The following is a 461373-nucleotide window of genomic DNA, read 5'->3' on the forward strand; positions in this document are numbered from 1 at the left end:
GTATCGCGCCTTTGATGATCATCGTGCGCGATGAACTTGGGCTTACAAAATCGCAGGTTGGCTGGACGATCATTGCCTCGGTGGCAATGACGATCGTCGGGCGCTTCTTTATTGGCTGGCTGTGTGACCGGATCGGTCCAAGGCTGGCCTATACGTGGCTTTTGATCCTCGGCGCCTTCCCGGTGGCCGGGATTGGCTTGGCCGACAGTTTCGAAAGCTTCCTATTTTTCCGTCTGCTGATCGGCATGATCGGCGCGGCATTCGTAATTACGCAGTATCACACCACTGTCATGTTCGCTCCGAACGTGGTGGGGACGGCCAACGCGACCAGTGCAGGTTGGGGTAACTTGGGTGGCGGTGTCACGCAGTTTGCCATGCCGCTGGTCTTCTCGATCTTCATCACGCTGGGCTTCACAGATGCAGCCAGCTGGCGCTTCTCGATGGTGGTTGTCGGCTGTGTGATCTTCGTGGTCGGCATCGCGTATTTCTTCCTGACGCAAGACGCCCCGGACGGAAACTTCAAAGAGCTGCGCGAAAAAGGCCAGCTGGAAGACAAGAAGAAAGTCACAGGCGCGTACTTCAAAGCGATGGCAGACTATCGCGTTTGGGTGCTGTTCTTCATCTATGCCGCCTGTTTCGGCATCGAACTGACCGTCAACAACGTCGCCGCGCTGTATTTCTATGACTACTTCGATGGCCTGACGCTGGTCACCGCCGGTCTGATCGCCGCTTCGTTCGGTCTGATGAACATCTTCGCCCGTACGCTGGGCGGCATCTTCGGCGACAACTTTGCATCACTGTGGGGCCTGCGCGGCCGGACCTTCTGGCTGTTCATCGTGCTGCTGGGTGAAGGCCTTGCGCTGATGCTGTTCAGCCGCATGGACGTGCTGTTCCTGGCCATCCCGATGCTGATCGTCTTCTCGCTGTTCACGCAGATGTCGGAAGGCGCGACCTACTCGGTCGTTCCCTTCGTCAACAAGAAAGCGCTGGGCGCTGTGGCAGGTATCGTGGGGGCTGGTGGTAACGCCGGTGCGGTGGCTGCGGGCTTCCTGTTCAAAGGTGAAATGGCTTGGAACAACGCCTTCTTCGTGATCGGCATCTTGGTCTGCTGTGCCTCGGTTCTGGCCCTGTTCGTCCGTTTCTCGCCCGAGAAGGAGGCCGAAGAACGGGCGCTGTTCGAGAAAGCGCAACTTGACGGGTTGGAGCTTCGTGCCGCCCGCGCCGTGAACGCGGTGAATGAATCGCGCGCTGTGATCGACAATTACAACAGCACGCACGCAGAAAAAGTCTGAACAAAGAACAATGGTGGGCTGCCCGTCCCGGTGGCCCGCCCAATCAAACCCCGAGGAGGGACTGTCGTGGGACAAGATCTAAGAAACTGGACACCGGATGATGAGGCCTTCTGGGCATCCACCGGCAAGTCCATTGCCAACCGGAACCTTTGGATTTCAATTCCCAGCCTGCTGTGCGGTTTCGCCGTCTGGCTGTACTGGGGCATCATCACGGTTCAGATGCTTAATCTGGGCTTCGACTTCGCAAAATCCGACCTGTTTACGCTGGGAGCGATTGCTGGCTTGACTGGTGCGACTTTGCGTATTCCGTCGACCTTCTTCATTCGTATCGCAGGCGGGCGAAATACCATTGTGTTCACCACTGCATTGCTGATGATCCCGGCGGCAGGTGCCGGTCTGGCACTGCAAAACCCGGACACACCTCTGTGGTACTTCCAGATCCTTGCCTTCCTGTCGGGTATCGGCGGCGGTAACTTCTCGTCCTCGATGTCGAACATCAGCTTCTTCTATCCGAAGAAAATTCAGGGCTATGCGCTGGGCATGAACGCGGGTCTGGGCAACTTTGGTGTGACCACCATGCAGATCCTGATCCCGCTGGCGATGACCATGGGTATCTTCGGTGGCGAAAGCCGCACCTTGGTCAACACCTCGGGCACGCTGATTGGTAAGATCCCTGCCGGGACCGAGACTTATATCCAGAACGCTGGCCTGATCTGGCTGGTCTTCCTGATCCCGCTGGCGATCATTGGTTGGATGGGGATGAACAACATCCGCGATGAGCACGTGTCTCCGAACATCCCCGGACCGCTTGGCGCATTCGCCACGATCTCGGGCATGTTGCTGATCGGCTTCATCACTGCGGCTTTCGGCCTGTGGCTGCTGCTGCCGGGCACCGAGGGCGGTCTGCCGACCTCTGGTATGGGCGTGTCTAAGTGGATCGTTCTGCCCATCGTTATCGCCCTGACCGTGCTGGGTCTGAAAATGATCCCCGGCGCTGTCGGTCAAAACCTGAGCCGCCAGTACAAGATCTTCGGCAACAAGCACACTTGGGCGATGACCGTGATCTACACCATGACCTTTGGTTCGTTCATCGGCTACTCGGCCGCGCTGGCACTGACCATCAAAGTTGTGTTTGGCTTCAGCCACGTCGAGGTCGACGGTGTGATGACCCACGACATGGTAAACCCCAATGGCCCGTCGGCCCTGATGTTTGCCTGGATGGGCCCATTCATCGGCGCTCTGATCCGTCCGCTGGGTGGTATGTGGGCTGACAAAGCCGGTGGTGCGAAAGTGACCCAGATCATCTCGGTCGTCATGGTCGCTTCGGCCTTGGGCGTCGCTTACTTCATCCAGCAGGCTTACAACTCGGCTACTCCAGAACAGTACTTCTACCCATTCCTGGGTCTGTTCCTGATCCTGTTTGCCGCAACTGGTATCGGCAACGGCTCGACCTTCCGCACCATCGCGATGGTGTTCAACAAAGAACAGGCTGGACCTGCTCTGGGTTGGACCGCTGCGGTTGCTGCTTACGGCGCCTTCATCATCCCCAAAGTGTTTGGTGAACAGCTGAAGGCCGGAACGCCTGAGTACGCCTTGTACGGCTTCGCGATCTTCTACGCGGTCTGCATCGCCATCAACTGGTGGTTCTATCTGCGCCCCGGCGCCTACGTGAAGAACCCCTGATACGTCTGCCCGCCTATCCCGGCAGATGCCGGGGTAGGCCAGCCAACCTAGGAGAAATCAGATGAGCCACCTGCTCGACAGACTGAACTTCTTCCAGTCGAAAGAACTGGAACAGTTTTCAAACGGTCACGGCCAAGTGACCAACGAAAACCGCGACTGGGAGGACACCTATCGGAATCGCTGGCGCCACGACAAAGTTGTGCGCTCGACCCATGGTGTGAACTGTACCGGATCGTGTTCGTGGAAAATCTACGTGAAGTCGGGGATCGTAACCTGGGAAACCCAGCAAACCGACTACCCGCGCACCCGCCCCGATCTGCCCAACCACGAACCGCGCGGCTGTGCCCGTGGCGCGTCCTACAGCTGGTATCTGTATTCCGCGAACCGCGTGAAGAACCCGCTGGTCCGTGGCCGGTTGATGAAAGTCTGGCGCAGAATGCGCGAAACGATGTCGCCGATCGAGGCTTGGACTGCAATCCAGAGCGACCCAATCCTGCGCGACTCGTATGTAAAGACCCGCGGTAAGGGTGGTTTTGTCCGCGCAAGCTGGGACGAAGCGACCGAGATTACTGCCGCCGCCAACGCCTATACTGCTAAGAAATACGGCCCCGACCGGGTGATCGGCTTCTCGCCGATCCCGGCGATGTCGATGATTTCTTACGCTGCTGGCGCCCGTTACCTAAGCCTGATCGGTGGGGTCTGCGGATCCTTCTATGACTGGTATTGTGACCTTCCGCCGGCCTCGCCCATGACATGGGGTGAGCAGACCGACGTGCCGGAGTCGGCTGACTGGTACAATGCGGGCTACCTGCTGCTTTGGGGCTCGAACGTGCCGCAGACCCGGACGCCGGATGCTCACTTCTATACCGAAGCCCGTTATCGCGGCACCAAGTCCGCTGTCATCTGCCCCGACTATTCGGAAGCCGCCAAATTTGGCGATGTTTGGCTGAACGTCAAACAGGGTACCGACGCCGCACTGGCGATGGCCTTTGGTCACGTGATCCTGCGCGAATTCCACTTGGACAACCAAGTTGAGTACTTCGAGGACTACTGCCGCAAGTATTCCGACTTCCCGATGCTGGTGAAGCTGGAAGACAAAAACGGCAAGCTGGTTCCCGGTCGCTTCCTGCGTGCTGATGATCTGGACGGCAAGCTGGGTGAAGACAATAACCCGGAATGGAAAACCGTTGCTCTGGATGAGAAATCCGGTGGTCTGGTCGCGCCCAACGGTTCGATCGGGTATCGCTGGGGCGAAGACGGGGAATGGAACCTCGAAGAACGCGCTCAGGAAACCGACACCGATCTGAAGATGACTTTGATCGGCGATGGCGACCATGACCGTGTTGCTGGCGTGGACTTCCCATACTTCGGTGGCGAAGCGACCGAGCAGTTCTCGACCGGCGATGACCGTCCCGACGTTCTGACCCGCAACATCCCTGTACGCGAGATCCAGACCAAAGACGGTGTGATCCGTGTGGCCACCGTATTTGACCTGTTCGTTGCCAACTATGGCCTTGATCGTGGTCTGGGCGGCGACTGGGTTGCCAAGGACTATAACGAAGACGTGCCGGGCACACCTGCTTGGGCCGAGAAGATCACCGGCGTATCCGCCGACAAGATCGTCCATGTCGCCCGTGAATTCGCGCAAAACGCCGAGAAGACCAACGGCAAGTCGATGATCATCATCGGCGCTGCGATGAACCACTGGTACCACATGGACATGAACTATCGCGGCGTGATCAACATGCTGATCATGTGCGGTTGTGTCGGTCAGTCCGGCGGTGGTTGGGCGCACTATGTGGGGCAGGAAAAACTGCGTCCGCAGACCGGTTGGTTGCCGCTGGCATTTGCGCTGGATTGGAACCGCCCACCGCGTCACATGAACTCGACCTCGATGTGGTATGCGCATTCGGATCAGTGGCGTTATGAAACTCTGACCGCCAACGAGATCATCTCGCCCACCGCACCGGAAGGTGATTGGGATGCAACGATGATCGACTATAACATCCGTGCTGAACGGATGGGCTGGTTGCCGTCTGCGCCGCAGCTGAAAACCAACCCGTTGGAGGTGGCCCAACAGGCCAAGGACGCTGGGATGGAAATCCCCGCCTATGTGGCTCAACAGCTGAAATCCGGCGATCTGGAAATGTCCTGCGAGGACCCAGATGCGCCCGAAAACTGGCCGCGCAACCTGTTTGTCTGGCGCTCGAACCTGCTTGGGTCTTCGGGCAAGGGGCACGAGTATTTCCTGAAGCACCTGCTTGGCACCGATCACGGTGTTCTGGGCAAGGATCTTGGGGAAGAAGGTGCGCAGCTTCCGAAAGAGGCCAAGTGGCATGAAGACGCGCCCGAGGGCAAGCTGGACCTGCTGGTCACGCTGGACTTCCGCATGTCGACCACCTGTGTCTATTCGGACATCGTTCTGCCCACGGCCTCGTGGTACGAAAAGAACGACCTGAACACCTCGGACATGCACCCGTTCATTCACCCGCTTCAGGCGGCTGTGGACCCGGCTTACGAAAGCAAGTCGGACTGGGAGATCTTCAAGTCCATCGCGCATAAGTTCCAGGAAGTTGCTCCGGAAATTTTGGGCGTCGAGACGGACATCGTTCAAGTGCCGCTTCTGCACGATACACCGGGCGAATTGGCGCAAGATCAGGTGCGTGACTGGAAGAAGGGCGAATGCGACCTTATTCCGGGCAAGACCGCGCCAAACTATGTGCCAGTGGAACGCGACTATACCGCGGTTTACGACCACTTCGTGGCCCTTGGTCCGCTTCTGGACAAGCTGGGCAATGGCGGTAAAGGCATCATGGTCGACGCCAAGCACGAAGTTCAGCACCTTCGCGAGCTGAACGGTGTGCACGAGGAAGGCCCCGCCAAGGGTCAGCCGAAGATCGTGACCGACATTGATGCGACCGAGGTCGTCTTGATGCTGGCGCCGGAAACCAACGGTGAAGTTGCTGTCAAAGCTTGGGACTCGTTGTCCAAAGCAACCGGTCGTGACCACACCCACCTGGCCAAACCTAAGGAAGACGAGAAGATCCGGTTCCGCGACATCGCCGCGCAGCCACGCAAGATCATTTCGTCGCCCACATGGTCGGGTATTGAAAGCGAAGAGGTCTGCTATAACGCGGGCTATACCAACGTGCATGAGCTGATCCCGTGGCGGACTCTGACCGGTCGTCAACAGACCTATCAGGATCACCAGTGGATGCTGGCGTTCGGTGAAGGCTTCCTGTCCTATCGCCCCCCCGTCGATCTGAAAACGATCACCGACGAGGTCCACAGCGAGAAAGACTGGCCGCATGTGGTGTTGAACTTCATCACGCCGCACCAGAAATGGGGCATCCACTCGACCTATTCCGACAACCTTCACATGCTGACGCTGAACCGCGGTGGCCCGGTGATCTGGATCTCGGAAAACGATGCGAAATCGGCAGGTATTGTCGATAACGATTGGGTCGAGCTTTACAACTCGAACGGTGCCCTGACGGCTCGTGCGGTTGTAAGTCAGCGGATGAAGGACGGAACGACCTTCATGTATCACGCGCAAGAGAAAATCGTGAACACGCCCGGGTCTGAGAAGACCGGCAAACGCGGCGGCATTCACAACTCGGTCACGCGTGCAACGCTGAAGCCCACCCATATGATCGGCGGCTATGCCCAGCAATCTTACGGTTTCAACTATTACGGCACCGTTGGTGCGAACCGCGATGAATTCGTTGTGGTGCGCAAGATGAAGAAGGTTGACTGGCTCGACCGTGAAGCGACCCCGAATAAGGAGGCAGCAGAATGAAGGTACGTGCTCAAATCGGCATGGTGTTGAACCTTGATAAATGTATCGGGTGCCACACCTGCTCTGTGACGTGTAAGAACGTCTGGACGTCCCGTGATGGTGTTGAATACGCATGGTTCAACAACGTGGAAAGCAAACCGGGCACCGGCTATCCGACCGACTGGGAAAACCAGGCGCGTTGGAACGGTGGCTGGGAACGCACCAAATCGGGCAAGTTGCAGCCCAAACAGGGGTCGAAATGGCGGATCTTGGCGAACATCTTCGCCAACCCCGACCTGCCCGAGATCGACGATTACTATGAACCGTTCGATTTCGACTATGACCACCTGAAGTCGGCCCCTGAAATGGAGGCCTTCCCGACCGCGCGCCCGCGTTCCAAGATCACTGGCGAGCGGATCGAGAAGATCGAGAAGGGCCCGAACTGGGAAGAAATCCTGGGCGGTGAATTCTCGAAACGTGGTGAAGACTACAACTTCGAAGGTGTGCAAAAGCAGATCTACGGGGAATACGAGAACACCTTCATGATGTATCTCCCCCGTCTGTGCGAACACTGCCTGAACCCGGCGTGTGCTGCGTCGTGTCCCTCGGGCGCGATCTATAAACGCGAGGAAGACGGCATCGTTCTGATCGACCAAGAGAAGTGTCGTGGTTGGCGGATGTGTGTCTCGGGCTGTCCTTACAAAAAGGTCTACTACAACTGGTCGACCGGTAAGTCCGAGAAGTGTACTTTGTGCTATCCGCGCATCGAAAGCGGCAACCCGACCGTATGTTCGGAAACCTGCGTTGGTCGTATCCGCTATCTGGGTGTGATGCTCTATGATGCCGACAAGATCGAGGAAGCCGCGAATGCGGAAGCCACCACCGATCTGTATGACGCGCAGCTGGGTGTCTTCCTTGACCCGAACGATCCCGAGGTGATTGCCGCCGCAGCACGCGACGGTGTCCCGCAGGATTGGATCAAGTCGGCTCAGGAAAGCCCGATCTGGAAGATGGCGATGGAATGGAACGTGGCGTTCCCGCTGCACCCCGAATATCGCACCCTTCCGATGGTCTGGTACATCCCGCCACTTAGCCCGATCCAAAACGCGGCCGAAGCGGGTGCAATCGGCACTGACGGCGCAATGCCCGATGTGAAGAACCTGCGTATCCCGGTCAAGTATCTGGCCAACATGCTGACTGCTGGGGATGAAGCCCCCGTTGTCACCGCGCTTGAGCGGATGTTGGGGATGCGGGCCTATATGCGCTCGAAAACCATCGAAGGTGTTACCGATGAAGGTCTGGCAGAACGCGTCGGTCTGACGGGTCGGATGATCGAGGACATGTATAAAATCATGGCCCTTGCCGACTATGAAGATCGTTTCGTCATCCCGACCACGCACCGTGAGCAAGTTGAAGATGCTTACGATCTGCGCGGCGGCTGCGGCTTCACTGATACCAATGGCTGTTCCGGTGGAACGTCGAAGGCCTCGCTGTTTGGCGGTGCCAAGAAAGCCCTGAAAATGCCGTCGGAGGTGATGTAATGGACCGTTCGCTAAAAGCTATCTCGCTGGTTCTAAGCTACCCCACTCGCGAACTGCAGCAGGCCATGCCGGAAATCGGCGCGGTGCTGGCATCGGATAGCCGTCTTACGGCGGCTGCCCGTCGCGACCTGCGCCCCATGGTTGAGGCCTTGGGTGCGCAGGACATTTATGACCTGGAAGAGCAGTATGTGCTGCTTTTCGACCGCTCGCGGACCTTGTCGCTGAACCTGTTTGAGCATGTTCACGGCGAAAGCCGAGATCGGGGCGGCGCGATGGTGTCGCTGGTCGAGATGTATCGCGAGGCCGGGTTCGATCCGGTGTCGAGCGAACTGCCCGACCACTTGCCTGTTCTATTGGAATTCCTGTCCACGCGTCCCTATGCCGAGGTACAGGATACCCTGGCGGACGCGGCGCATATTCTGGAAGCGTTGAGCGAACGACTGGTTCGACGTGAAAGCCCATATGCTGCCGTGTTCGCCGCTTTGCTACAGTTGTCAGGCGTAGAAGCCGACAAAGAGGCCGTAGCCGAGCTTCTGGAACAGCCCGAGGTCGATCCAAACGATCTGGAGGCTCTGGACGAGATCTGGGAAGAAAGCGAAGTCCGCTTCGGCCCCGATCCCAACGCCGGATGCCCACAAGTGCGCGACATGCTGGCGCGCATGGATGAACCCAAATCAGACACAGCAGCCCGCGCCCCCGGCGTGGCTGCGGAATGATAGGAGGACGAGATGCATAATTTCTTCTTTGGAATCTTCCCCTATATCGCCCTTGGCGTGGGGATCATGGGAAGCATCGCGCGCTATGACCGCGATCCTTTCACTTGGAAAACCTCGTCTTCTCAGATGCTGCGGCGCAAGCAACTGGTGATGGGCTCCATCCTGTTCCATGTGGGTGTGCTGATCATCTTCTTCGGCCACCTGATCGGTCTTCTGACCCCGATCTGGATCTTTGATGCCATAGGTATCAGCCACGGTGCCAAACAGCTTCTGGCGGTCGTCGCCGGTGGTATCGCGGGCGTCATGGCGCTGGTGGGCGGCGGCATGCTGTTCCACCGTCGTTGGACCGACCCGCGTATCCGCCAAACATCCAGCTTCTGGGACATTGCCATCCTTGGCATGTTGCTGGCGCAGCTGGTGCTGGGTCTGCTCACGATCTTCGTCTCGCTGGGTCACTTGGACGGGCACGAAATGGTCAAATTCATGTCCTGGGCGCAGGGGATCTTCACCTTTGACGGTGCGGCTGCCAGCTATATCTCAGATGTGTCGTGGATCTTCAAACTGCACCTGTTCCTTGGGCTGACAATCATCCTTGTCTTCCCGTTCACACGCCTTGTGCACATGCTGTCAGTGCCTGTGCGCTATATCTGGCGTCCCGGTTATCAGGTGGTGCGTTCGCGCCGTCAGAAACCTACGAACCCTGCGGAGTAAAGACCATGAATGCGGCCCTGTTCCCCGATCTCGTCGTCAATGGCGAAACCGTCCCTCATGCGGTAGTTGCCGCTGAAGCACAGAACCATGACGCCCCCACCGGCAAGCCTGGCATTGCTTGGCGCAAGGCAGCCAATGCTGTCGCGGTGCGGACCCTTCTTTTGCAAGAAGCCCGCAAGCGCCAGTTCACGGCTGAACCGGCCGAGGTCGCACCGGGCCGCTTTGAAACAGACGAGGAGGCCCTGATCCGGGGCCTTCTCGAAACCGAAGTCGATGTCGCGTCGCCCAGCGAAGATGCCATTCACGCTGAATGGTCTCGCGATCCTTCGCGCTTCCGCGCGCCGCCACTGTGGGAGGTCTCGCACATCCTGATTGCTTGCGACCCGCGCGACAAAGATGAAACTGAGGCTGCCAAAGCCCGTGCTGATCAGGTACTGGCCGCTGTAAACGCGAACCCGCGCAAATTTGGACACATCGCAGAAGAACACAGCGATTGTGGTTCGAAATCCTCGAGCGGGGCGCTAGGCCAGCTTGGGCCAGGCGACACTGTGCCCGAGTTTGAACAGGCGTTGCGTGTGTTGACCAGCGGAGCCATCACGACTGAACCTGTATTAACCCGCCATGGTTGGCACATCATCCGCATGGACGCCGCCGAAGAGGGGGCTGAACTGCCCTATGACAGCGTGAAACCCCGCATTGCCGACGCAATGGAAAAAGCCGCATGGGCCAATGGCGCGCGCGCCTTCGTGGCCGAGCTTGCCGCCAAGGCCGAGATTAAAGGTGCGGATCTGAAACCGGTGCAGTGATCCAACGGAACCGGGATTAGGGAAAGGAATGAGAAATGAAGATTGCTTGCACTAAAGCCCCGGGACGGGGTGACACGGATCAGCTTTTGTACCGAGTGGCCACAGCGCTGACCGCTAAGGGGATACGTGTTGCAGGGACCGCCCAGATCAATACCGATCGCGAAAAGGATGGCCCCTGCGACATGGATATTCAGGTGCTGCCCGATGGTCCGCTTTTGCGCATCTCGCAGAGCTTGGGGCAGGGGGCTCGGGGCTGTCGGCTGGATGCATCTGCGCTGGAAGACGCCGTCGCGCTGGTTAGCGCCTCGCTTGATCAGGGGGCTGATTGCCTGATTATCAACAAGTTCGGCAAGCAAGAAGCTGAAGGTCACGGCTTTCGCGATGTGATCGTGAAGGCGTTAGACTTGGATATTCCGGTTCTGGTTGGGATGAACCAGCTGAATCAGGATGCGTTCGCAAACTTTGCGGGCGGAATGGAGATCCAACTTCCGCCCGAGGCTCGCGCACTGGAAAACTGGCTTTTGGATCAAGATTGCCCTGCAATAGCCGTGTAGTCAGACAAAACACCCGAAAACAAAAGGGGCCGCATGACGCGGCCCTTTTTCGTTTTCTCGGGGTGTTTTTTGCAGAGCGTCAGTCAGCTTGACCGCCCGACTTCTGTAGAAACAGCGCGTCAAACGTGTAGACCAGAATGGCCGCGCCGACCGCGCCCATTGCAGCGATACCCAAGAGGATGATCAGGTCGATCGGCCCACCAATGTCGCCAAAACCTGAATGGGTCATCTTCTGGACAAACAGAACCGCAATCACGGCGCCGAAGGGCATCGATAGTTGGGCGCGTAGGAACTTGCGCCAGCTGACCGCGCGGTCGCGGATTAGCACGTACACATATGCCAGCGTGACGACAGCGGCCAAGACAACCATGGTCCAGAATAGGCCAGCGCCGAAGATCTCTTCAAAAACGGCGATCAGAGTGTCAAAGGTAAGTTCTTTCATCGGTCAAATCCTCCTTACGCGTCGCCACGGATCATGGCGTTATAAGTCGCTTTCAGGGCGACCTCTTTCATCAGCCAGCTGATCCACAGTTCTTCCAGTGGAGCAATCACGCCCGGGAAGCTGGGGGTCAGGTCATTGTTGTAGTCGAACTCGATCAGCATCGCGCGGCCGACGCGGGTGATCAGCGGGCAGGACGTATAGCCGTTATAGCTCGCGTCGCTTTTGGTGCCTGTGATCTGCGCGATCAGGTGTTCCTCGACCACGGGTACCTGCCATTTGGCGCTGGCGGCAGTCTTGCCTTTCGGTACGCCGGCGATGTCACCCACCGCAAAGACGTTGTCGAAGAAGTTGTGACGCAGAGTGTGCTTGTCGACGGCAGCCCAGCCACGGCCATCCCAGCTTCCGGGATCCGTCAGGGCAGAGTTGCGCACAACGTCAGGCGCTTGTTGCGGCGGTACGATATGCAGATAGTCATAGGGCATTTCCGCGTCACCGGTTTCAGTGGCGAAGGTGGCCATCTTCTTGCCCGCATCCACCGATTTCAGCACATGGCTGTAGTGCGGCGTGATCTCGCGTTGGCTAAACAGCATCCGCAGTTTTTCCGAGATGATCGGAACGCCAAACAGACCCTTATTGTGGGCCATATAGTTGATGTCGAGCTTCGTCGTCCCAGCCTTGCGAGCGATGTCGTCGATCAAGAAGGTGTGCTTGATCGGCGCGCCTGCGCATTTCATTTCGGTCGCGGGGCGGGTGAAGATGCCGACACCGCCGTCTTCGGTATAACGGCCTGCGGCCTCCCATGTTTTGGCGGCATAGTCCGGTCCGGCATAGAGCGATCCAATGCCGTCCTTGCCGATCATGTCCATCTCGAACCCTTCGATGGCGCCGTAGTTCAGGACGAGGCCAGTGGCCAGAACAAGGAAGTCATATGGAACGGTCTTGCCGCTTTCGGTCATCACCTTGTTGCCGTCCGGATCAATCTCGGCGGCGCGTTCGGAAATCCAAGTGATGTTCTTGGGCAGCCAATCGCCGGTTTGCGAGACCGAGTACTTGGCTGGCTTCAGGCCCGCCGCGATCAGCGAAAAGCCCGGCTGGTACCAGTGTTCCTTGCGCGGGTCGATGATGGTGATCTCGGCCCCGTTCAGGCGACGGGACAGGCGATTGGCGAGTGCGGTACCCGCTGCACCTGCGCCAAGGATAACGATCCGGGCCTTGGTGTCGATGGGGGTAGGGGCGGCGGTTGCGCCAGCGCCTGCGGCCATAAGGGCACCTGCGCCTGCGGCAAATCCAAGAAATCCGCGGCGTGTTGCGTTGAAGTTGTGTGGCATGAGCGACCTCCAATCAGGCAATGCTTCGTTCTGACGCCTCTCTACGCTCGTTAAGTATTCAGGTCCATGAATGTGTTAAGGGAATGGGAGTGGCCTAATGACGCAGTGAAATTGGAGTGGGATCAGACCGCAAATCTGTGTATGAAGCGGCAGGGTGGGTTTTCTACCGCCTTTGTAGATATTGCAGCGCTCGCGACAATTTGGTATACAGCGGCATACCGCAGACATATCCGGCCGCAGAAGATTCTGTTTTGCCGGGTTTACGGGCTGCATCAAACTCGAAATCGTAGGGATCGTCATGAGCTTGTACACCGACTACCTAAATGAGATTGAAACGCGTAAAGGCGAGGGGCTGAACCCCAAGCCGATCGACGATGGCGCACTGGTTGGCGAATTGATCGAGCAGATCAAAGACACCGGAAACGCTGAACGCGAAGCATCGCTGAATTTCTTTATTTACAACACTCTGCCGGGCACCACGAGCGCCGCTGGCGTCAAGGCGGCCTTCCTGAAAGAGATCATCCTTGGCCAAGCTTCGGTCGCTGAGATCTCGGTCGAATTCGCCTTCGAACTGCTGTCGCACATGAAGGGCGGTCCCTCGGTCAAGGTTCTGCTGGATCTGGCATTGAGTGACGACGCCGCAATCGCTGCGCAGGCTGCTGAAGTGCTGAAGACTCAGGTATTCCTTTATGAAGCCGACACCGCGCGTCTGGATGAAGCTTACAAAGCTGGCAACGCCGTGGCGACCGACATTTTGGAAAGCTATGCCAAAGCCGAGTTCTTCACCAAGCTTCCGGAAGTAGAAGAAGAAATCAAAGTCGTGACCTATATCGCCGGTGTGGGCGACATCTCGACCGACCTTCTGTCGCCTGGTGCCGAAGCACACTCGCGCGCAGACCGCGAATTGCACGGCAAATGCATGATCACGCCTGAAGCTCAGGTTGAAATCCAGGAGCTGCAGAAACAGCACCCGGACGCACGCGTCATGCTGATCGCTGAAAAAGGCACCATGGGTGTTGGTTCAAGCCGTATGTCAGGTGTGAACAACGTGGCGCTGTGGACTGGTAAGAAAGCCAGCCCCTATGTGCCCTTCATCAACATCGCCCCGGTTGTGGCTGGTACCAACGGCATTTCGCCGATCTTCCTGACCACCGTGGGCGTGACCGGCGGTATCGGCATCGATCTGGACAACTGGGTCAAGAAGCTGGACGCCGATGGCAACGTTGTTGAAGACGAAGATGGCGAAGCTGTTCTGGAAGAGGCCTATTCGGTCGCTACCGGCACCGTGCTGACCATTAACTCGAAAACCAAGACCCTGCATGACGCAGATGGCAAAGAGCTGAAAAGCGTCGCCGCTGCGTTCACCCCGCAGAAGGTAGAGTTCATGAAGGCTGGCGGCTCGTACGCTGTGGTCTTCGGCAAGAAGCTTCAGACATTTGCTGCCGCCGCACTGGGGCAGGAACTGAAATCGGCCTACGCACCCTCGAAAGAGATCACGGTCGATGGGCAGGGCCTGACCGCTGTTGAAAAGATCTTCAACCGCAACGCTTTGGGCAGCACGCCCGGCGCAGTTTTGCACGCCGGATCGGACGTTCGCGTCAAAGTGAATGTGGTTGGCTCGCAGGACACCACCGGTCCGATGACCGCGCAGGAACTGGAAGCAATGGCTGCCACCGTGATCTCGCCGTCGGTAGACGTTGGTTATCAGTCGGGCTGTCACACCGCATCCGTTTGGGACAAGAAGGCTCAGGCCAACATCCCGAAACTGATGAAGTTCATGAACGATTTCGGCCTGATCACCGCGCGTGATCCGAAGGGCGAATATCACGCGATGACTGACGTGATCCACAAGGTGCTGAACGACATCACTGTGGATGACTGGGATGTCATCATCGGCGGCGACAGCCACACCCGTATGTCCAAAGGCGTCGCCTTCGGTGCTGACTCGGGTACTGTGGCGCTGGCGTTGGCCACCGGTGAAGCGTCGATGCCGATCCCGGAATCGGTCAAGGTGACCTTCAAGGGCAAGATGGCCGACCATCTGGACTTCCGTGACGTGGTACACGCCACTCAGGCACAGATGCTGGACCAGCATGGCGACAACGTCTTCCAGGGCCGCGTGATCGAAGTGCATATCGGTACGCTGCTGGCTGACCAAGCCTTCACCTTCACCGACTGGACAGCTGAGATGAAGGCGAAAGCTTCGATCTGTATCTCTAACGATGACACTCTGATCGGTTCGCTGGAACTGGCCAAGTCTCGTATTCAGGTCATGATCGACAAGGGTATGGACAACGAAGCCCAACTTCTGGCCGGTCTGATTGCCAAGGCCGACAAACGCATCGCTGACATCAAATCGGGTGCCAACCCGGCCCTGACCCCGGACGATACCGCCAACTACTTCGCTGAGGTTGTTGTGGATCTGGCTGCCATCGATGAACCGATGATCGCTGACCCGGACGTAAACAACGATGACGTTTCCAAACGTTACACCCACGACACCATCCGCCCCGTATCCTACTACGGTGGCGACAAGAAGGTTGATCTGGGCTTTGTTGGCTCGTGCATGGTTCACAAGGGCGACATGAAGATCGTGGCCCAGATGCTGAAGAACCTTGAGAAGACGATGGGCAAGGTCGAGTTCAACGCACCGCTCGTGGTTGCTGCTCCGACCTACAACATTGTCGACGAGCTGAAGGAAGAAGGCGACTGGGAAATCCTCGAGAAGTACTCGGGCTTTGAGTTCGACGACCTGTTCCCGAAAACGCAGGCGCGTACCGAGTACGAGAACATCATGTACCTTGAGCGTCCCGGCTGTAACCTTTGCATGGGTAACCAGGAAAAAGCCGCTAAGGGTGACACGGTTCTTGCCACCTCGACCCGCCTGTTCCAAGGCCGCGTCGTAGGCGACCTGCCCGAGAAGAAAGGCGAAAGCCTGCTGGCCTCGACCCCGGTCGTTGTGTTGGCTGCTGTTCTTGGCCGCACCCCCACGCTGGAAGAATACAAAGCCGCAGTGGAAGGCATCGATCTGACCAAGTTTGCTCCGCCGCTGGCGGTTCCGTCGACCACCAAGTCGGCACACTTCTAAAGCCGGCAATGGATTGAAATAGAAAGGGCGGGGAATTTCCCCGCCCTTTTTGCTTTATGCCTTTGTCGCTTGTCGCTTAGGCATTCAACAGAAGATGCTGTCTCTCCCACGGTGAAATTTCGCGCTGGTATTCTTCGTTCTCGGCCCATTTGATGTCTGAGTAGAGCTTGCAGAACTCTTCGCCCAGAACCGCACGCATGTCTTTGGCTTCGTCGAACAGTTCCAATGCGGCACGCAATGAAGCGGGCAGGGGTTCTTCTACCTCCCAGACCTCTTTCACGGCTTCCGTACGGGGCTCGACCTTGTTGATCATGCCCAGATATCCACATGCCAATGAGGCTGCAATGGCGATGTAGGGGTTGGCGTCCATGCCGATCACGCGGTTCTCCAGCCGGCGGGCGGCTGGGCTGGAATGCGGCACGCGCAGTCCGGTGGTCCGGTTGTCGCTTGCCCATTCAAGGTTCGCTGGGGCCGACTGTCCGTCGACCGTGATCCGGCGGAACGAGTTCACGTACGGGGCCAGAAGCGGGACGACATCCATCAAATACTTCTGCGATCCGCCAATGAACCACCTGAATAGGTCCGAAGCCGAGCCATCCTCGTTTGAGAAAATATTCTTTCCGCCGTCGATCTCGACAATGCTTTGATGCACATGCATTGCGCTGCCGGGTTCATCCCGGATCGGTTTGGCCATGAAGGTGGCAAAAACACCGTTCTTCAAAGCCGCTTCGCGAATCGTGCGTTTGAACAGGAAGACCTGATCGGCCAGATTGATCGGGTCACCGTGGTTCAGGTTGATCTCGATCTGGCCAGCGCCGCCTTCTTGAATGACGGTGTCGATCTCAAGCCCCTGCGCTTCGGCAAAGTCATAGATCGTGTCGATGACGGGCCCGTATTCATCCACCGCCGACATTGAATAGACCTGACGGCTGGCGCCCTTGCGCCCAGTACGTCCGATGGGCGGCTCGATCGGTTCGTTCGGATCGTGGTTGGGTTTGGTCAGATAAAACTCAAGCTCGGGCGCGATGACGGGTTTCCAGCCTTTTGCGGTGTAAAGATCAACAACGCGCTTCAAAAGACCTCGCGGCGAGATCGCCAGCGCCGTTCCGTCGCGGTTATACATGTCACAGATGACCTGCAGGGTGACATCTTCCGACCATGGCACAGCGCAGGCGGTGGACATGTCGGCACGCAGCACGACATCCCGTTCAACCCATTGGTTTTCGATATCCATATCGACATATTCGCCGGAAATCGTCTGATAGAAGAGTGAAATGGGCAGGGCCAGATCGGTCGCCGGATCAAACTTGGCGGCTGGCATGGCCTTCCCGCGCGAGGTTCCGACAATGTCGGGGATGATGCACTCCACTTCTTCAATACGACCCCCATCTGCATAGGCGACAAAATCAGCGGACAAGTTCTTGGCCCAATCCAAGGGGCGCTTTGGTGACATCAAAACCTCCTTCAGCGGCGGGTGTCATCCGACGCCGGTTTTCGTAAAAAGAGTTCGTGCTGGATATTTGATCAAATTATCACGAAGGTCAATGGCCCGTTTCTGACAGCGCTTTTCGCTCGTACATGTCAAAGCTTCGCGCTAGGCTCTGATCAAATATCCAATCTGGGGAGATTTGAGACATGAGAACATTGGTAACTATCCTCTGTGCGTCGCTGGCAGGCAGCGCAGCATTCGCCGCTGACCATTGTGCAGCTGGCAAGACGCTGACTGACGGCGTTCTGACCATCGCGACGGGCAACCCAGCCTATTATCCGTGGGTCATGGACGATGCCCCCGAAAGCAAACAAGGATTCGAGGCTGCCGTGGCCTATGCTGTCGCAAACGAAATGGGTTTTGCTGACGACGCCGTCACTTGGGTGCGCACCTCGTTCGATGAGGCGATCCAGCCCGGCGCGAAGAACTTTGACTTCAACCTGCAACAATACTCGATCACGCCCGAGCGCGAAGAAACCATCGATTTCTCGCTGCCCTATTACAGTTCGGCCATGGCCGTTCTGACCACCAAATCGGTGGCCGAAAAAGTAGGCGAGCCGACCATGGATGCGTTGAAAGGACTGATTTGGGGGGCAGGCGCTTCGCACACTGGGGCCAGCATGGTCGGCGAGGTGATCGCGCCCGAGAAGGACGTGCTGCTTTACAACGACAACACCGATGTGACTGCCGCGCTGCAAGCCAACCAAATCGACGCGGCGCTGTTTGACCTGCCGACCGCGCTGTATCTTTCGGCTGTCGTGGTAGAGAACGGCGCGCTTCTGGGCCAATTCCCTGCCGAGCGCTCGGAAAACCCAGATCAGTTCGGCATGCTGATGGCAGATGGAAGCACCTTGAAGCCTTGTGTCGATGAGGCCATCCAAGCTCTGACAGATTCAGGTAAGCTGGCCGAGATCGAAGCCGAGTGGCTGCAAGGCGCCACTGGCGTTCCAGTCATTCAGTAAGGCGGGCAACGCACAGAATGACGAAGGCAGAGGATATCCCGGCCATGCCGGGGCGGCGCGCGCAGTATGAAGCTGCGTTGCGCCGCCGCTCTATGTGGGTTGCGGGGGCATCGACCGCGGCGGTTTTCCTGGCCATTCTGGTGTTGGTGCCTCTGGCGCCCGGCTGGGAGGCCGTGAAAAAGAGCTTCTTCAACTGGGGCGTCTTTTCCAAAACCTTCCCCGGCCTGCTTGACGCCTTCCTTCTGGACATCGCCATTTTCGCATGGTGCGCCCCGCTGATCGCACTTCTGGGTCTGTTCGTGGCGATCTGCCGTGACATCCAGAAACCAGCGCTGTATCCGCTGCGCCTGTTCGCGACAGTCTATACCGACGTCTTTCGTGGGCTTCCTGTCATTCTGGTCATCTATCTTGTGGGCTTCGGCATTCCCGGTCTGGGCCTGCCGCGCCCGTGGAATTCGCCCTATATTTGGGGCTCTCTGGCGTTGATCCTTGTCTATGCCGCGTACGTGGCCGAGGTCATTCGTTCTGGCATCGGATCGATCCACAAAAGCCAAAGTTCAGCATCTCTGTCACTGGGTCTGTCGAACGCCGATACGATGCGTTATGTGATCCTGCCGCAGGCCCTTCGAAACGTGCTGCCTGCGAATATGAACCTTGTGGTGGCCCTACAAAAAGACGTGGCGCTTTTGTCCTTCGTTGGCCCGGTCGAGATCTTCCGGCAGGCGGGCGTCTATAAATCGCTCTATGCCAACTTCACACCCTATGTGGGGGCCGCGCTTATCTTTCTGGCGATCACCATTCCGATGACGCGCTTTGCCGATCACCTGATGAACAAACGCCGCAAGCAGGAGCAATAAGCCCATGCTGTCGCTTAGAAATATCCAAAAGACCTTTGGCGATCACCACGTGTTGCGCGGCATCGACCTTGAGGTCGCGAAGGGCGAGATGGTCTGTCTGATTGGTGCATCCGGCTCGGGTAAATCGACGCTTTTGCGGGCGGTCAACCTGCTGGATCCCGTCGATGATGGCGAGATTTGGTTCGACGGCGTGGACATCGCCGAACCGGGGCTTGATCCTCAGCCTGTCCGACAGCGCATCGGGCTGGTTTTTCAATCCTACAATCTATTTCCGCACATGTCGGCCGCCGACAACGTGATGCTCGCCCCGCGCCGGGTGAAAGGTCTATCCCGTGCCGCGCAAAGGGGTCGTGTAGAAGAAATGTTCGAGCGGTTTGGTCTGAGCCATCGCATCGACCACTACCCGGATCAACTGTCCGGTGGCCAGCAGCAACGTGTCGCAATCATTCGCGCGCTAGCTATGCAGCCCGACATTCTGCTGTTTGACGAGATCACTTCCGCCCTCGATCCCGAACTGGTGGCCGAGGTTTTGGACGTGCTGCGCAGTCTGCGCGCGGAAGGGATGACCATGATCCTTGCGACCCACGAAATGGGGTTTGCGCGTGAACTGGCGGACAAGGTCTGTTTCTTGGATAGCGGGCGCATTCTGGAAGAAGGCACGCCTGCACAAATATTTGACGCGCCAGCTGAAGAGCGGACGCGTCAGTTTTTGTCTCAGGTTCTGTAAGCGATTACAGGTGTTTGCCCATTTCGACCGCTGTGTCCAACATGCGGTTCGAGAAACCCCATTCATTGTCATACCAGCTGAGAACGCGGACCATATTGCCGTCCAAAACCTTGGTTTGATCCAAAGCCAGCGTCGACGAGTTCGGGTCGTGGTTGAAATCGATCGATACCAGCGGGCGGCTCGTAACACCCAGAACGCCTTTCAGCGGGCCGTCTGCCGCGGCTTGCATAGCGGCGTTGATTTCCTCGGCGGTGGTGTTGCGGCTAGCCTCGATGGTTAGGTCTACGCAGGATACGTTCGGGGTCGGAACGCGGATTGCGACGCCATCCAGCTTGCCGTTCAATTCTGGAAGGACCAGACCCACGGCGCGGGCAGCACCTGTGGTGGTTGGGATCATGCTCATCGCGGCGGCGCGGGCGCGATAGGGGTCGCTGTGTAGCGTGTCCAGCGTCGGTTGGTCACCGGTGTAGGAATGGATCGTGGTCATGAACCCCTTGGTGATGCCCACGGTGTCGTGCAGCACTTTCGCGACCGGCGCCAAGCAGTTGGTGGTGCAGGATGCGTTCGAGACATGCACGTGATCTGCTGTCAGGCTGTCGTGGTTCACGCCATAGACAACGGTGTTGTCCGCGCCAGAAGAGGGGGCCGAGACCAGAACGCGGCTGGAACCATTGCCCAGATGCACTAGGGCCTTGTCGCCTTTGAAGATGCCGGTGCACTCCATCACGATGTCCACATTGCCCCAGGGCAGGTCATCTGGGTTGCGGATGGCGGTCACGGCGATCTTACCGCGCCCCGCGTCGATCCAGTCTTCGCCAAAGGTGACGGGATTGGGGAAGCGTCCGTGGACGCTGTCGAATTCCAACAGATGGGCGTTCATCTCGACCGAGCCAAGATCGTTGATCGCCACAACTTCGATATCTGTGCGGCCGCTTTCATGAAGGGAACGCAGGACAAGCCTGCCGATACGACCGAACCCGTTGATTGCAACTTTGACCGTCATGCCCGTCTCCTTCACTTTAGCATGAAAATGTGAGCGCTAACATCGCAGTATTTTCGAAAAGGTCAAGGGGGCAGGGATTGAAGGTCACAACAGTGTGGGGTCAGCGCCAGAAGGCCACCCATTCAGAGAGTTCTAGGAACTTCTTGGCAAGGAACACCAGATAGGTGCCATCCCAAAGGAAGATATCCAGCCCAAGTAGCAGCAGGATTGCGGCCCCAAGCAAGATGGCAAGCTGATTAGTCACAAAATGGGCTCCGGCCTGTTTTCGTCAATGTGACAACTCGCGCGGGGCGGAGCAAGGCAAAACGGATAGGCAAAAGAAAACCCCCGCAGCTTGGGCTGCGGGGGTCTATCCAAATATTGGGATTGGATCAGATTCTGCCCATTTTGACAGCCAGATCGCCCATGCGGGTCGAGAAGCCCCACTCATTGTCATACCACGCTAGAACGCGGACCAGACGACCGCCGATAACCTTGGTCTGGTCAGCGGCAAAGATCGAGCTTTCTTCGGTGTGGTTGAAGTCGGTCGAGACCAGTTGTTCTTCGGTATAACCCAATACGCCTTTCATTGCGCCTTGTGACTGCTCTTTCATCACGGCGTTTACGTCCGCTACGGTCACGTCCTTTTCGACCACAACGGTCAGGTCCACGGCCGAGACATTCGGGGTCGGAACGCGCACGGCGGACCCATCCAGTTTGCCTTTCAGTGCTGGCAGAACCTCGCCCAAAGCTTTGGCGGCACCGGTCGAGGTTGGGATCATCGACATGGCAGCAGCGCGGGCGCGGTACAGATCCTTGTGGCGACGGTCCAGCGTCGGCTGGTCGCCGGTATAGGCGTGGATCGTGGTCATGATGCCGCTTTCGATGCCGAAAGCGTTCAGCAGGACTTTGGCAACCGGAGCCAGACAGTTGGTGGTGCACGAACCGTTCGAGACCATGACGTCGTCGGCGGTCAGCATCTCTTCGTTCACGCCGCAGACGATGGTCTTGTCCACGTTGGTGCCGGGGGCCGACAACAGAACTTTCTTCGCGCCACGCTCTAGGTGTGGTTTGGCCTTGATGCCGTCGTTGAAGTTTCCGGTGCATTCCAGAACAACGTCGCAGCCGCCCCAGTCCAATTCGTTCATGTCGTAGGTCGACATCATTTGCATCGGGCCTTGGCCCACATCCATGGTGCCATCGCCCAGAACGACCTCGTTCGGGAAGCGGCCATGTACGCTGTCATATTTCAGAAGATGCGCTGCGGTTTCCAAGGGGCCCGTGGCGTTGACCTTGACCACCTGAATGTCCTTGCGCCCTGAGGCAGCGATCTGGGCCAGAGTGCAGCGGCCGATACGACCAAAACCATTGATGCCGACTTTGACGGTCATGAGTTCTTCCTTGTTCGAAAGCGGCCGTCGCCAGCCACAAAAGATTATCTTCGACTTGCATGGGGTATAGCTCCGACCGGAATGTCACCCAACCCGGAAAACAGCTTTCACCCCAGCATGATAGCGAAAACATGACTGGCATCGCCGCGCGTTAGCGCAAACCTTCAACGGGGCGAATTTTTCATTCCCTCGATGGGTGATGGGCTTGCCCTTTGGGGTGGGTGCGTTAGATTCGCATCCAAACGCGCATAGGAATGATTGGGGCGAGTAGATGAGTGGTTTGATTGCACTTCTGGATGATGTTGCTGGGATTGCGAAGGTCGCGGCGGCCTCGGTTGACGATGTGGCGGCGCAGGCGGCCAAGGCCAGCGCGAAAGCGGCGGGTGCCGTGATCGACGATGCAGCTGTGACGCCCAAATATGTCCAAGGGTTTGAAGCCAAACGCGAGCTGCCGATCATTGGGCGCATTGCCTGGGGCTCGATCAAGAACAAGCTTCTAATCCTTCTGCCCATCGCCCTGCTTTTGTCGGCCTTCGCGTCCTGGGCGATCGCGCCACTTTTGATGTTGGGCGGGGCATATCTGTGCTTCGAAGGGGCCGAGAAGGTGTGGCACACATTGTTCCCGCATGATCACACGTGGGACCACGCTGAACATGTCGAAGGCGACCCAGCTCATCTGGAAGAAAGCAAGGTCGCGGGCGCGATCAAGACCGACTTCATCCTGTCGGCCGAGATCATGACCATCATTCTGTCGGGCATCCCGAACAGCAATTTCTGGATGGAAGCCGCCACCTTGGCTGTCGCTGCCGTGGGTATCACTGTTGCGGTCTATGGCTCGGTCGCATTGATCGTGAAGGCGGATGATTTTGGCCTGTATCTGGCCAACAACGCGCGCCTTGGTGCAACGCAGGCTCTGGGCCGCGGGATCGTGAAGGCGATGCCCTATGTCATGAAACTTCTGACCATCGTGGGCACCGCCGCGATGATCTGGGTTGGCGGGTCGATCATCGTACACGGCCTGCACGAGCTGGGCTGGCACCTGCCCTATGAGACCATCAAACACTGGGCCGAAGCGGCAGCTTACGCTGTGCCGAACTATGCAGGCTTCGTGAAATGGGTGGTAACAGCCGGGCTGGACGGCGTGCTTGGCTTGGCTCTGGGCGTGCTGATCATTCCCTTGGCCACATGGGTCATCGGCCCGATCTGGGGGTCGATTTTCAAAGGGAAAGCCTAAGAACGCCTAAGCTTTCGGTTTTGACCGGCTGAGCAGGAACAATCCGCTCAGAACGATGACGGCGCTACCTGCCAGCGTCATTATGTCTGGGCGTTCGTGGAATACCACGACGCCCAAGACGAGCGCGAATAAAAGTCGCGAGTATCGGAATGGGGTGACGACCGAGACCTCTCCGGTCCGCATCGCAAGCGTCAGCGCACCATAGGCCAACACGCCGAATACGGTTGCCAGAACAAGGAACCCGCTGGCAGCTGGCGTCAGGGTGCGCAACTCGCCCCCAACAGCGACGAGGACCAGACCCGAAACGGTCAGCACTGCGCACCCCGCCACGCCTAGTTGCGCGCCTGACAGTGTCGCAGGGCTGGCGCGGGTGGCCAGATCGCGGCCAGCGAAACCCAACATTCCCAACACTGCGAAAATCGACAGCGGATCAAATGCGTCAAGACCCGGACGCAGGATCATCAACACGCCGACGAAGCCAACAAGGATGGCCAGCCAGCGCCGCAGGCCGACCCTTTCCTTGAACACGATGACCGCACCTAATGCGACGACCAGCGGTGTTGCCTGCAAGATGGCCGAAGCACTGGACAGCGGTGTCAGCGCGATGGCCAGCGCATAGAACAAACGGCCAGCAATTTCGGATGCCGATCTCCAGATCAAGACAGGAGAACGCAGATCCGGGTGAAAAATACGTGCGCCCTGTACGCGCGCGATCAGGGCAAAGATCACCAATCCGCCCAGTCCAAACAGCGCGACCGCCTGCCCGATCGGGATATCACGCGCGGCAGCCTTCAATGCCATATCTTCAAGCGCAAACGCCCCCATGGCAAAAACCATGAAAAGCGCTCCTCGATGATTTTCACGCAAGCCTGACAGCACGTTGGTATCCTTTGATAAAACAGGCGCAGACTGTCTGATCCCGGGCAGGTTTAAAAGGGGGTAAAGAAAACGCCCCACCGATTGGCGGGGCGTTTCGAAGTTTCAGACCAAAAACCTATGCAGATGTTTGGTCCAGTTTTTTAGATGGGCTGGGGCTTAACCCAGAAGCTCTTTTGCTTTTGCGACCACGTTGTCAGTGGTGATGCCGAATTTCTCGAACAGCACGCCAGCCGGAGCGGAAGCGCCAAAGCCAGTCATGCCAACAAAGGCTTGCTTGGCTTCACGGCCACGTTCGCCCAGCAGCAGTCGGTCCCAGCCACCATCGCGAACTGCAGCTTCAACGCCAACGCGTACGGCGCCTGCGGGCAGAACTTTGCGGCGATAGGCTTCGTCTTGCTCGGCAAACAGCTCCATACATGGCATCGAAACAACGCGGGTGCCGATGCCTTGGGCTTCCAGCTGCGCGCGTGCCTCCATTGCCAGCGACACTTCCGAGCCGGTGGCAATCAGGATCACCTGACGTTTACCAACTTCTGCGTCGGCCAGCACGTATCCGCCCTGAGCAGTCAAGTTCTTCTGTTTGTAGTCAGTACGAACGGTCGGCAGGTTTTGACGGGTCAAAACCAGGGTCGACGGAGTTTCTTTTTCGGTCAGCGCGATTTCCCATGCTTCTGCCGTTTCAACGGTGTCGGCGGGACGGAACGTATAGCTGTTCGGGGTGGCGCGGCAGATCGACAGATGCTCGACCGGCTGGTGTGTCGGGCCGTCTTCGCCAACGCCGATCGAGTCGTGGGTCATCACGAATACGGTCGGGATACCCATCAGCGAGGCGAGGCGCATCGCAGGGCGGGCATAGTCGGTAAAGACGAAGAAGGTACCGCCATAGGGGCGCATGCCGCCGTGCAGGGTCATGCCGTTCATTGCAGCGGCCATGCCATGCTCGCGGATGCCCCAATAGATATAACGACCACCGCGGTTGTCGGTGTCGAAGACGCCCAGATCGCCGGTCTTGGTGTTGTTCGACCCGGTCAGGTCAGCCGAGCCGCCTACAGTTTCCGGCAGCACAGGGTTGATCACGGCCAGTGCCATCTCGGATGACTTACGGGTCGCAACTGCTGGTTTGCTTTCGGATACTTCCTTTTTCAGCTTGCGCACAACAGTGGCCAGTTTCTTAGGAGCGTCCAAAGCATAGGCGCGCTTGAAATCGGCCTGCTTGCGATCCGAGATCGAGGCAAAACGGGCGTCCCACTCGGCCCGAGCTTCCGCACCGCGAGCACCCATGGCTTCCCATTGTGCTTTCACGTCGGCGGGGACTTCGAAGGCGCCTTTCGGTGCGCCATACACTTCTTTGGCAGCTGCCAGTTGCTCGGCATCGGTCAGCGCGCCGTGGCCTTTCGAGGTGTCCTGAGCAGCATGGCCCAGTGCGATATGCGTTTTACAGGCAATCATGGACGGCTTGTTGGTCGACTTCGCTTTGGTGATGGCCGCGTCAATCTGCTCGGGGTCATGGCCGTCAATTTCCTGAACATGCCAGCCCGAGGCCTTGAAGCGCTGGACCTGATCGGTGCGATCCGACAGCGAAACCTTGCCGTCGATGGTGATGTCGTTGTTGTCCCACAGGACGATCAGCTTCGACAGTTCGTGACGTCCAGCAAGGCCGATGGCTTCCTGGCTGATGCCTTCCATCAGGCAACCGTCGCCTGCGATGACATAGGTGTAGTGATCTACGATCTTCTTGCCGAAACGCGCGCGTTGGATTTCTTCCGCCATCGCAAAGCCGACCGAGTTGGCAATGCCCTGGCCCAAGGGGCCAGTCGTGGTCTCGACGCCAGAGACGTGTCCGTATTCCGGGTGACCTGCGGTGATTGCACCCCACTGACGGAAGTTCTTGATCTGATCCAGCGTGACGTCCTTATAGCCCGTCAGGTAGAGCAGCGAATAGATCAGCATCGAACCGTGACCCGCCGACAGGATGAACCGGTCGCGGTCTTCCCAGCGTGGTGCGGCTGGGTCGAATTTCAAGTGATTTTCAAACAGAACGGTTGCCACATCGGCCATGCCCATCGGCATGCCGGAATGGCCGGAATTTGCAGCGGCAACGGCATCCAGCGTCAACGAGCGGATGGCGGCGGCTTTTTTCCAGTGGTCAGGGTGGGCTTTGGCGAGAGCGGCAATATCCAAGGTCCGAGTCCTTTGGCTAAGTAAAGATTGGCCCCTGATAGCAGTCCTGCCGCTTGGGTCAAGCAAAGCAAGGCTTTGCCGGGTGCTCGGCCGTGCAAGTATCTGTAATCGTACGGAGCAAGTTGGCGCTGTGGGTGAATTGAATGGGGCTTTGTGGCTTGTGGCGGCGAATCGCGTTTGAGGCCGCGATGCGTCCCGAGGGCGTTGAGTGTTTTGCATCCTTGTGACAAGATCGGGCCATAAGGATTACATAGGGCACATTATGAGTGACATTTCCGACCTAGAGACTCGCATCACCACGGCGCTGGAACGGATCAACGCAGGGCTGGATAATCTGGCTGATCGGCCGGTAGCAGACACTGGTGCGATCGATCAACTGACCCGCCAGCTTGAAGACGAACGCACAGCTAACGCACAGTTGAATGAACGGCTTTCGACATTGAAAGCTCAGGTCACAGACAAGGTCGCGACCGTTGAAGTCGAGGTTGCTCGACTGCAAGAGCAATTGGCACGCTCTGAGGCATCGGCTGACACGCTGCGTCAAGCCAATCAAGACCTGCGCAACTCGAACGATGCGCTGCGTGAGGCGGCGAAGTCCGGAGTTGTCCAAGCTGCATTGATTAACGATGGCATGACAGCTGAACTGGCCGCGTTGAATGCAACCCAACAGGCAGACCGGGCCGAACTGGACGCGGTTCTGACCGAGCTGAATGCAATGACTGAACAGCAAACCGCCACTGCAAGCGAGGAGGACACCCATGCCTGACGTCACGATCACAATCGGAAGTCGTAGCTTTGAAGTGGCCTGTCAGGAGGGTGAAGAGCACTTCCTGAAATCTGCCGCCGCCATGCTGGACACAGAAGCTTCGGTTCTGGTCAGCCAGATATCGAACCTGACAGAAAGCCGGATGCTTTTGATGTCGGGACTGATGCTGGCAGACAAGACCGCCGGTATGGAAGACAAGGTTAAACTGACCGAGAGCCGTGTAGCCGAGTTGGAACGCGAGCTTGAGGCGTTGAAGAACGCGGAACCTCAAAAGGTTGAGGTGCCAGTCGTTCCTGCCTCTGTCACCGACACACTTGCCGAGATCGCCGCGCGCACCGAAGCCATGGCCGCCTCGGTAGAAGAGCGCCTTCAGGCGGACTGATCGCAGCCACAGAATGCAAAAACGCGCGCCAAATTCTGGCGCGCGTTTTTTTGTTGTCAGTGTCGGCTGAAGATCAGGCGTTGGCTTCACGGATCTTATCGGCCGCGTCTTTGTCAAACGTCACACCGTTGTCAGCAAACAGCGTGTCCAGCTCGCCTGACAGGGTCATCTCGGTCACGATGTCACAACCGCCCACGAACTCGCCTTTGACGTAAAGCTGTGGGATGGTCGGCCAGTCGGAGTATTCCTTGATACCCGTGCGGATTTCTTCATCCGCCAGCACGTTCACATCGGCATAATCCACGCCCATATAGTTCAGAACGCCAGCCACACGGGACGAAAACCCGCATTGCGGCATTTCTTTCGTGCCCTTCATATAAAGCACAACGTCATTGGCTTTGACGGTTTCGTCGATGCGGTTTTTTGCGTCGGTCATATTTTAGTTTCCTTGTCTTAGGCCTCATCGGCGCTGATTTTTTGGGCGCTTTGTGAGTTGGTCGTGAAGCCTTTGGATCTGTTCATTTTGGCGGTGTGCGGCATCTACAAGGTTTGTATCAGTCGCCTCCATCCCTAGTTCGGGTTTGGGTTCTTCTCGCGATGTCTTAGGTCGGCTGGAACTTACAGAACTGTGCCGGTTGCGCTTCAAATGTGCCTCGGCCACAGCAGCAGCAATAACCAACAGGATAACACCTGCGATTATCGCGCCCGCAGTCACTCAGGGACCTTGGTCGTCAGGGCCAGCGCGTGTAGCTCTCCGCTGTCGATCTGTTCACGCACGGTGGCGTTCACGGCGCGTTGCTGTTGGACGCGGTTCATGTCGCGGAAGCTTTCATCCACGACCTCGGCCGCCCAATGGTTCCCGTCACCGGCCAGATCGGTGATGGTGATCTGAGCGTTGGGGAAACCTGCGCGGATCAGGTCTTCGATTTTGGATGCTTCCATGGCCATTGGCGGAACCTCGTATTTGTTTTGTTTAACTTATGTGTGGTGAGGATGGGCCGCAAGGGTTAGCGGCGCATCGCAGCGTCGCGAAAACTTGTCAGTACGGCGCGGGCGTCGGACAGGATACCGGCTTCCTCGGCTTGGGCCAACGTGGCTTCTGTCCATGCGGGCTCGGGGAAAAGGCGGTCGAGCATCGCTTCGCGGGCGGCTTCTTGTGTTGCGGACAGCGGCAGGCGCGCGGACAGATGCAGAAGCTCGGCCATGTCACAGATGGCGCGCATCCGGCGATAGGCCTCGGATACGGCTTCCAGCGTTTCGCGATCTTTACGCCAGCGTTTGCGCGGGAAGATCTGCTGGGTCACATATTGCCCGGCACCTTTGCAGTCGAACTTGGCGCAGCCCGGAAAGCCTTGATCAGAAAGGGTTTCATGGATGCGGCACAGGTTGTCCGTGCCAAGATGGCGACAGGGCGCAAGCGCACGTTTGTCAAAGGCGAAATCATCGCCTGCGTCAAAGCCCGGAGACACGCAGCACAGCCCCATGCAGCCCGCGCAATCGGCGGTCAGCGTCGAGGGATCCTGCGCCAGCGGCACCGGGCCTGTCATTTACGTATGCGCCTGATCGAAACCGGTGCGGAAGATCTGGGCCAGTTCTGCCAGAGGCGCTTCCGAGCCGCCCATCTTCACGCTGTCACCGGTGAAGCGACCAACGGTGGTGATGGAAACGCCCGCGCGGCCAGCTTCGATCATCAAGGCTTCGGCCTGATCGAAATTACAGGCCACCAGATAGCGCGCCTGATCTTCACCAAACAGCGTTGGCGTGTCGGCGGCGTCCAGCTGAACGCCAACTTCTCCGGCCTCGGCCATCTCAAAAGCTGCCAGCGCCAGGCCGCCATCCGACAAGTCCGAACAGGCTTTGATCAACTCGCGATTGGCGCGGATGAAGTCGCCGTTTCGTTTTTCAGCGTCCAGATCCACATGCGGCGCGTCGCCGTCTTCACGGTTGAAGACCTCGGCCAGCAGGGCGGATTGGCCGAGATGGCCAGCTGTTTCGCCGACGACCAGCGCCACGTGGCCTTCGCGGGCCACGCCATCGATCATGTCGTCAAGGCTGTCCAGCAGGCCCACGGCCCCGATGGTCGGGGTCGGCAGGATCGCTTGACCGTCGGTTTCGTTGTAAAGCGAGACGTTGCCCGAAACGATCGGCACGTCCAGCGCGGCCACGGCTTCACCGATGCCTTTGATGGCGCCGACGAACTGGCCCATGATCTCGGGCTTTTCGGGGTTGCCGAAGTTCAGGTTGTCGGTGGTGGCAAGGGGCTTCGCGCCGACGGCGGTCAGATTGCGATAGGCCTCGGCCACGGCTTGGCGGCCACCTTCCAGCGGATTGGCTTTTACATAGCGCGGCGTTACGTCCGAGGTGAACGCTACGGCTTTGTCAGTGCCATGCACGCGCACGATGCCAGCGCCCAGACCGGGGGCACGTACGGTGTCGGCCATAACCATGTGGTCATATTGTTCATAGACCCACTGTTTGGCTGCGTGGTTGGCCGAGCCGATCAGAGCCTTCAGGCCGTCGATTGCATCGATTTCGGGTACGTCTGCCAGTTCCTCGGCCGCCGGGGTTTCGATCCACGGGCGGTCATATTCCGGCGCGCGGCCCGACAGAGGGGACAGCGGCAGATCGGCTTTCACTTCGCCATGATGTACGATCAAGAAACGGTCTTCGGCCAGTGTTTCGCCGACGATGGCGAAATCGAGGTCCCACTTTTCGAACACAGCGCGGGCTTCGGCCTCTTTTTCCGGCTTCAGAACCATCAACATCCGCTCTTGGCTTTCCGACAGCATCATCTCGTAGGCCGTCATGTCGTCTTCGCGCTGCGGCACATCTTCAAGGTTCAGCTTGACGCCCAGACCACCTTTGTCGCCCATTTCGACCGCCGAACAGGTCAGGCCAGCGGCCCCCATATCTTGGATCGAGATAACGGCGCCGGTCTGCATCAGCTCTAGCGTGGCTTCCATCAGACGCTTTTCGGTAAAGGGGTCGCCAACCTGAACGGTGGGACGCTTGTCTTCAATCGTATCGTCGAACTCGGCCGAGGCCATCGTCGCACCGCCAACGCCGTCGCGGCCAGTTTTGGCGCCCAGATAGACAACGGGCATTCCGATGCCCGACGCGGCCGAGTAGAAGATCTTGTCTGCATCGGCCAGACCGGCAGCAAATGCGTTCACAAGGCAGTTGCCGTTATAGGCCGGGTGGAAGCGCACTTCGCCGCCGACATTGGGGACGCCGAAACAGTTGCCGTAGCCGCCAATGCCCTCAACGACGCCGTTGACCAGCCGCTTGGTTTTCGGGTGATCAACCTCGCCGAAGCTCAGCGCGTTCATTGCGGCAATGGGGCGTGCGCCCATGGTGAAGACGTCGCGCAAGATGCCGCCAACGCCCGTCGCAGCCCCTTGATAGGGTTCGATGTAGGAGGGGTGGTTGTGGCTTTCCATCTTGAACACGATGGCTTGACCGTCGCCGATGTCCACGATGCCTGCATTTTCACCGGGTCCGCAAATGACCTGAGGGCCTTCGGTCGGCAGGGTGCGCAGCCATTTTTTCGATGACTTGTACGAGCAGTGCTCGTTCCACATGGCCGAGAAGATGCCGAGCTCGGTAAAGCTTGGTTCGCGTCCGATGATTTCGAGGATCAGCTCGTACTCATCGGGTTTCAGGCCGTGTGCTTCAATCAGATCGGTGGTGATTTTCGGCTCGCTCATGCTCGGTCCCCTTCGGCGTTGCAGCGACATCGACTCGCGCAGGCACGATATTAATGTCAGTTGCTGCGCCTTTTAGGGGAAGGGGGGCCATTGGGGAAGAGCTTGCCTGCCTTGTTTTGCAGGAACTTCTGGCGTTCGGGCAAAAAAAAGGCCGGGCAGAGCCCGGCCAAGTCCAACAGGGAGGTAAAAACCGACTAGAGCGATGCTCGACCATCGGCTTTGAACCAGATTTAGGAGGGGGAACGAGTCGCTTCAAGGTAAAATGCTGCATTGCAGCTATGCATTTTTCGCATGCCTTTCGCGCGTTGTCGCTACGTAAAGCGGCGGTTCGGCGGGTGTGTTCGGAGATAGTTTAATGATTATATAAACTTAACGTGGTAAATGCTCGACTTGAGAGTGATTTGAGGTCGTTTTGGGTGCAGACGCACTGTTGCGCTTTCGCATCAGTGTTTGTGAATGTAATTGTCAGCTTGCCATGCTGCGGCGCTGAGCTGCCAGTTCGGAAATCACGAAATCCCGGAAGGCTTCGATCCGTTTCGAAGCGCGCAATTCCTCGGGATAGGCCAGATAGACAGGGATGTCCTTGCTTTCAATGTCGGGCAAGACACGTGTCAATTCTGGGAAATCATGCGTGATATAGTCCGGCAGGACGCCGATCCCCAGATCGTTCAGGACAGATTGTAGCACGCCGAAATAATTGTTCACGGTCAGAAGCGATCCGACATCATAGGTTAACAGCTCGCGCACCAAGGCGGCACCCGCACTGACCTGCGCGGCAGATGTATTCTGGCAGATCAGGCGGAAATTCGACAGATCCTCAAGCGTTTCGGGCGTGCCGTTTGCCTCGAGATAGCTTGGCGTCGCGTATAGCCGCATGTGAACGTCCATCAATCGCTTTCGGATCAGGTCCGCCTGGCTGGGCTCTTTCATGCGAATGGCCACATCTGCCTCGCGCATGGGAAGGTCCAGCACGCGCTCTTCCAGCATCAGGTCAATGCGCAGATCGGGATAGGCTTCATAAAGCTTCGGCAGGCGTGGGGCCAACCACATCGAGCCAAAGGCCGTAGTGGTCGTGACGCGGAGTTCACCGAAGACTTCTTCCTTGCTGTCGCGAATGCGGGCCACGGCGGCTTCCAAGCGTTGGTTCATCGCCTTGGTGGCGTCAAACAGCAGCTCGCCCTGTTCAGTAAGAATCAGTCCACGTGCATGGCGATGAAACAGTGTGGCGTTCAGCCCTTCTTCAAGCGCTCGGATTTGGCGCGAGACGGCGGACTGAGACAAGTGGAGGGCGTCACCAGCATGGGTTAGCGACCCAGCATCTGCCACGGCGTGAAATATTCTGAGTTTATCCCAGTCCATGGCGTACGAACCAATCCCTGTTAGCGTGTAATCTATTCATACTGTTACCATCAGAATCGTGATGAAAGCCAGAACGGATTGTGATTGGATTTGTTTTGATGGGTCATATATTATGACCTAAATTGGAGGGCAATCTCCAGCAAGCTATTCGTATTGGGAGGTACGGCATGGGCAAGCCAGAAATCACTCTGAATGACCGTTTTGATCTGACCAAAGATCAAGTGTTGTTGAATGGCACGCAGGCGCTGGTGCGCTTGATGCTGACGCAGAGGGAACGGGACCGGCGCGTCGGGTTTGAGACCTCAGGCTATGTGACCGGGTATCGCGGTTCTCCTCTTGGGGCGGTGGACTTGTGGATGTCGCGGGCACAGGGCGTGCTGAGTGAAAATGACATCTTGTTCCAACCGGGCCTGAACGAAGATCTGGCTGCCACTGCGCTGTGGGGGAGCCAGCAAGCGGAAGTGCGCGGTGAAGGTGCACGCGATGGTGTGTTCGGTCTGTGGTACGGCAAGGGGCCGGGGGTGGACCGCACGGGTGACGTGATGCGTCACGCCAATATGGCTGGATCGTCACCGAAGGGTGGCGTGCTGATGGCGATGGGGGATGACCACACGGGCGAAAGCTCGACCGTGTTGCATCAGTCTGATTGGGCGATGGTGGATGCGTATATTCCGGTCCTCAGCCCCGCTGGCGTGCAGGAAATCATCGATTATGGCGTGTATGGCTATGGGCTGAGCCGGTTCTCGGGCCTTTGGGCCGGGCTGAAGGTAATGAAAGATACGGTCGAGGCGACTTCAGTTGTGGATGGCCGCGTGGACCGGATGCAGTTGATCACGCCCGAGTTCGACATGCCCGAGGGTGGGCTAAACATCCGCTTGATCGACGACCGCATTCCGCAGGAAGCGCGAATGATTGATTACAAGCGTTTCGCAGCCGAGGCGTATGCCCGCGCCAACCGGATCGACAAGCGCGTCTGGGGCAAGCCGGGGGCGAAGATCGGCTTCGTCGCGGCGGGCAAGAACTGGCTGGATCTGGTTCATGCGCTGAACCTTTTGGGGATTGATGAGATCGAAGCCGAACGTCTGGGTATCACCACCTACAAGGTCGGGCAGACATGGCCATTGGACATGCAATCTTTCCATGAATGGGCCGAGGGGCTGGATCTGGTCGTCGTCGTGGAAGAGAAGCGCAAACTGATCGAGGTGCAGATCAAGGAAGCCATTTTTGACGATCGCCGGGGCCGCCGCGTGTACGGCTGGCACAAGGGTGACACGTGGGAGAACGGACGTCAGCTGGAGCTGTTCCCGACACGATACGCTCTGGACCCGATCATGATCGCCGAAAAGCTGGGCGATATTCTGGTCGAGGAAGGGCGCGGGACCGAAGCCGTCAAGGCCGGGCTGGAGGCGCTGGCGCAGGCGCGTGGGGCAGACAACGCGCCTAATATCGCGGCGCGCTTGCCATATTTCTGCTCGGGCTGCCCGCACAATACCTCGACCAAACTGCCCGATGGCAGCCGCGGTTTTGCAGGGATCGGATGCCATTATATGGTGCAATGGATGGACCGCTCGACGCTGGGATCGACGCAGATGGGCGGCGAGGGCGTGAACTGGATTGGCGAGGCGCCGTTCTCGAAAACCAACCACGTGTTCCAGAATTTGGGCGATGGGACCTATAACCACTCGGGCATTCTGGCGATCCGTGCGGCTTTGGCGGCGGATGTGAACATTACCTATAAAATCCTTTACAACGACGCAGTGGCAATGACCGGCGGGCAGACCAACGAAGGGGATCTGGACGCGCCTCGGATTGCCCGCGAAGTACTGGCAATGGGGGTGAAGAACATCTTCGTCGTGTATGACGACAAAGAGGATGTCGACCGGGGTGCTTTCCCCAGCGGAATCAGCCTGCACACGCGTGACGAGCTGCTGCCGATCGAGGAAAAATGCAGGGATTTGAAGGGGGTGTCGGTCATCCTCTATATCCAGACATGTGCTGCCGAAAAGCGCCGCCGCCGCAAGCGCGGGTTGTTCCCGGATCCCGACAAGCGGGTCTTTATCAACACGGATATTTGCGAAGGTTGCGGCGATTGCGGCGTGCAGTCGAACTGCGTGTCCATCGTGCCGGTCGAGACCGAACTGGGCCGCAAACGCGCCATCGACCAGTCCAGCTGCAACAAGGATTTCAGCTGCGTGAACGGGTTCTGCCCCAGCTTTGTGACCGTCGAGGGCGCGAAGCTGAAAAAGGCCGCTACGGCCGAGGTGAAGCTGCCTGACCTGCCGGTCCCAACGCTGCCGAAGATCGACGGGACGTTCAACACGGTGATCACCGGTGTTGGCGGCACGGGCGTTGTGACCATCGGGGCCGTAATGGCGCAGGCCGCGCATATAGACGGCAAAGGCGCAGGCATGATGGAGATGGCAGGGCTGGCCCAGAAGGGCGGCGCGGTGACGGTCCATCTGCGGTTGGCTGAAAAGCCCGAGGATATCTCGGCCATTCGCGTGGCGACCGGGGAATGTGACGCGCTGATTGGGTGCGAACTTGTGGTCTCGGCAGCTTCGACGACGCTGGGCCTGACCAAAACCGGGCGCACAGGCGCGGTGGTGGACAGCCATGAAACTGTGACCGGCGAATTCACACAGAATACAGACTTCACAATTCCGGGCGATCAGCTGCAACTGTCTTTGCAGGCGCGCCTGCGGGATCGGCTGTCGATGTTCGACGCAAGCGAGCTTGCGCGGGTTCTGATGGGCGACAGCATCTTTTCCAACATGATGGTATTGGGTGCGTCCTGGCAGGCTGGTTATGTTCCGCTGACATTTGAAGCCCTGATGCATGCAATTGATCTGAACGGGCAAGCGCCGGACCGCAACAAACGCGCGTTTGATCTGGGGCGCTGGGCGGTGGCCTTCCCGGACGAGGCGGCGAAATACACGCAAGCGGATGTCGTGGAACTGCCCGAATCCTTGGGTGATATCATCGACTTCCGGGCCGATCATCTGGTGAAATATCAAAACAAAGCGCTGGCGAAGAAGTATCGCGATTTCGTGGGAGCTATGCCGGAAGTGCTGCAGGGAACCGTGGCCAAGGGCTATCACAAGCTGTTGACCTATAAGGACGAATACGAGGTTGCGCGGCTTCTGACCGAGACCCGCGCCAAAGCCGAGGCCGAGTTCGATGGCGATCTGAAACTGACCTATCACCTTGCGCCTCCGCTGTTGGGGGGCACGGACCCGGTTGGACGCCCGAAGAAACGAGGCTTTGGGCAGTGGTTCGAACGTGCTGCGCCGCTTCTGGCCAAGATGAAAGGTCTGCGCGGCACCGCGCTGGATCCCTTTGGCCGGTCTGACGAACGTGTGACGGAACGCAAGCTGATTGCAGATTATGAGGCCGACATGCAGCGTTTGGCGGCAGGGCTGACGGACGCCAATACCGAGGTCGCGCTGGAAATCGCAGCACTGCCCCTGTCGATCCGCGGCTTTGGCCCGGTGAAAGAGGCAAGCGTTGTGGCGGCAGATACGCGCCGCCGGGCGCTCTGGTCGACATTCGATGGAACCGGCCCCGTTCAAGAAGCCGCAGAATAAGAGTTCAGCGGGCGACATAAACCTGTTACATCACGCTGCAAAATAAAGCATCCGACCAAGGATCTTGCAGATGAGCAGACACGTCGCCCGCGACATCACCTATGCCCACAGCGCGCAAACCCGTCCGGGACGCGCCGTCATCCGCGTGATGGAGAATGCGACAGGCCGCCTGCGTCTGATCAAGCGCGCCCATGGCTATGATGCCGAGGTCGCCGACGGGCGCGATTTCTGGCAGGTGATGGTGGATCGCTATGGGCTGTCGTTGGATTTTGTCGAAGGGTCGCTGGACTTAATCCCGCAAGACGGTCCTCTGATCGTGGTAGCCAACCACCCTTACGGCATTCTGGATGGGCTGGTTATGGGGCACATTCTCAGCCGACATCGCAAAGATTTCCGCATTCTGGCCAATCAGGTGTTTCGCAAGGCCGAGGATCTCAGCCGCGTCGTCCTGCCCGTCGATTTCGCCGAAACCCGCGAGGCGATGAAGGTGAACCTTGAGACGCGCAACGCGGCGCGCAGCTATTTGGCGGAAGGCGGGGCGATTGGGATCTTTCCCGGCGGCACGGTCTCGACCGCGCAAAAGCCGTTTGGTCTGCCGCTTGATCCGGGCTGGCGGCGTTTCTCGGCACGGATGATTGCAAAATCCAATGCCACAGTGGTGCCGATCTGTTTTCACGGCCACAACTCGCGCAGTTTCCAAGTGGCTAGCCATGTGCACCCGACACTGCGTATGGCGCTTTTGATCCGCGAGTTTGGCAAGCGGGTGGACCAGCCCGTAAGCCTGTCGATCGGCCAGCCGATTTTGCCAGCAGAATGGGGCGAATATGCCAAAGACGCCAAATCCATGATGGATTTCCTGCGCGATCAGACATATGCCTTGTCCCAGACCCCAGGTGCCCAAGGTGCCTATGGGTTCGAGTTCGAGGACAAACACAAGGCATAGGGCGATGGCAGTAGGCATTTTCGATAGTGGTCTGGGCGGATTGACGGTTCTGGATGCGGTCTCGAAACGTCTGCCGGATGTGAATTTCGTCTATTACGGTGACAACGCGCATGCGCCTTACGGGGTGCGGGATGCGGATGATGTTTATGACCTGACGACCAAGGCGGTATCTGCCCTATGGGATCAGGGTTGTGATCTGGTCATTCTGGCCTGTAACACCGCCTCGGCTGCAGCGCTGCGCCGGATGCAGGAAAGCTGGATCCCGACCGACAAGCGGGTACTTGGCGTGTTTGTGCCTCTGATCGAAGCGCTGACGGAACGCCAATGGGGCGACAACTCGCCTCCGCGCGAAGTCGAAGTGAAGCACGTTGCGCTGTTTGCTACACCCGCCACAGTGTCGAGCCGCGCGTTCCAGCGCGAACTGGCCTTCCGTGCTATTGGCGTGGATGTCGAGGCGCAGGCCTGCGGCGGTGTCGTGGATGCGATCGAAGACGGGGATCTGATCCTGGCCGAGGCGCTGGTGCGCAGCCATGTGGATGCGCTGAAGCGCAAGATGCCCAAGCCCGAGGCCGCCATTCTGGGCTGCACCCATTACCCGCTGATGGAGCAGGAGTTCCAGAACGCGTTGGGCGCGGATGTGAAGGTCTATAGCCAAGCCAATCTGGTGGCAGAAAGCCTTGCAGACTACCTTGAACGCCACCCGAAAATGCGCGGAACGGGGACTGAATCGAAGTTCCTGACCACCGGTGATCCCGCCCAAGTGTCCAACCGCGCGACCCAGTTTCTGCGACGAAAGATCGCTTTCGAAGCCGCCTGATTGCAAGGCGCACGCAAAACACCTATCTATCCTTCGAATTCGCAGGAGGTCTGAATGACCCACAAAATCGCCATTCTTGGTGCGTCCGGCTATACCGGGGCCGAGCTTGTCCGCCTGATTGCCACCCATCCGTCGATGGAAATCGTCGCTCTGTCCGCTGACCGTAAGGCCGGACAAGAGATGTCGGATGTCTATCCCCATTTGCGCCATCTGGACCTGCCGAAGCTGGTTAAGATGGACGAGATTGACTTCTCGAACGTGGACCTTGCCTTTGCAGCCCTGCCGCATGGTCTGAGCCAAGCGCTGGTGCGTGACCTGCCCGACACTGTGAAAGTCGTTGATTTGGGCGCGGATTTCCGTCTGCGTGATCCGGCGGAATACGAGAAATGGTACGGCGCGCCGCATGTGGCGACCGAATTGCAGAAGACGGCGGTCTACGGGCTGACCGAGTTCTATCGCGACGACATCAAATCCGCGCGTCTGGTAGCGGGGACTGGCTGTAACGCTGCAACGGTGCAATACGCACTGCGCCCGCTGATCTCGAGCGGGCTGGTCGATTTGGACCGGATCATCTGTGACCTGAAGAATGGCATCTCGGGGGCTGGACGGTCGCTGAAGGAGAACATGCTGTTTGCCGAACGCTCGACCGACGTGCTGGGCTATGCGCAGGGTGGTACGCACCGCCATCTCGGTGAGTTCGATCAGGAATTCTCGATGCTGGCAGGCCGTGATGTACGTATCCAGTTCACCCCGCATCTGGTGCCGGTGAACCGGGGTATTCTGGCCGACTGCTATGTGGACGGAGACCCTCAAGCGATCCACGTAGCTCTTGTCGCGCAATATGCTGACGAACCTTTTGTCACCGTTCTGCCCTTCGGCAAGCTGCCGGGGATGGGGCAGGTGATGGGATCAAACCAGTGTCACCTCGGAGTCGCTGGCGACCGTATACCGGGGCGCGCTCTGGTCGTGTCGGCTTTGGACAATCTGTGCAAAGGTTCGTCCGGTCAAGCGATGCAAAATGCTAACTTGATGCTTGGTGAAGACGAAACCACCGGGTTGATGATGCCTCCGGTGTTTCCGTAAGCGATTGAAAAGGAGCCTGTAATGGCCGGTCTGAAAAGCCTGAAGAAAACCCGTCGTATCCAGATCATCGTTCTGGCCTTCGTGGCGTTGGCGCTGTCGACAGGTCTGATTGGCTATGCGCTGAAAGACGGGATCAACTATTACCGCTCGCCCACCGAAGTGATCGCCGAACCGCCCCGCGCGGACGAGGTGTTCCGCATGGGTGGGCTGGTCTCTGAAGGCACAATCGTGCGCGGGCAGGGCGAGACCGTCAGCTTTTCGGTCACCGACGGGGCCGAGACGGTTCCCGTGCGTTATACCGGCGTGCTGCCGGATCTTTTTTCCGAAAACCAAGGCATGATCGGCACCGGAAAATACGTGGATGGCGTCTTTGAAGCCTCTGAAATCCTTGCCAAACATGACGAAGAATACATGCCGAAAGAGGTCGTGGACAGCTTGAAGGAAACGGGCGTCTACGTCGAACCGGACTATTGATTTCGACATTGTTAACCTGACTTTCGCAGGCTTCCCCCCGTGTTCCAAACGCGGGGAAGGCCCGGATGCAGAGCGTCACAGACATCGCAGATCAGATTGTCGCCCGTGAAGGTGGCTATGTGAACGACCCCGACGATCCCGGCGGGGCGACCAAATACGGGGTCACGATCCACACCATGCGCCGCTTGGGGCTGGATTTGGATGGCGACGGCAAAGTCACGCCCTCGGACGTGAAACGCCTGACCCGAGCGCAGGCGCGCGACATTTTTCTGAAGCACTATTTTCACAAGCCTCGGATCGGAGAGCTTCCCGAACGGCTGCAGGCCACAGTGTTTGATATGCATGTTAATGCTGGTGGTAATGCAGTGCGGATCCTGCAACGGCTTTTCGTAAAGATGGGCTATCGGCTTTCGCAGGACGGCATGCTGGGGCCGCAGACCTTGGGCGTGGCGCGCGATGCGATGAATGCTGCACCGGATCATCTGGTTGATGCTTATGGGATCGAGCGGCGTAATTACTACTATCGTTTGGCGGATCGCCGCCCAGCTTCGCGCAAGTATGCGCGCCGTCGGGATGGGGGCAAGGGCGGCTGGATTAAACGCGCCGAGGACTTCATGGCGCCCCGCTATCATTTCACCGACGCAGATCACAAGGAAAGGGTGCGGGCATGGGGCTGATGGGCGATGTGGTCAAAGTGCTGTTTGGCGGGCGCGGAAATATGGTGCGCGAAACGGCGGAAGTATTTCGCGAGAACGCCGAGGCCGCCTCGGCCCGTGAGGCCGGATTGCAGGTGGCCGCGATCGAAGCGTTTGCCGCCGAGTTTTCCCACGCCCGCAAAGGCTGGTTTGACCGTTTCATGGATGGATTGAACCGCGTCCCGCGTCCGGCCCTAGCGCTGTCGACGCTGGGCTTGTTCGCCGCGGCCATGGTGGACCCGGTCTGGTTTGCGGATCGCATGCAAGGCGTCGCCGTGGTGCCAGAGCCGCTTTGGTGGCTGATGGGCGCGATCGTTAGCTTCTATTTCGGCGCACGTCAGCAAGTAAAAGGGCAGGAGTTCCAGCGCTCGATTGCCGAGGTGTTGGCCAAGGCAAATGGATTTCGTGTGCTGTCTGATGCCCCGACGTCCGAGCAATCAGGGCCACATGAAGTTGCCCCAACCCCTGAAAGATCAGAAATGCCGTCCGAAGATGGAGCATTCTTTGCGACTGGGCGCGTGGATGCCAGTGACAATGCGGCTTTGAAAGACTGGATGGATCGCCAACATGGCAAGTGACCTGATCCTGAAACTAGTGGCCGAGCATGGCCCGTGGGTCGTGCTGGTCTTTTATCTTCTCTATCGCGATTTACAGAAGGATCAGGCGACACGGGCGGTGCTGGACAAGAACTCGTCCATCCTGATCGAGATCACAACGATCATCCGTGAACGACTGCCATCGGCCGGGGGGCATCGATGATTTGGCGTCTTTACCTTTGTGTGAAACAGCGGCTGAAGGATGTTGTTCTGGCGGATCGTTTCCAACGCGCACTTACACGAAACGAACAAGCGGCGGCGGAATTGGACGAAGTTGTCAGGAGTCTCTTACAGAAATGAAACAAGCTTCCCTTTTGGTGGCCGCTTTGGCGGCTTTGCTTCAGCTCGGGTATTGGATCGCCGGATATCAGGTGATCTTTCAAATTGGGTTCGGCGCGATCACCTTGATGGGCCTAATGATCGCCCTGACGTTCCTATGGCTTTATCTACAACGCGCCACCCCGTTGGCATTGGGAATGGCGTACAGCTGGTTCGGGGCAAGTCTGGTGCTGGGCTGGTGGTGGATCTATGCACTTTTGGGCGCACCAGAAGCGATGGTCGCAAGTGCGCTGCATTTCGCACCACTTGCCGTGTATCTGTCGGGGGCGGTGCTGCATTTCAGCGTGATTCACCGATCCTTTGGGCTGCATGGGGCAGCGTTTTTGGCGCCGGTTCTGGGGGCGGTCATGTGCTCGACCGCGATCTATTTGCTGGTTCATTAGGGTCGGCCACAAACAAAACCCCGTGACCGGGTGCCGCATCGCGCGGCAAGGGCTAGTGACGGAGGGCGACTCTCTGTATGGTCCGCCGCATGATTACAGAGCTTGGACATTTTGCGCTGATCTTGGCGCTGGGCGTGGCGGTGGTGCAAACCATCGTTCCACTGATCGGGGCGCATAAGGGCTGGAACAGCTGGATGGAGATGGCCGTGCCTGCGGCAACCATCCAATTCCTTCTGATTTCCGCGTCATTTTTGGCGCTGACCTATGCGTTTGTGACCTCGGATTTCTCGGTCCGGCTGGTCACGCTGAACTCGCATTCTGCCAAACCGATGCTGTACAAAATCTCGGGCGTGTGGGGGAACCACGAGGGCTCGATGCTGCTTTGGGTGCTGATCATCGCGGGTTTTGGCGCGACGGCGGCGTGGTTCGGACAGAACCTGCCCAGAACGCTGAAAGCGCGGGTTTTGGCGGTGCAAAGCTCGATCGCGGTGGCGTTTTTGGCGTTTATCATCTTCACCTCGAACCCGTTTCTGCGTCTGGCGCAGCCGCCCTTTGACGGGCAGGACCTGAACCCGCTTCTGCAAGATCCCGGTTTGGCCTTCCATCCGCCGTTCCTGTATCTGGGCTATGTAGGGCTATCGATGGCGTTTTCCTTCGCTGTGGCCGCCTTGATCGAGGGCCGGATTGATGCGGCTTGGGGCCGCTGGGTGCGCCCGTGGACGCTGGCTGCTTGGGTCTTTCTGACCATCGGAATCGGTCTGGGCAGCTGGTGGGCCTATTACGAGCTTGGCTGGGGCGGCTTCTGGTTCTGGGACCCGGTCGAGAACGCGTCCTTCATGCCGTGGCTGTTCGCAGCGGCCCTGTTGCACTCGGCCATCGTGGTCGAGAAACGTGAAAGCCTGAAAAGCTGGACGATCCTGTTGGCGATCTTGGCCTTCGGCTTCTCGTTGATTGGCACGTTTATCGTGCGCTCGGGTGTCATCACCTCGGTCCATGCCTTCGCGTCTGATCCTGAACGTGGCGTGTTCATCCTGTTCATCCTCCTGTTCTTCACCGGTGGCGCGCTTACGCTGTTCGCCGCCCGTGCCAGCTCGATGGAGGCCAAAGGCGTCTTCGGCTTCGTTAGTCGAGAAAGCGCTTTGGTCGTGAACAACATCCTGCTGGCCGTGTCGTCCTTTGTGGTCTTCGTCGGCACGATCTGGCCCTTGGTGGGCGAGGCATTCGACCGCAAGATCTCGGTCGGGCCACCGTTCTTTGAAGCGGCCTTTACCCCCTTCATGGTGGTGCTGGCGCTGGTTATGCCCATAGGGGCCATGCTGCCATGGAAGCGCGCCAAGATTGGTCGCGCGGTGAAACAGCTGGTGCCAGCCTTGGTCTTGTCGATTGCCGTTCTGGCGCTGGTTTGGGCGATGCAGACGGGCAAGTCTGCTTTGGGTCCGATTGGTATGTTCCTTGGGACGTGGCTGGTGGCCGGGTCGATGACGGACATCTTCAGCCGTACAGGGCGCGGAGCCATTGCGGGCCGTCTGTCGCGCCTGACCCGTTTGCCGGGCGCTGACTGGGGCAAGTTTGCTGCCCATGCTGGGCTTGGGATTACGATGATGGGGATTTCCGGACTGATGGCGTGGGAAGTCGAAGACATTCGCGTCGCTCAGATCGGCGAAACCTTCCAAGTGGCCGAATATGACATCTCGTTGGTGAACGTCGGGCGCGAGCAAGGTCCGAACTATATCTCGACCAAAGCGGAAATTCGGGTGGATCGTGATGGCAGCCATCTGACCACGCTCTATCCTGAAAAACGCGTCTATCCTGTGCAGGCTATGCCAACCACAGAAGCGGCGATTTCCAACGGATTTTGGACCGATATCTATCTGGTGATCGGTGACCCGCAAGAGGGTGGCGGATGGGCAGTGCGGACCTTCATCAAACCTTTCGCCAACTGGATCTGGGCCGGCTCGATCATCATGGCCTTGGGCGGTATCTTCAGCCTGTTTGACCGCCGTTTCCGTGTGGCGGCCGGGGCGGCTAAGACCCGCATGGAAGGGGTGCCTGCTGAATGAAACGCCTGATTGCATCGCTGGTCGTGATGGGGTGTCTTGCGGCACCTGCTTACGCCGTGAACCCGGACGAGGTGCTGGCCGATCCCGTGCTGGAAGAGCGTGCGAGAGAGATCTCGGCAGATCTGAAATGCGTGGTCTGCCGGGGTGAGAATATTGACGAAAGCAACGCCTCGATCGCCCGCGATCTGCGCCTGTTGGTGCGCGAGCGGCTGGTCGAAGGCGACAGCAACGATCAGGTGGTGGACTTCATCGTCGAACGCTATGGCGAATACGTTCTGATGAAGCCCAATAGCTCGGGTGCAAACCTGATTCTCTGGGCCACCGGACCGGCGCTGTTCCTGATTGCTGTGCTCTCAGGCGGTCTGTACTTGCGCCGACGCGCGCGCGCTCAGGACGGGGCGCAGTCATTGACGCAAGACGAGCAGGACCGGCTGAACGAATTGCTGGACGAATAGGTTCGCGCAGCAAGAAACTTCCAAAATGACGGGGCGTTCACCTTTACCTGACCGCTTGGTCGGCTAAACTGCGCGAAACTCCCGGGAGGATGACATGATTTACGAAACGATCACACTGGACATCACCGATGGCTTGGCGGTTCTGACCTTCGACCGTGCCGACGTGATGAATGCGCTGAACACACAGATGCGGGCCGAGATTGCACACGCTGTGCAAGAGGCCGGCAAGACCGCTCGCGCCTTGGTCATCACCGGCTCTGGCCGTGCCTTCTGCTCTGGACAGGATCTGGGTGATCGCGCCAATGCGGCCGAAGTCGATCTTGAGCGCACTCTGCGTGACGAATACGAACCGCTGCTGCGCGCCATCTATGACAGCCCGATCCCGACAATCTCGGCCGTCAACGGTGCTGCTGCTGGGGCAGGGGCCAACATCGCGTTGGCTGCGGATGTGGTGATCGCTTCGGAAAGCGCCTTCTTTATGCAAGCTTTCTCGCGCATTGGTCTGATTCCGGATGCGGGCGGTACCTATTGGATGCCCCGCCAGATGGGCTTTGCTAAGGCGATGGGCGCTGCTCTGTTCGCTGAAAAGATGCCCGCGAAGGAAGCTGCGGATCTGGGGCTGATTTGGGAGTGTGTCGTTGACGATGCGTTTGAAGCCACATGGCGCAAACGGGCCGAGCAACTTGCAAAGGGTCCGACCCTTTCTTATCGCAACATCAAAAAAGCCCTGCGCGCGTCGATGAACAACACGCTGGATGAACAACTAGCACTAGAGGCCAGCCTGCAAGGCGAATGCGGCAAGTCGCGGGACTTCAAGGAAGGCGTGATGGCGTTCCTTGAGAAGCGTGCGCCGCAATACGAAGGGCGCTAACGTCTAGCCCTGATCCCAGGGCTGACGACTGTCCTCGAACACATCTTCACCACGTTCAAACATCGTGGGATCGTCAAGTGCGCCTGCGTAGATGGCGATTGTATCCGGCATGCGTGACGTGGCTTTCAAAAGCGGAGAGCCACAGTCGCGGCAGAAGATGAACTCTAACATCGATCCAGAGTCCGCACGTTTTCGAAATGTCTTCGTTGGCCCTTTTGTCATCAGCCGGTCGCGGGACACCATCATCTGTGGGGCATGTCCAGCCCCGGTCGCATGTTGGCAGTCACGGCAATAGCATTGAATCGTGAACCGTATTTCGCCTGAATAGTCGAACTGGCAAGCGCCACACAGGCAACGACCGGTAAGATATTGGGACATGTTCAACCTCCTTGGCTGAACAGAATAGTCCTTGGTGCAAATGCTTCCACGAAAACGAAAAAAGCCGCCGAAATCGGCGGCTTTTCTCTGGAATTGTTTGGCTTAGCGCTTGGCGACGTCCACATAGTCGCGCTCGGTGTCGCCCAGATACAGCTGGCGCGGACGGCCGATTTTCTGACCCGGATCGCCCAGCATCTCTTTCCACTGCGAGATCCAGCCGACGGTGCGCGACAGCGCAAAGATCGGGGTGAACATCGAGGTCGGGAAGCCCATCGCTTCAAGGATGATGCCCGAATAGAAGTCCACGTTCGGATACAGTTTCTTATCGACGAAGTAAGGATCTTCCAGAGCAATGCGCTCCAGTTCCTTGGCCACTTTCAGCGTTTCGTTGTCTTCAATGCCCAGCAGGCCCAGAACTTCGTCTGCGCTTTCCTTCATGACCTTCGCACGCGGGTCGAAGTTCTTGTAAACGCGGTGACCGAAGCCCATCAGGCGGAAGGGGTCGTCCTTGTCCTTGGCACGAGCCACGTATTCCGGAATGTTGTCTACCGAACCGATTTCACGCAGCATTTCCAAGCAAGCTTGGTTTGCACCACCGTGGGCAGGTCCCCACAGGCAAGCGATGCCAGCAGCGATACAAGCGAACGGGTTGGCGCCCGACGAACCGGCCAGACGAACGGTCGAGGTCGAGGCGTTCTGCTCGTGGTCGGCGTGGAGCGTGAAGATACGGTCCATTGCCTTGGCAAGGATCGGATTCACTTCGTATTCTTCGGCCGGTACGGCAAAGCACATACGCAGGAAGTTCGAGGAATAGTCCAGATCGTTCTTCGGATAAACGAACGGCTGACCAACCGAGTATTTGAAGGCCATCGCGCAAATGGTGGGCAGTTTGGCGATCATGCGGATCGCAGCCACTTCGCGCTGCCACGGGTCATTCACATCAGTCGAGTCGTGATAGAAGGCCGACATGGCGCCAACAACGCCGGTGATGATTGCCATCGGGTGCGCGTCGCGACGGAAGCCCGAGAAGAACTTGATCATCTGTTCGTGCACCATCGTGTGGTTGGTCACGCGGCTTTCAAAATCTTCCAGCTCTGTTGCTGTCGGCAGTTCACCATAAAGCAGCAGATAGCAGACTTCGAGGTAATGCGATTTCTCGGCCAGCTGGTCGATGGGATAACCGCGGTACAGAAGCTCGCCTTTGCCGCCATCAATGAAGGTGATGGTCGAATCGCAGCTTGCGGTCGAAGTGAAGCCAGGGTCATAGGTGAACACCCCGCCTTGAGCATAAAGCTTAGTGATGTCGATCACATCCGGCCCCGCTGTGGGGGAATACATGGGCAGTTCCAGCTCCTTGTCGCCGAAAGTGAGTTTAGCGGTTCCGGTTTGTTCAGCCATGTATATTTCCTTCGTGTTCGTGTTGGCAGCGCCCGCCCCGTTGGACAGACGCCTCAAGCTTCATGCGCTTGCGTCTTCAAGTCTCGCGATGGTTTCATCACGCCCGAGGACAAGCATCATATCAAAAACGCTGGGCGTGACGGCCCGTCCGGCAAGGGCTGCGCGCAGAGGCGCGGCGAGTTTGCCGAACTTGAGGTCATGGGCCTCGGCGAGGCTGTTGAGTGTCCCCTCAAGCGTGTTGCGATCCCAGCTACCATTTTGCAGCTGCGGCGTCAATTCTTTCAGTATACCGCGGGATACATCATCAAGAGCTTTCTCTGCTTTCTCATCGCGCTCGATAGGGCGCGAGACCGTTGCAAATCTAGCTTTTTCAAGGAGTTGCGGTAAGGTTTTGGCGCTGGTTTTCAGCACATACATAGCCGCTGATACAAGATCACGTTGCTGCGACTGCAAAGAAGATTCGCCCGCAGCTGCAATGTAACCTTCAAGTGCAGCCATGACGTCTGCATCTTCCATCGCGGCCAGATGCTGTCCCGACAGATTGTCCAACTTCTTGAAGTCGAAGCGTGCCGGGCTTTTGCCGATGCCAGAAAGGTCAAACCATTCCAGCGCCTGCGCGTCCGAGAAGAATTCATCATCTCCATGGCTCCAACCCAGACGGGCTAGATAGTTGCGCATTGCGGTCGCGGGATAGCCCATCGCTTCGTATTCTTCGACACCCAGTGCACCATGGCGTTTCGACAGTTTTTTGCCATCGGGGCCGTGGATCAGTGGGATGTGCGCCCAGACGGGAAGATCCCAACCCATCGCTTGATAGACAATCGTCTGGCGTGCGGCATTGTTCAGGTGGTCATCCCCCCGGATCACATGGGTCACGCCCATATCGTGGTCATCAACTACAACGGCTAGCATGTAGGTGGGTGTGCCATCTGAACGTAAACAAATCATGTCGTCCAACTGATCATTGCGGATTGTGACGTCGCCTTGAACCTCGTCACGGATGACGGTCTTGCCCTCACGCGGGGCTTTCAGGCGGATCACATAGGGCGCGTCCGGGTGGGTCGCAGGGTCAGCATCGCGCCACGGGCTGTTATAAAGGGTCGAGCGCCCCTCGGCGCGGGCTTCCTCGCGGAAGGCCTGAATTTCGTCCTGCGTGGCAAAGCACTTATAGGCGTGTCCATTTGCCAGCATTTCAAGCGCAACTTCAGCGTGGCGGTCTGCACGGTCGAACTGGCTGACGACGTCTCCGTCATGGTCCAGACCCAGCCATGCCATGCCTTTCAGGATCGCCTCGGTCGCTTCGGGGGTCGAGCGGGCACGGTCCGTGTCTTCGATGCGAAGCAGGAACTTACCGCCACGACCACGGGCATAGAGCCAGTTGAACAGCGCCGTGCGGGCACCGCCAATATGCAGATAGCCGGTGGGTGAGGGGGCGAAACGAGTGACAATCTGGGGCGTCTGAGACATCGGTCATTAACCTTTTGGAAACCATGCGCGCGTTACGCAGGAGGGGATGCGTTTCAGGCAAGGCCTGAAAACAAGCTTCGTTGAGATGCTTTTAACAAAAGGGAGGTTTTGAACAAGGGTGCTGGCCATGAAACTCTTGTCTCGGATCGAAGAAGAGCGCGGACGGTTCCTGATCTGGGCCCCGCTGTTCTTTGGTGCAGGCATTGGGCTTTACTTTGTGCCGATGCGCGAACCGGATATCGTTACCTACACGGGGCTTGCGGTTTTGGGTGTGATTTGTGCCGGCATTGCGTGGCGTTGGCCGTGGGGTATCGGACCACTGGCGCGCGCGGTACTTTGTGTCGTCCTCGGCTTCGGGATTGCTGGCATACGCGCTCATTGGGTCGCCAGTCCTGTTTTGGATTTCCGGTATTACGGCCCCGTCGAAGGGCGGATTGTCGCGATGGACCGCTCGCAATCCGATGCGGTGCGCTTGACTTTGGACCAAGTGCAGCTGAATGATTTGAACCCCAGAAAACTCCCAAATCAGGTCCGTGTCTCGCTGCACGGGGCGCAAGGCTATCTGTCCCCAGCCATTGGTCAGCGGATTGCGTTGACGGGACACCTGTCAGGTCCAAACGGCCCGGTCGAGCCCGGCGGGTTTGATTTCCAACGGATGGCGTGGTTTCGCGGGATTGGAGCGGTTGGCTATACGCGCAGCCCGGCGCTGCTTCTGTCCCCGCCTACAGGCGAGTTGTCGCTGGCCATTGGACGGCTCAGGCAGGCGATTGCAAGCCGGGTACGCGACGTGTTGCCTGACGAAAGTGGGGCCTTCGCGGCGACGATCACGACGGGCGACCGATCCTCGATGGAGCGTGCCACGATCGATGCGCTGCGGGGATCAAACCTTGCGCATCTTCTTGCGATCTCGGGTCTGCATATGGGGCTTCTGACCGGTTTTGTCTTTCAGGCTATGCGCGTGTTGATGGGGCTCTGGCCACGATTGGCTTTGAATTTTCCAGTGAAGAAATTGGCCGCAGTGACGGCCATTGGGGCCGGGGTGTTCTATCTTGCCCTGTCCGGTGGCGCGGTGGCGACCACGCGGGCCTTCATCATGGTCACAACAATGTTCGTTGCCATCTTGTTTGACCGGCGCGCCCTCACTTTGCGCGCGGTTGCCATGGCGGCGATCATCGTCCTGATCTTAACGCCCGAGGCCTTGGTTGAGCCGGGGTTTCAGATGTCCTTTGCCGCGACTACGGCGCTTGTCGCGGTATTTGTGTGGATCCGAGACCGATCACACGACGAGACATCACGCCGTTTACCCGGTTGGCTGAGGCCTGTGGTGACCGTGGTCATATCCTCGGCCGTGGCGGGGCTGGCAACGGCCCCCTTTGGCGCGGCGCATTTCAATCAGGTCAGCCATTACGGGCTGGTCGCCAATCTTTTAAGCGTACCGATCATGGGGGCCGTGATTATGCCGCTAGCGGTGTTGGCTGCACTGCTGGCCGTGGTGCGGTTAGAGGTCTTGGCGCTCTGGCTGATGGACTGGCCGATCCGTTGGATCCTTTGGGTGGCCGACACTGTATCATCGCTGGATGGGGCGGTGGGAAAGGTGCCGACACCCCCTGGCTTGGTCCTGCCTGTGTTGGCTGTGGCTGGCATTCTTCTGGTCTTGTTGCGTGGACAGGAAAGATGGATCGCACTTGCCCCTTTCGCACTGGTTTTTGCCAGCTGGGCCAGTGTCGACCGCCCTGAGGTTCTGATCAGTTCATCTGGCGGGTTGGTCGGGGTGATGACAGATCAGGGGCGCGTATTGTCAAAGTCGCGGGGCGAAGGGTTTGCCGCTCGATCCTGGCTCGAAAACGACGGCGACGCCGCTACGCAACAGATTGCATTTGAGCGTGCTGGCTTCAGCGGCCAGAAAGGGTGGATGGAGGTCGAGCTGTTCGGACTTTCAATTGCACATTTGACCGGACGCGGGGCCGAAGATCGTTTGACCAAGGCCTGCGCCGAAGCGGATCTGGTGGTTTTAGCCGCATGGCGTGACGAGCCAGCGCCAAAGGCGTGTACTCTTCTGGATCGTAAGGCGCTTGCCCAAAGCGGTGCGGTTGCCGTGCACCTCGCGGCTGACGGTTGGTCTATCGACCCGTCTCGCCCGGAAAACCTGTCACGCCTTTGGACCCGCTAGATGGGATTGGATGTTGCCCGGACCCGGCTTTGCCCATAGCTTCTGAGCAAAGGAGAGCACCATGGTCGAAACTGCCGGGCGGATCACACTTTGGGGTGTCGAGGTGTTCGTGGCGATTGCTGATGAACGCTCGATTTCCATGGCCGCACGGCGATTGGGGGTCAGCCCGTCTTCGGTCAGTCAGCAGCTCACGAACCTTGAGGCTGCGTTAGGAACAAGCTTACTGGATCGTTCGGCGCGCCCGGTGTCTTTGACGGCCGCAGGCGCGCTGTTCCTAAAACGCGCGCAGACCATTCTGAACGAGGCCGAACAAGCGAGAGCCGAGCTAACACTCGGTGCGCTGTCACAGCTGTCCCGCCTGCGTCTTGGCATGATCGAGGATTTCGACGCTGATGTAACCCCGCGCTTGTTGTCCGAGACCGCTGGGCAATTGCAGTCCACACGGTTCTTATTGGAAACGGGCGCTTCTCACCGGCTGCACGATCAATTGGACGCGCGTGCTTTGGATGTAATCGTGGCGGCTGATACAGGTGCCTCTGCGCCGTGGATGGAAGTCCATCCGCTGATGGAGGAACCTTTCGTCGCCGCCGTACCTAAGGGGCTTATCGGTGATCGCGATCCGAAAGAGGTGCTGAAAGACCTTCCGCTGGTACAATACACGGCGCGTCATCATATGGGACGGGTGATCTCGGACCATTTGGCGCGGCAGAACCTGAAACTGGATAACCGGTTCGAATTGGACAGCTATCACGCGATCATGGCGATGGTGGCTGGTGGCGCCGGGTGGACGATCATTACGCCTTTGGGGTTTTTGCGTGCCCACCGTTTTCGCGACGCCGCAGATCTGATTGAGCTGCCTTTTGCACCCTTCACTCGGCGTATCAACCTTGTCGCGCGCGCAGATATGCTGGGGGATTTGCCGCGTGATTTAGCGGGTCAGTGCCGATCCCTTCTGAGGTCGTTGATCGTCGAGCCCGCGGTGAAGGAATACCCCTGGTTGAAAGGCGCACTCAGGGTGTTGTGAAGGGGGAGGGGCGTTGCCCCTCTTGGCCGTTGGCCAATTCACCCCAGGATATTTGTGGTAAGAAAATGAGCCGAGTATTACGCGGCGGTTTCCGCCTTTTCGGCTTTGACCTCTGCGATCGCCCCCAGAATAGCGTCAGCGATAAAATCTAACTCGGGCTGTTTCAAGCGCACGGGCAGGCGGGTGTCGCAGGCGCGCGACAGCATCGCGCGGGTTTGTGGCAGCGGGCCTTGATCGTCAATGAACTGCCAGTTCCAGAAAGCGCGAGCGTTGTCTTCGCTCATTCCGAAGACCTGGACGGTGATGCCACGTTCCTTGGCAGCCGCTTGAAAAGCGATGGTTTCTTCGTCGCTGGCATTGTCCAGATTGAACTGGATGGAATCCGGAGCGCGGGTTTCCGGAGCCAGCGGAGCCGGAACGGTAATCCACGGGCTTTTTTCCAACTGCGCGGCCACATAATCGTGGTTGCGCAGCCCGTCCGTTACGCGGCGCGCGAGCTCTGGCAGCTGCGGGCGGATCACGGCAGCTGACAGGTTCGATAGGCGCGTGTTGTATAGCGGTAGCTGGTTTTGCCAGCGCGCAAAGGCATCGGCCAAATCAGTCGAGTTCTCGCCGCGCGGGGTTTTGTGTTTTTTCCAGTTGTGCTCATACGCACCGGACATGATTACGGCACGCGCGGCCAGTTCGGCGTCGTCGGTGATCAGAATGCCACCTTCACCCGCGTTCAGCATCTTGTAGGATTGAAAAGAGAAGCAACCGATTTTGCCAATCGTGCCGATCTTGCGACCATGCCACAGCGTGCCCAGCGAATGGGCTGCGTCTTCGATCACGGGGATATTGGCCGCATCGCACAGCTGCATGATTGCATCCATGTCCGAGGTATGACCGCGCATATGGCTGATGATCACTGCGCCCACATCCGGGGTCAGCTTGGCGGCGAAGTCAGCCATGTCTATGCGGTAGTTGTCTTGCACATCCACCAGAACCGGCTTGCAGTCGGCATGCACGACTGAGCTGGGAACAGCCGCAAAGGTGAATGCCGGGATCAGGACCTTGGTGTCACGCGGAAGGTTCAGCGCTTTTAGGGACAGAAACAGAGCGGCCGAGCAGCTGGCCACGGCCAGCGCGTATTTCGCGCCCATCATCTCGGCAAATTCGGCTTCCAGAAGGGCGACGGGAGCGTTTTCCGGAGCGGTGTAGCGAAACAGGTCGCCAGATTGCAGAAGCCGATCAATCTCGGCGCGGGCAGCTTCCGGGATGGGCTCGGCGTCATGGACGTTCGGGGCGGCGAGTGGGGCTGCGTTCTGGTCCAGGGTCATACTGTCTCCTCTTTCGAGTGTCGCCTTTTCGGCTTTTTCGAAAAATCATTTCGGAAAATATAAAAGGGTAAGGTGAGTCTGGCCAGAAAATTCAGCATGCGCAGAGCGGATATATCTTCATATTTGTCGTTTGACTGTTACGAAACTGCGGGGTGGATTGGGGGCAGAAACAAAAAAGCCACGTTGGAGATCAACGTGGCTTTCTGTGTTGTTTTCAAGACGCCGGGAAGGGTTATCCCTTCAGAATGGCCGCCATCATATCCGCAAACTTAGCGTTATCCGTTTCTGTCTCCAGCGCGCCTTCTGCAGCATTCAACAGCGCATCAGGTACATTGCCGCGCCCGCGGTGTTCGATCAGGCCGGCGACCAAGGGGGCGGTGAACTCGGGGTGGGGCTGGATGGTCAGGATTTTATCTCCGATCATCATGGCTGCATTGGCGCAGAAATCGGTTGCGGCAATGATCTTGGCCCCTTCAGGAGTGTCGATCACTTGATCCTGATGCCAAGCGTTGAGCGCTAGAGTTTGATCTCCGAAATCATACTCGGTCCGGCCTACGGACCAGCCACCATCGTACTTCGCAACCTTGCCGCCAAGCGCTTGCGCGATGATCTGATGGCCGAAGCAGACGCCAACAAGAGGCTGTCCTGCGTCGCGAATGTCACGGATCAAAGCCTCGAGCGGCGGGATCCAGGCGTGATCTTCATAGACGCCATGTTTCGAGCCGGTGATCAGCCATCCATCGGCATCTTCCGTGCCCGCAGGGAATTCACCATCCACGACCGAGAATATCTGGAAGTCGAACCCATGCCCGTCCAAAAGGCGGGTGAACATTTCGCCATAGTCGCCAACGCTGTCGCGCAGTTCGTCGGGGGAATGGCCTGCTTGCAGAATGCCGATTTTCATGTGTCACCAAATATGATCAAATTATTGCGCAGTTACATCTGACCTACCCGAGCCTTTTCGCTGGGGCAAGGGCAATTTTACGTGATTGATCAGCGAAACAAGGTGCGCATGAAGCTGGGACGGCGCATCACAGCTTGTGGTAGGTGCCGGTTCAGGTGCTTTCCGATCCGCCCGAAAACCGTGATGACGACCAGTGTCAGCAGGATGAAATAGAAGGCCAAGATCGGGTAGGGGATGAACGGGTTGAAGGTCTTGTCTGCGAAGTAGCTGGCATAGTAAAGCGCATCCCCGCGTTGCTGCCAGACCGGAAAGCCCGAGAAAAAGACCAGCGCTGTGGCGTGGAACAGGAAGATGGCCTCGTTCGTATAGGCGGGCCATGCCAGACGCATCATCGACGGCCAGACGATCCGTTTGAACCGAGTCCAGCCCGTGATGCCATAGGCGTCAGCGGCTTCTAGGTCGCCTTTGGGAATGGACTGTAGCGCGCCATAGAAGATCTCGGCCGAATAAGCGGTGGTATTCAAAAACAGAACAATTGATGCGCCTAGCCAAGCTGATGTCAGCATTGAGAAGCCCGGCACGCTTTGCTTGATCGACAAGAACACCGCATAAGCAAAGAACATCTGGATAAATAGAGGCGAGCCACGGAAGACATAGATGAAGAACTCAGCCGGTTTGCGAAGCTTGGCGGAACGGCTGTTCTTGGCCATAGCCAGCCCGGTGGCGGCGAAGAAGCCGAACAGAATTGCCACGAGGCCGAAATAGATGTTCCAGATCATGCCCGAGCCGATCAGCGTAAAGTGCTCGCACAGGGTATAATCTTCACGCGGCAGCAGGCGTTCGCCGAACCCAACCGAGCGGAAGGCATAATCTTGAATGGTCTGAACGCAGCTCATGTCGCGGCCTTCCGTTGAGCTTCCCCGGCGGCGGTGGCCTGACCGTGAGACAGGCGGGTGGACAGCCGTTTGTAGACGCGTTCGCTAATCGAGGTTAGCAGCAGGTAGAAGACCAAAAGCCCGCCGAAGTAATAAGCGTTCCAGTTACCGTGCGGATAATCCGTGAACTTGGCGGCTTTCGTCGCGCCCAGTTCGCGCGCCCAGTACACAATGTCTTCGACGCCCAACAAGAACAGAAGCGGTGTGGCTTTAATTAGGATCATCCACAGGTTCGACAGGCCGGGCAGGGCAAAGACCCACATTTGCGGGACCATGATGCGCCAGAAGGTCTGGCGGGGTGACATCCCGTAGGCCTCGGCCGTTTCCAGTTGGGCGCGGGGAACGGCCTTCATCGCGCCAAACAGCACGTTGGCCGCAAAGGCGCCAAAGACGATGGCAAAGGTCAGGACGGCCAGCGCAAAGCCATAGGTCTCGTGTACCCATTGCGGACTGGTCGACAGGGGCAGTTTGGCTTGAGCACAGACCACAAAGTCATTGCCCTGGCGCACAGGTTCGGACCAGTCCGAGCACTTCACCTTATGGCGCAGATACTCAAACCCTTGGTCCAGAGCGATCACGAAGAACATGAAGAACGCAATATCCGGCACGCCGCGCACAATGGCAGTATAGGCTTTGCCCAGAATGCTGATGGGCCAGATGCGCGACCGGGCGGCGGTTGCGCCGGCAAAGCCGAACATCAAGGCCACCGGCGCGGTGATTGCCAACAGCACCAAGACAATCCCGAAGGATTGATAGAACGCCATATGCTTACCTGTGGTCAGGTAGCAGCTGAGCCAGCTAAAGCCCTCGAGCGTGGAAGGATCGGTGCAATAGGAAAACATCGCGTGTGCAGTTTGTCCGCAGAAAAAAGCCGGGCCCGCATGCGTCTGCACGCGGGCCCGGCAATTACATTACCACTGGGAAGCAACTTCCCATTTGGCGATCATGGTGTTCAGCGTGCCGTCGTCTTTCATCGACTGGATGGCTGCATCGAACTTGGCGCGCAGGTCGCCGTCGCTTTCACGGATACCCATGCCAACGCCGCCACCGATCTGCTCCATGCGTTCCAGCATCACCAGACCGTCTGCACCAACCATGGTGTCGAGGAACGATTTGTCGGCCAGAACCGCATCAGCTTCGCCATTCTTGACGGCTGCGACGGTTTCTTCCGGGGTTGCGAATTCAACCAAGGTCCAGCCCTGTTCAGCCACGAAAGCGGCCTGAATGGTGGTGGCTTGAGCCGCAACAACACCGCCAGCTGGGTCTACGTCAGCCGACATGGCAGCGTAAGCCGAGGGATCTGGGGGCGTGTAGGCTTGGGTGAAGTCGATGACCTCGTCACGCTCGTCGGTGATCGACATGCCTGCGATGATGGCGTCGTAGTTGCCCGATACGAGGTTCGGAATGATGGTGTCCCATTCGTTCTTGACCCATTCGCAGGACAGTTCTGCGCGTTTGCACAGCTCGTCGCCCAGTTCGCGCTCGAAGCCGTCGATTTCGCCAGCATCGTTTACGAAGTTCCAAGGTGCATAGGCACCTTCGGTGCCAAGGCGCACGGTATCCGCGGCCATTGCGAAGCTAGCGGTCAGAGCCAGCGCCGCCGTCGAGACGATCAGTTTTTTCATGATTTACTCCCAGGTTGCTTTTATTGGTTTAAGTTGGTCTCACACGGGGTGCGAGTGAGACAGGAATTGCTTCAGACGCTCGCTTTTCGGATTGCCAAACAACTCGGCTGGCGCGCCTTCTTCTTCGATCAGACCCTGATGCAGGAACACCACGTGGTCCGAGACATCATGCGCCATGCGCATGTCATGGGTCACGATGATCATTGTGCGGCCTTCGGCGGCCAGATCCTTGATCACCTTGACGACTTCTTGTTCCAGTTCAGGATCAAGCGCCGAGGTCGGTTCATCGAACAACAGTGCTTTGGGTTCCATACACAGTGCACGCGCAATCGCGGCACGCTGCTGCTGGCCACCCGAAAGCTGGGCCGGCCAAACATCGCATTTGTCACCAATGCCAACCTTCGCGAGGTACTCGCGTGCTTTTCCTTCGACCTCGGCCTTATCGCGGCCAAGGACGGTGACGGGGGCCTCCATCACGTTTTGCAGGATCGTCATATGGGACCACAGGTTGAACTGCTGGAACACCATGGACAGGTTGGTGCGGATGCGGGTCACTTGCGCGCGATCCGCCGGATGCCGGTTTAAGCCCTGACCCTTCCACTTGATTGGCTCGCCTTCGAACCGAATGTCGCCCTGTTGGCTTTCTTCCAACAGGTTCGCGCAGCGCAATAGAGTGGACTTGCCCGAGCCTGAAGAGCCGATCAGCGACACCACATGTCCGCGGGGGGCGACCAGATCGACGCCTTTCAGCACTTCCAGCGAACCATAGCTTTTGTGCAGGTCGCGGATTTCGATCACCGACGCAGTGTCGGCAGAATGGTGGTCTGAGTTATCGCGAGGCACGAGTGGTTCCGGTTTAAAACAAAGCTTTGTGGTGCCCGAGTAGGAAGCAAATTTATCAGGATTGCAACGGCGAATTGACGGGGAAGTTACGTAAATCCGGGCGGAAGGTCGGTTCGTGCTGCAAAATGTCGGTTTGTGTAACCGAGATCAACACGGGGTAGAGCGCGGGCGAATTTGCCAGCACTCCGATGGGGAGATGGATTCGGATTGGTAAGGGGATTTGCGGGTTTACAGGGCCTTTGCGGCGCGTTGTCGGGCCAGATTGCTGTCCATATCGCTGATCCCCAGAAACCGGGGAATCATCCGCATCAAGGCATCCTCTTCCGAGGCGCGTTCCCCGTCGGTCAAAACGACAGTCCAGGCGGCCTCTAGAATGGCGACGCGGTCCTCTAGTGGCACGGCGTCCCTTACGGCGTTCGTGAAGCGGACGGTGTCGGGTGCGGTGGCTTCCAGATCTTCTGCTTCGGCCCTTAACGACGCGGCTTCGGCATCTGTAAGCCCATGTCTCTGTACCAAAATCCGGTCGATCGCGCGCTTTTCGGAGGCGTCGTAATCGTGATCAGCCCGTGCAAGCCGGACAAGAATGGCAGCAACGGCCAGTCGGGCATCGCTGTCCTGAAGTGGCTGAGGGGCGGGTTGGGTCAGTTTATCCAGAAGAGATTTCAGCATTTGTCTAATGTGGGCACGGCGCAAGAAAAGCCAAGTCCAATTCCTTCACTTATCCGTCATAGCCTTCGATGATGATGATATCAGCCTCTGATACCGGGTCGCGGAAGGCTTTTGCCGCCTGATAGACATCGCTGTTGTAGCAATCAAGCGCGGCCTGATAGCTGGGAAATTCGATAACGACATTGCGCGCGCGCGACTGTCCTTCGACGGATTCAAACTCACCACCCCGGATCAGGAACCGCGCGCCATATGCCTCAAATGCGGCGCCGTTGGCTTTGACATAGTCTTGATAACGCTCAAAGTCGTCCACATCTACGCGACCGATCCAATATCCCTTGGCCATGAGAGGCTCCTTTCTCAGTTGGTGTGACTGTCCAGTGAATAACGGATGTCGTCAATCGCAATTCCGCCGGGGTCTTGGTGCGAAAGCGTGATGGCAGAGATCGGAGCCGTGCTGAGAAACCCAAAACTGTGCACACCATGCGCAGGTGTAAGGTGCTCGACATGAAGCAGCGTGGCATCCACCCCATAGAAGTGCAGCCAGACCGAGCCCGGAGAGGGGCGGCTGCCCAGTGGGTCGTCATAGTCCAGATGCAGGCGCAGAGCGAATGACGGGATTGGCGCGTCAAAATTGATCGCTAATGTACCTTCCCCCCGACCCGATCTTTGCGCGAACCCGTTTGGTCCAATCGGAAAGGCCGCGTTGGAGCCAAAGCCAGCGTGAAACGCGATGGCTATTGGCGGGCGGGGCGGTGTCGGCTCGACACGGATAGGGGACGTTGGCTGCCCGACCAGAACCGCAAAAGTGTCTTTGGTCCCAAGGGTTTGTCCGACCAAGGCTGACCCGACTAAGGCACCGGGCGTTTGGAATGTGCTGGAAATGACTTGTCCCGGTTCAGGCAAAACCGGGAAGCTTTCGAAATCAATCAGACCAGATGTGGTTCGGGCGACCTGATCATACGGCACCTGAGTGATTGGATTAGCCGTTGCGGGGGACGCACACAGGCAGAATACGATGATCGCCGCCGGCTTCATTCCACCGAGATGTCACTGCGCGGCACACCAGCTGCGTCGGCCACTCGGGAAACCAGATCGGCCTCTTCATCGCGCAAAACGCCATCCGCCAATGACACTTGCCAAAGGGCCGTGATGATCTTGACCCGTTGCTCCAAGGGCATCATATCCTGAACGGCTTTGGCCAAGTCCTCGGTCGTGCCGGCTGTTTTTTCCTGCCCTTCGCACACGGCGCGCAGTTTTGCTGCTTCGATCGGGGTCAGGTCATAGTGACGGGCAAAGAGGCGATCAATCCGGGCAATTTCAGCCTGAGCATAATCCGCATCCGCCCGCGCCAGTCGCACCAGCAAGACCCCCATGGCGCGCTGTGCATCTTCGGTCCAACAAATCTGTTCAGCGTTCGGCATCGGCGGCTCCTTCATCTTTGAAAAACCGTAAAACACGCGCCACACAAAGAAAAGGGCGGGGAAATCCCCGCCCTGCTTTGTTCCGTTAGGTCAGGCTTAGACCAGTCGTTCGATCTCTTTCGCGGCGCGCACGAAATCAGCAAACAGCGGTGCCGGGTCGAAGGGTTTGGACTTCAGTTCCGGGTGGAACTGAACGCCGATGAACCACGGGTGATCTTCCCATTCGACGATCTCTGGCAGGCGCCCATCCGGTGACATGCCCGAGAATTTCAGCCCACAGGCTTCAAGCTTCTCTCGGTATTTCGCATCGACCTCGTAACGGTGACGGTGACGTTCTTCCAATTCCGTGCCGCCGTAAATCCGTGCCACGTTCGACCCTTCGGCAAGCGTTGCGGAATAGGCGCCCAGACGCATCGTGCCGCCTTTGTCGTCACCCACCTTGCGCTTGACCTTGTAGTTGCCCTGCACCCATTCTTTCAGGTGATAGATAACCGGTGTGAAACGGGTTTCGCCCGCTTCATGGTCGAATTCTTCAGAGCCAGCGTCTTTGATCCCAGCAACATTACGCGCGGCCTCGACCACGGCCATTTGCATGCCCAGACAGATGCCCAGATAGGGAATCTTATGCTCGCGGGCATATTGCGCCGCTTTGATCTTGCCTTCAGTGCCGCGTTCGCCGAATCCGCCGGGAACCAGAATGGCGTGGAAGCCTTCCAGATAAGGGGCGGGATCTTCCTTGTCGAAAGGCTCGGCATCGACCCATTCCAGCTTCACGCGGGTTCGGTTGGCCATTCCGCCGTGGGTCAGTGCTTCTTTGATGGACTTATAGGCGTCCTCAAGCTGAGTGTATTTTCCAACGACAGCCACGCGAACTTCGCCTTCGGCGTTGTGAATACGATCTTCGACGTCTTCCCATCGGCGCAGATCGGGTTTCGGAGCGGGCGCGATCTGGAACGCATCCAGCACGGCCTGATCCAGACCCACATTGTGATACGCCATGGGCGCTTCGTAGATCGATTTCAGATCATAGGCCGGAATAACGGCTTCCTGACGGACATTACAGAACAGGCCGATCTTGGCGCGTTCCTTGTCGGGAATCGGGTGTTCAGAGCGGCAAACCAGCACATCGGGTGCGATACCGATCGAGCGCAGCTCTTTGACCGAGTGTTGAGTTGGCTTTGTCTTCAGCTCGCCGGAGGCCGCCAAATAAGGCAACAGGGTCAGGTGCATGAAGATACACTGGCCACGCGGACGTTCCTGACTGAACTGACGGATGGCTTCAAAGAAGGGCAGGGCTTCGATATCGCCGACGGTGCCGCCGATCTCGCACAGCATGAAGTCAACTTCGTCATCGCCGATTTCGATGAAGTCTTTGATTTCGTTGGTCACATGCGGGATGACCTGAATGGTTTTGCCCAGATAGTCGCCACGGCGTTCTTTCTCCAGCACGGTGGTGTAGATCCGGCCCGAGCTGACCGAATCTGTATTGCGTGCAGCCACGCCGGTGAAGCGTTCATAGTGACCCAGGTCCAGATCGGTCTCGGCTCCATCGTCGGTCACGAACACTTCGCCATGCTCAAACGGGCTCATCGTGCCGGGGTCGACGTTCAGATAGGGATCGAGCTTGCGCAGACGAACTGTATAGCCGCGTGCCTGCAGCAGCGCACCCAACGCAGCCGAGGTCAGACCCTTGCCCAAGGATGAAACAACACCGCCGGTGATGAAGATGTAACGTGCCATGTGGTTGGCTGCCCCCGTGTTACTGGCGTCGTTGCGCCGAAATAGCTGGTAAGTGGATACGCAAACAGCAAGCAGAAAACACCGCTGCGAATCCGATCCTCACGGGATTAAAGATATAATCGATTCCGGCGTCCCGCGCAACCGGATCGTCTAGATAATGGGGCGGCATCGCGCCCTGCATCTAAGTGTTGTGTGGGTTGTCTATCGCCCGGTTTTCAAAGTGAAAACCGGATCAACAGTTTGGAGCGGGCAGAGTGCGCTGCCCGAAAATCAGTCCGCGCGCGGCGGAGCCAGGCTTTCGTCGGTATTCACCGGCGGCAGCAGGTCGCTGACATCCGGAACCGCAGGAACGGTTTCACCTTCAGCGGCCGGGGCTTCAAGACCCAGCGCATCCACTACCGAGCTGTCAGCCGAATTCTTAGCCGAAATGATCGTCAGCGAGATCGACGTCACCAGGAATGCAATCGCAAAACCCCAGGTCAGTTTGCCCAAAGCCGTGGCAGCACCACGCGACGACATCACGCCGCCACCGCCGCCGCCGCCACCAATGCCAAGGCCACCGCCCTCAGAGCGCTGCAAAAGCACGATCCCGATCAGCCCAAGGGCAAGGATCAGGTGAATGACGAGGATGACGTTTTCCATATGGGGCGTTTCCCGTGATTTGGGTTCGTTCGATCTGCCGGGGTATGTAGGCGAAAAGAACGCAGGGTGCAAGCCGCAGCAGGCAGGATCGAGACCTTTCTGCATTCGCAGCAAATACTCCTTTCGCTGGGGAAGATGTGCAGCTATACCGGGCCGGGTTTTCTTTGAGATAGGAAAAAGACCATGGCCAATGTCGTTGTCGTAGGCGCCCAATGGGGCGATGAAGGAAAAGGTAAGATCGTTGACTGGCTCAGCGAACGTGCCGATGTGATCTGCCGATTCCAAGGGGGTCACAATGCGGGCCATACTCTTGTTATCGATGGAGCGGTTTATAAGCTGCATGCGCTGCCCTCGGGTGTTGTGCGCGGTGGCAAGCTGAGTGTGATCGGCAACGGTGTCGTGTTGGACCCGTGGAACCTGTTGAAGGAAATCGAAACAGTTACCGCGCAAGGCGTTGATATTTCGCCGGAAACGCTGATGATCGCGGAGAACACCCCGCTGATCCTGCCGTTCCACGGCGAATTGGATCGGGCGCGGGAAGAAGCCGCGTCGAAGGGCACCAAGATCGGTACCACCGGGCGCGGCATCGGTCCGTGCTATGAAGACAAGGTGGGCCGTCGCGCCATCCGCGTAGCCGATCTGGCAGACCATGCCACGCTTGAGGCCCGCGTCGACCGTGCGCTTCAGCACCACGATCCGCTGCGCAAAGGTCTGGGCATCGAGCCGATCGACCGTGACGCGCTGATCGCATTGTTGAAAGAGGTCGCACCTGCGATCCTGAAATTCGCCGCTCCGGTCTGGAAGGTGCTGAACGAAAAGCGCAAATCCGGCAAGCGGATCCTGTTCGAAGGTGCTCAAGGCGCGCTTTTGGACATTGATTTTGGCACCTATCCCTTTGTGACGTCCTCGAACGTGATCGCAGGGCAGGCGGCCACTGGTGTGGGCATCGGGCCGGGTTCGATCGACTATGTTCTGGGCATCGTGAAAGCTTATACGACTCGCGTAGGCGAGGGCCCGTTCCCGACCGAGCTGGACGATGATGACGGCCAGCGCCTTGGTGAACGTGGGCACGAGTTCGGCACTACTACCGGCCGCAAGCGTCGTTGTGGTTGGTTTGACGCGGCTTTGGTTCGTCAGACCTGCGCAACGTCGGGCGTGACCGGCATTTCGTTGACGAAGTTGGACGTATTGGATGGCTTCGAGACGCTGAAAATTTGCGTTGGCTACGATCTGGACGGTGAGCGTATGGATTACCTTCCCACCGCGGCTGATCAGCAAGCGCGTTGCACGCCGATCTATGAAGAGATGCCCGGCTGGTCAGAATCGACCGAAGGCGCACGCAGCTGGAATGATCTGCCCGCCAACGCGATCAAATACGTTAAGCGCGTAGAAGAACTGATCGAGTGCCCCGTGGCCCTTCTGTCCACCAGCCCGGAACGGGACGACACCATTCTGGTGACTGACCCGTTCGCGGATTGATCTGATGGCGCTGGGATACAAGGCTCGCAAACGGCTGGCACTTCTGGTGCTGGTCGTCGGGCTGCCGCTTTACATCGTCGCGGCGGTGTTTGTGGTCAGCCTGTTCAATCGTCCGCCCATTTGGCTCGAGTTCATCGTTTACGCTGTGCTTGGGTTTGTTTGGATGCTGCCGTTGAAGCAGGTTTTTCTGGGGGTCGGTAAAGCCGATCCCGACGAGGACGAGGCGAACTATCCCCATGATCCAGCCGGGAAATATGCCCTGAAGGACAAGAAAGACCCTTAAAGAAAAAAGGCCCCGTAAACGGGGCCTTTTTTGTATCTGAAGCTGTCGTCGATTAGGCGGTTTGCAGTCCGCCCTGATCCACTGCAGTCAAGGAATAGCATCCCTGAGCCACTTTGATGATGTCTCCATCACGCAAAAGGCGGCCAAATGCGCGCAGGGCATCCTCGCGCGAAATGCTACCAGGGACATCCAGCTGCGTTACCAGTTTAACAACCTGCGGGCGGTTGAAATGCGTTTTCCCCGAAGATTGTGTGACGAACGCGGCGGCGGCGCGCATGTAGCCAGCAATATCTGAGTGGTCCACATCAGCGGCAAAGGTCGTGAACGCGTCCAACTCGGCGTTTGTACTGGTTGCAGGCTCTGCGTCCGGATCGGTACCGGCAGCACCGGGACGCTTGCGCGAGGTGCTCACATTGACGCGACGCGGACGGATCACCCGATCCCGTGCTGCGGTTGCAGTCGGGTCCTGTTCTGCATCGGTCTCTTTGATACGCTGTTCTGAAACCAGCACCAACGGCGAGGCGCGGCGCGGTTCTGGCGCATTGGTTGTGGTTGCTTCCGGGCTCGCCGGTTTAACGGCCTGTGCCAAATCGCTGCGATAGGGCGTTTCCACTTCTTCTTCGGCTTCACCCTTATCTGCACCACTGGTCAGATCGGCGCGGGTGGCTTGAACAGCGGCCTTCAAGTGGCTGATCGAGTTGCGACGGCGTGAGGCATCCTGATCGTCCATGTGGGTGTTGGTCTCGGCCAGAATACGCTCCAACGCGGTATCGTCCTGAGTAGCTTCCTGTTCGTCGAAAACCTGTGCCCGACGCTCGCGACGTGCATCCACGCGGCTTTCTGCTTCCATCGTCGACAGAAGTGCCTCGATCTCGTGATGAAGTTCACTTTGCGGGACCGTTTCGGCGTCCTCGGCGGGTGTGTCCTCATCAACTTTGGCTGAAACCTCTTGTACGGCGACGCGCAGCGTGTCGTCCAGTGACAATGGCGGCAGCGGAGCAACGGCCGCGAAGTCGGGCGCGTGTTCCTGCTCGGCTTCGGCCTGTGCTTCAAGTTCGGCACGGGTTTCGGCTTCAAGCTGAGCCAGCTCTGCGGCCAGATCAGCTTCGTCCTCGGCGGTCAGGGCAGGAATATCTTCCTGCATGGCGTCCGAAACCTCAACAACTTCGATCTCGGTTGCGTCTTCAATGCTGTCGCTTCCAGGCGTGTTGGTTTCTGCAACAACAACGTCTTCCCGGCCATCATCAAGCCGCTGACGTTTTACGCGCAGAACACGCGATACCTGAGCAGCTTCGTCCATTGCGTCATCACTGCCGTCCTCTTCTTCGATCGAAGTCGTGTCCATGGCGCTTACGGCCATGGCAGCGCCAAGGGAAGCAGCGAGCGTGGAAGAGACACGGTTTTCGTCGATGTCCAGATCGGCGCCCAGCGTTTCAGCATTGGGCGCGCCATCATCGTTCATCGCAATGCGGTCTTTTACGCGCTGACGCTTAGCATCGCGGTCAGCGGTCTCGGACATCGGTTCTTCTTCTACTTTTACTTCAGAAGCATGTGCGTGATTGCTGATCAGCTCTTCGATATCGTTCAGGTCGTCCAGATCGGCCGGAGATGACTTCGCCGCGCTGGCAGCATGTTCATCTTCAAGGAATTCGTCTGAAGCTTCGTAGTCATCCAGTGCTACGGCGCGCAAACGGGAAAGTTTGGACAGGGCGTCATCTTCGCTCAGATCATGTGCGGCGCCGGCCTCGTTTTCACGAGGGATCTCTTGAGGCTCGGCGACAGCGGTGTCCAATTTTGACACGGTTGCCTGAGTCGCAACAGGTGCTGCAGCTTCCTGAACGTTCAGGTCTTCGTCGCTCTGGCGCAGGATAATGCCTTTATCTTCAACCTGAGCATCAACTTGCTTCAGCGACTCACGCTCTGCGATCTGGTGCAGCACTGCAGTATCAGGTGCGACAGGCTCGGCTCCGAAAGAGCGATCTTTCTCAGCGAGGCCACGGAAATACTCGGCAATCGACTTCATCGCACCGAAAGGATCATCAAATCCTTCCAGCGTGCATGAGAACGTGCCATAGGAAACCGTGAGGATCTTGTTGTTGTCCACCATTTAAAACTCACTTTCTCAACCAGTACGACGACAATAGTACATTTAGCTATGTATGCTGTTAAAATTGCGCAAAAGAGCGAAGTAGGCGAGGCCATTTTGTGACCGAATTGTGGCAGTTGTAAGGAGTGGGGCCAATTTTTCCATGAGTTGTCAAATCTCGAATCTGGACGCCGGTGTCACTTTACTTGGTGGAGGGCAGTCTTCTGCACAAGACCTTGAAGAAGCGTTAACTATGGCGCCAAATCTGTTTGGCGTTGATGGCGGCGCAAACCGCGCGGTCGAGTTGGGCCTTGATTTATTGGTGGTTTCGGGGGATTTCGATTCCATTGCCGACGAAACGCGGGCGCTGCTGGACCCTTCGATTGTGATCGAGACTCCGGATCAGAACCGCACGGATTTCGACAAGGCGCTGGATCTGGCAGATGCCCCAATTGTCCTCTGTGTCGGTTTTACAGGCAAAAGGATGGACCATCAGCTCGCGTGTTATTCGGTTTTGGTGCGACAGGCGCGAAAACCAGCGATTCTCATTGGTGAAGAGGACATTTGTTTTCACCTGTCCAACGACATCATTCTGGACCTGCCAAAGGGCACCCGACTGTCTCTGTTTCCGATGGCACGCGTGATCGCAAACGGAAGCGGCTTGCGTTGGCCTGTTGATGGATTGGAGTTTGCACCTTGGGGACAGATTGGTACCTCGAACGAGGTGACGGACAGTCCGGTTAAGCTTTCAGCCGAAGGGGACGGGCTTTTGGTCATTCTGCCACGTGCGTTCTTGCGTCAAGCCGTGCGCGTTCTGTGGCAGGGCGATCAGGCGCTCTGTCCGTAAACTCGGCCATGTCGCGGCTCAGCAATTCGGGACGTTAACCGCCAGACCTCCCAGAGAAGTTTCCTTATACTTTTCCATCATGTCCTGCCCGGTTTCGAACATGGTTTTGATGCAGGCATCCAGTGGCACCAGATGGGTTCCGTCGCCACGCAACGCGAGGGACGCGGCAGACACCGCCTTGATCGCACCCAATCCGTTACGTTCGATGCACGGCACCTGAACAAGTCCGCGCACTGGGTCACAGGTCAGGCCCAGATGATGTTCAAGCGCGATCTCGGCCGCGTTTTCAACCTGCTCTGGCGTGCCGCCCATTACGGCGCACAGGCCCGCAGCCGCCATGGCGCTGGCCGATCCGACTTCAGCCTGACATCCTGCTTCGGCACCCGAAATCGACGCATTGTGCTTGACGATCGCCCCGATGGCCGATGCGGTCAGCAGGAAATCGTGGATGCGCGAGGGCACGGCACCCGGAACGTGGTTCAGCCAGTAAAAGACAACTGCAGGCAATACGCCCGCCGCGCCGTTGGTCGGGCTGGTGACGACCTGCCCACCGGCTGCGTTTTCTTCGTTCACCGCCATGGCATAGACGCTCATCCAGTCGTTGATCGTGTGTGGGGCGGTCAGGTTCAGGCCCTGTTCGGCAATCAGACTGTTATGGATCGCCTTTGCGCGCCGCTTGACCAACAGCCCGCCCGGTAGAATACCGTCATTCGCCAGACCGCGCTGAATGCAGTCCTGCATGACCTCCCAGATCCGGTCGAGCTTTTCTGCAAGGGATGTTGGTCCCATATGAACCAGTTCATTGGCGCGTTTCATGTCCGCAATGCTTTTCCCCGAGGCCTTCGCCATCTCAAGCATCTGCACCGCATTCTCAAATGGATACGGATGGGTTTGTGCGTCTTCGGCGTCCAATGTGGCCTCTTGAGCCTGTTCCGCCTCGGTCACGACGAAACCGCCACCGATGGAGTAATAAGTCTCGCGGACCACAACGTCGCCCTGCGCGTCGGTTGCCATCAACTGCATGCCATTGGCATGGCCTGGCAGAGGGTGTTCATAGTCAAAGACCAAGTCGGTTTTCGGAGCGAAGTTTAATGTGCCCAGCCCTTCGGGTGACACGGTGCCGGTGGCGTCGATGACAGCGAGAGCGGCCTCGGCCTTGGCATGGTCATAGCTGTCTGGCAGAAATCCGGCCAACCCCAGAACGGTGGCGCGGTCGGTGGCATGGCCCACGCCGGTAAAGGCTAGGGACCCATGCAGCGAGGCTTTCAAGCCGTGCACCTTGAACGGTTGGCTGCGCAGCAGGTCCAGAAAACGCGCACCCGCCACCATTGGCCCCATCGTGTGGGACGAACTGGGGCCGACCCCAACCTTGAACATGTCAAATACAGACAGGAACATTTTGACCTCGCTTGGTTTTACCAAACCATTCTGCGTGTGTTTCGGCAAATACGTGCGTGAAAAAGCGACAGTTTTTGCGCCAATCGCGTTGTGCCCCGCCTAAGGTGTCGGTCAGTCTGGACGCGTCAGGACGAACGCTGCACCTGCCCCCATCAACGAAGCTTGCAGAAGCAACACCCACCACGGTGCTCCCAAGATCAAGGAAATGACGAAAACTAGCGCCATCATACTTACGGCCAATGTCTTGGCCCTGCGCGAGATCGCGCCGCGTTCTTCCCAGTCCCGGATGGCGGGGCCGAAATGGGCGTGATCGATCAGCCAAGCCCGCGCGCGTGGGCTACTGTTGCCAAAGGCGAAGGCTGCGATCAGCAAGAACGGCGTGGTGGGCAAAACGGGCAGGATGACCCCTAAAAGGCCAAGCGCGACGGCGCACCACCCGAGAGTGAGATAGAAAATCTTGCCCATGACCTGCGCCTAAGTTGATGAACGCGCAGTTTCTGCCGCGGTCAGTAGATTGTCCAGATGCAACTGGTATTAGAGCGCCACACCTTCAGGCGGATTGGCCGGAGATGGATGGCTGAGAGGTGTCGCTCCTAGACCCTCGGCGTCGACTGCTGCTTGCATCGCCGGGCGCGCCTCGATCCGCTTGGCAAGGGATTTCAGGTGCGGCCAGTTGCTCAGGTCAAACCAAGATTCATTCTGCAGGTAAAGCGCGAACCAACGAAGAGGGGTGGCAACATAGTAATCCAGCGCGGTTGGGTCCTCGGACCCGAGCCACGCATGCCCTTCGCCCAGTAGTGTCTCGTACCGATCCAGATGTCCGCGCAGACGTTGTGCAACTATGCTGCGGTAGTCTTCGACAGGGCCAGTGGTAAACCGTTCGGCATAGAAATGCTGGCGCAGATCCATCTGCAGTCCGTTCGATGCCACCATCATCCACGACAGAAACGCCCCACGATCTGGGCTGTCCACTGCGGGGGCCATCCGTCCGGCGCGATCCACGAGCCACAAAAGGATGGCTGCGGTTTCAAATACCACGCCATGTGGGGTCTCGAGCGCTGGGATCGTTCCCATGGGATTGACCTTCAGATAGGCCGGGCTTTGCTGAGCGTTGCTGCTGCGGTCGACCAGAACGGTTTCATAGGGCTCGCCAAGTTCTTCCAGCACAAGCCGGATGATCAGCGATGCGTTGTCAGGGGCATAGTGAAGTTTCAACATGTCGCGACACAATCAAATCTAAAGCTGAGTGACCAGAAAAAACGTGCGCATTTGGCTCGGCTCTCGCCAACATGGGGACGGGACCGTATAAAATGCGCAAAAGTTGCATGGTTCTAGGGATTCGTTATGTCCGCAAATCTTTCGCCTATCGATACGGCCAAAAGCATTGCTGCCAGATACGCAGTACAGTTCGTCGAGGACGGAATGCGTGTTGGACTGGGTACAGGTTCGACATCCGCATGGATGGTCAAATATCTTGGCGAACGTGTGAAAGAGGAAGGGTTGAAGGTCGTTGGCGTTCCTACTAGCCGCCGCACAGCCGAGCTGGCTCAGAGAGCGGGACTTGCCCTTACGACGTTGGACGACGCCAAGTGGCTGGATCTGACCATTGATGGAACCGATGAATATGATGCCGAGCTGACCCTGATTAAGGGTGGCGGCGGGGCATTGCTTCAAGAAAAGATCGTCGCTTCCGCTTCGGATCGCATGATCGTGATTGCGGATCAGTCGAAATCGGTCGCGCAGCTCGGGGCTTTTCCTCTGCCGATCGAGGTCGTTCCCTTCGGACTTCAAACCACCCGGGCGACGGTCGAGGCGATGCTGGACGGGATGGATGTACTAGGCTGGGAAGCCGCTTTGCGGATGGTCGATGACGCTCCTTTTGTGACGGATGAAGGCAACCATATTATAGACTTACACCTGAAACGGATCGGCGACCCGCGCCATTTGGCGCTTGCGTTGAACCACATTCCGGGTGTCGTTGAAAATGGTCTGTTTATAGATATTTGCGACATGGTGATCTCGGGCCACGGGGATGGCCGCATCGAAGTGACTGATCTGACGGACGGCACTTTGAACGAGGTTTTGGTGGATCTTGGCGAAGACGCAAACATTTTCGCGGATATCTGACTGGGGTCAGACGCAGAAACGTGATCAATGTGACAATTCCGGGGGTGGAAAGCCCAGCCGCAAGCACCTAGCTTTCAGCGGATGCAAACCCTGATGTGATGCACACCCAATGGGGTGGGACGTGAAAGGCAATGGATATGAGCGGATTTGACTATGACCTCTTTGTAATCGGTGGTGGTTCGGGTGGCGTGCGCGCTGGTCGTGTTGCGGCCGAAGGTGGCGCGAAAGTTGCGCTGGCCGAAGAGTTCCGGATGGGCGGCACATGTGTCATCCGCGGCTGTGTGCCGAAAAAGCTGATGGTCTTTGCCTCGCAACATGGTCCAGCGGCGGCGGATGCCGCGGCATATGGGTGGCAGGGCAACGAACGTGGCGAATTTGACTGGAAGGGCACCTTCCGTCCCGCGCTTCATGCCGAGCTTGAGCGGCTCGAGGGCATCTATACCCGCAATCTGGGCAATTCGAGCGCGGATATTTTCCATGCGCGCGCCGTTGTGAAAGACGCCCACACGGTCGAACTGTCCACGGGCGAGACATTCACTGCCAAGCACATTCTTGTGGCCACCGGCGGCCGGCCCTTCATCCCTGATACCCCCGGCGCGGCCGAACTGGGCATCACCTCGAACGAAGTGTTCAATCTTGAGGACTTCCCGAAGCGGATCCTGATCGTGGGTGGCGGTTACATCGCGACCGAGTTTGCCTGCATTTTCAACGGTCTGGGCAGCCATGTGGCGCAATGGTATCGCGGCGCGCAGATCTTGCGCGGATTTGATGATGAAGTGCGTGGCTTCCTTGCTGAACACATCCGCGAGCGTGGCGTAGACCTGCATGTCGGCCTTGAAGTTGAGCAGATGGAGAAACGTGACGGCGCCATCTGGGTCAAAGGCACCGATGGGCGTGAAGAAATGTTCGATCAGGTGCTATTTGCCACTGGCCGTGTCCCGAACACCGATGGGCTGGGTCTGGAAGAGACTGGCGTGAAGCTGGGCCGTGGCGGCGAAGTGGTCGTGGATGACTACAGCCAGACCTCGGTCCCGTCGATCTATGCGGTGGGCGATGTAACCAACAGGATCACCCTGACACCGGTCGCGATCCGCGAAGGCATGGCTTTCGTCGAAACCGTCTTCAACGGCAACCCGACGAAGCCAGATCACGAAAACGTGGCCTCGGCGGTGTTCACCCAGCCCGAATACGGCACGGTGGGTCTGTCCGAAGAAGACGCCCGCGCGCAGGAAAAGATCGACGTCTATTGCGCCGCTTTCCGCCCGATGCAGAAAAGCTTCATCGGGTCGAATGAGCGCGTGCTGTTCAAGCTGATCGTCAGCCAAGAGACCCAGAAAGTGCTGGGCGTTCATATCGTTGGCGATGGCGCAGGCGAGATGATTCAGCTAGCTGCTGTGGCTGTCAAAATGGGTGCAACCAAGGCAGATTTCGACCGAACCGTCGCCGTTCACCCGACGATGTCGGAAGAGATCGTGTTGATGAAGTCACCCACGCGCAGCGACTGATCTCGGCTTTTAGTTGTTTAAACGTATGAAAAGGGGGCGCATTGCGTCCCCTTTGCCTTGAAATTCCGCGCCCGAAGGGCCAGTTATGAGCGCGAAACCCTGTTTTTAAGACGGAAGGAATTGGACCAGATGGCCAGCGATAATGGCGGTCCCTGGGGCGGCGGTGGAAACCGTGGCGGCTCTGGTGGACGTCCCCCCTCGAATAATGATGGCAATCGCGGCGGCAACAATCGCCCCGGCGGTGATAGCCCCCAGATCCCGGAAATCGACGAGCTGATGAAAAAAGGCCAAGAGCAACTGCGTGTGCTCATGGGTGGCCGCGGTGACAGTCGCAAAGGCGGCGGTCAAGGCGGACAAGGTGCGGGCGGTCCCAGCATCGGACGCGGCTCGATTCTGCTGATCGCTCTTGTGGCGGTTGCGGTCTGGGTCTTTGCCAGCTTCTATCGCGTGGATACATCCGAGCAATCGGTCGAGCTGCTGTTCGGCGAGCGTTACGGCGTTGGGCAAGAAGGTCTGAATTTCGCACCTTGGCCCATCGTGACCAAAGAGATCTACCCGGTAACCCGTGAAAACGTCATCAACATCGGCGACGGTACTTCGGAAGGCCTTATGCTGACCGGGGACGAAAACATCGTTGATATCGACTTCCAGGTGGTGTGGAACATCTCGGACATCGAAGCCTTCGTGTTCAACCTGGCAGCGCCAGAAAACACCATTCAGGCCGTGTCGGAATCCGCTATGCGCGAGATTATTGCGCGGTCGCGTCTTGCCCCGGTGCTGACGTCAGATCGTGGTGTCATTGCGCAAGATCTGGAAGAGTTGATCCAGTCGACGCTTGATGGTTACGAATCTGGTGTGAACATCGTGCGTGTGAACTTTGACCGTGCTGACCCGCCGGCCGAAGTGATCGACAGCTTCCGTGAAGTGCAGGCCGCAGAACAGACCCGCGACACGTTGCAAAAACAAGCGGATGCTTATGCCAACCGCGTTGTCGCTGCGGCCCGTGGTGAAGCAGCCCAGTTGATGGAACAAGCCGAAGGTTACCGTGCCCGCGTGGTGAACGAAGCCGAAGGTGAAGCCGCGCGTTTCATTGCGGTCTATGACGAATTTGAGAAAGCACCGGATATCACGCGCAAGCGCCTGTATCTGGAGACGCTCGAGAAAGTTCTGTCGAATGTCGACAAGGTCATTCTTGACGAAGGCGTTGGCGGAAGCGGGGGCGTAGTGCCCTATCTGCCGCTAAATGAACTGTCGCGCAAAACGGACCAATCCAGCGGAGGGTCGAACTGATGAAACGTTCACAAATCGGTCTTTTCGTTCTGGCTGCGCTGATCTTCGGAGCAGTGCAATCGGTTTATATCGTTGACGAACGCCAGAAAGCGTTGCGTCTGTGGTTTGGTGAAGTTCAGGCCGAGATCTCGGATCCGGGCCTCTATTTCAAAATTCCGGTGCTGCATGAGATCGTCAAATATGACGACCGGATCCTGCCCTTGGACACCCGCAAGCTGGAAGTTACGCCAGCGGATGGGCGCCGTTTGGAAGTGGATGCATTTGCGCGCTGGCGCATCGCGGACGCCAAACAGTTCCGTCGTGCGGTTGGCGCAAGCTCGATCGCTGGGGCTGCACCACGTCTTGAACGCATCTTGAACGCCGAGCTGCGTGAGGTGCTGGGTAAAGTAAACTCGGGCGTAGTTCTGTCAGCCGACCGTGTGGTTCTGATGAACCAGATTCGCGATCAGGCACGCGTACAAGCCTTGTCGCTTGGCGTTGACATCGTTGACGTGCGGATCAAAAGCGCTGACCTGCCTCAGCAGAACCTTGAAGCCACATTTGAACGGATGCGTGCAGAACGTCAGCGTTTGGCTGCAGATGAGATCGCACGCGGTAACGAAGCCGCACAGCGGCTTCGTGCGACCGCAGATCGTACGGTGGTTGAAACCGTGTCAGAAGCCCGCAAGCAGGCTCAGATCATCCGGGGTGAGGCTGACGCCCGCCGCAACGGTATTCTGGCCGATGCGCTGGGCCGCGACCCAGAGTTCTACGCATTCTTCCGTTCGCTGGAAGCCTACGAGAACGCTTTGGGTGGCAGTAACTCGTCGCTGGTCATCACGCCGGATAGCGAGTTCTTTGACTATCTGAAATCGGATACGGGGCGGTAATGTCTACGATCCTATTGGGTATCGGGCTTGTGCTCGTGATCGAGGGGCTGGTGTTCGCACTGGCCCCTTCGCGTCTGGATGATCTGGTCGCGATGATGGCCGCTATGACCCGCGACCAAAGGCGTCTGATCGGGCTGGTTGCATTGGCACTTGGGGTGCTTTTGGTCTGGCTGTCAGGTGCTCGGCTTTGACGCGGGGAGCGATCCGATTTGACGCTGTGATCTTGCGAAAGCGCGATGATCTGCCTTGTTATATTATCGTGAAGCCCGAGATTGCGCATACGTTCTCGGGGGCATTCGAGGCCCACGTTACGATAAATGACAGCGCCCCTTTTCACCGGCGTATTCATCCGTGGGGCAAGGGGTCGGACGCGTATTTCTTCAATCTGACCCAAGTGCAATGCACCAAAGCTGGGGTGCGGACAGGTGACCGCTGCCGTATCGCCATATCGCCAGTGTGATCGTTCACGCTGTGTTACGCGCGTTCACATAGCGGTGAGGTCGCCGCCCAAACTTTGCGTTGCGCTTTTCGGCTCCTATCTAGAGACTATCATTTAAACGGATGCTTCATCCGGTAGTTATCGAAAAGGAGAGTAGTGTGAGAGCGCAGGCATACGCCATTAGGCAGGTGCAGTCAGAGTATTATCGGGGATTTGTCGCCCTGATCCTCGCGGTCGCCACTTTGTTGGCAACATCCCTTCGTGCAGATGCGCGCGGCGCGCCAGAAAGCTTCGCTGATCTGGCAGAGCAGGTCAGCCCCGCAGTTGTGAACATCACCACCTCGACAATCGTCGCAGGGCGCGAAGGTGGCCCTCAGCCGATGATCCCGGAAGGCAGCCCTTTTGAAGAGTTCTTCCGCGATTTCCTTGAGCGCAACCAACAGGGTCCAAATGGTGGTCAGCAACAGCAGCGCCAACGCCGTAGTCAGGCACTTGGGTCCGGATTTGTGATTTCCGAAGATGGGTTTATCGTCACCAACAACCACGTGATTGAAGGCGCAGACGAGATCCTGATCGAGTTTTTTGACCGTGATGAGCAGTTGGAAGCCAAGGTGATTGGTACGGATCCGAACACCGACATTGCGCTTTTGAAAGTCGAAAGCGACGAGCCGCTGACCTATGTCAGCTTCGGTGACAGCGACGTTATGCGCGTCGGCGATTGGGTGATGGCAGTGGGCAACCCGCTGGGGCAGGGCTTCTCGGTCTCGGCCGGGATCGTGTCACAGCGCAACCGCGAGCTGTCGGGCAATTACGACGACTACATCCAGACTGATGCGGCCATCAACCGGGGCAACTCGGGCGGTCCGCTGTTCAATATGGATGGACAGGTGATTGGCGTGAACACCGCGATCCTCAGCCCCAATGGTGGCTCAATCGGGATCGGGTTTGCTATGTCTTCGGCCGTGGTTGATCGTGTGATTGATCAGCTGAAAGAGTTCGGCGAAACTCGCCGTGGTTGGCTGGGCGTGCGCATTCAGGACATCTCGGACGATATCGCTGAAGCGCTTGGGCTGGAAAGCACCGATGGTGCTTTGGTGACCGACGTTCCCGAAGGTCCCGCCAAAGAGGCAGGCATTCAGGTCAATGACGTGATCCTTAGCTTTGACGGCGTAGATGTGACGGATTCGGGCGAACTTGTCCGCACGGTCGGCAACGCGCCTGTCGGCAGCGCTGTACGCGTGATGATCCTGCGTGATGGTAAAACCGAAACCATCTTGGTGACGCTTGGTCGCCGTGAAGATGCAGTTGCCGCGTCGACTACACCTGACGATGAAGAGCCGTCGACCCCTGCTGAACCCAGCAAGCTACTGGGCATGTCGCTGGCGCCCTTGGATGACAGCACCCGCGAAGCTTTGGGTTTGAACCCGGGTGAAGAGGGTCTGGCTGTTCTGGACATCGACGAAGACACCGAGGCCTTTGAGAAAGGCATCCGTGCGGGTGACGTGATCTCGGAAGCAGGTCAGCAGCCTGTCGCTTCGATCGAAGATCTCGAAGCAAGCCTGCAAGTCGCCCGTGATGGCGGCCGCAAATCGGTGCTGCTTCTGGTCCGTCGTGAAGGGAACCCGCGCTTCGTGGCATTGTCGCTGGAAGAGTAAACGGAAAAGAAATATCCCGCCGGACAGGTTCCGGCGGGCAAAACAAAACCCGCGCTGAATGGCGCGGGTTTCATTTTGCGTTTGTCCCTGAAACTATAAATTCAGTACAAGCGGGTTCGCGAGTGGCGAGGTCTTAGATCGCGTCGATATCGGCGCGGCAAAGCCCGATATCTTCAAGCTCACGATCCGTCAGCTTCGACAGGGCGTTGCGGGTCTCGCGAGCGTCATTCCAGGCGACCACAGCGGCAACAATGCCGCGCATGGCGTCGGACAGACGGCCCCCGAAGACGCCGCCAGTTACGGGAGTCATGGTTTCGAAAGCAGCCATTTTCGTGTCCTTCACAAAAAAGAGGTTGGGTGAGCTGAATTGCTCTGAAATGCCATCTAGGACCGAAAAATCGTTCTCACAAGCATGGTTTTTGCATGTCCCGTATGCGTTTTGTGCAACGGGTCGTTTTCGGGATTTGCAAGGTCGAAATTGGTCGGAAACTGGCAAAATATCGTGCAGGGAACGATCTGGCCCTGCAGTTTTTTGTTCGTATTTTATCGATCCTGGATTTTGAACCAGCACAAAAGTCTGTGTTGCTTAAATCTCGCTGGTCAATGTTCTCGTTTCGTGCTAGTTCTGGCGGTGCAACAAAAACGCGCCGAAAAGGCCGCAAAGCAGCAGAGCAGGGCAGGATATGCGTATCATAGGCATCGACCCGGGACTTCGAAATATGGGTTGGGGGGTCGTGGACACCGCGGGGACGCGTTTGTCACATGTCGCCAATGGCGTCTGCATGTCCCGAACGGGTGATCTCGCCTCGCGCCTGTTGTCTCTTCATGAACAATTGTCCGAAGTGGTGGCGCAGTTTCAGCCGGATACGGCAGCTGTTGAACAGACATTCGTGAACAAAGATGCGGTGGGTACCCTCAAACTGGGGCAGGCGCGCGGGATTGCGCTGCTGGTACCAGCACAGGCTGGGCTGAGCATTGGGGAATACGCCCCCAACGCGGTGAAGAAAGCAGTGGTGGGCGTGGGCCATGCGGATAAGAAGCAGGTGGACCATATGGTGCGGATGCAATTGCCGGGCGTGCAAATCACCGGGCCAGACGCCGCAGACGCATTGGCGATTGCGATTTGCCATTCCTTCCACGCACAGAACGCAGGCCGGCTTGAGGCCGCAGTGAAAAGGGCGACAGCATGATCGGACGGATCGCAGGACGCATTGACTATCGGGCTGACGATCACGTGCTGATCGACGTGAAGGGCGTAGGATATCTGGTCTATGTCTCGGACCGGACCATGTCGGCGCTGCCCGCAGCGGGCGAGGCTGTGGCGCTTTATACAGACCTGTTAGTTCGCGAAGACAATTTGCAGCTTTTTGGGTTTACTTCGCTGGTCGAGAAAGAATGGCATCGCCTATTGATGAGCGTGCAAGGCGTGGGGGCGAAAGCCTCGATGGCCATTTTGGGTACGCTGGGCGCGGACGGGGTCAGTCGCGCGATTGCCTTGGGCGACTGGAACGCGGTGAAGGCGGCCAAAGGGATTGGCCCCAAAACGGCGCAGCGCGTCGTGAATGAACTGAAAGACAAGGCGGCACGTGTTATGGCACTGGCGGGGGCAGGGGGCAGCACCAATGCTGTACCGGTTGATGGTACAGACGACGCCGTAGTTGAAGTCGTGACGCCCGCGCCTGCGCCTACCGTTCCTGATACACCCAATGCAGACCCGGCCGCACAGGCCGAGGCGCTGTCAGCCCTGACCAATCTTGGATACGCCCCCGGCGAAGCCGCGTCCGCCGTAGCTCAGGCCCTGGGCGATGACCCTGCGCTGAAAACTGCGGGGCTAATCCGGTCAGCGCTGAAACTGCTTGCGCCCAAAGGCTAAGGGTTAAAGGATTAACTTATGTCGAATTCGGACCCAGCTTTCAGCCCAGATCCCACCCTGCGCCCTGCGCCCACACCGGAAGAGCGCGTGGAAGTGGACCGCGCCCTGCGCCCACAGGCGCTGGGGGATTTCATCGGTCAGGCCGAGGCCCGCGCAAACCTGCGTGTTTTCATCGAAAGTGCCCGCCGCCGGAACGAGGCGATGGATCATGTGCTGTTCCACGGCCCGCCCGGTCTGGGGAAAACCACTCTGGCACAGATCATGGCGCGCGAGCTTGGGGTGAACTTCCGTATGACGTCTGGGCCGGTGTTGGCCAAGGCGGGCGATCTGGCGGCAATTCTGACCAATCTGGAAGCCAATGACGTTCTGTTCATTGACGAGATCCACCGCCTGAACCCGGTCGTCGAAGAAGTGCTCTATCCCGCGATGGAGGATTTCGAGCTGGATTTGGTAATTGGCGAAGGCCCCGCCGCGCGCACCGTGCGGATCGAGCTTCAGCCTTTCACGCTGGTCGGCGCGACCACCCGTTTGGGCCTGCTGACGACGCCTTTGCGTGACCGGTTCGGCATTCCAACGCGGCTTCAGTTCTATACGGTGGACGAGCTGCACGAGATCGTCTCGCGCAACGCAATCAAACTGGGCGCCCCCGCCGACGAGGATGGTGCGCATGAGATTGCCAAACGCGCCCGCGGCACGCCCCGGATCGCGGGCCGACTTTTGCGCCGCGTGGTGGATTTCGCTGTGGTCGAAGGCGACGGGCGCATCACGCGTGATATTGCCGACAATGCGCTGACACGGCTGGGTGTCGACAATCTGGGCCTTGATGGCGCGGACCGGCGCTATATGGGGCTGATGGCGGAACATTACGGTGGCGGTCCCGTCGGGATCGAAACGCTCTCGGCGGCCCTGTCCGAGAGCCGCGACGCGCTGGAAGAGGTGATCGAGCCTTTCCTGCTGCAGCAAGGTCTGATCCAACGCACCCCGCGCGGGCGGATGCTGGGGCAGCGCGCGTGGTCGCATCTGGGTCTGACGGCTCCGAAGCCCGAGAAGCCGGGACAGGGGCAATTGTTCGAGGGTTAAGACTTGCAACAGGCGGCCGCCTGCGCGACACACAGCGCCAAGTAAGGAGACCGCCCATGACCGACGCCCCTCAGATGCCCCCTTTGATGTCGCCCGAAGACGTCACAGCCCATTTCACGCGGCCTGATGGCAGCTTCACCTTTGCCCGTTGGGGCCGTCCAATTGTGCCGGTGGTCTTCGGCGTCGAGGAAGAAACGCTTGAGATCGTCAAGGGCGCGATCGAAGCGGTTGTGGTTTTGGCTGGTCATAAAATGGCCGAGACCGATCCCGAGCTGGGAGCCAACTTGATGGTGTTCTTCTTCCGCGATTGGGACGAGCTGTTGGACGTTCCCAAACTGGGCGAAATGATCCCGGATCTTGAGCCATTGGTGGCGCGTTTAAAAACCGCCGGTGCCAGCCAATACCGCGCCTTCCGCTTTGACAATGACGGGGCCATCCAAGCCTGTTTCACCTTTGTGTGCATGTCGGGCGAGATGGCTGAGCAACCTGCCGAAAGCATCGCCTTGGCGCAGGCCGTTCAGGCTGTCATCCTCTGGGGCGAGGGCGCATTTGGCGCGAAAAGCCCTTTGGCGCTGCTGCCTGATGGTCAAACTATCCTTCGCCCGGAAATTGCGGCCCTAATCAAAGCGGCCTATGACCCGATCTTGCCGCCCTGTGCGGGCGATGCGTCTCATGCGTTGCGCATGTATGCGCGGATGCAGGTGGCGGTGCCGGATGGTGAAACACAGCATTAATGCGAAGTTTTATCGCTCTTCCCTTGCCTGACGAAATTGCGGATGAGTTAGAGCGTTTTGCCGCGCGGCTTAAGCTTGGACGTCCTCAACCCTTCGAGAACCTGCATATCACGCTGGCCTTTCTGGGGGATCAGCCTCGCGACGCACTACTGGATGTGCATGAGGTTCTGGAAGCGACACCGCTTCCTGCGGTAGATGCCGAGTTCACAGGACTCGAACCTCTGGGCGGCAAGCAGCCTTCAGTGTTGGGGTGGATGGTGTCAGGTGTTGACGGGTTGCAAAAGCAAGTCCTGTCTTGTGTGCGACGGGCCGGCATCATGCTGCCACATCGCCGGTTTCGGGCCCATGTGACATTGGCTAGGTTGCCGCGCAAACCGATGCCCGAGGACATGGCCTCGTTGGGGCACGCGTTGGAAACCCATGGGGCGGTGCGCTTCCGGGCCGTTCCGCTGAACATCCTTTCGTTGTATCAATCCGAGTTGCACCCAGATGGAGCGCGATACGAGGTCTTGGCGGACTATCCTCTCACGTTCTAGAGTGCATAAAATTACGAGGCCCCCATGCATCAATTCCCCATCCGCGTTTACTATGAAGACACCGACATGGCCGGGATCGTCTATTACGCCAACTATCTGCGCTATATCGAACGGGCGCGATCAGATTGGGTGCGCGAGATCGGGATTGATCAGAATGCCATGCGGGACGAGGGGTTGGTTTTTGCCGTGCGCCGGGTCGAGGCGGATTACATATCGCCCGCAAAATTTGACGATGAGTTACAGGTTGAAACATCTGTTGAGCAGGTGACCGCCGCACGTCTGGTGCTGAAACAAGTGGTTAAACGCGACGAACAGCCCTTGTTTCAGGCGGTTGTGACCATTGTTTGCATTGCGGACTCAGGCGCGCCCGCGCGCCTTCCGGCAAATATTCGCCTGTTGGTCCACTGAAATCGCAGCATTTCCTGCCGATGACGCGGTTTTGATAGCCATCATCCTGTGCTTGGGCTAACATTCGTGCAGAAAAGCGGCCCAAAGAGGCGGCGGTACAGAGGCAGAGTTATGGAAACGGAAGCGCTTTCGGCAGCGGCGGAGATTGATTTCTCCTTCTTGGCCCTATTTTTACGTGCGACATTCACAGTGAAGCTGGTGATGCTTCTGCTGATTGTTGCGTCGATCTGGTCCTGGGCGATCATCATTACGAAATTCATGGCTTTCCGGCGCACCCGCGCCGAGGCAGAGGTGTTTGACCGCAAGTTCTGGTCGGGCGAACCACTGGACGAGCTGTTCGACCAAATCGGTGCAAGCCCGGATGGATCGGCGGAAAAGGTTTTTGCGGCAGGGATGCTGGAATGGCGACGCTCGCACCGTGCGGATGGCGGTTTGATAGCCAACGCGCAGTCACGGATTGATCGATCGATGGATGTTGCAATCGCAAAAGAAGGCGAAGACCTGAACAAGGGGCTGAGCTTTTTGGCGACGGTCGCAGCGACCGCTCCGTTCGTTGGGCTTTTCGGCACTGTCTGGGGTATCATGAACGCCTTTATCGAAATCGCGCAGCAACAGAACACCAACCTTGCCGTTGTGGCTCCCGGCATCGCCGAGGCACTTTTGGCAACTGGTCTGGGCCTTCTGGCTGCGATCCCGGCGGCGGTCTTCTACAACAAGCTGAGCGTGGACAGCGACAACATCCTTGCGGGCTACGAGGCGTTCGCGGACGAGTTCGCCACCATCCTCAGCCGTCAGTTGGACAGTTAAGATGGGCGCGAATGTGCAAAGCAGCGGGGGTGCCGATCGGCGCGCTCGTCGTGGGCGCCGTCGTGGCAAGCATCGCCGCGTGATGGCGGAAATCAACGTGACGCCTTTCGTGGACGTCATGCTGGTGCTTCTGATTATCTTCATGGTGGCAGCTCCCCTGTCGGTGGTCGGCGTGCCAGTCGAGCTGTCACAGACGGCGGCGAAGTCATTAGACGCACCCGAGGAAGAACCACTGGCCATTACCATCAATGCGGAAGGCCAGGTCTTCCTGCAAACCACCGAAATCGCGCGCGACGATCTGATCCCGCGCCTTCGCGCCATCGCGGCAGAGCGTGTGGACGACAAGATCTTCCTGCGGATTGACGGTCAGGTCGAATGGGACACCACGGCCCAGATCATGGGCGCTTTGAACGCGGCAGGCTTTTCCAAGATCGGTTTCGTGACCGAAGGTGGTGGCCCGACGCTGACCGGGCAGGGGAACTGAGGTCAGGATGCGCAAGGGGCTGTATATCTCGACAGCCGCTCATGGGGTTTTGATCCTGTGGGTGCTTTTCGGCGGGGTCTTCAAGTGGGACCGCGATGAAGAGTTTGTGCGAGTATCTGATGTCTCGTTCATTTCTGAAGATGAATTTGCGGCGCTGAGCGGCCCCGCGGGCGAGGCGAATGCCCCTGAAAACACACCGGCCCCTGCGCCGCGTCCCGAACCAGAACCGGAACCAGAGCCTGCACCAGTGCCAGAGCCGGAACCTGCGCCGGAACCAGAACCTGCACCGGAACCCGAACCGGAACCCGAACCTCAGCCCGAGCCTGAGATCGCTCCCGAACCAGAAACCGCGCCTCCGGCCCCTGCGCCGCGTGTGGCACCAGAAGCTGCGCCCGAACCGGAAACTCCGGTCGAAGAAGCGCCCGACCCGGTCGACGCTGTGACGCCTGAACCTTCGCCTGAAGCCGCGCCCGCCCCGGAAGAGGTGACGCCCGCCGCGCCGCCTGAAGCCACGACCGAGATCGTGACCGAGGCCGAGGAACCTGTGGAAGAACCATCCGCCGCGCCCGCGACTTCTCAGCGTCCGAAATCGCGCCCCAACCGCCCGCGCCCGCAGGTGGCCCAGCCAGAGACACCGACCGAAACGCCGCCCGAAGCGCCCGCTGCGGATGCCAACGCTGTGGCCGCGGCAGTTGCCAACGAAGTTGCCGGTGGAACACAGGACTCGCCTGCGCAGGACATCCCGTTGGGCCCACCACTGACGCGTGGTGAAAAGGATGGCTTGCGCGTTGCGGTCAGCCAGTGCTGGAACCTTGGATCATCCTCGACCGATGCACTATCCACGACCGTCGTCGTTCTGGTCACGATGAGCCGCGAAGGCAAACCCGAAGGCATTACGCTGGACAGTTGGGAAGGCCCGAACCAAGCGGCGGCAAACACAGCGTTCCAGGCCGCGCGTCGGGCGGTCATCCGCTGTGGTGCCCGCGGCTTTGACCTGCCTGCCGAGAAATACGGTCAATGGCGCGAGATCGAAATGACTTTTAACCCCGACAAGATGAGGATCAAGTGATGCGGAAATGCCGAATGTCACAGCTCGTTACGGGGCGAATGGTCAGTTTCACGCCAGTTTTCGCCAAAATTTCCCCTGCCGTTGGTGGGGGGATCGGAATTATGCCTAAGTTAAACAAAATCAAAGGGGCATTCGAGCAATGAAAAGAAGGTCTGAACAGATGAAATTCGGTCTGAAAAAGGTCTCGTGCCTGATGGTAGCCTGTGCGGCGCTGGCTGCTGGCGTTCTGTCCCCGACGACGGTTGCAGCACAATCGGGCGGCCCTCTGCGGATCGAGATCACCGATGGTGTCATCGAGCCCTTGCCCTTCGCCATTCCCGATTTTGTCGCTGAAGATGGTGGATCGGCGGATGTCGCAAGCTCGATCTCGCGCGTTATTGCGGCGGACTTGGCAAGAACGGGGCTTTTCCGAGAAATTCCGCAAGACGCGTTTATCTCGGGTGTTTCAAATTTTTCCGACTCGGTTGCTTATGCCGACTGGAAAGCGATCAACGCACAGGCGCTGATCACTGGGGCTGTCACCAGCTCGGGCGGCAACATCAATGTGAAGTTCCGTGTTTTCGACGTATTCTCGGGTCAGCCCTTGGGTGAAGGCCTACAGTTTTCGGGCGCGGCAGGAGGCTGGCGTCGCATGGCGCACAAGGTCGCCGATATTGTGTACAGTCGCATTACGGGCGAAAGCGGGTACTTTGACAGCCGCGTGGTGTTCGTGGCTGAAAGCGGCCCGAAGAATGCCCGCCGCAAGCGTCTAGCAATCATGGACTATGACGGCGCGAATGTGCAGTACCTGACCGACAGTTCGGCGCTGGTGTTGGCACCGCGCTTCTCTCCCCAAGGGGATCGGGTGCTGTATACCAGTTATGAAACCGGCTTCCCGCAAGTATACCTGTTGGATGTCGCGACGGTGGGGCGGCGTGTTCTGTCCAGCCAAGAGGGCACCATGACCTTCGCGCCGCGCTTTTCGCCCGATGGGCGCACCGTTGTGTATTCGCTGTCAGCTGGCGGTAATACTGACCTCTACACAATGGACATTGCCAGCGGGCAATCCCGCCGGTTGACGCAAGCGCCTTCGATCGAGACCGCACCCAGTTTCTCGCCCGATGGATCGAAGATTGTGTTTGAAAGTGATCGCTCGGGCAACCAGCAGCTTTATGTCATGCCCGCCACTGGCGGCGAGGCGTCGCGGATCAGTTTTGGACAAGGTCGCTATGGCACGCCGGTTTGGTCCCCTCGTGGCGACCTGATTGCATTCACCAAGCAGAACGCTGGCCGGTTCCATATCGGTGTGATGCGTACTGATGGATCCGAAGAGCGGCTTTTGACGGCGTCCTTTTTGGACGAAGGCCCGACATGGTCGCCCAATGGGCGCGTGATTATGTTTACCCGCGAAAGCCAAGGGGCCTCGGGTGAAGCGGCGCTGTATTCGGTGGACATCACCGGGCGCAACCTGCGCCGGGTGCTGACCGACGGAGCCGCATCTGACCCCGCTTGGTCGCCCTTGTTGAACTAACCAGATGGGGCGCAAAAGCGCGCTCCGTTTTCAAACCGCCGGTGAAATGCTAAACTTCCGGCAAGAATGTGAAAGAGCACGCCCAAACAGGGCAAAAAATACAGGAAAGACCATGAAACATATTGCGATGACAGCGCTGTTCGTGGGCGCATTGGCCGTGTCGGCCTGTTCGAACGACCGCTTTGGAAATGGCCGCTTTGGTGGCGGCGCTGATGGCGCTGGTGCAGGTTTTGTAGCTGGCAGCGCCTCTGACCCGCGCTCGCCGGCCTACTTCAACCAGACCGTTGGTGACCGCGTTCTCTTTGCCGTGGACCAGTCGACGCTTAGCCCGGAAGCCGTTCAGGTGCTGACCCAGCAAGCCACGTGGCTGATCGAAAATACCTCCTATACAGCGGTGATTGAAGGTCACGCCGATGAACAAGGCACGCGCGAGTACAACCTTGCACTGGGTGCGCGCCGCGCGTCGGCTGTTCAGAACTTTTTGATTGATCGCGGAGTCGCGCCGAACCGTCTGCAGACCGTCAGCTATGGTAAAGAACGTCCGCTCGAGATTTGCTCGGACGAGGCATGCTATTCCAAGAACCGCCGCGCAGTGACCGTGCTGGCCGCTGGTGCGATCACCAGCTGATCCAACTGGACGAAGAGGACCTGAGATATGGTTTCAAGATCTTTGAAAGCCTTGTTGCTTGGCGCTGTTCTGGTGGGGGCACCCACCTTGGCGTCCGCGCAGGACCGTGCGCAATCGCTTGCTGATATTCGGCAAGAGCTGACTGTTCTATATGTCGAAATCCAAAAGCTGAAGACCGAGTTGTCGACCACCGGCAGCGCCAATGTGACCACCGGCGTGGGCAGCCTGTCTCAGCGCATGGCCGCAATTGAAGGTGAGCTGTCTCGGTTGACGTCGCTGACCGAACAGCTGGAGTTCCGCATCAACTCGATTGTGAAAGATGGCACCAACCGGATCGGCGATCTTGAGTTCCGTCTGGTCGAGCTGGAAGGCGGCGATATTTCCAAACTAGGCGAAGCCTCGACCCTTGGGGGCGGCGCTGCGCCGACAGGCCCGGTGGCTGCTCCGGCGCCGTCGACTGCACCAGCGACCGAGCTTGCCGTCGGCGAGAAACAGGATTTCGATACCGCAGGTGTCGCGCTTGAGGCTGGCGATTATGCTCAGGCTGCGACCTTGTTCACGCAGTTTGTCGAAAACTATCCTGGCAGCCCTTTGACCTCGGAAGCGCATTTCCAGCGGGGCGAGGCCTTTACCGGGGCAGGTGACATTAAGAATGCTGCACGCGCGTATCTGAATGCCTTTTCCGGTGCCCCAAACAGCGAGCGCGCGCCAGATGCGCTTTATCGGCTTGGACATTCATTGGGTGGTCTTGGGCAAATCAACGAAGCCTGTGCCACCTTGACCGAAGTCGGTAAGCGTTTCCCAGGTGCGCCCGCTGTCGCGGATGCACAAGCGTCTCGTCAGTCGCTTGGTTGCCCGTGACGCCCGAGCAGACATTCGAAAATGCCCTAATCCGGGCCCGCCTACGCGGGCCCGTTTCGCGTCTTGGACTGGCCGTGTCAGGGGGCAGCGACAGCATGGCAATGCTGGCTTTGGCAGCAGATTGGGCTAAGGCGCAGCAGGGTGAACTTCGGATTGCTACTGTTGATCACGGGTTACGTGCAGACGCCGCGGACGAGGCCGCTTGGGTCAAGGACCGCTGTGCAGAGCATGGCCTTTCCCATGACACCCTCACTTGGTCCGAGACGCCAAACGGGAATGTCCAAAGCGCGGCCCGCACTGCACGATATGATCTACTGGCTAATTGGGCGCGCGATCTGGATCTGGATGCCGTCGCCGTCGCCCATACTGCCGATGATCAGGCCGAGACCTTCGTGATGCGTCTGGCGCGCGGATCTGGAGTGGATGGTCTTTCGTCGATGCGGAATGACTGGGTGGCCCAGAATATGCGATGGCTGCGCCCAGTGCTTGCCGTGGGACGTGAAGATTTGCGGATGTATCTGACGGCACGTGGGATGGGATGGGTTGATGACCCCTCGAACTCCGACACACGATATGAACGGGTCCGGGTGCGCAAGGCGATGGATGATTTGGCCCGTTTGGGCTTGGACCGCGACCGGCTGGTCAGCACGGCACATCGCATGGCCGAGGCACGCATCGCATTAACTCAGGCCGCAGTCGATGCCGCCGAGACTTGTGCCAGTGTTGCATTGGGGGACGTCGTGTTTGACGCGGCAGCTTATGTGGCTCTGCCGTCCGAGACCCGTCATCGCCTTCTGGCGGCGGCTATCCGCTTTGTGTCCGGGGCCACGTATCGCCCGCGGTATGACGCGTTGAAAGAGGTTGAAGCACAGGTGCTTGACGGACAACGACGAACCCTGTCGGGCTGCACTATGACTTTGAAAGCGGGGGAACTTATCGTTGGACGCGAGTTGAATGCGCTCCGTGCCGAAACCGCGCGGCCAGGTGAGCATTGGGATGGGCGCTGGGGTGTGATTGGCCCTGAAACCGCGCAGGTCCGCGCTTTGGGGCAGGCCATCACGGACTGCAAGAACTGGCGCGCGACTGGCCATCCCCGTGACCGCTTGATGACCACGCCCGCACTGTTCGAGGGCACCAATTTGTTGGCTGCCCCTGCGGCTGGATTCTCATGCGAAGGTGTCGAACTGGATGGGCCGCGGATGACTGATTTTCTAAACGCCATTTTATCGCATTGAACCTTGGCCAATCATCCCTATTTTAAGGAAACAGCGTTAAGCTTCCTGCTTAGCGCTCTGTCGCTATGGCATCTAAAGGAGATCCCCCTTGGGCAACGCGAGAAATTTCGCCTTTTGGATTGTACTGTTCGTGCTGATCCTGGCCTTGTTCAACCTGTTCTCGAACGGTCAGTCCGGCCTTGCATCGTCTCAGGCAACCTATTCGGAGTTTATCGCCGCCGTTGAGGGCGACAATGTAAAATCCGTAACGCTTGATGGCGAAAAGCTTGTCTATCAGGCTGCTGATGGAAAGATCTATCAAACCGTTGTTCCGCGTGATGCGGCCGTGACGGATTTTCTGATTTCTGAAGGCGTTGAAGTAACTGCTGAACCGCAGCAGCAATCTGGTTTCATGAGCATTGTGACGCTGCTTCTGCCGGTCGCTCTGCTGATCGGTTTCTGGTTCTTTATGATGAACCGGATGCAAGGTCGCGGGGGCGGCGGTGCCATGGGCTTTGGCAAATCGAAAGCCAAGATGTTGACCGAGCGTGAAGGCCGCGTGACTTTTGATGATGTCGCCGGCATCGACGAAGCTAAGGAAGAGCTGGAAGAGATCGTGGAATTCCTGCGCAACCCGCAGAAATTCAGCCGCCTTGGTGGCCAGATCCCCAAAGGTGCGCTTCTTGTTGGTCCTCCTGGAACTGGTAAGACGCTTTTGGCGCGCGCGATTGCAGGCGAAGCTGGCGTACCCTTCTTCACCATTTCGGGTTCTGACTTTGTCGAGATGTTCGTGGGTGTGGGTGCAAGCCGCGTCCGTGACATGTTCGAACAGGCCAAGAAAAATGCGCCCTGTATCGTTTTCATCGACGAGATCGACGCCGTGGGCCGGTCGCGTGGCGCTGGCTACGGTGGTGGTAATGACGAACGCGAACAGACGCTCAACCAGCTTCTGGTCGAAATGGACGGCTTTGAAGCCAATGAAGGCGTGATCATTCTGGCTGCGACCAACCGTCGTGACGTGCTGGATCCGGCACTGCTGCGTCCCGGTCGTTTCGACCGTCAGGTCACTGTGCCGAACCCGGACATCAAAGGCCGCGAGAAAATTCTGGGCGTTCATGCCCGCAAAGTGCCGCTGGGCCCCGATGCTGACATGCGCATCATCGCGCGCGGCACGCCGGGCTTCTCGGGTGCTGATCTGGCAAACCTCGTGAACGAGGCCGCGCTGATGGCTGCTCGTGTAGGGCGTCGTTTCGTGACCATGGAAGATTTTGAGAACGCGAAAGACAAGGTCATGATGGGGGCTGAGCGTCGGTCCATGGTTTTGACTGATGACCAGAAAGAAAAGACCGCCTATCACGAAGCTGGCCACGCTGTTGTCGGCTTGAAGCTGCCGCAATGTGACCCGGTCTATAAGGCGACCATCATTCCGCGCGGTGGGGCTCTGGGCATGGTTGTGTCTCTGCCCGAAATTGACCGCCTAAACTGGCACAAGTCGGAATGCGAAGAAAAGCTGGCCATGACCATGGCGGGCAAGGCTGCCGAGATCATCAAGTATGGCGAAGAGAATGTGTCGAACGGTCCGGCTGGGGATATCCAGCAGGCATCCGGTCTGGCACGTGCCATGGTGATGCGCTGGGGTATGTCTGACAAGGTGGGCAATATCGACTATGCCGAAGCGCATGAAGGCTATCAGGGCAACACCGCTGGCTTCTCGGTCTCGGCGCATACCAAAGAGCTGATCGAGGGGGAAGTAAAAGGCTTCATCCAGAACGGCTATGAGACCGCGTTCAAACTCCTGAAAGAGTACGAACAGGAATGGGAAAATCTGGCGCAGGGTCTGTTGGAATACGAAACCCTGACCGGTGCGGAAATCGAGCGCGTAATGAAGGGCGAACCGCCCCATGCGTCCGATGACGATGATACGCCAGACGAAGGTAACGCCCCGTCGGTCGCGGCCATCCCGAAAACCAAACCGCGTAAGAAGTCGTCAGACGATGGCGGGATGGAACCGGAACCCACTGCATAAAACGATAAAACCCCAGAGCGCTGCTCTGGGGTTTTTCTTTCAGGCTGACATAAGGCGTGAGTTGCCACTGAACGCGCAACCGGGCAGGGTCGTGCAAAACGACAGGAAGCCTCATGCCCGCATTAATCCCCTCGGAATACACCGCAACGATTACTTGGCTTGGGGTCACGCCTGACCGCGACGCCACCATGCACAGCGTCGCGCGTGATGCAGTGGACGTGACCTATGACGGAATTGCGGGCGAGGCGCGCGCGGGATTGATGCGTGCATCGTGCCCCCGCGTGACAAACCAATATCCAAGGGGGACGGAAATTCGGAACACGCGACAGATCTCGATCCTGTCGGCCGAGGAGCTGGCAGAGGCGGCGCAAACGTTGCATCTGGACGCGTTGGATCCCGCGTGGCTTGGCGCATCCTTGATTGTCGAAGGTATTCCTGATTTCACGCATGTGCCGCCATCCTCGCGTCTCATGTCCGAAAACGGCACCTGTCTTGTGATCGACATGGAAAATCGCCCCTGCAACATCGCGGGACGCGAGGTTGAGCGCGCCGTGCCCGGCCATGGTATCGGATACAAGCAGGCAGCACAGGGCAAACGGGGTGTAACTGCTTGGGTGGAGCACGCCGGAGCCTTGAAAATCGGGGATCAACTGCGCCTGTTCGTGCCCGATCAGCGTGCTTGGAGCCCCAAGTAGATCAGAACGACAATCGCGGCGGAAATCTTGGTGCCTTTCAAGAACCTTCGGGGTGGATCAGAAACGTTGCGTCACCGATCCGACGAAATCGGCGGCAAACATGTCGGATTTCACCCTGTGAGTCGGGATTTGGATCGTTATGCAGAGGAAGATATTTGGCTGCAGCGCTAACAGGGATGCAGCCGCCTTGAACATGCTCTCGTTTCTGAAGGATCTGCCATGAGCTATAAATCTGACATCGAAATTGCCCGCGAAGCCAAAAAACGCCCGATTCAGGAAATCGGCGACAAGCTGGGCATTCCGACCGAGCACCTGCTGCCCTATGGCCACGACAAAGCCAAAGTCAGCCAAGAGTTCATTAACTCGGTCCAGTCCAAAGAGGACGGCAAGCTGATCCTCGTGACCGCAATCAACCCGACTCCGGCGGGCGAAGGTAAAACCACCACGACCGTAGGTCTGGGCGACGGCCTTAACCGCATCGGCAAGAACGCCATGGTCTGTATCCGCGAAGCCTCGCTGGGTCCGAACTTCGGTATGAAGGGTGGTGCTGCTGGTGGCGGTTACGCGCAGATCGTTCCGATGGAGGAGATGAACCTTCACTTCACGGGCGACTTCCATGCTATCACCTCGGCGCACTCGCTGCTGTCGGCCATGATCGACAACCACATCTACTGGGGCAACGAGCTGGAGATCGACGAGCGTCGTGTTGCGTGGCGTCGTGTGGTCGACATGAACGACCGCGCTCTGCGTGACATCGTATGTTCGCTGGGTGGCGTGGCCAACGGCTTCCCGCGTCAGACTGGATATGACATCACCGTTGCCTCGGAAGTGATGGCGATCCTGTGTCTGGCCAACGATCTGCAAGACCTGCAGAAGCGTCTGGGCGACATCATCGTGGCCTACACCCGCGAACGTAAAGCCATCTACTGCCGCGATATCGGTGCGGACGGTGCAATGACCGTTCTGCTGAAAGACGCCATGCAGCCGAACCTGGTGCAGACGCTGGAAAACAACCCGGCCTTCGTCCACGGCGGCCCGTTTGCCAACATCGCACACGGCTGTAACTCGGTCATCGCGACCACCACCGCTCTGAAACTGGCCGACTATGTCGTGACCGAAGCCGGTTTCGGTGCTGACCTTGGCGCCGAGAAGTTCATGAACATCAAGTGCCGTAAGGCCGGTCTGGCCCCCTCGGTGGTCGTACTGGTTGCCACTGTGCGTGCGATGAAGATGAACGGCGGTGTTGCGAAAGCCGATCTGGGCGACGAAAACGTCGACGCCGTAAACGCCGGTTGCGACAACCTTGGTCGTCACATCGAGAACCTGAAGGGCTTTGGTGTGCCGGTTGTTGTTGCCATCAACCACTTCGTCAACGACACCGACGCCGAAGTTGCTGCGGTCAAAGACTACGTGGACGGCCACGGTGCCGAAGCAATCGTGTCGCGTCACTGGGAACTGGGTTCGGAAGGCTCGGAAGCGCTGGCTACTCGCGTTGCTGAAATCGCCGATGCAGACGTTGCATCGTTCGCTCCGATCTATCCGGACGACATGCCGCTGTTTGAGAAGATCGAGACCATCGCCAAGCGCATCTACCGCGCCGACGAAGTTCTGGCCGACGCCAAAGTGCGCAACCAGCTACGTGACTGGGAAGAAGCTGGCTACGGTGATCTGCCGGTCTGCATGGCGAAGACACAATACTCGTTCTCGACCGACCCGTCGCTTCGCGGCGCGCCCACCGGCCATTCGGTTCCGGTGCGCGAGGTTCGCCTGTCAGCGGGCGCTGGCTTCATCGTTGTCGTCTGCGGCGACATCATGACCATGCCGGGCCTGCCACGCAAACCTGCGGCTCTGTCCATCGGCCTGAATGCCGAAGGCGAGATCGAAGGCCTGTTCTAAACACTATCAAGAAGGGCGGGGATGACCCGCCCTTCACTTTTACGACCCCCAATAATTCCCGCGAAGAAGGAGAGGCCATGATTGGCAATACTGCCACTCTGATCGACGGCAAGGCGATTGCTGCCGATATGCGCAAGGATGTGGCCGCACGCGCAGCCGAACTTACCGAAAAAGGCTGGTCGCCCAAACTGGTGTCGCTGTCTGTCGGTGACGTCGCCGCAGCCGAGCTTTACGTGCGCAACCAACAGAAACAGGCGGAAAGCGCCGGGGTCGAGTTCGAGGCGCGCAACTATCCCTCTGAGACTTCGCTGGAGCAGCTGACCGGCATCATCCAAGGTCTGAACGCCGACCCGCGCGTGAACGGCATCATCATTCAGCGCCCGCTGCCCGATCATATCCCGGTGAAAACCCTGCAAAAGCTGGTCCATCCGCTGAAGGATGTGGAAGGGATGCACCCCGCGTCCATCGGCAATATCGTCTATAACGATCTGGCGCTTGGGCCCTGTACCGCTGTGGCGGCTGTGGAAATCCTGAAAACTCTACCCTTGGATATGGAAGGGCTGAACGTCACCGTGATCGGCCATTCCGAGATTGTCGGAAAGCCCATCGCCTTCCTGCTTATGGGGTTGGGTGCAACGGTTACCGTCTGTCACCACATGACCCGTTCAGTCGCGATGCATAGCCGCGCTGCAGATGCCGTGTTCGTCGCCGTGGGCAAGCCCGGACTGGTGACGGGCGAGATGCTGAAACCCGGTTGCGCCGTGATCGACATTGGCATCAACCGCGTTGACGGGAAGACCGTGGGCGACGCGGATTTCGAAAGCTGCAGCCAAGTTGCCGGCTGGATTACCCCGGTTCCCGGCGGTGTCGGCCCCGTGACGGTTGCGACCCTCATGTCCAACGCGGTATTGGCAACTGAAATGCAGATGAATCACTATCGTGACGCCTATGCGCGTTCCGAGTTTGACTGACGAATAAGGAGAGCGTGATGACGGCTCAGATCATTGATGGCAAAGCGTTTGCGGCAACTGTCCGCGAGAAGGTCGCCGCCCATGTGTCCCGTGTGAAAGAAGAAAGCGGCATCACGCCCGGTCTGGCCGTGGTGCTGGTGGGTGAAGATCCCGCGTCTCAGGTTTATGTCCGCTCGAAGGGCAAACAGACCGTCGAAGCGGGCATGAACAGCTATGAGCACAAGCTCGACGCCGACACCTCGGAAGAGGATCTGCTGGCGTTGATCGACAAGCTGAACAACGACCCTGCTGTGCATGGTATTCTGGTGCAGCTGCCGCTGCCCGGTCACCTGAACGAAGACCTTGTGATCAACTCGATCGACCCGGCCAAGGATGTGGATGGGTTCCACATCTCGAACGTCGGCCTTCTGGGCACCGGTCAGAAGTCGATGGTCCCCTGCACCCCGCTGGGCTGCCTGATGATGCTGCGCGACCACCACGGGTCTCTGTCGGGGCTGAACGCCGTTGTCATTGGCCGCTCGAACATCGTTGGCAAGCCGATGGCGCAACTGCTGCTGGGCGATAGCTGCACCGTCACCATCGCGCATAGCCGCACCAAAGACCTGCCCGAGGTCGTGCGCGGCGCGGACATCGTTGTCGCCGCCGTGGGCCGCCCGGAAATGGTGCCCGGAGACTGGATCCGCGAAGGCGCCACCGTGATCGACGTGGGCATCAACCGGATCGAACGTGACGGAAAAAACAAGCTGGTCGGCGACGTGGACTTTGAAAGCGCCTCGAAAGTGGCTGGCGCCATCACCCCGGTTCCCGGCGGCGTCGGCCCGATGACCATCGCCTGCCTTCTGGCCAACACCCTGACCGCCTGCTGCCGCGCCAACGGCCTGGCCGAGCCGGATGGGCTGACGGCGTAAGCTGAGGATCTAAGAGAATTGAGGCGGCGTCAGGGGAACTTGGCGCCGTTTTTTGCTAGATGACGGCTTTGCGGGACGAAGCGGACATACGTCGCATTCAAATGAATGTCCTCTATTTCGAGGCAAAGCGAAGGTCGGTTGAGCAGGTTTTTCGGATGTCGAAAGTCAGCTCGCATAGACTCGGTTCAGCAAAACGACATCCTTGATCAGAATTTGGGTGGGCATTGCTTAGCAGATTGATCCCGTAGAGAGAGGTTGATGTTATCCGGATTGACTGTTTGAATGTATCATCAGCTCGCCAAAGCGCCTTAAGATATTGCGAAAAATGAAGGAACGGAGTTTTCCTGTTGTCTGGCATAACCAGTATTCTATCTTCAATTTTCGAATTTCTCCCACCTTTCGCATTCGTGGTGCTTTTCACGATGTCTGCATTTTCGGCGACGATTATGCGCGAAAGCAAGGTGCTGGGCTCTATCTGCCTGACCATCACGGTGACAATTGTCGTGGCGTTGCTTGGCCAGGGCTCAATGGTCGGCTCGATTCTGGTGATCGCTGTCGTCATACCGGTTGTGATAGCGGCCAGTGTCTGGGCTTTTTTGTTGATCATTCTGGTACCGCGTAAATTTGGATTGGGTGGGCTTGCGGCAGCCTCCTTGGCGACTGGAATAGCCTTGGGTGGCTCCGTCTGGTATGGTCAAACAGTTCCCGCTGGATCGTGCTCGGAAACATCGGTGGACGTCGCAGTCCAGGGTGCGACCTATACGGTTCCAATTGAGTTTCGGGCCGCATTGAAGGGGCCATGGAGCGGCGCGCGCTACGCTTGGGAGCACAATTATCAGCAGGGCGACCGCGATGAAGACAGGCGAGACTTGAGGTCCGTCTGTGCATTGACCGATGAAAACACAAAACCCATCGATGCAAGCGTAATTGAAGTCCTTGGGGATTGGAGAACGTTCGATCAAGTCGAAGCGACCTGTCGAGAGATCAGTGTGCCAACCGATATGTGTGATGGGTACGACAGAGCTTTGATGAAAATTTTGGCCGAGGTGATAATTACAAATACGCCAGATCGGTACGCATATTACCAGGATGTCGGAGCATCCTGTACCGGCGAGCCTCCGAGTAAAATCCGCTGCTTAGCGCGCATTGACATTGAGAATGGCCCATCAGTCATGGCACGCACGTATCATGTCGAGGCGGCGTCTCAAGATGACGTCACTGAAGATTTAAGCCGCTTGATTGAATACATATTGTTATCGATGCAGTCCAAAAGTGGCGGTTAAGAAGTATAGCTGATCGGTTTTCGATACATTTCGAAAACTCGTATTATCGTGGCCGTTAAAGTGAAAACCTGCACAGTGTAAGTGTTCTTCCTTACTCTTAAGCCAGCAAATCCTTGCTCAATGGGCGCGTCAAAAATGACAACACCTCACCGTCAAAACACGAACTCAGTTCCTGAATGCAATTGACCAAGCCTTGCCACAGATCATGAGCGGACATTTGTGCAAGGTGCAGCATGGGTTACTCTGGGCTCCGAGCAGTAATTCGTCCAATGAAACCACCTCTCAATCCTTAAACTCCGCCTTTCGCTTCTGCATCCCGGCCATCACCGCCTCCATCTGATTGGGCGTGCCCATCAGCTTCTCTTGCGCTTTGCTCTCCGCAATCAGCGTTTCGCGGATGTCCAGCAACTCAGTCTCGCGGATCAGGGCTTTGGCGGCGCGGATGGCGTCGGGGGATTTTGATGCGATCTCGGCGGCGATGGCGTGGGCGCGCTCTAGCGGCGTGTCAGAGATTTCGGTTACAAAACCCCAATCCAGCGCGGCGGGGGCCTCGAACTGCTCAGCGGAGTAGGTCAGCTTGCGGATCACGTCGCCCCGCGCCAAGCGGCGCATCAGGACCATGCCACCCATGTCGGGGATGATGCCCCAGCGGCCCTCCATGATCGAAAACCGCGTGTCGGGGGCGGCAATTCGCATGTCGGCGCCCAACATGATTTGGAACGCGCCTCCAAACGCATAGCCATGCACAGCAGCGATCACAGGCTGAGGCATCTCGGCCCAGACCATGCTGGCGGCTTGGAAGAGGTTTGAATTGTTGTGCGTGCGTTCCAGAAACACGCCGCCTTGCATCGCGAACTGTGCGATCTGGGGCATGGCGTTCAGGTCCAGCCCGGCAGAAAACGCAGGCCCGTCGCCGGTCAGCACCACGGCGCGGATGTCCTTGCGTGCGGCCAGTGTTTCGCCCGCGTCGACGATGGCGCGGATCATGTCCAGATCCAGCGCGTTGCGCTTGTCCGCGCGAGTCAGCGTGACGGTGGCGACTTGGTTTTCTTCGGTAATGCGAACGCGATCTGACATGTCTACTTCCTTTGTGTTGGTCGAAACCTGCGCTGTCAGGTCAGAGAGGGGCAAGTGTCACGTTGCGGCAACCGGGATGTCGACAGGGACCATCGTTCCGATCAACCGCGCGATGTGGTTGGTCTTGTCTCCGTCCACTGCCCAGACGTCGGCCTCGACCGGGACCAGGCGCCGCCCGGCTTTGATGACGCGGCCCTCGGCGATCAGCGTCTGCCCCTTGGCGGGCGCGAGCAATTGGATCTTCATCTCAGCCGTCAGCACCTCTTGATCCGGGCGCATGACCGACATCGCGGCATAGCCCGCGGCCGTGTCGCCCAGGGCGAAGGTCAGCGCGGCGTGGCCGAAATCATGCTGCTGTCGCATGTCATCATGGATGGGGCTGGTGATGCGAAACTGCCCAAAGGTGCAGCTTTCCACATCTGCGCCCGCGAAGGTCATCAACGATTGGGCAGCAAAGCTGTCACGCAGGCGCGTTTCGGTGTCGGGGGACAAATCGGTCATGGCAGTTCCTTTCGCGATCAGCATAGACCCGGGGGGCGAACGCGAAATCAAAACGCCACGTCATAGATTATCGGGGCATTGGAATGGGACGCGGGGGGGTGCCGGTCAGGACCGCGATCGCTTCGTTGCGCATCAGGCGGGACAGGGTGGTATCATCCGACCTCAGCCCGCCCGTATAAGTCCCGTAGGCGGGTAGGATCACGCGATCCGCGTCAAACAGCATGCATGGGCGGCTAACCGATCCGCTGCGCAGGTGAAGCCGCGCCTTGGGGTGGTAATGCCCCGAGATCTCGCCGCTGGCGCCGTCGCGCGCGATGTGGCGGAAGTAGAGAGGCGGCTCGTGCAACTCGGCCAGATGGGTGCCGCCGAATTCAACCGGGCCGGGGTCGTGGTTGCCTTCGATCCAGACCCATCGCCGCCCGGCCATTAGGCGCGTGATCCAAAGCATCTCGGCTTCGGGCAGGTTTTGCGCTGCTCGCAGATCGTCAAAGCTGTCGCCAAGGCAGACCACGATGGCAGTGTTTGTGTGGCGCAAGTCTTCTTCCAGTCGACCAAGCGTGTCGCGCGTTTCGTATGGAGGTAGCATGTCCCCAAGCCGTCGCACAATGCGTTCGGATTTTCCAAGATGAAGGTCCGACACGCATAGAAGTGATTTGTCCGGCCACCATAACGCGCCAGAGGGCAGCAAGACCAACCGCTTGCCCGCGAAATCAAACTTGAAACCCTGCATACTCACACCCTTCCCGAGTGGAGTTTGGCACGCGATTTAGCCCCTGTCACTCTGGAAGAAGCGCTGCAAGACCGGATTGTTCCATCAGTCGATCCGCTTCGGCCTGAAGCAGGGCTTCGCGACCGGCGCCGTCCACCGGTACTTTGCCGACCTCAAGAAACAGGGGAGCAGCAAATGGTGTGACATGTTCGGTCACGGAATGATCAATTTGACCCCGGGTGCGGTTCAGCATTTCGTCAATCCGCCCGAAACCAATCAGCCCTCGCATCGCCTCGGTCCGGGTGATCTGGAGCAGCAGGTGATCGGGGTCGTACTTGCGCAACGTGTCATAGAGGATATCGGACGAGAACGTCGCTTGCCGACCCGAGGATCGCTTGCCCGGAAGGTTGCGCGTGATCAGCCCGGCGATGGTTGCCGCGCCTTTGAAGCTGCGCTTCATCAGCGCGTTGTCTGCCAGCCATCCCTCCAACCCATCGTGAAGTTGATCCCCGTTCAACACCTGCGTGGGGTCGTCGACAGGCGCGATGGACCAGATCAGTGTGGCGTAGTCGGTGGCGACAAAGCCAAGGGGACCAAGGCCCAGTTCCTCCATCTGGCGCGTGACCATCAAGCCCAACGTTTGCTGTGCGTTCTTGCCCGCGAAGCCATAGATGCACGTGTGGGCGCGCTCGTCGTGATCGAAGCTTTCTACAAGGATGCGGCCACTGCGTGGCAGTTGGCTGACCTGTGCCTGCAAGCGGATCCATTCAAGTGTATGTTCTGGCAGATCGGGCAGGGTAGGGCGGTGCAGCATATCGAGGATGCGGACAGACAGCTGTGTCGACGTGGCAAACTTCGTACCCGAGAATACGGCCAACTTCGGCTTTCGCCCCCGATCACGGCTGACCTGAACCTCCATCTCGCGCAGGCTCTCAAACCGAACGATCTGTCCGCCCATTAGGAATGTGTCGCCCGGCACCAAAGAAGCAGCGAAGCTTTCCTCGACCTCGCCCAGTGGTTTGCCAGCAGACGCGCCGGACCTACCCTTCATCCGCACCTTTAGCGTATCGGTGTCGATGATCGTGCCGATGTTCATGCGCACCTGCTGCGCCAAACGGGGATCACGCAGCCGCCACAGCCCGTCTGGACGCTGCATTAGCCGCTGCCAGCGGTCATAGGCGCGCAGGGCATAGCCGCCGATTGCGACGAAATCCAGACAGTCGTCGAACTGGGCGCGTGTTAGGTTGCAGTAGGGGCCAGCGCCGGTCACCTCGGTGTACAGAGTATCCGCATCGAAGGGGGCCGCGCAGGCGGTGATTAGGATGTGCTGACACAAGACGTCCAGCGGGCCGGGGCCGCGCGGGTCTCCATCCAGATCATGGGCCAGAACGGCTTCGATTGCGGCGTGGCATTCGATGACCTCCCAGCGGTTTGCGGGCAGGATCAGCGCCTTCGACGGCGCGTTATAGCGGTGATTGGCGCGACCAATACGTTGCACCAGGCGTTTCACGTTCTTCGGCGCGCCCACCTGAATAACCAGATCCACGTCGCCCCAATCGAGCCCCAGATCCAACGACCCGGTACAGACCACCGCGCGCAACTGTCCCGCGACCATCGCGGCCTCGACCTTCTTGCGTTGTTCAAGGGCAAGCGAACCGTGGTGGATTCCGATGGGCAAGCCATCGGCGTTGGCCAGCCATAGCTCGTGAAAGAAAATCTCGGCCTGTGCACGAGTGTTGTGGAAAATCAGCGTCGTTTTGTGCTGGGCGACCTGCTGAAGCACCTCGGGGATGGCATAGCGCCCACCGCCGCCCGACCAAGGGGGCGGGGTGTCTGTGGTCAGCATGCCGATGTCTGGATCGGGCCCGGGATCGGCCTGCACGATGTGGCACGGGGCAGGGTGGGGCGCGATAAAGCGGGCCAATGCCGGAGGATCCTCGACCGTTGCAGACAGACCGACGCGTCGCAGCCCCGGACACATCGCTTGCAGACGCGACAGGCACAGCATCAACTGATCGCCGCGCTTGCTTTCGGCCAGCGCGTGAAGTTCGTCGACCACAACCCGTTTTAACCCCTTGAAGATACGCGGCGCATCCTCGTAGCTCAGCAAAAGGGCCAAGCTTTCCGGCGTGGTCAGCAGGATATGCGGGGGATCGGCACGCTGCGCCTTCTTACGAGTTTGCGAGGTGTCGCCTGACCGATCTTCGACCCGGATGGGCAAGCCCATGTCACTGATAGGCGTCGTCAGGTTGCGCCGCATATCCGCCGCTAAGGCCTTCAGGGGAGAAATATAAAGCGTGTGAAGACCGGATTTCGGCTTTGCCCCAAGCTCGACCAGACTGGGAAGAAACCCCGCAAGCGTTTTCCCACCCCCAGTTGGGGCGATCAGCATCAAGGCGGGATCGGACGAACGCTCCAACATCTCGATTTGATGCGGATGCGGCGACCAGTTGCGGTCTGAAAACCAGCTTTGAAACTCGGCGGGAAGGGACGTCATAGGGGGCAGGATAGGAAATTCCTGGACCAGGTGAAATTGTTCATTTTGGCTCGACGGAAAATCGGTGGGGCTTCGTATCAAATAGGACGACCAAAGGAGTAATACGATGTCGACACTGCGCAAATGGGCCACGCCACTAACGGTGGGATCATTTCTTGTGATGGGCGTGACGGGCACGCTGATGTTCTTTCACCTGAACACCATGGTGGGGAAGGTAATTCATGAATGGGCCGGGTGGCTGATGCTGGTCGGGGTTGGCGCACATATCGTGATTAACTGGCGCGCGCTGACGATCTATTTCAAGCGCCCGCTTGCTCTGTGGATCATGGGCGTAGGTGCGGCTTTGACAATCGCGACGCTGCTTCCGATCGGCGGCGCAGTTGAACCTCCCGTCCGCAATATGGTGATGGCCGTGGCGCAGGCGGACGAAGCGACGTTGATGGCCTTGTCAGGGCATGATTTGCAACAAGGCCGAGAGCTTCTGTCCGAGGCTGGGGTTACGTTGCAACCGGGTCAAAGCTTGGCAGACGCAACAGATGGAAATTTCGGGCTTCAAACCGCAGCCATGTCGGTGCTTTTCACATCAGATACTGATGATCACTAGAAATAAAATTTGCCGGTTGTGTCCCTGACTGGCAAGAAAATCGGGCGGGCCTCATATTGAGCCCCCCCGGTTTTCTGACATTTGTTTAGTGAACGATATCTTCTTCTTTTACGAACATGTTTTCCCAGGCGCGGTCGATCAATTCGGGCGTCATTTGATAGGGAATGCCTTCGAACTCGCAAATCGAAATCATCTGGTCGATCAGGAAGATCGGCTGATAGTTTGCATAGATGTTGTCGATGGTTGGGTACTTGTTCTTCAGAAGATAGATCAGAGCCTCTTGCGACAGGGGCATCTTGCGCTTCTTCGCGACCATGGCGAAAATCTTCAGATAGTCTTCCTGATCTGGCCCGTCGATTTTGATCTTATAGAAAATCCGGCGCAAGGCCGCCTTATCGAAGATCTTGTTCGGGTGGAAGTTGGTCGAGAAGATAACCAGCGTGTCGAACGGCACTTCGAATTTTTCGCCCGATTGTAGGGCGAGAATATCTTTGTTTTCTTCCAGAGGAACAATCCAACGGTTGACCAGCGCCTGCGGCGGTTCTGCCTGACGACCAAGGTCGTCCACGATGAAGACGCCGCCGGTGGATTTTAGCTGAAGCGACGCAGTATAGGTTCGCGCCGTGGGGTTATAGACCAAGTCCAGCATGTCCAATGACAGTTCACCCCCGGTGATCACAGTCGGCCGGTCACACAGCACATAGCGGCGGTCATATTTCCGTGCCGTGCGGCGCAGCGCGTCGGGATTGTCGAAATCCTCTTCCGCCGAGGAATGCACAATCGGGTCATACACTGTGATGATCTGGCCAGAATACTCGATCGCTTTGGGAACATAGATTTTGTCCCCCAGCGCGTCCCGGATCCCGTTCGAGATCGACGACTTCCCGTTACCCGGCGGGCCGTACATCAGGATCGAACGACCAGATCCAACCGCCGGTCCCAACTGGTCAAGCAAATCGTTGGGCAGGATCAGATGCCCCATCGCGCCGGTCAGCTGACCTCGTGTCATGGTGATGTTGCGGATCGACTGGCGTTTGACCTGCTTGGCGTAGATCTCCATCGGGATGGGCATGGCGCCGAAATATTCGGATTGCGACAGCGCATCCAGCGCACGCGCCTTGCCTGTGTCCGATAGGCGATAACCCATTTCCGAGCTTTGGGCGCCGGCATGCATGGTGCCCATCGCTTCGACCAGACCAAGATCACGTCCCATGTCGATCAGCTCTTGCACCACGCGGGCGGGTACGCAAAGCACACGCTCCAGATCGGTGATCCGCTCCAGATTGGTGCGGAACATGGTTTTCAGCAGGATATCCCGCATCATAACCGTGGTCAGCCCAAGGTCGCTTGCGGTCTTCAGCCCCGGAGGCGCAATCATATCAGCCTGTTGCACATTCATTTTCTTTGCCCGATCCTTGGTTCAGATGGTTCTGTTAACTTGCGAGTATATATATACTCTTTGGCTTACAAAGTCTTGCCTGAGAATGCATTGACGCTAATTTGGCTACAAAAGAATGAGGGCAGGTATGAGTACAAATAGTGGTAAGATTTTGGCGGTCTTCATGGCCGTGCTGCTTGCGGCCTATGCGGGACTGACCTTTGCGAAGGGTGGTTTCTATATCGGAAAGCATGAAGGGGACACGTTGCATCTGCTGCAAATGTTGTTCCGAATGCAGGGCGGAGACTGGCCTCATTTCGATTTTGTAACCCCGATCGGCATTCTTGCTTTTGCGCCTATCGTCCTGTTTTTAAAGGCAGGAATAGGTGCGGGGCAGGCAATTTTGGCCGGGCAATACCTTGTGGCTTTGGTGATGTTTCCTTTTGTATGGTGGGTGGCTCGAAGCAGGTTTTCAGGGGGCTGGGCTTATTTGTTTGCGGCCACGATCCTGATCTTCTGCGTGGCGTTGGTCCATGGCGAGACAGTGGACGCTGTCTCGATCTCGATGCACTACAATCGTTGGGCTTGGGCGGCGGCCTTCATGGCCATATCGATTGCGATGATGCCCCCGCAGGTTGGTCGTGGCAGTTCAGTCGCTGATGGTGCTGTGGTCGGCACGATGATGGTCGTGATGCTGCTGATCAAAGTGACCTATTTTGCGGCCTTCTTCTTTCCGGTTTTGATCGGGCTTTTGGCACGAGGGGCCGGTCGCGCGGTGCTTTGGGCGATTGTCTTCGGTATAGTTGTGACGGGTTTGGCTACACTGGCCGTTGGCACCCCGTTATTCTGGTTGGCCTATCTTCAGGATCTTTTAAATGTCGCGGGGTCTGATGTGCGCCCCCAGCCCGGCCGCGACTTCAGCTATATCGTCAGCGCACCGGCTTATCTTGGCGGGTCACTGATTATTCTGGCGTCGGTCGTCCTGATGCGTCAGGCAGATCGCAAACCCGAAGGCCTGATGCTTCTATTGCTGGCCCCGGCATTCTTCTATGTCACCTATCAGAATTTTGGCAATGATCCCCAATGGTTGTGGTTATTGGGTTTGCTTTTGTTTGCGCGTCTTCCAGAAGAGGGCGTGCGGAATGGATATGGCTGGAACTTGCGGCAAGCTGTAACAATTTGCGCTGTCGCAGCGCTGGCGCTTGCAACTCCGAGTTTCATGAATTTGACGGCAAGCCCTGTGCGCCATCTGGCCACGGATGTCGAGAAATACGAACCTCTGATGCCCGGATCAGGCCCGCATGAAGACCTTCAAACCTTCGCGCCACGCGCCTTCCAATTGGATTATCGCGCCGCCATGGATGGAGAGGGAACTCCGTTTGCGCAATACGCGGAATATGCAGATCGGGACAAGTTGGAAGTGTCATTCCTGGGCGAAGACCTGTCCTATTGCACGCTGGAACTAGGGCTGATCGGCTGGTTTGAAACCGTGGCCAATGACATCGCCAATTGGGAAGGCGGCGAGGGGGCTGCGCTCTTTACGGCGGATCTGTTGTCCAGCTATTGGCTCTATGCGGAACTGGCCCCGTTAAAACGTGGCGCGCCTTGGTATTATGGCGAGCTGTCGGGGATTGAGAATGCTACCTATCTTCTGGTCCCTAGATGCCCGCTGTCAGCCCCGACACGTAAGTCCATCCTTGACGAGATCTCGGCCCAGAGCTGGGCTGACAAGGTGCAAGAAGTGCGCCGGACTGAGCTTTATACACTCTATGCCTTGCCGGGAGAGAAGGCAGAGTCAGTGAAGCGTAAACCGGATTCCGAGGGCGATAACTCATAGGGTCAGGTGCAAGACCAAGGAACCAACGAAAAAGCCCGCAGCGAAAAACTGCGGGCTTTTTCGTTGGATTGGCGGGGTGATTATCAGGCGCCGTAGATAACGCCGAAGATCAGATATGCCACAAACGTTAGGCTGATGCTCAATCCCATCGGATAGTCGCGCCGCGACCAGCTTTCCCAATTGGGGGTCAAGTCACGCAGAGGTTTGATCCGGCGCATGATCCGGTGGGCAGTGAACCCTAGAACAATCATGACCGCGAAAATGGTCAGCACCAAAAACGTATCCTGAAATGCCACGAATGGCGCAACGGCAGCCGCGAATTTCGCGTCCCCAGCCCCCAGCATTCGCGCCATGTTCATCACAAAGCCTGCGACAAGAATGACGGCGAAATGGGACCAGCGCCACAGATACTCGGGCAGATCCAGTGCCAGAAGCCCCAAAGCCCCAAAGCCGATCAGTAAGACCATGACGGCCTTGTTGGGGATTTTCATCCGCGACATGTCCGACCACATAACCCAGACGGAAACCGGGATGGCGAGGGGCAGGAATACCAGCGCTGCCCATTGTGTCAGGGTAATGTACATGCGTCCTACCCGTTAGACACGTTGCTTTCCAAAGCCTCAAGCGCGCGCGCGGCGGCTTCGAAATGCTGTGGGTGAGTGTCGATCGCTTCTTGAAGAAGACCTTTGCCGATGGTCACGTCGCCTTGTTTGATGGCGGACAGGGCCAGAGTATGCAGAAGCTGAGCGCGCTCGATCTGGGTCATTGTGATAACTGGCAGATCATATTTGCGCTGTGCGCCACGCGCCAAAACCAGGTTGTTCTTGGTCGTGAAACGGTTGGTGTCATAGCCGAGAGACTGGGTAAACAAATCTTCGGCGCCCTTGTAGTCTGCGCGGGTCAGCTTCGAGTAGCCCCAGTTGTTCAGAACTGTCGCCGGGTTTGTCGTCAGGCCCACAGCTGTTTGATAGAAGCTGTCAGCCTTCTTCCAGTTTTCTTTGCTGTCAGCGATCATCGCTTCCAGGCGGTAACGGCGGAAGGTCTCGTGGGTGGGGGGAACCTTGTTCAGTTCGACCTCGGCCTGATCCCAGTCGCCTGCGCGGATCAGTGCATCTGCCAGCGATACGCGATCTTCGTTGGTGGCACCGGGAAGCGACACGACTTTTTTCCAAGTGCCAACTGCCTCAGCAGGGCGCTTTGCACGCACCAGAGACTGACCAAGGCCGCGTTGAAGGTCGATCCGGTCAGGGTTCTTGTCGGTCGCACTGCGGAAATAGGCCGCGGCTTCGTCCGCATCCCCAACCGTCAGCATGATGTCGTTCAAATTGGTTTCGTCGATAACGTTCAGGTCTGCCAAGGCGCGCTCGACGTCTTCGCCTTCGCCCTCGGATTTTTGACAGGCCGATAGGGCCATGGCGCTGCTTACGCAAAGCGCAAGAAGAATAGAATGGCGCATGTTTGCGTCCTCTGCTGCTCGTCTCTTCGTCTAGATTTCGGACAAAAGCAGGTAGTCACCCGAGCCACGCCGAACCAGCGAAAATGTATCATTATTGGCTGGATCATAGTCCGGATCGCCTTGATTGGCGAGCGCCAGGCGCAAATTCTCTCGAATTTCGGCAGATTGGCCACGATCCAGGCCAAATGCGATCTGGAAAACACGGGCTGCTTCGTTGACTTGGCGGGTTTCCATCAAGACAACGCCCAGATTATTCCAGGCGGGGGCAAAGTTCACATCCAACTGGGTGGCTTTACGCAGAAGTTTCTCGGCCTGTCCAAGCCGTCCAAGTTGCAGGTTGGACGACCCGATGGCTGAAAGGACATCCACTGTGATGCCTTGTTCTGCCGCCGCTCGTTTATAGGCCTTCAGTGCAAGCTCGTGCTCGCCTGCCGCGGTCAGCCTGTGGCCGACCGTCAATCCATCGACCGAGTTATCCAAGGCATCAAACGTACCGGGGGCATAGGGGCTGTTAGGCGTGTTTGTGAACCCGGTGGTGTTCGACTGGCAGCCTGCCAGTAGCACAGCCACGGCAAGCATTGGCACGGCAGCAAACTGCCCCTTGCCTGCGCGCGGACCTGTAAGCAGATGACGGGCAGGGCGCTGGGTCAACTGGGGCTCCTTTCCATGTCGGAGATGCGTCAGAACCGGACGTTCTTTAGTGTCTGATAGATTCCGTAAACCGAGGGTCCGATCAGAATGATCAAAAGGGGCGGCACGGTCAACATCATGGTGGCCAAGGTCATCTTGGTCGGCAGTTTGTTGGCCTTTTCTTCAGCACGCATAACCCGTTTGTCTCGCATTTCACCGGCATATACGCGCAGTGCTTCAGCAATCGACGTACCGAAAGTTGCGGATTGGATCATCACCGTTACGAAGCTGGCGACATCTGCGACACCCGATCGTTCGGACATATCGCGCAACACTTGAACCCTGTCTTTACCCGCCTTCATCTCGTTCGAGACGATGGTGAACTCATCCGACAAAGCCGGATAGGAGGGGCGGATTTCTTTGGCCACGCGCAAGATCGCTTGGTCAAGCGACTGGCCTGCCTCAACGCACACCAGCATCATGTCCAACGCATCGGGAAAGCCGTTGATGATCTCTTCTTTACGTTCTTCAACGCGGCGCGTGACCCAGTATTTCGGCAGCATATAGCCGCAAACACCGGGCAGTAGGATCCACAGAATACGTGACTGTGTGGTCATTTCCTGACCATTGGCGGTTTTCAGTATGGTGAGAAAAACACCAAACGCCAAAAGGCCGATCCCCAGCGCAAATTGCAGGAAGTGATAGGTTTGAACCGCGTTCTTACCCGGATAGCCCGCTTGAAGCAGTTTGAGTTGAACAGCCGAGTACTCTGCCGCATCCTGTGGTTCCAGAAATGCCGAGTATTTATCGAGCTTCGTCGACCCCTGCGCAACGCGCAAGTCGGCTTTCTCAGAGCGTTTTGTGTTGCCTTCCCGCAGCTCTTTAATCTTGTCCAGCGGGTCCACTTGCTTGCGTAGGACGAATGGAAGCGTGACCACGACAAGAACGATGCCGATACCACCCAAAGCCAGAATTGGCCCTGCGGGGCCAAGCTGTTCGGTCAGAAAGTCAATGATGGGTTGCATGGTTCTGTGGGCCTAGACTTTGATATTCACAAGCATACGCATGACGATCATGTTGGCGACCAGAAAGCCAGCAACAACTAGGCATGCGGGGATGAAGTAAGCTGTATCGCGTACTTCGTCGTAATAGTTGGGTTGGATCAGGGTGATCATAACCAGCGCCAGAAGCGGGAAGCCGGACAGGAAGTTACCGGACCACTTGGCCTCGGCGGTAATGGCGCGCACCCGGCGAAACAGGCGAAAACGCGAACGGATCACTTTGGCCAGACCATCCAGAATTTCTGCCAGGTTACCGCCCGATGTCTGCTGGATCGTCACTGCCACAGCCAGAAAGCGCATGTCCTGATTGTCCATCCGTTCCGCCATGTTCGCGAGGGCTTCACCCACGTCACGGCCATAGGCGCTTTCATCTGCGATCAAGCCCATTTCAGTACCTAGCGGATCTGGCACCTCTTTGGCCACGATCTGCACGGCCGAGGTAAACGGGTGACCAACACGTAGCGATCGCACCATAAGTTCAACTGCATCGGGCAGTTGCTCTTCGATCATCGACATCCGCTTTTTGGCTTTGCTGTTTACCCAAACGAATACCCCGCCAACACCCATCACAATTGAGACGCCAATACGCACAGGTAGGCCGGCAGCCGTGGCGACCGTCAGGCCAAAATAGGCGAAGACTGACAGGCCGGCCATGATCACGACCAATTGAGTTGGGGTAAAGGCAATTGCGGCTTTCTGTGCCTTGGTGGCCAGAAGCGAATAGAAGGGGACGCCTTGCGCGCGGACGTGCTGGCCCATCTCTTTGCGGAGCTTTTCCAGCACCTCTTCGCGGGCCGCGCCCTTTTCCAGCATATCAATTCGGCGGTTGACGCGGCTATTCAGGCTGATGGATTTCCCAAACAGCGTCAGATAGATGCCTTCAACCAGCAGCAAGACTGCCAGAAAGATCAAACCATAGATAATCGGTTCGGCTGAGATCGTCATGATCAGTCGCTCCAGGGCTCATAGATCGAGGCCGGCAGGTCATAGCCCCACTGGCGGAAACGTTCGGCATAGTGTGAACGCACGCCGGTGGCATTGAAGCGCCCGATGATCTTGCCATCCGGTGCTAGTCCAAGGCGCTCGTACCGGAATACTTCTTGCATCGAGATGACTTCGCCTTCCATGCCGGTGATCTCGGTGATCGAGACCATGCGGCGCGACCCGTCTTGAAGACGGCTGGCCTGTACCAACAGGTTCACAGCAGAAGCGATCTGGCTGCGGATGGCTTTAAGGGGCATTTCAATCCCCGCCATCGCCACCATATTTTCCAGACGTGACACAGCATCACGGGCCGAGTTGGCGTGGATCGTCGTCATTGATCCATCGTGACCAGTGTTCATGGCCTGAAGCATGTCGATAACTTCTTCGCCACGCGTCTCACCCACGATAATTCGGTCAGGACGCATACGCAGTGCGTTTTTCAAACAGTCGCGCTGGCTGACCGCGCCTTTGCCCTCGACGTTTGCAGGACGGCTTTCCATCCGGCCCACATGGGTCTGTTGCAGCTGAAGTTCCGCCGTATCCTCGATGGTCAGGATACGTTCACTGTCGTCGATGAACGAAGACAGGGCGTTGAGAGTAGTCGTTTTACCCGAACCCGTACCACCAGACACGATCACGTTCAGGCGAGTGGCCACAGCGGCTTGAAGATAGGCGGCCATCTCTTCCGAGAAGGCGCCGAAATTCACCAGCTCATTGATGCCCAGCTTGTCTTTCTTGAATTTACGAATGGACACAAGTGAACCATCCACAGCGATCGGCGGAACCATTGCGTTGAAGCGAGAGCCATCCGCAAGACGGGCGTCCACGTGGGGGTTCTGTTCGTCAACCCGACGGCCAACGGCGGACACGATCTTGTCGATGATGCGCAGAAGATGGCGTTCATCTTTAAAGGCCACGTCGGTCAGTTGCAGCTTACCGTCACGTTCGACGAAGACCTGCTGGGGACCGTTCACCAGAATATCGTTGACCGACTCGTCTTGCAAAAGCGGTTCCAGCGGCCCAAGACCTTTGACTTCGTCGTAAAGCTCTTGGTTCAGGATCAGGCGTTCGTCACGTGTCAGGACCACATCGCGTGTTGTCAGGAATTCTGATGAAATATCAGTGATTTCCGCACGAAGATCTTTCTCAGCCGCGCCTTCAAGAGCCGCCAAGTTCAGGTTGTCCAGAAGCTCTTTATGAAGCTCGGTCTTGATTTCGGACAACCGCTCTTTGCGCTTGCGTTCTTTATCCGAATGCGCCGCAGCGGCTGGGGTAGGAGCCTGTGCCTTTACCGGGGCAGAGGCTTTCGCTTTGGGGGCGTCGGCCTTTTTGGGAGGCGCTGAAATAATACCCTCTTCAATCCGCCCATCTTCCACGGCCGATAGTTTAGGAGCCCCTTTTTCCTGAGGCGTTGAAGGTTTCTTGTAACGCGAGAACATGCTGCCTCCGATAAATTACTGTGCGGCGACTTCAGCCTGGTTCAGATCGTGGACGGATTTGGCAAGCTTATTTAGCTCTTTGCGCAAAACGTTTTTCGGGGCAGAGATTGCCAGCGGCGCACCGTGGTCCCCGGCTTCCGATACTTGCTTTCCACCGTCTGGCAGCATCAACTCAATCGAGATATCAAGACTTTCAGCCAAACGCTTGACACGCGACTTGCCCGACAGATCCGTAAACTTCGGAGACCGGTTGAGAACATAGCGCAGCTTTTCAACTGGAAGCTCTTCGGCCTTAAGGGCCTTGATCATCCGCAACGTGTTCTGAGCCGATCGCAGGTCCAGCTCAAGGGTCACGAAATAGACATGCGCGGCCTGCAAAACAGTTTCGGTCCATTGCACCAGCGTGTTTGGCATGTCGATGATGACATAGTCGAAATTGGTCCGTGCCATTTCGACGATCCGTTCGACATCTTCAGCAGTGACCATATCGAGCGGCAGCATGTCGGGCGGAGCGGTCAGAACGTGCAGGCGATCTTCATAGGTCAAAAGCGCCTGCATGAAGATTTCCTGATCCATCATTTCAGTGTCGGAAAGCAGTTCGTACACCACGTCGCGTCGCGGCAAATCAAGATAGGTTGCCGTCGAACCGAACTGAAGGCCGAAATCCAGCAAACAGACGCGCGGCGGCGTGTCGCCATCCAACTGCGTCAGTTCCCATGCCAGATTGACCGCAAGGGTGGTAGCACCCGTGCCGCCAGCCATTGGTTGCACGGCCAAGATCACGGCTTCCCTGTTTCCGGTAGACTTGACGCCCGGAGTTTCCGGGGCGGCAGGGGCAACGGGCGGGATCTCTTTCTCGCGCATGCGCGTGACGGCATCTTGCAGCGCGCCATCAGGAAGAGGGTAGGGGACAAATTCTTCTGCGCCGAGCTTGAGAAGCTGATGCAGCGCAATCGGGCTAACTTCTTCTGCAATGACAATCACTTTGATGTCCCGCTGAACAGCAGCTTTGATCACGGCAGCGACCATGCTCAGGTCAGCTTCGTCTTGATCGTCCAACGCCATAGCAATGAACTCAAGATCCTTGCCATCAGGTTGCTCAAAGAAGGCGACGGCGTCGTCGATCGGAAGATCGCCCCACGCTTCGCCCAAAACGGCCTCCATATCTTCGATAAGAAGGTCGAAATTCTGTACATCTCGCGAAACAGTGCACGCGGTGATCGGTTCCGGATCAGATTGTAGCGCGGCGCGGCCACTCATTTCCTTGTTCCTTTCATAGCCGGTTTTGCGTCCTTTCGGATCGGGCGACCGGATTCTCTCGTTAAATTGCGAATCGCAAACACACACAAAATACGCCCTGGCAGAGTGAACCGTCGCAGGGAATCTGGGCAAGAATACGGCCCGGAGGGCACTATTATCCGATTTTTATGGACGATAGGCCCATTTTCAACGGATCTGTTTCGCTCCGAGGAACGAAGCGGTTCTAATGCCGTAGAGCTATTCTTACCTTAATTATTTATACTATATCATTGATTATCAAGGAAATAAATTGATTACGTCGGTGGAGAATGATGTATTTCCGCACCGTCATGCCCCATTGGCTGTTCGCGATGCCGCAAGAAAGAAGGGGCGCAACAGCGTTGCACCCCCTTTTGTCATTCATGGCCGAGCTTTGGTTATTCTACAGTACCTACGCCAGCATTCGAGATTTCAGGCACAGGCGTTGCGCTCGCAACATACTCTCGGTTGATGATTTCGGCATACTTGCCGTCCAGCAAAGTCGCTTTGCGGTTGTTGGCAAAGCCGCTGACCTCGGTCACGGTACGGCGGTTGCGCAGCTCGCGCTGATCGGTCTGGATCAGCGGGCGGGTTTCGCCATAGCTGACCACAGCCTCAAGGCGTGAACGGCTGATGCCTCGTGATACAAGGTAGTTCACGACGGCGCGTGCACGGCGCATGCCCAAACGATTGTTGTATGCGGTCGAGCCGACTAGGTCGGTGTGACCATAAACACGGAAGCGGATTTCCGGGAACTGCAGGATCCATTTGGCCTGCGTGTTCAGGATACTCCGTGCCTCGGGCGACAGATCGGCTTTGTTAAACTCGAAGTTCACAGTGTCGCCAACTTCGCGGCTGAAGCGTTCGCCCAGCGCCTGTACGACGTCGATCTCTCCGGTATGAACACCGATGTTGTGGGCGGTTGGTGCGCCAAAACCACCTTCATCTAGGTTGCCACCGGCTTCATTTAGCCAGAAGTGCAGCGCCTGTTGGTTGTCTGCACAACCTGACAGAATTGCGATGACCGACGTGGCGGCGAGAATTGGTTTGATCCGTTTCATGTCGTGGTCCTTATTCCATCACGTAGCCGTAAGAACCCGAGAAGTCCTGCTTGGCAACTTCTGCGGCAACACCAGCGGTAGGGGTTGACGGCGCCGCTGTTTTTCCGAACAGGAACAGGTCTTTTTCAGACGGGGGACGAATGCGATCGGTCGGAATGGCCAGGAATTCACCGCGTGTGGGCGTAACCAGATGCGCCGACACGATGATAACCAGTTCGGACTGGCGACGTTCATATTCCGTCGAGCGGAAGAGGGCGCCCAGAACCGGCAGATCGCCGAGCCATGGCACAGAACCGATGGCATCTTGGAAATCATCCTCGATTAGACCGGCAATTGCGAAGCTTTCACCATCACGCAGTTCAACCGTGGTGGTTGTTTCGCGGCGGCGGAATGCGTTCAGGATCAAGCCACCATTCTGATAGCTGACCGAGCTGTCCAAACCTGACACAGCGGCCTTAAGCTGAAGGTTGATCACGTCATCCGTAAGCACAGTCGGTGTGAAGGTGAGTTCGACACCAAAGGGCTTGTAGTCAACGACAATGGCGCCTTCTTCTTGCTGAGTTGGGATCGGGAATTCACCACCTGCCAGGAACGAAGCTTCCTGTCCCGAAAGGGCTGTCAGGTTCGGCTCTGCCAAAGTGCGGACAACGCCTTTTGCTTCAAGTGCCTCCAGAAGGACACCAACTTGGAAACTGCCTGCACCGAAACCGATGCTCAACACGCCTTCTTGGTCGCCGCTTACAGTGACACCAGGATTGTTCAGGCCGTTGCCTCCAGTCAGCCAAGTACCGCTTTCACCAATGGCACTTACGTTACCGCTTGAACCTCCAAGCGCTACAGAGCTCGACAGCGCTTTGCGGACCGAACGACCCATCTCAGCAAAGCGAACCTTCAGCATGACCTGTTGGGTGCCGCCGACGCTCATCATGTTCGAAACGCGCTCGGGCGCATAACGATTTGCCAAGTCCAGTGCCAGTGTCATCCGGTTCGGAGAGCTGACGACGCCCGACAGCACGATCCCGTCATTAGCGGTACGTACTTCAATTCCCTCACCGGGAAGGATCTGGCGCAGACGTTCTTTAAACTCGCTGATGTCAGGGGTGACGTGCACTTCGACATTGCTCAAAAGCGTCCCGTCCGGCCCCAGAAGGGTCAGCGTGGTGCGACCGGGGGTTTTGCCCAGCACATAGATTGTGCGGTCCGACAGCGTCGAAATGTCTGCAATTCCAGGGTTCGCAATAGAAAGCTCTGCAAACGGGCTGTCACTTTCAACGACCACGGCGCGGTTCATGGGAACCTTCAAAGCGCGCGAAGGGCCGGTGTCCGTAACACGAAGTGTTTCCGCAACGCCCATAGCGGGTGCGGTTCCAACTCCCAGTGACAAACCCAATAGGGCTGCCTTGATAAAACGATCAATCTTCATGTGATCCTGCCTCTCTGATCACGTATATGTTCGGGATGCCCACATCAGATGGGAAATCCCCTTTGCTCGTTGGTTGTGCTGCCCTCTTTTCGGGGCAATCACCGCCTATTGGTCGCCAGACTGCGCGGAATTGTAGAAGAAATCAACAATCAATGACCTTAAGACCGGGGCTTATGTGTGCATGGCGCAACACTTATTCCATTTGTGCCCCGACTTTTCAGGTCTTGTCTTGCCTTAGTTAGGGCATGGGATGGGTGTTTCGATGATTTCGGCACCACGACGGGTCTTGATTGTACAGCTCTTTTGCTTCGGCGTATTGATCTCGCCGATAATCTCACCCTGACCGACTTCCACGGCGTCAGTTGTGCTTTGGTCCTCGGCACCAACCAGTGCCAGAGACAGACGTCCACTGGCTTGGGCTTGCGCCAGTGCGGCAACTTGACGTGGCGTGACCTCGACGGTGATCGTACGCGCAATGGTGGGGGCTGTGCGATCATTGTCGGCAATCTGGTCCACGGCAATTAGCTGGACGCTGGCCAGGATCAACTTCGTCAAGGCTTCGGTATTTCCAAGTTCATTCACACCAGTGCCCGACCAATAGACGTCAACACGGTCGCCAGGACGCAGAAAGCCCGAAACACCCGAGCTTACGTCCACACGGATCGCGAAGGCGCGCATGCCCTGGGCGAGGCGCGACGAAACGCCAGCATCCGCGCCGGGTTTCGAAACTTTGACGGACATCAATGCCTCGTCCTTTTCCATTGCGCGGATTACAGTGCGAAAGCGGCGCTCGCCTTCGGGGAAGACTTCCTCGATGGTGCGGAATGTGCCATCTGGAATTGCGTTCTCGGGCCATTGCACGGCGCGAATATCTTCGTCTGTGATTTGTTGGCCATAGCGCAGAGACTTGTTCACGACGAATACGTCGACAGTTGGGACGATTGCGCCTCGTGCTGCACGCTCGGCTGCCAGTTGCGCTTGATACCCACCGATGAAGTCGCGTGCCATGTAGACGGCAAAGCCAGCCAGGCCAATGCCGACAACCAAGACCAGTCCGAAAATCAAGCGCATACGAATCCCTTTCGTGCGTATCAACGTGCCGTCTGCGTGACTGGTCCCAATAGCAACTAAAGAATTGCGATCAGATCAGAAACAATACGCAGTGTCAGACTGAAATTCACAGGATCTGACAATAATATCCAGCCCATAAAGCATAGGCATTTGAATTAATCAGAGAATGTGTTCGGAGTGTCAACTCTTTACCTATGGGAAGGAGAGGGTCGAGCGCCCCCTGAAATCAAGATCGTCCAGAACACTTTTCCAAAAAAGAAAGCCGCACCCGAGGGCGCGGCTTTCATGAATTAGTTCGGAAACATTAGTGCGATAGAATGCTCATGTTATCCAGCTCCGACGAGATCTTGTCGGCCAGCGAGGTGGTGCCGCCGGATACCGAAGTCAGAACGGCGATGCCCAGACCTACGATGGCTGCAGTCAGCACAACCCAGTCTACGGTTACGGCGCCGTCTTCGTCGGCCTTGAAGGTTTTAATCATTTCGAACAGTTTCATATCGTTTTCCTTTACTAATTACACGTTCACTTGGCCCGAAGGTCTTAGTGCGACAGGATGCTCATGTTATCCAGCTCCGACGAGATCTTGTCGGCCAGCGAAGTGGTACCACCGGATACCGAGGTCAGAACGGCAATGCCCAGACCTACGATGGCTGCGGTCAGAACAACCCAGTCTACAGTTACAGCGCCGTCTTCGTCGGCTTTGAAGGTTTTGATCATCTCGAACAGTTTCATTGTCTTTTCCTTTGAGTAGGACGTTAAGATTTGCATCGTTCTGCAGGTTCATTTCTGATTTCCCGCTCAACATGCTGCTAATAAGCCCTTTGAATGGGGCAACATTTGGGCGGGTTTCGTTCGTTTTGTCGCTCTAGGTGTGTTTTTTTTGTTGGGATTGCTAACGCTTTGTTAATACATATTAAATTTCGGTTGAAGTGAAGAATTATTAGAGAAATTTTCTTATTTATTCAAATGTTTACCCGGCGTAATCTGCTAATATTTAGTAAAAACTAGCACTTTTTTCGTCAATCTGCGAGAAGTGAATCAGTCAATGAGGTAGAGTAGAGAACCGCAAAATGCGGCGATTCATGTTTTCAGGAGCGATCACGGCGCTTGTGTTGGCTGGACCAGCACTTGGGCAGGATGGTCCGGCTCCGTATCCGGATTTCACTTTCAAACGTGTCACTGTCCCTCAGGCTGGCGCAACCAACCGGCTGACCATTCAGATTGATCCCGAGGCGCAGGCCGCCGCGTTGGCGGTTCCGGAAAAGACGACAACCAGCGCTGAACCAGATCTGGAAATTGCGCTGCCGGCGCCGACCCCTTGGGACTGGTTCTGGCAAGAGGTTTCGCCAAAGCTGTCTGATACCGGCCCTGCTAATATTCAAAAGGCCATTAGCGCGATTACTGAGCGTGACGGGGTGCCTCTTCCTAGACTACAGCATTTACAAGATATCGCGCGTGCACACGGCACAGATATCTTACGCGTGACCGTTGGTACTCCGGTGTCACCTGCTCTGGTGATCGCTTTGATCTCGGTCGAAAGCTCGGGCAACAAGCAGGCGCTGAGTGAGGCAGGGGCAGAGGGGCTGATGCAATTGATCCCAGCAACGGCTGAACGCTTCGGTGTTGAGGACAGCACCGATCCCACACAGAATATCAAGGGCGGGGTGGCCTATCTGGAGTGGTTGATCAAGCATTTCCAGGGTGACCCGATTTTTGCCCTTGCCGGATACAATGCGGGCGAGAATGCGGTTGGCAAGCATGGCGGGATCCCGCCATATCCCGAGACGCGCGCTTATGTTCCGAAAGTGTTGGCCGCTTGGCATGTCGCACGCGGGCTGTGCCTTACGCCGCCCGAACTTTTAACCGACGGATGTGTGTTTACAGTGATGGGAGCCCCCTCGAATGGGTGACGAAGTACAAAAGAAACCGTTGGTACTGGACGTAGATGGTACATTTCTGCGCACGGACATCTTGTTTGAGTGTTTCTGGGCGGCGTTGGGCAAAGATCCCATCCGCGCCTTGAAGGTTAGTGCGTCGAACCTGAAAAAGCCCGCGCGCCTTAAGGCCGAGCTGGCCGAAATCGCCAACCTGCGTACCGAGCTTTTGCCCGTCGAACCTGAGGTTGTCGAATTGGCAGCCAAGGCCAAATCCGAAGGGCGCGAGGTTATCCTTGCCTCAGCGTCGCATCAGCCGCTGGTCGAGCAGTTGGCCCGCGACCACGATCTTTCAACCCGCGTATATGCCTCGGACGGGCAGACCAATTTGAAAGGGGAGCGTAAAGCCGCCGCGCTGATCGAGACGTTCGGCGAGCAAGGCTTTGACTATGCCGGAAACGCGCCCGTCGATCGGGCCATTTGGTCGAAGGCTGACCGCGCCATCGTCGTGGGCGACGCCGCATCCGCACGCCAGATCGAGGCGCGCGGACAAGCCATCACCCAAGTAAAAGGCGGATGGCAGATGTCGGATGTGTTGCGGAGTTTCCGTCCGCACCAGTGGGTTAAGAACGTTCTTTTGCTTCTGCCTATGATCGCGGCCCATGCGTTTGACATGCCAACATTGATCGCTGCATTTCTTGGGATTGTTGCCTTCTCGGCGGCAGCCTCGTCCATCTATCTTGTGAATGATTTGCTGGATCTGGAAGCGGACCGCCTGCACGCCACAAAGAAAAACCGTCCTTTTGCGTCGGGTGCGGTGCCGATCCAGATCGGTATGCTTTGTTTCATACTACTGTCCGCAATTGCCTTGGGCGTCGCTGCGTCGCTGTCTTGGGCGTTCCTTGGAGTGGTCGCGTTCTATATGGCGCTGTCGCTGGCTTATTCCCTGAAGCTTAAGCGCATGCGCTGGATCGACATTGCAGTGTTGGCTTCACTCTATACGCTGCGCGTCGTAGCGGGTGCGGCAGCGACGGGGATTTATGTCTCGGGATACCTTCTGGTCTTTATCTTCCCGGTCTTCCTTGCGCTTGGCTGTGTGAAACGCCTGACCGAGTTGACCTTGGCCACCTCAGACGAACGCCTACCCGGGCGAGGCTACGGACGTCCAGATCGACCTGATCTCTTGAATGTCGCTGCGCTTGGTGTTGTCGCGGCGTTGGTGGCCTTCTTTCTTTATTCTTTCACCGAACAAGCCATAGGCCTTTACAAAACCCGCTGGCTGATCTGGGTTGCTGAAATCCCGCTGGCTTGGTGGCTTATCCGCATGGTGTCGCTGGGTTGGCATGGCAAACAGGACTACGATCCGATTGTTTTTGCCATGAAAGACAAACGCGGCATCGGGCTGATCCTGATGACACTGGCCATCATGTTTTATGCCGCCGGTCTGTGGCAAACCTGGTTCAGCGCGCTGTAATTTCGCCTGCACACCCTGACATAATGCGCCCCGGACCCGTACCGCAGGCACGGGCCACAGATGACGGCATGATCCGCCCAGCAGGGCGGGTCAGATCGACATCTTTTTAAAGATGAACTCGGGGATGTGGCGGATGATCAGCATGATGTAGCGCCAGAAGAAGGGCGTGTAGATCACGTTCTTTTGCTTCTCGACCGCTTTCAGAATGTCCTTGGCCACAGCCTCGGGCGAGGCGACAAGGAACATCCCCTCGACGCTCCACGTCATGGCAGTGTCCACAAAGCCCGGCTTCACCGTCACCACATGCCCGCCCGCGCGGGTCAGGCGATTGCGAAGGCCCGATAGATATGTTGCAAATCCCGCCTTAGCAGAACCATAGACATAATTCCCGATCCGCCCGCGATCCCCGGCGACGGATCCGACGCCGACCACCGTGCCTGCACCACGTGCCTCGATCACCGGAGCAAGCTGGGTCAGGAAAGTGGCAGGGCCAGTGTGACTGTCTTGGATAACGCCGTCGATCAGGCGGGGGTCTGCGTCGATTTCTTCTTGTGGCGGCATCGACCCCACGAAGACAGCGGCGTTGATCACGCCCTCCATCTTCTCGGCGCGTGCGATAATCGGGCCGAATGTGGCGCTGTCGCGCGCGTCAAACTTCATCGCGACGGCCTCGATCCCGCGCACGGACATGTCTGTGGCCGTGCGTTTCAGGTCTTCCATATCGCGCCCCGCCAAAATGACACTGGCGCCTTGATCGGCCACCGCATTGGCAAAACCCCGCGCCATCGAGGACGTGGCCCCCAAAATAATCCAGCAATTCTGTGTCATGACGCACCTCCTGCTGTGCGCAGATCAAGCCGCCGCACCATGTCTGTTTCAAGGGCATGGTCGGGATCGGCCTTGTTCACCGCCTTCACCCAATCGCCGTGTTCGGGATACATCGCCTTGATCGCGGGGCCGGTGGCCAGCGCGTCCTTGGCCAGATAAAGCCGCCCGCCCGCGTCCATCGTCATATCTTCCAGCATCCCGATCAGCTCGGGCGCGGCGTCACGGGCCGGGAAATCGACGGCCAGCGTGTAGCCTTCCATCGGGAAGCTCATGGGACCCGCGCGTCCCGGACCCATGCGTTTCAGAACGGCCAGAGGCGAGGCAAGCCCCGCGCTTGCAATCTCGGCCAGCATCTTCTTAAGCGTGTCGGCTTGATCCAGCGGCACCACGTTCTGGAATTGATAGAAACCACGCTTGCCATAAAGGCGGTTCCAATCGTGGATCTTGTCCAGCGGGAAAAAGAACTCGTCGATGCGTTTGACCGAGGACCGGCCAGAAGTGGGAACGCGCCGGTAATAGGCGTTGTTGAAAGTGCGCACGATCGGGCCGGATAGCGCGAAGTTGGGCGCATTCATGGGCACAGATTTCGACGGTTTCGCCTTTGGCAGCAACCCAGCGGCCAGTTCGGCCTCTTCGATGATACCCCGTCCAAGGCTTTCCCCCGTTGCGGTGGCGTCGATCCAGCCCACGCAATAGGTCGCTTGGCTGGCATCCAGAAGCGCAAGGTGGGCGTCCCAGTTCTCGGCACGTTGCTCTGTCACCATCATAACGTCGCCGGGGCAGGGCTTTAGCTGTAGTTTCGCCTCGGCAATCACTCCGGTCTGGCCGATCCCACCCATGGTGGCGCGGAAAAGACCTGCGTTGCGGTCTGGCGTGGCAACCGTGCGCTTGGCCCCATTCAGCAGCGTGACCGACAACACATGCTGTCCAAAGCTGCCTTCGTTGTGGTGGTTCTTGCCGTGCACATCCTGCGCAATGCAGCCGCCGACGGTGGCAAAGCCTGTACCCGGCATGACGGCAGGAAGCCAGCCCTGCGGGGCGAATACCTTTGCGAGCGTGGCGATGGTCACGCCCGCCTCGACCGTAACGACGCCGGTTTCGCCGTCGAAATCCAAAATGCGGTTCATGCGCGTCATATCAATGGCGCGGCCCCCGTCATTCAGCGGCGCATCGCCATAGGACCGACAGTTACCAATCGCCGGGCAAGCGGTGTCTGCCAAGGTGCTTTTCAGCGTGCTGGCACGTTCAGGGCGCGCCAGCTCTGCAGTGGCTGTGCGCACGCGGCCCCAGCCTGAATACTCAGTTGTTTTCCAAACCATGATGATGTCTCAGTGAAATTCTTTCTGCGAGCGGAAAGACCAGAAGTCCGATCCCGATCGCGAACCAAAGTGTTGTTACGCGGATGATGGCGGTGGCGGGCAGGCTGACTTCAAGTGGTACACCTTCAAGCGCCAGAAGCGCGATCATGGCAGCTTCCGCGCCGCCGACGCCTCCTGGCGCGCCAGTTAGGCCACCTGCCAGTGTTGAAAAGACGAAGATGGCGACCGCTTTGGCAAAGCCGATGTCAGCCCCCATCCACATCAGAAGCAGGTGAAACGCATAGCCTTCAGCGATCCAGCCGATGACCCCAATCAGAGCCGCGACTGCGATCAATGTGGGCGAAGTGAAGGCCGACAGCGACTGCGCGGCGCGGCGCAGCTTGGCCCAGAGGCGAGGGAAGCGACCCGTCATGCGATGGCCCAGTGTTGCGAAGCCAGCCAGAAGGCGGGGGCGGGTGGCCGCGAAGGCGGCGGCCAAGGCAAGAATGGTCACGGTCAGTCCGCCCGCGATCCCGGTTGTTGAGAAGGCCAAGGCCAGACCGAGGATCAAGGCCATCGCGGTCAGGTCCGACGCCCGGTCGATCAGGACCAGAGGGGCTGTGCGTTCAAAACTCCAGCCAGTTTCGCGGCGCAGCCAGCGCATGCGCACCAGTTCACCTACGCGGCCCGGGGTGACCGACATGGCAAAGCCGCCAAGGAAATGGCGCAGGTCTTGGATAAGTCTGGTGGGCAGGCCCAGCTTACGGGCAAAAACGTGCCAGCGCAGACCGCGGAATACATAGTTTACAAGGCTGAGCGCCAAAAGCGCGGCGAACTGAACCCAGCTGAGTTTCATCAACTGTTCACGGGTTTCTTCCCAGCCCGTGGCAGCGGCCAACCCAAGAAGACCAGCAAGGACCAAAGCAAAAAGACCCAAAAGAATAAGGGTGTCGCGTAGCCTCTTGTTAGAAGGCTCTCTCACGGATTGTTTCCCCGTGGTGGACGATATGGGATCGGTGCTGCTCATTGTCATTGCCCGGCTTATGGCGGGGGATTACGGCGAGATTATGAAATGAACGCAGCAAATGCGAGAGAAAAGGGGGGAGAAGTGGCAAGCTTTTCCCACCCTTAGATGCGGCAATGACGCTAGGGCGCGGTCAGCTTCAGCAACCGTGCTCCGCCGCGATCTTCCAGCACCCACAGGCTTCCGTCTGGTCCCTGTTCGACTTCGCGTATCCGCTCGCCCCAGCGAAAGCGTTCCGCCTCGGTCGCTTTGCTCCCGGAAAGGTCAACGCGGATCAGGGCGCGGCTGACGAGGCCACCGATGAAGGCATCGCCCTTCCATTTGGGAAATTGAGCGCCGGAATAGATCACGAGACCCGAAGGGGCGATGCTGGGCACCCAAAAGGCCTTTGGCGCTTCAAATTCAGGGCGCGTTGGGTGATCAGGGATGACACTGCCGTCATAGTTGTCACCGTTGGAAACCACCGGCCATCCATAGTTCTGACCCGGTTTGATCAAGTTTAATTCGTCGCCATGACGCGGCCCCATCTCATGCGCCCAGAGCCGACCACTCGCGTCAAATGCGATCCCAAGCAGGTTGCGGTGTCCCGTGGTCCAGAAGCTTTTGGCAAGCGCACCTTTGTCTTGAAACGGGTTGTCAGTCGGCACAGACCCGTCGTCGTTCAGTCGAATGATTTTGCCAAGCGCCATGTCCCAGCGCTGTGCCGGGGTCTGCTGTTGCCGGTCCCCAGACGTGATGAAAAGCTTGCCGTCAGGGCCAAAGGCAACCCGGTGCGAGAAATGCCCCTTGCCGGGAAGCGCAGGCTCTTGGCTCCAGATGCGCGTCAGATTTGTCAGTTTTGGTGATCCGGACAGATCAAGCCGCCCGCGCAGCACTACAGCGTGGCGTGTGCCGCGCGCCTCGCCCCGCTGAACCATCGAAATATAGACAAGTCGATTTTGTGCGAAATTTGGGTGTAAGACCACATCGCCCAAGCCACCTTGCCCGCCAACGAGGGCGTCGGGCAGGCCGCGCACCTGTTGTTTCTTACCGTCAGTCCCTACCAACCAAAGCTTACCCGGTTTCGTGGTTACAAGAAGCGTGTTTTTGTCCACGAATGTCATGGCCCACGGGCTGTCAAATTCGGCGACGGGGGTGGCTTCTAGCGTGCTGCCTTTGGTGCCGTTAATGGGGAAAGCATTGGCGACGTTCAGAGAGGCGATCAGAGCAACAAGAGCAAAGAGAATGACGGGGACACGTATAGACATTGGGACCTCGATCCGGAGGATTGGCGCGACTGAAGACCCGTTTAGTAGAGCATCTATGTCCCCCCGTTTCAAATGCGCGCTTTAAACAATCTTGTGTCACGCAACGCATGCACCCAACGAAAAAAGGCCCCGAAACCGAGGCCTTTTCACATCGTTTTGCGATTAGATCAGTTGACGATCTTGGCCTGCGTTGCAGCGCGCAGCTCGTCCTCGGTGACGCCATCGGCGGTTTCGACGATCTTCAGACCACCTTCTACCACATCCAGAACGCCCAGATTGGTGATGATCCGGTCAACCACACCTTTGCCGGTTAGGGGCAGGGTGCATTCGGTCAGAACCTTGCTGTCGCCATGCTTGTTGGTGTGATCCATCACGACCACCACGCGGCCAACACCGGCCACAAGATCCATCGCGCCGCCCATGCCTTTGACCAGCTTGCCGGGGATCATCCAGTTGGCCAGATCGCCGTTTTCAGCGACTTCCATCGCGCCCAGGATCGCCATGGCGATCTTGCCGCCACGGATCATGCCAAAGCTCATCGAGCTGTCGAAATAGGCGGTCTGGGGCAGTTCGGTGATGGTCTGCTTGCCAGCGTTGATCAGGTCGGCGTCGATCTCATCTTCCGTCGGGAAGGGGCCCATGCCAAGCATGCCGTTTTCCGACTGCAGCGTCACGGTGACACCTTCGGGGATGTAGTTGGACACCAGCGTCGGGATGCCGATGCCGAGGTTCACATACCAGCCGTCTTGCAGTTCCTGTGCCGCGCGGGCGGCCATTTGATTACGGTCCCAAGCCATATCTTATGCCTCCCGAATTGTGCGTTGTTCGATGCGCTTCTCGTGCTCGCCTTGGATGATGCGATGCACATAGATGCCCGGCAGATGGATCGAGTCGGGGTCAAGCGACCCGGTCGGCACGATCTCTTCCACTTCTACCACGCAGGTTTTGCCGCACATGGCGGCAGGCGGGTTGAAGTTGCGGGCGGTCTTGCGGAAGACAAGGTTGCCGGTCTCATCGGCTTTCCAGGCTTTCACGATGGACAGATCGGCGAAGATGCCTTCTTCCATGATGTATTCTTCGCCGTTGAACATTTTCACGTCTTTGCCTTCAGCAATCACGGTACCCACACCGGTCTTGGTGTAAAAGCCCGGGATGCCATGACCGGCTGCGCGCATACGTTCGGCCAGCGTGCCTTGCGGGTTAAACTCCAGCTCCAGCTCGCCCGAGAGGTACTGGCGCATGAACTCGGCGTTTTCTCCCACATAGGACGAAATCATCTTCTTCACTTGGCGCGTTTGCAGAAGAATGCCGATGCCAAAGTCGTCGACACCCGCGTTGTTCGACGCGAATGTCAGATCTTTTGCGCCGTTTTCCTTGATGGCTTCCAAAAGAAGCTCGGGAATGCCGCACAGGCCAAAGCCACCAGCGGCAATCAGCATGCCGTCATGCAAAAGCCCGTCCAGAGCTTCGGCGGCGCTGCCATATACCTTGTTCATGAAAGTTCCCTCTCGTCTATTTCGCTGCTTTTCTGGCGCTCGCGGGGGGCGGAGTCAACGAAACACCTGCGAAATGAGGGCCAGAAGGTATTTCTACTACTGGGCAAAGAACGCCTTTTTGCGCCCAAGATCCGCTGGGGCAGTACACAGAAAGGCCTACTGCGAAAAACGAACGTTGGTCACGTTAGCGATGAAGAAGGGGAAGTAGTCATCAGTGCCGATCAAGTTGCCAGCTTCAACATATGTGGGCAGCGTGAACCCTTCAAATTCACGAAACTCCGAAAGATCTCCGCCAAAGGGTTGGAAGCGATAAATACCGTCTGCGTTAGCATTGCTCCAACGTTCAAGCACGATGCGAACGGGCCGACCCTGCGCGTCCACCGATACATCAACAGATTGGCGGTTGCCGTTGTGCTCCATCGTTAGGCGTGCGGTGTTTTCGTCAACAGCTTCCCATGCCACACCCGGGGCTGGAAGTACGGCAGCAGGGGTCCAGAGCACAGCTTCTGAGATGTATCGACCAAATCCGGACAATGTGTGATCTGACGTTCCACCCGCCCGCGCAACTGGGACGACACCAGCCAACCAGAACCTCGTCCAGTTTGCACTGTCGGACCCGGATATCCTCATTACGCCGGACCCTCCTGACATCTGCCAGACAAATCCTTCAGGTGCCGCCAACACCTGTTCAGCTTTCATCGGCAAGTAGTTCGGGGCGTTCTTGTCACCCATCCCGAATTGGCCGGTCATAGAAATCTCTGCGACTTTGTTGAGGGGCGTTCCCTCTTTGATGGCAAATCGGAAATAGCGTCTAGCAGGTTCCGGAAGGTCTTCCACCAGAGTGTTGGAGAACCGCTGAGGCTCCGCTTGGCGGAAAGCCAGTAACCTGTCAGCCTCTGCCCGGGCGGCTTGTTTGTCCAGCAGGTGCCAAACATAGAGCCCTGATAAGATCAATAAAAGAAAGAGGATCAGTACGAGAAAGGCTGCTTTCATGAGGCATTGTTCTATTGGAAACTACCCCGGCTTTATCGCGCAATCGCTCCTTCAACCACTTTGATCTGAATCACGAAGTGCCAAAATGGTTTGCCGCCAAAGACAGCATCAGCTTTGATCCAAGCAATGACTTACTTGTCCACAAATCTGCATTTGGCTTAGCAAATCAGAGCCTATCAGCAGGGAGCCGTGCTTTTGCCGGGGCGCCCGAGGGCGCCCTGCGCTTACTTGCCGCTGGCTGCTGCCTTTTTCTTCGGAGCTGCCTTTTTCTTTGGTGCAGCCTTCTTGCGCGCAGGCTTTTTCTTCGCCGCTTTCTCGGCGATCCAGCCGACAGCCATTTCCATGGTCACGTCTTCAGGCTTCACATCCTTGGGGATGGTCGCGTTGACCTTCTCCCATTTCACGTAAGGACCATAACGGCCTTCCATGACGTTGACCGGGCCGCCTTCATCCGGGTGCTCGCCCAGCTCTTTCAAGGCCTTAGCTGCTGCACGTCCACGTCCACCGGGGTTGGCACGCTTTTCGGCCAGCATCTCGACCGCGCGGTTCATGCCGATTTCGAACACGTCCTGAGGGTCTTTGACGTTGACATAGACGGGCTTCGCCTCGCCTTCAGCTTTGTGCATGATGTAGGGGCCGAAGCGGCCGAAATTTGCCTTCACTGCGCCGCCATCTGGGTGTTCACCAACGATGCGGGGCAGGGACAGAAGCACCAGAGCCTTCTCAAGGTTCATATCGTCCTTGGACCAGCCTTTGGGCAGCGACGCACGAGGCGGCTTTTTGTTTTCGGGTGTAGGTTCGCCACGCTGAACGTAGGGGCCAAAGCGACCGGACTTCAGCCAGATCTCGTCGCCATTATCTTCGCCCAACAGTCGTTCGTCGCCTTCAGCACCTTCACCAGCGATCGGGCGGGTATAGGTGCATTCCGGATAGTTTCCACAGCCAACAAATCCACCAGTTCGCGAGGTCTTTAGGTGTAACTGGCCATTGCCGCATTTTGGGCAGATGCGCGGGTCGGACCCGTCTTCGCGGGGCGGATACAGCTGCGGCGCAAGGGCCGCGTCCAGCTTGTCCAGCACTTCGGAGATCCGCAGCTCGGATGTCTCAGCGATCGCTGCCGAGAAATCCCGCCAGAAGCGCGCCAGCACTTCCTTGTAATCCATATCACCCGCCGAAATCTCGTCGAGTTCCTCTTCCAAATTCGCGGTGAACTCATAGCCCACATATTGACGGAAGAAATTCATCAGGAAGATCGTCACGATCCGGCCTTTGTCCTCGGGGAACAGGCGGTTCTTGTCCTTGCGAACGTACTCGCGATCCTGAATGGTGGTGATCACAGACGCATAGGTCGAGGGGCGGCCAATGCCCAGTTCTTCCATGCGTTTGACCAGCGTCGCCTCGGTATAGCGGGGCGGCGGCTGGGTGTGGTGCTGTTCGGGCGAGATGCCTTTTTTCTCGGCGGCCTCGCCTTCCATAATCTGGGGCAGACGCTTGTCATCGTCATCGACCACCTGATCGTCGCGACCTTCTTCATAGACCTTCATGAAGCCTTCGAAGACCACAACCTGACCGGTGGCGCGCAGCACAACCTGGCCGTCGTTTGATCCAACATCCACCGAAGTGCGCTCAAACCGTGCGCTTTCCATCTGACTGGCCAGCGTGCGCTTCCAGATCAGGTCATAAAGCTTGCGCTGATCAGGTTCCAGCTTCGCCAGATCGCTGCCGGAGACGGTCATATCCGTTGGGCGGATACATTCGTGCGCTTCCTGTGCGTTTTTGGCTTTGTTCTTATAAATCCGGGGGCTGGCCGGGATGAAATCCTTACCATACCGGTCCGAAATCGCATCACGCGCAGCAGCCACGGCCTCGGGTGCCATGTCGATCCCGTCGGTACGCATATAGGTAATGTAGCCCGCTTCATACAGGCGCTGGGCGGTCGACATGGTCTGACGCGCGCCAAAGCCGAATTTGCGGCTGGCTTCCTGCTGCAGGGTCGAGGTCATGAAGGGCGGCGACGGGTTGCGGGTCGCAGGCTTTGCTTCAACCGATTGAACCGACAGGTCGCGTGACGAAATCGCCTGCACGGCCAGTTCGGCTGCGGTTTCGTTCTCAAGGTCGTAGCGGTCAAGCTTCTGGCCGCCCAAAACAGTCAGACGTGCTTCGAACTCTTGCCCGCGTGGCGTCGAAAGCAGCGCTTTCACCGACCAGTATTCACGGGAGTTGAACGCCTCGATCTCTTCCTCACGTTCGACGATCAGACGCAGGCAGACCGACTGCACACGTCCAGCGGAGCGCGCGCCGGGCAGTTTGCGCCACAGAACCGGTGACAGGTTGAAGCCCACCAGATAGTCCAGCGCGCGGCGGGCCAAATAGGCCTCGACCAGATCGCTGTCCACGTCACGCGGGTTCTGCATCGCCTCGGTCACGGCGGATTTTGTGATGGCGTTGAACACCACGCGGCTGACCGGTGTGTCCTTCTTGACCGCACGACGCTTGCGAAGCGCCTCTTCCAAGTGCCAAGAAATCGCTTCCCCCTCGCGATCGGGGTCGGTTGCGAGGATTAGGTTGTTGTCGTCTTTCAATGCGTCGGCAATGGCGCGCACGTGCTTGGCACTGTCGCGGCCGACCTCCCATGTCATGGCAAATTCGTTGTCAGTGTCGACCGACCCGTCCTTGGGGGGAAGGTCGCGCACGTGGCCGTAGGAGGCGAGCACCGTATAGTCCGATCCAAGATACTTGTTGATGGTCTTGGCTTTGGCCGGGCTTTCAACGACGACTACTGGCATGAACTTCCTCTCGACTCACTCAGACTGCGCAATACCAGCCTTGTTCTGGGGGCGTTAGATGGGTCGGGAAGGGGCAGCTTGTCAATGGGCACTCTTCTTATATAGGGGCGCATTTCGTCACGCCCCCGTAGGGGGCGGAAAGTTACGGGCGTTTTTAGAGGGCAGATGGAACAGATGTGGAACATGCTCTTCCCCTGTGGCGATGGCGTTGCTAAGAAGAGCAGATGAGCAGCATTGATAATGACGATCTGATTGATGATTCCGATGATGGGGCAGGTGCGCCCAAAGTGCCCCCACAAGTCCCACTGTCGCAGCGGGCGATGGGGGCCGCTTTGGGGGCACGATCAGCGCCCTATATGGACGGCTTGAATCCTGCCCAACGCGAGGCGGTCGAGACGCTGAACGGGCCTGTCCTGATGCTGGCGGGTGCGGGGACGGGTAAGACCAAGGCCCTGACCACACGGATCGCACATCTGCTGACCACCGGGTCCGCGCGAACCAACGAAATCCTTGCCGTAACCTTTACCAACAAGGCTGCGCGCGAGATGAAGGAACGCGTCGCAGGGTTGTTGGGCCAGACCGTCGAGGGGATGCCTTGGATGGGAACGTTCCACTCGATCTGTGTAAAGCTGCTGCGTCGTCACGCTGAACTGGTGGGGCTGAAAACCAACTTCACAATTCTGGACACGGACGACCAGATCCGGCTGATGAAACAGCTGATTGCCGCCAACAATATCGACGAAAAGCGCTGGCCTGCGCGGTTGTTGTCTGGCGTGATCGACAATTGGAAAAACCGGGCGTGGACGCCGGAAACGCTGCCGTCTTCCGAGGCGCAGGCCTTCAATGGTCGTGGGCCGGAGCTCTATGCGCAGTATCAAGAGCGCCTGAAGACGTTGAACGCCTGTGATTTCGGTGATCTTCTTTTGCACATGGTCACGATTTTCCAACAGAACGACGACATTCTGACCAAGTATCAAAGCTGGTTTCGCTACATCCTCGTGGACGAGTATCAGGATACGAACGTCGCCCAGTATCTCTGGCTACGGCTCTTAGCAGCAGGTCACAAAAACATCTGCTGCGTAGGTGATGACGACCAGTCGATCTATGGCTGGCGCGGGGCCGAGGTGGGCAATATCCTGCGGTTTGAAAAGGATTTTCCGGGCGCGAAGGTGGTCCGGTTGGAACAGAACTACCGCTCGACCGCGCATATTCTGGCGGCCGCCTCTGGCGTGATCGCGGGCAACGCCGACCGGCTGGGAAAAGAGCTGTGGACCGAGGCTGAGGGCGGCGAAAAGGTCCGCCTGATCGGCCATTGGGACGGTGACGAAGAGGCCCGCTGGGTTGGGGAAGAAATCGAGGCGATGCAGTCTGGCACGCGGGGCATGGCCCCGAAATCGCTGGACGATATGGCCATCCTCGTGCGCGCCTCGCACCAAATGCGCGCGTTCGAGGACCGTTTCCTGACCATCGGCCTGCCTTATCGCGTGATCGGCGGCCCTCGGTTTTACGAACGTTTGGAAATCCGTGACGCCATGGCTTACTTTCGGCTAGCCGTGTCCCAGGACGACGATCTGGCGTTCGAGCGTATCGTAAATACGCCTCGTCGTGGACTGGGTGACAAGGCGGTGCAGACGATCCAAATGCTCGCACGTACCAATGGCGTCTCGCTGGTCGAAGGTGCGCGGATCGCCGTGGAAAGCGGCGCAATCAAGGGTAAGGGCGGCAAGGGTTTGGCCGAGTTGGTCGGGAACCTTGATCGTTGGTTTAATCAGATGCGCGCCGAGGCTGACACCCATATCGAACTGGCCGAGATGATCCTTGAAGAATCTGGCTACACCGAGATGTGGCTGAACGATAAGAACCCAGATTCTCCGGGACGTCTTGAGAACCTCAAAGAGCTTGTGAAGGCGCTGGAAAACTTTGAAAACCTTCAAGGGTTTCTGGAGCATGTCAGCCTGATTATGGACAATGACACCGACGACGCCGAAGAAAAAGTCACCATCATGACCCTGCACGGCGCCAAGGGATTGGAGTTCCCGGCGGTGTTCCTGCCGGGGTGGGAGGACGGGTTGTTTCCGTCCCAACGCTCGATGGATGAAAGCGGGCTGAAGGGGCTCGAGGAAGAACGACGGCTGGCCTATGTGGGCATTACGCGTGCCGAAGAGGTCTGCACGATTTCCTTCGCGGCCAACCGACGCGTTTACGGCCAGTGGCAGTCGCAGTTGCCGTCGCGCTTCGTTGATGAATTGCCCGAAGAACACGTTGAAGTTCTGACCGCACCCGGCCTGTATGGTGGGGGCTATGGTGGCATGTCGGGCGATTTCGGTGGGCAGTCCCCGCTGGAAGACAAGGCCAGCCGTGCGGACGCCTATAACTCGCCCGGCTGGAAGCGGATGCAGGCGCAGGGCGCATTGCGCTCAAAACCCAGCCCCAACGAAGCAAAGGGCCTTGTGATCGACGCCACCGCTGTGTCGTCCTTCACCCAAGGCGATCGCGTGTTCCACACCAAGTTCGGCTATGGCACCGTGATGGGGATCGAAGGCGACAAGCTCGATATCGAGTTCGATAAGGCGGGTGCTAAGAAAGTCGTCTCGAAGTTCATCGTACCAGCCGCGCAGGCGGGCGACGTCCCCTTCTAAACGCTAAAATCAGACGAACCGGAATAAAAAAACGGCGCCGCTCGGGAGGAGGTGAGCGACGCCGTTTCCTATGTGGTCGGACCTCTGGGAGGAGGAGCGAGGTCCGGCGCTGTGACCTGGGTCGGGAGGAGGTGACCCACGTCAAATCGGTTCGTTCCTGGGAGGAGGGTGGAACGCCCCGAAATTTGGGGGTGCGGTGATGTCAGGGAGGAGGAAGACATCACCGCGGCCCAAGGACTGTCAGGGAGGAGGAAAGACAGTCCGAAGATTTTGGGCGGCGAGATCAGGGAGGAGGAAGACCTCGCCGCCATTCATGTTCACCGCCAGGGAGGAGGAGGGCGGTGGACAGAAACTCAGTTGCCGTAAACGGCCATCCGCGCAATCAGGCGAATTGATCCGCGGCCGATGCCAAGATCGTACAGCTCGCGATCGCTCAGGTTGCTCAGTTCCTTTACGGTCTGGCGATAGGCCTGACGTGCGGCGTAGTCGTCTTTCCAGCTGGCGATCAGGGCGACAAACCGGTCTGCAAGGCTGGCGTGGGCCAGGATGATTTCTGATGCATGTGCCATTGCACTTACTCACTTTCGATCGCAGATCTCTGCGAATTTGGTGCCCGTAACTCTGAGCAAAACTTATCTTGTTAGCGACAACGTCGTCGCTGTGAGGCAAACATGGGGGCAATGCTGCGAGTGCACAATACCCTGAGCAAACAAACCCGTCATGCACTGGATGCATAGGTGAGAAGTGCTAATAAAATAAGCATTTAGGCGCAATTTCTGTGTGTGAGGATGAATAATGCTGCACGGCAGAAAGATGTGCGGGGTTGGGTGCCGTTGGGGAAGTTTTGGACTTGAATCGCGGGATCTAAGGCTGTGCGCCTTTCGAGAAGATTCCTTTAGCGGGAAATGGCCGGGCTGACTGGTCGGTACGGGGGTGTTTTACCCCTTGCGTCGTCGTCGAAAGACACCAAGTAATGTGGTCAGGATTAAGGAGGCTTCAATGGCGGACGTGAAAGACAGGATTATGGGCGCGCTTTCGGCGGTTGCGTTGCCGGATGGAGGCGATCTGGTATCGCGAGACATGGTACGCGCCCTGACAGTCGACGGGGCCGCGGTTCGGTTTGTGATCGAAGCGCAGTCGCCAGAGCAAGCCGCCGGACTGGAGCCGCAGCGTCGCGCTGCCGAGGCTGCCGTGTCTGATCTGCCGGGGATCGAGACCGTATCGGTCATTCTGACAGCGCATGGATCTGCGCCGGCCAAACCAGCGCCAAATCTGAAGATTGGCGGGCACCCCAAGCCACAAGCGGGCCCGATGCAGGTGCCGGGTGTGGCGTCAATTGTCGCGATTGCCTCGGGCAAGGGGGGCGTCGGGAAGTCTACGTTAAGTTCCAACCTTGCAGTGGCTTTGGCTAAGCAAGGGCGCAAGGTCGGGCTTTTGGATGCTGACATTCTTGGACCATCCCAGCCACGCATGATGGGCACGAATGAACGGCCCGGATCCGCGGATGGGGAAATGCTGACCCCTGTCATGGCCCATGGGGTCAAGATGATGTCCATCGGATTGATGCTGAAATCTGACCGCGAGGCTGTCGTCTGGCGCGGACCTATGCTGATGGGTGCTTTGCAGCAAATGCTGTTTCAGGTGTCCTGGGGGCCGCTTGATGTGTTGCTAATCGACCTTCCGCCCGGAACGGGGGATGTACAGCTTACTTTGGCGCAAAAGGCGCAGATCAGCGGGGCGGTCGTGGTTTCGACCCCACAGGATGTGGCGCTTTTGGATGCGCGCAAAGCCATCGACATGTTCGACAAGGTCAAGGTTCCGATCCTGGGGCTGGTTGAAAACATGTCATCATATGTGTGCCCGAGCTGTGGCCATGAAGCGCATTTGTTCGGGCATGGCGGGGTGAAGGATGAAGCTGCGACTATCGGCGCACCGTTCCTTGGCGAAATTCCTTTGTCGCTGGATGTTCGGCTTGCGGGCGATGGAGGCACGCCAATTGCAGCAGGTGAAGGCGCAGTGGCCGATGCTTATGCCAAGCTCGCAAAGGATATGGTGGCGCGCGGGATCGCCTGAGCCGACTATACAATAGATAAAAGAGCGCCCGGTGCTTAACGCACCGGGCGTTTTGATTCCGCTTTTGGGTAATTTGGGAAATTATGGGCATAGGATGGGATCGGTGGAGTTCTCTGGGCGAATCCGTGCGAAAATACTGGATCTAATCGGATCACGGCGACATTTAGGGCGGTGGGTGTGAAAAAAGTTGGATTTTATGGGAGTGGCTGATTTCTGCGCATGCAGTGCTACATATAGTGTTGTTCTGCGGTTAGTGGTCTATATGGCGAGAAATCCATGTGGTCTTTCTGCGATTGCATCTGGATTTTGCTAAGCTCTTGGTGGCTAAGGGCAAGAAATCCCGTAAAAAACTATTGCGTCCCATAAATTCCCAAGCTATCCATGTATTCAAGATGAGGACGGGACAGAAAGAGGCGATAAGACCTCACAGACACTCCCAAGTCAGGTTTCATGCAGGCCCCGCTTCATCAACGAAAGAGATCCGGCGCGTACGCGAGCAGACATCCCCCCAGGTGGCGCGCGCAGCTGGGCACCCGGAAACGGGACAGGCGGCGGATTGGTCAGTGGCAGCTAGATCAATTCGCCGTTTCTAATTCCAGCCCCTGTCAGGGTTGGTGGGACAGTTGATTAAAGGGGGCCGCGCAAGTGGCACGTAGGTTCAGAGGTGAAAGCCACCACAAGGTGGACGCAAAGGGCAGGGTTTCGATCCCAGCCCTGTTTCGCCGTGTGCTGGAAGCCGGCGACCCCGATTGGACCGATGGTCTGAACCCCAATCTTGTTATTGTATATGGCGATCATCGCCGCAGCTATCTGGAAGCCTACACGATCGAAGCGATCGACGAGGTGGATGACCAGATCGCGCAGATGCCACGCGGCTCGATGGAGCGTCGGATGTTGGAGCGTCTATTCAACGGACAATCCTTCCCCACAACTGTGGACGAAACTGGCCGTCTGGTACTGCCTGCCAAGCTGCGCCAGAAAATCGGACTGGATAAAGAAGCGTTCTTTATTGCGACTGGCGACACCTTCCAGATCTGGAAGCCCGAGACGTATGAAGAAGTCGAGGTCGCCAAGACCGAAGAGTGGCTGGATGAACAGCCAGATAATTTCGATGTGCTGACCCTGTTGGGCAGTCAGGGGGATGGATAAGATGTCTGACCCGGCTGCCACCGAAAAACGTCCCCATATCCCTGTCCTTCTTCGGCCGCTTTTAGAAGCGGTCGCACCTGTTTCTGGTGATTGGGCAGACGGCACCTTTGGGGCAGGGGGCTATACGCGCGGATTGCTAGACGCCGGAGCGGACTGGGTCTGTGGCATTGACCGCGATCCAATGGTGTTCGACATGGCGTCGGGCTGGGCAGCTGACTATGGCGACCGACTGGCGTTGCGTGAAGGCACATTCTCAGAAATGGACGAGTTGGCCGGTAAGCTGTTGGACGGGGTGGTGCTTGACCTAGGTGTCAGCTCGATGCAGCTGGATCTGGCCGAGCGCGGCTTTTCTTTCATGAAAGACGGCCCGCTGGACATGCGGATGAGCCAATCTGGTCCGACCGCTGCTGATCTGGTGAACGAAGCGGATGCCGATACGCTGGCGGATATTCTGTATCACTACGGGGAAGAGCGGGCCTCGCGCCGGATTGCGCGTGCGATTGTTAAGGCGCGGGCTGAGGCGCCGTTTGAGACAACTTTGCAACTTGCCGGAGTGATCGAAAAGAATCTGCCGCGTTCCAAGCCCGGACAAAGCCATCCGGCCACGCGCAGCTTTCAGGCCATCCGCATCGCAGTGAATGACGAATTTGGTCAATTGATTGAAGGGCTTGAGGCCGCTGAGCGGGCATTGAAGCCCGGCGGAAAACTGGCCGTTGTGACCTTCCATTCGATGGAAGACCGCGTTGTGAAGCGGTTCTTGCAGGCACGTGCCTCCTCGGGTGGGGGAGGGTCGCGTTATGCGCCGGAAGCGCAGGCCGAAACCCCGCGTTTCAAACTGACTCCGCGCAAAGCCATTGGGCCGGACAAAGAAGAGCTGCAAGAAAACCCGCGTGCCCGGTCGGCCCGCTTGCGCGTGGCCACCCGCACGGATGCGCCCGCTGGCCCGTCGGACCGCAAAAAACTTGGTTTGCCGCCCTTGGTATTTAAGGACAGATCGTAATGCGTAGTTTGCTTTATATCCTTTCCGCCCTTGCAGTGATGGGGCTGGCCTATTGGGCGTATTCCGAGAACTACAAGACGCAAGCTTCGCTTGATCGTTCGCACACCCTTCAGGGCGAAATCGGCCGCATGCAAGAAGAGCTGGCGGTGCTGCGCGCTGAATGGGCTTATTTGAACCGCCCAGATCGCCTGCGGGATCTGGCCCGGATGAACTATGACAAACTGGAGCTGAACGTGCTTGAGCCGGGCCAGTTTGGCCGCGTCGATCAGATCGCCTTTGACAAAGGTGACCTGCCCGAAATTACCGGCGCTGTGGATGTGATCGGGGAGATCGAGCAATGACACGTGTTCCTCTCCGCCCACTTGCCCGTATTCTTGAGGCCCGCGCCAAGGGCGAAAATCCCGATGTGATCGAGCGCGAGAACCTGCGCCATCGCCATGACCAGATCCGCAATGAATCGCGGCTGCGCTCGGAAGGGCGGCTTTTGGTGCTTGCCGGGTTCTTCCTGTGTGCCTTTGCGACCGTCGGGGTGCGCATGGCAACCCTGTCCGCGTCCGAGGCGCAAGAGCCGCGGGCGCAAGCTACTGGTGCTTCGATTGCGACGGCTCGTGCGGACATTCTGGACCGGCAAGGTCGCATTCTGGCGACGAACCTTGTGACCCATGCGCTTTATGCTCAGCCGCATCAGATGGTGGACCCCGAACGCGCTGCCGACGAGTTGGTGCGCATCTTCCCGGATCTGAAGCGTGAGCGTCTGATCAAGGATTTTACCGGTTCGCGCAAGTTCTTGTGGATCAAGAAGAAAATTAGCCCCGAGCAGAAGCAGGCAGTGTTCGATATTGGCGAACCGGGTCTTCTGTTCGGTCCGCGAGAGATGCGCCTTTATCCGAATGGTAAGCTGGCCGCACACGTGTTGGGCGGGGCGAGCTTTGGCCGCGAAGGCGTGTCTGCAGCCGAGGTGATTGGCGTTGCTGGCGTAGAGAAGCAGTTTGACGATTTCCTGCGCAATCCCGCCAACGGCGGCACACCTCTGGAATTGTCTATCGACTTGACCATTCAGGACGCGGTCGAGCGGGTGCTCTATGGCGGCATGAAAATGATGAACGCCAAGGGCGCGGCTGCGATCCTGATGGATGTTCACACGGGCGAGGTGATTTCGGTCGCGTCTTTGCCGGATTTCGACCCGAACAATCGCCCTCGTCCGTTGACGGTGGCTGACAAAGGCAAGGACCAGTCCGACAGCCCTCTGTTCAACCGCGCGGTGCAGGGGGTCTATGAACTCGGCTCGACCTTCAAGATTTTCACCGCCATTCAGGCGATGGATCTGGGTCTGGTGAACCCGAACACGGTGATCGACACCGGCGTGCCGATGAAAATTTCCGGCTTCCGCATTGGCGAGTTTCGTAACAAGAACTATGGCGAGCTGTCCGTGTCTGACATCATCGTCAAAAGCTCGAACCGGGGGACAGGGCGCATGGCGCTTCAGATCGGGTCCGAGCGCCAGCAAGAGTTCCTGAAGACCCTCGGGCTTTTGGATCGTACCCCTTTTGAAATCGTCGAAGCCACCGGATCGACTCCGCTTGTGCCGCAAAAATGGGGCAAACTCAGCTCGGTCACGATTTCCTATGGCCACGGTATTTCAAACTCACCCATGCATCTGGCAGCGGCCTATGCGTCGATCGCCAATGGCGGCTTTGCTGTAAAGCCGACAGTGTTGAAACAGCACCACGTCGAGCGCGGTGCGCGCGTGATGAGCGCGGCCTCGGCTGCCGCCGCGCGCGACATGCTGCGCAAGGTTGTCACCGAAGGCACCGCCAGCTTTGGCGAGGTCGAGGGCTATCTGGTGGGCGGCAAGACTGGCACCGCAGACAAGCCCAAACCGCGCGGCGGGTACTATGATGATAAGGTGATCAACACCTTCGCCAGCATGTTCCCGACCGACAATCCGAAATACGTACTGATCGTTACGCTGGACGAACCGGTCGAGACCTCGGGCACCAAGCCGCGCCGTACTGCTGGCTGGACTGCCGTTCCGGTCGCTGCGACGATCATTGAACGCGTGGCTCCGCTTTTGGGCATGAAGCCACGTGAAACCCACGTTGAACCTTTGGCTGCAACTGGGGTAACACTCACGTCGAACTGACAAGGCGGATTGCAAACAGATGGGTGCTGAGATGGTAACGAAATCCCTAGGTGAACTGGGGCTCAGCGCCCGGGCTGGACGTGATGCGCAGGTGTCGGGGCTGTCAGTGGACAGTCGTATGGTCAAACCCGGTCATTTGTTTGCCGCTCTTCCAGGCGCAAAGCTGCATGGCGGCGAGTTCATCCAATACGCACTACGAATGGGGGCAGGGGCGATCCTTACTGACCCCGAAGGTGCGCGCATTGCAGAGGCAGAGTTGGCCGCGTCCGATGCGGCGCTTGTCGTTACCGAAGATCCACGCATGGCTTTGGCTTATGCCGCGGCGCTTTGGTTCGGCGTGCAGCCCGAGCATATGGTCGCGGCGACCGGAACGAACGGGAAGACCTCGGTCGCCAGCTTCACGCGTCAAATCTGGACCCTGCTGGGGATCAAAGCTGCCAATCTGGGAACTACAGGTGTGGAAGGCGCATTTGCCGCGCCCCTATCGCATACGACGCCCGAGCCAATTACCTTGCACAAAGTACTTGCTGATATGGCGGGTGCGGGCGTGACCCATGCCGCGATGGAGGCTTCCTCGCACGGGTTGGCACAGCGGCGCTTGGACGGGGTGCGCCTGATGGCGGCGGCCTTTACCAACTTCACGCAAGACCATTTGGACTATCACGAGACGTTCGACGAATACTTCGCAGCCAAAGCAGGCCTCTTTGCCCGCGTCCTGCCTGAAGGTGGCACTGCGGTGATCAATATGGATGATCCGAAGGGCTCCGAAATGGCGACCATCGCCGAGGCGCGCGGTCAAAAGCTGATCCGCGTGGGCCAGAGCGAGGGCTGCGAGTTGCAGCTTAAGGCGCGCCGCTATGATGCCACAGGGCAAGAGCTGATGTTCACTTGGCTGGACAAACCCTTCACCGCGCGGCTGAACCTGATCGGCGGCTTTCAAGCGGAAAATGTACTGGCCGCCGCCGGGCTGGCCATTGGTTGCGGTGCCGAGCCCGAACATGTGTTCGAGACGTTCAAGGATCTGGAAACCGTGCGTGGCCGGATGCAGCACGCCGCGACCCGTGAAAACGGGGCTGCGGTGTTTGTGGACTATGCTCACACACCGGATGCCCTGAAAACTGCGTTGCGTGCTATGCGCCCGCATGTGCTAGGCCGGCTTGTCGTCGTGTTTGGCGCGGGCGGAGACCGCGATACCTCGAAACGTATTTTGATGGGGCAAGCAGCGGCCGAAAACGCAGATGTGGTTTTTTTGACTGATGACAACCCGCGCACGGAAGATCCGGCGCTGATCCGCGCGATGGTGATGGAGGGTTGTCCCGAAGCGGTGAATGTCGGCGACCGGGCTGAAGCCATTCTGCGCGGCGTAGATGCGCTGGGACCGGGCGACACGCTGTTGATTGCTGGCAAGGGGCATGAAACCGGCCAGACCGTTGGCAATGATGTGCTGCCCTTCGATGATGTGGAACAAGCCTCGGTCGCGGTGGCTGCCTTGGAAGGACGACTGGCATGAGCCTCTGGACAGCTAAAGAAGCCGCCGCTGCCACTGGCGGCGAAGCACACGGCACCTGGTCCGTGTCCGGAGTCTCGATCGACACCCGCACCATCGAAGCTGGCGATCTATTCGTTGCTCTGAAAGCCGCGCGCGATGGGCATGAGTTTGTGGCGCAGGCGCTTGAGAAGGGTGCGGGTGCGGCGCTGGTCAGCCACGTGCCGGACGGTGTTTCATCAGACGCTCCGCTTTTGATCGTTGACGACGTTCTGTCCGCACTGGAAGACCTCGGACGCGCGGCCCGTGCCCGCACCAAAGCGCGTGTCGTGGCAGTGACTGGATCGGTTGGCAAAACCTCGACCAAGGAAATGCTGCGGGCTGTTTTGGAGCGTCAGGGCAAAACCCATGCCGCCGAGGCAAGTTACAACAACCACTGGGGTGTGCCTCTGACCTTGGCGCGGATGCCGGAAGACACCGAGTTCGCCGTGATCGAGATCGGCATGAGCAACCCCGGCGAGATCGAACCGCTGGCCTGCATGGCCCGCCCCCATGTTGCGATGGTTACAACAGTGGCGGCAGCACATCTCGAGGCGTTTGACGACTTGAACGGTATTGCACGCGAAAAGGGTTCTATCTTCAAAGGGTTGGAGCCCAATGGGATTGCGATCATCAATGGCGATCTGGACACGACCCCTGTGCTGCGCACGGCCGCAGAGGGGGTCGAGACACAAAGCTTTGGCGCGGATGCAGGCAACGATCATCACCTGACCCATGTGTCGCTGACACCGGACGCAACGATCTGCAAAGCTATGGTCGCCAGGCAGGAGCAGATGTTTAAAATCGCAACTGCGGGCCGCCACTTTGCAAGCAATGCACTGGCCGTTTTGGTTGCGGTACGTGCGCTTGGCGCGGACGAGACGTTAGCAGCCCGCGATATGACGCTTTGGCAGCCCCCAGTGGGACGTGGGACACGGGAAGAGATCCTGCTGGATGCCCCCGAAGGGCTGACCCTGACGCTGATCGATGATGCGTTCAACGCCAACCCGACCTCGATGGCAGCATCGCTTGAAGTATTGGCAACGATGACCCCTGTGGATGGCGTCGGCGCGATCCACAAGGGGCGGCGAATGGCCATTCTGGGCGATATGCTAGAGCTGGGGCCAGATGAGGCTGCACTACACGCCGGCATCGCGGATCTGTCCTTTCTGGCCGACATCGACGTCGTCCATTGTTCCGGGCCATTGATGAAATCTTTGTGGGATCGTCTATCAGGCGACCAGCAAGGGACTTACACAGAAACTGCAGATCAAATGGCTGCTCAGGTTCATAAACTAATCGACGCAGGCGATGTGGTTCTGGTCAAAGGCTCCAAAGGGTCGCTTGTGTCCAAAGCTGTTGACGCGATCCGCAAAATGAGCCAAGCGCAAGGTTAATAAGCAAAAGGGCCCTCTTTATGTTGTATTGGTTGACCGAGTTCTCGGATGGTGGCGATTTTTTCAACCTGTTTCGCTACATCACCTTCCGCTCGGGCGGGGCATTCTTTACCGCGCTGATTTTCGGCTTCATGTTTGGTCAACCATTGATCAACATCCTGCGCCGCAAGCAAGGTAAGGGGCAGCCAATTCGCGAAGACGGCCCCGAAAGCCATAAGGAAAAGCAGGGTACCCCGACCATGGGCGGTCTGCTGATCCTGTCAGCATTGCTGGTGGCCACGCTGATGTGGGCGCGCCTTGATAATCATTATGTGTGGATCACGCTGTTCGTGACCTATGGCTTTGGTTTGATTGGCTTTGCAGACGATTATGCAAAGGTATCAAAGAACAATACCGCAGGTGTATCAGGCAAGATCAGGCTGGGCATTGGGCTGGCAATTGCAGGAATTGCAGGCGTCTGGGCCTCAAGTGTGCATCCAGAAGCGCTTCAGTATCAACTGGCGTTTCCGGTCTTCAAAGACACACTTCTGAACATGAGCTATGTCTTCATCCCCTTCGTGATGATCGTAATCGTCGGGTCCGCCAACGCGGTGAACCTGACGGACGGGTTGGACGGGTTGGCCATCATGCCGGTGATGATCGCAGCAGGTACGTTGGGCGTGATCGCCTATGCGGTGGGCCGTGTCGACTTCACCGAATATCTGGACGTGCATTACGTGCCCGGAACCGGGGAACTGTTCGTCTTTACCTCGGCCTTGATCGGCGGGGGCTTGGGCTTTCTATGGTACAACGCGCCGCCCGCAGCTGTGTTCATGGGCGACACTGGTTCGCTGGCCCTTGGCGGGGCTCTGGGGGCTATCGCGGTCGCCACAAAACACGAGATCGTGCTGGCCATCGTGGGCGGGCTTTTCGTGGTCGAGGCACTCTCGGTTATCATTCAGGTGCTGTACTATAAGAAGACCGGCAAGCGCGTCTTCCTGATGGCGCCGATCCATCACCACTTTGAACATAAAGGCTGGCAAGAGCCGCAGATTGTGATCCGCTTTTGGATCATTTCTCTGATCTTGGCCCTGATCGGTCTGGCGACACTGAAGGTACGCTAAGTGCCACCAAAGACTTTCTAAACGCCCCGCCCATTCGGTGGGGCTTTTGTTTTTTGGTCAAACCCTTTAGCGATGTTTCAAGACGGATAGGAGGCTCGCATGATCCCTGCGAAAGGTTACGAAGGGCGCAAGGTTGCAGTTCTGGGGCTTGGGCGCTCAGGCCTTGCGACGGCCCATGCGCTGGAAGCGGGCGGGGCCGAGGCGCTGTGCTGGGATGATGGCCAAGAGGCCCGCGAGCGCGCCGAAGGGCAGGGGCTGATCCTGCATGACCTGAACAAGGGCAATGCGTGGGAAGATGTCGCGGCGTTGATCGTCAGCCCGGGCATTCCACATCTTTATCCCGAACCCAACAAGCTGATCGCGCGTGCGATGGAGGCAGGCGTGCCGGTCGACAACGACATTGGCCTCTTTTTCCGCAGCTTTGCCGATCAAGAATGGGACAATTTCGACACCCTGCCGCGCATCGTTGCGGTGACGGGATCAAATGGGAAATCCACCACCTCGGCCCTGATCCATCACGTGCTGGAACATGCTGGTAAGCCCACCCAGCTGGCTGGCAATATTGGGCGTGGTGTTTTAGACATCGATCCCGCCCATGATGGTGAAGTGGTGGTTCTGGAACTGTCGAGCTATCAAACCGATCTGGCCCGTTCGCTGACGCCGGATATCGCGGTGTTCACCAACCTGTCGCCCGATCATTTGGATCGTCACGGCGGCATGGGGGGATATTTTGCAGCCAAGAGACGCCTGTTTGCTGAAGGTGGGCCCGATCGCGCCGTTATCGGTGTGGACGAGGCTGAAGGCGCCTATCTGGCGGGGCAACTGTCCGAAGGCGCAGTGGATGACCGCGTGATCCGTATCTCGGTTGATCGTAAGCTTACTGGCCCCGGCTGGCAGGTCTTTGCACGCAAAGGATTCCTGTCAGAATACCGTAAGGGGCGTCAAATCGCTTCGGTCGATCTGCGCGCCATCAAAGGCTTGCCCGGCAGCCACAATCATCAGAACGCCTGCGCGGCCTATGCGGTCTGCCGATCCATCGGGCTGGCGCCTAAGGTGATCGAAGCTGCGTTCCACGCCTTCAAAGGGCTTCCCCATCGTTCCCAGCTGGTGGGCGAGAAAGACGGCGTTGCTTTTGTAAATGACAGTAAAGCCACCAATGTGGACAGCGCTCGTGCCGCCCTTGGGGCGTTCGACAACATCCGCTGGATTGCGGGTGGTTTGGGCAAAGATGGTGGGATCGAAGATCTGGCCGATGCGCTTGGCAACGTGAGCAAAGCCTATCTGATCGGTCATTCGGCGCGCGAGTTTGCCCTGCAACTTGGCGACGTCCCCTACGAGATCTGCGAGACGATGGAAAACGCGGTTACGGCTGCAGCTAAGGACGCCCAATCCGGCGACACAGTGCTGCTGGCCCCCGCTGCCGCCAGTTTCGACCAGTATCCGGATTTCGAAAAGCGGGGCGAGGATTTCACCCGTCTGGTTCAGGACCTCCTTCAGGATATGTGAGCGGTATCTGTATTCCGCGGTATGCTAAAAGACTCAAAAACCCCTTGTTATTAAGGGGTTGCAATGTGTCGCGTCTCTGTTACGACTTTGCGCTAAGGAGACACGCGCATGATGAATTTGACCGACCATCCGGGCCGTTATGACCTTGCGAACGAGCTGCACGCCCGTCCGTCGCCCGCGCTTTGCGCGCCGGGGACGGCGGTCTATCTGGCTATTAAACGTCCTGATAACGCGGCAAATCGGGATCGCGAGGCGGATCGCCAGCATCTGATTGCGCTTCTGGATCGGTTTGGTGCGCCGCACCCCAGCCCCGGGTCCAACCACTATTTTGGCGAAATCGGCCGATATCATCTGAAATGGGAACAACATAACGAGTTCGTTAGCTACACGGTCTTTAGTGACGGGATATCGTCGCGAGCGTTTGACCCGGCAGCCTTTGATGTCTTCCCAGATGATTGGCTGGCCAAGGCACCCGGAGATCGCATCACCTCGGCCCATATCCGAGTGCAGCAAATGCCGGGTACGGAAAAGGAAATGGACAAGCTGGTGCGCGAATGGTTCGTGTCGGAAAGCATTGCCTCGACTTGGGTGCTGGATCGGGCCGCGATGGTGGCAGGCGATTTCCGCATCGATCCCGCGGGCCATATGCGGTTTGTGGCTTTCATTTCTGAAGGAACCGGCAAACGACGAATTGGCCGGATCGTGCAGCGCCTATGCGAGATCGAGACCTACAAGACCATGTCGATGCTGGGCTTCCCGGTGGCGCGCGATATTCATCGTCAGCTGCGCAACGTGGATGGCGAACTGACCCATTTGGTTGGGGCGATGAAACGTGGTGATGAACCCGCCGAGGCAACGCTCAGCGAGCTGCTGTCCATCTCGGCCGATCTAGAAGAGCTGATGGCGTCGACCTCGTTCCGAATGGGGGCCACGCGCGCCTATGAGGCCATTTTGAATCAGCGCATTGGTGCGCTTCGAGAAGAGCGGTTCCGCGGCCGTCAGACATTGAGCGAGTTCATGATGCGCCGCTATGATCCCGCGATGCGCACGACGAAAAGTGCCGCGACGCAGCTTGATACCATGGCGGCCCGCGCTGCCCGCGCAGGCGAGCTGTTGCGCACCCGCGTCGATGTCGAGCGCGCCGAGCAGAACCAGGCACTTCTGGAAAGCATGGATGCCCGTGCCAAGGTGCAGCTACGACTGCAGGAAACGGTCGAAGGGCTGTCCGTCGTCGCGATCAGCTATTACGCGGTGTCGCTGGCAGGGTATCTGTTCTACCCGCTGGCAGGTGCGCTGAATATGTCCAAAGGGACGCTGACGGCGTTGCTTACACTGCCTGTGGTGCTTCTGGTGTGGCTGTCCGTACGTCGTATTCGGAAGTCACTTGGCCACTGACGCGTGCGTCGACACGGGCGGCCAGCCAAGCGCCTGCGATGATGGCCAAAAGCGCGATGGCTGCCGACGTGGACAGGGTTGCGACGCCCGAAAGGCCAGCACCAACGGTGCAGCCTCCAGCCAACACGCCGCCCATGCCCATCAGGACACCACCTGACAGATAGCGACCCATCTGGCCCGCGCCCTCGAATCCTTGCCATGCAAAGCGTCCAGCGATCAGGGCGGACAGGGCTGCGCCGAAGATGACGCCTCCGATCAGGCCTGTGCCGAAATTGCCGCCGACGGCGCTGGCAGCAGCGGTCCAAAAGAGCGTATCCGCCAGAGGTGCGGTGAAGGACAGGCTTTCCACGGCGATGGGGTCAAATTCATCCATCAGGACCAATCCGGTTCCCAGCCAGCCCAAGGGCACCAGTGCGCCAAGCAAAGCCGCTGGTACCAGAACGCGCAGCTTGGGACGAGCCTGCGCGACAAAGACAGCGGCCAAGACAAGGGGCAACAAGGCGCCAAGGGCTGGCAGGGAAGGGGCAGCGATTTCAACCGCCCCCAGGGAGTTTCTAAGCGGCGCAAATACGCCTTTCATGGTAGCAAGTGCGGCCAGCGCGGCCACGCCTAGCACGATGATGGCGCGCAAGTTGCCGGACGAACCAAGGACAACCAGACGTGATAGGCAACCGCGCGTCAGAACCATTCCGGCTCCGAACATCAGGCCACCTACGACAAGCGACAGGATCGGAAGGGTCGGGGCGTGAAAACGATGGTCTGCGAAACTGATCCAGCCCGCCCAAACCGCGCCTTGCGTTCCGATCACGGCGACAGCCAAAGCAGTCAGCCAAACGGCCAGCGCCTGACGACCTTCAATGCCCGCACCGATCACTCCACGGCGAAGACAAAAGCGAGTGATCTCGGCCAGAATGCCAAAAGCCGCACCAAGGCCTAGCCCGAACAGAATCGAGGCAGTGCGTGGTGTCAGGGTCTCAAAGCCAAAGGTCTCAAACATCTTCACGTCTCCGCATTTGGGAATATGTTCCATCTGGCGCGAGTGATTGCGTTGCGCAAGCGTTGTAGCGGCTTTGAATTGGTGTTGTGGTGGGAATAATTTCCGATTCTTTGGGGGCGATAGGACGATTGACCTATCGTGACGCGCTCAGCGGTAAGACGGACCAAGGCAGAGGCGCCGTTGCTCGGTTTGTCCTTATTTGCGCCCACTGCCGCCGCGCGGGTCCAACGCATCGCGCAGCCCGTCGCCAAGGTAATTGGCGCACAGAACGGTCAGCGTGATCATCAACCCCGGCCAGATCGCGCGGGCGGGTGTCAGCGTCAGATACTCGGTACCGTCAAACAACAGCCGTCCCCATGTGGGATGGTCCGGCGGAAAGCCGAGCCCCAGAAAGCTAAGCGCGCTTTCGGTGATGATGGCATTGGCCAAGCCAAGCGTGGCCGAGACGATGATCACCCCCATCGCGTTAGGCAGGATGTGCCGCTGGATCAGGCCCCAAGGGCGTAGGCCGAGCGCGGTGGCGGCTGTGACGAACTCGCGTTTCTTCAAGGCCAGCACTTCGGCGCGGAGAATGCGGGCGGTTTGCATCCAACTGGTCAGGCCAATCATCGCAACGATCAACAGGAAAATCCCAGCCTCGGCCCCAAAGAGCGCGCGCAGGCTATCACGCCACAGCATGATCGTGACCAGAAGCAGGGGCAGAACGGGCAGGGCCAGAAATAGGTCGGTTAGGCGCATCAGGGGGGCATCTAGCCATCGGACCATGCCTGCCAGAATGCCAACCGCTGCCCCGATCACCACGGACAATGCCATGGCGACAATGCCTACCAAAAGTGTGACGCGCCCGCCTTGCAGCATGGCGGCGAACAGATCGCGGCCAAGGTGGTCGGTGCCCATCGGGTGCGACAGGCTGGGTCCAAAGTTGCGGGCGGTGACGTTGATCTGCCCCGCTGTATGGGGCCACAGAAGTGGCCCGATCAGGACGGCAAAGAGGATAAGCACCAGCAGCACTCCACCAATGACCGCACCTTTGTGCCGTCGAAATCGTCTCCAAAACCCGTTGGGTGGGACGCTAATGATGGACAGGTCAGTCATAGCTGATCCTTGGATCCAGCAGGCCATAGGCGATGTCGGCCAGAAGGTTGAACACCACGATGAGGACGGCGAACAGGAAGGTCAGTGTCTGCACCACGGGCAGATCTCCGCTTTGGATCGAGGAAATCAAAAGCTCTCCGATCCCGTTGATCTTGAAAATCTGCTCGGTGATGATCGTGCCTGCCAGAACTTGCGGGATGCCCAAGGCGATCACAGTCACAACCGGCAAAAGCGAGTTTCGTGCCACATGGGCCAATATCACGCGCGGTTCGGACGCCCCTTTCGCGCGGGCGGTGCGGACATAGTCATGGTGCAGGTTTTCCAGCATCGACGCACGCATATAGCGGCTGATTTGCGCTGCGTTATATAGCGCAAGGATGGTGACCGGCATAACCATTTGGCGCAGTTGGGCCATAAAGCTGTCCCATCCGGTGACGGCCAAAGTCGTGTCATAGACCGACGGAAACCAGTTCAGTTTCACCGCGAAGATCACGATCATCACGACGCCCAGAAAGAAGGACGGAACCGAGTAACCGATCATCGACACGAAGCTGCCCAGATGGTCGAACCAGCCGTGCTGACGATAGGCAGAGTAAATGCCGACGGGTAAAGCAATGGCGATGCCCAGAATATAGGACAGTCCGACGACCCAAAGTGTCTGGGGCAGGCGATCCGCGATCAGCTCGACCACCGGCGCGCGCGACGCCCAGCTTAAGACGCGCAAGCGGTCCGGATCCCCGAAGCTGAGGCCCGTGAGGTCGGACAGCCAGTTCAGCGGTTCATGAATGAAAAACTGTTTGCACCACAGAAGATAGCGGGTCAGCAGCGGATCTCCGATCCCCAGTGCCTCGCGCAGTTGGGCGCGGGTTTCGGCAGGGATCGACATTGGCAGATTGGCAGTAGGGTCGTTGGGGGCCATATCCATCAACAGGAAAATGGCGAAGCTGATGAAAATCAGCACCGGAACCGAGAAAACAAGCCTGCGCAAACAATAGGTTAACATGAGCGGTAGACGGCCTTTGGTTCCGTGACGCGGCCTGAAATCAGCCGCGCCCCCAGTCTAGCGGTCTTACTTGGCGCGGGTCCAGTCCGCGATGTTCCAAAGTTCGCTGTCCCAGACATTCATCCGCACACCTTCAAGCGAGTTGGCGTGGGCCGATACCTCGCCACGATGCACCAGCGGGATCAGTGCACCCGCCTGCATCAGCATGTCATTCAGCTGTTTCGAGATCTCGATCCGCTCGTCGATATCCACCGTGTTGCCAAGTTTGGCCAGCAAGGCGTCATAGCCGGGATTGCAATAGCGCGGCACGTTCATGCCCGCCCAACCGTTCTCTGGTGTTGGGATTGCCGCGCAGGCCCAGTTGTTCAAATAGGGCTCGGGGTCGTTGCCGGGGAAGAAGTTGGTGAACATTTCCAGATCGGCATAGAACTTCTGATAGGTGTCCGGGCTGGACTGGTCGCCACCAAAGAAGACCGAAGGTGCGATGGCACGCAGTTCGGTCGCGATGCCTATCTCAGCCCACCACGCTTTCAACAGGTCCTGCGTAGTCTGACGCACAGGGTTGACCGAGGTTTGGTAAAGCAGCGCTATCGGCACGCCATCTTTGTCGCGGATACCGTCGCCATCGCTGTCAGTCCAACCGGCTTCGTCCAGAAGCGCGCGCGCGGCGTCCAAGTTTTGGGTCAAGCAGATGTCGTTCGCGCCCGACGCATATATGGCGGGGGCGGCGAGCACGTCACAAGTTGAGCGGCCCGCATCGCCATAGGCAATGCCAATCAATGTATCGCGGTCGATTGCCAGAGAAAGAGCTTTAGTAACCCGCGGATCGGAAAGGAAGGGATGCGCGCCGCCATCGCGGGTTGAGCGTGCGTCGCCCAGATCAGCTGCCGGATCGGTCAGGTTGACCTGCAAACGCTCCACGGCCGTTCCAAAGGACGATACCACTTGACCTTTGCCAGCGGATTTCATGTTGGCCAGAACTTGCGGATCCAGTTGAAGGTTCCATGCATAGTCAAATTCGCCGGTTTCGAGCACGGCGCGGGCGGCGCCAGACGCGTCGCCTCCGCCCTTCAGTGTTACCTTGGAAAAGCCGGGTTTATCTGCGTCGCGATAATGGGGGTTGATGTCATAGCTCACCACGTCTCCCGGTTTGAAATCGGTGATCTGGTAGGGGCCAGTGCCGATGGGCGCGAGGTTTTGGGCCGAGCAGTTCAGGGCATTCGCCCCCATGCAATCGGCGAACTGAGCAGCTTGCAGAACTGGAACTTCAAGGCCAACGAAAGGCGCATAGGGATAGGGCTTAGGTTTTGTAAAGCTGATCTTCACCGTATGAGCATCCAGCGCCTGAACCTGCGCGATATCGGTGAACTTCGCTGTCATCTGACAGCCGCTTTCAGTGTCCATGCAATAGTTGGCCGTAAAGACCACATCATCTGCCGTGAAGTCGCTGCCGTCAGCCCATTTGATCCCCGGCTTTAGAGCCCACGTGATCGACTGCAAGTCGGAAGAAATGCCGCCATTTTCCAAAGTCGGGATTGATTGGGCTAGCCACGGTACCATCATACCGGTCTCATCATGGCGGGCCAGAGGCTCCAAGACCAACGACGCAGGCTCGGAATCCTTGGGGCCGGATGCAAGGTAGGGGTTTAGAAGTGTCGGGGCCTGCCAATAGATCAGGTTCAGATCCCCCTGCGACCCGCGCTCGGCATAGGCGGCGGATGAAAGGACGGAAACACTCAGTGTTGCCAAGGTTATGCGTTTGTAAACAGCAGACATTTTTGGTCGGATCCCTAGGTAATTCGGCAAGCCACCCCTGCTGAAGAAGGGCATATGGCAGTGCAAACTCGACTGTTTGTGGCAGAAAACAAACTCAACACCGGTGTCGCGCGCCGCCAAACCTGTGAGTATTATGACACTGTATTACAGTCCAGTTGCAAGGGGGGGCAGGCAGGTTTCTTTGATTTCCCCATGCTGTTGCTTTTCTAATCTTGATAGAATTCAATGGTATACGGGGCAAAAAAATCGATGGCCCGATGATTTTGGCGTCGAGAAACACTGGCGCAGGTCCCTTGAGCCTTCATAGGTTTCTGGGCATTGTCACCTGTACTACGTCATTGCCGCGATACCCCATACAGAAAAGGATGATCCTTTGCCGATCCGAAACCGTTTTGCCGAGCTTCACGAGGACATCACCGCGTGGCGTCAGGATTTTCATAAACATCCCGAACTGCAGTTCGACACTCATCGCACGGCGGGCATCGTGGCCGAAAAACTGCGGGAATTTGGCTGCGATGAGGTTGTAGAAGGTGTCGGGCGCACGGGTGTCGTTGGTGTGATCCGTGGGCGAAAGACAGAATCAGGCAAAGTGGTTGGTTTGCGCGCGGATATGGATGCGCTGCCGATACTCGAAGCGACAGGTCTGGATTATGCCTCGGTCACGCCGGGAAAAATGCATGCCTGCGGGCACGATGGTCACACGGCGATGTTGTTGGGCGCGGCTCAATACTTGGCTGAAACCCGTAATTTTGATGGCACATGCGTTGTAGTTTTTCAGCCTGCCGAAGAAGGTGGGGGCGGTGGACGCGTCATGTGTGAAGACGGTCTGATGGAACGCTTCGGTGTGCAAGAGATTTACGGAATGCACAATTGGCCCGGTCAGCCCTTAGGCGCGTTTGCGATCCGGCCCGGTCCGTTCTTTGCCGCGGCCGACCTTTTGGATATTCAGTTCATCGGACGGGGTGGGCACGCGGCCAAACCCCATGACACGATTGATCCTGTTGTGATGGCTGCACAGGCTGTGACCGCGCTTCAGACCATCGCGTCGCGCAATGCGGATCCGACGTTGCAGGTGGTTGTGTCGATCACATCGGTCGAGACATCTTCGACCACGTTCAATGTGATCCCGCAGTCGGTGCATTTGAAGGGTACCGTACGTACCCTGTCACCCGAGATCCGCGATCTGGCCGAGACGCGCATTTCCGAGATCTGCAACGGGATTGCAGCGACCTTTGGCGGCGAGGCTAAGGTCCGGTACGAGCGGAACTATCCGGTGATGGTGAACCACGACGCTGAAACAGATTTCGCGGCCGAGGCTGCCCGCAAAGTGTCGGGCGAATGCGCCGATGCCCCCTATGTCATGGGGGGCGAGGATTTTGCATTCATGCTGGAAGAGCGCCCCGGCGCTTATATCCTTGTGGGAAACGGGGACACCGCGATGGTTCATCATCCCGAATACAATTTCAATGACGAGGTGATCCCGCAGGGCTGCTCATGGTGGGCAGAGATGGCGGAAAGCCGGATGCCGATTGGCTGAGATGCTGTTGGGGGAGGGGCTTTGCCCCTCGGCCCTTTCGGGCCTCACCCCAGGATATTTTTGGTAAAAAAATGAGGGCGTTATCCGCCCGTATGGTTCATGTGTCTGATCGTCTGGCCGCGGATTTCCTGACGGCTATAGTCAAAATCATGGCCCTTGGGTTTGCGTCCAATGGCGGCGTGGATGGCGTCGATCAGCACCGTGTCGCTTTCTGATGATCTCAGGGGCGCGCGCAGGTCCGACATGCCGTCATGGCCCAGACAGGTATAAAGCTGACCGGTGCAGCTCATCCGGACACGGTTGCAGCTTTCACAGAAATTATGGGTCATCGGCGTGATAAACCCGATTTTCTGCCCGGTTTCATTGACGCGCACGTAACGGGCTGGACCGCCTGTATTGTCGTCCACATCGGTCAGGGTCAGCTGGGTTTCGAGATGCTGGCGCAGCTGGGTCAGGGGCCAATATTGGTCTAACCGATTTTCTTCGCCCATATCGCCCATGGGCATGACCTCGATAAAGGTCAGGTCCATGTCCTTTTGGGCGCACCATTCGGCTAGGGCGAAAACCTCGTCATCATTGAAACCTTTCAAGGCCACCGCGTTGATCTTGACGCGCAGACCTGCGTTCTGTGCGGCGTCTATTCCACGCAGGACCTGAGGAAGGCGGCCCCATCGGGTGATCTTGGCAAATTTGTCTTCGTCCAACGTATCCAGAGAAATGTTGATCCGTCGCACGCCCGCCTTGAACAGATCATCGGCAAAGCGATGCAGCTGTGACCCATTGGTAGTCAGGGTCAATTCGTCCAGTGCGCCGCTGTCCAGATGCCGCCCCATGGCGTCGAAGAAGCCCATGATTCCCTTGCGGACCAGCGGCTCTCCGCCGGTGATGCGCAGCTTACGCACGCCAAGCCCGATGAAGGCAGAACATAGACGATCGAGTTCTTCGAGCGTCAGCAGGTCCTTTTTGGGCAGAAAAGTCATGTTCTCTGCCATGCAATAGGTGCAGCGGAAATCGCACCGGTCAGTTACGGACAGGCGCAGATAGGTTACCGGGCGGTGAAAGGGGTCAACAAGCTTGGGCGTTTCCATGCGACGAACCTAAGGGCGGGCGAAGCTACGCGCAAGTCACGGCCGCGTCATTTCAACCGTTGAAAGCGTCGGAGATTTGCGCCAGTTTGCCTGTATGAAACAGCTTATTATTCTTTCCGCCGCCTGTCTTGCCGTCACGGGATGTGCCGGCGTGGACATGAACAATCTTCTGCCGTCGCCGCCCCATTTGCGTCAGGAGCCGGTTGGACCGGCCGTGACCCCGAATGCGCCTCCGGCTGATGCGACCACCGCGGATGAATTTGATACATCAACCGAGGACGATCGCGTGGCCGCTCTGGCGCCTGCACCCACTCCTGCGGGTGCACTGGGTACAACGGTTGCCAATCTAGGCGACCCAACTATTCCAGGCTTCTGGGTCGAAACGCCACTTGTTAGCAGCGAGACCGAGGGCCGGGTTCAATCCAAGGCCACAGGGCGCACGGTAAAGGTGACGTTGAGACCTACCTCGACGGGGGGCAGCCGGATCTCGATCTCTGCGCTTCAACTTTTGGATTTGGATCTGTCTGGACTGCATGAACTGGTGGTCTTCGGGTCGTGAGCTCGATAACTGATGCGGCGTGGCTTGAACTTGGCCGCGCCCGCAAACTTGTGTCGCCATGTGGGACGTGGCAGGACATGCGTGCCGTGTTTCAGTGGGATATCCCCGAGCATTTCAACATCGGTGAACGTTGCTGTGACAGCTGGGCTGCGATAGATTCAAACCGGATTGCGCTGACCCATGTGCACGAAGATGGCAGTTCCGAGGATTGGAGCTTTGGGCGCCTGAAAGAGGCCTCGGACCGATTTGCAACCGTGCTTCACGATGCGGGGTTGGGCAAAGGTGATCGGATTGCGGTGTTGCTGGGGCAGGGGCCAGAGGTTCTGATTACCCATTTTGCGGCTTACAAGCTGGGCGCAGTGGTTTTGCCGCTGTTTACGCTCTTTGGAGCGGATGCTTTGGCCTATCGTCTATCAGATAGCGGCGCAAAGCTGGTGGTCACAGACCCCGACAATATGACGAAACTGTCTGAGATCCGCCCGGAACTGCCCACGCTACAGGCGGTCTTCTCGGTCAAGCCCTGTGAAGGTGCCGAAGATATGTGGCGGGCGTTGGAGGCGGCGCATCCGCTTGTCGATCCTGTCAACACGCTGGCCGAAGACCCGGCGGTGATGATCTATACCTCTGGCACGACTGGCCCACCCAAAGGGGTGCTGCACGCCCATAGGTTTCTTCTGGGCCATCTTCCCTGTGTCGAAAACTTTAACGAGGATTTTCCACAGGCGGATGACAAAGGCTGGACGCCTGCGGATTGGGCATGGATCGGCGGCCTTATGGATCTAGCACTACCGTTTCTGTATTACGGCGTGCCCATCGTCAGCCACCGCATGCGTAAGTTCGATGCCGAAGTTGCGTATCGCCTGATGGCGGATCACAGGCTGCGCAATCTGTTCATGCCGCCAACCGCGCTGAAGCTGCTGCGACAGTCGGATGCAATGCCCAAGGGTGTCGACATCCGATCCATCGGGTCAGGCGGCGAAAGCCTTGGGGCGGGATTGCTTGACTGGGCCGACGAAGCGCTGGGCGTGAAGATCAACGAGTTCTACGGCCAGACCGAATGCAATCTGGTCCTGTCCTCGGTCGCTGGTGCGATGGAGGTCAAACCCGGCAGCATGGGGCAACCCATTCCCGGTCATGAGGTGACGCTGCTGGCTGACGATGGTTCATCCGTTGAGCCGGGCGAGATGGGCGAGATCTGTGTGAAAGCACCTGATCCGGTGATGTTCCTGTGCTATTGGAACCTGCCTGAAAAGACACGCGACAAGTTTCACGATGTGGACGACGTCAAATGGTTACGCACCGGAGATTTGGCGACCCGCGACGCTTCGGGCTATTTCACCTTTGCAAGCCGCGACGACGACGTGATCACCTCGGCAGGTTATCGCATCGGGCCGAGCGAGATCGAGAACTGCCTGATGACTCATCCTGACGTCACCATGGCGGCCGTGATTGGCGTGCCAGACCCTCTGAGAACCGAAGCAGTCAAGGCGGTAGTGGTTTTGAAGGACGGGAGCTCGTGCGGGGGAATGGAAGAGGCGTTGATACAGCTGGTCCGTGATCGGATCAGCCCTCATGTGGCCCCTCGGAGTGTCGAATTTGTGGATCATCTTCCCATGACGGCCACGGGCAAGATCATGCGGCGTGAGCTGCGAGGCTGATAGTCGATCGCGACCGGTCCGGAGTGGCGCCCCAAGTGGTGTAAAGCGATGTCTACGTCGATGTGCCGGCTGGTTTGTGTGGGCGTCCCTCCTGTGCAATGCTCGGCATAGTTTCAGATAAATCTACTATGGAAGGGTCGCATTGGATCTCCGTCACTTGCCCATCCTTGCCGCGATATGTGTCGCTTTGCCAGGTGCACTGCCGGGACTGGCAGAGCAACACGCCTGCAAAGAGATGGCTGTCGAAGTCAGTTCTGGTGATCGCACCACGAACCGAGAGGTCTGCAAGGCAGCACGCATAGCCTCTAAACTTTTCGCGTCATGCGCGCTTCCGGATCTGCTGCGCGTAGTTCAGCTGGAGCTTGTGGAAACGCTTCCTGAGGGATGTAATGCTCAATATCACTGCGGCGAAAGCAGGGTCGAAGTGCTGACCCCATCGGCAATGTCTCATCACCGCAGCAAGAACGGTGCGTTCAGTTTTGTTGACGACGAGGTGTTCTTCAGAAGTGTTGTCGTCCACGAACTGGCACATGCGGTAATGGACCCGGTGCCGTGCCCATTTGACGACTGTATCGTTGCCGACGAATACATCGCTTATGCAATGCAGGTGATGTCGCTTCCCCCATCCCTGCAAGAGAAGTTCGGAGAAAGCCCGGACGCGGGCCAGCCTATTTCTCGTGATGCGCTGTCCGAACTGATGCTGTTCATGTCCCCGGACGGGTTCGCGCAAGATGTCTGGGCGCATCTGAGGCAACGCCCGGATGCCTGCGAATACATCGGCAAAGTGGCCACCCGAGACATCTTGCTGGATCGCGAACGGTTCGACAGCGACTAGCTTGGTCAGTCTTCGTCAGTTTGCGGCTGATCGTCCCGCTTTCGGCCCCAGCTTTCCTCGCGCAATCTCCGCTTCTCGGCCCGCCACTTGTCCTTGGCTTCTTTCTGAAGCTGGGCAGGGGGAGGCAGATGCTTGCGCGCTTCTTTCAGGGCGAAAGGCTGTAGGGTTTTGGCATGCGGTTTCAGGAACGCGCGGGCACGATCCGGGTCATGCTTTGACAAATCGCGCACCCACCAAGCGACGGCCTTCTGGATGAACCATTCCGGATCACTGACATAGCTGTCCGCCCAGCTCAACACGCGATCCCGAATGGCGATATCTTCGTCCTTCGGATTGTTTTGCTTGGTCCACGGCAGGGTAATCACCAGGGCCGCGCGACGGGTCCACATGTGGTCGGACGTGGCCCATTTTTCCACGGCATCAAGGCGTGACGGGTCGGCGACCAGACGTTTCTGCCCGGCCATGCAAACGTGATCGGCGATGGCCCAACTGTCGAAATCCGGAACCCAACTTTGGATCAAATCCCACACAGCGTCATCGGGACGGATACGCGCCTGCGTCAGCAGTTTCGCAGCGGCGATCCGGGCTTCAAACACATCGGTTTTCCAAAGCTGATCGGCCAGCGCCACGCGCTCGTCGACGGAAAGCGACTGACGCCACTCTTTCGTCAGATCATTCAACGCCGGGTTCGGGATGCCCCAAACCTCGCGGGTTTGTTTGTGATAGGCTTTCTGCCCTTCGGCGCGGCCCGGTTCGATCTGGGCCTTCAGCGCGGCCAGCGCGTCGTCAAGTGTCATTCTACGGTCACCGATTTGGCAAGATTGCGGGGTTGGTCCACATCTGTACCCTTTGCGATGGCCGTATGATAGGCCAAAAGCTGTGCGGGAACCGCGTAAAGGATTGGTTGGATCAGCTCGGGTGCTTCAGGCATGGCAAGGGTTTGCCAGACACCGCTGCCAGCCTCTTCAGCTGCACGAATGTCCGAGACCAGAACCACGCGACCACCGCGGGCCATGACTTCTTGCATGTTGGACACGGTCTTGTCGAACAGCCCGTCATGGGGCGCCATGACAACTGTGGGTGTTGCCTTATCGACCAGCGCGATGGGCCCGTGTTTCAGTTCGCCCGACGCATAGCCTTCGGCGTGGATGTAGCTGATTTCCTTAAGTTTCAGCGCGCCTTCCAATGCCAGTGGGAACATCTGCCCACGGCCAAGGAACAGGACGTCGCGTGCCTCGGCCAGTTTGCTGGCGATCTCTTTCGTGGCGGCGTCGATGGTCAGCGCGTGGCTCATTAACCCCGGCAGTTGGCGCAGCTCGGACAGGCGTTGGGCCAGTCCCGCATCATCCAAATGTCCACGATCGTGAGCGGCCTTCAATGCCATGATGGCAAAGCTGGTCAGCTGGCACGTGAAGGCCTTGGTCGAAGCAACGGACACTTCGACGCCTGCTTGGATTTCCACGGCCACATCGCTTTCCCGCGCAATCGAGCTTTCGGGCACGTTGACCAGTGAGACGACCTTGTCGACTTTACCCGTCGAATAGCGCAGAGCAGCCAGCGTGTCGGCGGTTTCGCCTGACTGGCTGACAAACAGGCCAATGGTTTTTGGCGCGAAGGGGGCTTCGCGATAGCGGAACTCCGAGGCGACGTCGATGTCGACAGGCAGGCGTGCGTATTGTTCAAACCAGTACTTCGCGACCAGCCCGGCATAATAAGCCGTGCCGCAGGCCACGATAGACAGGCGATCTACGTCTGCGAAGTCAATCCCGCCCAGATCCATGGTGATCTTGTCGCCAGATACATAGGCTTCCAAAACCTTGCCAACCACGGTGGGCTGTTGGGCGATTTCTTTCGCCATATAGTGCTTATAGCCGTCTTTCTCGATCCGGGCAGCGTCCAGCTTCACCTGCTTCATTGGCCGGTTGGCGCGGCGCCCTTCGGCATCAAAGATCTCGGCCCCGTCGCGGGTGATAACGGCCCAGTCGCCTTCTTCCAGATAGGTGATTTTGTCCGTCATGGGGGCCAGCGCAATGGCGTCCGAGCCCACGAACATTTCGCCGTCGCCATGGCCGATGGCCAAGGGGCTACCTTTACGGGCGGCGATCATCAGGTCGTCTTCGCCATCAAACAGGAAACACAGTGCGAAAGCACCGTCGAGCCGTGCCAGAGTGGCCTCGACCGCCTCTTTCGGGGTCTTTCCCTGAGCGACATAGCTTTGCGCCAGAAGGGCAACGGTTTCGGTGTCGGTTTCGGTCGAAAACTCCAGCCCTTCGGCGGCAAGCTTTTCGCGCAGCTCGCGGAAATTCTCGATAATACCGTTGTGTACCACGGCAACGTTGCCTGCGCGGTGCGGGTGGGCGTTGTCGGTGGTTGGCGCACCGTGGGTTGCCCAGCGGGTGTGACCAATGCCGGATTTTCCGGCGAGCGGATTGTGTACCAGCGTGTCGGACAGGTTTACCAGCTTGCCGACGGCCCGCCGCCGATCCAATTGGCCTTTGGCATCAATCGTTGCAATGCCTGCGCTGTCATAGCCGCGATATTCGAGCCGTTTCAGAGCCTCGACAAGAATTGGCGCTGCTTCGTGATTGCCCAGAACCCCTACAATACCACACATTTTCAGGATCCTTTCTGGCGTCTGGCCTTGGCGGCCTTTAACTTTTCAAACAATTTAATCGCTAGGCCCGGCTTGATCTCGATCTTGGCACGACCGACGGCCATGGCCCCAGCAGGTACGTTTTTTGTTACCACCGTACCGGTGGCGGTCATCGCTTCGTCCCCAACAGAAACGGGGGCGACAAGGCAAGTGTTGGACCCGATGAAGGACCGCGCGCCAATGTCAGTATGGTGTTTCGAGACGCCATCATAGTTGCACGTGATGGTCCCCGCGCCGATATTCGCGCCTTCACCCACGCGCGCATCGCCCACGTAAGACAGGTGGTTCACCTTGGCGCCTTCTTCGATCTGGGCGTTCTTGATTTCGACAAAGTTGCCGATCTTGGCGTGTTCAGCCAGTTCTGCACCCGGGCGCAGACGGGCATATGGGCCGACAACCCCGCCGCGCGAGACGTGGCACCCTTCCAGGTGCGAGAACGCACGGATGCGGGTTTCGCTTTCGACTGTCACGCCAGGGCCGAAGACCACGTTGGGTTCCACCACCGTGTCGCGTCCGATCACCGTATCATGCGAAAAATAGACTGTGTCTGCCGCGACTAACGTTACACCATTTTCCAGCGCCTCATTGCGGGCGGTGGCTTGGAAAACCTCTTCTGCTGCGGCCAGTTCCGCACGAGAATTGATGCCCAGCGTCTCTGCTTCGTCACAGGTGACGACACGGGCCGTCAGGCCGTTGCTGCGGGCCACTTCCACGATGTCGGTCAGATAGTACTCGCCCGATGCGTTGTCGTTGCCGACGCCGTCGATCAGGTCGAAAAGGACTTGAGCCTTCGCGGCAACAACTCCACTGTTACAAAGCGTTACGGCACGTTCTTCATCTGATGCGTCTTTGAATTCTACAATGCGCTCTAAGGCATCGTCCTTCACGATCAGGCGACCATAGCGGCCCGGGTCAGCAGCCTTGAAACCCAGCACGACCACATCGGCCCCAGACGCGCGCTCGGCCGCCATGGCTTCCAGCGTCTCAGTGCGAATGAATGGTGTATCTCCGTATAGAACAATCGCGTCCCCGTCGAACCCGTCCAGTGCAGGGCGGGCTTGTGCGACGGCATGACCAGTGCCCAGCTGTTCTTCTTGCACGGCGATAGTAATATCGGGATCCAGATCGGCGGCAGCTTTGCCCACCATCTCGGCGCCGTGGCCAACGACCAGCACAGCGCGTTCGGGCTGAAGGGCCGCGCCCGAAGCCAACGCATGCGCAAACAGCGGTGCACCCGCCACTTCATGCATCACCTTGGGAAGGTCTGAATTCATCCGTGTTCCCTTGCCAGCGGCAAGGACAATCAGGGCTGTTGCCATGTCGATCTGCTCTTTCAATTCCTTTTGGCCCGTTTTACCCCTTGAGGCGAGGCTCGCAAGGGAAACCGGTTCAATTAACCTTACGCGAGGTTACAGACTTCGGCGGGGAATTGCCAAAGAAGGATTGAGGGAATGACGCAGGGCAACGGAAAACGCACGGTGATCTTTGATCTGGATGGCACGCTGGCGGACACGTCGGGTGACCTGATCGCTGCCGCAAATGCATGTTTTGAAGAGCTGGGGCATGGCGCGCTACTGGATCCGGTGGCCGATGCGCTGACCGCGTTTCACGGCGGGCGGGCAATGCTGCGCCTTGGGTTCGAAAGATTGAACGGTACCGCAGACGAGGTCGACGTGGATCGCGAGTTTCCAAACCTGCTGACCGCCTATGAGGCCGATATCGATCGGCACACCGTGATCTATCCCGGTACGATGGAGGCCGTGGAACGGCTGCATGTCGCGGGCTATGCGGTCGGGATCTGCACGAACAAACCCGAGGGGCTGGCGCGACTTCTATTGACCCGTTTGGGCATTTTGGACAGGTTCACATCGCTGATCGGCGCCGACACTTTGCCCACGCGCAAGCCCGATCCAGCGCCATTTGTGGCCGCAGCTTTACAGGCTGGCGGGGATCCGGCGCGCGCCCTTTTGGTGGGCGATACCTTCACCGACCGCGAGACCGCGCGAGCTGCAAATGCACCCTGTATTCTTGTGGGGTTCGGTCCCGAGGGGCCGGGTGTGGCGCGGTTAGAGCCCGAGGCAATGCTGAACCATTATGATGATCTGGACGACACGGTCGCACGGCTGATTGGCTAATCCCGTCCATTGACCTTACCACTGGGGCTACGCACTCTACGACCATGACACAGCGATTCACCGGAAATTTCACCCAGCAAGAGCCCATTCCTGACGAGGGGATCGAGGCAGCCATGGAGGTTCTGCGCCACGGGCGTCTGCACCGCTATAACGTGGCCGAGGGCGAGACCGCACATGCGGCCTTGCTGGAACAGGAATTCGCGGCGCAGATGGGATCGAAATATGCGTTGGCCGTGTCCTCGGGTGGGTATGCGATTGCGACGGCTCTACGTGCCGTGGGCGTCGAGGCCGGCGATCGCGTTCTGACCAACGCCTTCACGCTGGCCCCGGTGCCCGGCGCGATTGCGTCCCTTGGTGCGAATCCGGTTTTCGTTGGTGTGACCGAAGCGCTGACCATTGATCTGGACCATCTGGCGCAGCTGGTGGCCGAGACGGATGCGCCGCGTGTGCTGCTGCTGTCCCATATGCGCGGACATATCTGTGACATGGACCATTTGATGCAGATCTGCGACGGGGCAGGGGTCACGGTGATCGAGGACTGTGCCCACACGATGGGCGCGCGCTGGAACGGCGCCCTGTCCGGACGGCACGGGGCGATGGCGGCCTATTCGACCCAGACCTATAAGCATGTGAATTCGGGCGAGGGCGGGTTGCTGATCTCGGACGATCCCGACCTGATGGCCCGCGCGATCATCCTGTCGGGCAGCTATATGCTGTATGAACGCCACCTTGCGGGACCGCCACCCGAGGCGTTCGAGAAGGTGAAATACATCACCCCCAATATCTCGGGTCGGATGGACAATCTGCGGGCGGCAATCCTGAGGCCACAGCTGGCAAAGCTAGATGAACAAAGCGCGGCGTGGAATGCACGTTATCGCGTGGTGGAAGAGGGGCTGCGCAACACGCCGGGCCTGACGGTGATCGAACGGCCTGCGGCGGAAGAGTATGTCATGTCCTCGTTCCAGTTCCTGCTTTTGGATTGGTCAGAAGACGCCGTGACCGAGGTTGTCGCGCGCTGCGCAAAGCGCGGTGTCGAGCTGAAATGGTTCGGCGGCGCGGAGCCTGCGGGCTTTACCAGCCGCTATGACAGCTGGCGTTATGCTGACACGCCTAAATTGCCCAAGACCGACCGGATCCTGAAAGGTATTCTGGACCTGCGCCTGCCACTGACCTTCACGCTGGACGATTGCGCGCTGATTGCGCAGATCATCCGTGACGTGGTCGGGCGGGTGCATCAGGCAGGCTGAGCCCCTCAAACATCAGACAGAATTCGAGGCCCGCGCGCGTTGTGACGCTGCGTGAATTTGTGCGTGTATTGACGCGAATCGAGCTTTCGGCGCATTAACTGAACAAGTGTTCAATAATGCGATCCAGAATATCTGATCCGGAAGGAAGCCGCCATGTTCAACAACTCTATGAATTTCGACCTGGGCGAAGACGTCAACGCAATCCGCGAGATGGTGCACCGCTTTGCACAAGATCGGATCAAGCCGATTGCGGCTGAGGTTGATGCGAAAAATGAATTCCCCAACGAGTTGTGGAAAGAGTTTGGAGAGCTGGGCCTGCTGGGTGTCACCACGCCGGAAGAATACGGCGGGTCGGACATGTCCTATCTGGCGCATGTGATCGCAGTGGAAGAGATTGCCCGCGCCTCGGCTTCGGTGTCGCTGTCTTACGGCGCACACTCGAACCTCTGCGTGAACCAGATCCGTCGCAACGCGACGGACGAACAGAAAGCGAAATATCTGCCAAAGCTGTGTTCGGGTGAGCATATCGGTGCACTGGCTATGTCGGAAGCAGGCGCTGGTTCGGACGTTGTGGGCATGAAGCTACGTGCTGAAAAGCGCAACGGCTATTACGTGCTGAACGGCACCAAGTTCTGGATCACCAACGGCCCGGATGCGGACACACTGGTCGTCTACGCCAAGACCGACCCGGATGCTGGCCCCAAAGGCATCACCACTTTCATCATCGAAAAGGGCATGAAGGGTTTCTCGACATCCGAGCATTTCGACAAGATGGGCATGCGCGGATCGAACACCGCCGAGCTGATCTTTGAAGACGTAGAAGTGCCCTTCGAAAACGTACTGGGCGAAGAAGGCAAAGGCGTTGCCGTTCTGATGTCAGGTCTGGACTACGAACGTGTGGTTCTGTCGGGCATTGGCACCGGCATCATGGCCGCCTGTCTGGACGAGATCATGCCCTACATGAAAGAGCGCAAGCAGTTCGGTCGCCCGATCGGAGATTTCCAGCTGATGCAGGCGAAAATCGCCGACATGTACACCGCGATGAACTCTGCCCGTGCGTACGTCTATGAGGTTGCCAAAGCCTGTGACCGTGGTGAAGTGACCCGTCAGGACGCGGCTGCTTGTGTGCTCTATGCCTCGGAAGAAGCGATGAAACAGGCGCATCAGGCTGTGCAAGCCATGGGTGGCGCGGGCTTCATGAACGAAACCCCGGTCAGTCGCCTGTTCCGCGACGCCAAGCTGATGGAAATCGGTGCTGGCACCTCGGAAATCCGCCGCATGCTGATTGGTCGCGAGCTGATGAGCGCGCAATAATGAAGATACTGGTTGGCGCATTGATCTTGTTTGGTGCCGCAGCGCAACCCGCTGCGGCGCAGGACTGGGACTATTCTTTTGTGCCAACCACCGATTGCCTTGCTGAAAAGGGCTCTACCGGTGAGGCGCATCAGTGCTTCGGCGCAGCTGCAGAAACCTGCATGGAGGCCAATGATGCCGGGTATAGCACCATAGGTATGGTGTCCTGCATGGATCAGGAAGCCCGCGATTGGGATCGGCGTCTGAACCAAGTCTATGGGCTTCTGATGGCGGCCTACAAAGCTAGCGACGCCGAGATGGCCGAGATTGGTGCAACCGTTCCTAGCCGCGCGGACGCGCTTCGCAACATGCAGCGCGCGTGGATCACATTCCGCGATGCAAGCTGCGCATATGACCGTTCCCATTGGGGCAATGGTACGGGGGCCGGTCCGGCTGGTGTCTCGTGCTTTTTGAACATGACCGCCCGCCAAGCTTGGTCGCTTGAACAGGATGCGCAGGGCTGGCTCGAAATGAACTGCAACCACGAAGGATGCTGAGATGAAACTAACATCCCAAGCCACGCCCGGTTCCGAGGCGTATAAAGCAAACCGCGAGGGGCATCTGGACGCCCTGAAAGTGGTGGCAGATGCTGCCGAGGCCGCTGTTGGTGGCGGCGGGCAGAAATCCCGTGATCGTCACCTGAGCCGTGGTAAGATGCTGCCGCGTGACCGCGTGTCGAACCTGCTGGATCCGGGGTCTCCGTTCCTTGAGGTCGGCGCGACCGCTGCTCACGACATGTACGACAATGCCGCGCCCTGCGCTGGTGTGATCGCCGGTATCGGTCAGGTCCACGGTCAGGAATGCATGATCGTCTGTAACGATGCGACCGTGAAGGGCGGTACCTATTACCCGATGACGGTGAAAAAGCACCTGCGCGCGCAAGAGATCGCGGAAGAGTGCAATCTGCCCTGTATCTATCTGGTCGACAGCGGCGGCGCGAACCTGCCGCAGCAGGACGAGGTGTTCCCGGATCGCGACCACTTTGGCCGCATCTTCTATAACCAAGCCCGCATGTCTGCGAAGGGCATCCCGCAGATCGCGGTTGTGATGGGGTCCTGTACCGCTGGCGGTGCATATGTGCCGGCAATGTCGGACGTGACCATCATCGTGAAAGAGCAGGGCACGATTTTCCTTGCCGGTCCGCCGCTGGTGAAGGCCGCAACGGGCGAGGTCGTGTCGGCCGAAGACCTTGGTGGTGGCGACGTGCACACGCGCTTGTCCGGCGTTGCTGACTATCTGGCCGAAGACGACGCGCATGCGCTGGCGCTGGCCCGCCGCGCTGTCGAAAGCCTGAACCGCGAACGCCCTGCCACCGTGAAATGGCAGGAACCGGAAGAGCCCGCCTATGACGCCGAGGAACTGTTGGGCGTGGTCCCCGCAGACCTGAAAACGCCTTATGACATTCGTGAAGTGATCATGCGCATCGTGGACGGTTCGCGCTTTGACGAATTCAAGCCGCGCTTTGGCGAAACGCTGGTCACCGGCTTTGCCCACCTGAAAGGCTGCCCCATCGGGATCATCGCCAACAACGGCGTGATCTTCTCGGAAGCTGCGCAGAAAGGCGCGCATTTCGTGGAACTGTGCAGCCAGCGCAATATCCCGCTGGTCTTCCTGCAAAACATCACTGGCTTCATGGTGGGCCGGAAGTATGAGAACGAAGGCATCGCCCGTCACGGCGCTAAGATGGTGACGGCTGTTGCCACCACCAACGTCCCGAAAGTGACGATGGTTGTGGGCGGCTCTTATGGCGCTGGTAACTACGGCATGGCCGGGCGCGCCTATCAGCCGCGCTTCATGTGGTCGTGGCCGAACTCGCGGATTTCCGTGATGGGTGGTGAACAGGCCGCTGGCGTGTTGGCAACCGTGAAGCGCGATGCGATCGAGCGTCAGGGTGGCGAATGGTCGGCAGATGAAGAAGCCGCGTTCAAGCAGCCCACCATCGACATGTTCGAAGAGCAGAGCCACCCGCTCTATGCTTCGGCGCGTCTGTGGGATGACGGCATCATCGACCCGCGCAAATCTCGCGAGGTGCTGTATCTGTCGCTGCTGGCAGCCCTGAACGCTCCGATCGAAGAAACCAAGTTCGGCGTCTTCCGGATGTAAGCCTTGGACACGAACCTGGTCATATATTGCGGGCTGACGCTGTTGATCTTTTACACGCTGGCCGAGCGCATCGCGCCCGTGCCGCGTGTCAGCGAGATTGACGGTTGTCGGCTGGGCTATGTCTATGACGGGGATACGGTCGAGCTGAAATGCCCGGACCGCAAACGCACGGCGCGGCTGGTTGGCTTTGACACGCCGGAAACCAAGGATCCGGGCTGTGCAGCGGAAAAGGCGCTGGGCGACCGGGCTACAGCCCGCCTGCGTCAGATTGTGGATGGGGCCAGCATCAGTTTTCAGCACGAAGGTCACGACAAGTTTGGTCGTGAGCTGGTCCGTATGACCGCCGACGGTCGCGACGTGGGGGACGTGTTGATCAGCGAAGGGCTGGCGGTGCGCTATGACCGCGGCAGCCGGATCAACTGGTGCAAGCGCCTGAACGGATAACAGAATTTTCGCCCCTTTGCGGGGCGAGCCACATAAGCGGGGCAGGGCCCCACCCGAAGGAGGAACAGAGATGTTCACAAAGATCCTGATTGCAAACCGCGGCGAGATTGCCTGCCGCGTCATCGACACCGCCCGCAAGCTGGGTGTGGCCACTGTGGCTGTGTATTCGGATGCGGATGCGAACTCGCGCCACGTTAAGCTGGCGGACGAGGCAGTGCATATCGGCCCGCCCCAGCCCGCACAGTCCTATCTGCTGGGTGATCGGATCATCCAGGCCGCACTGGACACTGGCGCACAGGGCATTCACCCCGGCTATGGTTTCCTGTCGGAAAACCCCGACTTCGTGGACGCGGTTGAAAAGGCTGGTTTGACTTTCATCGGTCCCTCGGCGGATGCGATCCGTAAGATGGGTCTGAAAGATGCCGCCAAGAAACTGATGGTGGACGCGGGTGTGCCCGTCGTTCCGGGCTATCACGGCGAAGATCAGGATCCTGCGCTTCTGGCCGCCGAGGCGGATAAGATGGGGTATCCGGTGCTGATCAAGGCCGTCGCAGGTGGCGGCGGTAAGGGGATGCGTCGCGTTGATGATCCGGCGGATTTTGCGGATGCTCTGGCATCTGCTCAGGGCGAAGCCCAGACCGCTTTTGGCAATGCCGATGTGCTGGTCGAGAAATACATCCTGTCTCCGCGCCATATCGAGGTACAGGTCTTTGGCGACGGTACCCATGCGGTGCACCTGTTTGAGCGCGATTGTTCGCTGCAACGTCGCCACCAGAAGGTGATCGAAGAAGCCCCGGCCCCCGGCATGACCGAGGAAGTCCGCGAAGCAATGGGTATGGCGGGCGTCCGCGCGGCCGAGGCCATCGGATACAAGGGTGCAGGCACAGTTGAGTTCATCGTGGATGGTGCCAATGGTCTGCGCACCGACGGGTTCTGGTTCATGGAAATGAACACCCGCCTGCAGGTAGAACACCCCGTGACTGAAGCCATCACCGGCGTCGATCTGGTCGAATGGCAACTGCGTGTGGCGTCGGGCGAAGGTCTGCCGCAACAGCAAGATGAACTGACCATCACCGGCCATTCGTTTGAAGCCCGCCTTTATGCAGAAGACGTACCTAAGGGATTCCTTCCCGCGACTGGCACGCTGTCTCATCTGAAATTCCCAGAAGGCGCACGTGCCGATACCGGCGTGAGGGCAGGGGACACGATCAGCCCATTCTATGACCCGATGATTGCCAAGTTGACGGTACATGCGGGATCGCGCGCTGCTGCGCTGCGGATGCTTTCGTCGGCTCTGTCGCATACGGAAGTGGCTGGATCGGTCACAAACTTGGCCTTCCTTGGTGCCCTGACACGCCACGAAGGGTTTGCCAAGGGTGACGTGGACACAGGCCTGATCGAGCGCGATCTTGAGGCACTGACCGCCGAACCCGGCCCCAGCCTTAGCGACATTGGTGCCGCTGCCCTTTGTGCACTGGACCTGCTGAAACGCGAAGGCACCGGCTTTACCCTGTGGGGTGGTCAGAACCATTTCGTAACTCTGACCCATGCGGAAGAGCAGTTCGACGTGGTCGTGACCTCGTACGGCGCCGATCGTCACATGATCACTGTTGGCGATGACCAGATCGAAGCGCTGTGTTTGAACGGCCAGTGGAAAATGGGCGGCGATCGTGGTCCGCGCGTTGCCAAGGCCGGCAACGTGGTAACGGTCTTTGCGCAGTCAGGGCTGGAATTCTACGTATCTGACCCTCTGGATCAGGACGCGGGTGTGGGTGCCGGTGCTGGCGTGATTGAAGCCCCGATGCCGGGTCTGGTTAAAGCTGTGTTCGCAACTGCTGGCCAAGAGGTAAAGGAAGGCGATCGCCTTGCGATCCTTGAAGCCATGAAGATGGAGCATTCGCTGGAAGCAGCACGCGATGGTGTGGTTGCCGAAGTGCTGTGTGCCGATGGCGATCAAGTGGAAGCTGGCGCGCCGCTGATCCGTCTGGAAGACGAAGAGGAAGACGCATGACCTTCCGCCTGCATCACGTTCAATATGGCCGCTCGGTACGCGTCCTCTGGCTGATTGAAGAGATCGGGCTGGAGGAGAAACTGGGCGAGACGCTCGAGGTGGTCGAATACAAGATCGGCTCGCGCGAGATGTTCGAAAGCGACCTGCGCAAGGTGTCTCCTGCGACCCGAATTCCGGCGTTGGAAATCGGTGACATCACCATGTCGGAAAGCGGTGCCATCGTCGAATACCTGACAGAGACCTATGCGCCCGAGCTGGGCGTGGCCCCCGGGCAGCCTGAACGCACCGATTATCTGCAGTGGATTCACTATACGGAAACCATGGCCAGTCTGATCGAGCAGCTGAATATGCAAATGGTGTTCTTGCGACCTCCGGTCAAACCCAGCCCGGTTGTGATCAAGATCAACGTCGCGCGGTTGCGTCACACGCTGGCGGGTCTTGAGAAGCATCTAGACGGCCGCGAGTGGCTGCTGGATCGCGGCTTTTCGGCGGCGGACATCATGATGGGGTTCAACATCTTCGCCGCACCTTACTATGTGAAGCTGGACGAGTTCCCGAATGTCACCGCCTACAAGGCGCGGGTCGAAGCTTTGCCGTCCTATCAACGTGTGATCGCTCGTGAAGGCGAACAGAGGTTTTACGCGCAGGATTTCTATCCTGTGCCAGAGGAATAAGTCATGGAATACGTCGAAATTTTCGAAGTTGGCCCGCGCGACGGGCTGCAAAACGAAAAGCGCCAGATCCCGACCGAGGAAAAGATCGCTCTGGTCGATCTGTTGTCAGGGGCCGGCTTCAAGCGGATCGAGATTGCCAGTTTTGTCAGCCCCAAATGGGTGCCGCAAATGGCCGACAGCGCCGACGTTCTGGCAGGCATTACCCGCACACCGGGCATATCCTATGCAGCCCTGACCCCGAACATGCGGGGCTTTGAAGGGGCTGTGGCAGCAAAAGCCGACGAGATTGCCATCTTTGGCTCGGCCTCGGAAGGGTTCTCGAAGGCCAACATCAACTGCACCATCGCCGAAAGCCTTGAGCGTTTTCAGCCGGTGGCCGAGGCCGCCAAGGCAGCGGGCCTTCCCATGCGCGGCTATATCTCCTGCGTGACGGATTGCCCCTATGACGGGCCAACCGACCCTGCGCAGGTTGCATGGGTCGCCAAAGAGCTACTGGCCATGGGCTGCTATGAAATCTCGCTGGGCGACACGATTGGGCAGGCGACGCCAGAGAGCATCTCGACCATGCTGGATGCGGTGCTGGGCGAAGGCGAGGCGGCGAAATTCGCAGGTCATTACCACGACACCAGCGGACGGGCTTGCGACAATGTCGAGGCGTCCTTGGCCAAAGGCATTCGCGTGTTTGACGCCGCCGTCGGCGGGCTGGGCGGCTGCCCCTATGCGCCGGGCGCGCAGGGCAATGTGGCGACCGAAGCGGTGCATGACCGCGTGACCGCGCTGGGCTACGCGACCGGGTTGGACCGGGACATTCTTGAAAAAGCCGCCGTGATGGCGCGGCAAATGCGGGCAGGGGACTAAACATGGGATACGAAACCATTTCAATCACCACGGATGAACGTGGTGTGGCGACGCTGCTTCTAGATCGTGCGGACAAGCACAACGCCATGTCGGCGCAGATGATTGAGGAGCTGACAGACGCGGCCCACAAGTTGGGCGCAGATGATGCGGTACGTGTTGTCATCCTGACCGGTGATGGCAAAAGCTTCTGTGCGGGCGGTGATCTGCGCTGGATGCAGGACCAGATGGCCGCGGACCCTGTGACCCGTGGGGTCGAGGCCAAGAAGCTGGCTATGATGTTGAATGCATTGAATGAAATGCCCAAGCCCTTAATTGCAAAGGTGCAGGGGCAGGCGTTTGGCGGCGGAGTTGGCATGGCTTCGGTATCTGACGTGTCGATTGGTGTTCAGGGGGCAAAGTTCGGCTTGACCGAGACCCGTCTGGGCCTGATCCCGGCCACGATCGGCCCCTACGTGCTGGCCCGTCTGGGCGAGGCGATGGCACGTCGCGTCTTCATGTCGGCGCGTATTTTCAATGCAGATGAAGCCGTGACGCTGGGCCTGCTGGCCAAGGCAGTTGCGCCGGAAGATCTGGACGCGGCCGTTGAGGCTGAAGTGAAACCTTACCTGTCCGTGGCTCCCGGCGCGGTGGCCGAAGCCAAAGCCTTGGCCCGTCGCCTTGGCCCACCCATCACGGAAGAGATCATCGACGAAACCATCGCTGGTCTGGTCGCCCGTTGGGAAAGCGCCGAGGCTCAGGAAGGCATCGCGGCCTTCTTCGCAAAAGAGAAGCCAAGCTGGGCGTGATCTGCTAGGCTCTGCCCATGATTTGGGCTGGCTGGATATACATCGCATTGATCGCCGTCCTCGTGTGCTTCCAAGCCTGCATGGCTTTGGGCGCACCCTGGGGGCATCTGGCGAACGGAGGCCATTGGCGCGGTCGCTTGCCTGCTGGAATGCGCGTAGCGGCTATCGGGCAGGGCGCGCTTCTGGCATTCATGGGAACGGCGATGGCAGCACGGGCTGGCATCGTGTCCGAACTGCCGATCTGGACCTTTTGGGCAGCATTTGCCGTCACGATTGCAACCACCATCGCCAATCTGGCCACTCCGTCGCGGGCAGAGCGCTTGCTTTGGGGGCCGGTCACTGTCGTGTTGACGCTAACGGCACTGCGATTGGCGATAGGATAAGGCGCGATCATTTCAAGCCGGTGAGTCTCTTTTTTCGCGCTTCCAACTTCCGCGAATGCTGCACATGCGCAATTTTTAGGGCGCATTGGTGTGAAATTTGATTAACGCGTGATGGAAATTATCGGCCTGAAAACCTCTCCAATCAGGCTCAGACCCCTTTCTTACAACGCTATTCCACGCACCGCTCTCTGCGGCAACACATCTCATTCAAGTGTTTGAATGCGAGCGCCTGTTGGTTGACCCTGCAACGGTGCGGCGGTAAACCGCACATAGCTAGTGAAAGGCGGCCCCGCCGCTTTAAAAGGAGCCACACGTGGAAGATCTTCTCCGGGAATACCTCCCCATCATCATTTTCCTCGGACTCGCCATTGTAATCGGACTCGTTCTGATCCTCGCCGCCGTCGTGCTGGCAGTCCGCAATCCCGACCCTGAAAAACTCAGCGCTTACGAATGCGGCTTCAATGCTTTTGATGACGCCCGGATGAAGTTTGACAGCCGGTTTTATCTGGTCGCGATCCTGTTCATCATTTTCGATCTCGAAATTGCCTTCCTGTTCCCTTGGGCCGTGGCCTTCAAGGATGTCGGGTTGGTCGGTTTCTGGTCGATGATGGTGTTCCTGGCCGTTCTAACGATCGGCTTTGCCTATGAATGGAAGAAAGGGGCGCTCGAATGGGAGTGATGACTGGAGCCAACACGGCTGGCGGTGACCGCGAACACGCGACCCGTCTTCTGAATGATCAGCTGGCCGACAAGGGCTTTCTGCTGACCACCACGGATGACATCATCAACTGGGCCCGTACCGGGTCGCTGCACTGGATGACCTTTGGTCTGGCCTGCTGCGCGGTTGAGATGATGCACTCGGCGATGGCCCACTATGACCTTGAGCGTTTCGGGACCGCCCCGCGTGCCTCCCCGCGTCAGTCGGACCTGATGATCGTCGCTGGCACGCTGACCAACAAAATGGCCCCGGCGCTGCGCAAGGTGTACGATCAGATGCCTGATCCGCGCTACGTGATCTCGATGGGATCCTGTGCAAATGGCGGTGGGTATTATCACTATTCCTATTCGGTGGTGCGCGGCTGTGACCGCATCGTGCCCGTGGACGTTTACGTCCCCGGCTGCCCCCCGACCGCAGAGGCGCTGCTGTACGGCATCCTGCAGCTGCAACGCAAAATCCGCCGTACCGGCACGATTGTGAGGTAAGCGATGAGCGAAGCCCTGAACGAACTTGGCGCCACCATCGAGGCCAAGCGCCCCGACTGTGTCCTGAACTGGGATGTCACCCTTGGTGAGCTGAGCATGCATGTGCCGCTGTCGGGCATTCCGTCTTTCATCGAATTTCTGAAGACGGACAACGCGTGCAAGTTCTCGACGCTGGTGGATATCACCGCTGTCGACCTGCCCGAACGTGAAGCGCGTTTCGATGTGGTTTATCACTTCCTGTCGATGTACACGAACCAGCGCATCCGTGTTAAAGTGGCCGTGCGCGAGGACGAGATGGTGCCCTCGATCACTGAGGTCCATAAATCCGCAAACTGGTTCGAGCGTGAAGTCTTCGACATGTTCGGGATCCTGTTCACAGGTCACCCGGATTTGCGTCGCATCCTGACCGACTATGGTTTCCGCGGCTTCCCGCTGCGCAAGGATTTCCCGACCACAGGTTATACCGAAGTGCGCTATGACGAGGTCGAGAAACGTGTGGTCTATGAACCCGTGACGCTGACTCAGGAATATCGACAGTTCGACTTCATGTCCCCGTGGGAAGGTGCAAACTATATCCTGCCCGGTGACGAGAAAACGGAAGAGGCCAAAGGCTGAACCTGATGAGTGGGCAAACCTTCATATTCTGCGTTGGGGCGACGAAGGCTGGCACGAGCTGGCTGTACGACTACCTCAATTCGCACCGGGAGTGTCAGCTTCCGGCCGTGAAGGAGCTTCACTATTTCGACGCGCTTGAGCATGGCAGCGGTGCGTGGCACCGCAAGCAGCTTGAAGAGCGGATGGAAGGCGTGCGTGCCAAACTGGCTGCGGACGACAATCCGAAGCCGCATCAGAAACGCCTGCTGAAGGATGGTGAAGACTGGCTGAACACGTTCGATGGGAAAACCCGTGACGACGACGCCTATCTGAACTTTGTCCAGAAAGCCTCGGGCGATGCCAAGCTGATCGGGGACTTCACGCCTGCCTATGGGATGCTGAAAGAAGCAACATTCCGTGCAATGGCAAGCCTGACCGACAAGGTGCGCTTTGTTTATCTGATGCGCGATCCCGTAGAGCGCATCTGGTCGAACATTCGCATGGTTGCAGGGCAGGGCGGACGCGCCAAGTTGGACGCCAAGATCAAGGGCGTTCTGGACGGAACGGCCACGAATATCCTAGAGCGATCGAACTATCGCCGCACCCTGAATCGTCTCAGCGCGGCCATGCCGACCGAGATGTTTCACATTGAATTTTACGAACGGCTGTTCACGCCTGACGCCATCGCGCGCCTTTGTGCCTTTCTGGGGATCACTCCGGAACCAGCACAATACGAACGTGTGGTGCATCGCAGTGTGTCGGCCGATTTGCCTGCGGCCCAACGGGCCCAACTTCAGGCAGCCCTTAAACCGCAATACAATTTCGTCGAGAAGTTCATGGGTGAGCTTCCGTCGGAATGGACCCAGAAGATGGTGAGCGTATGATGGACGGATCCAAAGACTTCGAAGACGCCATGACCGGCGAACAGAAGATCCGAAACTTTAACATCAACTTCGGGCCTCAGCACCCGGCAGCACACGGCGTGCTGCGCATGGTGCTTGAGCTGGATGGCGAGATTGTCGAACGGGCTGACCCGCATATCGGCCTTCTGCACCGTGGCACCGAAAAGCTGATGGAAAGCCGCACCTATCTGCAGAACCTGCCGTATTTCGACCGTCTGGACTATGTGGCCCCGATGAACCAGGAACACGCTTGGTGTCTGGCGATCGAGAAATTGGCCGGTGTCGAGGTTCCGCGCCGTGGTCAGCTGATCCGCGTGCTGTATTCGGAAATTGGCCGTATTCTGAACCACCTTCTGAACATCACCACGCAAGCGATGGACGTCGGTGCGTTGACCCCGCCGCTTTGGGGCTTTGTTGAACGCGAAGCGCTGATGGGCTTTTACGAACGCGCCTGTGGTGCCCGTCTACACGCAGCCTATTTCCGCCCCGGTGGTGTCCATCAGGACCTGCCACCCGAGCTGATCGACGATATCGAGACGTGGGCGCATCATTTCCCGTCGCGGATCAAGGATCTGGACGAGCTTCTGACCGAAAACCGCATCTTCAAGCAGCGGAACGCTGATATCGGTGTGGTGAACGAACAGGACATTCTGGAATGGGGCTTCTCGGGCGTGATGGTCCGTGGATCCGGTTTGGCATGGGATTTGCGGCGCGCGCAGCCCTATGAATGCTATGACGAGTTCGAGTTCCAAATCCCCGTCGGCAAAAACGGCGATTGCTATGACCGTTACCTAGTCCGCATGGAAGAGATGCGTCAGTCGCTGTCGATCATTCTGCAATGTGTTGAAAAACTGCGTGCCCCCGAAGGGCAGGGCGATGTGCTGGCCCGTGGCAAGCTGACCCCGCCCAAGCGCAGCGACATGAAACAGTCGATGGAAAGCCTGATCCATCACTTCAAGCTCTACACCGAAGGTTTCAAACTGCCTGAAGGTGAAGTGTATGCCGCCGTCGAAGCGCCCAAGGGCGAATTCGGCGTCTATCTGGTGTCGGACGGATCGAACAAACCCTACCGCTCGAAAATTCGCGCGCCTGGGTTCCTTCATCTTCAGGCAATGGACTATGTGGCCGGTGGCCACCAACTGGCTGACGTCGCTGCCATCATCGGCACCATGGACGTCGTGTTTGGGGAGATCGACCGCTAATGCTCCGCCGTTTGCATCATGAACAGCCCGAAAGCTTCGCTTTCACGCCCGCCAACCTTGCTTGGGCGGAAGGGCAGATCACGAAATATCCCGAGGGGCGCCAAGCCTCGGCGGTGATCCCGCTTCTGTGGCGAGCACAGGAGCAAGAAGGCTGGCTGACCAAGCCCGCGATTGAGGCTGTGGCTGACATGCTGGGCATGGCGTATATCCGCGTGCTGGAAGTCGCCTCGTTCTATTTCATGTTCCAGCTGCAACCTGTTGGATCTGTTGCGCATATCCAGATTTGTGGCACCACTGGCTGCATGATCTGTGGCGCGGAAGACCTGATCGCCATTTGCCGCGAGAAGATTGCCGACAAACCGCATGTCGTCTCGGATGACGGCAAGCTGAGCTGGGAAGAGGTCGAGTGCCTTGGATCGTGCACCAACGCACCGATGGCTCAGATCGGTAAGGACTATTACGAAGATCTGACATCCGAGAGCTTTGCAAAGATCGTGGACGAGCTTCGCGCTGGCAAAGTGCCGACGCCGGGCCCGCAGAACGGTCGCTATGCGGCAGAACCTCTGTCGGGTCTGACCTCGTTGACCGAGTATGACAGCGGAAAGACGCAGTATAACGCGTCGGTTCAGCTGGCCACCGACATCGGTGACACGGTCAAGCGCATCGACGGCACCGAAGTTCCGCTTCTGACGCCGTGGATCGGAAAAGACGGTGTCGTGGCTGGCCGCAACGCTGCTGCGCCGACGCCGAAAGCGCCCGAGACCGGCAAGACGGCTGCTCAGCAGACCAAACCGGCTGCTAAGAAAGCTGCGCCGAAGAAGGCCGCACCGAAGAAAACCGCCGCAAAAGCGCCTGCGAAGGCGACAAAAGCCGAAGCTGCCCCTGCAGCCACCGGTAAGGCGAAGAAACCACGTACCCTGAAGGCTGCCCGTAAGTCGGGCGCGGATGATCTGAAGCAGTTAAAGGGCGTTGGCCCCAAGCTGGAAGGTGTCCTGAACGGCCTTGGCTTCTGGCATTTTGACCAGATCGCCAAATGGGGTGCAGACGAGATTGCCTGGGTCGACGATCAACTGTCCTTCAAAGGACGGATTGAGCGCGACGGCTGGGTAGAGCAAGCCAAAACACTGGCAGAAGGTGGCGAGACCGAGTTCTCGTCCAAGGTCAAAAAGGGCAAGGTCTACTAAGCACCGCGTAGGAAATTCAGGTATGTTCGTGAACGTAACAGATCATAAGTGTATGAGAAGGCAGCAAAATGCCACCGCACCTGTGCGTTCAATAAGTGTGTCCAACATCAACAACAGGGATAAGGGACAATGAGTAACAATACCGGATTTTTTACCTGCAAACGGACCTGCTGGATTATCGGCGGGCTGATCGGATTTGCACTGTTTCTGATGATCTCGGGGATCATCGGTTTGATCGTCGGTGTGATTGCCGCAGTGGCTTTGGGCTTCTTCTTGCACAAGCTATTCTGCAGCGAGATTGAAGCGGCAGCCGCACAGCCTTCGCCTGCTGTTCCTGCAAGCGTCACGGCAGATGCCGAAGCGATGGCAGCTCCGGCCGCAGCTACGGATGCTTCGACTGCGGATGCATCAACCACGGCCGAAGCGATGGAGCCTGCAAAATTTGCCGATGTGGCAGAAGAGGCCCCATCAACCGAAGATGCGGCTCCGGTCGCTGCAGAGGCTCCCGTTGCTGAGGTAAGCAAGCCTGTAGCGGCGCCGGCTGCGAAATCTGCCAAGGCCAAACCTGCAGCCAAGAAGACAGCTGCAAAAAAGGCACCTGCGAAAAAGGCACCTGCCAAGAAAGCGGCGGCTAAGAAGCCTGCTGCCAAGGCTGCGGCACCTGCTGAACCTACAGGAAAGCCTAAAAAGCCCCGCACGCTGAAAGCTCCGCGCAAGGCTGGAGCAGATGACCTGAAACAGTTGAAGGGCGTAGGCCCGAAGCTTGAACAAACCCTGAATGGTCTAGGGTTCTGGCATTTTGACCAGATCGCCAAATGGGGCGCAGACGAGATTTCTTGGGTTGATGACAACCTAAGCTTCAAAGGCCGGATCGAACGGGACGGCTGGGTAGAACAGGCCAAGATCCTGGCTGAGGGCGGTGAGACCGAATTCGCGTCCAAGGTCAAAAAGGGCAAGGTCTATTAAGGAATGGAAATGGCAACCGACCCACAGAATAACTCGACTCGGCAGGGGCGTTTGGCGGCAATCGTCATCGCAGCGACCGGTCTGTTGTGGGTCGGGGGCACTTTCGCTGGCAACAGCCTTGGCTGGTCCATTCGGACTATGGCTTTGGTGGATATGTTGGCACTGGCCGGGTTCGTTTTCGGACTGGTCGTAACGTATCGGATCTGGCGTAACCGCCAGACGGATGAAGGATAAGAGCGAATGCTGCAGGATAAAGACCGGATCTTTACCAACCTTTACGGCATGCACGACCGCACCCTTGCGGGCGCGAAGCAGCGCGGCCACTGGGACGGCACGGCCGGGATCATCAAAAATGGCCGCGACTGGATCGTTGAGCAGATGAAAGCCTCGGGCCTGCGTGGTCGTGGCGGGGCGGGTTTCCCGACTGGCCTGAAGTGGTCCTTTATGCCGAAAGAAAGCGACGGACGTCCGGCTTATCTGGTGATCAACGCCGACGAATCCGAGCCCGGCACCTGTAAAGACCGCGAGATCATGCGCCATGATCCGCACACGCTGATTGAAGGCGCGCTGATCGCGTCCTTCGCGATGGGCGCCAACACTGCCTACATCTATATCCGTGGCGAGTTCATCCGCGAGCGTGAAGCTCTGCAAGCGGCCATCGACGAAGCTTATGACGCGGGTCTTCTGGGCAAGAACGCTGCGAAGTCCGGCTGGGATTTCGACCTGTTCCTGCATCACGGGGCAGGCGCTTATATTTGCGGTGAAGAAACTGCGCTGATCGAGAGCCTTGAAGGCAAGAAGGGCATGCCGCGCATGAAGCCTCCTTTCCCTGCGGGTGCGGGTCTTTATGGCTGCCCGACCACCGTGAACAACGTAGAAAGCATCGCTGTCGTACCGACCATCCTGCGTCGTGGACCTGAATGGTTCGCGGGCTTTGGTCGTCCGAACAATGCGGGCACAAAGCTGTTTGGCATTTCGGGCCATGTGAACAACCCCTGTGTTGTCGAAGAGGCCATGTCGATCAGTTTTGAAGAGTTGATTGAAAAGCATTGCGGCGGCATTCGCGGCGGCTGGGACAATCTGAAAGCCGTTATTCCGGGCGGATCCTCAGTGCCTTGCGTACGTGCTGAGAACATGCGCGATGCGATCATGGACTTCGACTATCTGCGTGGCGAGCTGGGCTCGGGCCTTGGCACCGCTGCTGTGATCGTCATGGACCAATCCACCGACATCATCAAAGCCATCTGGCGTCTGTCTAAATTCTACAAACACGAAAGCTGCGGCCAGTGTACGCCGTGCCGTGAAGGCACTGGCTGGATGATGCGCGTGATGGATCGTCTGGTGAAGGGCGAGGCCGATGTCGAGGAAATCGACATGCTGTGGGATGTGACCAAGCAGGTCGAAGGCCACACCATCTGTGCTCTGGGGGACGCGGCTGCATGGCCGATCCAGGGTCTGATCCGTAACTTCCGCGACGAGATCGAAGATCGCATTCGTGTGAACAAGCAAGGAAAGGTCAGCATCGCTGCTGAGTAAGTACATGGTTCAATCGAAGTACATAGGCGCGCTTTTGGGAACGGCACTTGTGCTAAACCTTTCTGCCTGTAACACACGCACAATTCCGCTGCCAAAGACGCAGTACGATCTGTCGTCGGGTGAGGATGGTCAGATCGAGAAATCGGGTGTTACCTATCACTATCGGTTCGCCAATTATGCGGCAGGAGCCGGCATGGCGCTTGTCTGCACCGGCGACGACACCCAGTCTGCCGAGTTGCAGGACACGGATATTGAACAGGGTGGGATCACGCTGCTTAGCTTGAAGGGGCAGGACGTCCCCGTGACAACGTGTGCAGAAGCTGCCGCAAACCTTACGACACTGTTTGACGTGGCCACGCAGGCCTGCACACTGATCGGCCGGACAATGCAGCCTGAAGAAATGTTGGCTCCGGTTTTCGTGACCGAGGACGGTTATGTTCATCTGCCGAAGGTCTGTGCATGATGAAGATTGTTGGAATGCATAACCCACTGAATACAGGCGCTTTTGCGTCCGTTTCGGCGTGTTGTTATTGCATGACAACGCCCGTCGTCCCCATCTCCTTTGTGAACAAAGGAGATTTGTCATGATGAGTATTCGCACTGTTTCTCTGGCCGCCGCTCTGACGGCTTTTGCTGGCGCTGGGATGGCTTCGGCCACCGACTATGGCACGCTGCGCACTGATAGCCGGATGCACAACGAACTTTTGGGCGCGTCCGTCGCCTATTTGCTGGATGAGAACTGCTCGGAACTGGGGCTGCGAAAGCTGCGCCTTCTGAACAAAGCGTTTTCGCTGCGCAAGCACGCTGTATCACTCGGGTACACGACCAACGAGGTCATGGCCTATGTGGACAGCGAAACCGAACAAGACCGTTTCCGCGCGATTGCCGAGCCTCTTTTGGCCAGCAAGGGCGTCGTGAAGGGGCAGGAAGAAACCTATTGCACGGTTGGTCGTGCCGAGATTGAAAAACGCTCTTTTGCGGGCTCGTTACTATACGAGCGCTGAGGGCATGAATGTGTGGGCACGGTGAAAACACCGGCCCATGGAACGAAAAAGGGACCGTGATGAGCGACCTGAAAAAGATCGTCATTGACGAACTGGAAGTCGAAGTGGACGGCGCGATGACGCTGATCCAGGCATGTGAAGTGGCCGGGATCGAGGTTCCGCGTTTCTGCTATCACGAGCGTCTGTCGATTGCGGGTAACTGCCGCATGTGTCTGGTCGAGGTCGTGGGCGGTCCGCCCAAGCCCGCAGCCTCCTGTGCCATGCAGGTGCGCGATCTGCGCCCCGGTCCGGAAGGGCAACCTCCGGTCGTGAAAACCAACTCGCCCATGGTCAAGAAGGCCCGCGAAGGCGTGATGGAGTTCATGCTGATCAACCACCCGCTGGATTGTCCGATTTGCGATCAGGGCGGCGAATGCGACCTTCAGGATCAGGCCATGGCTTATGGCATGTCCGGAACGCGTTTTAACGAGATGAAGCGCTCGGTCGACGATCTGGATCTGGGTCCGTTGGTTGGCACCGCGATGACCCGCTGCATCAGCTGTACGCGCTGCGTTCGCTTTACCTCGGAAATCGCAGGTATCACGCAGATGGGCCAAACCGGTCGCGGTGAAGATGCCGAGATCACAAGCTATCTGAACCAGACACTGGACAGCAATCTTCAGGGCAACATCATCGACCTCTGCCCGGTCGGTGCTCTGACTTCGAAACCTTACGCCTTCACCGCCCGCCCGTGGGAACTGACCAAGACCGAGACCATCGACGTGATGGACGCGCTTGGATCAAACATCCGCGTGGACACCAAGGGCCGCGAAGTCATGCGTGTGCTGCCGCGCAACCATGACGGCGTGAATGAAGAATGGATTTCCGACAAGACGCGTTTCATCTGGGACGGTCTGCGTCGTCAGCGTTTGGACACGCCTTATATCCGCGAAAACGGCAAATTGCGCAAAGCCACCTGGGGGGAGGCTCTGACGAAAACTGCCGAAGCGATGAAGGGTGCGACCAAGGTTGCCGGCCTGATCGGTGATCTGGCGTCTGCCGAGGCGACGTTCAGCCTGAAGACCTTGATTGAAGGTCTGGGTGGCAATGTGGAATGCCGCACCGACAACGCGCGTCTGCCAATTGGCAACCGTTCCGGTTACGTGGGTACTGCATCGATCGAAGACATCGACAGTGCCAAGTTCATTCAGTTGATCGGCACCAACCCGCGGGTCGAAGCTCCGGTTCTGAATGCGCGCATCCGTAAAGCGTGGCTGAAAGGTGCCGAAGTCGGTCTGGTCGGTGAAGCCGTCGATCTGACCTATGATTATGCGCATGTCGGGAATGACCGCGCCGCGCTGGAAAGCATCGTGGGCAAGGACTATGGCGCTGTGAAAGACGCACCCTCCGTCGTGATCGTCGGGCAGGGTGCCCTGCGTGAAGCTGATGGTCTGGCCGTTCTTTCGAATGCCATGAAACTGGCCGAGGACACGGGTTCCAAGCTGATGATCCTGCACACTGCCGCCGGCCGCGTTGGCGCTATGGATCTGGGCGCTGTTACCGAAGGTGGCATGGACACTGCGACTGCTGGTGCTGACGTCATCTTCAACATGGGTTCCGACGAGATCGAGATCGCAGACGGTCCGTTCGTGATCTATCAGGGTAGCCATGGCGACCGCGGTGCAATGCGCGCCGATGTGATCCTGCCGGGCGCTGCCTATACCGAGGAAAGCGGCCTGTTCGTGAACACCGAAGGTCGACCGCAGGTTGCCCTGCGCGCCAACTTTGCACCGGGCGAGGCCAAGGAAAACTGGGCGATCCTGCGTGCGCTGTCGGCTGAGCTGGGTGCGACCCTGCCTTGGGACACCCAAGCCGGCCTGCGCCGCGCAATGGTCGAAGCCGCTCCGGTTCTGGGCGGGGTGGATCAGGTGGCAGAAAACGAATGGCAGGCATTGCCGGTCGAGAAGATGGGCAACGCATCGTTCCGCTATGTGATTGGGGATTTCTATCTGACGAACCCGATTGCACGTGCCTCGGAAGTTATGGCCGAGCTGTCGGCGATGGCTCGCAATCGCGCAACACCTTTGGCAGCTGAATAACGGGACCCGTGCAGAACATGACCTCTCTTACGATCAAAGCAACATTGTATCGGCGGCTGCTGGGCGCGATGGCAATTGCCACCGTCCTGTCGTCTTGCGCTGTTCTTGATCGCGTGGGCGGGACTATGAAGAACGCGGTTGGTCTTGGCGATTGTTCGGTCCCTGCATCGAATGGCGGACTGGTCGAACAAACTGTGGATTCTTCTGCAGATGATCTGGCGAACGGCGACCGGACTGTTCTTTACACATCGGAAAACCAGCGGGCGAAGAAACCGGCTGGGTGCTGGTGGGCGAAATCACCAAGCCAGAAAGCCGTCGCTGAAGAAATGGGCGTCACCGAAGAAAAGCCCGCCAACAAAGCGGCAAGCACCGTCACAGCGAGCGCTGCTGGACTGACCGAAGACGATCGTGAAACGGTTGCGGAAGAAGATCCCGCATGGGGCATTTCGTATCTGGGGATCCAGACCGAACGTCTGGACGATGACTTGGTTCAGATCAATGTGCGCCTTGAAGGCGAAGTTCATAACGAAAATGTCGCGGCATATGCAGAATGTGCCGCCGCACAATACACGCTTAGTCGCGGCTATGGGTTCGCCCGGCACGTCCTGACGAGCGTGACACAGAAAGATAGCATCTGGACTGGCAAGTCTGTCTTTTGGGTGTCCGAGACACTTCCAGACGGCTTGATCACCATCGACGCGGCGGTGACGGCCCAGAGTTGCTTTGAAAACGGAATACCTACGGTCTGAGGGCATGAAGAGAAATGTATGAATTCTTCACCACAACAAACTTAGGCATCGCGCTTTTGATCATTGGTCAGTGTCTGCTGATCGTGGTCCCACTTCTGGTGGCGCTGGCCTTTCTGCTCTATTTTGACCGCAAGGTCTGGGCAGCTGTTCAGCTGCGTAAAGGCCCCAACGTGGTTGGTGCGTTTGGCGTGCTGCAATCCTTCGCGGATTTCCTGAAATACGTACTGAAGGAAATCGTGGTACCTGCTGGCGCGGACCGGTTTGTCTTCATGCTGGCGCCGATGTTGAGCTTCGTCTTGGCGATGGTGGCTTGGGCGGTAATCCCGTTCAACGACGGCTGGGTTCTGGCCGATGTGAACGTGGCGATCCTGTTCGTCTTCGCGGTTTCCTCGCTTGAGGTGTACGGCGTGATCATGGGCGGCTGGGCCTCGAACTCGAAATACCCGTTCCTTGGCTCGCTGCGCTCGGCAGCTCAGATGATTTCTTACGAAGTCTCGATCGGCCTGATCATCATCGGTGTGATCATCTCGACCGGGTCGATGAACTTCGGTGACATCGTGAATGCACAAGACGGCGCTGGCCTGCTGAGCTGGTACTGGTTGCCGCACTTCCCGATGGTCTTCCTGTTCCTGATCTCGGCTCTGGCGGAAACCAACCGCCCGCCGTTTGACCTTCCGGAAGCAGAATCCGAACTGGTGGCTGGTTATCAGGTTGAATACTCGTCGACCCCGTTCCTGCTGTTCATGATCGGTGAATATGTGGCCATCGTTCTGATGTGTACGCTGATCTCGATCCTGTTCTTCGGTGGCTGGCTGTCGCCTGTGGAAGGCCTGCCGGATGGCATCCTGTGGCTGTTTGCGAAGATCTTCTTCTTCTTCTTCGTCTTCTCGATGGTGAAGGCCATCACGCCGCGCTACCGCTATGACCAACTGATGCGCATTGGCTGGAAAGTCTTCCTGCCGCTGTCGCTGGGCTGGGTCGTGCTGGTCGCTTTCTTCGCCCAATACGGGGCATTCTGGGGCGCTTATGCCCGCTGGACTGTGGGGGGCTGATCAATGGCATTTGATTACGCACGCGCAACGAAGTACTTCCTGCTGACGGACTTCATCAAAGGGTTCCAGCTGGGGCTGAAATACTTCTTCTCGAAGAAGGCAACGATCAACTACCCGTTCGAAAAGGGCCCGCTGTCTCCGCGTTTCCGCGGTGAACACGCGCTGCGCCGCTATCCCAACGGGGAAGAGCGCTGCATCGCCTGTAAACTCTGCGAGGCAATCTGCCCCGCCCAAGCGATCACCATCGACGCGGAACCCCGCGATGATGGCTCGCGCCGCACCACGCGCTATGACATCGACATGACCAAATGCATCTATTGCGGTTTCTGCCAAGAAGCCTGCCCGGTGGATGCGATTGTCGAAGGTCCGAATTTCGAGTTCGCGACGGAAACCCGTGAAGAGCTGTTCTATGACAAAGCAAAACTGCTTGAGAACGGCGAACGCTGGGAAGCCGAAATCGCGCGCAACATCGAACTTGATGCGCCTTATCGCTGAGGAATGATCCCATGAACGACTTTTCCAAAAAATACGCTGAAATGCTGGAGCAGGGCACCTTGATGCTCCGCGCCTTCAACCCCGCGCTCGAGAAGTTCGTTCCCGAGGGTCTGGACAAGCTGATGCCCACCATGCCGAAAGACATGATGGACATGATGTTTGGCAATGCCTTCAACAAGGATGGTCTGGACACGAAAACCCGCATGCTGGTGGCCCTTGCCGGGCTGGTGGCGGCGGGCGCGCAGGCCGGGCCTCAGCTGAAAGTGACCGTGCGCCATGCTTTGGAAGCAGGCGCAACTGAAAAAGAGATCGCGGAAGTGATCTATCAAATGTCCATGTTGGGCGGCCTGCCGGCGATGAACCGGGCGCTTGAAGAAGCGCAAGCCGTCTTTGCCGAAAACGAGGAGGGGAACGCATGAGCGTTGCCGATTTCGCCTTTTACCTCTTTGCCCTGACCACCGTGGTCGGCGGGTTCTTTACCGTAATGGCAAGAAACCCCGTCCACTCGGTCCTGTGGCTGATCACTGCCTTCATCGGCGCAACGGGCCTGTTTGTCCTGCTGGGCGCCGAGTTCGTGGCGATGCTGTTGATGATCGTCTATGTGGGCGCGGTCGCGGTTCTGTTCCTGTTCGTCGTGATGATGCTGGACGTGGACTTCGCTGCCCTTAAGGCCGAGATGTCGAAATCTCTGCCGCTGGCGCTTCTGATCGGTGTGATCCTTCTGATGGAACTGGGTACGATCTTCGGCGTCTGGCAGTTTGCCGACGGGGCCGACGCCGCACGTGCAGCCGTCACCCCCGCACTGGATGTGGCCCATAACACCGAGGCTCTGGGCCAGATCCTTTACACCCAATACATCCTGCTCTTCCAACTGGCAGGTCTGATCCTGCTGGTCGCCATGATCGGCGCCATCGTCCTGACCCTGCGCCACCGCACAAACGTGAAGCGCCAGAACGTCATGGCCCAGATGCACCGCGACCCGGCCAAAGCGATGGAGATCATCGACGTGAAACCGGGGCAGGGGCTGTGAAACTGATGCTTGCTCTACTAGCTTCATCGACTGCGGCGAATGCGGAGGTCTGTTTCGTTCGGGATGAAGCCCCGAAGTTCACGCTCGACGGCGTCGAAGTTAACGAACATGTTTCGCTGTCGGAATCTGTGGGTTCGGATCCAATCCTTTGCAACGGCCAGGTTTTTTGGACGCGGAAACAGCAGCTGGATTCTCCGCTAGTTGGTTTTTCGAAAGATTTCGGTGGTGCGGAACCAATGCAGCACAGCTCTACCGAGTATGCGCTAGGGAGACCGTTGTGAAACCCAATAGAACAAAAAATGCTCCCGAGACCGGGAAACAGAAACGAGGGACGAAATGGTAGGTCTTGAACATTATCTCGCAGTTGGTGCGGCGCTGTTCGTCATCGGCATTTTCGGGCTCTTCCTGAACCGTAAGAACGTCATCATTCTGCTGATGTCGATCGAATTGATGCTTCTTTCCGTGAACATCAACCTTGTCGCGTTCTCGTCCTATCTGGGCGATCTGACGGGGCAGGTCTTCACGCTCTTTGTTTTGACCGTGGCCGCTGCTGAAGCCGCCATTGGTCTGGCGATCCTTGTCAGCTTCTTCCGCAACCGCGGCACGATTGCTGTCGAAGATGTCAACGTGATGAAAGGCTAACCAAGAATGGTACAGTTCATCCTTTTTGCCCCGCTTTTTGGCGCGTTGGTCGCTGGCTTCGGCCACCGGTTCATCGGAGACAAGGGCGCGCAGATCCTGACAACGGCTCTGTTGTTCTGGTCGGCGTTCCTGTCGTGGATCACCTTCCTTGGCCTTGGGTCCGAGACGCAGATCATCCACCTGATGGATTGGGTGCAATCGGGCAGCCTAAGCGTTGACTGGTCGATCCGTCTGGACCGCCTGACCGCGATCATGCTGGTCGTTGTGACTTCCGTCTCGTCGCTGGTTCACCTGTATTCCATGGGCTACATGGCCCATGACCCGCAGTTCGAGGGCGAAAGCTATCGCCCCCGTTTCTTCGCCTATCTGTCCTTCTTCACCTTCACCATGTTGATGCTGGTGACCTCGGACAACCTGCTGCAGATGTTCTTTGGCTGGGAAGGCGTAGGCGTGGCCTCGTATCTGCTGATCGGCTTTTACTATAAGAAACCTTCGGCCAACGCGGCGGCGATCAAAGCCTTCGTGGTAAACCGTGTGGGGGACTTTGGTTTCGCTTTGGGCATCTTCGGCCTGTTCTACATGACCGACAGCATCCGCTTTGACGATGTGTTTGCAGCAGCCCCTGCGCTGGCGGAAACCAACCTCCACTTCCTGTGGCGTGATTGGAACGCAGCCAACCTTCTGGCTTTCCTTCTGTTCGTCGGTGCAATGGGTAAATCGGCACAGCTGATCCTGCACACCTGGCTTCCCGACGCGATGGAAGGCCCGACCCCGGTGTCGGCCCTGATCCACGCGGCAACCATGGTGACCGCCGGTGTCTTCCTTGTCTGCCGCATGTCGCCCCTGATGGAATACGCGCCCGAGGCCACCGCCTTCATCGTCTTCCTTGGCGCCACCACCGCGTTCTTCGCGGCCACCGTGGGTCTTGTGCAAAACGACATCAAACGCGTGATCGCGTATTCGACCTGTTCGCAGCTGGGCTATATGTTCGTGGCCGCAGGCGTCGGTGTCTACTCGGTCGCCATGTTCCACCTGTTCACCCACGCCTTCTTCAAGGCGATGCTGTTCCTTGGTGCCGGTTCGGTCATCCACGGCATGCATCACGAGCAGGACATGCGGAACTACGGCAACCTGCGTAAGAAGCTGCCCATTACCTTCTGGGCGATGATGATCGGTACGCTGGCCATCACCGGGGTCGGCATCCCGCTGACCACCATCGGCTTTGCAGGCTTCCTGTCGAAAGACGCTGTGATTGAAAGCGCATTTGCAGGCACCAATGGCGGATACGCCTTCTGGATGCTGGTCATCGCAGCGCTGTTCACCAGCTTCTACAGCTGGCGCCTGATGTTCATGACCTTCTACGGCAAGCAGCGCGGCGACAAGCACACGCATGAGCACGCGCATGAAAGCCCGCTGGTTATGACCATCCCGCTGGGTGTTCTGGCCATTGGTGCGATCTTTGCAGGTATGATCTGGTACGGCCCGTTCTTCGGCAAAGAAGATAAAGTGAACACGTTCTTCGGGATCGAGGCTCATGCCTCGGCCACGCATGGCGAGGCTGCAGATAGCCACGGTGACGATCAAGCGGCAGATACGCATGCTGATGATACCCACGCTGACGAAGGTCACGCCACGGAAGAAGCGCATGCTGAAACCATGGCCGACCCCGACCATGCGGCTGTCGCGGCCGCCCATCACGGCGAAGCTCCGAAAGGTGCGATCTTCATGCACCCGGACAACCACGTCCTGCATGACGCGCATTATGTGCCGAAATGGGTCAAGGTCTCGCCCTTCATCGCGATGATCATCGGTTTCGCCACGGCCTTCTGGTTCTACATTTTGAACCCGTCGCTGCCCAAACGCCTCGCGGCCACATTCCCGCTGGTCTACAACTTCCTTCTGAACAAATGGTACTTCGACGAGATCTACGACATCCTTTTCGTCAAGCCAGCCTTTGCCATCGGACGGTTCTTGTGGAAACGCGGCGACGGCAACGTGATTGACGGCTTCCTGAACGGTGTCGCCATGGGCGTCGTGCCTTGGTTCACCAAACAGGCTGGCCGCGCACAGACCGGTTACGTCTTCTCTTATGCCTTCGCGATGGTCCTTGGCATCGTCGCCTTGGTGACAATCATGATTATCTTCAGCGGTGGAGCGCACTAATGAACAACCTGCTTTCCATCATTACCTTCCTGCCGCTGGTCGCGGCGGTGATCCTCGCGCTGTTCTTGCGCGGTGATGACGAAGCGGCCGGGCGCAACGCGAAATATCTTGCGCTGGCAGCAACTGTTGCAACCTTCCTTTTCTCGCTTCTTGTGATCATCGGGTTTGATCCCGCTGACACCGGCTTCCAGTTCGTGGAAGAGGGCGAGTGGATCATGGGCCTGAAGTATAAGATGGGCGTCGACGGGATCTCGGTCCTGTTCGTGATGCTCACCACCTTCATGATGCCGCTGACCATCTGGGCCAGCTGGGGCGTCACCTCGCGCGTGAAGGAATACATGATTGCATTCCTGCTGCTTGAAACCCTGATGCTGGGCGTCTTCATGGCGCTGGATCTGGTGCTGTTTTATCTGTTCTTCGAGGCAGGCCTGATCCCGATGTTCCTGATCATCGGTATCTGGGGCGGCAAGGAGCGTATCTACGCGTCCTTCAAGTTCTTCCTCTATACGTTCCTTGGCTCGGTCCTGATGCTGGTTGCGATGATCTATATGTTCGTCGACGCAGGCACGACGGATATTCCGACGCTGATGGCGCACAAGTTTGGCTCCGAAGACTTCAGCCTGCTGGGCATCCAGATCGTGGGCGGTGCACAGACACTTCTGTTCTTGGCTTTCTTCGCAAGCTTCGCAGTAAAAATGCCGATGTGGCCGGTGCACACCTGGTTGCCGGATGCACACGTACAGGCTCCCACCGCGGGTTCGGTCGTGCTGGCCGCGATCCTGTTGAAAATGGGCGGCTATGGCTTCCTGCGCTTCAGCTTACCGATGTTCCCTGTCGGGGCCGATGTCATGGCTTGCTTCGTCCTGTGGATGTCGGCGATTGCCATCGTCTATACATCGCTTGTCGCACTTGTGCAGGAAGACATGAAAAAGCTGATCGCCTATTCGTCGGTCGCGCACATGGGTTACGTGACCGCCGGTATCTTCTCGCTCAACCAACAAGGTTTGGACGGCGCGATTTTCCAGATGCTCAGCCACGGCTTCATCTCGGGCGCGCTCTTCCTGTGTGTAGGCGTGATCTATGACCGTTTGCACACCCGTGACATCGACGCCTATGGCGGCCTTGTGAACCGGATGCCGGCATACGCGCTGATCTTCATGTTCTTCACCATGGCGAACGTGGGCCTACCGGGCACCTCGGGCTTCGTGGGTGAATTCCTGACACTGGTCGGCATGTTCAAAGCCAACACCTGGGTGGCACTGATTGCGACCTCGGGCGTGATCTTCTCGGCCGCTTACGCGCTTTACCTTTACCGCCGTGTCGTCTTTGGCGACCTGATCAAGGAAAGCCTGAAGTCGATCACCGAGATGAATGGCCGCGAGAAAGCAATCTTCGCACCGCTCATCTTCATGACCCTGCTTCTGGGTGTTTACCCGTCGCTGGTCACGGACATCATTGGCCCCTCGGTTGAGGCGCTTCTGACCAACTTCCACGCCGCCGTTCCTGCTGACGCAGAGATGGCTCAGGCCGCAGCGCATTAAGGAGAGCGAAAGATGAGCTCTGTTGATATTCAAACGGTTCTGCCTGAGCTGACCCTTGCGGTCTATGCGATGGCGGCGCTTCTAGGCGCGGTCTATACGTCGAAGGACGGGCTGGCCAAGCTGATCACTTGGATTACCGGCGCCGTCATGGTTGTCGTGGCCCTGATGGTTGCAGGTGGGGACGGCAACACTGCTGCCTTTGGCGGTATGTTCCTGGACGACGCGTACTCGCGCTTCGCCAAGGTTGCGATCCTGCTGGCCGCCGCTGCGGTTCTGGTCATGGGCGAGGCGACTATGTCGCGCCGTGGCCTCTTGAAATTCGAGTATCCGATCCTCGTGACGCTCGGCACCGTGGGCATGATGGTCATGGTCTCGGCGGGCGATCTGATGACGCTCTATATGGGCCTCGAACTGCAGTCGCTGTCGCTCTACGTCGTAGCATCGCTGAACCGTGATAGCGTGAAGTCGACCGAAGCCGGTCTGAAGTACTTCGTGTTGGGTGCACTGTCGTCGGGTCTGCTGCTCTACGGTTCGTCGTTGGTATACGGCTATTCGGGCACGACGCTGTTCTCGGGCATCATCGAAGCCGCAAACCACGGTCAGGTTGGCCTTGGTCTGCTGATCGGTCTGGTCTTCGTAACCGCCGGTTTGGCCTTCAAGGTCTCGGCCGTGCCGTTCCACATGTGGACCCCGGATGTGTACGAGGGCGCACCGACCCCGGTTACCGCGTTCTTCGCCACCGCGCCGAAACTGGCGGCGATGGGTCTGTTTGCCCGTGTCCTGTTTGACGCATTCGGTCAGGCCGTTGGCGACTGGCAGCAGATCATCGCGCTTCTCGCAGTTCTGTCCATGTTCCTTGGTGCGTTCGCTGCGATTGGCCAAACCAACATCAAGCGACTGATGGCATACTCGTCGATCGCGCATATGGGATTTGCCCTGCTGGGTCTTGCCGCGGGCAGCGAATACGGTGTGCAGGCAATGCTGCTTTACATGGCGGTCTATCTGACCATGAACATCGGCACCTTCGCTTTCATCATGTCGATGGAGCGTGATGGCCGTCCGGTTACTGATATCTCGGCGCTGAACCAGTTTGCCGTGAATGACAAGCTGAAGGGTTTGGCGATGCTGATCCTGCTGTTCTCGCTGGCCGGTGTGCCGCCGATGCTGGGCTTCTTTGCCAAGTACGGTGTGCTGGTTGCAGCCGTTCAGGCTGGAATGGCATGGCTGGCGGTTGCCGGTGTGATCGCGTCGGTGATCGGTGCCTTCTATTATCTGCGTATCGTTTACTTCATGTATTTCGGCGAGGAAGGCGAAGGCGTCGAATTGAACATGTCGCCTGCTGCATGGGCCGCCCTGATGGGATCGGCTGCGATCATCCTTCTAGGCGTCGTGAACTTCTTCGGCATCGAAGGCGCCGCTGCCGCGGCCGCAGAAGCCCTTGTCAAATAACGCTCTGCCCAAATGGCCCGAAGGTGTTGAGAAACGCGTTCTGGCCAGTGTGGACAGCACCAATGAAGAGGCCCGGCGTATCGCGCCGGGCCTTTTGGGCCCCACATGGGTGTTTGCGCTTGAACAAACCTCAGGGCGTGGGCGCCGGGGCAGGCCATGGGCCGCGCCGCGCGGTCACTTCTCGGCCACGCTGGCGATGCGCCCAAACGAGACACCAGATCAGGTTGCGCTACGCAGCTTTGTTGCCTCCTTGGCACTTTACGATGCCTTCGCGACCGCCACTGGTCGCACAAGCGGGCTGTCACTGAAATGGCCCAATGACGTGCTGCTGAATGGCGGCAAGGTCGCGGGCATTCTGTTGGAAAGCGCAGGCGTCGCCGGTGGACAGGTCAGCCACATCGCTATCGGGATTGGCGTGAACCTGATCGAGGCGCCGCAGACCGAGCAGGTCGAAGCGACCGCCGTGGCGCCTGTCAGTCTGGCAGGCGAGACTGGTGTACAGCTGACACCAGAAGAGTTTCTGGGTTTTCTGGCCCCGGCCTATCAGCATTATGAGACCCAATTCACCACCTATGGGTTCGACCCTATCCGCGAGGCGTGGCTGGCCCGCGCCGCCCGTCTGGGAGAGGTGATTACCGCCCGCACAACTCGCGATGAATATGTGGGACGATTTGAAACAGTGGACGCGCAGGGTAACCTTGTCCTATCAACAGCAAAATCCCGCGAGGTCATCCCCGCGGCCGAGATCTTTTTCTGAAGGAGTGGCCCATGCTTCTGGCCATTGACTGCGGCAATACGAATACCGTTTTCTCGATCTGGGATGGCGACAAATTTCTGTGTACGCTCAGAACGTCGACCCACCATTCGCGCACTGCGGATGCCTATTTCACGTGGTTCTCGACGCTGATCAATCACTACAAGATTGATCCTGAAATCACCGGCGTGGTGGTCAGCTCGACCGTGCCGCGTGTCGTTTGGAACTTACGCGTCTTTGCGGATCGCTTCTTTGGCTGTCGCCCGCTGGTTGTCGGTAAACCCGATTGTCTTCTGCCGGTTGCTCCGCGCGTGGATCAGGGGACGACTCCCGGCCCGGACCGTCTGGCGAATGCGGTGGCAGGGTTTGAGCGCTATGGCGGCGACTGCATGGTGGTGGATTTCGGGACAGCGACGAATATCGACGTTGTGGCCCACGATGGCGCCTATATCGGCGGCGTGATCGCCCCCGGCGTGAACCTGTCGTTGGAAGCGCTGCACCAAGGGGCGGCGGCGCTGCCCCATGTGGACGTCACCCAACCTGACAAAGTCATCGGCACCAACACGGTGGGCTGTATCCAGTCCGGCATCTTCTGGGGCTATGTGGGCCTTGTGCAAGGGCTGGTGCAGAAAGTGAAAGACGAATACGGCCTTCCCATGAAGGTCATCGGAACCGGAGGGCTCGCGCCGCTCTTTGAACAAGGCGCGCATCTATACGATGAGATTGATGAAGATCTGACCATGCACGGGCTTGTGCGCATCTACGACTACAACAAGGAACAGGGCAACATATGAGTGCTGACCGTCTGATTTACCTCCCGCTGGGGGGCGCCGGCGAGATCGGCATGAACGCCTATGTCTATGGCTATGGCAAGCCTGGGAAAGAACGGCTGATCCTTGTGGATCTGGGCGTGACCTTCCCGGATATGGACACGACGCCGGGTGTAAACCTGATCATGCCCGATATCTCGTGGCTGGTTGAAAACGTTGACCGGCTGGAAGCGATCTTTATCACCCACGCGCATGAAGATCACGTGGGCGCGGTGGGGCGTCTGTACTCTAAGCTGAAAGCGCCGATCCACGCGCGTCCTTTCACGCGGTACCATGCGCAGCGCAAGCTGGAAGAGGCAGGGCAGGTGCCCGAGGTGGTGATTGCCGCCGATGTCTATCCGCAAGTGATCGAAGCAGGACCGTTCAAAGTCAGTTTTCTGCCGCTCAGCCATTCGATCCCCGAAAGCGCGGGTCTGGTCATCGATACGCCTGCGGGCCGTGTGGTGCATACGGGCGACTTCAAACTGGATGAAACCCCGGTTCTGGGCGATGCGTTTGACGAAGACCTATGGCGTGAAGTGGCGAAGCCTGGCGTGAAGGCCCTTGTCAGTGACTCGACCAACGTCTTTTCACCCGCGCCCGGCCGGTCCGAGGCTGAAGTCGGTCCGGAATTGACGCAGTTGATCAAGGACGCACCGCATATGGTCGTGGCGACCACCTTTGCCTCGAACGTGGCGCGGGTGAAGCAGCTGGCGGATGCGGGCAAAGCTGCGGGCCGCTCGGTCTGTCTGTTGGGTCGCGCGATGCGGCGGATGATTCAGGCGGGGATCGAGACATCGGTACTTCACGACTTCCCGACCACGGTGACGCCGGAAGATGCGCGCGATATCCCGCGCGAAAATCTGATGCTGATCGTAACGGGATCTCAGGGCGAGCGGCGTGCGGCCTCGGCGCAACTCGCGCGGGGCAAATATATGGGACTGTCGATGGCGGAAGGGGACATGTTCCTGTTCTCGTCCAAGACCATTCCGGGCAATGAACGCGGCGTGATCCGCATCATGAACGCATTCTCGGAGATGGGTGTGGAGCTTGTTGCCGAAAACGACCGTTATCACGTCTCGGGCCATGCGAACCGTCCGGATCTTCAGCGCGTGCACGAGATCATCAATCCGCAGATGGTCATCCCCATGCACGGCGAACACCGCCACCTGCGCGAGCATGCAAAGCTGGCCGAGCAGGGTGGTCGGACGTCCATGGTCGTGGTGAATGGCGCGGTTTGCGATTTAACCGGCGACGTACCGCATGTGGTGGAACATGTTGAAACGGATCGTATTTATTTGGATGGCGACATTCTGATCGGCGCGCTGGACGGGATCGTCCGCGACCGTATCCGGTTGGCGCTGAACGGTCACGTGATTGTAAACGTGATCTTGGATGGCAATGAACCACTGGGAGAACCCTGGGTCGAGCTAATGGGTCTGCCCGAGGTTGGACATTCCAACGCGCCACTTGTCGATGTGCTGGAAGAGGATCTTGGCCAGTTCTTGATGCGCGCATCCAACAAGACGCTGCGTGACGAAGACAAGCTGGGGGATGAGTTGAAACGCATTGCGCGGAAGACCACGAATGATGAGATCGGGCGCAAACCAGAAGTGACTATTGTGGTCAGCCGTTTGGAATAGTTCGATCCTAATCTCTAAATGAAAAAAACCGCGAAGCCTGATGGGGCTTCGCGGTTTTTTTCTTGTTCGTTGGGGGTGGCTTATCCCGCGCGACGTTCTTTAAAGCTTTTGGCGATGAATTCGGGCAGATGATCGCCCATGCCAACAACTTTGTTGCCACCACCGCGGTTGTTGCCACGGCCACGAGGTTTGTTACGCTCGTTACGCTCGTTACGCTCGTTACGCTCGTTACGCTCGTTACGCTCGTTGCGTTCTGGCTTGGCTTCAGGTTTCGGTTGCTCTGCAGGCGTGGCCTCGACGACCTCTTCTTTGGGCTTGTCGCTCCTACGCTTGCGGGCGGGCTTTTCAGCCTTTTCCTCGTCCGATTTAGCACGGCTGCGCTTGGGAGTTTCGTCTTTCAGCGGTTTGTCGGCCTTAAGCGGATTGTCGACACGCGGAACTTCTTTTTCAATCAGACGCTCGACAGCATCCAGGTTCTTTTCGTCACGCGGCTCGCAGATCATGATGGCTTTGCCTTCACGTCCGGCACGTCCGGTACGACCGATACGGTGAACATAGTCTTCCGCATGCCCCGGCACATCATAGTTGAACACGTGGCTTACATTCGGGATATCCAACCCGCGTGCAGCCACGTCCGAAGCGCAGAGGAATTGAAGCGTACCGGCGCGGAACCCGTCCAGCACTTCCATGCGCTTGGATTGTTCCAGATCGCCGTGGATCGGTGCAGCGTTATAGCCGTATTTCTTCAACGATTTCGAGCAGATATCCACGTCTGTCTTACGGTTGCAGAAGATGATCGCGTTGGTGCATTTTTCGCCTTCGCGGTCGATCAGCGCGCGCAGAAGTTTGCGCTTCTCACTGGCAGCGCGATCACGACGCGAGGGTTTGAACATGCACAATTCCTGCGTGATCGTCTCGGACGTGGTGGCCTGACGAGCAACCTCGATCCGTTCAGGATTTGACAGGAAGGTGTTGGTCACGCGCTCGATTTCGGGCGCCATCGTGGCCGAGAAGAACAGCGTCTGGCGGGTGAACGGTGTCAGGCCAAAGATGCGTTCAATATCGGGGATAAAACCCATGTCCAGCATCCGGTCGGCTTCGTCTACCACCATGATCTGCACACCAGTCAGCAGCAGTTTGCCTCGTTCGAAATGGTCCAGCAGGCGACCGGGCGTCGCGATCAGCACGTCGACACCACGGTCGATCAGCTGATCTTGTTCTTTAAAGCTAACACCGCCGATCAGCAGGGCTTTGGTCAGTTTTACGTGTTTTGCGTAAACGTCGAAGTTTTCGGCAACCTGTGCGGCCAGCTCGCGAGTCGGGCAAAGCACCAACGAACGCGGCATGCGCGCGCGGGCGCGACCACGTGCGAGGGCAGAAATCATAGGCAGCGTGAACGAGGCCGTCTTGCCGGTGCCAGTCTGGGCGATGCCCAGCACGTCGCGGCCTTCAAGGGCAGGAGGGATTGCGCCTGCCTGAATGGGGGTGGGGCTTTCATAGCCCGCTTCGTCAATAGCTTTCAGCACCTTGGGGCTGAGTTTCAAGTCAGAAAATTTGGTCATGTATGTCCTGTATCACGGACATCCTGCGCCCGTGCGGCTTAACGAGGGAGGCCCGTGTGGCGTGCGCTTTCGCGTCCCTCTCTGATGAGGATGTGCCTAAAGAAAAAAGGCGCTAGGGTCAATGACATGGGTCAGATTGCGTGATTTACGGACGAAATCTTGCCGTTGTTGCACGGATCACGCGCTTGGATGCAGCTTTGGTCGGTACCCAGCGCCTATTGTTGCCACCGTTGGGGCAGGGGTCAAAACCTCGACCATCGCATTGGGGCGGGTAATCGAGGAGCTATATCCTTGCGGGGTAAACTTACGCGCGTGGCCACCAAGCAACAGATGCGGTTGCCCGTCCAGCAGAACAAATGTCCCGTCAGGCAAATTTGCGCAATTGGCCTTGTGCTGGATTTGCTGTCGGTCGCGGGTCACGCGGGTCTTGTGCATCAGTCGATCCATCTGAAGATGCCCCATTTGGCCATGGGTCTCGGCCCAAGCGGCTTTGAAAGCCCGATAGGCGTCAGGGCGGCAATAGGCGCATGGGCGATGACCCGCGGCAAGTCCCACGGCTTCATCCAAGAAGAACAAAGGAGTCCAGGCACGCGCCGGCATGGGGCCGTGATAGCGACCCTTGGGGTGCGTCAGATCGCAGATGATCCAGTGCTGGTGTTTCCACTTCGAGGTGCCAAGCCGCCCGTCGGTGAAAGGAAGGATGCCGCGATTTCCGGTGAACATCCCACGCGCGCGCTCCGCCACGATCTCGCCCGTTGGCAAAACGCGGTTTTGCAGGGGCGAGGGGCGTGGCGGGCACATGGATTACACCATCATTTCCTTGGTGGCGGACAGTTTCAGGTCCGGATAATCACGTTCAACACGGTCGATATCCCATTGAAGACGCGTCAAAAACACTGGGTCGCCGTCATTATCATGCGCGATGTGCTGTTTGTTGGCATTCACCAGCTTTTCGACCTCGTCCTTTTCGCCGATAATCCATCGGGCCGAGGTGAACTGTGACTGCTCAAAGCGTACGGGCAGACCGTATTCCATCTCGATCCGGCTTGCGAGCACTTCGAACTGAAGCGCGCCGACGACGCCCACGATAAAGCCAGAACCGATGTTCGGCTTGAAGACCTTGGCGGCCCCTTCTTCAGCAAACTGCATCAGCGCTTTTTCAAGATGCTTGGCCTTCATCGGATCGCCCGCACGCACGGTTTGCAAGAGCTCTGGCGCGAAAGATGGGATGCCTGTGGCGCGGATCATTTCGCCTTCGGTCAACGTGTCGCCAATGCGCAGCTGGCCGTGGTTAGGAATGCCGATGATGTCGCCCGCCCATGCCTCTTCCGCCAGTTCGCGGTCCGAAGCTAGGAACAACACCGGGTTCGACACGGCCATTGGTTTTTTCGACCGCACATGGGTCAGTTTCATCCCGCGTTTGAAGTGGCCCGAGGCCAAACGCATGAACGCCACGCGGTCGCGGTGTTTCGGGTCCATATTCGCCTGAACCTTGAAGACAAAGCCCGCTACCTTCTTTTCCTCGGGCGCAATGGAGCGGGGATCAGCCTGTTGGGGCTGGGGTTCCGGGCCGTAATTCGCGATGCCCTGCATCAGTTCCTGAACACCGAATGAATTGATGGCCGAGCCGAACCAGATCGGCGTCATGTGGCCTTCCAGAACGGACTGCGGGTCGAGCTTGGGCAGAAGCTCTTTCGCCATCTCGACCTCTTCCAAAAACTTCTCAAGCAGATGTTCGGGTACATGCTCGGCCAGTTTGGGATCGTCCAGACCGTTGATCTCGATGGTCTCGGCGACGACGTTCCGGTCGGCGCGGTCCATCAGTTCAAGGCGATCATTCAGAAGGTCATAGGTGCCCATGAAGTCGCGGCCCATACCAATGGGCCAGCTGGCAGGGGACACATCGATGGCAAGGTTCTCTTGAATTTCATCAATAATATCAAATGTATCGCGGCTTTCGCGGTCCATTTTATTACAGAAGGTCAGGATCGGCAGGTCGCGCAGGCGGCAGACTTCGAACAGTTTCTGGGTCTGGCTTTCCACACCTTTCGCGCCGTCGATCACCATCACGGCCGCGTCCACGGCGGTCAGCGTGCGATAGGTGTCTTCCGAGAAGTCCGAGTGGCCGGGCGTGTCCACCAGATTGAAGCGGTACTTGCCGAAATCAAACGACATGGCCGAGGCAGAGACCGAAATCCCTCGGTCTTGTTCCATCTTCATGAAGTCGGATCGCGTGCGCCGTGCCTCGCCCTTGGCGCGCACCTGTCCAGCCATCTGAATGGCACCACCATACAAAAGGAATTTCTCGGTCAGGGTCGTCTTGCCGGCATCCGGGTGGCTGATAATCGCAAAGGTGCGACGGCGCGCAATCTCGGGCGGCAATTCGGGGCGGTTTGTGTTCGTATCCAACATGGGTCGCATATAGCGATGGGGGCAGGGTGGCGCAACATGCTGGTTGCGTTCCGGCTGTATGGACCGCTAGGAGTTAGAAAACCAATCATTGCTGCGGAGGGTCACATGGATCTGGGAATTTCGGGAAAGAAGGCGCTCGTTTGTGCGTCCTCCAAGGGCTTGGGCTTTGGCTGTGCACAGGCTTTGGCACGTGAAGGAGTCGATCTGGTGATGAACGCGCGGACCGAGGGGCCTTTGTTGGAGGCTGCCGAGGCGATCCGGGCTGAAACAGGCGTAGACGTCGTAACTGTCGCCGCAGACATCACATCCGAGGAAGGCCGTGCCGAGGTTCTGAAGGCGGCGGGCGAAGTCGACATTCTTGTCACGAACGCAGGTGGTCCGCCCCCCGGTATGTGGTCCGACTGGAGCCGCGATGACTTCATCGACGCGTTCGACGCCAACATGTTGTCGCCGATTGCTCTGATGCAAGCTCTGATGCCGGGCATGATCGACCGCGGTTGGGGCCGGGTGGTGAACATCACCAGCGTGTCCGTGAAGTCTCCGATTGCCGTTCTGGGCCTGTCCAACACGGCGCGCACTGGACTGACGGGATTTGTTGCAGGAACCGCGCGCCAAGTGGCAGGGCAGGGTGTGATCATCAACAACCTGTTGCCGGGGCTGCATGATACAGATCGTGCCGCGGCCCTTGATAAAGGGGCGACCGAGGCTCAGGGGATCACGATGGATGAAGCGCGCGCGCAGCGTATGGCGACCATTCCCGCTGGGCGCTATGGCTCGCGGGAAGAGTTCGGGGCCACCTGTGCGTTCATGTGTTCACAACATGCAGGCTTCATGATCGGACAGAACGTGCTTCTGGATGGTGGGGCGACGAACACCACGCTTTGATCAGCCAAATCTACCAGTGCTGGGGCTTGTGCTTTGCCCCGGCCCGCTTACCTTACCCAAACAATTAGCCAGCTTCGACGGAGAACAGCGATGCGGATGAACAAACTTGCCAATGGTGCGCTTGAAGTCAGCGCGCTGTGCCTTGGATCGATGACATGGGGATCGACCAACACCCCCGAGGAAGGGCACGGCCAGATCGACATGTTTCTGGATCACGGCGGCAATTTCATCGACACGGCGGAAATGTATCCGGTGAACCCGATCAAGGCCGAGAATTGCGGCCGATCCGAGGCGACGATTGGCGGCTGGCTGGCCAAAACTGGTCGGCGCGAGGATGTGGTGATTGCCACCAAGGTGTCGGGCGATAATCCCGGCTGGAAACGTGACGGCAAAGGCTATGACGGTGCGATCATCCATCAGGCCGTGGACGAGTCTCTGGAAAAGCTGAACACCGACTATATCGATATCTACCAGACCCACTGGCCCATTCGCGGCAGCTATGCGTTTCGTCAAAACTGGACGTTCGACCCTTCGCGCCAGAACCGCGAAGAGGTTGAGGACCACATGCGCGAGGTTCTGCAAGCGATGGCGGATCTGGTGAAAGCGGGCAAAATCCGTTACTTCGGCCTGTCCAATGAAAGCGCGTGGGGCACGGCACAGTGGCTTCGTCTGGCGCGCGAAATGGGCGCGCCCGAAGTGATCTCGATCCAGAACGAATACAGTCTGATGAACCGTTTGGCGGACACCGATCTGGCAGAGCTGTGCATGAATGAAGGCACGCGGGTATTGTCTTATTCGCCGCTGGCGACGGGCCTTTTGACCGGAAAGTACCAAAACGGAGCCATCCCAGAAGGGTCACGCCTGTCGATCTATCCCGGTCTGGGCGGTCGCACGACCGAACGGGCCTTCCCGGCGGTGGATGCCTATCAGGCGGTGGCCGATAAGCACGGGTTGGACCTTGTGCAGATGGCGCTGGCCTTTGTCGTGACGCGCCCATTCATGGGCTCGACCATCTTTGGCGCGTCCTCGACCGAGCAGCTTGCGCGTATGATGGACGGCAAGGACTTGATCCTGTCGGACGAGGTGATGGCGGATATCGACACCGCCCACCGCGCCCATCCGATGCCCTTCTAAGGCTAGGGCTTGAGATTTCCCCCGGCACGGTTCAAAACTGCCGGGGAGTGAGGGTTTCTTAATGATTGATCGACGCCATGTGTTGCAATTTGGGGGCGCTGCCGGTTTGGCCTTCGCCCTGACGGCCTGTGTGGGCGGTGGAGGGGGCGATGGGATCGAGTTTCATCGCAACACCAAACGCCCCATCAGCTCGACCACGCGATTTGATGCGGCCCGTTTTGCTGGGAACTGGGTGATCCGGGGCGAGTTCGTGCATCCGGATCAGAAGCCGCTTTATGGAACCGTCTCGATCGAGCACGGCGCGGGCGGGATCACGGGCATCACGCTTAGCAATGCTGCAGGTGGGCGCGAGCGCTATGATGCGCGGATGAACACAGCCGGGCGGATCACCGTCGGCACACCGCCCTTTGGGACCGAGTATTGGGTGCTTTGGGTGGATGCTGATTACCGCACGGCGGCCATCGGCACACCCTCGGGCAGTTTCGGCTGGATCATCGACCGCAACCGCTCGGGCGGAGAGGATCGCATCAAGGCCGCTGCGGACATGCTGGTGTTCAACGGATATGCCAAAAGTCGGTTGCACATTCGGTAAATCCCCAAACTTGCGAAGCCTCGCGGGACGTGCGAAGCCGTGACCATGCAAGCTTGGATCCCGATCACAATACTGGCTGCGTTCTCGCAGAACCTGCGCTTCATGCTGCAAAAGCGGTTGAAGGATACGCGGCTAAGCGCGACCGGGGCCACCTTTGCACGGTTCGTCTATTCGGCCCCGCTGGTCGCGGTGCTGATGTCAGGCTATTTCGCGGTCACCGGGCTGGATGTTCCACAGCCTGACACGCGGTTCTTTGTCTTCGCCTTCACCGGCGGGATTGCTCAAATTCTGGCGACGATCTGTGTTGTTGCGCTGTTCGCCGAACGCAATTTTGCCGTTGGAATTACCTTCAAGAAAACCGAAGTGGTGCTGACCGCTCTGACCGGGCTTTTGGTTCTGGGGGAAGGCGTCGGGATGGCCGGAGCGATGGCGATCGGCATCGGCTTCTTCGGACTCATCCTACTGTCAGACCCGCCTGAAGGCGGGAAGGGATGGCGACGTTTTTTCAACAAGGCCGCAGCGCTGGGGCTGGGGGCAGGACTGCTCTTTTCCTTCTCGGCCATCGGGTATCGCGGCGCATCCCTGTCATTGGGCGTCGAGGATGTGGTGGCGCGCGCGGGCTTCACCTTGGCTGTGGTCACCGCATTCCAATCACTGATCATGGCCAGCTGGATGATCCTGCGCGAAAAAGGCGAAGTCACCCGCGTATTCGCAGCATGGCGCGTTGGAGTATTGGTTGGGTTAAGCTCGATGATCGGCAGTTTTTGCTGGTTCACTGCCTTCACGCTGCAAAACGCAGCCCTCGTCAAAGCGCTTGGTCAGGTTGAGCTTTTGTTTTCCTACGCCGCCACGCTGTTTGTGTTCCGCGAAAAAGTCAGTGGGCGCGAGTATGCGGGTACCGCGCTGATCCTTGCCTCGGTGCTCGTGTTGGTTCTGTACTTGAAATAGCGCCGTTACAACGTGGCGGACAGAGGGCCGATGCCGCCCAACCGTTCGAACAAGCTTTCTTCGTCCGAATTGTTGAAGAACGGCACCTGTGCGGGGGCACCCAGATCGGGCAGGTTGCCCACGATCTCGGCCAGCACAACTTCGGTGATGAAGGGCAGGTCAAAGCGGCGCACGTCGTCCAGCGGGATCCATTGAAGGTGGCTCAGTTCGTCCGAAGCGCGCGAGAAGTCGTCGACATCCGTCTTCAGTTCGTCCGCGTCCACTGCAAAGAAACGCGCGTCAAAGCGGCGTGGGCGGCCTTTGGGTGTGATGGCGCGGAAGACAAAGGACATGCCTTTGGCGGATGGAATGAACCCGGACTCTGCAAAGCTCATCCAATCGCTTGGGATATCGCCGGACCAGGCGCCAGCTTCGCCAAGGATTTGGCCGGTTTCTTCCCAAAGCTCGCGAATGGCAGCGACCAGCAGTGCCTGTGCTTTTGCGGCGTCCGCCTGCTCGCCCAGGCGGGTCAGGCAGGGTTCGGCGCCAGCATCAGCCAAAGGAACCTGCGCGTCGGTCGCATCCAGCGCACCACCCGGAAAGACGAACTTGTTCGGCATGAAGGCTGCATTCGCGCCGCGCTGCCCCATCAGAACCTGAGGGCGCGTGGCTTTGTCCCGGATCAGAATGACGGTTGCTGCGTCGCGGATGATCTTGGATTTGTCCATGTCGGCCCCTTATGGCGTGGTGTTACTTCTTTCCTGCAAACCCGTGCATACGCTTCGCCCACTGAAAGGCAATCATAAAGCCCTTGAAACGGGGCAGAAGGTAAAGTGACGCAGCGACAGTCCCAACAGTGAAAATAGTGGCCAACATCAGCGGGTCTTGTACGACATGTACATAAAAGATGTGCAACAGGGGCGCCATGATGTGGCCGACCACGATAATGGTCAAATAGGCTGGACCATCATCTGCCCGCTGGTGGTGCAGTTCTTCCCCGCAAACCGTGCAGTCGTGATGAACCTTCAGATAGCCCTGAAACAGCTTTCCTGTGCCGCAGCTTGGGCACCGTTTCGCCCAGCCCTTGCGTAGGGCGGGCTTTAGTTCACGTTCAGTTTCGGCCACTGCGGGCATCACTTCATCCACAGTCATCTGAGCGTTGTCGGTCATCGGGGACTCCTTGTTCGCGCGTCAGACCATCATACAGAACTTCACATGTAAATCAGGCCCAGAAATGCGCTTGCGTCGGGATGTCGCGGAAAAATGCACAAGGTTGCGACGGAAACCTGAAGCCCACGCGTTGAAGATACATAACGACGCAGAAACAAGGTGTCGTTGAAGGCAAGTAACCATAGGAGATCGTTATGAAACTCAATAAGAAAACTGCTGCGACTGCCGTTGCTCTGGGCCTTGGGGCTGCTCTGACGCTGACCTCGACCGCTGCGATGGCGTTCGGCGGCAAAGACGGTGACCGTGGTGCGATGGGACGTAAAGGCGGGTTCATGCAGATGGAATTCGTCGATGTAGATCTGGATAAAAATGGACAGATCACAGTGGAAGATCTGCAAGCTGCTGCCAAGGCACGGTTCGATACGGCTGACGCTGATGGCGATGGGGCTTTGACGCTGGACGAGATGAAAGCCCAGGCAGAAAAGCGCATGGCTGAACGTATGGCCGCAAAAGGCGACGGCAAAGGCGAGCGCAAAGGTAAGATGATCGAAAAGCGCATGGGCTGGAAGCTGGAAGAGATGCTGGCCAAGAAAGACGCTGACGGAAATGGCAGCCTGAGCTTTGAAGAAGCCTCGCCCGAGCAAGCCATGCTTGAACGCATGATCGATCGGTTCGACACCGATGACGATAATGCCATCTCGGCGGCTGAATTCGATGACGCGCAGAAAGAGATGTTCATGCGTCACGACAAACGCGGACATGGCGGAAAAGACCGCGACCGCAAGGGCTAAACACACCATGGATGCCCCGCCTGAGGGGGTGGGGCATCTGCACATTGTCTAATGTCAGGGAACGGGCTAGGCAGGATATATGAACATGGCCTTGGACGCGTATGAAGGTGCTTCGGATGAGGCGTTGCTGGTGCTTTATGGCAATGGCGACCCCATGGCAGCTCAGCTGCTGACCCATCGGCTTGCGCCGCGCGTTTTGGGCTTTGCGACACGCCTTTTGGGCGGTGACCGCGCCGAGGCCGAGGACGTTACGCAAGAAGCGATGTTGCGTCTGTGGAAACAGGCCGCAAGCTGGCGCAGCGGTGAGGCTCAGGTATCAACCTGGCTGTACCGCGTGGTGTCGAACCTGTGCACGGACCGGCTTCGCAAACGGCGGACGGTTGATCTGGATGCGGCGGGCGATCCTGAAGATGGCAAGCCGTCAGCAGTTGAAACCATGATGGATGTTGACCGGGCGACGGCCTTGCAAGGCGCGCTGAACCGGTTGCCAGAACGTCAACGGGTTGCGGTGACGCTTCGACATATTGAAGGGGAGACGAACCCCGAGATTGCTCAGATCATGGGCATCAGCGTCGAAGCGGTGGAAAGTTTGACCGCGAGGGGAAAAAGAGCACTGGCTAAGGATTTGGCCGGTCGACGAGAGGAGTTGGGATATGGCGAAGATTGACAATCAGCCGATGCAGGACAACGAACTGGACCTGTTCTTTGATGCGGCCCGGCAGGACGTGGCAGAGCCTTCTGACACGTTGATGGCGGCGATACTGGCCGATGCACAGGCACAAATGCCTGCAGTCGATCCGCTGCCTGCCCCAAAGGCGCGTCATACCGGGTGGTTCTCGTCCATCTGGGCCGCCATCGGCGGGTTTCCTGCTGCTGCCAGTCTGGCAACCGCGACTGTTGCCGGTGTCTGGATCGGGTTTACTCAGCCTGTTCAGCTTGAAACGCTGTCCGGCGGTTTGGTTCTGGCGGGTGACTATGTCACCACCGATACGTCTTACGCACTGGAAGACCTAGCGCCCGGATACTTGGGAACAACACTGTTTGCAGAGGATGAGGGATAATCATGTCAGATCAGACACAACAGACACCAACCTCTGAACCGCGCCCACCCCGACGCTGGATGCGTTTTGTGCTGGTGGCCTCGTTGACGTTGAACCTTCTGGTTCTAGGACTGGTTGCGGGGGCCAAGTTCTCGGGCCATCGCGGGGATGATTTTGATCATCGCGGACCGGAGCGCGGCGCGATCCGTGATCTTGGGTTTGGCCCGATCGCCAAGGCGCTGGATCGTAAGGATCGGCGCGACATTGGGCGTGCCTTCCGAAAAGAAAGTGGATCTTTCAAAGACAACCGTGCGGTGCTTGAGCGGGATTTTGATGTTCTTTTGCTGATCCTGCGCAATGACAGATTTGATGCCATCGCGTTTGAGGCAACCATGACTGAGCAAGCAGATCGTTTGCGTCAGCGGGGCGAGACCCTGCGCAAGTTGGTCGTGGAACGGATCGGTGCGATGTCTGCAGAAGATCGTAGGGCTTTCGCGGACCGATTGGAAAGCGCAGTAGATCGACCATCGAAAAACAAAGATCGTTGAATGGGAGGCATCCAGTTTGGTTGCCCCCAAATCAGGCGGCTGAACGCCCGAAAGTGACAACGTTTCGGCCATCCGATTTTGACGCATAAAGCGCTTGGTCCGCCGCCTGTGTCAGCTCATGTGCGCTACGAGTATCGCCAAGTTGATCCCCCCAAACCGCAACCCCGACCGAGACCGTGACGGGGATCGGGAAGGCGGTCTCAGCAACATAGATCGGCTGGTCGCCGATTGCGCGCCTAAGGCGCTCGGCCATGGCCATCACATCCTTATGGCTGACATCTGGCAAAGCGACCATAAATTCCTCGCCTCCGAAACGTGCCAGAAGATCAAACTCGCGCAGATTGTCGCGAAGGCGATTTGCGACCTCGATCAGAACCTGATCACCCACACCATGACCATACCGGTCATTGACCGATTTGAAGTGATCCAAATCCAGCACCATGATCGCATAGGGCTGTCCGTTGGTTAGGGCCTCTTGTTCAAGCCGGTTCAAGTAGCTTTGAGCATAACGGCGATTGTGAAGCCCCGTCAGGGGATCCTGTACCGCCAGTGACAGGTTCAGATCAAAGCGTTTACGCAGCGCGTCCAGTTCGGTTTTGCGGGCCAGATGGGTTTTCAGGCGTAGCGCCAGTTCCATAGGTTCAAACCCAGCGTGCAGAATTGCGTCGGCCCCGAGATCCAGCGCCATTGCCCCGTCATTGGGACGGTCTTCATCAGGTACGACCACGATAATGGCGTTGCGCGTTCGCGCGCGCGAGCGAAGTTCGCTTACAAGGCGCAGACCATCGGAATCTTCATTCAATGCGGCGCTGATAACGAACGCGTCCGCGACCTTGCTAACTGCGTTCATATCCCCCAGGGCCTGAGTTTTTGTCACAACGTCTAAACGGTGTGACAACTCGGCTCCCAGTTTGCGCCGCCATAGCAATCCATGTTCGGGGTCCGAAGCGACAAGGGCAATACGGGCAGAGGGCACGAATTCCGAGGCCTCTTCCGCGCACCCAAACTCGGTCGAGAGGTCGCGATGCCGCATGATCTCATCATAGTTTCCTCGGGTCCGGATCAGGCTTCGTACCATCGCCGACAGAGTGCTTTCCTTCACCCCGCGCGAGTATACGTCGTCTGCACCCGCACGCAGGGCAGCAATACGGGCCTGTCGCCCCTCTTTTTCGGCAAACAGAATGACGGGAATTGCGCGTAAGTTCGGGTCATTTTTCAACGCAGTGCAGAGCGAAAGGCTTTGCCCAGACTGGCCGCGCCCCAGAATGATCAGATCAGGCTGAGCACGCCGCGCCGTTTCCAGCACGTCATCGATCCGCTCGACCTGAATCACCTCATATCCTGACATGGTCAGCTTGACCTTCAGGACGATGCGATTGGTCGCAAGATCATCTGCTATCAGGATCCTTCCGCTCATTTGACCGTTTTGCTAATTGTTGAAACTGGATTGCAGACATCCTGCGCCCGATTGGTTAAGAAATCCTTTCCAAATGAGAAGGAGTGTTAATTTGACGTCAGATCAAGCCGAGCGGATCGCGTTGAACATGCTGGCCTGGCTGGTCTCGAATGACGAGCTTTTGCCGGTTTTCATGGGGGCAACAGGAGCCGGACAGGATACGCTTCGTGATAAAGCCGGGGATCCCGAATTCCTTGCGGCGATGTTGGATTTTTTGATGATGGATGATCAATGGATCATACAGGCCTGTGACGCACAGAACCTAGCCTATGATCAGGTGGCGCAGATACGTCATGCTCTTCCGGGCGGAGCGGAAATGCACTGGACCTGAGGGGCGGATATGGGCAGTGTGCCTGTGAAAACGCAGGCAGGAGCTTCCATGACGATCAAGGCCCTTCTCTTTGACAAAGACGGCACGCTTTTCCAATTCAAAGCCACGTGGGAGGCTTGGGCGCACGCTGTGCTTCTGCGTCTGACGGATGGTGACTATGCGCGTGCGACACAGGTCGGGTCGGACATCGGGTTTGACATGGAAACGCAGACTTTCGCGCGTAATAGCGTGGTCATCGCGGGCACCCCAGCCGAGATCGTCACCGCCCTACAAAAACACTTTGATATGACAGCTAATGCGCTGGAAACCATTCTTAACGACGAAGCGGAAACGGCTCCGCAGGTTGAGGCCGTAGCGCTGGTGCCCTTAATGGAAGGTTTGCGCGCCCGAGGCTTGGCTTTAGGGGTTGCCACCAACGATGCCGAGCGTCCTGCACGACAACATCTTGAGGGGGCGGGTGTGTCTGCACTCTTCGACTTTATCTCTGGGTATGACAGCGGTAATGGCGTCAAGCCCGACGCCGCGCCTTGCCTAGCCTTTGCGCGGCACCTCAAGGTCAGCGCCGATCAGGTCGCAATGGTAGGGGACAGCTTGCATGACCTGAAAGCCGGGAGGGCTGCGGGGATGCGTACAATCGGTGTGTTGACTGGATTGGCGACCCATGGCGAGCTATCCCCATTCGCCGATGTCGTTCTGGATGATATCGGTCAGATCCCGGCCTGGTTGGATCAGCAGGCATAGAGATCTAAAGCGTATTTTCGAATTGTTAAGACATGGGGCTTACAACATCACCGTGAAGTGACACGTGTGATTATGATGCATGGTTTGATCCTGTGGATATTCGAATCCTTTGTGCGCCTGACCTATGGGGATCAGGTGTGGGAAAAGGTGCTCGTGGATCTGGATCTCCATCTGCCAACGGTCGAGCCGATGTTTCACTATGACGATCAGATTGGCCTGTCGATCTTACGCCAATTGTCGATCGAACAAAGCCGCGACAGACATTCGCTGCTCGAGGATTTTGGCACGTTTCTAGTGACTGATCCACGTGTCGAGCGGGTACGGCGTTTGCTGCGGTTCGGCGGGGTCGACTTTACTGAGTTTCTGTATTCGCTTGAAGATCTCAAAGGGCGTGCACTCCTTGCCGTGCCTGATTTGACACTGCCGGAGGTGCAGGTGGACGAAGTCCAGCCGCATCGCTTTGAAGTAAAATGCGAAGACAGTCCCAAAGGCGCCCCATTCGTCCTGTTGGGCGCCTTGCGTGCCTTGGCAGATGACTACGGTTCATTGGTCTTTCTCGAAGTGGTTGCTGAACGGAATGACAACGTAGTTATCATTGCAAGCCTGTTAGATCGGCAACATGCAGAAGGGCGTGAATTCTTGTGGGCGACGGACGGTGCCACATGAATATTGAACGCCCCATACCTTTCACATGTGGCGTGCTGGACCGTGTGCTGCCGATGCACATGATGATCGATAGCAAAGGCGTTGTACAACATGCAGGGCCGACCATTCAGAAGGTGTTTGCCAGCCGCAAAGTCGTCGGACGCAACGTGTTCGGATTGCTTGAACTCAGGCGACCCAGAAATATCACGCGGATCGAAGATATAAGCAAAATTGACGCCAAGCGCGTACAGCTGAAAATCCGTGACGAGTTCGGGATGTCTTTGACTGGTGCAGTTGCGATGATGCCAAATCTGGACAGCGTGTTGCTGAACCTGTCCTTTGGGTACTCCATTGCCGAGGCAGTCGCGCGCTATGAGCTAACGGGGTCGGATTTTGCACCAACCGACCTTGCTGTTGAAATGCTCTATTTGGTCGAAGCGAAATCCGCGGCGATGGATATTGCCAGCCAGTTGGCACATCGTCTTCAAGACGAAAAAGAAGTGGCGCAATCACAGGCGTTGACCGACGGGTTGACGGGGCTTTCCAATCGACGAGCCCTTGAAACAAGGCTGGAGCGTCAGTTGCAGCGCAATGTACCTTTCTCGCTTATGCATTTAGATCTGGATTTCTTCAAATCGGTCAATGACACCCATGGTCATGCGGCCGGAGATGCGGTGCTCGAGATGGTGGCGCAGATACTGCGCGAAGAGACGCGGCAAGAAGATCTGGTCGCGCGGGTTGGCGGGGATGAATTCGTGATTGTCTTGGACAATCAGGTGTATCCCACGCGGCTTGAAAAAATCGCCGCCCGCCTGATCAAGCGGATCGAAAAACCGATTACGTTTCACGGCAGCGTATGCCGGATCTCGGCCAGTATCGGTGTCGTGCCTTCGACCAACTATGCAAGGCCCGACCAAAGTGTGATGGCAGAGGATGCGGACAAAGCGCTTTATGCGTCAAAACGTGCGGGGCGGGCGGCTTTTACGATAGCAGAACGCTAGGGCGAGGTGCGTGTCTCTGACCAGTTGACAGGTGCTTGGACAGGCCTTAGCACAACGTTAGCCCCTTGCATCAGAGACCACTATGCCCTTGTTATTTCGCGCAATATCTTCCGTATCCGCGGCCGTCGCTGGGGTGCTGTTGATGGCAAATCCGGGATTTGCACAGACTGATGATATTATTCGGTCCATTCTGGGCCGTCCACTTCAAAGCGCGCAGGTGTCTCAGGCCTTTATTCACGCAGATGGCTCGCTTGAGGGAGTGTTCAATGGCATTTCCTTTGCTGGGACCTGGACCTTGGACGGTGGCAAGTATTGCCGCACGTTTACGCGGGGACTGAACGGTGCGCCAATCTGTATGACCGTGTCCGCGGAATACACGCCTGATGGTGATGTCCGTGCAGTGATCTTTGATGGCCCAGCTGGTCGTGCTAAGTTTGACGTGGGAAACTAACGCGCCCGAGTAACATCTCGGCTCCGACGCCCCAAAGAGGTCGTGAGGTAGGTCGCTGATGTGTCTGGAAATCCAACTGGCAGCCCGTAGGGGAATCGAACCCCTCTTTCCAGGTTGAAAACCTGGCGTCCTAACCGATAGACGAACGGGCCACTCTGTCGGTAGGCGGCTTATTAGGCGAGCGGATTTGCAAGCGCAAGAGCTGAAATGCGTGAAGTGCAAAAAAGTTTCACAATGAATAGACCGAACGCCGTGAACGCAAATATCGCGCCCCGCCATCGTGCAGACATAACTGGCGCGCGATGCGATCATCCAGCTGATTAATTGATCTTGTTGAGCGCTCCTCCTAACCATCCGCGATGACTTTGGCTTCTGAGCGATAGAAAGCTTGCTTAGAACCGATGGCAAATAGGGGCGATGATCTACGTGTGTCGGGTCGAGGCGATCAATCTACTGCGTTCGCAAAAGTGAACTGAGGGAACTGCATACGAAATTCGAACGTTCATGAAGGGTGACACGAGCTGCGGAGCATCGGCGGAAAGCCAATTGGAGCATGGGGAACATGGTCCAGCGAACGTGGGCGACTTCCGTTCCATTAGCTTGGTAAGGCGATGATATTCGGGGAAAAAGTGGCAGCCCGTAGGGGAATCGAACCCCTCTTTCCAGGTTGAAAACCTGGCGTCCTAACCGATAGACGAACGGGCCACTCTATGGTGAGGGGTTTCTATGTCAAAGCCCTATGCCGCGCAAGAGGCATTTTCACTTTTTTCGACTTTCAGAAAGCGCATGGTTTTCAGGACTTTGCAGCATCTTCCAGGCGCAATTGAGGGCTTAGTCGGCCTTGCCATTGATTGATCTCGAGTCGCCCTGCCAGATGGAATCTCGCACCGCCATGTTGTTCCAGCATGGGACCAAGCGGACCATCGAATGCACCAAAGGCAATAGCGTCAATCCGAACACCAAGCCCGTCACCGAAACTGACTTTTAGATGATTTTGACCGACACGTTTGGCAAACAGAATTTGGACATCCGGAAATGCGAAGCGCGGGGCAGGGGCCGAGGCTCCGAATGGGCCAGCTTCTTCAAGCTTTTCGATCAGATCTACTGAAGCTGCGGAAGGCATAAGAATACCATCCAGCTTCAAGTCCGCAGCCCCCAGATCACCAGCGCCCTGTTTGGCCATGAGTTCGGTCAGTCGCGCCATTGCTGGATCCAACTGATCGCGGCTTATGCTTAGACCCGCAGCCATTTTGTGCCCACCACCCTTTTCGATAAGCCCTTCAGCGGCTAGCTTTTGGATGGCAGCGCCAAGGTCGATCCCAGTGACTGATCGTCCTGATCCTTTGCCATCAGGCCCGTCGAACCCGATGACGATCGCGGGGCGGTTGGTGGCTTCTTTCAGGCGGCTGGCGACGATGCCAACGACGCCGGGGTGCCAGCCGTCTCCGGCGGCCCAGACAATCGGTGCGTCCAATCCACGTTTCTCGGCCTGATCCATGGCCAACTCTTGAACGCGTGCTTCAATCTCGCGGCGTTCTGCGTTGAGTTCATTTAGTTTTTCAGCAATCGAATGGGCTTCGTTCGGATCGGTTGTGGACAGCAAGCGCGCGCCTAGGTCGGCTTTGCCAATCCGCCCGCCCGCATTCACACGAGGCCCCAGAAGGTATCCCAGATGGTACGAACGCGGCGCTTCGTTCAGGCCTGCCACATCGGCCAGAGCCACCATGCCGGGGCGCGTGCGTCGGGCCATGATTTTCAGACCTTGCCGAACAAGCGCGCGGTTGGCATCAATCAACGGAGCGACGTCCGCAACCGTGCCAAGTGCCACGAGATCCAGCATCGAAATGAGGTCGGGCCCGTTCCGTCCCGCTTCGCGCAGCAAGCGACCCAGTTCGACCAGCACAAGAAAGACAACCCCGGCGGCGCAGAGATAGCCCGGCGCGTCGGCTTCGTCCTGACGGTTCGGGTTCACCACGGCGGTGGCGTCTGGCAGCGTTTCGGCGCCAAGGTGGTGGTCCAGCACGATCACATCTGCACCTTTTGCGCCGGCGGCTGCAATCGGTTCATAGCTAAGCGTGCCGCAATCTACGCAGATGATCAGGCTGTGATCGGCGGCCAGTTTCTCCATCGCGGGTGTGTTGGGGCCATAGCCCTCTTCGATCCGGTCGGGGATGTAGAGCGTGACTTGGCGATCGAACTGTCGAAACCAGTCGATCAACAAGGTGGCCGAGGTCGCGCCGTCCACATCGTAGTCTGCGAAAATTGCAACTCGTTCCGATTGGTCTAGCGCCGTAAGGATACGTGCTGCGGCTTTGTCCATGTCTTTCAGCTTGCGGGGATCAGGCAGAAGCTCGCGTAGGGTCGGGTCGAGAAATCCGGTTGCTTCGTGCGGGGGGATGCCGCGTTGGGCCAGAAGCGTGCAAAGGGCTGCGGGAAGGGTGGTCTGCTGGCCTATGGCTTCGGCCTGACGTTCGACCTCGGCTGTGGGGCCAAGCCATTTACGACCGGTCAGCGAGCTTTCGACCCCCAGAAAAGCGTTCATGCAAGCACCTGATCAGTCGCGACCACCTTGGCAAATTCGCCATTTAGCTGATCAAGGGCTGCGATGTGGATCTCGTCCGCTGTCACGGCTGGCCCTTCGCGCCAGCTGAGATCCGCGTTTCCGGTAAACGCTGCACAAGCGTCGTGCACCAAGGTGACGTCAAACCCCAGATTGGCAGCCATTCGGGTAGAGGTCGACACGCAGTGAGGCGTTGTCAGGCCACAGATAGTGACCTTTTCAATTCCCTGTTTTCGAAGAGTTTTCTCGAGATCTGTTCCGATGAAGGCAGAGTTCACATCTTTGGTCAGCACAGGTTCCCCGTCACGCGGCGAGACCATAGATTTCAGGGCCACAAGCCCGCCGTCTGGATTCAAAGGGCTGCCTGGTGTCGTAGACAGGTGCTGAATGTGAAAGACGGGCGCAGATTGCGCCCGCCAATGGGTCAAAAGCCGGGCGGCGTTTGCCTCGGCGTCTGGATTGTTGCGCGTGCCCCAAAACGGGTCATCAAACCCTTCCTGCATATCGATCAGGATCAGGGCACCAAGCATCACTTGGTCGTAACGGGGTTGCGATAGACCATGCGGCGGACCGAACCGGTTTTCGAACGCATCAGCAGCGTTTCGGTGGTCAGCCAGCCGGGCTCGCGTTTAATGCCCGAAACGACCGATCCATCGGTGACGCCGGTGGCGGCGAAGATCACGTCGGCGGTAACCATCTCATCACGCGAATAGATGCGATCCAGGTCGGTGATGCCAGCCTTTGCGGCGCGGCCACGTTCGTCATCATTGCGGAAGGTCAGCTGACCCCACATCTGGCCGCCCATGCATTTCAGAGCGGAAGCCGCCAGCACGCCTTCCGGCGCGCCACCACGGCCCATATACATGTCGATACCAGTGATATCGGCCTCGGCACAGTGGATGACACCAGCTACGTCACCATCGGTGATCAGGCGGATTGCAGCGCCGGTCGAGCGGATGCCCTCGATCATGTCTTCGTGACGCGGGCGTTCCAAAACACAAACGGTGATGTCCTTCACGTCGCAATCACGCGCCTTCGCCAGCGCCTGAACGCGTTCCTTGGGGGACATTTCCAGAGACACAACATCTTTCGGGTAACCCGGACCAATTGCCAGCTTTTCCATATATACGTCAGGCGCATGCAGCAACGTGCCGCGCGGGGCCATGGCGATCACGGTCAGCGCGTTCGGCATGTCCTTGGCGGTCAGCGTGGTGCCTTCCAGCGGGTCCAAAGCGATGTCCACAGCGGGGCCTTCGCCGGTGCCGACTTCTTCGCCGATGTAAAGCATTGGGGCTTCGTCGCGTTCCCCTTCGCCAATCACGACGGTTCCGTGGATCTCAAGCAGGTTCAGCTGGTCGCGCATGGCGTTCACAGCGGCTTGGTCGGCGGCTTTTTCGTCTCCGCGGCCGACAAGATCGGCACTAGCCATTGCGGCTGCTTCGGAAACACGGGCCAAACCAAGCGAAAGCATGCGGTCGGCAAAAACGACTTTATCGGCCATAAGGGGCAATCCTCACTGTCTCTATTTGCCCTTTGGTTTAAGCGCCGGTGGAAGAGGGGGCAAGAGCAATACGTGTTGAAAAGCCGCGCGGGTGCCGGATTCACGTAGCAAAGCGCAAGTCTGGGCTTCGGATGAGCCCTTGGAACAAAAGCGCGATCATCGTGCCGTTCAGAATGTGCCAAATGAAATGCGTGCCCGTGGGCCAGATTTCGCAAAGATGCATGTCGAATGTTCGGAACGTGAGCGAGATCATGAAGATGACCGTTGCAGCTGTGATCCATGGGGCGATTTCGTGCCCGTTGCGGCGGGTCAGAAAGGTGAACGCCAACAAGGCCAGTACGGCAGGCAAGTACTGCTCGGACCCGTTCAGCAGACTGTTTTCGGCTTTGTGCTCATGTGGGTCATCGTGCGAGGTTTCAGGCGCTGTTACCGGAGCTGTTTCGGTGGCTATCGGGATGTCGCTGCTTTGACTTCCCGAGCCATCTCCTCCGAAAGCAAACACTACGGCAATGGCGGCTGCGATGATGGCAAGACCAGCACCTATCCTACCGGGACGAATGCCTGCGACCCGACGCAAGGCCACCAGAATGAACAGGAACACGAAGGTCCAAATTGGGATCACATCGGCCAGGCTGGCCCACGCATTTGCGAACGTATGGAACAGGAAGCTGCCGATGCCGATCATGCCTGCCAGCAGGATCAGGACCATAGTCATCGGGTCCAGCCGGTCGCGGCGCTTGGCCTCGATCCAGCCCCAAAGCGCGGCCAGAACGAAGGCGAGATTCGAGATCGCGTTCAGCGGCTCGGCCCAGAAAGCGGCGCTGACACGCTCGCAATAGATATCAATCGGGGTGAACCAGTCCATGAGCGCCTCCTAAGTGTGAAGGTACTCTGGCTAGACCGGCGGGGTCGGTCCAGTGCGAAGCAAACTGACGTTGGGCGAGGGCGCTTACAGCTCTTCGATGCGGATGGCGACGGGATCGCCGTCGACCACGCCGGTTTCCGCAAATCCCTTCAGCGCCATATCCAGCGCGTCGCGGGTGCATTTGTGGGTGACGACCAGAACCGGGGCGAGCTTCTCGTCGTGGCTGGTCTGGCGCATCCGGTTGATCGAGATGCCTGCATCGCCCAACACGGCGGCAACCTTGGCCATCGCGCCGGGTTTGTCGAGCAGTGACATGCGCAGATAGAAGGGCGCAGGCTTGGCGGCCTTTGCGCCGGTAACAGGACGCAAAGTTGAGGCAGGCTGACCGAAGGTCGGGATCCGGATGCCACGCGCGATGTCCATCACGTCGCCCATAACCGCGCTGGCCGTTGGGCCTTCGCCCGCACCGGGACCGCGCAGAACGACCTGTTCCACCGCGTCGCCTTCGACAACGACCATGTTGGTACCGCCTTCCAACTGGCCCAGCGGAGAGCTCGCGGGCACAAGGCAGGGCGACATGCGTTGCTCCAGCCCGCGGCCAGTCATCTGGGCAACGCCCAAAAGCTTGATGCGGAAGCCCATTTCGGCTGCGTGTTCAATATCTTCTAGTTGGATGCGCTGGATGCCTTCCAGCTCGACCGCGTCGAAGTTGACCTGCGTCCCGAAGGCGATCGAGGACAGGATCGACAGTTTGTGACCAGCGTCGATGCCGCCCACGTCAAGGTTCGGGTCAGCTTCCAGATAGCCAAGCTCGGCGCATTCTTCGAACAGCGCGTTATAGCCACGGCCTGTGGCCTGCATCTGGGTCAGAATGTAGTTACAGGTGCCGTTCATCACGCCCATGACGCGGGTGATCTCGTTCCCGGCCAGACCTTCCAGCAGGGACTTGATGATCGGGATGCCACCAGCGACTGCAGCTTCATAGCGGATACGCACGCCTGCGGCCTCGGCTGCCAGCGCAAGCTCTTGCCCGTGATGGGCCAGAAGGGCCTTGTTCGCGGTGACAATGTCTTTTCCGGCGGCAATTGCAGCCTCGACCGAGTCTTTCGCCGGACCTTCATCGCCGCCCATCAGTTCGACAAACACGTCTACGTCGTCGCGTTTGGCCAAGGCGACGGGATCATCTTCCCAAGCATAGTCCGACAGATCCACACCGCGATCCTTGTCTTTCGACCGGGCTGAAACCGCAGTGACCACAACAGGGCGTCCTGCACGATCTTCCAAGAGAGCTGCCTGACGGCGGATGATCCTCACAACGCCGATGCCGACGGTGCCAAGACCTGCAATTCCAAGGCGCAGGGGGGCGGTATCTGTCATGTCGGTCTCCGTCGGCTGTAATATGGTCCAGCGACGTGTAGCCAAAGCGGCAGGGCTGTGCAATCCACGGCGGGGGCGCGGGGCCCAATTTCTTGTAGGATTTGTGGCTTAATGCCGGGCCAAGGCCGCTTGCATATTCGCACGCGTTTGCCCGTCGACAACCGAAGCAAGGCGCAAGCGGTTCGCCCGCGCCCGCAGCGCGGCGGCGCGGCTTGCCAATGATCCGGTGCCATAATCGCCTTGATCGGCAGGGACTTGACTCAGAATGTCGCTCATCGAGACGATTTCGGGGTAGGGGGCGTTTGCCGCTGCTCCATCCGCGAAGTCCGGAATGTCCGAGCACGCCATCAGGACGCCGAACCCCAGAAACAGGCAGGTCTTAAGCGTTCGGGTCATGCGGCGGCGGTCCTTGATACTATCGTTACGGCGACCATAGACAGGGCGGGCGGACGCTGCAAGGCAGCATAGTGTTCCGGGCGGATGGTGGCAGGACGTTGCGGAACATTTTGGCGAAGCGCTTGGATGTGAACGATTGTTCAGTTACCAATTTGCCATGGCGCGTAAAACCGGATCACATAGCGAAATTACAGGCCCCCGCGTACGCGAGGCGGCGCTGACCTTGTTTGCCCGTCACGGCTTCGCTGCTGTGTCGATGCGCCAGATCGCGCGTGAAGTGGGTGTTCAGGCAGGCGCTTTGTATCTCTACACCAAGGACAAGCAAAGCCTGCTGTTCGACCTCATGCGTTCGCATATGGAAGAGCTGTTGGCGGCGTGGACAGACGAACCCAAAGGCCAGAGTGCTTTGGAAGCGCTTGAGGCCTTCTCGCGTTTCCACATCCGCTTTCACTTGGAGCGTCCCGATGCGGTCTTCATCGCCTATATGGAGCTACGCAACCTGACGGACGAAAATTTCGCCGCCATCGAAACCCTCCGTCGTCAATATGAGGGCGAGTTGGAGGCGATCCTGCGTTCAGGGCAGGAGGAGGGCGAACTTCAGCTTTCTGATATTCGCCTAAGTTCCATGGCGATCATTGCGATGCTAACCGGGGTGAACACCTGGTATCGCGAGGGCGGTCGCCTGTCACGCGAAGCGGTGGCAGATCGATATTGGGACATGGTGCGCGGCGCAGTTGGCGCTTGAGAGCTGGACTCTGTCCGTCATCGACCCGATATATAGAACATGTCCTTACCACCCGGTTTCCTAGATGAGTTGCGCACCCGCCTCAGCCTGACACAGGTTGTTGGGCGTAAGGTCATGTGGGATCAGAGAAAATCCAATCAGGCCAAGGGCGACATGTGGGCGCCTTGCCCCTTCCATCAGGAAAAAACCGCGTCTTTTCATGTGGATGACCAGAAGGGGTTTTACTACTGCTTCGGGTGCCACGCGAAAGGGGACGCGATCAGTTTCGTGAAAGAAACCGAAAATGTTTCGTTCATAGAAGCGGTCGAGATCCTCGCAGGCGAGGCGGGGATGAAGATGCCCGCCCGCGATCCCAAGGCGCAGGAAAAGGCGGATCGGCGCACCCAATTGATCGAGGTTATGGAGATGGCAGTCAGCCATTTCCGCCTAATGCTGAAGACGGGTGCCGGGGCCGTGGCGCGCGACTATCTGACCCGTCGTGGTTTGGGTGAAGCGGCACTGGATCGCTGGGAGATCGGCTTTGCACCGGATGCGTGGCAGGGGTTGTGGGATCATCTGAAGGGAAAGAGTGTCGAGGATGAATTGATCCTTGGTGCCGGTCTGGCCAAGCCCAGCCAGAAGGGCGGAAAACCCTATGACACGTTCCGTGGCCGCATCATGTTCCCGATCCGCGATGCACGCGGGCGGGCGATTGCCTTTGGCGGTCGTGCGATGGACCCCAATGACAACGCTAAGTATCTGAACTCGCCTGAGACCGAGCTGTTCGACAAAGGCCGCAGCCTTTACAACCACGGCCCCGCGCGTGAAGCCGCTGGTAAGGGGCAGCCGCTTATCGTGGCCGAAGGCTATATGGACGTAATTGCCCTGTCCGAGGCCGGGTTCAACGCAACGGTCGCACCACTGGGAACTGCAGTCACCGAAGATCAGCTGCGTCTGCTTTGGCGCATCGCCCCCGAACCGATCATCGCGTTGGATGGTGACACGGCGGGGCTACGCGCCGCGATGCGGGTGATCGACAACGCTCTTCCATTGCTGGAAGCCGGGCAAAGCCTGCGCTTCTCGATTATGCCGGAGGGTAAAGACCCTGACGACCTGCTGAAGGAAAGCGGGGCCAGTGCGATGCAGGCGTTGATCGACGGTGCCATTCCCATGGTGGATTTGCTGTGGCGGCGTGAAACCGAGGGCAAAGTGTTCGACAGCCCCGAACGCAAAGCCGCGCTGGATAAGGATCTGCGAACCGCTATCGCACGCATTCAGGATCCGTCGATCCGCAATCACTATGGACAGGCCATCAAGGACAAACGGTGGGAGCTGTTCCGCGCCCGTCCCTCGGGGCAGAGCGGAAGCAAACGCCCGTGGCAACCGGGCGGGCGACGTGGTTGGCAGGCGACGCCGCCTGTTCTGGCCTCGACCAAGGGGTCGATGTTAGCCAGCGCGGACGAACGCGCGCAAGACGCCCTGCGAGAAGCTGTCATTCTGGCGATCCTAATTCGCCGCCCCGACATGCTGGATCAGGTTGAAAGCCGGATGGAACGTCTGGAAATGGTTGGGCCGGATCACGACATGCTGCTGCGCTGCGTTCTGACCTCGGCGCATTCTGGAGCCGATGCATTGGAAGACGCATTGCTGAACCGTGTCGGAGGCGATGTTCTGGACCGGCTCTTTTCGCTTAGTCACGTACGGATCACGCCTGCCATTCGTACAAGTAACGACGATGAAATTGTGCTGGCCTGTTTGACCGAAGAGCTGACCAAGCTAGAAGCCAAGCGCGGTGTGGCACGTGAAATTCAAGATGCCGAGGCGGATATGGATGCGCTGCCTGATGAGGGCGTGACATGGCGATTAGGGCAGGCGGCCGAGGCGCGCAACAAGGCGCTGCGCAGCCAGACCGAAGACAAAACCACCTATGAAATTGCTGATAATGGTTCACTAATGGATCGCGAAGAACGTGATGCTTTGGACGCATTGTTGGCCCAGATCGACCCCTCTAAGGGAAAAAGTCACTGAAGCGCACGACAGACCCCGCCGTCTGCTTGCAAACACCTCATAAAGCACCCACCTTACACCTGTGGACGAATCACTGATTCGAATCAGTGCTGTTCAACCCGAATCACCCAAGCGCGGGTGGCCGACAGCAAGGGACGCCTTGCCTGACACCAATCGGCCCAGCCCGCGCCTTTCGTGCAAGGAGAGCCCATGGCTGCCAAGGATACCGCCAACGATCAAAAAGACGATCAGCACGCCGAGCCGATGACCGACATGTCACAGGCCGCGGTCAAGAAGATGATCGCCGAAGCGCGCGAGCGTGGCTATATCACTTATGACCAGCTTAATCAGGTGCTTCCGCCTGAGCAGGTCAGCTCGGAACAGATCGAAGACGTGATGTCGATGTTGTCCGAGATGGGCATCAACATCATCGAAGATGAAGAGGCGGAAGAGGAAGAAAAGGGCTCGACCGAGCTGGTGACGAAAAACGCCGGCGGTGAAGTCACCGTCGCCACCGCCGAGACCGAGAAACTTGATCGCACCGACGACCCGGTCCGCATGTATCTGCGCGAAATGGGTTCGGTCGAATTGCTGAGCCGTGAAGGCGAGATCGCGATTGCGAAGCGGATCGAAGCCGGTCGCAACACGATGATCGCAGGCCTGTGTGAAAGCCCGCTGACCTTCCAGGCGATCACCATCTGGCGCGAGGAACTTCTGAACGAAGACATTCTGCTGCGCGACGTCATCGACCTTGATGCGACTTTCGGCAACCAGTTGGACGACGACGAGGAAGAAGAAGTTACGCCATCCGCTGATGGTGCAGCTCCGAACGCCGAGAAGAAAGAAAAAGCGCAAGAGCTGGACGCAGACGGCAACCCGATCAACAACGACGATGACGATGACGACGAGGATGAAGCCGCCAACATGTCGTTGGCCGCGATGGAAGCCGCGCTGAAACCGCGCGTGCTGGAAACCCTCGAACTGATCGCGCGCGACTATGAAATGCTGTCGGAAATGCAGGATCTGCGGATGTCCGCGACCCTGAACGAAGATGATAGCTTCTCGAAGAAAGAAGAGGGCGCGTATCAGAAGCTGCGTTCGGAAATCGTTTTGCTGGTGAACGAGCTTCACCTGCACAACAACCGTATCGAAGCGCTGGTCGACCAGCTTTACGGCATCAACCGCCGCATCATGTCGATCGACTCGTCTATGGTGAAGCTGGCTGATCAGGCCCGCATCAACCGCCGCGAGTTTATCGAAGCCTATCGTGGTCGCGAACTTGATCCGACCTGGCTGGACGAGATGGGCGAGAAGACCGGCCGTGCATGGCAGAGCTTCATCGAACGTTCGACCGACAAGGTTGAAAAACTGCGCGGTGACATGGCTCAGGTTGGTCAGTATGTCGGCGTCGACATCCCAGAATTCCGCCGCATCGTGCAGCAGGTTCAGAAAGGTGAAAAAGAGGCGCGTCAGGCCAAGAAGGAAATGGTCGAAGCCAACCTTCGTTTGGTTATTTCGATCGCCAAGAAATACACCAACCGTGGCCTGCAATTCCTTGATCTTATTCAGGAAGGTAACATCGGCCTGATGAAGGCGGTGGACAAGTTCGAATATCGCCGCGGCTATAAGTTCTCGACCTATGCGACGTGGTGGATCCGTCAGGCGATCACGCGTTCGATTGCAGACCAAGCCCGCACCATCCGTATCCCGGTCCACATGATCGAAACGATCAACAAGCTGGTTCGTACCGGTCGTCAGATGCTGCACGAGATTGGCCGCGAGCCGACCCCGGAAGAGCTGGCCGAAAAGCTGCAGATGCCGCTTGAGAAGGTTCGTAAGGTGATGAAGATTGCCAAAGAGCCGATCAGCCTTGAGACTCCGATTGGGGACGAAGAGGACTCGCAACTGGGTGATTTCATCGAGGACAAGAATGCCGTTCTGCCGCTGGACAGCGCCATTCAGGAAAACCTCAAGGAAACCACGACCCGCGTGCTGGCTTCGCTCACTCCGCGTGAAGAACGTGTGCTGCGGATGCGTTTTGGCATCGGCATGAACACCGACCACACGCTGGAAGAGGTGGGCCAACAGTTCAGCGTGACCCGCGAACGGATCCGTCAGATCGAAGCCAAGGCGCTGCGCAAACTGAAGCACCCAAGCCGGTCGCGGAAGCTGCGGTCGTTCTTGGATCAGTAAATTCCGTTATGAACTTCAAGAGCGCCTCGCACACCGCGGGGCGTTTTTGTTTCCGGCCTCACCTTCAAGCAGAGTGGATACGACACCAGCTTAAACTCGTGCTGATTCCTGAAGATCCGTCGGATCCTCAGCGCGTAAAAATCATTCTACCTATACTTCCTGCGATCAGTTCATCTGTCTACCGAGGGTGGTTGTCGCTGCGATCCTGAACAGATTGTTTCTGTGAAATGTGGCGAAAAATACGCCCTTTGGATTTAAATCCGAGCAGCTTTGTGTCATAAATGTGGCGGGGAACTGTTCGAGCCAGTCTATTCTGCTGGACTTAAAGTTGGGTATTTCAGATGTATGATGTTGTAAGGAGAAGGCCTTTGCCTTTGGTGCCGGAATGGCAAGTTAATGATCCAGAACGCCTTAAAAGTGCTGCCAATGTGGTGCTTGCTGTGCGGCGAGGACGGCTGCTTGCGTTGAAGGGCCTGCAAAGGAAGAAACTGGAAGGTACCGCGAAAGCGCGACCAGCCTATTCGCAGCTCTAGTCGCATGACGAGACCCAATTTCGGGGTCTGAGTTAATGGACAGGTCTGCTGGATGGTGCTCTTGCATTGCGCAAAGAGGGCTGTCGTAGATACTGATTGAACCGGTGCCGTACAGCGCGCACCGGTTTTTTCTTTGCTGGGGACGAGATGGCGCAAGTATTTGAAATCGAGACACATGGGCCGGGACTTTACGAGTTCACGGCTCAGGTGCGGCAATGGCTGAGAACAGAAAACCAGAAGGACGGGCTGTTGACGCTGTTCATCCGTCACACTTCTTGTTCGCTGTTGATCCAAGAAAACGCGGATCCCGAAGTTCAGACCGATCTGCGCAACTTCTTTCATCGGCTTGTACCGCCAACGACCGATCCGTCTATGTCTTATCTGACACATACCTATGAAGGTCCGGATGACATGCCTGCTCATATCAAAGCCGCCATGATGCCAGTCAGCCTGTCGATCCCCGTCAGTGCCGGACAGATGATGCTGGGGACGTGGCAGGGGATCTATTTGTTCGAACACCGCAATGCGCCGCATCGGCGGCAGGTGGTGGCCCGTCTGAGTTGCTAGAAAAGGCGGTTTGATACGGATCAAAGAGCCATATTGGACCCCGTACTAGCCTGTTGGTGTTTGGGATTGCTTTTGAATAAGGGTAGTTTCACAGGTTCATAAGTAGTTCCACCAATTTAACTGGGAGGAATTAAGATGAAACTTGTACTTCTTAAGTTTGTAGCCGGCAGTGTTCTGTCGATCGGGCTTTCAGCCGTTCCGGCTGTTGCGCAGTCAGAAGAGGCCATGTTCGGGAAAGCTTTGTTCGTTGAGAATTGCGCAGCTTGCCATGGCGCTGATGCCATGGGAAGCGGACCAGTATCGGCGCTGTTCGCCGAGCAGCCGCGAAACCTTCGCGTTCTCGCCAAAAGCAACAACGGCATTTTCCCATTCTCAGAGGTTTACCAGTCCATCAATGGTCGGCGCGAGATCGCGGGGCATGGCACGTCGGACATGCCGGTGTGGGGGGATCTGTTCATGATCGAGGCCGGACCAAACACCTTCCATCCGGGGGTGAACGCTGAAGAGATCGTACAAGGGCGCATTCTGTCTTTGGTCTACTACCTTCAGACCGTCCAAGAGTAACTAGGTTTTCAAGATCTGTTGCGGCGCTCTTCAAGGGGTGCTGCGCAGTAGCCGGGGTGCACCGAAGCTAGTCGGTGACGTGAGCGAGGCGGTAGGGCGTTATCTTTGCGGATAGCGCCCGCCGCATTTTGGGGCGTAGATTTCCCTCTACACAAGACCTAGAGGCTCGCCTATAGTGGCTGTGGATAAGTGGGGTTGGTCCCACTGGCTTGGCTTCAGTGAAGGAAAGGGATCGCCCATGCGCTGTCCGTTTTGCGGCAATATTGACACTCAGGTGAAAGACAGCCGACCGGCCGAAGATCACGTTGCGATCCGCCGTCGCCGGTTCTGCCCAGCTTGTGGCGGACGGTTTACGACCTATGAACGGGTCCAGTTGCGAGATCTCGTAGTGATCAAGTCAAATGGACGCCGCGAGGATTTTGACCGCGAGAAGCTTGAGCGCTCGATCCGTATTTCAATGCAGAAACGCCCGGTTGAACCGGAACGCATCGACCAGATGATTTCGGGCATCGTACGGCGGCTGGAAAGCATGGGTGAAACCGACATACAGTCGAAGACCATCGGCGAGATCGTGATGGAGGCCTTGGCCCGGATCGACACTGTTGCCTATGTGCGGTTTGCCAGTGTTTACAAAAACTTCCAGGCTGCAGATGACTTCGACAAATTTGTCAGCGAATTGCGCCCGGATATTCCACACGAAGACGAGTAAGCGTCGATGATGTCAGACACTACAGGCGCGGACCTTCGGTATATGCGCCTGGCGCTGTCGCTTGCGCGTCGTGGGCTTGGCCGCGTTTGGCCGAACCCTGCGGTGGGGTGTGTGATTGTGCGGAGCGGGCGAATTGTCGGGCGGGGCTGGACCCAGCCGGGCGGGCGTCCCCATGCCGAGCCCGTTGCGCTTGCGCAGGCCGGAGCTGCGGCCAAAGGCGCAACTGCCTATGTCACGCTTGAACCCTGTGCGCATCACGGCCAGACGCCACCTTGCGCCGAAGCTTTGATTGCCGCGGGGATTTCGCGTGTGGTGTGTGCCCTGAGTGATCCTGATCCACGCGTGGACGGCGGCGGCTTTGATATGCTTCGCGCCGCAGGGATTGAGGTCAAGACAGGGGTGTGCGAGTCCGAGGCCCGAGCCGACCAAGCTGGGTTCCTAAGCCGTGTCACAATTGGCCGGCCCATGCTGACCCTGAAACTAGCCAGCAGCTTTGACGGGCGGATTGCGACTGCCAGCGGTGAAAGTCAGTGGATCACAGGTCCGGACGCACGCCGACATGTGCACGCCATGCGTGCCAGCCATGATGCCGTGATGGTCGGGGCGGGGACGGCCCGTGATGACGACCCGTCCTTGACCGTGCGCGGGTTAGGCATCGACCATCAGCCGGTTCGTGTCGTCCTGTCGCGTCATTTGGATTTGCCCTTGGACAGTCAGCTTGCCCGCACCGCGCGTGAAGTGCCGCTGTGGATATGCCATGGTCGTCGCGCAGCGCCCGAGTTGATTTCGGCTTGGGAGGGCATAGGAGCCATATTGATCGAAGTGGACGAAGCGCAGGCCGCGCTTGATCCGGTCTCGGCACTTCAGGCGCTTGGCGAACGAGGACTAACCCGCGTCTACTGCGAAGGGGGCGGAGGGATTGCTGCCTCGCTCCTGATGGCGGGGCTGGTCGACGACTTGGTGGGCTATGGCGCGGGGCTTGCTATCGGGGCTGAGGGCCGCCCATCTTTAGCAGCTATGGGGCTAAGCCATCTGGCGGAAGCGCCCCGGTTTGATCTTGTAGAATGCCGCGATATTAGCGGTGACGTGTTGCATCGCTGGACACGGAAGAAAGCCTAGCACGCCTAGCGCCACAGATAGGCATAGCTGGCGAAAATCCCTTGTAGCTTGGCCAAAAGCCGCGTCCCGTATCGCCCTTTTGGAACGTCACCAGAAGCCAGTCGATCCACCACAACCTCGACCGGGCAAGCGGTTTTGGTGATCGGGTCGAAATAGCGGGGATAGTCGATCAGCACCGCATGGGTCAGTGCGATCAGATCTGGGCGCGCCGTCCGGCGGGCAGGCATCTGGCCCAGATCTGTAGTTAGGCCCCAACCCGCATAAAATGGTGCGCCCAAACAGGTGACTGGCACCCCACGCAACATCGCCTCGAACCCCATGGTCGACGTCATCGTCCACAGCGAATCCACATGATCCAGAAGTGCGATCGGGTCAGCTTGATCGGCGATGAGGTCAGCGTATTTCGCCGCCTCGTCCGGAGGGATACGCCCATCGCGTAGGCCCGCTTCCACATCCGGGTGGGGCTTGTAGATGATGACGGCGTCCGGGTTGTCGGCCCGCGCGCGCTTCAGCAGATCCAAGTTGGTTGCAATACCCGACGTCCCTAATCGGATCGAGGCGTCGTCCTCGACCTGACCCGGCACCAGTATACGCTTACCTTTTTCTAGGCCGTCCAACCCAGCGGGCAGAGGGCGATCCAGATTGTACTTGCCCAATCGGGCCTCAGTGATCTGTTTTATCAGGCGTGCTGCTCGATCTCGGGCGCGGTCGGGCAGGGTGGTCGCGGCCGCGATATGCCGCTCTAACCGGCTTTCGCGTGTCGGGTCATAATAGATGCCCAGATCATCGCGCACCAAGGACAAGGGGGGCACAAGTTCCGCTCCCAACCCACGCGAGCGTAGGAACCCATCTTCAACACGGAGGGGCGGGCAGTGCGTGCCATGCGCTGGCTCTTCCTTGCCGGCCCAGACCATCAAGGGACGCTCTAGCGCGTTGGCCCCTTTCGCCGCACGTTCGGCGTTGTCATCGAACACCATTGCGACGTCGGCTTTGAAAAACTCGGACAAGGGACGGCGTTTCCACAGGCGCATGCCGCTGGCGACATAGCCTTGATGATCCTCGCGCCACGCACGGGCGCGGGCCTCGAGTGTGTCCAGAACCCGCTCGATCTGGCACAGTTCATCGCGGTAGGGATCGTACCATGTGGGATACAGCATCATCGCGCCTGCAAACAGCTGCGCGCGGGTCAGGTTGCGGCCACGCCGGTTCACGGGGTGTCGATCATCAGTCAGGCCCCAGCCTGCATAGAAAGGTTGCCCAAACACGTGCGGTTTGTGACCGGCGAGAATGGCTTCGAACCCCATGCCAGAACTGACGGTATAGACGGCCATAGCACCGTCCAACAGCGCCCAAGGGCTGACCGGGGCGGTGATCAGCTTCACCTGCTCATTCTCGTCTTCGGGTCCGTAATGCCCGGTACGATGGCCTGCCTGTGTCTCGGGGTGGGTCTTGATCAGGATGCGTGCGTGAGGGTGCTCCAATCGCGCAGACACCAGCATGTCGCGGAATGTTGCGTCGGATGCGCCGCCATGCCGGATTGAAGCATCCCCGGCCGTCTGGTCCAGAACCAGCACATATGGCGCATCAGGCACGGGCATGTCGGGGTGAAAGGCGTTGTATTTTGAGATATGCCCAGATTTCATGCGCGTGATGGCAGAGCGAGCCCGGTTCAAAAGGGCGCTGTCATCAAGCGGGTCATGCTTCAGGATATGCTCAAGCCGGGAAGGGGCGGATCCATCGAAATGTACGCCCAGATCGTCCAGCATCAGGCCAAGGGGTGGTTCGCCTGACCGGCCGGGTTGGACCGAACGCAGAAAGGCATCTTCCACTCTAAGAACTGGGTTGTCCTTGCGCGCGGCTACGGCCTCGCCTCGGCCCGAGGTCGGGCTTTTCCCCCAGGTTCCAACCCAATCCTCATCGCCTGGAAGGCCAAGGCGTATCTGCCAGTCTGCCAGTTCGAGGATGCGTTTCACGCGTGGTTGGGTCAGGAAGCCGCCATTGTAAACGAAAAGCCGCCGGGGCTGCGATGACCCGACGGCTGGATGTGCTTTGTTTTCATTGGTCACGGGCTGAGGCCCGATTACTCGGTCAGGCTTTGGTTCAAGGCCGCAATGGACCCCGCCGTGGATAGCGAACCGGTCAAGGCGGTCAGGACCTTAGACCACTGTGTATAGGGGGCCTCGGTGACATATACCGTGTCGCCATCGCGGATCACGAAGTCACGCGCCATGAACAATCCGTTGGTGGCGGTAAGATCCAGTACATAGACCATGCGCTGTGACCCAGACAGGTCCTTGCGCCCTAGGACAGCATTTGCAACCTCTGCGCGCTCGTCGCGCAAAACGAACACGCCTGTCGGATCAGCGGTCGCCGGGGACAGACCGCCAACTTGGGCGATGGCTTCCACAGCCGAAATGGTCTGGCTTGCAAAGCCGACGCGGCTTTGTGTTCCGGTTGCGCCAAGGGCGGTGAAGGTGCGGGTGTCCGCTTCGACCAAAATCCGGTCACCGCCGCGCAGGGCAATGTCCATTTGCGGATACTTGAACAGGTCTTCAAACCAGATTTCACCAGTTTTGGCGCCGCGAATGACTTTTACCTTGGCAATCTCGGGCTCGATGGAAACGCCTCCAGCGCGGGCCAGCATGGCGTTCAGCGTGCGGGTGGGGCGTTCAATCGGATAGACGCCTTGCCCGCTGACTGCTCCGGTGATCGACACGGTCGCACCGTCGCCTGCCATGCGGCGCACGGTGACTTGAGGGTCCGGGGTTTGATCAGCCAGTTTGCTTGTGATTACCCGGCGAATGGCCTCGGGCGAGTTTCCGGCAGCTTTCACACGCCCTGCGTAGGGTATGAAGATATTACCAGCGCCATCTACTTGCACCTGCTCAAGCAAAGCAGGGGCCCCAGCAGTGGTCAGGATGCCGTCTTCGACGTTCTCCCAGATCGAAATGCTAAGTGTGTCACCAGCGCGAATGGTGTCGGATCCTACCACGCCGCTGTTCTGAAAGGCTTGGCTAAACCCAAGGGCAGGGGCAACGGCCGTTGCACGGGTCACGCGGTCATTGACGTCAACGATAAACGAGTTGCCGTTGTTCTGAACCGAGCCTGCATAGATTTCCTGCTTGGTTGGACCCGTGCGGGGAAGTCCGCAGGCCCCAAGCGCGAAAACCGCTGTCGCCAAGATCAAGTGCTTGGCCCAATTAGATTTTCTTGTCGTCACTGCCCGTACCCCTTCATGGAGTTTTGATTCATTTGACGAAGGGTACAGCGAGTTCACTTCGATTTCCAGCCAAGGTGGCCATCAGAGTCAACTGACCACGCTCAACTGTTGCCGAGGAGCCGCTGTCCCATGCTCCAACGCCAGATAGGGATCGTCTTGTACCAACATCATATCCACCACCTGACGCAGCAATTGTCGCCGTCCACGCGAGGAATAGAAGCCACCTGCAACCTGACTGGTTTCCAGCAGAAAGTGCCGATAGTCGCGATAGGCCCGTTTGTCGGGGCGGGTCGGCGTCTCGAAAAACTCGGGCAAGGGCTGTTCGGACACGAATTCCGGCTTGGCATAGACCGCATCTCCGAAAAGTTTCAGCGGCAGACCGCGCCACAAGACTTGCTGTGCAGCCGTCGAGTTAATGGTCACGGCAGAGCGCGCATGATCCAAAAGTTTTGCCAGTTTCCCACCGCGTACATAGTGGACGCGATCTGCAATTCCATAGGTCTGTGCGAGCCTGCGGATTTCGCGTCGCTGCGGGATGCGCCCGTCCTCAAGCGGATGTGCCTTGAAGACCAGATGGTGATGAGGGGCCGCGCCATCCGCAAAGCCCGAGATTACAAGTTCCAGAAACTCGGTCATCGTGGCGAAGGGGCTGTGCATCTGAAAGCTTGAATCATGTTCCAGTTGCAGCAGCGCAATATGATACGGGAAGCCACCATAGCGAATGCGTAAAGAGGCCGATATACGGTTTGCTGCGATGACCGGCATCAGTACAAGGCGCTGCAAATAAAGAAGAAACTCTTTCCCGACACCGATCGAACGGTGGGGGCGGAAGTTGCGATAGCGTTGGTTCAGAAACATGACGAACCAGTGGTATAGCGCGCCATAAAACACGTGATGACGCATGTCACCCCAATGGGCAGGTGCCTCGGGCATGTCGGGTTCGGCGTCCTGAAGGATGCGTCGCATATGGTCCACGTCATATCCCATCAAACGCGAATTGCCGTTGGACCCGTCTCGCTCATAGGTCACCCAATAGGGACGCAAATAGCCTTCTTCAAACACGTGAATGGTCAAGCCGCGTTCATGGGCCCGTGCAACAGCCTGGGCGTGGATAGGTCGCGTATCGCCATAAAGCACGATGTCGGTGATTTGGTGATCATCTACAATCTGATCAAACCTGTCGATCCACTGATCCTGAGGGTCGGTGAAGGGAATATAGTTGGCATTGCCCGGCCAGAACGCCTGATCTCCGCGATTAAACCCGACTCGCCACACCTGCGCCCCCGATCGGCCCAGCATCTTTGCCAGCCGCCAGAAGAAGGGCCCATGCGGCCCTTGCAGAAACAGGAAGTTTCGGTTTTCGCCCGTGACGCGCGCCATGCCTGCCAATCACCAAATCATTAAGAACGTTATTCGTTTATAGGCCTACGAAAAGATGGTTACAGGGGAATTAACTGGGGCATGCGGCAAAAGTTGGGCCTTGGTAGTGATTTTCCAGCGGCCCGCCGCATTGGTCAGGTGCGCCGCATCTTGGCTTCAAACTTGACCATGTTTCCGTTACAGCAGAGACACCAACCCGATACAGGAGGCGACATGTTCACTGGGATCATCACTGATGTGGGGCGCGTTGAGGCGCTGGAGCAAGCAGGCGATATGCGCGCGCGGATCGTGACTGCGTATGACACCACAGGGATTGATCTGGGGGCGTCGATTGCCTCGGATGGGGTTTGCCTGACTGTCGTTGCTATGGGCGACAATTGGTATGATGTTGATATTTCGGCAGAAACTGTCTCGAAGACCAATCTGGGTGACTGGGCCGTTGGCCGTCGCGTAAATCTTGAGCGAGCCTTGAAAGTCGGCGATGAACTGGGCGGTCACATTGTGTCCGGTCACGTGGATGGCGTGGCCGAGATCGTGTCGATGCATGTGGAAGGCGACAGCACCCGTATTCGCTTTCGCGCGCCATCTGAACTGGCGCGCTTCATTGCGCCGAAAGGATCCGTGGCGTTGAACGGCACGTCTTTGACCGTGAACGAGGTCGAGGGCGACGAGTTTGGTGTGAACCTTATTTCGCACACCAAAGAGGTGACGAACTGGGGGCAGGCGAAGGTTGGGGATCGCATTAACCTCGAGATCGACACGCTCGCGCGCTATGTGGCTCGGCTGGCAGATTATGGACAGTCCTGATTTCTGTTTGGCGTGATCTCTGATTGAAATATTCGTATACGGGCATATGATTGGCGAAAATCCTCTCTGATGGAGATCGCCTATGTCCCTTATTCGCCCCACACGCCGTGACCTTTTGCGCTTGGCCTCGGTCGCGCCTGCATTCGCCATGCCGGCCACCGCGCGGGCTATGTTGGGGGCGCCGACCGATGGCAACCCGGCGCATTTCAGTTTTACACTGGGGCAGGCGAAAATCACCATCGTCTCGGACGGTTATTTCACTGTGCCGTTTGGTGGGCAGGCGATGAACGCGCCGGAAGAAGAAAAACTGGCCTTCATGGCTGCGCACTACATCGACCCCGAGGTGGGCTATTCCCACACCAACCACATGTATATCGAACTGGGCGACGCCAAGGTCTTGGTGGATGTGGGGTCGGGCACCCGCTGGTTCGATACGACGGGCCAGTTGATGGGCAACCTGGAAGCCGCAGGGATCGACCCGATGGGCATCACCCATGTGGCGATCACCCATGCGCACCCCGATCACATCTGGGGTATTCGCGATGACTTCGACGAACCAATCATCCCGGACGCAGAATATGTGATGGGGCAGGCCGAGCACACCCACTGGCTGCAAGACGGTCTGGTGGACCGCGTGGCGCCCGAGGATCAGCAATTCGTGCTGGGGGCCGTGAACTCGATCAATACCGAGGGGCTGGAGTGGACGCTGGCGACGAATAATCACGAGATTGCGCCGGGCATTCGCCTGATCGACACGCCGGGCCATACGCCGGGGCATATGTCGGTGGCTGTGGAAAGCGACGGCCAGCAGCTGATCGCGCTGGGCGATTGCATGACTCACGCCATCCTGAACTTCGCACATCCAACGTGGTTCTCGGGCCGTGACTCGGATGGGGTGCAGGTGGGAGAGACGCGCCATCTTCTTTTGGACATGGCGGCCAGCGACCGGATCGCAGTTCTAGGGTATCACTTCCCATTCCCCGGCGTGGGCCATGTTCGCCGCGATGGGGATGCGTATCAGTTCGTCCCGGCGCTCTGGCAGTTCTAGGTTGTTTTCGTGACGTCTTGAGGGCGTTTTCCGCCGCCTTTTGGCTGGCAATGACCGCGCGCCTGCGCTACTCAGCCCCGAGCCTGAAGGGGAACGCGCCATGTCTGAAAGCACCACATACGAAACACCCGGTCCGGTCGAAGCCGGTTTGTCCGATGCCATCGCCTCGGCGGAAGAGATCATTGCCGAGGCCCGCGCGGGTCGGATCTATATCCTTGTAGACCACGAAGATCGCGAAAATGAAGGTGATTTCGTCATTCCTGCGGATGCGTGTGATGCGGCGGCTGTGAATTTCATGGCCACTCATGGACGCGGGCTGATCTGTCTGCCGATGGAATCCAAGCGCATTGATGAGCTGGGCCTGCCGATGATGGCGATGCACAACTCTTCGCGCCACGAAACAGCGTTCACCGTGTCGATTGAAGCCCGCGAAGGCGTCTCGACCGGCATTTCTGCCGCCGACCGCGCGCTGACCGTGGCGACTGCGATCAACCCCGACAATGGCCCAGCCGAGATTGCGACCCCCGGCCACGTCTTCCCACTGCGCGCGCGAAATGGCGGTGTGCTGGTCCGTGCCGGCCACACGGAAGCTGCAGTAGATATCTCGCGCCTGGCAGGACGTAACCCCTCGGGCGTGATCTGCGAGATCATGAACGAAGATGGCACCATGGCGCGTCTGCCGGAACTGGTCGAAATCGCCAAGAAACACGCCATCAAGATTGGCACGATTTCCGACCTGATCGCCTATCGTCGTCGCCACGACAATCTGGTGCGTGAGACCGGGCGTGAGTCCATCACCTCGGAGTTTGGTGGCGAATGGGAGATGCGCATCTTCACTGACATGACGCACGAGATCGAGCACGTGGTGCTGATCAAGGGCGATATCACCACAGACGAGCCGGTGCTGGTCCGCACCCACGCGCTGCAAGAAGCTCAAGACGTGCTGGGCCTTGGCCCGAAACCTGCGGATGAACTGCCGCGTGCGATGAAGATCATCGCGGACGAGGGCAGGGGCGTTGTCTGCCTGTTCCGTGAGCCGCGCAAGACGCTGCACGCAGATGAAGAAGAAGGCCCGCGCACTGTGCGCCAGATCGGCCTTGGCTCACAAATCTTGTCGACGCTCGGCCTGAACGAGATGGTTCTTTTGACCGACAGCCCCGAAACCCGCTATGTGGGTCTGGACGCTTATGGGCTGACCATCACCGGCACCCGCCCCATTCAGAAGGACTGAACCATGGCCACCGCAGAACAGCATTACATTCTGGACCGCCCGAGCTTTGACAAGCCGGTGAAGATCCTGATCGTTGTCGCGCCTTACTATAAGGACATTGCCGACAATCTGGTCGCGGGCGCCAAGGCCGAGATCGAAGCCGCGGGTGGCACATGGGATCTGATCGAGGTACCGGGCGCGCTGGAAGTGCCCACTGCAATCTCGATTGCGGATCGCCTGTCGAACTTCGATGGTTATGTGGCGCTGGGCTGCGTAATCCGGGGCGAAACCACCCATTATGAAACCGTCTGCAACGACAGCTCACGTGCCATTCAGTTGATGGGGCTGAACGGGCTGTGCATCGGCAACGGCATCCTGACCGTGGAAAACCGCCCACAGGCGGAAGTGCGCGCTGACGTGAATGATCAAAATAAAGGCGGCGGTGCAGCCGCTGCGGCCTTGCATCTTGTCGCGCTTTCGCGCAAATGGGCCTCCGCAAGCAAGGGGGTCGGCTTCAAGTCGATCTCGGATTCGATCAAGCTTGCAGGTGATACGAAGGATACCCCAACCGCATGACGCTTTCCGGCAACCAGAAACGCAAGATGAAATCCGCCGCCCGCTTTTTCGCGGTGCAGGCGCTGTTTCAGATGGAGGCCTCGGGCCAGACCATGGACCGCGTGATGGTCGAATTCGAAGATCACCGCTTTGGCGAGGAGTTCGACGATTTCACCATGGCGGAAGGCGACAGCCGTCTGTTCCGCAAGCTTGTCGGAGATGCGGTGAACCATCAGGCGAAGATCGACCAGATGACCGACCGCGCGCTGGTTGCGAAATGGCCGATCGCACGGATTGACCCGACCTTGCGTGCGCTCTTCCGCGCTGCCGGGGCCGAGATGGTCGAAGGTGACACGCCGCCCAAGGTCGTGATTACCGAATTCGTTGACGTGGCACGTGCATTTTTCCCGGAAGGGGACGAGGCAAAGTTCACCAACGCGGTTCTGGACCACATGGCCCGCGAGGCGAAGCCCGAGGCATTCTAAATGCCTGACGAAAACAACCAGTTTTAGAGGCCAAGGGGATGCGACCCATTGGCCTCTTTTCATTTATGGTCTCTGCACACATACTTAGCCTATTCACCTAAGGGAGTGTGACATGCCAAAGCTCGTCCGCGTCTATATCAAGAACGTTCTGGTTGGATTTGCGCTGTCCGCAACTTTTGTTGCGGCACTGCTTTACATGAACGTGGGCAACCTGTGGCACCTGATCTCGACATCAGACATGGGGTGGATCGCGGTTCTGATGCTGTTCATGTTCAACGGGATTGTCTTTGCTGGTGTGCAATTCGCCTTTGTAATCATGCGGATGGAAATCCACGACGACACGCCTAAGGGCGGCAAACGTCAGCCTGTCATCACCGGCGAACCCGCCCGCGTGAAAGTGGCTGCCAACCGCTGAGCCCCTTGCAGGGTAGGCCGATTGCGGCAATGATCCCCTATCAATGAAAGGGATCCCATGGCAGGCGGATGGGCGCGCGATGGCGCGGTAAGCGAACAGATCGAAGCATCGGTTTCAGATGAATTGGCCCGGATGAAGGCCAAAGCCCAGCCTGTGGGCGAGAGCTTTACCCACTGTGCCGAATGCGAAGAAGAAATCCCCCAAGCCCGGCGTGATGCGATCCCCGGCGTGAAACTGTGCATCGATTGTGTGCGCGACCGGGACGCGGCGTTCCAGAACCGCCCCGGAATCAATCGGCGCGGGTCCAAGGACAGCCAATTGAAATAGGGTTGCGAAACCCTCTTTTCCGCCAACATCGTGAGTGCTAGAAACCCGACAGGACAACGGCGATGGCGTCGCCGCGGGGCATCCTCCCCGGTTCCGTTTCCACGATCCTGTACGCCGGGACTTTCAATCGGGAGATTGAAGGCCCCGCCTTTGCCTCCCATCAGATAGGAGGCATCCATGGCCTGGTCGCCGGACAAAACTGAAGTCAAAAGCTGGAACGAATGGGACACGCTGCGCCATGTGATCGTGGGCCGTGCCGATGATTGCCACATCCCGCCGGAAGAGCCCGCGCTGGACGCCAAGGTGCCGGAAGACAGCGACATGCGGGGCCAGTGGGGCCGTCGCCCGCAGGAAACCATCGACCGTGCGAACGAGCTGTTGGACAACTTCGCCGACCAGCTGCGCAAGCGCGGTGTGCGCGTGGATCGTCCCGTCTCGATCGACCATTCACAACCTGTAACCACGCCGGACTTCCACACGGACAGCCAGTTTGGCTGCATGCCGCCGCGTGACGTCCTGCTGACCGTTGGGCACGAGATGCTGGAAGCGACCATGTCGTACCGCTGCCGCTGGTTCGAGTATCTGAACTATCGCCCGCTGTTGAAGCAATACTGGGAGGAAGACCCGAATTTCCGTCACGAGGCCGCGCCCAAGCCGCGTCTGACGGATGCGGATTATCATCCGGATTACCTGTCCGAGAAAATTGGCGACGCTCAGCGTCTGGAATGGGCCGCCGAGAAGTTCTTTGTCACCACCGAAGAAGAGCCGCTGTTCGACGCCGCCGACGTCTTGCGTTTCGGCAAGGACCTTGTGGTCCAGCACGGGTTCACCACGAACCTGAAGGGCATCGAATGGCTGCGCCGTCACTTCCCCGATCACCGCGTGCATACGGTGAACTTCCCCGGTGACCCGTACCCGATCCACATTGACGCGACCTTTACGCCTCTGCGTCCGGGTCTGATCGTAAACAACCCCCAGCGCCGTCTGCCCGAAGAGCAGCGCGGCATGTTTGAAAAGAACGGGTGGGAGATCGTGGACGCGGCCCAACCCGCGCACAACACGCCGCCGCCGCTCTGCTATTCATCCACCTGGCTGTCGATGAACGTGCTGGTGCTAGACCCGAAAACCGTCTGTGTTGAAAAGTCCGAGGTCTATCAGGCCGAGCAGATGGACAAGCTGGGTATGGAAGTGGTCGAGGTCGAGCTGCGCGACGCCTATGCATTCGGCGGCGGTCTGCACTGCTGTACGGCAGACGTGTACCGCGATGGCGACTGCGAGGATTACTTCCCCAAGCAGTAACCGACTGCTGCGCTTAAATAAGAAACCCCGCGCTCTGGGATGGGCGCGGGGTTTTGTGTTTATGACAGTCCTTAACCGATAACTATTTTGCGGTTACTCCAACGTGCTCGGTTTTGCGGTTCTGTGTTTCAAAGGAAGCCAGAAGGTAGCGCGCATTTTTGGCGTGACGTTCGCACATTTTCTTCTGTCTTGGCCGTTCGGGAATTTGTCTTGCGCTGGCTGTGATTGGCCCTTGGCATAGTACAGGGAGAATGGCTTCAAGTTCGTCACGTACGGCACAGGGAAGGCTTTTCAGGGCCTCTGTGTTCAAAAGCAGGCTTTCGGTCGGTGCGCCTTCCGCAAAGATGACTTGGTGTTCTTCGAAGACAATGTGAAAATATGTGACGTTTGAAACCTGATCATCGACCGCGATATCGGGAAGATCAGTCAAGAGTATCGCAGATACCAAAACCTCAGAGGTTTCAAACATGCGTTGAACGATTGGCGACGCAGCCAGCATCCGATGTTGCCGCGAAACCAACAGATCACGCTGAGGCAGGCCATTCCCCAAGGCACCTTTCGCGATGCGAACGGGAAAAAGCTTTGGGTTGTCTTGCAACTCTGCCGTTGAAATAGAGCGCTTATAGACGCCCACAACTTCGGCGTGGCCACCCTCTAAGGTGAGTACACGTGTTCCCGTCTTAAGCTCTTCAACGAGGATCTATCCCTGATCCGTGCTTACCATGGTTCCAGCCGTTAAGCAGGGAATTGAGCCGGGCGAGGGGTTGGGCTGAACAACGTAGGTGGTTCCGCCATCTGTGGTCTCAAGGGATTCTCCTGCCCCTGCCATTCCGATTTCAGTTGAAGGACCCTCACCAAGGGCTGGACCTTCGGTGGCGGTGACAGTCGCTGCGTTGTCATCGAATGAATAGAACGCATAGACACCCGTGTCATCAGACAGTGCAATTGCGTTGTGTTTTGCAAGTCCAGTAAACGTCGCTGTCGAGCTGTCGATGACATAGATATCTTTCCCGGCGACGGTGGTCGCGGTCAGTCCATCTAAGGGGTTGGAAGAACGTATCGAGCCATTTGAGTTGTAGATCGTGACGACAAGTGACGATACATCGGTACCTGCGTCCACTGCGACTTCGATGAAATCAAGCGTTGGACCGCCAAGATATTTGATCTCGGAAAAATATGGATCGGCCATGCTTTTCCTCTTTTCGACGCGGTAGCTCACGCCAGCTGGGCGCGGGCGCGTTACCAGACACTATGTGTGAGATTGGTAATCCGCGATAGGGGGAATATGTGCACGGGTGTGCCCCTTATCGCGGAATTGCCCGACCGTCATTCCATCTGAGCGAGTGCTGCGATTACTCCATCGCCTCCAGTTCATCAATAAAGCTTTCGATCATGGCAAGGCCCTTGGCCCAGAAGTTGGGGTCCGAAGCGTCCAGCCCGAACGGTGCCAGAAGCTCTTTGTGGTGTTTCGATCCACCGGCTTTCAGCATGTCGAAATACTTCTCTTGGAAGTCCGCGTCGCCTTCTTCGTAAACGGCATAAAGCGCGTTCACCAAGCCGTCGCCGAACGCATAAGCGTAGACATAGAAGGGCGAGTGGACGAAGTGGGGGATGTAGGACCAGAAGGTTTCGTATCCGGGCATGAAATCAAAGGCTTCGCCAAGGCTTTGGGCCTGAACCGACATCCACAGCGCGTTGATGTCATCGGGGGTCAGCTCGCCTTCGGCGCGGGCGTCGTGCAGTTTGCATTCAAAGTCATAGAACGCGATCTGGCGCACGACCGTGTTGATCATGTCTTCGACTTTGCCCGCCAGCATCACCTTCTTTTCCTCGGGCGTTTTGGCCTCGGACAGGAGCTTGCGGAAGGTCAGCATTTCGCCAAACACTGACGCAGTTTCAGCCAGCGTCAGCGGGGTCGAGGACAGCATCTCGCCTTGATCGGCGGCCAGCACTTGGTGGACGCCGTGGCCCAGTTCGTGCGCCAAGGTCATGACATCACGCGGTTTTCCCAGATAGTTCAGCATCACATAGGGGTGGACGTCGGTCACGGTGGGGTGGGCGAAAGCGCCGGGGGCCTTGCCGGGTTTCACGCCTGCGTCGATCCAGCCATCGGTGAAGAAGGGCTTGGCGATCTCGGCCATGCGTGGGTCGAAATCGGCGTAAGCGTCCATGACGATCTTCTCGGCCTCGGGCCAGTCGACCAGCTTGTCGTCTTCCATCGGAAGCGGCGCGTTGCGGTCCCAGACCTGCATCCGGTCCAGTCCCAGCCATTTGCGCTTCAGCTCGTAATAGCGGTGCGACAGGCGCGGGTACGCGTCGACCACAGCGTTGCGCAGGGCCTCGACCACTTCGGGTTCCACGTGGTTGGACAAGTGCCGCCCGGTCTGCGGGGTGGGCATGCTGCGCCACTGGTCCTCGATGGCCTTTTCTTTGGCCAAGGTGTTGTGAACGCGCGCGAAAATTTTGATGTTCTCGCCCAGTACACGGGCAATTTCTTCCGAGGCTGCCTGACGCGTGTCGCGGTCGTGCTCGGTCAGCAGGTTCGCGGTGGCTTCCAGCCCACGCTCTTCGCCGTTCACGGTGAACATCAGCCCAGCGACGGTTTCGTCAAACAGCGTGTTCCACGCCGATGCCCCGACCGAGGATTTGTCATGCAGGAACTGCTCCAGCTCATCCGACAGCTGATAGGGGCGCATGGCGCGCAGACGGTCGAATACGGGTTTGTAGCGGGCGAGATCGGCGTTAGCTGCGAACCAACCGTCCAGCACCGCGTCGTCGATCCGGTTCACTTCAAGCGAGAAGAAAACCAAGGGCGCGGTGAAAACGGTGATCTGCTCTTGGCAGTTTTGGAAGAACTGGGCGCGATCCGCGTCGGTGGTTTCTTGGTAATAGCGCAGGCCCGCGAAGGACATGATGCGCCCGCCAATCATCTCGATCTTTTCATAGGCCAGCACGCAATCCAGCATGCCTGACGCGTCCAGATCAGCCAGTTTCCCCTGATAAGTCTGGGCAAAATCGGCACAGGCGTTTTCCAGCCAGCCCAGATCGCGCTCAAGCTCTGGCGCGTCTTGGCTGGGATAGAGATCCGAAAGGTCCCATTCCGGCAGATTGCCAAACGGGTTATCACCCGTACCGGCAGTGGCGTCGCGCAGAACTTGGGGGGGCAGGGTGGAAAACATGGGACCTCCGAAAATGTGGTTTCCCAAGACATAGGCGGTGGGCAGCGTGGTTGCAATCGGGTGGTAAAAGGTTCTGAACGCGGGGGGCAGAGCGCGCGCATCGGGGGCGAGAAATAGCCGATTTTCCCCCCTGGGGGGTTTTGACCCGGCCCCATGGTCCCTTTATAGGAAGGGCAACTATCCTTAGGAGCGTGCGGCGTGATCAGATTCGTCCTTGGCATATTCGGTGCCGTGTTTACCGGTATCACCCTTGCGATCTTTATGGCCGCACTGGTCGTGGGAGGCGTTTTCTGGATGTATTCCAGGGACTTGCCTAGCCATGAGCAATTGGCGAACTATACGCCTGCGACGATCAGCCGGGTCTATTCTGGCGAGGGCCAGTTGATGGACGAGTTTGCGCAAGAACGCCGTCTGTTCACCCCCGCTGATGAAATCCCGGACCTTGTGAAGCACGCGTTCATCTCGGCTGAGGATAAAAACTTCTATAATCACGCAGGCTTTGACCCGCGCGGCATTGCCGCCGCTGCGATTGAAGCCGCACGAGGTGGGGCGCTGCGTGGGGCGTCGACCATTCCGCAGCAGGTGGTGAAGAACTTCCTTCTGTCGTCCGAGCGGTCGGCCGAACGGAAGATCAAGGAATTGATCCTGTCGATGCGGTTGGAAAACACCCTGTCTAAGGACGACATTCTGGCGCTGTATTTAAACGAGATTTTTCTTGGCCAGAACTCGTACGGTGTGACGGCTGCCGCGCAGACCTACTTCAATAAGACGCTGGACGAACTGAAACCACATGAGGCAGCCTATCTGGCGACCCTCCCGAAAAAGCCCGCGCGCCTACATCCCGTGCGCAACAAAGAGGCTGCGCTGGGGCGCCGTAACTATGTGCTGCGCGAGATGCAACAGAATGGCTATCTGGATCAGGCCGTTTACGAATCCGAAAAAGATTTGCCGCTGCGCTCGGTTCAGAATGGCGATTTCGAAGGCTTCCGGACCGCGCTTCCGGATCGCGACTATTTCACGGACGAGATCCGCCGCCAGCTGAGCCGCGATTTCGGGGAAGAAGAGTTTTTCACTGGTGGCTTGACCATCCGCGCAACTGAAAACCCCAAGCTCCAACAGGTGGCTGCCGCAAGCCTGCGTGAAGGACTTGAGAAGTATGACCGCAGTCGTGGTGTTTGGCGCCCCACTGGCGTCACGCTCCCAGAGGGTGCACTGGCGGACGAGGAAAGCTGGCGACAGGCACTGGCGGACACCAAATTCCCGCGTGATGTAGCTGGCTGGTATCCTGCCGTAGTGCTTGAGGTCGGCGGCAATGACGCGCGTATTGGTATCGAAGGTGTTGACGATGACGAGGACGGTCATTGGATCCCCGCCAAAGACGTGACGTGGGCGCGTCGCTTGAATGAGGATGGCAACCTGGGCCGAAAAGCGCGTGTGGCAGGCGACCTTCTGAAGGTCGGCGAAGTCGTGCATGTGCGCAAGATGACCTCGGATGATGATGGCAGCTTTATCCGCTGGACCCTGCGCCAGATCCCGGAAGTGCAGGGCGGCTTCATGGCGATGGACGTGAACACCGGCCGCGTGATCGCGATGCAGGGTGGGTTCAGCTATCAACACTCGGTCTATAACCGCGCCACGCAGGCGCAGCGCCAGCCGGGATCTAGCTTCAAACCCTTCGTCTATGCGGCGGCGCTGGACAGCGGGTTTTCGCCCGCGACCATCGTGATTGACGCGCCGATCGAGGTTGTCTCGGGCGGCGAGATTTGGCGCCCGAAGAATGCCTCGAACCAGTTCTACGGCCCGACGCCATTGCGCACCGGGATCGAACAATCGCGAAACCTGATGACTGTGCGTTTGGCGCAGGAAATCGGGATGGATACTGTTGCGGGCTATGCCGAGCGTTTTGGTGTCTATGAACGCATGAACCCGTTCTTGGCCAACTCGCTTGGATCTGAAGAAACGACTTTGTTCAAGATGGTTGCGGCTTACGCCATGTTCGCCAATGGCGGCGAGCGGGTCGAACCGACGCTGGTTGACCGCGTACAAGACCGTTGGGGGCGTACTGTCTATCGCCATGACCGTCGTGATTGCGTGGACTGCGCTGATCCAGTGCTGGCGGCAGGGGAAGAACCGACGATCGACAGCAACCGCGAACGTGTGATGGACGCCATTACGGCCTATCAGTTGACGTCAATGATGCGCGGCGTTGTCGCGCGCGGCACGGCCAGCCGCACCGTGAACCTGCCAGTTCCGACTGCAGGCAAGACCGGGACGACCAACGATGGGCGCGATGTTTGGTTTGTTGGCTTCACTTCGAACATCGTGGCGGGTTGCTATATCGGCTATGACCGCCCGCGCACCATGCCCGGCGCGTCTGGCGGCGGCATGTGCGGCCCGGTGTTCAATAGCTTCATGAAAGAAGCCATCAAAGAGCTGGGCGGAGGTGATTTCGCAGTGCCTCCTGGTGGCCATTTCATCAAGATCGACCGGTTCTCGGGTGCGCGTCTGCCGAATGATGCCAGCGGCGATCATGTGGTGGCCGAGTATTTCCGTGATGGGGAAGAGCCGCTGTTCGGTGTGATGTTCGATGGTGGCTTTGCCATGGGATCGAACCTGCCCTTGTTTGATCGCGGCGGGTCGGATGCGGCGAAGGTAAAGACATCGACCGGGAAAACCGTTGTGGTGCCGGGCAAGGCGGACTTCGGGTCGCTGTCGTCTGGTGGTCTCTACTGATCTCAGTGCATCAACTGGAAATAGAGTAAGATTTGCGAAGCCAAACCGGCGTCGGGTGAAATCTTCTGCAAAGAAACGCATTTTGCCCATTGTATTTCCATGTCCTCACCACTTATGTTCAGAAGGCGGTGGTGCGTTTTGTAAAGGCACCCCGCACAGAGTTTCGCTGTCATGGCGACGGATGCTGGCCCAAGGACGCCCGCAGACCACATCATGACAGGCTAAAAGCGCTTCGGGACGCAGCCGCAAGACGGACTGGCCGCCGAAGCCGGAAATTGATGACCCGGCAGCAGGTTCACAAAGACTTGCCCCGATGTCTGAGAACACGCCCGCAATTTGCGTTGCAAGTTGGGGGTAAATGAATGGGTTTCGCACGAACCGCCGGGGTAACCGGACAGGATAGGCGAGACCGGAGAAGAAACGCGATGATGCGTGCGAGGATCGAGCAAGGACAGGCACAGGGGCACACGCCCCTTCAGCTGTTGTCCCATCCCCCGCATCTGCTCGCCCTGACAAGTCACCCCATTCCCCAAGCGCGTCCTCCGGGACGAGCGCGGCGATCCGGGTGCAGAAAGACAACATGGCAAAGAAGATGCTTATCGACGCCACCCACGCCGAGGAAACTCGGGTTGTGGTGGTCGACGGAAACAAGGTCGAGGAATTTGACTTTGAATCTGAGAACAAACGCCAGCTCGCTGGCAACATTTATCTGGCAAAAGTAACACGGGTCGAGCCGTCGCTTCAGGCGGCGTTTGTTGACTACGGCGGAAACCGCCACGGGTTCCTGGCCTTCTCGGAAATCCACCCGGATTATTATCAGATCCCGGTTGCGGATCGTGAAGCGCTGCTGGAAGAAGAGCGCGCCTATGCGGAAGCTATGGCCGCCGAAGAGGACAAGCCCAAAACCCGCCGTCGCCGCCGTTCGCGGTCGCGTTCCAAAGCGGAAGAGACCAAGTCGGATGATGCGGTCGCCACCAAAGAGATCGATCAGTCCGCCAGCGGGATGGATGTGATTGATCTGGACGATGGCGGATCGGATGCCGAAGAAGGCCACTCGCCGATGGATCTGGTCACAGAGACGCCGGTAGAAGAGCCGTCGGACGAGACCGTTGTTTCGGCTGAAGACAGCGCGGAAGCTAAGGTAGACGCAGCCGCTTCGGAAACTCCGGCGGAAGACGTGCCTGCTCAAGAAGCCACTGAAGAAGCTGCTTCTGCCGAAGACGCCAGCGATGATGACAGCGACGACGACGAAGACGCGCCGCTGGAGGCATCCGAAAAGGATGACCAGATCGAGCGCGTCGCCGATGACGACTCGACTGAAGAAATTCGTCCGCGCCGCAAGCCACGCCCGAAGCGTTACAAGATCCAGGAAGTGATCAAGGTACGCCAGATCCTTCTGGTGCAGGTCGTAAAAGAAGAGCGCGGCAACAAGGGTGCTGCCCTGACGACCTATCTTTCGCTGGCCGGTCGCTACTGCGTGCTTATGCCCAACACCGCGCGCGGTGGCGGGATCAGCCGCAAGATCACCAATGCCGCCGACCGCAAGAAGTTGAAGGAAATCGCTGCCGAGATCGACGTGCCGAAGGGGGCAGGTCTGATCGTTCGGACCGCGGGTGCCAAGCGCACCAAGACCGAGATCAAGCGCGACTATGAATACCTTCAGCGCCTGTGGGAGCAGATCCGCGAACTGACTCTGGAATCCATCGCGCCCGCGAAGATTTACGAAGAAGGCAACCTGATCAAACGCACGATCCGCGACCTCTATTCGCGCGAGATCGATGAAGTGTTTGTGGAAGGCGAGGCCGGCTATCGCGTGGCCAAGGACTTCATGAAAATGATCATGCCGTCCCACGCTAAAAACGTGAAGCATTACCAAGACGCCATGCCGCTGTTCGCGCGTTATCAGGTGGAAAGCTATCTGTCGGGCATGTTTAACCCGACCGTTCAGCTGAAATCCGGTGGCTATATCGTGATCGGCGTGACCGAAGCGCTGGTTGCCATCGACGTGAACTCGGGCCGGGCCACCAAAGAAGGCTCGATCGAGGAAACCGCGCTAAAGACCAACCTTGAGGCCGCGGAAGAGGTGGCGCGTCAGCTGCGTCTGCGCGACCTTGCGGGCCTGATCGTGATCGATTTCATCGACATGGACGAGCGTCGCAACAACAATGCCGTTGAAAAGCGGATGAAGGACAAGCTGAAGACCGACCGCGCCCGCATTCAAGTGGGCCGCATTTCGGGCTTTGGTCTGATGGAGATGAGCCGTCAGCGTCTACGCCCCGGCATGATCGAAGCGACGACCCAGCCTTGTAACCATTGTCACGGCACCGGCCTGATCCGTTCGGATGACAACCTTGCCCTGAACATCCTGCGTCAGCTGGAAGAAGAGGGCGTGCGCCGTCGTTCGCGTGAGGTTCTGGTGAAGGCGCCGATCGGCATCGTGAACTTCCTGATGAACAACAAGCGCGAGCATATCGCGCAGATTGAAGCCCGCTATGGCATGTCGGTTCGGATCGAAGCTGATCCCTTCCTGATCTCGCCGGACTATACGATTGAGAAGTTTAAAACCGCTACGCGCGTTGTGCCGGAAGCGGCGCCAGTCGTGTCGGTGGATGCCTCGATCATGGCGGATATCGATGACGTTGAAGAGGCTGAAGTGATCTCGGAAGAGACCCCGGAAGTCGAAGGCGAGGATAAGCCCAAGAAGCGCCGTCGTCGTCGCCGTCGTCGTCGCGGTCGCGGTGGGGATGATCAGCAAGAGAACGGTCAGACCGAGAACGGAGAGGCCGAACAGGCCGCTTCGGAAGGTGATGCAGAGGCCGAAGGTGCTTCGGACGCTGAAGAGGCACCCAAGGACGCTGCTGAAGACGCGCCGGAAGAAAAGCCCAAGCGCAAGCGTGCAACCCGGTCGCGCAAGAAGAAGACCGACGAGGTTGCTGCAGACGTGGAAGCCACTGATGCCGTTGCTACTGAAGCCGTAGAAGCCGAGACGCCTGCAGAGGAAGAGAAGCCGAAGAAGCCTGTACGTAGGCGTCGGACCGCGAAGGCAAAGGCTGAGGAAGAGGCGAAAGCTGCCGAAGCTGAAAGCACCGAGGCGACTGATGAGGCCAAACCTGAAGCGTCGGACGAGCCGAAGGAAGAAAAGCCCAAGCGCAAACGGGCAAGCCGTGCGAAGAAGCCGAAGGCCGACGAGGCTCCGGCTGAAGTAACGGCCGAGGCTGAAGCCAAAGTGGAAGACGCGCCTGCTGAGGAAGAAAAGCCTAAGAAGCCAGCCCGCAAACGCGCGCCGCGCAAGAAGGCTGAACCCGCTGCGGAAGAGACTACAAGCGCACCTGCGGAAACACCTGCTGCGGATCCTGCGCCGGTCGAAGTTGCCGTTGCCGAAGCGCCCGTTGCCGCGCCGGACCCAGCTCCGGTGGCCGAGGTCGCATCAGACGAGCCGCCCAAGCCCAAGCGCAAAGGGTGGTGGTCGCTGAACCGCTGATCGGAACCAAAGAACAGAGAAAGCCGGGCCAATCGCCCGGCTTTTTTCGTTCACCCGTGTTTGATAAAGTAATACGTCACGCCATCCGGGCCGGAAGTTTCATCCTGCCCCACAAGCTCGTGCCCTTGTTCCGCACAGAAATGCGGGACGTCGATCACCGCAGCAGGGTCTGTGGCTTGCAGCCGCAAGATCTGCCCCTTCTCAAGCGACTTCAAGCGCTTGCGGGCTTTCAAAACGGGCAGGGGGCACAACAGCCCGATGGCATCCAGATCGTCATCATAGGTCATGACTTTCCATAAACTCTGCGCAAATCCCTGTCCATCCGTTGCGAGATCGCAATTTGTCGCGCAGATGTGACAAAGCGGCAGGTGACGCCGCGCCAAACCCGCGCTATGTGAAGCTTATGTTTGGAATTGAACTGATCGACGCAAGCCTAGTGCCTGCCCTGACCATCGCGTTTTTCGCGGGCATCCTGAGCTTCCTCAGCCCTTGCGTGCTGCCCATCGTGCCACCGTATCTGGCCTATATGTCCGGTATCAGCATGTCCGAAATGAACGAAGGTGCTTCGGGCCGGGGAAAGGTGTTTCTGACGGCGCTGTTTTTTGTATTGGGGCTGTCGACAGTATTTCTGTTCCTTGGCTTTGCAGCATCGGCTTTTGGCGCGGTGTTCTTGGCCAATCAAACGCTTTTTGCGGGCATTGCGGGCGTGGTCGTCATGATCTTCGGGGCGCATTTTCTGGGCGTGATCTCGATCCCGTTTCTGAACCGCGAGGCGCGTCTGGATGCAGGCGATCAAGGGGGCAGCGCCTTTGGGGCCTATCTGCTGGGGCTGGCCTTTGCGTTTGGCTGGACACCCTGCATTGGCCCGCAGCTGGGGGCCATTCTGGCGCTGGCTGCCAGCGAAGGCTCGGTTGCACGTGGCACAGTGCTTTTGGCTGTTTACGCCATTGGCCTTGGCATCCCGTTCCTGCTGTTTGCTGCATTCTTTACACGCCTTGGTGGCCTGATGGCCTTCATGAAGCGCAACATGGAGCGCATCGAGCGGATCATGGGGCTGCTGCTCTGGACCATCGGGCTGTTGATGCTGACGGGTGGCTTCTCGCGCTTCTCTTATTGGCTGCTCGAGATGTTCCCGGCCATGGCGACGTTGGGCTAACACGGCCCACGTTTTCTGCACCCCGGGGGTTATGTCCTTAACCATTCCGGTTTAACCTGCCAGAAAGTACAGGCCGGGCAGATGAGTAACCACGTCGACACATCGAAAATCGTGCGCCGCCGCCGGGTGTTTTACATTCCGGGTTACGACCCCATTCATCCCCGTCGCTATCGCGAACTCTATCGCAAGGAAGGAGCCGCGCAGGCCGAAATCTCGGACTATGAGATTGATCTGATTGGTCGACAGGGGGCTGCCACCTATGGCTGGCAGGTGCTGGGCCGGATGGACGGTCACGAGGTCGAGGCCGAGTTTGACGTGCTGGTCTGGTCTGACATCGTGCGCGACAGCATGGAGCTGAATATCGCGCAGACCTATCTGATGATGGCGCGGACCGCGTGGACCTATATCAGCACAGGAGCACTTAGGCGCCTGATGTGGTTGCGTAAAGGGCCGGTGATAGCAGCGCTCTATCCGGTTGTGGCGCTGATCTTGCAACTGGTTTTGGCAGTCATTGTCGGCTGGATCCTTGGCGGGCTGACCGAATGGGCCGTGGGTGGGCTGTCACCGCTTCTGGGACGTGTTCTGGGTTGGCTGGTGATGCTGGCCGGTATCACGGCACTGCTGATCTGGTTTCGTAAAATCGACAACAAGCTGTTCATCTACTACCTGATGCATGACTACAGCTATTCTGCGTCAACAAGGGGCGCGAACCCGCCCGAGCTTGAGGCGCGGATGGCCCAGTTTGGGGATCAGATCGCCGAAGCGTTGGCCTCGGATGTAGACGAGGTACTCGTGATTGGCCATTCCTCAGGCGCACATCTGGGGGTATCGATCCTGTCGGACCTTCTTGCACAGGGTAGGGTGCCATCTGGGGGGCCTCAGCTGAATTTCCTGACCCTTGGCCAAGTTGTCCCGATGGTCAGTTTCCTGCCCAAAGCGGGACGTCTGAGGCACGACCTGAACCGGCTGTGCCAACAAGATCAGATCGCTTGGGTGGATGTTACCGCACCGGGGGATGGCTGCGCTTTTGCGCTGTGTGATCCTGTTACGGTCTCGGGTGTTGCGCCGGATCGGGGCAAGCGTTGGCCCTTGGTGTTCTCTGCCGCCTTCACGCAGACCCTATCGCCCGAACGGTGGTCCCAATTGCGCTGGCGTTTTTTCCGGCTGCACTTTCAGTATCTCTGCGCGTTTGATCGTCCGCGGGACTACGACTATTTCCAGATCACCGCCGGTCCGAAAACCCTGCGGGATCGTTACCGGGATCGCGCTCCGTCGAAAAGCCGCATTGACGTCCCCGCCTCGAAATACAGATCAATGGTGCCATGACGGATCCTCTGCCCCCAAAACCACCTTCGCGCCCCGGCCGGGTGTCGCTGTGGCGCTATGCGAAACTGTTTCGCAAGGATATCCTGTCGGCCCAACCGGCGCGGCTATATCACGCGTGGATGGCGGAGTTTCGAACCCCGTTTTTTCGCAGTTATATGTGCAATGACCCCGACCTAATCGACCTAGTTCTGAAGAAACGCCCGGATGACTTTCCGAAGTCCGACCGGATCAGGGAAGGGCTGGCACCGCTACTGGGCAATTCGGTCTTTGTCACCAATGGGGATGTTTGGAAACGTCAGCGCCGCATCATTGACCCGGCCTTTGAAGGAGGGCGCCTGCGCGAGGTGTTCCCGGCGATGTGGGACGCCGCAAACGCCGCTGTGGTGCGGGTTGAGGTCCATGCGAACGGCGCGCCGGTCGAGATCGAAAGCCACACCAGCCACGCGGCTGCGGATGTAATTTTTCGCACGTTGTTTTCGATCCCCATTGAACACGAAGTTGCAGGCCGTGTGTTCGACGAATTCAGGAACCACCAACGCACGCAGCCCGTGTTGAACCTTGGAGCGTTTCTGCCCCTGCCGAAATGGTTTCCGCGGTTTCATAAGCGCGACACCAAACGCACGGCCAAAGTCATACGTGGGCTGATCCAGAAGCTGACGCAGGATCGGATGCATGCCATTCAGGCGGGCACTGCGCCCGAAGATCTGGCCACCAAGATCATGACGACGCAGGACCCGGAAACCGGCGCATGTTTTGACACGGACGAGATGGTTGATCAGGTCGCCATCTTCTTTTTGGCGGGGCACGAGACCAGTGCCTCGGCCCTTGCATGGGCGCTGTATCTACTGGCACTTTACCCCGAGTGGCAGGATCGGGTGGCGAAAGAGGCGCAAGATCAGATCGACCCCGAGAAAGTCTATTTCTCGGCCATGTCAAAACTGACCCTGTCGCGGGATGTGTTTCGCGAAACGATGCGCCTGTATCCTCCGGTCCCAATGATGGTGCGCGAGGCGACATGCCCCGAGCGTTTCCGCGATCGGGATGTTCCCAAAGGCAGTCAGATCGTCCTCAGCCCCTGGCATCTGCACCGGCATGAACGCCTGTGGGACCGCCCTGACAGCTTCGATCCCGAACGGTTCCAAACCCCCAATGGCAAAGAATGTCTGCGCAATGCCTATATGCCGTTTTCTGCGGGTCAAAGGGTGTGTCCGGGGGCTGGGTTTGCGATGATCGAAGGGCCATTGATCCTGTCGATGCTGGTACGTTCCTATCGGTTTGAGGTGGTGAATGACCGGCCAGCCATGCCTGTCGCACACCTGACTGTACGTGGAAAAAATGGGATCTGGTTGTCCATTACGCCGCGTTAAGTGTTGGATTATGTTTAGGCAAAACAATGTGATATTCGCTACATTGCATGTCTGGTGACAGACGCCGATCTTTTCCCCGTTTACCGGCACGTCAACTAGGCCAATATGTACCCCATCAAGGCAAACACATTGGGGAATGTTATGATGCCGACTGCTGCCAAAGCGACATCACAGTGGGGGGTCACGTATAGAATGGTTATTCCGGCATGGCGTATCCTAGGCGTCCGCGTTGACGAAGTTGAAAGCGAAGACACCGTTTCGCGAGAAGAGATCGAGGGCATCTTTAAAGACGTGCTGCGCCACGATCACGATGCAGAAGGTCTGACCCCAGAAGAGCTTCGCGAGAAGATCCGTACCGAGCGCATTCGCGCCGCCCTTAAGGATTGATGATGCGCAGGTCAGATACCTGCGTGATCTCTCGTGTATTCCAACACATACACCCGAATAGCCGAGGCTAGTCCACGATCCACGCCACGTGCGTTGTCTATCTCGGCGGCCAGCGCGTTCAGGGGCAGCCCCCGCGCTTTCGCAATATCCTGAAAAGCTTTCCAGAACTCTGGTTCCAGTGATACCGACGTCCTGTGGCCATGAAGGGTGAGGGAATGTTTCTCAGGTCGGCTCATGTGTCACGATCCTGCTTGTGGCCATCAAACAGACGCGTGATGCGCGCTGTTTCAGCCTTATCCGCGTCTTTCTGGACCTTGCTTTGGCCAAATTTCACCGCGTTTTGGTCTGCGCGGGCCTTTTTTTCGGCCCGCGCTTTGTCTTTTCGAAACCGGTTCAGGTTGACCGGCTTTTCCATCAGGCTTTCGGGCCGATCATCTGCTCGGGGCGGACAACCTCGTCAAAGGTCTTTTCGTCCACGAAACCAAGGGCGATTGCCTCTTCCTTCAAGGTGGTGCCGTTCTTGTGCGCGGTTTTGGCCACGGTGGTCGCGTTGTCGTAACCGATGGTGGGGGCCAGAGCCGTCACCAGCATCAGGCTTTCCTTCATCAGCTTGTCGATGCGCGGCTCGTTTGCCTGAATGCCGTTCAGCATCCGTTCAGTGAAGCTGTCGGTCGCGTCGCCCAGAAGCTGGATCGACTGCAGCAGGTTATAGCTCATCATCGGGTTGTAGACGTTAAGCTCAAAGTGGCCCTGCGAGCCTGCGAAGGTCATCGCGGCGTTGTTGCCCATGACGTGGGCGGCAACCTGTGTCAGCGCCTCGGCCTGCGTCGGGTTTACTTTACCCGGCATGATCGACGAACCGGGTTCGTTTTCGGGCAGGATCAATTCGCCGAGGCCCGAACGCGGGCCGGAACCCAGCAGACGGATGTCGTTGGCGATTTTGTAGCAAGAGCCCGCAACGGTAGCCAAAGCGCCCGACATGAAGACCATCGCGTCGTGGGCCGACAGCGCCTCGAACTTGTTGGGGGCGGTCACAAAGGGCAGGCCGGTGATGCGCGCCATGTTGGCAGCCACTTCTTCGCCCCAGCCCACTTTGGTGTTCAGGCCGGTGCCGACGGCAGTGCCGCCTTGTGCCAGTTCGTAGATGCCAGGCAGGGCCAGTTTCACACGTTCGATGCCCTGACGGATCATGTGGGCGTAACCGGAGAATTCCTGACCCAGTGTCAGAGGGGTCGCATCCTGCGTATGGGTGCGGCCAATCTTGATGATGTCTTTGAATTCTTCTTCTTTGGCCTCGAGGCCCTTCAGAAGCTTTTCAAGACCGGGCAGCAGCACGTCACGCACCGACATGGCGGTTGCAATGTGCATGGCGGTCGGGAAGGTGTCGTTCGACGACTGACCCATGTTGCAGTGATCGTTGGGGTGGACCGGATCTTTCGAGCCGATCACACCGCCCATGATCTCGATCGCGCGGTTGGCGATGACTTCGTTCGAGTTCATGTTTGACTGGGTGCCCGAGCCGGTCTGCCAGACAACCAGCGGGAAGTTGTCGTCAAACTTGCCGGCCACCACTTCGGAGGCTGCCTGAATGACCGCATCCGCGATGTCAGCGTTCATCGCGCCAGAGGCTTTGTTCGCTTCAGCACAAGCCTGTTTGATCACGCCAAGTGCGCGGACAATGGCCACGGGCTGCTTTTCCCAACCGATGGGGAAGTTCATGATCGAACGCTGCGTCTGAGCGCCCCAATACTTGTCGGAAGGAACCTCAAGCGGGCCAAAGCTGTCGGATTCGGTGCGGGTCTGGGTCATGTCTTTGCGCCTTTGTCAAAAATACCGCGTTCTTCATAGCGGAATGGGCGCAAAGTTCAATCCTGTATACCGTGGGATACCGCTAACGATGGCGCTATAGCGCGTGTTTTGAGGGGTCTGTGGTCTTGATCGCGGAATGCTTCGCGCAATCGGGACTATTTGCGGAAACTGTCCAAGCTGACGATCTCGGCGTCGTGATGCTCTTCTTCCACGTCCTCGGCAAAGCCAGCTTCGGCATCGTCGTGTTCGGGATCAGACACAGGCTGTTCTTCTTCCGCGAGATCCTCGTCCCCGGCCAAATGCAGGTCAGGGTGATGCTCGTCCTGAAGCTCGAAACGTAGACCAAATTCGACCGACGGGTCCACGAAAGTCCGAATCGCATCGTAAGGCACATAGAGTGTTTCCGGTACGTCCCCGAAATTCAGCGTGACCGAGAACCCATCGGGGCGCACATCCAGATTTTCGAACCAATGTTGCAAAACGATGGTCATGTCGTCGGGAAAGCGGTCATGCATCCAGTCTGCAATCTCGACATCCTCGTGATGGGTGTCGAAATTGATGAAGAAATGGTGTTGCCCCGGCAATCCATCGCGGGCCACATCGTCCAGAACTTTGCGGATCAGACTGCGCATGGCGTCATGCATCAGATTACCATAGTCGATCTGGTCGGACATGTCTGACATCGGGCGGGACCTCCTGCGATTTAGGTCAGAATAGGGGCAGCGAACGGGGAAGGGAAGACAGGAAGTGATCAGGCGAATACAAGACTGCTGACAAAGCCAGCCAGCGCCATGCAGATCAGGGTGAGCGGCAGTGACAGCCGGGTCAGTAGAAGTGCTGAAAGCGCGCAGAGACCGACGGCGATCAAGTCAACAGACGCAAGAACCGGACGGGCTCCGGGCAGGCCATCCCAGATGGGGCGTGTTTGATTGAAGAATACGGTCATGGCGAACCACAGCATCAGATTAGCGATGACGCCGACGATGGCCGCGGTGATCGCGCGCAAGGCGGCGTCCAGCCGGGGTTGGCTGGTGAGCCACTCCACATGAGGGGCTGCAGTGAAGATCCACAAGAAACAGGGTACGAAAGTGGCCCAGAGCGTCATCAACCCAGCCGCGAAGGCAAGTCCTGCGCCTGCCAGATTGTAGCCCGCCATGAAGCCCACGAACTGGGTGACGAGGATCAGGGGGCCGGGGGTGGTCTCGGCCAATCCCAGCCCATCCACCATCTGTCCTGCGCTGATCCAGCCCTCGGCCTCGACCGCGGCTTGCGCCATGTAGGCCAGCACCGCATAGGCGCCACCAAAGCTGACCACAGCGAGTTTTGAGAAGAACAGCCCCACATCCACAAGGAAATCCGCCCCCAGCAGAAAGGCCAAAGCGATAGGGGCAGCCCAAAGTGCGCCCCAGAGCGCGATGGTTGAAAAGGTTGCGGTTGATCGCGCTGCAGGCGGAGCTGTGGCTGTGGTTTCAGATGTCGCGCGCAGCGCGCCGAACAAAGCTGCAACGACAATAACCAGAGGGAAGGGTAATCCGAATAGGTATAGGGCCACGAAGGCCATCAGCGCGATGATCCAATGCAGTGGGCGCTTCAGGGTCTTTCGCCCCAACCGCCACAGTGCTTGCAGCACCACGACGACCACAGTGGCTTTGATACCCAGAAACAAAGCTTCGATGGCGGGGACATTTCCCCAGTTCGCATAGGCCAAGACCAGTGCGAACATCACAGCCGCGCCGGGCAGGACGAACAACAGTCCAGCGATCAGACCGCCCAATGTGCCGCGCAGACGCCAGCCTGCATAGGTGCACAGCTGCATTGCCTCGGGGCCGGGCAATAGCATGCAGAAGGACAAGGCGCGCAAGAACTGATCTTCGCTTAGCCACGTACGGTCTTCGACCAATTCCTTGTGCATCACCGCGATCTGCGCGGCTGGTCCGCCAAAGGACATCAGGCCAATGTGAGTGAAAGCGCGGGTCAGCTCTGCTAAATTGGGAGGTGTCATTTTGTCCCCCTGTTGTCGGGCCAGTCGTGGGTTTCGTCCGCGCCATCGCGCGCCCAGCGATAGAGCGCATCATAGAGGGGCATTGCCGCGTCCAACTGTTCAGTATCGTTCTTGTACTGACGCGACAGCCCGACCGAAAGCGCCAGCAGGCCAGCGGCCTCGGGCACGTCGGCCAATTTGTTGGTGTCGGCCGCCCGCACAACATTTGCCAGACGGGACAGGGCCGGGGTGGCCAGCGCAAACTCCTCGATCATCGTGTCGAAACTGCATTTTGGACCGCGATGGGACCAGAAGGTGTCCTCGATGTCGAAGGGCGTTGCATCATAGCGTGCCGCCACATCAAGCACCTGCGCAGGCGGCACAAACAGGAGCCGCGCGTCCGGGTCGACAAAGCGACGGATCAGCCACGGGCAGGCGATACGGTCGATCTTAGGCCGGTGGCGAGTGACCCAAAGCGTCGCCCCGTTCTGTTGGGCCGGGATTGAGGCCGCAGGGACTCGCGGAAGTTTGGCATCACGCCATGCATAGTTTCCGCCAGCCAAAACCTCGGCCCGCACCCCCGCGTCTCGCAGTATCGCGGCCGCGCCGTGGCTCAACTTCCCGCCTTTCTGGCAGATCGTGACCACGGGGCGGTCACACAAGGAAGGCAGCAAGGTGCGAATATCCGTGTGTGGGTGGCGCACCGCGCTGGGGACTAGAAACGGGTCGGCGTCAAAGTCTTCGTCGATCGAGACATCAATTAAAACTGGCGCGTCGGGCGTGCCGATCAAGCGCATCAGCTGAGCAGGTGAAATTTCTGAAAATGCAGGCATGGCTGGGCATCCTTCAAACAAGTTTGGTGATGGATGCGAACCTTGAGCCTTGGCCTCACGGGGTGGTCACGCGAACCCCATAGGAAGTTTGTGCCAGACCCAAGGGGCAGGGGTCAAGGTCTTGAAGCGCTGATGAATGGAAGTGCAGGTTTCTGTTGCCAGGTACCTGCGAACCCCGCCAAACGCTGCTAAGCGTAAGGACTTAAGTTTCGGCAACCCGAACTGCTTACGCAGCCAGAGCCATAGCCGGAGCTTTGTTGTCGTTTGCAACTAGCTTAAATGAACCGATAACGGTGGTATCTCACCGAAACAAAGCTAACCCCTTTAGACGTCCGTCGATCCTGTTTCGCCCCCAAGGTCCCCAAACGAAGGATATTGGTGGAGGCGCCGGGTACCGCCCCCGGGTCCGATCCGCTTATTACGAGCGCGTTTATGTCCATAGTCCCGAAGGACATTGCTTATATAGGTTGTGATGCGGTAATTGAAAAGGGCAGTAAGGCAAAAGCTATTTTATAGGCGTGATTTGATTTCAGTTGGTTTTTCTCTTTTTATCTCAGGACTTGCCGAGATATTCCTAAACTTCAAGAAGACACTAATAATATGTGTTCCGTGGATTCTCTTACTGGGAGGCCTGACTTGGTATGTCTCCGAGAATCCGGGGCCGGTAGGCATTGCGCTTTGGATTGCCAATTGGTTGGTGCTTCCGGGCGTTGCCGTTCCCTGGCATCGACACATGCTGTTGGAAAGCATTGATCCGGGGCGCGAGAACGCGGGCATCGAGGTCTTCTTCAGTTACCTGATCAAATGGTTTGTCATGTCCCTGATACTAGGGCTTCTTGGCTTGTTGTTAGTCTTCATGTTTGGCAGTTCGGCCGCGATTTTGATGGGTGTTCCTACCGGGATTGGCGATGCCATGTCTCAGGTCCAGGCGGCACCGTTCTCGGAAGAAAACCGGTCAATAACCGTTGCGCTGACTGCTGCTTTCGGGTTGGCAATCTTCGTGGTGGTCTATCTAGCACATCGCTTGGGATACATATTGCCCCATGTTTCTGTCAGCGAAGAGCCTTCCGGGTATTTTGATGCTTTTATGAAGACCGCCCCCCTAAGTTGGCCGCTCGTGGTTGTCGCATTTCTGGTAACGATCGCGATTGTAGTATCGATAGGAATTGCCAGCTTCCCCTATCTGCTTTTGGGCGCCGCTGGCTTTCCCGACATGTTTGGGCCGATCCCAACGGCCTTGGTCCTTGCGACATATCAAGCGCTGATTCTTGTGCTTCAAACGTTGGTCGGAGCATCTATTCAGACCGAGATTTATCGCATCGCTGATGGAATTGCCGAAGAAGAGCGCGCACTGCACGTGGGTATGCGCATTAGCTGACGCTTTGATGACGTTGAATACTATTCGGTTTTCGGCGTCATTGCGCGAGAGCGGCCCATATCTACGGTGTAGCTGGCAAGCTCGTTAAGTATTTGGTCCGCGATGCCACCATTCTGGCGCTCGATTGCATCCGCCAAACGTGTGTGCAGGTCCACAATGCGCTCTCGGTCCCTCTGCGTATAGGTGATCATGTTCATCAAGGGCTGCATCGCCTCGACCGCGCCCGCCAGCTGGTAGGACAGTACCGGGTTGCCGGCTCCGTCCACCAGAGCGCGGTGAAAGGCCACGTCCGAGGCGCAAAATGCCTCGTCTGTCAGACCGGGCTGTGATTGGCGGTGGATTTCGGCCCGCATGGTGGCCAGTTGGTCGGCTGTCCGGCGTTGTGCCGACAACGGCGCGCAAGAGCGTTCCAAAGCATAGCGCGCCTCGCACGCTGTCTCAAAATCAACGCTGTTCATGGACAGAAGCAGGGTCGAGGTCGTGATCTGTTGATCATAGGCCTCTTCAAACGACATCCGATTGACGAAGGCCCCGCCCGACGCACCGCGCTGGGTGCGGATCAAGTTTTGTGCGGCCAGCCTTTTCAGCGCTTCGCGTACGGTGGACCGACCCACATCGAATTTCTCGCACAGCTCAGCCTCAGACGGCAGGCGTTGATCTACGATCAGGCTGCCTTCGACAATGGCGTCTCGAATGGCCTCGGCGATCTGGGTCGAGAGGTCTTCGTTTTCGTTCAGGTCCGTTTTCATGCCGTGTCCTGCTGCCCATTTTGCAATTGTCTGACATTTTAATTGCCGTGGGATTAATTGTCAGACATTATCATCCCGACTCGCAAGATGGGGGAAGCATGTCCGTTTCGTCAAGGATAAGAACCATGGGCGCGCCGCATTGGCTGGCGCTGTTTGGGTTGATCCTTGTGGGATGGGTGCTTCTGTACTCAATGGCGCTGCCACCGGAAGCGTTAGAGCTGTCGCGCATATATGGCGCGGACCTCTGGCGCTCGCTCTGCGTGGTCGAGCCTGACAAGGCCGGGTTCTTGGGTCTGTTTGCCATGTGGGCGGTGATGTCCGCCGCAATGATGGCCCCGACCGCGCTGCCGACCTTCGCCACCTATGACGACATGATCGCTTCGGGCGCGGGGACACGCCAAGGTTTTGCGGAACTGATCGCGGGCTATCTGGCGATTTGGCTGGGTTTCGCTGCTATTGCTGCCGCCGGGCAGCTTGTGCTCTTTCGCGCTGGGCTTCTGTCACCGCTGGGCCAAAGCGTCTCGCCGTGGCTGACAGGAGGGCTACTGATCGGGGCAGGGGCGTATCAATTCTCGTCGCTGAAGGACAGCTGCCTCAGCCAATGTCGCCAGCCGATGACCTTCTTCATGCAATATTGGCGCGAGACGCGATGGAACGCGGTCGCGCTGGGCCTGCGGTTGGGTGCAATCTGCCTTGGCTGCTGCTGGGCACTGATGCTTTTGGGCTTCGTGGGCGGGGTAATGAACCTCGCCTTCATGGGGCTCGCCACACTCATCATGATTTTTGAAAAACTGCCCGATCTGGGCCGCTATCTGACCCGCCCCTTGGGCTGGGCGCTGATTGCGGGCGGGATCGTGGCGCTTGTCCAGGGAGGATAACATGGACGGATCGCAAATAGGCACGGTCGAATGGACCATCAAAGGGGAGTTGATCCTCAACTGTAACTGCACGGTGTTCTGCCCCTGCGTGGTTAGTCTTGGGGATCACCCACCGACCGAAGGCTATTGCATGGGCTGGGCGGGCATCCGCATCGACAGCGGCCAGTATGGCGACGTGGACCTGGCGGGCCTGAACGTAGGCCTTCTGCTGGAAATTCCGGGCCGTATGGCGCGGGGTAACTGGAAAGCGGCGGCCTATATCGACGAGCGTGCCTCGGACGAGGCATTCGAGGCGCTCTGCCACATCTTCACCGGTGCGGCCAAAGGAACCACAGGTCTGTTCAAAATGCTGGTTAGCGAATTCCTTGGCGCTGAGCGCGCGCCGGTGTCGTTTGAAACCGAAGGCAATACCCGTCGTCTGATCGTCGGTAAGGCCATTCGCGGCTCGATCACGCCTGTGCCCGGCAAGGGTGGGGCAGATCAGGTGATCACAAACACCAATTACTGGATGGGACCGGACATCACCGTCGCCAAGGCAGACGAGGCTCGCGTGCGCGCCTTCGGTCGTGTTTGGGACTTCGACGGCAAATCCGCCGAAATCTGCCAGATCGATTGGAAAGGCCCCGGTCGCTAAGGCGGCCGGAGGACCCCACGGGAGCGCGACCCATGGCTATGATCTCACCATCCCGCCGTTTGCGGCGTACCCCTTTCTCTGACGGCGTCGAAGCCGCTGGAGTCAAGGGCTACACGGTCTATAACCACATGCTGCTGCCGACCGTCTTTCGGTCGGTGGAAGAAGATTATGCTCATCTGAAGCGGGCCGTGCAGGTCTGGGATGTGTCTTGCGAACGACAAGTCGAGGTGCGCGGCCCGGATGCCGCCAGATTGATCCAGATGCTCACCCCGCGTGATCTTTCAAAGATGCAGGATGGGCAGTGTTTCTATGTTCCCATGGTCGATGAGACCGGTGGGATGTTGAACGACCCGGTAGCTGTAAAACTGAACGATGACCGGTTCTGGATCTCGATCGCAGACAGTGATCTGATCATGTGGGTGAAGGGGCTGGCCTATGGGTTCCGGCTGGACGTTCTGGTGGATGAACCGGACGTCTCGCCTTTGGCTATTCAGGGGCCGTTGTCGGATGAGCTGGCGGCGGCAGTCTTTGGCGACGCAGTGCGTGACATCCGGTTCTTCCGGTATAAGCGGCTGGAGTTTCAGGGGCGTGATCTTGTGGTCGCGCGCTCGGGCTACTCCAAACAGGGTGGGTTCGAGATCTATGTCGAAGGGTCCGACATCGCTATGCCCCTGTGGAACGCGCTGATGGAAGCGGGCAAGCGCATGGATGTCTATGCGGGGTGCCCCAATGGGATTGAACGCGTCGAAGGCGGGCTTTTGTCTTACGGCAACGATATGACCCGCGAAAACACTCCGCATGAAGCCGGGTTGGGGCGGTTCTGTTCGACCGAAAGCGCGCTGGGCTGTGTGGGGCGTGATGCGCTGTTGCGCGTGGCCAAGGAAGGCCCCGTTCAGCAGGTCCGCGCGATCGAGATACTGGGCGGCGTGCCACCCTGCGACCGGGCTTGGCCGCTAATGGACGGGGATCGACAGGTGGGGCAGGTGACCTCGGCCGCGAACTCGCCCGATTTCAACACCGGTGTCGCCATCGGCATGGTGCGGATGACCCATTGGGACACCGGAACCGAGCTTGATGTGATGACGCCCGACGGACCGCGTGCGGCGACCGTCTATGACACTTTTTGGATTTAAGGAGACGACGATGTTCAAGGCACTTGTGATGGAACAAAACGACGAGGGGCTGGCCTCGGCGTCGATCAAGGAAATCGGTGAAGACGCGCTGCCCGAGGGCAATGTGACCGTGGCCGTTGAGTATTCGACCGTGAACTACAAGGACGGGCTGTGTATGTCCGCGAAGGGCGGGGGGCTTGTGCGCAACTATCCCCACGTGCCCGGGATCGACTATGCGGGTATCGTGGAAGCGTCGGATGACGATCGCTACAAGCCCGGCGACAAGGTCGTTCTGACCGGCTGGCGCGTGGGCGAAGTGTCGTGGGGCGGGTATGCGCAGAAGGCGCGCATTTCAGCGGATAAGCTGGTGCCGCTGCCCGAGGGTCTGACCACCCGTCAGGCGATGGCCGTTGGCACCGCGGGCTTTACCTCGATGCTGGCAGTTATGGCGTTGGAGGACCACGGGCTGAAACCGGGGCAGGGGCCTGTGCTGGTTACGGGCGCTGCAGGCGGCGTAGGCTCGGTTGCGACCGCCATTCTGGCCAATCTGGGGTATGAGGTTGCAGGTGTGACCGGTCGCCCGGATCAGGCGGATTACCTGAAGGCGCTGGGTGCCACCACCATCGTCCCGCGTGAAGAGCTGAACGAGACCACCAAACGCCCGCTTGAAGCCGAGACTTGGGCAGGGTGCGTGGATGCAGTTGGTGGCGACATGCTGGCGCGTGTGCTGGGTCAGATGAAATACGGTGCCTCCGTATCTGCGGTGGGTCTTGCAGGTGGCGCTGGGCTGCCGGCTACCGTCATCCCGTTCCTGCTGCGTGGTGTGAACCTGTTGGGGATCGACAGCGTCATGCAGCCCTACGACAACCGCGTGCGGGCTTGGCAGCGGATCGCCAAAGATCTGCCAATGGACAAGCTGGAAGCCATGATCAACCCTGCGACACTGGAAGACCTTCCCAAACTGGGCGCTGACATCTTAAATGGTCAGGTCAAAGGTCGTGTCGTGGTGGATGTGAATGCCTAAGAACGATGAGGGGCGCGTTACAGCGTCCCTCGCCAATAAAACTCTGGAAGAGATTGACGGGCAGCGCTGGCCGACGCCGTGCTGCGCGTCTTATATCGAGGCGACGACCACGTCGCTGCGCAAGAAACCCCTTGGACAATTTACCACTGAAGATCTGCGCATCATGATTGCGCAGGATATCGGCGCTGAGGTGCTGAAGCCCTTTGCGCTGGCGGTCTTGCGCGAAGATCCTATGGCCGAGGGCGACTATTATCCGGGTGATCTACTGGAAGCTGCTCTGAAACGCTGGCCTGAGGATACGATTCTTCAGGATCTTGCAACGCAGCATGGCTAATAGCGCCATGCCGCGTGGGTTCAACTCTTCGGTTATCCCTTCTTGACTTGAACCTTCTGGGTTTTTTGCTGCTCTTCAGCCGGCTTCGGGATCTTGACCGTCAGCACCCCATTGGCAACGTCGGCCTCGACGCTGTCAGGTTCGATGGTGAAGGGCAGGCGCGTAACGCGCTGAAACGCGCCAGAGCTGCGTTCGATGCGGTGAAAGGTACGCCCGTCATCTTCACCCTTTTCGTCCTTCTCGGACTTCTTTTCGCCTCTGATCGTGATCTTGTCGCCGGTTATCTCGACATTCACATCTTCCATCTCGATGCCTGGTAGTTCGGCAGTGATGCTAATCTCTTTTTCGGTTTCGCTGACATTGGTTCGGACAGAGAACATGCCTGCCTTGGTCGGAAAACCCTGATCGAAATCTTCAAACAGAGTGTCTACCTGCTTGCGGAGAGCGTGAAATGGGCTGTCTTCGTTTTCGCCCCAGTCCCCCCACATTTTTGGAAGCCATTCACGTTGTGCCATTTTTTCCTCCTTTGTGAATAAGATCAAAACAATAGTATATATGCATATTTTGTTGGAGTTTCGCCTTGATACACGTCAAACCTGCTGCACGACGAGAAACGGCGCCGGATTTCCCGGCGCCGCTTTTGATTTCAGATTTTGGGCAAGGCGTTACTCAGCCGGCTCCGCCTGCGCGTCCGCGTGTTTGTCACGCAGCCCGTCGCGATAAAGCGCCTTGGTCAGCGACACCATCATCAGGCCCATGACCGCAGTAAACGGAAGCGCACCGATGATCATCGCGTTCTTCAGCGCATCCATCGGGTTGTTTTCCCCAGCCGCCAGAAGCAGCGTCCCGATCACGGCGGTCAGAACAACACCCCAGACGATGCGGTGCTTGATGCCGGTCTCTTGCTCGCCACCCGACATGATGGTGTTCATCACAAGGATGCCACTGTCTGCCGAGGTGACAAGGAAGGTCAGGATCAGGACCACGCACATCACGGTGATGATCGACAGGAACGGACCCGAGATCATTTCGCCCAGAGTGACGAAAAGCTTCGAGGTGTTCGAGGCGCCGATGATGGCACCTTCTGCAGCACCGCTCAGTTCCAGATCAATCGCGGTGCCGCCAAGGATGGTCATCCATGCAAAGCAGACCAGAGCCGGGGCGAAAACGCAGCCGATGATGAACTCGCGGACCGAACGGCCCTTCGAGATGCGGGCCAGGAACAGGCCTACGAAGGGCGAGAACGCGATCCACCATGCCCAGTAGAAGGTGGTCCAGCCAGCTTGCCAGCCGAACTGACGGGCGGGCTCACCTGCGGCGTAGACTTCACGCAGCACGTTCTCGGGCAGGGCGGCTGCGTCGCCTTCCAGACCCGATACGAAGCCACCATAGCTGCCCCATGCGTTGGTTGCGCCACCCTTCAGGGTGTCGGCCAGCGGGGCTGCGGCTTCGGGCAGGTTGGCAGCAAAGTCGCCAGCAGGCTGTGGGCCGTAGGCGCCGAAGGACAGCTGGACAATGTGCAGAAGGTAATCGACCAATGCCGCGCCATAGGTGGACATCGCAAAGAAGAACGAACCGAAGACGATGAAGGTCAAAAGCAGGATCAGCGACAGAACCAGGTTCAGGTTCGATAGGTATTTCACCCCGCGACCAACACCCGAAACAGCCGAGATAATCGACAGACCCATGATGCAGACCAGACCAGTCACCAGACCAACTTTGGCCGGGGCAGGAGCATCGCCTGACATATCCATCATCCACTCCATACCGGTGATGGCATAAAGCCCGTCAATGAACTGGCTTACGCCAAAGCCGATGGTGACCGACACACCCAGAATGGTGGCGACAACGCCCAGAACGTCGACGATGTGACCAAAGAAGCCGTTCACATATTTGCCGAACAGCGGAGTCAGCGCCGAACGGATGGTCAACGGCATGTCACGTGTATAGGCGTAGTAAGCCAGCGACAGACCGGTCATTACATAGATGGCCCAAGCGTGGAACCCGTAGTGCAGGAAGGTATAACGATATCCCGACTGTAGGCTCTCTGCTGTGTTGGGCGCGACATCTCCGGTCAGGATGACGGGGTTAGATCCCCACAGGCCCAAAGGCTCGGCGGTTGCGAAGACCATCAGGCCGACGCCCAAACCGGCACCAAACATCATTGAGAACCACGAGAAGTTCGAGAACTCGGGCTTTTCACCCGGAAGGCCCATCACGCGTTTGCCGGTGGAGGGAAGAATGGCCACGATGGCCAGGAAGAATAGGAACATGCCTACGATGATGATGTAAAAGCTGTTGAACCCTTCAAGAAGGCGCCAGTTCAGGCTGCCGAGGGTGGAATTCGCGTTTGCTGGGAAAACCAGTGCCCAGATCACCAGTGCGACCATGATCCCTTTCGAGATCAGCGCAATCGGAAGGCTGTTGCCCTCGTAAAAACCTGACGGAGCCTTCGGAATGTGAAGCTCCGTGAAGGGTGGTTTGATACTCATGTTCCCTGTCCTTGGTTGTTTAACCTAGCCAGATCGGTTGAACCGACAGGCATCTTGTGAGCCTGACGGACGGGAATTGAGCGACGTTCGTCAAAATGGACAGGATCGCAGTCATTTGCGACAATTTGTCGCTTTCTGACCGCTTCCGAAGGGCATTTTTCAGTGTGCGATTGTATGCCGTTTCCGGTGGCCTTGACGCTTGAAATGGAGCGGTTTAGCCATGTGATGTCCTCGTTTTTGCGTGGGCTGTCCGCGGTTCTGAAATGGCTTCGGGCTGGCTGGAAGACCTGCCGGATCCGGGGTGGCTCTGATCTGACGGGCACCCCCCAAACATGACTGAAGGAGCCGACAATGGCCGAGCTGGACATCAACTGGGTGCGTGCGCAATTTCCCGCTTTCTCTGAACCGACTTTACAGGGGCAAGCGTTCTTCGAAAATGCGGGTGGGTCTTATACTTGCAAGCCGGTGATTGATCGCCTGACGCGCTATTACACGCAGCGTAAGGTTCAGCCCTACGCACCCTACGAGGCATCCCGATTGGCAGGGGAGGAGATGGACGAGGCGCGCGCGCGTCTGGCGGCCATGCTGGGGGTTGAGACGGATGAGCTGAGCTTTGGCCCCTCGACCACGCAAAACACCTATGTTCTGGCACAAGCGTTTCGGCAGTACCTTGCGCCGGGCGACGCGATTGTGGTCACCAATCAGGATCACGAGGCGAATACCGGTCCGTGGCGGCGTCTGGCGGATGAAGGGTTTGAGGTCCGCGAATGGCAGATCGACCCGGATGCCGGCCATCTGGAACCGGCCGCGCTTGACGACTTGCTGGGCGACGGAAAGGTAAAGCTGGTCTGCTTCCCGCATTGCTCGAACGTTGTGGGCGAGATCAATGACGTGAAAGCCATCTGCGCCAAGGCCCGCGCGGCAGGTGCCTATAGCTGTGTGGATGGTGTCAGCTATGCGCCGCATGGTTTTGTGAACGTGGATGATCTGGGCGCGGATATCTATCTGTTCTCGGCCTATAAAACCTATGGCCCACATCAGGGCATCATGGTGATCCGCCGCGCGCTGGGCGAGGCACTGCCCAATCAGGCGCATTATTTCAACGCGGACAGTCTGTACAAACGCTTCACCCCTGCAGGCCCGGACCACGCGCAGGTGGCGGCCTCAGCCGGGATGGCGGACTATATGGAAGCCCTGGCCACGCATCATGGTGCAAGTGGTGATCCTGTGGACTTGGCGGCTGCGGCCCACACCCTGATGCGCGATCACGAGGTGAAGCTGCTGCAACCGCTTTTAGATTACGCCACGGCCAAGAACTCGGTCCGTTTGCTGGGGCCGTCAGTGGCAGCCAACCGGGCACCGACCGTGTCACTGGTTTCGGCCAAACCGGGTGAGGATCTGGCAACCGCGCTGGCCCCGAAAGGGATCATGGCAGGAGGAGGCGACTTCTATGCCGTGCGCGCACTTCAGGCGCAGGGGATAGACCCCGCGCATGGCGTTTTGCGTGTCAGCTTCACCCACTATACGACCGCGGAAGAAGTCACGAAACTGATCGACGCTCTGGATCAGGTGCTATGATACATTAACGGACTTCCCCGGTCGCCATCGGCCGGGGCGCCACGCCGGAATACTGCGTTTGCAAAGCCGTTTTCCGCAGCTGCACAGCAGCTACCTTGCCAGCTCACCCATGCGCGACATAGCCTTTTACCAGATATTTCTATGGTTCTGGGGTGAGATATGATCCTGACAGACACTGAAAACCAAAGCGATCTGCCGCGGTACTTCGCGCAAGTATTTGCGATCGCCAAACGCATGAACAAAGGGCGGCTGGACTTTGTGATGCCAGATGGACGTCGGTTTCGGGCAGAAGGTGCGAAGCCCGGCTATGTGGCAGCGCTTCACGTCCACGACCCGGATGTTTTCGCACGCCTGATCCGCGAAGGAGATCTGGGTTTCTGTGATGCCTATATCGAAGGCGGATGGTCGACCCCCGATCTGCAATCCTTTCTGGATCTGGTGCAGGATGACAATGAAATGGTCTATGACGGGTTTCCCGGCCAGATTTTTCTGCGCGCCTATGAACGTCTGCGTCATGTGATGCGGGCCAATACCAAGAAACAGGCAAAGAAAAACATCTCGGCCCATTATGATCTGGGCAACGATTTCTATCGGGCATGGCTGGATGACACGATGACCTATTCCTCGGCGCTATTTCGCACTGGACAGGAAAGTCTGGAGCGGGCTCAAGAAGCGAAGTATGCCTCGATGATTGACGAAATGGGCGTCGGACCGGGGGATCACGTACTTGAAATCGGCTGCGGATGGGGCGGCTTTGCCGAGCACGCCGCGCGCAAGGGAATCCGCGTGACGGGCCTGACCATCAGCCAGGAACAGCATGATTTCGCTGTGGAGAGGCTGCGTCGCGCCGGGCTTGACGATTTGGTCGACATCAAGTTGCAGGATTACCGCGATGAAACCGGCCAGTACGACGGCATCGCCTCGATCGAAATGTTCGAAGCCGTGGGTGAGAAGTATTGGCCGGTCTATTTCGGCACTGTGAAAGCATGCCTGAAGCCCGGCGCGAAGGCGACATTGCAGATCATCACCATCGCCGAATGCCGGTTTGCGGCGTATCGCAAGGGCGTGGACTTCATACAGAAGTACATTTTTCCAGGCGGCATGCTCCCATCAAAAACCGTGCTTCAGGACGAGGTGACGCGGGCGGGCTTGGACACACAGAACCAGATCGCCTTTGGCGAAAGCTATTCCGTCACGTTGCGCAGGTGGTTTGATCGCTTCAATGAGAGTTGGGGAAAGATTTCGACCATGGGATTTGACGACAGGTTTCGGCGGATGTGGAACTTCTATCTGACGTCTTGCGCTGCGGCATTTCATTCTGGAAGCTGTGATGTCGTTCAGTTGACGGTGGCGCGACGATCAGGATAATCCTGTGCAAAGCCCGTGCTTTACGCCATAAAATGGCCACAAGGCGATCTTAACGATTGGGTAACCGTAACCACCGACGAAAAGGGCTCAGAGCTTATGCCAACAGCCGCAAAACTCATTTCTGCGATCATCTTGGCTGCGATCGGTTGGATGTGTGCTGAAATGGCGAAACCTTTGTTCCCCGAAGGTCAGGACCTGTCCTATCTGTCGCCGACATGTGCCGCAGCGGGACTGATTGTCGGGTGGTTCTATCTGGGGCCGCGCGCGGATAAGGGGCTTGGAACAATCGGGGCCAATGCCGGCACGACGTTGTTCGTGCAGGTTTTTGTCACGCTATTCACCTTTTCCTTTTCCGAGATGATCAGCAACTCGCTGCGCAAGCGGTATGATGGACCGATTGAGGCGTTGCAGGACATTTTCGTCATCGGGTTTGAAATGGTGATGGAGTTTACCACCGCCGAGATTACGGCCACCGCAATTCTTGGAGCCTTCGTTGCGTCAACTTGTGCCTTTTATGCTGCCCGTAAATGGGGATAGTGCGTCTTTATGTGACGCACCACATGCAGACGTGAAAGGGATCCTGTGACCTCGTTGTTCTTTTACGGCACATTGTGCCATCGCCCTCTTCTGGATTTGGTTCTAGGGGGGCAAAGTACCAGCCGGATCAGTCCTGCGCACCTCACAGGGCATATTGCATATTGGGTGCAAAATCAGCCATTTCCGATGATTTCCTCAAGTGACACATCAGCCCCGCTGAGCGGTCTGTTGGTGCAAGATCTTTCAGACGAGGATGTGACGCGGCTGGATTTCTACGAGGGTGGATTTGACTATGCGCTAAGGGATGTCACCGTCCAGACGGAGCCCGACGGCACGTCGATCCAAACTCAGGTATATTTTCCCGCGCCCGGTCTGTGGACGCCCGGAGAAATCTGGAATCTAAGCGACTGGGAAGCACGGTTCGGTCCTATGACCGTCGAAGCAGCCAAAGAGGTCATGGAGGGGTATGGGCTGGTCACGCCGGACGAAATCGCAAGACGGTTTCCCATGATCCGAACGCGCGCTGCCAGCCGCGTGCGCGCGCGGACGGATCCAGCCCCAACGACCTTGCGCGCCAGCTATGGCACACAGGACGTCTCGGTTCAAAGCCGGGGTCGCCCCTATGCTAATCACTTCACCATGGAAGAACAGGTGCTGTCTTTCCGCAAATACTCGGGCGAGATGAGCGAAGTGGTCGACCGCGCTGCGTTTGTAGGGGGGGATGCGGTGATTGTGCTGCCCTATGACCCGGTGCGCGATCATGTGCTGGTGATTGAACAATTCCGCATGGGGCCGCAGATCCGTGGCGATGTGCGCCCGTGGTTGCTTGAGCCCATCGCGGGTCGTATCGACGGGGGCGAGACGCCCGAGGATAGCGCGCGACGCGAAGCGATGGAGGAAGCACGTCTTGAGCTTGACCGCCTGATCCCATTGACTCCGCATTACCCCAGCCCCGGCGCCAGCACCGAGTTTTTCTACCCCTTCATTGCCCTGTGTGATCTTCCCGATGACGCAGGCGGTATTGGCGGTGTCGAAAGCGAGGCCGAGGATATCCGCAGCCACGTCATTCCCTTTGACCGCCTCATGGAACTCATCACCTCTGGCGAGGCAAATTGCGGCCCCTTGATCCTTGCGGCCTTCTGGCTGGCGGCCAATCGGCAGGACTTGCGCACGCATTCGTGATGCTCGGCTCTTGAACCGCCTATAGACTGGTCCTACAGATGGTAGAAACGACGCGCGATAAGGGGCTGAAAAATGGACATCAAACGCGATCTCGAAGCAACCGTGGGCAACACGCCCCTGATCCGGTTGAATGCAGCGTCCGAAGCAACGGGCTGTGAAATTTTGGGTAAAGCCGAATTCATGAACCCGGGCCAGTCCGTAAAGGACCGCGCTGCGCTGTTCATCATCCGTGATGCGGTCGCCCGTGGCGCGCTGAAACCGGGCGGAACCATTGTCGAAGGCACTGCGGGCAACACCGGGATCGGGCTTGCGCTGGTTGGCGCGTCGATGGGTTTCAAAACGGTGATCGTGATCCCGGAAACCCAGTCCGAAGAAAAGAAGGACATGATCCGCTTGGCTGGGGCCGAATTGGTTCAGGTACCTGCGGTTCCCTACAAGAACCCCAACAACTATGTGCATTATTCGCGCCGTTTGGCGGAAAAGCTGAATGAAAGTGAACCGGCGGGCGCGATCTGGGCCAACCAGTTTGACAACGTAGCGAACCGTCAGGCGCATATCGAAGGCACCGGACCCGAGATCTGGGCGCAGACTGATGGCAAGGTAGACGGCTTCACCTGTGCCGTTGGGTCGGGCGGAACGCTGGCAGGCGTTGGAATGGCGCTTCAGCCCAAAGGCGTCAAAGTCGCGTTGAGCGATCCGATGGGATCAGGACTGTTTTCGCTTTATGAAACTGGCACCGCTGCGGCCGAAGGTGGCTCGATCACCGAAGGGATCGGGCAGGGGCGGATTACAGCGAACCTTGAAGGGTTCACGCCCGACATGCGGTTCCAGATCCCCGATGACGAAGCACTGCCGGTGATCTATGACTTGCTGCAAGACGAAGGGCTTTGCCTTGGTGGGTCATCTGGGATCAACGTGGCAGGTGCCATGCGTATGGCCCGCGAGATGGGCCCGGGACATACGATCGTGACGGTCCTGTGCGACTATGGAACGCGCTATCAGTCGAAACTGTTCAACCCGGACTTCTTGCGCGAGAAAGGCCTTCCGATCCCCGCATGGCTGGATCGTGAACCTGCCTTCATGCCCGAGGTATTCGAGGATATCTGATGACCTCTGATCTGCGCTGCTCGTCGCAATTTGCCCGCTTCCTTTGGCTTCTGCGGGTGTGGATGTGCGCTGCGCTGTTGCTGTTACCTGCCGCGGTCAGCGCACAAGAGGCAGACGTTACCGAGGATGCGCCCAGTTATGTTCTGACCGATACTGGCACGCCGGACTATTTGGCGTGGTCGCGCGTTGCTGAACGCGGTGAACGTGTGCTCGAAATCGGGCGCGCTTCTGATCAGGCGCTCAGCGAGCTGCGCAGTGAAATTGACCAATGGCGCGGGCTGTTCAAGACCGCGCAGGACGAGAACTCGATCCGCATCGACACGCTGAAGACGCAGTTGGCAACACTGGGGCCCGAACCAGAAGATCCTGGAAGCGAATTGGCTGTGCTGACACAGCGCCGCAAAGAGCTGACTGAAGAGCTGAACAAGGCTCAGGCGCCCGTCAAAGAGGCTGAAGAGGCCTTCGCGCGCGCTGATTTCCTGATTAAAGAGATCGACAGCGTGTTGCGTTCGCGCCAAACCGATCAACTGTTAGAGCTCGGTCCTACGCCTCTTAACCCTGCGATTTGGCCGTCGGCGCTGGCGTCGCTGAAGCAAACCTTCTCCACGGCGCTTGCCGAAATGCGCAATGCTTGGGGCAGCGAAGCTCAAAGGCGCGATTTGCAGGCTGACCTGCCGTTGACGCTGATCCTGCTGGCCATCGGGCTGGTGTTGCTGACCCGCTCGCGTAGCTGGTTGATCCGCTTAGGGGGGCGCCTGCGCCAGATACGTAAGGGTCCTTCGCGCGGAGTGGTCGGTTTTGTCATTTCGCTGGGGCAGGTGATTGCGCCTATGTTCGGGCTGTTTGCGTTTTTGATCGCGTTGAACCTTGCGGGTGTCCTTGGGTTGCGCGGGCAGGTGATCGCGGATGCCTTGCCTTCGGCGGGTCTGCAATTCTTCGTGGCACTTTGGATCGGTACGCGCATCTTCGGGGCGGAGTCCTCACATGCCTCGCTTTACCTGCCGACCCCGGCGTTACGAGCCGAGGCGCGGATCAATGTTACGCTTCTGGGCCTGATGGTCGGGATGCTGACCGTCCTGCGCGATATGGGGGCTGCCGAGAGTTATTCGATCGGGACCAACGCAGTTCTGGCTTTTCCTGTACTGGTTGGTGCTGGCATCTTGCTGGTGCGGTTGGGGCGCTTGCTGCGCCGCCATCTTGGGACGCAGGCCTCGGGCAGCCAAAGCGCGCTTCGAACCAGAACCATCTCGGTCGTTGGTCGTGTCTGCGAATTTGTCGGTTTCGCCGCGCCCGTTGCCGCAGCAGTTGGCTATACGACTTTGGCGGAGTCCCTGCTGGTTCCGACCATTATGACGCTGGCTGTTCTTGCGGTTCTCGAGATTTTGAATGCCGTCGTAAAGGCCGTCTATGCCACGGTTCTACGCGCCGATAACGAGACGACAGATCAGGCGCTGTTGCCGGTGATCATCAGCTTCTGTCTGGTGCTTGCTGCAGTGCCCTTGCTGGCGCTGATTTGGGGCGCGCGCTCGACCGATCTGATCGAGCTTTGGGGGCAATTCCTGAATGGCTTCCAGATGGGTGACGCACGGATTACGCCTCGGGCGTTTCTAGTCTTCGCAGCCATCTTTGTCGTGGGGTACGGTGCCACACGCGCGCTTCAATCAGCGCTACGCAGCACCATCCTGCCCAAGACCAAGATGGACAAAGGCGGGCAGAACGCGATCGCGGTTGGCACCGGCTATGTAGGGATCTTCCTGGCTGCCGTCATCGCAATTACCGGGGCCGGGATTGACCTGAGTTCGATCGCGATCATTGCGGGTGCCCTATCCGTCGGGATTGGCTTTGGCCTGCAAACCATCGTGTCGAACTTCGTGTCGGGAATCATCCTCTTGATCGAGCGCCCCATCTCGGAAGGGGACTGGATCGAGGTGAACGGTCAGATGGGCTATGTGCGCGATATCTCGGTGCGCGCTACGCGGATCGAGACCTTTGATCGTTCAGATGTGATCCTTCCCAACAGTGATCTGGTATCGGGCGTGGTCACAAACTATACGCGCGGCAATTCGATTGGGCGGGTGATTATTCCCGTGGGCGTGGCCTATGGCACAGATACGCTGCGGGTCGAGGCCATTCTGCGCGAGATCGCCGAGGCGCATCCGATGGTCACCGTCAATCCAGCCCCGTCTATTGTATTTCAGGGCTTCGGCGCAGACAGCCTTGATTTCGAGATCCGTGCCATTCTGTCTGACGTAAATTTCATGCTCTCGGTCAAAAGCGAGATCAACCACGAGATCGCCCGCCGCTTCGTTGAGGAAGGGATCGAGATCCCGTTCGCGCAGCGCGACATCTGGCTGCGCAATCCCGAGGCACTGACCGGGGCAGCAACGGCGCCCCATGCAGTGGCATCTGTTGGACAGACACAGAATTTGAGCCGAGACGCCATGACGGCTGAAGACGTGACCGGTGAAGGAGAGGGTGATGAGTGAGCCGCTGTATCAGGATGATGCCTATCTGAGCAAGGTCACTGGCCGCGTTGTATCCCACACGGATCAGGGCGGTGTGGTGCTTGACCAAAGCTTGTTCTATCCGACCGGCGGGGGCCAGCCGGGGGACCGGGGGCATCTGACATGGGATGGTGGCCAGATGGCTATTGCAACCACCGTGAAAGGCGAGGACGGAGCGATCGTTCTTGTGCCAGCTGAAGGGCAGGGTTTGCCGCCAGTTGAAGCAGAGGTCGTTCAGACGTTGGATTGGGACCTGCGTATGCTTCACATGCGGATGCACACGGCGCTTCACCTTTTGTCGGTCGTGATCCCACTGCCTGTCACAGGCGGGCAGATCGGGGCCGAGAAGTCTCGGTTGGATTTCGCCATGGAACACCCTTTGGAGGACAAGCAGGCAGTTGAGGACGCGCTGAACGACCTGATCGCACGTGATCTTGAAGTGACAACGCGCTGGATTTCCGATGCCGAGCTAGAGGCCAATCCCGGTTTGGTCAAAACCATGTCGGTGCAGCCTCCGAAAGGGGCAGGGCAGGTGCGGCTGGTGCGTATCGGGACCGAAGGCGAGCAAGTGGATCTACAACCCTGTGGCGGCACGCATGTGTCGCGCACAGCCGAAATCGGCCGCGTGCGGCTGGGTAAAGTGGAGAAGAAGGGGCGCATGAACCGCCGCGTCGCCTTGCATCTCAAAGCCTAGTTCTGCCGCGCAAGGCAGGCCCTGATGGGCCAGCCTCACTTGGCGGTGGCCGCAGCAAGCTGCGGCAGATTTCAGGCCTCCGGCGGGGATATTTTTGGTAAGAAAATGTGTGGATCGGATTAGCGTCTGGCCGTGCGCACATAATCGCGGCACTTGCTCTGAAAAGTGATAATGACCGCTTGAACCCTTCAGCACTTCCGAATAACAACGTCGGCGGAGCGGTGGCCGAGTGGTCGAAGGCGCACGCCTGGAAAGTGTGTAGGCGGGAAACCGTCTCGAGGGTTCGAATCCCTTCCGCTCCGCCACCCACCCCTGTCTCAGGTTTTCCTGCGGAATTGGTTTTGATTACTGCCGTCAATTCAGGTGGGTGTGGGCTTGTGTTTTCCACTGGGACTCACCGTCAGTCGGAATTCCCCTGTTCATTCTTTGAAGTCTCAGAGCCCCATCTGCGGCGGTGGGGTTTGGAAGGCGGTTTCCCTGATAAGGGTGATTTACAGGGAATTTTGTCACTAATCGGTGATTTGGCGCTGATGAAGGCAATTCAACTGCAGTGATCGCATTGGGTTACGCACCAAGTTTCCTAAACGCCGGAACAGGGAATTAGAATTCAGTAACAGGGAATATGCAGGCGAGGAGCAGGGAATTCAGGCGCGGTTTCAGGGAGCGGGGCTTCAGGTGAATCCGAGCGAGCGTTCCTGGGCGGGCCAGTCCAAGGGAAGCGTGGTGCGCACGAGTGTTTCGAGGGTCAGTTCGATCGGTTGGTCTCCGCTCAGAATGGCGTGCTGGAGATTGGGGGACAGGAAGGCCAAAGGCAGGATCCGGGCGACATAGCTTTCGGACATGGAGGCCTTTGTGGCAACCGCGCGGATGGACGTGCCGGCCTTCATCTCGCCAACCCAAGCGTGGGCATTGCGTAGCGCCTGGAGGAGGATCTTGTCAGGTGCAGGTCACCGGCGATGATCTTAATCTCGGCGCCACGTCGCCGGATGGTGAAAGGAGCGGAGATGTCGAGAATCTTTGCGTATAGTTCTTCTGGTTTACGTACCAATGCTTCGGAAAGCTGAACTGCAGACAATTTGATGCGCAAAAGGTTGTTTCCAATTGTGCCGGACTTGATGAGCGGGGCGATATACTTGATCCCTTCGGCATCCAAATGCGTGATCAACTCTTTGACGGTATCCGCTGCAGCAAGTGATCCAGCTGCATCTGTCGCAGCTAAAACCTCATGCCGTTTCGCAGCCGTCCTCAGGCGAGCAGTGACTGCTGTCGCCACTGCCTGCTCCAGCGCTTTCGCAGGCAGGCGCCAGCCGGATGGTTCCGGTTTTCCAGCGACCAATCGATTGGAGACATAGTAGCGATGACGCGTGCTGCTCTTCTGGGTGTGGGCGGGCGTCAGCAGATCACCTGTCTCGTCTCGCAGCTTCCCAGGGGTCTCTGCTGAGCTATGTGCAGATCATCACGCCACACAATATCCCGGGGCTGACCGGCTGAAGGGAAGCGTGCTGCCTTCAGCCTTCAGTGGTCAGGTCAGATCAACCGGACCGCCTACAGCAAGCGATTGCGCTGCAGCGTCAGCCAAAAGCTGCGCCTGCAGGCCGTCAAACAGGTTCGGAGACGGCGTATTTCCCGTCGCGATCGCATCGATGAAATGACGCATCTCGGCCTGATAGGCCGCTTCATAGCGTTCCAAGAAGAAATGCTGTGCAGGGGCGCGTGTGAAGCCGGATGCGGTTGCCATTTCCACAGTGGTCTCGTGCACGTTGTCCGCGCGCAGCATGCCACCTGATCCGTGCACTTCGATCCGTTGATCATAGCCATAACTCGCGCGGCGCGAATTGGTGATCTGGCAGATCTTACCGCTGGCGGTCGACAGTGTGACTGCGGCGGTGTCAACGTCGCCAGCCTTGCCAATCTCGGGATCCACAAGCGATGAACCGACGGCATAGACGCGGATCAGTTCCTCGCCCAGCAAAAATCGTGCCATGTCTAGATCGTGGATCATCATATCCCGAAACAGCCCGCCAGAGCTTTCGATATAGCTGACGGGGGGTGGTGAAGGGTCGCGTGACTGGATGGTCACGATCTCGACCTCGCCAATCTGCCCTTGGCGCAAACGGCTTTGCAGATCCGCGAAATTCGGGTCGAAGCGCCGGTTGAAGGCGGTCAGGAAGGGCACGCCAGCGCTTTCCACGACCTTGATGCAGTCGCGGATGCGATCTGACGACAGGTCCACCGGCTTTTCACAGAAGATGGCCTTACCCGCGCGGGCGGCGGCATGGATCAGGTCGTAATGCGTGTCCGTCGGGGTGCCGATCACAACAGCGTCCACGTCAGCGCTTTCGATCAACGCCAGGGGCTCCAACACTTTGGCCCCGGTGCGGTCTGCCAAAGCTTGCGCCGGTTCGGCGAAAGCATCCGCGACGGCGGTCACAGTGGTATCTTCGATCTGGTTGACCGAGCGGGCATGGACTTGACCAATACGGCCACATCCCAGAAGTCCGATCCGTGTCATGTTACGCTCCTTTGAACGCTTGCAGGACCTGGCGGGTTGCGGCCATCACCGGGTCGTGGGTTTCTTTCAGAATTTGCACACGGTCGAAGCGCGCCGGGTCGGCATTGACGGCGTCGCGCAGGGCGTGTCCGAAGGCCATGCGCAGCTCGGTCCCGATGTTAAACTTGCAGATCTTTGACCCGCGGGCGAGGGCGGTGCGCTGGACGACGGGCACACCGGACCCACCATGAATCACCAGCGGCACGTCGGTCAGGGCCTCAATCGCGCGAATGCGGTCAATATCCAGACCGCCTTCCTTGTCCTGCTGCAAATGTACATTCCCAACCGAGATCGCCATCGCATCCACACCGCTGTCGCGGGCAAAGGCTGCTGCTTCCTCTGGGTCTGTGCCTGCGGACCCTTCGCCACCGGAATAGCCGACAAAGCCGATCTCGCCTTCGCAGGATACACCCGCTTTATGCGCCATCTCGGCAATCGCAGCGGTTTCGGCGATGTTCTGCTGAAGCGGTTTGCGCGATCCGTCGAACATCACCGAGGTAAACCCGCTGTCGATCGCTTCGCGGCATTCATCGAACGTATAGCCATGGTCAAGATGCGCGACGACCGGGACGGACGCGGCCTCTGCCAAGTGACGAAACATCTTGCCGAGCACGGGCAGGGGAGTGTGTTCACGGCAGGACGGGCCCGCCTGCAGGATGACCGAAACGCCTTCGGCTTCGGCCGCGGCGACATAGGCGCGCATCTCTTCCCAGCCCAGCGTGACCAGACCGGCCACGGCGTAGCCTTCCTTCAGTGCAGGCTGAAGGACATCTTTCAACGTCACAAGGCTCATTTGAACTTCGCCACCATATCCATAATGCCGGGAATGGTGTGAAGCTGTGCTTCATGCGTTGGCTGGAAATACTGTTTCAGCGACCTCTGGCTGAGGCCACCCAGAATGGTGAAGTAGTACATCTGGTAACCGGGTAGAACCGCGCAGGGGTGATAGCCCTTGTCCAACATGATCGTGGAGCCATCCATGATGTGATAGGCGTCACCCGGCTTGTTGTCCTCACGCTGCAGCATCTGCACGCCCGAGCCGTAGTTCGGCTTAAAGCGGAAGTTGTAGGTTTCGTCGTGGCGGGTTTCGATCATACCACCATTGGGGTCAGGGCGGTCGGTGTCGTGCTTGTGCGATGGGAAGCCGGACCAGCCGCCTTCGCCGACGGTGTAAAGCTCGCTGACCAGCAGACGGCCCACGCGGTCATGGTGGTTCGCGCCAAGGATATGCTTGATTTTGCGGTGGGTCTTGGTGTCGTCCGATCCATACTGCACCACGTCCAACTCGGCCTCGCGCACGTCGAACGGCTCCAGCACCTTGTCGTATTTCGCACCGGCGATGAAGGTTTCGGTCGCATCGGTTTTGCAGGTGATACGCACTTTGGCGCCGACCGGAACATAGACGCCCTCGGGCTCTCCGTCCCACACGTCTTCAGTACGGTTGCCAAGGTCCGGATAAATGGCCCCGTCGACATCCACATCGACCGTACCGGTCGCGGGAACTACGCAGGTCTCGTAACCGGGAACGGCGTATTCGAACACCTCGCCCTTCTTCAGCTTGACGATGTTGAAATAATTCAGCGGCACCAGTGTGTTACCCGCATCCACGATGGGTTTGTTCTGATTGTCATGAGGCGCAATATGCATTGGGCTCTCCTTTCATTCGGTTGGGCCGGAATGCGAGGCCAGAAAGGCCTCAAGCTCGGCGGTTGTAGGCATGGCATTGGCGCAGCCGGGTTTTGATACGACGATTGAGGCGCAAGCCGAACCGCGTAGAACGGCATCGCGCAGGGCGTGGCCCGTAGCGATCGAGGCCAGCAGGCCAGCCATGAAGCTGTCGCCTGCACCATTGGGCTTGATGGCGGCGACCGGATATATGCCTGTGCGGATTTCTTTGCCGTTAACCAAGGTAATGGCGCCTTCGTGGCCCATCTTGTAGACCACCATGCGTCCCTCAGCGGCGAGCGCGCGCGCCTTATCTAGCCCTTTGTCGATGCCGCCCGCCATGAACCCGAATTCTTCGTCATTACCGACGATCAGGTCACTTGCCTCGCCCGCGCGGGACAGGACGTCTGCTGCGACCTCGGGGGAGGACCAACTGTAGGGGCGATAATCGATGTCGAAGATCACAGGCATCCCAGCTTTGCGGGCATTGTCAAACGCCCGGAAGGTGGCAGAGCGTGAGGGTTCGGCGGCGAAGACGGTGCCCGCGGTGATCAGCGCTGTGAAGGCCGAATAGTCGACCGCATCCATATCCGCTTCGGTGACCTGAAAATCGGCGGCCCCATTGCGATAAATGACGTTTTGGAAATCTTCGGTACAGCTTTCATAAACCGCCAGAGATGTCCGGGCCTCGCCGCCGACCGACCGGACATAGCGTGTCTCGACGCCATAGTCTTTCAAGCGGTTCAGGCAGAACCGCCCCACCGCGTCATCCGAAACGGACGTCACCAAGGCCGCTTCCGCCCCAAGCTTTACCAGCCCCGCGCAGATATTGGCCGACGAGCCGCCCAGATCAGCGCGGAATGTGGTCGCATCTTCGCTTTTGGCACCAATCGGGTCGGCGAACATGTCCATGCCCGCGCGTCCAAAGACTGCAAAACGATTGCCTTTGATGCCGTCAATCAGTGTCACTTGCGACCCTCTGTGTTACCTGCCCGCGCTGCATCCAATACCTCGGGATAGGGGTAATTCAGGCCCAGAAGCTGGCGCATGTCCGGGCTGGCTTGGTCCAGAAATTCCTTGGGAAGGGCCGCAGGCATGTCTTCCATGGGTTTAACCCACTTGGGCAAATACTGGACAAGGACCGCGCTGCGGTCGTGATCCGCATTGTTCGGCATCGCGCAGTGCCATGTCACGCCGTAAAATAGCGCCACATCACCCGGTTCTCCGGTCATCTGTTTGCAGCGTTCGAAGAACTTGTCTTCGGGGCCGGGATAGCGCAGCTCCTTTTGCGATCCGGGCACATAGCCCGTGGCACCGCTTTCCACCGTGAACGGGTCCAGCAGGACCGAGACTTGGGCGTTCATCGGGAAAGACCCATTGAAACCGATCGGATGCGTTTCGGGCTTGTGGAAATCCCAATATGGATAGTCCACATGGGGCTCCTGTCCCGGTCCACCCGGTAAAATGCGGTTGGCTGCAATCGATCCCATGATGAACTCTGTACCCAGAAACGCGCGCAGAATTTCCATCAGCTTAGGATGGGCGGCCATGCGTGAGAAGACCTCGCCCTTGGCCAAGAGGTTCCAAACCCGGCGTTGCAGGTTCAGCTTCCCAGATTCCTCGGCAGCACCTTGAAAATGCGTAACCTTCTCAGCGGTTTGATCGGAATGCTGCATCACGATTGCACGCGCCTCGGCGATCTCTTCCGGCGTGAACAGGCCCGAGATGGCGACAGCCCCTCCGCCATGCAGAAGCTCTTCGATGATGTCTTCCGGATTGGCCGTTTCAGCGGTGAAGCGTTTCATCAGACACCCTTCCTTTGCTTGCTGCGCGAGGCTTCCCAGTCGATATGTGCAGCGCGCACGCTGTCATCTTCTGTGATGTGCGGCGTGCCGACCTCCCACCAGGCGTGGCCCTCGGTGGTCCAGCCGTCGTAGGGATCCACATCCATCACGATCACATAGGTCTTGTCGGACGCCTTGGCGCGTTTGAACGCCTCGCCCAGCTCGGCGGGATTCGAGACCTTTTCGGCCGTCGCACCCATGCTGGTCGCGTGCGCCACAAAGTCCACGCCGAAAGGCTGCGGGATGGTCGGGCAGTCTTCGAGCAGGTTGTTGAAGCTTTCGTTCCCAGTGTTGTTCTGCAGTTTGTTGATGACCGCGAAGCCACCATTGTCCAGCACCACGACAATCATCTTTTTGTCTGACAGGACGCTGGAATAGATGTCCGAGTTCAGCATCATGTAGGATCCGTCCCCACAGAAAGTGATCACGTCTTGATCTGGCTCCATCTGGGCCTGCGCGATGCGCGAGCCCCACGCACCGGCGATCTCGTAGCCCATGCAGGAGAAGCCAAACTCGACATCGACGGTTCCGATGTCCAATGTTCGCCAATTGGCGGTCACCTCGGCGGGCAAGCCGCCAGCTGCGGCAACAACGCGGTCGCGCTTGTCACACAGTGCGTTCACTACGCCGATGGCCTGTGCATACGAATTCGGGCGGTTGCCGTGGGACACGTTCTTTTCTACGTAGTCGTCCCAGATTTTCCGCTCGGCCTGAGCTAAGGCCACCCAGTCATCCGGGGCCTCGTAACCGCTTGCAGCACCTAGCGCCGCAAGGCTTAGTTTGGCGTCCCCCACGACTGGCAGAGACATGTGCTTGCCCGCGTCATGCCGGGCCGCATTGATCGAGACGAACTGCGCGTCTTTGTCAAAGGCGGTCCACGATCCGGTGGTGAAGTCTTGCAGGCGGGTGCCGACGGCGACGATGACATCTGCCTTCGCGGCAATCGCGTTGGCGCTGTTCGAACCGGTGACGCCGATCGGGCCGATGTTCAGCGGATGCTCGGCCAGCATGTTGGCGCGCCCGGCGATGGTCTCGACAACTGGAATGTGGTGGGTTTCGGCAAAGCTGGTCAGCTCTTCTACAGCGCGGGAATATTGCACCCCGCCGCCTGCGATGATCATGGGGCGCTCTGCGCTGGCCAAGGCAGCGACCGCATCGGCGATCTCGGCCTCATCCGGGGATTGGCGACGAATGCGATGCACTTTCTTGTCAAAGAACTTGATTGGATAGTCATAGGTCCAGCCCTGCACATCCTGCGGAAGGCCAAGGAAAGCCGGACCGCAGTCGGCGGGATCCAGCAATGTGGCAATTGCAGCGGGCAGGGACTGGATCACCTGCGCCGGATGGTTGATACGATCCCAATATCGGCTGACGGGTTTGAATGCGTCGTTCACACCGAATGTCGGATCGTAGAAGTTTTCCATCTGCTGCAGCACGGGGTCGGGCAGGCGGGTCAGGAACGTGTCGCCACACAAAAGCAGCATGGGCAGACGGTTGGCGTGGGCCAATCCTGCCGCCGTAAGAAGGTTCGCGGTGCCCGGACCTGCACTTGCCGTGCAGAACATGAACCGCCGGCGCAGCCATGTCTTGGCATAGCCTGCGGCCGCGAATCCCATGCTTTGTTCGTTCTGCCCACGATATAGGGGCAGCTCATCGCGCACGGTGTTTAGGGCCTCGCCCAGACAGGTCACATTGCCATGCCCGAAGATGCCGAAGCCGCCGCCACACAGGCGCATTTCCTCTCCGCCGATTTCGATGAACTGGTTGGAAAGCCAGCGAATGATCGCCTGAGCGGTTGTCAGGCGGATGGTGTCGTCTTGCGCGGACATGTCAGCGTGTCTCCCACGGGAAAAATCAGTGCGGTGCCGAATGCGGCTTGCGGGGTTTCGATTCTCAGGATACAGTTTTTGCAACCGGTTGCAAATTGTTTTCAAACGAAAGGGGCATCCACGTGACTCAGATCGGCATTGGCATTCTTGGTGGCGGCTATATGGGCAAGGCCCATGCGGTGGCTATGTCCGCCGTCGGCGCGGTCTTCGGGACGGCGTTGCGCCCGCGTCTGGAAATGGTCTGCGCCTCGTCCCCGGAAAGCGCCGAGCGCTATCGCCATGCCTATGGGTTCGCGCGAGCGACAAACAACTGGCGCAGTTTGGTTGAAGATGATGCGGTCGAGGCGATTGTCATCGCCACTCCACAAGAAACCCACCGGCAGATCGCCGAGGCCGCCTTTGCCTTGGGTAAGCCCGTCTTCTGTGAAAAGCCCTTGGGGGCGTCGCTGGATGACAGTGCGGCTATGGTGGCTGCAGCCGAGGCCTCGGGCGTGACCAACATGGTTGGCTTCAACTACATCCGCACACCAGCCAGTCAATATGCGTGCGCTTTGATTGAGGCCGGAGAGATTGGTGACATCACTTGGTTTCGCGGAGAACACACCGAAGATTTCTATGCGGAACCGCAGACTCCTGCCAGCTGGCGCACCAGCGGGATGGCGAATGGCACGATGGGGGACCTTGCGCCGCATATGGTGAATGCAGCGCTTGCTTTGCTTGGTCCGATTTCCAAGGTCATGGCCGAGGTTGAAACCGTTCACACTGACAGGCCGGGCGGTCGCGTCACCAATGACGACCACGCACAGATGATGTGCCGCTTTGAAAACGGAACGATGGGGCAGATGTATTTCAGCCGCATCGCGACCGGGCGCAAGATGGGCTATGCTTACGAGATCACGGGCACCAAAGGCGCGATCCGCTTTGATCAGGAAGATCAGAATGCGCTTTGGCTGTATCGCATGGATGACCCCGAGGCCGAACGCGGCTTTCGCAAGATCCTGACCGGCCCCGCCCATCCCGACTATGAGCCCTTCTGTCAGGGGCCAGGGCACGGCACCGGGTATCAGGACCAGATCATTATCGAGGCACGTGATTTCCTGCGTGCCATCGAAACCGGCGCGGATGTGTGGCCCACCTTCCGCGACGGACATGAGGTGAACCGGGTGATTGCTGCGGGGCTTGCCTCGTCCGACAGTCAATCCTGGAAAGATATCAACAACTTCTGAGCATCGGAGACACTAAAAGATGAGCATCAGAATTGGCAATGCACCCTGTTCCTGGGGTGTTGAGTTTGCGGATGATCCGCGCAACCCGACGTGGCGATCTGTCCTGACGGACTGTGCCGAGGCGGGCTATAAGGGCATCGAATTGGGCCCTGTGGGGTTCATGCCCGAAGACCCGGCCGAGCTGGGCGAGGCTTTGGCCGAACATGATCTGGAGCTGATCGGCGGCGTTGTGTTTCGCGCGTATCACGACCCCGATGCATGGGACGATGTTCTGGACGCCACGCACCGCACCGCACGCGCCTTGAAGGCGCATGGCGCGCAGCATCTTGTGTTGATCGACTCGATCTCGCCCCGCCGCGCGCCGACCGCCGGTCGGGCTGCTGAAGCCGAGCAAATGGACAAGGCCGAGTGGGTTGCCTATCGTGACCGGATTGCCGAAAGCGCTCGGATTGGTGCCGAGGAGTACGGCCTGACTGTAGGCATCCACGCCCACGCTGCCGGCTTCATGGATTTCGAGCCAGAGCTTGAACGTCTGCTGGACGAGGTCGACGAAAATCTGCTGAAAATCTGCTTTGATACCGGTCATCATTCCTATGCTGGGTTTGACCCGGTGGCGTTCATGAAGCGCCATGTTGATCGGATATCTTATATGCATTTCAAAGATATCGACCCGAAGGTGAAAGCCGACGTGATCGAGAAGCGTACCGGCTTCTATGACGCCTGCGGGCAGGGTATCTTCTGCAATCTTGGCGAGGGCGACGTGGATTTTCCTGCCGTGCGTCAGGTCCTGTTGGATGCAGGTTTTGAGGGCTGGTGCACGGTCGAGCAAGACTGTGATCCGACACTTGATCCAGATCCGGTTGGGGATGCCCGCAAGAACCGTGAATACCTAGAATCCATCGGCTTCAAGTAAGGAGTTCCCGATATGACGAAACTGAAATGGGGCATGATCGGTGGCGGCGAAGGCAGCCAGATTGGTCCGGCACATCGCCTTGGCGCCCTTGCAGATGGACGCTTCGCGTTCACGGCAGGCGCCTTGGATCACCGCCCCGATGTGGGGCGCGACTATGCGCAGCGTTTGGGCATCGCGGCTGATCGTGCCTATGGCGACTGGGAAGAGATGCTGGCCGGTGAAAAAGGTCGCGACGACCGGATTGATCTTGTGACCGTTGCCACGCCCAACGCGACGCATTTCGAAATCACCAAAAGCTTTCTGGAAGCCGGCTTCAACGTGCTGTGCGAAAAGCCGATGACCATGACGGTCGAGGAAGGTGAAGAGATCGTGAAGATCGCCGAAGCATCGGGCAAGATCTGCGCCGTGAACTACTGCTACTCGGCCTATCCGATGGTGCGGCAGGCGCGCGCGATGGTGCGCACGGGCGAGATTGGTAAGGTTCGTCTGGTCGTCACCAGCTTCAGTCATGGGCATCACGGCGATGCGACGGACGCGGACAATCCGCGCGTCCGTTGGCGCTATGATCCTGAAATGGCAGGAGTTTCCGGGCAGTTCGCCGATTGCGGCATCCATGCCTTGCACATGGCGAGCTTCATTTGTGACGACGAGGTTCAGCGCCTCTCGGCCGACTTTGCCTCGACCATTCCCTCACGTGTTCTGGAAGATGATGCGATGGTCAACTTCCGCATGGAAGGCGGCACTGTCGGCCGGCTTTGGACTTCGTCTGTGGCCATCGGTCGTCAACACGGATTCGACATTCAGGTGTTTGGCGAAACCGGCGGTCTGCGTTGGGCGTCTGAGCAACCCAATCAACTGGTCTATACTCCAGTTGGTGGGCGCACGCAGATCATCGAAAAGGGCGAAGGCGGTCTACACGAAGATGCCCAACGTCTAAGTCGCGTGGCCATCGCCCATCCCGAGGGCTTCCCGCTGGCCGTCGCCAATATCTATTGCGATCTGGCCGACGCCATTTCCGGCGCGGATCGCGACGGTTTGCCCAACGCGGCGGACGGTGTGCGGTCGATGGCGGCGGTTCACACGGCAGTGGCGTCAGCAAAGGGTGGCGGCACCTGGATGGACGCGCGTCCGCCGATGTTCCGATAAGCTTACAGGGCGGGGCGCAATGTGCCCCGCTCGACGATCGAACAGGGAAAGATCCGGGCCTCGGGATAGCGGTCCGGTTCGTTCAGCATTGCGACCATCAGCTCTATGGTCGAGGTCACGATCTGCCGGATCGGCTGGTGGATCGTCGTCAGGTCGATGTTTTCCCAGCGCGCCATTTCCATATCGTTCAGGCCAATGATGCCTATGTCCTCGGGGACGCGCAGGTTGCTGTCTTCGATGGCAGATAGGGCGCCGATCGACAGCACGTCATCGCCGCAAAAATAGGCTTGCGCGGGATTGGAGTCGATCAGCCTTAGCATCTCTTTCCGCCCGGCTTCGAACGAATATGCCTCGGCGAAAGAGTGCGTTGTCTGGATGTCGGGGTGCCTGGTCATTTCTGACTTGAACCCAGCAAAACGGTCTTGTGTTGAGGTGGCATCCTCGGGTCCGCCCATGAAGGCTACGTGTGAGTACCCGCGCGCGATCAGGGCCTTCGCCGCCATGCGGCCGCATTCCACGTTGTCGATGCCGACCACATGCACCTGTGGGGCCGACGAAGAGCGGCCAAAGCTGTGTACGACAGGAACGCCCGCATCGCGGAACGCTTTGGCAAAACCCGGCGGCAATGTAGACGATGCGACAACGACGCCATCGACAGAATACTGACGCAACATCCGCACCGAGTTCTCGGGATCCGTTTCGTCGGTCAGGTTGACCAGAAGTGGGCGCAAACCACGATCCTGCAGGCCCCGGGTAAACAGATCAAATACTTCAAGGAAGATGGGGTTGTGAAAGTTGTTAGAGACAAGCCCGATCAGCTTTGTACGCCCCGTGGTCAGAGAAGAGGCCAGGGCATTTGGGCTGTAGCCGAGCTCGCGCGCGGCCTTCTCGACTTTGCGGCGCATCTTGTCGGAGACCGAGGCGCCATCGGTAAAAGTACGCGATACAGCAGAGCGGGATACGCCTGCGCGTTCTGCAACCTCTTTCAACGTAACGGCCATGCTTTATTTGCCTTCTTAACTTGCCTCTGCGATCCTTTTAGCGGGTTTCTGTGGTCTCTGCAGTATGAAATGCACCACACTATTTTGCAACCGGTTGCAAAATGAGGCCAGATGTGTTTAAACTCGAGTCGGAGAGGCGGAGAAGACCGCTCTCGCACCGTGAAAAGGTGAATTTTTGGGAGGAAATCATGACTTCACTTACGAAGAAACTCGCGCTTGCGGCTGCCGTGGCTGCTGCGCCGCTGATGGCGGCGACCACCGCCTCGGCCGAGGGCGAGAAATACATTCTTGTCAGCCACGCACCTGACAGCGACAGCTGGTGGAACACCATCAAGAACGGTATCGCGCTTGCTGGCGAACAGATGGGTGTCGAGGTTGAATACCGTAACCCGCCAACCGGTGACCTAGCTGATATGGCCCGCATTATCGAACAGGCCTCAGCATCCGGCCCGAACGGCATCATCACCACGCTGGCGGATTACGACGTTTTGTCCGGTCCGATCAAATCGGCCGTGGATAGCGGTGTCGATGTGATCATCATGAACACAGGCACCCCCGATCAGGCCCGCGAAGTTGGCGCCCTGATGTATGTGGGTCAGCCCGAGTATGACGCTGGATATGCCGCTGGTCTGCGCGCAAAAGGCGACGGCATCGGGTCGTTCCTCTGCGTGAACCACTATATCGTACAGCCGTCCTCGCAAGAACGTTGCCAGGGCTTTGCTGATGGTCTGGGCATCGATCTGGGTGACCAGATGATCGACGCGGGGCAGGACCCGGCAGAAATCAAGAACCGCGTGCTGGCCTATCTGTCGGCCAACCCTGATACCGACGCCGTGCTGACGCTGGGGCCGACCTCGGCTGATCCGACCATTCTGGCGCTGGAAGAGAACGGCATGGCCGGTGACATCTATTTCGGTACATTCGATCTGGGTGGCGAAATCGTCAAAGGCATCAAAGCTGGTGTGATCCAGTGGGGTATCGACCAACAGCCTTTCCTGCAGGCCTACCTGCCGGTAGTCGTGATGACCAATTTCCATCGCTATGGCGTTCTGCCGGGCAACAACATCAACTCGGGTCCCGGTTTCGTAACTGCCGATGGTCTTGAGAAGATCGAGATGTTTGCAGGCGAATACCGCTAACACTCTCCCAAAGGGCGGCCGGAGCAATTTGGCCGCCCTTATTCCATCCTGATTAAGGACACAGAGGCTTACCATGTCCAATGCACCCACCGAAACCGCGGTTGACGAAAGGATCAAGACACGATCCCGCTTCCGCGAAGCGATGATCCGCCCGGAACTGGGCGGGATTGTCGGCACCGTCGCCGTTTTCACTTTCTTCCTGCTGTTTGCCTTCGACAGCGGCATGTTCAACAGCCAAGGCATCATGAACTGGTCGACCGTATCGGCCCAATTCATGATCATCGCCGTAGGCGCCTGCCTTCTGATGATTGCGGGCGAGTTTGACCTCTCGGTTGGCTCAATGATCGGGTTCGCAGGTATGCTGATTGCGATCTTTAGTGTGACACTTGGCTGGCCGGTCTGGTTGGCGATCCTGCTCACCTTCGTAATGTGCATCGCGATCGGAGGGGTGAACGGGTACATTGTGATCCGTACCGGGCTGCCAAGCTTCATCGTAACGCTGGCGTTCCTGTTCATTCTGCGCGGTTTTGCGATCTTCCTCCCGCAGGTGATCGAGCGCAAAACCATCATTGGTGGGATCAAGGATGTGGCCGAGGGGGACTGGCTGGCTCCGGTCTTTGGTGGCAAGATCCTCACTGGCCTGTTCCAGTGGATGGGCGACACAGGCATCATCGCCGTTTTCGAACGTGGCACACGCAAAGGACAGCCCGTCGTTGATGGCATTCCCATGCTGATCATCTGGGCCATTATCCTTGTCATCTTTGGTCACGTGCTGCTGACCAAGACAAAATTTGGCAACTGGATCTTCGCCGCTGGTGGCGACGCCGAGGCTGCTCGCAACTCGGGCGTTCCGGTCAACAAGGTCAAAGTCCTGATGTTTATGTTCACCGCGTTCTGCGCCACCGTATTCGCAGTCTGTCAGGTGATGGAGTTCGGTTCGGCCGGTGCTGACCGCGGGCTTCTTAAGGAATTCGAAGCGATCATCGCCGTGGTCATCGGTGGCGCATTGCTGACAGGTGGTTATGGATCGGTTCTTGGCGCAGCCCTTGGCGCGCTGATCTTTGGCGTCGTTCAGCAGGGATTGTTCTTTGCCGGCGTCGAAAGCAGCCTGTTCCGCGTGTTCCTAGGGGTGATCCTTTTGGGTGCCGTGATCCTGAACACCTATATTCGTCGCATCATCACAGGGGAGCGTTGATATGAATCCGGAAAAAGCTCCAATTATCCAGATGAAGAATATCGAGAAGCATTTCGGTAGCGTGATCGCGCTGGCCGGTGTGTCGCTCGAAGTTTTCCCCGGGGAATGCCACTGCCTTCTTGGCGACAACGGCGCCGGCAAATCGACCTTCATCAAAACCATGTCTGGCGTACATCAGCCGACACATGGCGAGATCTACTTCGAAGGCAAACCGATGAGCTTTGGCGACCCGCGTGATGCGATCACAGCAGGGATTGCGACAGTGCACCAGCACCTTGCGATGATCCCCCTGATGTCGGTCAGCCGCAACTTTTTCATGGGAAATGAGCCGGTGAAGAAGGTCGGGCCAATGAACTTCTTTGACCATGACCATGCCAATCAGGTCACGATGGACGAGATGCGCAAAATGGGCATCAATCTGCGTGGCCCGGATCAGGCCGTAGGCACGCTTTCGGGTGGCGAGCGCCAAACCGTTGCCATTGCACGTGCCGTGCATTTTGGCGCTAAGGTGTTAATCTTGGACGAACCGACTTCAGCTCTGGGTGTACGCCAGACTGCGAACGTTCTGGCCACGATCGACAGAGTGCGCAAGCAGGGCATCGCTGTGGTGTTCATCACGCACAACGTCCGTCATGCGATGGCTGTCGGGGACCGGTTCACCGTTCTAAACCGCGGCCAAACACTGGGTACGGCTCAACGCGGGCAGATTACACCCGAGGAGTTGCAGGATCTGATGGCCGGTGGACAGGAACTTGTCGCCCTCGAGGGCAGCCTGGGTGGCACCGTGTAAGGATTGATGGCTGTTTCATTCGGCCTGAAATCAGAAAGAGAGGCGGAGCTGCGAAGCTTCGCCTTTTCATGTTTTCCTGAGCCACTTTTGCTGCGTGAGAAAGCGCGAAGACACTGGCTTAGCTGAGACTAGTGCGAATTAGTGCTGCCAGCACAGACACATTCTGTGATCTCTACGTTCCTATTCTTGGTAGTGGATCCTGAGTGGTTAAGGCGTTCTCGGTTCATGTACGCTTTGAAGTGATTTCTAGGTCTTCATAGGGTCCAAAGCGACGAACTTAGATTTTCGTGAAGATTGGGGCTCCTTACGGGTAAGGATATTGCCGGGCAAAGAGCGCGGCATACCACCAGGTATCGAAAGCCTTGGCACCGCTGCAGTGCCAATTGACCTTATAAGGCACATCGCTGCTTCCACCGCGATCAGCATCATCAAACGCAGGCCAATCACGTATTAGCTTTTGGAGCTAGGCTACTAAAGAGTGAGGTAATGGTACTCCTTCCCGCAGCAAAGGCAGAGCGTTGTGTCAAAGAAGTGGACCCGGGGATCAGACTGGGCGGTCGGCTTGGGGCACCCGATCTATTTGAGGTGGAGATGGGGCGTTTCTTGGTGATGCTCGCGTGTAATATTTTTGCGTATTTTCAGTCGTTTCCACATGATTGTTGCATTGCGGATACTCACGTGCTTCACTGACGGCGCAGCTCGGAGCAGTGACGCCGAAAGGCCGATACATCCGGGAAATCAGCCGCGAGGGCTGGTGACTGGCCGTGAAACCGAAGATCCGCGGCCCTTCAAGTCAAGAAGATCTGGATAGGGAAAACCCCAACAATGAAAAAAACTATCAAAGGTGCACTTGGTGTAGCTGGTGCTTTGTTTGCGTTCAGCCAAGGCGCTACAGCGGAGGAATGCGGCAAGGTTTCCATTGCCGAAATGAACTGGGCCTCGGCCGAGTTGATGGCGAATGTTGACGCCATCATTTTGGAAGAGGGCTTCGGTTGTGACGTCGAGAAAGTGCCTGGTGCCACCACCACCACATTTGCCTCGATGAATGAAAAGGGTCAGCCCGATGTGGCGCCCGAGCTTTGGACCAATGCCGTGCGCGAGCCTCTGGCTGTGGCCACTGGCGAAGGCTCTATGGTTATCCTGAACGAAGGCCCGATCACCGAATTGGGCGAAGGCTGGTGGGTTACGCCCGCATTTGCAGAAGCCAACCCTGATCTGAACACGGTTGAGAAGGTGCTGGCGCGCCCGGACTTGTTCCCGGATGTGGAAGACCCCTCGAAAGGGGCGTTCATAACCTGTCCGGCGGGCTGGGGCTGTCAGTTGACCAATGCCAACCTGTTCCGTGCCTTTGGTATGGAAGAAAAAGGCTGGGTTCTGGTTGATCCGGGTTCGGCTGCAGGTCTGGATGGTTCGATGGCGAAAGCTGCTGAACGTGGTGAGCCCTGGTTCGGTTACTACTGGTCGCCCACCGCGCTGATCGGCAAATACCAGATGGTGAAGCTTCCGTTTGAAGCCGAATGGGCTGGATCCGAAAACTGGGACGGCTGCATGGTGAAAGCGGAACAGGATTGTGCTGATCCGAAGCCTTCATCGTGGACTGTGTCCGAGGTCAGCACCGTTGTGACCGACGATTTCGTCGCCAACTCTGGTCCTGCCCAAGAGTATTTCAAATCGCGCGTCTTCCCGGGTGCTGTGATGAACGAGATGCTGGTCTATATGACGGACAATCAGGCTACTGGCGAAGACGCGGCCTATGAGTTCTTGGCCACGCACGAAGATCTGTGGACCACTTGGGTTCCGGCAGATGTGGCCGAAAAGATCAAAGGCGCGCTTTGATCCCTAGGGATCGCGCAGCCGAATTGATCGCAGCCGAGGGCACCTTGTGTGTGCCCTCGGCCAATGCATGAATAAGCAAAAAATACAGGGGGGCAGGACATGGAGTTTCTGACCGAATTCCCATCACTTGGGCGCAAGGACCTGAGTGCGCTCAGACGTGCCATCGACGGCACGTTCCGCGAATTTACCCGCGCATGGGGCGAAACAATTGAAGCGGTCTTTACCCCGCTTCTAAGATTTCTAGTCTGGTTTGAGGACCTGCTGCTGGCCACGCCATGGCCGATCATCATTTTTGTTCTCTGTGGCTTGGCTTATGCAGGCGCCCGGTCATGGAAGATTACAATTGGGGCAGGGATCTGCCTGTTGGTCATCGGTTTTTTCGGCATGTGGGAAGACACCATGTCGACGCTGGCGATCATCTCGGTCGCGACCTTCTTGTGTATTCTCGTGGGTATTCCGTTGGGGGTCCTTATGGCACGCTATGATCGCGCACAGTCGATCATCACACCCATCCTCGACGTGATGCAGACCATTCCAAGCTTTGTCTATCTGATCCCGGTGGTGATGCTTCTGGGCATCGGCAAAGTACCGGGCCTGTTGGCCGTGTGCATCTATGCACTGCCGCCCATCGTGCGTCTGACAAATCTGGGCATCCGACTTGTGGACAAACAGGTGATGGAAGCCGCCGAGGCGTTCGGCGCGTCCTACAAAGAAAAGCTGTTTGGGGTGCAGATCCCATTGGCACTGCCCAACATCTTCGCAGGTGTGAACCAGACCATCATGATGGCACTGTCAATGGTTGTGATCGCCTCGATGATCGGTGTGCAGGGGCTGGGGGTCCCGGTTCTGCGGGCCATTTCAAACCAATATCTGGCTCTTGGTCTTATGAACGGTCTGGCCATCGTGGCATTGGCCATTATCTTCGACCGCGTCAGCCAGACCTATGGCAAACGCCTTCAAGCCTACCGGGAGAGCGGCCATGACTGATGATATCAAGATCTCGATTCGTAATCTGTACAAGATCTTTGGCAGCAATCCAGCGAAGGCAATGGAGAAGGTACGCGGGGGTCTGTCCAAGGACGACCTGTTAGAGCAAACCGGCCACGTGCTTGGCTTGAATGATATCTCTTTGGATATGCACGATCGCAAGATCCAAGTCGTGATGGGCCTGTCAGGGTCGGGCAAGTCAACGCTTATCCGTCACCTGAACCGGTTGATCGATCCCACGGCTGGCGAGGTCATCGTGGACGGCGAAGACGTGCTGGCGATGGATGAGAATCGTCTGCGTGATCTGCGCCGTTTCAAGATGTCGATGGTGTTTCAAAAGTTCGCACTTCTGCCCCATCGCACGGTTCTGGAAAACGCCGAATATGGTCTGCTTATTCAGGGGATCAAGGAAGATGAGGCAGGAAAACGCGCGCGTCATTGGCTCGATCGTGTGGGCCTGACAGGGTACGAGGATTACTATCCCGGCCAGTTGTCCGGCGGCATGCAACAACGCGTTGGACTGGCCCGCGCTTTGGCGACGGATGCCGATATTCTGTTGATGGATGAAGCATTTTCCGCACTCGATCCGTTGATCCGCATGGACATGCAGGGGATCTTGCTGGAGCTTCAGGAAGAGCTGCATAAGACCATTGTCTTCATCACCCATGATCTGGATGAGGCACTGCGTCTGGGCGACAATATCGCGATCCTGCGGGACGGTGCGTTGATCCAGACCGGCGATGGACAGGACATCGTGCTGCACCCGGCGGACGATTACATCGCGGACTTCACGCGCGAGATCAACCGCGCCAAAGTGGTGCGCTTGCGCGCGCTTCAAAAGCCCCTGAACGGGGCAGCTCCGGCGGGCGATGCTCTTGCAGACAGTATGGTCCTAGAGGATGCCTTGGAAGTGATTGCGGGTGCCGAAGGGCATATCGTGCCGGTCAAGGATGCGAATGGAAATGTCACCGGGCAGGTTCATCTGGCCGATGCGGTCGCCGCGATGCACGCCTGATCCGACTGGTGAAAATGCAGAAGGGCGGCCAATTGAGCCGCCCTTTTTCGTGCCCGGAAACTGGCTATTTGCCTTTCCAGACCGGATCGCGTTTTTCGGCAAAGGCACGCGCACCTTCCAGTTGGTCTTCTGAGCGATAAAGCTTCTCGACCGTCTCGAACTGGCTTTTGGTGATCTTGTTGAGCGCGTCTTGGAACTTCATGTCCTCAGCTTCGCGTACGACTTCCTTGATCGCGGCGTAAACCAGCGGCGGGCCCGAGGCCAAAAGCTCGGCCAGCTTGCGCGCCTCGGCCATCAGCTCGCCCGCCGGATAGACATGGTTGATCATCCCCCAACGCGCGGCTTCTTCGACATCAATCCACCGCCCGGTCAGAAGCATCTCCATCGCAATGTGATATGGGATCCGCTTGGGCAGCTTGATCGAGGCCGCGTCCGCCACCGTACCGGACCGGATTTCAGGCAGCGCAAAGCTTGCATGATCAGCGGCAAGGATAATGTCTGCCGACAGTGCCAGCTCCAGCCCGCCTCCACAGCAGATACCGTTTACGGCCGCAATGACGGGCTTGTTCAGCCCGCGTAGTTCCTGCAAGCCACCAAAGCCACCGACACCATAGTCGCCATCCACTGCGTCACCCTCGGACGCTGCTTTCAGATCCCAGCCGGGGCAGAAAAACTTCTCGCCCGCGCCTGTGACCAGTGCCACGCGCAGTTCAGGATCGTCGCGAAAGGCGGTGAAAACGTCCCCCATGATCCGACTGGTGGCCAGATCAATGGCGTTGGCCTTGGGACGGTCCAGTGTGACCTCAAGCACATGGCCATTGCGGGCGGTGCGGATGGGGCCGTCGGTCAGGTTGGTCAGGTCGGTCATGTCTCTCCTCCGGTGCGGATCAGGGCGTCTGCGGCTATGGCGCGATCGGCCATGACCATCAGTGGGTTCACTTCAACTTCGGCCACGGGGTTGGCCATTACATAGGACTGGATTGCATCGACCGCGTCCAGAACAGCGTCCAAATCAGCGGGCGGCGCCCCACGATATCCGGCCAGCAGTGGCGCGATTTTCAACTGTCCAAGCGCGCTGCGGACGTGGTCACGGCTTGCGGGCACCAACAGAGAGCGGCTGTCCTTTAGGATCTCGGTCAGTGTGCCGCCCGCGGCCAGTGTCAGCACATAGCCATGGGCCGGGTCGTGGGTCACCCCAACCAGCAGTTCGGCCAGTGCGCCGGTCAGCATTTCTTCGACAAGGAAGCTGTCTGTGGGCATGGTTTGCGCTGCAGCTTCGACGTCTTTTGCGCTGGTTAGGTGCAGTGCTACCGCTCCGGCTTCGGTTTTGTGGGCGATGCCTTCGCCTTTCAAAACGACAGGGAACCCCAAAGACTGGGCCGCATCAGCAGCGGCCGTGATGGAGCCAACTCGTTCAAACCCCGGCACACGCAGTCCAAAGGCAGCCAGTGCGGTTTTCGCTTGGGCCTCGGATAGAGTGATGCCTTTGTCGGAAGGTGACGTCAGGAAGAGCGGTTCGGCAGCGAGTCTGGGCAAATTAGCGGCCAAATCTATCGCTGCCATCGCCGCATCCATCCCCGAAAACGGCACGATTCCGCGCGCCATCAAGTCAAGGGCCACCTCTTCGGGCATCGTATCGGTAAGCGAGGCCAGAATGCCCATTGGGCGTCCCGTGGCCTTCATGGTCGCCTCGACGGCATCTATCACCTTGGTCCATTCGGAACTGTCACAGCGATCCGATCGAGGGAAGTCCAGAACCACCAGCCCAAACGACAGGTCGCCCTGCATAAGCGCGGTGAAGGTCGCCGTCATTGCGGTCACGTCGCCCCAGATATAGGTGTGGTAGTCCAAGGGATTGGCCAGCGATACTTTCGGGCCCAATGCCGTGCGCAACCCGTCAGACTGAGCGGGTATAAGGGATGGGAATTCAACGTGGAGCGGATGGGCCGCATCTGCGATCAGGCTGGCCTCGCCACCCGAACACGAGGCCGAGGCGATCCGGTTCGAGCTAAGCGGACCCGCGATGTGAAGCAGTTTTAATGCCTCAAGGAAGGTCGACAGATCGTCCACTTGTCCGATCCCCAAACGCTCTAGCAGCGCCTGTGCACCGGCATCGCTGCCCGCAAGAGATGCGGTGTGTGAGATCGTGGCGGCACGAGCCTGATCCGAACGTCCGACCTTCAACGCGACGATGGGTTTTCCAAGCTCTGCTGCACGCTGCGCCAGCGCTTCGAAAGCGCGCAGATCGCCGATCCCTTCGATGTGCAACCCCAGCGCCGTGACCCGGCTGTCCTCGAGCAAAGCTTGTCCGATGTCGGCCAGTCCGGTTTGCGCTTGATTGCCTGCCGTGACCACGTAGGCGACGGGAAGGCCGCGTTTCTGCATGGTCAGATTGATCGCGATGTTGGAGCTTTGGGTGATGATCGCCACGCCGCTGTCACAGCGCGTGGCACCATGCTGGTCGGGCCAAAGTGCTGCGCCGTCCAAAAGGTTCAAAAGGCCATAGCAATTGGGACCGATGATCGGCATGTCGCCAGCGGCTTCCAGAAGCGCCTGTTCTAGCGCTTCACCATCGTTAAGTTCAGCGCTGGCTTCCCGAAAGCCAGATGCGAAGCAAATCGCGCCACCTGCACCGACAGCAGACAGCACTGCCACAGCCTCGATGGTCACGTTGCGGTTTACGCCGATAAAGCTTGCGTCAGGGGCAAAGGGCAGGGCTTCGACTGATGGGTAAGCGGCCAGCCCGCCGACTTCGGGTTTCGTCGGGTGGACGGGCCAGATGTCGCCCTGAAAACCCACTTTTCGGCATTGCTCGATCACATTGGCACACCACACCCCACCGCCAATCACAGCGATAGAGCGCGGACGCAAGAGCCGGTCAAGGCGGCTCATCTTAGGCCCCCAGTGGCCGGAACAGGTCACGGCTGATGATGTGGCGCTGGATCTCCGAGGTACCGTCCCAGATCCGCTCGACGCGCGCATCGCGCCAGAAGCGCTCGATGGGGAAGTCGTCCATAAGGCCCATACCGCCGAAGACCTGTAGGCTGGCATCAGTCACACGGGCGAGCATTTCGGACGCATAAAGCTTTGCCGATGCGATCTCGCGGTTGGCAGGTAGGTTTTGGTCCAGCCGCCATGCGCCCGACAAGGTCAGCCAATCAGCGGCGTCGATTTCGGTGATCATGTCGGCGATTTGGAAGCTGACGCCTTGGAACTTGGCGATGGGCTGGCCGAACTGTTTGCGGTCGGCAGCGTATTCGACGGCAAGATCGAAGCACCGGCGTGCGCGCCCAACGCAGAAGGCTGCGACGGTCAGGCGGGTGGCATAGAGCCATTCGTTCATCACGGCAAATCCACCATCGACCTCGCCCAACACTTGCGCGTCGGGCAGGCGGCAGTTGTCGAAATCAAGCACATAGTTCTTGTAGCCGCGATGGCTAACGGACTTGTACCCCTCGCGCACGTCGAAGCCCGGTGTCCCGCGATCTACGAGGAAGCAAGTGATGCGTTTCTTTGGTCCTTTGGGCGTTTCATCCACACCCGTTGCGATGAAAACAATAAAGAAATCAGCGTGTTCCGCGCCAGAGATGAAGTGCTTTGATCCGTTCAGAACCCAATCTCCTCCGTCACGAACTGCACTGGCTTTCATGCCGCGCACGTCAGATCCGGCGTCCGGTTCGGTCATGGCCAGCGCGTCCATCTTCTCACCTCGAACAGCGGGCAGTAGATAGCGGTCGCGTTGGTCGCCCTCGCAGGCCATCAGGATATTCTGGGGGCGCCCGAAGAAATGGGTGAGCGCCATTGAGCCGCGCCCCAGTTCGCGTTCGACCAGCGTGAAATCAAGATGGGACAGCCCCGCACCTCCGACCTCTTCCGGGAAGTTGCAGGCATAGAAGCCAAGGTCGACGACCTTCTGCTTGATCTCCATCCCCAACTCGTGGGGCACTTGCCCCGTGCGCTCTACCTCGGCCTCGTGCGGGTAGATTTCATTCTCGACAAACGACCGCACGGTCGAGACGATCATTTCCTGCTCATCAGACAATCCGAAATGCATCACGCGTCTCCTTTGGCGTGCAGTTTGGCAAGCGCCTCGACCCGTGCTTCGACGGCCGGGGCAGGTGGGCAGGATTTGCGGGTGTTCAGGTCCACGTGCAGCAGGAACTGGTCGCAGGTGGCCAGCAAGCCGTCATCTGACGCGCGTTTCATTTCATGCCACAAACGCAGTTTCTTGCCTTCACCAAGGGTAACGGTCGTATCCACATAGACCGCTTCGCCCGCATGGCATTCATCAATGTACTTGATGTTTGTTTCTGCCGTGAAATAGCTAAGGCCCGAGGCGATATATTCGGGATCCGCCCCGACATGGATCATGATGCGGTCGGCGGCGTCCGAGAAGACCTGCCCATAGCGCCCTTCGTTCATATGGCCGTTATAGTCGGTCCAGTCGATCGGCACGTCTCGCGCCACGGTGCGCATCGGTGTCTCGTCAGACATGGCAGGCCACAGCCCCCCTTCGTGATCCCGGATCACGCGTCCAGCGCCCGAGCCATCACCGCGTGCCTTCAGAGCACGTAACATGGACACGAGGTTGTCATCACGCAGGCGTTCCAGCTCACGGATCGACAGGTGACCGGATTGGGCGTCGGACTGGCCCGCGATCAGGTCCACCAGCTCGTCCGTGAACTCTGGCACGTCCATCAGCTTGGTCCATGGCCACGACAAGCAGGGGCCAAACTGTGCCATGAAGTGCTTCATGCCCGCCTCACCACCAGCCACGCGGTAGGTTTCAAACAGACCCATTTGCGCCCAGCGAAGGCCAAAGCCCATGCGAATGGCCTCGTCGATTTCCTCGGTCGTGGCGATGCCGTCTTTGACCAGCCATAGCGCCTCGCGCCAGACGGCTTCAAGGAAGCGGTCAGCGATGTGGGCGTCGATTTCTTTGCGAACCTTCAGGGGGTACATGCCGATGCCGCTTAGGATATCGGCGGCGCGGGTGCAGGTGTCTGTGTCCCCAACCAGTTCGATCAGTGGCAGAAGGTAGACCGGATTGAACGGGTGCGCGACGATCGCGAGTGCGCCTTTCTCGTTTAATTCCGAGGGCTTGAAGCCAGATGTTGATGAGCCAATGATGGCTTCATCCGGTGCATGTTCCATAAGTTCGGCGAACACTTTGTGCTTCAGGTCCAGCCGTTCCGGTACGCTTTCCTGAACCCAGCTCGTGCCTGCTACGGCCTCGGCCAGATCTGCGTGATAGGTCAGTTTGCCTTCGGGTGGCAGAGCCGTTTCATAGAGCCCCGGAAGCGCGCGGCGCGCGTTGGTCAGCACTTCGCTGATCTTTCGCTCGGCCTCGGGGTCGGGATCGAACACCGCCACGTCCCACCCGTTCAGAAGGAAGCGTGCGGCCCATCCGCCGCCGATCACGCCACCGCCAATAATCGCTGCTTTCATTGTCATTTACCCAACTAAGCTTTCTGTATGTCCATCCACGGCCAAAGCCTGACCAGACACTTTGCAACTGGCGTCTGACGCCAGAAAAAGTGCCGTGTCTGCCAGGTCATCCGCCGTGACCCATGTTTTCATCGCCACGCCCGTGACATAGCGCTTGCGCAGTTCTGCCGGGTCCAACCCGTGCGCCTCAGCTTCGCGGGTGATCACCCGTTCCATGCGTGGGCCTTCGACGGCCCCAGGGCAAAGCGCGTTCACGCGGATGCCATAAGGCCCAAGCTCTGAGGCCAGCGTTTTCATCAACCCGATCACGCCCCATTTGGCCGTCGCGTAAGGCGAGCGCATGGGATAACCCCAAAGACCCGCCGTGGACGACGTAAGAAGCATGCTGCCGCTGCCCTGTTCCTTCATGTGCCGTGCTGCCCAACCACAGGCCAGAAACGCGCCATCTAGATTGGCGGAAATGCAAGCGCGCCAGTCCTCAAGCGACAAATCCTCGATCGCACCAGCCGGACCGCCCGTACCCGCATTGGCGCAAAGCATGTCCACGCCGCCCCAGTCGCGGTCGAGTTGGTCAAATAGCACCTGCATCTCGTCGGGTTGCGTGACATTGGCCGTGACCGAAATCACACCGGGCAGGGCGCTTGCGGTTTCTGCCAACGCCTCGGCGTCCATGTCGCAGATTGCGACCTTGGCCCCAGCCGCGTGGAAACGGCGGGCGAAACACGCACCAATGCCGCTACCGCCGGCAGTGATTAGAACGCGTTTACCCTCAAGCCCGTTCATACAGGGGCTCGTTTGGTCAGGCCGAGCTTCTTGCGCACCTCATCGGGACCAATAACCTGTGCCCCCATGCCTTCGATGATGCCACGTGCGCGGGTCACAAGCTGTTCGTTTGTCGCCAACTCACCCTTGCCAAGCCACAGGTTGTCCTCCAGCCCTACACGCACATTACCACCTGCCAAGACTGTCGCGGCCACATAAGCCATCTGGTTGCGCCCAAGCCCAAAGGCCGAGAAAGTCCAATCGTCCGGCACATTGTTCACCATCGCCATGAGGGTGTTCAGATCATCCGGTGCGCCCCACGGCACGCCCATGCACAGCTGTACAAGGGCGTTGGGTTCCAAGACTCCTTCTTTCACCAGCTCTTTTGCGAACCATAGATGGCCGGTGTCGAAGGCCTCGATTTCCGGTTTCACGCCAAGGTCGGTCATCATCTGGCCCATGGCGCGCAGCATGCCGGGCGTGTTGGTCATCACGTAGTCGGCTTCGGCAAAGTTCATCGTGCCGCAATCCAGCGTACAGATCTCGGGTAGACATTCGGCAATATGCGCGACTCGTTCCGCAGCACCCACCATATCTGTTCCGGCCTCATTCACCGGGAAAGGGGCGTCGGTCGGGCCGAAGGTAATGTCGCCGCCCATCCCGGCGGTCAGGTTCAGAACCACGTCAACCTCGGCATCGCGAATGCGGTCGGTGACCTCACGGTACAGCTTCAGATCACGCGAGGGCGTGCCGGTTTCAGGATCACGGACGTGGCAGTGCACAACGGCGGCACCTGCCTTGGCGGCGGCAATGGCGCTGTCGGCGATTTCCTTTGGGCTGCGTGGCACATGGGGCGAGCGGTCTTGGGTGGACCCCGACCCTGTGACGGCGCAGGTGATAAAAACGTCCCGGTTCATGGCAAGCGGCATCCTGTTCCTCCTGATGCGGAATTTCACATGTTCATGACAGGGGGAATTGACGGAGAATAATATGCGTAGTTAGTAGAAACTATGCGAAATTGGTCAAATTCAATCGCTGCAACGCGGCAAATCACGTTTCTGGTGTTCCAAGAGTTCTCGAACCACGGGCTGGCCAACCTGATGGAGCCATTCCGAGCGGCGAATTCTCTTTTGCGCAGACAGGCCTATCGTTGGCAGATCATTACGCCTGACGACAGGCCGGTCACGTCGTCCAGCGGATTGCCAGTGATGCCAACGATGCCGCGTAAGGATCTGGGGCGGGGGGATTTGCTGTTTGTGATCTCAAGCTATGGCCAGAAAGAACTGGCAACTCCCGCAAACAGTGCCATGTTGCGCAGCCTTGCGCGCCAACACAGGCGCGTGGGCAGTATTGATACGGGCAGTTGGCTGTTGGCGCAGGCAGGTTTGCTGGACGGGCGGCGTGCCACCATTCACTTTGATCTGAGCGACTCTTTTGCTGAGCGGTTTCCCCATGTGGACGTCGAGCGGATGCGCTGGGTCGAGGATGGCGACCGGATCACCTGTGGCGGGGCGACGGCTGGGTTTGATTTGTCATGTGAGCTGATTGGGCAAGATCACGGGGCGGCTTTGGTACTTGAGATTGGCCAGATGTTCCTGTCTGGCATGCCCAGTCAGCCCCGTACGGTGTCGCGCCTTGGGGGGGACCGACGGGTGGATCGGTGTCTGTCCGAGATGTCGGCCAATATCGAGGCACCCTTGCCAATGCCAGAATTGGCTCGACGTGCAGGATGCCGTCAGCGCGATTTAGAGCAGCGATTTCGTAAGCTGTTCGGTGCGTCTCCACAAAAGGTCTATCGACGTCTGCGTTTGGATGCGGGCAAACGAATGTTGCAAGAAGGCGGTCTGGCCGTGGCTGAAGTCGCGCTTCGATGTGGCTATGCCGACGCCAGTGCTTTTGCCCGTGCATTTCGCGAGGAATACGGCGCACCGCCTCGTTCATTTCTGGACCGAGGGGTGGGTTATGGTAGCGGGTAGGCGCCGATAACGGGGCCGTGAAGCAGGATCAGAAGCACATAGACCCCAAGGCCAATGACTAGTCGGAGCAGCCCGTTCAGGCTGGGGCGGATGTGTCGGGCGGTGGTCGACAGGTGTTGCCAGTTTTCAGCCCCCAGAACACGTTTCTGCCGCCGGTCGATGATCCGCATGCCAAGGGCCGAGAACCCCGCGAAGATGCCAAACAGGATCACATGGGCGAGAGTGCCATTGGGCACCAGATGCCCCAGCGCCCAAAGCAAGAGGGCCACCAGAAGCGGGTGGCGCATCCAGCCGACAATACCGGGGGTCTTGGGATCAAACAGATGATTTCTGCTGCCCCCGAAGGACAAAGGGTTGGGGCGCGCAACGGCAAGGGCGGCGATGATTGTTGCCCCCGCCATTGCAAGGAGCGTCACATGGTTTTGCCAAAGTGACCAAGGCCATAGCTGGACAATCGGGGCGCGATTTGCGGCGATGATAACAAAGCTTAGGGCGGCGATGGACAGAACTGAATAGCCCAGCGTGAAGCCGCGTCCACCGACACGCGCCACGATACGCGACTTGTTTGTTGGACGCACCGGGATCGAGTGGGTCAGGAAAAACAGAAGGATCGCAAGTGCGTATATGATCCAGTCTAGCATAGCCTGTCCTTAAAGCAGTTTCGTTTTCGCTGCGCTTTAACCCACGTCTGGGTTAGCGCTTGATGCGGAACTCTTCCAAGAAACTGGCGCATCCCGTCAATGCGGCATAGTCGTCGGTGACAAGGCGGATTGGAAACTGATCCAGAAACGGGCCAAAGCGCCCTTTGTCTTTCCATGCCGCCTCAAATCCGGTCTGATCCAGCCAAGGCGTAATTGCGCGCGACATCCCGCCCACCAAATAGATCCCGCCGAAGGGCAGGGTGGTCAGGGCTAGATCGCCCAGTATGGCACCCAGGAACGTTCCGAACAGGTCGATAGAATCCTTCGCCATCTGGCTGCCCGCTTCGGCAGCAGCAAAAATCTGGGCTGATTTCGTACCGATGGGCTGGCCGGCCTGATGGCAGAACCAGTCATGACAGTGGCCCAGCCCACGCCCTGAAAGGGCGTCCTCAATAGCTGCATGGTCGAAACGGCTGCGCATATAATCGGCAAAGGCAAGTTGATCAGCGGTGGTAACGGGCAGGGTGGCATGGCCGCTTTCAGCAGGCGGAACAAGCCGCCCGGCTGGCGTGTGATAGGCCACGGCCGAGTTGAACCCGGTGCCGATGCCAACCACAAGATGTGCAGCTTCCGGGCTGGCACTCTGACCTGGCCGGATCTCTTCCACATTCGCGGGGTCCAGAGAGCAGACCGCGTGAGCTTGCGCTTGTAAGTCATTCAAGACGTGCGCATCCGGAGCGCCGGTCGCCTGGACCAACGAAGCGCAATCAATCGTCCAATCCAGATTGGTCAGGCAGCCTTCTCCATCTCGAACTGGCCCAGCGATGGCGACTGCCACCTGCTCGAACGCAAGTGCGTCATGGCTATTCCGGTAAGCCGAAAGGATCTGGGTCAGGCTTTCGTGATCCGCATTGGCAAATTTGCGAATGCTATCTGGCAGTACTTGTCCGTCTAACGCGATTGCTACACGGGTGTTGGTGCCGCCGACATCAGCGACGATAGAGTGGTGGGGCATCAGCTGTTCAAGGCCTCTCTGATAGCGCTAAACGATGCCTTCGGATAACGGTTTAGCGTCGCCCAGTCCACATGTATCAGGCCAAAACGTGGTGCATATCCCAACGCCCATTCATAATTGTCCAGAAGCGACCACATGAAATAACCCTTCACCGGTACGTCTTGGGCCAGCGCCTCTTGAACCTGCGCCAGATGGGTTTGCAAATAAGCGATGCGGTCTGGGTCGGCTAAGCGGTCGCCTGACAGCTCGGACTGCCCCGCCATCCCGTTTTCTGTCACGTAGATTGGCAAGTCGCCGGTATACTCACGCTGCAACATTATCAGGAAATGGGACAGACCTTCTGGGTAGACCTCCCAATTCATAGCCGTTTTAGGAAGGGGGCCTTCGACCTCGACCGTGGCAGGCCATGGTGCACCCGCAGGCGCTGCATCATAAAGCTTGCGAGTGTAGTAGTTTAACCCGACCCAATCGATTGGTTGAGTGATCGTGTCGAAATCATCCTGCCAGCCTTTGGGAAGATGCGCCCCAAGCCCCTGCAGAACCTCGTCCGGGTAGCAGCCTTTGGTAATGCCTGAAATGAAAAAACGGTTATAGATCGCGTCTTGAACCTGTGCCGCCTGCCGTGATGCTTCCGTGTCATGCGCAGCCCCTGCGAACTCCATGTTGCAAACCGCGCCAAGGTTTTCCATGCCAAGGTCGCGCATGACTTGCGTCGCGCGCCCGTGGGCCAACAATACATGATGCATGGCGCGGGCAGTCGCGCGGATGTCGCGCAGCCCCGGCGCGTGTGCGCCTTCAAAATGCGATAGCCACGACACGCACCACGGTTCGTTGATGGGGGCAGCCGACCAGACGCGGTCCCCGATCCGGGACATGATGATTTCGGTATAGTCCGCAAACCAGTTGGCAATGTCGCGATTGCGCCAGCCTCCCAGATCGGACAGGGCAGAAGGAAGCTCCCAATGATAGAGTGTTGCAGCAGGCTTGATCCCGCGCTCAAGCAACCCATCGACAAGGCGGTCATAGAAATCCAGTCCCTCGGTATTAGGCGTGCCACGGCCCTCGGGTAGGACACGCGCCCAACTGGTCGAGAAACGGTAGACGTCGAACCCAGCGTCTTTCAGTAGGTCCAAATCCTCGTCCATCCTATTCAGATGATCGCAGGCGATGGCACCGTTTTCCGCCCCCGTGACATTGCCGGGCGTCGCGGCGAAGTCATCCCAATGGGTGCGCCCGGCGCCTCCTTGGGCGTGGCCTTCTATCTGATAAGCCGAGGTCGCCGCCCCGAACAGAAAATCGGATGGGAAATCAGAACGATGTGGCAGCATCAGTCTTGTTCCTTCGGTTGAGAATTTGTTGTTAGTCGCGGCGAGCAGGCCCTGTGGACATGCCCAGCGTAAGTTCAGCTTCAAGTAACAGTTCGGTAGGGCTATCCTTGCCGTTGATAATGTCGATGAGCATCTGGGCAGCACGCCGTCCGGCCTCGCGTACGGAAGATCGGGTGGCAGTGTAGACGGGGATGTCGGACCCATTGCGGAAGTAGCTGAGGTCGTCATCATAGGTGATCAAAGAAACGTCGCGCCCCATGGTCAGGCCTAATTCCTCGATCCCGCGGCGCACCCCGATGGCCATGATCATCGAGCTTACAAGAATTGCGGTGGGGCGATCCGGGCGGGCCAGAAGCGTTCTGGTCAAGTCGTGGCCCTGCGCCTCGGTCATCTCACTTGAAAACATAAGGGACGGATAGGAATCGATGCCGCGCGCAGCCAAAGCCGCTTCATATCCGGCACGCCGACGTGCAGCAAAATCCATGTGCTCTAACCCGTTCAGTAGGGCGATCCGCCGATGCCCCAGATCCAGCAAAAGCTCGGTCGCTCGTTGGAAAGCACGGGTGTTGTTCACGTCGACCCATGCATAAGGCGCCGTCGCGTTCGAGCTGCGCCCATGCACCACATAGGGCAGCCCCAGATCGTTCAGAAAGGGGATGCGTTCGTCATTCAGGCTGGGGGCGTGGATGATCAGCCCGTCTACATTCCGCTTGGTGGCAAAGCTGCGATAGGCTTGTTCTTCGTCATCATCCGACACGACGGACATCAGCATGTCATAGCCATTACGCGAATAGATTTCGCCAGCACCAGCCGTGAAATCTGCGAAAATTGGGTTCACCATCTCATGCTTGGCGCTGATCGGAATGACGTGCCCAATGGCCATGGCGCGGCCTGTGGCCAATGCGCGGGCACGGGTATTGGGGGCGTATCCGTGGGCGCGCGCGGCGGCGGCGACTTTCTTGCGTGTGGCCTCGGACACTTCTGGATACCCGTTCAAAGCACGGCTGACCGTGGTCGGCGAAAGCCCGAGCAGATCAGAGAGTTCCTTGAGGGTCATAGCGATGAATTCCAAAGCGGTTTGGTAAGGGGGTCTGGTCATAAACCTAGACTGATGAGCTTTAGGCTATTCTTGCTGCCACTGTGATGTAAAGGCCTAAAAGCGATTAAGTGGTGGCGCTAACATGTCGGTTGACAGGAATCGGAATACGGGTAACTGTGAGGTATTCAAAGCGCTTTGGGAGAGTTTGAGTTCCGCAGGGCGCAGCCGGTTGTTCCGGTCCAATTATCATCGGGCTCGATGAAATGTCGTGGGAGGACATTATGAAGAACGTGTTTTACGCAAGTGCTGCCGCACTGGCTTTGTCTGCTGGTGCCGGGTTGGCTGACGGGCACCTAAAGTTTGCACCGGGCGACGGGGCGTTTACTTGGGCAAGCTTCGACGCGCTGAAGTCGATGGACCTATCGGGTGAAACGATCACTGTCCTTGGGCCTTGGCTTGGTCCGGATAAAGATCTGGTTGAAACTGTGATCCACTACTTCGAAGCGGCCACTGGTGCGGATGTTCAATACTCTGGCTCGGACAGTTTCGAGCAGCAAATCGTGATTGATGCCGAGGCAGGCAGTGCACCCAATATTGCGGTCTTCCCGCAGCCGGGACTTGCCGCGGATCTGGCGTCGAAAGGTTTTCTATCTGCCTTGCCAGATGGAACGGCGGATTGGGTTCGTGAAAACTATGCTGCTGGCCAAAGCTGGGTTGATCTGGGAACTTATGCCGGGAAAGACGGAAGCCCGGCGCACTATGGCTTCTTTTACAAAGTCGATCTGAAGTCGTTGGTTTGGTACGTGCCCGAAAACTTCGAGGATGCGGGATATGACGTGCCGCAGACAATGGAAGAGTTGAAGGCGCTGACAGATCAGATCGTGGCAGATGGCAGTGTGCCGTGGTGCATCGGTCTGGGATCTGGCGGCGCGACCGGTTGGCCGGCGACCGACTGGGTCGAGGACATGATGCTGCGCACGCAGACGCCCGCCGACTATGACGCGTGGGTTGCAAACGACCTGAAATTCGACGATCCGAAAGTGGTTGCTGCAATTGAAGAGTTCGGCGCGTTTGCCCGCAATGACGCCTATGTCTCGGGCGGGGCGGGGGCCGTGGCCACCACCGACTTCCGCGACAGCCCGCAGGGCATGTTTGCCTCGCCGCCGCAGTGCTACATGCACCGTCAGGCCAGCTTCATTCCCAGCTTCTTCCCGGAAGGCACAGAAGTGGGCGTGGACGCTGATTTCTTCTATTTCCCGGCTTATGAGGGCAAGGATCTGGGCAAACCCGTACTGGGTGCCGGCACCGTGTGGGCGATCACGTCCGACAGCAAAGGCGCGCAGGCCTTTATGGACTTCCTGAAATCCCCAATCGCGCATGAAATCTGGATGGCGCAGACCGGCTTCCTGACACCGCATAAAGGTGTGAACACAGGCGTCTACACGGACCCGACTGTGGCCAAGATGAACGACATCTTGCTGAACGCAGACACGTTCCGCTTTGACGGATCGGACCTGATGCCAGGCGCTGTTGGTGCGGGTGTCTTCTGGACTGGCATGGTTGACTATGCAGGTGGCAAAGATGCTGCCGAGGTTGCTGCATCGATCCAATCCACTTGGGACTCGATCAAGTAAATCGGATCTGAAAAAACGATCCCTCGGCGGCACGATCGCCGGGGGGCTGTCCAAGTCGAGTGGCCATTCGGTTGGAAGGGGGAGGCATGCAACAGGCAATCTTCGCGATATCCACAATCATCATCGGTGTCTTTGGGTGCGTCGCCTATTTCTATTTTTCGAACGTCATTCTGGATCGGCTTCTGCCCGCCAAGGGGCGAAATGCCGGGCGCAACATCAATCGGGCGAATGCCATTCGGCCTTGGTTGTTCGTCTTCCCTGCACTGGCGATCCTGTCGATTTATCTGCTGTATCCGGTGTTTTCGACTGCTTACCTGTCGCTGCACGATAGTAGTGGAGACTTTGTCGGCGTGGACAACTACACATGGCTTGCCGGAGATGAAAAGTTCCGCGAAAGCCTTGTGAATAACCTGCTTTGGCTCCTCGTCGTGCCTGCTGCCTCGACCTTTTTCGGGCTGGTTGCGGCCGGGCTGACGGATCGGATCAAGTGGGAGCAGGCGGCGCAAAGTCTTGTGTTCATGCCCATGGCCATTAGCTTTGTCGGCGCGGCGGTAATCTGGAAGTTCATCTATGACTACCGTGGCGACAATCAGGGCGAGCAGATCGGCCTGCTGAACGCATTGGTCGAGATGTTCGGCGGCGATCCGCAGGCGTGGATCACTCTGCCGTTCTGGAACAACTTCTTCCTGATGGCAATTCTGGTCTGGATCCAGACGGGCTTTGCGATGGTGATCCTATCGGCAGCCCTGAAAGGTATCAGCGAAGAAACGATCGAGGCCGCCTATCTGGATGGCGCTAGCCCGCTGCAAGTCTTCTTCAAGATCAAGATCCCTCAGATCTGGGGCACCATTGCCGTGGTGTGGACGACGATCACCGTCACAGTTCTGAAGGTCTTCGACATCGTGTTCGCCATGACCAACGGCCAATGGGGTACGCAGGTGTTGGCCAATCTCATGTATGACTGGATGTTCCGAGGGTCCCCAGATTTTGGACGCGGTTCGGCCATCGTGGTGGTGATCATGCTGTTGGTCACGCCGGTTATGGTCTGGAACATCTACAACGCCCATAAGGAGACACGCTGATGGATATGGCAGGGGGCAAATCCCGCCTGACATGGGCGGTCAATCTGTCGGCAGCTGTGTTGGTGCTGCTGTGGATCATCCCGACCGTTGGGCTTTTGATCAGCTCGTTTCGCGACAGGGACGCGATTTCGACCTCGGGTTGGTGGACGGCATTGTCCGCATCCGAGAAGAACGTGATCGAACGGGCCTTGGCCCCCGGAGAGGCGAAGCCCGAAGGCGACATCTGGGTCATCGAAGGGCAGGTTCTGGAAGGGCAGGGCGTCACCGTTACGGCCTTTGGTATCACCTCGAAAGAGCCCGAGGCTTTTGCGCCTGGCGATACCGCAACCCACGCGCGTGGGCAGAAGGTCACGGTGCAGGCTGACGGACGCTATCGCATTGAATATGCAGAGGAACCCAGTGGCAGCCGCGGCCAACGCCTGTTTGTGCGTGCCGAAACACCACCGGGCTTTACGCTGGATAATTACCGAGAAGTGTTATTCGCCGAGGGCATGGGGCAGTCGCTTATGAACACGCTGACCGTAACCATCCCGGCGACCATCATCCCGGTGTTGGTCGCGGCCTTTGCCGCCTATGCGCTCGCATGGATGGAGATGCCGGGCCGTGCGCTTCTTGTCGCCGCGGTGGTTGGCCTGCTGGTGGTCCCTCTTCAAGTGGCCTTCATTCCGCTATTGAAGCTTCACAACGGGGTTGGACTGGGCAAAGGCTATCTGGGCATTTGGCTGGCGCATACAGGGTTCGGATTACCTTTGGCGGTCTTCCTTCTACGAAACTACATGGTCGGTTTGCCGGGCGAGATCATCGAAAGCGCCCGCGTGGACGGGGCTACAGATTTCCAAATCTTCCGACGGATCATACTGCCACTGTCTTTCCCAGCACTGGCGTCCTTCGCGATCTTCCAATTTCTGTGGGTCTGGAACGACCTTCTGGTCGCCAAAGTCTTCCTTGGCACCGGCGAGGATGAGCTGGTCATGACCGGCCGTATCGTCGAGCTTCTGGGCTCGCGCGGCGGAGATTGGGAGATCCTAGCCGCCTCGGCTTTCGTCTCGATCGCAGTGCCGATCTTCGTTTTCTTCTCACTACAACGCTATCTCGTGCGCGGCCTTTTGGCCGGATCAGTCAAAGGGGGCTGAGATATGAACGCAACCGTTTCTCAACAAGATATGAGACACCTAACCAAAGACGCCGATTGGTGGCGTGGCGCGGTGATCTATCAGGTCTATCCGCGTAGCTATCAGGACGATAATGGAGACGGGATCGGTGATCTGGCCGGGATCACCCGTCGTCTGCCGCATATCGCGTCGTTGGGCGTGGATGCCGTCTGGATATCCCCCTTCTTCAAGTCTCCGATGAAGGATTTCGGTTATGATGTGTCCGATTATTGTGATGTGGACCCGATGTTCGGGTCGTTGTCCGAGTTTGATCAGCTGATCAGCACCGCGCATGGGCTGGGTCTAAAAGTGATGATTGATCTGGTACTCAGCCACACGTCGGACCAGCACACTTGGTTTCAGGACAGCCGTCAGGATCGGACCAATGATCGGGCGAACTGGTATGTCTGGGCCGAACCGAAACCGGATGGGACAGCGCCGACGAACTGGCTGTCGATCTTCGGTGGCTCAGCGTGGCAGTGGAACGGGAAACGGCAGCAATATTATCTGCACAACTTCCTGACCTCGCAGCCCGACCTGAACTTCCACGAACCTGAGGTGCAAGAGGCGCTTCTGGACGTAGCACGGTTCTGGTTGGAGCGTGGGGTGGATGGGTTCCGTCTGGACACGATCAATTTCTACACCCATGACGCCCAGCTGCGCGACAACCCACCGCTTGCGCCCGAGGATCGTAACAGCACCATCGCGCCAGCGGTGAACCCCTATAACCACCAAGAACATCTCTACGACAAGAACCGTCCCGAGACGCTGGATTTCCTGCGCAAACTACGTGCCGTGATGGAGCCCTATGGCGCCGCAGCTGTAGGCGAGGTGGGCGATGCTCAACGCGGGCTCGAGATCATGGGAGAATACACGCGCGGCGATGATCTGGTGCAGATGTGTTATGCGTTCGAGCTTTTGTCAGGGGATCAGCCGGACGCGGCCCGCGTGGCCGAGGTTATGAATAAAGTGGCCGAAGTTGCCCCGGACGGGTGGGCCTGCTGGGCCTATTCAAACCACGATGTCGAACGCCACGGAACACGTTGGGATTTGTCCGATCAGGCGCAACGCTTGTTCATCACCCTTCTGATGTCCTTGCGCGGTTCGGCCTGTATCTATCAGGGCGAAGAGCTGGGACTGGCCGAGGCCGAGGTCGCGTTCGAAGACCTTCAGGACCCTTATGGCATTGAGTTCTGGCCGGAATTCAAAGGTCGAGACGGTTGCCGCACCCCGATGGTGTGGTCGGCAGATGCCGCGCAAGGTGGCTTCTCAACCAACGTCGACACCTGGTTGCCAGTTTCTGCTGATCATTTGCCATTGGCCGTCGATCAGGCTGAAAACCGCGAAGACGCGTTGATCCATCACTATCGCGATGTGATCGCGCTGCGACGGGCTTATCCAGCGCTCGCCAAAGGCGAGATGTTGGATCTCATGGCAGACGGGCCGCTTTTGCAGTTCGAACGCCAGCTCGGGGACGAACGGGTCCTGTGTCAGTTCAACATTGGGGGAACTCCGATAACGGCAGACCGTCCAGCAGGGAAGTGGCACGTTTTGATTGGTGAGGACTCAGTCAAGATCCCAGCCTGGGGCGCGCTGATCATGAAAAAGAAAGAGGTGTAGCCATGGCCGATCTGAAGCTGACAGATGTTGTCAAAAACTATGGCGACGTCAATGTCCTGAACGACATTGATCTGGACATCGAGACCGGCGAACTGATCGTCTTCGTTGGCCCTTCGGGCTGCGGCAAGTCAACGCTTCTGCGCATGATTGCGGGGCTTGAGAAGATCACCGATGGCACTTTGGAGATTGACGGGCAAGTGGTGAACGACGTGCCACCCAGCCAGCGCGGGATTGCGATGGTGTTCCAATCCTATGCGCTTTACCCGCATATGACTGTACGCGACAACATGGCCTTTGCGCTAAATATCGCGAAGAAACCGAAGGCCGAAATCGATGCCGCCGTGGATCGTGCGGCCAAAGCGTTGCAACTGGAGCCTTATCTGGACCGCCTGCCGAAAGCTCTGTCCGGCGGGCAGCGGCAGCGGGTTGCCATCGGTCGCGCCATTGTACGCGATCCCAAGGTCTATCTGTTTGATGAGCCGCTTTCGAACCTTGATGCGGCCCTTCGGGTCGCCACAAGGATCGAGATCGCGCAACTGAAAGAAGCAATGCCCGACAGCACCATGATCTATGTGACCCATGATCAGGTCGAAGCAATGACGCTGGCCGACCGCATCGTTGTTCTTGCCAACAAGGGGATCGCCCAGGTGGGCAGCCCGCTTGAGCTTTATGAACGTCCGCGAACCGAGTTCGTGGCGCAGTTCATCGGCTCGCCAGCGATGAACCTGCTGCCCGGCAAAATCACCGCCACCGGAGCGCAGACACAAGTGACACTGGATGCCGGTGGCATCGCCATGACCGAGATTTCGTCGACCGACGCGGACATGGGTCGCACGGTCAATCTGGGCGTACGCCCCGAGGATTTCGTGCTGGCAGAAGCGGATGCGATCTTCGAAGGCGAGGTCGAGATCGTGGAAGCCTTGGGCGAAGTTTCGCTTTTGTATATTCCTGCCAAAATGTCGGTGGGCGAGGGCGCGGACAGCGCCAATCAGATCCACCTGATTGCCAAACTGCCCGGCATCCATGCCGAGTTGAAAGGACAGCGTGTCCGCCTGACTGCGGATCCGTCGAAACTTCAGATTTTTGCTGATGGGCTGACCATGCAGACGTGAGGGTTGGCCATCCTCTCCCAAACCACTCACATGGCTATGGGGCGCAGGGGCAACTGCTCTGCGCCCCTTTCTTATGCGGCGAAGGGCACCCATCCGCGCTTGCTCATCGGCGTCCTGATTGATATTGCGAGGGACGAGATTTCGGACAGGGAACGAACCCATGCGGGCAGAGGCTCAGAACAACGTTGATGCAATCGAAAAATCTCTGGCGCTTTTGCGGCAGCGGATCGGTTGGGATACGGCTGAACATCGTCTTGAGGAATTCAATGCGATGACTGAAGACCCGGACCTGTGGAACGATCCCGACCGGGCCCAAAAACTGATGCGCGAGCGTCAGTCGCTGCTGGACAGTGTGAACAGCTATAAAGCCATGGCGCAGGATCTTCAGGACAATACTGACCTGATCGAACTTGGCGAGATGGAAGACGATGAAGAGGTGGTCGCGGACGCCGAAGCAGCGCTGAAGGCGCTGGTCGACAAGGCCGCCGCCGCCGAGCTGGAAGCGCTTCTGAATGGCGAGGCGGACAGCAACGATACTTTCCTCGAAATTAACTCTGGCGCGGGCGGCACAGAAAGCTGCGACTGGGCGTCGATGCTGGCGCGGATGTATGTCCGTTGGGCCGAAAAGCAGGGCTATAAGGTCGAGCTTCAATCCGAAAGCGCGGGCGAAGAGGCGGGCATCAAATCCGCGTCCTATAAGATTTCGGGCCACAACGCCTATGGCTGGCTGAAATCGGAAAGCGGTGTGCACCGGTTGGTGCGGATTTCGCCCTACGATTCAGCGGCCAAGCGGCACACGTCCTTTAGCTCGGTCTGGGTCTATCCAGTGGTCGACGATAATATCGAGATCGAGGTGAACCCCTCGGACATTCGCATCGATACTTACCGATCATCCGGGGCAGGCGGGCAGCACGTGAACACCACGGACTCGGCTGTGCGGATCACGCACATTCCCACCGGGATCGTCACGACCAGCTCGGTCAAGTCGCAGCACCAAAACCGTGACATCGCCATGAAGGCGCTGAAATCGCGTCTGTATCAGATGGAGCTGGATCGCCGGAACGCGGCGATTAACGAAGCCCATGAAAACAAGGGTGATGCGGGCTGGGGTAACCAGATCCGGTCTTATGTGCTGCAGCCCTATCAAATGGTAAAAGATCTGCGCACGGGGCACGAGACTTCGGACACCAAAGGGGTGTTGGACGGCGATCTGAACGCGTTCATGGCTTCGGTTCTGGCGCAAGATGTGGCCGGGAAATCGCGGGCCGAAGCCAACACGGACGAGTAAGCCAGTCCTCACAATACAAAAGCCCCGGTCAGTGCCTTTGACCGGGGCTTTGTTTTTCTAGGGGCTTAACCGTCGATCTTGGCTGCCATTATCGCGATGGCTTGTTGGTACACAGTCGCTGCGTTCCATTCCTTGATCACGCGGAAATTCGGCTCGCCCTGCTGATAGCCTTTACCCGGCTTCCAGCCCTTTTTGCGCAGGAAATTGGCGGTCGTCGCCATCGCATCTGCCAGATTGTACAGATCCACGCGCCCATCGCCCGAGGCATCGACGCCGTATTTATAGGCGTTGCCCGGCAGGAACTGGGTGTGGCCCAGCTCGCCATGTTTTGCACCGCGCGTGTTGCCTGTGATCGTGCCTTGATCCACCAGTTTCAGTGCGCCAATGGCGTGGGGTTTGAAGAAATCTGAGCGGCGGCAATCAAAAGCCAAAGTGGTAATCGCTGATACGACGGGCGTGTTGCCCATGAAGCCGCCGAACCCAGTTTCCATTCCGTGAATAGCCAGCAGAACTCCCGCCGGGACGCCATAGGCTTTCTCGAGCGACTGATAGAACTTGGGGTTCTTAGCCAGCCGATTGCGTCCTTGTGCTTCAATCGTGGCCGAGCCGCGGATTTGCATGAATTTTGACAGGGAATAGCGGAAGGACTTTTGATTGCGATCAGCACTGATCGTGGCAGAGGAATACTTGGCCGCAGCCAATGCCTGAAGTCCGCGTTTGCCGACGCCTGCCTTCTGCGCCTCTTTCGCGAAACTGGCTTTCCAAGCCTCGAATCCGTTCGAGGTGTTCCCGCATTTGGCGGCCATTGCAGCGCCCGATGTCAGGCAAATGGTGCATCCAATGACGATGATCTTTTTTAGAAATGGCATATCGAAATCCCTGTCACACAATGAAGTGGCGCAAGGGCCGTTGGTCGGACCGTCGCGCCATAGAAACCTATATCACGAAAGCCCGTTCGCGGTATCCGGGTCAAGCATTTGTTCATTCGCCTTGCCGGGTCGGGGTGATTTTCCGGTGTCGTCAGGGTGTTGGGCAGCACGATTAACGCGTTCATCAACTTGACGGATGCACAATGACCCGCGACACTCGATCTACGCGCGAAAAGAAAAATAAGACACGTGCAGGGAGGAGACATGTCTGACGCAACCCCTTTGGAGGCCTCGTCGCCGCCAAGTATACAATCCATTTCCATATCGGATGTGCTGTCAGCTTTAAAATCAGGAATACAGGACTTTAAAACCGCACCGGCCTTTGGGCTGTTCTTTGCACTGTTTTTCGTGCTGGGCGGAATCGTTCTGTTTCTTGAGTTCAAGGTGATCGATCAGAGTTACTGGATTATTCCTGTCGCCTTTGGCTTCCCGTTCCTTGCGCCCTTTTTGGCCGTCGGCATGTACGAAGTTAGCCGTCGTCTAGAGACTGACGCGCCGCTCGATTGGGCGCAAATCCTTGGCGTGGTGTTCAACCAGAAAGATCGACAGTTTCCGTCCATCGCGATGGTCTTGATCATGGGATTTCTGTTCTGGATCTTCGTGGCGCATATCGTGTTCATGCTGTTCATGGGGCTTCAGCCGATGACCAACATCACATCGAACTGGCAGGATGCTCTGCTGAACACAAACGGGATTACAATGCTGGCTGTGGGCAGTGCGGTTGGCGGCGTCATGGCCTTTGTCGCCTTCGCCCTGACCGTGTGCAGCCTGCCGATGCTGCTGGATCGCGAGATGGATTTCATCTCGGCCATGATCTATTCGTTTCAGTCGGTGGTGCAGAACTTTGTCCCGATGCTGTTTTGGGGCGCGCTGATATCGGCCCTATTGGTACTGGCGATGCTGCCCCTGTTCTTTGGCCTTTTCATCGCGTTGCCCATTCTGGGTCACGCCACGTGGCACCTGTATCGTAAGATCATGGCCTTCGACGACTAAAAGCTGTGAATCCCGCAACGAAAAAGGCCGCCCATTGGGCGGCCTTTGCTTTGGGGCACTAAGAAAATGCTTGGGCTTAGCCCTTTTCAGCAGGGGCAGGTGCCGCCGCCGGAATTTTCTTCGATGCGCCGGACAGCGGGTCATCCTGACGCTGAACCGAACCTTCGAAATGCGCGCCGCTTTCGATCGCGATGGTCTTGTGGATGATGTCACCCTCAACACGTGCAGTGGCGGTCAGGCGCACTTTCAGACCACGCAGGCGGCCAATGATGCGGCCGTTGATCACGACGTCGTCACCAACCACTTCGCCGCGCACGGTGGCGCCTTCGCCAACGGTCAGCTGGTGGGCGCGGATGTCGCCTTCCACGGTGCCTTCTACGATGATGTCGCCGGTCGACTTGACGTCGCCTTTGATGACGATGTCAGACGATAGCGTCGATGCGGGTGGCTTGGCTTTCGGGGTCGAAGACGGCACGGGCGGTGTGGATGCCTTAGGGGGCATGGCCGGCTTGTCAGCGGCGGGTGCCGCGGCTTTGGTGTCCTGATCGCCAGCTTTGGGGCCGGGCTCGTTGATCCTGCTTTTAGAAAACATCGCGTGCTGCCTTGATATAGATCATGGGGTTGATCGGACGTCCGCCCACGCGCACTTCATAGTGAAGATGCGGCCCGGTCGAGCGTCCACTGTTTCCAATATCACCAATTCGCTCCCCGCGCGAGACCCTTTGTCCTTTACGCACGTTCATGCGCGACAAATGGGCGTAACGGGTTTCGATACCGAACTCGTGTTGGATTTTGATAAGCCGCCCATAGCCCGAAGACCAAGCGGCGTGAATGACGACCCCATCCGCCGGTGCATAGACCGGAGTTCCGATAGGGGCGGCGAAATCTGTGCCATTGTGCATGCGACCCCAGCGGGTGCCAAAGCCCGAGGTGAAGCGGAAACCCGACTTTACAGGCATGCCAAAGGGCATTTTTTGGGCTGCGATGCGATACAGGTTCATGCGATCAAGCTCGCCCAGAATGCGGTTCGCGCGTTCTGTGTCTGCATCCGGGGCTCCGCCGCTGGTGGACAGGATCAGCGGGGTCATAGGACCGCCCTGACCGGAATAGCCCCGGCGGATCTGACCCAGAATATTGTCGACCGACATGCCGGACTTCGCGAACATCTTGTCCAGTGGCTCCAGCGAAATCGTCACCGCGTCTTCCAGCTGACGGAAGATCTGGTCATTCCGCTCTTCCCGCAGACGGGCCTCGTACATCATGTCTTGGGCGAATTGTTCGGACTGGGCTGCGTTGGCAGCAATCGTGTCGCGTTCGGCGGCGGTACGGGCCAGTTCGTCCGTCATAAAGGCCAGCGTTGCATTGCTGGCTGCAGACGGCGCGCCCGGGGTGGCGCTGTCAGCGTTTTCACGTGCTTCGGCCAGAACCTCTTCCAAGCTGCCCTTGGCCTGATCGCGTTCGCCGATGGTGCGGCGCAGGGTGGACTGGATCACGCCGATTCCGGTTTCAAGCTCGCGCCGACGCTCTTCTGACGCCAGAAGTTCGCTTTGCATCTCCGAGATCTGCGACAGTGCCAAGTTGAACCGTTCCTGTGCGGCGATGGCTTCGGCGCTGCGAATGTCTCGTTCCTCGGACAGGGTTTGAACACGCTGTTCGTAAAGCTGTTTGTCGCGCTGCGCCTGATCACGCAAGTTGCCCGACCCGATCGAATCCATCAGCAAAACTGCGGTCGCGATGATTGACCAGGCAAAGAAAGCTGCTGATCCGGTCCAGCCAAGCGCTTGCGTCAACGGAGACAGGCGAATGAATCGCGTTCCGTCCTCGGATCTCAGGAAAAGGCGCTGCTCGGGGAAGACCCGCTCGAGCAGATGATTGGTCTTGGTGATCAGATGGCTATGCAATGTGCAATTCCCAGTGTCGTCCCTATGTCCCCTGCCTGCGGCGGATGATTGCTCTTGAAGGCGTGCCGACAGACCCGTGGTGCTTAGCGTGGAGCCCTCGATCACGCAAGAAAATTTGGGGAATTCATCGGCTTGTCGCAGCGAAACGGGCAAATTTCTGCCGATTTGTTGCAAACGGGACGGATGTGATGTGCTCCGAAGTTTCCGCCCCACAACATCTGGTGTTGAGGGGCGTGAAGCGTACTATTTTTTGGGGAATCTTTGCGTCAACGCGGAGTTCCCCTTTGTTTGTCTGGCGTTTCCTCGGCCAGTGGCCAGTAAAAATCGGGTGGCAGGCCGGCTTCGGCACGTTTTTCCTCGTTGAAGGGCGGTTTTAGCGCGCCGTGGAAATAGGTGCGCACAAGCTGGTGGAAGGTGTCCTTCGGATCTAATTCATGACGCCCGCAGAGGAAATGAAACCACTTAGAGCCATAGGCCACGTGGCCAACTTCCTCGGCATAGATCACCTCGAGCGCGGCGACCGTGTCGGGCAGGTCTGCCTTGCGAAAAATGTCGATCATGCCGGGCGTGACATCCAACCCGCGCGCCTCGAGCACCATGGGCACAACAGCAAGCCGTCCTAGAAAATCCGTCGCCGTGTCTTCGGCAGCGCGCCACATTCCTGCATGGGCGGCCAAAGCACCATAGTGGCTGTCCAGTGCTTCAAGGCAGTCGCATACAAGATTGAAATGCTTGGCTTCTTCGTCAGCGGCCTTCACCCAGTCGTCATAGAAACCCAACGGCATTGGCGTGTCAGTGAACCGGGCAATGATATCCCAATGCAGGTCGACGGCGTTCAGTTCGATATGTGCGACCGCGTGTAGCAGCGCGATCTGCCCTGCTTGCGATCCGGGACGCCGGCGAGGGACATCGCGCGGATTTTTCAGCTCGGGCTTTTCGGGGCGCGCCGGAAAGTCAGGCGGTGTGGCTTGGCCAATGATTCCCGCGCGATCTTGCAGAGGTGAAGTGATCTGACCTGCCTCACGCGCCGCAAACCATGCAGAGGCGTATTTTCTTGCCAGAGCGGTTTTTTCGCGCCCATCTGCGGTGCGCAAAACATCGTCCGCCATCTGGGCCAAGGGTTTTGGCAGTCCAGTCATGCGCCCGCCGCCACTTCGCGAGCGGCGTCCAGAACGGTTTGTGCGTGGTCTTTCACTTTCACCTTGTTCCAAACATGGGCGATGCGACCATCCGCGCCGATCAGAAACGTGGCGCGGGTAATACCCATATAGGTGCGGCCATAGTTCTTTTTCTCGCCCCATGTACCATAGCGCTCACAGACGTCGTCCTCGGCATCGGACAAAAGCGGTATGCCAAGCGCATGTTTCGCACGGAAGTTCTCGTGCTTCTTAAGGCTGTCTTTCGATACGCCCAGAACCTGCACGCCAAGGGCTTCGAATTCGGGAAGAAGAGCCGTGAAATCAAGAGCTTCAGTGGTGCATCCGGGGGTATTGTCCTTGGGGTAGAAAAACAGTACGACGGGTTTGCCCACAAGGTTGGACAGTGTGATTGCATCCCCGCCATCTTGCGGAAGGGTGAAATCCGGCGCGATGTCGCCAATTGCAGGCATAGTTTGGGTCATGGTTCTGGAAATCCTTCCGTTGCGCCGTTAGAGCCGTTGCAAAACATGTGCCCGCGACGCTGAATGTGGCATCAAGACGATTTGCGCGGCGGCATTTTGCCAAAGAGACGGGAAAACCGGGCATCGGCCCGTATTCAGGTCTTTCACCGTCTCGGTATTTTGGGCAGAATGATAGAAAAGACAGGGGGCTGCAAGGCCGGTCCGACAGGCAGAATGACCAGTGACAAAACGCCAGAAGATGACCTGACTGGCGTGCCACCGAAAGGCGGTGCGCCGAAACTGGCGTCACAGGACAATGATGCGCCTGATGAAATGACCATTGAACAGGCCGAGGCCGCGGTGCTTGCCGCCAGCGCGCGCCGGTTGCCTCTGCGTGGGCTGGTCGAACAAGCGCTATTGCGCCTTCGCAAACCGCGCAGGATCGAAAATCTGGTTAAGCCCGATACCGATGACCTGTCCACTCGCACGCGGCGATTCCCAAAACTGCGTCGCTCCGAGACCGCAACATCCGAAGCCGCAAGTCTCGACGTGGTCCCTTCTCGTGACGTGCCCAAGGCTGACGCGGCATCGGCCGCTCCGGCCATCCCATCCCGCAAGTCGCGTCGAAAGTTGAAAAGACGCATGGGCGTCTGGACCGTTTTTCTGTTCGGCGCGGTGGCCTTGTTCTTGGTGTTGATCTCGATGTCTGTAACAGGACGTGTCGTAGCCGTACCGGACTGGGTGGCCCAGAAGGTCGAAGATCAGCTGAACGCACAATCTGATGCGGTTGGCCTGTCACTGTCCCGGATCGAACTCGGCGTTGCATCGAATGGACGCCCCCGTTTGCGATTGGTTGATCTGGGCATACGAGACGAGACTGGATTGGAAATTGGGCGTCTGAACGCGGTCGAAGGCTCGGTCTTTGTTTTGCCGGTTCTGTCTGGACGGTTGGAGCCTGCAGCGCTTGAGCTTTCCGGAGCGCAGATAACCGTGCGTAGACAGGCGGACGGGGCGTTTGCGCTTAGCTTTGGCCAGGGGGTTGGAGCCAGCGGCGATTTCGCGACGGTGCTTGACGGTATCGATCAGGTCTTTGCCGATGGGGCGCTGTCGCATACTGACGAAATCCGCGCGGATGGACTGACAATTACCCTTGAAGATGCGCGTACCGGTCGGATTTGGCAGGTGACAGATGGGGCGCTTGTCATCACGCAAGACGCCGAGCATGTCAGCATGGCGGTGACTTTTGACGTCTTCAACCAGACCGAAACGTTGGCCGAGACTGTGCTTGAGTTTCGCAGCGCCAAGACTTCGTCTGCCGCAGAGTTCACCGCGCGCTTCAAAAACGCGCTGTCGGCGGATATCGCCGCCCAGTCGCCGCTTCTGACCTTCCTTGGGATCGTGGACGCCCCGATCTCGGGCGAGCTTCTGACCACCATGGATGATGACGGGGTGATTTCGGATCTGGCCGGTTTTATGGAGTTTGGAGCTGGCGCGATTTCACCAGACGCCGGGGCCAAACCAGTGCGGTTCAACGGCGGCCGGGTCGAGATCGACTATGACCCGGAACGGGAACGTATGGATTTCTCGGAAATGTCGTTGTCGTCTGATTGGGTTCAGGCGAATGCCGCAGGGCATGCCTATCTTCGTGGGTGGACGGGGGGCTGGCCGACCGAACTGATCGGCCAAATCCAACTGTCAGAGGCCGAAGTCAATCCGTCCGAGCTGTTCGAGGAAACGGTCATGCTGGGACAGGGTGGAGCAGATTTCCGGCTGCGACTGGACCCCTTTGAAGTTGCCATTGGGCAGGCCTATGTCACGCATGAAGAACGCCAGATTGCTGGCGCGGGGCGGATATCGGCTGGCAGCGATGGTTGGTCTCTGGGTTTTGATAGTCGCGCCGAGAAAATAACACCGGAACAGGTTGTTGCCCTGTGGCCGGAAGCCCAAAGCGCGAAAGTGCGCGACTGGATTCGCAAAAACGTAACGGGTGGTCAGTTCCATGATGTTGCGGTTGCCTGGCGCAAACACGGGGACGCCCCTGCGCAGCTGAATCTGACCGCATCCTATCAGGATATGACGATACGTGCCGTGAAGGACATGCAGCCGATTGAAAACGCGGATGGGCGTCTTGTGATCGAGGGCCGCCGCCTGTCCGTAGTGGCGGATCGGGGCGTGGTGCGTCCGCAGGATCGCGACGGGCGCGTCGCGGGGGTGTTGGATGTGTCTGGAACACAGTTTACCATTCCGCAGATGGGTAAGCCACGTCCGGCAGGCGCCGATCCAACTGTGCCTGTTCCTCCGGTTCCGGCCGAGGTCGCACTGTCTGTGTCCGGTCCGATGACGGCGGCGCTTCACTTGCTGGATGCCAAACCGTTCCGCGTGTTCCGCGCCAGTGACGGTAAAATGGGGCCGGATTTGGCCACCGGGCGCGCGACCGTTCGCGGGCGAATTGATATATTGATGCAGCCCAAGCCCCCGCGCGATGCAGTGCAATATGACTTGGTCGCCGATCTTCGAAGTATCGAAAGCGGTAAAATTGTTCCCGGCCATGTGTTGAAACTGCCCAAAGCGACGATGCGCTTTGATGATGCCGCGCTTAGCCTTGAGGGGCAGGGAACCCTGTCGGGCCTTCCTGTCTCGGGCATCTGGAAACTGCCATTTTCAGCTGGAAAAGCCGCGGAACAATCCACAGTCGCAGGGAGTTTCCCGCTGAACGCCAAGATGCTTGATGTGTTCAAGGTTGGTCTGCCTGCTGGGACGGTCCAAGGCGAAGGGCGCGGTCAGTATAAGATCGTGCTGGCTAAAGATACCGCTCCGCGCTTGACGCTTGAGGGGGATCTTAACGGTGTAGGTCTGTCGATCCCGCCCCTGGGGTGGTCAAAATCCAAGGGCTCGAGCGGGCAGATCACACTGACCGCAGACCTTGGCGACGTGCCAAGGATCGACCAACTGGCGCTGACGGCTCCGGGCTTATCGGCGGCGGGGCAGATCAGCGTAAACCCGGAAGGGGGCTTGAATGCCGCCGTGTTCGATCGGGTGAAGCTGGGTGGGTGGCTGGACGCTCAGGTCACGCTGACCGGACGTGGGGCTGGTGTCCCGGTAGCTGTGACCGTCAACGGCGGCACCATTGACTTGCGCGGTGCAACCTTCGGTTCAGGGAAGGGCAGCGGCGGATCACAAGGTGAAAGTCCGATCGATCTGAAGCTCGATCGGTTGACGGTTTCGGAAGGGATCGTTCTGAGCCCGTTCGAAGCTAATTTGACAAGCAAGGGTGCGGGTCTGTCAGGCCGGTTCGAAGGCCGCGTCTCGGGCAAGCCTGTGATCAGTGGGGTCGCCGCCCCTCAGCGCAACGGGACCGCGTTCCGCATCAAAGCCGGCGACGCGGGCGCTGTCATGCGTGAAGCGGGTCTGTTCAAATCCGCCAGAGGCGGCGAGATGGAATTGGTTTTGACGCCGGCTGGCGGCAAAGGCGTTTACGAGGGCAGCCTGACCATCACCAACAACATCGACGTCCACAACGCGCCGGCAATGGCGGAACTCCTATCCGCTATCTCGGTCATCGGGCTGTTGCAGCAACTGGGCGGGCAGGGGATTCCGTTTACCGATGTCGATGCTCGGTTCCGGTTGGATCCTGAAAAGGTCACGATTTATGAAAGTGCTGCATCGGGTCATTCAATGGGGATTTCGATGGACGGATACTATTACCTTGGATCGGAGCGGCTGCAGATGCAGGGCGTGATCTCGCCTTTCTATGCTGTGAATTCGGCGGGCCGTATCTTCGCGCGCAAGGGTGAAGGGCTAGTCGGGTTTAACTATCAGCTGGGCGGGACGGCGACGTCGCCTCAAGTTTCGGTCAATCCGCTTTCAGTCTTCACGCCGGGTTTCTTTCGCGACATTTTCCGGCGTGAGCCTCCGCCACGGCCGCAATGATTGACCTTTTGACGGATCGGACCTATGTGCGCGGCCATGAAGCTAAGTGATTTTGACTTTGATCTGCCCGAAGATCTGATTGCGACCCGCCCGGTGCGACCGCGCTCGGCCAGCCGCTTGTTGGTTGCAACCCCAGACCGCCTGACGGACGCCCATGTTGGTGACCTGACCGAGTGGTTGCGCCCCGGGGATCGGCTGATCCTGAACGACACCAAGGTGATCCCCGGTCGTCTGTTTGGCACGCGCACCCGTCCGGGGCAGGCCCCCGGTGAAGGTATTGCAAATATCGAGGTCACCCTTTTGTCCCCCGATGGCCAAGGGCAATGGCACGCCATGGCCAAACCTCTGCGCAAACTGAAAGAGGGCGACGTGATTGCGTTCTCGGATGCGCTGACTGCCGAGTTTCTCGGGCGAGACGACGATCAAGCAGCGCTGCGTTTCAATCTGGAAGGCGACGCGTTCGATGCCGCGATAGCCGAGGCGGGCAAAATGCCCTTACCGCCTTACATCGCTGCCAAGCGCGCAGCGGATGCGCAGGACAACGAAGACTATCAGACTGTCTTTGCGCGTATTTCCGGAGCCGTTGCCGCGCCGACGGCGTCGCTGCATTTCGACACGGACCTTCTGTCCCGGATTGAAGCCACGGGCGTCGACCTGACCCATGTCACGCTTCATGTGGGGGCGGGGACCTTCCTGCCAGTGAAGGTCGATGATGTCTCGAAGCACAAGATGCATGCCGAATGGGGCGAGGTCAGTCAAAGCGCAGCGGACGAGATCAACGCAACCCTCGCCGCAGGCGGGCGTGTGATTCCAGTTGGTACCACCGCGCTGCGCCTGATTGAAAGCGCGGCCGTGGCGAAGGGGCAGATCGCCCCTTGGACGGGCGAGACCGACATTTTCATCACGCCGGGCTTCGCGTTCCGGGTCGCAGACGGGTTGATGACCAACTTCCACCTTCCGAAATCTACGCTGATGATGCTGGTCTCGGCGCTGATGGGCACGGATCGGATGCGCGATGTCTATGCACATGCCATCGCCGAAAAATATCGCTTCTTTTCCTACGGCGACAGTTCGCTTCTGCTGCCGCAAGGTGCAGACAGGGGCGCGTAAAAGCCGGAACACGACGCTGCAAGGTCGCGAAAACGCGATCTTGAGTTGGGTCGCACGGATACACTGAACCTCTCGGACTGGCGGAGGGTTCCATGCTTCAGGTTCTGGCAAGCTCTTGGGCGCTATTGTTGGGCGTCATGCTTTTAATGGTTGGTAACGGCGTGCAGGGCACGTTGTTGGGCATTCGTGGTGGGCTTGAAGGTTTTTCGACCTTCGAGCTGTCCTTGGTCATGTCCGGTTATTTTGCGGGCTTCCTGTTCGGATCACGTATGGCTCCGGTGATGATCCGCAGGGTCGGACATGTGCGAGTCTTTGCGGCCCTTGGATCCTTCATCTCGGCCGTTTTGATTCTGTATCCGGCGATGACCGATCCGATTGCCTGGACCCTTCTGCGGGTCGTGGTCGGTTTCTGTTTCTCGGGCGTTTATGTCACGGCGGAAAGCTGGCTGAACAACGCGGCGGACAATGAAAACCGTGGCAAAGCCCTGTCGCTGTACATGTTCGTCCAGATGGTGGGCATTATTGCCGCTCAGGGGTTGCTGGTGATCGGCGACCCACAAGACTTCATCTTGTTCATTATTCCTTCGGTACTGGTGTCGATTGCGTTTGCCCCGATTCTTCTGTCGATCAACCCGACGCCCGCTTTTGAAACCACCAAAGGTCTGAGCCTGCGCGAGCTTTACGTGATTTCCCCGTTAGGCTGTGTTGGCTTTTTCCTTCTTGGCGGCGTCTTCGCTGCACAGTTTGGCATGGCCTCGGTCTTTGGTCAGCAAGCGGGTCTGAGCGTCGCGCAGATCTCGGGCTTTGTGTCGACCTTCTATATCGGCGGGCTGGTGCTTCAGTATCCGATCGGCTGGATTTCAGACCGAATGGATCGCCGCATCCTGATCCTGATCGTAACGGCCGTTGCGGCCGTGGCGGGGTTCCTACCGGTGGTGTTGTCGGCTAACTATTCGGTCCTTCTGGTAGCGGCTTTCGTAATGGGCGGCATGACGAACCCGCTTTATGCGTTGCTTCTGGCCTATGTGAATGACTTCCTTGAACCGGATGACATGCCGGCGGCATCCGCTGGCCTGATCTTTATCAACGGGATCGGCGCGATTGCCGGGCCGATTATTTCAGGCTGGGTTATGGGGGTATTTGGTCCAAGCGGCTTCTGGTCCTACATGGCGGTCTTGCTTCTGGCCCTTCTGGCCTATGGCCTGTGGCGGTCTACGCAGCGGTCTGCACCTGCACCTGCCGATACCGGTGCATTCATGACCATGGCACCCGCGACGTCTCCGGTCGCGGTCGACATGGCGCAAGAGTTCTGGGCGGACGAGGCGGAAGCCAACGAAGAAGAAGAGAGCTGATCGCAGGGCTTGCAGTGTTCTTCCCGCCCGCTAGGGTGGTCAGAGGGAGGACGCCATGACCACTGCACAGGATATCATCCGCTTCTGGGTCGACGATACCGGACCCGAAGGCTGGTATAACGGCTCCGAGGAGCTCGACGGCAAAATCCGTGACCGGTTTTTGCCCAGTTGGGAAACCGCGCTAGCTGGCGGATTGGATCATTGGCAGGACAGCGCTGAAGGCGCGTTGGGGTTTCTGATCCTGACCGACCAGTTTCCACGTAACATGTTTCGCGGCGATGCGCGGTCCTTTGCGACGGATGCGGCGGCCTTGGCCTGTGCAGAGCGTGCGATTGAAAATGGACTGGATTTGCAGGTTGACCTGCCCACACGACAATTCTTTTACATGCCCTTCATGCACAGCGAAGAGATGGCGATGCAGGACCGATGCATCGATCTAATGCAAGACCGAATGTCTGATCCGCGTGGGGAAGGGGACACGCTTCACGCCCGCGTACACCGCGAGATCATTCGCCGTTTTGGAAGGTTTCCCTATCGAAATCAGGCGCTTGGGCGCGAAAGCCGTCAAGAAGAGACTGATTTCATAAGCAATGGCGGCTATGGCCACATCCTTCACGAGCTGCAAGAGGGGCAGAGTTAGGGGATAGTTTTCCGGGTTTCGCTGGGCGAATAGCAGGGTTTCGCTGAGGTAATTGATCCGTTGAACAAAATAGTTTAATGCCAAACTATCTTGGATGAGGAGGAGCCACCGATGGCTGGGAAGAGTTTTGATACGATCGTGATCGGCGCAGGGCCGGGCGGTTATGTTGCAGCCATTCGGGCGGCTCAACTGGGCCAGAACGTGGCGATCATCGAACGTGAGCATTTGGGCGGGATCTGCCTGAACTGGGGCTGTATCCCGACCAAGGCACTTCTGCGCTCGGCCGAGGTGTTCCACCTGATGCACCGCGCCAAAGAATTTGGCCTGTCTGCCGGTAAGATCGACTATGACCTGCCCGCCATCGTGAAGCGCTCGCGTGGCGTTGCGGCACAGCTGTCAGGTGGCATTGGTCACCTGATGAAGAAGAACAAAGTCACCGTGGTGATGGGTGAGGCAACGATCCCCGCCAAGGGCAAGGTTTCGGTTAAAACCGAGAAAGGTACCGAGGAGCTGACCGCGAAGAACATCGTTCTTGCAACCGGCGCGCGTGCCCGTGAACTTCCGGGCCTTGAGGCTGACGGCGATCTGGTCTGGACCTACAAACACGCCCTGAACCCGCCGCGTATGCCGAAGAAACTTCTGGTCATCGGCTCGGGCGCGATTGGCATCGAATTTGCAAGTTTCTTCAATACGTTGGGCGCAGACACCACCGTGGTCGAAGTGATGGATCGCGTGCTGCCTGTTGAAGATGCCGAGATCTCGGCCTTCGCCAAGAAGTCTTTCGTGAAGCAAGGCATGAAGATCATGGAGAAAGCCATGGTCAAACAGCTGGACCGTGCGAAAGGCAAAGTCACTGCCCATATCGAAGTGGGCGGTAAGGTTGAAGAACAAGAGTTCGACACCGTCATCTCGGCTGTCGGCATTGTCGGCAACGTGGAAGGTTTGGGTCTGGAAGCGCTCGGCGTGAAGATTGACCGCACCCATGTTGTGACCGACGCCCATTGCCGCACCGGAGTCGATGGGCTCTATGCCATTGGTGACATCGCTGGCGCCCCGTGGCTTGCCCACAAAGCCAGCCATGAAGGTGTGATGGTGGCCGAGCTAATCGCTGGCCTGCACGCCCATCCCGTGAAGCCGGAAAGCATCCCCGGCTGTACCTATTGCCACCCGCAGGTGGCCAGCGTTGGTCTGTCGGAAGCCAAGGCGAAAGAGCAGGGTTATGACATTAAAGTCGGCCGCTTCCCGTTCATTGGCAACGGTAAAGCCATCGCAATGGGCGACCCCGAAGGCATGATCAAAACCATCTTCGACGCCAAGACTGGCGAGCTTTTGGGCGCCCACATGGTCGGTCCAGAAGTGACCGAGATGATCCAAGGCTATGTGGTCGGCAAGACGTTGGAAACCACCGAGGAAGAGCTGATGCACACGGTCTTCCCGCACCCGACGATCTCGGAAAGTATGCACGAGGCTGTGTTGGACGCATATGATCGCGTCATTCACATGTGACGTAGTGTTGTTGCTTGCTGCTTTGCTGAAATGACGCAGTTGACTCACATCGGTTGGGTGTATGGGGTTGCCGATATCGCCTTGGTGCGATCAGCATTCGATGCGGCTGATGTTCCGGTTTTTCTTCATGGAGGCTTCCTTCATGAGACCATGGGGCATCAAGCTGTGGCTATGGGTGGCGCGCGGGTCATGGTTTTTGACTGTGATGAGATTGCAGCTCGTGCGCTCTTGACGACGTGTCGCTTGAATCACACCCAGCGATTTCGATGGGGTTTGGCAGCGTTTTTGATTTCCCTAAGTGTAATGTTCGGGGGAGTTCCGGTTCCATTTCGAGCGATTTATTTGCGGGATGAAATGGTGACATCCGGAAGCGAGTAGGCCCAATTCGCCTCCGGTTTTTATCATGTGTGCTTGATCAGCTGAACGCTTTTTTCAACGTTTCCAGAATACGGGTCCAGCCGCCCGTGTGGTCCTGAAGGCTTTGTTCTGTCGGGAAGCGCACATGGCGCAGGGTCAGGTCTGTGCCGCCATCTTTTGGCGTGAAATCAAGCGTGACCACCGAATCCTCTGCACTGTTGTGCGATATCCAGGTGAAGGCCAGTTGATTGGCGCGGTCAATCACGCGGTATTCGCCCGTGTGGGGCAGATCACCTGCCTCGGGCACGCGCATCACGATCAGAAATTCTCCGCCGACCTTTGCGTCAACCTTGGCTTCGGGAATGGTGACGCCGGGGCCGGGCACCATGAATTTTGCTAACATTTTTGGGTCCAACCACGCGTCGAACACGCGTTCGGGCGGGTGGGGAATGTGGCGGGTAATCTCTAGGGAAAGTTCAGTCATTGTCGTCCTCCTTCAAGGCAGCTTCGAGGGCGTCCAGGCGCAGTGCCCAGATCGACCGGAGTTCGTTAAACCATTGATCGACAAGTGAAAGAGGTTCCATCCGGACCTCGATCAGGTGTTCGCGCCAGTCGGTGCGCCGCGTAACCAGCCCCGCAGTCTCCAGCACTTTAATGTGCTTCGAGACCGCGTTCAGACTGATGTCAAAACGTGCGGCAATATCCGTGATCCGAAGCGGCCCTTCCTGCGCGAGCAGTGTCAGGATGGACCGGCGCGTGGGATCAGCAGAAGCTTTAAAAACCGCAGCAAGGCGATCGGTGTTTTGTCGTTCAACCATAAAGATGAATAACATGGGAAGGCGGGTCAGTCAACCAAAAGGGTGAATGAATAACAGCGCAAAGAAAAACCGCGCAGGCAAAGCCGACGCGGTTCCTAATTCTTTGTAGGGCAGGGACGTTAGCGGGTGATTTCTCCGCCGGCTTGATGCCAGTGGCCCAGACCCCCGATGTTATACACCTCGTCGAAGCCCAAGCGTTTCAATACTTGTGCGCCTTGGGCCGAGCGGGCGCCGGAAGCACAATAGAGTGCAACAGGTTTAGAGGTGTCGATGTCCTTATTAAAGTCTGGCCCCTTTGGGTCACACTGAAATGGCATCACAGACAAAGGCACCACAACGGCCCCTTTGGCTCTGCCAGTCATCTGCACTTCGCCATGGTCACGTACGTCAATCAGGTTGATCTCGCCTGCAGTGACTTTTGCGACCGCCTCGCGCGGGTCCATTTTTGCCCCGCCCATCATGAAACCAAACATGTCTTGCTCCTATTTCGCTTTCGCGTCTTGTGAAGGGATATAGAGGACATCGCACGCAGATCAACTCTTTCACGGATTAAATATTCAAAAAAAGGAATGTAATGTCAATCCTGACGGTGGCTGACAGCATGTTCCTGCAATGTTCTAACTTTTCGATTGTCTCGCCGCGACCTTTGCCCTAACCGTTAAACAAGTGAGATTTGGGGGTCAGAATGGCCGAGCTGAAAGAAATACAGGTCCGCGGCGCACGCGAGCACAATCTGAAATCTATCGACGTGGACATACCGCGTGACCAGCTGGTGGTGATCACTGGTCTGTCGGGGTCTGGCAAGTCGTCCTTGGCATTTGACACGATCTATGCGGAAGGGCAGCGGCGCTATGTGGAAAGCCTGTCGGCTTATGCGCGCCAATTCCTTGATATGATGGAAAAACCCGATGTGGATCACATCGCGGGACTGTCGCCTGCGATCTCGATTGAGCAAAAGACCACGTCAAAAAACCCGCGCTCGACCGTCGGCACTGTAACCGAGATCTATGACTATCTGAGGCTGCTGTTTGCCCGCGCTGGCACGCCGTATTCCCCCGCCACAGGTCTGCCGATCGAGGCCCAGCAAGTGCAAGATATGGTGGACCGTGTCATGCAGATGGAGGACGGCACGCGCGCCTATCTTCTGGCCCCGATCGTGCGCGACCGGAAGGGCGAATATCGCAAGGAATTTCAAGAGCTTCAGAAGAAGGGCTTCCAGCGCGTCAAAGTGAATGGCGAGATGTACGAGCTGGATCAGCCGCCGACGCTTGATAAGAAATACCGCCACAATATCGACGTTGTGGTGGATCGTGTGGTCGTGCGCGAAGGGATGGAGCAGAGGCTAGCCGACAGTTTCCGCACCGCTCTCGATCTGGCTGACGGAATCGCTTTGTTTGAGACCGCCCCGAAAGAGGGCGATCCCGAGATTATCACCTTCTCGGAAAACTTCGCCTGTCCGGAAAGTGGCTTCACCATCCCCGAGATCGAGCCGCGCCTGTTCTCGTTCAACGCACCCTTTGGAGCCTGCCCGGAATGTGACGGGTTGGGGAAAGAGCTGTTCTTTGATGAACGCCTTGTGGTGCCGGATGCAACGCTGAAAGTCTATGACGGGGCGTTGGCCCCATGGCGTAAAGGCAAGTCACCGTACTTCCTGCAAACGATTGAATCGATTGCGAAACATTACGAGTTTGACAAGAACACGCCGTGGAAAGACCTGCCCGCCCATGTGCAGCAAGTGTTCCTTTATGGCTCGGGCGAAGAAGAGATCAAATTCCGCTTCGATGAGGGCGGTCGCGTTTACGAGGTCACGCGCGCCTTCGAGGGCGTCATTCCCAACATGGAACGCCGCTATCGGGAAACGGATTCGAACTGGATTCGCGAGGAATTCGAACGCTATCAGAACAACCGCCACTGTGGTGCTTGTGGCGGGTATCGACTGCGCGACGAGGCACTGGCGGTCAAAATCGGGTCAGGCGAAAAGCTGTTGCATGTGGGGCAGGTGGTCGAAATGTCGATCCGCGAGGCCTTGGCTTGGGTTGAGGACGCGCCTACCCATCTGAGCGCGCAGAAGAACGAAATTGCGCGGGCGATTTTGAAAGAGATCCGTGAACGGCTGGGGTTCTTGAACAATGTGGGTCTGGAATATCTGACGCTTAGTCGCAATTCAGGCACTTTGTCAGGCGGTGAAAGCCAGAGGATCCGGCTGGCCAGCCAGATCGGTTCGGGCTTGACGGGCGTACTGTATGTGCTGGATGAGCCGTCCATTGGCTTGCACCAGCGCGACAATGACCGATTGCTGACAACGCTGAAAAACCTGCGCGATCAGGGCAATACGGTGATCGTCGTCGAACATGATGAAGAAGCCATCCGCGAGGCCGACTACGTTTTTGATATCGGCCCTGGGGCGGGTGTTCATGGCGGTGAAGTCATCGCCCACGGCACGCCTGCGGATATCGAGGCCTGTGAGAACTCGATCACCGGGCAGTATTTGACTGGAACGCGCGAAATCGCTGTGCCCGCCAAGCGCCGCAAGGGGAACGGCAAGAAGATCACGGTGAAAAAGGCCACCGGGAACAACTTGCAGAACGTTACGGCCGACTTCCCGTTGGGCAAATTTGTCTGTGTGACCGGTGTGTCGGGCGGAGGGAAATCCACGCTGACGATTGAGACTCTGTTCAAGACCGCTTCGATGCGCCTGAATGGCGCGCGCCAGACGCCTGCGCCGTGCGAAACCATCAAGGGGCTCGAGCATCTGGACAAGGTGATCGACATCGATCAGCGCCCCATTGGGCGTACACCGCGATCCAACCCGGCGACCTATACCGGTGCGTTCACACCGATCCGTGAATGGTTCGCAGGTCTGCCCGAGGCCAAAACCCGTGGCTACAAACCCGGCCGCTTCAGCTTCAACGTGAAGGGCGGCCGTTGCGAGGCGTGTCAGGGTGACGGTGTCATAAAGATCGAGATGCACTTCCTTCCCGACGTCTACGTGCAATGCGAGACCTGCAAGGGCGCTCGGTACAACCGCGAAACGCTTGAGGTGCAGTTCAAAGGTAAATCCATCGCAGACGTGTTGGACATGACCGTCGAGGACGCGCAGGAGTTCTTCCAGGCCGTACCGTCGATCCGCGACAAGATGGATGCGCTGATGCGCGTCGGGCTGGGCTATATTAAGGTTGGCCAACAGGCGACGACGCTTTCGGGCGGCGAAGCGCAGCGGGTGAAACTGTCCAAAGAGCTGTCCAAGCGCTCGACGGGCCGCACGCTCTATATCCTCGATGAACCCACAACGGGTCTGCATTTTGAGGACGTGCGCAAGCTGTTGGAAGTTCTGCACGAGCTGGTGGATCAAGGCAACTCGGTTGTGGTAATCGAACACAATTTGGATGTAGTGAAAACCGCCGATCACATCATCGACATCGGCCCGGAAGGTGGCGATGGTGGTGGAACCATCGTTGCCAAGGGGACGCCGGAACAGGTTGTTAAGGTGGGGAATAGCTATACTGGTCAATATCTTAAGGATATGATCTAAGGCCTGCGTCTGCTTTTTGTGGAGTTTTAAATGAGATCTCGTCTTTTCGGAAAAGTGCATCTGCATTTGGGCGCGCATCGAACGGGGTCGACCTCTTTTCAGGCGATGCTAAGCTCGAACTATGATGCCATTCAGTCTCAGGGTGTTCGCGTCGGATTTGCTACTCGTCGACTAATTCCGACCGGTATCCAGAAAATTTCAGATGGTCAATTGGAGCTACGCCTGCGTCATCAAGCGCTTACAGAAGGCAGGCGCGAGCTGAAGCGACAGATTGCAAAAAACCGGTCCGAAATCGCACCAGTGGTGACTAGGGGGATCAATCATCAGGCTCTTTTGTCTGAAGAAAACATGATTGGGATCATGGCCTCGTTTGAAAACGGGCAGTTCTATCCTCATGTACATGCGCGTATGACGCTTCTTCGCAAGGTGCTGTTTCCAATTGCAATTGGAAACGTGTTGTTGATCGTGCGTTCGTACGACTCCTTCTTCGAATCAGCATTTCGAAAACGCGCTGAAGTAAATGCGCTTCCGGAGTTTTCGGATGTTGCGAAGCTCCAGGTTGAATTTAGAGGTGGCTGGCCAACGGTCGTTGATTGCGTTTTGGATGCGCTTCGCCCCAAAAAGCTGATTGTTGCCGCCTATGGACGACAGCGCGATGATCTTATGCTGTTGAACCAGCTCTGCCCGACGCTGAGTGTCGCCGATATGCATCGCCCCGAAAAATGGGCGAATACCAGTTTCTCGGATAGTGCGTTGTTTGAGTGTCAAAAGAGGCTGCGCATGGACGGGGAGTTGTCGCGCGACGCCTCGAGGGCAATCAGGGATGAATTTGAGGGCACACCTTCTGACCGTCCCTTTGCAAAGTTTCTACCAGAACAGGCCGCTGTGTTGAAGGACCGGTATCAGGAAGATTTGGATGTTCTGCGTCGTCGTGCCGACATTACGCTGATCGATGCATGACGACATACACTGCTTTTCTCTGACGGTCTCATTGTGCGAAGATCAAATGGACTATCCGCGCAGCATTGTTGAAGCGGGTAGGTCGGTCGACATCGTTTGCGTCTCATCTAAGGGGATCAGCCAATGAAAATGAACATGCAGCATATGCCGCGACCGGCATCAGATAGCCAATGAACGCGCCAAAGATCGGCTTGGCCCTTGGATCAGGAGGCGCGCGTGGCTGGTGTCATATCGGCGTTCTGCGGGCTCTTGATGAGCTGGGCGTAACGCCGACTGTGGTGTCCGGCTGCTCGATGGGGGCATTGGTCGGAGTGGCTTGGGCAGCAGATCGGTTGGATGCTCTGGAAGAATGGGTGCGTGCGCTGACTCCCGGGAGATATGTCGGGTTGATGGATGTGCGGCTTGGGTCAGGCGGTCTGGTCGAGGCGCGTGAGATCGAGGTGATGTTGCGCGACATCGGTGTGCCGGACCGGATCGAGGCGCTCCCACGCCCCTTTGGGGCCGTTGCAACTGATATGGAGACCGGACGCGAGATCTGGCTGCAAAAGGGGCCAACTTATCCCGCAGTGCGCGGGTCGGTTGGTATTCCCGGTGTGTTTAGTCCCATCCAGCACGAGGGGCACTGGCTGTTGGACGGTGGTTTGTCCAACCCGATCCCGGTGTCGATGGCGCGCGCGATGGGGGCTGAGGTGACAATTGCTGTGAACCCCAATGCGAAACCGCGAGGTCGGTTTTGGAAGCCGCCACAACCGACCCAGAGCGCCGAGGCTTGGGCCGCAGCGCAGTTGCCGCCCGAGTGGCATCAGGCTCTTGGATTAGACCCGGATGCTAAGCCTGAACCGGGAAAGCCGAATTACTTCGAGGTGTTGAACGCCACGGTCGACATCATGAGTGACCAGATCCGTCGCGCCCGTCTGGCCGGCGATCCACCGCATGTGCTGATCAATATGGGTTTTACCAATCTGACTGTTTTGGAGCTGCATCGCGGGGCCGAAGCGATTGAAATGGGATATGCCCGCACTATGGCGCAAGCGGAACAGATTCTCGAAATTAGTACATAAAAAAAGCCCGGCAACGTGCCGGGCTTTCCTCGATTCCGTAGGGGGTTAGCCGTCGAAGTCAACTTCCTGAACAAGTTTCAGGGCGTCGGCGCGATTGCCTGCAACTTCCATCAGGTTCACGCCATCTGCTGTGAAGTCGCCCCAGCTGGTGACAACCGCATCGGCCTGCGTTCCCGGAGCAATCGGATATTCAAAGTTCTGCGAGGCATAGATTTCCTGCGCTTTCGGCGAGGACAGGTACTCCATCAGCTTGATGGCGTTGTCCTTGTTCGGCGAATGCTTGGCCAGCGCCATGCCCGACAGGTTCACATGCGTGCCCGAGCCTTCAAAGACCGGGAAGATGACGTTTACGCTGTCGGCCCATGCCTTCTGTTCTTCATCCGCCAGCATCTTGCCCATGTAATAGGTGTTGCCGATCGAGATATCGCATTCGCCGGCCCAGATCGCCTTTACTTGCGCGCGGTCGTTGCCCTGCGGTTTGCGGGCGAGGTTGGCTTTCACGCCTTCCAGCCACGACTTGGTCGTGTCAGCGTCATGATGCGTCAGGTGGGCGGACACAAGGCCAAGGGTATAGCTGTGCGTGCCCGAACGGGTGCAAATACGGCCCTTCCATTTCGGGTCAGCCAGATCTTCATATGTGGTGACTTCGCCATCTGCCACACGGTCTTTCGACGCGTACACAATCCGCGCACGTGATGTCAGACCAAACCACTGATCCGCCGGATCGCGATAGGCGTCGGGAATATTGGCTTCCAGTGTGTCAGACTGCACCGGCTGGGTTAGACCGGCTTCGACCACACCTGCAAGGCGCGAGATGTCTACGGTCATGATCAGATCGGCTGGGCTGCGTTTGCCTTCGGCCTGAAGGCGTTCCACCACGCCTTGTTTCAGAAACGCCACGTTGACAGTGATGCCGGTGTCTTCCTGAAAAGCATCCATCAGCGGCTGGATCAGTTCGGGCTGACGATAGGAATAGACATTCACTTCGTCAGCGCTTGCGACGGCGGGGGTTAGGGCTGTGGCGCCAACAAGGGCCATGGCAAGCGTGCGAACAGGTTTCATCGCGCGGTTCTCCTTCGGTTTCGATGGGGCGCTTAAACCTGAGTCTTTCAGTCTGGTCAATACCTGATTAAAATAATCAGAGAAAATGTCGCACCCTATTCTTGCACGCGCTCGGCGGCCTTTTCGGCCTCCCAAAACGCATCCATTTCTTCTAGGCTTGAGTGCTCGGGCGCGCTGCCTTTTTCAGCCAGTCGACGCTCTATCCCTTTGAAACGACGTTCGAATTTAGCGTTGGCGTGACGAAGGGCTTCCTCGGGCTCTACGTCCAGATGCCGGGCCAGATTGGCGACAACGAATAGAAGATCGCCTACTTCCTCGCGTAGTTCTTCTTGTCCCAGCGTGTCGCGGGCCTCGGCGACTTCCTGGGCTTCTTCGGTGATTTTATCCAAGACCATACCGATCTCGGGCCAATCGAATCCGACCCGCGCGGCACGTTTTTGCAACTTCACGGCACGCAACAGGGCTGGCAGGCCAATGGCGACGCCGTCCAATACACCTTGCTGGGCCTTTGCCGCACGTTCGGCTGCTTTAATGGTTTCCCAGTCTCGGGTTTGCTGTTCGGCGGATTTATCTCGGTTCTCGTCCCCAAATACGTGGGGGTGTCGCGCTACCATCTTGTCAGACATCGTGTCTGCCACATCGTCAAAGCTGAACAGACCTTTTTCTTCGGCCATTTGGGCGTGGAACACGGATTGGAACAGCAGATCGCCCAGTTCGCCCTTCAGCTCGTCCCAGGCCTCGCGTTCGATGGCATCGGCGACCTCGTAAGCTTCCTCGATTGTGTAGGGCGCTATGGTGCGGAACTCCTGCTCGATATCCCACGGGCAGCCCGTTTCCGGATCACGTAGACGGCGCATGATCTCGCGCAGGCGGTCCATGCCGCCGTTTGGGTCGTGAACAAGCTGATCGGATGATTTGGTCATTGCATTTACCCCTTATTCAGGAAACCTTCGCCCCAACGCAGGAGGGGCCCATGGCTGTTATCAACCGTATCGCTGATTTTGATGAAGATATGAAGGGCTGGCGCCGTCACTTGCATCGGAACCCTGAGTTTGGGTTGGAGTGTCATCAGACAGCTGCCTTCGTTTGCGACCGGTTGCGCGCGTTCGGAGTAGACGAGATCCACCCGCAGATCGGCGTCTCGGGCGTCGTGGCGATCATCAATGGGCAGGGCGAGGGGCCGACCATTGGGCTGCGCGCCGATATGGATGCTTTGCCGATGGAAGAGATGACGGGGTTGGACTATGCGTCGAAAAATCAAGGGCTGATGCATGCTTGCGGTCACGACGGGCACACCACGATGCTGATGGGCGCAGCACGCTATCTGGCCGAGACACGGAACTTCCGGGGGCGTGTCGCGTTGATCTTTCAGCCTGCCGAAGAGAATTTCGGTGGCGCCAAGTACATGTGCGACGAAGGCATGATGAAGCGTTTCGATATCTCCGAAGTCTATGCGTTGCACACCATGCCGGGGATCAAGCTTGGCCACTTTGTCACCACGCCCGGCCCTATGATGGCGGCCGTGGACACGCTGCGCGTAACGGTGACAGGCGTCGGCGGGCATGGGGCTTATCCGCATGAATGCGTCGATCCGATCCCCGCAATGGTTGCGATGGTGCAGGCGCTGCAAACCATCGTCAGCCGCAATTTGTGCCCTCTGGACGAGCTTGTGGTGTCGGTCACGGAAATCCATGCGGGGACGGCGGATAACGTCATCCCTGAAACCGGCTGGTTTGGAGCCACCATTCGGTCGTTCACGCCCGAAGTGCGCAAGATGGTGGAAACTCGCATCCGCGAGATATTGGAAGGTCACGCGGCGAGCTTCGGCGTGACCGTCGATATCGATTATGAACTGGGCTATCCGCCTATGATCAACAGCGCCTCTGAAGTGGCTAAGGCTGCGGATGCGGCGCGTGATGTCTCGGGTGCTGCGCGCGTCGATGACGCTGCAGGTCGCGAAATGGGGGCCGAGGATTTTGCCTATATGCTGGAGGAACGCCCCGGAGCTTATCTGTTCCTGGGGCAGGGCGACGGGCCCGGAGTTCATCATCCGAAATTCGACTTCAATGATGAAGTCTCAGCTTATGGTGCCAGCTTTTTTGCTCGGTTGGTCGAACGGTTGAACCCGACCTTTTGATAATATGATCAAATTGCTGGTGCAGAGCGTTTGGCTGTGTTAGCAAAGCCCAGCGACAAGGAGAAACGACATGGCATTGGAAGACGCCGCCAAGCAGGTGGATACCGCGATCACACGCGATGGTTTTAAAGGGCTTTCCTATGAGAATACCTTTGGTGGTGTGACGTCTTTCTTGCGTCGGACCTATACCAAGGATCTGGCCGATGTAGACATTGCCGTCACCGGCATTCCATTTGATCAAGCCGTCACAAACCGACCCGGCACCCGCCTTGGTCCGCGTGCCATTCGCGAAGCGTCGAGCCTGCAATCCCCGGATCCGGCCTACGGCTGGGGCTTTGATGTGCTGTCGGAATTTGCGGTCGCAGACTATGGCGATCTGGCCTTCGACTACGCGCGGATCGACCAGTTTCCGGCGACGCTTGAGGCGCATATCACCTCGATCCTCGATCAGGACGCCGCCTGTCTGACGCTGGGCGGCGATCACTATATCACCTTCCCGATCCTGCGCGCGCATGTGAAGAAACACGGGCCGCTCAGCCTGCTGCAATTCGATGCTCACACGGACACTTGGGCGGATGATGACATGAACCGCGTCGACCACGGCACCATGTTTTATAAGGCCGTGAAGGAGGGGCTGATTGACCCCGCGAAATCCGTTCAGGTAGGGATCCGCACCACCAACGAAGACACTTTGGGTGTGAACATCATCGACGCACGCGAGGTGCATGAAACTGGTCCCAAAGCCGTCGTGGAAAAGATCAAATCCATTCTGGGCGACAACAAGACCTATCTGACCTTCGACATAGACGGTCTGGATCCGGCCTTTGCACCTGGAACGGGGACACCTGTTTGGGGCGGCCTGACCTCAGGCCAAGCGTCGATTATCTTGCGTGACCTGGCAGGGATCAATGTGATCGGCGGGGATGTGGTTGAAGTTTCTCCACCCTTTGACACGACTGGCGCAACTGCAATTGCCGGCGCGCATGTCGCGATGGAGATCCTGAACCTCTGGGCCTATAACAAGCGCGGCTAAGTGGTAGTGCAAGAAATCTAAAACGAGGCCGCATCCGGTTCTGACATTCAGTTTCGCGTGCTGTGCTACCTTGACGTTATGTCACCCGACCAAGGGGCTGTCATGCCGATCATCCGACCTGTAACTGGTCAGATGTATCGATAGGAGCCCTTTGTGAAACTGATCCTAGTCCTGATTGCAGTGCCTTTGGTCCTTGCGTGCTCGCTTGCAGTTTATGCACGCATCAAACCCATCGACGCTGACCGGCACACATCTATGCCAGGGCCGGACCAGATTGGCATTCACAAGCTTTCCGGCGGGGTAAAATATGTCATGCCCATGTCCGAGCTTCCCGAGGATGCGTTGACAAAGCTTCTGGATATCGTGCGCCAGACGCCACGCACAACCGAGGTCGCGACAAGCCAGGGCTACAGCTTCATTACTCGGTCGCGCGGCTTTGGGTTTCCGGATGTCACACGAATTTGGCTGGCAGAGGGCAATCTGCATATCCACGCACATCTTGTGATCGGAAAATCAGATCTTGGGGTCAACGGGGACAGGGTCAGGCAGTGGGATAAAGCGCTGCGGGACTCCCTGCGCTGAAACACATCCATCGCCGGTTTCACGCCACATGGGCACGTTCAAGCTCATTTCGCAGCGTGCGGTGAAGGCGCGTCCATTGACGTGCAGGCAGATCGACTGACCCAGCTCAACACGTCCGCCGGTACTATCAGTACAATAGCAGTCGATTACCTTGCCTCCCGGCCCGGTCACATCCGCGAAGGCCGGGGTGACGACCATCGCAGCAGCAAGTGCAAGTCGATACAACATGCCAATAGTCTAGCACGCCCGCGCCTCTTGACCAAATCCGCGTAATCATAGACACCATCCGCATGGTTCCTATGGAAAAACTCACCGCGATCACCGAGCGCTTTCAGTATCTTGAAGCCCGCATGGCCGAAGGCCTGTCGGGGGATGAAATTGCTGCGTTGGGACGCGAGTATGCCGAGCTGAAGCCGGTGGTCGATGAAATCGCCAGCTACAAGCAGCTTCTGGACGACATCGCCGAGGCCGAGGTGATGATGGACGATCCTGACATGCGGGAATTGGCCGAGGAAGAACTGCCCGTCTTACGAGAGCGGCTGCCCGAGATGGAGCAATCCATGCGTCTGGCGCTGTTGCCCAAGGATGCAGCAGATGCGCGCCCGGCCATGATCGAAATCCGTCCCGGCACCGGTGGGGACGAGGCGGCTTTGTTCGCGGGTGATCTTCTGCGCATGTACCAGCGCTATGCCGAGGCGCGTGGATGGAATTTTGATATCGTTGAACAAAGCCTGTCCGAGCTTGGCGGTGTTAAGGAAGTGACTGCTCATGTGAAGGGCGAGGGCGTCTTTGCGCGGCTAAAGTACGAAAGCGGTGTGCACCGCGTTCAACGCGTGCCGGAAACGGAAAGTGGTGGGCGTATTCATACCTCGGCCGCGACGGTGGCGGTGCTGCCGGAAGCAGAAGACGTGGACATTCAGATTGATGCCGGTGACTTGCGGATTGATACGATGCGCGCGTCAGGATCTGGCGGTCAGCACGTGAACACGACGGATTCGGCGGTGCGGATCACGCACTTGCCAACGGGCATCATGGTGGTCAGCTCGGAAAAATCGCAGCACCGCAACCGCGAGATCGCGATGCAGGTTCTGAAAACGCGTCTGTATGATCTGGAACGACAGCGGGTTGATAGTGAACGCGCGGCGGATCGGAAATCTCAGGTCGGGTCGGGGGACCGATCGGAACGGATCCGTACCTACAACTTCCCGCAGGGCCGCATGACCGATCATCGGATTAACCTGACGCTCTATAAGCTGGATCAGGTGATGAACGGCGATCTGGACGAGATTGTGGATGCCCTGACTGCCGAAGCGCAGGCCGCGCAACTTGCGGATCTGGACGCGTGACTACGGGCTCTGAGTTGTTGGCCGGGGCAGTGGGCCGATTACGGGCGGCAGGGATCGACGATCCGGCTGTCGATGCGCGTATCCTGCTGGCTCATGCGCTGGACGTGGATCGTAGCCGCCTGACCTTGGTTTTGCCGGACGATGTTCCCACGGACCAAGCCGCTGCGTTCGAACGGGCCATCGAGGCCCGCATCGACCGCCAGCCCGTCGCCCAAATCGTAGGTCAGCGCGCGTTCTATGGGCGAGATTTCATTGTGACCCCCGACGTGCTGGATCCGCGCCCGGACACCGAGCTTTTGGTGGATCTGGCATTGTCTGCGTCGTTTGAGAATGCCTTGGACCTGGGTACAGGGTCGGGCTGTATCCTTTTGTCTTTGCTGGCAGAACGCCCTGATGCAGTAGGCCAAGGGGTGGATCTGTCGGGCAAAGCTTTGGCTGTTGCCCATCGTAACGCGGTGCTGCTTGACGTACAGGATCGGGTCACGTTTCACGAAGGCAGTTGGTTTGATGCCATCGACGGTGCAGCACGGTTTGACCTGATCGTCTCGAACCCACCTTACATCACCCAAGATGAGATGACTGCGCTGTCGCCCGAGGTCCATGATTGGGAACCGCATATGGCCCTGACCCCCGGAGGAGATGGGTTGGACGCCTACCGGATCATTGCCAAATTTGCGCCCGATCACCTTTCGACAGGCGGACGGCTGTTGCTGGAAATTGGACATCTTCAGGCCGATCCAGTCACCGAGCTGTGCCGTTCTGCCGGGTTCCAGACCGTCGACGTATATCAGGATCTGGCGGGAAAGGATCGCGTCGTGGCGGCCTCTGATTTCATGGCGGCGTGACCGAGAGTCTTTACCCCAATCAGCGCTAATTGGCGCAAAACACCGCCAAATCTGGCAAATTTTCTATATAAGGCTTGTGTTTTCTTGGGCCACATGGTTAGCAAGAGTATCAGCGCCGCAGTCCACTTGGACCGCCGCTGAGAACAAGCCCTAAAAATCGGATCATCCGGCTGCTTCGCAGTCAATGACCGAGACAACAGCGCGGCAAATGCCGCAAGACTGTGCTGAAACCGGATACTTTATATGAGATCGTCGAAATCACGTTCGCGCAACAAGTCGAACCGCAACCGGAACAACCCCGGAAACATCATTAACCGTGTGTATGATAGCTCGGGCCCTGAAGGGAAGGTGCGCGGGACGCCGCAACAGATTATCGACAAGTACAACCAGCTGACACGCGATGCGTTCTTGTCGAATGACCGTGTGGCTGGTGAAAACTTCCAACAGCACGCGGAGCACTACACCCGCCTTTTGGGGGAAGCACAGCGCGAGATCGACAATCGTCGTCAGCAAGCTGATCAGCAGAACCGCGAACGTCAACAGCGCGAGAAAGACGCCCGCGCTGACCGTGCTGACGCTCCTCAAGCCAATACGCCTTCGGATCAACCCGTGCCGGGCGAGGGCGATCAGCCCGATCTGGGGCAATCGCCGCAGCCCGATATCTCGGATGCCGGTGACAACGGTCTGGTCGAAACACCTGAAAGCAAGCCGCGTCGCCAGCCGTCGCGCGCGCGCAAACCGCGCAAGCCTGCTCGTAAGGATGAGGCTCAGTCGTCAGAGGTTGCACCTACACCTGCGCCAGAGGTTACCGATCCTTCAGGTGAAGCAGCTGAATAATACGCCAGCGATCTGGCATGAAAAAACCCCGGCTTGGCCGGGGTTTTTTGCTTCTATCAGAAAGGCTTAATCGGTGCCGCGGTAAGGTTCGACATATTGAAGAGCCATGTCCCAGGGGAAGAAAATCCAAGTATCCTGGCTGACTTCCGTGATGAACGTATCCACCTGTGGGCGCCCTTTGGGTTTCGCATAAACAGTCGCAAAATGTGCCTTGGGATACATCTGGCGCACCAGCTCCAGGGTCTTCCCGCTATCCACAAGATCGTCGATGATCAGGATGCCTTCGCCATCCCCCATCAACTCAGTATCCGGAGATTTCAGCACTTGTGCTTCGCTTTGCTGATCCGCCTTGCCGCCACCTGCGTGGTAGGATTTCACGCTGATCGTATCCACAGTGCGGATGTCCAGTTCACGGCTGACGATCATGGCCGGGGCCATGCCACCACGGGTGATTGCAACAACAGCGCGCCACGCGCCATCATCCGGCCCTTGACCGTCTAGACGCCAAGCCAGCGCTCGGCTGTCGCGGTGGATCTGATCCCAGCTGATGTGAAAGCCTTTTTCGTGCGGCAGACGATGATCGCTCATGGCTTGCGCTCCTTATTTGCGGCCGGTGGTCACGTCGATATCGGGCGCGTCGACGGCCTTCATGCCGACCACGTGATACCCTGCATCTACGTGATGGGTTTCGCCGGTCACGCCGGAACCCAGATCCGACAGCAGATACAGCGCCGAATTGCCCACATCACCGATAGACACGTTGCGGCGCAGGGGCGAGTTCAGCTCGTTCCATTTCAGGATATAGCGGAAATCACCAATGCCAGACGCGGCCAGAGTTTTGATCGGCCCTGCGGAAATCGAGTTTACACGGATGCCGTCTTTGCCCAGATCCTCGGCCAAATAGCGTACCGAAGCTTCTAGTGCAGCCTTGGCAACACCCATGACGTTGTAGTGCGGCATGACCTGCTCGGCACCGTAATAGGTCAGCGTCAGCATCGAGCCACCATCGGTCATCAGATCGGCCGCGCGGCGCGCAACAGCGGTGAAGCTGTAGACCGAGATGTCCATGGTCATCCGGAAGTTTTCAGGGCTGGTGTCGACATAACGGCCACGAAGCTCGTTTTTGTCCGAGAAACCAATGGCGTGGACGATGAAGTCCAGCTTGCCCCATTTCTTTTCCAGCTCAGCAAACAGCGTGTCGATCGAGCCTTGATCGGCCACATCACATTCCAGCACGATGTCCGAGCCCAGTTGCTCGGCAAGGGGCAGAACGCGTTTCTTCAGCGCGTCACCCTGGTACGAAAAGGCAAGTTCGGCGCCAGCGTCGGCGCAGGCCTTCGCAATTCCCCATGCAATGGATTTATCATTTGCGAGACCCATAATCAGGCCGCGCTTTCCCTTCATCAATTCGGTCGACATATATATTCCTCGTCCCGAGATACTGCGTTAAGACCGTTTAGGCGATTGACGGTACGTCTTCAAGTCCGGCATGGCGCTATGTGCTTGTGAAATGGCGGGATTTGGCCAAGCTATCTTGTGTGTTTGTGCGATGATGATCCGAGTGAGAAGGAAAGCAAATGTCTGAACGTGACGGAATTTTTGCAGGTGATGACCCGTTTGCCATTGCGCGCAGCTGGTTGGTCGAGGCCGAGAAATCCGAATTGAATGATCCGAACGCAATCGCGCTGTCGACGGTCGACGCGGATGGTTTACCGAATGCGCGCATGGTGCTTCTGAAGGACATCGAAGATGATGCCTTCGTTTTTTATACGAATTATGGGTCGGCCAAAGCGCAAGAGATCGAACAAGGCGGCAAAGCTGCCTTCGTCATGCACTGGAAAAGCCTGAGGCGACAGATTCGCGTACGCGGTACCGTTACGCGAGAAGAAGGGGTGCAGGCGGACAATTACTTCGCGTCACGTTCTTTGAAGAGCAAACTCGGAGCTTGGGCGTCTCACCAGAGCCAACCTTTGGCTTCGCGTGCCAGTCTGATGGCCAAGGTTGCGAAGGTGACGGCGCAGCACGGCCCAGCTCCGCAACGCCCTGATTTTTGGGGTGGATATCGTATCCAACCTGTCGAAATCGAGTTCTGGGCGGATGGTGCTTTTCGGCTTCATGATCGGTTCCGGTGGACACGATATGAAGGGGATCGGGACTGGCAAGTTGCGCGTCTGAATCCTTGAAAAATAGATTACTTTTTGACTTCACCTAACCAAAAATACAGGGGGGAAGGGCTTGCGTCACTCGCGCAAACACCCCAATAGTATAGTGGGGATGCTAATTGCTAGAGGTTGATATGTCGCAGGTCGGTGACGCTCGCGTACCAGATGTGGTGCAAGGGCTGGTCAAATGGTTCGATCCGAACAAGGGGTTCGGGTTTGTTGTCGCTAACGAAGGTGGAGCAGATATCCTGTTGCATGCCAATGTTTTGCGCAACTTTGGCCAAAGTTCGATCGCAGATGGGTCCAGCATTGAGATCACCGTTCAGGCGACGGATCGTGGTCGTCAGGCGGTCAGTGTTCTGTCGATTTCCCCACCGGAAGGGGAAGCTGTTCATCAGCTGGATGAGATCGTCGAGGGATTGGTTGATCCCGATAGTATCGGCGAAATGGAGCCCGCGCGCGTAAAGTGGTTCGACAAGGCTAAAGGCTTTGGATTCGCAAACGCATTCGGAAGCTCGGAAGATATCTTCGTGCATATTGAGGTGCTGCGCCGGTCAGGTCTTGCCGATCTTCAACCGGGCGAGGCTATCAGTATTCGTGCAGCGGATGGTAAACGCGGCAAAATGGCTGTGTCTGTTCATGCTTGGGATGCTGCGGTCGAAGGTGGAACATCATCGTGATCCAACCTTTGCGCGCAGGTGTTAAAGCTTGTTGCGTGGTTTTTTCTGTCGTTCTTGTCGCTGGATCTGTGCAGGCGTCTGAATGCCAACAGGATCGTGTCAGCATTCGTGGGGACTGGGGGCAGGCAGCCTTCACAGTTGAAGTCGCCGACGACCCGCGCGAGCGTGCACAAGGATTGATGTTTCGCGAGCATATGCCTTCAAGCCATGGCATGTTGTTTTTGTTCGAAAAACCGCAGCAGGTCAGTTTCTGGATGAAAGACACTCTGATCCCGCTGGATATGTTATTCATCCAGTCTGATGGCTCGATATCCCACATCCACGAGAACGCCGTGCCCCATGACACGACACCGATTGTCGGAGGGGCCGGAGTCGTTGCTGTGCTTGAGGTGAATGGAGGGCTCGCTGCGCGTTTTGGCATCGATGAAGGCAGCGAGTTACAGCATCCGGCCTTTGATCAAGCGCAGGCTGCATGGCCTTGTGTTGCGTCCAGTTCCGATTAATCGACCAACATTTCGTTTTGTGGAGATTTCTCTCTTTTCATTGCCGAAACACATCGGTAAGGAGGGGGCGTTCGGGGCGTAGCGCAGTCTGGTAGCGCACCTGTTTTGGGTACAGGGGGTCGCAAGTTCGAATCTTGCCGTCCCGACCACTCTTCTTCTACAGAGTTTGTCGATCGAAATGTCCGTAGGACGAGGTTCACCACTATATCTGGTGGCCTCCGCACGACATGGACCAGTGTTTCGATCCTCTCAATACGCGAAGATGTCACAGACAAGTGAGTCGGTTTCTCAATGTGCCTGGCAACAAAGCCACGCAGTTTTGGTGCATTGTTTATGAAACGGAACTCTTGTGTGTCCCGAAAGCCGCGGGCGCTCACAATGGGGGCTATCGCTTGTAGGGATGAGCGCAGCTTCAAGCAACATGTTGTGTTTGAAACGTAAGCCAGCCGATTCACTAGCAAAAGAAGGATACCCGTAAAGGTTGAGTGAAATGAGAATCAATCTGGCCCTTACGGATGGCCGCGAGATCAATCACGTCAACAGAAAAGAGTTGGGGATATCTTTGAATTTGTCGTTGACGGTATAGGGCTGTCTACGCCAGATTGTGGGGGCTAGTCGAAAAGGCCACAATATATAGTGGTTCGCGGTTGGTAGGGCGAAACAGGGACCAAACTTCTATTCATGAAGTTTCATGGGTGCGTCACTTTATTGTGTGCGGCGCTCGACGGTATTCCTGTGTCTTATCCTCAGCCTCTTCGACTGGCACGAATTTAATCGATTAGGGCAGATCCCTTGCACTGAGCGGGTGCAGGGAACCTCTGAAGGGACTGGACAGGGCACAATGAAGATTGAACGCAAATTCACTAAAGCGGGGCAGGGCGCGTATTCAGAGTTGGATTTCGCAACCACAGCGTCAGAGATTCGCAACCCGGATGGCACCATCGTTTTCAAACTGGAAGAATGCGAAGTGCCGACAAGCTGGAGCCAAGTGGCTTCTGATGTGATTGCGCAGAAATACTTCCGCAAGGCTGGTGTCCCGGCTGCCCTGAAGAAGGTCAAGGAAAAGGGCGTTCCCGAGTTTCTCTGGCGTTCGGTTCCCGATGAAAAAGCGATGGAAGATCTGCCCGAAGATCAGCGCTTTGGCGGTGAAACTTCGGCCAAGCAGGTATTCGACCGTTTGGCAGGGGCTTGGGCCTATTGGGGTTGGAAGGGTGGTTACTTCACCACCGAAGAAGACGCCCACGCCTATTTCGACGAAATGCGCCACATGCTGGCCAGTCAGCGCGCCGCGCCGAACTCGCCTCAGTGGTTCAACACCGGTCTGCACTGGGCTTACGGCATCGATGGGCCTGCGCAGGGCCATTACTATGTGGATCACAAAACCCGCAAACTGACCCGCTCCAAGTCCAGCTATGAGCATCCTCAGCCCCATGCCTGCTTCATCCAATCGATCGGCGACGATCTGGTGGGCGAGGGCGGCATCATGGACCTGTGGGTCCGCGAGGCGCGTCTGTTCAAATACGGCTCGGGCACCGGCACCAACTTCTCGTCCCTGCGGGCGGCCGATGAACCGCTGTCGGGCGGTGGCAAATCCTCGGGCCTGATGGGCTTTTTGAAGATCGGCGACCGTGCTGCGGGCGCGATCAAATCGGGCGGGACCACCCGTCGTGCGGCCAAGATGGTGATCGTCGATGCCGACCACCCGGATATCGAGGAATACATCAACTGGAAGGTCAAAGAAGAGCAGAAAGTGGCCAGCTTGGTTGCTGGCTCGAAGATGCATGAAGAGCATCTGAACCACATCTTTGCGGCCATCCGCGCGTGGGACGGCAAGGAAGAAGATGCCTATGATCCCAAGGCCAATGACACGCTTAAAGATGCCATTCGCGCCGCTAAAAAAGTCGCGATCCCTGAAAACTACGTCAAACGCGTGCTGGATTATGCAAAACAGGGCTTCGGCTCGATCGAATTCCCGACCTATGACACGGATTGGGACAGCGAAGCTTACGCCACCGTGTCCGGCCAAAACTCGAACAACTCGGTTCGCGTCACCGACAGCTTCCTGAAAGCTGTCGAAGCAGACGCGGATTGGGAACTGATCCGCCGCACCGACGGCTCGGTCGCCAAGACCATCAAGGCGCGTGACCTGTGGGAGCAGATCGGCCACGCCGCATGGTCCTGTGCCGATCCAGGCATCCAGTATCACGACACGGTCAACGCTTGGCACACCTGCCCGGAAGACGGAGCGATCCGCGGGTCGAACCCGTGCTCGGAATACATGTTCCTGGACGACACCGCCTGTAACTTGGCTTCGATGAACCTGCTGACCTTCCTGAAGGACGGCGAGTTCCAGGCGGAAGACTACATGCACGCCACGCGCCTGTGGACCATCACGCTGGAAATCTCGGTGATGATGGCGCAGTTCCCCTCGAAAGAGATCGCGGAATTGTCCTATGTTTTCCGCACCTTGGGTCTGGGTTATGCCAATATCGGTGGCCTGTTGATGAACATGGGCTATGGCTATGACAGCGACGAAGGTCGTGCGCTGTGTGGTGCGCTGACCGCGATCATGACCGGCGTTTCCTATGCCACTTCGGCCGAAATCGCTGGCGAGTTGGGCGCGTTTGAAGGCTACGAACGCAACAAAGACCACATGCTGCGCGTCATCCGCAACCATCGCAATGCAGCCTATGGTGCAAGCGAAGGGTATGAGGATTTGGCTGTGAAGCCGGTTCCGCTGGACCTGAAAAACTGCCCCGATGCCAAGCTGGTCGATCTGGCCATGGGCGCATGGGATGAAGCCTATGCGCTTGGCGAAAAGCACGGCTATCGCAACGCTCAGGTATCTGTGATTGCCCCCACCGGCACCATTGGTCTGGTGATGGACTGTGACACGACTGGAATCGAACCGGATTTCGCTCTGGTGAAGTTCAAAAAGCTGGCCGGTGGCGGTTACTTCAAGATCATCAACCGCTCGGTGCCTGCTGCCCTTGAAAAGCTGGGTTATGACAGCGCGCAGATCGAGGAAATTATCGCCTATGCGGTTGGCCACGGCACCATGGGCAACGCCCCTGCGATCAACCACACGACGCTGATCGGTCACGGCTTTGGGCAAAACGAGATCGAGAAGATCGAAGCAGCCCTTTCGTCGGCTTTCGACATCCGTTTCGTGTTCAACCAGTGGACGCTGGGCGAAGAGTTCTGCACCAACGTTCTGGGTATTCCCGCTGACAAGCTGAATGATCCCGAGTTCAACCTGCTGCGTCACCTCGGCTTTACCCGTCAGGACATCGAAGCGGCGAACGATCACGTTCTGGGCACGATGACGCTGGAAGGCGCTCCGTTCCTGAAGGAAGAGCATTATAACGTCTTTGACTGCGCCAACCCCTGCGGCAAAAAAGGCAAGCGTTTCCTGAGCGTTGACAGCCATATCTACATGATGGCCGCAGCACAGTCGTTCATCTCGGGTGCTATCTCGAAAACGATCAACATGCCGAATGATGCCACCATCGAGGACTGCCAGAAGGCTTACGAACTCAGCTGGTCGCTGGGTGTGAAGGCCAATGCGCTGTATCGCGACGGCTCGAAACTGAGCCAGCCTTTGGCGGCAGCTCTCGTCGAAGATGACGAGGAAGCAGAAGAAATTCTGGCCTCGGGATCGCCGCACGAGAAAGCCGTGACGCTGGCCGAGAAGATCATCGAGAAAGTGGTGATCAAAGAGGTCGCACGCGGACGCGAGAAGCTGCCGGAACGCCGTAAGGGTTATACCCAGAAAGCCATCGTGGGTGGTCACAAGGTTTACCTGCGCACCGGCGAGTACGAAGACGGCAATCTGGGCGAGATCTTCATCGACATGCACAAGGAAGGCGCTGGCTTCCGTGCGATGATGAATAACTTCGCGATCGCCGTGTCGGTTGGCCTGCAATACGGTGTACCGCTGGAGGAGTTCGTGGACGCCTTCACCTTCACCAAGTTCGAACCGGCAGGCATGGTTCAGGGCAACGACTCGATCAAGAATGCGACGTCTATCCTGGACTATATCTTCCGCGAACTGGCCGTGTCCTACCTGGACCGTACCGATCTGGCGCATGTGAAACCGCAAGGCGCATCGTTTGATGATCTGGGCCGCGGCGAGGAAGAGGGCGTGTCGAATGTCCAAGAACCGTCCGAAACCGCTGCAACCAAGTCTTTGGAAGTGCTGAAACAAATCAGCTCGACCGGCTATCTGCGCAAGCGTCTGCCTCAGGAACTGGTGGTTCTGCAGGGCGGTGCTGAAGCGGGCGGGACGGCATTGACTGGGACGGACCCGATCGGCGCGCTGAACACTTTGGTCCCGGAAACAGCCGGAGACACCGCTGTGGTCGAAGTGACCATGACCGAAACGTCTGTCGCGACCGGCACGGTGAACACGATTGATGCGCGGACCAAGGCCAAGATGCAGGGCTACGAGGGCGATCCCTGTGGCGAATGCGGAAACTATACGCTGGTGCGCAACGGCACCTGCATGAAGTGCAATACGTGTGGGTCGACCACGGGTTGCAGCTAACGGTTTCGTCTGGGCCGCCGTGTCCCAAGTGGCGGCCTAGACAAGGTTAGGGTGGGTTCGGGGGATGCCCGCCATCCTAACACGGGGCAGGTGCGCTTGCCCCCGACACAGATAGGGCCGCAGGCAACTAAACCGAGCGGTACCAATGATGAGCCCTATCAGTGAAACTGGGGTGTCCTACGGGGCACCCCGTTTTTCTTTCTGCTTACCTGTCTGATGGGAGGTCCTGTTTACGACAGGTCATGCCTTCCACAATGTTCACAGTTGTCATAAAACTTAAACAATTAAGTAATATTGGATACAATAGCCAATATGCCTCCGAACTGGAAACGTATTCGGCTGACAGGTGCGGACTAAAAGGTGAAGGAGGGGCCAATGCTTGGATTGGTGCTGTGGTTTGACGACAAGACAGGGAGCGGTCTGGTCTGGTGTGAGGATCAGGGACCGTTAGCTTGTATCCGGCCGAAAGAGACAGTTCTGGAAGGCATCGACAGATTAGAGCAAGGGCAGCTTATCCGCTGCACAGTTGCCACTCGGGATGAGCATCGCACGGTCATGATTGTCGCCGGAATTGAAGGGGGAATCCCGCCTGAAGACCTGCGCGATATCCTGACCCAGAAACGCGGTAGCTTGGGGAAGTCACCGTTGACCGTCGTTGCCTAGCGCTACTGATACTTCCCAACCAAAAACGCCCGATTGCAATGGCAACCGGGCGTCTATCATTTTTGGTCGTGTGTTTATACGCCGCGGGGCAGGGCGGCGACACCTGTCCGCGCCACTTCGCTAAGGCCCAACGGGCGCATCAGCTCGGCAAATGCGTCGATTTTTTCGGTCGTGCCGGTGATTTCGAACACAAAACTGTCCAGCGTGCTGTCCACCACGTTGGCGCGGAAAATGTCAGCCAAACGCAGCGCCTCGACGCGTTTGTCGCCGGAACCTTCGACTTTCAAAAGCGCCAGTTCGCGTTCGACTGCCGGGCCTTCGACGGTCAAGTCGTGCACTTCATGCACAGGAACGATGCGACCCAGCTGCGCCTTGATCTGTTCGATCACGGCGGGCGTGCCGGTGGTCACGATGGTGATGCGCGACAGGTGACCTTCGTGATCAACCTCGGCCACGGTCAGGCTTTCGATGTTGTACCCACGGCCAGCAAACAGGCCGATCACGCGTGCCAGAACGCCCGCTTCGTTGTCCACCACGCAGGCCAGCGTGTGGCGTTCGATGATGTCCGAGTTCGGGTCGCGCAGGTCATAGGCGGACTTGCGGGAGGAACCTTTTTTGATTTTTAGTGCAGACATTTAGAGGCCCTCCTTAAACCAGTGTTGCGCCAGCGGCACCGATGACGCCCTGCGTCTCGGCTTCGCCCATCAGCATGTCGTTATGCGGTGCACCCGATGGGATCATCGGGAAGCAGTTCGCGTGTTTCTCGACCAGAACGTCCAGAATGAACGGGCCATCGTAGTCCAGCATTTCCTGAATAGCGTCGTCCAGCTCGGCCGGGTCAGACACCTGACGTCCTTTGCAGCCAAAGGCCTCGGCCAGTTTCACGAAATCAGGCAGGCTTTCCGACCAGCTGTGCGAATAGCGTTCACCATGCAGCAGCTCTTGCCACTGGCGCACCATACCCAGACGTTCGTTGTTCAGGATGAACTGTTTGATCGGTGCGCGGAACTGAACGGCCGTGCCCATTTCCTGCATGTTCATCAGCCACGAGGCATCCCCTGCCACGTTGATCACGCAGGCATCGGGATGCGCGATCTGCGCACCAAGCGAGGCCGGCAGACCATAACCCATCGTGCCCAATCCGCCCGAGGTCAACCAGCGGTTCGGATCTTCAAAGCCCAGGAATTGAGCGGCCCACATCTGGTGCTGGCCGACTTCCGTGGCCACATAGCGATCCTTATCCTTGGTCAGCGCCTCAAGGCGTTCCAGCGCGTGTTGCGGCTGAATGACGTTATCTGTTCTCTGATAGGACAGGCAGCGACGCTCTTTCCATTCCGCGATCTGATCGGTCCATTTGCCCAGACCGTCCTTGTTGGTCTTGCGCCCGCGCGCTTTCCAGACCTTCAGAAGGTCCTCCAGAACGTGGCCCACGTCACCGATGATCGGCAGATCCACATGGATCACCTTATTGACCGAGCTCGGGTCGATATCGATATGCGCTTTTTTTGAGTTCGGGCTGAACGCATCCACGCGGCCGGTGATCCGGTCGTCAAAACGTGCGCCAACGCAGATCATCAGGTCACAGCCGTGCATTGCCATGTTGGCTTCATAAAGGCCGTGCATGCCCAGCATGCCCAGCCAATGTTCACCCGAGGCAGGGTAGGCGCCCAAACCCATCAGGGTCGAGGTGATCGGGAAGCCGGTCGCATCTACCAGTTCACGCAGAAGCTGGCTGGCGGCGGGGCCAGAGTTGATGACGCCTCCGCCTGTATAGAAGATCGGACGTTCGGCGGTTTCCATCAGCTCTGCCAGTTCGGTGATCGCGTCGATGTCTCCGCGCACTTGCGGCTGGTAATGGCCAGTTTCCGTCTTGGCGGGCGGTGTATAGCTTCCGGTCGCGAACTGAACATCTTTGGGGATATCGATCAGTGTTGGTCCCGGGCGGCCCGAAACTGCAACGTGGAATGCCTGATGGATGGTTTCCGACAGCTTGTCGGTCTCTTTCACCAGCCAATTATGCTTGGTGCAGGGGCGGGTGATGCCCACGGTGTCGGCTTCTTGGAAGCCATCCGTGCCGATCATGAAGGTCGGAACCTGACCGGTCAGAACAACCAGCGGGATCGAGTCCAAAAGCGCGTCGGTCAACCCGGTCACGGCGTTCGTCGCACCGGGGCCAGAGGTTACCAGAACAACGCCCGGCTTGCCGGTCGCCCGGGCATAGCCTTCGGCGGCATGAACGGCGCCCTGTTCGTGGCGCACAAGGATGTGACGAATATCGTTCTGCTGAAAGATCTCGTCATAAATCGGTAGGACGGCGCCCCCCGGATATCCGAATACTGTGTCCACACCCTGATCCTTCAGGGCTTGAACTACCATTTTCGCTCCGGTCATCTGACGTGTCATCTTCTTCTCCGTTCCACGTGCGCTTCTCACAAAAAAGCCCCCGATCATCTCGGGGGCGCATGGGGTTCCATTATGGTTCCGTTACCGGCCCATGCGCCAATTTCCAACAAGTACTAGGACGCTGCCCATTGCAGTTTTCCCATGTTCTTGCCCAAGGGGATCCTTGAAGGCTTCTTCAATATATGCGCGGGACATTATGAGTGGTCGGCGGGGGCGTCAACAGCGAAAGCGCGTATAAAATGTCGCGCAGGCGAATTTTTTGTAATTATCGGCCATTTTGGGGTGGGTCTGGCGCAATTAATGGAAAATCGAATGGTGATCTTCCTATTTTTCCGTGAATTCATCGCGTAAAACTATGCACGCGCAGCAATGCCCCAGACTTTTACGTCCTTTCAGGCCTCGCGATGGATCTTGCTGGCTGTGTCTGGCAGCGTGATGCTAGCCACTTGTTCGGCAATCGGATCTGTGGACAAGGGGTGCAACTCGGCCGAGTAATCCTCGTCCGCAATCAGGGGAGTCCAATTGTTGTCGCGGTAGATCTCAATGGATGAAAACGTGGCCTTATAGTCCATCTTCGGGCTGCCCGGTACCCAATAGCCTAGATAGACGTAGGGCAGGCCGGCCTCGCGTGCGATGTTGATGTGATCGAGGATCATATAAGTGCCAAGAGATTTGCGATGCCATTCGGGATCGTAGAAGGAATAGACCATGGACAGCCCGTCTTCGAGCACATCGGTCAGACAGACTGCGCGCAGGGGACCATTGGCGTCATCCCCCGGATGCTGACCTGCGCCACGTTCAGCATATTCGATCACGCGGCTTTTGATCGGGGTTTCTTCGATCATCGCGGCGAACTCGAACACATCCATATCCGCCATGCCGCCTTCAGCGTGGCGATTGTCCAGATAACGGCGGAACAGCTCGTATTGATCTTCGCTGGCCCAAGGCGCACGGGCGCGGCGTTCAAGGATCGCATTGCGCTTGGCTGTGCGACGCTGGCTTTTGGTGGGTTTGAAATCGGCAACTCGGATCCGCGCGGACAAACAGGCCGAGCATTCGGCACAGGACGGGCGGTAGAGGACGTTTTGCGACCGACGGAATCCCTGCTTTGACAGAGTGTCGTTCAGTGTTTCCGCATGCTCGCCCTGAAGGGCCGTGAACAGCTTGCGTTCCATGCGCCCGTCAAGATACGGGCATTCCTGCGGAGCAGTCACATAGAACTGTGGGGCAAGCGGAAGTGTATGGCGCATGGTCTCTCATAATCATACTAAATCGGAACGAGCCTAGCCTGACCTTGAGGCTTCGGGCAAGCCCCCGTTGTTTGTCAGAGTAAACGGGGGCTTAGATCAAATGGCCCGTCCTAGCGTCGCTCGGACGCACGATTGATGGCTGCGGTGCCCAGCACCATATCGCTCAGCCCTTGGCCGCGTGCGGTGGTAAACATCATAACCAGAGAGATCATCTGAAGCACCACTGTCGACATGGACAGATAGTACCCCAACGTGTGCAGGGCTGCAGTCTGACGATCAAAGCGCTGACCATCATGGCCGCGCAATTCGATCGCGGTCAGGCGCATCCCGATGGTTGCGGACTTACTGGTCAGTGTGGTCATCCGATAAACAAAGCCTACCGCCAGATAAACAAGTCCCCACAGGAAAAATCCAATCCCAAAGGTCAAAAGCCCGATGACAAAGCACATGCCAATGATCAGCACGACGTCGATGAACCACGCTAGCAGGCGTTTCAACGTCACATCCTGATAGAACTCGGCCTGAGTGTCCGGGTCCGGCAAACCCCAAAGGCCCGTGCCGTTGGAGTTGCTGCGATGGTCATAAGAATGGGTCATTTGGTTCGAGGATCTCGTTTCGGTCAAAGGGAACCCGGCCCTGATAGGGCCGGGCGGAACAGTAATCTGGGGATCAGCTTACTTCTTTTTACGCTTGGGTTCATCTAGGATTTCGACATCCTCGGCCACGTCTTCGACCTCTTCGTCGATGTCATGCTCGTCGACATGTGACGTGCGGGCGGCTTCGGCGCGTTCGTCCATGAACTGGTCAAACTCGGATTTGTCCTTTGCGGCGCGCAAACGCTCTAGGAAGGCTTCAAATGCTTCCTGTTCGGTCATCAAGCGGCGCAGGGTTTCTGCCTTATAGGCGTCAAAGGCCGAGTTGCCCGAGGTCGCAAATCCGTGGCGGTGCGACATGTGGCGGTCCTGCCAAGCCTGACTGTCATGGTTGCGGCGGTGAGAACAGGATTTCGAAAACATGCGTTTGCTCCAGATCATATAGGCCAAAAGGGCAAGGCCGACGGGCCAGAAGAGGATGAAGCTGACGACCATGGTGGCGATCCAAGCGCCTTTGCCACGTGCGTCCAGCCACGCCTCGGCGCGCGAGAACCAACCGCGGGGGGTGGTGTCGTAATGGGTGGTGTGGGTGGCGGTGTTCATTGCGGTCTCCATCGTTCTGTCTGTGTTACGTTTGAATGTGAATGCCTTTCACATGAGTAAGAGATGGGGACTTAACGGCTGGGTTCAAGGATAAATGTGAAAGTATTTTACATTAATTAATCAGGGTTCTGATAATAAACAAAAAAGCCGCCATATTTGGCGGCTTTTCATTGGCGTATCCGATTGGTTTAGCTGCGCGAGCCGAACCACATGCGGCTGAAAAGACCATCTTTCAGCTTGAACTGATGATAAGCCCAACCCGCGATATGGGCCAGAATGGTAAGCATCAACAGTTTTGACAGGACACCATGGGCCTTACGCGGCACGAGGTGGTCAAAACTTTCAGGCAGAGGTGCGCCTGAACCGAAGAACACAATATCGGGCAGGCCAGCGCCTATGGAAATGCCCATGCCGCTGGCGACCATGAGGAACACTAGAATATAGAGAACCCAATGGGCGGCGCCGCCTGCAAAGTTCAAAAAACCGTTTCCGGTGTCGGCTTTCGGCGGATGAGCGCTGCGCAGGCGCGTGACAAGGCGGGCGATCATCAGAATGCCAACGATAATGCCGATCGACATATGGCCACGCAGGCTGAACATCTTGTCCGGGTGATCGTTGGGTAGGGCTGCAAGGACATTCGAGCCCATGACCAAGGCAATGATGATCATAAGGGCAAGAAGCCAGTGGAGGGCAACGAGGAGGGGGTGATAGCGTTTCATGGCTTTGTTTTTCTCATTAGCTTGTAATAGGTCCAAATTACTTGCAAATGCAAATATTGCAAGTGGAAAGTTGCAACTGCAAGTGTTGTCACCTAATGTATCGACGACTGCCGCAAATAACCTGCTGAGGTGTGACCATGAATAAACCCGACTCTGTTCATCCGACACTGTGCGATCAAGCTCATGTCACGCGCACCACGAGCGCGGGTTGGATGCTGCAGCGGCTGGCGTGCATGAACGAAACCCGAATGCAATCGCGCCTGAAAGCCCATGGGCTGAAGATGGATCACTTCATCGTCCTGATGGCCCTGACCGAAAAGGAAGGTGCCAGCCAAACCGAAATCGGTGAAGGACTTCGACTTGCGGGATATACTGTCTCGCGTGTGCTTGATGCGCTGGAAAAGCAGGGGCTGGTTAAGCGCAAGCAGGATGAACAATCGCGGCGGACGCATCGCGTGTTTCTGACGGACGAGGGGCGGGGGCTAATGCCTTCTATCTTTGGCATTGTCGGTGAGCAGAACAAAGAACTGTTGGATAAGCTGTCCCTAGAGGATCAGGGTGAATTCCTTCGACTGCTGACCCTTTTGACCAAGGTGACAGGTCCGGGAACCAACTAAGAACTATGTAAAGTCCCCCGGCGCTGCGCCACAGATTCGGATCAGATCGCGGGGCGCGGCGGGAAAAACGTGCCGTGGCGTGCCTGCAGCAGCCCAAACCTCGTCAAACTCCAGTAGGCGCGCGTCGTAAAAGGCGCGGACTGGATTGGTCAACCCGACCGGAGACACGCCGCCAATGGCAAATCCGGTTTCCGCACAGATCAGTTTCGCGTCAGCTTTTCCCAGTGGTTCGCCCGCCAGGGCCGAGGCCTTGGCCGCATCAACTTGATTGCCCCCAGCTGTGAGAAACAACACCACATGGCCCGAGCTTTCTCCGCGAAAGATGATCGACTTGGCAATCTGGTCGATCTCGCAGCCACAGGCCCGTGCGGCATCGGCAGCCGTGCGCGTGCCTTCAGACATCTCGATCACTTGGGCGGCGATGCCAGCGTCTTTCAAAGCGGTCTCGACCCGTTTCAGGCTTTTGGACATGCTGGTTCCTGTCGTCTGCTGGTGGTCTAGCGTGGACTGTAGACATTCATTGGCCACGGGCAAGCTGGTATGAATGGTCGCAACGTGCTTTCCCTTGTTGACCCTCCCCGCCACCCGGCGCAATTTGCGCATATGAGCCAGAACACCTTTGCCGCCCGCATCACCCGCACCCCCATTGCATACGAGGCCGAGCCCGCCGCAGATATCGACACGCTGTTTGCGGATCTCACGCCCGATCTGCGCGAGGTTCTGTCTGGGGCAGCAGGATGCTCGCCTTACTTGAAAGGCTTGATGGAAAAGCAGGCGGACTGGCTGCGCGAAGCGTTGAGCATCGCACCCGAGGACGCCATCCGTGCCGCAATGGACGACATGAACCGCGACAGCGACAGCGCTTTGCGCAAGTCTCTGCGCGTGGCCAAGCAACGCATCGCGCTTCTGACGGGGCTCGCCGATTTGGCTGGGGTGTATCAGCTGGAACAAGTCACCGGCGCACTGACTGATCTTGCAGATTTCGCCACACATACGGCTATGACCTTTCAAGTGGGCAATGAAATCCGGCGCGGCAAGTTGCCGGGGATGACGGAAGATGATGTTGAAATCGCAGGCGGCATGGTCGCGCTGGCCATGGGCAAGATGGGCGCGCACGAGCTGAACTATAGCTCGGACATTGATCTGATCATGCTGTTTGATGACAGCCGGTTCGAGGGCGCGGATTTCCACGAAGCACGCGCCAGCCACGTCCGCGCCACTCGTAAAATGAGCACGATGCTGTCCGAGCTGACCGAGGATGGATATGTCTTCCGCACCGATCTGCGATTGCGCCCAGACCCGTCGGTCACGCCGGTCTGTGTCTCGATGGAGGCTGCGGAACGCTATTACGAAAGCCTTGGACGCACATGGGAGCGCGCAGCCCATATTAAGGCGCGGCCTTGTGGCGGTGATATTGCTGCTGGCGAAGCCTATCTGACGCGCCTACGCCCGTTCATTTGGCGCAAGCATCTGGATTTCGCCGCCATTCAGGACGCGCATGACATGCGCCTGCGCATTCGCGAGCACAAAGGTCTGCATGGCGACATCACGCTGCCCGGCCACGATATGAAATTGGGGCGTGGTGGCATTCGCGAGATCGAGTTCTTCACCCAGACCCGTCAGATCATCGCAGGTGGGCGCGACGAAGGGCTGCGGATGCGCGAAACCGTGCCGGGCTTGGCGGCCTTGGCCGCGAAGGACTGGATTCCCACGGATGTGGCCGAAATCCTGACCCGGCATTATCGCTTCCACCGCGAAGTCGAACATCGTGTGCAGATGTTCCGCGATGCGCAGACTCACAACTTGCCCAAGACGGAAGACGAATTTGATCGTCTCGCCCGAATGATGGGCGAAGGCAACACCGAGGCGCTGAAGACCCGCATTCACGATGCGCTGGCCGAGGTGCACGAGGTTACGGAAGGATTCTTTGCCCCCGACGATTCTTCTGCCGACAGTCGCGAACTGACGGAAAGCGAGGCCGAGATTGTCAGCCGATGGGAGACTTACCCCTGTCTGCGCTCGGCCCGCGCGGTCGAGATCTTCAATCGGTTGAAGCCCGATCTTCTGGCACGTTTGGCTGCTGCGCCACGTCCGCATGATGCGCTAATCCAGTTTGATGGATTTCTGAAGCGTCTCCCGGCTGGGGTGCAGCTCTTCTCGCTCTTTGAAGCAAATCCGACACTCGTCGATCTGATCGTCGACATTGCCGCCACAGCCCCTGCGCTGGCGGCTTATCTGGGCCATAACGCGCAAGTTCTGGACGCGGTGATCGGCGGAGGGTTCTTCGAACCTTGGCCCGGCAGAGAAGAGCTTGAAGCGGATCTAAACGCGCGTTTGGATAAAGCGCCCGATTATGAAGCGAAGCTTGATGGAACGCGCCGCTGGATGAAGGAGTGGCATTTCCGTATTGGCGTCCATTTCCTGCGCGGCCTGATCCATGCACGCGAGGCTGGTGCGCAATATACTGATCTAGCCGATGCGGTCATTCGCGGGCTCTGGCCCGTGGTGGTCGAGAATTTCGCCCTGAAACACGGCACACCGCCGGGGGCAGGGGCTGCGATTATTGGTATGGGATCGCTTGGCGCCCGGTCGTTGTCAGCAACCTCGGATCTGGATCTGATCATCATCTATGATCCGGAAGACCAGGATATGTCGGACGGCCGCCGTGCTCTGGCGACCCGTCCCTATTATGCGCGGCTTACACAGGCCTTCCTGACCGCGTTGTCTGCCCCAATGGCTGAAGGGCGTCTCTATGAAGTCGACATGCGCTTGCGCCCTTCGGGGCGGCAAGGGGCGGTCGCCACTTCGATCGAAAGCTTCAAAGCCTATCAACGCGATGAGGCATGGACATGGGAGCATTTGGCCCTGACCCGCGCGCGGGTGATTGCGGGTCCGGAAGGGCTGTCTAAGGACTATGAAGTCGCGCGGGGCGAGGTTCTGGAATTTGATCGTGATCCTGGCAAGGTGATCGCGGATGTAATCGAGATGCGAAACCGGATTGCGGACGCAAAACAGGCCGGTGGTGCGCTGGATGCCAAACTGGGTGAAGGCCATCTGCAGGATGTCGAACTGGTGGCACAGGCAGCGGCGTTGCTGTCCAATGACACGCCACGCGAGCCGGACCGGCAGATTGCTCAAGGTGTCGCCATTGGATGGTTTTCTGACGGTCAGGGGCGATCCATGGCCCAGTCGCATGACTTAATGTGGCGATTGCAGGCTGCGTCCAAACTGCTGTCAGACGGTCCCTTGGACCTTGAAAATCTGGGGCAGGGCGGGCAAGAACTGCTATTGCGCGAGACCGGGGCAGAGAGTGAGGCCGCCCTGATCGAGGATCTGGAGGAGAAGGCACGGGCCGCAGCCCAAGCCATTGACGAGGTGCTCGCAAACCCGCCCGGGTGACGCCAGCAGGAGGACCACATGACCGACCTTATCAACGCCATCGACCAGCGCGGGTTAATCCGTGACAGCTATGTGATCGAAGGGATCACGCCGGGTGAATGCCGTTCAATCTTTCTGGACTGGGCGCTTTTTGAGGATCACGAGATGCCTCAGCCCGAGCGGATCAAGACGTTGCTTGCGCATTACGGACCCAAGGCACCAGATCACCCAATGACCGACGTATTACGCGCGGCGCTGGAAGACGCTGCACCGCCTAAACGGCGTGGTGGGCGTGCAGGGCGTGTCGGCTGAAGCCATATTTTGGTCTTTAAACGGTCGATGCGGAATCCGGCTTTCTGACCTCCAACGTCCCGAAACTTCAAAATAATACATGACAGCGATGCAGGGGCCGGTCCAGACTGGTCCCAATCAGATATGATTGGGCGCATCGGAGATCCCGATTTTGAACGCCCTGCAGAGTCGAGAGTGGGAGTTTGATGGACGCGATAGCATTTACGACTGAGATGGGGGTCGTACTGGGCCTTCTAGGATTTACAGTATTTCTGTTTGTTTCCGAGATTATTCGAATAGATTTAGCCGCCTTGCTTGTGCTCGTGACCGTCGGCATCCTGAGCTACCTCCCGGGGCTCGAGACGTTGGCCGACGTCAATCACCTGTTTGATGGGTTCGCCTCCAACGCCGTAATTTCAATCATTGCTGTGATGATCGTGGGGGCGGGGCTTGATCGCACCGGGATCATGAACAAGGTCGCCGCAGCCATCCTGAAACACGGCGGCACATCTGAAGCGCGCGTGCTTCCAATTGTGTCTGGGACCGTCGGGTTCATTTCAAGCTTTCTGCAGAACGTCGGAGCGGCGGCTTTGTTCCTGCCGGTGGTCAGCCGGATTTCCGTACGGTCGGGCATTCCACTCAGCCGCCTCCTAATGCCGATGGGGTTCTGTGCAATCCTTGGGGGGACAATGACCATGGTCGGATCGTCGCCTCTGATTTTGTTAAATGACCTGATCCTGACCGCCAATGAAGGCCTGCCCGACAATCTGAAGATGGAACCTTTCGGGCTGTTTTCCGTTGCGCCCATCGGGGCTGCATTGATTGCGACGGGGATCTTGTACTTTCTGGTGCTTGGGCGCTGGGTGCTTCCGGTTTCGTCTGATCCGCTCGAACCAAGCTCGGGACAGGGAACGACCGAGTATCTTGAGCGCGTCTATGGGCTTCACGCGCAGGTCTTCGAAGTGGATGTGCCTGCTGACAGCCCTCTGGTCGGGCAGATCCTTGCCGACATCAACAACGAGAATAACATCTATATCATCTCGACCTTTTATCGCGGTAAAGCGTCGATGATCCAGATTTTGACCGCTGAGATTGCCGCCCCGTGCCGGTTGGCCATCATTGGCAGTGATCAGGCGGCTCACGATTTTGCAGAACGGTACAAGCTGACGGTTCGTCCAGATCTGGATGTATTTGTCGAAGAGTTCGCCCCGACCAATGCCGGTGTCGCCGAGCTGGTTATCCCGCCGGATTCCAAACTGATCGGCAAAAGCCCTCGGGACATTTTGTTGCGGAAAACCTATGGGCTGGGGCTTATGGCTATTCATCGCGGGGAAGAGACGCTGAGCCATGTGAAGACAGAAGACCATGAAGCAACCCAGATCGGTCTGGTCCAATTTCAGGCGGGCGACATGTTGGTGGCGCATACGCGTTGGGATAACCTGACAAGGCTGAAGCGTGATCGGGATTTCATCGTGGTGACCGCCGACTTCCCTCAAGAAGAGCTTCGGCCTCACAAGGTCAGCTGGGCGCTGTTTTTCTTCCTGATCTCGTTGTCGCTGATCCTGTTCACCGACGTGCGCCTGTCACTGTGTCTTTTGACCGGAGCTGTGGGGATGATCCTGACGCGGGTGCTTAGCATTGACGAGGCCTATCACGCAGTCGGGTGGAACACCGTATTTCTGTTGGCCAGCCTGATCCCGTTGGGGCAGGCGGTGCAGAACACCGGGACGGCAGAGTGGATTGCTCAACAGATTCTGATGGTGCTGGACGGGTGGCCGATCTGGTCACTTCAGGCCGGGATAGCCATTTTGGCGACGGTATTTTCTTTGGTCATGTCCAATGTTGGGGCGACAGTTCTGCTGGTGCCTTTATCCGTCTCTATCGCGGTGGCGGCCGGTGCAAATCCTGCGGTTTTCGCGCTGACCGTTGCGATCTCGACCTCAAATTCCTTCATCATCCCGACCCATCAGGTGAATGCCCTGATTATGGGGCCTGCGGGGTATAAGGTGATGGACTTCGTGAAAAGCGGGGGGATCATGACGATCCTGTTCTTGATCGTCTCGATGGTGATGTTGAACATCGTTTTCTAAGGGAAGCGCCGCATGGCGACGCTTCTTTCCTACGCTTAACCCAGTTCGTCTTTCGGCCGCATCATCAGCCAGATCAGCGAGGCGCCAGCCAGCGCAAGGAAGGGCACCATGGCGATGTTTACGGCGCTCCAGCCTTCGACAGCGCTGCCGCCCGAGCAGTTCATCAACCCGCCCGAGGCCAACGAGGCCACGGTCACACAGCCGAAGACGATCATGTCGTTCATGCCTTGAACGCGGCCGCGTTCCTCGGGGGCATGGGCGCCTGCCAGCATTGACGTTGCGCCGATGAAGCCGAAGTTCCAGCCTACGCCCAGCAGGATCAGCGCGATAAAGAAGTTCTCAAGCTCGACCCCTTGCAGGGCGACGATACCGGCGAGCCCAAGAATTGCTAGACCAGCAGCAATGACCATACGCGTGCCAAAACGGGCAATCAGATGGCCGGTAAAGAAACTGGGGACAAACATGGCCAGCACGTGGGCCGTTACCACATTGCCTGCCATATCGGTTTCAAACCCGCAGCCCACGACCGCCAACGGGGTCGAGGTCATGACAAGGTTCATTAGCGCGTAAGATACCATGCCGCAAATGATCGCCACGGCAATCACTGGGTCACGCAAAAGCTCCATCCGGGTACGACCCTTGGGCGCGTCCGCGTGCGGTTTTTCGGGCTTGGGAATGTCCAGCCCCAGAAACAGAAGGGATCCCAGAAGGTTGATCACAATGATCGTCAGATAGGCTCCTAGGAAGGGCACGACCATCGCGTCATTGGTCAAGTTGAACAGTTGAGGCCCGATGATGGCGGACGCCAAGCCGCCTGCCATAACGTAGGAAATTGCTTTGGGCCGGAACGCAGCCGAGGCGGTGTCGGTGGCCGCAAAGCGATAGAACCCTTGCGCCGATTGATACAGGCCCATGAAGAAGGAGCCGATCAGGAAAATCGTGAAGTCGGATTGCATCAAGCCATATGCGCTGATCGCAGCACCAACCGAGCCGCCGAGCGTGCCCAGCCAGAACCCGATCCGACGCCCGAAGGTCTGCATGACCCAAGCTACGGGATTGGCAAAGATCATCGAGCCGCCCACCATCAAGGAAATCGGCAGGGTCGCCCAGCAGGGATTTGACGCCAGTGATTGCCCGGCCAGACCGGCCATCGTGAAAATCATCGGCATCTGCGCACCCAAAATGGCCTGCGCAAGCACAAGGATGGTCACATTACGCTTGGCGCGCGCGTCGTCGGCAGGTGTCAGGGTCGCATCGGTCATGCGCATATGCGTATCCATGCATGCGGGCTTTGACCAGAGCGAAATTGTACCCCTGAATGTGGGCGGTTGTCGCAGTCAGACTCGATCAATCAGGTGGGCGAAGCTGCCGGACACATGGCCCTCGATCAGCCCCAACGGGGCCAGGGCGCGACCTTCGGCGTCTGTGGCATCAAACAGAGGCGCGCCTTCGGCCAGAAGCGTCGTGGCGTAGTGGAACTCGTGCGCATTCCAGCGCCCGGCGAAGGGACCTTGGTCTGCATGCAGTGACCGGTAGCCAAGGTGAAGCTTGCGCTTGGCAAAACTGGTCTCCAGTCCCAGAAGCCCCAGCATTTCATGGCGATCGCCGTTCTTGTCGGTAATCGCGCGGCCAAGGGTCATATAGCCACCGCACTCGCCATAGATCGGGCAGGTGGCGAACTGCATGCCGTGTTTGAAGGTCTGCGCCGCCGCCAGCTTTCCCGCATGAAGTTCGGGATACCCGCCGGGAAGAAAGATGAAATCAGCGTCCGGGGCAGGTGCCTCGTCTGCAAGTGGCGAGAAGGGCAGAACCTCGGCCCCGGCGGCGCGCCAGTCCGACAGGATATGTGGATAGGCAAAGGCAAACGCTTTGTCGGAAGCGACTGCGATCCGTTGTCCTGGAGGTGTCAGGTGGGTTGCTGCGCCCGGTGCATCCGATGCGTAGCCGGCCAAGGCCACCAGCGCGTCAAGATCAATCGCGGCTTCAACCACATCCGCGACACGGTCCAGATAGGCCTGCAGATCAGGATGCTCTTCGGCCTGAACCAAACCCAAGTGACGCGAGGGATGCTCCAGCCCCGCCTGACGATAAACGGCCCCCAGAACTGGGATCAGGCTATCTTGTAGGCTGGCGCGCAGCATCGCTTCGTGCCGTGGGCTGCCCACGTGGTTCAGGATGACGCCCGCAACGCGCACTTCTGGATCGTGTTGGGCGAAGCCGTTGACCAAGGGCGCGACCGAATGCGCAAGACGCGCGCAATCGACCACTAGAACGACAGGAAGTCCGAAAGTACGTGCCAGATCTGCGGTTGCGCCACGCCCTTCCGGCGGCGCGCCGTCAAACAGGCCCATCGCCCCTTCGATCAGCAAAAGCTCCGCCCCGGAACGCGCCAGATCATGCAAACGCGCTGGCCCCATGGCCCAAGCGTCCAAATTGGGGCATTCGCGCCCACAGGCGGCGGCGTGAAACCGGGGATCAATATAGTCCGGGCCGGATTTCGCGCCGCTGACATCCACGCCACGACGCGATAGCGCGCGTAGCAGTCCAAGGGTCAGGGTGGTCTTGCCGCTGCCCGACGACGGCGCAGACAGGATCAAGCCGGTTGGCGACGACATCAGCGATCCTCGGCTGGACGGCCACGGCCCAGTGGGTCTGTGTCGCGGGGTTCCAGACCTGCGGCCAGCGCTTGCCAGTCCAAGGCCTGTCGCATCAAGACAGCACGTCCCACGCAGATGATCGCAGGGGCACCAATGCCTTCGCGGTCTGCATCTTCGACGCAGGTGCCAAGCGTGGTTTCCAGCACGCGCTGATCCGGTGTCGTCGCGTTCATGGTGATTGCGACGGGCTCGTCTTCCGGGCGGCCTGCGGCGATTAGCTCGTACCGGATACGGTCTAGATGCTTCATACCCATATAAATAACAATGACTTGCGATCCGCGGGCGATCGCGGACCAGTTTAAGGAACCGGTGGCGTTACCAGACTGGTCGTGGCCGGTGACGAAGGTCACGGATTGGTTCACATCACGATGAGTGACCGGGATGCCGGCATAGGCCAGCCCGCCGATTCCGGCAGAGATGCCTGGAATGATGCGAATGGGGACTCCGTGTTGAACAAGCGTCTGGCCTTCTTCACCGCCGCGCCCAAACACAAACGGATCGCCGCCCTTCAGGCGCAATACTCGTTTACCCTCGCGGGCCAGATCCACCAGCCTTAGCGAGATGTCGCGCTGCTTGGCCGAGGGCTTGCCCCCGCGCTTACCAGCATAGATCACTTCAGCTTCGGGGCGCGCCCAGCTGAGGATTTCGGGCGAGACCAGCGCGTCATGCACGATCACATCCGCCTGCATCAATGCATTCACCGCGTGAATGGTCAGAAGGCCGGGATCTCCGGGTCCAGCACCGCACAGCCAGACCCAGCCGGGTTCCAGCGTGGGCCAGTCATGGCCGGGCAAAACAGGGACGGTATATGCATGCGAGTCAGTCATGCGCCCCTTATGCACCTGTTGGTCGTCCGCGAAAAGCGTAACTGCGACCTCACAGAACGGATTGGCGGCGCGGATTTGCGCGCCTATAGTCGTTGGAATGGAAAAGACTGACCCTCAGAAACTGCGCCGCGGCTGGACCACTGGCGCCTGTGCAACTGCCGCTGTGAAGGCGGCGTTGGATGCGTTGTGGGGGCAGGGTGCGCCTGCCCGTGTGACGATCACCTTGCCGCGTGGGGAAACCCCGGATTTTCTGATCTACGACCTGATTTCGGGGGATAACTGGGCGGAAGCAGCGATTGTGAAGGACGCGGGCGACGACCCTGATGTAACCCACGGCGCGGTAATCCGGGCGCGTGTGGCGCCCGCCAAGCCGGGACAGGGCGTGTTCTTTGTGGCCGGAGAAGGCGTGGGTACGGTGACAAAACCCGGCCTGCCGATTCCTGTCGGCCAGCCTGCGATCAACCCTGTGCCGCGCCAGATGATTAAAGGCGTCGTGCACGAAGCTGCTGCGAGCTACGACCAAGCTGCTGACGTAATCGTAACCATCTCGGTCGAAGATGGGGCGGCGCTGGCGGAAAAGACATGGAACCCGCGGCTTGGCATCAAGGGCGGGCTGTCGATACTGGGAACCACAGGTATTGTGCGACCATTCTCTTGTTCGGCGTGGATCGCTTCGATCCACCGGGGCATTGATGTGGCGCGGGCAGAGGGACTGCCCCATGTTGCAGGCTGCACGGGGGCGACCTCGGAAAAGGTGGTGCAGGAGCTTTTTAGCCTATCTGACGGTGCTATGATCGACATGGGCGATTTCGCGGGTGGAATGTTGAAATATCTGGCACGCAACCCAATTGACCGTGTGACCATCGGGGGCGGCATTGGCAAGCTGACAAAGCTGGCACAGGGCGCACGGGATTTGCATTCAGGCCGCAGTCAGGTGGATTTTGATGTGCTGGCAGAATGGCTGAGTGATCCCGAGGTTGTTGACATGAACACATCTCTGCAAGCCTTTGAGAAGCATGGAGAAGTAATGTCTTCCATGATTGCTGACAAGGCGCGGGAACAGGCAATCCAAATCCTGCGTGGCGCGCCGATTTCCGTGGATATTGTCGTCATCGACCGAAAGGGCGAGATCATCGCGCAAGCCCTGTGAAGATCCTTCTTTTGGCGGGAACCGGTGAAGCGCGCGTTTTGGCGAAGCTCTTGGCGGGTCAGGGGCAAGATGTGCTGGCGTCCTTGGCTGGTGTGACATGCACGCCCTTGGCTTATCCGGTGCCGACCCGCGTGGGCGGCTTTGGCGGCGAGGCCGCGCAGCGTGCTTTCATGATTGACCAAGATTTTGATGCGGTGGTGGATGCAACGCATCCCTTTGCGGCGCAGATTTCAGAGCGTAGTCAGAGAATTAGTAAAGAACTTACAATGCCTTATACTCGACTGTTAAGGCGCGAGTGGCGCGCGGAAGAGGGCGATAATTGGCAGTTGATCGACATGCCGGACGAAGCGTCATCACGCATTCCACCCGGAGCGCGGGTGCTTTTGGCGACAGGAGCGGTCTCAGTCTCGGAATGGGCGGGGCTGGCCGATTCCCGCACGCTTTTCTGCCGCCGCGTGGACGAGACTGACCAGCATTTTCCCTTTGAGGGCGGCTGGATTGTCGGACGCCCACCGTTCTCGCTGGAAGAGGAGCTGGACACGCTGCGCAATCATCGTATCACCCATCTGGTCAGCAAAAACGCTGGCGGGCCGACCGGTGCCAAGTTGTTAGCAGCGCGCCAGTTGGGGCTGCCGGTGGTGATGCTAAACCGGCCCGCACTTCCTGATTGTGATCGTGTGGAGACCCCGGAAGAGGCGTTGGCATGGCTGACCATTCTAAAAGCCTGATCCAAGGGCAGGGCTGTCTACAACGCGAGGCGCGCGCGCTTTGCGTGATCGAGCCGCGTTTTCGACCCATTTTCGATCAGTTGGACGAGATCCCACTGCGCCTGCGCCCGGATGGGTTCGCAGCGCTGATGTTTGCCATCGTGGGGCAGCAGGTCTCGACCGCATCTGCCGCGGCGATTTGGGGCAGGGTGCAAGAGGCCGGGTTCGAGGATCCCGAAACCGTCGGCCGTGCCAGCGATCAGGCCTTGGCGGATGTGGGTTTGTCACGCCCGAAAATCCGCTATGCCAAGGCCTTGGCTGAGGCTGGGATTGATTATCCAGCGCTGCATGAACAGCCAACGGATCAGGTGATCAAAACCCTGACTGCCGTGACGGGCATTGGAATGTGGACGGCCGAGATTTATGCGCTGTTCGCGCTGGCCCGCGCGGATGTATTTCCAGCGGGTGATTTGGCCCTGCAAGAGGCCGCAAAACGGCTGTTTGACCTGCCCGAGCGGCCCAAAGAAAAGGCCATGCGCATCATGGCGCAGGACTGGTCGCCCAACAGGGGCGTTGCGGCGCGGTTGCTCTGGGCCTATTACCGCATGGAAACAGAACGCGAAGGGATAGGCGAATGACCCGCATCTTGGAAAGCAAACGGCGCGAAGCGGCCTCGGGCACCACGAAATCGGTGGTGGTGTTTTTGCACGGCTATGGCGCGGATGGCGCGGATTTGCTGGGGCTGGCCGATCCCTTGTCGGAACACATGCCCGACACGACCTTTATCGCCCCCGACGCGCCTGAGAAATGCTTGGGCAATCCGATGGGATACCAGTGGTTCCCGATCCCTTGGCTGGACGGATCGTCGGAAGAAGACAGCATGCGCGGCGTCGAAATGGCCACCGCTGACATCAACGCCTTCCTTGATCAGGTGCTGGAAGATGAAGGCATCGAGCCCTCGCAACTGATCGTTTTTGGCTTCTCGCAAGGCACGATGATGAGCCTTCGCGTGTTGCCCCGCCGGGATGAACCGATTGCTGGCTTGGTGGCGTTTTCCGGCCGGATGCTGGAGCCCGATCAGTTCGCCGAAAACGTGGTGTCGAAGCTGCCGATCCTGCTGGTGCATGGCGATCAAGACGACATGGTGCCTCCGGGTCATTTCAGCGAAAGCGGTGAAGTGCTGCAAGCTGCTGGGTTTGAGACCTATGGCTTCATCATGAAAGGCACGGGGCATGGGATCGCGATGGATGGCCTGTCCGTGGCGCTCAGCTTCATGCTGGACAATCTGGGGATGACCCCAGCAAAGGCCGCCAACTGATCACATCTGGCCCGCCGCCTGTCACATCCCTGAGATAATCCGATGATATCCCGCTGATGACCCCATATGTTGGGGTTGTCAGGTTGTTCTATCAATATATAGTCAACCTATAAGCATGGGGCGGGTGTCCCGCCCCGACAACCGATTGAGGATGTAGACGGGCGAGGATTGGATGCGTCATGGATGGAGACTTCAGGACTGATTTTGTACGTGAAGGCGGGGGCGTCAAACAGCACTCGGCTTTGGTGTTAAACGCGGATTTCAGGCCTTTGTCCTATTATCCGCTGTCCCTGTGGCCTTGGCAGGAAGCTGTGAAGGCGGCGGTGCTGGACCGGGTCAACATATTGGCTGAATATGACGAGGTGGTCAGAAGCCCGTCAATCGAGCTGAAGATCCCCTCGGTTGTGGTTCTGAAAGACTATGTGAAACCTCAAAAGCGCGTGGCCTTCACGCGCTTTAATTTATTTCTAAGGGACGAATTTTGCTGCCAGTATTGCGGCGCGAAGGGGGATCTAACCTTTGATCACGTGGTGCCGCGTGCTTCAGGGGGAGTGACCAGTTGGGAGAACGTGGTGGCGGCCTGTCAGCGGTGCAACTTACGTAAGGGCTCGAAACCCTTGCGGCATTCAGGGCTGTCTCTGCGCAAGCCCGCGCGTCAACCAACAGCAGAAGAGCTGCGCAATGTCGGGCGTAAGTTCCCGCCCGGCCACTTGCACGCCAGTTGGATGGACTTTCTGTACTGGGATACGGAACTCGACGCCTGAACTGTCGGATTTCGCATGACGGCGCGGGGCTGACCCGCTAGCGTCCTTGCAAACAGCAGGGAGGCCACAATGTCAGATCCGTTTTTCACCCCCGTTTCAGGTTTCGATCTGCCGCGTTTCGCGGGCGTGCCGACCTTCATGCGGTTGCCCCATGTAGACTTTGACCACCCTCGGTTTTCAGACGTACAGGTCGGATTGATCGGTGCGCCTTGGGATGGCGGTACGACAAACCGCCCGGGGCCGCGTCACGGCCCGCGCCAGCTGCGCGATATGTCCACGATGATCCGTGCGCAAAACGGGGCGACGGGCGTGCGTCCATTCGAGGCGCTGAAATGCGCGGACCTTGGAGATGTTGCCCCGAACCCGGCAGATGTTATGGATAGCCTGAAGCGGATGGAGGCGTTCTATGCCCGTGTTCACGCTGCTGGCATCCGTCCCCTTACGGGGGGCGGAGATCACCTGTGCACCCTTCCGATTCTGCGTGCACTGGCCAAGGACGGACCGGTTGGCATGGTGCATTTCGACAGCCATACGGACCTATTCCATTCGTATTTCGACGGCACCATGTACACCCACGGCACGCCCTTCCGTCGTGCGGTTGAGGAAGGTCTGCTGGACCCGAAACGTGTGGTTATGATCGGCATCCGTGGTACAGCCTATGACGATGAAGATCGCGACTTTGCTGACAGTGTGGGCATCCGGGTGATTCCCATCGAAGACTTCCATGCCCGCGGTGTTGACGACGTTATGGCCGAAGCCCGAGAAATCGCCGGTCAAGGCGCGACCTATGTTAGCTATGACATTGATTTCGTTGATCCCGCCTATGCTCCAGGAACGGGTACGCCCGAGGTGGGCGGACCGAATTCCTATCAGGCGCTTCAGGTCGTGCGTGCTTTGCAGGGTTTGAACATCGTCGGCGCTGATTTGGTTGAGGTGTCGCCCCCCTTTGATCCCAGCGGCGCGACCGCATATCTGGGTGCATCGATCATGTTCGAACTTCTATGCGTTATGGCGGGGCAGGGCTGATCCCTGACCGTCATTTACTTGTGACCCGCCACAAGGATGCTAGACTTGAGCGAATGAAGCGGTTAGAAGGCCGTTGAGTAGAATAGTTAGCGCTAACATATCTGGAGTTACCAATGGTCTCGCGTGTCATTCCTGTCGATCCTTTTGATCTGGTGATTTTTGGGGGTACAGGGGACCTTTCGCGTCGCAAAATTTTGCCCGGTCTGTATCGGCGGTTCCGAGACGGTCAGATGCCCGAAGGGGCGCGCATCATCGGTGCCGCACGCAGTGATTTGGACGACGAGGGCTTTCGCGATTTCGTGGAAGAGGCCGTGCGCAGCTTTGTGTCCAAGCGCAAATGCGACCCGGACACGCTGTCCGCGTTTCGCGAAACGCTGTTCTATGTGCAGGTGGATGCTCTGGGCGACGATGGCTGGGCAGAATTGAAGGCAAAGAGCCATCCGGATCGAGTGCAGGCGTTCTATTTCTCGGTCGGGCCGAGTCTGTTTGGACCGATTGCTGAACGCCTTCATACCAAAGGTATCGCGGGGCCACAGGCGCGGATCGTGGTTGAAAAGCCCTTTGGACATGACATTGAAACGGCCCGTGCTTTGAACGCCACCTTGGCCGAGCATTTCGACGAAAGCCAGATCTACCGCATTGACCACTATCTTGGAAAAGAAACCGTGCAGAATTTGATGGCGCTGCGGTTTGGCAATATGCTGTTCGAGCCGCTTTGGAATGCCCAGTACGTGGACCATATCCAAATCACTGTCGCCGAGACCGTCGGGGTTGAGGGGCGCGGCGGATACTATGATAAATCGGGCGCGATGCGCGACATGGTTCAAAACCACCTGATGCAGCTTCTTTGCCTGACCGCGATGGAGCCGCCCTCGAAATTCGATTCGGATGCGGTGCGCGATGAAAAGCTGAAAATTATCCGTGCGCTCGATCCGGTGGCCCCTGAAGACTTGGTGCGCGGGCAATATGCGGGCGAAGACGATACCGCGTCGTATCTGGTTGATGCGGAAACCGACAAAAGCGACACGGAGAGCTTTGTGGCCATGAAGCTGCACATCTCGAACTGGCGTTGGAACGGCACACCTTTCTATCTACGCACCGGCAAACGCCTGAAGGCGCGGATGTCCGAGATCGTCGTGCGCTTCAAAGAGCCGCCCCATTCCATTTTCGAAGCTGATACGGGCCAATCCGCCAACGAGCTTTCCATTCGACTGCAGCCCAACGAAGGCATGGACCTGAAAGTTACGATCAAAGAGCCGGGGCCGGGCGGAATGCGCCTGATCGACGTGCCATTGGATATGACCTTTGCCGAGGCTTTGGGTGAGGAGATCGCAGATTCTCCTGATGCTTATGAACGCCTGATCATGGATGTGATCCGCGGCAACCAGACGCTGTTCATGCGCGGAGATGAGGTCGAAGCCGCCTGGGCCTGGACTGACCCGATCATTGAAGACTGGGAACATCGTCGGGACAAGCCAATCAGCTATGACCCGTTCTCGACCGGGCCGGAAGAGGCGCTTATGCTGCTTCACAAGGATGGCCGCCGCTGGAGGGAGATTCGCGAATGAATCTTGTAGAATACCCCGATCGAGACATGATGATGTTGGATCTGGCCGATGTGCTGGCCTCCGAGCTGACCTCAATGTTGGATCACGAAGACCGGGCATCTCTGGCAGTGCCCGGAGGCACAACGCCGGGGCCGGTTTTCGATGCGCTCAGCGCTGTGGATCTGGATTGGGCGCGAGTGGATGTTCTGCTGACGGACGAACGCTGGGTGCCGGAAGACAGTCCGCGTTCGAACACGGCGCTTTTGCGCAAACGCCTGTTGGTTGGGCCAGCGGCCAAGGCCAATCTAGTGCCGCTCTATGCAGACAATCCGCGCCCCGAGGATGCCTTGCCCGCGCTGTCGCGTGGGATTGAGGCAATCACTCCAATCTCGGTTTTGTTGTTGGGTATGGGCGAAGATATGCACACGGCCAGCCTGTTTCCGGGTGCCGATCATCTGGATGAAGCACTGTCCCGCCACGCACCGCCTTTGTTGCCAATGCGTGCACCGGGCGCGGATGAACCTCGTGTGACGTTGACCGCCCCCATTTTGAACGGGGCAATGTCGAAGCACCTGCTGATCCTTGGCGACGCGAAGCGTGCTGCGCTTGATAAAGCGATGGCCGAGAAACACACCCGTCTTGCGCCGGTAAAGGCCGTGATGTCGGATATGACCGTACATTGGGCGGAATAAACGCGGGCGAACGCCAAGCCCCTGGGGAAGATTATGAGTATTGAAACGCTGATTGCCCATTATGGCAAACTGACCGAAACGCCTATTCAGGACTTGTTCGACGCTGACCCAAATCGGGCAGCGCGTTACAGCTCTGAGGGTGCCGGTTTGTTCTTTGACTGGTCGAAAACGGGTCTGGATGATCAGGCCGTTGATTTGCTTTTGTCCTTTGCCGACGAAGCAAAGGTGGCAGCTTGGCGCGATCAGATGTTTCGAGGCAGCAAGATTAACCTGACCGAAGATCGTGCAGTGCTGCACACAGCCCTGCGTGCAGGGCCCGAGACCGAGGTGCACCTGGATGGCGAGGACGTCATGCCGGGTGTTCACGACACACTTGCGCGGATGCGGGATTTTGCGACGCGTTTGCGCTCGGGACAGATCCGTGCGCCGGGGGGCGGTCGCTTCCGAGATGTGGTGAATATCGGTATTGGCGGATCGGATCTTGGCCCAGCTATGGCCACTCAAGCGCTTTCGCCTTATCACGACGGGCCGCGCGTGCATTTTGTGTCCAATGTGGACGGGGCACAGATTGCGGATGTTCTGGGTGCGCTCAATCCGGCGGAAACGCTGATCTTGGTGGCCTCGAAAACTTTCACAACCATTGAAACCATGACCAACGCCACGACGGCGCGCGATTGGTTATTGCGTGATGTACCTGCCGATGTCGTTGGTCTGCATTTCGCGGCTCTGTCGTCGAACTTGGAAAAGACAGGGGAATGGGGCATCGCTGCCGAGCGGGTCTTTGGTTTCGAAGACTGGGTCGGTGGGCGCTATTCGATGTGGGGGCCCATCGGTCTGTCGCTGATGATCGCGATCGGAGCAGATAGGTTTGAACAGATGCTGGGCGGTGCCCGCGCGATGGACGCGCATTTCCAAACGGCCGAAGGCCGTGCGAACATGCCGCTCATGCTGGCTTTGGTCGGGTTTTGGCATCGTCAGGTTTGTGGATATACGACCCGCGCAGTGCTTCCGTATGAACAGCGGCTAGCGCGACTGCCCGCCTATCTTCAACAGCTCGAGATGGAGAGTAACGGCAAGCGCGTCGCGTTGGACGGCACGATGCTGGATCTTCCGTCCGGCCCGGTGGTCTGGGGCGAGCCGGGAACAAACGGTCAGCATGCGTTTTATCAGCTGATCCATCAGGGCACGGATATCATTCCGTGCGAGTTCATGGTCGGGGCAGTGGGGCACGAGCGCGATCTGGTGCATCAGCATCAGCTTTTGGTCGCCAATTGCCTTGCTCAGTCGCAGGCCCTGATGTTGGGCCGCAGCCTGTCAGAAGCGCGCGAGATGATGCACGCGAAGGGGTTTGAAGGGGACGAGTTGGAGCGCCAAGCGGCCCACCGTGTCTTCCCCGGAAACCGCCCATCCACCACCTTGGTCTATCCCAAGCTGACACCCGAAACGTTGGGGGCGATCATCGCCCTCTACGAGCACCGCGTTTTTGTGGAAGGGGTGCTTCTTGGCATCAACTCGTTTGATCAATGGGGGGTAGAGCTTGGCAAGGAACTTGCCGTTGCGCTTGCGCCGGTCTTGCGGGGGGAAGCATCGGCCGATGGGCTGGACGGATCCACTCAGTCTCTTATTGAGAGATTGGATCAGTTAAGTGATGTAAGATCCTGATTAATAGTAGTAATCAGGCAGCGTTCACCGTTCCGCCGGAATGCGCCAACAGGTGAATGGCATCATAGACTTGGCTGCGAATGGGGCCAGCCTCCATCAGCACTTCGTGTTCACACCCCTGCATCAGTTTCAGCTGGCCGTTATGCCAGCGCCCCATCACATCGTGGATCGGGTCCGTTTCAACAATGCGCTCCTGAGTTCCCAAAAACGTAATGCATGACGTGCGCGGCGTAGCCAGTTTCATCAGGTCCGTGGTTTCGCGAAGTGCGGCATAGAGCCAGCCAGCCGTTGGTCCCCCAAGCGTCAGTTCGGGGCGAGAACTGGCCTGAAGCTGCATCAGCGCGTACATCTCGGGGTCGGTGGTCAGCATGTTGTCTTCGAACGGCTGGATGTCGACATAGGTCTTGCGTGCCGTGCCGGGGGTCAGCATCAGTTTCCAAGGTGTCTGGTGCAGGGCCCAAGAGATGCCCCATGCGATGGGACGCAATGCCGAAGCGATGGTGATGCCCCACATGGGCGCGCTGAAACACGCGCCTTTAACGTCCAGCCCTTCTTGCAGCGACCGCAGGCCTATACAGCCACCCATGGAATGCCCCAGAAGGATCAAAGGGCGGGGCAGGTCCAGTTCTTCAGCCAGCGCCATCATGGCGGCGACATCCAACTGATACTCTGAGAAGTGCCCGACATGGCCTAGAAGCCGATCTTGGTCGGCGCGGTCCGACAGGCCCTGTCCCCTCCAGTCAATGCTGAGGGTCGAAAAACCTCGTTCCGCCAACTCAGCAGCGATCAGGCCGTATTTTTCAATATATTCCGTGCGCCCAGGAAACAGCAGGACGGTGCCGGCGTTGCCGACGCCTTGTGCTGCGGGCCAAAGCCCCAGACGGATCCGTACTCCGTCCGAGGTGTTACGCCAGAAAGCCCGGCCATTGGCCGGGCCTTGCGCGATATCGTCGAACAAAGGGGCGTCAGAATGTTCCATGCCACGTGTCCTAATCGTTACTTTGGGGGAACCCAACAGGTGGTCAGGCCAGCACAGCACCCAACTGCATGGCAAGGCCCATGTTGCCGTCTACGGCCAGTTTACCAGTCATGAAGGCGGTGGTCGGGTTCAGTTCGCCCGACATCATGTCTTGGAAAACGTCGGCATCCGCAGTCAGGGTCACGTCAGCCTCGTCATCGCCAGCACGTACGCCGTCAGCGTCGATGATAATACCACCTTCGCCATTGATAACGAACTTGGCGGTGCCGCCGTCAAATCCGCCGCCTACTTTATCGCTCAGAGCGGCCACAGCCGTGTTGATCACATCGCTCAATTCTATTCCTCCGAAAATGGCCCGTTGGGCATGGATGTCCTGATCATGCTAGATCAAAGTTTCCGTGCGCGTAAACCTGTTTTCGGGCGCCCGACGCAAGGGAACTTACCATAATTGTTACTCCCATTGCGGGATACACGCGAAAGTCACTGTGCCCGAAGCGTTTTGCACGCTAACATTCCTTATGCGCATGTTTTCGCTGATCTTGATGTTTGTGGTTTTGGTGGGGGGGATCCCAGCATCTTCTGCGCTTGCTCAAGATCGGCAGCAGCAGTTGGACAACCTGTTTTCACAGCTGCAAGCCGCGGATGACAGCAACTGGCAAGCTTTGGAGAACGAGATATGGGAACTTTGGTCCCGATCCGGCTCGGACGCGATGGATTTTCTGTTGCAGCGTGGTCAGAACGCGCTTGAGAACGGAGATCTGGAGCGCGCAATTGCCCATCTCAGCGCGTTGACGGATCATGCGCCCGGTTTTGCCGAAGGGTGGAACGCGCGCGCCACAGCATTCTATCTGTCTGGCGAACTAGGGCTTTCCCTGAATGACATCGCGCAAACCCTGTCGTTTGAACCGCGCCATTTCGGAGCGTTGACGGGGCTAGGCTTGATCCTGGAAGAGCTGGGAAATGAAACCCGTGCACTCGAAGCTTATCGGCACGCCCTTGCTATACATCCGCACAGTGACGACATAAAAGGCGCCGTGGCCCGTTTGGAACAGAAACGGGCAAAGGATATTTGACCGCCTGACATCGGGGCGGTGGCGTCGAAAGGGCAGAACATGGTTTCCGACAGCGCGCGAGGTGGCCCGCGGATCACTGCCGTTCTGGGTCCGACAAACACCGGCAAAACGCATTATGCGCTTGAGCGGATGCTGGGCTATCGCACAGGCGTCATTGGCCTGCCTCTGCGCCTTTTGGCGCGCGAGGTTTATGACAAGCTGGTAAGCCTTCGCGGCCCCAATGCGGTGGCGCTTGTCACAGGCGAGGAACGCATTGTTCCCGACCGCGCCCAATACTGGGTTGCCACGGTCGAGGCCATGCCGTTGGGGCTTGGGGCCGAATTCGTTGCCATCGATGAAATCCAGCTATGCACGGATGCCGAGCGGGGGCATGTCTTCACGGATCGCCTTCTGCACATGCGCGGCACGCAGGAAACCTTGTTTCTAGGGGCCGATACGATGCGGCCTGTGATTGCCGGGCTGATCCCTGATGTACAATTCCTGCACCGTGAACGGTTTTCCGAGCTGATCCATTCTGGGTCCAAGAAACTCAGCCGGATGCCAGGACGGTCGGCGATCGTCGGGTTCTCGGTCGACAACCTGTATGCCATTGCAGAACTGATGCGCCGCCAGAAAGGGGGCGTGGCCGTGGTGATGGGCGCACTCAGCCCTCGTACGCGAAATGCGCAGGTCGAAATGTATCAGAACGGAGACGTCGACTATCTGGTCGCCACCGACGCCATCGGTATGGGGCTGAACCTTGATATCGACCACGTGGCGTTTTCGGCCCTGACTAAGTTTGACGGCCACCGGATGCGGCCGCTTCTGCCCAGCGAGCTGGCGCAGATCGCGGGCCGGGCAGGGCGACATATGAACCACGGCTCGTTCGGAGTGACGGGCGAGGCGCCGCTGCTGTCTGACGAGGTCGCGGATGCAATCTGTTCGCACCAATTTGCGCCCGACAAGAAAGTCTTCTGGCGGAACCGAGATCTGTCCTTTGGCACGATACCGGCGTTGATCCGCTCGCTTGAAGCGCCGACCGGCAACGATTGGCTGACCCGTGGACGCGATGCGGATGACGTTATGGCGCTGAAGCTTCTGGCCAAAGATGCCGAAGTGACCGCGCGGGCGACCGATGGGCGCTCGGTCTCGCTGTTGTGGGAACTGTGCCAACTGCCAGATTTCCGGGGCATCAGCCACGGCGAACATGCGGGGCTGATCACGCAGCTTTTCAACGACATTCACCAACATGGCAGGGTCAAGCGCGACTGGTTCGCGCGACAGGTCAAGCGCATTGACCGCACCGATGGGGACATTGATGCGCTGTCGAAACGCTTGGCCTTTATCCGCACGTGGACCTATGTGGCGCAACGCCGCGACTGGTTGGACGATGTTAGCCATTGGCGCGGCGAGACTCGTGCTGTAGAAGATCGCCTGTCGGATGCTTTGCACGAGCGCCTGACCCAAAGATTTGTTGATCGGCGCACAAGCGTTTTGCTGCGCCGGTTGAAGCAGAAGGAGAGCCTTGTGGCTGACGTGAACGATAAAGGTGAAGTGACGGTAGAAGGCCAGTTTGTTGGCCGATTGGAGGGGTTCCGGTTCAGCCAGGACACCGCCCAAACACCGGAAGAAGCCAAAACCCTGCGGGCAGCCAGCCTGAAGGCCTTGGCGCCAGAGTTTCACCTGCGGGCGGACCGTTTTTATAACGCGCCCGACACCGAGATGGACTTCACCGAACAAGGTGGCCTGATGTGGGGCGAGCATGCCGTGGGCAAGCTGGTCAAAGGTGATGACGTGGCCAAGCCGCGCGTACAGGCTTTCGTCGATGATGAAGCCGGTGCCGATGTCGCCGAAAAGGTCACCCGCCGTTTGCAGCATTTCATCGACCGCAAGGTGCAGGCGCTGTTCGAGCCTCTAACCACGATCGAAAAGGACGAGACCCTGACCGGCATGGCCCGTGGCTTCGGCTTCCGCATGATCGAAAATCTGGGCATCATCCCGCGCGATCAGGTTGCGGGCGAGGTCAAGGATCTGGACCAAGACGCCCGTGGCGCGCTGCGCAAACACGGTGTGCGCTTTGGTCAGTTCACGATCTTCATGCCGCTTCTGCTGAAACCCGCGCCGACTCGTTTGCGTCTGGTTCTGGACGGCTTGTGGAAAGGTCTGGCAGAATTCCCCGAAAGCCCGCCCCCCGGTCTGGTGACGATCCCCGTGGTCGAGGGCGTGGACAGCTCAGCTTACCTTCTGTCGGGTTATCGCCCCGCAGGTGCCCGCGCGATCCGCATCGACATGCTGGAACGTCTGGCCGATCAACTGCGTGTGGAAGACAGCCGTGGCGGTTTTGAAGCCAAGGCTGATATGCTGTCGATCACCGGTATGACGCTAGAGCAGTTCGCTGACTTGATGCAGGGTCTGGGCTATAAGGCCGAGAAGGGTGAGCGCGAGAAAGTCAAAGCGGTGGCCGAGGGTGCTGCTGAAGCGCCCGCCGCCGAAGCTCCGGCTGATACGTCTTCCGCCGATGAAGCACCCGCTGAAGCAGCGCCCGAAGCCTCTGAAGCTCCTGCCGAAGACACCGGCCCTGAAATGGAAGCCTTCTTCACCTTCACATGGGGTGGCTTTGGCCGTGCCCGTCAGGGTGGCGCTGGTAAACCCCGTGGCGAACGCGGACAGGGCAAGCCAGGCGGCAAGCCGCGTGGTGATCGTTCGGGCGGCAAGCCCAAGCGGGGCAAGGGTCCGAACAAAGGCCCGCGCGACATGAAGCCGAAAAGCTATCAGTCGGGCCCGAAGAAGGAAAAAGCCATCGATCCGGACAACCCCTTTGCAGCGGCCCTGATGGGTCTGAAAGACAAGGGCTAAGCCGCGATGGCGGATGCGCAGGGGAAGGGCGGTTCGCTGCCCACCCCGACAGGTTCGAAAATGCGCGTGGACAAGTGGTTGTGGCACGCGCGTTTTTTCAAGACCCGAGGGCTGGCCACCAAACTGGTGACCGCCGGACATATGCGGGTCAATGGCGACAAGATCGCCAAAGCATCTTATGGAATCACTTTGGGCGATGTGCTGACATTTCCGCAGGCCAAACAGGTGCGTGTGATCCGCATTCAAGCCCTATCATCGCGTCGCGGCCCGGCGCCCGAAGCCCAAGCGCTGTATGAAGACCTTGATCCGCCTGCAGATAGAACGGACAATGTTCCGCAATCACAAGCATCGGCACCAAAAACGGTCGGGAAGGGCCGTCCGACCAAGAAAGATCGTCGCATCTTGGACCAAACCCGCAGGTCCATGCTTGATTGATCCCGCGTGCTGTCCTAAGTGAAGCCGAGACCAAATTGAAGGTGCCACAATGACCTATGTCGTCCAAGATAACTGCATCGCCTGCAAATACACTGATTGCGTGGAAGTTTGCCCCGTAGACTGCTTCTATGAAGGTGAAAACATGCTGGTCATCCATCCGGACGAATGCATCGACTGCGGTGTATGTGAACCGGAATGCCCGGCAGACGCAATTCGCGCGGACACCGAGCCGGGAACGGAAAAGTGGGTCGAGTTTAACCGGAAGTACTCGGAACTGTGGCCAGTGATCGTCGAGCGCAAGGATCCGCTGCCTGATGCGGAAGAGCGTGACGGCGAAGAAGGCAAGCTTGAGAAGCTTTTCTCGGAAGAGCCTGCCGAGCAATAAGCGACGGTCAGTCCAAAATCCTTGGGGGTTGGCAGACGTCTAGATGACGGGATTTGACCGCTCGGTCAAAGTTCTGCGATGCAGCGCTTTTCCACCCCCTGTTTTTGTGGTATACTGTATCCCAAATACGGGTAGATTGTGACGCTCTGTTCCTGAGACAGGGCGTTTTGTTTCCGAAAAGATTGCGAATGGCCATGCGCAAAGACGGCGCAGCAAAGCCGTTTGCGCGCATTTTCGCGGACCATGTCACCCGACTGTAACAACGACGCGAAGGATCGCCTGTGATGAGCAAGAAGAAGCTGGATTTCCGCCCGAATGAATATGTTGTCTATCCCGCCCATGGCGTTGGACAGGTCGTATCGATCGAGGATCAGGAAGTTGCCGGGATCAAGCTTGAGTTGTTTGTGATCTCGTTTGAGAAAGACAAGATGACTTTGCGGGTGCCCACCAACAAAGCCACCGAAGTTGGCATGCGCGGTCTGTCCAGCCCGGACGAGATTTCCAAGGCCATGACCACGCTGAAAGGCAAGGCCCGCGTGAAGCGCGCCATGTGGTCGCGTCGTGCGCAGGAATACGAACAGAAGATCAACTCGGGCGACCTGATCGCCATCGCCGAAGTTGTACGCGACCTGCACCGCACCGATGACCAGCGCGAGCAGAGCTATTCCGAGCGTCAGCTGTATGAAGCTGCACTGGAGCGTCTGACCCGCGAAGTTGCTGCCGTAGGTGGTGGTGACGAGCTGGCCGCACAGAAAAAGGTCTCGGACGTTCTGATGTCGCGCGCTGCTGCTGCGTGATCTCGTCCTAAGTCTTTAGAAAAGCCGTCTGCATTCGCGCAGGCGGCTTTTTTTATGAGATCAGGCTTACCACGACCGCCAGACCAATGATTTCGCTGATCTGTTGCGAGGCGCCCAGAACGTCTCCGGTCTGTCCGCCGACCTTTTCCTTCGCCAGTGCAGCCAGCGCGATGGAGCCGAGCCCGATGCAGACTAGAAGCGGCAGCAGAGCGCTTGGCATCGCGATCAACACGATCAGAACGGTGACGCCGCTCGCCATCCAAGCTGTGACAGCCCGGGGGCGTCCGACCTGACTGGCCAAACCGCTCCCACGTGCATTGGGTAGGGATGCCATAAGAAGAACCATAGGAAGGCGGCTGCTGACGGCGATGACGACCAGCGCGGATAGCACACCGGGGTTGGCCAGCAGTACGGCAACGGCCGAGGCGCGCAGACCCAGTGACAGGATCAGTGCAATCACTCCATAGGCTCCGATCCGGCTGTCTTTCATGATTTCTAGCCGCCGGTCCCGGTCATAGCCGCCCCAGAACCCATCTGCCACATCGGCCAAGCCGTCCTCATGCAGGGCGCCGGTGACCATGATTTGCCCCAGTAGCGCCAGACAGGCTGCAAAAAGCATGGGAAGACCGGCGGACAGGGCCGCCACTCCCAGTCCCCATCCGATCAGGGCAGGCACCAGCCCGGCCAGCGGCCACGCCCAAGCTGACAGTGCAGACCGTTGGGTCGCTAGTTCTGCATCCACCCGTATCGGTAGACGCGTCAGAAGCCCAATCGCCGCTGGGATATCCGCCGGATGCAGGATCGGCTTCGATCTGTCGTGTTTCGTCATATTTGGTCTTTTGCAGTCTGGTTGCAGTTGTCCCCCATCGGTAAAGAGGGTGAGGAAATGAATCAATCAAGGAGTCTCGCCATGTCGCAACAGCCATTCTCGACCCTGGCCGAGTTCAAGGCGCTGCTTGAGGCGGCGAAAGGCCCGGATGCGTCGGCGATCCAAGCGGCAGAAGAGCGTAACGGCCAGTTGACCAAACCCCCCGGCGCGCTGGGACGCTTGGAAGAGTTGGCGATCTGGGTCGCGGGCTGGCAGGGCAATGGGCGTCCTGAGCTGAAGGCACCTCAGGTCGTTGTGTTCGCGGGCAATCACGGGGTGACGGCACAGGGCGTGTCAGCTTTCCCGGCGGAAGTCACTGAACAGATGGTTCTGAACTTCCAGCATGGCGGAGCGGCGATCAATCAGCTGTCCAAAGCGGCAGGAGCTCAGATGGACGTTCACGCGTTGGAATTGGATCGCCCTACGCAGGATTTCACCCAAGGCCCAGCTATGAGCGAGGACGAAGTTGTATCGGCGCTTCTAACCGGCTGGAACGCAGTCAGCGAGGGTGCCGACCTTCTGGTGACCGGCGAAATGGGGATCGGTAACACGACCTCAGCCGCCGCCCTGTTCCTAGCGCTTTATGGTGGCGAGGCCGAAGATTGGGTCGGACGCGGAACCGGTGTTGACGACGACGGCCTTGCCCTGAAAGCCCGTGTGATCCGTGAGGGCTTGGCCGCAAACCCCACGGCCCCGGGGAATGGGCTGGAAGCGTTGCGCTGTCTGGGTGGGCGCGAAGTGGCCGCGATGGCCGGCGCCATGGCGCGCGCGCGCGTGCTGGGCGTTCCGGCGATCCTTGATGGGTTCATCTCGACCGCCGCCGCTGCCTGTCTGCAGGAAAGCGTGCCAGGGTCGCTGGATCACGCGGTTGCCGGTCACGTTTCGGCTGAGTTGGCACATGCTAACGCGCTGGACCGTCTGGGCAAAGAACCGCTGTTGTCGCTGGGGATGCGGCTTGGTGAAGGTTCGGGCGCAGGGGTTGCGATCAACATCCTGAAATCTGCTATCGCCTGCCATTCCGGCATGGCGACTTTCGCCGAGGCTGGCGTCTCGGACGGCTAAACCGTTTGAGTGTTGTTTGAAGAAAGGGCCGGAGCGGTAATGCGCTTCGGCCTTTGTCATTTCAGGGTTGCGATTAAATGCGTCAGCCCACCTTATCCGAAAGGAAGAACATCCAGCGTCAGGGTCCTGCCACCTTTCTGATAGATCAGCTTGGTGGTCGATATCGACACTACTTTACCGCCGTCCAGACGACTGCCTACACCAACTTTGACATAGCGCCCAGAGGGTAGGCGTACCAAGGCGCGGCGCGATGAGGCCGACCCGTAGATGCCGATCAAGCTGACCTTGCGCAGGTTGATGGCATTCTTGATCGTGGCCTGTTTCGCGACCGAGGCCCGCGTGGGGATCTTCGGGGTGGTGGTTTGGCGCGGGGATGCGGCCGCGACGGCGACGCTTCCATCCGAAGCCCCTCCGTTCGGGCGTGCGCGTGCTACGATACGCGAGAAATTCTTGGGCCGTGCTTTGGGCGAGGCCGAGCGTGAGACTGCCAGTGCAGTCGGAGCGATGCCCGCAGCCGCGGCATTTTCCCCGGTTAGCGCGGCGGCGATGGCATCGGCCTGCGCCTGAGCATGCGCCTGCGCGGCCGCCGTTACGGCTTCGGGTCGGCCACGTGGACGCAGTTGTGCCAATTCCGTCCGGGTCCGTCCCCCCAGTAGTAGACGTTCGTTACCTTCCACCAACCCTTCCGGGCGCGCGCGCGGGCGGAAAGTCGGGGTGTTTTCAGCGACCTCGGTTGTCGTCGTTTCTGTGTCTTCTGGAGTATCTTCAATCGTGTCATCCTGCGTCTGCTCAGTCCGAGGAGCAGGTGCTGGAATGACATTGGGACGGCCTGCAATCACCAATGCGCCTTCAGGGGTCAGTGCGCCTTCGGGCGTCGCTTCCACAAAGCCGCGTTCATCCAGATTGAACACTGTACCAAGTGGCAGTGGCGGGGTGGTGTTGGGGATCGGACCGCCCATCTGATCCGCTTGCAGTGGAGTCAAAGCCACGGCGTCATGCCCGATGGTGCGAGGGTCAATCGAGGCCACATATAGATCGTCGATACGTCCGGGTGAGACCGTTTCCAGCGGTGCAGGCGCTCGCTGCCAAATTCCAGTTGCGGCATAACGGGCCTGAGCGGCTTCTTCGGATAGAGGTTCTGGTGTTTGAATGCTCAAAACCTCGTCCGCTTCGACCAGCGCGGGATCGACAAGGGTGCTATCGGCCCCAAAGGGGACATCATCTTGGGTGTCTGACGGTGCCGTTGTTATGGCGGCCTCGAATTGGTCGATTTCGCTGCTGTTGCGCGCCGCGGTGGTGTCCGACAGGAACAGCATCGACCAGATGACCAGAATGGCCAGGAAAAGAAGAAGACCCAACACAAGATAAAGTGCCAGAAAGCGGGGTTTACCACCTACTTGTTGGGTCTGACGTGCGCCGAATACTGTTAGGGCTTCGGCCTCGCGCGTCCAGCTGCCTTTCTGACTGGCGGTAGGTGGGGTGCCCTCGGTTGCCGGAGGCGGTGCGATGGGCGTGACTTCTGGCGCCGGGGCAGAAGTATCAGATTTTGACCGTCCCTTGCGCAAGACTTGGCCGGCTAACGCTGCAGTGCGCCCAGTTTTCTGGTCCGATTCCCGGTTCTTCCTAGCAGTTGGCTTGGTCGACGGTAGTTTGCTAGCAGCCTGCCGTCCCAACGCGCTGGCGCGACCAGCGGCCACTGTCAGTCCAGCGGCCCCTTTGCGGGCGGCTTTGCTCAGGCTTTCTTTGCTGCGCTCAGCCGTGGCTTTTGCTTTAGCTTTGGCACTCGAAGCCTGCGACGGCTTGGGATCTTCTTCAAAAGCACTCGGTGCTGTGACCGGCACATGCACTTTGGCAGGCGGCGCTTTCGGTATGGTCCTCGCAGGTGTGTCCGGAGCGTCAGTTGATGGCGTGGCAGGAGCTAATCCGAAAGACAGGCGCGGTTCGGCCGGCAGAGGATCTGGCGTCGGGGCAGGTGGCGGTGAAACCTCTGCCTTGGTCAGGTCTGGATCCGACGGCGCGTCAGCGTTGCGGCTTGACGCGAACCCAATTGCTGGTTCCTCGGGCTCGGGCTCCGGTTTGGGGGGGGGCGTGGGCGCTTCCGTTTCGGGCTTAGTCGGTTCAGCTTTCTTGGCGGCAGGCGCCGGGCGCGGTTCTGGCGCAGTGTCCTCAGCCTCTGCAGGTGCGTCTGGCGTCGGAGGGAAGGGGGCAAGCTCGGGAATGCCGCTGGCCGCTGGTGTGACCTCTTCGGCAGGTTCTAGGACAAGAGGCGGCTCAACGGGGGTCTGTGGTGCGGATGCCTCGGGCGTCTCGGATACGGCTGTCTGAGACATGGCATCCAAAAGCTTCGGCACTGGACGCGACTCGCGGTCCAGCGTCACACCACTTCCTTCGACCGAACCGAAATAGACCTCGCCCGAGAAGGCACCTTTTGGGCGTGCGACGAGCCCCACTGGGTTCATCCCGTGTTCATCCGCAAAGCTCAAAGCCTCGTCGAGCGTTTCGCGGGCAACGACCGCAACGTGTACCATCGCCTCTTCGCTGCCGTCTGATTGCCAGTCAAAAACCAGATCGTCGACCGGATAGGGGGTCAAGCCCTCTAACCCTTCGCGAATGCGCGCCTCGCGCGTGATTTCGTCAGGGCCGGGGGCTGTCATCGAGGTGAACAGTATCTGTGATCCTGGCACGATCAGCTTTGTGGACAGGGCACCTGTTCCAAGCGCAGTCGCTGTGTCGCGCAAAGTGGCAAGGGCTGCGCCAAGATCTGGATCATCCAAAGCCACCTTGCCAACAAGCTGCCAACCGCCCTTGCCGCGGTGGACAAGGCCGATCCCATCGTGATTGAGATCAATGGCAAAGCTTGGTTTCATACAGCCCCTGTCCTTCTCAATACCACCTACGATCAGGCACACCTTTTGCGGCTTTCGCAGCCGCTCAATACCGGATTGAAACTACAGCAGGAAATTGCCCAAGGGAAGGGGGCGCGTGGTCGCGGGCTTGCCTATGGCGAAAGACAGCGCAATCTGTCCGAAAAAGGAGCACAAGATGCGGAAACTCTTATCCATTATCGCGATTTCCATTGCCGCAACAGGTATCGGTTATGCCGACACGGCAAACTCCCCTCAGCTGACAGTAACCGGGCAAGGTGTGGCGCAAGTCGTGCCCGACATGGCACGGATCAGTCTGGGCGTTAGCGAGCGGTCTGACGATGCTGGACAAGCGCTTGATGCGGTTGCTGGGACGATTGCCCGAATGCTGGAAAAACTGACTGAAGCCGGAGTTGTCGAGCGCGACATTCAAAGCACACAGGTGAATCTGTCACCGCAATACGATTATAACCGCAAAAGCAACGGCGCGCCGGAGCTGATTGGATTCGTCGCCAGCTCGACCCTGTCAGTCAAAGCGCATGACCTGTCGAATCTTGGGGCGATCATGACGGCTGTGACCTCGGTCGGCGCGAATGAAATCCACGGGTTGCAGTTTGACGTGAAAGACCGCGCGGGCGCCGAAGACTCGGCACGTACATTGGCGGTGAAAGACGCGATGGAGCGCGCGACCGTTCTGGCCGAGGCCGCGGGACTGAAACTGGGGTCCGTCCTGATGATGCGAGAAGGCGGTGACGCCCCCGGTCGTCCGGTCATGATGGCGATGGAACGCGCTTCAGCGGACATGCCCATTGCGGCAGGTGAAATGGGCATCAGCTCCAGCGTCACGATGGTGTTCGAGTTGGTTGAGTAAACTACGCTAACGTCCTGAAATAAAAAGAACCCCGCCAAACGAGACGGGGTTCTTTGTTTGTAATGTGATGCGATTTAAGCCGTCGCTGCTGCCAACGCCTGATCCAAATCGGCGATGATGTCGGCGGCATCCTCGGTTCCGATCGAGATGCGGACCACGTTGGGGGCAGCGCCCGCTGCGACCTGCTGTTCTTCGCTCAGCTGACGGTGCGTGGTCGAGGCCGAGTGGATGATCAGCGATCGTGTGTCGCCAAGGTTGGCCACATGGCTGAACAGTTTCAGGTTGTTGACCAGCTTCACGCACGCCTCATAACCGCCTTTCACACCCACGGTGAACAGGGCACCCGGACCTTTGGGCGAGATCGCCTTGGCGCGGTCGTGATAGGGCGACGACGGCAGGCCAGCATAGCTGACGCTTTCGATGCGGTCGTCAGCCTCGAGCCATTCGGCAACTTGCTGAGCGTTCTCGACGTGCTTCTGCATGCGCAGTGACAGCGTCTCGATCCCCATCAGAGTGTAATGTGCGCCCTGTGGGTTCATGGTCATACCAAGGTCACGCAGGCCGATGGCGATGCCGTGGAACGTATAGGCCATTGGGCCAAGCGCCGCGCCAAAGGTCAGACCGTGATAGGCCGGTTCCGGCTGGCTGAACGACGGGAACTTGTCCGAGGCCATCCAGTCGAACTTGCCGGAATCGACCACACAGCCACCGGTCACTGTGCCGTTGCCGGTCAGGTATTTGGTGGTCGAGTGCACAACGATGGTTGCGCCCATTTCGATCGGCTTGATCAGATAGGGCGTGGCAGAGGTGTTGTCCACGATCAGCGGCACACCCGCCTTATCGGAAATTGCAGCGATGGCCGGGATGTCGGTGGGGACGCCTGCCGGGTTGGCAAGGCTTTCACAGAATACGGCGCGGGTGTTGTCGTCGATGGCGGCTTCCACGGCGGCCGGATCATCGAAATCCACCAGCTTGGCTTCCCAGCCGAAGCGCTTGAAGGTCTGGGTGAACTGGGTGACGGTTCCACCATACAGCTTGTTCGACGCCACGATGTTCAGGCCCGGACCCATCAGGGGGAACAGCGCCATGATCTGCGCCGCGTGACCGGACGAGCAGCAGAAGCCGCCAGCGCCGCCCTCAAGTGCCACGATCCGGTTGGCAAGTGCACCAACGGTCGGGTTGGTCAGGCGCGAATAGATATAGCCGACTTCCTCGAGGTTGAAGAGCCGCGCGGCGTGATCCGCGTCTTGGAAAACGTAAGCGGTGGTCTGGTAGATCGGCACCTGACGGGCGCCGGTGGCCGGATCAGGTTCAGTGCCTGCGTGAATTTGCAGCGTGTCAAAGCTTAGTGGGCGCTCGTCGGACATGGTTCTCTCCCTCATTCTTGGTCGCGGGAAGGCTAGGGGAAAGGGGGCCGGTCTTCAACGCCTCAGCAGCGCTTAACCCGCGAAATTTTGCGCTTTAGACGGCTTGTCGCGTTTTATGCGCGGGCTGGTCCTTCGTTCCAGTTTTGTTAAGCTGCGCGGGAAATCATTCCGGAGACCTTCATGCTGACGCCCTTCCACCTTGCCATCAACGTGACCGATCTTTCCGAAACCCGCGCGTTTTACGGCGGAGTGCTGGGCTGCGACGAGGGCCGGTCGACCGACACGTGGGTCGATTACAGCTTCTTCGGGCATCAACTCAGCTTCCATCTGGGCGCACCGTTTGAAACCGCGAATACCGGCAAGGTCGGCGCACATATGGTGGCCATGCCGCATTTCGGCGTGGTGCTGGCCTATGACGACTGGCGCGCGCTGGCGGACCGGTTGGAGGCAGAAGGCACCGATTGGGTCATCGCCCCGACGGTGCGTTTTGAGGGTGAACCCGGCGAGCAATGGACAATGTTCTTTCGGGATCCGTCAGGCAACCCAATTGAAGTGAAGGGGTTTCGAAATTTGGAGGGGGTGTTTGCGGGGTAGTCAGTGTCTTTGGTCCGCTACGCGGGACAAATCCGACTTATGCTGACGCGGCTATTGCTAGCGCAGCATTTTCTCGCCCGAGCAGAATGTTTGTTGTTGCGGTGCAGCGCAAGTCACCGAAGCAGTCATTCGAGGGCTTCGATTTGGCTCGAACCGAAATTGAACTTTCGCCGCGGCCCGATCCGACAACTCAGACGCGGGACTTTGGCGCACTAGCCTCGCCTAGAACGAACGACCGCATTGTACGCTTTGCGCCGCAGAGAAAAAACAGCAAGGCCGGAGAGCTGATCTTCGCTGCGTTTGCCAGTTTCTCATCTTTCGTCAAACAAAGCAGACAGTAAATCTGCATAAGACCCGTGTTCTTCTGTGCGTTGCTGCGGATAGATAGCCACGGAAGTGTTCGTCTGAAAGTTGACTTTTCGGGGATGCGCCAAACCCACATGTATTGGTTCGAAGGCTAGCAGCCTTTTGGGATATCATAGAGGATCCCAGTTCTGGCAAACCGATGATGGAAATTGCCTGCCCTGGCCACCATCAGATTTCACAGCAGGCTCCTTCTGAAATTGTGTTTATGTTTCAAACTGAACTCGCAGAAATCCGGGGTCTTTTTGGTGTATTCGGCTGCATTCCCAATCATCCGTTTGTGCTTAATTGCAGCTTTCTCATTCATGAACGTAGCGGAACCGGTTTGAACGGTGACGGTGTGTCCAGTTCACCGCACAGGTCTTTGACCAGCTTAGACCAGGCAGTGGCGAAGTTTTTTTCGGGGGATTGTGTAACGTTGCAAGTCGCCACGATTGCTATTTTCTTTCGGGCAGCCGTGTCGATCGCAACAGTCCATGCTTCGATGTCACTAGAGTTGACAAGGTGCGCTCCGAATTCAACGTGGTCCACGAGCCCGTCAACAGCTTGCGCCAATACAGGCCGCTTTGCAGTTAAGGCCTCGGCTGCGACCAATCCGTAAGCTTCCCAACGTGAAGGCATCAGGACTGCGTCGATTTCACCATAGATCCTACAAGCGTCAGAGTGGTGGCCTTCGAATGAAATGCGCGGATCATCTTGGGCCAACCGTTTCAGGTTTTCTTCCTCGGGGCCCGTGCCATAGATCCGTAGCTTTGCGTTCGGGGTGGTCACGTTCTTGAATGCACTGATCAGAGTATCAAACCCTTTTTGATGATCCAGACGTCCGATTGCACCAAAGACGCGCGTTTCACCCTTTGGGGCGGGGATGGCGCGCATGGTATCATAGGACACAGTGGATTGTATCACACCAAGCTGCGACGGACGCACAAGGCCAGCTGTCGCCAGCCAACGTCCCTGCGCATAACTGACCGCAACCACCTTGTCATAAAGTGCATAAGCTGAGCGCAATAGAGTGTTAAACCGCGCTTTGCGGAGAACATTCCGGGCGACAAAAGCTTCGGTGTAACTGTGTTCGACATGGATCATTGGCGTGTTTGGATTCAAAGCGCGCAACACAACATGGCCCGGCAAAGTACGCCACGACACAGAAAGGTGGGACACGATAACATCCGCATTCAAGCGACCGATCTTGGTTGATCCGCGCTTAACGAATTTAACGATATGTCGATCACCCGATGCGCGGATGATTGGGCAGGATTGAATATGTTCTAACACGCGGGTTACGCCGCCGCTGGTTTGATCGTCGCAGAGGTGAATGATGGTCTTGCGGAACATTAGAAGGATCCTTGGCGTTTGGTGTTTGCAGCGATTGCGAACAGGCGTTGAAGGTTGCGGGCGCCAAACAGCGACAGCAGGTGAAGAGCGCAGAAAGTCGAGGCTGATTTTACGGGCTCTTCTAGCAAAGGGCGTGACGAGGTTTGCATCCAAGCCTTAGCGTGTCGGCGCGCGCGCGAAAGGTCGAGCGACTTGAGCGCGCGGCGACAGAGATAGCGTTGCTGATAGGCACGCGCAGTTTGTGCGTGTTTTTCAAAGAAAGCGGGGTTCAAAGGGGTCAGTTTGGTGACCATTTGCTCCCAGGCCTGCAACTGATTTTCGGTCGATGCAGACAGGCCATCAGGATTGATCCGATACTGTGTCAGTATGCCCTTGATCCCTTGAAATTCCCAAGCGGTGGTCAAGGCAATTCGGGTCCAGCATTCGATATCTTCGGACTGGCGGAAGGTTTCGTCGAAATACCAATCGCGTTCTCGTTCGTGCTTTGGGCGATAGGCGATGTCTTCAAAGACTTCGCGACGCACAACAACTGCCGAGCCATTGCCGATTGGATTGCGCTTGAAAACATGCGATGGTGTGACCCCGTTAAGCTTTGGGGTCTGGGTCTGACCAATGGGGTTGCCTGCGTTGTCAATCAGAGTTGACCCGGAATAACTCAGACCAACCCCCGGGTTTGCACGAAGATGTGCCACGTGACGCGCAAGCTTTTCCGGCGCCCAGATGTCATCTGCATCGCAGAACCCGATGAATGCGCCAGCCGCTGCGTGGATGCCGCTGTTGCGTGCGCCCGCTAGGCCACGATTGCGCTGGTGCACAACCCGGACATTTTCGCGTTGGGCGTAACGGTTCGAGATTTCGATGGTTTCATCTGTGGAACCGTCGTCAACGATTACAATCTCGAAGGTGTCGTAGGTCTGCGCCAGCAAGGCCTCAATGGTTTTGGGCAGTGTTTTGGCCGAGTTGTAGGCCGGAACAACGATAGAAGCGAAAGTCATGTCATTCTCCATTATGTGAAAAGCCTGCGCGCAATCGGGCGCGGCAAAACAGGAACGCTGAGCGCGGCAAGCAGCGTCAACGCGCCGCGCCGTGGCGAGGAAAAGAAGCCAGCGGGGCTAATCCTCATACCCGCGAAGGCGAAACGTAGGGGCAGAAATCGATCTTCGCTCATGCGCAGGGCGCGACGGGAAAGATAGCGATTGTAGATCGCGTTGCTTGTGGCGCTAGGCATCGCGCCAAAACTGGCGGCTGTTTTCAATACCTCTTGGCGCGAGCGTTCCATCGCCGCCAGATCAGACGAAAGACCGCGCGGGCTGGTGCGGTAGTACGTGTGCAGCTGGTGCAGACCCTTAATGCGAAGGCCTTGTCCGACAGCTCGCACAAGCCAATCGAGGTCTTCGTTGTGGACCAGTTTGGTTGAAAAACCACCCGTGGCGACAAACGCATCTCGACGCATGGTGATGTTGGAGCAGGTGCAAACGGGGTTTTCACCAAGCAGCATGTCGATGCTCAGCTGGGCTTGGGGTACGGTTGAATACACCGACGCGTCACTTGGCGTGTCGTTGAAAAAGGCAATCTGTCCGAAAGCACCATGAGTTTTTGGATTGGAGAATGCGTTTGCGAGCGTTTCCAGTTTTGTCTCGGTCCAGATGTCATCCGCATCGCAAAACGCTATGATCTCGTTGCGGGCAACATTCATAGCTCCGTAATTGCGCGCAGCACTCGGTCCTTTGCCTAAGTTGAAGACCAGCTTTATCCGGTCATCGCGTCGGGCAATTTTCTGAACGATATCACAGCTCGCATCCGAAGACCCATCATCAACAATGATGGCTTCCCAGTCCGCATGCGTTTGTGCCTGAAAGCCTTTCAGCGTGGCGGAAATCGTTTGTTCGGCATTAAAGCAAGGAACGATGATCGAAAACTTGGTCATGGGTTACGCTTTCGCTTTGTCCGGCCCATATGCCAGTAGAACGGCTGGGGCTGAGGCGATTGAAAAGACGGTTGCTGTCACCAAGGCATAACCAGTCGCGACCGATGTCAGACCGAAGGGCGCAAGCATTGCAGCATTGGCTAAAAGCGCGGCCGTCAGGATGAGGGTGACCCACAGTTCGACTTCAGGGCGGTCCTGAACACGCAGCCAACCAGCTGCTGCAGACCAAAGTGTTGTCGGGATCGCGACAAGACAGAGGATTGAAACGACGGAGCTGATGTCATCCCACCCTTCGCCAAATAGAACGGGCACGTAGTACGGTGCCAGAACAGCTTGCAGCATCACGATCGGCGCAACCACGACAAGCGGCATGGAAATGCTTTGGCGCAGCGCCTTGGCTTTGTCTTGAGCGTTACAGAGATGAGGGAACACCACCGTTGCTAGAGCGACGGAAACTGAGTTCGCAAGGCTGAGGCCTGCGTTGAATGCCATGAAATACAGACCCAAAGTCTCGGCGCCCATCAGCGCGCCCACGATCACCTTGTCAGCTTGCAGGCGCAGCGCTTTGGTCACTTCGGTTCCAAGCACGGCGCGGCCGAATTGAATGAAGGGACGGATCGGAGCGTAGCCCGCATCGCGGTTGGCCTTCCATGGGTGCAGACGACGTTGTGCGATCAGCCAGAACGGTGCAGAGATGACACGCGGCAGGATCAACGCCAAAGGGTTCGCCCAAACAAGAGCAAGCGCGACAGCAGCAATATTGGAGCCCACGATTTGCGACCCAGAAATCGCTGCGGTCTGTTGCAACTTCCCCGCACGCATCGCCAGTGCGACTTGAACAAGTCCACCTGGCATAAACAGATATTCAACTGCCAGCAGCAGGATAAGCGCGGCCAGGGTGGCGCTTCCTCCCAACAAGAAGATCGAGCCGGCGACGCCCGCCTGTAAGGTGAACAGACCAAGGCACCATGCCCAGAAGATCTTATGTGCAGTATTGCACGTTACATCCAAGGCATCGTCGCGAGACGAGATGATCTTTTGACCCACGCCGTTTTCGGTAAGGGATTTGACGATGTCGCCCGCCGCCATGGCTGCAGCGGCCACTCCGATTTCTGTCAGTTCAAGCGACCGCGCAACAGCGACGACGACCAAAAGCCGCGAAGCCTTGGCGGCAGCTTCCGAAGCGCCATAAGCCATCAGGCCCTTTGCTAGCGAGTTGATTTGCGATGTCGCGTTCATTCGGGTCATCCATTTCGTTGATGACCTGTTTTTATCCAAACAAAACTGAGGTGTATTGGGCGCTCCTGGACAGTATCGGGACGCGGAAGGCTTGACACCTACCCAAGTGGATAGGGATGTTAGTCCCAACGACCTTTGGTGGTTTCGGCGTAGCTGGGTTAAGCCGATGGTGTTAGTGCTATTGAGAGAACGACATGAGTAACACCGCGAAAATCACGACTGCCAGCACCGCGCTTGTATTACTTGCAAATTGCGCCAGCCTTGAAACCCCCGGCAACCTTGAGCCGGTTCTTCAGGGGGACGCCTATCAAGCCCAATATCGCGCACCAACCCTTGCCGACTCCGAGAAAGGTTATTTGCACTCATCGACAATGAATGCACAGAAATGCCTTCCTCTGCGCGGCGGAGCAGGGGGGAAAGGTACCATTAATTTGGTTGGCGAGCGGCTGACGCGAAACGATCTGGTTGAGATTTTCGTCAGCGATGATGACACGTTTGGCGGATCTTATGTCGTGTCGCGTGATGGCACGTTAAAACTGCCGTTTCTCAGCCCGGTTCGCGCCCAAGGGCGCACCACCTCCGAGATTGAACGCGACATCGCGTCTAAACTTCAGGCTGGTGACTTCTTCACGGAATTTCCAAAGGTGTCGGTGCGGGTGAAAGACTTCGCCTCGGTGACCGTTGGGGTTTCGGGGGCGGTGTTTGAACCCCATGCGACAGAAATCGGCAAAGTGTCTGGGGATGAAGTCGACGGTCGCCGACAAGACGCACTGGGTGCTTCTTCGGAGGGGCGTAACCTATCGGCGGCGTTGCGTGCTGCAGGTGGGATCCGCCCGGATGCCGACATCTCGGCAGTCGAAGTCGAGCGAGGTTCCACAGTCTACAAAATCGACATGCGCGGCGTGTTCGAGGGCCGAAACAACGTCGACATTATGCTGTTGTCAGGCGACGAGGTTCGCGTGCCCAGTCGAAATTGTTTCCAGGAAGACCTGATGCGCCCAAGCCCGATCAGCCCACCCGGCATTGCGCTTTTTGTGTCGAACCTGACCCAACCGGCGACCGGCAACGCTCCTTCTGCAAATGGCAAAGAAATCCGACAGGTGCCTTACGGAACCCGTTTCTTGCAGGCTGCAATCAATATGAACTGCGTTGGCGGCGCGAAGACCACCAGCGCCAATCGATCCGCTGTTCTGTTTTCGCGCAATCCCGAGACGCAGGTATCTGCGGTTGTTGAGCGCAACATCGAACAACTCATGCGCCTGCCCGAGCGGGATGATTTCGATCCCTATCTTCTACCCGGCGATGCTCTGGCTTGTTACGATAGTTCCGTGACAAACATCACTGAAGTTGGCCGTGTAGTTGGGGTGCTAAGCTTGGGTACGCTTTAAACGCTTAGGTGTTGCGTGCGTTGAACTCGTTCATCGTGCGCGACCAAACTTCAGGCAAAGCAGAGATTTCGCCAGTAACCGTGGGAAGTTCGCCCGACTTTGCGGCGGTCTCGATGTAGCGCAGCCGGTCTGCAACGTCCAACGCACCTATTGCGGCCGCGCCGCCCGCGATTTTGTGGGCTGCTTTTGCCAACTCGGGCAAGGCGTCTTCGGCAGGAGTTGTATGTGCAGCGACGAAATCCTTCAGTTCGCCGGATACGCGTTGGAAAAGCTTCTTGTGTTGTTCGGGGCCAATCATATCGCGCATCTCGGTGAAATGATCACCCGATATAAGGTTGTTGGAGGCGGGCTTGGTTTTCACGGGGGCAACTGTACCCCACTTGTTGGTGATCTGGGCAAGGGCGTCAGCGCTCAATGGTTTGGTGACCAGATCGTTCATGCCATCCAGCAAAAAGGCCTCATGCTCCTGGGGCAGAACATTCGCCGTTAGTGCCACAATTGGTGCTGCATGCGAGGCACCATTGCCGGCGCGAATGGTTCGTGTGGCCTCACGCCCGTCCATTACTGGCATGCTGATGTCCATGAAAATCAGATCGAAGCAATGCGCATGCGCAAGCTCGACTCCAATCTCTCCATTGTCTGCTGTCGTGACCTCATGGCCAGCTTTTTGCAGCATTTCCTGCGCGACGAACTGGTTGATCTCATTGTCTTCAACCAACAGGATATCCAAAGCCCGAGCGCTCTGCTGCTTGCCCTCATCTGCGGTGGTGCGTATCGTTCGATTTACGATGCGGGTCGGGAATGACACGCTGAACTGCGTACCCGTGCCGACAGAGCTTTCGACCTGAACTCTTCCGCCAAGTGCTTCAACAAATCGCTTCACGATGCCAAGGCCCAGCCCGGTTCCACCCACATCGCGGTTGTAAGACGCATCGCCAGTCACAAAATCTTCGAAAATATGATCAAGCATATCAGGCGCGATTCCGGACCCGGAATCTGAGACACGCAGATGGGCGGTTTTCTGGCCTGATGCATCTTCGCTTACTTCAGATTCGATGCTGATGCGGCCATCATGGGTGAACTTGATGGCGTTGCCCACGAGGTTCACAAGGATATGTTGGATCTTGCGTTTATCAGTTTCGATCCATTCGACGGGATTGCCAATCCATCCCCATTCAAGGGTGGAACCATTCGCCATCGCAGCGCTGGATTGGCTGCTAACGATATCCTCCAGCAGCGTGCTTAGGTTGACCGGGCCGAGACGGGCCTCGAGCTTGCCAGCGTCATAGGTGGTGATATCCAATACATCCGCGATGTGGTTCATCAGCAATCGTCCGGATTTTTCCATGTTCGACACATAAGTCGATTGCTTGGCACTTAGCTTGGTGTCTTGCAGCAAAGTCAGGGTGCCAAGGAGACCGTTCAGCGGTGTTCGAATTTCATGGCTCATGGTCGCCAGAAAGTTGGTCTTTGCCTTCTCGCTTTCCAGTGCTTTATCGCGGGCCTTGATCAGCTCTTCATCTGCTGCAATGCGCGCGGAAATATCACGTAGGAAGGCCACGAAAATCTCACCTTCTGCCGTGCTCGCGCTTTGCAGTGCTAATTCAACCGGGAACGAGCTTCCATCAGCACGCATCCCCTCTAGCTGCACACGGCCTTGGCCAACCACGCGCCGCTCGCCTGATCTTCTCATGCGTTCCATCCCGGCGGTATGGGCGTCACGGAATTTCTCTGGCACGATCAATTCCCCAAGCTCTTTGCCTAAAGCGAAATCGCGAGGGTAACCAAAGATCGTTTCTGCCGCATCGTTATAGTCGAGCACTTTCCCCGATAAATCGGTAACGATGACGGCATCCAAAGACGTATTGATGATCGTCTCGGTCCGGTCCTGCGAATTTCGCGCTGTGACCATGTTGCGCCGATTGCGCTTGTTCAGCGCGTTCAACAACAGCGACAAGGTTACAAGCGCCAAGGTGAGCAACCCAATTGCGACGGCCAGCTCGCTTAAGGTCATAAGTAGTGAACGGCGCCTCTGGTCAGACAGGCTGGCAAAATATGTAAGGCCGGAATTGGAAAGCGTACGCGCGATGGGCCGCAACTCTTCAGCGCGTTTGATAATCTGGGGAAGCTCTGCCTGTAACTTGTCGTCGGGTCCATCGATGAACGGTATCGTTTCGTCTAGGAAGCCGCGTAGCGTCGACAGGCTGCTTCCGAAGACAGCTTCTCGCCTCAAATCTGCATAAATGCCTGATTGGGACAAAGTGTCTAAGCGGCTATAGAAAATGTCGAACTCACGACGCATCAATGAATAATCTGGTGTGTCGCTCTGACTTGCTAATATGGCGTCACGTTCGAACTCCAAGAACTCGACCTCAGCTTGCGTGAGCGACCATTGGATGTTGTCAGAATCCGCCGAATTAAGCTGCTTAATATCGCGCGCGACATCAATCGTAAGAACGGATATCGCAAACGTTGAAAGCCCGACGAGAAACGCCAGGCCCAACATGCCGATACTGCTATTCGTTATACGTGAGAATATAACTTCAACCTTCGTTGGCTTTCTATTCAAGCTTGGTTACTCCATAAATTCAATCCGCGCGAGCTGCCATATACTGCGCGAGTATACGACCTCAGTTCTGTATTTCGCAGAAGAATCATAAGGGTAGATGACCCAAACTGGGCCTTTATCGCGTACGGACATGGGAACGGAATTGCGCTTGATCGCGAGAATGGGTCCACCTTCAACGGCATCACTAACAGGAATTTCGACGGCGTAGTCGTTTAACGCAACAGCACTGATGGTTCCCGACGAAATGTCGAGAGCCTTGGTGAGTGCGGCCAGTTCTACGCCTTCAAAAACCTGTTTGCCTTCGGTCCAAATGGTCGAAGTTTCAATGGTGGTTAGTCCCAATGCTTCCAGTCCGGCAAGGTCAAGTTCGATTGTCTGGCCGCCGTTGCCGCTGTGTGTGATCGTCAGTAGTACGTCACCTTCTGGTGCTTTAAAGTCGGTGGCGAGCGCCGTGAGTGGTGTGACAAAAGCAAAAGCCAAAATGGCCAGAAATCTTGAAAGCATCGGAATCTCCTATTCACTGCAGTCACAATAGGAAACACGAGTTTTCAATGTAATCCTCTATTCAGGATAGCGACCTACCCGATCGGGTAGGTCGCTATATCCTTTCAGGCTGCGAGGGGATGGGATTTAATACGGCCTGAAAGGAATTCGCTAAGCTCAAGTTCTAAATCTGTACGGGCGAGGGCGAAGGCAGCTGTGGCTTGCACGAAGCCTTGAACCGAGCCGCAATCAAATCGTTCCCCATCAAACTGATAGCCCGCCACTGGGGTCGTGCCGACGTCGGCGCAGATCGCGTCAGTCAGCTGCAATTCGCCACCAACACCAGGATTGATATGTGCGAGGCGATCGAAGATCGAAGGTTCGAGGATGTAACGGCCGACAACGGCTTGGGTTGAGGGTGCCTCTTCCGGGCAGGGTTTTTCGACCATGCCGCGCGCTTTGATGATCCGCCCGACCGATGCCTCTGGGTCGATCACACCGTAGGATCCAGTTTGATCCGGTGCGACTCGCATTGTTGCAACCATATGGCCACCGGTTTGCGCATGTGCGTCGACCATTTGGCTCAGCGCGCCCTTAGGGGCAGAGATCACATCATCCGGCAAAAGCACTGCGAAAGGTTCATTTCCCACAAGGCGGTGGGCCAAGCTTACGGCGTGGCCAAGGCCGCGCGGGTGCTTCTGGCGCACAAATGACAGGCTGCCTTCTGGAAGGTTGGTTTGCTCCAATGCTTCCAGTGCCGAGGTCTTGCCGTTGTCGCGCAACTGCTGTTCCAGCGCGCGGGCGGTGTCAAAGTAATCTTCCAATGCGCCTTTGCCGGCCGCTGTGACAAAGATAAACTCTTCGATCCCAGCTTCACGCGCTTCATCCAGCGCGTATTGGATCAATGGCTTGTCGACCAACGGAAGCATTTCCTTAGGGACTGATTTGGTTGCTGGAAGAAAGCGGGTGCCCATACCTGCGATTGGGAAAACGGCTTTACGTACATGCGTCATTGGAAGTCTCCTTTTAAAACTCGTTAGTAAGCACCACGGCCCGTTGCGACCGCGCGGAAGGTAAGAAGGATAAGGATCAGATCGAGAAGGATGGTACGCGATTGGGTATAGGCCAGGTCCATGTCGATCATCTTTTCAAACCCAATGTCGGCGCGACCCGAGACCTGCCAAATCCCGGTGATGCCCGGTTTGACACTCAACCGGCCAAGCGCACGCGCGGGGTATTGCGCCACTTCGCTGGGCAACGCAGGGCGCGGGCCAACGATGGCCATGTCGCCACGGAAAACGTTGATCAACTGCGGCAGCTCGTCCAGCGATGTGCGGCGCAGAAGCTTGCCGATGCGTGTCACACGGGGATCGTCTTTTTGCTTGAAGCAAATGCCCTCACGCTCGGAATTTGAGAGCAGAGCCGCGCGACATGCCTCGGCATCTGTGTGCATCGAGCGGAACTTGAGAACCTGAAACGGCTTTCCGTCTTTGCCAATGCGTGTTTGGGAAAAGAATGCCGGGCCTTTGCTGTCGATCCTGACCAGTGCTGCGAGAGTCAGAAACAAGGGCGACAGCACCAAAAGTGATCCACCTGAAATCGCGATGTCCAACGCGCGCCGTGCCGAGCCGGTCTTGGTTGGCATCAGCTTTGACCGCTTCAGGCTTCCGGCAAGAAAAGTGAGATTGCCAAGCAAATAGCGTTTGGCCATGCGGCGCGGCTCCATCGCCAATCTCCAGACCCACTCCATGCGCGCAGCGCGTACGGCTTTGGGTGCGCGGGTCACGTTACCAGCACGGAAGTCGAAGAACGCACCAACACCCATGGTAAAAGATGGGGCCAGCTTGCGTGCATTGCGCGCCAACCAAATGTCTTGTTGTGGCACTCCCAGTGCGACCAGCAGAATGTCCGCGCCACTGTCATTAATCTGAGAGATCAGTGCGTCCTGATCACGCATGTCATCATAGCCATTCGCGGTACCCGCAATGCGCAGGCCGGGAATGTCATGAACAAGACTGGCAGCAGCAGCGTCGGCCGCGCCGGGTTTCGCACCAAGCAGAAAGACGGACTTTCCAAGTAGTGCAGCACCAGCGAGCAGGGCGGGGATGAAATCAGTGCCGTTCAGGTTTTCTTTCAGAACTTCACCATCCATCTTGGCGGCCAGATCAATACCGATCCCATCTGGCAGGCGATAATCAGCGCTGACTACAGCAGTGTTATAGTGGGCATGGCGGCGTGCGATGTTCACGCAATGAGCATTAACAAAGCAAACCCTGCGGCGACCCGGCGACAGCAGCTTTTCCACTGCCATTCTTGTTGTCGCGTTCATCAAGCTCATCTCAAGCGACGGAAGGTCCTTTGTCAGCGAAGCCCCTGGGGCCATCTTGGAAAGAGGGGTTGCGTGAACTGCGGTGGCAGTGATTGTTTCAATTCGAGCAGCAGAAGTCATTTTCGTCGCCTTTCGGGTTTCGGTGTTGAAACCAACCTGACGTGACAACGACGCAGGCTCAACGGAGCGGACGGACAGTTCGCGGGAACACAGTATGGGGTTTTGGCACGAAAGAAGGGCTTTCGGAAAACGAGGATAGCCGACCTATCCGAATGGTGAGTGTCGGTAGTCCTTCGAGTGCTTGTCTCGCCCGATAAACGCCGTATTCTGGATCTAATAACAGAGCATCTAGGAGACACACTTGATGCGCATTTTGATTGCCGATGACCACGACCTTCTACGAGATACCTTGGTTATGTTCTTGGAAGGGCAAGATGATATCGAAGCTCAGACAGCTGCGGATCTGGACGCGGCTTTGAAGATGGTTTCAGGCCAGGATCCGTTCGATTTGCTTTTGCTGGACTACAATATGCCGGGCATGAACGGGCTTTCCGGACTTACTAAAGCGATGGAATACGACGGTGGCCAACGCGTTGCCCTTATGTCTGGTCAGGCGACCCGCGACATCGCTCAAAAAGCGCTGGATGCGGGGGCTGCGGGTTTTGTGCCTAAGACACTTCCTGCAAAATCGATGGTCAATGCAATCCGGTTCATGGCGATGGGCGAGCAATATGCGCCGCTCGAGTTTATGACCGCGCCAGCTGATGAGCCTAAAAACGAGCTCGCTGAAAAACTCTCGCCACGCGAGTTTCAGGTGCTGCGTGGCCTGACCGAAGGCAAGTCCAACAAAGAGATCGCGCGCGACCTGGATATTCAGGAGCCGACCGTCAAATTGCACGTCAAAACGTTGTATCGGAAAATTGATGCTTCTAACCGAACACAGGCTGCACTGATCGCACGCGAGGCTGGACTTTTTGCCGATACCCTATCGGATAGGTTCGGCTGACCCTTTGTGCCGGCGCTCTACCCGTGGGCGCGCATGCTTAGTTTTATAAGGCCAGATATATTCACGTCATGGAGAACATGTCATGAGTATATCTGTTGCAAAAAGCTGGTCCGCGCGCCTACCGAAGTTAAAATGGCGATTTGACGTAAAGCGCATTCTCGTTGGCGGAAAGCTTGGCGATCTCGGGCGTCTGCCCCGCTATGCAGCGTTTGCGCTTTTGGGTCTGACGCTGATCTGGGCGCCAATCACCGGATATCTCAAAACGTCCCCGCTGGTATTCAAGTCCTCTGTGTCTCTGATCTTGCCGGGGTCCGGCGCCTCGGCGTCGATGAATTTGAACGGTATCGGACAGGCGACGTCCTATGCCAACTCGGCCTTCGCCAGCAACTCGATCAGTCCGACCGAGACTTATAAGCGCCTGATCGGAGCGGATCGTATTTTGAACGCAGCGGCGCACAGCGTGGGGGAAACGCGTCAGGCCTTTGGCAAGCCCCGCATCAACCTTGTGGACCAGACCGGTCTTATTCATCTGGAAATGTCCGGCTATAGCCCTGAGCAGTCGCAGGCTCGGGCCGAAGCTCTGCTCGACGCCTTTTTCATCGAACTCGATGCGTTGCGCTCGGACGAGCAAAGCACGCGTGAAGACAGCGGTCTTGCAGCAATCGAAGACTATCGCGCATCGGTCGCTAAAACACGTGAAGATATTGAAAGCCTTCAATCATCTTCAGGTCTTCTTAGCGCAGATCAATATGACGTGCTTCTCACGAACGCGACCGTTCTTGAAGTCGAGCTGAACACACTCTCGGCAACCCTCAGCGACAGAACGCAATCTGTGGTGTCTCTCGAAGCGGCCCTTGGGCTTGAGGCCAAAACAGCAGCGGCGACCCTCAAAGCTTTCGCGGATCCCGAATTCGTTTCCTTAAGCACCGAGCGCTCCAATCAAGCTGCATCGCTTGCCGAACTGAAGTCGCGCTTTGGAAACAACCATCCTAAGGTTCAATCAGCCCAACGCGCATATGATGCTGTGTCCAATGCGGCAACCCAACGTGCTGCTTTCGTGACTGGCCTTGATGCGCAGAACCTTGGCAAGCTTGATTTTGCGCGTGACGGTGCACGGGCAGATCTTTTGTCGCGCCTCGTACAGCTTGAAACGGAACGCGCAGGGGTGCAGCAGAAATATGAAACACTCTCGGCTCAGCTGACCTCGCAACGTACTCAACTAGAACAACTGGCCGCGCCCGCTGCGCGCTTGCAGGACCTTCAGCGCGATTTCTCGGTCGCTGAAGCGATTTTTGCCTCGGCGATCGCGCGCAATCAATCCAGCAAGTCTGATCCTTACGCGTCTTACCCACTGGTTCAGGTGCTTGAGAACCCATCGTTGCCCGAGAAGCCATCCTCGCCAAGCCGCAAACTTGCGCTGGCAGCCGGAATTGCGGCGTCCTTCTTCCTGCTCATTGGCTTGGTTCTTGGTTGGGTCCGTCTGGCGTTGCTGAGCAAGCTGTTGAAAAAGCCTGAGGGCAAGTAACGATGGAGATGAACCCGGTCGAACGTTTCGTGTTTCGTGCGCTGGCCTATACGTGGCCGTTCTATGCGCTCGGCGCGCTTTATGTCGTTGGTCCAGTCTTGGCGTGGCTCTTGGCCGGGCTTGCGCTTCTTTGTTTCTATCTTGGCGATGCCGTGCGTGATGACATGCAGGTAACGGGATCAATCCCGCCGCTGATTTGGGCGTGGGGCGCCGGGATGCTTGTTATGCTTGTTGCGCTATGGCTGGGGCATTTGAACTGGGATCTGGGCATGAAGACCCTGATCAAGTCCTCGATCGGTTGGGCCAAGGGGTGGGCATTGCTTGCGCTATTCCCACTTGCAGGCGCGCTGCTACCGGTACGCCGTGACGTGATCATACGTGGGCAAGGCGTGGTTGGGGCATGCACGCTGGCGCTAGCCCCGATCTTGCTCGCTGCACCTTACATTGGTCTGCCCGAACGTATCTTCACATCGCCACTAAAGGCTGTTGGCGGGCCGGGGCCTGAGTATTTCACCGTCTATTTCTTCACGTTTGACCCCGCCAGTTGGACGCCCCGCTGGCAGTTTTATGCCCCATGGTCTCCGTTTGCGGCGCTGTTGGGGGTGGTTTCTGTGCTTATGGCGCTTGAAGAGAAGAGCTTTAAGTGGCGCAGCATTGGCATTGCTGCAGGCGTATTGATGATCCTGGCCTCGAAGTCTCGTATGGGGCTGGTTGGGCTTGTGGCCTGCACCACGCTTCCGCGTATGATGCCGCTTATCACCAAAGCATGGGCATGGAAGGCCGTAGCTGGGCTTACCGCATCATTGGCCATCATCGGCACGGCGCTTTTGCAGTTCTTTCAAGATTTTGTTGCCGCATTTCGTGGCGCACGTGCCGACAGCACGCGTGTTCGTGAAACGCTTCAACGGATTGCCTATGAGCGCTGGCAAAACGAGGCAGTTTGGTTCGGTCACGGTCGCGTACAACCGGGTCCGCATCTGGTGGAATACATGCCCATCGGCAGCCATCATACGTGGTATGGCCTGCTTTTCGTGAAAGGCCTTGTGGGGTTTCTTGCGCTGCTGGGGCCGATGCTGTGGCATACAGCGTTCACGATGTATGACGCCGCCCGCCACCCTCGCGGACGCCTGCCACTCGGCATCATGCTGACACTGATCCTGTTGTCCTTCGGCGAGAATATCGAGATCGAAGTATACCTCCTGTGGCCCGCATTGATGATCCTTGGGATCCATTTGCGTGAGGTGTCCCGAGACTTACTTCCACCTATTGAGGACCCATCGGTCACCAGCGGATAATTGGTAGGTCGAAATTGAACAGCGACAAGGCGAGCTTAGGCTTGCCGCTCCATGCTGAACCGCGATTTAGGGTCACAAGTCAACATAGGGTGGCTCACGTTAAACCGACGAATTTCCCAAGAGTGCAGCTGGCACTGCTGCAGATAACCAGCCAGTAAGAATCGAGTGCTCGTTACGAATGGCAGAATTGACTGGCCGCAATGCAGCAACACCCGATGAAGGTGAACGGCAGCTTTGGGTTGTCCTTGCAAATGCCAATATCAGCAATCGGCGCTTAGCAGTCATTCAAGCATGATGCAGCATTCGGTACTTTGGGCTCAGAATGATCTTAAGCCGCATGACGGACGGACAACCGCTTCGAAATGGCGAACGGCAGGACCGTTCGCCAGGGTTCGTTAGATGTCGATGCGCTCGGCTATGCTCAGAGCATCTTCCAGTTCGACACCAAGATAGCGCACCGTGCTATCGACTTTGGTGTGACCAAGGAGCAGTTGCACCGCGCGAAGGTTGCCAGTCTTGCGATAGATCTCGGCAGCCTTTGTTCGGCGAAGCGAGTGTGTACCATATCCACTCGGCTCCAAACCAATCGCCTTCACCCAGTCGCGGACAAGTCGACCGTACTGACGCGTTGAGATGTGTGGTCGGTTGTGAAACCGGCTTGGGAACATGAACAGGCAAGCAAGCATTTCCGGAGATTTAACCCAGGTCAGAACGGTTTCTCGCGTGTTTTCCGACAGTTCAAATTGAACTGGTCGCTTGGTTTTGCTCTGGATCACTGAAACACGTTCGCGGACGCGATCGTCTTTGACAAGATCAGTCACGGCTAGCTTGACCAGATCACAGCCTCGAAGTTTGCTGTCTATGGCGACGTTGAACAAAGCAAGATCGCGTAGGTTGCCTGCAAGTTCGAGCCGCGCACGGATCGCCCACACCTGTTTTGGCAGCAGTGGACGTTTCTGCCCGATAATTCGTCCCTTGTTCCAAGCCTTGCGTTTGGGGGTGACTGCGGGAAGTTGGACTCTTGGCATGATATGCCCTCCGATCCTCCCTCCAGCCCAGGCATCAGCACCGCGCTGACTGGGCGAGTGTACAAGCAAGACTGAACGCCCGTTTTGAGAAGCCAACCAAATGGGTGTCTTCTGCGCGCGCATTGGTCTGCAAGGAGTCCATACCAGTCACCCGAACAACGTTCGCTGTATGTCTTCCGATCTAAAAACAAGGACTGGCTCACCTAGGGATTCAATCATATCTAGTGGCAATCGTTTGGTCACTTTCTGTTGTGCAACGATCGGAGCATTTCCCCCGGGAACGAAGAGGACAAAAGGACCGCTCTGCAAGCATTCGAAAATGCTTTGGTAAAGCGCCGGATGCGCGCAAGGTCTGTGTATGCACATCCCTGTAACTAAATCATTTTCTTCAGAAATGGTCAGGTTGCAGGTGTTTCTTTCGTCATAATGCAAAGGAAAGAAACCATATGCGCCTTCGTCGCTTGCTGTCTTTCCGAACACGCGCAATACATCTGATTTGAGAACGCGGGAGTCCTCGCCTTTCCAGTACCCTTGAATATAGTATTCAATACCCAACTCAGTGTTTCCTTTTGGATGGTTTTAGCCCTGTTCAAAGTTTGATGCAAAATCCGTTCTGTCCGCATCCTGTAAATTGTCACCTCTGTACGTGCTGCGCCTCGGACGAATGGCCGTTTTGTCCGCTGCTACGCCGCAGAGCACTAAACGCCAGTGCAGCGATTTTCGTGCTGCGAGCGCGCGCAGCGAGAAAAAGGGATGACCGGGTTGGGCTCAAACCGGACATTCACTATCAAATCTTATGCAATCCCAACCGATCCCCAACAATCACCGCATCCAAAACCCTTCGCGTTTGATCTTGTTGCGGATGGCCTGTTCCTTGCGGGGCAGGTTGTCCCGGTCAAACAGCGCGCGAGTTTTCTGGCCGCGTCCCTGAAAGATCATCCGTTTCATCGGGTCGTATTCCTTCAGAACCTTCTTGATCTTGTTGGGTGCGGTGGCGGCTTCGATGACCTCGATGGCCTTGTCGCTTTCGCGCGCATAGGCCAAGGGCAGGATGCGCCAGTGGCAGCTGACATCGCCGTCCAGTCCGTCGAGTTCTGGACCCGGACGTCCTCCGCCAAAGCTTGAGATCACAAGGGGCAGGGCGATTTGGTCCAGCCAAGGATAGAGTGTTTGGCAGACAATCTCTTCCGGGCCGTCATGGTGGATCGCGACGGCGTAGTCCTTGAAACGACGGCCAAATTCACGGGGGCAGGGGCCGAAGAACCAGCCTGCGTTAAAGTACATATAGCGCTGCCAGTATTCGTCCGGCTGGCTTGTATCCAGAGAGGCCTCGAAATCCAGCCCGAATTTGTCGTAGAGTGATTTCCAGATCTGCGTATAGCCCGGCCCGTAAAGCTCGATCGTGGGCCACGTGTCCTCACGCTTCATAGATGCCGAAGGTCGGTCATAGGGGATCGGCAGCTCGGACAGTTTGCCGGTGATCACCGTATCGGTATCAAAGAACAGGAACGGTTCGCCTTCCGGCAGGGCCAGCAGCGCTTCGATCTTGTTGCCATTAGGGTAGTGATGGCCAAATTCCTGACTTTCAAAGGGCACGATTTCGGCCCCCAGCATTTCAAGCGTCTCGCGGATGTTCGGCTTCAGGCGCGGGTCTTCCTGCCACAGATCTCCGGGTTGGGGTTCGGCCACCAGAAGGCGGCCTTTGAAATCGGGATCGCTGTGGCGCAGGCTGGCGGCGAACAGGATTGCCTCATAGGCCAAGCGGCCATCTTGGGCGACAATGACAACATTGGGGGCGGTCGTTGTTCGCACCTTTGCCGCTTTCCGGCGTTTCGAGGTTTTTTTCATCACTGCTTTGCCCGCGCTGTTCTTTGAGGCAGTATAGGCAGGAATGAAACGAGTCTGGAAGGGCGCAGGCGGGTTTGCAGGCGCGTTCTGGACGTTATCCAAGGGTCAAGTTCATGCGTAGATTTCTTGCTTTGACAGCGCTTTGTGTTGCCGTTGCCACTCCTGTTACGGCACAGAACTTTACCACTGCCACTGAAGTGCGACCCATCTTGAACGCCACACAAGGTAACTGGGTGGCCGTGCGGGAGTATGAAGGGCAGGATCTTCTGTATTTCACCCATCTGCTGGCATGGCGCTGCGGTCTTGAGGCGATCTATTTCAGTGTAAACGGCGGAGAAGAAACGCAGTTCGAAGCCGAGCCGTGCTATGAGGACGAGGCCACGCCCAACGCACTAAAGGTCACAGACATACTGCCTTACCAGCAGTTTGCTCTTCAGTCCGTCGAAACAGTCGAGGTTCGGATTGTGTATGACGACGGTGCCGAAACCGTTGCAGTCTTTGAACGCGCTCAGATTCAGATCCCATAGGATCTAGCTGGTTGGCGTGAACCGACCGAAATGCCCCGCCTGAAACGCCAGCGGCGCACCGGGGTCCAGCGTGACGCGCAGTACTTCTCCGATCATGATCGAATGATCGCCGCCGGAATGCACCTCGTGGGTCGCGCATTCAAACCGTGCCAGACAATCTTCGAACAGCGGGACGTCATGGGCGCCGTGGATCAGATCTATGGGTGAGAAGTCTGCGCCGTTCATGGCGAAATGGCGCGCCAGATCGATTTGATCTTCCTTCAGCACATGGATTGCGAAATGAGAGGCCTCGACGAAGGCGTCGTGACGCTCGGATACATGCGCCGGGCACCATAGGATCAGCGGTGGATCCAGCGAGACCGAAGTGAAGCTGTTCACCGTCATGGCAATTGGGCCGGTGTCTGACGCGGCTGTCACCACTGTCACGCCGGTGGCAAACTGCCCCAAGGCTTGGCGGAACTCGCCCGCATGATCGGGGCTGGGGGTGAAGCTGCTCATTGCAATCCGTCCTGTGTTCGCGCAGTCAGAACAAGGTGTGCCACGGGGCGGCACGACCATGCGTTTCGGCGCGGACACTAGCCCGAGTGATACTGGTAGGAAAGGGCGAAAAGCGACGTTTGGGGGTGTGAAGGCTCACTCGGCCACAGCAAAGCCTTGGATCAGCTGGCGCAACCCAAGCGCGGCCCCTGCAATGATCGCAAGAAACGTTACCGGAGCGCCGTAGTACAGGATTGAAAAGGCAGACAGGCCTTGTCCGATCGAGCAACCAAATCCGATCACGGCTCCGAACCCCATGATGACCGCGCCGCCGATTTGGCGTTTCAGCTCGCGTGGGTCTTCACAGGCCTCCCAGCGGAAATGACCTTTGAAAAGGCTGCCGATGAACGCACCGGCCAGAACGCCGACGACCGACCCGACACCGAAGTTCAAGTTGTTGCCAGAAGAGGTCATAAGGTAGATGATCATGTCGCCCAAGGGGGCGGAATAGGTGTGGCTTTCAACAGGGATGGCCGAAAAACCGTTCTCCAGCACCCACGCGGTTCCACCCCAGCCAATAACAACGGCGAGGCCTGCTGTAGCGGCCCAGAAAAGCTCGGCCTTTGCGGTGCGCAGCTCTTTGTTTGCCAACATTGCCATCAAAAGCAAAAGCCCTGCGGTAATCCCGATATGCGCTGCTGATACACCAGTCAGACGTTCAAGCCCGAAGGCCAGCGAGGGCAGGGCGGTCGGGTCTGTTGGGGTCTCGGGGAACAGCGCAACGCGCAGGCCCGACAGCGGGCCCGAGATGGCCACATAAGCCGAAAGCCCCATGACCAGCACAATAACGAAAGATCTAAGGTCGCCTCCACCCAAGCGGGCGAGCGCGCCAAAGCCGCAATTTCCCGACAGGGCCATGCCGTAACCAAACAATAGGCCACCAATGATGGACGCCAAGGGATTCCAGCCAAGTCGCAGATAGGTTGCTTCGGCGGCAGGTAGATGGCCGGTTGCGATCAGCAAGTGACTGCCGACCATCGCAACACCGATGGCCACACCCCACATGCGCATCCGAAGTCCTGAATGGGCATAGAGCGCGTCTTCGATGGCGCCCAAAGTACAGAAACGTCCCAGCCGAGCAGACAGACCAAGCAAGATGCCACCAACCAATCCGACAAGTGCGGCAAGAGAGGCGTCGCTGATCCAGTCGTACATGAAACCTCACAATTCCAAATGGTGTTGGACAGGCTTGTGAAGGCGGGGCCGCTATTCGGCCGCTTTGCGTTCTTCCGAAGCCGGGGTGTCGATCGAGCAGAACAGCTCGTAAATCACTTCCAGAATACGTCGGGGACGATCATCTGTCAGCGAATAATAGATCGTCTTGCCTTCACGACGCGGCGTCACAAGGCCTTCAAGGCGCAGGCGGGCCAGCTGTTGTGAAACCGCTGCCTGACGGGCGTGAAGAAGTTTTTCAAGCTCGGTCACGGATTTTTCACCTGTCACCAGATGGCACAAGATCATCAATCGCCCTTCGTGGCTGATGGCCTTCAGAAGGGTTGAAGCATCGCAAGCGCTGGTCATCATTTTATCCAGCTCATCGCGCGACATGTCTTCTTTTATGACGGGCAGTGCCATTGCGACTGGTCCTTGTGGTCCGTTACCGTTATCGGCCTCTAATAATGACCGGATTTCACTTTTGCAATCATCGTTGCAGTCAGATGACTAAGACGTGTTCTGGCTGCAATACCTTTTAAACTAAGGCGCGCGACGAACTATCAGCTTCCCTGATCACCCGTTGGCGCGACGTAATCCGTGTTCTCAACCAGCATCTGTTCCAGCAGACCCCAGAAAAAATCCTCGCCGGGATAGCCTTGAAGTCGGGTGACTTCCTTGCCCTCATCGTCCACCAGCAAAAACGTTGGTGTGAAGATGACCGGAGTGGCAGGCATGACGCCCAATGTTTCCGGTCCATCCTTGCGTTTCAGATCGCTGAGTTCGACTTTGCGTAGGGGTGCGTATTTGCCTTCCGAGGTCTTGGGGTAGATCTCGCCCAGCTCACTTTCCCATTTGGCGCACCATGCGCAGCCGGGTTCTTCGACCATGATCAACTCGGCCGCCTGTGCAGAAACCCCAAACCCAATCAGGGCAGTAGAGAGCAAACTTAATGTAATCTTACGCATCCCGCTGCCGATTCCTTGACATCTGGTTGATCTTAGCTTCATGCAATAGATAAATTGAATATGTTGTGAATTCAAGGAAGCCTTCATGCTGGACATATCCTTTGCCGGAGCGGCGCTTGCGGGGCTTCTGTCGTTCTTCTCGCCCTGTATCCTGCCGATGGTTCCGTTTTACCTGTGCTATATGGCCGGGTTGTCAATGACCGAGTTGACGGGTGAGGGGAAGATCAATCCCGGTGCACAGCGCAGGCTGGTCATTGCTTCCATTGCCTTTGCTTTGGGTGTCACTTCGATCTTCATGCTCCTTGGGCTTGGGGCCACCGCATTAGGGGCGGCCTTTGCGCAGTATCAGCAAGAACTCAGCTATTTTGGGGCAGCCATACTGGTTCTGTTCGGGCTGCATTTTTTGGGAATCATGCGCATTCCCTTTCTGTACCGTGAAGCGCGGCTCGAAGGACCGGCCCAGCCAAGTTCTATCCTTGGGGCCTATCTGATGGGGTTGGCCTTTGGGTTTGGCTGGACGCCTTGCGTCGGGCCTGCATTGGCCTCGATCTTGATGATTGCCAGCGGAATGGGAGATCTGGTGCGCGGCACGCTTTTATTGGCGGTCTATGGGCTGGCGATGACGCTGCCCTTCGTTCTGGCAGCCATGTTTGCACGTCCATTCCTGGCTTGGGTCGGGCGCAATCGGAAGTATCTGCCATGGGTCGAAAAGGTCATGGGCGCAATGCTTGTCTTGTTTGCAGTGCTGATTATATCGGGGCAGGTGAACAAGATCGGACAGTGGCTGCTTGAGACCTTTCCAGGCCTTGGAAATGTCGGCTAGGCATCCTTTGTGACGGGTTTGATCCTGCGTGCGAAACAAAGCGATCAAGAGCTAAAAAATTTCGCAAGATAATATTAATTCAAATAACGGAATTTGATGTTGCGAAAATTGCTTCATCTGCGTAGTTTGGCCGAACAACGGTTATGGGAGGAAACATGAAGCGGACAACGATCACGCTTTGCACCCTGCTTATTGCAGGGCTGGGAGCGGCACAAGCCGAGACGGTGGCACCCACCGCCGTCGCATTCGAAGAAGGGGCCGTGGCCCAATCGCTCACTGGCGTTGCAGGGAATCCTGCAGAAGGCGCCAAAGTGGTTTCGGCGAAATCGCAGGGTAACTGCGTCGCCTGTCACGAAATCACAGATCTGGCCGACGTACCGTTCCACGGTGAAGTTGGCCCTATGCTGGATGGAGCGGGTGACCGCTGGAGCGAAGCAGAGCTGCGCGGCATTCTGGTAGACGCCAAGATGACCTTTGATGAATCGATGATGCCATCGTTCTACAAGACCGAAGGCTTTATTCGTCTGGGCAAAGCCTACACAGGCAAAGCTCATGAAGGTGACGTCGAACCGCTGCTGAGCGCTCAGCAGATTGAAGATGTTGTGGCCTATCTTATGACGCTCAAAGACTGAGCGGATCGGGCCATAGAAATACACTCACAGGAGACTAGAGATGAAATTCACTCGACGTGATGCTCTGGCACTTGGGCTCGGCGCAACCGCCGTTGCCATGTTGCCGATGCGCGCATTGGCTGCTGCAGACGAGGCCGTTGCGGCCTTTACCGGCGGCGCAGAAACCGGCGAAGGTGGGATCACCCTGACCGCGCCGGAAATTGCTGAAAACGGCAACACTGTTCCGATCTCGGTCGACGCCCCTGGCGCGGTTTCGATCCTTGTTCTGGCTGCTGGCAACCCGACACCGGGTGTCGCTCAGTTCAACTTCGGTGAAGCCGCTGGTTCGCAGTCGGCATCGACCCGTATTCGTCTGGCTGGAACGCAAGATGTTGTTGCTGTTGCCAAAATGGCAGATGGCAGCTTCGTAAAAGCGTCTTCGACCGTAAAAGTCACCATCGGCGGCTGCGGCGGCTAACTAGAGGAGATCTGAGATATGGCAAAAGGTGCAAAACCCCGCGTAAAGGTCCCCAAGACGGCTGCTGCCGGTGATGTGGTGACCATCAAAACCCTGATCAGCCACAAGATGGAATCGGGTCAGCGTAAGGATAAAGAGGGCAACCTCATCCCGCGTTCGATCATCAACCGGTTCACTTGTGAATTCAACGGCAAGTCGGTCATCGACGTGACGCTGGAGCCCGCGATTTCGACCAACCCGTATGTCGAGTTCGACGCAAAGGTCGATGAAGCAGGTGATTTCAAGTTCACTTGGTATGACGATGACGGTGACGTGTACGACACCACCAAGTCGATCGCCATCGGCTGAGGCCAGCGCAGGGAGGAATATATAATGAAAAAAGGCATCGCAGCACTCGTAGCTGCCTCGACCATCTTCGGGGCAGCCGCCGCAACAGCCGATGAAAGCGCTGAACTCACCGTCAATGGCGAGATCGACATTGTCACCAAAACTGCCGCGCCCGCGCATCTATCGGATGCACTGGACGAGGTTCTGTCGGGCTGGCGTTTCCGCTCGGATCAGACACAGGAAATGCAGATGGATGACTTCGACAACCCCGGCATGCTGGGCGTTGAAGCAGGGATCGAGATCTGGAACACTGTGGACGGTTCGAAAGGCAAATCCTGTGCGGATTGCCACGGCGAGCCCGAAGAAATGGCAGGCGTGAAAGCGGTTTATCCGAAGTGGAATGATCAGGCCGAGACGGTCCATACCCTTCAGATGGCCGTGAACAACTGCCGTGAAAATGCCATGGGCGCCGAGCCTTGGAAGTATGACGCTACCGACGCAATCAATGTCGAAGCTCTGCTTTCTTCGGTATCGCGTGGCATGCCGGTCAACGTGGCGATTGATGGCCCTGCTGAAGCGGCGTGGGAATTGGGCAAAGAGCTCTACTATACCCGCACTGGTCAGCTTGAAATGAGCTGTGCCAATTGTCACGAAGACAACTATGGCAACATGATCCGTGCCGACCACCTGTCGCAGGGTCAGATCAACGGCTTCCCGACTTACCGTCTGAAAAACGCCAAGCTGAACGGGGTGCATTCGCGCTTCAAAGGCTGTGTACGTGACACGCGTGCCCACACCTATAGCCCGGGTTCCGAAGAGTTCATCGCTCTGGAACTGTACGTCGCGTCGCGCGGCAACGGTCTGTCGGTCGAAGGCCCATCGGTCCGCAACTAAGACATTTAACCCCGCCCGAACCGGTTTCGGGCGGGGTTTTCTTTAAACGAACATATTCAATCTGAAGCATGGGTGAGGCGTGCAACGGATTGAAAATCAAGGAAAACCGCTCATGATCTCTCGCCGCGACTTTCTTCAGGTCTCGATGGCTGCGTCCGCGCTTTATGGTACGTCGGGCTTTGGCAATTGGGCCAAACTGGCCGCTCAGCAGGCGCTGACCCAAGATGACCTTCTGAAGTTCGACACGTTTGGCAATGTCAGCCTGATCCACATCACCGACATTCACGCCCAGCTGAAACCGATCTTTTTCCGCGAGCCCGAGATCAATCTGGGCGTTGGTGCTGCCAATGGGCAGATGCCACACGTCACAGGCGCTGATTTCCGCAAGGCCTATGGAATCGAAGATGGTTCGCCGTCGGCTTATGCACTGACCTATAACGATTTCACTTCACTGGCACAGTCTTATGGCAAAGTTGGCGGCATGGACCGCGTGGCGACCGTTGTGAACGCCATTCGCGCTGATCGCCCTGACGCTCTGCTTCTGGACGGTGGCGATACGTGGCACGGTTCGTACACCTGTCACCACACTGAAGGTCAGGACGTGGTGAATGTGATGAATGCGCTGAAGCCCGATGCGATGACTTTCCACTGGGAATTCACGCTGGGATCCGAGCGTGTGAACGAGATTGTCGAAAACCTGCCCTTCGCGGCGCTGGGTCAGAACATCTTTGACGCCGAGTGGGACGAACCAGCCGAGCTCTTCAAGCCTTACAAATTCTTCGAGCGCGGTGGCGTGAAGGTGGCCGTGATTGGTCAGGCCTTCCCCTATATGCCCATCGCCAACCCGCGCTGGATGTTCCCGGAGTACTCGTTCGGGATCCGTGACGAAAACATGCAGGCGATGGTGGACGAAGTACGTGCCGCCGGTGCTGAACTGGTCGTCGTCCTGTCGCACAACGGCTTTGACGTTGACAAGAAAATGGCCAGCCGCGTGAAGGGCATCGACGTGATCCTGTCTGGCCACACCCATGACGCGCTGCCCGAACCGGTACAGGTCGAACAGACCTTTATCATCGCATCGGGCTCGAACTCGAAATTTGTCAGCCGCGTTGATCTGGACGTGCGCGACGGCAAGATGATGGGCATTCGCCACAAATTGATCCCGATCTTTGCAGACGTGATCACGCCGGATGCCACGATCACTCAACTGATCGACGAACAGCGTGCGCCCTATAAGGACCAGTTGGAAGAGGTGATCGGCACGACCGACACGCTTCTCTATCGTCGCGGCAACTTCAACGGATCGTGGGACGACCTGATCTGTGACGCGCTGATCAATGAACGCGAAGCAGACATTGCCATGTCGCCCGGCGTGCGTTGGGGGCCGTCGATCCTGCCGGGTCAAGAAATCACCCGCGAAGACATCTGGAACGTGACCTCGATGTCCTACGGTGAAGCGTATCGTACTGAAATGACGGGTGAATTCATCCACACCATTCTGGAAGACGTTGGCGACAACCTTTTCAACCCTGATCCCTACTATCAGCAGGGCGGCGACATGGTGCGTATCGGTGGCATGGGCTATCGTATCGACATCAACAAGCCGCAGGGCGAGCGCATCACAGACATGACGCTTTTGAAAACCGGCGAAGCGATTGATCCGGCCAAGACCTATGTGGTCGCGGGCTGGGCCAGCGTCAACGAAGGCACCGAAGGTCCGCAGATCTGGGATGTCGTCGAAAGCCACATCAAGAAACAAGGCACCATCAAGCTGGATCCGAACAACTCGGTTCAGGTGGTGGGCGCGTAATCCATTGAACACCCGCCGTCTGGCCTGAAGGGCAGGGCGGCGGAACACTTTTAGCCAAACAGCCAAATAGGAGGTTTGACATATGTCGACTGAAACCAAAGGCACCGGGACTTCGCGTCGCGGTTTCCTGAAAGGGGCCGCCGCAACGGGCGCTGCCCTGGGCGCTGCCGGTGCGGCCCGCGCCGAAGGCGATCCGCTGATTACCGAAGTACAGGAATGGGCATCCGGTCTGGGCGAGGGCGTAGACGCCACGCCTTACGGTATGCCGATTGAATTTGAAGGCGACGTCGTGCGCCGCAACGTGGAATGGCTGACCGCCGACACGATTTCCTCGATCAACTTCACGCCGATCCACGCGCTGGACGGCACGATCACCCCGCAGGGCTGTGCGTTCGAACGCCATCACTCGGGCGCGATCACGCTGAAGAAAGAAGACTACCGTCTGATGATCAACGGTCTGGTCGATAAGCCGCTGGTGTTCACCTATGAAGACCTCGAGCGTTTCCCGCGTTCGCAGCAGACCTTCTTCTTGGAATGTGCTGCCAACACCGGCATGGAATGGGCAGGCTCGCAGCTGAACGGCGCGCAGTACACCCACGGCATGATCCACAACATGGAATACACAGGCGTCAGCCTGCGGACCTTGCTTGAGGAAGCCGGGCTGGATGCCGCTGGCGAGCTGAAAGACAAGTGGGTCTATGTTGAAGGCGCGGATGCGTCGTCGAACGGCCGCTCGATCCCGATGGAGAAGGCACTGGACGACTGTATGGTTGCGTTCAAAGCCAACGGCGAAGCCCTGCGGATGGAGCATGGCTATCCGGTTCGTCTGGTTGTTCCCGGTTGGGAAGGCAACATGTGGGTCAAATGGCTGCGCCGCATCGAAGTCATGGACGCGCCGGTTGAAAGCCGCGAAGAGACCTCGAAATACACCGACACGCTGGAAGACGGCACCTCGCGCAAGTGGACGTGGGCGATGGACGCGAAATCTGTTGTCACCAGCCCCAGCCCGCAGATGCCGATCAAGCACGGCAAAGGCCCACTGGTCATCACGGGTCTGGCATGGTCAGGTTTGGGTGCGATCACCGCTGTCGACGTGTCGCTTGACGGCGGCGTGACGTGGCAAGAGGCTCGTCTGGCCGAGCCCGGCAAGAAGATGGCGCTGACCCGCTTCTATCTGGACATCGATTGGGACGGATCGGAAATGTTCCTGCAATCACGTGCGATGGACGAAACTGGTTACGTTCAGCCGACCAAAGCGCAACTGCGCGAAGTGCGCGGCCTGAACTCGATCTATCACAACAACTGCATCCAGACGTGGCACGTCAACGCAAACGGGGAGGCAAACAATGTCGAAGTTTCCTAAATTCCTGATGGCAGCTTCGGTTGCCACTTTGACCGCCGCCCCTGCGATGGCTGAGAAGCTTGGCCTTGGCCGGACTGCGACGGACGCCGAGATCGCAGCTTGGAACCTGGACGTTTTCCCGGACGGATCGAACCTGCCGGAGGGTAAGGGCGATGTTTGGACCGGTGAAGAAGTCTTTGCTGATGCTTGTGCAGCGTGCCACGGCGAGTTTGCTGAGGGTGCTGGCAACTGGCCAAAACTGGCCGGTGGCATGGACACGCTGGACCACGAAGATCCGCTGAAAACCGTTGGGTCTTACTGGCCCTACCTGTCGACCACGTTTGATTATGTGCGCCGTTCGATGCCGTTTGGCGCTGCTGGCACGCTGTCGAATGATGATGTTTACGCCATCGTTGCCTATATCCTGTACTCGAACGACCTGGTGGACGATGATTTCGTTCTGTCGAAAGAGACATTCCTGGATGTGGATCTGCCGAATGCCGAAGGCTTCATCGTCGATGATCGCGCGGAAACCGAATATGGTCAGTTCACCAATCGCTGCATGAGCGATTGCAAACCGGGCGCGGTCGAGATCACGACAACTGTGGTTTTCCCCGGTGACCCGAACTCGGGCACGGATGCGACCCCAATCAGCCAGGCTGTAATGAGTGCTGCGGGTGCCGCTGCTGAAACCGCCGAGGAGCCTGCAACTGAAGCTCCAGCCGAAGAGGCTCCGGCCGAAGAAGCCGCCGCAACTGAGGAAGCTGCCGTTCCTGCCGCAATGGCACTGGATGCAGAACTGGTTGCCAAAGGTGAAAAGGTCTTCAAGAAGTGTAAGGCGTGTCACAAAATTGGTGACGGTGCCAAGAACGGCACGGGCCCAATCCTGAACGGCGTCTATGGACGTGCTGCTGGTGCGGTTGACGGTTTCAAATACTCAAAGCCCATGCTGGCCGCTGCTGAAGGTGGTTTGGTTTGGGATGAAACCGAACTGTCCGCTTACCTTGCAAACCCGAAGAAATATATGAAGGGCACCAAAATGTCCTTTGCGGGTTTGAAGAAGGACAAAGACGTTGCTGCGATCTTGGAATTCTTGAAGTCGCATAGCCAGTAATCTGGCAGATCTGATCCTGAAACGGGCGTTGTCTTATCGACCGCGCCCGTTTCTATTTTGCCGCGCAACTTTAGTTCCTTTTATGCATGCATTTGTATATGAAAATTATTGAGTGGATTGGCTCCACCCGTTAAGCTCGCGTCTATGGGACGGATTCGAAACGCTGCGATAGGTCTTGCGGTTGCACTTTGCGCCGCAACACCTTCTTTTTCAAATGAAATTGGTGATGCTTCAGAGGGTGAGAAGCTCTGGAAAGAATGTAAATCTTGCCACTCTATCGGTGAGGGGGCGAAGAACCGCGTTGGGCCTCATCTGAACGGCATTTTCGGACGCCGTGCAGGCGCGGAAGAAGGGTTTAAATACTCCAAAGGTCTGGCCCGCATGGGCAGCGACGGACTGAAGTGGGAGTTCGATCTATTGGATCGTTACATCGAAAACCCCAAGGCGTTCGCGTCGGATACGCGTATGTCTTACAAAGGGTTGAAAGACGAACAGAAACGCGCCGACTTGCTGGCGTTCCTGCGTCGTTATTCTGATAACCCCGGTGATATTCCCGAGGCCGCACCGACAGTTGCGGGCACTGACCACTCGGTCGACCCAGCCATTCTAGCTATTCAGGGCGACCCGGAATACGGCGAATACCTGTCGTCGGAATGCACGTCTTGCCACCAGATTTCGGGTGACAATGAAGGTATCCCCGGCATCATTGGTTGGCCGGCAGAAGACTTTGTCGTCGCCATGCACGCCTACAAGGACAAGTTCAGGCCACATCCGGTCATGCAAATGATGGCCGGCCGTTTGTCAAATGACGAGATTGCGGCGTTGGCCGCCTATTTTGAGGCGATCGACCCATAACGAATTCATATGCGGGCCAGGAGGGGCCTGCATATTTGCGACGGCCGTGCGCTTACGCGGTCCATAGGGAGGAAAACATGAAGATTAACAGACGTTTATTTATGGGAGGCGCGGCCGCTGGTGCGGCAGCAACGACCCTTTCCGCACCGATGGTGCACGCAGCCGGTCACGGCAAGCCGAAGGTTGTTGTCATTGGCGGCGGTGCAGGCGGCGCGACCGCTGCGCGCTATATCGCCAAGGATTCCAAGGGCGAGATCGAGGTCACTCTGGTTGAACCCACTCGCAGCTATTACACCTGCTTCTTCTCGAACCTTTATATGGCAGGTTTCACCGATCTGGGATCGATCGCACACAGCTATGGTAAGCTGGCCGCCGAGTACGGCATCAACGTCGTGCATGACTGGGCTGTCGGAATAGATCGTGAAGCACGTACTGTGTCGCTGGCCGGTGGCGCAACGCTGAACTATGACCGTCTAATCCTGTCGCCCGGTATCGACTTTGTTGAGGGCGCGGTCGAAGGCTGGGACGTTTCTCATCAAAACGCGATGCCACATGCGTATAAAGCTGGGTCGCAATCCGAGCTTCTGAAGGCTCAGGTCGAGGCGATGCCCGAAGGTGGAACCTTTGCGATGGTGGCTCCGCCCAACCCGTTCCGCTGCCCTCCTGGACCGTATGAGCGTATCTCGATGATCGCCAATATCCTGTCGAAGAAGAACCCGACCGCAAAGATCATCATTGCCGACCCGAAAGAGAAGTTCTCGAAGATGGCATTGTTCCAGGATGGTTGGTCGCGTCATTACGACGGCATGATCGACTGGATTGGCGGCGACTTCGGTGGCGGCAACGTGTCTGTGAACCCGCATGACATGACCGTGACGATTGATGGCGAAGAAACCAAGGTTGATGTCTGCAACGTCATCCCGGCAATGAAAGCAGGCAAGATCTGCGACATGGCAGGGATCACCGAAGGCAACTGGGCACCTGTGAACCCGCACACGATGCAGTCGCGTGTTGATGAAAACATCCATGTTCTGGGCGACGCCAGTTCGCAGGGTGATATGCCGAAGTCTGGCTTTGCGGCGAACTCGCAGGCGAAAGTAGCCGCGATGGCGGTACGTTCGGCCCTGACCGGATCGAAGCTGTTCCCGGCCAAGTTCACCAACACGTGCTGGTCACTGATCAACGACGGTGACGGGGTGAAAGTTGGCGCAAGCTATGAAGCCACGGACGAGAAGATCGCCAAGGTTGACGGCTTCATCAGCGCGGTGGGAGAGGACGCAGAGCTGCGTCAGGCCACCTATGAGGAAAGCGTTGGTTGGTATGCCGGGATTACCTCGGACATGTTCGGCTGATTATCTTGCCAATATTCGCCTTGGCGAATATGTTGAAGTTAACGCGGGGTCCGGTCTTCCGGGCCCCGTTTCATGAAAGGGGCTTTGCGCGAACGGCCCTCAAATCAGGAGGAAGACTTATGCGCAAATTTCTTGGAACGGCACTGGTGGTCGCCGCAGCTATGATCACCCCGGCCTTTGCCGATGGCCATGGGAAGCAGATGAGCGACAACGCCATCACTTATGCGTTTAATGGCAGCTTTGACGACGCAACTTTTGCGGTCGAAACGGCCATCGTAGGGCAGGGGCTGGTGATCGACTATGTCAGCCACACGGGTGAGATGCTTGAACGTACCAAGGGCGATGTGGGCTCGGACGTGAAGATCTTCGAAGCCGCAGATATCTTCCTGTTCTGCTCGGCCAAGATCAGCCGCGAAGTGATGGAAGCAGACGCCGCCAACATCTCGTTTTGCCCCTATAGCATCTTCGTGACGGATACGAATGGCGAAGTCAGCGTTGGATATCGTACATATCCCGAAGGTGAGATGCAGAAAGTGCAGGCGCTTCTTGACGGGATTGTGCAAGAAGCGATTGCCGAATAAGGTAGTTTAGGCTTGAAAAACAAGGCCCCGCGTGTCGCAATGACAGGCGGGGCCTTTTGCTTGACGTGTGGTTACAGAAAAAAACATTCAAAAAAGTGAATGTATATCTTGTTCCCGCCGTCGGGCTATCCTAAATTTAACACGCGAACAGAAACTCTGGTGAGGCATGACATGATTGAAACTGAATTCACACCGCTGGCAGCATCGCTCGGAGGCGCCTTGATCGGCTTGGCCTCGGTGCTTTTGATGTGGGTGCGCGGCAACATTCTGGGGGCCACGGGCATTCTTTCCGGTTTCATGCAGCCCAACAGCTCGGCTGACTGGGCGTGGCGTGCGGCCATCCTGGCAGGAATGCTGACCGGTCCGCTTGTCTATCTGTTCATCACAGGGGGCTTCCCTGAAATCCAAGTGCCCGTCAGCACGCTTTCGATGATCATCGGGGGTGTCATTGTCGGGATCGGCGTGACCTATGGGTCGGGCTGCACCTCGGGACATGGGGTCTGCGGCATGTCGCGGCTGTCACCGCGCAGTTTCGTCGCCACGCTTAGCTTTATGGCTGGCATCACCATCATGGTGTTTGTCACACGCCACATCTTTGGCCTGTAAGGAGGGACCGATATGCATTTGATCGTCATCTATGTCATCGGCCTGATCTTCGGCCTAGGTATCTCAATCTCGGGCATGGCCAATCCAGCCAAAGTCCTGAACTTCTTCGATTTCGCAGGCATCTGGGACCCAAGCCTGATCTTCGTGATGGGCGCGGCCATTCTGGTAACGGCCCCCGGTTACTTCTTGGTTCTTCGCAGACCGAAACCGGTATTCGGCAACGCGTTCACGCTGCCTGGCACCAAGCTGATTGACCGCCGTCTGGTTGGTGGGTCCTTCACCTTTGGTTTGGGCTGGGGGCTAGCCGGCTTTTGCCCGGGTGCCTCGCTTCCCGTGATCTCGACCGGAAACCCGGACGTTCTGATCTTCACGGCCTCATTTATCGTGGGTATCTTCATTGCCCGCTACATGATCCAGCGGAGCGCGCAACAGCGCGATGCCGCACCAGCAAGTTAACTCCGGACCTTAATCCGGGCCCCAAGGAAAGGACATGTCATGACTGACTATCCCGTAAACACCGACCTGATCCCCGAAGTGAAGGCTTTTTTCGAGCCGGATTCGAACACGATTTCCTATGTGGTCAAGGACCCGACCTCGAATGCTTGCGCGGTAATCGACAGCGTCATGGACATTGACTATGCCGCTGGCCGTATCTCGCATGAGCATGCGGATGAGATCATCGCGTATATCAAGGCTGAAGGGCTGAAGCTGGAATGGCTGATTGAAACGCATGTCCATGCTGACCATCTGTCGGGCGCCCCCTATATCCAGGAAAAGCTGGGCGGCAAGATCGGCATTGGCAGTCAGATCACCGTTGTGCAGGACGTGTTCGGCAAGGTCTTCAATGAAGGGACCGAGTTCCAGCGCGATGGCAGTCAGTTTGATGCGCTGTTCGAGGATGGCGACACCTACAAAATTGGCAACATGGACGTCTTCACCATGCATACACCGGGCCACACGCCCGCCTGTATGGTGCACGTAATTGGCAACGCTGGTTTTGTGGGCGACACGCTGTTCATGCCGGATGGCGGATCGGCCCGTGCCGATTTCCCGGGCGGGGATGCAGGTGTCCTGTATGACTCGATCCAGAAGGTGTTGGCTCTGCCTGACGAAACCCGTCTGTTCATGTGCCACGACTATGGCCCGAATGGCCGTGACATTCAGTGGGAAACCACTGTGGCCGATGAGAAAGAGCACAATATCCACGTAGGTGCGGGGAAAACCCGCGAGGAATTCGTGAAGTTCCGCACCGAACGGGATGCTCAGTTGGACATGCCACGCCTGATCATTCCCTCGCTTCAAGTGAATATGCGTGCGGGCGAAATGCCCCCCGCAGATGAGGATGGAAAGACCTTCCTGAAGGTCCCTGTAAACGCGCTTTAAGAGGTTCCAATGCAAACCAAGAAACTGGATGACACCATCACGGTGTCCCATCAGATTGCGATCGAGGATGTAAAAGCCATCCGTGATCAAGGGTTTACTCTGCTGATGTGCAACCGCCCGGATGGTGAGGATCCGGGCCAGCCCAACTGGGAAGACATGAAAGCCGCAGCCGAGGCTGTCGGGCTAAAGACGGCCTTCTTGCCGATGTCTTCGCGTGAAGATGCGCTGGCTTTGAAAGATCCCTTCCGGGCCGAGATGGAGGGCGCTGACGGTCCCGTCTTCGCCTATTGCCGCACCGGCACGCGTTGCGAAATCCTGTGGACACTAGCGATGAGCTGATCTGGTTTGGCAACCGCCAACCAGTCTGAAACAAAACGGAAATCTGCCATGAATGTGATCAAGGCTATGGCGGCGCGCGGCGCTGCCCTTGGACAGTATGCGCCAATTCTTGACTGGGGGCGCCGTTATGATCAGGGCGCGTTCTCTGCCGACCTTTTGGCGGCGGTGATCGTGACGATCATGCTGATCCCGCAGTCTCTGGCCTATGCGCTTCTGGCAGGTCTTCCGGCCGAGATGGGGCTTTATGCCTCGATCCTGCCTTTGGTCGCCTATGCGATTTTCGGGACGTCTCGGGCATTGGCGGTTGGACCAGTTGCCGTGGTCAGCCTGATGACCGCAGCCGCCATTGGCAATCTCGAGCTGGCCAGTCAGGCCGATTACATCGCGGCTGCCATCACGCTGGCCTTTCTGTCTGGTCTGATCTTGCTGGTCATGGGCGTGTTCCGTCTGGGCTTTCTGGCCAACTTCCTAAGCCATCCAGTGATTGCAGGGTTTATCACCGCTTCGGGCTTGCTGATTGCAACCAGCCAGCTGAAGCACATCTTGGGGATTGAGGCTCACGGGCACTCGTTGATTGATCTGTTTGGATCGCTCTTTTCGCATCTGGGGCAGACCAACCTGATCACGCTTGTGATCGGTGCTGCGTCGGTTGCCTTCCTGTTCTGGGTGCGCAAGGGGCTGAAACCTCTTCTGATGACCTTGGGGCTTGGCGATCGTCTGGCGGGAAGTCTTGCCAAAGCGGGGCCCGTGGGTGCCGTTGTCGTGACCACTCTGGTCAGCTGGGGCTTTGACCTACAATCGAAAGGCGTCGCTATTGTGGGCGACGTCCCACAAGGGTTGCCGCCTTTGACCATGCCTAGCTTTGACGCAGATCTGTGGACCAGCCTGTTCGGCTCAGCGCTTTTGATTTCGATCATTGGGTTCGTCGAATCCATTTCCGTCGCACAGACGCTGGCTGCCAAGAAGCGCCAGCGCATCGTGCCGGACCAAGAGCTTGTGGGCCTTGGGGCATCAAATATCGCTGCGGCCGTATCCGGCGGCTATCCGGTGACGGGGGGCTTCGCGCGCTCGGTCGTGAACTTCGACGCAGGGGCCGAGACCCCAGCCGCCGGAGCCTTCACAGCCATCGGGATCCTTTTGGCAGCGATGTTCCTGACACCGCTTCTGTATTTCCTCCCGAAAGCCACGCTCGCTGCGACTATCATCGTGGCTGTGCTGGGCTTGGTGGATTTCCACATCCTGAAATCCACATGGCGCTATCACCGCGCGGATTTCACCGCTGTTCTGGCCACTATCCTGCTGACTTTGGGTTTCGGGGTCGAAATTGGCGTGTCGGCCGGCGTAGTCTTGTCGATTGTGCTCTACCTCTACAAAACCTCGCGCCCGCATATCGCCGAGGTTGGCTTGGTGCCGGGGACCCAGCATTTTCGGAACATTGATCGGCACAACGTGCAAACCCATCCCGAACTTGTCACGCTGCGGCTGGACGAAAACCTCTACTTCGCCAATGCGCGGTATATTGAGGATTACCTGCTGGAGCGTACCGGTCGCGGAGGGCTGAAACATGTGGTCCTGATGTGTTCGGCCGTGAACGAGATCGACCTGTCTGCCCTTGAAACGCTGGAGGAACTGGACCGGCAGCTGGCCGACAGTGGTATCACACTCAGCCTGTCCGAAGTGAAAGGCCCTGTGATGGATCGTCTGAAGCGTACAGATTTTCTGGATCACCTGTCAGGCGATGTCTACCTGACGCAATACGCCGCAATGCGTGCGTTGGGGCCGGTGGACTAGGGGCGACGCTGCGTCATCCGGGGCAGGGCGGTCAGATTTATTGAACGCTTGTACAATTCTTGCTAGGGCCGACCCAACAGTTACGGAGGGTTCCCTATGCAGATCACCGAAAACACCATTGTCACCGTTTCAGGCGGAGCATCTGGTCTGGGCGGCGCCGTCGCCGAAGCGTTCGCGGCCGAAGGTGCCAAAGTTGGCATTTTCGACCTGAATGAAGAGGCCGGACAGGCCATGGCAGAAAAGCTGGGCGGAGCTTTTGCCAAAGTTGACGTGTCGGATCCTGCATCCGTTGCCGAAGGTTTCAAAACATTGCGTGCGGCGTTGGGCCAAGAGCGTGTAATGGTGAACTGCGCAGGTATCGCGCCAGCGGCCAAGACCCAGTCGAAGGGTGAACCGCATGATCCGGGCCTTTATGCCAAGGTGATCGGCGTGAACATGATCGGCACATTCAACTGCGCCAGCCAAGCCGCGGCAGGCATGGCGATGGCCGACCCGGTCACGGACGACGGCGAGCGTGGCGTAATCGTCAACACCGCCTCGATCGCGGCAATGGACGGCCAGATTGGCCAGTTGGCCTATGCCTCGTCCAAAGGTGGCGTGGTAGGTATGACGCTTCCAATGGCGCGCGACCTGATGCGCGATGGCATCCGTGTGCTGGCGATTGCACCTGGCATCTTCAAAACGCCGATGGTGGCTGGCCTGCCGCAAGAGGTTCAAGACAGCCTTGGAGCTCAAGTTCCCTTCCCGTCGCGTCTTGGCGATCCGGCCGAATTCGCAGGCATGGTGCGCCATATCGTCGAAAACTCGTTCCTGAATGGCGAAGTGATCCGTCTGGACGGCGCTGTGCGCATGGCGCCGCGCTAAACCCGATTGGCCGGGGGCGGGCGACCGCCCTCTGGCATCCCGCGCGCAGATCCCCTATGTAGCGCGCGATGAAGACGCAATCGACCATACGCCAAGCAGCCCGCCTGTCCGTCGCACCGATGATGGATTGGTCCGATCGCCATTGCCGGTACTTTCACCGGCTGATGAGCCGTCACGCGCTTCTGTATACGGAAATGGTTACCGCCCCCGCTTTGGTGCGCGGTGGGGCGCTGCATCTTCTGGACTACAACACTGAAGAGCATCCCGTGGCTGTCCAGCTTGGTGGGTCGGACCCGAAAGAGCTGGCCGCGGCCACCAAGCTGTGCATCGAGCGTGGTTATGACGAGGTAAACCTGAATGTGGGCTGTCCCTCGGATAGGGTGCAGTCGGGCACATTTGGCGCGGTGTTGATGCGCGATCCCGGCTTGGTGGCGGACTGTATGGCTGCGATGAGGGACGCCGCTCAAGATATTGAAGTCACAGTGAAATGCCGTATCGGCGTGGATGATCAGGACTCCGAAATTGTGCTTCCGGACTTCCTTGAAAAGGTTTCGGCCGCGGGCGTCAATCGCTTCACCATTCATGCCCGAAAAGCTTGGCTTCAGGGGCTCAGCCCCAAGGAAAATCGGGATATCCCGCCCTTGGACTATCCTCTGGTACACCGCATGAAAGAGGCCTTCCCGCATCTGCATCTGTCGATCAACGGCGGCATCACGACATTGGAAGAAACCCGCGCACATTTGGATGTGATGGACGGGGTGATGATCGGCCGTGCCGCCTATCACGACCCAGCAACCGTATTGTTGGGCGCAGATCAGGCGATCTTTGGCGACGCGACGCCCGGACGTTCGGCGCATGAGGTTGTCGAGGCGATGTATCCCTATATCGAAGCACGTTTGGCCGAAGGCATCCGCCTGCATTCGATCACCCGCCACATGTTGGGCATTTTCACAGGCCGTCCCGGCGCGCGGAAATGGCGGCGCATCCTGTCCGAAGGGGCGACGAAACCGGGGGCAGGGGTTGCACTGGTCGCCGAAGCCCTGTCATCTGTGCATGAACACCTTCCCGCTGTCTGAGGCCACTAATGCCCGATCTATCCCTGCTTCTGCCCATGACCGCACTTTTGGCTGCGATTGGGGCCTTTGCGGGCGTCTTGGCCGGGCTTCTGGGCGTGGGCGGCGGGATCGTTCTGGTGCCCGCGTTCTTCTATGCATTCTCAGCACTCGGTTATGGGTCGGATCAGCTGATGCAAATCTGTCTGGCGACCTCGCTTGCGACGATCATCGTGACCTCGGTCAGGTCGGTCCTTTCGCACAACAAGAAAGGCGCGGTCGATTGGGGTATCCTGAAGGGCTGGGCGCCGGGGATCGCCGCAGGCGCACTGATCGGTGTAATCGTCGCCTCTGGCCTGAAATCTGTTGTTTTGCAGGCCATCTTTGGCGGTTTGGGACTGTGCATCGGTGCCTATCTTGGGCTTGGCAAAGCCCATTGGCGTCTGGCCGAGGATATGCCCAAAGGCCCGCGTGTTGCCATGTTCGCCCCCGTCCTTGGATTTCTATCGGTCCTGATGGGGATCGGCGGCGGCAGCTTTGGTGTCCCCCTGATGACGCTGCACGGACGCCCCATTCACAAGGCCGTGGCGACAGCTGCTGGGTTTGGAGTGCTGATCGCGGTGCCATCTGTTCTTGGTTTTCTGTTCGTCCAGATTGACCCGGCGCAGCGTCCACCGTGGACCATCGGAGCCGTGAACCTGCCCGCATTTGTGCTGATCGTGTCGATGACCTTGTTCACAGCACCCTTGGGGGTAAAGCTGGCCCACGCGATGGACCCGAAGCCGCTGCGGCGCGTGTTCGCGGTGTTCCTGACGCTGGTTGCGCTGAACATGCTGCGGAAAGCTCTGGGATGGTAAGCGCTTTACGCGCAGAGTTTGATCGTCATGGGTGGGTAAAGTTTCCCCATGACGTGGCCATCGCGCGCTGGGTTGAACATGTCTATCCCTTGGCCCTTGAAGCACGTAGAGATCCCCAACAGATTGCGACCTGGCTTAGGTCGGGTGGCACGTGGTTTGTCGGAGTGAATGCCATCGGCAATGACGGGCAGGGATGTGTCGGGGATGGACCCGCACTGATGGGCACCTTGCGTGAGTTTCTCGAGGCCCGCTTTGGCTGGCATGATCTGGACCGTGCGCAGGTGTCGATTACCTATCCGGGCTATCCCCAGCCTGATCCGCATGAGACGGAGGCCGGGTTTCGCTATCGTCGCGACCGGGATGCCGCGCATCTGGACGGGTTGAAGCCTGAACTGCCGGGCGGTCGGCGCTGTGTGGACGAGGCACATGCCTATGTCATTGGCATTCCTCTTAACAGGACCGATGAGGCCGCCAGCCCGCTGGTCCTGTGGGAAGGCAGCCACCTGATCATGCGTAAGGCGATGGAAGCGGCGTTCGCAGACGTGTCAGACCATCAGCTGCGCTGCCACGATGTCACTCAGGTCTATCAAGCCGCACGCCGCGAAGTGTTTGAAACTTGCCCGCGCCTTGCGGTGCATGCCAAACCAGGCGAGGCCTATTTGCTGGATCGTTTCACCCTGCACGGGGTTGCTCCATGGGAAGTCGAGGCCAAAGCGCCACCAGAAGGGCGCATGATCGCCTATTTCCGCCCAGATCTGCCCGGCGGTGTACGTGAGTGGCTTACTCTGCCTTAGAGGCTCCGTCAGCCGTCAGAGCGGCGATGACCTGAGCGCTAAGTGGGCGTTTCGTTTTGCCGTCGTGCTCCAACGTGACCACAACGGTTTCACCGCCGCACCGCAGCTCTCCGTCCACGAAGATCCCGTATTCCAGCACGAACGAGCTGTTGCGGAAACTGGCGGCGCGCGCGGCGATGACATAGGTTTCGCTTAGAAACATCGGTTTGAAATAGCGGGCAAAATTGGTGGCCAGAACGACCTGAGGATCGTTGTCTGAGTCGTAGCTGGTGATCGCATGGGCATGGAAATAGGGGATGCGGATATCCTCGAACCAGCGCAGATAGACGATGTTGTTCACATGGTTCAGCGCGTCCAGCTCGTGAAAACGCACCCGGTCTGCTTGTCCGAAATTCCAGCCTTCGGGCACGCGTGCGCTCTTCAATTGCTCGGCGTTCAGGGGGGTGACCAACGGGATGTTTGGAAGCGGATCGGACATGAAAACCTCGGGCGCGCCATCAATACGGGGATTGGAGCGGGTGAAGGGAATCGAACCCTCGTCGTCAGCTTGGGAAGCTGCTGCTCTACCATTGAGCTACACCCGCCTTACCCCAAGAGCTATGCCAAGGGGGCAGGAAGTTCAAGCGCTTAACAGGGTTATCCCCGGCGGCGACGTCGGCGGCGACCTCCGCCATCTTCGTCACCACCACCGGTGTTGAAGCTGGGTTCTGGCAGCTCGACCACCGTCCTTAGGATCGGGAACGGATCCGAAGAATTCGGCATGGCAGACGCATTGACGAAATGCTCTTGGAACTTGGCTTCTACGGCGGTTTCGATCTTGGTGATCTTTCGAACGGTGTCCTCGATCTCGGCCCGCGCTGCCCGGTTCAGAAGGGCGATCCGTGCCCCTGTGCCCGCCGCGTTCCCAGCAGATGTCACCTTGTCCAGCTCGCAATCAGGGATCATGCCCAGAACCATTGCGTGCTTGGCCGAGATATGTGCGCCAAACGCGCCAGCCAGCACCACGCGATCCACGTTGTCCACACCACGTTTGTCCATAAGAAGACGCGCGCCAGAGTACAGCGCGGCTTTGGCCATCTGGATGGCGCGAATATCGCCGTTGGTGACAGTGATCGGCTTCTGATCCTCATCTCCGTCCCACAGGCGATAGGCGTTGGTACGTCCATCCGCAAAGCAGCGATCCGTGCCGGTTTGTTCAGCCGACCCGATCAGGCCGCCTGCATCCACCAACCCGGCCATTCGCATTTCGGCAATCACTTCGATAATGCCAGAGCCGCAAATGCCGGTGACGCCTGTGACGGCGGTAGCGGCGGCAAAACCTTCCTCGTCGGACCAGATATCCGAGCCGATCACACGGAAGCGCGGTTCCTTGGTGACGGGATTAATCTCAACCCGTTCGATGGCACCCGGAGCGGCACGCTGGCCAGCGCTGATCTGCGCGCCTTCAAACGCGGGGCCAGTTGGGGACGAACAGGCAAGCACGCCGTTCTTGTCGCCCAGAAGGATCTCCGCGTTGGTGCCAACGTCCACGACCAGCACAAGATCTTCGGACTTGTCCGGCGCTTCGGACAGAGCGACAGCTGCTGCATCTGCTCCCACGTGGCCCGCAATGCAGGGCAACATATACAGGCGGGCAAGGGGGTGGATGGTCAGGTCGACATCTGTGGCTCGCAAACGCATCGCGTCCGAGGTTGCCAGCGCGAAAGGTGCTTGCCCCAATTCAAATGGGTCAATGCCAAGGAATAGGTGGTGCATCACCGGGTTACACACCACGACCACATCCATGATCAAAGACTTGTCGATCTCGGCATCCGCTGCAATCTGTGTAAACAGGGCGTCCATGCCTTCGCGCACCGCAGTGGTCATTTCCTGTGCGCCGTCGCTGTTCATCATCGAATAGCTGACCCGGCTCATCAGGTCTTCGCCAAAGCGGATCTGCGGGTTCATAAGGCCCGAGGACGCCACGACCTCGCCAGTCGACATATCACACAGATGCGCGGCGATGGTGGTCGAGCCAAGGTCCACGGCCATGCCATAGACGGTGCCCTCGTGATAGCCGGGCCAGAAATGCATGACGCGGGGCGGGTTTTCTTCGTCCCCCAGATGGAGGGCAACAGTGACTTTCCATTCGCCTTTGCGCAGGCAAGGTTGCAGGGTCGATAGTATGTGAAGGTCGGCCCGTACACCTTTGATCTCCCACTGCTCTTCAATGGCGGTGACAAGGCGTTCCAAGTCGCCAGAGGGTTCGTGCATGTCAGGTTCTTCGACCTCGACATAGAAAAGTTTGACCACCGGATCCAGCGTGATGTCACGGGCCTCGGCCCGTTTGCGGACCACTTGTTTGTGGACTTGGCTTTCTGGTGGCACATCCACCACGACGTCGCCCTGTACGGTCGCCTGACAGCCCAAACGGCGGCCTTTAGGCAGACCGCGAATGTCGTCATAGCGCTGTTCGACCTTGTTCCACTCGGACAGGGCGTTCTCTTCGACTGTTACGCCGTGCTTCGGGAATTCGCCAAAGCTGGGGGTGATCTGACATTTCGAACAGATACCACGCCCGCCACAGACCGAGTCCAAGTCTACACCCAACTGGCGGGCGGCTGTCAGAATGGGCGTCCCGACCGGGAAGCGTCCCCGCTTGCCAGAGGGGGTAAAGATGACCAAAGGATCCTGAGACATTGCGCGCGTCTTTCCTGTTGATTTTTAACCAATTTAAGGAACGCACAGGCGGGTGCAATGCCTGCTTGCGGCATAAATAGTCTGGAAACGCCGTTTTTTGGCTGCGTACAGGGATTAACGCTCTTGTTGGTCAAGCCAATCCAGAATTGCGGCTCGATCTCCGTCCAAAAGTGGGGCTGCGTCAGGTTGACGAGAGTCGTCGACACTGTCCATCTTGATCGGGTTTCCAGCTGCGACGAAGGGCTTACCGCCGTCCGGGGCGGGCAGGTGCTTGACCATGTTGCGCGCTAGGATCTGTGGGTCCTGCATCGCTTCCGCGACGTTCTGGATCGGCGCACAGGGGATGCCTTCGGCAGCAAGAACCTTTAGCCAATGTGCGCGGGGATGCCCCAAGGTGACGGTTTCAATCCGGCGACGCAGAAGCTGCACGTTTTCACAACGGGCCATGTTGTTTTCAAATTCAGGCCGTGTCGCCCAATAGGGCTTTCCAATCACCTCACACAGTTTTCGGAACAGTACATCATTGCCACAGGCGATGACCAACAGCCCATCTGCTGCGTGATATGTTTCAAACGGCGCGATTGAGGGGTGCCGGGCACCTGATGGCTCTGGCGAAATGCCAGTTTCGCCGGTGATGGCGATGGCGTGTTCGATGATGGCCAGCTGACTGTCCAGCATCGCCACATCGACCTTCTGCCCTTTGTCTGTCTTTTCGCGCTGGTATAGCGCGGCGAGCAGCCCGTGACCCAGAAACATGCCGGCTACGATATCACCTACCGAGGCACCCACGCGCACCGGTTCGCGGTTCTTTTCGCCAGTGATCGACATGACCCCACCACGCGCCTGTGCCACCATATCATAGGCGGGTTTCAAGGCGTCTGGTCCGGTGTGCCCAAAGCCCGACACCGCGCCATAGATCAGATGCGGATGACGTTTCGAGAGCGTGTCCCACCCATAGCCCAGACGCTCCATCACACCGGGGCGATAATTCTCCATCACCACATCGACTTGCCCCAGCAGGCGTTCAAACACGGCGCGATCGGCATCGTCCTTCAGGTTCAACGCAATTGACTGTTTGTCACGGTTGATGGTCGCAAAATAGGCGCTTTGGCCGTCGCGAAACGGTGGAAAATGACGCGTGTCATCGCCAATGCCCGGCTGTTCTACCTTGATCACCTTCGCCCCAAGATCAGACAGGATCATCGAGCAATACGGCCCCGCCAGTACATGGGTCAGGTCCAGAATTGTGATGTCTGAAAGGGGGGCGGTCATGGGATTTCCTTCGGGCATTTGTGATCGCTAATGGCGCAGGGTTCTTTGGGCTTTGCTATAGATCAAGTTCCACAAAATCATCACCGAAATGTAAAAAGCGCGCCACGATGGGCGCGCTTTCAACGTTCAGGTTGCGAGGGTTTTAGCCCCGACGGCGACGGCCACCGCGACGGCCACCAGCAGCACCAGCGGCTCCGGCATTGGTCGAGTTGAACTTGATCCACTCGGCGCCGCCTTCGTCGTTGTTGGTCAGGAAGTTGGCAGCGCGAATGGCTTCCATTTCCTTGCCGGCTTTCGGCTTTGTCGAGCCGAGGCCGAACACCTGGCAGAATGTCTCGTCATCCATATCTGCCGGAACGACGATACCCTTGGCTTCGATCTCGGCCTTCTTTTCGGCCAGCTTTTTTGGACCAACGGGCAGGGCGATTGGGTTCATGATGGCCGAGGTCATGCCGGTGGCCATTGCCATCGGCAGGAAGGCGTTGTTGATGCCATGACGGTTGGGCAGGCCGAACGAGATGTTCGAGGCGCCGCAGGTGGTATTCACGCCCAGCTCATCACGCAGACGGCGGTTCAGTTCAAACACCTGCAGCCCAGCGGTGCCCATCGCGCCGATTGGCATGACCAGCGGGTCAACCACGATGTCGTGGGCAGGGATGCCGAAATCAGCCGCGCGTTCCACGATCTTCTTGGCCACTGCGAAGCGTACATCGGGATCTTCCGAAATACCGGTGTCGTCGTTCGAAATCGCCACAACCGGGACGTTGTATTTCTTCACCAGAGGCAGAACCAGTTCTAGACGATCTTCTTCGCCGGTGACCGAGTTCAGAAGGGGGCGGCCATTGGCGGCTTCCAGACCTGCTTCAAGTGCACCCGGAACCGACGAGTCGATGCACAGGGGGCAGTCGGTGACGGCCTGCACGGTTTCGACCAGTTTGCGCATCAGGTCCGGCTCGACAAAGTTGTTGTCAGCGTAACGCGGGTCTTCGGCCATCTTGTTCGAGAACACAGCGCCCGAATTGATGTCGAGGATGGTCGCACCAGCGGCAACCTGGGCCAGTGCATCGCGTTCCACGCGGCTGAAATCATCGCGCTCCAGCTCTTCGTTCAGGATCTTGCGGCCAGTCGGGTTGATGCGCTCGCCGATCACCGAGAACGGCTGGTCAAAGCCGATGATCGAGGTCTTGGTCGCGCTTTCGACGATGGTACGTGTCATTCTTGATTATCCTTTGGTCGCGTTCACGGGGGCGGTGTTGTCTCCGCCATGCTCGATGGCCCAGTTGGCAATGGTCTTGATCCCGCCCAGCGGGAAGAAGTGCACTTGGGTGATGTTGAAGTCGGGGTTGGCAGCTTTGTGCAGCGCCAGATCGTTCAAAACTTCGGTCGGCTCGTGCGGCAGAAGCAGTTTCGACACGTCTTTGGCGCGTTTTTGCAGCACTTTCAGGGACGGGCCAACGCCACAGGCAATGGCAAACTTGATCATGGTCTGAAGTTTGGCTGGACCCGCGATGCCGATATGGATCGGCAGGTTCATGCCGCGCTCGGCCAGCTCATTGGCCCAAGCGATGACCGGTTCGGCTTCGAAGCAGAACTGAGTGGCCAGCGCCATCTCAGCGTCGGTGCGTTTCGAGAATTCCTGTTTCCAGTCCAGCGCCGCATAGGTGTTGGCGCGACCACCCTTGGGGTCGATGTCCAAGTTCGGCTCGGGGTGACCGGCAACATGCAGATTGGTAAAGCCCGCCTGATCAAACAGACCGGTTTCCAGCAGCTGCATAGAGCTGTCGAATTCGCCAACCGGCTGGGCGACGCCGCCGGCAAGGATCAGGCCCTGCTTCACGTCCGCTTCGCCCTGATACTGAGCAATCCAGTCGGCCAAGGTGGCTTTGTCTTTGATGATGCGCGCAGGGAAGTGGGGCATCACGTCGAAGCCTTCTTCTTTGACGCGCTTGGCGGTCGCGACCATGTCTTCAATCGGCGTGCCTTCGATATGGGCGATATAGACCCGCGTGCCTTCTGGCAGAAGGTCACGGAAATCTTCAACCTTGCCAGCCGTGCGCGGCATGATTTCAATCGAATAGCCCTTCAGGAAAGCCTGAAGTTCGGGGGATGCGGCATTGGCCTGACCTTCGGTCGGCTTCTTGCGGAAGTTCAACAGCGCCATGGCTGCCTCCTTGATAGAGGGTGGGATCAAGCCCATCCGTCGTTGCCAATCAGAGCGACAAGCCGCTCTTTGTCATATTCCGCGTCCAAGCGCGCAGCCTCGGCCGTCGCGATCTCTTGCGGGTCACCTTCGACAGAAAAAGGTTCGGCCTTGCGCCATTCCGCCAGATAGGCGTCGCTGTCTTTCGCGTTCACCTTCATGGCGGCCCGGTCAATGGCCTGTTCGAACCGCTCGGGCAGGGGGGCTTTCGACCCACGGCGCCCTTTGCCCACGATCACCTGGGCGGGGATGTCCCTCCAATACACGATGGTGACGTCTGGCATTGCGATTCTCCCTTTTCTTCGTCCTCTATTCGTAGTCGCGCTTGCCCCGTGCCTTGTGTCGATTTTCGACACGCCGCGTTTCAACAGCGACTTCGCAGGCTACATGGGGTCGCGTTCATACGATCCGCGCCAAAGGAATACGAAAAACGACCGGCGCAGGCTATGCCATCCGCCGTGAAAACCATTCATGTTGATTATGACATAAGACAGTCACATTTGCTGCCCCGCAGGGATTGCCAGCACCGGCCATGCACCCTATCTTAAAGGTAACTTGAAAATGGAGGGCGTGACCAATGACGCCCAAGCGTCCCAAAGGTGCGGGCGTGTTCCCGAAAGCGGTAGTAGCCCCCGCGCCATCCCCCGTGGATCCGGCCAGCCTGTACGCGGCTCTGGACCTCGGTACAAACAGTTGTCGCATGCTGATTGCCCAACCAAAGGGCAGTCAGTTTCATGTCGTAGACAGCTTCTCGAAATCGGTGCAGCTGGGCCGTGGTCTGGAAGCATCCGGACGGCTGAGCCGTTCATCCATGGCGCGCACCATTCAAGCGCTGCGCATTTGCCGTAAGAAGCTGATCAAACATGATGTAAAACGTATGCGGCTTGTCGCAACCGAGGCCTGCCGCCGCGCGACCAACGGCAAGAATTTCATGGCCAATATTCGCCGTGAAACCGGTTTGGATCTGGAAATCATCAAACCCGAAGAAGAAGCGCGTCTGGCCGTGGTATCCTGCGCGCCTTTGGTGTCGACCAAGACCGAACAGCTTCTGGTCGTCGATATCGGTGGAGGCTCGACCGAGCTTGTCTGGATCGACTTGTCAAAAGTCCCCCCGTTGGATCGTGCGCAATCCATCATGAGGATGGGGCGCGGGTTCTCGGGCGGTGTGGGCGATTTCCCGGCCGCCAGCGTTGTGGATTGGATTTCTGTCCCTCTGGGCGTGGCGACTTTGCGCGAGATGTTTGACGATGTGGAGGACGACGCGGGCCGCTATGCCCTGATGTCAGTGCACTTTGAAGAGCAACTGGCCGATTTCAGTCCGTTCCACCACGAACCGCCCCGCGAAGGGTTCCAGATCATCGGTACTTCCGGAACCGTTACGACTGTCGCAGCGACCCATCTGGGGCTGCGCCGCTATGACCGGACCCGCGTAGACGGGTTGCGCATGACGTCCGAGCAGATCGAACGTGTGATTCAGGGTTATCTGGCCATGGGGCCAAAGGGGCGGCGTGTGAACTCTCATATCGGGCGGGATCGCCAATCGTTGATCATGTCGGGTGCGGCCATTTTGCAGGCGCTTTTGCGTGTCTGGCCGACTGATCGCTTGTCAGTTGCGGATCGTGGCCTTAGAGAAGGCATCCTTTATTCTCAAATGTCCTCGGACGGCGTGTTGGAAGGCGGACCATTCTGATGTCTCAAGACGGTGGTAACTCCGGCGGCTCCCAAGGGGGCGGCAACAAGTATTCAAAACGCACACGCAAAAGCTCGGGCCGGGGTCAGCGTGACCTGACGGTGAAGGTGAAAACCGCGCGGGGGCGACGCAGTTCTTCGACTCGATGGTTGCAGCGCCAGTTGAATGACCCCTATGTGCAGCGCGCGCAGGCCGAAGGTTTTCGTGGTCGCGCGGCTTATAAGATTATGGAATTGGACGATAAATACCGGTTCCTCGTGAACGGTGCACGCGTTGTGGACCTTGGCTGTGCGCCCGGGGGCTGGGCACAGGTCGCCGTGCCCCGCATCAATGCACTGGGTGAAAAGTCTGGAAAACGCGTTGGCACCTATCTGGGCGTGGATTTGCAAGAGGTCGAGCCTTTTGCCGGTGCTCGTTTCGAGCAGCTTGATTTCATGGACGAAGATGCCGACCAAGTCGTGCGTGACTGGCTGGGTGGCAAGGCGGATGTGGTTATGTCTGACATGGCGGCGTCCAGCTCGGGCCACAAGCAAACTGACCACTTGCGTATCATCTCGCTATGTGAAGCCGCGGCTTATTTCGCGTTCGACGTGTTGGACGAAGGCGGGACCTTTGTGGCCAAAGTGCTAGCCGGCGGTGCCGAGGGCGAACTTCAGAAGCTGTTGAAGACCAAGTTCAACAAGGTGATGAACGTAAAACCGCCCTCAAGCCGGTCGGACAGTTCGGAAAAATTCGTGGTCGCGATGGACTATAAGGGCTGAACCAGTTGCCGGGCCACAGGGCGCGTGCTGGCTTTAGCTTGTCGTCTTTTGAACAGCCCCCTACATCCCACCGTGACACAAAGTATTCAAAATGAATGTACCGCCCGTGCGCATCGCCGGGCGCAGATCTGAAAGGTGCAACATGCGCGCACAACCTCAAGCCAGCCATTTCATCAACGGCGCCTATGTGGAAGACACTGCAGGGGCCGAGATCGACGTGATTTTCCCGGCGACGGGCGAGGTCATCGCGAAACTGCATTCCGCGACGCCCGCGATCATCGAACAGGCCATCACCACGTCGCTAGCCGCACAGGCCGATTGGGAAGCTATGACCGGGACCGAGCGTGGCCGCATCCTGCGTCGCGCCGCCGACATCATCCGCGAACGCAACCACGATCTGTCGGTTCTGGAAACGCTCGACACCGGTAAGCCCTATCAGGAAACCAGCGTGGCGGACGCGACATCGGGTGCGGACGCGTTGGAGTATTTCGGCGGTTTGGCTGGGTCGCTGACGGGCGAACATATCCAGATGCCAGATGGGGATTTCGTCTATACGCGCCGTGAGGCGCTTGGCGTTTGTGTTGGTATCGGTGCGTGGAACTATCCGACCCAGATCGCCTGCTGGAAGGCGGCGCCTGCGCTGGCATGCGGCAACACCTCGATCTTCAAGCCGTCTGAAACCACACCGCTTTCCGCGTTGAAAGTGGCCGAGATCATGATCGAAGCCGGCGCACCGGCTGGTATTTTCAACGTCATTCAGGGCTATGGCGACGTGGGCGCAGCGTTGGTGACGGATGATCGCGTGGCCAAAGTCTCGCTCACCGGATCGGTGCCGACGGGCCGTAAGGTTTATGCGGCTGCCGCTGCTGGCATGAAGCATGTGACCATGGAGCTGGGTGGCAAGTCGCCCATGATCGTTTTTGATGATGCGGACGTCGAGAACGCCGTGTCGGGTGCAATCCTCGGTAACTTCTATTCGTCAGGGCAGGTCTGCTCGAATGGCACGCGCGTATTCGTGCAGAAAGGTATCAAGGAAGCGTTCCTGAAGCGCCTTGCTGAGCGTCTGGAAGGGGCCGTGATCGGTGATCCGCTGGATCCAGACACCTCGTTCGGGCCGATGGTCAGCGAAGGGCAGTTGAACATCGTCATGAACTATATCGAAAAGGGCAAGGAAGAGGGCGCGCGTCTGGCCTTTGGTGGGGCACGTATTGACGGCGAAGGCTTCTATTTACAGCCCACCGTCTTTGCTGACGTCACCGACGACATGACCATCGCCCGCGAGGAAATCTTCGGCCCCGTCATGTCGGTACTGGATTTCGAGGATGAGGCCGAGGTTATGGCCCGTGCCAACGACACCGAGTTCGGGCTGGCCGCTGGCGTGTTTACCAATGACCTGACACGTGCGCATCGTGTGGTTGCCGGGTTCGAGGCGGGCACCTGCTATATCAACACCTACAACGACGCGCCGGTTGAAGCGCCATTTGGTGGCTCGAAGGCGTCAGGTGTGGGGCGTGAAAACTCAAAAGCCGCGATCGAACATTATTCCGAGCTGAAGACGGTCTATGTTCGTCTTAGCGACCTAGAAGCACCGTTCTAAGTCCCAATTACAAAACGATAAAAGCCGCCCATCCATATGATCTGGGCGGCTTCATTGTATGTGGAACAAGCATTGCGGTGGGCAGGTTTAGTGGTCGTTTTTGCGATCAAATTGCATCAGCGCCAGTGCAAGACCGGAACAGATCGTGACGCCGGTCATCAGGGGCAGGGGTGTGCCGTTAAAGGCAAGCCCAATGGGTGCGGCGATCGCCATCGCTGCCACGGTCGGAAGCGCGCCAATCAGCGCACTTGCGGTTCCGGCAACATGTCCAAGGGGCTGGATGGCAAGCGCGTTCAGGTTGCCGAAGCTCAGGCCATTCAGGAAGAACAAAGTGGCGGCCCACAGGCAGAACATGATCAGCGCACTGTTTCCTTGAGGCTCGTACATGCACCAGATGGTCAAGGTCAGCCCTGCCAGAACCGTCTGTGTGGCAAAGCCCGCTTGAGCCAAACGGCGCATACCGATCCGCATCACCAAACGCGCGTTCAAAAGGCCAGAGGCGGCCGAAAAGATTGTAATGAGCGCGAAATAGACCGGCCATTTGGTACCCGCACCCAAGACGTCTACAAAAATCTGCTGGGCGGAACTGATGAAGGCGATCAACTGGGCGAACGCAAAGGTGATCACGCCCATATACAGCAGAGTGACGCGGCTTTTCATAACGATTGTAAAGGCTTCCAGTGTCGGTCGTGGCGACAGTGGGCGTCGGCGCTCTGGCGCCAGTGTTTCAGGCTGGCGAAGAAGGAACCAAGTCAGAATGGCGATGGCCACCAAGATATAGGTGGTGAACATATGCCGCCAACCAAAGCCCAGAACCACCCATTGTCCAATCAACGGCGCAACGGCCGGGACGAGGACGAAAAAGGTAAAGGCCATCGAGTTGACCTGGGCCATCTGCCGGCCTTCATAAAGGTCACGGGTCATCGCCATGCCACAGGTGCGTGGGCCAGCGGCGCCCATGCCTTGGACGAAGCGCCAAAAGAGAAGGGCCTCGAGCGATTGAGCCCAAAGGGCCGCAAAGGCCGCGGCCATGTAAAGCAGCATTCCCAGCGCCAGCGAACAACGCCGTCCGATCGCGTCCGACAGGGGGCCGAAGATCAGCTGCCCAGCGCCTGCTCCGATCACAAAAGAACTGATCAGAAGCTGCGCACGGTTTACATCTTCAGGGACCAGCAGCGAGGCGATTTCGGGCAAGGCCGGTAGGATCGAGTCGATCGAGAACGCCACCATCGAAAACAAGGCTGCCATCAGCAGCACGTATTCCCGCAAGCGCAATGGCTCGACTGGAGGGTTCGTCATGATCCTCACTGAAGAGGCGTCCCACTCTGAACGTCATCGGCATCCAACTGGGCTGTAATGTCGTCAATGACTTGTTGCCACAGCTTGATGGGTTGCGCACCCGGAACCACATGCTGGTTTGCGATCAGGAAGGTCGGGACCGAGTTCACACCCTTTTGGCGCGCATCCATATCGCGGGCCAAAAGGTCGCTTGCGTCCGCAGACGAGGCCAACAGGCGGGCCACCATCTCGCCATCCATTCCTGCGCCCGAGGCAACATCGCACAGCACTTCGCTTTCGCCGATGTCGCGGCCGTCCACGAAATAGGCACGGAACAGACGATCAACCACGGCGTTTTGCTTGCTTTCAAGCCCCGCCCAGTGGATCACACGGTGTGCGTTCATCGTGTTCGGAGTACGCTTGATATCTTCAAGATTGATCTCGACGCCAGATGCTGCGGCTTCTTCGATTACCGGCATATAGGCTTTCACGGCTTTCTCTTGGCCGCCAAATTTGTTTTCCAGATAGGTGCGCCGATCCATGCCTTCGGGCGGCATTTCCGGGTTCAGTTGGAAGGGGTGCCACTGAACCTGAAATGGATGGTTTGGGCGTGTTTCCAATGCAAAATCTAGCCTCGTTTTTCCGATATAGCACCACGGGCAAATCGGATCAGAGAAAATATCCAGACGGATCATATGGTACTCCTATGGCGGTAAGCTCTATCTGGGATTGAGATGTTTGGGAAGAGCTCAGGTGCTTTCCATTCCATTCAAATCAACCATTAGGCGCAAAGCCGCTCGTGATAGTTTGTTGTTTGTAGATCGAGGCAGAGCATCAACGGCCCTGAATAGACGTGGGCATTTATAGTGGGCCAGCAAGGCATGGGCATGTTGAGACAGTTCGTCATCGGGCAAGGGATCTTTGGTAGGGATATAGAAGCATCCGATCACACTTGCATCCGCTTTCACAGAAACTTCAACACAGGCGGCTTCGCCTATCCCCGGATGTTGAGCCATCACGGCCTCAACCTCAATCGGCGAGACGCGATATCCGCCGGCATTCATGATGTCGTCTGATCGCCCCTCATAGGTGAAAGCACCGGTTTCGGTCATGGATGCGCTGTCTCCGGTCAGAAACCAATCCCCATGAAACTTCGCGTCGGTGGCGTCGGGTGCGTTCAGGTACTCCAGCATCAAGCCGGGGTCGCTGCGGTGGATGGCAAGCGTGCCCGCAGTGCCTAAGGGCGCAGGGCAGCCTTCATTGTCTAGAATTGCCAGATGCCGACCAGCTTGCCCAAAGCCCAGCGCTCCATCGAGCACGGGTCGCGCTGGCGAGCCAGAGATGAAGGTCGAGCATTCGGACATGCCGAATGCTTCGTGAATGGGGGTGTTGGTTTGGCTTTCCCACCGGGAACGGGTGACGTCTGGCAGTTTCTCGCCAGCAGACAGCCCGTGGCGTAGTTGTGGAAGCGGGGGCAGGTCGTTTTTCAGCATCTGGCGGTAGACGCCCGGCGCGGCGGCGAAAATGGTGACACCCTTGCGATTCAATAAGTTTGACAGTTGATCAGGCGTGCTACCTGCTGCCGGGATCAGCGCCGTCGCTCCAACCGACCAAGGGTCCATCAATCCGGTGCCCAGCGTGTAGGTCCAGTTGAATGCACCCGCATGCATCACGCGGTCAGTGGCAGTGATCCCGTACCACCCGTCCCACATCATCTGACGCGCCCAAATGGCCCGGTGGGCGTGCAACACGGCACGGGCTTGACCCGAGGTGCCTGAGGTAAAGATGATATAGGCGGGCCGTTCTGGACTTCCCTGGTGAAAAGGGGTCGGGGGAAGATCTGTGAACCCGTGCAGGGCCTCTGTATCGATAACGGGGCATGTGGTCGGTTCAGGCAGGGCGATGCCGGGATCCGCGATGATCAGGGATGGCGCGACCAGTTCGGCCATGCGGGTGATCTCGGTTTTGGTCAGCTGTGAAGAACTGGGGATCGGGACAAGACCGGCAGCGATGGCACCAAGGAACCCCAGTGGAAAATCTACCGTGTTGCCAAGCCGAAGCAGAACTCGATCACCGGGCTGCAGGCCTTGCTGCAAAAGCCCGGTCGCCACACCGCGCACCGCGCGATTAAGCTGCGCATAAGTCCAAACTGCATCGTCAGCTTCGTTTGGCGCCAAAATCTCCAACGCGGTCTTGTCGCCCAGCCGTTTTGCATGTTGCAGCACGTATTGCGCCATGTTGAAGGGCGAGGGTGCCTGTGCGAGCGGCTTTGAGGGCGTCAGTTCCGAGATCATCGTCCTGATGTGCCAAGGGATGGCCCCGGATGCAAGCCGTGCGGTTGCATCAGCGCAGATTGTCTGTATTCAAGGGGCATGACGAAAGCAGACCAACCCAGCCTGATCAAGCTTGCCCGTGAAACCGGGGAAGACTTGCCGGATCCCAGCCCGCTAAATTTGGGCGAGCGCGTACGCGAGTTGCGCAAATCTCGTGGTTGGACGCTTGAACAGGCGGCGGGGCAGGCGGGGCTTGCACGCTCGACCCTGTCCAAGATCGAAAACGGTCAGATGTCACCTACCTATGAAGCGCTGAAGAAACTGGCCGTGGGGCTTGAGATTTCAGTGCCGCAGCTGTTCACCGCGCCGAAGTCAGCGCAAGTGTCGGGCCGCATGGCCGTGACTAAGTCGGGCGAGGGTGCTGCGCACCCAACCGTGACCTATGAACACGAGATGCTGGCGGGTGCGCTGACCAAGAAATCCATGCTGCCTTATCGCGCTCGTGTCCGCGCTCGTGCGTTTGACGAATTCGACGGTTGGGTCCGCCATGATGGCGAAGAATTCCTCTATGTCCTGACCGGGGCTGTGCGCCTGATCACCGAGTTCTATGAACCGGTCGAGATGCGCCGTGGCGACAGCGCCTATTACGATGCCTCGATGGGGCATAACGTGATTTCGGTCAGCGAAGAGGATGCGTTGATCCTGTGGGTGACCTCGCTGACCTAAGGGTTAGGCGTTCGGAAACCAGTGACGGGTGCGGTTGGCGATCGCCACCAGAGACAGCATCACAGGCACTTCAACCAGAACGCCGACTACTGTGGCCAGCGCAGCACCCGAGTTCAGGCCAAACAGCGAAATCGCCACAGCCACAGCCAACTCAAAGAAATTCGACGTGCCAATCATGCAGGCCGGTGCTGCGATGTTATGCGGCAGCTTCATCGCTTTCGCCGCACCATAGGCGATGGCAAAAATTCCATAGGTCTGGATCAGCAACGGCACGGCAATCAGGACAATCGCCAGCGGTTTGGCCAGAATGGTCTGTGCCTGAAATCCAAAGAGCAGCACGACGGTGGCCAGCAGGCCAACCACGGACCACGGCTTTAGGCGCGCCAGAAAACTGTCCAGCGCCACCGGTCCCGTCTTGATTAGACGGGCACGCGTCAAGATGCCCGCCGCTAGCGGCAGGACCACGTAAAGGACGACCGAGAGAAGCAGGGTTTCCCACGGAACTGTGACGTCTGAAATGCCCAGCAGGAAGGCCGCGATGGGGGCGAAGGCGAAGATCATGATCACGTCATTCACGCTGACCTGCACCAGCGTATAGGCCGGATCGCCCTTGGTCAGTTGACTCCAGACAAAGACCATCGCCGTACAGGGCGCCACGCCCAGCAGGATCATGCCCGCTATGTATTCATTGGCGGTTTCGGGTTCGACAAGGCCAGCAAAGATGACCCGGAAGAACAGCCAGCCCAGCGCTGCCATAGTGAAGGGCTTGATCAGCCAGTTGATCACCAAGGTCAGGACCAGCCCCTTGGGGCGGCGGCCGATGTCTTTGATCGAGGCGAAATCGACCTGCACCATCATCGGATAGATCATGACCCAGATCAGCACGGCGACTACAAGGTTCACCCTCGAGATCTCGAGCGCGGCGATGGTTTGGAAAAGTCCGGGCATCAGGTTGCCCAGAAGAACGCCCGCAATGATGCACAAGGCTACCCAGACGGACAGAAAGCGTTCGAAAATACCCATGTGACCTCCGGGCGGCAGATGATCGCGTTGCGCGATGCCTAGCCGCCGCCCGAAGTCAGTTCAAGTTTATTCCTGATACCACCAGATTTCCGGCTGGAAGCCCAGATAGTCGCCATACATCGGGATGCGTTTGGGGAAGTGCAGCTCTTTTGCGTGGGCGATGTGCGATTTATCGCTATACCCCAGAGGAATGACGAAGCGGCTGGCGGTCAGGACACGATCCAGAGCTTTCACGGCGGCGCGGAAATCATCCTGATCCCCCGCTGTCAGCATCGCATCGATCAGCGCATCAATTGCGGGGTTCTTTACGCCCATCCAGTTACGTGATCCGTCCGTATCAGCACTCTCGCCGCCCCAATATAGCTTCTGTTCGTTGCCCGGAGACAAAGACAATCCACGCCAGTAATAGGCCATGTCGAAGTCAAACGCGGTGGTGCGTTCTTTGTACTGTGCGGAATCGACCGAGGTGATCGTGGGTGTGATCCCCAGTCGCGAGAGTGCAGCCGAGAAGATTTCGATCTCCTGCCGGTTCTCATCCGCGCCGGATTTCAGAAGGATCTCGAAGGTAAAGGGCTCGCCTGCGGCGTTCTTCATGGCGCCGTCTTGCACGGTCCAGCCAGCTTCTTCCATCAGACCCATGGCTGTGCGGATGCCTTTGCGGTTGCGCTCGGAACCATCCGAAGCGGGCAGGCTATAGCCCTCGATCGCGCCGGGGGGAATATCACCGGCCAGTCCGTCCAATAGCGCACGTACCTTGCCCTGCGCTTCCTCTCCGGGCGTCATGCCCAGAACCGAGTTATGGAAATAGGACAGGATGCGGCGCTTGGTGTTGCCGTGGATTGTCTGATTGATGAATTCGAAGTTGAACGCATGGATCATCGCGTCACGGACGCGAATGTCTTGGAATACCGGGCGACGTGTGTTCATCACATAGCCCTTGATGCCGGTGGGGCGCTGATGCGGGACGTCGGACAGAACGATGTCACCCGACTGAACGGCCGGGAAGTTGAACTGCGTGGCCCATTTATGGGCGTTGGTTTCGCGGTGGGTGTTGGCCTCGCCAGCCTTGAATGCCTCGAAGGTCACACCGCCATCGCCGTAGTAATCGAACCTGATCTCATCCAGATTGGCCTGACCCTGCATATAAGGCACGTCCTTGCCCCAATAATCGGGGTTGCGCTTCAGGGTCAGATAGCGACCGGGTTCAAATTCGCCAATCACGTAAGGACCCGAGGTGATCGGCAGTACGTCCACACCAGAGGCGTCGAAATCCGCAGCTTCCCACTGAGCTTTCTTCAGGATGGGACGCATCCCCAAGATCAAAGGCAGTTCGCGGTCTTCAGTGTTGAAGGTGAACTTGACCGAGCGCGGGCCGGTTTGCTCCATCGTGGCGATCTTGTTCCATGCGCCGTGATACCGAGGATGGCCCTTGGTGCCGAGCGTCTCGTAGGACCACATCACGTCTTCCACGGTAAGGGGCGTGCCATCGGAAAATGTCGCCTCTTCGCGCAGGGTGAACTCGACCCAAGTGCGGGCGTCATCGGTTTCAACGGTTTCAGCCAACAAGCCATAAAGCGTAAAGGGCTCGTCCCAGCTTCGGCCCATCAGGCTTTCGGCCAGCAAGAAACGCAGCTGCCAAGGGGTGCTGCCTTTGCGGATATAGGGATGCAGGCTGTCAAAACTGCCGGATTCAGCGAAAACGATGCGGCCACCTTTGGGCGCGTCGGGGTTCACATGTGGCATTGCGGTGAAATCGGCGGGCAGGGCAGGGGTGCCGTACATGGCGATCCCGTGCTGCGGTTCTGCCTGGGCTGCAAGCACTGATGACAGTGTCACAACGCCCGTTGCGATCATCCCGCGAAGCTTCTGGGGTATATTTGTTCTCATTGCGAAACGATCCTTCACGTCCCTGATTTGTTTGGGGAAACACTAAGGGTGGAAAACTGCCTTTTCAAACTTTTAGCTTGGATAAAGGCGCTGAACCGCTTATAAAGAATGCACTGCTCGATAGGTTTCTTGCCTGTATGAAACCTGCCTCAATAACTTTGCGCCCGCCTTGTGCGGGCGTTTTTTTTATGGCGAATCCTGCGAGGCGTTCCAAATCACACCTGTCCCGTTAGAAGAGAAGAATCGGGTGATTCCTTTCGGACTTTTTCCCCATCGAAACCTCTGGTGCGCTGGATTCGTTGCGCTATGCTGCGGCGCAACAGATTTCTCATCGTGGATAAGGAACCCCATCATGGCCATCACAACGTCGCTGGAAGGCAAAACTGCCGTCGTCACGGGATCGAACTCGGGTATTGGTCTTGGGGTCGCGCAAGAGCTGGCGCGCGCAGGTGCGGATATCGTCCTGAACTCGTTCACCGATTCGGCCGAAGATCACGCCATTGCTGACGCCATTGCGCAGGAGTTCGGTGTGACCGCGCGCTATATTCAGGCAGATATGTCAAAGGCCGAGGATTGCCGCGCGCTGGTCGAAAAGGCTGGGCGCTGCGATATTCTGGTGAATAACGCCGGTATTCAGCACGTGGCTCCGGTCGAAGACTTCCCCATCGACAAGTGGAACGCGATTATCGCGATCAACATGAGCTCGGCTTTTCATACCACCGCCGCAGCTGTTCCACAGATGCGTGCCAACGGATGGGGGCGGGTGATCAACATCGCTTCGGCGCATGGCCTGACAGCGTCACCCTATAAGTCGGCCTATGTTGCGGCCAAGCACGGCGTGGTCGGCCTGACCAAAACCGTCGCTTTGGAAACCGCCGAGGATCCGATCACAGTGAACGCGATCTGCCCCGGCTATGTTTTGACCCCACTGGTCGAAAGCCAAATTCCGGATCAGATGAAGACCCACGGTATGGACCGTGATCAGGTGGTGCGTGAAGTCATGCTGGCCCGTCAGCCGTCCAAGGATTTCGCCACGGTTGAACAGATGGGCGGAACCGCTGCGTTCCTGTGTTCGGATGCTGCGGCGCAAATCACCGGGACGACGATCTCGGTCGATGGTGGCTGGACGGCTCTGTAATCATGGCATCCCCCAAGCGGATCAACCTGGCCCTGCAAGGTGGCGGGGCCCATGGTGCTTTCACCTGGGGCGTACTTGATTGCCTTCTGGAAGACGAAGAGATCGAGATCGCAGCAATCTCGGGCGCATCAGCAGGGGCCTTGAACGGCGCTGCTGTGAAGGCGGGGCTTGTGTCGGACGGAAAGGGCCAAGACAGGGATGCGGCCCGCGCATCGCTAGACGCGCTATGGCATCGTTTGGCCGGGGTAAATGACCTGCGCCTGACCACATGGTTTGCTCAGTTCGCACCGCAAAGCGACCTGATCAGTCAGGCGCTTGAGGCGACACCTGTATTCGCTTGGGCCGACATGGCCAGTCGGATGGTTAGCCCCTATGACTTTGGGCCGCTTTACATGAACCCTCTGAAGTCGGTGGTCGAGGCGTTCGACTTCGATCAGGTCTGTGCCGATACAGGCCCAGCGTTGCATGTCTCAGCGACCAATGTGCGCACCGGAAAGATTCGGGTGTTTCAGGGGGCTGAAATCTCGACCAATGCGATTTTGGCTTCGGCCTGTCTGCCTACGATTTTTAAGGCGATCGAGATGGAGGATCCGAAAACGGGCAAGGTCGAGGCTTACTGGGACGGCGGATACACTGGAAACCCGGCGTTGTTCCCGTTGTTTGACCGCAGTCTGCCAGCGGATGTGGTTGTGGTGAATATCAACCCTCTGTTCCGGCCCGACGTGCCCACCACCGGTCAGGAGATTCAAAACCGCATCAACGAGATCAGCTTTAACTCGTCGCTGTTGCGCGAATTGCGCGCGATCAGTTTCGTGAAGCGGTTGATTGCCGAAGGTCAGATGTCTTCGGATCAGATGCGGGACGTGCTGGTGCATATGATCGCTGACGATGTGTTGATGCGGGATCTGTCGATCGCGACCAAGCTTATCCCAACTGCGGTGATGTTGACGCGGATGAAAGAGGCCGGTCGCAATGCGGCAAAAGCTTTCTTATCTGCGCATCGCGGGGATCTGAACACCCGAAGCACAGTCAATCTGGAAGATATGTTTGGTTAGGTCTTAGTGTAGCGTGCCGTTCACGACACCCAACAGCAGCTTCAATGCAATAGCCCACATCACGACGCCAATAATCACATCAAGAACCCGCCACGAGGCGGGTTTTTGCATGACAGGTGCCAAGAAACGTGCGCCGTATCCTAGTGAAAAGAAGAACACGAAGCTGGATATCACAGCCCCAGCCCCAAAGATGATCCGTGTGTCCCAATCTGGATACGACGTTGAAATCGCTCCGATCAGGCCAAGCGTGTCCAAATACACATGAGGGTTTGCCCAAGTGAAGGCAGCCGCAATGGCCAAGGTCGCCCAAAGCCCGCGGGACTTGCCAGCAATCTCCATCGCGTATTCGCCCTTCCAGGCGGCCAGAAAGCGCAGCAGGCCGTAGACGATAAGAAAGGCAGCTCCGGCAAGGGCCATGACAACAGGAAGCGACGGCATCGCCTCGACCAGCGCGCCGAAACCGGCCACACCGGCGGCGATCAGGAAGGCATCAGAGGTCGCGCAAAACAGGCACAGCCAAAAGACGTGCTGCTTCATCAGCCCTTGGCGCAGGACAAAGGCGTTTTGCGCACCAATCGCAAGGATCAGGGAAAAGCCGGTCGCGAAGCCGGTAAGGGCAGGGGCGAAGCTCATGCGTCGTTGGTCTCGGCAGGTGGAAGACTTGGGTCTTTGGAATTCGGATAGACCAGACCTGCGGAGATCACCAGTTTCGCAGCATCCTCGACCGTCATGTCCAGCTCGACCACAGAATGACGCGGAACGAACAGCAAAAAGCCCGACGTTGGGTTCGGCGTCGTCGGCAGGAAGACCGAGATGATGTCCTCGTTCACCGGGATGCGCGCGTCCACTTCGCCTTTGGCCTTGGTCGAGATGAAGGCGATCGCCCAAATCCCTTTGCGCGGGTACTCCACCAAACAGGCCTTGTCGAACTTAGTGTCTGTCGACTGGCTGAACACAGTCTCGGCGATCTGTTTCAAACCGTTATAGAGCGAACGTACGACCGGCATGCGGTCCACAAGCCCTTCTCCCCATGACAGGAAAGACCGGCCAATAAGACCCTTTGTGATCCAGCCTACGAGGACGGTGAAAATCAGGAACACCACAACGCCAAGGCCACGCACATTGACGCGCACGTCTTCGCCAAACAGCATTTTGAACCATGCGCTGTCACCGAAGAACCGATCGATCAGCGCATCAGGCTGATAGACACCGGGAACGAAGGGCAAAACCCAACTGTCGATCCAACCTACAAAAGTCCAGATCAGCCACATGGTTATGGCGATGGGAACCACAACCACGAGCCCGGCAAGGAAGTTGTTGCGCAGACCGGTAAAGGGGCGCCACTTGCGCCTGTGGTGGTCGTCTTCTTCGTTCATGAAGGTGGGTTCCCGTTTCTTCTCGCGCAAAACTTATGTGCTTGGGGCGGGATCGGCAATAGCGCGTGGCATCTATTTCCCCTGTGAAGCTGGGAATTTCAGAGGCTTGGTGGTCAGGAGCGCGGGTTGGGGCTGGACGCGCTGTCACGGATACGCCTATCACTTTCCTAAGTGATCCATTCAGAAAGTAGCCGTTCCCCGATGACCGCGCCCAGCCATATTGCTGTATCAGACCTTAACGAAACACAGGCGAAGGACGAATTAGCCCGTCTGTCGGCGCTGCTGGCGGCTGCCAATTTGGCCTACCACGGCAAGGATGCACCCGAAATCTCGGACGCAGAATACGACGCGGCCAAGCGCCGAAATGCAGAGATCGAAGAACGTTTTCCGCAACTGAAGCATGACGATAGTGCGTCTGACCAGGTGGGGGCAGCACCCTCGGATGGGTTTGGTAAGATCGCACATGAAGTGCGGATGCTTTCGCTGGGTAATGCGTTTAGCGACGAAGATGTTGAGGAATTCGTCGGACGCATCCGTTCGTTTCTGGGCTTGGGGGATGACGCCCCGCTGGCTCTGACGGCAGAGCCGAAGATCGACGGGCTGTCTTTGTCGATCCGGTACGAGGGCGGAAAACTGGTTCATGCGGTTACCCGTGGTGATGGGTCCGTTGGGGAAAACGTCACCGAAAATGCATTTACGATCAAAGACATACCTAAGGTCCTTGAAGGTGCGCCCGAGGTGCTTGAGGTCCGGGGCGAAGTGTATATGTCTCACGAGGATTTCGCCGATCTGAACGCGCGCTATACAGCGCGTGGTGGCAAAAGCTTCGCCAATCCGCGCAACGCGGCGGCTGGGTCGTTGCGCCAGCTGGATGCCTCAATCACAGCAGAACGTCCGCTGCGTTTCTTCGCCTATGCGTGGGGCGCACTGTCCGCGCCGCTGGCTGACACCCAGATGGGTGCGGTGGAGCGCCTGGAGCAGCTTGGCTTCCAGACCAACCCGCTGACCCAAAAGTTTACCGATCTTCAAGAGCTTCTGGCCCATTATCGCAGCATCGAAGCGCAGCGCGCCACGCTGGGCTATGACATTGACGGGGTGGTGTACAAAGTGGACGACCTTGCGCTTCAGGCGCGGCTTGGCTTCCGCTCGACCACGCCGCGTTGGGCGATTGCGCATAAGTTTCCTGCAGAAAAGGCATGGACGCGGCTTGAGGCCATCGACATTCAGGTCGGACGTACAGGCGCGCTGTCACCCGTTGCGCGACTGACGCCTGTCACTGTCGGGGGCGTAGTTGTTTCGAACGCCACGCTGCACAACGAGGATTACATCGTAGGACGGGACAATACCGGGGCCGAAATCCGCGATGGTAAGGACATTCGCGTAGGCGACTGGGTCGAGGTCTATCGCGCCGGCGATGTGATCCCCAAGATCTCAGACGTGGATCTGTCCAAGCGGCTTGACGATGCACAGGCCTTTGAATTCCCGAGTGTTTGCCCGGAATGTGGGTCGGATGCGATCCGCGACGAAGGGGACGCGGTGCGACGCTGCACAGGCGGCATGATCTGTCCCGCACAGGCTGTAGAGAAGCTGAAGCATTTCGTCTCCCGTGGCGCCTTTGACATTGATGGTTTGGGCGCCAAGCAGGTCGAGATGTTCTATCATGATGAGGTGCTGCCGATCCGCGAACCCGCCGATATTTTCACGCTGAGAACCCGTGATGGGGGGCAGTTGGTGCGCTTGAAAAATCGTGACGGCTGGGGTGAAAAAAGCGCCGAGAAGCTGTTTCAGGCGATTGAAGAGCGTCGTGTAGTCCCTTTGAATAAAGTGATATTTGCGCTTGGCATTCGTCATGTGGGGGAAAGCGCAGGCAATTTGTTGGCCCGCCATTACGGATCTTGGGAGGCGTTCGAGATCGCTGTGACCGCTGCCAAGCCTGACACGCCAGAGTGGGACGATCTGGTCTCAATCGACGGTGTTGGCGCGGTAATGGCAGGGTCGCTGGTCGCCGCCTTTGCGCAGGACCGCGAACGCGCCTCGATTGACCGTCTCGTGGCCGAATTGGACGTGCAGCCCATCGAAGCCCCAAAAACGGACGGCAGCCCCGTCGCGGGTAAGGTGGTCGTGTTTACAGGGACGCTGGAAAAGATGACCCGCGCGGAAGCCAAGGCGCGGGCTGAGGCTCTTGGCGCCAAGGTATCGGGGTCTGTTTCCGGCAAGACGGACCTTCTTGTGGCTGGACCGGGAGCTGGTTCCAAGGCCAAGAAAGCCGCCGATCTGGGGGTCGAGACCATCGACGAAGACGGCTGGCTTGAGCTGATCGGAGACGCCTGATGTCCACCCGGCCTGAAATCCTGTTCCCTCTGTTCGCCAAGCTGGAAACGCTGGGCGGGATCGGGCCGAAGACTGCCAAGTCGCTGGAAACGCTAGGGATAACCTTGCCGCGCGACCTTCTGTTCTGGTTGCCCCACGCAGGGATCGACCGAAAGTTTCGCGCCTCGGTCACCGAGGTTCAGCCGGGCGACATGGCCACGGTCGAGATCGAAGTTGGTCCCCATCGCCCGGGGCGATCCCGAAACGCGCCCTATCGGGTCGAAGTTTCGGACCCACTGACCACGTTCGAGCTGGTGTTCTTTCACGCCAATTCGAAATGGCTGGAAGGGCAGCTTCCGGTTGGGGCGAAACGGGTGATCTCGGGCAAGGTGGAGCATTTCGACGGCAAAGCGCAGATCGTTCATCCCGATTTTATCCTGCCACCGGGTGAGGTCGGGCAGATCCCTGATTTTGAACCTGTCTATCGTTTGACGGCAGGCGTAACCGGAAAGACCATGATCAAGGGTGTCGGTGATATTCTGACCCGTTTGCCCATGTTGCAGGAGTGGGTTGATCCGGCGCTTAAGGAACGCGAACACTGGCCTGAATGGCACGAGGCCCTGCGCGACGCCCACACACCAAATGGACCGGATGATCTCTCGCCACAATCGGTTTCGCGGCGCCGGTTGGCCTATGACGAGTTTTTCGCGCATCAACTGACACTTGCTTTGGCTCGGGCAACGGTGCGCCGTGGCAAGGGGCGGGTCAGCGTTGGAACTGGAGTTTTGCGGGATAAGGTGTTGGCAGCTCTGCCTTACAACCCCACGGGCGCGCAATCGCGGGCCGTCGAAGAAATCGCAGCGGATATGGCTGCTGGCACCCGCATGAACCGCCTGTTGCAAGGCGATGTGGGCGCGGGCAAGACGCTAGTGGCCTTGCTGTCACTGCTGGTCGCGGTCGAAGCGGGCGGGCAGGGTGTGATGATGGCCCCGACCGAAATCCTAGCCCGTCAGCATTTGGAAGGGCTGCGGCCTTTGGCCGAAGAGGCAGGCGTGGTGGTCGAGATCCTGACCGGGCGCGACAAGGGTTCTGAACGCCGCCGTAAGCTTGAAGCGTTGAAGGCGGGTGACATTCATATTTTGGTCGGTACACATGCGGTTTTCCAGAAAGATGTGGAGTTTCAAGACCTTCGTCTTGCTGTCGTAGATGAGCAGCACCGCTTTGGTGTGGCCCAACGGATGGAGCTGGGGGCCAAGGGGGCGGCCTCGGATGTGTTGGTGATGACCGCCACGCCGATCCCGCGCAGTCTGGCCTTGGCGCAATATGGCGACATGGATGTCTCGGTGCTGGACGAGAAACCTCCGGGGCGAAAACCGATCAAAACGGTGCTGATCAACACTGGGCGGCTGGATGAAGTTGTAGAACGGCTTCGCGGGGCCATTGCGGAAGGTGCGCAATGCTATTGGGTTTGCCCGTTGGTCGAAGAAAGCGAAGTCATGGACATGACCGCGGCTGAGGAACGGTTCAAACATCTGCGCGCCGAATTGGGCGAGGGTGTCGTGGGCATGGTCCACGGGCAGATGCCCGTGGCTGATAAAGACGCGGCGATGGCCGATTTCGTGGTGGGCAAGACCAAGCTTTTGGTCGCAACCACGGTGATCGAGGTTGGTGTGGACGTGCCCAATGCCTCGATCATGGTAATTGAACGGGCCGAGCATTTCGGGCTGGCGCAGTTGCACCAGTTGCGCGGGCGCGTGGGGCGCGGGCAGGCGGCGTCGACGTGTTTGCTGATGTATCAAGCGCCTCTGACCGAGGGCGGCGAAAAGCGTCTGTCGGTGATGCGCGACACGGAAGACGGGTTCGTAATATCCGAGGCTGATCTAGAAATGCGCGGGGCGGGCGATGTGCTGGGCACGGCGCAATCTGGCTTACCGCGTTTCTGGGTTGCCGATCTGGAACATCAGGCCGGACTTATGGCCGTGGCACAGAAAGACGCGCGCTTGTTGCTTCAACAGGACCCGGATCTAAGCACGCCTCGCGGTCACGCCGCGCGTGTTCTTTTATGGTTAATGCGGCAGGACGAAGCGATCCGTTTGATTTCAGTGGGTTAGCGCTTTTGTTCTCAAAAGTTCACAAATGTTCTTAAAAAGTTCTTTACAAACCGTTCCGTGGTGTGCGAACAAAATAGCAACACGGATGCAGTGACACACACTGCCCAGAACGTCAGAGAGCAGGAGTAACCCCATGTTGAACGATGTCAAAATCGCATTGTCCCGGTCCACCACTACGATTGTGTCGGACACGCTTGGGGCCATTTCCTTGCTTGTACTGCTTTTGGGTGCGCTGCATCTGCCCGGGATGATTTGATCCCACACAGTTTTCTGCCTGCGGATGGTCTGATCCTGCATCATGTCCCACCGAAGCCTTCTGTCCCGAAGCCTTCACGATGCCCAGATGGCCTGCCTGTCATTTGCCTGTCGGTGTTACTGCCTCTTACACCGTTCCGGACGACCCAAACCGCATCACTTCCGCCGCCTCCCTGCCAGGAGCGCGGCGGTTTTTTTACGCGTTGGCCTTTGCATCGTCGAACGCTTCGATGGTCGCATCAAAGGCCAACAGGATCGACGCATGGCGGTTCTTGAACTCGCGCGCGGGCTGAAGCACCTCATAACCGTCAAAGGGGGCGGACGGAACGGGGCCTGCGTCTTTCAACATGGCTGACAGCTCGGCGCGGCCTTGGTCTAGGGTTGGGCGATCCAACCCGATGATCACTTTGCCAAGGATCGACGCGGACGCCTGACCCAGAGCACAGGCTTTGACGTTTTGTGAAAACTCGGCGATCTGGTCACTGTCGAGCGTCAGCGCCGCTGTCACTGTCGACCCGCAGAGCGGCGAGCGCACTTTAGCTTCGCCCTGTGGCGCGTCCAGCGGGGCTTGGTGCGGGATCGAGGCCGCCAAGGACAGGATCTGCTTTGAATAAAGCTTGATCAGGTCAGTATCGCTCATGTCCGGGCCTTTCGTCGGGCATTCATCCGCTCTACATAGAAGCGCGATACCGGAAAGAAAAGGACGGGCCATGAAGTTTGATGCGAGCCAGCTGAAGTTTGATTACAAGGGATTGATCCCAGCCATCGCGCAGGATGACGAAACCGGTGAAGTTTTGATGATGGCCTGGATGAACCTTGAGGCGGTAGAAAAAACGTTGGAGACTGGTCGCGTCACCTATTGGTCGCGCTCGCGTCAGTCGTTCTGGATCAAGGGCGAGACCTCGGGCCACGTGCAAGAACTGGTGGATTTCCGGTTCGACTGTGACAAAGATTGCCTGCTGGTTCGGATCCGTCAGACAGGGGCTGCCTGTCACACCAATCGGCGGTCGTGTTTTTATACCGCTGTGCGTGATGGGGAAGAAGTTGAGCTGATGGCGCCGATGGTGTGATCGCGCCGGGGGTTTTGCACCCCCGGACCCCCGCAGGATATTTTTAGTAAGAAAATAAGGGGCTAGAGCCCGACCATCCGGCGGATGTCGTCGGGGGATTTACCTTCGGCGCGGTAAGTCGCGATGGCGCGTGCGTCGTCTCGTTTGGCGAGGCGCTTGCCATTTTCATCGCGGATCAAGCCGTGGTGGTGATAGATGGGTGTGGGTAGACCGAGGAGGTTCTGGAGTAGGACGTGGATCTGCGTGGCCGGCTGGATGTCTTTCCCGCGCACCACATGGGTGACTCCTTGAGCGGCGTCGTCCAGCACCACGGACAGGTGGTAGGAACCCAGAAAGTCGCGGCGGGACAGGACGATATCTCCGACGTCGTGCACCATGTTCTGGGCAGAGGTGCAGAGGATCTCGTCCTTGCCCGATGATTGCTCGTTGTAGCAGAATTCTGATCTATCTGTAGCTCCTAGCGCGTCCTGCATGTCTAATCGAAGGGCTTCGTGCTCGGGGAATCCCAAGTTGCGGTCGGTCTTAGCGCGACAAGTTCCCGGATAGATCATCCCGTCGGGGCCAAAGGCAGGTTCTGCGCCTTCTTGCGGAGCGCTAGAAGCTGCGGCGATGTCACGGCGGGTGCAGGTGCAAGGATACAGAAGCGCACGGTTCCAAAGGGCGTGCAAGGCGCGTTTGTAGTCTGACAACCGATCTGACTGGCGCAATGGTTCTTCGTCCCATGTGATGCCAAGCCATGTGAGGTCTTCATAGATCTGATCCTCCCACTCTGGGCGGGATCGTGTGCTGTCGATATCCTCGACCCGCAGCAGGAATTTTCCGCCCGCAGCGCGCGCCATGTCATGCGCCAGTAGCGCGGAATAGGCGTGTCCCAAATGCAGGGGGCCGGTGGGGCTCGGCGCAAATCTGGTTATGAAATCAGCCATTTGCGCGTAGACCTTACGTGAAATTCGCCAGCCAGCCTGACCATTCAGTCTTAGCGCGGTCAGTATAGGCTTTGTAGCGATCCTTGCGCCCACGACGTCCACCTTTCAGCCCGTCAACGGGTTGAAACAGGCCGAAATTCACGTTCATCGGCTGGAAGGTTTTCGCCTCGGCCCCACCAGTGATATGGTGGATCAACGCGCCCATTGCGGTGTCTTGCGGCACAGTGGGCAGGTCGAGGCCCAGGATCTCGGCCGCAGCCAGGCGGCCTGCCAGAAGGCCCATCGCGGCGCTTTCCACATAGCCCTCGACTCCGGTCACCTGACCCGCAAAGCGCAGGTTCGGGCGGGATTTCAAGCGCATTTGATCATCCAACAGCGTGGGCGAGTTCATAAACGTGTTGCGATGGATGCCGCCCAGACGCGCGAAGGAGGCGTCTTCAAGACCGGGGATCGTTTTGAATACCTCGGCTTGCGCGCCGTATTTCATCTTGGTCTGAAAGCCCACGATGTTGAACAGCGTGCCAAGTGCGTTGTCGCGGCGCAGTTGGACCACTGCATAGGGCTTGTTCTCGGGATCATGCGCGTTGGTCAGGCCGACGGGTTTCATCGGGCCAAAGCGCAGCGTTTCGCGCCCGCGTTCGGCCATGACTTCGATCGGCAGGCAGCCGTCGAAATAGGTGGCGGTTTCGCCCTCGTGAAACTCGGTCTTGTCGGCAGCCAGAAGCGCATCGATGAAGGCTTCGTACTGATCCTTGGTCATCGGGCAGTTCAGATATGCTTTCTGCTCTTCTTCGGTCTCGCCCTTGTCATAGCGGGACTGGGCCCATGCCACGTCCATGTTGATGCTCTCGGCATAGACGATGGGGGCGATGGCGTCGAAAAAGGCCAGCCGTTCGGCCCCGGTTTCACGGGCTATCGCTTCGCCAAGGGCAGGCGAGGTGAGGGGGCCGGTGGCAAAGATCCAGTTGCCCTCGGTCGGCAGATCCGCGATCTCGCCGTATTCCACGCGGATATTATCGCGGGCGCGCAGTTTTTCGGTCACAGCTGCGCTGAAGGCATCGCGATCCACGGCCAGCGCACCACCTGCGGGCAGGCGGTTCTGGTCGGCCATTTGCATGATCAAGCCGCCGGCTTCACGCATTTCCCAGTGCAAAAGCCCTACGGCGTTCTGTTCGTCATCATCCGACCGGAACGAGTTAGAGCACACCATCTCGGCAAAATCGCCGGTTTGGTGGGCGAAGGTTTCAACTTGTGGGCGCATCTCATGCAGCACCACGTCCACCCCCATCTGAGAGGCCTGCCAGGCCGCTTCCGATCCGGCCATTCCGCCGCCGACGATATGCAAAGTCTTGTCTGTCATGCCCCGCAGATATGACATCATCTTACAAATGAAAAGCCCGCCATGGGGAATGGCGGACTTTTCCGGGTGAGGGGAAATTCACCCGTACCCCGATAATCGGGGACGTCCTTCCTGATCTTTGGGGTGGGGTGGAGCAGGAAGGAAACTGTTACAGAGCTGATCAGACGGTCAGACAGGCATTCGAATGACTAAACTCTGGTTTAATGTGAAGTTGTTCTTTGATCCCAGTGAGCGCGTTAAGGTTGTAGTCAATATATGGGCAAATGGGGCGAAATTAAGATGATGGTGGCGAAACCATGAATGGTAGTCGGATTTCTGCCGATTATCACTGCGGGAGTATTTTGAAGCGATTAAGCCTTAAGTCTTAGTCGGCTGCATAAGATCCCAAGGGTTTCCATGGAGATCCTCAAAAACGACGACTTTTCCATAGGGCTCGTTGCGAGGGGCTTCGCGAAACGTTACACCGGCGTTTTGCATTCTTGCGAGCATCCCGTCGAAATCATCGGTGAACAGAAAATGACCGACCCTGCCGCCGGCTTGCCGACCGATGTAGTCGACTTGTTCGCCGACAGCTTTCGCAATCAGAAATGCTGTTTCTGCTGTAGGGTGGGGCGCCATGCGGACCCAACGCTTACCATTTTCCATGTCAGTATCTTCCAGCAAAACAAAGCCAAGTGCAGTTTGGAACCACCTAATTGCCTTGTCATAATCGTCGGTCAGGAAGCTGATAAGGGCGAGGGAATTGATCATTTCAGTACTCGATTGCTGGGAAACAGGCCGTGCAATATTGAACGCGTTTTATTGCACCGCAAAGAAAAACAGCGTCGCGATTGGTGCGACGCTGTTTTGTTTGTTAATCTGGCCAGTGCTTATTCAGCGACGCCAGTCTCGTCTTCATCGTCCGAGCTTTCGACGATCCGCGCGACCGAAACGACTTCTTCGCCTTTGCCGGTGTTAAAGACTTTCACGCCACCTGCGCCGCGTGAGCGGAAGCTGATTCCGTCTACGGGGCAACGGATCGACTGGCCTTTCGAGGTTGCCAGCATGATCTGGTCTTCGATCTCGATCGGGAAGCAGGCCACGATGTCGCCGCCTTTCATGGCTGCCACACCTTGGCCACCACGTCCGCTGACGCGATAATCGTGACTGGTGGTCAGGTTGCCGGTGCCGATTTTGTTGATGGTCACCAACAAATCATTGGCGGTCAGCATTTCCTGATACCGATCCTCGCTTAGATCGCCCGAGGCTTCTTCGACAGTGTCCTCATCTGCATCGCTGCCCAGCTCGGCGCGGAAACGCTTGATAAAGGCGCCGCGTTCATCTGGTGTCGCGTCAAAGTGACGGATGACCGAGGCCGAGACGACCTCGTCCCCTTCATTGATCAGCTTGATGCCGCGAACGCCGGTCGAGGATCGCGAGTTGAACACACGTACATCGGTGACCGGGAAGCGGATGGCCCGCCCGCCAGATGTCACCAGCATCACGTCGTCATTCTCGTCACAGATACGGGCGTTGATCAGGCGCGTGCCTTCATCGTCGCCCTCGAACTTCATCGCGATCTTGCCGTTCGACTTCACATTGGTGAAGTCTGACAGGCGGTTACGACGGACCGAGCCTTTCGATGTGGCAAAGACAATCTGCAGATCGTCCCATTCTTTCTCGTCCCGATCTACGGGCAGAATGGCGGCAATCGACACGCCTGTTGGGATCGGAAGGATGTTCACCAGCGGCTTGCCCTTAGCGGTACGCCCCCCTTGGGGCAGGCGCCAGGTTTTCAGCTTATAGGCCATGCCGTCATCGGTGAAGAACAGCAGCTGGGTATGCGTGTTGGCGACGAAGAGCGTTGTGATCACATCCTCGTCTTTGGTCTGCATCCCCGACAGCCCCTTGCCGCCACGCTTCTGCGCGCGGAAATCGGCCAAGGGCGTCCGCTTGGCCCAACCCGAAGCGGTAATGGTTACGACCATATCCTCGCGCTCGATCAGGTCCTCGTCGTCCATATCACCTGACCAGTCAACAATCTGGGTGCGACGCGGTACGGCAAAGGCTTCTCTCACTTCAGTCAGCTCGTCCGAGATGATCGACATGATCCGCTCGCGCGAACGCAAAATATCCAAGTAATCCCGGATCTTTGCAGCGAGTTCTTGAAGTTCGTCTGTGACCTCTTTCACACCCATTGCGGTCAGACGTTGCAGGCGCAGTTCCAGAATGGCGCGGGCTTGCGTTTCGGACAGATTATAGGTGCCGTCCTCGTTCATCTTGTGGGTCGGATCGTCGATCAGCTGGATATATTCCGCGATGTCATGTGCAGGCCAGCGGCGCTCCATCAATTTCGCGCGCGCATCTGCGGGATCCTGCGATGATCGGATCGTTGCGACGACTTCGTCTACGTTGGACACGGCCACGGCCAGACCACAAAGGACATGGCTGCGTTCACGTGCTTTGCGCAGATCAAACGCTGTGCGTCTTGTGACAACTTCCTCGCGGAAGGTAATGAAATGGCTCAGGAAATCGCGCAAAGTAAGCTGTTCAGGGCGACCGCCGTTCAGCGCAAGCATGTTGCACCCGAACGAAGTCTGCATCTGCGTGTGGCGGAACAATTGGTTCAGGACAACTTCGGGCGTCGCGTCACGCTTCAACTCGACGACAACACGAACCCCAATCCGGTCGCTTTCATCCTGCACCGACGAAATGCCCTCAAGCTTTTTGTCGCGCACACCCTCGGCGATGCGCTCGACCAGCGTGGCTTTGTTCACCTGATAGGGGATCTCATCCAGAACGATTGCATAGCGGTCTTTGCGGATTTCTTCGATCCGCGTCTTGGCGCGCATGATGACGCTGCCACGGCCTTCCAAATAGGCCTTTTGCGCACCGGAACGGCCCAACATGATCCCGCCCGTCGGGAAGTCGGGGCCGGGGATGTATTCCATCAGCCCTTCGGATGTCAGGTCCGAGTTTTCGATCAGCGCCAGAGTGCCGTCGATTACTTCGCCCAAGTTGTGGGGCGGAATGTTCGTGGCCATACCAACCGCGATACCACCAGCGCCGTTGACCAGCATGTTGGGGAAGCGGGCGGGCAGGACGGTCGGCTCAAGGTCTTTGCCGTCATAGTTGTCCTGAAAATTGACCGTGTCTTTTTCAATGTCGGCCAGCAGCGAGGCGGCGGGCTTGTCCATCCGGACTTCGGTATAACGCATGGCCGCCGGGTTATCCCCGTCCATCGAGCCAAAGTTACCCTGACCATCCAGAAGCGGTAGCGACATGGAAAACGGCTGCGCCATACGCACAAGCGCGTCATAGATCGCGCTATCGCCGTGCGGGTGATACTTACCCATCGTATCGCCAACCGGACGGGCCGACTTGCGATAAGGTTTGTCATGCCCGTTGTTGGTTTCGTACATGGCGTACAGGATGCGGCGGTGAACAGGTTTCAGACCGTCACGCAGATCCGGGATGGCGCGGCTCACGATCACGCTCATTGCGTAATCGAGATACGAGCTTTTCATTTCCTCTTCGATGGAAATCTGGGGGCCGTCATAGACGGGGCGCTGGGGCATATCGTCCATGTTTTCCGGGGTATCAGGGGTATCTGTCACGTTGTCCGCCGTTTTTGTGCGTTTCACACTATATATAGGTCACGCCACCTTAACAGAACGCCGGATATGGGGGCAACCAAAAGGGGGCGTTTTGGGGCGTCTGCGGGCAATTTTTTGCATCATTTCGCGGGTTTTGGCCTCTTGGCTTTCGGCGGCCTTAAGGCCATTATCGCGCAAACGCGAAACGGAGAGCCAGATGTCCAAGCCCCGCAGCATTTTCGAGGAAGTGAGCGACACCAAAGACGAGGTGCGCGACACCCCCAAGACCGGCGCGATCGAGCGCGGATCAGGTGGCGGAGGCGCGCGTGGAACCATCCGGCTGTGGCTGATGCTGCTGTTCGCCTTGGTGGCCATCATGGTCGTTGTGGGCGGTCTGACGCGCCTGACCGATTCTGGTCTGTCGATCACTGAATGGGCGCCGTTCACCGGAGCGATGCCTCCGATGGATCAGGCCGCTTGGGAGGCCGAGTTCGCCAAGTATCAGGAAATCCCCGAGTTCAAGCTGCAAAACAGCCATATGGACCTTGAGGCATTCAAGTCGATCTATTGGTGGGAATGGGGTCACCGTCAGCTGGGCCGCTTCATTGGCCTTGTTTGGGCCATCGGGTTTTTCGGCTTTCTGGCCGCGCGCAAGATCCCCATTGGCTGGACCGGGCGGTTGCTGCTTCTGGGCGCGCTTGGCGGGCTTCAGGGGGCGATTGGCTGGTGGATGGTATCCTCGGGCCTGACAGGGGACCGCGTGGACGTGGCGTCCTATCGTTTGGCGGTGCATCTGGGGCTGGCTTTCGTCATTCTGGGCTTCATAGCATGGTATGTACTGCTTCTGGGCCGGAAAGAGGCTGGCCTGATGGCCGCCCGGCGCCTGCGTGAGGGCAAGCTCTTTGGGATGGGCACGGGGCTTTTGCATCTGGCGTTCTTGCAAATCCTACTGGGCGCTTTGGTGGCGGGCATCGACGCCGGGAGATCCTTTGTCGATTGGCCGTGGATGGGCGATCAGTTCTTCCCGCCCGAAGCTTTTGACATCACCCCGATCTGGCGCAACTTCTTTGAAAACGCCGGGCTGGTGCAGTTCATGCACCGGATGGTGGGCTATGTGCTTGTGATCTTTGCGATTGTTGTCTGGCGCGTCTCACGCAAGTCGGGCAACCAGATGGTGCGCACGGGCTTTACCTTGGCCTGCCTCATGGTTGGGGCGCAGGCGGTTCTGGGCATTACAACCGTCCTTCAAGCTTCGCCGCTGCACGTGGCCATCACCCACCAGATCGGCGCCATGCTGGTTTGGGTTCTGGTCCTGAACGCCCGTTTCCTTGCGGGCTATCCGACTGAACAGAGCATCCGGAGTTGATCATGAGCGCCTTTAGCGAACTGATGGAATTTGCACGTGACACCCAAGCTTTGGGCGAGGTGGCGGGTCGTTTGGGTTGGGATCAGGAAACGGTGATGCCGGACGGGGCGGGGCCGCAACGGGCCGAGGAAATGGCCGCGATGGAAAAGGTCCTCCATGCCCGTCGTAACGATCCACGTGTTGGCGATTGGCTCGAGGCCATCGACGAAAGCGCTGTGGACGACGCCGGGCGCGCTCAGATCCGCGAGATCCGCCGTGCACGTGATCGCGCTGCGAAAGTGCCTGTTGCGCTGGCGGCGGAACTGGCGCGTGTGACCTCGACCGCGCAAGGCAAATGGGCCGAAGCCCGCGCCGCAGATGATTTCGCGGCCTTCAAGCCGGTTCTGGAAGAGGTTGTGAAACTACGCCGCGAGGAAGCCAGCGCGCTGGCTGACGGCGGAGACCTCTACGACGCGCTGCTGGATGATTACGAGCCGGGCGTCACAGGCAGCGACATTCAAACGCTGTTTGATGCGATGCGCCCACGTCTGGTGACCCTGCGCGACAGGGCGCTTGGAGCGGCCAATCAGCCCGAGATCCTTGTGGGCAACTGGGCTGAAAAGAAGCAGTTGAAGCTGTCGACCAAGCTGGCCAAAACCTTTGGTTATGACCTGACCCACGGTCGGATCGACAAGGCTGTGCATCCGTTCAGCTCGGGTTCGGGCTTGGATGTGCGCATCACCACGCGGACCTCGGAAGGGGATCCGTTCAACTGTTTCTACTCGACGATCCACGAGGTCGGGCACGCGTGCTATGAGCAGAACATCGACAATGCCTATCTGCTTACCCCGATCGGACGGGGCGCTTCTATGGGCGTGCATGAAAGCCAGTCGCGCATCTATGAAAACCAGTTGGGTCGCTCGCGTGCTTTCACCGGGTGGCTGTTTGGCCAGATGGAGAAACGCTTTGGAAAGACGCCGGCAAGCGATGCGGATGCGTTCTATCGCATGGTGAACCGGCTTCAGAAGGGCTTTATCCGGACCGAAGCGGACGAGGTGCAGTACAACCTGCACATCATGCTGCGTTTCGATCTGGAGCGTCGCCTGATCGGCGGCCAGTTGGACGTGGCGGATCTGGAGACGGCTTGGAACGAACGGTTTGCCGCTGATTTCGGGTACGAGGTCGACAAGGCTTCGAATGGTGTGTTGCAGGATGTGCATTGGTCCGTTGGCCTATTTGGCTATTTCCCGACCTATGCGCTTGGCAATATCTATGCGGGATGTCTCTACGATGCGCTGCGCAAGGATCTGCCCGAGCTGGACACGCGGTTGGGGCAGGGGGATGCAACCCATGCCACGGCTTGGTTGACCGACAAGCTACAACGCCACGGTAGTCTGCGTACACCGCGTGAGACAATCGAGCATGCCACAGGCAAACCTGTCTCGGTCGAGCCGCTTCTGAGCTATCTCGAAGACAAATTCGAAGGCATCTATTTCCGCTAGAGTTTTCACGTTTAGGGGGAAGGGCCGGGTTTTTGTACCCTATTCACGCGCTATCTTGGGCTGCCATGCTTAGGTGTGGTCGGCGGATTTATGCGCGCCTAGGAGGTGCACGTTTGGTGTTGATCGCAAAAATGTTGCACTAAGGCCCAACGTAGGACTGTTTTTAGCCATTTTTCACGTTCAGTGTGTCGTCTTACAGGGGGGACAGCAGGGTTGCTGAAGCCAAGGGCACGAAATGTAAAGGTTTGTGCCCTTACGCTTGCAACCGATGGAGGTTGAAGAATGGTCCAGTTCACTGGTCTCGAGAAGATACGTCTGCCCGGTCGCAATGCGGTTCGTGCAATCGCTCTGGTGACATTGGCCGCATTTGCAGCACCGACGGACGGGTTTGCAAGTGGGCCAAATTTCCTGAAGGCAAAGGGGCAGGGCGCGGCGCCTCCGGGTGCGCAGCGATTGTGTTCGACCTATAGCTGGGCCTGTGCTCGCGGATCATCAAGTGGCGCTGTCACTCAGGGGCAAATGCAGGTCGTTCGTGCGGTGAACTCGCATATCAATCGGTCGACCAGGGCAATCGAAGATCGTCAGCAATACGGTGAAGCCGAGCGTTGGGCCATACCCACCAGACGCGGTGGAGATTGCGAAGACTACGCGTTGGCGAAGAAACGGGCCCTGATTGGCAAGGGGATTGATCCCCAGCGACTGCTGATTGCAACGGTTTTGGACCGTAGCCGCCGACCGCACGCTGTGTTGATCGTTCGGACTGATGCTGGTGACATGGTTTTGGACAACGTCACCAACTCGATCCGAAACTGGCGCGACACGCGCTATGTTTTTCTGCGTATGCAGGATCCAAAGCGCCCATCACGCTGGGTCAACGTGCTCGCCGGCGGCTGATCTGAAAAATGTATCCATCGTCTTGATGTGATGTGCTTTGAAATAGCAAAAGGCGCGCCATTGGCGCGCCCTTTTTTGTCCTAGTCGATCAAGGCTTAGTCAGCACAACCTTCACCACGGGGTGCTGCTTTTGCATTCAAGCCGCCACCATCACCCGATCCGCCACCACCGCAGCCTTCGGGACTAGGGTTATCACCTCCGGGGTTGTCGCCACCAGGATTGTCGCCACCAGGGTTATCACCGCCAGGATTGTCACCTCCTGGGTTTTCACCTGGGTTTGGATCATCCTTAGGTTTCCCGCCGGGATTGTTGGTGGGCTTGCCGCCGCCCCCAGATGTCGGCACCTCGAATGAGCCGCCACCACTTTTTTCCCGATGCATAATTCGTTCTACGAACGTTGTAGCGGTCGGAAGTGCGTTCAGTGCATCAGCAAATGCAGGACATTCCTGAGTAACACCCGCAAGGACGTTCAAAAATTCGTCCTGACGTTGAATATATCGCAGCATCTGAGTTGTTACGACTTTACACTCACAGAGAACCTCGGGTTCCAGCGAAAGCTTCGCTGTTGCCACATTACAGGTACTTTGTGCTTGTGCGATCTGCGTGGATCCCCCCCAGACCGCACCGGCCATTGCAAGCGCGGCCAGCGCTGTCTTACGTTTAAGCATTTTCACCCCTCTTAAACATTTGCTTCACAAAATGGTTGGTCAGAAAAGACACTAACTTATGCAAATTAATACTTAATAGTACTTACTCTGACACAGTTTCAGGGGGATTGCCACAATTGAGTTCAAAATGTGACGGAATTGGGGCTAGGTGGTCATGATTGCAGAAAAAATCAGGACCACCGGTTAGAGCAGACGATCAGTATAAGAGGAAGCTGGGGCGCATATCTCTATCAGAGATCACAGGCCGATGGCTATTTCGACCTGCGGGATGGGTTAAACGACTCACTCGAAATCAACGCTCAGTCCGTCTGTTCTGCCCTCAGAAGTTGGCGCAAAGTGTCCCGCCCACGCGCTTCGGCGCGGCGGATGCGGACGGCCGTCATAAACGCCTCTTCAAGCGTGGTTGATGAGGCGCCAATCGTTTTTTTCACCTCATCCACCAGTGCGTCGTTTCCGGTTATTCGTACGGCCTCGAGCACTTCTTGGGCCAACTTATCAGAGACTTGTTCCAGCAGATCCATGGTGAATGTCAGCGCGTGGTTTCGGTCAGGCGACGGCGGACATATTCGTCCACATGGGTGATCATCGTGTCCATGTGATCATCTTCGAAGAAGTGACCAGATCCCGGAATCTCTTCATGGGTGACAGTGATGCCCTTTTGTTCATGCAGCTTGTTGACCAGCGTATGCGTATCCGCAGGAGGCGCCACGCGGTCAGCAGTGCCGTTGATGATCAGGCCCGAGCTTGGGCAGGGTGCCAGGAAGCTGAAGTCGTACATGTTCGCGGGCGGGCTAACCGATACAAATCCTGTGATTTCCGGACGACGCATCAGAAGCTGCATACCGATCCATGCCCCGAACGAGAACCCGGCAACCCAGCAATGCTTGGCGTTCTGGTTCATCGACTGCAGGTAATCCAAGGCCGAGGCCGCATCGGAAAGTTCACCCACACCTTGGTCATATTCACCTTGGCTGCGGCCCACGCCACGGAAGTTGAAGCGCAGCACGTTGAAGCCCATGTTGTGGAAGGCGTAGTGCAGATTATAGACGACCTTGTTGTTCATCGTGCCGCCAAATTGCGGATGCGGATGCAGGATGATGGCGATCGGGGCGTCTTTTTCTTTTTGAGCGTGATAACGGCCTTCAAGTCGGCCCTCGGGGCCTGCAAAAATCACTTCGGGCATCTGGTCTGGGCCTCTTTTTCGTTTGTCAGGGTCAGCAGCTGCCGGAAAACCGGTTTTCTTGACGCTGGCTGACCCGCACCATAATACGGAGTTGGTGATGCGGGCGGGTTTGGCCGCATTGTCACCAGTCCTAAGTGACCTAGTGGTCAGGGCCGAAAAGGTCAATGTTTTTGCAGGGGGAACGGTATGAAGCTGTCCACAAAAGGCCGATATGCAATGGTTGCGCTGGCGGATCTGGCGATGCAGGACGATGGCGCGCTTCTGTCGCTGACCGATCTGGCCAAGAGGCAAGACATTTCGCTTCCCTATCTCGAGCAGCTTTTCGTGAAACTGCGCCGTGCTGGACTGGTGGACAGTGTCCGCGGTCCGGGAGGCGGCTACAAGCTGGCCCGCGCGGCGTCAGAAATACGTGTTTCTGAAGTGCTGGAAGCTGTGGATGAAACCGTATCGGCGATGCACAAAGGGGCTGGTGCCTCTGGCGCGTCGTCGGGCTCGCGCGCACAGTCCATGACCAATCGGTTGTGGGAGGGGCTCTCTGCCCATGTCTATGTGTTCCTTCACCAGACCCGCCTATCGGACGTGGTCAAAAACGAACTGACACCATGCCCTGCCGTGCCCACGCTGTTTTCGGTGGTGGACGAGGATTGATCCGTGGAGATCTCAAATCTCGTCGCGCTACAGCAACAGCCAGATGTCCTTTATTTGAATGGTGTTCCGAGTGAGTTGCCAAGGTGGGCGTCGATTGAAGACCGTAAAGAGCATGTTCGGGCGCGCGTCGACGCGACCGCCCTTGCCGGAATGACGGCAGAAGAACTGCATGTCTACTTTGCGCGTCACCGCGTAGACGCGACCCAATCATGGAACCGACAGCAATCGATGCTCGGCCGCGTGTTAAACCGTCTTACCGTGTCACGTCCC

Annotated in this window: 434 protein-coding genes, 5 tRNA genes and 1 other RNA gene (2 of these 440 only partly in view); 259 read left to right on the forward strand and 181 right to left on the reverse strand. The window is 58.0% G+C overall.

Annotated elements, in window-relative coordinates; all coding sequences use genetic code 11:
• The 8 genes from ACP15F_RS03690 to ACP15F_RS03725 all read left to right on the forward strand — a co-directional run.
• Window positions 1-1292 carry the 3' portion of an MFS transporter gene (locus tag ACP15F_RS03690; protein WP_424939486.1) on the forward strand. Its footprint begins 121 nt before the window's first position, so the window shows 1292 of its 1413 coding nt (coding positions 122-1413); its start codon lies beyond the left edge, outside the window; it ends in the stop codon at window positions 1290-1292.
• Window positions 1293-1358: 66 nt separating this feature from the next.
• Window positions 1359-2975 (forward strand): antiporter, encoded by a 1617-nt coding sequence (locus tag ACP15F_RS03695; RefSeq protein ID WP_424939487.1) that lies wholly within the window; start codon window positions 1359-1361, stop codon window positions 2973-2975.
• A 61-nt stretch (window positions 2976-3036) separates the two neighbouring features.
• The gene (locus tag ACP15F_RS03700) at window positions 3037-6774 is read left to right on the forward strand and encodes a nitrate reductase subunit alpha (RefSeq protein ID WP_424939488.1); all 3738 of its coding nucleotides are present in this window, start codon (window positions 3037-3039) and stop codon (window positions 6772-6774) included.
• A complete protein-coding gene (narH, locus tag ACP15F_RS03705) occupies window positions 6771-8294 on the forward strand; it encodes a nitrate reductase subunit beta (RefSeq protein WP_424939489.1) in 1524 nt (507 codons plus the stop codon). Before ACP15F_RS03700 ends, narH begins: the two co-directional genes overlap by 4 nt.
• A complete protein-coding gene (gene narJ, locus ACP15F_RS03710) occupies window positions 8294-9010 on the forward strand; it encodes a nitrate reductase molybdenum cofactor assembly chaperone (RefSeq protein ID WP_424939490.1) in 717 nt (238 codons plus the stop codon). The genes narH and narJ overlap by 1 nt, the downstream gene beginning before the upstream one ends.
• A gap of 12 nt (window positions 9011-9022) precedes the next feature.
• Window positions 9023-9721, forward strand: a complete 699-nt coding sequence (narI, locus tag ACP15F_RS03715) for a respiratory nitrate reductase subunit gamma (RefSeq protein ID WP_424939491.1) — start codon at window positions 9023-9025, stop codon at window positions 9719-9721.
• Window positions 9722-9726: 5 nt separating this feature from the next.
• Window positions 9727-10527, forward strand: a complete 801-nt coding sequence (locus ACP15F_RS03720; protein ID WP_424939492.1) for a peptidylprolyl isomerase — start codon at window positions 9727-9729, stop codon at window positions 10525-10527.
• Between the two features lie 35 nt (window positions 10528-10562).
• On the forward strand, window positions 10563-11081 hold the full coding sequence (locus tag ACP15F_RS03725; RefSeq protein ID WP_424939493.1) for a DUF2478 domain-containing protein: 519 nt from the start codon (window positions 10563-10565) through the stop codon (window positions 11079-11081).
• Between the two features lie 79 nt (window positions 11082-11160).
• Here ACP15F_RS03725 and ACP15F_RS03730 read toward each other — a convergent pair whose 3' ends face one another.
• Both ACP15F_RS03730 and ACP15F_RS03735 read right to left on the reverse strand, forming a co-directional pair.
• On the reverse strand, window positions 11161-11523 hold the full coding sequence (locus ACP15F_RS03730; protein ID WP_424939494.1) for a DUF5368 domain-containing protein: 363 nt from the start codon (window positions 11521-11523) through the stop codon (window positions 11161-11163).
• Between the two features lie 14 nt (window positions 11524-11537).
• Window positions 11538-12851 carry an NAD(P)/FAD-dependent oxidoreductase gene (locus tag ACP15F_RS03735; protein WP_424939495.1) on the reverse strand — a complete coding sequence of 438 codons (1314 nt, stop codon included), beginning with the start codon at window positions 12849-12851 and terminating at the stop codon, window positions 11538-11540.
• Window positions 12852-13149: 298 nt separating this feature from the next.
• Here ACP15F_RS03735 and ACP15F_RS03740 point away from each other — a divergent pair, with 298 nt between their 5' ends.
• Window positions 13150-15939 carry a bifunctional aconitate hydratase 2/2-methylisocitrate dehydratase gene (locus tag ACP15F_RS03740; RefSeq protein WP_424939496.1) on the forward strand — a complete coding sequence of 930 codons (2790 nt, stop codon included), beginning with the start codon at window positions 13150-13152 and terminating at the stop codon, window positions 15937-15939.
• Window positions 15940-16015: 76 nt separating this feature from the next.
• On the opposite strand, the gene ACP15F_RS03745 is transcribed toward ACP15F_RS03740, so the two are convergent.
• A complete protein-coding gene (locus ACP15F_RS03745) occupies window positions 16016-17392 on the reverse strand; it encodes a glutamine synthetase family protein (protein WP_424939497.1) in 1377 nt (458 codons plus the stop codon).
• 182 nt (window positions 17393-17574) lie between these two features.
• On the opposite strand from ACP15F_RS03745, the gene ACP15F_RS03750 reads away from it, so the two are divergent.
• The 3 genes from ACP15F_RS03750 to ACP15F_RS03760 are packed head-to-tail and all read left to right on the forward strand — an operon-like array spanning window position 17575 to window position 19974.
• On the forward strand, window positions 17575-18390 hold the full coding sequence (locus ACP15F_RS03750) for an ABC transporter substrate-binding protein (RefSeq protein ID WP_424939498.1): 816 nt from the start codon (window positions 17575-17577) through the stop codon (window positions 18388-18390).
• A 17-nt stretch (window positions 18391-18407) separates the two neighbouring features.
• Window positions 18408-19247: an amino acid ABC transporter permease gene (locus ACP15F_RS03755; protein ID WP_424939499.1), complete on the forward strand. Its 840-nt coding sequence runs from the start codon at window positions 18408-18410 to the stop codon at window positions 19245-19247.
• Between the two features lie 4 nt (window positions 19248-19251).
• The gene (locus ACP15F_RS03760; protein ID WP_424939500.1) at window positions 19252-19974 is read left to right on the forward strand and encodes an amino acid ABC transporter ATP-binding protein; all 723 of its coding nucleotides are present in this window, start codon (window positions 19252-19254) and stop codon (window positions 19972-19974) included.
• A gap of 4 nt (window positions 19975-19978) precedes the next feature.
• On the opposite strand, the gene gap (ACP15F_RS03765) is transcribed toward ACP15F_RS03760, so the two are convergent.
• The 3 genes from gap (ACP15F_RS03765) to gap (ACP15F_RS03775) form a co-directional block, all read right to left on the reverse strand.
• The gene (gap, locus tag ACP15F_RS03765) at window positions 19979-20977 is read right to left on the reverse strand and encodes a type I glyceraldehyde-3-phosphate dehydrogenase (protein WP_424939501.1); all 999 of its coding nucleotides are present in this window, start codon (window positions 20975-20977) and stop codon (window positions 19979-19981) included.
• A 100-nt stretch (window positions 20978-21077) separates the two neighbouring features.
• Window positions 21078-21221, reverse strand: coding sequence for a hypothetical protein (locus tag ACP15F_RS03770; protein WP_424939502.1), 144 nt, complete (start codon window positions 21219-21221; stop codon window positions 21078-21080).
• 127 nt (window positions 21222-21348) lie between these two features.
• Window positions 21349-22347: a type I glyceraldehyde-3-phosphate dehydrogenase gene (gene gap, locus ACP15F_RS03775; RefSeq protein ID WP_424939503.1), complete on the reverse strand. Its 999-nt coding sequence runs from the start codon at window positions 22345-22347 to the stop codon at window positions 21349-21351.
• 271 nt (window positions 22348-22618) lie between these two features.
• Here gap (ACP15F_RS03775) and ACP15F_RS03780 point away from each other — a divergent pair, with 271 nt between their 5' ends.
• Window positions 22619-23581, forward strand: a complete 963-nt coding sequence (locus ACP15F_RS03780; RefSeq protein WP_424939504.1) for a DUF808 domain-containing protein — start codon at window positions 22619-22621, stop codon at window positions 23579-23581.
• A gap of 6 nt (window positions 23582-23587) precedes the next feature.
• Here the strand turns inward: ACP15F_RS03780 and ACP15F_RS03785 are convergent, their stop codons facing one another.
• Window positions 23588-24418, reverse strand: coding sequence for a DMT family transporter (locus ACP15F_RS03785; RefSeq protein ID WP_424939505.1), 831 nt, complete (start codon window positions 24416-24418; stop codon window positions 23588-23590).
• Window positions 24419-24616: 198 nt separating this feature from the next.
• A complete protein-coding gene (gene tkt, locus ACP15F_RS03790; protein WP_424939506.1) occupies window positions 24617-26641 on the reverse strand; it encodes a transketolase in 2025 nt (674 codons plus the stop codon).
• Between the two features lie 262 nt (window positions 26642-26903).
• Between tkt and ACP15F_RS03795 the strand changes: the two genes are divergently transcribed.
• Together ACP15F_RS03795 and ACP15F_RS03800 are read left to right on the forward strand one after the other, a co-directional pair.
• Window positions 26904-27407, forward strand: a complete 504-nt coding sequence (locus ACP15F_RS03795; RefSeq protein WP_424939507.1) for a hypothetical protein — start codon at window positions 26904-26906, stop codon at window positions 27405-27407.
• Complete coding sequence (locus tag ACP15F_RS03800; RefSeq protein WP_424939508.1) at window positions 27400-27789, forward strand: cell division protein ZapA; 390 nt, start codon at window positions 27400-27402, stop codon at window positions 27787-27789. Before ACP15F_RS03795 ends, ACP15F_RS03800 begins: the two co-directional genes overlap by 8 nt.
• 73 nt (window positions 27790-27862) lie before the next feature.
• Here the strand turns inward: ACP15F_RS03800 and grxD are convergent, their stop codons facing one another.
• From grxD to ACP15F_RS03825, 5 genes are all read right to left on the reverse strand, one after another.
• Window positions 27863-28225: a Grx4 family monothiol glutaredoxin gene (grxD, locus tag ACP15F_RS03805; protein ID WP_424939509.1), complete on the reverse strand. Its 363-nt coding sequence runs from the start codon at window positions 28223-28225 to the stop codon at window positions 27863-27865.
• Between the two features lie 275 nt (window positions 28226-28500).
• Window positions 28501-28737: a BolA family protein gene (locus ACP15F_RS03810; RefSeq protein ID WP_133487890.1), complete on the reverse strand. Its 237-nt coding sequence runs from the start codon at window positions 28735-28737 to the stop codon at window positions 28501-28503.
• Window positions 28738-28796: 59 nt separating this feature from the next.
• Window positions 28797-29336, reverse strand: coding sequence for a hypothetical protein (locus tag ACP15F_RS03815; protein WP_424939510.1), 540 nt, complete (start codon window positions 29334-29336; stop codon window positions 28797-28799).
• Window positions 29337-31496 carry a phosphoribosylformylglycinamidine synthase subunit PurL gene (gene purL / locus ACP15F_RS03820; protein ID WP_424939511.1) on the reverse strand — a complete coding sequence of 720 codons (2160 nt, stop codon included), beginning with the start codon at window positions 31494-31496 and terminating at the stop codon, window positions 29337-29339. It abuts the gene before it with no gap.
• Window positions 31497-31961: 465 nt separating this feature from the next.
• Complete coding sequence (locus ACP15F_RS03825; protein WP_424939512.1) at window positions 31962-32855, reverse strand: LysR family transcriptional regulator; 894 nt, start codon at window positions 32853-32855, stop codon at window positions 31962-31964.
• A gap of 167 nt (window positions 32856-33022) precedes the next feature.
• Between ACP15F_RS03825 and ACP15F_RS03830 the strand changes: the two genes are divergently transcribed.
• The 12 genes from ACP15F_RS03830 to ACP15F_RS03885 all read left to right on the forward strand — a co-directional run bounded on the left by ACP15F_RS03830 (window position 33023) and on the right by ACP15F_RS03885 (window position 45155).
• On the forward strand, window positions 33023-36439 hold the full coding sequence (locus ACP15F_RS03830) for an indolepyruvate ferredoxin oxidoreductase family protein (protein WP_424939513.1): 3417 nt from the start codon (window positions 33023-33025) through the stop codon (window positions 36437-36439).
• A gap of 70 nt (window positions 36440-36509) precedes the next feature.
• Window positions 36510-37382 carry a lysophospholipid acyltransferase family protein gene (locus ACP15F_RS03835; protein ID WP_424939514.1) on the forward strand — a complete coding sequence of 291 codons (873 nt, stop codon included), beginning with the start codon at window positions 36510-36512 and terminating at the stop codon, window positions 37380-37382.
• A gap of 4 nt (window positions 37383-37386) precedes the next feature.
• Complete coding sequence (gene murI, locus ACP15F_RS03840; RefSeq protein WP_424939515.1) at window positions 37387-38199, forward strand: glutamate racemase; 813 nt, start codon at window positions 37387-37389, stop codon at window positions 38197-38199.
• Window positions 38200-38253: 54 nt separating this feature from the next.
• Window positions 38254-39282: an N-acetyl-gamma-glutamyl-phosphate reductase gene (gene argC, locus ACP15F_RS03845; RefSeq protein WP_424939516.1), complete on the forward strand. Its 1029-nt coding sequence runs from the start codon at window positions 38254-38256 to the stop codon at window positions 39280-39282.
• Window positions 39283-39312: 30 nt separating this feature from the next.
• Entirely contained in the window at window positions 39313-39756 is a 444-nt protein-coding gene (ccmE, locus tag ACP15F_RS03850) for a cytochrome c maturation protein CcmE (protein ID WP_424940934.1), read from the forward strand.
• Between the two features lie 65 nt (window positions 39757-39821).
• Complete coding sequence (locus tag ACP15F_RS03855) at window positions 39822-40433, forward strand: holin-associated N-acetylmuramidase (protein WP_424939517.1); 612 nt, start codon at window positions 39822-39824, stop codon at window positions 40431-40433.
• Window positions 40424-41029: a holin family protein gene (locus ACP15F_RS03860; protein WP_424939518.1), complete on the forward strand. Its 606-nt coding sequence runs from the start codon at window positions 40424-40426 to the stop codon at window positions 41027-41029. Before ACP15F_RS03855 ends, ACP15F_RS03860 begins: the two co-directional genes overlap by 10 nt.
• Window positions 41019-41210: a hypothetical protein gene (locus tag ACP15F_RS03865; protein WP_424939519.1), complete on the forward strand. Its 192-nt coding sequence runs from the start codon at window positions 41019-41021 to the stop codon at window positions 41208-41210. Before ACP15F_RS03860 ends, ACP15F_RS03865 begins: the two co-directional genes overlap by 11 nt.
• A gap of 133 nt (window positions 41211-41343) precedes the next feature.
• The gene (locus tag ACP15F_RS03870; RefSeq protein ID WP_424939520.1) at window positions 41344-41769 is read left to right on the forward strand and encodes a hypothetical protein; all 426 of its coding nucleotides are present in this window, start codon (window positions 41344-41346) and stop codon (window positions 41767-41769) included.
• Window positions 41770-41858: 89 nt separating this feature from the next.
• Window positions 41859-43829 (forward strand): heme lyase CcmF/NrfE family subunit, encoded by a 1971-nt coding sequence (locus tag ACP15F_RS03875; protein WP_424940935.1) that lies wholly within the window; start codon window positions 41859-41861, stop codon window positions 43827-43829.
• The gene (locus tag ACP15F_RS03880) at window positions 43826-44284 is read left to right on the forward strand and encodes a cytochrome c-type biogenesis protein (RefSeq protein ID WP_424939521.1); all 459 of its coding nucleotides are present in this window, start codon (window positions 43826-43828) and stop codon (window positions 44282-44284) included. The genes ACP15F_RS03875 and ACP15F_RS03880 overlap by 4 nt, the downstream gene beginning before the upstream one ends.
• Before the next feature lie 94 nt (window positions 44285-44378).
• Window positions 44379-45155: an enoyl-CoA hydratase-related protein gene (locus ACP15F_RS03885; RefSeq protein ID WP_424939522.1), complete on the forward strand. Its 777-nt coding sequence runs from the start codon at window positions 44379-44381 to the stop codon at window positions 45153-45155.
• Window positions 45156-45158: 3 nt separating this feature from the next.
• Here ACP15F_RS03885 and ACP15F_RS03890 read toward each other — a convergent pair whose 3' ends face one another.
• The 3 genes from ACP15F_RS03890 to gltX all read right to left on the reverse strand — a co-directional run bounded on the left by ACP15F_RS03890 (window position 45159) and on the right by gltX (window position 48398).
• The gene (locus ACP15F_RS03890; RefSeq protein ID WP_424939523.1) at window positions 45159-45533 is read right to left on the reverse strand and encodes a GFA family protein; all 375 of its coding nucleotides are present in this window, start codon (window positions 45531-45533) and stop codon (window positions 45159-45161) included.
• Between the two features lie 102 nt (window positions 45534-45635).
• Window positions 45636-46931 (reverse strand): citrate synthase, encoded by a 1296-nt coding sequence (gene gltA, locus ACP15F_RS03895; protein WP_424939524.1) that lies wholly within the window; start codon window positions 46929-46931, stop codon window positions 45636-45638.
• 60 nt (window positions 46932-46991) lie between these two features.
• Window positions 46992-48398: a glutamate--tRNA ligase gene (gltX, locus tag ACP15F_RS03900; RefSeq protein WP_424939525.1), complete on the reverse strand. Its 1407-nt coding sequence runs from the start codon at window positions 48396-48398 to the stop codon at window positions 46992-46994.
• Between the two features lie 127 nt (window positions 48399-48525).
• On the opposite strand from gltX, the gene ACP15F_RS03905 reads away from it, so the two are divergent.
• Window positions 48526-50568, forward strand: coding sequence for a ComEC/Rec2 family competence protein (locus tag ACP15F_RS03905; RefSeq protein WP_424939526.1), 2043 nt, complete (start codon window positions 48526-48528; stop codon window positions 50566-50568).
• A 61-nt stretch (window positions 50569-50629) separates the two neighbouring features.
• A complete protein-coding gene (locus ACP15F_RS03910; protein ID WP_424939527.1) occupies window positions 50630-51592 on the forward strand; it encodes a LysR family transcriptional regulator in 963 nt (320 codons plus the stop codon).
• Window positions 51593-51669: 77 nt separating this feature from the next.
• Here the strand turns inward: ACP15F_RS03910 and ACP15F_RS03915 are convergent, their stop codons facing one another.
• From ACP15F_RS03915 to secG, 12 genes are all read right to left on the reverse strand, one after another.
• Window positions 51670-52911 (reverse strand): DegT/DnrJ/EryC1/StrS family aminotransferase, encoded by a 1242-nt coding sequence (locus ACP15F_RS03915; RefSeq protein WP_424939528.1) that lies wholly within the window; start codon window positions 52909-52911, stop codon window positions 51670-51672.
• A 232-nt stretch (window positions 52912-53143) separates the two neighbouring features.
• On the reverse strand, window positions 53144-53815 hold the full coding sequence (locus ACP15F_RS03920) for a type 1 glutamine amidotransferase (RefSeq protein WP_424939529.1): 672 nt from the start codon (window positions 53813-53815) through the stop codon (window positions 53144-53146).
• Window positions 53816-53904: 89 nt separating this feature from the next.
• On the reverse strand, window positions 53905-54711 hold the full coding sequence (locus ACP15F_RS03925) for an ABC transporter permease (protein WP_424939530.1): 807 nt from the start codon (window positions 54709-54711) through the stop codon (window positions 53905-53907).
• A complete protein-coding gene (locus ACP15F_RS03930) occupies window positions 54708-55592 on the reverse strand; it encodes an ABC transporter permease (RefSeq protein ID WP_424939531.1) in 885 nt (294 codons plus the stop codon). The genes ACP15F_RS03925 and ACP15F_RS03930 overlap by 4 nt, the downstream gene beginning before the upstream one ends.
• A gap of 69 nt (window positions 55593-55661) precedes the next feature.
• On the reverse strand, window positions 55662-56375 hold the full coding sequence (locus tag ACP15F_RS03935) for a transporter substrate-binding domain-containing protein (RefSeq protein ID WP_424939532.1): 714 nt from the start codon (window positions 56373-56375) through the stop codon (window positions 55662-55664).
• Between the two features lie 39 nt (window positions 56376-56414).
• The gene (locus ACP15F_RS03940) at window positions 56415-57218 is read right to left on the reverse strand and encodes an ABC transporter ATP-binding protein (protein WP_424939533.1); all 804 of its coding nucleotides are present in this window, start codon (window positions 57216-57218) and stop codon (window positions 56415-56417) included.
• Window positions 57219-57446: 228 nt separating this feature from the next.
• Window positions 57447-57887, reverse strand: a complete 441-nt coding sequence (locus ACP15F_RS03945) for a TerB family tellurite resistance protein (RefSeq protein ID WP_424939534.1) — start codon at window positions 57885-57887, stop codon at window positions 57447-57449.
• 49 nt (window positions 57888-57936) lie between these two features.
• Complete coding sequence (locus ACP15F_RS03950; protein WP_424939535.1) at window positions 57937-58230, reverse strand: DUF1330 domain-containing protein; 294 nt, start codon at window positions 58228-58230, stop codon at window positions 57937-57939.
• A gap of 14 nt (window positions 58231-58244) precedes the next feature.
• Window positions 58245-58922 carry a hypothetical protein gene (locus tag ACP15F_RS03955; protein ID WP_424939536.1) on the reverse strand — a complete coding sequence of 226 codons (678 nt, stop codon included), beginning with the start codon at window positions 58920-58922 and terminating at the stop codon, window positions 58245-58247.
• The gene (locus ACP15F_RS03960; protein WP_424939537.1) at window positions 58919-59308 is read right to left on the reverse strand and encodes a TerB family tellurite resistance protein; all 390 of its coding nucleotides are present in this window, start codon (window positions 59306-59308) and stop codon (window positions 58919-58921) included. Before ACP15F_RS03960 ends, ACP15F_RS03955 begins: the two co-directional genes overlap by 4 nt.
• 96 nt (window positions 59309-59404) lie before the next feature.
• Window positions 59405-61048, reverse strand: coding sequence for a CTP synthase (locus ACP15F_RS03965; protein ID WP_424939538.1), 1644 nt, complete (start codon window positions 61046-61048; stop codon window positions 59405-59407).
• Between the two features lie 270 nt (window positions 61049-61318).
• Complete coding sequence (gene secG / locus ACP15F_RS03970) at window positions 61319-61690, reverse strand: preprotein translocase subunit SecG (protein WP_424939539.1); 372 nt, start codon at window positions 61688-61690, stop codon at window positions 61319-61321.
• 183 nt (window positions 61691-61873) lie between these two features.
• Between secG and ACP15F_RS03975 the strand changes: the two genes are divergently transcribed.
• Both ACP15F_RS03975 and ACP15F_RS03980 read left to right on the forward strand, forming a co-directional pair.
• Window positions 61874-63169 (forward strand): adenylosuccinate synthase, encoded by a 1296-nt coding sequence (locus ACP15F_RS03975; RefSeq protein ID WP_424939540.1) that lies wholly within the window; start codon window positions 61874-61876, stop codon window positions 63167-63169.
• Between the two features lie 4 nt (window positions 63170-63173).
• Window positions 63174-63452 (forward strand): DUF2842 domain-containing protein, encoded by a 279-nt coding sequence (locus ACP15F_RS03980; protein WP_424939541.1) that lies wholly within the window; start codon window positions 63174-63176, stop codon window positions 63450-63452.
• A 52-nt stretch (window positions 63453-63504) separates the two neighbouring features.
• On the opposite strand, the gene ACP15F_RS03985 is transcribed toward ACP15F_RS03980, so the two are convergent.
• Entirely contained in the window at window positions 63505-65559 is a 2055-nt protein-coding gene (locus ACP15F_RS03985) for a hypothetical protein (protein WP_424939542.1), read from the reverse strand.
• Between the two features lie 142 nt (window positions 65560-65701).
• On the opposite strand from ACP15F_RS03985, the gene ACP15F_RS03990 reads away from it, so the two are divergent.
• Entirely contained in the window at window positions 65702-66385 is a 684-nt protein-coding gene (locus tag ACP15F_RS03990) for a thiamine diphosphokinase (RefSeq protein WP_424939543.1), read from the forward strand.
• Between the two features lie 18 nt (window positions 66386-66403).
• Here the strand turns inward: ACP15F_RS03990 and ACP15F_RS03995 are convergent, their stop codons facing one another.
• The 3 genes from ACP15F_RS03995 to ACP15F_RS04005 all read right to left on the reverse strand — a co-directional run bounded on the left by ACP15F_RS03995 (window position 66404) and on the right by ACP15F_RS04005 (window position 69001).
• Window positions 66404-67783 (reverse strand): L-serine ammonia-lyase, encoded by a 1380-nt coding sequence (locus tag ACP15F_RS03995; RefSeq protein WP_424939544.1) that lies wholly within the window; start codon window positions 67781-67783, stop codon window positions 66404-66406.
• A 111-nt stretch (window positions 67784-67894) separates the two neighbouring features.
• On the reverse strand, window positions 67895-68248 hold the full coding sequence (locus tag ACP15F_RS04000; protein WP_424939545.1) for a YbaN family protein: 354 nt from the start codon (window positions 68246-68248) through the stop codon (window positions 67895-67897).
• Window positions 68249-68317: 69 nt separating this feature from the next.
• Window positions 68318-69001, reverse strand: a complete 684-nt coding sequence (locus ACP15F_RS04005; protein ID WP_424939546.1) for a glutathione S-transferase family protein — start codon at window positions 68999-69001, stop codon at window positions 68318-68320.
• Window positions 69002-69127: 126 nt separating this feature from the next.
• Between ACP15F_RS04005 and rpiA the strand changes: the two genes are divergently transcribed.
• The 7 genes from rpiA (at window position 69128) to ACP15F_RS04040 (ending at window position 75668) form a co-directional block, all read left to right on the forward strand.
• A complete protein-coding gene (gene rpiA / locus ACP15F_RS04010) occupies window positions 69128-69910 on the forward strand; it encodes a ribose-5-phosphate isomerase RpiA (protein ID WP_424939547.1) in 783 nt (260 codons plus the stop codon).
• A 137-nt stretch (window positions 69911-70047) separates the two neighbouring features.
• Window positions 70048-71415: a glutathione-disulfide reductase gene (gor, locus tag ACP15F_RS04015; RefSeq protein WP_424939548.1), complete on the forward strand. Its 1368-nt coding sequence runs from the start codon at window positions 70048-70050 to the stop codon at window positions 71413-71415.
• A 129-nt stretch (window positions 71416-71544) separates the two neighbouring features.
• Window positions 71545-72705 (forward strand): FtsH protease activity modulator HflK, encoded by a 1161-nt coding sequence (gene hflK / locus ACP15F_RS04020; protein WP_424939549.1) that lies wholly within the window; start codon window positions 71545-71547, stop codon window positions 72703-72705.
• Window positions 72705-73574 (forward strand): protease modulator HflC, encoded by an 870-nt coding sequence (gene hflC, locus ACP15F_RS04025; protein ID WP_424939550.1) that lies wholly within the window; start codon window positions 72705-72707, stop codon window positions 73572-73574. Before hflK ends, hflC begins: the two co-directional genes overlap by 1 nt.
• Window positions 73574-73765 carry a DUF2065 family protein gene (locus ACP15F_RS04030; protein WP_424939551.1) on the forward strand — a complete coding sequence of 64 codons (192 nt, stop codon included), beginning with the start codon at window positions 73574-73576 and terminating at the stop codon, window positions 73763-73765. The genes hflC and ACP15F_RS04030 overlap by 1 nt, the downstream gene beginning before the upstream one ends.
• A 26-nt stretch (window positions 73766-73791) precedes the next feature.
• The gene (locus ACP15F_RS04035; RefSeq protein WP_424940936.1) at window positions 73792-74034 is read left to right on the forward strand and encodes a hypothetical protein; all 243 of its coding nucleotides are present in this window, start codon (window positions 73792-73794) and stop codon (window positions 74032-74034) included.
• A gap of 101 nt (window positions 74035-74135) precedes the next feature.
• Entirely contained in the window at window positions 74136-75668 is a 1533-nt protein-coding gene (locus tag ACP15F_RS04040) for a Do family serine endopeptidase (protein WP_424939552.1), read from the forward strand.
• Between the two features lie 133 nt (window positions 75669-75801).
• Here the strand turns inward: ACP15F_RS04040 and ACP15F_RS04045 are convergent, their stop codons facing one another.
• Window positions 75802-75996 carry a DUF1127 domain-containing protein gene (locus ACP15F_RS04045; protein ID WP_163036771.1) on the reverse strand — a complete coding sequence of 65 codons (195 nt, stop codon included), beginning with the start codon at window positions 75994-75996 and terminating at the stop codon, window positions 75802-75804.
• Between the two features lie 95 nt (window positions 75997-76091).
• On the opposite strand from ACP15F_RS04045, the gene ACP15F_RS04050 reads away from it, so the two are divergent.
• The 20 genes from ACP15F_RS04050 to ACP15F_RS04145 all read left to right on the forward strand — a co-directional run bounded on the left by ACP15F_RS04050 (window position 76092) and on the right by ACP15F_RS04145 (window position 94651).
• Window positions 76092-76364, forward strand: a complete 273-nt coding sequence (locus ACP15F_RS04050) for a hypothetical protein (RefSeq protein ID WP_424939553.1) — start codon at window positions 76092-76094, stop codon at window positions 76362-76364.
• Window positions 76352-76858, forward strand: a complete 507-nt coding sequence (ruvC, locus tag ACP15F_RS04055; RefSeq protein ID WP_424939554.1) for a crossover junction endodeoxyribonuclease RuvC — start codon at window positions 76352-76354, stop codon at window positions 76856-76858. Before ACP15F_RS04050 ends, ruvC begins: the two co-directional genes overlap by 13 nt.
• Window positions 76855-77541, forward strand: a complete 687-nt coding sequence (gene ruvA / locus ACP15F_RS04060) for a Holliday junction branch migration protein RuvA (RefSeq protein ID WP_424939555.1) — start codon at window positions 76855-76857, stop codon at window positions 77539-77541. The genes ruvC and ruvA overlap by 4 nt, the downstream gene beginning before the upstream one ends.
• Window positions 77542-77559: 18 nt before the next feature.
• Window positions 77560-78621, forward strand: coding sequence for a Holliday junction branch migration DNA helicase RuvB (ruvB, locus tag ACP15F_RS04065; RefSeq protein WP_424939556.1), 1062 nt, complete (start codon window positions 77560-77562; stop codon window positions 78619-78621).
• A gap of 74 nt (window positions 78622-78695) precedes the next feature.
• Window positions 78696-79355 (forward strand): hypothetical protein, encoded by a 660-nt coding sequence (locus ACP15F_RS04070; protein WP_424940937.1) that lies wholly within the window; start codon window positions 78696-78698, stop codon window positions 79353-79355.
• Window positions 79355-79891, forward strand: a complete 537-nt coding sequence (thpR, locus tag ACP15F_RS04075) for an RNA 2',3'-cyclic phosphodiesterase (RefSeq protein WP_424939557.1) — start codon at window positions 79355-79357, stop codon at window positions 79889-79891. The genes ACP15F_RS04070 and thpR overlap by 1 nt, the downstream gene beginning before the upstream one ends.
• Window positions 79892-79915: 24 nt before the next feature.
• On the forward strand, window positions 79916-80299 hold the full coding sequence (gene ybgC / locus ACP15F_RS04080) for a tol-pal system-associated acyl-CoA thioesterase (protein ID WP_424939558.1): 384 nt from the start codon (window positions 79916-79918) through the stop codon (window positions 80297-80299).
• 111 nt (window positions 80300-80410) lie between these two features.
• Window positions 80411-81106 carry a protein TolQ gene (gene tolQ / locus ACP15F_RS04085; RefSeq protein WP_424939559.1) on the forward strand — a complete coding sequence of 232 codons (696 nt, stop codon included), beginning with the start codon at window positions 80411-80413 and terminating at the stop codon, window positions 81104-81106.
• Window position 81107: 1 nt separating this feature from the next.
• Window positions 81108-81590: an ExbD/TolR family protein gene (locus tag ACP15F_RS04090; protein ID WP_424939560.1), complete on the forward strand. Its 483-nt coding sequence runs from the start codon at window positions 81108-81110 to the stop codon at window positions 81588-81590.
• A 7-nt stretch (window positions 81591-81597) separates the two neighbouring features.
• Window positions 81598-82659 carry a hypothetical protein gene (locus tag ACP15F_RS04095; protein WP_424939561.1) on the forward strand — a complete coding sequence of 354 codons (1062 nt, stop codon included), beginning with the start codon at window positions 81598-81600 and terminating at the stop codon, window positions 82657-82659.
• Window positions 82660-82852: 193 nt separating this feature from the next.
• Entirely contained in the window at window positions 82853-84169 is a 1317-nt protein-coding gene (gene tolB, locus ACP15F_RS04100; RefSeq protein WP_424940938.1) for a Tol-Pal system beta propeller repeat protein TolB, read from the forward strand.
• Between the two features lie 112 nt (window positions 84170-84281).
• Entirely contained in the window at window positions 84282-84797 is a 516-nt protein-coding gene (gene pal / locus ACP15F_RS04105) for a peptidoglycan-associated lipoprotein Pal (protein WP_424939562.1), read from the forward strand.
• 27 nt (window positions 84798-84824) lie between these two features.
• Complete coding sequence (ybgF, locus tag ACP15F_RS04110; RefSeq protein WP_424939563.1) at window positions 84825-85658, forward strand: tol-pal system protein YbgF; 834 nt, start codon at window positions 84825-84827, stop codon at window positions 85656-85658.
• A 74-nt stretch (window positions 85659-85732) separates the two neighbouring features.
• A complete protein-coding gene (tilS, locus tag ACP15F_RS04115; protein WP_424939564.1) occupies window positions 85733-86893 on the forward strand; it encodes a tRNA lysidine(34) synthetase TilS in 1161 nt (386 codons plus the stop codon).
• An 88-nt stretch (window positions 86894-86981) separates the two neighbouring features.
• Window positions 86982-88898 carry an ATP-dependent zinc metalloprotease FtsH gene (gene ftsH, locus ACP15F_RS04120; protein ID WP_424939565.1) on the forward strand — a complete coding sequence of 639 codons (1917 nt, stop codon included), beginning with the start codon at window positions 86982-86984 and terminating at the stop codon, window positions 88896-88898.
• 113 nt (window positions 88899-89011) lie between these two features.
• A complete protein-coding gene (locus ACP15F_RS04125; RefSeq protein ID WP_424939566.1) occupies window positions 89012-89593 on the forward strand; it encodes an MOSC domain-containing protein in 582 nt (193 codons plus the stop codon).
• Window positions 89594-89812: 219 nt separating this feature from the next.
• Window positions 89813-91489, forward strand: a complete 1677-nt coding sequence (locus ACP15F_RS04130) for a formate--tetrahydrofolate ligase (RefSeq protein ID WP_424939567.1) — start codon at window positions 89813-89815, stop codon at window positions 91487-91489.
• A 77-nt stretch (window positions 91490-91566) separates the two neighbouring features.
• Complete coding sequence (locus ACP15F_RS04135) at window positions 91567-92460, forward strand: bifunctional 5,10-methylenetetrahydrofolate dehydrogenase/5,10-methenyltetrahydrofolate cyclohydrolase (RefSeq protein WP_424939568.1); 894 nt, start codon at window positions 91567-91569, stop codon at window positions 92458-92460.
• Window positions 92461-92477: 17 nt separating this feature from the next.
• Window positions 92478-93368, forward strand: a complete 891-nt coding sequence (gene folD / locus ACP15F_RS04140) for a bifunctional methylenetetrahydrofolate dehydrogenase/methenyltetrahydrofolate cyclohydrolase FolD (RefSeq protein ID WP_424939569.1) — start codon at window positions 92478-92480, stop codon at window positions 93366-93368.
• Window positions 93369-93715: 347 nt separating this feature from the next.
• Window positions 93716-94651, forward strand: coding sequence for a hypothetical protein (locus ACP15F_RS04145; protein ID WP_424939570.1), 936 nt, complete (start codon window positions 93716-93718; stop codon window positions 94649-94651).
• A gap of 282 nt (window positions 94652-94933) precedes the next feature.
• Here the strand turns inward: ACP15F_RS04145 and ACP15F_RS04150 are convergent, their stop codons facing one another.
• The 4 genes from ACP15F_RS04150 to ACP15F_RS04165 all read right to left on the reverse strand — a co-directional run bounded on the left by ACP15F_RS04150 (window position 94934) and on the right by ACP15F_RS04165 (window position 99435).
• A complete protein-coding gene (locus ACP15F_RS04150) occupies window positions 94934-95728 on the reverse strand; it encodes a crotonase/enoyl-CoA hydratase family protein (protein WP_424939571.1) in 795 nt (264 codons plus the stop codon).
• A 57-nt stretch (window positions 95729-95785) separates the two neighbouring features.
• Window positions 95786-96229, reverse strand: a complete 444-nt coding sequence (locus tag ACP15F_RS04155; RefSeq protein WP_424939572.1) for a PaaI family thioesterase — start codon at window positions 96227-96229, stop codon at window positions 95786-95788.
• 67 nt (window positions 96230-96296) lie between these two features.
• Window positions 96297-96959, reverse strand: coding sequence for a ligase-associated DNA damage response endonuclease PdeM (gene pdeM, locus ACP15F_RS04160; protein ID WP_424939573.1), 663 nt, complete (start codon window positions 96957-96959; stop codon window positions 96297-96299).
• Between the two features lie 46 nt (window positions 96960-97005).
• Window positions 97006-99435 (reverse strand): ligase-associated DNA damage response DEXH box helicase, encoded by a 2430-nt coding sequence (locus tag ACP15F_RS04165; protein WP_424939574.1) that lies wholly within the window; start codon window positions 99433-99435, stop codon window positions 97006-97008.
• Window positions 99436-99541: 106 nt separating this feature from the next.
• On the opposite strand from ACP15F_RS04165, the gene ACP15F_RS04170 reads away from it, so the two are divergent.
• A complete protein-coding gene (locus ACP15F_RS04170; RefSeq protein ID WP_424939575.1) occupies window positions 99542-100039 on the forward strand; it encodes a DUF4405 domain-containing protein in 498 nt (165 codons plus the stop codon).
• An 85-nt stretch (window positions 100040-100124) separates the two neighbouring features.
• On the opposite strand, the gene ACP15F_RS04175 is transcribed toward ACP15F_RS04170, so the two are convergent.
• On the reverse strand, window positions 100125-101438 hold the full coding sequence (locus tag ACP15F_RS04175) for an ATPase (RefSeq protein ID WP_424939576.1): 1314 nt from the start codon (window positions 101436-101438) through the stop codon (window positions 100125-100127).
• A gap of 127 nt (window positions 101439-101565) precedes the next feature.
• On the opposite strand from ACP15F_RS04175, the gene ACP15F_RS04180 reads away from it, so the two are divergent.
• Entirely contained in the window at window positions 101566-103254 is a 1689-nt protein-coding gene (locus ACP15F_RS04180) for a hypothetical protein (protein ID WP_424939577.1), read from the forward strand.
• Between the two features lie 83 nt (window positions 103255-103337).
• Here the strand turns inward: ACP15F_RS04180 and ACP15F_RS04185 are convergent, their stop codons facing one another.
• From ACP15F_RS04185 to ACP15F_RS04240, 12 genes are all read right to left on the reverse strand, one after another.
• Complete coding sequence (locus ACP15F_RS04185) at window positions 103338-103838, reverse strand: prepilin peptidase (RefSeq protein ID WP_424939578.1); 501 nt, start codon at window positions 103836-103838, stop codon at window positions 103338-103340.
• Between the two features lie 5 nt (window positions 103839-103843).
• Complete coding sequence (locus ACP15F_RS04190; protein ID WP_424939579.1) at window positions 103844-104710, reverse strand: tetratricopeptide repeat protein; 867 nt, start codon at window positions 104708-104710, stop codon at window positions 103844-103846.
• A gap of 30 nt (window positions 104711-104740) precedes the next feature.
• Entirely contained in the window at window positions 104741-105361 is a 621-nt protein-coding gene (locus ACP15F_RS04195) for a tetratricopeptide repeat protein (RefSeq protein ID WP_424939580.1), read from the reverse strand.
• Between the two features lie 29 nt (window positions 105362-105390).
• Window positions 105391-106365 carry a type II secretion system F family protein gene (locus tag ACP15F_RS04200; protein WP_424939581.1) on the reverse strand — a complete coding sequence of 325 codons (975 nt, stop codon included), beginning with the start codon at window positions 106363-106365 and terminating at the stop codon, window positions 105391-105393.
• A gap of 12 nt (window positions 106366-106377) precedes the next feature.
• Window positions 106378-107346, reverse strand: coding sequence for a type II secretion system F family protein (locus tag ACP15F_RS04205; protein WP_424939582.1), 969 nt, complete (start codon window positions 107344-107346; stop codon window positions 106378-106380).
• A 2-nt stretch (window positions 107347-107348) separates the two neighbouring features.
• The gene (locus ACP15F_RS04210; protein WP_424939583.1) at window positions 107349-108824 is read right to left on the reverse strand and encodes a CpaF family protein; all 1476 of its coding nucleotides are present in this window, start codon (window positions 108822-108824) and stop codon (window positions 107349-107351) included.
• Between the two features lie 15 nt (window positions 108825-108839).
• Complete coding sequence (locus tag ACP15F_RS04215; protein ID WP_424939584.1) at window positions 108840-110084, reverse strand: AAA family ATPase; 1245 nt, start codon at window positions 110082-110084, stop codon at window positions 108840-108842.
• A 416-nt stretch (window positions 110085-110500) separates the two neighbouring features.
• On the reverse strand, window positions 110501-111163 hold the full coding sequence (locus ACP15F_RS04220; protein ID WP_424939585.1) for an OmpA family protein: 663 nt from the start codon (window positions 111161-111163) through the stop codon (window positions 110501-110503).
• Between the two features lie 10 nt (window positions 111164-111173).
• A complete protein-coding gene (locus ACP15F_RS04225) occupies window positions 111174-112586 on the reverse strand; it encodes a type II and III secretion system protein family protein (protein WP_424939586.1) in 1413 nt (470 codons plus the stop codon).
• Window positions 112587-112820: 234 nt separating this feature from the next.
• Window positions 112821-113657 carry a Flp pilus assembly protein CpaB gene (gene cpaB, locus ACP15F_RS04230; protein ID WP_424939587.1) on the reverse strand — a complete coding sequence of 279 codons (837 nt, stop codon included), beginning with the start codon at window positions 113655-113657 and terminating at the stop codon, window positions 112821-112823.
• A 304-nt stretch (window positions 113658-113961) separates the two neighbouring features.
• Window positions 113962-114153: a Flp family type IVb pilin gene (locus ACP15F_RS04235; RefSeq protein ID WP_424939588.1), complete on the reverse strand. Its 192-nt coding sequence runs from the start codon at window positions 114151-114153 to the stop codon at window positions 113962-113964.
• Window positions 114154-114197: 44 nt separating this feature from the next.
• Window positions 114198-114389 (reverse strand): Flp family type IVb pilin, encoded by a 192-nt coding sequence (locus ACP15F_RS04240; RefSeq protein ID WP_424939588.1) that lies wholly within the window; start codon window positions 114387-114389, stop codon window positions 114198-114200.
• Window positions 114390-114739: 350 nt separating this feature from the next.
• Between ACP15F_RS04240 and ACP15F_RS04245 the strand changes: the two genes are divergently transcribed.
• Window positions 114740-115567 (forward strand): lytic transglycosylase domain-containing protein, encoded by an 828-nt coding sequence (locus tag ACP15F_RS04245; RefSeq protein ID WP_424939589.1) that lies wholly within the window; start codon window positions 114740-114742, stop codon window positions 115565-115567.
• Window positions 115560-117005 (forward strand): UbiA family prenyltransferase, encoded by a 1446-nt coding sequence (locus ACP15F_RS04250; protein ID WP_424939590.1) that lies wholly within the window; start codon window positions 115560-115562, stop codon window positions 117003-117005. The genes ACP15F_RS04245 and ACP15F_RS04250 overlap by 8 nt, the downstream gene beginning before the upstream one ends.
• A gap of 90 nt (window positions 117006-117095) precedes the next feature.
• On the opposite strand, the gene ACP15F_RS04255 is transcribed toward ACP15F_RS04250, so the two are convergent.
• The 8 genes from ACP15F_RS04255 to topA all read right to left on the reverse strand — a co-directional run bounded on the left by ACP15F_RS04255 (window position 117096) and on the right by topA (window position 126677).
• Window positions 117096-117833 (reverse strand): SDR family NAD(P)-dependent oxidoreductase, encoded by a 738-nt coding sequence (locus ACP15F_RS04255; RefSeq protein ID WP_424939591.1) that lies wholly within the window; start codon window positions 117831-117833, stop codon window positions 117096-117098.
• Complete coding sequence (locus tag ACP15F_RS04260; RefSeq protein ID WP_424939592.1) at window positions 117830-119152, reverse strand: FAD-binding oxidoreductase; 1323 nt, start codon at window positions 119150-119152, stop codon at window positions 117830-117832. The genes ACP15F_RS04255 and ACP15F_RS04260 overlap by 4 nt, the downstream gene beginning before the upstream one ends.
• The gene (locus tag ACP15F_RS04265; protein WP_424939593.1) at window positions 119133-120113 is read right to left on the reverse strand and encodes a lysylphosphatidylglycerol synthase transmembrane domain-containing protein; all 981 of its coding nucleotides are present in this window, start codon (window positions 120111-120113) and stop codon (window positions 119133-119135) included. Before ACP15F_RS04265 ends, ACP15F_RS04260 begins: the two co-directional genes overlap by 20 nt.
• Before the next feature lie 164 nt (window positions 120114-120277).
• Window positions 120278-121402 (reverse strand): PQQ-dependent sugar dehydrogenase, encoded by a 1125-nt coding sequence (locus tag ACP15F_RS04270; protein ID WP_424939594.1) that lies wholly within the window; start codon window positions 121400-121402, stop codon window positions 120278-120280.
• Window positions 121403-121569: 167 nt separating this feature from the next.
• Entirely contained in the window at window positions 121570-122199 is a 630-nt protein-coding gene (locus ACP15F_RS04275) for a 3-oxoacid CoA-transferase subunit B (protein ID WP_424939595.1), read from the reverse strand.
• 3 nt (window positions 122200-122202) lie between these two features.
• Entirely contained in the window at window positions 122203-122898 is a 696-nt protein-coding gene (locus ACP15F_RS04280; RefSeq protein ID WP_424939596.1) for a CoA transferase subunit A, read from the reverse strand.
• Between the two features lie 156 nt (window positions 122899-123054).
• Window positions 123055-123891 (reverse strand): DUF6544 family protein, encoded by an 837-nt coding sequence (locus ACP15F_RS04285; protein WP_424939597.1) that lies wholly within the window; start codon window positions 123889-123891, stop codon window positions 123055-123057.
• A 224-nt stretch (window positions 123892-124115) separates the two neighbouring features.
• Entirely contained in the window at window positions 124116-126677 is a 2562-nt protein-coding gene (topA, locus tag ACP15F_RS04290; RefSeq protein ID WP_424939598.1) for a type I DNA topoisomerase, read from the reverse strand.
• Between the two features lie 320 nt (window positions 126678-126997).
• Between topA and ACP15F_RS04295 the strand changes: the two genes are divergently transcribed.
• Complete coding sequence (locus ACP15F_RS04295) at window positions 126998-129316, forward strand: ATP-dependent helicase (RefSeq protein ID WP_424940939.1); 2319 nt, start codon at window positions 126998-127000, stop codon at window positions 129314-129316.
• Window positions 129317-129669: 353 nt separating this feature from the next.
• On the opposite strand, the gene ACP15F_RS04300 is transcribed toward ACP15F_RS04295, so the two are convergent.
• On the reverse strand, window positions 129670-129885 hold the full coding sequence (locus tag ACP15F_RS04300; protein WP_424939599.1) for a DUF1127 domain-containing protein: 216 nt from the start codon (window positions 129883-129885) through the stop codon (window positions 129670-129672).
• A 430-nt stretch (window positions 129886-130315) separates the two neighbouring features.
• Here ACP15F_RS04300 and ACP15F_RS04305 point away from each other — a divergent pair, with 430 nt between their 5' ends.
• From ACP15F_RS04305 to ACP15F_RS04350, 10 genes are all read left to right on the forward strand, one after another.
• On the forward strand, window positions 130316-131389 hold the full coding sequence (locus ACP15F_RS04305; RefSeq protein ID WP_424939600.1) for an Mrp/NBP35 family ATP-binding protein: 1074 nt from the start codon (window positions 130316-130318) through the stop codon (window positions 131387-131389).
• 645 nt (window positions 131390-132034) lie between these two features.
• Window positions 132035-132538 (forward strand): division/cell wall cluster transcriptional repressor MraZ, encoded by a 504-nt coding sequence (gene mraZ, locus ACP15F_RS04310; protein WP_424939601.1) that lies wholly within the window; start codon window positions 132035-132037, stop codon window positions 132536-132538.
• 1 nt (window position 132539) lies between these two features.
• Window positions 132540-133538, forward strand: a complete 999-nt coding sequence (gene rsmH, locus ACP15F_RS04315) for a 16S rRNA (cytosine(1402)-N(4))-methyltransferase RsmH (protein WP_424939602.1) — start codon at window positions 132540-132542, stop codon at window positions 133536-133538.
• The gene (gene ftsL / locus ACP15F_RS04320) at window positions 133538-133879 is read left to right on the forward strand and encodes a cell division protein FtsL (protein WP_424939603.1); all 342 of its coding nucleotides are present in this window, start codon (window positions 133538-133540) and stop codon (window positions 133877-133879) included. Before rsmH ends, ftsL begins: the two co-directional genes overlap by 1 nt.
• A complete protein-coding gene (locus ACP15F_RS04325) occupies window positions 133876-135681 on the forward strand; it encodes a peptidoglycan D,D-transpeptidase FtsI family protein (protein ID WP_424939604.1) in 1806 nt (601 codons plus the stop codon). Before ftsL ends, ACP15F_RS04325 begins: the two co-directional genes overlap by 4 nt.
• A gap of 31 nt (window positions 135682-135712) precedes the next feature.
• A complete protein-coding gene (locus ACP15F_RS04330) occupies window positions 135713-137191 on the forward strand; it encodes a UDP-N-acetylmuramoyl-L-alanyl-D-glutamate--2,6-diaminopimelate ligase (RefSeq protein WP_424939605.1) in 1479 nt (492 codons plus the stop codon).
• On the forward strand, window positions 137188-138603 hold the full coding sequence (locus ACP15F_RS04335; protein WP_424939606.1) for a UDP-N-acetylmuramoyl-tripeptide--D-alanyl-D-alanine ligase: 1416 nt from the start codon (window positions 137188-137190) through the stop codon (window positions 138601-138603). Before ACP15F_RS04330 ends, ACP15F_RS04335 begins: the two co-directional genes overlap by 4 nt.
• Window positions 138604-138623: 20 nt before the next feature.
• Complete coding sequence (mraY, locus tag ACP15F_RS04340; RefSeq protein ID WP_424939607.1) at window positions 138624-139706, forward strand: phospho-N-acetylmuramoyl-pentapeptide-transferase; 1083 nt, start codon at window positions 138624-138626, stop codon at window positions 139704-139706.
• Window positions 139707-139805: 99 nt separating this feature from the next.
• Window positions 139806-141212 (forward strand): UDP-N-acetylmuramoyl-L-alanine--D-glutamate ligase, encoded by a 1407-nt coding sequence (gene murD / locus ACP15F_RS04345; RefSeq protein WP_424939608.1) that lies wholly within the window; start codon window positions 139806-139808, stop codon window positions 141210-141212.
• 108 nt (window positions 141213-141320) lie between these two features.
• The gene (locus ACP15F_RS04350; RefSeq protein ID WP_424939609.1) at window positions 141321-142607 is read left to right on the forward strand and encodes a DUF3422 family protein; all 1287 of its coding nucleotides are present in this window, start codon (window positions 141321-141323) and stop codon (window positions 142605-142607) included.
• On the opposite strand, the gene ACP15F_RS04355 is transcribed toward ACP15F_RS04350, so the two are convergent.
• The 4 genes from ACP15F_RS04355 to ACP15F_RS04370 all read right to left on the reverse strand — a co-directional run bounded on the left by ACP15F_RS04355 (window position 142540) and on the right by ACP15F_RS04370 (window position 147478).
• Window positions 142540-143604, reverse strand: a complete 1065-nt coding sequence (locus ACP15F_RS04355) for a YeeE/YedE thiosulfate transporter family protein (protein WP_424939610.1) — start codon at window positions 143602-143604, stop codon at window positions 142540-142542. The genes ACP15F_RS04350 and ACP15F_RS04355 overlap by 68 nt on opposite strands.
• Window positions 143605-143799: 195 nt before the next feature.
• A complete protein-coding gene (locus tag ACP15F_RS04360) occupies window positions 143800-144699 on the reverse strand; it encodes an ABC transporter permease (RefSeq protein ID WP_424939611.1) in 900 nt (299 codons plus the stop codon).
• Window positions 144692-145702 carry an ABC transporter permease gene (locus ACP15F_RS04365; RefSeq protein WP_424939612.1) on the reverse strand — a complete coding sequence of 337 codons (1011 nt, stop codon included), beginning with the start codon at window positions 145700-145702 and terminating at the stop codon, window positions 144692-144694. The genes ACP15F_RS04360 and ACP15F_RS04365 overlap by 8 nt, the downstream gene beginning before the upstream one ends.
• A gap of 66 nt (window positions 145703-145768) precedes the next feature.
• Window positions 145769-147478, reverse strand: a complete 1710-nt coding sequence (locus tag ACP15F_RS04370; protein ID WP_424939613.1) for a peptide ABC transporter substrate-binding protein — start codon at window positions 147476-147478, stop codon at window positions 145769-145771.
• A gap of 373 nt (window positions 147479-147851) precedes the next feature.
• Between ACP15F_RS04370 and ACP15F_RS04375 the strand changes: the two genes are divergently transcribed.
• A complete protein-coding gene (locus ACP15F_RS04375; RefSeq protein ID WP_424939614.1) occupies window positions 147852-149015 on the forward strand; it encodes a M20 aminoacylase family protein in 1164 nt (387 codons plus the stop codon).
• Window positions 149016-149095: 80 nt separating this feature from the next.
• Here ACP15F_RS04375 and moaA read toward each other — a convergent pair whose 3' ends face one another.
• Entirely contained in the window at window positions 149096-150103 is a 1008-nt protein-coding gene (moaA, locus tag ACP15F_RS04380) for a GTP 3',8-cyclase MoaA (RefSeq protein WP_424939615.1), read from the reverse strand.
• A gap of 94 nt (window positions 150104-150197) precedes the next feature.
• On the opposite strand from moaA, the gene ACP15F_RS04385 reads away from it, so the two are divergent.
• The 3 genes from ACP15F_RS04385 to ACP15F_RS04395 all read left to right on the forward strand — a co-directional run bounded on the left by ACP15F_RS04385 (window position 150198) and on the right by ACP15F_RS04395 (window position 153155).
• Window positions 150198-150662, forward strand: coding sequence for a D-galactarate dehydratase (locus ACP15F_RS04385; RefSeq protein WP_424939616.1), 465 nt, complete (start codon window positions 150198-150200; stop codon window positions 150660-150662).
• Window positions 150659-152320 (forward strand): AMP-binding protein, encoded by a 1662-nt coding sequence (locus ACP15F_RS04390; protein WP_424939617.1) that lies wholly within the window; start codon window positions 150659-150661, stop codon window positions 152318-152320. The genes ACP15F_RS04385 and ACP15F_RS04390 overlap by 4 nt, the downstream gene beginning before the upstream one ends.
• A gap of 157 nt (window positions 152321-152477) precedes the next feature.
• On the forward strand, window positions 152478-153155 hold the full coding sequence (locus ACP15F_RS04395) for a DUF6639 family protein (RefSeq protein WP_424939618.1): 678 nt from the start codon (window positions 152478-152480) through the stop codon (window positions 153153-153155).
• Between the two features lie 5 nt (window positions 153156-153160).
• On the opposite strand, the gene ACP15F_RS04400 is transcribed toward ACP15F_RS04395, so the two are convergent.
• From ACP15F_RS04400 to glmU, 3 genes are read right to left on the reverse strand one after another with little or no spacing between them, the layout of a single operon-like run.
• Window positions 153161-153952: a DNA alkylation repair protein gene (locus ACP15F_RS04400; RefSeq protein ID WP_424939619.1), complete on the reverse strand. Its 792-nt coding sequence runs from the start codon at window positions 153950-153952 to the stop codon at window positions 153161-153163.
• Window positions 153949-155769, reverse strand: a complete 1821-nt coding sequence (gene glmS / locus ACP15F_RS04405; RefSeq protein ID WP_424939620.1) for a glutamine--fructose-6-phosphate transaminase (isomerizing) — start codon at window positions 155767-155769, stop codon at window positions 153949-153951. The genes ACP15F_RS04400 and glmS overlap by 4 nt, the downstream gene beginning before the upstream one ends.
• A gap of 2 nt (window positions 155770-155771) precedes the next feature.
• The gene (gene glmU / locus ACP15F_RS04410; RefSeq protein ID WP_424939621.1) at window positions 155772-157127 is read right to left on the reverse strand and encodes a bifunctional UDP-N-acetylglucosamine diphosphorylase/glucosamine-1-phosphate N-acetyltransferase GlmU; all 1356 of its coding nucleotides are present in this window, start codon (window positions 157125-157127) and stop codon (window positions 155772-155774) included.
• Between the two features lie 132 nt (window positions 157128-157259).
• On the opposite strand from glmU, the gene ACP15F_RS04415 reads away from it, so the two are divergent.
• The 35 genes from ACP15F_RS04415 (at window position 157260) to ACP15F_RS04585 (ending at window position 190797) form a co-directional block, all read left to right on the forward strand.
• Window positions 157260-157943, forward strand: a complete 684-nt coding sequence (locus ACP15F_RS04415; protein WP_424939622.1) for an HAD-IA family hydrolase — start codon at window positions 157260-157262, stop codon at window positions 157941-157943.
• Between the two features lie 44 nt (window positions 157944-157987).
• Window positions 157988-159190, forward strand: coding sequence for a DegT/DnrJ/EryC1/StrS family aminotransferase (locus tag ACP15F_RS04420; protein ID WP_424939623.1), 1203 nt, complete (start codon window positions 157988-157990; stop codon window positions 159188-159190).
• A gap of 153 nt (window positions 159191-159343) precedes the next feature.
• Window positions 159344-160504, forward strand: coding sequence for an isovaleryl-CoA dehydrogenase (locus tag ACP15F_RS04425; protein WP_424939624.1), 1161 nt, complete (start codon window positions 159344-159346; stop codon window positions 160502-160504).
• Window positions 160504-161040 (forward strand): lysozyme inhibitor LprI family protein, encoded by a 537-nt coding sequence (locus ACP15F_RS04430; protein WP_424939625.1) that lies wholly within the window; start codon window positions 160504-160506, stop codon window positions 161038-161040. The genes ACP15F_RS04425 and ACP15F_RS04430 overlap by 1 nt, the downstream gene beginning before the upstream one ends.
• A 1-nt stretch (window position 161041) precedes the next feature.
• Complete coding sequence (locus ACP15F_RS04435; protein ID WP_424939626.1) at window positions 161042-162646, forward strand: carboxyl transferase domain-containing protein; 1605 nt, start codon at window positions 161042-161044, stop codon at window positions 162644-162646.
• A 3-nt stretch (window positions 162647-162649) separates the two neighbouring features.
• Window positions 162650-163090, forward strand: a complete 441-nt coding sequence (locus ACP15F_RS04440; protein WP_424939627.1) for a thermonuclease family protein — start codon at window positions 162650-162652, stop codon at window positions 163088-163090.
• A 70-nt stretch (window positions 163091-163160) separates the two neighbouring features.
• Window positions 163161-165101 carry an acetyl/propionyl/methylcrotonyl-CoA carboxylase subunit alpha gene (locus tag ACP15F_RS04445; protein WP_424939628.1) on the forward strand — a complete coding sequence of 647 codons (1941 nt, stop codon included), beginning with the start codon at window positions 163161-163163 and terminating at the stop codon, window positions 165099-165101.
• The gene (locus tag ACP15F_RS04450) at window positions 165098-165775 is read left to right on the forward strand and encodes a glutathione S-transferase family protein (RefSeq protein WP_424939629.1); all 678 of its coding nucleotides are present in this window, start codon (window positions 165098-165100) and stop codon (window positions 165773-165775) included. Before ACP15F_RS04445 ends, ACP15F_RS04450 begins: the two co-directional genes overlap by 4 nt.
• Window positions 165776-165778: 3 nt before the next feature.
• The gene (locus ACP15F_RS04455; protein ID WP_424939630.1) at window positions 165779-166633 is read left to right on the forward strand and encodes a hydroxymethylglutaryl-CoA lyase; all 855 of its coding nucleotides are present in this window, start codon (window positions 165779-165781) and stop codon (window positions 166631-166633) included.
• A 2-nt stretch (window positions 166634-166635) separates the two neighbouring features.
• Complete coding sequence (locus ACP15F_RS04460) at window positions 166636-167418, forward strand: crotonase/enoyl-CoA hydratase family protein (protein ID WP_424939631.1); 783 nt, start codon at window positions 166636-166638, stop codon at window positions 167416-167418.
• A 17-nt stretch (window positions 167419-167435) separates the two neighbouring features.
• Window positions 167436-167801 carry a hypothetical protein gene (locus ACP15F_RS04465; protein ID WP_424939632.1) on the forward strand — a complete coding sequence of 122 codons (366 nt, stop codon included), beginning with the start codon at window positions 167436-167438 and terminating at the stop codon, window positions 167799-167801.
• A gap of 313 nt (window positions 167802-168114) precedes the next feature.
• The gene (locus ACP15F_RS04470; protein WP_133489503.1) at window positions 168115-168480 is read left to right on the forward strand and encodes an NADH-quinone oxidoreductase subunit A; all 366 of its coding nucleotides are present in this window, start codon (window positions 168115-168117) and stop codon (window positions 168478-168480) included.
• Entirely contained in the window at window positions 168471-169004 is a 534-nt protein-coding gene (locus ACP15F_RS04475; RefSeq protein WP_108855999.1) for a NuoB/complex I 20 kDa subunit family protein, read from the forward strand. Before ACP15F_RS04470 ends, ACP15F_RS04475 begins: the two co-directional genes overlap by 10 nt.
• Before the next feature lie 3 nt (window positions 169005-169007).
• On the forward strand, window positions 169008-169619 hold the full coding sequence (locus ACP15F_RS04480; RefSeq protein WP_424939633.1) for an NADH-quinone oxidoreductase subunit C: 612 nt from the start codon (window positions 169008-169010) through the stop codon (window positions 169617-169619).
• Between the two features lie 5 nt (window positions 169620-169624).
• The gene (locus ACP15F_RS04485) at window positions 169625-170482 is read left to right on the forward strand and encodes a sulfotransferase (RefSeq protein WP_424939634.1); all 858 of its coding nucleotides are present in this window, start codon (window positions 169625-169627) and stop codon (window positions 170480-170482) included.
• The gene (locus ACP15F_RS04490) at window positions 170482-171702 is read left to right on the forward strand and encodes an NADH-quinone oxidoreductase subunit D (protein ID WP_424940940.1); all 1221 of its coding nucleotides are present in this window, start codon (window positions 170482-170484) and stop codon (window positions 171700-171702) included. Before ACP15F_RS04485 ends, ACP15F_RS04490 begins: the two co-directional genes overlap by 1 nt.
• Window positions 171702-172886 carry an NADH-quinone oxidoreductase subunit E gene (locus ACP15F_RS04495; protein WP_424939635.1) on the forward strand — a complete coding sequence of 395 codons (1185 nt, stop codon included), beginning with the start codon at window positions 171702-171704 and terminating at the stop codon, window positions 172884-172886. The genes ACP15F_RS04490 and ACP15F_RS04495 overlap by 1 nt, the downstream gene beginning before the upstream one ends.
• A 129-nt stretch (window positions 172887-173015) precedes the next feature.
• Entirely contained in the window at window positions 173016-173852 is an 837-nt protein-coding gene (locus ACP15F_RS04500; RefSeq protein ID WP_424939636.1) for an NADH:quinone oxidoreductase, read from the forward strand.
• Between the two features lie 9 nt (window positions 173853-173861).
• A complete protein-coding gene (locus ACP15F_RS04505) occupies window positions 173862-174086 on the forward strand; it encodes a DUF5337 domain-containing protein (RefSeq protein WP_424939637.1) in 225 nt (74 codons plus the stop codon).
• A gap of 6 nt (window positions 174087-174092) precedes the next feature.
• Window positions 174093-175388 (forward strand): NADH-quinone oxidoreductase subunit NuoF, encoded by a 1296-nt coding sequence (nuoF, locus tag ACP15F_RS04510; protein WP_424939638.1) that lies wholly within the window; start codon window positions 174093-174095, stop codon window positions 175386-175388.
• Between the two features lie 4 nt (window positions 175389-175392).
• Window positions 175393-175851 carry a hypothetical protein gene (locus ACP15F_RS04515; RefSeq protein ID WP_424939639.1) on the forward strand — a complete coding sequence of 153 codons (459 nt, stop codon included), beginning with the start codon at window positions 175393-175395 and terminating at the stop codon, window positions 175849-175851.
• Window positions 175852-175972: 121 nt separating this feature from the next.
• The gene (locus ACP15F_RS04520; protein ID WP_424939640.1) at window positions 175973-176392 is read left to right on the forward strand and encodes a DUF5333 domain-containing protein; all 420 of its coding nucleotides are present in this window, start codon (window positions 175973-175975) and stop codon (window positions 176390-176392) included.
• Window positions 176393-176451: 59 nt separating this feature from the next.
• Window positions 176452-178470 carry an NADH-quinone oxidoreductase subunit NuoG gene (gene nuoG / locus ACP15F_RS04525; RefSeq protein ID WP_424939641.1) on the forward strand — a complete coding sequence of 673 codons (2019 nt, stop codon included), beginning with the start codon at window positions 176452-176454 and terminating at the stop codon, window positions 178468-178470.
• A gap of 17 nt (window positions 178471-178487) precedes the next feature.
• Window positions 178488-179219, forward strand: coding sequence for a hypothetical protein (locus ACP15F_RS04530; RefSeq protein WP_424939642.1), 732 nt, complete (start codon window positions 178488-178490; stop codon window positions 179217-179219).
• A 14-nt stretch (window positions 179220-179233) separates the two neighbouring features.
• Window positions 179234-180271 carry an NADH-quinone oxidoreductase subunit NuoH gene (nuoH, locus tag ACP15F_RS04535; RefSeq protein ID WP_424939643.1) on the forward strand — a complete coding sequence of 346 codons (1038 nt, stop codon included), beginning with the start codon at window positions 179234-179236 and terminating at the stop codon, window positions 180269-180271.
• Between the two features lie 3 nt (window positions 180272-180274).
• Window positions 180275-180766, forward strand: a complete 492-nt coding sequence (gene nuoI, locus ACP15F_RS04540; RefSeq protein ID WP_247090314.1) for an NADH-quinone oxidoreductase subunit NuoI — start codon at window positions 180275-180277, stop codon at window positions 180764-180766.
• Between the two features lie 11 nt (window positions 180767-180777).
• Entirely contained in the window at window positions 180778-181185 is a 408-nt protein-coding gene (locus ACP15F_RS04545; RefSeq protein ID WP_424939644.1) for a carboxymuconolactone decarboxylase family protein, read from the forward strand.
• A complete protein-coding gene (locus tag ACP15F_RS04550) occupies window positions 181182-181796 on the forward strand; it encodes an NADH-quinone oxidoreductase subunit J (protein ID WP_424939645.1) in 615 nt (204 codons plus the stop codon). The genes ACP15F_RS04545 and ACP15F_RS04550 overlap by 4 nt, the downstream gene beginning before the upstream one ends.
• 336 nt (window positions 181797-182132) lie before the next feature.
• A complete protein-coding gene (gene nuoK / locus ACP15F_RS04555; protein WP_108856011.1) occupies window positions 182133-182438 on the forward strand; it encodes an NADH-quinone oxidoreductase subunit NuoK in 306 nt (101 codons plus the stop codon).
• Window positions 182439-182444: 6 nt separating this feature from the next.
• Window positions 182445-184601 (forward strand): NADH-quinone oxidoreductase subunit L, encoded by a 2157-nt coding sequence (nuoL, locus tag ACP15F_RS04560; RefSeq protein ID WP_424939646.1) that lies wholly within the window; start codon window positions 182445-182447, stop codon window positions 184599-184601.
• Window positions 184601-186142 (forward strand): NADH-quinone oxidoreductase subunit M, encoded by a 1542-nt coding sequence (locus tag ACP15F_RS04565; protein WP_424939647.1) that lies wholly within the window; start codon window positions 184601-184603, stop codon window positions 186140-186142. Before nuoL ends, ACP15F_RS04565 begins: the two co-directional genes overlap by 1 nt.
• A 12-nt stretch (window positions 186143-186154) precedes the next feature.
• Window positions 186155-187591 carry an NADH-quinone oxidoreductase subunit NuoN gene (gene nuoN / locus ACP15F_RS04570; RefSeq protein WP_424939648.1) on the forward strand — a complete coding sequence of 479 codons (1437 nt, stop codon included), beginning with the start codon at window positions 186155-186157 and terminating at the stop codon, window positions 187589-187591.
• Between the two features lie 4 nt (window positions 187592-187595).
• Window positions 187596-188348 (forward strand): biotin--[acetyl-CoA-carboxylase] ligase, encoded by a 753-nt coding sequence (locus ACP15F_RS04575; RefSeq protein WP_424940941.1) that lies wholly within the window; start codon window positions 187596-187598, stop codon window positions 188346-188348.
• Between the two features lie 11 nt (window positions 188349-188359).
• Complete coding sequence (locus ACP15F_RS04580; RefSeq protein WP_424939649.1) at window positions 188360-189139, forward strand: type III pantothenate kinase; 780 nt, start codon at window positions 188360-188362, stop codon at window positions 189137-189139.
• Entirely contained in the window at window positions 189136-190797 is a 1662-nt protein-coding gene (locus ACP15F_RS04585) for a ribonuclease J (protein ID WP_424939650.1), read from the forward strand. Before ACP15F_RS04580 ends, ACP15F_RS04585 begins: the two co-directional genes overlap by 4 nt.
• An 80-nt stretch (window positions 190798-190877) precedes the next feature.
• On the opposite strand, the gene ACP15F_RS04590 is transcribed toward ACP15F_RS04585, so the two are convergent.
• The 3 genes from ACP15F_RS04590 to ACP15F_RS04600 form a co-directional block, all read right to left on the reverse strand.
• On the reverse strand, window positions 190878-192359 hold the full coding sequence (locus tag ACP15F_RS04590; RefSeq protein ID WP_424939651.1) for a DEAD/DEAH box helicase: 1482 nt from the start codon (window positions 192357-192359) through the stop codon (window positions 190878-190880).
• 177 nt (window positions 192360-192536) lie between these two features.
• Window positions 192537-193160, reverse strand: a complete 624-nt coding sequence (locus tag ACP15F_RS04595) for a hypothetical protein (protein ID WP_424939652.1) — start codon at window positions 193158-193160, stop codon at window positions 192537-192539.
• 3 nt (window positions 193161-193163) lie between these two features.
• Window positions 193164-194771, reverse strand: a complete 1608-nt coding sequence (locus tag ACP15F_RS04600) for a peptide chain release factor 3 (protein WP_424939653.1) — start codon at window positions 194769-194771, stop codon at window positions 193164-193166.
• 105 nt (window positions 194772-194876) lie between these two features.
• Here ACP15F_RS04600 and ACP15F_RS04605 point away from each other — a divergent pair, with 105 nt between their 5' ends.
• The 4 genes from ACP15F_RS04605 to ACP15F_RS04620 all read left to right on the forward strand — a co-directional run bounded on the left by ACP15F_RS04605 (window position 194877) and on the right by ACP15F_RS04620 (window position 198330).
• Entirely contained in the window at window positions 194877-195656 is a 780-nt protein-coding gene (locus ACP15F_RS04605; protein ID WP_424939654.1) for an SDR family oxidoreductase, read from the forward strand.
• A 90-nt stretch (window positions 195657-195746) separates the two neighbouring features.
• Window positions 195747-196790: an aldo/keto reductase gene (locus ACP15F_RS04610; protein ID WP_424939655.1), complete on the forward strand. Its 1044-nt coding sequence runs from the start codon at window positions 195747-195749 to the stop codon at window positions 196788-196790.
• A gap of 61 nt (window positions 196791-196851) precedes the next feature.
• Complete coding sequence (locus ACP15F_RS04615; protein ID WP_424939656.1) at window positions 196852-197382, forward strand: lipocalin family protein; 531 nt, start codon at window positions 196852-196854, stop codon at window positions 197380-197382.
• A 45-nt stretch (window positions 197383-197427) separates the two neighbouring features.
• Window positions 197428-198330: an EamA/RhaT family transporter gene (locus ACP15F_RS04620; RefSeq protein WP_424939657.1), complete on the forward strand. Its 903-nt coding sequence runs from the start codon at window positions 197428-197430 to the stop codon at window positions 198328-198330.
• A 5-nt stretch (window positions 198331-198335) separates the two neighbouring features.
• Here the strand turns inward: ACP15F_RS04620 and ACP15F_RS04625 are convergent, their stop codons facing one another.
• Window positions 198336-199037, reverse strand: a complete 702-nt coding sequence (locus ACP15F_RS04625; protein WP_424939658.1) for an NUDIX hydrolase — start codon at window positions 199035-199037, stop codon at window positions 198336-198338.
• Between the two features lie 22 nt (window positions 199038-199059).
• Complete coding sequence (locus tag ACP15F_RS04630; RefSeq protein ID WP_424939659.1) at window positions 199060-199479, reverse strand: DUF983 domain-containing protein; 420 nt, start codon at window positions 199477-199479, stop codon at window positions 199060-199062.
• A gap of 194 nt (window positions 199480-199673) precedes the next feature.
• On the opposite strand from ACP15F_RS04630, the gene ACP15F_RS04635 reads away from it, so the two are divergent.
• From ACP15F_RS04635 to ACP15F_RS04650, 4 genes are all read left to right on the forward strand, one after another.
• On the forward strand, window positions 199674-200270 hold the full coding sequence (locus tag ACP15F_RS04635) for an EF-hand domain-containing protein (RefSeq protein WP_424939660.1): 597 nt from the start codon (window positions 199674-199676) through the stop codon (window positions 200268-200270).
• Window positions 200271-200349: 79 nt separating this feature from the next.
• Window positions 200350-200937, forward strand: coding sequence for an RNA polymerase sigma factor (locus ACP15F_RS04640; protein WP_424939661.1), 588 nt, complete (start codon window positions 200350-200352; stop codon window positions 200935-200937).
• A complete protein-coding gene (locus tag ACP15F_RS04645; RefSeq protein ID WP_424939662.1) occupies window positions 200924-201331 on the forward strand; it encodes a dihydroorotate dehydrogenase in 408 nt (135 codons plus the stop codon). The genes ACP15F_RS04640 and ACP15F_RS04645 overlap by 14 nt, the downstream gene beginning before the upstream one ends.
• Before the next feature lie 2 nt (window positions 201332-201333).
• Window positions 201334-201858, forward strand: a complete 525-nt coding sequence (locus tag ACP15F_RS04650; protein ID WP_424939663.1) for a periplasmic heavy metal sensor — start codon at window positions 201334-201336, stop codon at window positions 201856-201858.
• A gap of 31 nt (window positions 201859-201889) precedes the next feature.
• Here ACP15F_RS04650 and ACP15F_RS04655 read toward each other — a convergent pair whose 3' ends face one another.
• Entirely contained in the window at window positions 201890-203275 is a 1386-nt protein-coding gene (locus ACP15F_RS04655) for a diguanylate cyclase domain-containing protein (RefSeq protein ID WP_424939664.1), read from the reverse strand.
• A gap of 91 nt (window positions 203276-203366) precedes the next feature.
• Here ACP15F_RS04655 and ACP15F_RS04660 point away from each other — a divergent pair, with 91 nt between their 5' ends.
• The 5 genes from ACP15F_RS04660 (at window position 203367) to ACP15F_RS04680 (ending at window position 206483) form a co-directional block, all read left to right on the forward strand.
• Window positions 203367-203645 (forward strand): DUF3572 domain-containing protein, encoded by a 279-nt coding sequence (locus ACP15F_RS04660; RefSeq protein ID WP_424939665.1) that lies wholly within the window; start codon window positions 203367-203369, stop codon window positions 203643-203645.
• A 48-nt stretch (window positions 203646-203693) separates the two neighbouring features.
• Window positions 203694-204386: an HAD family hydrolase gene (locus tag ACP15F_RS04665; protein ID WP_424939666.1), complete on the forward strand. Its 693-nt coding sequence runs from the start codon at window positions 203694-203696 to the stop codon at window positions 204384-204386.
• Window positions 204387-204443: 57 nt separating this feature from the next.
• Window positions 204444-205052 (forward strand): heme NO-binding domain-containing protein, encoded by a 609-nt coding sequence (locus tag ACP15F_RS04670; protein ID WP_424939667.1) that lies wholly within the window; start codon window positions 204444-204446, stop codon window positions 205050-205052.
• Entirely contained in the window at window positions 205049-206032 is a 984-nt protein-coding gene (locus tag ACP15F_RS04675; RefSeq protein WP_424939668.1) for a diguanylate cyclase, read from the forward strand. Before ACP15F_RS04670 ends, ACP15F_RS04675 begins: the two co-directional genes overlap by 4 nt.
• A gap of 142 nt (window positions 206033-206174) precedes the next feature.
• Window positions 206175-206483, forward strand: coding sequence for a hypothetical protein (locus ACP15F_RS04680; RefSeq protein WP_424939669.1), 309 nt, complete (start codon window positions 206175-206177; stop codon window positions 206481-206483).
• 77 nt (window positions 206484-206560) lie between these two features.
• On the opposite strand, the gene ACP15F_RS04685 is transcribed toward ACP15F_RS04680, so the two are convergent.
• The 8 genes from ACP15F_RS04685 to ACP15F_RS04720 all read right to left on the reverse strand — a co-directional run bounded on the left by ACP15F_RS04685 (window position 206561) and on the right by ACP15F_RS04720 (window position 213182).
• Window positions 206561-206635: transfer RNA gene (locus ACP15F_RS04685), tRNA-Glu, on the reverse strand.
• Window positions 206636-207113: 478 nt separating this feature from the next.
• Window positions 207114-207188: transfer RNA gene (locus tag ACP15F_RS04690), tRNA-Glu, on the reverse strand.
• Between the two features lie 88 nt (window positions 207189-207276).
• Complete coding sequence (recJ, locus tag ACP15F_RS04695) at window positions 207277-209025, reverse strand: single-stranded-DNA-specific exonuclease RecJ (RefSeq protein ID WP_424939670.1); 1749 nt, start codon at window positions 209023-209025, stop codon at window positions 207277-207279.
• The gene (locus ACP15F_RS04700; protein WP_424939671.1) at window positions 209022-209573 is read right to left on the reverse strand and encodes a cysteine hydrolase family protein; all 552 of its coding nucleotides are present in this window, start codon (window positions 209571-209573) and stop codon (window positions 209022-209024) included. The genes recJ and ACP15F_RS04700 overlap by 4 nt, the downstream gene beginning before the upstream one ends.
• Window positions 209573-210544, reverse strand: coding sequence for a class II fructose-bisphosphatase (gene glpX / locus ACP15F_RS04705; RefSeq protein WP_424939672.1), 972 nt, complete (start codon window positions 210542-210544; stop codon window positions 209573-209575). The genes ACP15F_RS04700 and glpX overlap by 1 nt, the downstream gene beginning before the upstream one ends.
• A 100-nt stretch (window positions 210545-210644) precedes the next feature.
• Entirely contained in the window at window positions 210645-211409 is a 765-nt protein-coding gene (locus ACP15F_RS04710; RefSeq protein WP_424939673.1) for a ceramidase domain-containing protein, read from the reverse strand.
• Between the two features lie 84 nt (window positions 211410-211493).
• A complete protein-coding gene (locus ACP15F_RS04715) occupies window positions 211494-212786 on the reverse strand; it encodes a homoserine dehydrogenase (protein ID WP_424939674.1) in 1293 nt (430 codons plus the stop codon).
• 108 nt (window positions 212787-212894) lie between these two features.
• The gene (locus ACP15F_RS04720; RefSeq protein WP_424939675.1) at window positions 212895-213182 is read right to left on the reverse strand and encodes a hypothetical protein; all 288 of its coding nucleotides are present in this window, start codon (window positions 213180-213182) and stop codon (window positions 212895-212897) included.
• Between the two features lie 157 nt (window positions 213183-213339).
• Between ACP15F_RS04720 and ACP15F_RS04725 the strand changes: the two genes are divergently transcribed.
• The 7 genes from ACP15F_RS04725 (at window position 213340) to ribD (ending at window position 221598) form a co-directional block, all read left to right on the forward strand.
• Window positions 213340-213927 (forward strand): TetR/AcrR family transcriptional regulator, encoded by a 588-nt coding sequence (locus ACP15F_RS04725; protein WP_424939676.1) that lies wholly within the window; start codon window positions 213340-213342, stop codon window positions 213925-213927.
• Window positions 213928-213966: 39 nt separating this feature from the next.
• Window positions 213967-215934 (forward strand): DNA primase, encoded by a 1968-nt coding sequence (gene dnaG, locus ACP15F_RS04730; protein ID WP_424939677.1) that lies wholly within the window; start codon window positions 213967-213969, stop codon window positions 215932-215934.
• Between the two features lie 189 nt (window positions 215935-216123).
• Window positions 216124-218106, forward strand: coding sequence for an RNA polymerase sigma factor RpoD (gene rpoD / locus ACP15F_RS04735; protein WP_424939678.1), 1983 nt, complete (start codon window positions 216124-216126; stop codon window positions 218104-218106).
• Between the two features lie 680 nt (window positions 218107-218786).
• Window positions 218787-219206: a secondary thiamine-phosphate synthase enzyme YjbQ gene (locus ACP15F_RS04740; protein WP_424939679.1), complete on the forward strand. Its 420-nt coding sequence runs from the start codon at window positions 218787-218789 to the stop codon at window positions 219204-219206.
• A 135-nt stretch (window positions 219207-219341) separates the two neighbouring features.
• A complete protein-coding gene (locus ACP15F_RS04745; RefSeq protein WP_424939680.1) occupies window positions 219342-219770 on the forward strand; it encodes a c-type cytochrome in 429 nt (142 codons plus the stop codon).
• A gap of 238 nt (window positions 219771-220008) precedes the next feature.
• Window positions 220009-220479 carry a transcriptional regulator NrdR gene (nrdR, locus tag ACP15F_RS04750; RefSeq protein ID WP_424939681.1) on the forward strand — a complete coding sequence of 157 codons (471 nt, stop codon included), beginning with the start codon at window positions 220009-220011 and terminating at the stop codon, window positions 220477-220479.
• Window positions 220480-220488: 9 nt separating this feature from the next.
• Complete coding sequence (gene ribD, locus ACP15F_RS04755; RefSeq protein WP_424939682.1) at window positions 220489-221598, forward strand: bifunctional diaminohydroxyphosphoribosylaminopyrimidine deaminase/5-amino-6-(5-phosphoribosylamino)uracil reductase RibD; 1110 nt, start codon at window positions 220489-220491, stop codon at window positions 221596-221598.
• 5 nt (window positions 221599-221603) lie between these two features.
• Here the strand turns inward: ribD and ACP15F_RS04760 are convergent, their stop codons facing one another.
• The 3 genes from ACP15F_RS04760 to ACP15F_RS04770 all read right to left on the reverse strand — a co-directional run bounded on the left by ACP15F_RS04760 (window position 221604) and on the right by ACP15F_RS04770 (window position 226198).
• Entirely contained in the window at window positions 221604-223664 is a 2061-nt protein-coding gene (locus ACP15F_RS04760) for a capsular polysaccharide biosynthesis protein (RefSeq protein WP_424939683.1), read from the reverse strand.
• A gap of 14 nt (window positions 223665-223678) precedes the next feature.
• On the reverse strand, window positions 223679-224818 hold the full coding sequence (locus ACP15F_RS04765) for a polysaccharide biosynthesis/export family protein (RefSeq protein ID WP_424939684.1): 1140 nt from the start codon (window positions 224816-224818) through the stop codon (window positions 223679-223681).
• A gap of 87 nt (window positions 224819-224905) precedes the next feature.
• Window positions 224906-226198, reverse strand: coding sequence for a capsule biosynthesis protein (locus ACP15F_RS04770; protein ID WP_424939685.1), 1293 nt, complete (start codon window positions 226196-226198; stop codon window positions 224906-224908).
• 213 nt (window positions 226199-226411) lie between these two features.
• Between ACP15F_RS04770 and ACP15F_RS04775 the strand changes: the two genes are divergently transcribed.
• From ACP15F_RS04775 to ACP15F_RS04810, 8 genes are all read left to right on the forward strand, one after another.
• Window positions 226412-227005 (forward strand): riboflavin synthase, encoded by a 594-nt coding sequence (locus tag ACP15F_RS04775; protein ID WP_424939686.1) that lies wholly within the window; start codon window positions 226412-226414, stop codon window positions 227003-227005.
• An 82-nt stretch (window positions 227006-227087) separates the two neighbouring features.
• Window positions 227088-228053, forward strand: a complete 966-nt coding sequence (locus ACP15F_RS04780; RefSeq protein WP_424939687.1) for an MBL fold metallo-hydrolase — start codon at window positions 227088-227090, stop codon at window positions 228051-228053.
• Between the two features lie 100 nt (window positions 228054-228153).
• Window positions 228154-229284: a 3,4-dihydroxy-2-butanone-4-phosphate synthase gene (ribB, locus tag ACP15F_RS04785; protein ID WP_424939688.1), complete on the forward strand. Its 1131-nt coding sequence runs from the start codon at window positions 228154-228156 to the stop codon at window positions 229282-229284.
• Window positions 229285-229287: 3 nt separating this feature from the next.
• Window positions 229288-229839, forward strand: a complete 552-nt coding sequence (locus tag ACP15F_RS04790; protein WP_108856081.1) for a 6,7-dimethyl-8-ribityllumazine synthase — start codon at window positions 229288-229290, stop codon at window positions 229837-229839.
• Entirely contained in the window at window positions 229836-230303 is a 468-nt protein-coding gene (nusB, locus tag ACP15F_RS04795; RefSeq protein WP_424939689.1) for a transcription antitermination factor NusB, read from the forward strand. Before ACP15F_RS04790 ends, nusB begins: the two co-directional genes overlap by 4 nt.
• Window positions 230304-230415: 112 nt before the next feature.
• Window positions 230416-230718, forward strand: coding sequence for a hypothetical protein (locus ACP15F_RS04800; protein ID WP_424939690.1), 303 nt, complete (start codon window positions 230416-230418; stop codon window positions 230716-230718).
• A 57-nt stretch (window positions 230719-230775) separates the two neighbouring features.
• A complete protein-coding gene (locus tag ACP15F_RS04805; protein ID WP_424939691.1) occupies window positions 230776-231045 on the forward strand; it encodes a DksA/TraR family C4-type zinc finger protein in 270 nt (89 codons plus the stop codon).
• Between the two features lie 177 nt (window positions 231046-231222).
• On the forward strand, window positions 231223-232344 hold the full coding sequence (locus tag ACP15F_RS04810) for a serine/threonine protein kinase (protein ID WP_424939692.1): 1122 nt from the start codon (window positions 231223-231225) through the stop codon (window positions 232342-232344).
• Window positions 232345-232426: 82 nt separating this feature from the next.
• Here ACP15F_RS04810 and ACP15F_RS04815 read toward each other — a convergent pair whose 3' ends face one another.
• The 3 genes from ACP15F_RS04815 to ACP15F_RS04825 form a co-directional block, all read right to left on the reverse strand.
• The gene (locus ACP15F_RS04815) at window positions 232427-233044 is read right to left on the reverse strand and encodes a Hint domain-containing protein (protein ID WP_424940942.1); all 618 of its coding nucleotides are present in this window, start codon (window positions 233042-233044) and stop codon (window positions 232427-232429) included.
• On the reverse strand, window positions 233045-233533 hold the full coding sequence (locus ACP15F_RS04820) for a hypothetical protein (protein ID WP_424939693.1): 489 nt from the start codon (window positions 233531-233533) through the stop codon (window positions 233045-233047). It lies immediately after the preceding gene.
• Between the two features lie 163 nt (window positions 233534-233696).
• Window positions 233697-235523, reverse strand: coding sequence for a M3 family oligoendopeptidase (locus ACP15F_RS04825; protein WP_424939694.1), 1827 nt, complete (start codon window positions 235521-235523; stop codon window positions 233697-233699).
• A 198-nt stretch (window positions 235524-235721) separates the two neighbouring features.
• On the opposite strand from ACP15F_RS04825, the gene ACP15F_RS04830 reads away from it, so the two are divergent.
• Complete coding sequence (locus ACP15F_RS04830) at window positions 235722-238256, forward strand: penicillin-binding protein 1A (RefSeq protein ID WP_424939695.1); 2535 nt, start codon at window positions 235722-235724, stop codon at window positions 238254-238256.
• A 580-nt stretch (window positions 238257-238836) separates the two neighbouring features.
• Entirely contained in the window at window positions 238837-241737 is a 2901-nt protein-coding gene (locus ACP15F_RS04835; RefSeq protein ID WP_424939696.1) for an Rne/Rng family ribonuclease, read from the forward strand.
• A 50-nt stretch (window positions 241738-241787) separates the two neighbouring features.
• Here ACP15F_RS04835 and ACP15F_RS04840 read toward each other — a convergent pair whose 3' ends face one another.
• A complete protein-coding gene (locus tag ACP15F_RS04840) occupies window positions 241788-242024 on the reverse strand; it encodes a sulfurtransferase TusA family protein (protein ID WP_424939697.1) in 237 nt (78 codons plus the stop codon).
• A 116-nt stretch (window positions 242025-242140) separates the two neighbouring features.
• On the opposite strand from ACP15F_RS04840, the gene ACP15F_RS04845 reads away from it, so the two are divergent.
• The 4 genes from ACP15F_RS04845 to ACP15F_RS04860 all read left to right on the forward strand — a co-directional run bounded on the left by ACP15F_RS04845 (window position 242141) and on the right by ACP15F_RS04860 (window position 245973).
• On the forward strand, window positions 242141-242893 hold the full coding sequence (locus ACP15F_RS04845; RefSeq protein ID WP_424939698.1) for a cytochrome c biogenesis CcdA family protein: 753 nt from the start codon (window positions 242141-242143) through the stop codon (window positions 242891-242893).
• A gap of 81 nt (window positions 242894-242974) precedes the next feature.
• On the forward strand, window positions 242975-244219 hold the full coding sequence (locus ACP15F_RS04850) for a hypothetical protein (protein WP_424939699.1): 1245 nt from the start codon (window positions 242975-242977) through the stop codon (window positions 244217-244219).
• Complete coding sequence (locus ACP15F_RS04855) at window positions 244216-245586, forward strand: cytochrome P450 (RefSeq protein ID WP_424939700.1); 1371 nt, start codon at window positions 244216-244218, stop codon at window positions 245584-245586. Before ACP15F_RS04850 ends, ACP15F_RS04855 begins: the two co-directional genes overlap by 4 nt.
• Before the next feature lie 192 nt (window positions 245587-245778).
• A complete protein-coding gene (locus ACP15F_RS04860) occupies window positions 245779-245973 on the forward strand; it encodes a hypothetical protein (protein WP_424939701.1) in 195 nt (64 codons plus the stop codon).
• Window positions 245974-245984: 11 nt separating this feature from the next.
• Here ACP15F_RS04860 and ACP15F_RS04865 read toward each other — a convergent pair whose 3' ends face one another.
• The 7 genes from ACP15F_RS04865 to ssrA form a co-directional block, all read right to left on the reverse strand.
• Window positions 245985-246209, reverse strand: coding sequence for a ribbon-helix-helix domain-containing protein (locus ACP15F_RS04865; RefSeq protein WP_424939702.1), 225 nt, complete (start codon window positions 246207-246209; stop codon window positions 245985-245987).
• A complete protein-coding gene (locus ACP15F_RS04870; protein ID WP_424939703.1) occupies window positions 246206-246388 on the reverse strand; it encodes a DUF4169 family protein in 183 nt (60 codons plus the stop codon). Before ACP15F_RS04870 ends, ACP15F_RS04865 begins: the two co-directional genes overlap by 4 nt.
• Complete coding sequence (gene fumC, locus ACP15F_RS04875; protein ID WP_424939704.1) at window positions 246388-247782, reverse strand: class II fumarate hydratase; 1395 nt, start codon at window positions 247780-247782, stop codon at window positions 246388-246390. The genes ACP15F_RS04870 and fumC overlap by 1 nt, the downstream gene beginning before the upstream one ends.
• Window positions 247783-247937: 155 nt before the next feature.
• The gene (locus tag ACP15F_RS04880) at window positions 247938-248456 is read right to left on the reverse strand and encodes an SspB family protein (protein WP_424940943.1); all 519 of its coding nucleotides are present in this window, start codon (window positions 248454-248456) and stop codon (window positions 247938-247940) included.
• 77 nt (window positions 248457-248533) lie between these two features.
• Window positions 248534-249784, reverse strand: coding sequence for a chromate efflux transporter (gene chrA / locus ACP15F_RS04885; protein ID WP_424939705.1), 1251 nt, complete (start codon window positions 249782-249784; stop codon window positions 248534-248536).
• A complete protein-coding gene (locus ACP15F_RS04890) occupies window positions 249781-250596 on the reverse strand; it encodes a chromate resistance protein ChrB domain-containing protein (RefSeq protein ID WP_424939706.1) in 816 nt (271 codons plus the stop codon). The genes chrA and ACP15F_RS04890 overlap by 4 nt, the downstream gene beginning before the upstream one ends.
• Window positions 250597-250737: 141 nt before the next feature.
• Window positions 250738-251088: a transfer-messenger RNA gene (ssrA, locus tag ACP15F_RS04895) on the reverse strand.
• On the opposite strand from ssrA, the gene ACP15F_RS04900 reads away from it, so the two are divergent.
• Window positions 251078-251974 carry a hypothetical protein gene (locus ACP15F_RS04900; protein WP_424939707.1) on the forward strand — a complete coding sequence of 299 codons (897 nt, stop codon included), beginning with the start codon at window positions 251078-251080 and terminating at the stop codon, window positions 251972-251974. The two genes, ssrA and ACP15F_RS04900, sit on opposite strands and share 11 nt — an antisense overlap.
• Before the next feature lie 20 nt (window positions 251975-251994).
• Here ACP15F_RS04900 and ACP15F_RS04905 read toward each other — a convergent pair whose 3' ends face one another.
• Window positions 251995-252723 carry a FadR/GntR family transcriptional regulator gene (locus ACP15F_RS04905; protein WP_424939708.1) on the reverse strand — a complete coding sequence of 243 codons (729 nt, stop codon included), beginning with the start codon at window positions 252721-252723 and terminating at the stop codon, window positions 251995-251997.
• Window positions 252724-252848: 125 nt separating this feature from the next.
• Between ACP15F_RS04905 and ACP15F_RS04910 the strand changes: the two genes are divergently transcribed.
• From ACP15F_RS04910 to ACP15F_RS04930, 5 genes are read left to right on the forward strand one after another with little or no spacing between them, the layout of a single operon-like run.
• Window positions 252849-253601 (forward strand): DUF2182 domain-containing protein, encoded by a 753-nt coding sequence (locus ACP15F_RS04910; RefSeq protein ID WP_424939709.1) that lies wholly within the window; start codon window positions 252849-252851, stop codon window positions 253599-253601.
• A gap of 1 nt (window position 253602) precedes the next feature.
• The gene (locus tag ACP15F_RS04915; RefSeq protein ID WP_424939710.1) at window positions 253603-254235 is read left to right on the forward strand and encodes a DUF1326 domain-containing protein; all 633 of its coding nucleotides are present in this window, start codon (window positions 253603-253605) and stop codon (window positions 254233-254235) included.
• Between the two features lie 32 nt (window positions 254236-254267).
• Entirely contained in the window at window positions 254268-255368 is a 1101-nt protein-coding gene (locus ACP15F_RS04920; protein ID WP_424939711.1) for a dimethylsulfoniopropionate demethylase, read from the forward strand.
• Window positions 255369-255378: 10 nt separating this feature from the next.
• Complete coding sequence (gene acuI, locus ACP15F_RS04925) at window positions 255379-256371, forward strand: acryloyl-CoA reductase (RefSeq protein ID WP_424939712.1); 993 nt, start codon at window positions 255379-255381, stop codon at window positions 256369-256371.
• Window positions 256364-256705, forward strand: a complete 342-nt coding sequence (locus tag ACP15F_RS04930; protein WP_424939713.1) for a contact-dependent growth inhibition system immunity protein — start codon at window positions 256364-256366, stop codon at window positions 256703-256705. Before acuI ends, ACP15F_RS04930 begins: the two co-directional genes overlap by 8 nt.
• Before the next feature lie 32 nt (window positions 256706-256737).
• Here the strand turns inward: ACP15F_RS04930 and ACP15F_RS04935 are convergent, their stop codons facing one another.
• Both ACP15F_RS04935 and ACP15F_RS04940 read right to left on the reverse strand, forming a co-directional pair.
• Window positions 256738-257220: an Hsp20/alpha crystallin family protein gene (locus tag ACP15F_RS04935; protein ID WP_424939714.1), complete on the reverse strand. Its 483-nt coding sequence runs from the start codon at window positions 257218-257220 to the stop codon at window positions 256738-256740.
• A 150-nt stretch (window positions 257221-257370) separates the two neighbouring features.
• The gene (locus tag ACP15F_RS04940; RefSeq protein ID WP_424939715.1) at window positions 257371-259197 is read right to left on the reverse strand and encodes a BCCT family transporter; all 1827 of its coding nucleotides are present in this window, start codon (window positions 259195-259197) and stop codon (window positions 257371-257373) included.
• A gap of 351 nt (window positions 259198-259548) precedes the next feature.
• Here ACP15F_RS04940 and ACP15F_RS04945 point away from each other — a divergent pair, with 351 nt between their 5' ends.
• The 8 genes from ACP15F_RS04945 (at window position 259549) to ACP15F_RS04980 (ending at window position 268472) form a co-directional block, all read left to right on the forward strand.
• The gene (locus ACP15F_RS04945) at window positions 259549-260775 is read left to right on the forward strand and encodes an aminotransferase class V-fold PLP-dependent enzyme (RefSeq protein WP_424939716.1); all 1227 of its coding nucleotides are present in this window, start codon (window positions 259549-259551) and stop codon (window positions 260773-260775) included.
• Between the two features lie 159 nt (window positions 260776-260934).
• On the forward strand, window positions 260935-262143 hold the full coding sequence (locus ACP15F_RS04950) for a class I SAM-dependent methyltransferase (protein ID WP_424939717.1): 1209 nt from the start codon (window positions 260935-260937) through the stop codon (window positions 262141-262143).
• Window positions 262144-262239: 96 nt separating this feature from the next.
• Complete coding sequence (locus ACP15F_RS04955; protein WP_424939718.1) at window positions 262240-262680, forward strand: TrgA family protein; 441 nt, start codon at window positions 262240-262242, stop codon at window positions 262678-262680.
• A gap of 45 nt (window positions 262681-262725) precedes the next feature.
• Window positions 262726-263862 (forward strand): gamma-glutamylcyclotransferase, encoded by a 1137-nt coding sequence (locus tag ACP15F_RS04960; protein ID WP_424939719.1) that lies wholly within the window; start codon window positions 262726-262728, stop codon window positions 263860-263862.
• 72 nt (window positions 263863-263934) lie between these two features.
• A complete protein-coding gene (locus ACP15F_RS04965) occupies window positions 263935-264969 on the forward strand; it encodes a cysteine synthase A (RefSeq protein ID WP_424939720.1) in 1035 nt (344 codons plus the stop codon).
• Window positions 264969-267455 (forward strand): DUF3772 domain-containing protein, encoded by a 2487-nt coding sequence (locus ACP15F_RS04970; protein WP_424939721.1) that lies wholly within the window; start codon window positions 264969-264971, stop codon window positions 267453-267455. Before ACP15F_RS04965 ends, ACP15F_RS04970 begins: the two co-directional genes overlap by 1 nt.
• Complete coding sequence (locus ACP15F_RS04975) at window positions 267448-268167, forward strand: alanyl-tRNA editing protein (RefSeq protein ID WP_424939722.1); 720 nt, start codon at window positions 267448-267450, stop codon at window positions 268165-268167. Before ACP15F_RS04970 ends, ACP15F_RS04975 begins: the two co-directional genes overlap by 8 nt.
• Before the next feature lie 215 nt (window positions 268168-268382).
• Window positions 268383-268472: transfer RNA gene (locus tag ACP15F_RS04980), tRNA-Ser, on the forward strand.
• 366 nt (window positions 268473-268838) lie between these two features.
• Here the strand turns inward: ACP15F_RS04980 and ACP15F_RS04985 are convergent.
• The 8 genes from ACP15F_RS04985 to iolD all read right to left on the reverse strand — a co-directional run bounded on the left by ACP15F_RS04985 (window position 268839) and on the right by iolD (window position 276056).
• On the reverse strand, window positions 268839-269054 hold the full coding sequence (locus ACP15F_RS04985; protein WP_424939723.1) for a hypothetical protein: 216 nt from the start codon (window positions 269052-269054) through the stop codon (window positions 268839-268841).
• Window positions 269051-269440: a hypothetical protein gene (locus ACP15F_RS04990; protein WP_424939724.1), complete on the reverse strand. Its 390-nt coding sequence runs from the start codon at window positions 269438-269440 to the stop codon at window positions 269051-269053. Before ACP15F_RS04990 ends, ACP15F_RS04985 begins: the two co-directional genes overlap by 4 nt.
• A 249-nt stretch (window positions 269441-269689) precedes the next feature.
• Entirely contained in the window at window positions 269690-270679 is a 990-nt protein-coding gene (iolG, locus tag ACP15F_RS04995; protein ID WP_424939725.1) for an inositol 2-dehydrogenase, read from the reverse strand.
• Window position 270680: 1 nt separating this feature from the next.
• Window positions 270681-271511, reverse strand: a complete 831-nt coding sequence (locus tag ACP15F_RS05000; protein ID WP_424939726.1) for a class II fructose-bisphosphate aldolase — start codon at window positions 271509-271511, stop codon at window positions 270681-270683.
• Window positions 271508-272365 carry a 5-deoxy-glucuronate isomerase gene (locus tag ACP15F_RS05005; protein ID WP_424939727.1) on the reverse strand — a complete coding sequence of 286 codons (858 nt, stop codon included), beginning with the start codon at window positions 272363-272365 and terminating at the stop codon, window positions 271508-271510. The genes ACP15F_RS05000 and ACP15F_RS05005 overlap by 4 nt, the downstream gene beginning before the upstream one ends.
• Before the next feature lie 12 nt (window positions 272366-272377).
• Complete coding sequence (iolC, locus tag ACP15F_RS05010) at window positions 272378-273352, reverse strand: 5-dehydro-2-deoxygluconokinase (RefSeq protein WP_424939728.1); 975 nt, start codon at window positions 273350-273352, stop codon at window positions 272378-272380.
• Window positions 273349-274188, reverse strand: coding sequence for a phytanoyl-CoA dioxygenase family protein (locus tag ACP15F_RS05015; protein WP_424939729.1), 840 nt, complete (start codon window positions 274186-274188; stop codon window positions 273349-273351). Before ACP15F_RS05015 ends, iolC begins: the two co-directional genes overlap by 4 nt.
• On the reverse strand, window positions 274188-276056 hold the full coding sequence (iolD, locus tag ACP15F_RS05020) for a 3D-(3,5/4)-trihydroxycyclohexane-1,2-dione acylhydrolase (decyclizing) (RefSeq protein ID WP_424939730.1): 1869 nt from the start codon (window positions 276054-276056) through the stop codon (window positions 274188-274190). Before iolD ends, ACP15F_RS05015 begins: the two co-directional genes overlap by 1 nt.
• Before the next feature lie 122 nt (window positions 276057-276178).
• Between iolD and ACP15F_RS05025 the strand changes: the two genes are divergently transcribed.
• From ACP15F_RS05025 to ACP15F_RS05035, 3 genes are read left to right on the forward strand one after another with little or no spacing between them, the layout of a single operon-like run.
• The gene (locus tag ACP15F_RS05025) at window positions 276179-277282 is read left to right on the forward strand and encodes a Gfo/Idh/MocA family protein (protein ID WP_424939731.1); all 1104 of its coding nucleotides are present in this window, start codon (window positions 276179-276181) and stop codon (window positions 277280-277282) included.
• Between the two features lie 19 nt (window positions 277283-277301).
• Window positions 277302-278195, forward strand: coding sequence for a TIM barrel protein (locus tag ACP15F_RS05030; RefSeq protein WP_424939732.1), 894 nt, complete (start codon window positions 277302-277304; stop codon window positions 278193-278195).
• A 12-nt stretch (window positions 278196-278207) separates the two neighbouring features.
• A complete protein-coding gene (locus ACP15F_RS05035) occupies window positions 278208-279341 on the forward strand; it encodes a Gfo/Idh/MocA family protein (RefSeq protein ID WP_424939733.1) in 1134 nt (377 codons plus the stop codon).
• A 2-nt stretch (window positions 279342-279343) separates the two neighbouring features.
• Here the strand turns inward: ACP15F_RS05035 and ACP15F_RS05040 are convergent, their stop codons facing one another.
• On the reverse strand, window positions 279344-280342 hold the full coding sequence (locus tag ACP15F_RS05040) for a LacI family DNA-binding transcriptional regulator (RefSeq protein ID WP_424939734.1): 999 nt from the start codon (window positions 280340-280342) through the stop codon (window positions 279344-279346).
• Between the two features lie 188 nt (window positions 280343-280530).
• Between ACP15F_RS05040 and ACP15F_RS05045 the strand changes: the two genes are divergently transcribed.
• The 6 genes from ACP15F_RS05045 (at window position 280531) to ACP15F_RS05070 (ending at window position 287304) form a co-directional block, all read left to right on the forward strand.
• On the forward strand, window positions 280531-281481 hold the full coding sequence (locus tag ACP15F_RS05045) for a sugar ABC transporter substrate-binding protein (RefSeq protein WP_424939735.1): 951 nt from the start codon (window positions 280531-280533) through the stop codon (window positions 281479-281481).
• A gap of 73 nt (window positions 281482-281554) precedes the next feature.
• On the forward strand, window positions 281555-282676 hold the full coding sequence (locus ACP15F_RS05050; RefSeq protein ID WP_424939736.1) for an ABC transporter permease: 1122 nt from the start codon (window positions 281555-281557) through the stop codon (window positions 282674-282676).
• Between the two features lies 1 nt (window position 282677).
• Window positions 282678-283466: an ATP-binding cassette domain-containing protein gene (locus ACP15F_RS05055; protein WP_424939737.1), complete on the forward strand. Its 789-nt coding sequence runs from the start codon at window positions 282678-282680 to the stop codon at window positions 283464-283466.
• A gap of 825 nt (window positions 283467-284291) precedes the next feature.
• Window positions 284292-285302 carry a glycine betaine ABC transporter substrate-binding protein gene (locus tag ACP15F_RS05060; RefSeq protein WP_424939738.1) on the forward strand — a complete coding sequence of 337 codons (1011 nt, stop codon included), beginning with the start codon at window positions 284292-284294 and terminating at the stop codon, window positions 285300-285302.
• A gap of 99 nt (window positions 285303-285401) precedes the next feature.
• Window positions 285402-286289, forward strand: coding sequence for an ABC transporter permease (locus ACP15F_RS05065; RefSeq protein WP_424939739.1), 888 nt, complete (start codon window positions 285402-285404; stop codon window positions 286287-286289).
• Entirely contained in the window at window positions 286282-287304 is a 1023-nt protein-coding gene (locus tag ACP15F_RS05070; RefSeq protein WP_424939740.1) for a quaternary amine ABC transporter ATP-binding protein, read from the forward strand. Before ACP15F_RS05065 ends, ACP15F_RS05070 begins: the two co-directional genes overlap by 8 nt.
• Before the next feature lie 64 nt (window positions 287305-287368).
• Here ACP15F_RS05070 and ACP15F_RS05075 read toward each other — a convergent pair whose 3' ends face one another.
• Genes ACP15F_RS05075 through ACP15F_RS05100 form a run of 6 tightly spaced genes read right to left on the reverse strand, consistent with a single transcriptional unit; the run spans window position 287369 to window position 294443 of the window.
• Window positions 287369-288154, reverse strand: coding sequence for a carnitinyl-CoA dehydratase (locus tag ACP15F_RS05075; RefSeq protein ID WP_424940944.1), 786 nt, complete (start codon window positions 288152-288154; stop codon window positions 287369-287371).
• A 14-nt stretch (window positions 288155-288168) separates the two neighbouring features.
• A complete protein-coding gene (locus tag ACP15F_RS05080) occupies window positions 288169-290196 on the reverse strand; it encodes an acetate--CoA ligase family protein (protein ID WP_424939741.1) in 2028 nt (675 codons plus the stop codon).
• 1 nt (window position 290197) lies between these two features.
• Window positions 290198-291358 (reverse strand): acyl-CoA dehydrogenase family protein, encoded by a 1161-nt coding sequence (locus tag ACP15F_RS05085; RefSeq protein ID WP_424939742.1) that lies wholly within the window; start codon window positions 291356-291358, stop codon window positions 290198-290200.
• On the reverse strand, window positions 291358-292758 hold the full coding sequence (locus tag ACP15F_RS05090) for a carnitine 3-dehydrogenase (protein ID WP_424939743.1): 1401 nt from the start codon (window positions 292756-292758) through the stop codon (window positions 291358-291360). The genes ACP15F_RS05085 and ACP15F_RS05090 overlap by 1 nt, the downstream gene beginning before the upstream one ends.
• A complete protein-coding gene (locus tag ACP15F_RS05095; protein ID WP_424939744.1) occupies window positions 292759-293535 on the reverse strand; it encodes an SDR family oxidoreductase in 777 nt (258 codons plus the stop codon).
• On the reverse strand, window positions 293532-294443 hold the full coding sequence (locus tag ACP15F_RS05100) for a 3-keto-5-aminohexanoate cleavage protein (protein ID WP_424939745.1): 912 nt from the start codon (window positions 294441-294443) through the stop codon (window positions 293532-293534). The genes ACP15F_RS05095 and ACP15F_RS05100 overlap by 4 nt, the downstream gene beginning before the upstream one ends.
• 81 nt (window positions 294444-294524) lie before the next feature.
• On the opposite strand from ACP15F_RS05100, the gene ACP15F_RS05105 reads away from it, so the two are divergent.
• Window positions 294525-295490, forward strand: coding sequence for a GlxA family transcriptional regulator (locus ACP15F_RS05105; protein WP_424939746.1), 966 nt, complete (start codon window positions 294525-294527; stop codon window positions 295488-295490).
• Here the strand turns inward: ACP15F_RS05105 and ACP15F_RS05110 are convergent.
• The 4 genes from ACP15F_RS05110 to ACP15F_RS05125 are packed head-to-tail and all read right to left on the reverse strand — an operon-like array spanning window position 295475 to window position 299531.
• Window positions 295475-296131 carry an NnrU family protein gene (locus ACP15F_RS05110; RefSeq protein WP_424939747.1) on the reverse strand — a complete coding sequence of 219 codons (657 nt, stop codon included), beginning with the start codon at window positions 296129-296131 and terminating at the stop codon, window positions 295475-295477. The genes ACP15F_RS05105 and ACP15F_RS05110 overlap by 16 nt on opposite strands.
• A 52-nt stretch (window positions 296132-296183) precedes the next feature.
• Window positions 296184-297146: a glucokinase gene (locus ACP15F_RS05115; protein WP_424939748.1), complete on the reverse strand. Its 963-nt coding sequence runs from the start codon at window positions 297144-297146 to the stop codon at window positions 296184-296186.
• A complete protein-coding gene (locus tag ACP15F_RS05120) occupies window positions 297146-298474 on the reverse strand; it encodes a GH1 family beta-glucosidase (RefSeq protein ID WP_424939749.1) in 1329 nt (442 codons plus the stop codon). Before ACP15F_RS05120 ends, ACP15F_RS05115 begins: the two co-directional genes overlap by 1 nt.
• Before the next feature lie 31 nt (window positions 298475-298505).
• Complete coding sequence (locus ACP15F_RS05125) at window positions 298506-299531, reverse strand: substrate-binding domain-containing protein (RefSeq protein WP_424940945.1); 1026 nt, start codon at window positions 299529-299531, stop codon at window positions 298506-298508.
• Window positions 299532-299794: 263 nt separating this feature from the next.
• On the opposite strand from ACP15F_RS05125, the gene ACP15F_RS05130 reads away from it, so the two are divergent.
• From ACP15F_RS05130 to prfB, 6 genes are all read left to right on the forward strand, one after another.
• Window positions 299795-301147: an ABC transporter substrate-binding protein gene (locus ACP15F_RS05130; protein ID WP_424939750.1), complete on the forward strand. Its 1353-nt coding sequence runs from the start codon at window positions 299795-299797 to the stop codon at window positions 301145-301147.
• 86 nt (window positions 301148-301233) lie between these two features.
• The gene (locus ACP15F_RS05135; RefSeq protein WP_424939751.1) at window positions 301234-302229 is read left to right on the forward strand and encodes a carbohydrate ABC transporter permease; all 996 of its coding nucleotides are present in this window, start codon (window positions 301234-301236) and stop codon (window positions 302227-302229) included.
• Entirely contained in the window at window positions 302226-303362 is a 1137-nt protein-coding gene (locus tag ACP15F_RS05140) for a carbohydrate ABC transporter permease (protein ID WP_424940946.1), read from the forward strand. Before ACP15F_RS05135 ends, ACP15F_RS05140 begins: the two co-directional genes overlap by 4 nt.
• 3 nt (window positions 303363-303365) lie before the next feature.
• A complete protein-coding gene (locus tag ACP15F_RS05145) occupies window positions 303366-305000 on the forward strand; it encodes an alpha-amylase family glycosyl hydrolase (RefSeq protein ID WP_424939752.1) in 1635 nt (544 codons plus the stop codon).
• Between the two features lie 2 nt (window positions 305001-305002).
• A complete protein-coding gene (locus ACP15F_RS05150; protein WP_424939753.1) occupies window positions 305003-306112 on the forward strand; it encodes an ABC transporter ATP-binding protein in 1110 nt (369 codons plus the stop codon).
• Between the two features lie 160 nt (window positions 306113-306272).
• Window positions 306273-307400, forward strand: a complete 1128-nt coding sequence (prfB, locus tag ACP15F_RS05155; RefSeq protein WP_424939754.1) for a peptide chain release factor 2 — start codon at window positions 306273-306275, stop codon at window positions 307398-307400.
• Between the two features lie 65 nt (window positions 307401-307465).
• Here prfB and ACP15F_RS05160 read toward each other — a convergent pair whose 3' ends face one another.
• Window positions 307466-308206 (reverse strand): lytic murein transglycosylase, encoded by a 741-nt coding sequence (locus ACP15F_RS05160; RefSeq protein ID WP_424940947.1) that lies wholly within the window; start codon window positions 308204-308206, stop codon window positions 307466-307468.
• A 327-nt stretch (window positions 308207-308533) separates the two neighbouring features.
• Between ACP15F_RS05160 and ACP15F_RS05165 the strand changes: the two genes are divergently transcribed.
• Entirely contained in the window at window positions 308534-309322 is a 789-nt protein-coding gene (locus tag ACP15F_RS05165) for a DUF2189 domain-containing protein (protein WP_424939755.1), read from the forward strand.
• A gap of 76 nt (window positions 309323-309398) precedes the next feature.
• Here ACP15F_RS05165 and ACP15F_RS05170 read toward each other — a convergent pair whose 3' ends face one another.
• From ACP15F_RS05170 to bcp, 4 genes are all read right to left on the reverse strand, one after another.
• Window positions 309399-309914 carry a bactofilin family protein gene (locus ACP15F_RS05170; RefSeq protein ID WP_424939756.1) on the reverse strand — a complete coding sequence of 172 codons (516 nt, stop codon included), beginning with the start codon at window positions 309912-309914 and terminating at the stop codon, window positions 309399-309401.
• Window positions 309904-311223 (reverse strand): DUF5930 domain-containing protein, encoded by a 1320-nt coding sequence (locus ACP15F_RS05175; RefSeq protein ID WP_424939757.1) that lies wholly within the window; start codon window positions 311221-311223, stop codon window positions 309904-309906. The genes ACP15F_RS05170 and ACP15F_RS05175 overlap by 11 nt, the downstream gene beginning before the upstream one ends.
• Window positions 311224-311489: 266 nt before the next feature.
• Window positions 311490-312362, reverse strand: coding sequence for a ferritin-like domain-containing protein (locus tag ACP15F_RS05180; protein WP_424939758.1), 873 nt, complete (start codon window positions 312360-312362; stop codon window positions 311490-311492).
• A complete protein-coding gene (bcp, locus tag ACP15F_RS05185; protein ID WP_424939759.1) occupies window positions 312359-312844 on the reverse strand; it encodes a thioredoxin-dependent thiol peroxidase in 486 nt (161 codons plus the stop codon). The genes ACP15F_RS05180 and bcp overlap by 4 nt, the downstream gene beginning before the upstream one ends.
• A 213-nt stretch (window positions 312845-313057) precedes the next feature.
• Between bcp and ACP15F_RS05190 the strand changes: the two genes are divergently transcribed.
• The 5 genes from ACP15F_RS05190 to lpdA all read left to right on the forward strand — a co-directional run bounded on the left by ACP15F_RS05190 (window position 313058) and on the right by lpdA (window position 321361).
• Window positions 313058-316753 (forward strand): AsmA-like C-terminal region-containing protein, encoded by a 3696-nt coding sequence (locus ACP15F_RS05190; protein ID WP_424939760.1) that lies wholly within the window; start codon window positions 313058-313060, stop codon window positions 316751-316753.
• A gap of 36 nt (window positions 316754-316789) precedes the next feature.
• Window positions 316790-317863, forward strand: a complete 1074-nt coding sequence (gene queA, locus ACP15F_RS05195) for a tRNA preQ1(34) S-adenosylmethionine ribosyltransferase-isomerase QueA (protein ID WP_424939761.1) — start codon at window positions 316790-316792, stop codon at window positions 317861-317863.
• Window positions 317864-317955: 92 nt separating this feature from the next.
• Window positions 317956-319215, forward strand: coding sequence for an MFS transporter (locus ACP15F_RS05200; protein WP_424939762.1), 1260 nt, complete (start codon window positions 317956-317958; stop codon window positions 319213-319215).
• A gap of 55 nt (window positions 319216-319270) precedes the next feature.
• Window positions 319271-319855 (forward strand): DUF924 family protein, encoded by a 585-nt coding sequence (locus tag ACP15F_RS05205; RefSeq protein WP_424939763.1) that lies wholly within the window; start codon window positions 319271-319273, stop codon window positions 319853-319855.
• Window positions 319856-319966: 111 nt separating this feature from the next.
• Window positions 319967-321361, forward strand: a complete 1395-nt coding sequence (lpdA, locus tag ACP15F_RS05210) for a dihydrolipoyl dehydrogenase (protein ID WP_424939764.1) — start codon at window positions 319967-319969, stop codon at window positions 321359-321361.
• A 415-nt stretch (window positions 321362-321776) separates the two neighbouring features.
• Here lpdA and ACP15F_RS05215 read toward each other — a convergent pair whose 3' ends face one another.
• The 3 genes from ACP15F_RS05215 to ACP15F_RS05225 all read right to left on the reverse strand — a co-directional run bounded on the left by ACP15F_RS05215 (window position 321777) and on the right by ACP15F_RS05225 (window position 323009).
• Window positions 321777-322202, reverse strand: a complete 426-nt coding sequence (locus ACP15F_RS05215) for an SRPBCC family protein (protein WP_424939765.1) — start codon at window positions 322200-322202, stop codon at window positions 321777-321779.
• On the reverse strand, window positions 322195-322551 hold the full coding sequence (locus ACP15F_RS05220; RefSeq protein WP_424939766.1) for an ArsR/SmtB family transcription factor: 357 nt from the start codon (window positions 322549-322551) through the stop codon (window positions 322195-322197). The genes ACP15F_RS05215 and ACP15F_RS05220 overlap by 8 nt, the downstream gene beginning before the upstream one ends.
• Window positions 322552-322655: 104 nt before the next feature.
• The gene (locus tag ACP15F_RS05225) at window positions 322656-323009 is read right to left on the reverse strand and encodes a rhodanese-like domain-containing protein (RefSeq protein ID WP_424939767.1); all 354 of its coding nucleotides are present in this window, start codon (window positions 323007-323009) and stop codon (window positions 322656-322658) included.
• A 212-nt stretch (window positions 323010-323221) separates the two neighbouring features.
• Between ACP15F_RS05225 and uvrA the strand changes: the two genes are divergently transcribed.
• From uvrA to ACP15F_RS05240, 3 genes are all read left to right on the forward strand, one after another.
• The gene (gene uvrA / locus ACP15F_RS05230; protein WP_424939768.1) at window positions 323222-326068 is read left to right on the forward strand and encodes an excinuclease ABC subunit UvrA; all 2847 of its coding nucleotides are present in this window, start codon (window positions 323222-323224) and stop codon (window positions 326066-326068) included.
• 348 nt (window positions 326069-326416) lie between these two features.
• A complete protein-coding gene (locus tag ACP15F_RS05235) occupies window positions 326417-327028 on the forward strand; it encodes a hypothetical protein (RefSeq protein ID WP_424939769.1) in 612 nt (203 codons plus the stop codon).
• 170 nt (window positions 327029-327198) lie between these two features.
• Window positions 327199-328089, forward strand: a complete 891-nt coding sequence (locus tag ACP15F_RS05240) for a patatin-like phospholipase family protein (protein WP_424939770.1) — start codon at window positions 327199-327201, stop codon at window positions 328087-328089.
• Window positions 328090-328134: 45 nt separating this feature from the next.
• Here ACP15F_RS05240 and ACP15F_RS05245 read toward each other — a convergent pair whose 3' ends face one another.
• On the reverse strand, window positions 328135-329151 hold the full coding sequence (locus ACP15F_RS05245) for a Fe(3+) ABC transporter substrate-binding protein (RefSeq protein ID WP_424939771.1): 1017 nt from the start codon (window positions 329149-329151) through the stop codon (window positions 328135-328137).
• Window positions 329152-329246: 95 nt separating this feature from the next.
• Window positions 329247-330074, reverse strand: coding sequence for a nucleoside triphosphate pyrophosphohydrolase (gene mazG / locus ACP15F_RS05250; RefSeq protein WP_424939772.1), 828 nt, complete (start codon window positions 330072-330074; stop codon window positions 329247-329249).
• A gap of 50 nt (window positions 330075-330124) precedes the next feature.
• Here mazG and ACP15F_RS05255 point away from each other — a divergent pair, with 50 nt between their 5' ends.
• The 6 genes from ACP15F_RS05255 (at window position 330125) to ACP15F_RS05280 (ending at window position 335931) form a co-directional block, all read left to right on the forward strand.
• Complete coding sequence (locus tag ACP15F_RS05255; RefSeq protein ID WP_424939773.1) at window positions 330125-331288, forward strand: M20 aminoacylase family protein; 1164 nt, start codon at window positions 330125-330127, stop codon at window positions 331286-331288.
• A 70-nt stretch (window positions 331289-331358) separates the two neighbouring features.
• Entirely contained in the window at window positions 331359-332321 is a 963-nt protein-coding gene (gene speB / locus ACP15F_RS05260) for an agmatinase (RefSeq protein WP_424939774.1), read from the forward strand.
• Between the two features lie 153 nt (window positions 332322-332474).
• Complete coding sequence (locus ACP15F_RS05265; protein ID WP_424939775.1) at window positions 332475-332903, forward strand: DUF1499 domain-containing protein; 429 nt, start codon at window positions 332475-332477, stop codon at window positions 332901-332903.
• A 290-nt stretch (window positions 332904-333193) separates the two neighbouring features.
• Window positions 333194-334249, forward strand: a complete 1056-nt coding sequence (prfA, locus tag ACP15F_RS05270; protein WP_424939776.1) for a peptide chain release factor 1 — start codon at window positions 333194-333196, stop codon at window positions 334247-334249.
• Window positions 334246-335094, forward strand: a complete 849-nt coding sequence (gene prmC / locus ACP15F_RS05275; protein ID WP_424939777.1) for a peptide chain release factor N(5)-glutamine methyltransferase — start codon at window positions 334246-334248, stop codon at window positions 335092-335094. The genes prfA and prmC overlap by 4 nt, the downstream gene beginning before the upstream one ends.
• Before the next feature lie 243 nt (window positions 335095-335337).
• Window positions 335338-335931, forward strand: a complete 594-nt coding sequence (locus tag ACP15F_RS05280; RefSeq protein WP_424939778.1) for a DUF4167 domain-containing protein — start codon at window positions 335338-335340, stop codon at window positions 335929-335931.
• Between the two features lie 66 nt (window positions 335932-335997).
• Here ACP15F_RS05280 and gpt read toward each other — a convergent pair whose 3' ends face one another.
• A complete protein-coding gene (gene gpt, locus ACP15F_RS05285) occupies window positions 335998-336519 on the reverse strand; it encodes a xanthine phosphoribosyltransferase (RefSeq protein WP_424939779.1) in 522 nt (173 codons plus the stop codon).
• A gap of 12 nt (window positions 336520-336531) precedes the next feature.
• Window positions 336532-337350, reverse strand: a complete 819-nt coding sequence (gene fabI / locus ACP15F_RS05290) for an enoyl-ACP reductase FabI (RefSeq protein ID WP_424939780.1) — start codon at window positions 337348-337350, stop codon at window positions 336532-336534.
• A gap of 158 nt (window positions 337351-337508) precedes the next feature.
• Between fabI and pdxH the strand changes: the two genes are divergently transcribed.
• The 6 genes from pdxH to ACP15F_RS05320 all read left to right on the forward strand — a co-directional run bounded on the left by pdxH (window position 337509) and on the right by ACP15F_RS05320 (window position 344485).
• On the forward strand, window positions 337509-338114 hold the full coding sequence (pdxH, locus tag ACP15F_RS05295; RefSeq protein ID WP_424939781.1) for a pyridoxamine 5'-phosphate oxidase: 606 nt from the start codon (window positions 337509-337511) through the stop codon (window positions 338112-338114).
• A gap of 113 nt (window positions 338115-338227) precedes the next feature.
• Window positions 338228-338773 carry a cold-shock protein gene (locus ACP15F_RS05300; RefSeq protein ID WP_424939782.1) on the forward strand — a complete coding sequence of 182 codons (546 nt, stop codon included), beginning with the start codon at window positions 338228-338230 and terminating at the stop codon, window positions 338771-338773.
• 35 nt (window positions 338774-338808) lie between these two features.
• Window positions 338809-339276: a DUF192 domain-containing protein gene (locus tag ACP15F_RS05305; protein ID WP_424939783.1), complete on the forward strand. Its 468-nt coding sequence runs from the start codon at window positions 338809-338811 to the stop codon at window positions 339274-339276.
• Between the two features lie 72 nt (window positions 339277-339348).
• A tRNA-Pro gene (locus ACP15F_RS05310) sits at window positions 339349-339425 on the forward strand.
• Between the two features lie 692 nt (window positions 339426-340117).
• Window positions 340118-343822 carry a vitamin B12-dependent ribonucleotide reductase gene (locus ACP15F_RS05315; protein WP_424939784.1) on the forward strand — a complete coding sequence of 1235 codons (3705 nt, stop codon included), beginning with the start codon at window positions 340118-340120 and terminating at the stop codon, window positions 343820-343822.
• A 375-nt stretch (window positions 343823-344197) separates the two neighbouring features.
• Complete coding sequence (locus ACP15F_RS05320; RefSeq protein WP_424939785.1) at window positions 344198-344485, forward strand: hypothetical protein; 288 nt, start codon at window positions 344198-344200, stop codon at window positions 344483-344485.
• A 74-nt stretch (window positions 344486-344559) separates the two neighbouring features.
• Here ACP15F_RS05320 and ilvN read toward each other — a convergent pair whose 3' ends face one another.
• The 6 genes from ilvN to ACP15F_RS05350 form a co-directional block, all read right to left on the reverse strand.
• The gene (ilvN, locus tag ACP15F_RS05325) at window positions 344560-345120 is read right to left on the reverse strand and encodes an acetolactate synthase small subunit (protein ID WP_424939786.1); all 561 of its coding nucleotides are present in this window, start codon (window positions 345118-345120) and stop codon (window positions 344560-344562) included.
• 13 nt (window positions 345121-345133) lie between these two features.
• Entirely contained in the window at window positions 345134-346888 is a 1755-nt protein-coding gene (locus ACP15F_RS05330) for an acetolactate synthase 3 large subunit (protein WP_424939787.1), read from the reverse strand.
• A 392-nt stretch (window positions 346889-347280) separates the two neighbouring features.
• The gene (locus tag ACP15F_RS05335; protein ID WP_424939788.1) at window positions 347281-348138 is read right to left on the reverse strand and encodes an arginyltransferase; all 858 of its coding nucleotides are present in this window, start codon (window positions 348136-348138) and stop codon (window positions 347281-347283) included.
• Window positions 348139-348248: 110 nt separating this feature from the next.
• Window positions 348249-348734, reverse strand: a complete 486-nt coding sequence (locus tag ACP15F_RS05340; RefSeq protein ID WP_424939789.1) for an RDD family protein — start codon at window positions 348732-348734, stop codon at window positions 348249-348251.
• Window positions 348735-348812: 78 nt separating this feature from the next.
• Entirely contained in the window at window positions 348813-349334 is a 522-nt protein-coding gene (locus ACP15F_RS05345) for a DUF2852 domain-containing protein (RefSeq protein ID WP_424939790.1), read from the reverse strand.
• A gap of 188 nt (window positions 349335-349522) precedes the next feature.
• Entirely contained in the window at window positions 349523-350053 is a 531-nt protein-coding gene (locus tag ACP15F_RS05350) for a cytochrome b (RefSeq protein ID WP_424939791.1), read from the reverse strand.
• 137 nt (window positions 350054-350190) lie between these two features.
• Between ACP15F_RS05350 and ACP15F_RS05355 the strand changes: the two genes are divergently transcribed.
• Entirely contained in the window at window positions 350191-350670 is a 480-nt protein-coding gene (locus ACP15F_RS05355; RefSeq protein ID WP_424939792.1) for a MarR family winged helix-turn-helix transcriptional regulator, read from the forward strand.
• A gap of 3 nt (window positions 350671-350673) precedes the next feature.
• Here the strand turns inward: ACP15F_RS05355 and ACP15F_RS05360 are convergent, their stop codons facing one another.
• Complete coding sequence (locus ACP15F_RS05360) at window positions 350674-351141, reverse strand: YbaK/EbsC family protein (protein WP_424939793.1); 468 nt, start codon at window positions 351139-351141, stop codon at window positions 350674-350676.
• 132 nt (window positions 351142-351273) lie between these two features.
• Between ACP15F_RS05360 and ACP15F_RS05365 the strand changes: the two genes are divergently transcribed.
• The 3 genes from ACP15F_RS05365 (at window position 351274) to ACP15F_RS05375 (ending at window position 356429) form a co-directional block, all read left to right on the forward strand.
• Window positions 351274-354069, forward strand: a complete 2796-nt coding sequence (locus tag ACP15F_RS05365; RefSeq protein ID WP_424940948.1) for a glutamine-synthetase adenylyltransferase — start codon at window positions 351274-351276, stop codon at window positions 354067-354069.
• Window positions 354070-354087: 18 nt separating this feature from the next.
• On the forward strand, window positions 354088-354360 hold the full coding sequence (locus tag ACP15F_RS05370; protein ID WP_424939794.1) for a hypothetical protein: 273 nt from the start codon (window positions 354088-354090) through the stop codon (window positions 354358-354360).
• A 185-nt stretch (window positions 354361-354545) separates the two neighbouring features.
• Complete coding sequence (locus tag ACP15F_RS05375; RefSeq protein WP_424939795.1) at window positions 354546-356429, forward strand: SLC13 family permease; 1884 nt, start codon at window positions 354546-354548, stop codon at window positions 356427-356429.
• Between the two features lie 35 nt (window positions 356430-356464).
• On the opposite strand, the gene ACP15F_RS05380 is transcribed toward ACP15F_RS05375, so the two are convergent.
• The 3 genes from ACP15F_RS05380 to cobA all read right to left on the reverse strand — a co-directional run bounded on the left by ACP15F_RS05380 (window position 356465) and on the right by cobA (window position 359913).
• Window positions 356465-357691 carry an MFS transporter gene (locus tag ACP15F_RS05380; protein ID WP_424940949.1) on the reverse strand — a complete coding sequence of 409 codons (1227 nt, stop codon included), beginning with the start codon at window positions 357689-357691 and terminating at the stop codon, window positions 356465-356467.
• Window positions 357692-357766: 75 nt separating this feature from the next.
• A complete protein-coding gene (locus ACP15F_RS05385; RefSeq protein WP_424939796.1) occupies window positions 357767-359044 on the reverse strand; it encodes a cobyrinate a,c-diamide synthase in 1278 nt (425 codons plus the stop codon).
• Window positions 359044-359913, reverse strand: a complete 870-nt coding sequence (gene cobA / locus ACP15F_RS05390; protein WP_424939797.1) for a uroporphyrinogen-III C-methyltransferase — start codon at window positions 359911-359913, stop codon at window positions 359044-359046. The genes ACP15F_RS05385 and cobA overlap by 1 nt, the downstream gene beginning before the upstream one ends.
• Before the next feature lie 97 nt (window positions 359914-360010).
• On the opposite strand from cobA, the gene ACP15F_RS05395 reads away from it, so the two are divergent.
• The 9 genes from ACP15F_RS05395 to pgi all read left to right on the forward strand — a co-directional run bounded on the left by ACP15F_RS05395 (window position 360011) and on the right by pgi (window position 368779).
• Window positions 360011-361063: a cobalt-precorrin-5B (C(1))-methyltransferase gene (locus ACP15F_RS05395; protein WP_424939798.1), complete on the forward strand. Its 1053-nt coding sequence runs from the start codon at window positions 360011-360013 to the stop codon at window positions 361061-361063.
• Window positions 361060-361791, forward strand: a complete 732-nt coding sequence (locus ACP15F_RS05400; RefSeq protein ID WP_424939799.1) for a precorrin-6A/cobalt-precorrin-6A reductase — start codon at window positions 361060-361062, stop codon at window positions 361789-361791. The genes ACP15F_RS05395 and ACP15F_RS05400 overlap by 4 nt, the downstream gene beginning before the upstream one ends.
• The gene (locus ACP15F_RS05405; RefSeq protein ID WP_424939800.1) at window positions 361767-362408 is read left to right on the forward strand and encodes a DNA-3-methyladenine glycosylase family protein; all 642 of its coding nucleotides are present in this window, start codon (window positions 361767-361769) and stop codon (window positions 362406-362408) included. The genes ACP15F_RS05400 and ACP15F_RS05405 overlap by 25 nt, the downstream gene beginning before the upstream one ends.
• Window positions 362405-363088 carry an alpha/beta hydrolase gene (locus tag ACP15F_RS05410; protein WP_424939801.1) on the forward strand — a complete coding sequence of 228 codons (684 nt, stop codon included), beginning with the start codon at window positions 362405-362407 and terminating at the stop codon, window positions 363086-363088. Before ACP15F_RS05405 ends, ACP15F_RS05410 begins: the two co-directional genes overlap by 4 nt.
• A 179-nt stretch (window positions 363089-363267) precedes the next feature.
• The gene (locus tag ACP15F_RS05415) at window positions 363268-363852 is read left to right on the forward strand and encodes an HNH endonuclease (protein WP_424939802.1); all 585 of its coding nucleotides are present in this window, start codon (window positions 363268-363270) and stop codon (window positions 363850-363852) included.
• Window positions 363853-363921: 69 nt separating this feature from the next.
• Entirely contained in the window at window positions 363922-364878 is a 957-nt protein-coding gene (gene speB / locus ACP15F_RS05420; protein WP_424939803.1) for an agmatinase, read from the forward strand.
• A gap of 113 nt (window positions 364879-364991) precedes the next feature.
• Entirely contained in the window at window positions 364992-366446 is a 1455-nt protein-coding gene (gene zwf / locus ACP15F_RS05425) for a glucose-6-phosphate dehydrogenase (RefSeq protein WP_424939804.1), read from the forward strand.
• A complete protein-coding gene (pgl, locus tag ACP15F_RS05430) occupies window positions 366443-367117 on the forward strand; it encodes a 6-phosphogluconolactonase (RefSeq protein WP_424939805.1) in 675 nt (224 codons plus the stop codon). Before zwf ends, pgl begins: the two co-directional genes overlap by 4 nt.
• Window positions 367118-367150: 33 nt before the next feature.
• Window positions 367151-368779, forward strand: a complete 1629-nt coding sequence (gene pgi / locus ACP15F_RS05435) for a glucose-6-phosphate isomerase (RefSeq protein ID WP_424939806.1) — start codon at window positions 367151-367153, stop codon at window positions 368777-368779.
• A 13-nt stretch (window positions 368780-368792) separates the two neighbouring features.
• On the opposite strand, the gene ACP15F_RS05440 is transcribed toward pgi, so the two are convergent.
• Both ACP15F_RS05440 and ACP15F_RS05445 read right to left on the reverse strand, forming a co-directional pair.
• On the reverse strand, window positions 368793-369758 hold the full coding sequence (locus tag ACP15F_RS05440) for an alpha/beta hydrolase (RefSeq protein ID WP_424939807.1): 966 nt from the start codon (window positions 369756-369758) through the stop codon (window positions 368793-368795).
• A 43-nt stretch (window positions 369759-369801) separates the two neighbouring features.
• The gene (locus ACP15F_RS05445) at window positions 369802-370092 is read right to left on the reverse strand and encodes an SCP2 sterol-binding domain-containing protein (protein ID WP_424939808.1); all 291 of its coding nucleotides are present in this window, start codon (window positions 370090-370092) and stop codon (window positions 369802-369804) included.
• A 190-nt stretch (window positions 370093-370282) separates the two neighbouring features.
• Between ACP15F_RS05445 and ACP15F_RS05450 the strand changes: the two genes are divergently transcribed.
• From ACP15F_RS05450 to ACP15F_RS05470, 5 genes are all read left to right on the forward strand, one after another.
• Window positions 370283-370831, forward strand: coding sequence for a tetratricopeptide repeat protein (locus tag ACP15F_RS05450; RefSeq protein ID WP_424939809.1), 549 nt, complete (start codon window positions 370283-370285; stop codon window positions 370829-370831).
• A gap of 39 nt (window positions 370832-370870) precedes the next feature.
• Complete coding sequence (locus ACP15F_RS05455; protein ID WP_424939810.1) at window positions 370871-373666, forward strand: helicase-related protein; 2796 nt, start codon at window positions 370871-370873, stop codon at window positions 373664-373666.
• Between the two features lie 6 nt (window positions 373667-373672).
• A complete protein-coding gene (locus ACP15F_RS05460) occupies window positions 373673-374101 on the forward strand; it encodes an RNA-binding S4 domain-containing protein (protein ID WP_424939811.1) in 429 nt (142 codons plus the stop codon).
• Between the two features lie 49 nt (window positions 374102-374150).
• The gene (fdxA, locus tag ACP15F_RS05465; protein ID WP_424939812.1) at window positions 374151-374486 is read left to right on the forward strand and encodes a ferredoxin FdxA; all 336 of its coding nucleotides are present in this window, start codon (window positions 374151-374153) and stop codon (window positions 374484-374486) included.
• A gap of 284 nt (window positions 374487-374770) precedes the next feature.
• Entirely contained in the window at window positions 374771-375283 is a 513-nt protein-coding gene (locus tag ACP15F_RS05470) for a CarD family transcriptional regulator (protein WP_424939813.1), read from the forward strand.
• A 52-nt stretch (window positions 375284-375335) separates the two neighbouring features.
• On the opposite strand, the gene cobS is transcribed toward ACP15F_RS05470, so the two are convergent.
• Window positions 375336-376112 carry an adenosylcobinamide-GDP ribazoletransferase gene (gene cobS, locus ACP15F_RS05475; protein ID WP_424939814.1) on the reverse strand — a complete coding sequence of 259 codons (777 nt, stop codon included), beginning with the start codon at window positions 376110-376112 and terminating at the stop codon, window positions 375336-375338.
• 81 nt (window positions 376113-376193) lie between these two features.
• On the opposite strand from cobS, the gene cobT reads away from it, so the two are divergent.
• Window positions 376194-377213 (forward strand): nicotinate-nucleotide--dimethylbenzimidazole phosphoribosyltransferase, encoded by a 1020-nt coding sequence (cobT, locus tag ACP15F_RS05480; RefSeq protein WP_424939815.1) that lies wholly within the window; start codon window positions 376194-376196, stop codon window positions 377211-377213.
• A 92-nt stretch (window positions 377214-377305) separates the two neighbouring features.
• Here the strand turns inward: cobT and ACP15F_RS05485 are convergent, their stop codons facing one another.
• Window positions 377306-380080, reverse strand: a complete 2775-nt coding sequence (locus ACP15F_RS05485) for a hypothetical protein (protein WP_424939816.1) — start codon at window positions 380078-380080, stop codon at window positions 377306-377308.
• 175 nt (window positions 380081-380255) lie between these two features.
• Here ACP15F_RS05485 and ACP15F_RS05490 point away from each other — a divergent pair, with 175 nt between their 5' ends.
• A complete protein-coding gene (locus tag ACP15F_RS05490; RefSeq protein WP_424939817.1) occupies window positions 380256-380948 on the forward strand; it encodes an SIMPL domain-containing protein in 693 nt (230 codons plus the stop codon).
• 74 nt (window positions 380949-381022) lie between these two features.
• Here ACP15F_RS05490 and ACP15F_RS05495 read toward each other — a convergent pair whose 3' ends face one another.
• On the reverse strand, window positions 381023-382315 hold the full coding sequence (locus tag ACP15F_RS05495; protein WP_424939818.1) for an O-acetylhomoserine aminocarboxypropyltransferase/cysteine synthase family protein: 1293 nt from the start codon (window positions 382313-382315) through the stop codon (window positions 381023-381025).
• Between the two features lie 180 nt (window positions 382316-382495).
• Here ACP15F_RS05495 and ACP15F_RS05500 point away from each other — a divergent pair, with 180 nt between their 5' ends.
• Window positions 382496-382909: a VOC family protein gene (locus ACP15F_RS05500; protein WP_424939819.1), complete on the forward strand. Its 414-nt coding sequence runs from the start codon at window positions 382496-382498 to the stop codon at window positions 382907-382909.
• A gap of 666 nt (window positions 382910-383575) precedes the next feature.
• On the opposite strand, the gene ACP15F_RS05505 is transcribed toward ACP15F_RS05500, so the two are convergent.
• From ACP15F_RS05505 to ACP15F_RS05520, 4 genes are read right to left on the reverse strand one after another with little or no spacing between them, the layout of a single operon-like run.
• Window positions 383576-384607: a glycosyltransferase gene (locus tag ACP15F_RS05505; RefSeq protein ID WP_424939820.1), complete on the reverse strand. Its 1032-nt coding sequence runs from the start codon at window positions 384605-384607 to the stop codon at window positions 383576-383578.
• Window positions 384607-385602, reverse strand: coding sequence for a glycosyltransferase family 2 protein (locus tag ACP15F_RS05510; RefSeq protein WP_424939821.1), 996 nt, complete (start codon window positions 385600-385602; stop codon window positions 384607-384609). The genes ACP15F_RS05505 and ACP15F_RS05510 overlap by 1 nt, the downstream gene beginning before the upstream one ends.
• Before the next feature lie 11 nt (window positions 385603-385613).
• A complete protein-coding gene (locus ACP15F_RS05515) occupies window positions 385614-386534 on the reverse strand; it encodes a glycosyltransferase family 2 protein (protein ID WP_424939822.1) in 921 nt (306 codons plus the stop codon).
• 3 nt (window positions 386535-386537) lie between these two features.
• The gene (locus tag ACP15F_RS05520) at window positions 386538-387773 is read right to left on the reverse strand and encodes an oligosaccharide flippase family protein (protein WP_424939823.1); all 1236 of its coding nucleotides are present in this window, start codon (window positions 387771-387773) and stop codon (window positions 386538-386540) included.
• A gap of 194 nt (window positions 387774-387967) precedes the next feature.
• Here ACP15F_RS05520 and ACP15F_RS05525 point away from each other — a divergent pair, with 194 nt between their 5' ends.
• Window positions 387968-389161 carry a polysaccharide biosynthesis/export family protein gene (locus tag ACP15F_RS05525; protein WP_424939824.1) on the forward strand — a complete coding sequence of 398 codons (1194 nt, stop codon included), beginning with the start codon at window positions 387968-387970 and terminating at the stop codon, window positions 389159-389161.
• 4 nt (window positions 389162-389165) lie between these two features.
• Here ACP15F_RS05525 and ACP15F_RS05530 read toward each other — a convergent pair whose 3' ends face one another.
• From ACP15F_RS05530 to ACP15F_RS05545, 4 genes are all read right to left on the reverse strand, one after another.
• Window positions 389166-391667 carry an ATP-binding protein gene (locus ACP15F_RS05530; protein WP_424939825.1) on the reverse strand — a complete coding sequence of 834 codons (2502 nt, stop codon included), beginning with the start codon at window positions 391665-391667 and terminating at the stop codon, window positions 389166-389168.
• Window positions 391668-391736: 69 nt separating this feature from the next.
• Window positions 391737-392234 (reverse strand): oxidoreductase, encoded by a 498-nt coding sequence (locus ACP15F_RS05535; RefSeq protein WP_424939826.1) that lies wholly within the window; start codon window positions 392232-392234, stop codon window positions 391737-391739.
• Between the two features lie 104 nt (window positions 392235-392338).
• Window positions 392339-393226 (reverse strand): UTP--glucose-1-phosphate uridylyltransferase, encoded by an 888-nt coding sequence (locus ACP15F_RS05540; RefSeq protein WP_424939827.1) that lies wholly within the window; start codon window positions 393224-393226, stop codon window positions 392339-392341.
• A 23-nt stretch (window positions 393227-393249) separates the two neighbouring features.
• Complete coding sequence (locus ACP15F_RS05545) at window positions 393250-394662, reverse strand: WecB/TagA/CpsF family glycosyltransferase (RefSeq protein ID WP_424939828.1); 1413 nt, start codon at window positions 394660-394662, stop codon at window positions 393250-393252.
• Between the two features lie 244 nt (window positions 394663-394906).
• Between ACP15F_RS05545 and ACP15F_RS05550 the strand changes: the two genes are divergently transcribed.
• From ACP15F_RS05550 to ACP15F_RS05560, 3 genes are all read left to right on the forward strand, one after another.
• Window positions 394907-395548, forward strand: coding sequence for a response regulator transcription factor (locus tag ACP15F_RS05550; RefSeq protein ID WP_424939829.1), 642 nt, complete (start codon window positions 394907-394909; stop codon window positions 395546-395548).
• An 82-nt stretch (window positions 395549-395630) separates the two neighbouring features.
• Window positions 395631-397073 (forward strand): GumC family protein, encoded by a 1443-nt coding sequence (locus ACP15F_RS05555; protein WP_424939830.1) that lies wholly within the window; start codon window positions 395631-395633, stop codon window positions 397071-397073.
• 2 nt (window positions 397074-397075) lie between these two features.
• Entirely contained in the window at window positions 397076-398368 is a 1293-nt protein-coding gene (locus tag ACP15F_RS05560; protein ID WP_424939831.1) for an O-antigen ligase family protein, read from the forward strand.
• Window positions 398369-398763: 395 nt separating this feature from the next.
• Here ACP15F_RS05560 and ACP15F_RS05565 read toward each other — a convergent pair whose 3' ends face one another.
• From ACP15F_RS05565 to ACP15F_RS05575, 3 genes are all read right to left on the reverse strand, one after another.
• On the reverse strand, window positions 398764-399396 hold the full coding sequence (locus tag ACP15F_RS05565; protein ID WP_424939832.1) for a tyrosine-type recombinase/integrase: 633 nt from the start codon (window positions 399394-399396) through the stop codon (window positions 398764-398766).
• Between the two features lie 147 nt (window positions 399397-399543).
• Complete coding sequence (locus tag ACP15F_RS05570) at window positions 399544-399951, reverse strand: hypothetical protein (RefSeq protein WP_424939833.1); 408 nt, start codon at window positions 399949-399951, stop codon at window positions 399544-399546.
• Window positions 399952-400218: 267 nt separating this feature from the next.
• Window positions 400219-401244 (reverse strand): hypothetical protein, encoded by a 1026-nt coding sequence (locus tag ACP15F_RS05575; protein WP_424939834.1) that lies wholly within the window; start codon window positions 401242-401244, stop codon window positions 400219-400221.
• A gap of 113 nt (window positions 401245-401357) precedes the next feature.
• On the opposite strand from ACP15F_RS05575, the gene ACP15F_RS05580 reads away from it, so the two are divergent.
• The gene (locus ACP15F_RS05580; RefSeq protein ID WP_424939835.1) at window positions 401358-401771 is read left to right on the forward strand and encodes a hypothetical protein; all 414 of its coding nucleotides are present in this window, start codon (window positions 401358-401360) and stop codon (window positions 401769-401771) included.
• A 3-nt stretch (window positions 401772-401774) separates the two neighbouring features.
• On the opposite strand, the gene ACP15F_RS05585 is transcribed toward ACP15F_RS05580, so the two are convergent.
• The 4 genes from ACP15F_RS05585 to ACP15F_RS05600 form a co-directional block, all read right to left on the reverse strand.
• On the reverse strand, window positions 401775-402269 hold the full coding sequence (locus ACP15F_RS05585) for a flavin reductase family protein (RefSeq protein ID WP_424939836.1): 495 nt from the start codon (window positions 402267-402269) through the stop codon (window positions 401775-401777).
• A 135-nt stretch (window positions 402270-402404) separates the two neighbouring features.
• A complete protein-coding gene (locus ACP15F_RS05590; RefSeq protein WP_424939837.1) occupies window positions 402405-403463 on the reverse strand; it encodes a YeeE/YedE family protein in 1059 nt (352 codons plus the stop codon).
• 51 nt (window positions 403464-403514) lie between these two features.
• Window positions 403515-403883, reverse strand: a complete 369-nt coding sequence (locus tag ACP15F_RS05595; protein WP_424939838.1) for an ArsR/SmtB family transcription factor — start codon at window positions 403881-403883, stop codon at window positions 403515-403517.
• A 140-nt stretch (window positions 403884-404023) separates the two neighbouring features.
• Window positions 404024-404428, reverse strand: coding sequence for a hypothetical protein (locus tag ACP15F_RS05600; protein WP_424939839.1), 405 nt, complete (start codon window positions 404426-404428; stop codon window positions 404024-404026).
• 85 nt (window positions 404429-404513) lie between these two features.
• Here ACP15F_RS05600 and ACP15F_RS05605 point away from each other — a divergent pair, with 85 nt between their 5' ends.
• From ACP15F_RS05605 to ACP15F_RS05700, 20 genes are all read left to right on the forward strand, one after another.
• The gene (locus tag ACP15F_RS05605; protein WP_424939840.1) at window positions 404514-405251 is read left to right on the forward strand and encodes a cytochrome c biogenesis CcdA family protein; all 738 of its coding nucleotides are present in this window, start codon (window positions 404514-404516) and stop codon (window positions 405249-405251) included.
• A 155-nt stretch (window positions 405252-405406) separates the two neighbouring features.
• Entirely contained in the window at window positions 405407-405883 is a 477-nt protein-coding gene (soxX, locus tag ACP15F_RS05610) for a sulfur oxidation c-type cytochrome SoxX (protein ID WP_424939841.1), read from the forward strand.
• Between the two features lie 40 nt (window positions 405884-405923).
• Window positions 405924-406340 (forward strand): thiosulfate oxidation carrier protein SoxY, encoded by a 417-nt coding sequence (gene soxY, locus ACP15F_RS05615; RefSeq protein ID WP_424939842.1) that lies wholly within the window; start codon window positions 405924-405926, stop codon window positions 406338-406340.
• Between the two features lie 18 nt (window positions 406341-406358).
• A complete protein-coding gene (gene soxZ, locus ACP15F_RS05620) occupies window positions 406359-406688 on the forward strand; it encodes a thiosulfate oxidation carrier complex protein SoxZ (RefSeq protein WP_424939843.1) in 330 nt (109 codons plus the stop codon).
• Between the two features lie 24 nt (window positions 406689-406712).
• Window positions 406713-407561, forward strand: coding sequence for a sulfur oxidation c-type cytochrome SoxA (gene soxA / locus ACP15F_RS05625; RefSeq protein ID WP_424939844.1), 849 nt, complete (start codon window positions 406713-406715; stop codon window positions 407559-407561).
• 112 nt (window positions 407562-407673) lie between these two features.
• Window positions 407674-409371 (forward strand): thiosulfohydrolase SoxB, encoded by a 1698-nt coding sequence (gene soxB / locus ACP15F_RS05630; protein ID WP_424939845.1) that lies wholly within the window; start codon window positions 407674-407676, stop codon window positions 409369-409371.
• Between the two features lie 82 nt (window positions 409372-409453).
• Window positions 409454-410734 carry a sulfite dehydrogenase gene (gene soxC / locus ACP15F_RS05635; protein ID WP_424939846.1) on the forward strand — a complete coding sequence of 427 codons (1281 nt, stop codon included), beginning with the start codon at window positions 409454-409456 and terminating at the stop codon, window positions 410732-410734.
• On the forward strand, window positions 410718-411827 hold the full coding sequence (locus ACP15F_RS05640) for a c-type cytochrome (protein WP_424939847.1): 1110 nt from the start codon (window positions 410718-410720) through the stop codon (window positions 411825-411827). The genes soxC and ACP15F_RS05640 overlap by 17 nt, the downstream gene beginning before the upstream one ends.
• 144 nt (window positions 411828-411971) lie before the next feature.
• Window positions 411972-412682, forward strand: coding sequence for a c-type cytochrome (locus ACP15F_RS05645; RefSeq protein ID WP_424939848.1), 711 nt, complete (start codon window positions 411972-411974; stop codon window positions 412680-412682).
• A gap of 77 nt (window positions 412683-412759) precedes the next feature.
• Window positions 412760-414034, forward strand: a complete 1275-nt coding sequence (locus tag ACP15F_RS05650; protein ID WP_424939849.1) for an FCSD flavin-binding domain-containing protein — start codon at window positions 412760-412762, stop codon at window positions 414032-414034.
• Window positions 414035-414195: 161 nt separating this feature from the next.
• Window positions 414196-414615, forward strand: coding sequence for a DUF302 domain-containing protein (locus ACP15F_RS05655; RefSeq protein WP_424940950.1), 420 nt, complete (start codon window positions 414196-414198; stop codon window positions 414613-414615).
• 159 nt (window positions 414616-414774) lie between these two features.
• Window positions 414775-415221, forward strand: a complete 447-nt coding sequence (locus ACP15F_RS05660; protein ID WP_424939850.1) for a YeeE/YedE family protein — start codon at window positions 414775-414777, stop codon at window positions 415219-415221.
• A gap of 12 nt (window positions 415222-415233) precedes the next feature.
• Window positions 415234-415677 carry a DUF6691 family protein gene (locus ACP15F_RS05665; RefSeq protein ID WP_424939851.1) on the forward strand — a complete coding sequence of 148 codons (444 nt, stop codon included), beginning with the start codon at window positions 415234-415236 and terminating at the stop codon, window positions 415675-415677.
• Between the two features lie 39 nt (window positions 415678-415716).
• A complete protein-coding gene (locus ACP15F_RS05670) occupies window positions 415717-416604 on the forward strand; it encodes an MBL fold metallo-hydrolase (RefSeq protein ID WP_424939852.1) in 888 nt (295 codons plus the stop codon).
• Between the two features lie 9 nt (window positions 416605-416613).
• The gene (locus ACP15F_RS05675; protein WP_424939853.1) at window positions 416614-416943 is read left to right on the forward strand and encodes a TIGR01244 family sulfur transferase; all 330 of its coding nucleotides are present in this window, start codon (window positions 416614-416616) and stop codon (window positions 416941-416943) included.
• 48 nt (window positions 416944-416991) lie between these two features.
• A complete protein-coding gene (locus ACP15F_RS05680; protein ID WP_424939854.1) occupies window positions 416992-418734 on the forward strand; it encodes a SulP family inorganic anion transporter in 1743 nt (580 codons plus the stop codon).
• 96 nt (window positions 418735-418830) lie between these two features.
• Complete coding sequence (locus ACP15F_RS05685) at window positions 418831-419598, forward strand: SDR family oxidoreductase (RefSeq protein WP_424939855.1); 768 nt, start codon at window positions 418831-418833, stop codon at window positions 419596-419598.
• A 68-nt stretch (window positions 419599-419666) separates the two neighbouring features.
• The gene (gene dusA / locus ACP15F_RS05690) at window positions 419667-420674 is read left to right on the forward strand and encodes a tRNA dihydrouridine(20/20a) synthase DusA (protein ID WP_424939856.1); all 1008 of its coding nucleotides are present in this window, start codon (window positions 419667-419669) and stop codon (window positions 420672-420674) included.
• A gap of 8 nt (window positions 420675-420682) precedes the next feature.
• Window positions 420683-421507 (forward strand): sulfite exporter TauE/SafE family protein, encoded by an 825-nt coding sequence (locus ACP15F_RS05695; RefSeq protein ID WP_424939857.1) that lies wholly within the window; start codon window positions 420683-420685, stop codon window positions 421505-421507.
• A complete protein-coding gene (locus tag ACP15F_RS05700) occupies window positions 421501-422301 on the forward strand; it encodes a hypothetical protein (protein WP_424939858.1) in 801 nt (266 codons plus the stop codon). Before ACP15F_RS05695 ends, ACP15F_RS05700 begins: the two co-directional genes overlap by 7 nt.
• Here the strand turns inward: ACP15F_RS05700 and ACP15F_RS05705 are convergent.
• The 7 genes from ACP15F_RS05705 to ACP15F_RS05735 form a co-directional block, all read right to left on the reverse strand.
• Window positions 422288-422779: an acyl-CoA thioesterase gene (locus ACP15F_RS05705; RefSeq protein WP_424939859.1), complete on the reverse strand. Its 492-nt coding sequence runs from the start codon at window positions 422777-422779 to the stop codon at window positions 422288-422290. The genes ACP15F_RS05700 and ACP15F_RS05705 overlap by 14 nt on opposite strands.
• A gap of 32 nt (window positions 422780-422811) precedes the next feature.
• Window positions 422812-422885, reverse strand: a tRNA-Gly gene (locus ACP15F_RS05710).
• Window positions 422886-422937: 52 nt separating this feature from the next.
• Entirely contained in the window at window positions 422938-424980 is a 2043-nt protein-coding gene (locus ACP15F_RS05715) for an ASKHA domain-containing protein (protein WP_424939860.1), read from the reverse strand.
• A gap of 114 nt (window positions 424981-425094) precedes the next feature.
• Window positions 425095-426252, reverse strand: coding sequence for a CaiB/BaiF CoA transferase family protein (locus ACP15F_RS05720; protein ID WP_424939861.1), 1158 nt, complete (start codon window positions 426250-426252; stop codon window positions 425095-425097).
• Window positions 426253-426394: 142 nt separating this feature from the next.
• Window positions 426395-427468, reverse strand: coding sequence for a methyltetrahydrofolate cobalamin methyltransferase (locus ACP15F_RS05725; protein ID WP_424939862.1), 1074 nt, complete (start codon window positions 427466-427468; stop codon window positions 426395-426397).
• A 6-nt stretch (window positions 427469-427474) separates the two neighbouring features.
• Window positions 427475-428413 (reverse strand): methylenetetrahydrofolate reductase, encoded by a 939-nt coding sequence (locus ACP15F_RS05730; RefSeq protein ID WP_424939863.1) that lies wholly within the window; start codon window positions 428411-428413, stop codon window positions 427475-427477.
• 26 nt (window positions 428414-428439) lie between these two features.
• A complete protein-coding gene (locus ACP15F_RS05735; protein ID WP_108856265.1) occupies window positions 428440-428736 on the reverse strand; it encodes a virulence factor in 297 nt (98 codons plus the stop codon).
• Window positions 428737-429029: 293 nt separating this feature from the next.
• On the opposite strand from ACP15F_RS05735, the gene ACP15F_RS05740 reads away from it, so the two are divergent.
• The 3 genes from ACP15F_RS05740 (at window position 429030) to betB (ending at window position 432500) form a co-directional block, all read left to right on the forward strand.
• Entirely contained in the window at window positions 429030-430142 is a 1113-nt protein-coding gene (locus tag ACP15F_RS05740) for a Ppx/GppA phosphatase family protein (protein ID WP_424939864.1), read from the forward strand.
• A complete protein-coding gene (locus ACP15F_RS05745; protein WP_424939865.1) occupies window positions 430142-430903 on the forward strand; it encodes an RlmE family RNA methyltransferase in 762 nt (253 codons plus the stop codon). Before ACP15F_RS05740 ends, ACP15F_RS05745 begins: the two co-directional genes overlap by 1 nt.
• A gap of 142 nt (window positions 430904-431045) precedes the next feature.
• Window positions 431046-432500 (forward strand): betaine-aldehyde dehydrogenase, encoded by a 1455-nt coding sequence (gene betB, locus ACP15F_RS05750; RefSeq protein WP_424939866.1) that lies wholly within the window; start codon window positions 431046-431048, stop codon window positions 432498-432500.
• 87 nt (window positions 432501-432587) lie between these two features.
• On the opposite strand, the gene ACP15F_RS05755 is transcribed toward betB, so the two are convergent.
• Genes ACP15F_RS05755 through ACP15F_RS05765 form a run of 3 tightly spaced genes read right to left on the reverse strand, consistent with a single transcriptional unit; the run spans window position 432588 to window position 436072 of the window.
• Window positions 432588-433799, reverse strand: coding sequence for a multidrug effflux MFS transporter (locus ACP15F_RS05755; protein WP_424939867.1), 1212 nt, complete (start codon window positions 433797-433799; stop codon window positions 432588-432590).
• A 5-nt stretch (window positions 433800-433804) separates the two neighbouring features.
• On the reverse strand, window positions 433805-434473 hold the full coding sequence (locus ACP15F_RS05760) for a DsbA family oxidoreductase (RefSeq protein WP_424939868.1): 669 nt from the start codon (window positions 434471-434473) through the stop codon (window positions 433805-433807).
• A gap of 54 nt (window positions 434474-434527) precedes the next feature.
• Window positions 434528-436072, reverse strand: coding sequence for a class I adenylate-forming enzyme family protein (locus ACP15F_RS05765; protein ID WP_424939869.1), 1545 nt, complete (start codon window positions 436070-436072; stop codon window positions 434528-434530).
• 78 nt (window positions 436073-436150) lie between these two features.
• On the opposite strand from ACP15F_RS05765, the gene ACP15F_RS05770 reads away from it, so the two are divergent.
• On the forward strand, window positions 436151-436777 hold the full coding sequence (locus ACP15F_RS05770; RefSeq protein WP_424939870.1) for a helix-turn-helix domain-containing protein: 627 nt from the start codon (window positions 436151-436153) through the stop codon (window positions 436775-436777).
• Between the two features lie 3 nt (window positions 436778-436780).
• On the opposite strand, the gene arsB is transcribed toward ACP15F_RS05770, so the two are convergent.
• Together arsB and ACP15F_RS05780 are read right to left on the reverse strand one after the other, a co-directional pair.
• Complete coding sequence (gene arsB, locus ACP15F_RS05775) at window positions 436781-437800, reverse strand: ACR3 family arsenite efflux transporter (protein WP_424939871.1); 1020 nt, start codon at window positions 437798-437800, stop codon at window positions 436781-436783.
• A 66-nt stretch (window positions 437801-437866) separates the two neighbouring features.
• Window positions 437867-439687 carry an extracellular solute-binding protein gene (locus tag ACP15F_RS05780; RefSeq protein ID WP_424939872.1) on the reverse strand — a complete coding sequence of 607 codons (1821 nt, stop codon included), beginning with the start codon at window positions 439685-439687 and terminating at the stop codon, window positions 437867-437869.
• A gap of 352 nt (window positions 439688-440039) precedes the next feature.
• Between ACP15F_RS05780 and ACP15F_RS05785 the strand changes: the two genes are divergently transcribed.
• Together ACP15F_RS05785 and ACP15F_RS05790 are read left to right on the forward strand one after the other, a co-directional pair.
• Window positions 440040-440825, forward strand: a complete 786-nt coding sequence (locus ACP15F_RS05785) for a 3-hydroxybutyrate dehydrogenase (protein WP_424939873.1) — start codon at window positions 440040-440042, stop codon at window positions 440823-440825.
• 2 nt (window positions 440826-440827) lie between these two features.
• A complete protein-coding gene (locus tag ACP15F_RS05790; protein ID WP_424939874.1) occupies window positions 440828-441880 on the forward strand; it encodes a patatin-like phospholipase family protein in 1053 nt (350 codons plus the stop codon).
• A gap of 3 nt (window positions 441881-441883) precedes the next feature.
• On the opposite strand, the gene ACP15F_RS05795 is transcribed toward ACP15F_RS05790, so the two are convergent.
• Both ACP15F_RS05795 and ACP15F_RS05800 read right to left on the reverse strand, forming a co-directional pair.
• Window positions 441884-442513, reverse strand: a complete 630-nt coding sequence (locus tag ACP15F_RS05795) for a LysE/ArgO family amino acid transporter (protein ID WP_424939875.1) — start codon at window positions 442511-442513, stop codon at window positions 441884-441886.
• Window positions 442510-443256, reverse strand: a complete 747-nt coding sequence (locus ACP15F_RS05800) for a DUF502 domain-containing protein (RefSeq protein ID WP_424939876.1) — start codon at window positions 443254-443256, stop codon at window positions 442510-442512. Before ACP15F_RS05800 ends, ACP15F_RS05795 begins: the two co-directional genes overlap by 4 nt.
• A 201-nt stretch (window positions 443257-443457) precedes the next feature.
• On the opposite strand from ACP15F_RS05800, the gene ligA reads away from it, so the two are divergent.
• The 3 genes from ligA to ACP15F_RS05815 all read left to right on the forward strand — a co-directional run bounded on the left by ligA (window position 443458) and on the right by ACP15F_RS05815 (window position 447933).
• Entirely contained in the window at window positions 443458-445587 is a 2130-nt protein-coding gene (gene ligA, locus ACP15F_RS05805) for an NAD-dependent DNA ligase LigA (protein ID WP_424939877.1), read from the forward strand.
• Window positions 445587-447677, forward strand: coding sequence for an ATP-dependent DNA helicase RecG (gene recG / locus ACP15F_RS05810; RefSeq protein WP_424939878.1), 2091 nt, complete (start codon window positions 445587-445589; stop codon window positions 447675-447677). The genes ligA and recG overlap by 1 nt, the downstream gene beginning before the upstream one ends.
• A 133-nt stretch (window positions 447678-447810) precedes the next feature.
• Complete coding sequence (locus tag ACP15F_RS05815) at window positions 447811-447933, forward strand: hypothetical protein (protein ID WP_424939879.1); 123 nt, start codon at window positions 447811-447813, stop codon at window positions 447931-447933.
• A gap of 195 nt (window positions 447934-448128) precedes the next feature.
• On the opposite strand, the gene ACP15F_RS05820 is transcribed toward ACP15F_RS05815, so the two are convergent.
• Window positions 448129-448572, reverse strand: a complete 444-nt coding sequence (locus ACP15F_RS05820) for an iron-sulfur cluster assembly scaffold protein (RefSeq protein WP_424939880.1) — start codon at window positions 448570-448572, stop codon at window positions 448129-448131.
• Window positions 448573-448642: 70 nt separating this feature from the next.
• Between ACP15F_RS05820 and hisI the strand changes: the two genes are divergently transcribed.
• Window positions 448643-449002, forward strand: coding sequence for a phosphoribosyl-AMP cyclohydrolase (hisI, locus tag ACP15F_RS05825; RefSeq protein ID WP_424939881.1), 360 nt, complete (start codon window positions 448643-448645; stop codon window positions 449000-449002).
• A 62-nt stretch (window positions 449003-449064) separates the two neighbouring features.
• Here hisI and gluQRS read toward each other — a convergent pair whose 3' ends face one another.
• The 4 genes from gluQRS to gyrA form a co-directional block, all read right to left on the reverse strand.
• Complete coding sequence (gene gluQRS, locus ACP15F_RS05830; RefSeq protein WP_424939882.1) at window positions 449065-449928, reverse strand: tRNA glutamyl-Q(34) synthetase GluQRS; 864 nt, start codon at window positions 449926-449928, stop codon at window positions 449065-449067.
• Window positions 449929-449941: 13 nt separating this feature from the next.
• Window positions 449942-451306: a methylenetetrahydrofolate--tRNA-(uracil(54)-C(5))-methyltransferase (FADH(2)-oxidizing) TrmFO gene (gene trmFO, locus ACP15F_RS05835; protein WP_424939883.1), complete on the reverse strand. Its 1365-nt coding sequence runs from the start codon at window positions 451304-451306 to the stop codon at window positions 449942-449944.
• Window positions 451307-451645: 339 nt separating this feature from the next.
• The gene (locus ACP15F_RS05840) at window positions 451646-452038 is read right to left on the reverse strand and encodes a VOC family protein (RefSeq protein WP_424939884.1); all 393 of its coding nucleotides are present in this window, start codon (window positions 452036-452038) and stop codon (window positions 451646-451648) included.
• Between the two features lie 119 nt (window positions 452039-452157).
• Window positions 452158-454884, reverse strand: a complete 2727-nt coding sequence (gyrA, locus tag ACP15F_RS05845) for a DNA gyrase subunit A (RefSeq protein WP_424939885.1) — start codon at window positions 454882-454884, stop codon at window positions 452158-452160.
• 196 nt (window positions 454885-455080) lie between these two features.
• Here gyrA and ctaA point away from each other — a divergent pair, with 196 nt between their 5' ends.
• From ctaA to ACP15F_RS05860, 3 genes are all read left to right on the forward strand, one after another.
• On the forward strand, window positions 455081-456229 hold the full coding sequence (ctaA, locus tag ACP15F_RS05850; RefSeq protein WP_424939886.1) for a heme A synthase: 1149 nt from the start codon (window positions 455081-455083) through the stop codon (window positions 456227-456229).
• Window positions 456230-456231: 2 nt separating this feature from the next.
• Window positions 456232-457710 (forward strand): carboxypeptidase M32, encoded by a 1479-nt coding sequence (locus ACP15F_RS05855; RefSeq protein ID WP_424939887.1) that lies wholly within the window; start codon window positions 456232-456234, stop codon window positions 457708-457710.
• 282 nt (window positions 457711-457992) lie between these two features.
• The gene (locus ACP15F_RS05860) at window positions 457993-458604 is read left to right on the forward strand and encodes a transglutaminase-like cysteine peptidase (protein ID WP_424939888.1); all 612 of its coding nucleotides are present in this window, start codon (window positions 457993-457995) and stop codon (window positions 458602-458604) included.
• 95 nt (window positions 458605-458699) lie between these two features.
• Here the strand turns inward: ACP15F_RS05860 and ACP15F_RS05865 are convergent, their stop codons facing one another.
• The 3 genes from ACP15F_RS05865 to ACP15F_RS05875 form a co-directional block, all read right to left on the reverse strand.
• Window positions 458700-459272, reverse strand: coding sequence for a hypothetical protein (locus tag ACP15F_RS05865; protein WP_424939889.1), 573 nt, complete (start codon window positions 459270-459272; stop codon window positions 458700-458702).
• Window positions 459273-459571: 299 nt separating this feature from the next.
• Window positions 459572-459793 (reverse strand): hypothetical protein, encoded by a 222-nt coding sequence (locus ACP15F_RS05870; RefSeq protein ID WP_424939890.1) that lies wholly within the window; start codon window positions 459791-459793, stop codon window positions 459572-459574.
• 8 nt (window positions 459794-459801) lie between these two features.
• Window positions 459802-460455, reverse strand: coding sequence for an alpha/beta hydrolase (locus ACP15F_RS05875; protein WP_108856288.1), 654 nt, complete (start codon window positions 460453-460455; stop codon window positions 459802-459804).
• Window positions 460456-460641: 186 nt separating this feature from the next.
• On the opposite strand from ACP15F_RS05875, the gene ACP15F_RS05880 reads away from it, so the two are divergent.
• Window positions 460642-461103 (forward strand): Rrf2 family transcriptional regulator, encoded by a 462-nt coding sequence (locus ACP15F_RS05880; protein WP_247090839.1) that lies wholly within the window; start codon window positions 460642-460644, stop codon window positions 461101-461103.
• Between the two features lie 3 nt (window positions 461104-461106).
• Window positions 461107-461373: the 5' portion of a hypothetical protein gene (locus ACP15F_RS05885; protein WP_424939891.1), read on the forward strand. Its footprint extends 159 nt past the window's final position; the window shows 267 of its 426 coding nt (coding positions 1-267); it begins with the start codon at window positions 461107-461109; its stop codon lies off the right edge, out of view.

Origin of the sequence: Aliiroseovarius sp. S253 (assembly GCF_049800855.1) — a bacterium.
Lineage (GTDB): Bacteria > Pseudomonadota > Alphaproteobacteria > Rhodobacterales > Rhodobacteraceae > Aliiroseovarius.

Bases quoted from the DNA above. Each gene is read 5' to 3' on its own strand.
- ACP15F_RS03700 (WP_424939488.1), top strand. From the start codon at position 3,037: ATGAGCCACCTGCTCGACAGACTGAACTTCTTCCAGTCGAAAGAACTG.
- narH (WP_424939489.1), top strand. From the start codon at position 6,771: ATGAAGGTACGTGCTCAAATCGGCATGGTGTTGAACCTTGATAAATGT.
- narJ (WP_424939490.1), top strand. From the start codon at position 8,294: ATGGACCGTTCGCTAAAAGCTATCTCGCTGGTTCTAAGCTACCCCACT.
- narI (WP_424939491.1), top strand. From the start codon at position 9,023: ATGCATAATTTCTTCTTTGGAATCTTCCCCTATATCGCCCTTGGCGTG.
- ACP15F_RS03720 (WP_424939492.1), top strand. From the start codon at position 9,727: ATGAATGCGGCCCTGTTCCCCGATCTCGTCGTCAATGGCGAAACCGTC.
- ACP15F_RS03725 (WP_424939493.1), top strand. From the start codon at position 10,563: ATGAAGATTGCTTGCACTAAAGCCCCGGGACGGGGTGACACGGATCAG.
- ACP15F_RS03730 (WP_424939494.1), bottom strand. From the start codon at position 11,523: ATGAAAGAACTTACCTTTGACACTCTGATCGCCGTTTTTGAAGAGATC.
- ACP15F_RS03735 (WP_424939495.1), bottom strand. From the start codon at position 12,851: ATGCCACACAACTTCAACGCAACACGCCGCGGATTTCTTGGATTTGCC.
- ACP15F_RS03740 (WP_424939496.1), top strand. From the start codon at position 13,150: ATGAGCTTGTACACCGACTACCTAAATGAGATTGAAACGCGTAAAGGC.
- ACP15F_RS03745 (WP_424939497.1), bottom strand. From the start codon at position 17,392: ATGTCACCAAAGCGCCCCTTGGATTGGGCCAAGAACTTGTCCGCTGAT.
- ACP15F_RS03750 (WP_424939498.1), top strand. From the start codon at position 17,575: ATGAGAACATTGGTAACTATCCTCTGTGCGTCGCTGGCAGGCAGCGCA.
- ACP15F_RS03755 (WP_424939499.1), top strand. From the start codon at position 18,408: ATGACGAAGGCAGAGGATATCCCGGCCATGCCGGGGCGGCGCGCGCAG.
- ACP15F_RS03760 (WP_424939500.1), top strand. From the start codon at position 19,252: ATGCTGTCGCTTAGAAATATCCAAAAGACCTTTGGCGATCACCACGTG.
- gap (WP_424939501.1), bottom strand. From the start codon at position 20,977: ATGACGGTCAAAGTTGCAATCAACGGGTTCGGTCGTATCGGCAGGCTT.
- gap (WP_424939503.1), bottom strand. From the start codon at position 22,347: ATGACCGTCAAAGTCGGCATCAATGGTTTTGGTCGTATCGGCCGCTGC.
- ACP15F_RS03780 (WP_424939504.1), top strand. From the start codon at position 22,619: ATGAGTGGTTTGATTGCACTTCTGGATGATGTTGCTGGGATTGCGAAG.
- ACP15F_RS03785 (WP_424939505.1), bottom strand. From the start codon at position 24,418: ATGGTTTTTGCCATGGGGGCGTTTGCGCTTGAAGATATGGCATTGAAG.
- ACP15F_RS03795 (WP_424939507.1), top strand. From the start codon at position 26,904: ATGAGTGACATTTCCGACCTAGAGACTCGCATCACCACGGCGCTGGAA.
- ACP15F_RS03800 (WP_424939508.1), top strand. From the start codon at position 27,400: ATGCCTGACGTCACGATCACAATCGGAAGTCGTAGCTTTGAAGTGGCC.
- grxD (WP_424939509.1), bottom strand. From the start codon at position 28,225: ATGACCGACGCAAAAAACCGCATCGACGAAACCGTCAAAGCCAATGAC.
- ACP15F_RS03810 (WP_133487890.1), bottom strand. From the start codon at position 28,737: ATGGCCATGGAAGCATCCAAAATCGAAGACCTGATCCGCGCAGGTTTC.
- ACP15F_RS03815 (WP_424939510.1), bottom strand. From the start codon at position 29,336: ATGACAGGCCCGGTGCCGCTGGCGCAGGATCCCTCGACGCTGACCGCC.
- purL (WP_424939511.1), bottom strand. From the start codon at position 31,496: ATGAGCGAGCCGAAAATCACCACCGATCTGATTGAAGCACACGGCCTG.
- ACP15F_RS03825 (WP_424939512.1), bottom strand. From the start codon at position 32,855: ATGGACTGGGATAAACTCAGAATATTTCACGCCGTGGCAGATGCTGGG.
- ACP15F_RS03830 (WP_424939513.1), top strand. From the start codon at position 33,023: ATGGGCAAGCCAGAAATCACTCTGAATGACCGTTTTGATCTGACCAAA.
- ACP15F_RS03835 (WP_424939514.1), top strand. From the start codon at position 36,510: ATGAGCAGACACGTCGCCCGCGACATCACCTATGCCCACAGCGCGCAA.
- murI (WP_424939515.1), top strand. From the start codon at position 37,387: ATGGCAGTAGGCATTTTCGATAGTGGTCTGGGCGGATTGACGGTTCTG.
- argC (WP_424939516.1), top strand. From the start codon at position 38,254: ATGACCCACAAAATCGCCATTCTTGGTGCGTCCGGCTATACCGGGGCC.
- ACP15F_RS03855 (WP_424939517.1), top strand. From the start codon at position 39,822: ATGCAGAGCGTCACAGACATCGCAGATCAGATTGTCGCCCGTGAAGGT.
- ACP15F_RS03860 (WP_424939518.1), top strand. From the start codon at position 40,424: ATGGGGCTGATGGGCGATGTGGTCAAAGTGCTGTTTGGCGGGCGCGGA.
- ACP15F_RS03865 (WP_424939519.1), top strand. From the start codon at position 41,019: ATGGCAAGTGACCTGATCCTGAAACTAGTGGCCGAGCATGGCCCGTGG.
- ACP15F_RS03870 (WP_424939520.1), top strand. From the start codon at position 41,344: ATGAAACAAGCTTCCCTTTTGGTGGCCGCTTTGGCGGCTTTGCTTCAG.
- ACP15F_RS03875 (WP_424940935.1), top strand. From the start codon at position 41,859: ATGATTACAGAGCTTGGACATTTTGCGCTGATCTTGGCGCTGGGCGTG.
- ACP15F_RS03880 (WP_424939521.1), top strand. From the start codon at position 43,826: ATGAAACGCCTGATTGCATCGCTGGTCGTGATGGGGTGTCTTGCGGCA.
- ACP15F_RS03885 (WP_424939522.1), top strand. From the start codon at position 44,379: ATGATTTACGAAACGATCACACTGGACATCACCGATGGCTTGGCGGTT.
- ACP15F_RS03890 (WP_424939523.1), bottom strand. From the start codon at position 45,533: ATGTCCCAATATCTTACCGGTCGTTGCCTGTGTGGCGCTTGCCAGTTC.
- gltA (WP_424939524.1), bottom strand. From the start codon at position 46,931: ATGGCTGAACAAACCGGAACCGCTAAACTCACTTTCGGCGACAAGGAG.
- gltX (WP_424939525.1), bottom strand. From the start codon at position 48,398: ATGTCTCAGACGCCCCAGATTGTCACTCGTTTCGCCCCCTCACCCACC.
- ACP15F_RS03905 (WP_424939526.1), top strand. From the start codon at position 48,526: ATGAAACTCTTGTCTCGGATCGAAGAAGAGCGCGGACGGTTCCTGATC.
- ACP15F_RS03910 (WP_424939527.1), top strand. From the start codon at position 50,630: ATGGTCGAAACTGCCGGGCGGATCACACTTTGGGGTGTCGAGGTGTTC.
- ACP15F_RS03915 (WP_424939528.1), bottom strand. From the start codon at position 52,911: ATGACCCTGGACCAGAACGCAGCCCCACTCGCCGCCCCGAACGTCCAT.
- ACP15F_RS03920 (WP_424939529.1), bottom strand. From the start codon at position 53,815: ATGAAAATCGGCATTCTGCAAGCAGGCCATTCCCCCGACGAACTGCGC.
- ACP15F_RS03925 (WP_424939530.1), bottom strand. From the start codon at position 54,711: ATGAGCTGCGTTCAGACCATTCAAGATTATGCCTTCCGCTCGGTTGGG.
- ACP15F_RS03930 (WP_424939531.1), bottom strand. From the start codon at position 55,592: ATGTTTTCCTATTGCACCGATCCTTCCACGCTCGAGGGCTTTAGCTGG.
- ACP15F_RS03935 (WP_424939532.1), bottom strand. From the start codon at position 56,375: ATGAAAAAACTGATCGTCTCGACGGCGGCGCTGGCTCTGACCGCTAGC.
- ACP15F_RS03945 (WP_424939534.1), bottom strand. From the start codon at position 57,887: ATGCTGAAATCTCTTCTGGATAAACTGACCCAACCCGCCCCTCAGCCA.
- ACP15F_RS03950 (WP_424939535.1), bottom strand. From the start codon at position 58,230: ATGGCCAAGGGATATTGGATCGGTCGCGTAGATGTGGACGACTTTGAG.
- ACP15F_RS03955 (WP_424939536.1), bottom strand. From the start codon at position 58,922: ATGAAGCCGGCGGCGATCATCGTATTCTGCCTGTGTGCGTCCCCCGCA.
- ACP15F_RS03960 (WP_424939537.1), bottom strand. From the start codon at position 59,308: ATGCCGAACGCTGAACAGATTTGTTGGACCGAAGATGCACAGCGCGCC.
- ACP15F_RS03965 (WP_424939538.1), bottom strand. From the start codon at position 61,048: ATGGCACGTTACATCTTCATCACCGGCGGTGTTGTTTCATCCTTGGGC.
- secG (WP_424939539.1), bottom strand. From the start codon at position 61,690: ATGGAAAACGTCATCCTCGTCATTCACCTGATCCTTGCCCTTGGGCTG.
- ACP15F_RS03975 (WP_424939540.1), top strand. From the start codon at position 61,874: ATGGCCAATGTCGTTGTCGTAGGCGCCCAATGGGGCGATGAAGGAAAA.
- ACP15F_RS03980 (WP_424939541.1), top strand. From the start codon at position 63,174: ATGGCGCTGGGATACAAGGCTCGCAAACGGCTGGCACTTCTGGTGCTG.
- ACP15F_RS03985 (WP_424939542.1), bottom strand. From the start codon at position 65,559: ATGGTGGACAACAACAAGATCCTCACGGTTTCCTATGGCACGTTCTCA.
- ACP15F_RS03990 (WP_424939543.1), top strand. From the start codon at position 65,702: ATGAGTTGTCAAATCTCGAATCTGGACGCCGGTGTCACTTTACTTGGT.
- ACP15F_RS03995 (WP_424939544.1), bottom strand. From the start codon at position 67,783: ATGTTCCTGTCTGTATTTGACATGTTCAAGGTTGGGGTCGGCCCCAGT.
- ACP15F_RS04000 (WP_424939545.1), bottom strand. From the start codon at position 68,248: ATGGGCAAGATTTTCTATCTCACTCTCGGGTGGTGCGCCGTCGCGCTT.
- ACP15F_RS04005 (WP_424939546.1), bottom strand. From the start codon at position 69,001: ATGTTGAAACTTCACTATGCCCCTGACAACGCATCGCTGATCATCCGG.
- rpiA (WP_424939547.1), top strand. From the start codon at position 69,128: ATGTCCGCAAATCTTTCGCCTATCGATACGGCCAAAAGCATTGCTGCC.
- gor (WP_424939548.1), top strand. From the start codon at position 70,048: ATGAGCGGATTTGACTATGACCTCTTTGTAATCGGTGGTGGTTCGGGT.
- hflK (WP_424939549.1), top strand. From the start codon at position 71,545: ATGGCCAGCGATAATGGCGGTCCCTGGGGCGGCGGTGGAAACCGTGGC.
- hflC (WP_424939550.1), top strand. From the start codon at position 72,705: ATGAAACGTTCACAAATCGGTCTTTTCGTTCTGGCTGCGCTGATCTTC.
- ACP15F_RS04030 (WP_424939551.1), top strand. From the start codon at position 73,574: ATGTCTACGATCCTATTGGGTATCGGGCTTGTGCTCGTGATCGAGGGG.
- ACP15F_RS04040 (WP_424939552.1), top strand. From the start codon at position 74,136: ATGCTTCATCCGGTAGTTATCGAAAAGGAGAGTAGTGTGAGAGCGCAG.
- ACP15F_RS04045 (WP_163036771.1), bottom strand. From the start codon at position 75,996: ATGGCTGCTTTCGAAACCATGACTCCCGTAACTGGCGGCGTCTTCGGG.
- ACP15F_RS04050 (WP_424939553.1), top strand. From the start codon at position 76,092: ATGTCCCGTATGCGTTTTGTGCAACGGGTCGTTTTCGGGATTTGCAAG.
- ruvC (WP_424939554.1), top strand. From the start codon at position 76,352: ATGCGTATCATAGGCATCGACCCGGGACTTCGAAATATGGGTTGGGGG.
- ruvA (WP_424939555.1), top strand. From the start codon at position 76,855: ATGATCGGACGGATCGCAGGACGCATTGACTATCGGGCTGACGATCAC.
- ruvB (WP_424939556.1), top strand. From the start codon at position 77,560: ATGTCGAATTCGGACCCAGCTTTCAGCCCAGATCCCACCCTGCGCCCT.
- ACP15F_RS04070 (WP_424940937.1), top strand. From the start codon at position 78,696: ATGCCCCCTTTGATGTCGCCCGAAGACGTCACAGCCCATTTCACGCGG.
- thpR (WP_424939557.1), top strand. From the start codon at position 79,355: ATGCGAAGTTTTATCGCTCTTCCCTTGCCTGACGAAATTGCGGATGAG.
- ybgC (WP_424939558.1), top strand. From the start codon at position 79,916: ATGCATCAATTCCCCATCCGCGTTTACTATGAAGACACCGACATGGCC.
- tolQ (WP_424939559.1), top strand. From the start codon at position 80,411: ATGGAAACGGAAGCGCTTTCGGCAGCGGCGGAGATTGATTTCTCCTTC.
- ACP15F_RS04090 (WP_424939560.1), top strand. From the start codon at position 81,108: ATGGGCGCGAATGTGCAAAGCAGCGGGGGTGCCGATCGGCGCGCTCGT.
- ACP15F_RS04095 (WP_424939561.1), top strand. From the start codon at position 81,598: ATGCGCAAGGGGCTGTATATCTCGACAGCCGCTCATGGGGTTTTGATC.
- tolB (WP_424940938.1), top strand. From the start codon at position 82,853: ATGGTAGCCTGTGCGGCGCTGGCTGCTGGCGTTCTGTCCCCGACGACG.
- pal (WP_424939562.1), top strand. From the start codon at position 84,282: ATGAAACATATTGCGATGACAGCGCTGTTCGTGGGCGCATTGGCCGTG.
- ybgF (WP_424939563.1), top strand. From the start codon at position 84,825: ATGGTTTCAAGATCTTTGAAAGCCTTGTTGCTTGGCGCTGTTCTGGTG.
- ACP15F_RS04125 (WP_424939566.1), top strand. From the start codon at position 89,012: ATGCCCGCATTAATCCCCTCGGAATACACCGCAACGATTACTTGGCTT.
- ACP15F_RS04130 (WP_424939567.1), top strand. From the start codon at position 89,813: ATGAGCTATAAATCTGACATCGAAATTGCCCGCGAAGCCAAAAAACGC.
- ACP15F_RS04135 (WP_424939568.1), top strand. From the start codon at position 91,567: ATGATTGGCAATACTGCCACTCTGATCGACGGCAAGGCGATTGCTGCC.
- folD (WP_424939569.1), top strand. From the start codon at position 92,478: ATGACGGCTCAGATCATTGATGGCAAAGCGTTTGCGGCAACTGTCCGC.
- ACP15F_RS04150 (WP_424939571.1), bottom strand. From the start codon at position 95,728: ATGTCAGATCGCGTTCGCATTACCGAAGAAAACCAAGTCGCCACCGTC.
- ACP15F_RS04155 (WP_424939572.1), bottom strand. From the start codon at position 96,229: ATGACCGATTTGTCCCCCGACACCGAAACGCGCCTGCGTGACAGCTTT.
- pdeM (WP_424939573.1), bottom strand. From the start codon at position 96,959: ATGCAGGGTTTCAAGTTTGATTTCGCGGGCAAGCGGTTGGTCTTGCTG.
- ACP15F_RS04165 (WP_424939574.1), bottom strand. From the start codon at position 99,435: ATGACGTCCCTTCCCGCCGAGTTTCAAAGCTGGTTTTCAGACCGCAAC.
- ACP15F_RS04170 (WP_424939575.1), top strand. From the start codon at position 99,542: ATGTCGACACTGCGCAAATGGGCCACGCCACTAACGGTGGGATCATTT.
- ACP15F_RS04175 (WP_424939576.1), bottom strand. From the start codon at position 101,438: ATGAATGTGCAACAGGCTGATATGATTGCGCCTCCGGGGCTGAAGACC.
- ACP15F_RS04180 (WP_424939577.1), top strand. From the start codon at position 101,566: ATGAGTACAAATAGTGGTAAGATTTTGGCGGTCTTCATGGCCGTGCTG.
- ACP15F_RS04185 (WP_424939578.1), bottom strand. From the start codon at position 103,838: ATGTACATTACCCTGACACAATGGGCAGCGCTGGTATTCCTGCCCCTC.
- ACP15F_RS04190 (WP_424939579.1), bottom strand. From the start codon at position 104,710: ATGCGCCATTCTATTCTTCTTGCGCTTTGCGTAAGCAGCGCCATGGCC.
- ACP15F_RS04200 (WP_424939581.1), bottom strand. From the start codon at position 106,365: ATGCAACCCATCATTGACTTTCTGACCGAACAGCTTGGCCCCGCAGGG.
- ACP15F_RS04205 (WP_424939582.1), bottom strand. From the start codon at position 107,346: ATGACGATCTCAGCCGAACCGATTATCTATGGTTTGATCTTTCTGGCA.
- ACP15F_RS04210 (WP_424939583.1), bottom strand. From the start codon at position 108,824: ATGTTCTCGCGTTACAAGAAACCTTCAACGCCTCAGGAAAAAGGGGCT.
- ACP15F_RS04215 (WP_424939584.1), bottom strand. From the start codon at position 110,084: ATGAGTGGCCGCGCCGCGCTACAATCTGATCCGGAACCGATCACCGCG.
- ACP15F_RS04220 (WP_424939585.1), bottom strand. From the start codon at position 111,163: ATGAAACGGATCAAACCAATTCTCGCCGCCACGTCGGTCATCGCAATT.
- ACP15F_RS04225 (WP_424939586.1), bottom strand. From the start codon at position 112,586: ATGAAGATTGATCGTTTTATCAAGGCAGCCCTATTGGGTTTGTCACTG.
- cpaB (WP_424939587.1), bottom strand. From the start codon at position 113,657: ATGCGCTTGATTTTCGGACTGGTCTTGGTTGTCGGCATTGGCCTGGCT.
- ACP15F_RS04235 (WP_424939588.1), bottom strand. From the start codon at position 114,153: ATGAAACTGTTCGAAATGATTAAAACCTTCAAGGCCGACGAAGACGGC.
- ACP15F_RS04240 (WP_424939588.1), bottom strand. From the start codon at position 114,389: ATGAAACTGTTCGAGATGATCAAAACCTTCAAAGCCGACGAAGACGGC.
- ACP15F_RS04245 (WP_424939589.1), top strand. From the start codon at position 114,740: ATGTTTTCAGGAGCGATCACGGCGCTTGTGTTGGCTGGACCAGCACTT.
- ACP15F_RS04250 (WP_424939590.1), top strand. From the start codon at position 115,560: ATGGGTGACGAAGTACAAAAGAAACCGTTGGTACTGGACGTAGATGGT.
- ACP15F_RS04255 (WP_424939591.1), bottom strand. From the start codon at position 117,833: ATGACACAGAATTGCTGGATTATTTTGGGGGCCACGTCCTCGATGGCG.
- ACP15F_RS04260 (WP_424939592.1), bottom strand. From the start codon at position 119,152: ATGGTTTGGAAAACAACTGAGTATTCAGGCTGGGGCCGCGTGCGCACA.
- ACP15F_RS04270 (WP_424939594.1), bottom strand. From the start codon at position 121,402: ATGTCTATACGTGTCCCCGTCATTCTCTTTGCTCTTGTTGCTCTGATC.
- ACP15F_RS04275 (WP_424939595.1), bottom strand. From the start codon at position 122,199: ATGGCTTGGGACCGTAATCAAATGGCCGCCCGCGCGGCACAGGAACTG.
- ACP15F_RS04280 (WP_424939596.1), bottom strand. From the start codon at position 122,898: ATGAACAAGGTATATGGCAGCGCCGCCGAAGCTCTGGACGGGCTTTTG.
- ACP15F_RS04285 (WP_424939597.1), bottom strand. From the start codon at position 123,891: ATGAAAGCAGCCTTTCTCGTACTGATCCTCTTTCTTTTATTGATCTTA.
- topA (WP_424939598.1), bottom strand. From the start codon at position 126,677: ATGCCAGTAGTCGTCGTTGAAAGCCCGGCCAAAGCCAAGACCATCAAC.
- ACP15F_RS04295 (WP_424940939.1), top strand. From the start codon at position 126,998: ATGGGGGCCGCTTTGGGGGCACGATCAGCGCCCTATATGGACGGCTTG.
- ACP15F_RS04300 (WP_424939599.1), bottom strand. From the start codon at position 129,885: ATGGCACATGCATCAGAAATCATCCTGGCCCACGCCAGCCTTGCAGAC.
- ACP15F_RS04305 (WP_424939600.1), top strand. From the start codon at position 130,316: ATGGCGGACGTGAAAGACAGGATTATGGGCGCGCTTTCGGCGGTTGCG.
- rsmH (WP_424939602.1), top strand. From the start codon at position 132,540: ATGTCTGACCCGGCTGCCACCGAAAAACGTCCCCATATCCCTGTCCTT.
- ftsL (WP_424939603.1), top strand. From the start codon at position 133,538: ATGCGTAGTTTGCTTTATATCCTTTCCGCCCTTGCAGTGATGGGGCTG.
- ACP15F_RS04325 (WP_424939604.1), top strand. From the start codon at position 133,876: ATGACACGTGTTCCTCTCCGCCCACTTGCCCGTATTCTTGAGGCCCGC.
- ACP15F_RS04330 (WP_424939605.1), top strand. From the start codon at position 135,713: ATGGTAACGAAATCCCTAGGTGAACTGGGGCTCAGCGCCCGGGCTGGA.
- ACP15F_RS04335 (WP_424939606.1), top strand. From the start codon at position 137,188: ATGAGCCTCTGGACAGCTAAAGAAGCCGCCGCTGCCACTGGCGGCGAA.
- mraY (WP_424939607.1), top strand. From the start codon at position 138,624: ATGTTGTATTGGTTGACCGAGTTCTCGGATGGTGGCGATTTTTTCAAC.
- murD (WP_424939608.1), top strand. From the start codon at position 139,806: ATGATCCCTGCGAAAGGTTACGAAGGGCGCAAGGTTGCAGTTCTGGGG.
- ACP15F_RS04350 (WP_424939609.1), top strand. From the start codon at position 141,321: ATGATGAATTTGACCGACCATCCGGGCCGTTATGACCTTGCGAACGAG.
- ACP15F_RS04355 (WP_424939610.1), bottom strand. From the start codon at position 143,604: ATGTTTGAGACCTTTGGCTTTGAGACCCTGACACCACGCACTGCCTCG.
- ACP15F_RS04360 (WP_424939611.1), bottom strand. From the start codon at position 144,699: ATGACTGACCTGTCCATCATTAGCGTCCCACCCAACGGGTTTTGGAGA.
- ACP15F_RS04365 (WP_424939612.1), bottom strand. From the start codon at position 145,702: ATGTTAACCTATTGTTTGCGCAGGCTTGTTTTCTCGGTTCCGGTGCTG.
- ACP15F_RS04370 (WP_424939613.1), bottom strand. From the start codon at position 147,478: ATGTCTGCTGTTTACAAACGCATAACCTTGGCAACACTGAGTGTTTCC.
- moaA (WP_424939615.1), bottom strand. From the start codon at position 150,103: ATGGAAACGCCCAAGCTTGTTGACCCCTTTCACCGCCCGGTAACCTAT.
- ACP15F_RS04385 (WP_424939616.1), top strand. From the start codon at position 150,198: ATGAAACAGCTTATTATTCTTTCCGCCGCCTGTCTTGCCGTCACGGGA.
- ACP15F_RS04400 (WP_424939619.1), bottom strand. From the start codon at position 153,952: ATGACACTTGACGACGCGCTGGCCGCGCTGAAGGCCCAGATCGAACCG.
- glmS (WP_424939620.1), bottom strand. From the start codon at position 155,769: ATGTGTGGTATTGTAGGGGTTCTGGGCAATCACGAAGCAGCGCCAATT.
- glmU (WP_424939621.1), bottom strand. From the start codon at position 157,127: ATGGCAACAGCCCTGATTGTCCTTGCCGCTGGCAAGGGAACACGGATG.
- ACP15F_RS04415 (WP_424939622.1), top strand. From the start codon at position 157,260: ATGACGCAGGGCAACGGAAAACGCACGGTGATCTTTGATCTGGATGGC.
- ACP15F_RS04420 (WP_424939623.1), top strand. From the start codon at position 157,988: ATGACACAGCGATTCACCGGAAATTTCACCCAGCAAGAGCCCATTCCT.
- ACP15F_RS04425 (WP_424939624.1), top strand. From the start codon at position 159,344: ATGTTCAACAACTCTATGAATTTCGACCTGGGCGAAGACGTCAACGCA.
- ACP15F_RS04430 (WP_424939625.1), top strand. From the start codon at position 160,504: ATGAAGATACTGGTTGGCGCATTGATCTTGTTTGGTGCCGCAGCGCAA.
- ACP15F_RS04435 (WP_424939626.1), top strand. From the start codon at position 161,042: ATGAAACTAACATCCCAAGCCACGCCCGGTTCCGAGGCGTATAAAGCA.
- ACP15F_RS04445 (WP_424939628.1), top strand. From the start codon at position 163,161: ATGTTCACAAAGATCCTGATTGCAAACCGCGGCGAGATTGCCTGCCGC.
- ACP15F_RS04450 (WP_424939629.1), top strand. From the start codon at position 165,098: ATGACCTTCCGCCTGCATCACGTTCAATATGGCCGCTCGGTACGCGTC.
- ACP15F_RS04455 (WP_424939630.1), top strand. From the start codon at position 165,779: ATGGAATACGTCGAAATTTTCGAAGTTGGCCCGCGCGACGGGCTGCAA.
- ACP15F_RS04460 (WP_424939631.1), top strand. From the start codon at position 166,636: ATGGGATACGAAACCATTTCAATCACCACGGATGAACGTGGTGTGGCG.
- ACP15F_RS04465 (WP_424939632.1), top strand. From the start codon at position 167,436: ATGATTTGGGCTGGCTGGATATACATCGCATTGATCGCCGTCCTCGTG.
- ACP15F_RS04475 (WP_108855999.1), top strand. From the start codon at position 168,471: ATGGGAGTGATGACTGGAGCCAACACGGCTGGCGGTGACCGCGAACAC.
- ACP15F_RS04480 (WP_424939633.1), top strand. From the start codon at position 169,008: ATGAGCGAAGCCCTGAACGAACTTGGCGCCACCATCGAGGCCAAGCGC.
- ACP15F_RS04485 (WP_424939634.1), top strand. From the start codon at position 169,625: ATGAGTGGGCAAACCTTCATATTCTGCGTTGGGGCGACGAAGGCTGGC.
- ACP15F_RS04490 (WP_424940940.1), top strand. From the start codon at position 170,482: ATGGACGGATCCAAAGACTTCGAAGACGCCATGACCGGCGAACAGAAG.
- ACP15F_RS04495 (WP_424939635.1), top strand. From the start codon at position 171,702: ATGCTCCGCCGTTTGCATCATGAACAGCCCGAAAGCTTCGCTTTCACG.
- ACP15F_RS04500 (WP_424939636.1), top strand. From the start codon at position 173,016: ATGAGTAACAATACCGGATTTTTTACCTGCAAACGGACCTGCTGGATT.
- ACP15F_RS04505 (WP_424939637.1), top strand. From the start codon at position 173,862: ATGGCAACCGACCCACAGAATAACTCGACTCGGCAGGGGCGTTTGGCG.
- nuoF (WP_424939638.1), top strand. From the start codon at position 174,093: ATGCTGCAGGATAAAGACCGGATCTTTACCAACCTTTACGGCATGCAC.
- ACP15F_RS04515 (WP_424939639.1), top strand. From the start codon at position 175,393: ATGGTTCAATCGAAGTACATAGGCGCGCTTTTGGGAACGGCACTTGTG.
- ACP15F_RS04520 (WP_424939640.1), top strand. From the start codon at position 175,973: ATGATGAGTATTCGCACTGTTTCTCTGGCCGCCGCTCTGACGGCTTTT.
- nuoG (WP_424939641.1), top strand. From the start codon at position 176,452: ATGAGCGACCTGAAAAAGATCGTCATTGACGAACTGGAAGTCGAAGTG.
- ACP15F_RS04530 (WP_424939642.1), top strand. From the start codon at position 178,488: ATGACCTCTCTTACGATCAAAGCAACATTGTATCGGCGGCTGCTGGGC.
- nuoH (WP_424939643.1), top strand. From the start codon at position 179,234: ATGTATGAATTCTTCACCACAACAAACTTAGGCATCGCGCTTTTGATC.
- nuoI (WP_247090314.1), top strand. From the start codon at position 180,275: ATGGCATTTGATTACGCACGCGCAACGAAGTACTTCCTGCTGACGGAC.
- ACP15F_RS04545 (WP_424939644.1), top strand. From the start codon at position 180,778: ATGAACGACTTTTCCAAAAAATACGCTGAAATGCTGGAGCAGGGCACC.
- ACP15F_RS04550 (WP_424939645.1), top strand. From the start codon at position 181,182: ATGAGCGTTGCCGATTTCGCCTTTTACCTCTTTGCCCTGACCACCGTG.
- nuoK (WP_108856011.1), top strand. From the start codon at position 182,133: ATGGTAGGTCTTGAACATTATCTCGCAGTTGGTGCGGCGCTGTTCGTC.
- nuoL (WP_424939646.1), top strand. From the start codon at position 182,445: ATGGTACAGTTCATCCTTTTTGCCCCGCTTTTTGGCGCGTTGGTCGCT.
- ACP15F_RS04565 (WP_424939647.1), top strand. From the start codon at position 184,601: ATGAACAACCTGCTTTCCATCATTACCTTCCTGCCGCTGGTCGCGGCG.
- nuoN (WP_424939648.1), top strand. From the start codon at position 186,155: ATGAGCTCTGTTGATATTCAAACGGTTCTGCCTGAGCTGACCCTTGCG.
- ACP15F_RS04580 (WP_424939649.1), top strand. From the start codon at position 188,360: ATGCTTCTGGCCATTGACTGCGGCAATACGAATACCGTTTTCTCGATC.
- ACP15F_RS04585 (WP_424939650.1), top strand. From the start codon at position 189,136: ATGAGTGCTGACCGTCTGATTTACCTCCCGCTGGGGGGCGCCGGCGAG.
- ACP15F_RS04590 (WP_424939651.1), bottom strand. From the start codon at position 192,359: ATGACCAAATTTTCTGACTTGAAACTCAGCCCCAAGGTGCTGAAAGCT.
- ACP15F_RS04595 (WP_424939652.1), bottom strand. From the start codon at position 193,160: ATGTGCCCGCCACGCCCCTCGCCCCTGCAAAACCGCGTTTTGCCAACG.
- ACP15F_RS04600 (WP_424939653.1), bottom strand. From the start codon at position 194,771: ATGTTGGATACGAACACAAACCGCCCCGAATTGCCGCCCGAGATTGCG.
- ACP15F_RS04605 (WP_424939654.1), top strand. From the start codon at position 194,877: ATGGATCTGGGAATTTCGGGAAAGAAGGCGCTCGTTTGTGCGTCCTCC.
- ACP15F_RS04610 (WP_424939655.1), top strand. From the start codon at position 195,747: ATGCGGATGAACAAACTTGCCAATGGTGCGCTTGAAGTCAGCGCGCTG.
- ACP15F_RS04615 (WP_424939656.1), top strand. From the start codon at position 196,852: ATGATTGATCGACGCCATGTGTTGCAATTTGGGGGCGCTGCCGGTTTG.
- ACP15F_RS04620 (WP_424939657.1), top strand. From the start codon at position 197,428: ATGCAAGCTTGGATCCCGATCACAATACTGGCTGCGTTCTCGCAGAAC.
- ACP15F_RS04625 (WP_424939658.1), bottom strand. From the start codon at position 199,037: ATGGACAAATCCAAGATCATCCGCGACGCAGCAACCGTCATTCTGATC.
- ACP15F_RS04630 (WP_424939659.1), bottom strand. From the start codon at position 199,479: ATGACCGACAACGCTCAGATGACTGTGGATGAAGTGATGCCCGCAGTG.
- ACP15F_RS04635 (WP_424939660.1), top strand. From the start codon at position 199,674: ATGAAACTCAATAAGAAAACTGCTGCGACTGCCGTTGCTCTGGGCCTT.
- ACP15F_RS04640 (WP_424939661.1), top strand. From the start codon at position 200,350: ATGAACATGGCCTTGGACGCGTATGAAGGTGCTTCGGATGAGGCGTTG.
- ACP15F_RS04645 (WP_424939662.1), top strand. From the start codon at position 200,924: ATGGCGAAGATTGACAATCAGCCGATGCAGGACAACGAACTGGACCTG.
- ACP15F_RS04650 (WP_424939663.1), top strand. From the start codon at position 201,334: ATGTCAGATCAGACACAACAGACACCAACCTCTGAACCGCGCCCACCC.
- ACP15F_RS04655 (WP_424939664.1), bottom strand. From the start codon at position 203,275: ATGAGCGGAAGGATCCTGATAGCAGATGATCTTGCGACCAATCGCATC.
- ACP15F_RS04665 (WP_424939666.1), top strand. From the start codon at position 203,694: ATGACGATCAAGGCCCTTCTCTTTGACAAAGACGGCACGCTTTTCCAA.
- ACP15F_RS04675 (WP_424939668.1), top strand. From the start codon at position 205,049: ATGAATATTGAACGCCCCATACCTTTCACATGTGGCGTGCTGGACCGT.
- ACP15F_RS04680 (WP_424939669.1), top strand. From the start codon at position 206,175: ATGGCAAATCCGGGATTTGCACAGACTGATGATATTATTCGGTCCATT.
- recJ (WP_424939670.1), bottom strand. From the start codon at position 209,025: ATGAACGCTTTTCTGGGGGTCGAAAGCTCGCTGACCGGTCGTAAATGG.
- ACP15F_RS04700 (WP_424939671.1), bottom strand. From the start codon at position 209,573: ATGCTTGGTGCCCTGATCCTGATCGATATGCAGGAAGGGTTTGATGAC.
- glpX (WP_424939672.1), bottom strand. From the start codon at position 210,544: ATGGCCGATAAAGTCGTTTTTGCCGACCGCATGCTTTCGCTTGGTTTG.
- ACP15F_RS04710 (WP_424939673.1), bottom strand. From the start codon at position 211,409: ATGGACTGGTTCACCCCGATTGATATCTATTGCGAGCGTGTCAGCGCC.
- ACP15F_RS04715 (WP_424939674.1), bottom strand. From the start codon at position 212,786: ATGACAGATACCGCCCCCCTGCGCCTTGGAATTGCAGGTCTTGGCACC.
- ACP15F_RS04720 (WP_424939675.1), bottom strand. From the start codon at position 213,182: ATGACCCGAACGCTTAAGACCTGCCTGTTTCTGGGGTTCGGCGTCCTG.
- ACP15F_RS04725 (WP_424939676.1), top strand. From the start codon at position 213,340: ATGGCGCGTAAAACCGGATCACATAGCGAAATTACAGGCCCCCGCGTA.
- dnaG (WP_424939677.1), top strand. From the start codon at position 213,967: ATGTCCTTACCACCCGGTTTCCTAGATGAGTTGCGCACCCGCCTCAGC.
- rpoD (WP_424939678.1), top strand. From the start codon at position 216,124: ATGGCTGCCAAGGATACCGCCAACGATCAAAAAGACGATCAGCACGCC.
- ACP15F_RS04740 (WP_424939679.1), top strand. From the start codon at position 218,787: ATGGCGCAAGTATTTGAAATCGAGACACATGGGCCGGGACTTTACGAG.
- ACP15F_RS04745 (WP_424939680.1), top strand. From the start codon at position 219,342: ATGAAACTTGTACTTCTTAAGTTTGTAGCCGGCAGTGTTCTGTCGATC.
- nrdR (WP_424939681.1), top strand. From the start codon at position 220,009: ATGCGCTGTCCGTTTTGCGGCAATATTGACACTCAGGTGAAAGACAGC.
- ribD (WP_424939682.1), top strand. From the start codon at position 220,489: ATGTCAGACACTACAGGCGCGGACCTTCGGTATATGCGCCTGGCGCTG.
- ACP15F_RS04770 (WP_424939685.1), bottom strand. From the start codon at position 226,198: ATGGCGCGCGTCACGGGCGAAAACCGAAACTTCCTGTTTCTGCAAGGG.
- ACP15F_RS04775 (WP_424939686.1), top strand. From the start codon at position 226,412: ATGTTCACTGGGATCATCACTGATGTGGGGCGCGTTGAGGCGCTGGAG.
- ACP15F_RS04780 (WP_424939687.1), top strand. From the start codon at position 227,088: ATGTCCCTTATTCGCCCCACACGCCGTGACCTTTTGCGCTTGGCCTCG.
- ribB (WP_424939688.1), top strand. From the start codon at position 228,154: ATGTCTGAAAGCACCACATACGAAACACCCGGTCCGGTCGAAGCCGGT.
- ACP15F_RS04790 (WP_108856081.1), top strand. From the start codon at position 229,288: ATGGCCACCGCAGAACAGCATTACATTCTGGACCGCCCGAGCTTTGAC.
- nusB (WP_424939689.1), top strand. From the start codon at position 229,836: ATGACGCTTTCCGGCAACCAGAAACGCAAGATGAAATCCGCCGCCCGC.
- ACP15F_RS04800 (WP_424939690.1), top strand. From the start codon at position 230,416: ATGCCAAAGCTCGTCCGCGTCTATATCAAGAACGTTCTGGTTGGATTT.
- ACP15F_RS04805 (WP_424939691.1), top strand. From the start codon at position 230,776: ATGGCAGGCGGATGGGCGCGCGATGGCGCGGTAAGCGAACAGATCGAA.
- ACP15F_RS04810 (WP_424939692.1), top strand. From the start codon at position 231,223: ATGGCCTGGTCGCCGGACAAAACTGAAGTCAAAAGCTGGAACGAATGG.
- ACP15F_RS04820 (WP_424939693.1), bottom strand. From the start codon at position 233,533: ATGGCCGATCCATATTTTTCCGAGATCAAATATCTTGGCGGTCCAACG.
- ACP15F_RS04825 (WP_424939694.1), bottom strand. From the start codon at position 235,523: ATGTTTTCCACCCTGCCCCCCCAAGTTCTGCGCGACGCCACTGCCGGT.
- ACP15F_RS04835 (WP_424939696.1), top strand. From the start codon at position 238,837: ATGGCAAAGAAGATGCTTATCGACGCCACCCACGCCGAGGAAACTCGG.
- ACP15F_RS04840 (WP_424939697.1), bottom strand. From the start codon at position 242,024: ATGACCTATGATGACGATCTGGATGCCATCGGGCTGTTGTGCCCCCTG.
- ACP15F_RS04845 (WP_424939698.1), top strand. From the start codon at position 242,141: ATGTTTGGAATTGAACTGATCGACGCAAGCCTAGTGCCTGCCCTGACC.
- ACP15F_RS04850 (WP_424939699.1), top strand. From the start codon at position 242,975: ATGAGTAACCACGTCGACACATCGAAAATCGTGCGCCGCCGCCGGGTG.
- ACP15F_RS04855 (WP_424939700.1), top strand. From the start codon at position 244,216: ATGACGGATCCTCTGCCCCCAAAACCACCTTCGCGCCCCGGCCGGGTG.
- ACP15F_RS04860 (WP_424939701.1), top strand. From the start codon at position 245,779: ATGGTTATTCCGGCATGGCGTATCCTAGGCGTCCGCGTTGACGAAGTT.
- ACP15F_RS04865 (WP_424939702.1), bottom strand. From the start codon at position 246,209: ATGAGCCGACCTGAGAAACATTCCCTCACCCTTCATGGCCACAGGACG.
- ACP15F_RS04870 (WP_424939703.1), bottom strand. From the start codon at position 246,388: ATGGAAAAGCCGGTCAACCTGAACCGGTTTCGAAAAGACAAAGCGCGG.
- fumC (WP_424939704.1), bottom strand. From the start codon at position 247,782: ATGACCCAGACCCGCACCGAATCCGACAGCTTTGGCCCGCTTGAGGTT.
- ACP15F_RS04880 (WP_424940943.1), bottom strand. From the start codon at position 248,456: ATGTCCGACCAGATCGACTATGGTAATCTGATGCATGACGCCATGCGC.
- chrA (WP_424939705.1), bottom strand. From the start codon at position 249,784: ATGACACCTCCCAATTTAGCAGAGCTGACCCGCGCTTTCACTCACATT.
- ACP15F_RS04890 (WP_424939706.1), bottom strand. From the start codon at position 250,596: ATGCCTGCATTTTCAGAAATTTCACCTGCTCAGCTGATGCGCTTGATC.
- ACP15F_RS04905 (WP_424939708.1), bottom strand. From the start codon at position 252,723: ATGAAAACGGACCTGAACGAAAACGAAGACCTCTCGACCCAGATCGCC.
- ACP15F_RS04910 (WP_424939709.1), top strand. From the start codon at position 252,849: ATGGGCGCGCCGCATTGGCTGGCGCTGTTTGGGTTGATCCTTGTGGGA.
- ACP15F_RS04915 (WP_424939710.1), top strand. From the start codon at position 253,603: ATGGACGGATCGCAAATAGGCACGGTCGAATGGACCATCAAAGGGGAG.
- ACP15F_RS04920 (WP_424939711.1), top strand. From the start codon at position 254,268: ATGGCTATGATCTCACCATCCCGCCGTTTGCGGCGTACCCCTTTCTCT.
- acuI (WP_424939712.1), top strand. From the start codon at position 255,379: ATGTTCAAGGCACTTGTGATGGAACAAAACGACGAGGGGCTGGCCTCG.
- ACP15F_RS04930 (WP_424939713.1), top strand. From the start codon at position 256,364: ATGCCTAAGAACGATGAGGGGCGCGTTACAGCGTCCCTCGCCAATAAA.
- ACP15F_RS04935 (WP_424939714.1), bottom strand. From the start codon at position 257,220: ATGGCACAACGTGAATGGCTTCCAAAAATGTGGGGGGACTGGGGCGAA.
- ACP15F_RS04940 (WP_424939715.1), bottom strand. From the start codon at position 259,197: ATGAGTATCAAACCACCCTTCACGGAGCTTCACATTCCGAAGGCTCCG.
- ACP15F_RS04945 (WP_424939716.1), top strand. From the start codon at position 259,549: ATGGCCGAGCTGGACATCAACTGGGTGCGTGCGCAATTTCCCGCTTTC.
- ACP15F_RS04950 (WP_424939717.1), top strand. From the start codon at position 260,935: ATGATCCTGACAGACACTGAAAACCAAAGCGATCTGCCGCGGTACTTC.
- ACP15F_RS04955 (WP_424939718.1), top strand. From the start codon at position 262,240: ATGCCAACAGCCGCAAAACTCATTTCTGCGATCATCTTGGCTGCGATC.
- ACP15F_RS04965 (WP_424939720.1), top strand. From the start codon at position 263,935: ATGGACATCAAACGCGATCTCGAAGCAACCGTGGGCAACACGCCCCTG.
- ACP15F_RS04970 (WP_424939721.1), top strand. From the start codon at position 264,969: ATGACCTCTGATCTGCGCTGCTCGTCGCAATTTGCCCGCTTCCTTTGG.
- ACP15F_RS04975 (WP_424939722.1), top strand. From the start codon at position 267,448: ATGAGTGAGCCGCTGTATCAGGATGATGCCTATCTGAGCAAGGTCACT.
- ACP15F_RS04985 (WP_424939723.1), bottom strand. From the start codon at position 269,054: ATGAAGGCCGGCACGTCCATCCGCGCGGTTGCCACAAAGGCCTCCATG.
- iolG (WP_424939725.1), bottom strand. From the start codon at position 270,679: ATGACACGGATCGGACTTCTGGGATGTGGCCGTATTGGTCAAGTCCAT.
- ACP15F_RS05000 (WP_424939726.1), bottom strand. From the start codon at position 271,511: ATGAGCCTTGTGACGTTGAAAGATGTCCTTCAGCCTGCACTGAAGGAA.
- ACP15F_RS05005 (WP_424939727.1), bottom strand. From the start codon at position 272,365: ATGCATATTGCGCCTCATGACAATCAGAACAAACCCATCGTGGATGCG.
- ACP15F_RS05015 (WP_424939729.1), bottom strand. From the start codon at position 274,188: ATGAAACGCTTCACCGCTGAAACGGCCAATCCGGAAGACATCATCGAA.
- iolD (WP_424939730.1), bottom strand. From the start codon at position 276,056: ATGTCCGCGCAAGACGACACCATCCGCCTGACAACCGCTCAGGCGATC.
- ACP15F_RS05030 (WP_424939732.1), top strand. From the start codon at position 277,302: ATGAGCATCAGAATTGGCAATGCACCCTGTTCCTGGGGTGTTGAGTTT.
- ACP15F_RS05035 (WP_424939733.1), top strand. From the start codon at position 278,208: ATGACGAAACTGAAATGGGGCATGATCGGTGGCGGCGAAGGCAGCCAG.
- ACP15F_RS05040 (WP_424939734.1), bottom strand. From the start codon at position 280,342: ATGGCCGTTACGTTGAAAGAGGTTGCAGAACGCGCAGGCGTATCCCGC.
- ACP15F_RS05045 (WP_424939735.1), top strand. From the start codon at position 280,531: ATGACTTCACTTACGAAGAAACTCGCGCTTGCGGCTGCCGTGGCTGCT.
- ACP15F_RS05050 (WP_424939736.1), top strand. From the start codon at position 281,555: ATGTCCAATGCACCCACCGAAACCGCGGTTGACGAAAGGATCAAGACA.
- ACP15F_RS05055 (WP_424939737.1), top strand. From the start codon at position 282,678: ATGAATCCGGAAAAAGCTCCAATTATCCAGATGAAGAATATCGAGAAG.
- ACP15F_RS05060 (WP_424939738.1), top strand. From the start codon at position 284,292: ATGAAAAAAACTATCAAAGGTGCACTTGGTGTAGCTGGTGCTTTGTTT.
- ACP15F_RS05065 (WP_424939739.1), top strand. From the start codon at position 285,402: ATGGAGTTTCTGACCGAATTCCCATCACTTGGGCGCAAGGACCTGAGT.
- ACP15F_RS05070 (WP_424939740.1), top strand. From the start codon at position 286,282: ATGACTGATGATATCAAGATCTCGATTCGTAATCTGTACAAGATCTTT.
- ACP15F_RS05080 (WP_424939741.1), bottom strand. From the start codon at position 290,196: ATGAGCCGCCTTGACCGGCTCTTGCGTCCGCGCTCTATCGCTGTGATT.
- ACP15F_RS05085 (WP_424939742.1), bottom strand. From the start codon at position 291,358: ATGCATTTCGGATTGTCTGATGAGCAGGAAATGATCGTCTCGACCGTG.
- ACP15F_RS05090 (WP_424939743.1), bottom strand. From the start codon at position 292,758: ATGACAATGAAAGCAGCGATTATTGGCGGTGGCGTGATCGGCGGCGGA.
- ACP15F_RS05095 (WP_424939744.1), bottom strand. From the start codon at position 293,535: ATGAACGGGCTTGAGGGTAAACGCGTTCTAATCACTGCCGGCGGTAGC.
- ACP15F_RS05100 (WP_424939745.1), bottom strand. From the start codon at position 294,443: ATGCCGCTTGCCATGAACCGGGACGTTTTTATCACCTGCGCCGTCACA.
- ACP15F_RS05105 (WP_424939746.1), top strand. From the start codon at position 294,525: ATGCGAAATTGGTCAAATTCAATCGCTGCAACGCGGCAAATCACGTTT.
- ACP15F_RS05110 (WP_424939747.1), bottom strand. From the start codon at position 296,131: ATGCTAGACTGGATCATATACGCACTTGCGATCCTTCTGTTTTTCCTG.
- ACP15F_RS05115 (WP_424939748.1), bottom strand. From the start codon at position 297,146: ATGCCCCACCACTCTATCGTCGCTGATGTCGGCGGCACCAACACCCGT.
- ACP15F_RS05120 (WP_424939749.1), bottom strand. From the start codon at position 298,474: ATGCTGCCACATCGTTCTGATTTCCCATCCGATTTTCTGTTCGGGGCG.
- ACP15F_RS05125 (WP_424940945.1), bottom strand. From the start codon at position 299,531: ATGACCCTCAAGGAACTCTCTGATCTGCTCGGGCTTTCGCCGACCACG.
- ACP15F_RS05130 (WP_424939750.1), top strand. From the start codon at position 299,795: ATGAAGAACGTGTTTTACGCAAGTGCTGCCGCACTGGCTTTGTCTGCT.
- ACP15F_RS05135 (WP_424939751.1), top strand. From the start codon at position 301,234: ATGCAACAGGCAATCTTCGCGATATCCACAATCATCATCGGTGTCTTT.
- ACP15F_RS05145 (WP_424939752.1), top strand. From the start codon at position 303,366: ATGAACGCAACCGTTTCTCAACAAGATATGAGACACCTAACCAAAGAC.
- ACP15F_RS05150 (WP_424939753.1), top strand. From the start codon at position 305,003: ATGGCCGATCTGAAGCTGACAGATGTTGTCAAAAACTATGGCGACGTC.
- prfB (WP_424939754.1), top strand. From the start codon at position 306,273: ATGCGGGCAGAGGCTCAGAACAACGTTGATGCAATCGAAAAATCTCTG.
- ACP15F_RS05160 (WP_424940947.1), bottom strand. From the start codon at position 308,206: ATGGCCGCCAAATGCGGGAACACCTCGAACGGATTCGAGGCTTGGAAA.
- ACP15F_RS05165 (WP_424939755.1), top strand. From the start codon at position 308,534: ATGTCTGACGCAACCCCTTTGGAGGCCTCGTCGCCGCCAAGTATACAA.
- ACP15F_RS05170 (WP_424939756.1), bottom strand. From the start codon at position 309,914: ATGTTTTCTAAAAGCAGGATCAACGAGCCCGGCCCCAAAGCTGGCGAT.
- ACP15F_RS05180 (WP_424939758.1), bottom strand. From the start codon at position 312,362: ATGACTGGACTGCCAAAACCCTTGGCCCAGATGGCGGACGATGTTTTG.
- bcp (WP_424939759.1), bottom strand. From the start codon at position 312,844: ATGACCCAAACTATGCCTGCAATTGGCGACATCGCGCCGGATTTCACC.
- ACP15F_RS05190 (WP_424939760.1), top strand. From the start codon at position 313,058: ATGACCAGTGACAAAACGCCAGAAGATGACCTGACTGGCGTGCCACCG.
- queA (WP_424939761.1), top strand. From the start codon at position 316,790: ATGAAGCTAAGTGATTTTGACTTTGATCTGCCCGAAGATCTGATTGCG.
- ACP15F_RS05200 (WP_424939762.1), top strand. From the start codon at position 317,956: ATGCTTCAGGTTCTGGCAAGCTCTTGGGCGCTATTGTTGGGCGTCATG.
- ACP15F_RS05205 (WP_424939763.1), top strand. From the start codon at position 319,271: ATGACCACTGCACAGGATATCATCCGCTTCTGGGTCGACGATACCGGA.
- lpdA (WP_424939764.1), top strand. From the start codon at position 319,967: ATGGCTGGGAAGAGTTTTGATACGATCGTGATCGGCGCAGGGCCGGGC.
- ACP15F_RS05215 (WP_424939765.1), bottom strand. From the start codon at position 322,202: ATGACTGAACTTTCCCTAGAGATTACCCGCCACATTCCCCACCCGCCC.
- ACP15F_RS05220 (WP_424939766.1), bottom strand. From the start codon at position 322,551: ATGTTATTCATCTTTATGGTTGAACGACAAAACACCGATCGCCTTGCT.
- ACP15F_RS05225 (WP_424939767.1), bottom strand. From the start codon at position 323,009: ATGTTTGGTTTCATGATGGGCGGGGCAAAAATGGACCCGCGCGAGGCG.
- uvrA (WP_424939768.1), top strand. From the start codon at position 323,222: ATGGCCGAGCTGAAAGAAATACAGGTCCGCGGCGCACGCGAGCACAAT.
- ACP15F_RS05235 (WP_424939769.1), top strand. From the start codon at position 326,417: ATGATTGGGATCATGGCCTCGTTTGAAAACGGGCAGTTCTATCCTCAT.
- ACP15F_RS05240 (WP_424939770.1), top strand. From the start codon at position 327,199: ATGAACGCGCCAAAGATCGGCTTGGCCCTTGGATCAGGAGGCGCGCGT.
- ACP15F_RS05245 (WP_424939771.1), bottom strand. From the start codon at position 329,151: ATGAAACCTGTTCGCACGCTTGCCATGGCCCTTGTTGGCGCCACAGCC.
- mazG (WP_424939772.1), bottom strand. From the start codon at position 330,074: ATGACCAAATCATCCGATCAGCTTGTTCACGACCCAAACGGCGGCATG.
- ACP15F_RS05255 (WP_424939773.1), top strand. From the start codon at position 330,125: ATGGCTGTTATCAACCGTATCGCTGATTTTGATGAAGATATGAAGGGC.
- speB (WP_424939774.1), top strand. From the start codon at position 331,359: ATGGCATTGGAAGACGCCGCCAAGCAGGTGGATACCGCGATCACACGC.
- prfA (WP_424939776.1), top strand. From the start codon at position 333,194: ATGGTTCCTATGGAAAAACTCACCGCGATCACCGAGCGCTTTCAGTAT.
- ACP15F_RS05280 (WP_424939778.1), top strand. From the start codon at position 335,338: ATGAGATCGTCGAAATCACGTTCGCGCAACAAGTCGAACCGCAACCGG.
- gpt (WP_424939779.1), bottom strand. From the start codon at position 336,519: ATGAGCGATCATCGTCTGCCGCACGAAAAAGGCTTTCACATCAGCTGG.
- fabI (WP_424939780.1), bottom strand. From the start codon at position 337,350: ATGTCGACCGAATTGATGAAGGGAAAGCGCGGCCTGATTATGGGTCTC.
- pdxH (WP_424939781.1), top strand. From the start codon at position 337,509: ATGTCTGAACGTGACGGAATTTTTGCAGGTGATGACCCGTTTGCCATT.
- ACP15F_RS05300 (WP_424939782.1), top strand. From the start codon at position 338,228: ATGTCGCAGGTCGGTGACGCTCGCGTACCAGATGTGGTGCAAGGGCTG.
- ACP15F_RS05315 (WP_424939784.1), top strand. From the start codon at position 340,118: ATGAAGATTGAACGCAAATTCACTAAAGCGGGGCAGGGCGCGTATTCA.
- ACP15F_RS05320 (WP_424939785.1), top strand. From the start codon at position 344,198: ATGCTTGGATTGGTGCTGTGGTTTGACGACAAGACAGGGAGCGGTCTG.
- ilvN (WP_424939786.1), bottom strand. From the start codon at position 345,120: ATGTCTGCACTAAAAATCAAAAAAGGTTCCTCCCGCAAGTCCGCCTAT.
- ACP15F_RS05330 (WP_424939787.1), bottom strand. From the start codon at position 346,888: ATGACACGTCAGATGACCGGAGCGAAAATGGTAGTTCAAGCCCTGAAG.
- ACP15F_RS05335 (WP_424939788.1), bottom strand. From the start codon at position 348,138: ATGCGCCATACACTTCCGCTTGCCCCACAGTTCTATGTGACTGCTCCG.
- ACP15F_RS05340 (WP_424939789.1), bottom strand. From the start codon at position 348,734: ATGACCCATTCTTATGACCATCGCAGCAACTCCAACGGCACGGGCCTT.
- ACP15F_RS05345 (WP_424939790.1), bottom strand. From the start codon at position 349,334: ATGAACACCGCCACCCACACCACCCATTACGACACCACCCCCCGCGGT.
- ACP15F_RS05350 (WP_424939791.1), bottom strand. From the start codon at position 350,053: ATGAAACGCTATCACCCCCTCCTCGTTGCCCTCCACTGGCTTCTTGCC.
- ACP15F_RS05355 (WP_424939792.1), top strand. From the start codon at position 350,191: ATGAATAAACCCGACTCTGTTCATCCGACACTGTGCGATCAAGCTCAT.
- ACP15F_RS05360 (WP_424939793.1), bottom strand. From the start codon at position 351,141: ATGTCCAAAAGCCTGAAACGGGTCGAGACCGCTTTGAAAGACGCTGGC.
- ACP15F_RS05365 (WP_424940948.1), top strand. From the start codon at position 351,274: ATGAGCCAGAACACCTTTGCCGCCCGCATCACCCGCACCCCCATTGCA.
- ACP15F_RS05370 (WP_424939794.1), top strand. From the start codon at position 354,088: ATGACCGACCTTATCAACGCCATCGACCAGCGCGGGTTAATCCGTGAC.
- ACP15F_RS05375 (WP_424939795.1), top strand. From the start codon at position 354,546: ATGGACGCGATAGCATTTACGACTGAGATGGGGGTCGTACTGGGCCTT.
- ACP15F_RS05380 (WP_424940949.1), bottom strand. From the start codon at position 357,691: ATGACCGATGCGACCCTGACACCTGCCGACGACGCGCGCGCCAAGCGT.
- ACP15F_RS05385 (WP_424939796.1), bottom strand. From the start codon at position 359,044: ATGTCGTCGCCAACCGGCTTGATCCTGTCTGCGCCGTCGTCGGGCAGC.
- cobA (WP_424939797.1), bottom strand. From the start codon at position 359,913: ATGACTGACTCGCATGCATATACCGTCCCTGTTTTGCCCGGCCATGAC.
- ACP15F_RS05395 (WP_424939798.1), top strand. From the start codon at position 360,011: ATGGAAAAGACTGACCCTCAGAAACTGCGCCGCGGCTGGACCACTGGC.
- ACP15F_RS05405 (WP_424939800.1), top strand. From the start codon at position 361,767: ATGGCTGACCATTCTAAAAGCCTGATCCAAGGGCAGGGCTGTCTACAA.
- ACP15F_RS05410 (WP_424939801.1), top strand. From the start codon at position 362,405: ATGACCCGCATCTTGGAAAGCAAACGGCGCGAAGCGGCCTCGGGCACC.
- ACP15F_RS05415 (WP_424939802.1), top strand. From the start codon at position 363,268: ATGGATGGAGACTTCAGGACTGATTTTGTACGTGAAGGCGGGGGCGTC.
- speB (WP_424939803.1), top strand. From the start codon at position 363,922: ATGTCAGATCCGTTTTTCACCCCCGTTTCAGGTTTCGATCTGCCGCGT.
- zwf (WP_424939804.1), top strand. From the start codon at position 364,992: ATGGTCTCGCGTGTCATTCCTGTCGATCCTTTTGATCTGGTGATTTTT.
- pgl (WP_424939805.1), top strand. From the start codon at position 366,443: ATGAATCTTGTAGAATACCCCGATCGAGACATGATGATGTTGGATCTG.
- pgi (WP_424939806.1), top strand. From the start codon at position 367,151: ATGAGTATTGAAACGCTGATTGCCCATTATGGCAAACTGACCGAAACG.
- ACP15F_RS05440 (WP_424939807.1), bottom strand. From the start codon at position 369,758: ATGGAACATTCTGACGCCCCTTTGTTCGACGATATCGCGCAAGGCCCG.
- ACP15F_RS05450 (WP_424939809.1), top strand. From the start codon at position 370,283: ATGTTTTCGCTGATCTTGATGTTTGTGGTTTTGGTGGGGGGGATCCCA.
- ACP15F_RS05455 (WP_424939810.1), top strand. From the start codon at position 370,871: ATGGTTTCCGACAGCGCGCGAGGTGGCCCGCGGATCACTGCCGTTCTG.
- ACP15F_RS05460 (WP_424939811.1), top strand. From the start codon at position 373,673: ATGGCGGATGCGCAGGGGAAGGGCGGTTCGCTGCCCACCCCGACAGGT.
- fdxA (WP_424939812.1), top strand. From the start codon at position 374,151: ATGACCTATGTCGTCCAAGATAACTGCATCGCCTGCAAATACACTGAT.
- ACP15F_RS05470 (WP_424939813.1), top strand. From the start codon at position 374,771: ATGAGCAAGAAGAAGCTGGATTTCCGCCCGAATGAATATGTTGTCTAT.
- cobS (WP_424939814.1), bottom strand. From the start codon at position 376,112: ATGACGAAACACGACAGATCGAAGCCGATCCTGCATCCGGCGGATATC.
- cobT (WP_424939815.1), top strand. From the start codon at position 376,194: ATGTCGCAACAGCCATTCTCGACCCTGGCCGAGTTCAAGGCGCTGCTT.
- ACP15F_RS05485 (WP_424939816.1), bottom strand. From the start codon at position 380,080: ATGAAACCAAGCTTTGCCATTGATCTCAATCACGATGGGATCGGCCTT.
- ACP15F_RS05490 (WP_424939817.1), top strand. From the start codon at position 380,256: ATGCGGAAACTCTTATCCATTATCGCGATTTCCATTGCCGCAACAGGT.
- ACP15F_RS05495 (WP_424939818.1), bottom strand. From the start codon at position 382,315: ATGTCCGACGAGCGCCCACTAAGCTTTGACACGCTGCAAATTCACGCA.
- ACP15F_RS05500 (WP_424939819.1), top strand. From the start codon at position 382,496: ATGCTGACGCCCTTCCACCTTGCCATCAACGTGACCGATCTTTCCGAA.
- ACP15F_RS05505 (WP_424939820.1), bottom strand. From the start codon at position 384,607: ATGTTCCGCAAGACCATCATTCACCTCTGCGACGATCAAACCAGCGGC.
- ACP15F_RS05510 (WP_424939821.1), bottom strand. From the start codon at position 385,602: ATGACTTTCGCTTCTATCGTTGTTCCGGCCTACAACTCGGCCAAAACA.
- ACP15F_RS05515 (WP_424939822.1), bottom strand. From the start codon at position 386,534: ATGACCAAGTTTTCGATCATCGTTCCTTGCTTTAATGCCGAACAAACG.
- ACP15F_RS05520 (WP_424939823.1), bottom strand. From the start codon at position 387,773: ATGAACGCGACATCGCAAATCAACTCGCTAGCAAAGGGCCTGATGGCT.
- ACP15F_RS05525 (WP_424939824.1), top strand. From the start codon at position 387,968: ATGAGTAACACCGCGAAAATCACGACTGCCAGCACCGCGCTTGTATTA.
- ACP15F_RS05530 (WP_424939825.1), bottom strand. From the start codon at position 391,667: ATGTTGGGCCTGGCGTTTCTCGTCGGGCTTTCAACGTTTGCGATATCC.
- ACP15F_RS05535 (WP_424939826.1), bottom strand. From the start codon at position 392,234: ATGCTTTCAAGATTTCTGGCCATTTTGGCTTTTGCTTTTGTCACACCA.
- ACP15F_RS05540 (WP_424939827.1), bottom strand. From the start codon at position 393,226: ATGACGCATGTACGTAAAGCCGTTTTCCCAATCGCAGGTATGGGCACC.
- ACP15F_RS05545 (WP_424939828.1), bottom strand. From the start codon at position 394,662: ATGACTTCTGCTGCTCGAATTGAAACAATCACTGCCACCGCAGTTCAC.
- ACP15F_RS05550 (WP_424939829.1), top strand. From the start codon at position 394,907: ATGCGCATTTTGATTGCCGATGACCACGACCTTCTACGAGATACCTTG.
- ACP15F_RS05555 (WP_424939830.1), top strand. From the start codon at position 395,631: ATGAGTATATCTGTTGCAAAAAGCTGGTCCGCGCGCCTACCGAAGTTA.
- ACP15F_RS05560 (WP_424939831.1), top strand. From the start codon at position 397,076: ATGGAGATGAACCCGGTCGAACGTTTCGTGTTTCGTGCGCTGGCCTAT.
- ACP15F_RS05565 (WP_424939832.1), bottom strand. From the start codon at position 399,396: ATGCCAAGAGTCCAACTTCCCGCAGTCACCCCCAAACGCAAGGCTTGG.
- ACP15F_RS05575 (WP_424939834.1), bottom strand. From the start codon at position 401,244: ATGAAAAAAACCTCGAAACGCCGGAAAGCGGCAAAGGTGCGAACAACG.
- ACP15F_RS05580 (WP_424939835.1), top strand. From the start codon at position 401,358: ATGCGTAGATTTCTTGCTTTGACAGCGCTTTGTGTTGCCGTTGCCACT.
- ACP15F_RS05585 (WP_424939836.1), bottom strand. From the start codon at position 402,269: ATGAGCAGCTTCACCCCCAGCCCCGATCATGCGGGCGAGTTCCGCCAA.
- ACP15F_RS05590 (WP_424939837.1), bottom strand. From the start codon at position 403,463: ATGTACGACTGGATCAGCGACGCCTCTCTTGCCGCACTTGTCGGATTG.
- ACP15F_RS05595 (WP_424939838.1), bottom strand. From the start codon at position 403,883: ATGGCACTGCCCGTCATAAAAGAAGACATGTCGCGCGATGAGCTGGAT.
- ACP15F_RS05600 (WP_424939839.1), bottom strand. From the start codon at position 404,428: ATGCGTAAGATTACATTAAGTTTGCTCTCTACTGCCCTGATTGGGTTT.
- ACP15F_RS05605 (WP_424939840.1), top strand. From the start codon at position 404,514: ATGCTGGACATATCCTTTGCCGGAGCGGCGCTTGCGGGGCTTCTGTCG.
- soxX (WP_424939841.1), top strand. From the start codon at position 405,407: ATGAAGCGGACAACGATCACGCTTTGCACCCTGCTTATTGCAGGGCTG.
- soxY (WP_424939842.1), top strand. From the start codon at position 405,924: ATGAAATTCACTCGACGTGATGCTCTGGCACTTGGGCTCGGCGCAACC.
- soxZ (WP_424939843.1), top strand. From the start codon at position 406,359: ATGGCAAAAGGTGCAAAACCCCGCGTAAAGGTCCCCAAGACGGCTGCT.
- soxA (WP_424939844.1), top strand. From the start codon at position 406,713: ATGAAAAAAGGCATCGCAGCACTCGTAGCTGCCTCGACCATCTTCGGG.
- soxB (WP_424939845.1), top strand. From the start codon at position 407,674: ATGATCTCTCGCCGCGACTTTCTTCAGGTCTCGATGGCTGCGTCCGCG.
- soxC (WP_424939846.1), top strand. From the start codon at position 409,454: ATGTCGACTGAAACCAAAGGCACCGGGACTTCGCGTCGCGGTTTCCTG.
- ACP15F_RS05640 (WP_424939847.1), top strand. From the start codon at position 410,718: ATGTCGAAGTTTCCTAAATTCCTGATGGCAGCTTCGGTTGCCACTTTG.
- ACP15F_RS05645 (WP_424939848.1), top strand. From the start codon at position 411,972: ATGGGACGGATTCGAAACGCTGCGATAGGTCTTGCGGTTGCACTTTGC.
- ACP15F_RS05650 (WP_424939849.1), top strand. From the start codon at position 412,760: ATGAAGATTAACAGACGTTTATTTATGGGAGGCGCGGCCGCTGGTGCG.
- ACP15F_RS05655 (WP_424940950.1), top strand. From the start codon at position 414,196: ATGATCACCCCGGCCTTTGCCGATGGCCATGGGAAGCAGATGAGCGAC.
- ACP15F_RS05665 (WP_424939851.1), top strand. From the start codon at position 415,234: ATGCATTTGATCGTCATCTATGTCATCGGCCTGATCTTCGGCCTAGGT.
- ACP15F_RS05670 (WP_424939852.1), top strand. From the start codon at position 415,717: ATGACTGACTATCCCGTAAACACCGACCTGATCCCCGAAGTGAAGGCT.
- ACP15F_RS05675 (WP_424939853.1), top strand. From the start codon at position 416,614: ATGCAAACCAAGAAACTGGATGACACCATCACGGTGTCCCATCAGATT.
- ACP15F_RS05680 (WP_424939854.1), top strand. From the start codon at position 416,992: ATGAATGTGATCAAGGCTATGGCGGCGCGCGGCGCTGCCCTTGGACAG.
- ACP15F_RS05685 (WP_424939855.1), top strand. From the start codon at position 418,831: ATGCAGATCACCGAAAACACCATTGTCACCGTTTCAGGCGGAGCATCT.
- dusA (WP_424939856.1), top strand. From the start codon at position 419,667: ATGAAGACGCAATCGACCATACGCCAAGCAGCCCGCCTGTCCGTCGCA.
- ACP15F_RS05695 (WP_424939857.1), top strand. From the start codon at position 420,683: ATGCCCGATCTATCCCTGCTTCTGCCCATGACCGCACTTTTGGCTGCG.
- ACP15F_RS05700 (WP_424939858.1), top strand. From the start codon at position 421,501: ATGGTAAGCGCTTTACGCGCAGAGTTTGATCGTCATGGGTGGGTAAAG.
- ACP15F_RS05705 (WP_424939859.1), bottom strand. From the start codon at position 422,779: ATGTCCGATCCGCTTCCAAACATCCCGTTGGTCACCCCCCTGAACGCC.
- ACP15F_RS05715 (WP_424939860.1), bottom strand. From the start codon at position 424,980: ATGTCTCAGGATCCTTTGGTCATCTTTACCCCCTCTGGCAAGCGGGGA.
- ACP15F_RS05720 (WP_424939861.1), bottom strand. From the start codon at position 426,252: ATGACCGCCCCCCTTTCAGACATCACAATTCTGGACCTGACCCATGTA.
- ACP15F_RS05725 (WP_424939862.1), bottom strand. From the start codon at position 427,468: ATGACACGTACCATCGTCGAAAGCGCGACCAAGACCTCGATCATCGGC.
- ACP15F_RS05730 (WP_424939863.1), bottom strand. From the start codon at position 428,413: ATGGCGCTGTTGAACTTCCGCAAGAAGCCGACCGAAGGTCAGGCCAAT.
- ACP15F_RS05735 (WP_108856265.1), bottom strand. From the start codon at position 428,736: ATGCCAGACGTCACCATCGTGTATTGGAGGGACATCCCCGCCCAGGTG.
- ACP15F_RS05740 (WP_424939864.1), top strand. From the start codon at position 429,030: ATGACGCCCAAGCGTCCCAAAGGTGCGGGCGTGTTCCCGAAAGCGGTA.
- ACP15F_RS05745 (WP_424939865.1), top strand. From the start codon at position 430,142: ATGTCTCAAGACGGTGGTAACTCCGGCGGCTCCCAAGGGGGCGGCAAC.
- betB (WP_424939866.1), top strand. From the start codon at position 431,046: ATGCGCGCACAACCTCAAGCCAGCCATTTCATCAACGGCGCCTATGTG.
- ACP15F_RS05755 (WP_424939867.1), bottom strand. From the start codon at position 433,799: ATGACGAACCCTCCAGTCGAGCCATTGCGCTTGCGGGAATACGTGCTG.
- ACP15F_RS05760 (WP_424939868.1), bottom strand. From the start codon at position 434,473: ATGATCCGTCTGGATATTTTCTCTGATCCGATTTGCCCGTGGTGCTAT.
- ACP15F_RS05765 (WP_424939869.1), bottom strand. From the start codon at position 436,072: ATGATCTCGGAACTGACGCCCTCAAAGCCGCTCGCACAGGCACCCTCG.
- ACP15F_RS05770 (WP_424939870.1), top strand. From the start codon at position 436,151: ATGACGAAAGCAGACCAACCCAGCCTGATCAAGCTTGCCCGTGAAACC.
- arsB (WP_424939871.1), bottom strand. From the start codon at position 437,800: ATGGGTATTTTCGAACGCTTTCTGTCCGTCTGGGTAGCCTTGTGCATC.
- ACP15F_RS05780 (WP_424939872.1), bottom strand. From the start codon at position 439,687: ATGAGAACAAATATACCCCAGAAGCTTCGCGGGATGATCGCAACGGGC.
- ACP15F_RS05785 (WP_424939873.1), top strand. From the start codon at position 440,040: ATGGCCATCACAACGTCGCTGGAAGGCAAAACTGCCGTCGTCACGGGA.
- ACP15F_RS05790 (WP_424939874.1), top strand. From the start codon at position 440,828: ATGGCATCCCCCAAGCGGATCAACCTGGCCCTGCAAGGTGGCGGGGCC.
- ACP15F_RS05795 (WP_424939875.1), bottom strand. From the start codon at position 442,513: ATGAGCTTCGCCCCTGCCCTTACCGGCTTCGCGACCGGCTTTTCCCTG.
- ACP15F_RS05800 (WP_424939876.1), bottom strand. From the start codon at position 443,256: ATGAACGAAGAAGACGACCACCACAGGCGCAAGTGGCGCCCCTTTACC.
- ligA (WP_424939877.1), top strand. From the start codon at position 443,458: ATGACCGCGCCCAGCCATATTGCTGTATCAGACCTTAACGAAACACAG.
- recG (WP_424939878.1), top strand. From the start codon at position 445,587: ATGTCCACCCGGCCTGAAATCCTGTTCCCTCTGTTCGCCAAGCTGGAA.
- ACP15F_RS05815 (WP_424939879.1), top strand. From the start codon at position 447,811: ATGTTGAACGATGTCAAAATCGCATTGTCCCGGTCCACCACTACGATT.
- ACP15F_RS05820 (WP_424939880.1), bottom strand. From the start codon at position 448,572: ATGAGCGATACTGACCTGATCAAGCTTTATTCAAAGCAGATCCTGTCC.
- hisI (WP_424939881.1), top strand. From the start codon at position 448,643: ATGAAGTTTGATGCGAGCCAGCTGAAGTTTGATTACAAGGGATTGATC.
- gluQRS (WP_424939882.1), bottom strand. From the start codon at position 449,928: ATGGCTGATTTCATAACCAGATTTGCGCCGAGCCCCACCGGCCCCCTG.
- trmFO (WP_424939883.1), bottom strand. From the start codon at position 451,306: ATGTCATATCTGCGGGGCATGACAGACAAGACTTTGCATATCGTCGGC.
- ACP15F_RS05840 (WP_424939884.1), bottom strand. From the start codon at position 452,038: ATGATCAATTCCCTCGCCCTTATCAGCTTCCTGACCGACGATTATGAC.
- ctaA (WP_424939886.1), top strand. From the start codon at position 455,081: ATGTCCAAGCCCCGCAGCATTTTCGAGGAAGTGAGCGACACCAAAGAC.
- ACP15F_RS05855 (WP_424939887.1), top strand. From the start codon at position 456,232: ATGAGCGCCTTTAGCGAACTGATGGAATTTGCACGTGACACCCAAGCT.
- ACP15F_RS05860 (WP_424939888.1), top strand. From the start codon at position 457,993: ATGGTCCAGTTCACTGGTCTCGAGAAGATACGTCTGCCCGGTCGCAAT.
- ACP15F_RS05865 (WP_424939889.1), bottom strand. From the start codon at position 459,272: ATGCTTAAACGTAAGACAGCGCTGGCCGCGCTTGCAATGGCCGGTGCG.
- ACP15F_RS05870 (WP_424939890.1), bottom strand. From the start codon at position 459,793: ATGGATCTGCTGGAACAAGTCTCTGATAAGTTGGCCCAAGAAGTGCTC.
- ACP15F_RS05875 (WP_108856288.1), bottom strand. From the start codon at position 460,455: ATGCCCGAAGTGATTTTTGCAGGCCCCGAGGGCCGACTTGAAGGCCGT.
- ACP15F_RS05880 (WP_247090839.1), top strand. From the start codon at position 460,642: ATGAAGCTGTCCACAAAAGGCCGATATGCAATGGTTGCGCTGGCGGAT.